This window comes from Vibrio sp. 397 (assembly GCF_033339395.1).
GTDB classification, from domain to species: Bacteria; Pseudomonadota; Gammaproteobacteria; order Enterobacterales; family Vibrionaceae; genus Vibrio; species Vibrio alginolyticus.
On record NZ_JAWOUN010000002.1, the window covers coordinates 172,245 to 557,847 of the forward strand.

Consider the following 385,603-nt stretch of genomic DNA (forward strand, 5'->3'; position numbering starts at 1 on the left):
ACCTTGTGAACAAATACGACTTGGTCGCTGCCGTTCAAATCGACAGAATCAGAATCAACACCGTTTTGCTTAAAGTAAATGCCTGAATCATCAGCCGAGAATGAAGTCACTTGTGCGCCGTCAGCACCAAGGTCATCATCCCCCTCTACAGGGTCTCGGAATAAACGAACCGTGCGGCTGCCTTGTCCCTCAACACGCGAAATAGATGCATCGTGCAAGGTTGGAACATCATCGGTAATCGTCACTGGTAAGTTAATACCTGCCGTATCGCCATCGACATCGGTCGCAAAGACTGGGAGATCAAGTATGAGTGTATCTTCGCCTTGAGTTGAGTGATCTAGCGCACCCTCAAGCGTAAACTTGTAAGAACCGTCAGCGTTCAAAACTAGCGTGAACACTGAGTTACCATCAGGTGTTTGACCTTGATAAGTAAAGTTGTTGTTGCTTACCGCGGTTTGAACTAACGTCACCGCAAGACCACCTGAAGTTACTCCTGGTATCGGGTTAGAAGTAAGATCCAGCTGATAAGAGACAACGGTATCTGCCCCTTCCACCGTATCGAAATTGCCCGTTGCTTCTAGGCTGTCTTTGTTGGTTGCCTGGGAGCCGTTGGCAAGGTCATCCTCATCAACAGCCAAAGCATCTGCTGATTTAATTTCGGGAATGTCATCAACTACGGTAATTGGAAGATTCAGTGGTGATGACGTGTCACCATCAAAGTCTGTTACTGTAATTGGAATATCAATGACAAGGTTGTTTTCACCTTGAACAGCGTCGTGGTCGATTGGTCCCAACAGCTCAAATTGGTAGCTGTCATTATTCGCATCAAGAGACAGCGTGAAGATCTTAGTTGATGTGCCAGTAATAACCGCTTCGTAACTGGTTACTCCACCATTCGTGCCTACTAGATTCAACTCGATGCTGCTGCCGTTCGACGTTAAACCAGACACGACTGCATCGAGGTCTGAAACTTGGTAGCTGACAATCTTGTCTGCACCAGCAACGACCTCAAATCCGCCGTTCAATACCGTAGAATCATTACTTGTCGTGTCAGAGCCACCGGAAAGATCATCTTCATCAACGGTTTGTTGGCTAGAGTCTGTCACTTTCACAATAGCTGGAACATCGTCCACCACGGTGATCGGCAAGGTGATGTTATTGGACACATCGCCATCAAAATCAGTCGCGTTGACTGGGAAGTTAATGACCAACGAGTTTTCATCGTTACCCGCAGGATGATCAAGTGCACCCAACAGTTCAAATTCATAACTGTCTGCTGAACCATTTAGCGTCAGTTTAAAGACGGTGTCCGTCGTACCTTGTACATAAGCTCGGTACTCAATCACACCGTTTGAATTTGAAAACTCAACCAACTCAAGCGGTTGACCACCTGAGGTAAGGCCAGAAACAGGCGATGTTAAACTATCCAACTGGAAGCTAACGATAGAGTCGGCACCATCAGTAACGTCAAAGTTGCCACCAATGATATTGGATTCTGGCGTGTCGTCCGAACCTTGGCTTGGAATATCATCCTCATCCACAGACAAGGTACTACCAGAGCTAATAGCATCAATGGTTGGTTTGTCATCTACGATCGTAACTGGCAAGGTCGCAGTGATGGTATCGTTGTCGCCATCCGTGATCTTCACAGGTAGATTCAACAAAATCTCATCAGAGTTAACCGCGTGATCTAACTGACCAGATAACTCAAAGTCGTATTTACCATCTTGATGAAGTGTCAACGTGAAGACCGTCACTCCACCCGGAGTTTGTCCCACGTAAACAAGCGCGTCAGCAGTTGAAGCGCCAACGTCTTGAGAAAGTGTTACCTCTTCTCCACCCGATTTCAGGTTCGAAATAGGATTTGAGCTCAGATCCAATTCGAAAGCATCAATACCATCTGCGCTAGTGACTTCGAATTCACCTGATACCGTTAACGGCTCTTTAGTGCCATCAGAACCAAGAGGTAAGTCATCTTCGTCGACACGTAGACTTTCAATATTGGTAACAACTGGAACATCGTCCACAACGGTAATTGGCAATGTGAAGGCTGGTGAAGTATCACCATCATTATCTGTCGCCGTCACAGGGAGGTTAATAACAATCTCGTTTTGCTGATTACCATCTGGATGATCAAGCGGCTTCTGTAAATCGAACTCGTAGGTGTTGTTCGTTGCATCCAACGTCAGTTCGAAAACCACTTCAGCAGGATTGCCAGCGACACCTTGGTATACGTTCACGCCGTTTGCGCTAGAAGACAGAACTAAGGTGATAGCGTCACCATCTGAAGTCAGTGACGCAACTGGCGTGGTCAGGTCACTCAGCTGAATAGAAGCAACTTGGTCAGCACCTTCGGTGATATCAAAAGTACCTGAAATAACAGTATCTTCTGCACTTGCAGCATCCGTACCTGCTGGTAGGTCATCTTCATCAACGGTTTGTTCGCTGCCTGCTAGCAAACCATCAATGGTCGGAACATCATCCACAACCGTAATTGGTAAGGTGATGTTGTTCGACACGTCTCCATCAAAGTCAGTCGCGTTTATCGGTAAATTTATGATCAGTTCATTCTGGCCATCAGCATTTGGATGATCGAGACGAGCGAGCAAATCGAACGTGTAGCTGTCATCAGAGGCATCGAGGGTTACACGGAATACTGGTGTCGTCGTGCCATCAATACGAGCTTCGTAAACTGAAACGCCACCTGCGTTTGATACTTCAACCATAACCAGAGATTGACCACCAGAGGTCAGGCCTTGTACTGGCGTCGTTAGGTCAGAAACGCTGTACTCGACAATGCCATCAGAACCATCAGTCGCGATGAAGTTACCGGCAATGCTGTTCGACTGTGTACCATCAGATCCGATTGTTGGGATATCGTCCTCATCAACCGTTTGCACACTTGTTGCTTCGATGCCACCAAGTGTCGGTTTGTCATCAACGATCTTGACAGGAATTGTCTCAGCAGACGTGTCGCCATCAAAGTCGGTTGCGATGATTGGGAAGTTCAGTGTCAGCTCGTCACTATCTACCGCGTGGTCGATTGGACCTTCTAGCGTGAAGTTATAAGAGCCATCGGTATTCACTGTCAGCGTAAAGACCGCTTCAGTCCCCGCTGTCGCTTCGTGAGTAAAGCTACCATCGCCGTTTGCGGTTTCCGTCAGTGTGACTGCCACGCCTTGTGATGTGAGTCCAGCTACTGGTGTTGCAGAAGCATCGAGCTGATAGCTCACCACTCGGTCCGAGCCTTGTGTGGTGGTGAAGTTGCCATCGATTGAAATCGGGTCAGTTTGGTCTGAGCCAATCGTACCTAAATCATCCTCATCAACGGTAATCGCATCAACATCGGTAATAGTTGGCTTATCGTCCACGATGGTGACTGGGATCGCTTCTGTGGTGGTATCACCATCAAAATCCGTTGCGATGATTGGGAAGTTCAGTGTTAACTCATCACTGTCTGTCGCATGGTCGATTGGACCTTGAAGCGTGAAGTTGTATGAGCCATCCGTATTAACTGTTAGCGTGAAGACCGATTCAGTACCTGCCGTCGCTTGGTAAGTGAAGCTACCATCACCGTTTGCAGTTTCAGTCAGGCTCACTGCCACACCTTGTGATGTTAGGCCATCAACTGGCGTTGCAGCAGTATCTAATTGGTAGCTTACTACCCCATCAGAGCCTTGCGTTGTAGTGAAGTTGCCATCGATTGAAATTGGATCTGAGCCATCAGAGCCAATCGTCGCTAGGTCATCTTCATCCACACGGATTGCGTCTACATCAGTGATGGTTGGTTTATCATCAACGATGGTGACAGGTAGTGTTTCCGTCGACGTGTCGCCATCAAAATCTGTTGCGATAATCGGGAAGTCGATTTGTAGACTGTCACTATTCACCGCATGGTCTAGTGGACCTTGCAGAGTAAAGGTGTAGCTGCCATCTGGCTTCACAACCAATTCAAATACGGCATTGCCATCTGCTGTGGCAGTGTAAGTAAAGCTGCCATCACCATTTGTTGTCTCAGTAAGCACGACAGGCTCACCATGAGAGGTCAACCCTGCTACTGGATCTGCTGTTGCATCAAGCTGGTATTTAACAACACTGTCCGAGCCTTCAGTCGTGGTGAAAGAGCCCGACATAAACGCATCATCGTTTTGGTCTGAGCCAATTGAGGCAAGGTCATCTTCGTCTACTGTTAGTGGGACAACGTTATCGATGGTTGGAACGTCATCAGTAATCGTGACTGGAATAGTCGCGGTTGTCGTATCGCCATCAAAGTCTGTTGCAATGATTGGGAAGTTCAGAACCAATTCATCGCTGTTTAACGCGTGATCGACCGGCCCTTCCAGACGGAAATTGTATGTGCCATCAGCATTAACATTCATGGTGAAGACCGGATTGCCATCCGCGGTAGCCACGTAAGTGAAGCTGCCATCAGCATTCGCATTCTCTACCAAAGTAACAGGCTCACCGTGAGAAGTTAAACCTGCGACAGGATCAGCCGTTGAATCAAGTTGGTAGCTCACTACACGGTCTGAACCTTGGGTAGTGGTGAACGCGCCTTCAACAAACACAGCGTCACTTTGGTCTGAGCCAATACCTGATAAATCATCTTCGTCTACAGCCAGAGGCACAACATTATCGATGATTGGCGCATCATCCGTAATGGTGACTGGAATGGTTGCCGTGGTCGTATCACCATCAAAATCGGTGGCAATAATTGGGAAATCAATCGTCAGGCTGTCGCTGTTAGCGGCATGGTCAATCGGGCCTTGCAGCGTAAAGTCGTACGTACCATCTGTTGCGACATTCAACGTGAAGACAGGATTACCGTCAGCGGTCGCCACATAGGTAAAGCTGCCGTCGCCATTCGCGGTTTCCACCAAGGTAATCGCCTCACCTTGAGATGTCAGACCCGCAACAGGATCAGCGGTTGAATCCAGTTGATAGCTCACCACTCGGTCAGAGCCTTGTGTGGTAGTAAACGCGCCTTCAACGAACACAGCGTCAGTTTGGTCTGAGCCCACGCCGCTAAGGTCATCTTCATCGACACTCAACGCATCCACCGCTGTGATGGTCGGTACATCATCAACAATCGTGACTGGAATGGTTTCAGTAACGGTGTCGCCATCGAAGTCGGTTGCGATAATTGGGAAGTTGAGTGTCAGCTCATCACTATCAACCGCGTGATCAATTGGCCCTTCTAGCGTGAAGTTATAAGAGCCATCAGTATTCACTGTCAGCGTAAAGACCGCTTCAGAGCCCGCTGTTGCTTCGTAGGTAAAACTGCCATCACCATTTGCAGTTTCTGTTAGCGTGACAGCCACACCTTGCGAGGTTAAACCGTCAACTGGTGTTGATGTGCCATCGAGTTGGTAGCTCACCACTCGGTCTGAACCTTGCGTGGTGGTGAAGTTACCATCAATAGAAATCGGGTTGCTTTGGTCTGAGCCAATTGACGCTAGATCATCTTCATCAACTGTAATGGAATCCACGTCAGTAATAACTGGCTTATCGTCTACGATCGTCACTGGGATAGTGGCATTTGTGGTGTCGCCATCAAAGTCGGTCGCGATGATTGGGAAGTTCAGTATCAACTCATCACTATCTACTGCGTGGTCGATTGGACCTTCAAGCGTGAAGTTATAGCTACCATCAGTATTCACCGTCAGCGTAAAGACCGCTTCACTACCCGCTGTCGCCTCGTAAGTAAAGCTGCCATCAGCGTTTGCGGTTTCAGTCAGCGTAACTGCCACGCCTTGTGATGTAAGGCCGTCAACTGGTGTTGCAGAAGCATCAAGCTGATAGCTCACCACTCGGTCCGAGCCTTGTGTGGTGGTGAAGTTGCCATCGATTGAAATCGGGTCAGTTTGATCTGAGCCAATCGTGCCTAAATCATCTTCATCAACGGTAATCGCATCGACATCGGTAATGGTCGGCTTATCATCCACGATGGTGACTGGGATCGTTTCTGTGGTGGTATCACCATCAAAATCCGTCGCGATGATTGGGAAGTTCAGTGTCAGCTCATCACTGTCTGTCGCATGGTCAATTGGCCCCTGAAGCGTGAAGTTGTATGAACCATCCGTATTCACGGTCAGCGTAAATACGGCTTCAGTTCCTGCTGTCGCTTCATAAGTGTAGCTACCGTCGCCGTTTGCAGTTTCCGTCAGCGTCACTGCCACACCTTGCGATGTTAGGCCATCAACTGGCGTTGCAGCAGTATCTAATTGGTAGCTTACTACCCCATCAGAACCTTGCGTTGTAGTGAAGTTGCCATCGATTGAAATTGGATCTGAGCCGTCAGAGCCAATCGTCGCTAGGTCATCTTCATCCACACGGATTGCGTCTACGTCAGTGATGGTTGGTTTATCATCAACGATAGTGACAGGTAACGTCTCCGATGAGGTGTCGCCATCAAAGTCTGTTGCGATAATCGGGAAGTCGATTTGCAGACTGTCGCTATTCACCGCATGGTCTAGTGGACCTTGCAGTGTAAAGTTGTAGCTGCCATCTGGCTTCACAATCAATTCAAATACGGCATTGCCATCTGCCGTGGCTGTGTAAGTAAAACTACCGTCGCCGTTAGCAGTTTCAGCAAGCACGACAGGCTCACCATGAGAGGTCAACCCAGATACTGGATCTGCTGTTGCATCAAGCTGGTATTTAACAACGCTGTCTGAGCCTTCAGTTGTGGTGAAAGAACCCGACATAAACGCATCATCGTTTTGGTCTGAGCCAATTGAGGCGAGATCATCTTCGTCCACCGTGAGTGGAACAACGTTGTCGATAGTTGGAACGTCATCAGTAATCGTGACGGGAATGGTCGCGGTCGTCGTATCGCCGTCAAAGTCTGTTGCAATGATTGGGAAGTTCAGTACTAATTCATCGCTGTTTAACGCGTGATCGACCGGCCTTTCCAGACGGAAATTGTATGTGCCATCAGCATTCACGTTCATGGTGAAAACCGGATTGCCATCCGCGGTAGCCACGTAAGTAAAGCTGCCATCAGCATTCGCAGTCTCTACCAGAGTAACTGGCTCACCTTGGGAGGTTAGCCCCGAAACAGGATCAGAAGTTGAATCAAGTTGGTAGCTCACCACACGGTCTGAACCTTGGGTAGTGGTGAACGCGCCTTCAACAAACACAGCGTCAGTTTGGTCTGAGCCAATACCTGATAAATCATCTTCGTCTACAGCCAGAGGCAAAACATTATCGATGATTGGTGCATCATCCGTAATCGTGACTGGAATGGTTGCCGAAGTCGTATCACCATCAAAATCGGTGGCAATAATTGGGAAATCAATCGTCAGGCTGTCACTGTTAGCTGCATGGTCAATCGGGCCTTGCAGCGTAAAATCGTAAGTGCCATCTGTTGCTACGTTTAACGTGAATACCGGATTGCCGTCTGCGGTCGCCACATAAGTAAAGCTGCCATCACCGTTGGCGGTTTCCACCAAGGTAATCGCCTCACCTTGAGACGTTAGCCCCGCAACAGGATCAGCCGTTGAATCCAGTTGATAGCTCACCACTCGGTCAGAGCCTTGAATAGTGGTAAACGCGCCTTCAACGAACACAGCGTCAGTTTGGTCTGAGCCCACGCCGCTAAGGTCATCTTCATCGACACTCAACGCATCCACCGCTGTGATGGTCGGTACATCATCAACAATCGTGACTGGAATGGTTTCAGTAACGGTGTCGCCATCGAAGTCGGTTGCGATAATTGGGAAGTTGAGTGTCAGCTCATCACTATCCACCGCGTGATCAATTGGCCCTTCTAGCGTGAAGTTGTAAGAGCCATCAGTATCTACTGTCAGAGTAAATACTGGGTTGCCACCCGCAGTCGCTTCATAAGTGAAACTACCATCACCATTTGCGGTTTCTATCAGTGTGACAGCCACGCCTTGCGATGTTAAACCGTCCACTGGTGTTGCTGAAGCATCGAGTTGGTAGCTCACCACTCGGTCAGAGCCTTGTGTGGTAGTAAAGTTGCCATCAATAGAAATTGGATTGCTTTGGTCTGAGCCAATTGACGCTAGATCATCTTCATCAACCGTAATGGTGTCGACGTCGGTAATAACAGGCTTATCGTCCACGATTGTCACTGGGATAGTGGCATTTGTGGTGTCGCCATCAAAGTCTGTTGCGATGATTGGGAAGTTGAGTGTCAGCTCATCGCTATCTACCGCGTGGTCGATTGGACCTTCAAGCGTGAAGTTATAGCTACCATCAGTATTCACCGTCAGCGTAAAGACCGCTTCACTACCCGCTGTCGCCTCGTAAGTAAAGCTGCCATCAGCGTTTGCGGTTTCAGTCAGCGTAACTGCCACGCCTTGTGATGTAAGGCCGTCAACTGGTGTTGCAGAAGCATCAAGCTGATAACTTACCACTCGGTCAGAGCCTTGTGTGGTGGTGAAGCTACCATCAATAGAAATCGGGTCAGTCTGGTCCGAACCAATCGTGCCTAAATCATCTTCATCAACAGTAATCGCATCAACATCGGTAATAGTTGGCTTATCATCCACGATGGTAACAGGCAATACGATTTGGCTTGTGTCACCATCGAAGTCTGTAGCAATAACGCTAAAATCAAGGGTTAAGCTGTCGCTATTTGCCGCATGGTCAATTGGACCTTGCAGCTCAAAACTGTACGAGCCGTCGGTATTCAAAATTAATGTGAAAACTGCACTGCCATTTGCCGTTGCGCTGTAGGTGTAACTGCCATCTGCATTTTGCGTTTCGGCAATGGAAACGGTTTGACCTTGAGATTGCAGGCCATTTAAAGAATCAGCGTTTACATCCAACTGATACTGTACGACGCCATCAGAACCTTGAGTTGTCGTAAACTGACCTTCGACCAGCGTTGACTGTGATTGGTCAGAGCCTACCAAACTTAAGTCATCTTCATCGACGGTAAGAGCGACAACGTCATTAATGGTTGGCACATCATCGGCAATGGTTACCGGTAGAACAAGTGAACTGGTGTCACCGTCAAAGTCCGTTGCGACAATAGTGAAGTCTAGAGTTAAGCTATCGCTACCCACAGCATGATCGATTGGACCTTCAAGGGTAAATGAATAAGAACCGTCAGGGTTCACTTGTAAGGTGAAGATAGCGTCCCCTTCTGCCGTTGCAGAATAGGTAAAGCTGCCATCTGAATTGGTTGTTTCCGTCAGAGAGATAGATCGCCCCTGCGATTCCAACCCATTGAGTGGATCAGTGCCGCTCTCTAATTGATAACTTACAACACGGTCTGAGCCCTGAGTCGTCGTGAAGCTACCTTGCGCGAACACAGAGTCGCTTTGATCGGAGCCAATGCTTGATAAATCGTCTTCATCGACGGCTAGAGCCTCAACGCCATCAATCGTAGGAACGTCATCTTGAACTTGAATGACAATTTGCGCAGCTTCTGGTGTGTTCGAACCGTCGGTAATCGAGGAGCGATCACCATCCGCATCTACCGCGTAAACTGGCAGTGAGAAAGTAAGCGAGTCATCGTTAGCACCCGTGTGGTCAAGTTGTTCATACAAATTGAATTGGTATTCGCCCAATGCAGGTGCATCAATCGCCACATCAAATACGGTAATACGCACACCATCCAGCTCGATGAAGCCTTCGTAAGTACGTACGCCGTCACTCTCGGACGCTAGTTCTAGTTGAACAACCTGCCCTTGAGATTGGAGTTCTCCACCAACATTAAACTCTGTCGCTTCCAACTCATAGTGGTCAATGATGTCACTTCCGACCGCTGTCGTGATCGACCCAGTGCCACTTGTTACTGCCGCGCCTTCCTGTGAACCTTGGTCGACCCCCGCCTCGTCTAAAGACAAGCCCGTCACGTTCTCAATCACTGGATTATCACCATCGAGGATGGTCATCGTAAAGGTGTTGCTTGCCGTATCTTGGTCGAAATCGACGATTGTGGTTGGCAAAGAGAGCTCAATCGTATCTTCACCGTTTGTTTGTTCTAACGGCTTAAATTGCTCAAATTGGTAGGTACCATCAGTATTCAAACTGATGGTTAAGACGGTTTCATTCGAGCCCGCAATGGACAAGGTGATAGTACTGCCGTCTTCAGAGAGTACCGCTTCTGTCGCCTGATTATCACTCAGTAGGCCATCGAACTGACTAAGTCCTTCTTGATTAAACGTGACCGTTGCCAATTGATCACTACCAATATCAACAAAAGTGCCAGTAATTGGTGTAGAAGAAGATTCAACGTTTTCAAAAGTAACGTTCTGCGGCGCAGGATCATCGCCATCAATAACGGTTGTCGTAAAATCGATAGGCGCTTGAATGCTGTTCCCACCAATATCTGCGCCAGTAATATCAAAAGCAATATTGATTTGATCACCGACGATCGATACTTGGCCATCAGCAACAGACGCAACATGGTCAATACCCTGGCTAATCGTGGTAACGACCTCTAACTCTAAATCACGGCCTAAAGATGTCGCTTCGATCTCGATACGAAGCACTTCGTTACCACCTTGAGTGCCGATAATAGCATTTTGCGCTTCGTCGTAAACGAACGCCACTGGCTGACCACCAGAGGTAATGTCACTATTTAACTCGATTAACAAAGACTCTAATGAGGACGTTTCAGGTACAAATGAAGCAGTATCAAGTGCGAGATCCCCTGCTTCAACCAGCACACTAGAAGAAATGGTTTGCGGGTAGCTAGATAGAGAAATTGAGCCTTCTGTTACGCTAGATTGCAGTGACTGCCCACCATCAGCAAAAATCGTGACATTCAAACCGTCATCTTCGTCGCGATCATCTTCTCCGCTGCGAGTCGCAGACGTTTCAAAAAAAGTAGACGCGAGTACTTCCGGGTTATTATATTCAACCGTCACGTAGCCAGCATTAGCCGAGCCTTCAGCACCTGCGCCAGCAGCTGTTGCTTCTAAGATAGCGGTAGGGTCAGCTCCGTCTAAAATAGCTTGCTGGATAGCGGCAATATCGTTGGCGTCGAAGTCAGCACTTCCTATAGCCGTTGGGTCAAAAGTCACCAAGCCATTAACTGGAGATTGTACCAATACTGGTTCTAACGGTTCAGAAGAAGGCACAGGAAGACAAGCAACACAATTTGCATCGACCAGATAAAGCTCATTATTTATCTGTACGTCGAGAGAAGCATTATTTTCTGTGATAATAATCTCGCCAGGTCTTAACTCATCCCCCGCTTTTATGACCTTAACGTTTCCATCCAGGCCCAAAACCAAAACTTCACCTTTGACAGCATTTACAATCGCGCTCTGCGGTACCGTGTGCGTACTCATCTGACCTCCGCTAATGGCTTACGTTTCCCATTAACCTTTTTAGATAATTTCTTATTAATTTAGTGCGGCATACTGCACACCTTTATACGATTAAACTAAGTATTGAATCATTAAACAATCGATAAATACCCTACTACCAAGCAACATAAGTAAAACTTACTCGTAGTCACAGAAATGTGACACATGTGCTGACGCGTAGATATCGAATAATTATATGAAATTGATACCTTATTCTGATTAAGTGTAGTTGTTTTAAGAAAAGAAGAGAGATGAAATCATTCAGCTAAACGCCAGACTGCCGGTTGCGATCAATAATGGAAGAAAAGCAATGAGAATGTTGTATACACCGGAGCGTGATGACATCTTAATCAATATCGGTGACGAAAAAAACGTAACGATTAAATATTGAACAACATAAATTGCAGGACAAAATGCAACGATAAAAAAGTGGCTTACGATATGAATCCCCGCACACCACGAGTTCGGTTTTGTTCTGATATACAGCAAAAAAAACACGAGCAAGCTAATAATAAAATACATAAACACAGCACTTGAAAATAATTATCATTTTCAATCATATGTAAATATTCCCTTACTTTCAATGGTGTTTGAGCTATTAATGTCATCGTTATTATCAATCAACACAATAAGTAAAATTATCAGTAATTCCAGTCCTAAACGTTTGCGTAATCGCTAACCTTCTCTTAACCTTGATTTGAGGCTTTTATCACGGTTTTTCCATTGATATAGTGCGTCCATACAACAAAAAAAGACCATTCGAGGCATGGAGCTTCCTCATTAATCTCAAGATGAGAAGAATTGGTACCGACAAAATTCGGCAGATTTTAAGAGGGTCAAAAAATGGACATAAATATGGTTGAGATTTTAGGTTATGCAGCTTCAATCATGGTCGCGATTTCGCTAACTATGAAAGATATTGTTAAGCTTCGTATCCTTAACTTTATTGGTTGTGCGCTATTTACTGCTTACGGACTAATGATTGATTCTTGGCCTGTAGTACTAACTAACGGTTTTATAGCTTGCGTTAACATCTACTTCCTAGCAAAAATGCAGCAGGAAAAAAAAAGCCTAGAGCCTGAGAAAGCGCAATAGCATTCAAACAATAAAAGCCCGCAAATCATAAGATTGCGGGCTTTTGCTTTTAACATTCCCTTTCTATCACAGCATCCCTAAACGAGCGCTAACGAACCCAGCTAAGTGCTAGTGTTTCTCGACGAGAAAACATGTCCACATGCGATGAAATGATCGCCTTCACCGTATTCAGTTTCTCTTCTGAATCCGCCTCACAGGTTATAGTTAAGCTAGATGCACAAAGGTTAAACTCAGCTTTTCCCGTCGGAAATGTCACCAAACCGCTATTTTCATTCCAAGTAGCAGGAACTTTTCGTCCAAAATGCCGACAAAGCGTCACTAAGTATTTGTCAGCGTGTTCGCTATCTATTCGGGTGCTTTCTTTAATCATGAACTTACTCGTTACTTTGAAACGTCCTATGAAGAACCTTGTTAGAATTGATAAGCTGCAGAGAGCTTGAAGTTGCGACCCGGCTCGTAGTCATCAAGCGTGAAGCCACGTGCAGTCCCCGAACGAGACGCATGAGAGCTGTACAACTCGTCAAATACATTATCAATACCAAAGGTCACCGACAGTCCATCAATATCAGACGGCACCCATTGAGCGTATAGATTATGTACATCATAACTTGCTTTCTTTGGCTGACCATCAAAGACGTTGTCTTCCTCTAGAACAAACATTGAGTTCCACCCGAAGATCGTTTCTAAAGCGTCTGACTGGTAATCCAAAGTTAGAGCAATGCTATCACCCATATCAATGCTACGCCCATTGCCCCCAGCAACAGGACCACCAGTATTCTTGTTTTTGGTGTCCGACTTAGAGTAAGAAAGTTTGCTGTTAAACTTGTCGTAACCATAAGAAGCACTTGCCTCAAAGCCTTTAATCTCAACATCACCTAAGTTGTAAATCAGGTAAGTTTGAGTCGCGTTTTGGTACTGATCTGCAATGTAATCATCAATTTCCGTTTGGAATACCGTAATATTCGCCCCAAAGAAATGCTTATCAAAGGTTTTATCAAAACGAACACCACCCTGCGTGTTCAATCCCGTTTCTGGCTTTAACCCATCCTCTAAAAATGCAACGTCTTGGTAAGCAATAAAGGTTTCCATTAGCTCTGGACCTTTAAATAGAGAACGTGCACTCGCAAACAACGTCCAATCTTGAGTCACCGCCCACTCTGCTGCTAGAGCCCAAGTCACATCATCATAATTACTGGTTCCTGTCTCAGCTTTGCGTTTGTAATCATCAAAGCGCATACCTGCGGTAATAAAGAAGGCATCAGAGAAGAAGAACTGATCTTCTACAAACAGTGCGGTTGAAATCGCCGATTCGTCCATAAACTTACGACTACCGTAGTAACTCGAAGACGTTTTATCCATGTAGTCGAAGCCATAAGTGACTCGATTATCAAACTCACCTAACATAACATCTGACTGGAATTTGCCATTCAAACCAAAGTTTTGGTTTTTGGCGGTGTTCTTTGATAAACGGTTCGAGGGCCAACGAGGGGCCATCACCGTTTCGTCACGTTTAATTTCTGTCTCGGTATTATAAAGAGTGACGTTTCCTTGGTGTTGTTCGCCTCGCAACTCGTAACTCAAGGTAACGGTATCGCGGTCATAATCCGTAGGGATAAGTAACTTGCTCGACAGGCTATTATTTGCACTACCAGACATATCAGGACGCGGACTGTAATCTCCACTGTCTCGGTACATGTCATAAGAGAGCTCAAAACGATGGATGTCATTTAGTTCATGCCCCAGCTTAGCCAGAATGTTGTAAACATCACCTGCAGCACCATAGGTTTTATTGCCATCACCATCTTCAAAATCATCACGCGTAACGTAATGGCCATAGACCATCGCATCAATGTTTTCGGACAAAAGTCCGTACAGTGTCAACGAACCTTGCTGGTTGTCGTTAGATGCATAGCCGCCATAAACACGCGCACCAAACTTTTCATCGTAACGAAGTAAGTCACGAGCGTCTTTCGTTTCAAAGTAAACCGAACCGCCTAACCCGTTTTGAGTCACAGAGTTATTACCTACCTGAATGTCCGCAGATTTGAGAATGTCAGGGTTCAGCGTCAAGTTACCAATATGATGGAACATGCTCGCATGCTGAGAAGCACCGTCAAGACGAATGTCCAAATCGGTTTCGCTCAAACCACGAATCGTAACACGTTGATTCACAGAGTGTGTTCCACCAACATCTACACCGGGAATATCGCGCAGTAAATCAGACATATGATCCGCTTGCTTCAGTGACATGTCGTCCGCAAACATCGACTCAGTGTTGCTGGAAACTTTCGTTCCCCATACAACGACCTCTTCAAAATGTGACTCAGTATCTTGAGCTAAAACAGGGGTTGATAGCGCCATTCCCACTGCAAGGCAAAGGCTTGAAAGCTTGATAGGTGAACAAGCAGGGCTTTCCATAACTTCATTCCTAAATATTAATGATAATAATTCTCAGGTATAATAAGCACGAGTTTTATAAATACAAAGGCGATTTGGTTATGCGAAATCGCACAAGTGTTATGAGGAAGTGTCAAATGCAGGAAGTCACAACAAAACGAACTAAAATTGCCAAGATAGCTTTAACCCAAAGACTAGAGGCGACAGAGAAACAATGGATTGTCACGCAAGGCCAACCTTGTCAAACTCAACTGGCCGAAGGTAAGTTCCTATCATATCAGTACAATGATCAAATTTTTGTTCATGGCGGGCGTTGTCTAGAACTTATTGATTCGAATATTGTTTCTACTGCACACGCCTCACTGCTGGTCACTATTCTTTTAGAAGGTAGACTCTCGTTTGGCTACGACGATTTGCAATTTGATTTAGACGCGAGCGACGGCCCTAAGGGTGTAGTGGTGAACTTACTCAAACCTGCAAATTTTCGTCGTTCACTGCTCAAAGATAACCTCATTAATAAGATCAACATATTGGTTAAGCCCCAATGGCTAGAGGCCCGCCTTGAGCAAAATTGTAGTCATCGAGCCTTTTTTAACTCTCATCAGGCGTTTCAACAGTTGGAGCCTAACCAGACGCTATGCGAGCTGGCCGAAACGTTAACAAATAGAGAAACACCGCAAGAGTTCCAAGAAAAGCTAGAGGTCGAAAGCTTGATCTATCAAATATTACATCAAGCCACCAAGCAAATTCCTAAGAATTTCAGTGCTAAAAACAGCAGTATTGAACGACACATTGATGGTCGGATTGAGGATATTGTCAGCTATATTGAAACTCACCTTGATCAAGAACTACGCTTGGAAAAGTTGGCGAGCCAATTCTCAATGAGTGTTTCAAACCTGCAGCGCCGATTTAAACAATCACTTAATATGACCATAAACGGCTACATTCGTTTTCGACGTCTTGAGATTGCTAGGCAACATTTGGAACGTGGCCTAGTGACGATAACAGAAGCCGCCTATGAAGCCGGATACCACCACCCTTCTAACTTCACTTATGCCTTCAAAAAGGCATTTGGTGTGCCACCACATGAAGTGATTAAAGAGTAAGGGGACTCTAGGTAACTGACTGTTATTTAGGAGTGTCTTATCCACAACATCGGTATATACTCGCCTTAAACGTTATGGAGGTTAAACATGAATATTGGTGCTGTCGCGAAGCTCACAGGGCTTTCATCTAAGTCGATTCGATTATATGAAGACAAAGGGATCATATCTCCACCAGCGCGTAGCGACTCTGGCTATCGCGAATATTCAGATAATCATATTCAAGAGCTTAACTTGGTATCACGCGCAAAAAGCGCAGGCTTTTCGTTGCAAGAATGCAAAGAGTTCGTACAACTTGCTCATAACCCCAACCGCAAAAGTAGCGAAGTAAAAGCAAGAACCATGGACAAACTGAGAGAGGTTGAAGAAAAAATTGCACACCTCATGGAGATCAAAACGCAACTTGAAGGTTGGGTTTCTTCTTGTCCTGGAGATGCAGAGAGCCGATGCCCAATCATAGACGAGCTCACCAAGTAAGCCCGCCTATCTATTGATCTCGTTAAAAACGAACTAGCTCGCTTAATGATAGGTACACATGCGCTTACCGTTTAACTCTATGATGTTAAATGGCGTTTCGTAGATGTCCTCTAGCGTAGACGCTTGAATAACCTCTTCAACCGCACCACTCGCCACAACCTTGCCTTTCTTAAGCGCCAATATGACATCTGAGTAACACGCCGCGAAATTAATATCATGAATCACGACCACCATGGCTTTATTCATGTCATGGGCTAACTGCTGCACAACTTTCATGATCTGAAGAGAGTGTTTGATATCTAAGTTATTAAGAGGCTCATCAAGAAAGACATAATCTGTATCTTGTGCAATCACCATAGCAATAAATGCAAGCTGTCGCTGACCACCACTTAATTCATCCAAGTATTTGTCTTGAATATCTTGCAAATCTAAGTAGTCGATTGCTTGTTCTATGACCTCATGATCTTCTTTAGTCAGATTTCCTTTAGAGTATGGGAAACGACCAAAAGAGACTAACTCTTTTACGGTAAACCGCATTGTAATCGAGTTAGCTTGGCGAAGTACTGCCAGTTTTTTCGCTAGCTCTTTTGTGTCCCATTCCGCGATTTCCTTGCAATCAATGATAACACTACCGCCATCTCGCTCCGTTAAGCGCGAGGCCATAGATAACAGCGTGCTCTTTCCCGCGCCATTTGGACCGATAATCGATGTTACCTTGCCCTTTTCAAACTGAGTATTGGCCTCGTCTACGACTTTGTTTGAACCGAAAGCCTTCGTTAATTTGTCTATTACTATCATATTTATACAACTTTGTTTTTCAGCAGCAGGTATAAGAAATACGCACCGCCGATAAAGTTAATTACGACACTCAACGTCGTCTCAAAACTGAACACGTTTTCGATTATCCATTGCCCCGCAAGTAATGAACTGATGGATAAAAACGAACATCCGACCAATAGCGTTTTATGTTGGTAACTTCGGAACATTTCTCGGCTTAAGTTGGTCACTAGTAAACCAAAGAACATGATTGGCCCTACCAAAGCCGTAGAAATAGCAATCAAAACCGCCGAGATAATAAACACATTTCTCGTCACTTTAGGTACATCAACACCCAAACTTTTCGCATTGTCTTGGTCGAGCCAAAACACATCTAAAGTGCGATGCATCCTAAACAACAACCAACATGCAAACATCAAAGCCGGAGCACTAAAGTAAACCAAGTTCACTTTGACATTATTGAAACTGGCGTACAGTTTCGACTGAACAATTGCATATGTGTTTGGGTCCATCAGCAAAGAAAAGAATGACGCCGCATTGGAAAATAGCTGACCAAAGATCAAGCCGACCAATAGCAACGTAATCAAGTTCTTGCTGCCTTTTGAAAAGTAAAACCCAAACAGCAGTAGCGAAAACGACACCATTACAATTACTGCAATCGCGAAATTGACGTACAAGTTAAGCACTAAGGTACTCAACCCACCAAAAATCAACACGATCAAAATTTGGGTTAACACATACAGCGCATCAAAACCCATGATACTTGGCGTTAAAATTCGGTTGTGCGTAATGGTTTGAAATACAAGTGAAGACTGAGCAATGGCCACACCCGCTAGCACTATCGCCAATACTTTAGGAACTCTACGAGACAAAAAATATTGGTAGTTGTCAGCCGTTAGCCCAATACCAATAAACAGACACGCGAAAAGAATCGCAATGCCACCTAGCAGCAGGATTTTCGTTGAATCACGCATGTTGCTTACCTCGCAACAACATAGCGATGAATACCACGCCACCCAATATGCTGATCACGATAGAGATTGGCATTTCATGAGGGAAAATAATTAAACGACTCACCAAGTCGCAACACAACACCAAAATCGCCCCATACATGGCCGTAAGCGGAATGTTCTTTTTGAGATTATCGCCATAAAAGTGACTCACGAGATTCGGTACAATCAGCCCTAAGAATGGCAACTGGCCAACAATCATCACGACACTTGCTGACATGATGGACACCAATAGCACGCCAATCGTCACAACCTGCTGATAATTCAAACCCAAGTTAATCGCGAAATCTTTTCCGATACCTACGGCAGAGATCCTTGCGGCAAAAAGATAGCTGAGGATGACCATTGGTACCGCGATGTACAGCAGTTCAAAATCACCACGCAAGATGTTGGCGAAGTTTGCGACTGTCCAAGCATTCAGACTTTGAAGTGCATCATATTTGTAAGCGATAAACGTAGTCATGGATTGGATGACATTGCCGAAAATAATCCCGACAAGAGGCACAAAAACCACGCTCTTAAATTGAATGCGCTGAATAAAGAAAACAAACGCTAGCGTCCCAAATACCGAGATGCCGAATACGAGCAAAAGGTGATTGTCGTTACCAAAGAAAACCACGCTCAGTACGTAGCCCAGCATGGCACATTCGATCGTACCAGTTGTAGAAGGTGCAGCAAATCGGTTCTGGCTGATTTGCTGCATGACAAGACCCGCAATACTCAAGCCAGCACCAGCAAGCAGTATGGCAAATAAACGTGGTATACGGCTAGTAAAGAAAAGCTCTAATGCTTTCTCATCACCTGAAAAGAGTTGTTGGGGCGTCATGTTTGCCACCCCAACAAATAACGAAACCGTGCTTAAAACCACAAGGGTTAGCAATAACTTCTTCAAAGTTAACCTCTGCTATCTTGGATTACAGTTCAACGGTTTGCTTTATCTCACTGACCATTTTTTCTGTTGCTGTCACACCAGACATCGACAAGTACCACGCGTCCACATCTAAATAAGTGATTTTATGATTTTTATATGCTGCGGTCGCTTTGACTAAGTCGTTATCCATGGATTTACGAATATCGTTATCCGGCGTACCTGTCAGAGAATTACGGTCAACCACGAGAATATTTTTCGGGTTAGCTTCACGAATAAACTCATAAGAAATGACATCTCCGTGAGTGCCCGTTTTCACGTGCTCAACCGTTTCCAAGAAGCCAAAGTCGTTATAAATGACGCCAAATCGCGACTGGGCACCAAACGCGCTGATGTTGTCACCCATGCTTAAAATCGTTAGTGCATCATTTTTGTTCGATTGGTTGTAGTCACGGATTGCTTTGAATTGAGCATCTAGCGCTTCAATTTTCTGCTCTACTTTTTCTTCGATATTGAAGATCTTACCAATATTGCGCCATTGCGCTTGCGTGCCTTCCCAATAGCCTTGGTTCTCTTTCGCCGCAAAAACAACTGTAGGGGCAATTTCACTCAGCTCTTCATATTTCGCAGACGCTCGCGGACCAACCAAAATCAAATCCGGTTTTTGCATGTAGATGGTTTCAAAATCAGGTTCAAACAAACTACCCGCAGAGGTGTAGTTATCTTTGCTGTATTTTGAAAGGTAACTAGGAAGATTAGAAGAGTTAGATACTGCAACGGGATCGATACCAAAGTTGTCCAACGCATCTAGCGGGCCAAAGCCAATCACAACCACACGCTCTGGGGATTGTTCTAGCTCTGTTTGACCCATGTAGTGGTCAATCACAACTTTAGCAGCGAAAGAAGGAGAAACAGTAAATAACGACAGCATAGCCGCACCGACGAATTTTTTCATTTTGTTAAGCCTTAATGAGATCTATTATCATACGCGTTCGCAATATAACGCTACTCTTTAATGCATTCAACAAAATTTAAGGTACTTTACATTAGTTACGTTTACTCAAGACTTAGATATATCAAAGACTTATAAAACCCATCAGTTTCAATACCTGGGCGTATCATTCATGCGCTTCAATAAACGCTTTGAGTGCCAGCTCATCAATAATCTCCAAACCGTTGTCCGTTTTTGTAATCAATCCCTTTTCAATCAAGTCCTTAACTGCACGTCGATAGACTCGGCCTGAGGTGCCAAACCGCTCAGCCTCTTGGTTCACTTTATCAAAACCACCAAGCAACTTATCCGTCTGATTACGGACGAGAAGATCATAGGCAATGTTGTAAGTAATGGGATGCAACAAACGATTAGTGTAGATATCCATGGAGTCTTGATAATCCTCAGCCAATGCTGAAGCGAAGAACACCATCATTTGGGGATGATTTTGCAGTGCTTCGGTTAGTTTTTGGATACAGATAACATCAACCTGCATATGTTCATCTGCTATCACATTCCATTGACAAGGGGTCTGAGTGAAGAACTCCATTTCACCATAAATATGATAGTCGCAGTTAGCTTCCCCTAATTGAAAACGTCGTCCATTTGCGGCCAATATGTTCATCGAGATTCGACCTACTGGCACAACATACAAGTACTGAAGTTGCTCACCTTGGCGGAGAATTGCTTCCCCAGCATCAAAGTAACGCGAATTTATTTGGCATTGATAAATCAAATCGCGAAAGGTGGCACTCTTTTCTTCAAGGTATGTTTTGAAGCGACCAGTCGGATAAGGGCTGATTTTCATTTTCTGCTCTCTCAGAAAAAGTTACGGACAACTATTTAAGGTGGATTGTACCCCGTAACTCCAAATAAAAAAGCGACAGTGACCTGTCGCTTTACATCTATTCTGTTTATGTGACTTACTGAGATAGAGACTGGCTAACGCTGAGCAACCAAGGCTTCTAATGCCGTAATCGCGGCACTCTTCTCACCTTGCATCATTACTTTGGCTTCATCAACGTACTGACCAACACCTTCTTTCACATCTTGTTGATACAGCACCACGTTGTTTAATATCGAAGCCACATGAAGGCCTCGTAGTCGACCGACCGTAAACAGCGCAGAGGTTTCCATATCGGCACCTAAGATGCCTTTCTTGTTCCAATGTTGGCATATTGCATCTTCGTCATCGGTATAGAAACTGTCGTGAGAACGCACCACACCAAAATGATAATGCACTTTTTGCATCGACAAGTAACGCTCAACTTCCTTTAACAGTGAAAAGCTTGCGTAGGCTGGATAAGACGAATCGACATACGCTTTAGAGCCGCCCTCATCTCTTACCGCGCCTTCGGCAATGATCAACTCGCCAAGATGAATGCCTGATTGCATTGCCCCCGCCGATCCAACGCGTACCACATGAGTCACACCGCACTGTTTTAGCTCTTCCACTGCGATGATCATCGATGGCGCACCTATACCTGTACTACATACTGAAACAGGCTTGCCTTTGTAGTTGCCGGTAAACACACGGTACTCGCGGTTTTCCGACACCATTTCTGCATCATCAAATAATACCGCGATACGATTCGCTCGATCTGGCTCGCCGCATACAATAACGAGGGGAGCGATTTGTGTTTCATCCACTCCGATATGAGGTTGTTTGGCCATTTTTCGTTCCTTACGCAGCAGCGTGCGCTAAGGTTTTATCGCCATTGCGCTTAGCGCTACGAGCCCACTCACGCGTGCCATTGGCAGCGATGAACATAAGAATCGCGTACTGAACAGACATTGCGTAAACACCTTGCGTCGCGTAGATACCCACACTGATAATATTAATCACAACCCATAGAATCCAGTTTTCGACGTATTTACGTGTCATCAGAATTTGTGCAACAACAGAAAGTACTGTCATGGTTGCATCCCAGAACGGGAACGCGTCAGGTTCAAGCACCGGTTCAGCCAAGTCAGCACCAAAGAGATTCAAGCTATCAACAGCAATGTTTGCTAGCGCAAAGAAAAATGGGTCGATATAGATCGTTAATAATGCGATACATGCAACGCTAATAGAGGCAGTAGTAATAAGTTTCTGTTTATTTAACCAGCGAACCTCCAGCGTTTCACCTTGTGCGTTTGGACGAGTCCACGCATACCAGCCGTAAATGTTCGCACAGAAGAAAAACAATTGAAGAAGCAATAATCCGTATAACTGAATTTGAAAAAAGATAACGGCAAAAAGCGTGACATTCAGCAAACCGAATAAGTAGTTGATGGTTTTTTCTTGGCTGGCAAACCAAATGCAAAGCAGTCCAAAAACGGTACCGAAAGCTTCGATCCAGCTCATTGCGTAGCCGTCGCCAATCGGAATGTTAACGAGAGCATTATTAATATCGAGTAAGGCAAAGAGGTCCATAACATGTCCTTTATTATTTTGTTTGGAATACGCTTATATTAGAGCGTGATCCCCAACAAAAAGGAGGACATTTGTCCTCCTCTTGATGCACTCGATCATAATTCAGTTCAATGTTTACTTGAAAGCAATAAATGATGCTATTGCACGGTGTTGGAAATAGACGTGCCTATGAGTCCAAGCCTAGATAGCGTTTTTTGAATGCAGAAGCTGATGCAAATAAAGCTGACGCCAAAAGTGTAATAATAAAGCCAATTGCGTACTCAAATGCTTCATTAACCAGTAGCTGATAGCAGCTCACAAAAAAAATCAATACAACTGTAATAACATTAACTCGGTGAAACCAAGGGTGTTTTACAGATAACTTAGCGTAACCTTTTGATAACATTTGACTAATCCGCCAGACAACAATTAATAGTTTTATTTATAATCAACGACGATAGTAAGGCTTTATCGTATAAAGAGAAACGACTTTTTTAATTTTTTAGCTCAACATCACACGTCATTCAGTGAGGTTTGACTTTAACCTCTTGACGCTTTTTCGTTCCACTAGAGTCGGCTCTAATTGTACGACCTGTGCCTCTGTTGATTTTTCATCCAACTTTCGGACAAGAGTCTCAACGGCAGCCTGCCCCAAACGGTACTTAGGCTGATGAATGGTAGTTAGCGATGGCGACATAAATTTCGCGATATGGATGTCATCGTAACCAATAATGGATAGGTCGTCCGGCACTTTAATACCGAGCTCATTTGCGGCGTTAATCACACCCATCGCCATCATATCGTTAGAGACGAAAATCGAGCTGGGTAATGCGCCACGCTGAGCCATTTTTTTGAACGCTTGATACCCACCCTCACATTCGAAGTCAGACTCAATGATCCAATTGGCATTAAATTCCAAGCCCGCTTCGTTCATTGCTCGCTTATAACCTTCGTATCGCATTTGCGCTTGGTGTTTAATCAAAGGGCCAGTGATGCACCCAATTTCGGTATGGCCGCAATCAATTAAGTATTTCGCCGCTAAGTAACCGCCACGAAGTGAGTTGTCTTGGATTTTATCACTTGTAAATAGCATCGGCCCCCAGTCCATTACCACTACTGGGATATCTGGGTAACGCTCAAATACATCGATACGCTCTCCTTCTAGCGACGAACACATCAAAATCAAACCATCGACACGCTTTTGCAATAGCGTATTAATGGATTGACGCATACGTTCGTTATCACCCTCGGTGTTACATAAAATGAGGCTGTAGCCTTTTTGGTAGCAGCTGCGTTCGACGCCTTTTACGACTTCGCCAAAGAATGGGTTGGTTGAGGTTGTCACGAGCATACCAATGGTTTTGGTACGATTAACTTTGAGGCTACGCGCCAACGCAGAGGGCGCGTAGTAGTTAAGCTCTTTTGCGGCATTGTTAACGCGTTCAGAGATCTCTTCGCTCACAAAACGCGTCTTGTTAATAACATGGCTCACTGTTGAAGTGGAAACCCCTGCCAGTTTTGCGATGTCTTTCATCGTCGCCATGTTACTACTCCTATTTTAATGAGGCGTTGTGCGCCTTATTGTTCAGCGAGAAACGCGTCCACCTCTTCGCGGGTTGGAATCGACGTTTGCGCGCCAAAGCGGGTCACAGAAATTGCAGCCGCCGCATGTGCAAACTTAATCGCTGATTCTAAAGGTAAATCTTCTAGGAGACCAGTGACGAATGCCCCATTAAATGTATCGCCCGCTGCGGTAGTATCCGTCGCTTCAACGCGGAAACCCGAGATGATTTCGCCTCGACCGTTTTGGCTTAGCCAAACGCCTTTTGCACCGAGTGTGATCATGACAATTTCTATACCTTTACCATGTAGCACATTCGCCGCTTCTTGCGCGCTTTCGTTGTCTGTTACAGTAATACCTGTCAGAACTTCAGCTTCCGTTTCATTTGGTGTAATCACGTCAATGCAAGACAGTAATTCATCTGACAGTTCGCGAGCTGGCGCTGGGTTCAGAATGACATTGGTTTTGGCATCTTTCGCGATTCGCGCAGCTTTCTCAATGCCGCACATCGGCGTTTCCAATTGCATTAGCAAGTAATCTGCTTGGCGAATACGCTCTAAATCTGGCTCAATCGCTTCTGCTGTCAGTTTGGCGTTCGCTTCAGCTGAAATGCAAATGCTGTTCTCACCACTGTCCGACACTTGAATCATCGCGATACCTGTCGGGCAATTTGGCTGCATCTTCACACCAGTGATATCGATGCCGTCCATTTTGAAGTTTTCGCGAATGTTAATGCCGAATGAGTCATCGCCCACACAAGCGATAAAACCGATGTCTGCATTTAATCGCGCCGCCGCGACGGCTTGGTTGGCACCTTTGCCACCTGGGATAACTTGATAGTTGCGACCATGCAGCGTCTCGCCTGGGCGAGGGAAAGAAGGCACTTGAAGAACATGGTCAGCGTTTACACTACCTAACACCACTAACTTATTCATACGGTTATCCTCGGTTCTGAATGAACCCTTTTTAAAAACTGTTTAGGAAAATACATTAGATGACTTTAACTTCTCTTCCTGACGAAGGAGTCTCGATAAAAAGCCAAAGGCATCTATACCCCACACTTTGCAGTATTTTGGGTAAGTTTGCCCTCACCTCCTAAACGACAGATATAAACGGAGGAGAGAGCAAAAATTAGGATGATTTATTGAACTTAAAACTTACTTAGTGACTACTTTTAGTGGTACTGGGATGTACTCTTCTACTTCTTCACCTTTCAAAACTTTGTCAGCCGTTTCAACACCTAAAGCACCGATAAGGTCTGGTTGCTGAGCAATAGTTGCCGCTAGTTTGCCACGGTTAACTGCTGCAATGCCGTCTTCCGTACCATCAAAACCAACGATAACGACACCTTTGCCAGAAGCTTGAACTGCGCGAAGTGCACCTAGCGCCATTTCATCATTCTGTGCAAATACCGCTTGTACATCCGGGTTAGCCGCTAGCAGGTTTTCCATTACGTTTAGACCTTTCGTGCGGTCAAAGTCAGCTGGTTGGCTAGCAAGAAGATCCATATCGCTGCCCTTCACGGCATTCATAAAGCCTTCACCGCGCTCACGCGCTGCCGATGTGCCCGCAATACCTTCAAGTTGAATGACTTTTGCTTTTTCGCCGACTTTTTCCATGATGTAGTGGCCTGCCATTTCACCACCAATTACGTTGTCCGACGCGATGTGACTCACAACTTCACCACGGCTTGCACCACGGTCTAATGTCAACACAGGGATCTTAGAACGGTTCGCCATACGAATTGCATTAGACACTGCATCAGAATCCGTTGGGTTGATAAGAATTGCTTTTACGCCGCGAATACTTAAATCCTCGATGTTCGACAGTTCTTTACTCGGGTCATTTTGCGAGTCCAGTACAATTAAGTCGTACCCCAATTCTTTCGCTTTTGCTTCCGCACCGTCTTTCATCGTTACGAAGAACGGGTTGTTTAGCGTCGAAACCACAATCGCCATGGTATCTTGAGCTTGCGCCGCTACCGATACGGTTGAAGAAATAAGTGCAGCAGAGATAAGAGTTGCAAGTTTTTTCATCGTTCTAGTCCTTTGTGTAGGGTGAGCCAGTACACGTCCCCTGACTCGGTTTGTATTCACTGTTTTATATATACAGATTGTTATGAATTACTTGTTTTTGTTGTCTACCAATACCGCCAGCAAGATAACCACTGCTTTTGCAATCATTTGGTAGTAGGAAGAAACATCAAGTAGGTTAAGTGCATTGTTCAAGAAACCGATGATCAGCGCACCAATCAAGGTACCCATGATACGGCCTTTACCGCCCATCAAGCTGGTACCGCCAAGAACAACCGCTGCGATAGCGTCTAGCTCGTAGCCCATACCTGCTGTTGGCTGCGCCGAAGAAAGACGAGACGTTACAATAATGCCTGCAAGCGCTGCTAACATACCGCAGATGGCGTAGACACCAATCTTCACTCGGTCTACATTGATACCTGATAGACGCGTCGCAGACTCGTTGCCGCCTAGTGCGTAAACATAGCGACCAAAGCGTGTGTGGTTAAGTAAATACCAAGCCGCTGCAAACACAACCACCATTAACCAAACAGGAACCGGAATGCCTAGCGCGTAGCCAGTACCAAACCATGCAAACGCATCCGCGGTGTCAGTAAAGCCTGTCGAGATTGGTCGACCTTCGGTGTACACCATGGTCACACCTCGTAGTAACGTCATGGTAACCAGCGTAGCGATAAATGCCTGCACCTTACCCTTCGCAATAATGATACCGCTGATCGCACCTAACGCTGCACCTGCGACTAAAGCAGTTGGAACCGCCACCAGCACAGGAACCTCAAGCGCAATCATGCTTGCCGCAAAGGCACCACACAACGCCAATACCGAACCAACACTTAAGTCGATGCCTGCGGTTAAAATAACTAATGTCATACCCACTGCGATAATGGCATTCACGGAGGTTTGACGAAGAATGTTGAGAATGTTGTCGACCGTAAAGAAGTTCGGGTTCAAAAATGACACAACAACGATCAGAAAGATCAGAGCTATCAGTGATTTTTGTTCAATCAGCCACTCTTTTGTGAACAACTTCTTGTTGCTCGTTTCGGTTGGTTTGCTCATGGTATTCGTACTCATGCTGCTTCCTCATTGATCTCTTTGCCTACGGCACAGGCGAGTAATTTTTCTTGATCGGCGTCTTTCGCATCAAATTCGCCAGTGATACGACCTTCATGCATCACTAAAATACGGTCGCTCATGCCGAGCACTTCAGGCATCTCGGAAGAAACCAAGATGATGCTCATGCCTTCGGCCTTAAACTTGTTGATGAGCTGATAAATCTCTTTTTTTGCTCCGACATCAACACCACGTGTCGGCTCATCCAGAATCAGAACTTTAGGTTTCGTCATTAACCCTTTCGCTATCGCAACTTTTTGCTGGTTACCACCAGATAAGTTGCCGATGATTTGATCTCGCGTTGGGGTTTTAATGTTGAATAACTTAATAAAATCTTCCACAGCAATCACTTCGTCGCTGTGTTGAATCTGGAAGCCTTTGGTCAGCTGGTTTAGCGAACAAAGTGACATGTTCTCCTTAACCGAAAGACCTAAAACCAAACCATCGCCTTTGCGATCTTCAGAGATGTAAGCGATACCATTTGCCAAGCCATCTTGCGGGCTAACCGGGTTAATAGTTTTGTTATCAAGATTGATAACACCATGCTCACTAGGTAATGCGCCGTAAATGACTTTCATGAGTTCAGTGCGGCCTGCGCCCATCAAGCCAGAAATTCCAAGAATCTCACCACGCTTGAGAGTAAAGCTCACATCCTGAACGCCAGACCCAGTCAAACCAATGACTTCAAGACAAGTTTCGCCATGTTGGACATCAATACGTGGATATTGCTCTTCTAATTTTCGGCCAACCATCATTTCAATTAGGCCATCTTCATCAGTGTCGGACACCTTGCACTCACCGATAAACTTACCATCACGAAGCACCGTAATATCATCACAGATTTCAAAGATTTCTTTAAGACGATGCGAAATGTATACGATGCCGCATCCTTGCTCGCGAAGCTCATTAATCACTTTAAATAGTGATTCCGTTTCCGTATCGGTCAATGCGTCCGTTGGCTCATCCATAATGATGACTTTCGACTCAAACGAAAGTGCCTTTGCAATTTCCACCATTTGTTGTTCACCAAGGCTTAAATCGCCAAGCAATGTTTTTGATGAATGCTTTACATTGAGACGTTTTAAAAGCTTGTCAGCTTCGTCATACATTTTGCCCCACTGGATACGCCCTAAGGAGCCGGTGAACTCTCGTCCCAAGTAAATATTTTCGGCAATCGTCAGTTCAGGAATCAGGTTCAGCTCTTGGTGAATAATGCTAATACCAGCTTCCTGTGAATCGCGTGGCCCTTTAAAGGCCGCCGGCTGACCGTGATATTGAATGCTCCCCGCATCCATGTGGTAAATGCCTGTCAACACCTTCATTAACGTTGACTTGCCTGCTCCATTTTCACCCATCAGCGCCATAACACGGCCTGGATAAACATTCAGGCTTGCTTTGTCGAGTGCTTTTACGCCCGGAAACGCCTTCTCAATTTCGCTTAGTTGTAGAATGGCTTGAGTCATAATCTGTCCTCAATATCTCTGGCTTAAAAAACCACGCCCGCTTGGAAAATAACGTTCGCATATGGCGAGCATTCGCCAGTTCTTACGATAGCGCGACTTTGCGCCGTGCGTGCTTTAAACGCTTCATGTGACACGTAGCTCACTTCAATAGATTTGCCCGTTTCTTCACTCTCTTTGCTCAGTTCGTTGAGCAACGCTTCATGCAAAACTGGGCTTGCATCAGAGAGCTCTTCCGCAATGATGACCCCTTCGATTTGGGACTCAGATAGAATTACGCGAACAGTATCAAGAAAACTTGGTACCCCATGCGTTAGCGCCAAATCGATTCGCTGAACATGCTCTGGGATTGGTAGACCAGCATCACATATCGTGATCTCGTCAGTGTGGCCTAGCGTCGCCACCAAGTAAGAAATATCTGAGTTAATTAGGGTACTTTTTTTCATCTCATCGACCTTTCGGTTACACGTTCATACAACCATGAGCGCCTGTTTTAAAGTGTTTTCGTTATTAACAGAAAACTCATCGAAACGTTTCGATGAAATAATAATTCGTCATCGCAATTTGACCAGTGTGAGATCGATAAGGTGTGAGAATGATCTGTAATTCAATTGTCATTGAATAGGAAAAGCGCACTTGAGTCACACTTTACAATCGAAACGTTTCGATGACGGTATTTTCCTATCATTACGGTTAGGTTTTATACAAGGAGGAAGGAAAAGAGACGTCCAACTACTGAGAAAACCTCTAGTTAATAAGCTCGAAACCTTTCACGTCATCACAATTCTTAGATAGCTGCCTGATTTTGGAGAACGCTCACCTTACAATCTGGTTACAATTTGCCAAAACACATCATCCGTTCAGTACCTTACCTGGTACGCGACGTTTGTAGGGACACAAACGGAAACTAAGAACCATAATGAAGTTAAGCAATAGAGTCATTTTGCTTGTCGCGCCAGTGATCTTATTAAGCGCGTTAGTATCTAGCTATATTATTTATAGCATTCAAAAAGTGACGCTCATCAAGCGGGAAGACAGCTATATTCAGTTGCAGATGGAAAAGCTCGCCGGGCAGTTTCGACAAGCGAATATTTTTCTTAATAGCTATGCCTATACGCTCAGTAAAAGTGATGTATTACAAGACTATTTGGTTAATCATAACAACCCCTATCGTGAGCGAGTCTTGTTTAATCGATTAGACGAGACCGCTGAAGTATTAAGCCATGGTTACAAAGGCGATGCGAGCATGGCGATCCTCGACGGCAAACAAAACCTTCTCTATTACACAGAAAACAAATATTACGAATCATCAGGTGTGGTCGACCCAAAGGTGTTAGAGTACATATCACGAAGTTTCAATGAGAGAGAGGCTTTCAGTCACACTGGCTTTATTTATAACTCCAGTGGACAAAGCATTCTTCTTCAATATGAGGTCGTCGACAAAAGAACGGGGACTCACCCTTTGAGCTTTGACTCAAAAAATGTGTTTTTTGTGGTAGTTTCCGTATCACTTGAAGCCTTTAACGAGATTAAGCATGACATCGAGTTTGACACGCACAGCGTGATTACTTTCGCCGACAAACCCATTTATCTTGATATTCCTCTCGCTCAAACCATTGAGCTGCTGCCGCACTTTTATGCCGTGCTTTCTCCTGCCGAATATTTAATGTGGAATAAAGTCGATAAAGTGTGGCTAGAACTTGCTTTCTCCTTTGGCGTAGCGGCGTTTTTCACCATCACATTAATCATTTTGGTGTTGTACCGCTATGTGTTGCGCCCTGTTTCTCGCCTTGATAAGCAGCTGAACGAACTTGAATCTAATCAACGTGACAATATTGAAAAGCTAGAAACAAACGATGAAATAGGACGCCTCTCTGCACGCTTTTTTGATATGTATGAGGAACTTAATGTCATCTATAAAAAGACAAAACGCCTAGCTGAAACGGATCACCTGACGCAACTCGCCAATCGCCATCGTTTTCATGAGCTTGCCACTCGTGAACTTATCTCCCCTTCGCAGTTTCTGTGGGTTGTTTACGTCGATCTTGATAACTTTAAATACGTGAATGATAAATACGGGCATGAATTGGGAGATAACTTATTAAAAGTGTTCTCATCACACATCAAGAATGCCTGTCAAAAGTTCTCGCACGATTACAACAGCCCCTGCTTTGCCGCCAGGTTATCTGGTGACGAATTTGCAATTTTGCTGAGCTCAAATCAAGAGGTAAAACGCTTGCCTGATTTGCTTGCATCAGAGCTGCTAAAACCGATTAGTAATCTCAGTTCATCTTGGAGTAATTCATTTCCCGTTACGGCAAGCGTAGGTATTGCACAATATCCTCAAGACGGTACTGACATCGCGAAGTTACTCTCCAGTGCCGATGCGGCTATGTATCAAGCAAAACGGGCAGGGAAAAATCAATACGCCTATTATTCAGCCGCTCTCAATATTGAGTCTCAAAGACGAAGTCAACTTGAACGTGCGCTCCGAAAAAGCAATGTAGAGGAAGAATTCCACCTTGTTTTTCAACCCTATATGAACAATCGAAGCAACGAAATTGAGGGGTTAGAAGTCTTGTTGCGCTGGGAAGCCGAAGGTATCGGCCCTATCCCTCCAAAGGAGTTTATTCCAATTGCAGAGCAAGCCGGATTATTTGATAAAATTGACCGCTGGGTTTTCGCCAATGCAACGGCGGAATACCATCAATTAAGGAATATTTTCGGTAAGGACATTGTTCTTTCGGTCAATTTATCATCAGCGGAGCTAAACTCGATAGAAATGGCAAACTACATCCATGAACAAGCGACACTGCACCAGGTTAAACCAAAATGTATTGAGATAGAAATAACCGAAACCTTTGCCGCAGAACAACAAGGCACGGCCCTACTTGATGAGCTATCAAAACGTGGCTACCGTCTTGCAATTGATGACTTTGGTTCTGGTTACACATCGTTAACTCAGCTCGTTCAGTATCCGGTTCAAAAAATCAAATTTGATCGAGAGTTCCTCGTTACATTGATGAACACCAATAACGGCCATGTGATCAAACCTATTATTGAGCTATGCCATGCCCAAAATAAAACGGTTACAGCAGAAGGTATTGAACACAATATGATGCATGAATGGCTATCGGCATACCGCTGCGACTATATGCAAGGCTATTTATTTGGCAAACCAATGACTAAAGAACAATTGAGCTTGTGGTGGCAATCGGCAAATGACGACAGTCGATTTGATGCGTCCATGGTCAGCTCAATTAGGGTTTCAAGAACATAAGTTAAGGGGAGAAGTACAGCAGTCACAACTGTGGCGGCTGTATTTAGTTGTATATGAGCTTCATTGATAGATGCTCAGCTTTTGTTCCCCCATACCTATATCTATGACTTTAGTCGAGTAAATCACTATTTATTCGTTTTTAAACCAGCACTTCCTTGAAATCCAAACCGGTCAAATTCAGCGCTTTGACGCTATCGTACAAGCCACCTTTTTTGTCCGTGCAAAACGTTCTGAGCCCAGCACCTTTTACTCTGAACAAGTCAGATTCATTAACGGCTTCTCTATTCAAAACGAGTTTCTTAAACGGTCTAGCACGACTTAGCTTACCATGACGAAGATTATACTCGGTAGCAGAGGTATCAATGGCATCAATTTGAGTGACAATGTTTAATGCTCGCCAAGGCTTTCCTTGTAGATTTAATGGTAAAAATTCGACATTCTCGCTCAACACATCGAGCTTATCCGCAATAGAAGCGGATACAGCAAGAGTAAAAGATCCCCATGCTGCAATATCAGGCCTGGGTAATGGCTTTTCACCCTTAACGTCTAACCATTCAATATCAATACTTTTCCAACTGGCTTTAACAGACTCTCCATAGAGTTGGATAGGTTTGCTTGCCGTTACTTGAAGAGACATTTCCAATGGCGACTCTTGCAACATTGCAAAATCATTAACATTGGGAGTGACAATAAACACTTTATTAAATGCTGTCATAACCGTCCTTAAATAAATTTGAGCGCTTTTCTTAATGAGACGAGCGCTTTCACACCAAACCAAACCAAACCAAACATAATAGATAGAGTTTACTTTCATGTTCAAAAATTTAATGAATTAATATCTGGCGTTCTTATCTTTTAATTTCTAAGTTTTATTATTTATATATTTTAATCCACACGATAGAATTATTTTTTCAATTTTTACTATGTACCCTTCCTTATGTAATCGAATAAATTAGAGAATAAACAATAGCACGCATCACTTCACTTTTGTCGAGCTCATCACTCTCACTTAAACGATACATTCACAAGTTCAATTTTTGTACGACTTAGACTTAGCTTTGTCAATCGTGAATTAAAAACAACCGATTCACCGTTGTTTTACTGCCTTTTCTTACCACCCTGTTGTTTATTCATACATTATAAATGCATTTATACACATAACGATTCGGCGTTACGATTTGTTACGAGTTAAATCACAAACTTTTGAGGTATTGGATAAAGCGTAGAAAAAGAAAACACATTGAAATAAAAAGAGTTTCTAAAGTACGAAAAATAAAACGCCGTTTTTATAAATTAGCAACTTCACAAATATCCTTAAACACAGTTTTATTAATTACATATATCAGATATTATTTACGCCGAAGTTTATAGAAACCATCGTTAAACTTCATATTTTATATAAGTTTCAATTAGTTAGTTTTTAACTCGAAAACTTATCGTCAACCCAATATCAAGCACCTAAGCGTGCAATAAGAAACATTGGGAATAGAATTATATTGATGTGCATGTTGTTTTAACGAATGCATGAAGCAATCGGTAAATTTGTAACACCATAGAGTTTTATTTAGCCAAGATGAAAAAGTTAATTTTATTATTTACATGTGCGCTGTTGTCTGTCTCACCTTTTGCTTTTGCAAAACAATCAGATAACGAACCCAGGGATCATTTACGACCAAAGCAAGCTGAACATGTGTTTAAACAAGCCAAGCTAGATGGCATAGTAGACTTTAAGTTGTTCAGTGACGCTTACATCGCTTATCAGAAGACACCCGATAGAAAGAAGTCGGTACTAACGATCATCGACTATAGTAAACCATCAACTGAAAAGCGTTTTTATGTGGTTGATTTAGATAAAAAGAAGCTAATCTACAATACGTATGTTTCTCACGGCGTGAACAGCGGAAAGAAAACAGCGACACAGTTTTCAAATGTCGTGAACTCGCGAAAAACATCATTGGGCACTTTTTTGACTGATACCACTTACTACGGCTCAAATGGCTATTCACTTCGATTAGATGGGCTAAGCTCTGGATTAAACGACAAAGCTCGCGAGCGTTACATTGTCGTGCACGGCGCCGATTACGCAAACCCTTCCTTCATCAAGAAGAATGGATACCTCGGACGCAGTTGGGGTTGCCCTGCTTTGCCAGAGAAGTTGTCTCGCGAGATCATTGACACCATAAAAGGCGGCAGCGTTATTTACGCAAGCGCATAATATCGATGCGACACATATGGGGAAGAAAAAGAAGATTCTATTTCTTCCCTAGTAATAATCCTGTTAGCTTAATCGTCCTGTGCAACGACTCTCTTTCCATTTTCGCTTACTCGAAAGCGAAAATTATTGTGTTATTCGCTGATATACCTAAGTGCGATCAGAAAACTCTGTTCATCCCCCTTCCATCTCGTTAGTATACGCTGAGTTGATCAGACACTGGCTTTCATCGTTATCATAGTGCCACTAAGATTCCTTAATCATGGTGGGTAACTGTGGCTTTATATGTTTAGGGTTACTTCTTGCGTTATCTACACCGTATATTATTGATGCTTTCTTTGTCCCTGCTCTCAGGGCTCATCACAGCTTCATATGCGCATGAGTGGCACTACACCAAACATTACACTTCCGAGCGCCTACTTAAACTCTCTCAACAAGACGATTTTGAGCTAGCACACACTGATTTTCATGCCTCAGCTTCTCTGAGCTCTTGGGGTTCAGAAAGTTACTGCCTACATATAAAGCGCGAGTTGTTCGGGCTTGTCTCCTGTCGCCGAACATCAGCTACTGATGGCGTTTTATCATCAGATTTTACTCCTGATTATTTTTTACTTATTGCTTTCTCTTCTCCACCACTACTGGAGTTGGCAAAACAAGCATCTCGCTTACCTCTAGACAGTTATGGCGGACTCATGAGTCAACGCTCTCTTTATCGCCTCTCAGGAAGAAAGGAAGCGAACTTAATGTACGTCTTTACTCATGGTCGCAACGCCTTCTCTGTTGTTTAACTTTTTATGACATACAGAGAACACGAAAATGTAACGATAAGAGCCAATATGCTCATTGTTACTAGAACCAATTTGAGGTCCATATAATGACAAGAATCGCTACAACCATCGCACTAGCATTACTATTTTCAGCGGGCTCAACCTTTGCAAACACAGAAACTAAGCCAGAAGAAATGAGTAACGACACTCTGTTAGAGTGTGCCAACGTTTCTAACGCACGTATTGCAGTTCCGGAACACAGAGCGATGTTCAGACACTACTTAATGTCTGAGAGAGACTACAGCTTTGACCAGCTATCGTCTGCCGAACTTGAATTTAAAGCAGCAGATAAGAATGAGTCTGAAGTAGAGAACATCTACAAGTCTCAGTGCAAAGAAGTTGGCGAATACCTATATAGCATTGGCTATTAAATTCGAAACCCTAACGACACTCAAAAAGAAAGGCGCATACATTGCGCCTTTCTTTTTACTGACAAAAACCTGTCGATTAGATGTCTAATCTGCATACAAGCTTAAAAGTGCAAATCAAGTAAACTTACTGAGAAAACTCAGACACATCCTTGGATTTACAGAACGCTCGACGTGCTTTAACAAACAAGAAACTAAGCACTCCAATCACAAGAGTAATTATTGGTGCCGCCATTAATAGCATTGTGATTGCTTTGCTCATATTTTCCGGTAGCAAAGGAAGTAATGAACCAAAACCGCATAATATCAGCGTCCATAAAATCGCACTCAGCCACGCAAAGTAATGGAATTTACTAATACGTTTCACTCGCAACCCCATCATTAATGGCAATAGGGAACGAACAACCGGAATAAACCGCGCGCACAAAAGCGCAATCAATCCATGTTTACTGAGTAACACGTCGACCCGTTCCAAACGCTTTTGAGGAACCGCACTCACCCAGCCTTGGACCTTAGGTAAGCGATTTAGCCACTTGCCTTGTAAATAAGCCGCCCAACTTCCCAACCCCGCACTAACAGCTATCACCAACATGATCATAATTGGGTCAAGGACGCCAACCGCCGCCAGCGTACCGGATAATACGACGACACTGTCGCATGGGAAAGGTGCAGCAGGAATAAAACCACTTTCCAAAAAGATAATCACTGCAACAACAAAATAAACCAAACCTGCACTGCCTGGCGCCATTAACGCCGTGAAATCTTGATGCCAAAAAGCACTCAAGACCTGAATGATCGAATCAAACATAAACCGCTCCTAAGCATAATTAACCAAAAAGTTGCAAAAACATGGAATGTGTTAGCGAGCATGTATAAAGCGGTATATGAAATTCGATTCTTTTCTCACTCCGATTCTGTATTTAAAGTGAGTAAAAATACTTTCAATACAACAACCTAAAGCCTCATTGCCGATGCGTTTTAGCCGCTTCATCGAGTAAATTGCCGAACGATGCGCCCACCATGCTACATCAAGCATTTCAAACCATTCGGGTTCTACATCGTCGTTCGAGCTCATTTCCTTAGCATGGCTAACCCTCAATCTATTCCGGCTGTTTAAACTCGGATAGTCTTGTTGTACTGGAGAGATAGGATGTTCTGAAAAGTGCTTCGACTTAGCGTCAACAGCAATATTCTGGTTATGAAAGGAAAGAAAATTTGGGTGTGAGTACGGCAGGCTCATGCTCGGAGCCAACAAGCAGAAAAGTAGTCCGAGTAAAGCAATCAGAGTCGTACGCACAAAGGTAACCAGAACCAAAATGATAAGTTCTTTTAACCCTGTGCGTAACTATTGGCAATTAGTATTCTTAATCGTTAAGAATACTAATTATTTTTCACCGTAAGGGTAGCTTTCAAACATCTTCGCGATTTCTTCTTGGATGAGAGATTCTCGTTTCTCAGAGCTCATTGACTCAGACAGTTTACGACTTGAAACGCCTTTCCAAACGACTTGATTAGCCTTTGCATCAACCAGTTCAACCACCAACTTCCCATACTTACGTTCTTTATATCTTTCTGGGCTTGAAGTGATCACACCAAAGCTATTCCAGCCATAGCCAAAGCTCACCGACGATCCTGAAGAAACAAGCTCGGATTCTTCTACGATATCATGATGTACGTAAAGGTCACCGCCACTATTTACCTTAATTAAACCCTTACCCTCAAGCTGTTCAGCAAGCCCTTGCTCAATACGTCGACCATCAATACTGGTAGGAGCTTCCGCCTGAGCACCGAAGTCAAACGTTCTGTATGCTGAAAAGTCGGCTTGTTTATCTACATCGGTTGTAACGGTAGTACAAGCAGATACCAGCATCACCACCAGCCCTAATATCAAACCTCTCATCATGTTAAATCTCCTTTGGTTAAGCTGACTGTTTCAGCAGAATTACCCTGTGTTATACATACGCATCAACAGTAAAAAGTAATCATTTCAATATCTAGTCTTGACCATGAAACGTGACTGTTCAATAAACGAGATTAACCTTTACACAGAAAATCTTGAATATCATCAACATCTAAACACCTAAGAATTCGGTGTTTACGACCTAATTGGAAGCCCCTAGGCTTAGTAGCGGAATCGCGAGTGCCACAAAAAACCAGAGACAATGAACACTTTAACATCAGTCCGCTACTTTTTTAGGCAACTGACAAACATTTGATGAGAAAAGACTTTTCTTTTTCGTCCAGTGTGGCATATTAATTGAGTCCTATCGATGCGCGGGCATCGTATAATGGCTATTACCTCAGCCTTCCAAGCTGATGATGCGGGTTCGATTCCCGCTGCCCGCTCCAATCTCTTTATCTCAATTTACTCATAAAAATCCGATGGCGGAGCGAACAAACGGCGGCAGCGTTGTTTCCATGATAAGTTTGGTCGAGTTACGTCATAAAACATGTCTTTCCATTCTGCAAACGTCACGCGGATGGGATTAAAGCTGTTTACAGGTTTAGAAACCCCATACCGAACCGTTTCCACCTCTGGTTCAAACGTTCCGAACATTCGATCCCAAATAATTAATACACCCGCATAATTTTTGTCGATGTACTGACGGTTCACACCATGATGAACGCGATGATGAGACGGCGTGTTAAATACCCACTCTAGTGGCCCGAGCGAACGAATTGATTGGGTGTGAACAAAAAACTGTAAGCCCAGATTAAACAACACAACGAAGACAACCCATTTTGGCTCAAAACCAATAATCACCAAGGGCAACCAAAAAATCCACATCCCCGCTAGCGGATACATTAAACTTTGACGAAAGGCGGTACTGAAGTTCATTCTTTCCGAACTGTGATGAACAACGTGCGCGGCCCACATCCAACGAATACGATGGCTAGCCCGATGAAACCAGTAATAGAAAAAATCTTGCAGGACAACAAGTAAAAGAAAAGCTGAGACGCTCATTTCGATATCAAACAAACGCCAATCGAACCACCACAAATACAACTGAGCAATCAGTAAACCCGTGAGTATGTCTGTCGCTTGGTGTAAGCCCGCAAGAACAAAATTACACGCTACTTCAGGGAAGTAATACGTCGCGCTTTCAGGCAAGCGTCCCCTTCTTTGTCCGAACCAATATTCGGCAAGCATGCAGAAAAAGAAAACTGGAGCCAGAATCATCAGAAGTAATTCTGGGCGGTCCATCAACTGCGTCCAATCCATTGTGTTTCTACCATTTTGCATAGTGATCTTCAGTAAGACCCATAACTTCTTCTAACTGATGTTTGATGCCATTTCCATCGATAATATAGCCAGAGAAATAACCGATGTACTGACGAAAGTTACTTTTGAGAAGCCAAAAATTTTTCTTCTCTGAGCGTCGATTCAAAGGCGTGAACTGTAAGTTAACTCGTTTATCTTCAGACGTAATATGCCACTTTTGCCCTTCATCACTTCGTGAAAACTGAAACTGCACAGGTTGCAAAAAGTGACGCTGACCATTAATCCACAATACATTTTCGCAATAGCCAGTTTCATTAACGCCGGCTGCCAAGTTCAACCCCAGACGCCTGTCATCCTCAAAGCAATTGATACTCGCCCAGCGCCAACTTGTTTCTCGCCGCATGTACCCAGCGGAAAAATCGTAACCAGCAGCCACCTCTGAAAGATCTTGCTCTTTTCCTAATATGAACAAGTTACCGTCTACTGCTAACGCATTGTGCTTCTGAGTATATGTCCAACCCGCATAACCTGTTGGCGTACACAACATTAATGGCAAACTCATATTTTCTGGACGTAAATAGAGATCCGCATTGACTGACTCTGTCACAAAGTGGACGTGCCAAATACCATCCTTAATAGAAAACTGAACTCTTTTGTTAGCAAGATGGGCAAGACTGTACCAACTGGAAGGCTGAGTTTGATAACCTATATTAAAAGGTTTCAACCATTGTTGCTCAATCAACTTATTCTTTTTAATATCAAACAGGTAGCAAAAGCCGGATGCTAAATACCGTATATCAGCAATCGCTACTCCAATGACGTAATCAGGTGTGACCAAATTGACGAACTGAAACTGCTTATAATCGCGGTAACGGCGCCACTTAGACACTGGCTTATCCATCTCATCGAGGTAAGTAAATTTATCTAGCTGTAACGATGTTGGAATTCCATCAAGGTGGCCAAACGCTGGTAGACCATTCTGCTGAATAAACGAGTTCAGAACCTTAAGCTCATCCATATAGTTGTCTTTTCACAAGTTATCACACACACAAACTTTAACATGACGTTAACATAAACAATTTGCGTAACTGCACAACAACATCGACTAAAGTGATTTCTGCTTGTTATATGTGAAACTGATCACTCAACCACCCGCTTACTTAGCTAGCCCTACCTATCTCAACCAACACTGCCTGGGTTAGAAGCTGCACATTCTCATCCGCAGGAAAGACCACTACAACCATTGAATCTTGGTCAAAATCACTATTTAATGGAAATATATTCATATAAACTGATTGCTTATTTACATCAAGGAAGAAATCTATGTCATACATACACGATACTATTGTTGCGTTGCAACACAGTAGCCCTGCGCAAAAAGAATTTTACCAAGCGGTTGAAGAAGTATTAACTTCTCTCGCGCCGGTAATAGAAGGCAATAATAAATATAAGGAACAAGCAATTATCCAGAGGATCGTCGAGCCAGAACGTCAAATCATGTTTCGAGTTCCTTGGGTTGATGATGCTGGAAATGTACAAGTAAACAAAGGTTATCGAGTTGAATTCAACTCTGCTTTGGGGCCGTACAAAGGAGGATTGAGATTCCATCACTCAGTCAATGCGAGCATCATAAAATTTCTCGGCTTTGAGCAAATCTTTAAAAACGCACTGACTGGCCTTCCTATCGGTGGCGGCAAAGGCGGTTCAAACTTCGATCCTAAAGGAAAATCCGACGGCGAGATCATGCGATTTTGCCAATCATTTATGAACGAGTTGTACCGTCATATCGGTCCTGCCACCGATGTTCCCGCAGGCGATATCGGCGTCGGGGCGCGCGAAATTGGCTATATGTTTGGTCAATACAAACGATTGACGGGCCGCTACGAAGGTGTGCTTACAGGCAAGAGTCTGCTTTGGGGTGGCTCACTCGCCAGAAAAGAAGCGACAGGATATGGCGCCGTCTATTTTGCAGAATGCATGCTCAACGACCGCAACGATTCATTGAAAGGGAAAACTTGTCTCGTTTCTGGTGCTGGAAACGTGGCTATCTACGCCATTGAAAAACTGTACCATATGGGAGCAACGCCAGTTACATGCAGCGACTCTCGAGGTACGATCTATCATGAGCACGGTATTGATCTTAAGCTCCTAAAACAACTGAAAGAAGTGAAAAGAGCAAGCTTAGAAGAATATTTAGAAACTTACCCTGAAGCAGAATACACACCAGAGGGCGACTATCCTAATGAAGGACATGCTGTTTGGCGATATCAGGCTGATGCTGCCTTCCCTTGTGCGACTCAAAATGAATTAACGTCAGACGACGCACTGGCTCTTATCGAAAACGGATGTATTTTGATTAGTGAAGGGGCGAACATGCCAACCACCCGTGATGCTGCCAATATTATCGTGGACTCGGACATAGCTTATGGGCCTGCCAAAGCAGCCAATGCAGGCGGCGTTGCAACCAGTCAACTTGAAATGGCGCAAAACGCCAGCATGCAAAACTGGACGTTTGAACAAGTGGATAGTCAGTTGCAAACCATCATGAAAAATATTTTCATCAATGCAAACGAAACCAGTAAAGAGTTTGGCCAACCTGGAAATTTAGTTTTAGGCGCCAACATTGCAGGCTTTAGAAAAGTCGCTGATGCAATGATTGAGCAAGGTGTCGTCTAGATGAACGAGCCAGCAGGATGACTGCTGGCTTAATATAACTCCGCAATAGGCCGCGCTTTTTGATAAAGAGCTCCACTTAATTCGCAATAAGCGTTGTCACTTCTGTTTTAACGGAGTTGGCGATAAAGCAATTCTCATGGGCCATGTGGTGCAGTTTTTCTAATTGAGATGGTGTCGGTTGTTTTTCACCTGAGAATGTTATCTTAGGGTTTAACGTTACCTTTGATACCCACTCTTTTCCGTTTTCGCCTTTTTCAAGCTCCCCTACCGCTTCATCTAAGTAACTGTCCACAACGTAACGCCGCTTTGCTGCAATAGACAAGAAAACGAGCATATGACAACTAGAAAGTGCCGCGACAAACGCTTCTTCTGGATCAACATTTTCTTCTACGGATAGTGGTAATGGTACTACGTGGGGAGATGGAGATGCTGGGACTTGCAACCCTCCATCAAATTGCCAAATGTGTGCCCTACTATACTTATTATCACTAAACTCTTCGCCAGCTTTACGATGCCATTTGATTAAAGCGGAATGCTTACTCATTCTAACTCCCTGATTTTCCGACGACGAATCAACACTATCCGTCCTTGCCACAGTAAACCACAACAAAATGAGTTAAGGAAAGCATCGCACTCACAGGGACTATAAAATCTGTTGAGGATCGGCATTGTTCTTCTGGATATCATCCAAAAGTCTATGAGACTGATGGATGTTGACCTGTAACCGATTGATCAGCATCTGCAACTGCTCAATCTCGGGACTTTGGTTGGCTTTAAGTTGAGTTTCCAGGGCCTCCGTTTGGCTCGCCAAAATAGGTAAACTTAGGTTCAGTGCCATCCCTTTCGTTTTGTGCAACGTCAGCTCTAATGAAGCAAAGTCTTCAGCCATAAAGTATTCAATAAGTTCATCAACAGAAGTCTCAAAATCGACAATAATGCTTTTTAGCAACTCGTCGAGCGCTTCTGGCTCATCTCGTAAAGAAGTAAACATGCCTGAACGGGAGAGTTCTTCCTCTGTTAACCTTAAGTTCTCGATTGGCTTACGTTGCAATTGAAGCACATTGCTGTCACTCGTTAGTGGCGGATTCTGTTTCGGTTCGAGTCTGGCGGCAAACTGTTTGAGAGCGTCTGAAAAGCTCTCATGCTGTAGCGGTTTCGTAAGCACATGGTCTGCTCCTGCTTCGATAAAGCTATCGTGAGCTTCACGAAATACGTCTGCCGTGTACGCAAAGAGTAATGTCTTGATACCTAACTCTTGTCGGATAACGCGTGTCGCCTCAACGCCATTCATCTCGGGCATATGGTTGTCCATCAAGATCAGGTCGTACTCGTTCTCTTTCGCCTTTTTAACCGCGATTAATCCATTTTCTGCAACATCCACTTCATGCCCAAGCTTTTCGCAAAACCCTTTTGCCACAATGGCATTCACACGGTTATCATCAGCAAGTAGTATCTTGAAATGGTGTGATTTTGCGCGAGGTTTCGGTGCTTCTTGCTGCTTTTTCGGAGCAGATTCTACCCAAGGAATCGGCAACTCAACGATAAATTGACTTCCAACGCCTTCTATACTCTTCAGAGTAATATGGCCACCCATCAAATCGGTTAGTTTTTTGACGATGGCTAACCCAAGCCCTGTTCCGCCGAACCTTCGAGTCGTTGATGAGTCTGCTTGCTCAAACGAGTTAAAAATATGCTCGTGCTTGTCTGGCGCAATACCAATACCGGTGTCGCTCACGCGCATGACCAACAACTGATTCGATTCATCTAACTCAGTTCTAACCAGCACATGCCCTTCATTGGTAAACTTCACCGCGTTACCGGCGAGATTAAACAAGATCTGTCGTAAACGCGCACAATCTCCAGTAAATTCAGTATATTCAGAAACCTCGTTTTCCAAGATTAACTCGATATTTTTTTCATCAACAAGTGGTTTTATTGCGCTACACACCGGAGAAAGCACTTGATCGAGCTTAAACTTAGCTTGCTCAAATTCCAGTTTGTTTTCTTCAACTTTAGAAAAATCCAAAATATCGTTGAGGATAGTCATCAGATGCTGGCCAGAATCAAGAATAACCCTAATATGCTCTTTCGTCGTCGGCTCTTTGGTCTCTTCTGCAATCATTTGAGAAAGCCCTAGTACACCATTCATCGGCGTCCTTAGTTCGTGACTCATTGCAGCGAGAAAATTTGATTTCGCTTTTGCCGCTCGCTCGGCTTTGTTTCTCGCCTCTTCAATTTCAAGATTCAACTGTTTTAAGTTATGCATTCGGTGATGTGACTGATAAACAAACGCGCTAACTAGAAACATCACCGCGATAAATACAAACAACCACGTAAAACGCGCCTCACTTTGAGCAATATTGAGTAACCGATGCTCTGAGCTTTCGACAAACTCAATATAAGTGTGATCAAGCAGTTCATTCGTCAGCAATTCAATTCTTTTATCACTCGTTTGAAGCCGTTTAAGGAAGTTCGCTTCTTTTTCACTCTCAACTTCAGTTTGTGTTAGAAGCAACTGGTTGAGAAATTCAAAATAACGACTGCCACCCAATGATTGACCGCTCTCGGTAGAAACCTCTTGCTGATATAAATTGAACAACATGAGTAATGCATACCGATTTTCTACCTGAACACCAATTAACATATCAAGCTTCAACGTTGTTTGAAGCACTCGCTCCTTAAACTGTTCAAGCGTATCCCTAACTTTTATACGATTGGGTGTCACGGGAAACCAAACTGATGCCTTTGATGATTCCAACAGTGCCTGTGCTGCGATTTCTATCTCTACTAAAGATGTTGTTAACTCATAGTTTTTCCTATCTTCAACGGCATATCGGTTCACGATAACATCACGCTCTTCAATCAACTCATGTCCGATATTCATTAGCCCTGCATGAAATTCTTGAGCGTTTTTTGAATTCATATACGACATATACGCCAGTGTGCAGCACGTCAGTATCCCAATAAAAAAGCAAAAGTTGATCAGTTTGAATTTATTCATTTTCCAACACCTCTAAAATTATGGGTCTAGGTGCTGTCAACGACTGCAAGAATGCTTCAATGTCCGCGACATTCTCATCGTTCATCGTTATACCGAGCTGGGTTTTAGCCATGATTTGTATCGCGTCGGATAACTTATCGACTTGCCCATTATGAAAATAAGGACTCGTTAGCGCGACATTGCGTAAACTGGCTACTCTAAAATAGAATCGCTCTTCATCTTCTATCGTAACGAGTTGCCGGCCCGAGTCCTCTACTACTGGCTTATCCTTGAAATAGGCGAACCTTTGGATCATCGCTCCGCCGATATTTTTGCCCTGATGACACTGCACACAACCTGAAGTCTGAAATGTTTTCCAACCTCTGATTTGCTGTTCACTCAGTACATGCGTGTAACCCAATAAGTAAGCATCGAATGGTGCGCCAGGCGTCTGCAGCCCTTCAACAAACTCCACAATAGCGGACTTGATATTATGAACGTTAATCGGCAATTCATCGTCACGACTAAATAGCGCTTGATAATGTTCACTCTCTTTTACATATTGCTCTATTGTTTGCCAGTTTGAGTCCATTTCCATTGGATTATGGATTGGACCATCAATCTGAGCCATCAAGGTGTTTTCCGTTCCATCCCATAAAAAACGATAATTTAACGCCGCATTAAACACTGTTATAGAATTTCTAATTCCATCACCTTTCACCCCCGTAGAGACTGGTGTATTTTCAGCGCCATTGGTTTGCAGATTGTGGCATGTCGCGCAGCTGACATTACCATTTGACGATAATTGAGGATCGCGGAAGAGATGCCAGCCAATTCTCGCTAGCTTAATATCCACATTAGGATCACCCTGTATGGGCTGAACTAGGGAGATATCACCTAACATCTTCGCGTTTCTTGCGGTTGTTGTTTGGCTCAAAATGAGTGTTACAACAGCTAGTGCGATTGCGCTGTATTGCCTCATCAACTACATACCTTAAACTTGTCATTGATATGAATTTAGTTGCATTTTGGCGTTTTTTCCACCGACAGGAAGTTGAAAAAACGAGTTAAGTATTGCTTTGTTTAAGGCTTTGGTTGAAGAGGGAGTAATAAGGCGAATAGGAAGAAACCTATCGCCTTATGAGTAGCTAACGTATTGAAATCTGAGTTTAGTGTAGAAAAGCCAAAAACCGTTGAAACCAAGTCACCTCTCCATACGAGATCAGATCGAAAATAGTAAAGAATACGGCACAGATAACGGCCAACTTAATCAAACGCTGAACAATAAACATAAACATCACAATTACCAATAATTTGCTTTAGTTTACTATCTCACACAGCGTTTATATATAAAAAAGTAGTCTCCTAATTAGCCTCGGCAACTTATTCATTAGAACCTATACTCAAGCATCTCTAAGTTATTTGGATATACTTGAATTAGGATTTCAAAAAGTCCCTGTGACCACACAAGGAGGACTGCATGAAACGACTATGGATATGGTTCTTACCTTTACTCTTGATGGCCAGTCAAGCACTGGCGAATACCGTTTGGATTGTTCCTGTCAAAGGCGCTATAGGGCCTGCTACTAGCGACTATTTATCTCGTGAAATAGACGAAGCTCAACTAAACGGTGTCAGTTTAGTGATCTTAGAGATGGACACACCAGGCGGCTTAGACAGTGCAATGAGAGATATTATTCACGCGATTACCACCTCCTCCACTCCAATTGCGACTTGGGTTGGCCCGTCAGGATCTAGAGCGGCTAGCGCAGGGACATACATTTTACTCGCCAGCCACGTTGCCGCAATGGCTGAAGCCACCAACCTTGGCGCGGCAACGCCCGTCGCGTTAGGTGGTGCCCCTCAGCCCCCTTCATCGGATGATGGCAAAGATCAAAACGCGGAAGAAACGTCAGAAGGAACCAACGAAGGTTCAGAGAAAGTTCCCGCGAAAACCGCAATGGAGAAAAAGGTGATTAATGATGCTAGAGCCTATATTAAAGGCTTAGCAAAGCTTCATGGCCGAAATGCAGAGTGGGCAGAGAAAGCAGTGAGCGAAGCAGCGAGTTTGGACGCCACAGAGGCATTGGAATTAAACGTTATTGATTATATAGCCAACTCACCAGAGGATTTAGTCAAAGCCATTGATGGACAAACTGTTAAAGTTAACAATCGTGATGTGACATTGTCACTGGAAAATCCCGTATGGATTGAAAGAACACCCGATTGGCGAGCAGAAATGCTAGCCGTTATCACCAATCCAAACGTTGCCTACATTCTAATGCTCATCGGCATCTACGGTTTACTTCTTGAATTTTACAACCCAGGAATTGGCTTACCCGGTGTGCTAGGTGGGATTTGTCTGCTTCTTGCCATGTACGCACTACAAATGATGCCCGTCAACTACGCAGGTCTTGGTCTGCTGTTACTCGGTATTGCACTAATGATAGCGGAAGCATTCAGCCCGAGCTTTGGTATTTTGGGCTTAGGCGGCGTTGTCGCCTTTGTACTCGGTTCGATATTTCTCATGGACAGTGAGTTACCAGGATTCCAGATCGCCCTTCCTTTGATTTTTGGTATTGCCATATTTTCCGTGGCTCTAATCGTGCTGACCGTCGGCCTGCTGCTCAAAATTCGTCGCCGGCGTGTAACGACGGGTTTAGAGACTTACCCTGGGAAGGTCGCCGTGGTAAGCGATGACTTTATCGATGGCGAAGGACGCGTTCAACTCAACGGTGCGTTATGGCGAGCTAAAGCCAAAGACCATCAACAATTCAAACAAGGTGATCACGTCACCATTGTTAATGTTAAAGGGCTGACCTTAACTGTGATGCCTGATGACCGCCAAAATAAATAGGAGGCGCTTTATGATGCTCTATACCGTTGCGGTGATCGTGGTGCTGCTGTTCGCACTAGCGACCCAAATGTTCAAGGTTTTGAGAGAATACGAACGTGGGGTTGTGTTCTTTCTTGGTCGATTTCAAGAAGTCAAAGGACCTGGTTTGATCATCCTTATCCCATTTATTCAGCAAATGGTGAGGGTTGATTTACGTACTGTCGTTTTGGATGTGCCGACACAAGATTTAATTACCAAAGATAACGTTTCTGTGCGCGTCAACGCGGTCGTTTATTTTCGCGTAGTCGATCCTCAAATGGCGATTAACAATATTGAAAGCTACAGCGATGCCACCAGTCAGTTAGCACAAACCACGCTGCGCTCGGTATTGGGTCAGCATGAACTCGATGAATTGCTATCAGAGCGAGAACGCCTCAATAAGGATTTACAATCCATTCTCGATCAACAGACTGATGACTGGGGAATCAAGATTGCTACGGTTGAAGTCAAACATGTTGATTTAAATGACAGCATGGTCAGAGCCCTAGCCCGTCAGGCAGAAGCAGAACGTAACCGTAGGGCGAAGATCATTCACGCTACTGGTGAGTTAGAGGCTTCAAATAAATTAAAAGAAGCAGCGCAAATGCTCAACGAAGCACCGAATGCACTGCAATTACGTTACATGCAGACACTCACTGAAATCACTACAGACAAAACATCCACTATTATTTTTCCAATGCCGAGCAATCTTGTCGAAGCTGTCAGTGATATCGCCGAAGCGGTGAAAAAGAATAAAGAGACACAAGATAAGTAAGATTCTGCCCCTAGGAAGTAACGACCACTCACGTTACTTCCTTATTTGGTACTCGCTTTAAGGATGTGCCCATCTTCTTTATCACATTCTTGTTTCATTACTTCTAAGCCCGTTTTAAAGCATGTTCGCCAAGCGGTTTCAACATCGGCATCGTACCCAGAATCACACTGCCGAACCGTTTCTAACAAACTCTCAAGCCAAACATCAAAATCCTGCGGCTCTATACCAATATCTGCACTTGCATGCTTTTTCCCATACTTTTCCACCATTTTGTGCGCTTCGGTCGAGGTATCTGCCATCATAAAAAACACGATAGACCCTCTAAGCATTCTCACTTGTTGGTGCATGTCTATACCGTCAAACTTCTGTCTAAAGTTGGCGCTTTTCGACCATAAATTTTTGTAGAACAAGTCGAAAAACTCCTGATCTGAAGTACAACGTTCATAGCTATCATTAAAAACTTCAATCACGTTCATGTTGCTTTCCCCTACGCCTCAATATGAGTTTAATTTAATATCAAATAAAAGCTTCCAAATAAGGACTTTTAAGTTTCAAATCGATCAACTCACATCGATTTTCAACAAAAAGTAAAAAGTGATTTAAATAAACACCCTCTTATCAATGAAAAAATATCCATTATCATGAACCCATATTCGAGGTACGCATGGTTTTCGATGCTAGTGCATCCTCATCTGTCATCACATAAAGAGGATATAAACGTGTCCCATCAAATCATTACCGATCTAAATAACCGTTACACTGCAAAAAAATATGATGAAACCAAGCGCGTTTCTCAAGAAGACATGGCGATAATCAAAGAAGCACTGCGTTTGTCGGCGTCTTCTATCAACTCACAACCATGGAAATTCATCGTTATTGAAAGTGATGAAGCGAAGCAACGTTTCCACAATACGTTTGCAAATATGCACCAGTTTAACCAACCACACGCGAAAGCCGCATCACATACGATTCTGTTTGCTTACGATCCTAAATTTACTAAAGAGAAATTTGCGAAACGTGTGGATGCAGAAGTAACATCTGGCCACTTGCCAGCGGAGATGTACAACAACTTTATGGGTGCTTACGCTTTTGCCGATGCAAATACGGACGAAAATGGCTTCAACGGAAACTGGACAAAAGCACAAGTCTATTTGGCACTAGGCAACCTACTACACACATTGGCACGACTAGGCATTGATTCAACACCGATGGAAGGTGTCGATCCGGCTCTGATTGGAGAAGAGTTTAAAGAAGAGCTCGAGGGCCATATTTGTGAAGTTGCGCTGGCGATTGGCTACCATAAAGATGGGGAAGATTACAATCATGGTCTTCCAAAAGCACGCCTTGCAATGGATGAGGTAATTACGACTCTATAGTCGACCATTGTCTTAGCTTAGCGACTTAACTCATTGTTTAAACTAAAAAGAGCCGCATTAATGTGCGGCTCTTTTTTACTTGGTTCTGCGTCAACGTTACGCAACTTGCTCTGACTTAAAATTACCAAGCAATGCATCGTAAAGCTCATTGTCGCTTAACACACCAACCAGCTTATTATCTTCAACCATAAGCAGAGGCTGATTGCTGCGCTGTTTAAGTTCAATCGCTTCTCGCATACTGATTTCTGGGCTAACCTGAACCAGAGAGTTTTCATTAACTTCATCAAGGTTCGAAGAATCGCTCTTCCATTGAATCAACGATTTACCTTTATCCGCTAAACTTAACCCCTTGCTCTCTTGTATCACCCAAATATCTTTATCAGGGCAAATCAGAACACGCGTATCTTCGCGAACCAAATCGTCACGCATTAAGGAACGTCCCTTCAGCACATTTAATGGATTAGTGTGAGCAACAAAGTCCGCCACATAATCGTTTTCTGGAGCAAGAATGATCTGTTCTGGCTTGCCATGTTGAATCAGCTTTCCTGATTCCATAATGGCGATGTTGTTGCCGATTTTAAGCGCCTCATCCAAGTCGTGACTCACAAAAAGAATGGTTTTGTTTAGCTTTTCTTGCAGCAGAATCAATTCATCTTGAAGCTGAGCACGAATCAATGGGTCAAGCGCTGAAAACGGCTCATCCATTAACAAGATATCTGTGTCCATCGCGAACGCTCGCGCTAGGCCAACACGCTGCTGCATACCACCAGAGAGCTCGTGCGGGAATTTCGTTTCCCACTCAGACAAACCTACCATTTCGAGCTGTTCACGCGCTTTTTTACGGCGCTCAGCTTTACCAATGCCTTGCATCTCTAGACCAAACGCTACATTGTCTAACACCGTTAACCATGGCATCAATGCAAACTTCTGAAACACCATGGACACGCGGTGCGTACGAAGGTGGCGCAGCTTCTGTTCGTCACAGTTAGAGAGCTCAACCATATCGTCGCCATCTTTGATTTTCAGAGAGCCACGAGAGATATCGTTCAATCCGTTAACCGTTCGCAGCAAACTTGATTTACCCGAGCCCGAAAGCCCCATCAAGACACAGATCTCACCCTGTTTCACGTTCAGCGAAACATTATCAACCCCAACCACTTGGCCAGTTTCATCAATGATTTCTTGTCGAGACTTCCCTTGATCTAGTAGTGCTAGCGCCTGTGCTTGTTGCTGACCAAAAACGACATCAAGATTTTTAATAGTAATAGCGTCCATGATTATGCCTCCTTCTGGTTTGGTGCTTTACACAAGCGATCAAGAATGATGGCAACGAGTACAATCGCTAAACCCGCTTCAAAACCTTGTGAAATGTTTACCGTATTCAGTGCACGTACGACTGGCTTACCAAGCCCATCAGCACCAACAAGCGCCGCAATGACAACCATAGACAAAGACAACATAATACATTGCGTAACACCGGCCATAATACTTGGTAATGCCGCAGGCAACTCCACCTTAAACAGCAACTTCATGCGGCTGGCACCAAATGCTTTACCCGCTTCAAGTAGCTCCTCCGGAACTTTAATAATGCCGAGGTACGTCAATCGAATTGGCGCAGCGATAGCGAAAATGATGGTCGAGATTAGACCAGGGACAATACCTAAGCCAAACAGAACCAAGGTTGGAATTAGGTAAACGAATGTCGGTACGGTCTGCATCAAATCGAGTATTGGCCGCAACAAGGTGTATAACCAAGGACGGTGCGCCGCCATAATGCCCAACGGCACGCCAATTAATACGGAAATCGTTGTCGCTGCAAACACAAGGACAAAGGTTTCCAGCATTTCTTGCCAGTAACCAAGGTTGAGAATTGCGAGTAAGGCCAACACGATAAATACGACAAGAGGAATGCTGCGATGTAAGAACCAAGCAATTGCCGCCGTCATAATGATTGGCGCTGCAGGTGGCATCCATTTAAAAATGTCCACCACGAAAAGAATGATCGTTTCAAGTGTAATAGAGATTGCATCGAAAAAACCCGATGCATTGATGGTTAACCAATCGACGCCAGTTTCCATCCATTGGCCCAACGGTAGTTTGTTGTCCGTAATAAAATTCAAAATAAAACCTTTGTGTTAATGAAGCGGGCAAAACTCTGCCCACTTTCTTTTAAAAAAACGAGCTCAAATACTGCTTATTAAGCGTTTGTTTTTAAGTAGTTTGTAATAGCTGTTAGCGCATCTTGGCCATCCACCGTTTTCACGCCCTCTAGCCACGCTTCAATTTGCTCTTGGTTTGCATTCAACCATGCTTGCGCTGCTTTTGATGGCTTCTGTTTCTGGTTAAGAATCGCTTCCATCAGTTCATTTTCCATTTCTAGGTTAAACTCTAGATTTTTCACTAGCTGACCTACATTTGGACACTCAGCGAGGTAATTTTTACGTACGTTTGTGTAGACGTTCGCGCCGCCGTAGTTAGGACCGAAGAAGTCATCACCACCCGCTAGATATTCCATTTCAACGTTACTATTCATTGGGTGCGGCGCCCAACCTAGGTACACAATCCATTGATTGCGGCGTGCGGCACGTGATACTTGAGACACCATGCCAGCTTCACTGGACTCAACTAGGCTGAAATCTTTTAGGCCGAATGCGTTACTATCAATCATTGACTGAATTAAGCGGTTGCCATCGTTTCCAGGTTCAATGCCGTAAATGCGGTCTTTAAATTTGTCGGCATGTTTTACTAGGTCAGCGAAGTTGGTTACGCCTGCGTCATAAACGTATTTTGGAACCGCTAGCGTGTACTTTGCGCCAACGAGGTTCGCGCGTACGGTTTCAACAGTACCTGCATCACGGTATTTCGCGATATCACCTTCCATCGTTGGCATCCAGTTACCTAAGAAAATGTCGATATCGCCATTAGCCATAGAGGAGTAAGTTACAGGCACAGACAGAAGATCGGTCTTCGTTTTGTACCCCAACCCTTTAAGTAACTCTGATGTAACGGCAGTGGTCGCTGTGATGTCAGTCCAACCTACATCTGCGAAACGAACCGTTTCACATTGGTTGGCGTAAGCGCCTGTTGCTAAAGTACTTAGTGCAATTGTTGAGAAGATTTTTGTCATCTTAGACATGTTGAATTCCTTGTAATGATTACTGACTTTTTCATTTTATGAGATCGAATCGAGATCTCTTTTTGGCGGATGCATTCGTTGCATCTCTTGCCAGTCCGGTGCAATCCAAACTGGTACGTTGTTCGACGTTTCTAGGGCGTTATCCAAAATCATATCCGCGGCGCGTTCTGCCACCATAATCGTTGGCGCATTTAAATTACCGTTCGGAATGGTTGGGAAAATAGAAGAGTCCACCACACGCAAACCTTGAATACCGCGTACTTGGCATTGCTCATTTAAGACGGCTAATGGGTCATTATCTGCGCCCATTTTGCAGGTACAAGATGGATGGTAAGCACTCTCGACGTTTTGCTTCACCCATTCATCAATCTGTTCATCCGTTGTGATGTTCAGACCGGGTTGGATCTCGTCCCCACGAAACTCATCCATGGCTGGCTGATTGAGGATCTCGCGAGTAAGGCGAATACAATCACGCCAATCCTGCTTATCTTGTTCAGTGGAAATGTAGTTAAACTCAATCTTCGGCTTATCATTCGGATTCGCAGAGACAACTTCGACCGACCCGCGACTTTCTGGCTTGTTAGGTCCAACGTGCACTTGGAAACCATGACCATCAAAAGCAGCTTGCCCGTCATAACGCATTGCCGCTGGCAAGAAGTGATATTGAATATTTGGCCACTTTAGCCCTTCTCGAGAGCGGATAAATGCACACGATTCAAAGTGGTTAGTCGCACCAAGGCCTTTGCGAGTTAATATCCACTCAGTGCCAATCAAGCCCTTGCTCACCAAACCTAATTTGCTGTTGAGCGTGATAGGTTGTTTACAGTGATATTGGAAGTACACTTCTAAGTGATCTTGCAGGTTTTTACCTACCCCCTCCAACGAGTGTTTCACCTCAATGCCCGCTTTTTCTAATACTGCCTTAGGGCCAATGCCTGAAAGCTGCAACAGCTGAACGGAGCCAACCGAACCCGCACTCGAAATCACTTCATTATTCGCAAAACATTGCTGAATTGAACCTGACTTTTCAAATTCAACGCCTACCGCTTTCTTGCCTTCTGCACCAGTTTCTTCTAATAAAACTCGATGAACCGTCACCCTCTTCATTAGGGTGAAGTTTTTGCGTTTTTTAGCGCGGCTTAAGTATGCATTAGAGGTCGAAGCGCGTACGCCTTTGTCGACGGTCATATGCATTAGGCCAAAGCCCTCTTGCTGATAACCGTTGTAATCTTTTGTTTCTGGGTAGCCCGCTTCTTTGCCTGCATCAATAAAAGCTTGGTACAGTGGATTGAGCTTCATATCGTTGCCGTTACATGTGCCGACTGGACCGTGATCGCCCCGATATTCATCAGCACCACCAATCCAAGACTCTGCTTTACGGAAATAAGGCAAACACGACTGATAATTCCAGCCTTTCGCGCCTTCCTCTTCCCACTGGTCAAAGTCACAAGCGTGTCCGCGAACGTAAACCATGCCGTTGATAGATGAGCTACCGCCCAGAACTTTTCCGCGAGGGCAATGAAGTTGGCGACCATCCAACCCTTGCTCTTCAACCGTCTCAAACTGCCACGCGTATTTTTCAGTGTTCATCGGGTAAGAAAGCGCTGTTGGCATTTGGATAAAAATACTTTTATCCGACCCACCCGCTTCGAGTAATAGGACCGAATTTTGACCACTTTCACTTAAGCGATCCGCTAACACACAGCCGGCCGAACCCGCACCGACGATGATGTAATCGTAGTGTTGTTGCATTTTTATTCTCCTAGGAGTTAATACTAATCACCCTAGATAAGTGAACGAAATTAGCGTAGGAAAAATGCTTGAGAACAAGGCGGAAATTTTGATAAGTAGTTAACCTACAATCAAAATTGACAACGTAGTTATCGAGCATTTTAACAAGCTAAAGTGGTCAGTTATCTACTATGAGTAGTATCATTTGTAAGGGCTTTCGAAGTCGCTTAGCTGAACCAGAACACTCTTCGTTTGTGTGTAATGTTTAAGGGTTTCGACTCCGTTTTCACGGCCAACACCTGATTGCTTGTAGCCGCCAACTGGCATTTCCGCAGGTGAGTCACCCCATGTGTTCACCCAACAAATACCCGCTTGAATTTGATGGATCACAAGGTGCGCACGAGATAGGTTTTGAGTAAATACACCTGCCGCTAAGCCATAATCGGTGCCATTTGCACGCGCAATCACTTCCGACTCATCGCGGAATTTCAGAACTGACATTACCGGGCCAAAGATTTCTTGTTGAACGTGGCTCATGTCATCATCGCAATCGACAAATACGGTTGGAGTAACAAAGTTACCATTGGCTAGGCCATTGTCTGTTACTTTGTAGCCGCCAGTCAGTAACGTCGCGCCACTCGCTTTCGCGGCTTCAATCGCTCCTAGAACTTTCGATTCATGATCTTTAGAGATTAGCGCGCCAATTTGCGTGTTCTCATCAAGCGGATCGCCGACGACTAACAGCTCGGTTCGGGCTTTAAGCTGTGCGATAAAGTCGTCATAAATACCTTCATGGACAAATACACGTGTACCGTGCGTACAAACCTCACCTTGGGTGTAGAAGTTCGCCACCATGGCCGCAGAAACGGCATCGTTTAACTTCGCATCATCAAAAATAATCAGTGGAGACTTACCACCAAGCTCCATCGTTACTTGTTTTAGTGTCTTAGCGCTGTCACTCATGACGACTTTACCGGTGCCTGACTCACCCGTGAATGACACTTTTGCGATATCAGGATGCGCCGTTAGCATCTGTCCTACTCGGTAATCCCCTTGCACGACATTAAATACGCCATCTGGCATGCCCGCTTCTGAATAAATTTCGGCGAGCTTAAGCGCCGTTAATGGTGTTTCTTCTGATGGCTTGAAGATCATTGCGTTGCCCGCAGCCAGTGCTGGCGCCGATTTCCACATCGCAATTTGAATTGGATAATTCCAAGCGCCAATACCCGCGCAAATGCCCAATGGCTCACGACGTGTATAGAAAAACTGATCGTCGCTGAGCGGCTGCTGTTCACCTTGTAGACTTGGAGCAAGGCCAGCGTAGTACTCAAGAACATCGGCACCTGTTGTGACATCAACCGCGATAGCTTCTTGAATTGGCTTACCAGTATCTGCCACTTCCAATGCAGCCAACTCGTCATTACGCTCACGTAAAATGGCAACGGCTTTGTGTAAAATACGGCTGCGCTCAATCGCAGTCATCGCCGACCATGCAGCAAAACCTTTCTTTGCCGATTCAATCGCTGCTTGAAGATCGTCTTGGTTCGCTTGTTTAATGTTGGCCAATGGCTCACCATTCGCCGGATTGTAAGTGGTGAAGTGTTCATCTGAACACCCGTCGTACATCGCACCATTGATATAGTGTGCTTTCATTTCCATTTTGAAGACCTGTAACTTTTATATTTTTTCAGAATAAAACGTAAGTTGTTTTTCGAGATAATCGTTGATGATGATTCTCGCTCTTTCTGCATCAATGCCTTGCGGGTTGAGCGTTCCGCGCAGCCAAATTCCATCAATAAGTGATGCAATACCATGAGCAACCAATTCAGCCTGCTCTGCATTTAATAATGCTTTGAGTTCTTTTCTTAGGTGGGACAATAGACGTCGTTCGTTGACACGCTGTAAACGCTTGAGCTGCTCGTCATGCATTGAGTACGACCAAAACGCCAGCCAAGTCTTAGCAACTTGGTTTTCTGCCTGATAGCCGACAAAGTTACCGTCAATGATTGCATTAATTCTTTGGTGATGAGCATCACTTGGCAGCTCACGTAACTTCTGTGTGATAGTGGACGAAAGCTGACGCAAGATTTCTCGCATCGTTTCCTCCAGCAATCCGTGCTTACCACCGAAATAGTGGTTGATAATCCCCGTTGATACACCGGCTTCTTTGCTGATTAACGAAATACTCGCCGCGTGTAAACCGACTCTATCAATCACTGACATTGTCGCTTTCACAAGCTGCGGTTTTCTGATTTCAGGCATCCCCACCTTTGGCATTTTGCGTCCCTGTTATTTTTAATTGAACGGTTAGTTAAATATAAAATGCCTGAAAATTAATTCGAACTCAAATTATTTTTAAAGAAAAATGTTAGTAAAAAAGGATGAAAAGTTGAGGGTGTACGAAAAATCGCTCGGTAAGAACTTGTCGGGATAACTAGATTTTAGTTTAAGAACAAACAAACAAGAAAAACAAAATCAAATACTTAACTCTTACTCTATTTTTAAAACGATTATGAACGAGTTGATTTTTGAACAACAAAAATCTGTGCCACAAAAAATTTATATCGACCACTAATCATTTCACCTGTACACGGTTTATTTGTACAAAGAATAGACACACTAGTTTGTTATAGTTTTGTAGACACAAGTGGCATTCGCACTTTGAAGGTGAAGAAGGCAAAGAGAGAGGTTATATTGAACGCCATGAATATGCGATTCGATATCCTTAAGCCATTTTTAAGTAATATCGCCAAGTGACTTTAAGATGTTAGATTCAGCGTTTTATATTCGAAGCAAGGATCTCAAAGTCACTTGGCTATCAAAGTAAATGGGAGGGATAAGTTCAGATTCATCGTGCGATGAGCCTGAACTCTTGATTTCTGTTACGCTAGCGAGCGACCTTTCACGCAGTTGCGTCCGTTCGCTTTCGCTTGATAAAGCAATTTATCGGCCTGATCGCAAAGTGATTTAAAACTCATCTCATTATCTTCAGTGGTAACGACTCCAAAACTACAGGTCACTCTCACTTCTTCTTTCTGTTCCGTAACAAAGCCATGTAGGGATAAAGCGCTACGTAAACGTTCTGCAGTAATAAGGGCGTTTTTATGGTCTGTATTGGGCATAACAACAACAAACTCTTCACCACCAAAGCGAGCAACAATGTCGTTCTCACGCACAGTTTCCTCCAACACTTTGGCAACGCCCGTTAGTACGGTATCTCCAAACACATGCCCATAGGTATCATTTACCTGCTTGAAATAATCCACATCGATTAACGCTAAAGTTACTGGCCCCGATTGTGGTTTATTTGGCACCATTTTCTGTTTATCGAGTTTGCTATCTACCCATTTATTTAAAGCTAGATAACCGTACTTAACTTGCTCGACTTGCTCAAAAACAAAGTGTTGTATTTTTTCTTGCTTAGATTGATGTACCGGTTTCTCTTTTCGCTCACGCCTCACTTCTACTGGCTTAGTGAACCAGTCCTCTAAAAAACGGCGATTGAACAACCCTGTCAATGTGTCTGTCTTTGCGAGGCGACGCATTCTCAAACGCGAGCGATTGACGACGAGAAATACTACCGCCATCAAAAATAGAACACCGATGAGCGCAAGTAGCGCTTCACCCAATAAGTAAAAAGTACGACGGTTATTTTCTAGCTCCATACGCTGCAAAACATTGTTCCAGTTGAGATCTTCGTTCTCATATTCAAGTCGTTCCAACTCAAATAACGTCTGCTGGCGCTCAAGATTTTCAACTTCTCTTTGATTGCTAAATTGGATAAATTTATCGTGATAGTTACCGTAAGTTTCGAATGCTAGTTTAAAGTCATTGCTTCCCGCATAGGCCATAGCGGCGACTTTTAGTAGCTCCATTTGCTGTTGCTTGACGTATCGACTCTCTATAATCTCCGGCAGCATTGGCGCGATCATCGCTAAAAGTATTTCAAATTGCTGCTGCTCTAACATATATTCGGCTTGTAACAACTTAAATGTTGCCAAATACGCGCTAGACGTTTCTCTGTACTGTAAATTCTCTGCCAGCTTCAAGTGGTTAACCATCTTCTTTTCTTGATTCGTCTCGCGATATAAAGCTGCAAGTTCAAGGTTAACTCGAAATCTAAAGCGTCCATCACCGATAATTTGAGCCAGCTTTAACGCTCGCTGATATGACGCTATCGCCTCTTCGTATTGGAACTGTGCTTTATGAAGTTTCGCTATCGTCAAAACGCTCAACAACTCATTGAACGACATACGCCTATCCCTAAAATAGCGATATGCTTGTTCCAAAAGCGCCTCAGATCGGTCGTAACCCTGAATTTTGACAAGTACGTCACCTAGCTCTAGTGCTGCACGTTCTACCAGCCCGTGAACACCTGAAGATTCAGCCGCATCCATGGACGACATAAGTGCAGCATAGGATTTTTTAAACTCACCTTGCTCATCGTAATAGCGTCCTTTTAGCAACAGGATTTCTGATTCAAGTTGCTTATCACCATTCTCACGCGATGTTTCCAACAAGCTATCCAACGCAGAAAGCGCGGTATCGATATCGCTCTTTCCAACCATAGTTCGCATCTGAATCAACTTAAACAGGAGATACTCATGGCTCTGTGGACGCACAAGCTCCAATCCTTTTTGAACGACACTCTGACTCTCTTCTACGCGCCCTAGCAGCTCTAAAACCGTGGCCTTGGCAAGCCAGTAACGCACCAACAGCGCTGTTGGTTGGTTTTGTAGTAAAGACTCTTCTTCTAACGCTTCAATCAAAGCTAAAGAACTCTGAGGTAATGCGTAAATTTGATTTTCGATGCCTTCTAACGACTGTAAAAACTTACCTTCCTGTTCCACCTTTTCTGTGGAGGCCTGAACAGAAAAACACAGACACCCCAATAATAGCGGCATCGTCCTAAGCGAATGAAATAGTGACATTATTGCTCTTCCCTAATGGGTAGTTACTTCAGTGTAATTGAGAATTCTGATTATTTATTATTAAGACAACTGAAGGTTATTCAGTCAGCCTCATATTCCCATGTATTTTGCGCTGAATAATAAATCACCATCTTTAGATGCCGAAATAGTTTTCGGTTACAATATGACCAATAAGAATGTTTTTTACACACCAAGAATGACGATCTCGTTAGTGAGACAAAAGATCGTCTTAGTTGTGAGTTGATACATTTACATGACAAGCAATATAGAACTAACCATTCACATTAGAAATAGAATCAATTTTTATACCGTTCGATGAGATAGCAGTCGACGATGCATCCAATACATTTTTCAGATAGAAGCAATAAAAGAAAGGAGAAAATGGAAGGAAGCGAACAATCAAACTCGCTCCCCTTTTTTATGTTGCAGAAGGGGTTACATTCGCATTCCGCCATCGACTTCGAACACTCTTCCGGTCACGAATTCGTTGGTTAACACGTATTTTATGGTCGATGAAATTTCATCCGCCAAACCTAAACGTCCAACCGGAATCATTCCGATTAAACGTTCCATCGCTTCAGGTTTTATTTGGTCTGTCATGGCAGTTTTGATGACACCCGGAGCAATCGCCACTGAGCGAATTCCGAAACGCCCTAACTCTTTCGCCCACACCGTTGCCATGGTGGCTACCGCCGCTTTAGATGCTGAATAGTTGGTTTGACCAATATTCCCGGCACGCGCAACGCTGGATATGTTGATCAGAACCCCTTTGCTATCGGTGTTCAGCATTACCTTGCTCGCTTCACGGCCACACAGAAAAGTGCCTGTTACATTCACATCTAGAACAGACTGAAATTGTTCCAGCGACATCGTGTTAACCTGACCATCTTTGACTTTAATGAACATACCATCACGCATAATACCTGCGTTATTGATAACGCCATTGAGCTGCTTGAAATCTGCCTCAATTTGCTCAAAAGCAGTGCACACCTGCTGTTCGTCAGTCACGTTCGTCACATAAAAACGAGCGGTAACGCCGAGAGATTCACATTCCGCTTTCGTTTCAGCCAGTTGATCTGAATTGAGGTCGATAAGCGCAAGATGAACGCCATTTTCCGCCAGTGACAGTGCCATTTGTTTACCCAGCCCCTGCCCTGCCCCCGTGATCGCAATAACCTTATTTGCTAGATCCATACGCGCTCCTTAGGCCTGATTTTGCTTTTGGTAGAACTCAAACAAGCTTGAAAAATCTTTTTGCCCGTTGCCCTGACCGTTGTGAAAATTAAACAGATTACGAGCCAAGCTGCCCATTGGCGTTGATGTTTGACTGGCAACCGCCGCTTCCATCGCAAGACCCAGATCTTTAGCCATTAACTGGCTCATAAAGCCGCCTTGATAACCATTGCTTGCAGGCGTATTTTCCATCACACTTGGACAAGGGTTATAAAGCTCTAGCGCCCAGTTACGTCCTGAACTTTGCAACATGATGTCGGAAAGCACTTTGGGATCGAGTCCGTTTTCCATCCCTAAATTGAGTGCTTCACAGGTGCCGCTCATCAAAATGCCCAACATCATGTTATTGCAGATCTTCGCCACCTGACCAGCTCCAGCATCGCCTGCATGGAAGATGTTTTTACCCATGTGGCTAAGCACCGCTCTGGCTTGAACAAAGTTCTCTTGTGAGCCGCCAACAATGAAAGTTAACGTACCTGCTGCTGCGCCCGCAACGCCACCAGATACTGGTGCATCAACAAAACTGATACCAAGTTGCGATGCTTTTTCGCCAACCAAACGAGCAGTCGCCGGATCGATGGTGGAAGAATCAATCAGCAAGGTACCTGATTCGACGCTATCTAAGATGCCATCTTGACCAAGATAAACGCTTTGAACGTGTTGGCTCGCTGGCAGCATAGTGACAACCACGTCAACACCTTGTACTGCCTGCTGAACGGAATCGGCACTTGAAGCGCCCAATGCGGTCAACTCCTCAACTGCGTTTGGGTTCAAATCAAATACTTCGACGTTCAAGCCCGCTTTGAGTAGATTCTTAGCCATAGGCGCACCCATGTTACCAAGGCCAATAAATGCAATTTTGTCCATATCGTATTTCTTCCTTGTACTAAAGTGCCGCTATAGCTACCGACGATGCGGTCAGTGGGTATTCTGCTGAGTCAATTGGCGAGAAGAAGCGCTCCAAAACTTGTGGCGTTACGTCAGAAACCGTGCGATGTTGCCAAGTCGGTTGATTGGTTTTATCAATAATCAGCGCACGAACCCCTTCTCTAAAATCACCTTCTAAGCCACAACGTAGTGTTAGGTTAAATTCCATATCAAAACACGCTTTCAAAGAGAGGTTTTGATACTGCGTTAACTGCTGATAAGTGATACTGAGCGACAACGGACTGCCATAGTTCAGTGACTTCTGCGCATTGACGAACCACTTGCTATCAACGTTAGCACGGCTGATTGCATCAACAATTGACGCTAAGTCACCCGAACATAACTGCTCAATCAATTCCGCATAGGGCATCAACATCCCTTCGGTTGGCTCGTCCACGTGTACCGAACGCAGCGTAGTGGCGATTTTTTCGTTGATGTTCGCTTCACCTTTCCAACTTACCGATGCAAGCAGATCCAGCAGCACTTGCTTGTTTTCTGGCTGTGCAATCCATTGGCTTAACCCCAACGCTTTCATATCTGTTGCGTTAATTTGGCAAGCAGTCAAACTTAAGAACAGTGCCAAATGTTTTGGCAACTGGTTCAGGAAGTACGTCGCGCCTACATCTGGGTAAAGGCCAATTTTAATCTCTGGCATTGCAAAGCGTGTGGTGGTTTCTGCTACGCGATGGCTGGCACCCATAAACAGGCCAACTCCCCCGCCCATCAAATAACCATGTCCCCACGCGATGATCGGTTTTGGATAAGTATGAATAAGATGGTCACAGCGATATTCGAGGTCAAAGAAGGTTTCCATCGCTGAAAACGCAGAATCAAAGTCTTGCTCTTTGTTTTCAAGTGCACGGTAGATCGCTTGAATATCACCACCAGCACAAAACGCTTTTTCACCTTGAGCATGCAAGAATACCGCGATGACGCTGTCGTCCGTTTGCCATTCATTAAGCTGTTTGTACAACTTCTCAATCATCACGTAACTCAACGCGTTGAGAGCTGCTGGGTTATCAAGCTCTAGCACACCAATAACAGAGCCATCTGCGCACTCAAGTTTTGAAACATTTACTGTACCTGTCATTTGGCCTCCGCTAGCTGTTTGTCCATTGTGGCTTGCGCTTTTGCAAAAACGCATTCACACCCTCAGTCTGATCGTGTGTATTGAACAGCTGTAAAAACAGTTCACGCTCCAAAACCAATCCAGCTGCATGAGTTTGGCTGCGTCGACCTTGAATGAGCGTTTTGCACGCAGACACAGATTTCGGTGATTGACCTGCAACACGCTGTGCTAGCTCCATAGCCGCTTCGAGTGCTTGACCTTTCGCCACCACCTCTTCGACTAACCCAATTTTTTCCGCTCGCTCGGCCGTCACACGCTCGCCACATAGAATCATACGCTTCGCCCAACCTTCACCTACCAACGCGGTCAGGTTTTGCGTCCCACCCGCACACGGCAACAAACCTACCGATGCTTCAGGAAGTGCCATTTGTACTTGTTCTTCTGCGATACGAATGTCACACGCCATCGCCACTTCCAGACCGCCGCCCATCGCATAGCCATTAATCGCTGCGATAGAAACCCCATCGAATGCAGAAAGCGCTTCAAACGCTTCACCAAATGCGAACGCCATGTTTGCTGCTTGTGATTTATCACCCGATGCAAAGTTATTAAGATCTGCTCCAGCAGAAAAGAATTTCTCGCCTTCGCCTGTTAAAACCAACGCATAAATAGAGCGATCATTACTAAGTTCAATTGCCAACTCTTTTAGCTGATTCAAAGACTCAAGCGTCCAAGTGTTCGCTGGCGGATTACTAATCGTGAGCTTGGCAATATGCGCTTCGCGCTCTAATTTGATTTGTGCCGTCATAATCTTTCAGTCCTTTTTAATTTCTTTAGGTAAGGCTGTGTCTCGCTGACTAAAGCAGCTCAACGCCTTCCGTTAGTAATCGTCTTGCGACGATCAGACGCATGATTTCGTTGGTACCTTCAAGGATTTGGTGAACACGAACGTCTCGGAAATGGCGCTCGACTGGATATTCTTTGATGTAGCCATAGCCACCGTGAATTTGCAGCGCCTGATCGCAGACTTTAAAGCCCACATCAGTAGCAAAGCGTTTTGCCATGGCACAGTACGCACTTTTTTCTGCGTGCTGGGCATCGAGTTTAGCGGCAGCGAGTCGCACCATTTGACGCGCAGCGACCAGCTCAGTCGCCATATCAGCAAGCTTGAACTGCAACGCTTGAAATTGCGCCAGTGAACGGCCGAACTGTTTGCGTTCGTTCATGTATTGCTTGGCTTCGTTCAGTGCTTGTTGCGCAGTACCGACGGAACAAGTAGCGATATTGATTCGACCACCATCAAGGCCAAGCATGGCGAACTTAAAGCCTTCTCCCTCTTCACCCAACAGATAGTCAGCCGGAATACGAACATTTTCGAAGGTAATCATGCGAGTTGGCTGGCAGTTCCAACCCATTTTGGCTTCTTTTTTACCGTAGCTAATGCCTTCGCAATCAGCAGGAACAACGAATGCAGAAACGCCACCCGCTCCTTCGCCGCACGAACGCGCCATCACGACAAGAACGTCCGTATCACCCGCACCAGAGATAAATACTTTTGCGCCATTCAGGACAAACTCATCGCCGTCACGCACTGCACTGGTCGTCAGTGAAGCGGCGTCAGAGCCTGCATTAGGTTCGGTTAAACAGTAGGAAGCGAGCTTTTCACCCGAAATTAGATCCGCGCTAAACTGCTGCGCCACTTCGGCTTTGGCAAAGCTGGTGATCATCCACGTCGCCATGTTGTGAATGGTCATAAACGCAGTAGTCGCGGTACAACCCATAGCCAACTGCTCGAAAATGATCGCCGCATCCAAACGAGACAATCCCAAACCACCATGCTCTGGCGGCGTATAGATGCTCAGAAAGCCAAGTTCACCTGCTTGACGCAGTACATCTTTAGGGAAATGATGGTTTTCATCCCACTCGGCCGCGTGCGGCGCTAACATTTGGTCTGCAAACTGCTTTGCTACTTCGGCAAACGCGAGTTGATCTTCGTTTAATTCAAAATCCATCTTGAAGTCCTAAGGTCTAATTCGTTGCATTTGTATCCGAGCCAAGCCCACTTAAACGGTGGCGCTTGGCTAGAGGTGTCGCTAATCCAGTAATTAGCTAAGTTGAATGGTCATGTTTGGACCGCTTGGAATGTCATCTTCAAACCAACGCGCGGTGACAGTTTTCGTCTCGGTGTAGAAGCGAACCGCTTGTTTACCGTAAGCATGCAGGTCGCCGTAGAAGCTGCCTTTCCACCCAGTAAATGAGAAAAATGGCAATGGCACCGGAATCGGCACGTTGATGCCTACGTTACCTACTTCGATATTGTGTTGATACTTTCTCGCGGCAGCTCCGTTCGCCGTAAAAATAGACGTACCATTACCAAAGCGGTTTGCATTGATCAGTTTAATCGCTTCATCTAGGTCATCCACTTCCATAGTTAACAGCACAGGCCCGAAAATTTCTTCCTGATAAATCGACATGTCTGTGGTCACGTTGGTAAACAGTGTTGGCCCCACCCAGTTACCGTTCGGGAAGCCAGGCACTTGGCAGTCTGTTCCATCCAGAACACAATTCGCGCCTGACGCTTTGCCTTCATTAATCAGATTCACCACTCGCTGCTTCGCTTGAGGGCTAATCAGCGGACCATAACCGGCGGTTTCATCATCCCACGCGCCAGGCTGAACCTGAGCTAACGCCTCTTTAAGCTCTGGAATCCATTCTTTGGTTTCGCCGACAAATACGGCAACCGAAATCGCCATACAGCGTTGGCCTGCAGCACCAACTGACGCGCCAACTAGGTTATTGATGACTTGCTGTTTGTTTGCATCCGGCATGATGACCATATGGTTCTTAGCACCTGCAAATGACTGCACGCGTTTCAGGTTGTCTGTACCTGTTTTGTAGATGTACTCACCAACGGGCACAGAGCCAACAAAAGAGATCGCACGAACAACTGGATCAGTCAGAATGCGGTCGACTTGCTCTTTGGTCCCGTGAACAACTTGCAATACGCCTTTTGGTGCGCCAGCTTGTTCAAACAGCTCCGCCAGTTTCATTGCCGTTAGTGGCACTTGCTCTGACGGCTTCAAAATAAAGGTGTTGCCACAAGCGATCGCCATCGGGAACATCCACAATGGGATCATCGCAGGGAAGTTAAACGGTGTGATGCCAGCACAAACACCGAGCGGTTGAATGTAAGAGTAACCATCAATATTGGTTGCGACATTCTCAACCGTTTCGCCCATCATTGAGCTACAAATGTTCGCCGCTTGTTCTACGACTTCAATCCCACGCCAAATGTCACCCTTTGCATCCGCGAGGGTTTTGCCTGTCTCACTTGAAAGCAGTATCGCCAACTCATCGTGTTGCTCTTTTAGCAGATGTTGGTAACGCAACATCAATCTAGCACGCTCCGGCGCTGCAACTTCTTTCCAGCGTTTGAACGTTTCTGTTGCGCTGGCAATCGCCGCATTCATTTCCGATTCCGTGGCACAAGGTACTTGTGCAATCACTTCGTTGGTTGCCGGGTTGGTTACATCTAGCCATTGTTTTGAATCGGAGATGGCAAATTCACCACCGATATACTGCTTTACTTGTTCTGTCATGATGACATCCTTGTATTTTTCAGCTTGTTACTGACTACTGTTATGTAAGTGAAACTTTGTTGAGAGTGATTTAGCAGATTTCAATCGCGATAGCGGTAGCTTCGCCGCCGCCAATACAAAGCGATGCAACGCCACGCTTACCACCAGTTTGTTTTAGCGCATGAATCAAAGTGACAAGGATTCGATTGCCACTTGCGCCTATTGGATGCCCCAGCGCACAAGCCCCTCCGCGCGGGTTCACTTTGCTCTCGTCTAGTTCGAGTGCTTTCACCGCGTATTGAGTCACGACAGCAAAAGCTTCATTGATTTCCCAAAGGTCCACGTCCGATTTTTCCCAGCCCGTTTTTTCCAGCAGCGATTCAATCGCGAAGACTGGTGCGATGGTGAACTCATCAGGCTGTCTTGCATGCGTGCTGTACGCGACAATTTTGGCTAGAGGCTGAAGGTTTTCCTGACGACCAAACTCACTATCGACTAAGATCATTGCCGACGCACCATCCGAAATGGAACTAGAGTTTGCTGCGGTTACGCCGCCATCTTTGGCAAACGCAGGGCGTAAGGTAGGAATTTTAGTGACGTCGAGTTTGCTCGGTTGCTCATCATCTACAACCAAGGTTTCGCCGCGTCGATTTTTTACGTTAACAGGCACGATCTCTTCTTTGAACAAACCTTGTTCGATTGCTTGCTGCGCACGAGTCAACGACTGTTGCGCCCAGGCATCCATACTTTCACGGCTGAACTGATACTTTTGCGCCGTCTGTTCTGCAAAGACACCCATCAGCTCGCCTTGGTAGGCATCCTGCAAACCGTCATAAAACATGTGATCAAGCACTTGCTCGTGACCTAAACGGAAACCATCACGCGCTTTCTTTAATAGATAAGGAGAAGACGACATGTTTTCCATGCCACCAGCGATGACAGCATGCGCATTGCCAGATTGAATAAGGTCATATGCCAGCATCACGGTTTTCATACCCGATCCACAAACTTTGTTCAGTGTCGTACAACCAATCGATTGTGGCATTTCAGCTTTAAGACTTGCTTGTCTTGCAGGCGCTTGCCCCACACCGGCGGGTAAAACGCACCCCATCAACACTTCGTCTATTTTGTGCACATCGAGTTGGCTTTCGGCTAGCGCCCCTTGAATGGCTCTCGCACCGAGTTCCGTGACATCTGTTGAAGCTAATGCACCTTGAAAAGAGCCGATAGGCGTTCGCTTAGCGGCAACAATCCATGTTTCATTTTTCATTCCATTAACCTTTTATTGACGTTTACGTCATAACTATACTAACATTTACGTTAACGTCAAGTTTGAGGTTATTGTTTGTTCGAGTGATTCTTTGATTTCGAGTAAATGCGAGTGATATCAAGGCTCAAGAGTGGATGTTGTTTGTTTACTTTAACGTTAACGAATTGTATATTCATGTAAATGTTATACGAAAGTCGTAAGGTTAAGGAATGAACACATTTAAGATCAGCGAGCTCGCGAAAGAGTTCGACATTACTACTCGAAGCATTCGCTTCTACGAAGATTTAGGTCTCCTAACTCCAGAACGTAAAGGCAACACTCGAATCTACAATGGTCGTGATCGAATTCGACTAAAACTGATTTTGCGAGGTAAGCGATTGGGCTTTTCTCTTGCAGATATCAAAGAGTTATTTGAACTCTACGATACCGATCAAAGTACTGAGCAGTTGAACTATATGATTCGGTTGATCGAAGAGAAGAAGGCAGCATTGCAACAGCAAGCAAACGACATTCAAGCGGTAATGATGGAGTTAAATGCTGCGCAGTTGCGATGCCAAAACACACTGAGATCCATGAAAGGCGAAAAAGTCACCTAACACCTCAACTCTGGGATGTAGGTGACGTAAAGGCAAGGACACGCAATGAAATCTACCTACTCTTCCCTGAACTTTGTTTATGACGAAAATACCGATTTGCTTCGCGAGCAAATCAATAGTTTTGCTGCAAGAGAAATTGCGCCGCTAGCGCAATCTATCGACCAAACTAACGACTTTCCAAACCATCTTTGGTCCAAATTAGGTGACATGGGTCTTTTAGGTGTGACCACCAGCGAAGAGTTTGGTGGTGCAGGCATGGGCTATCTCGCCCACGTTATCGCTATGGAAGAAATCAGCCGAGCATCCGCTTCGGTTGCGTTAAGTTACGGCGCTCACTCCAACCTTTGTGTCAACCAAATCCACCGCAACGGCACACAAGCACAAAAAGAGAAATACCTACCTAAGCTCATCTCCGGTGAACATATCGGCGCCCTTGCTATGAGTGAACCCGGCGCCGGCTCTGATGTGGTCTCTATGCAGCTTAAAGCCGAACGTAAAGGCGATATTTTCCTATTAAATGGCAACAAAATGTGGATCACCAACGGCCCTGATGCACACACCTATGTTGTCTACGCAAAAACAGACCCAAGCCAGCACTCCAAAGGCATCACGGCGTTTATTGTGGAACGCGGATTCCCTGGATTTACTCAAGCACAAAAACTCGACAAGTTGGGCATGCGCGGTTCGAATACGTGTGAGCTGGTCTTCCAAAACTGCGAAGTCCCTGCGGAGAATATTCTCGGCGAAGAAAACCAAGGCGTGAAAGTATTGATGAGCGGCCTCGACTACGAACGTGTGGTGCTTGCAGGCGGCCCACTTGGCATCATGCAGGCGTGTATGGATATCGTTGTGCCTTACATTCACGACCGTAAACAGTTCGGTAAATCCATCGGTGAATTCCAGCTAGTTCAAGCAAAAATCGCCGATATGTACACACAAATGAATGCCGCTAAAGCGTATGTTTACGCCGTCGCTGCCGCTTGTGATCGCGGTGAAACCACACGTAAAGATTCTGCTGGCGCGATCCTCTACAGCGCAGAGCTGGCAACCAAGATGGCACTGGATGCGATTCAACTACTTGGCGGTAACGGCTACATCAACGAGTTTGATACGGGCCGTTTGTTGCGAGATGCCAAGCTGTATGAAATCGGTGCGGGCACTTCAGAAATTCGCCGCATGCTTATTGGTCGCGAATTGTTTAACGAAAGCGCCTAATCAACATACCTAGGCGTTCTGAATCTAAATAAATTCCTTATTCAACATAGATAAAGGCGGGTGGTGTCACCCGTCTACCGAATGGAGATCGGCTATTTATGGCTTGTTTGACGACCAATATTAATACCCATTCAGAGCAGTATCAGGAAAACTACCGCTCTATGGCGTCGCTCGTGGATCAACTCTATACCGTGACTGCGCAAATCGAAGATGGTGGCGGCGAGAAAGCACGTGAGCATCAGCAGAAGAAAGGCAAACTTCCGGTACGTGAGCGCATTCTTGCCCTCCTCGATCCCGGTTCATCCTTCTTAGAAATTGGCCAGTTCGCGGGTTGGGATGTGTATCCAGATTACGTTCCATGTGCTGGAGTGGTTGCCGGTGTGGGTGTAATTGACGGCACTGAGTGCATGATCGTCGCGAACGACGTGACGGTAAAAGGCGGCAGTTACTACCCACTCACCGTGAAAAAGCACTTAAGAGCACAAGAAATTGCAGAAAAATGCCAACTGCCGTGTGTTTACTTAGTCGATTCTGGCGGCGCTAACCTACCCCGCCAAGATGAGGTCTTCCCAGACAAAGACCACTTCGGTCGTATTTTCTATAACCAAGCCCGAATGTCAGCCAAGGGTATCCCGCAAATCGCTGTGGTCATGGGGCTATGTACCGCTGGCGGCGCTTATGTTCCTGCGATGTGTGATGTTTCCATCATAGTCAAAGAACAAGGCACGATTTTCTTGGCAGGTCCACCTCTTGTAAAAGCAGCGACAGGTGAAGAAGTCAGCGCGGAAGATCTTGGTGGCGCAGACGTTCATTGTCGCACCTCTGGTGTGGCGGACTATTACGCAGAAAATGATCACCACGCGTTAGAGTTGGCAAGACAAGCCGTTTCTCAAATTAACCACTTGAAACCCGTCCAACTCAAGCAAAAAACGCCACTGGAGCCGCGTTTTCCTGCCCAAGAGCTGTACGGCATCGTCGGAACCGATCTCAAAAAGCCGTTTGATGTTAAAGAGGTCATTGCCCGAATTGTTGATGATTCCCAGTTCGATGAATTTAAAGCCTTGTTCGGCGAAACCTTGGTCTGTGGCTTTGCCCATATTCACGGTATGCCGATTGGCATTGTCGCTAACAACGGCATTCTATTTTCGGAATCAGCACAAAAAGGCGCGCATTTTATTGAGCTGTGCGCACAACGCAAAATTCCTCTGCTCTTCTTGCAGAACATCACGGGCTTTATGGTCGGTCAGAAGTACGAAGCCGAAGGCATCGCCAAACATGGTGCGAAAATGGTAACTGCTGTTGCGTGTGCAGACGTGCCGAAGTTTACCGTGGTTATTGGTGGATCGTATGGCGCAGGAAACTACGGCATGTGTGGCCGCGCTTATGATCCAACCATGATGTGGATGTGGCCAAACGCGCGCATCTCCGTCATGGGTGGAGAGCAAGCGGCTGGCGTGATGGCGCAAGTGACCCGCGATATCAAAACTCGCAAAGGTGAAAGCTGGAGCGTAGAGGAAGAAGAAGCGTTCAAACGTCCAATTGCGGAGCAATATCAGACTCAAAGCCATGCATACTACGCCAGTGCACGCCTGTGGGACGACGGCATTATTGACCCTGCGAAAACCCGTGATGTTGTCGGCATTGCTCTGTCTGCTGCGCTTAATGCGCCAATACCAGACAGTAAATTTGGCATCTTCCGCATGTAGCCGGATGCAAGGCAAACCTTAACTCCTCGCGAATACCGATGTTTAAAAAGTAATGGTTAGCGAGCATTGAAATACAGACTGAAATGTCAGACAAAGGAAGTCACATGACCGGACTACTGCTTGAAAAAGACAGCAATGGCGTTGCTTGGTTGAGCCTCAATCGACCAGAGAAACACAACGCGTTTAATGATGAATTAATTGCTTCACTTATCGACACCTTGGAAAAACTTGAGAGAGACAACTCTCTACGTGCATTGGTACTAACGGCGCAAGGTAAACACTTTTCTGCGGGTGCGGATCTTGGTTGGATGCAGTCAATGGCCACCAAAACCGAGGGGGAAAATCTGCAAGATGCACAGCAGTTAGCGTTGCTCTTGCACAAACTGGATACCTTTAGCAAACCAACCATTGCTATGGTGCATGGCGCTGCATTTGGCGGCGCACTTGGGCTTATCTGCTGCTGCGATATCGCTATCGGTACACCTGAAAGCCGCTTCTGTTTGAGTGAAGTGAAACTCGGTTTGTTACCCGCGACAATCGGACCCTACGTCATTCGAGCGATTGGACAACGACAAAGCCGACGCTACTTTTTAACCGCGGAACTGATTGATGCCGAAACCGCACTATCGATGAGTATTCTTCATCAGATAGACTCTCAACCACGTGAAGCCGTCAATCGCACCATTGATCACCTGCTCAACAACGGTCCACAAGCCATGCAGGCTGCAAAAGCACTTTGTTTACGCTGTGATAACCAACCTATCGATCATTCATTAATTGAATACACCAGCCAAGCTATTGCAACCGCTCGCGTGTCCAGTGAAGGACAAGAAGGACTAGCTGCATTTTTTGAAAAGCGCGCCGCCAATTGGAGGAATCATGTTTAAAAGAATACTGATCGCAAACCGCGGTGAAATTGCCTGCCGAATCATTAAAACCGCAAAAAGCATGGCTATCGAGACGGTAGCCGTCTATTCCGAAGCGGATCGCAGCAGCTTACATGTTAAACAAGCGGATTTCGCTGAATTCATTGGCCCCGCTCCTGCGAGTGAATCGTATCTCGATATCGATGCGATTATCGGCGCTGCGAAAAAATGGCAAGCCGATGCTATCCACCCTGGGTATGGTTTTCTTTCCGAGAACCCGAAACTGGCGAAAGTGTGCAGCGAAAATGGCATTGTTTTTATTGGCCCTTCCACCAGCGCAATTGAAGCAATGGGTTCGAAGTCGCAAGCCAAAGCCATCATGTCAGAGGCGAACGTACCATTGGTTCCGGGCTATCACGGCACAGACAACAGCGTAGAGCATTTATTAGCAGAAGCGGAAAAAATCGGTTACCCGGTGATGCTAAAAGCGACTCAAGGTGGTGGCGGTAAAGGCATGCGAGTGGTCAATAGCGCAGCCGAACTACCGTTAGCCATTGACGGTGCGCAGCGTGAAGCACTTTCAAGCTTTGGCGATAAGCAGCTTCTTGTCGAAAAATGCATATTGCAACCGCGCCACGTTGAAATTCAGGTCTTTGCTGACCAACATGGCAACTGTGTCTATCTTTCTGATCGTGACTGTTCCATTCAGCGTCGTCACCAAAAAGTAGTCGAAGAAGCACCAGCTCCCGGTCTTAGTGATGAACTGCGTAAACAAATGGGTGAAGCTGCGGTTCAGGCCGCTCAAGCGATCGACTATGTTGGCGCGGGCACGGTAGAGTTTTTACTCGATAGCCGAGGTCAATTCTACTTCATGGAGATGAATACCCGTCTGCAAGTTGAACACCCTGTCACTGAATTGATCACCGGCGTTGATTTGGTGGAGTGGCAATTCAAAGTCGCAGCTGGCGAGCATTTACCTATTTCGCAATCTGAAATCACCCACAACGGTCATTCAATTGAGCTGCGAATTTACGCAGAAGATACAGACAATGACTTTATGCCGTCGACTGGCCACATTGACTACTTAAAAGAACCCGTATCAGATAGTAATGTGCGCCTAGCGCACGTACGAGTTGATAGCGGTGTTACCCAAGGCGATAGCATCAGCGAATATTACGATCCAATGATCAGCAAGCTGATCGTCTGGGGGCAAACTCGTGATATCGCTCTAAAGCAGCTTAAGCAGGCGTTAACTCAATATCACGTACGTGGCGTAACGACAAACATTGGTTATCTGCACAGCATTATTTCGCAGCCAGCCTTTGCCGAGATTGAGCTTGATACAGGTTTCCTCGTCACACATCAACAAGGCATAAATGAGCAGCAAGACGTCTCGGATTCAATCTGGCTTACATTGGCGGCGGTTGCTCGCTGGAATGATCTGATTTCAAAATCAGACAGCTCAACGTTACCCGCGCCAACCAAACGAGGTTTTAGACTGTCGGTTGACAACGTTTACCGATTTAACTTCACGGATGCCAATGCCAACCATCAGGTACGTTTGCAACAATCATCGCAAGATACAGGATCTCACTTCACTGTCCGATGCGGCGAGGATCTGCATCAGGTCATCCTGCTTGAAAGTGACAACCAGTTTATCGTCGATATTGATAATGTGCGTTACACCTTTAATGCACTTAGCGATGAACAAAGAACAACACTATTTTATCTTGGTCAGCAGCGCACGTTCGCTCATCAACCTGACTTTCACTCTGCAAAAGATGTAGATGATGAACTAAGTCCAACCGCACCACTCAACGGCATAATTTCAGCAGTTATGGTGGCTAAAGGTGACGAAGTGGCGGCGGGCGATCCGCTTTTGGTACTCGAAGCAATGAAAATGGAATACACCATCACGGCTCCGGTAGCAGCAAAAGTCGACGAATTGTTTTATCAGCACGGGGACCAAGTACAGCACGGTTCCATCCTGCTGAATTTGTCTTTGATATCGGATAACGTCAGTGAAGATAAGGAGCGCGAATATGCTACCAGCGAAGGTTAATATCGTCGAAGTCGGCGCTCGTGATGGTCTGCAAAATGAAACGGCAGTGACGCTGGTTGATAAAATCCGTTTGATTAACCAACTAAGCAGCAGTGGCTTAAAGCATATTGAGGCTGGATCTTTCGTCTCTCCAAGGTGGGTGCCTCAAATGGCCGATTCCGATCAGGTGTTTGCTAGTATCTCAAAAAAGCCTGAAGTGGTTTATAGCGCGCTCACACCAAATCTCGCAGGGTTAGAACGTGCGCTGGAAAGCGGTGTAAAGCGAATTGCGGTGTTTGGCTCCGCTTCAGAAACGTTCAGCCAGAAGAACATCAACTGCAGCATTACCGAAAGTCTCGCTCGATTTGAACCCGTTATCGAATTGGCGAACCAGCACAACATTCCTGTACGCGGGTACTTGTCTTGTACCATGGTGTGTCCATATGAGGGAGTAATCAAGCCAGAGCAAACTACCAAGGTCGCCAATACGTTGTTTGATATGGGATGTTATGAGATTTCGCTCGGTGATACTGTCGGTAAAGCAACGCCTAATCGCGTTATCGCCATGCTGGATTCGTTGTTAACGCTACTGCCAAAAGACGCGCTCGCAGTACATTTTCATGACACTTATGGACAAGCATTAGCCAATATCTACCAAGCCTTGTTAATGGGCATCAACACCATTGATAGCGCAGTAGCGGGGCTCGGCGGCTGCCCTTACGCGAAAGGAGCCAGTGGCAATGTTGCAACGGAAGATGTACTTTATCTGTGTGAGCAACTTGGGATTGAAACAGGCGTTGACCTTGGCGTCATCAATGAAGCGGGTTGGCAAATTTGCCGTGCGTTAGGAAAGTCTCCTGCTTCTAGGGTCGCATTAGCTCTGGGCGATCCGTATAGCTTGTAAATCATCAACAACCAATCAGGTAATGTATTTCAACGGGCATGCAGACGTACGTGCCCGTTTTTTGTTGTTACTCATAAAAACCTTAACGCTCAACGGTCTTCATCACATTAATTAGTATCTGATTTCAGCTACAATTTAGTTTCAAACCGAACATATAAAACAGGATCAGGTAAATGCTCATAACATTTCGTTGTCGAAGCCACTCAAACGTCACAATGTTTGGTGATATTGCATTAGATATGCTCAAAATGATGGGTCACAGCGGCACGGTGCCGGGATCAATTTCCGCTCAAGATGTTCCTGACGCGCTATCAAGATTAACTTCTGCTCTATCTGCGAAAAATGCAGCTGAAGAAAACCTCCCTACTGATGTAGACGAAGAGGAAGAACAAGCAGAGCCCGCGGTAAGCCTAGGACGCAGAGCGTTTCCACTGATTGAGTTGCTAAAATCAGCAATCAAAGAAGAATGCGAAGTCATGTGGGACAACCAATAACGCCTTCAAACTTGTTTCTAGCGAGGTGAATCCGTGTTGTGACCGCCTCGCTATGGTTACTCGACACCAAGATAAGAACACCAATACCGCTTATCGCCCTATCCGTTTCTCTCCCTAGACAACTTGATTTGCCCATCAATGTGCACATCTCGTTGTGGAAACGCGATTTCAATGCCGTGCTTTTCGAAAGCTTCGTAGATTTCAAAAAGCATGGCACTTGCGACCGAGCGAATACCGCCCTCAACCGTTGAGTTAATCCAAAAATAAGATTCGAAGATCAAAGCATTGTCACCAAAGTCTTGAAAAAACACATCTGGCGCTGGCGAACTCAGAACTTGCGCTTGCTGCGAAGTCACTTCCGCCATTAAGGCAGCAACCTGTTTGACATCGCTCCCATACGCGACACCGACGACGACAGAGCCACGAACTAATCTGTCGCATAACGTCCAGTTGATCACCACGTTCTCAATCAACTGACTGTTGGGTATGAGCATATGAACACCATCGGTTCGCCTGATTCTCGTTGAGCGTGTATTTATTTGCTCGACAGTGCCTTTGGCGCCCTCAACCTCTAAAAAGTCCCCAATTCGGATTGGCTTTTCACCAATCAAAATCCAGCCACTTATGAAGTTGTTAATGATGTTTTGCGCACCAAAACCGAAGCCGATAGCGATGGCACCAGACAGAAAGGCGAACGCGGTGATTGGCACATTGATCATCGAAAGTGTGGTCATAAAAATAATGGCTAGAGCGATGACAAATAATATCCGTTTAACCAAATGAATAACGTTTGGATCTTTCCCCGATGAGGACATTCTTGACGTAACGGTTTTGATTAAAATTTTGGACAACCATAAAGCGACAATCACCCATGTCGGCACCATCAATATCGCCCACAACGTGATAGGTTGTTCGTTAAAGGTAAACAGTGTTGTTTCTAAAAATGAAATGACCCGTTCGAACATAAAGTGCTCACTCTTGATTCATCGTTGCCAGCAAGCCAGAGCGCATAAGTCATAAATTTTTGGATCAATCGATAGCGCAGCGGCTCAATTAAGTTCTTCTTATTAACTATATTGTAATCTACGTAAAACGCTTCGAGTGGTTTCCCACTTTGGCTTCAACCGATTAAGCCATTTAGGGAATACGTCTTTGTGAACTAAACGAGCCAATCAACCAACTGGATACGCAAGGCAAATCAGTGATAACTTTCTGATTTTTAAGCATCAAATTTTCACTTCGAATCACTCTCACCTATTATGCACCTTATTGCAAATAACATTGATGGAATGATTGTTATGTCAGAACTGACTCGGATGCGCTCTGGAGAAACCTATAATTGTCTGGATGAAGAACTAAAGCTAATGCGCGCCAAAACTGCGCAGCTTGTCTTCCAATTTAACCACGAGCCAAACCCAGATATCCGTAGACAACTATTGGCGGAAATGGGCGTCCAATTAAAAAACAGCGCCTGTATAGAGCCACCGCTACAACTTACCTACGGTTGTCACTTGTCCATCGGAGAAAACACCTACATCAACTGGGATGCCATTATTCTGGACAATGGGCAGGTTGAGGTTGGCGCGAACGTCATGATTGGGCCTAGAGTGCAAATTTACACAGCCGCTCATTCACTCGATACACAAAGACGCTTAGCCGGAGATGAGATCGCCAAACCGGTAACAATTGGCAATAACGTTTGGATTGGTGGGGGCGCAATCATACTGCCGGGCGTGACCATTGGCGATGAGGCCGTCGTCGGCGCTGGCTCTGTCGTAACCAAAGACGTTGCGCCGGGCGATCGAGTTGTTGGAAATCCGGCGCGCTCCATTAAACCAAAAAACTGAAGAAAGTCGCTATTTCGCCAAATGCTCGCGAATAATATTAGCGAGCAGATTGAGAGCATGAACATATTTGTCATTGAGCTCAAAAGAAGCGTTAAGACGAATACAGTGATCGTATTGTTCTGTCAGGCTGAACATCTTTCCCGGTGCGATGCTGATATTACCTTTTAGCGCTTCTCGATATATCTGCAAGGCATCAATATGCTTGGGAAGCTCTAACCAAATAAAGTACCCACCGCTTTGGCTTAACACTTTGACTGCTTCAGGTAACAGCTCACTAAGCAGAACCGTCATCTTACTTTTACGTTCAAACAGCTTTTTCCGTAACTGCTTCAAATGAGATTCATAATTGCGGCTTGTTAAATAGTGTACCAATGTCATTTGCACTGGTGCACTCGTCGCTAATGTACTCATTAACTGTAACTTTTGTACCTCTAGCGCCCGCTTTCCCGCCGCAACCCAACCAATACGTAGCCCTGCGATTAACGATTTTGAAAACGAGGAGCACAACATGGTATTGCCCGTGTCATCAAACATTCTTAGTGGGTAAACCGAGTCATTCCCTGGATGCAGTTCGCTGTACACGTCATCTTCAATCACTGGCACGTTATATCGCTGTGTCAGCTCAATCAGCTTTTGTTTTTTCTCGTTGGTGAGCGTAAAACCCAGAGGATTTTGGAAGTTCGACATCAGCCAACATGCTTTCACATCGTGTGTTTGCAGCGCTCGTTCCAATGAATCTAGGTCAATGCCCGTGACTGGGTCTGTTCTTACTGAGAGCGCTTTCAAACCTAACCGCTCTAAGGATTGCAATGCACCATAGAATGCAGGCGACTCCACAACCACCCAATCTCCCGGTCTTGTGCAGGCTTGCAAACTGAGCGTTAACGCCTCCAGCGCGCCTGCCGTAATGACAATTTCATCGGGTGAAATTTCAATGCCTTTCGCAGCATAACGCTTCGCAATGATGGTACGTAATTGTTCGTTTCCCGGCGGTAAGTTATCAAAGGCGGTAGAAATCGGCATATTGCGAGCGGCTGCGCTCATCGCCCGATTCACGTGATATCGTGGGTACAAACTTGGATCTGGATAGGCAAAGCCAAAATTGATCATGGATGGATTTTTACTCGCCTGCAGAACATCAAAGATAAACTCATTGATGTCTACCTGCTCTGTCCACGAAACCGCGGCTGGCGCTTGGGGTTCATTTGAACTCTTAATATTGGGAGCGACTCGATAACCAGAGCGCGGCTGTGACGTCACCCAGCCTTGAGATTCTAGAATTTGATAGGCATGCAACACCGTCATCAAACTTAAACCCGAGTGTTCAGATTGGCGACGCAGAGAAGGCAGCTTGTCACCCGGATGCCATATCCCCGATTTTATCTGCCTTTTAAGCTGTTCCACTAACTCTTGATACTTCGCCACACGCGAATCCCCCTCCATAAAGCTGAATTCAAAATAATAACACTTCAATATTTAATCTGTTATAGATTTATAGTCACTGTCTGTACCTACTTCCCTCATTCCGCTCCTTTTAAAATAGCTCTCTCATAAAACTTAAAAGATCAAAGGAAGTTTAATGTTTGGCCTCGACGCATTTATGCTTGCACGGATACAGTTCGCCTTTACGGTATCCTTTCATATTATTTTCCCCGCTATCACCATAGGTTTGGCCACCTATCTCGCCGTGCTGGAAGGCTTATGGCTAAAAACACGTAATCCCGATTACCAAAAGCTCTATCACTTCTGGTCGAAAATTTTTGCGGTTAACTTTGGGATGGGCGTTGTATCTGGCCTTGTCATGGCCTATCAATTCGGCACCAACTGGAGTGGTTTCTCCGACTTCGCTGGTTCTATCACTGGCCCATTACTGACTTATGAAGTGTTAACGGCTTTCTTTCTCGAAGCTGGATTTCTTGGCGTGATGCTGTTTGGTTGGCGTCGCGTCGGCGAAAAGCTGCACTTTTTTGCAACCTCGATGGTGGCGTTAGGCACGATCATTTCGACGTTCTGGATTCTCGCCTCCAACAGTTGGATGCAAACGCCACAAGGCTATGAAATTGTCGACGGACGTGTGGTGCCAACCGACTGGTTTGCTATCGTTTTCAATCCTTCATTTCCTTATCGTTTGGCGCACATGAGCGTCGCGGCTTTTGTCAGTTCAGCACTCTTTGTAGGCGCGTCAGCCGCTTGGCATTTATTGAGAGGCAATCAATCGACTGCGGTAAAAACCATGTTTTCGATGTCGCTCGGGATCTTAGTGTTCCTTGCGCCACTCCAAGCCGTGATTGGCGATGTGCATGGGCTAAACACTCTGGAACACCAGCCCGCCAAAATCGCTGCCATCGAAGGACATTGGGATAACAGTGATGGCAAACCAACCCCATTGATTTTGTTCGGCATGCCAAACATGGAACAAGAACGCACAGACTATGCCTTAGAAATTCCTGTTCTAGGAAGTTTGATCCTACGCCACAGTTTAACTGAGCCAATCCCGGCGCTGAAAGACTTCCCGAAAGAGGAACGACCGAACTCACCTATCGTCTTTTGGTCATTTCGAATCATGGTCGGGCTAGGACTTCTGATGATTTTTCAAAGCTTCTACAGCATGTGGTTACGAAAAAAGAACACGCTTTATACCTCGCGTTGGTTCCTCAAATTTTCATTATTTATGGGGCCATCTGGCCTTATCGCAATACTCGCTGGCTGGTTTACGACAGAGGTTGGTCGACAACCTTGGGTCGTGTATGGCGTACAAAAAACGCGTGATGCGGTTTCTGCACACGGAGACCTACAAATGAGCATCAGCCTGCTGTGTTTCCTTGTTGTGTACAGCTTGGTGTTTGGTTTTGGGTATTACTACATGATCCACCAAATCAAGAAAGGTCCCGATGCAATCGAGCACGATGAGCACGACATGACGACCGTTTCAGGCCGCATCTAGAATTTGTCACAAAGTTAAGGTAGAGAATATGCATTTTGATTTATCCGTGATTTGGTTCGCGATCATCGTTTTTGCCACTTTGATGTACATCATCATGGATGGCTTCGATTTGGGTATTGGAGTACTGATGCCCTTCATCAAGGATGAAAAGCAAAAAGACGTCATGGTCAACAGTGTCGCGCCTGTTTGGGACGGTAACGAAACTTGGATTGTACTTGGAGGCGCATCTCTATTTGGCGCTTTTCCCATGGCTTACGCGGTAATTATTGAAGCGCTAACCATCCCTTTGACGTTGATGTTGATTGCTTTGATCTTTCGTGGCGTAGCGTTTGAGTTTCGCTTTAAAGCATTGGAAAACCACTTAAAGTTCTGGGACCGCTCTTTTATGGTCGGCTCGATTTTAACCACGTTTTTCCAAGGCATCGTTGTTGGCGCGGTAATTCAGGGCTTTACGGTGGAAAACCGCGTTTTCGTGGGTAGCCAACTAGACTGGCTCACCCCTTTTCCCATCTTTTGCGGTTTGGGTTTAGTCGCAACGTACGCGCTGCTCGGTAGCACATGGCTCATCATGAAAACGGAAGGTGCACTGCAAAACACGATGTATCGCTTCACTAACAAAACACTACTGGCGATGATCTCCGCATTAATCATTGTGAGCGCTTGGACCCCACTTGCTTACCCTGCCATTGCGGAAAGATGGTTTTCTCTGCCTAATTTGTTCTACTTACTGCCGGTACCTGTCATTACTGGGCTGGTCTGTTTGAAGATTGCCGACTCCGTAAAAAAGCGAAAAGAGCGCAGCCCTTTCGTGATGGCATTGGTGATCGTGATTCTCGGGTTCGCTGGGCTTGGCATCAGTATCTGGCCAAATATCATTCCTCCTAGCATATCAATATGGGAAGCAGCGGCTCCTGCAAGCAGTCAGCGCTTTATGCTCGTTGGAGCAGTGATCATCATCCCGATCATTCTGGCTTACACCTTTTGGAGTTACTACGTCTTCTCCGGAAAAGTAAAAGAAGGCGAAGCGTACCATTAACGAGTTGATAAGGAGTGAGTATGAAAATCAAAAATTGGTGCCGCCAATGGGCTTGGATGATTGGAATATGGGTCGTTAGCGTCGCTGCATTAGGGTTAGTGTCTATGTTATTTCGCGTCATGATGACCGCTGCAGGGTTAAAATCTTAGCTCGGCACTTTTAAGTCAATAAAAAATGGATGCCTCTAGATCTTGTGTAAGAGCTAGAGGCGTTTACATTCAAGTCCGACTTTTCACGTGTGCAGACAATACGATCGTAGATTCTAAACCGCGAGCCACTTCAAAATAACCACCAGCACGAGATAGCTGACGAGCCGTCAATTTTTCTTTGCCTAGCTTTTCAAACCAATAAGGCGCCAATGAGCACTGAGCCGAACCTGTGGCAAGATCTTCTGAAATACCGATTTTAGGTGCAAAGTAACGCAGCACATAGCTACTATCAGAACTTTGAGCCGTCACGATGACCGCATGAAACTCATCAATTTTAATCAGCTCATCAAAGTTAGGTTGATAGCGAACAACATCATCCTCTGATTCAAGAACAACAACCAAATCACGCGTTGTAAAAGCATCTACTGGGCGATTGGAAAAGCCTGAAATACCCAAGGGGATGGCATGAGGCTTGGCTTGCCAACTTGGCATCACGATCCTGTACATTCCATCAAGTTCAGTAACGGTAATATGGCCATACTGACTTTTTAGAATGACCTCATTCTGATGATAGTTGGAAATGATTGCAGTGCCTGCGCCCAAACTTCCGTGTCCGCATAGGTTTATCTCTCCTTCTAGGCTAAACCAGCGAATGTGGTAGTCACTGCCAGACTGAACCATAAATGATGTAACAGGTTGAGCGACCTGGTGAGTGATTTGAAGTAACTCAGAATCACTCAGCCAGTGATTTAGTTCGACAACGCCACATGGGTTACCTTGAGCTAACTCATCACAAAATACATCATATATTTGTGCTTTAATCATCCGTCATCCTTACTGTTTAACCATGCATTAAATCAAGTTCCTCGTCATTATCATCTCGATGAAACGAGAGTTCAGCTATCAATTCAACTTGTTGTAGGTAATATATACGACAAAAGAATCGCAATCTTCAGTAAGTTTTGTTCGTTGGGTAGAATCGACTGGCTATATGACTCATCTTTAAGCCTCAACATGACCGATGTGCATGGCTACTTTTAACGCTTGTTTATTGAGATTAGATGCCTCCCAAGCAACAACAACACGACTAGTGAGAGGGATATCATCAATCTCGGCGACTGTCGCGGAATCATCGAGATGTTCAGCCAGTGAGCGCGGTACGAGAGCGATACCTAACCCGGCCTGCGCCATGGCAATCGTCGTACGAAGTTGCGGTGCTGCGAACTGTGGTTCGAGCCTTACTCCTGCGTCGGCAAAAAGTGTGCTCATGCCATCAAACAATGCGGGTCCAGTCTCTCGTGGAAACAGTAAAATTTTATGGCCTCTCAACTGTTTCATCTGGATACAGGGATATTTTGCCAGTTCGTGGCCCGCCGGAATCACTGCGACAAACGGGTCGTTAAACAACACCTTATGCTCAAAAGGCTCACTGGCGTAACAGGGTAGCCGCATGATTGCGAGATCAAGTTGTTTGCTTTTTAACTGAGTGGCAAGCTCTGGCATTGATAGTTCCGCCGTCTGTAAATGAACCCCATTCTCTTGAATACGCCCAATCCTCTCCAATACCTTAATGCAGGTTGATGTTGACGTCGCGAACCCAATTTTAACCTGCGTATTTTCACCACGGGCAATCTGTCGGGCTTTTGCTTTAGCGCGTTCCACATCAGCAAGAATATTTACCGCATCCGTATAAAAGACTTGCCCTGCATGGGTCAGTTCTACTCCTCTAGACAAGCGCTTAAATAAGTCCACGCCAAGCTCGTGCTCTAGCTTTTTGATTTGTTGACTCAAAGGAGGTTGCGCAATCCCTAACTGTTCAGCTGCTCGGGTAAAGTGACGAGTCTCGGCGACCGCGACAAAATACTTCAGGTAGCGAAATTCCATATATTTTCCATATCAAAATAAATCTTTTTTATATTGGATTTAGCGCCGTGTAGAAGTCAATCTAAATATACTCTTCATTGCATAACTGGTCTTACTCATGCGTGGATTTTATAACCCTCTATGTGCTTGTTCGCTTGAAGTAGCGAAAGAATTTTCTGAATACCATCACGTTACCGGAGATGGTGAGATTTATCAGACTTCGTTAATGAGTGCTTTGATCGCTGGTGTTTACGAAGGCTCAACAACCATAGAAGAACTGCTGAAACATGGGGATTTTGGTTTAGGTACGTTCAATGAATTGGATGGTGAGTTGATTGCGTTTGATAAGGAAGTTTTTCAACTCAAGTCGGATGGCTCCGCAAACCCGGCAGACCTGGCGCAAAAAACGCCCTTTGCTGTCATGACTTTTTTTAAGCCTGATATCGAGCTGCCACTGACATCGCGCATGTCACGTCATGAAGTCCATAGCATCATAGACGAGATGGTTCCAAGCGATAACCTATTTTGCGCAGTGCGCATTGATGGCGTTTTCGATTCAGTTCGTACTCGCACCGTACCTAAACAAACACGCCCTTATCGGCCAATGCTTGAAGTGGTCAAAGAACAACCAACGTTCCGCTTCACGCATAAGCAAGGCGTGGTCGCCGGCTTTCGCAGTCCTAAATATACGACTGGCATCAATGTGCCCGGCTATCACGAACACTTTATTACCGATGACCGCCAAGGAGGTGGTCATATTCAGGATTACAGCATTTCGTCAGGGTTCCTCCAGATTGGCAAAGTCTCGCGGCTAGTGATTGATACCCCGGTATCGACAGACTTCCTCAACGCCAATTTGGCTCCGGAAGATATAAATACCGCCATAGAAAAGGCGGAAAAGTAACAAAGTCAGGCAAATAATAAGGACAACAAATGCAATCCAAACCTTCAAATAAAAATGGATCTCAGTTGATCGCTCAACAGCTAGAGTCTCTCGGCATTAAGTACATTTTCGGTATTCCCGGTGCAAAAATCGATCGACTGTTCGATGCGATTGAAGACACTAACATCCAAATGATTCCGGTACGCCACGAAGCTAACGGCGCATTTATGGCGGGCGTTATGGGAAGACTAACCGGCAAAGCAGGCGTCACCATGGTTACGTCAGGCCCTGGCTGTGGAAATCTAGTTACGGGAGTGGCAACAGCAAACTCCGAAGGCGATCCGCTGATTGCTATCGGTGGTGCGGTGAAACGAACTGACCAGCAAAAACAAACACACCAGAGCATGGATACCGTCAGTATTTTTCGCTCTATAACTAAGTTCAGTGCTGAAGTGCAGCATGTGGACGCCGCAAGCGAGATCATGGCGAACGCATTTCGTATCGCAGAGTCAGGTCGTCCTGGGGCTTGCTTTTTGAGTCTCCCCCAAGATGTTTTATCCGAGCAAACCCAAACGGACATTATTGTCCCCTCGCCTTACACACAGCCTGGTTGCGCAGACATCGCAGCAATCGAAGAAGCGGTCAGTCGAATCAGTAAAGCAAAGCGCTGTGTGGTTTTACTTGGCCTTCACGCGAGCCGCAGTAAAAACGCTGCTGCTATCGCCCGATTTCTTCAAAATACGCAGCTACCCGTTGTCGGCACTTACCAAGCCGCCGGCACGGTAGACATCAATTACTATCATCACTTTGCTGGGCGTGTCGGTTTGTTTAATAACCAACCTGGCGATGTTTTACTGCGGGACGCCGATTTAATTCTCACCATCGGCTTTAGCCCAATAGAGTATGACCCTGAGCTTTGGAACAGCCACCGCAATCCAGTGATTCACCTCGATATTGAACCGGCAGAATACCAACTTAATTATCAGCCTTGTGTTGAAATCGTCGGAAACATTGCGCAGTCATTAGACAAGATGGGCAGCTATATCTCTGAATATGCCCGCCTTTCCCCAACGGCACTTTCAGTACTGGAAGAGGTAGCACTGCAACGGCAAGTGATCAAAACCTATCCCAATGTCTATCACAAGCAAGGATTTCATCCACTGGCACTGATTAAAGCCATGCAATCTATCATCACACCAGATACCACGCTATGTCTTGATATGGGGAGCTTCCACATCTGGATCGCTCGTTACTTAAGTTGTTTTCGAGCTCGCCAAATGCTGGTGTCTAACGGCCAACAAACAATGGGCGTTGCACTACCATGGGCCATTGGTGCCAGCCTACTAAAACCTGGTAGCAAAGTGGTATCGATATCGGGAGACGGCGGTTTTATGCAATCGAGCATGGAGTTAGAAACCGCGGTTAGACTGAACTGCAATATCGTCCATATTGTGTGGGTTGATAACGCCTACAACATGGTAGAAATGCAAGAGATCAACAAATATCAGCGCTGCTCTGGTGTGAAATTTGGACCAATTGATTTCAAGGCGTACGCCGAATCATTTGGCGCGAAAGGCTTCGCAGTGACTAGTCAACACGAATTGCTACCGACATTGAATAAAGCCATGGACGTTGAAGGACCAGCAGTGGTGGCTATCCCCGTAGATTACAGCGACAACGACAAACTGATGTTGCCGCGCACAGAGAAAAATCAAGATCCCGTTTTTGTAAGTTTCGAAGGAGAAATCGCATGAGAGGATTAAAAAATAAAGTCGCACTCGTCACTGGTTCTGCCAATGGTATTGGTTTGGCCATCGCAAAACGTTTGTATGAAGAAGGCGCAAACGTCGCTCTTGCCGATTGGAATGAAGAGCAATTGGCAAACGCCGTTGAGGGCTTTGATAAACAGCGCGTGTCTGCGCATTCCATTGATGTTTCTGATCCAGACAAAGTCGCAGCACTGATTTCTGATGTTGTTACCCGTTTCGGTAAACTGGATATTTTAGTAAACAATGCTGGCGTACATGTCCCTGGTTCAGTGATTGAAGGTAGTGTGGAAGACTGGAAGAAGATCTCTGGTGTAAACATTGATGGTGTTGTTTATTGCGCGAAGTTTGCTTTGCCTGAACTCTTAAAAACGAAAGGTTGTATGGTAAATACCGCGTCCGTTTCCGGTTTGGGTGGTGACTGGGGTGCCGCATTCTATTGCGCGAGTAAAGGCGCAGTGGTGAACCTTACCCGAGCGATGGCATTGGACCATGGTGCGGATGGGGTAAGAATTAACGCCGTATGCCCAAGTTTAGTAAAAACCAACATGACAAACGGCTGGCCGCAGGACATCCGCGATAAATTCAATGAGCGCATTGCGCTTGGCCGAGCAGCCGAACCTGAAGAAATTGCGTCTGTCGTGACTTTCTTGGCAAGTGATGACGCATCTTTCATTAATGGCGTAAACCTACCTGTAGACGGCGGCGCCACCGCATCAGATGGTCAACCTAAAATAGTATAAGCATGAAATAGACAGATCAGTAAGAGACGTTCTACTACCTTTCGGATCGATGCTGATCTGTCGCTTTACGCTCTGAGCACATAACCCGTGCCAGCAATAAACTCAACCACTCAACCGCTGTTAGAGATATCTCAACAACTTAAACCAGCAACGAGAAATTAATGTTTCACACAAACCGACAAACTATGTGAGCATTCCATCAGACATAGAGTGAAGACTTATGTATCAGCGATTCACAAAGAACCAGACAGTTTTCGCGAATACTTTCTAAAGAAGTCTCAGTGACGACTAACGTTTCTGCCACACCATCCATTGCTCTCTGCCTTTAAAAACCTCAACACTGTTTGCCACCACTGAGGACTTCACAAGTTCAAACGTGGGCTCTAGAAAAGATGCCAACTCCCCACTTCGCAAACAAAATGGAGGGAAGCGTGATAGGTAATTATCATCAATGACGAAAAAACCAATTAGAAAACCTCCGCTTGGCAATAATTTATCCACCATCGAAAAGTATTCTGACCACATATCTCTCGGTAGTGCTGCGAGAAAGGCCCGCTCGTAAATGACATCAAACGATTGAGAAAAATCGGCATTAAATACATCACCCAATACGACTTTATATTTGTAGTTACCTAACGCTGATTGCGCCATTTTTACCGCTTCTTGGCTGTAATCCATCGCAATCACGTCATGCCCATATTGAATAAAAGTGCTCAGTTCATAAGCGGCACCACACCCAGGAATAAACACTGACTGGCCTACATGAAGTGAATTGTCGAGATAATCCTTGAGTTCTTGAGGTGTCGATTGTGCATCCCAAGGCATAGTGCCTCGGATAAACAAATCATCCCAGAATTGTGTGTTAATCATTGGTGCCTGTTTCATTTACCCGCTCCCTGATTGCGGTAGTAAAAAATAAAGGGATACGCAGCGCAATGTGGTATCCCTTTTCTAGCCTTTTGTCTGACGTTGTTAGTTTTTTATGACAACCACTTTCTACTGCACTTATGCCACCAATGAGTTAACTGCGAAGATCATTGATTAACGGCTGCTCCGCTTGGTTCGGTACAAACTGGACATTGCCTTTCAGTTTAGTGACAGACTGGAGTGTTGCTTGAATGTCCTCTGCTGATACATGCACATCATGACAACAGAAAGTAATGGCATCGTTGAAGCCATCGCGCTCAATTTTCAATGAGCCTTTAATATCGTGGCGACGACAGACTTCTTGGATCTGATGCGGATAAACAAATAGCCCTTTTACTTTCACCGCGGAGTCTGCTCGTCCCATCCAGCCCTTAATTCGTGCATTCGTGCGTGAAGAATCAGAACTTGTCTCTAGGTATGCCGATAAATCTCCCGTTGCGTAGCGAATCAGCGGGAACTTCTCATCGAGCGACGTTACAACGACTTCACCGACTTCTCCCGGTTGTACAGGAACACCATCAGGATCAACGATTTCAACAATAATATCTTCGGCAATCACTAATCCTTGTTCACCAGACACTTGATAAGCAATCAAACCAAGTTCTGCGCTTGCGTAGGCTTGAAAGACTGCAATGCCTTTTTCCTCAAACATCTGTTGCATGTCTGCTGTAACCGCTTCACCAGAGACCAGAGCTTTCTCAAAGCTAGGCAGCTCATCGTATTTCTCTTGGTACTTTTGTAGCAACGTCAGCAAATAGGAAGGTGTACCAGTGTAACCATTAGGTTGAAGCTGTTTAATTGCCTCTATTTGCGCTTCGGTATTGCCTACTCCAGCCGGAAATACAGCGCAACCACAAGCCCTTGCGCCACCATCCATAATAAATCCGCCAGGAGAGAAATGGTAAGAGAGCGTGTTATGCACTAAATCACCCGCACAGAACCCAGCAGCGTGAAACGCGCGCCCCATACGCCAGAAATCGGCCTCATCCGTTTGAGCCTCATATAAAGGCCCAGGAGACTGAAAAACACGCGCCATTTGACCAATGGCAACGCTATTTAAGCCACCAAACGGCGGTTTAAGTTGCTGCTGATTAGGTACATTGAACTTACGTGTAATCGGGAACTGAGCAAGCCCTTCACGATTGTTTGCCAATGTAGGATCTAACTCAGAAAAATGCGCTGCGTAATGTTCGCTATTGGCTTTCGAATTCTCAATCAGCGCTGGCAAACGTTGAAACAGCGACTCTTCTCGCGCCTGTAGAGACAACGATTCTTTCGCATCAAATAGTTCGTTCATCCTTGCTCCTTACAACCAACGCTTACGACGTTTGTAAGATTTCAGATTCTTAAAGCTCTTGCGATCTTCATCGCCGCCGCCAAGGTAGAATTCTTTTACGTCTTCATTGTTTAGCAATTCGTGCTTGCTGCCATCTAGTACGATTTTGCCTGATTCCATGATGTAACCGTAATCGGCCGCTTGAAGAGCGAAGTTGGCATTCTGTTCAACCAAAAGCATGGTAATACCTTGCTCTTTGTTGATCTTGTTAATAATGCTGAATACTTCTTTAACTAGCAGTGGAGAAAGCCCCATAGACGGTTCGTCCAACAAAATCATCTTCGGTCGAGCCATTAACGCTCGGCCAATCGCTAACATTTGTTGCTCACCGCCAGACAAATAGCCCGCCAGGCCAGTGCGCTCTTTGAGTCGCGGGAAATAGTCAAACACCATTTCGATGTCTTGTTCAACTTCGTTGTCAGTGCGTGTATAAGCGCCTAAGCGAAGATTTTCTATTACCGTCATATCTTCAACAATTCGGCGCCCTTCCATAACTTGGAAGATGCCCGAACGGACGATCTCTTCCGGGCTTTTGTTGTCTATACGCTCGCCCATGAAGTTGATTTCGCCGCGCGTCACTTCACCATCTTCGGTTTTCAATAAACCAGAAATGGCTTTCAACGTTGTGGATTTACCCGCACCGTTGGCGCCCAGTAAGGTCACAATCTGCCCTTTTGGAACTTCTAAACTCACACCGCGAAGTACTAGTATTACTTCGTCGTAGACGACTTCAATGTTGTTCACTGAAAGCAGTATTTCTGCCGGTTCGATATTCGTTGCTAATTCAGCCATCAAGCTACTCCTTGCTAGGGTGAGAGTGTTCTCTCACCCATCCTTATTTTCAGTAAGCTTTGTTATTAATAAGTCGTAGATTAGTAACCTAGCCAATCGTCACGACGTGACAATGTCACCTGAGATACTTTCTTAATATCAACTGCGCCGCCATCGTTGTTGCCCATAAAGACGTTCACGGTTGTTGTGCCTCGGTGATCTTCCGGTTTCCAGTTCGCAGGGACACAAACACCTTCTAAGCCTTGTGGTACCCAGTTGTCATGGACATACATGCCCTTCTTGATGTTTTCACCTGTGATGCCACCGTTGTCTTTCGCCCACTCCATTGCTTCTTTCATATAGAACGCAGAACAAATACCGCGAATGTAATGGTGAGTTCTGAATTCGCCCGGCTCTGATTCAGACTGCTTAGAAATCTCACGGACCAGTTTCATGCCTTCATTATCATCTCCCCAAAACGCTGTCATACCTGGGAAAACGTAATCTTTAAGGCCATCGCCTGCTGCTTCAAGCACTGGCTTATCGCCGCCCCAAATGTTTGCCATGTACTGGAACTCTGTCCCAACCGTGTTACAAGACTTCACTAGTGAGATAACCGAGCTACCGATATTAGCAATGTAACCGTAGTTGGTGCCTGACTCTTTCAGCGACAAACATTGCGCTTTGAAGTCCCCTGGTTTTAGTGACACAACGACTGGGTTTTGCACATCAAAACCAAGCTCTTTGGCGTACTCTGCACACGCTTCTTTTGGCGCATTCGGGAATGGATGGTTATCGCCAATGTGCGTAAATTTCGGCGCACCTTGATTGCCCTTAGATTCCCAATCTTCTTTCGCCCACTTAACTAGCGCACGGCACGCATCTGAGTACGACGCACCATAAAAGAAATTATAAGGCGCTGGTTTCGCGGTTTTTGGGTTTTTGCCAGTTGGGTCAGTTAAGTGACCAGAGTAAGAAGCAGAGAACACCGGCACTTTGTCTTTGGTAACAAACGAAATAAGTGCTTCGGTATCCGCCGTACCCCAACCTTGCAGCGCAACCATGTCTTTACGCGCCACCCAACGTTTATAGTTGGAAATCGCCACTGGTACTTTGTACGCCATGTCTACTGTTTCAAATTCGAGCTCGGTACCGTTAATGCCACCGTTTTGGTTAATCCAACGCAATGCGTCTCGCACGCCAGAACCATAAGGCTTGCTCACATAGGCCGTTGGTCCAGAAAAATCGACTAATTGCCCGACAAACACAGAATCTTTTGCCCAAGTTGCGGTAGTAAACAGTGCAGATGACAGCACCAACGTTGTCGCTAAATGTCCTTTGTTCATAACTCGTTGTCCTTGTTATTGAGGTATATTCCACTTAATTCCACGTTAATATGAGAACGGATAGTGTTTCCAATATGCTCGAATCTGTTGCCAGCGATGCGATAATCCTTGAGGTTCGAAAATAAGGAACAGCATGATGACTAAACCAATCGCCATCTCTTTGAAGTAAGCCAGACCATCAGTGAAAGCGGTGGTATCACCAAACGCTGAAAGCCCCGTTACGCCAAACTCCAAAACTTCAGGCAGCAATACGATAAATATCGTCCCCATCAATGTGCCTTTGACTGAACCCAAGCCACCAATGATGATCATTGCCAAGAACTGGATAGACATCATGATGGTGAAGCCTTCTGCTGATACAAACCCTAGATAATGTCCGTAGAGTGCCCCCCCGATGCCTGCATAGAATGCACACACTCCAAATGAGAGCAGACGATACTTGGTTAGGTTGATGCCCATGATCTCTGCTGACAGATAGTGATCTCGTACTGAGACAAACGCGCGACCGTCACGAGAACGGATTAAGTTTGATGCCCACATATACATGAAGATCAGCGCAAACAGAGCGATGTAGAAGAAGCTTTCGTCAGTCGTAAACTCCAAGCCAAACAAATTAATTGGGTTCGCGCTTGCACCGTATGAGCCGCCACTGAACCAATCTGCGCGAGCAAAGAAGTCCTCTAGAATAAACTGCGCCGCCAACGTTGCGATAGCTAGGTATAAACCTTTAATTCGAGCCGCTGGCAGACCAAACAGCATCCCCACAATCATGGTTAAGTAACCCGCGAGCGGAATCGCAAACACGACTGGAATGTTAAACTGGTTATTTAGCCAAGCCGATGCAAAGGCGCCAAAGCCAAAGAACGCACCGTGACCTAGCGAAATTTGTCCGGTAAAACCAACCAGAATGTTTAAGCCCAATGCCGCGATACCGAGGTATGCAATCTGAATAAACAGGTTTAGGAAGTAAATATCCAAGACCAGCGGTGCTGCCAGCATGGCGATGACACCTGCAATCGCAAGGCTTCTGATGGTTTTGGTTTCAAAAATTGGCGTATCGCTTTTGTATGTGGTTCGAAAATCCCCACATGGGCGCATGCTAAGTTGAGCCATGTTATTTCTCCTTAAATACGCTCAATATCTTTGGTACCAAACAGGCCATATGGCTTGAAGGCAAGAATGATTAACAGCACATAGAATGGTGCGATGTTGTACAGGTTACCCACTTGCAGGTATTGGCTATCAAAAAACTCAGCCAAGTTTTCTAGCACCCCGATGGTAATACCACCGACAATTGCGCCGACCACCGAATCTAAGCCACCTAAAATAACGGCTGGGAAAACTTTGATACCAATAATGGATAGCGCGTCAGATACGCCGTTAACGATACCGATAACAATCCCTGCTGTTGCAGATACCATTGCCGAAATGGCCCAACTGATGGCGAACACTTTCTTGATGGAAATGCCAAGACTCTGGGCTACTTGCTGGTTGAATGCCGTTGCGCGCATTGCCAGACCCATTTTGCTGAATTTGAAGAACCAGTAGAACGCGCCCATGATGAGCATTGAGAAGATCAAGCTCAGAATGTAAGCAAACTCAACATTCAAACCTCCGATATTCACCACGTTGGTTTCGAACACTTGCGGGTACGACACAGCCGAGACACCGAATATCCACTTCATCAGCGCTTGGAAAAACATCGATAGACCAATGGTCACCATGATCACAGAGATAATCGGTTCACCAATCAACGGTCTGAGCACAATGGTTTGCACGGCGATACCAAAAATCATCATGAACGCGAGCGTGAGTAAAAAGCCAATAAAAAACGGTAACTGTAGGTGCACCAATGCCGCCCAACATACCCATGCGCCAATCAACAGGAACTCACCCTGAGCAAAGTTGACCACCTGGGTCGATTTGTAAATCAATACAAAGCACATGGCGACAACGCCATACAACATGCCAACGATCACGCCATTAATGACGAGTTGCAGTAATAAATCCGTATTCACTATGCGATCCTCCGTTGTTCGCTATCCACTAGTGTTGGCTCATGCTCAATAAGCGTTTCAATAACTAGCGACGTTTGAATGCGTGTTTTGGTGCCATCTTGATAAGTGATCACTGTATCGACATCGACTTTTGGATCGTCGCTGTAGATGGTTTCGATGATGTCTCCGTATTTCTCTGCAACCACACCACGGCGTACTTTACGTGTGCGAGTTAGCTCTCCATCGTCGGCATCCAGCTCTTTGTAAAGTAGAATGAATTTGCTGATCTTCTGTGCATCCGGTAGGGATTCGTTCACTTTTTGAACTTCTTCACGAATCGCTTGGTACACTTCTGGTTGAGCAGATAAGTTGGTGTAGTTGGTAAATGCCAAGCCGCGTTGCTCTGCCCACTTCGCGACGATCGCATAGCGAATACAGATGATGGCAGACAGCCAAGGTCGACCTTTACCTACCACCACGGCTTCTGCAATAAACGGCGAGAACTTGAGTTTGTTTTCGATAAACTGTGGCGAATAACGGTCGCCATGGCTGGTTTCCGACATATCTTTCAGACGATCAATCACCACCAAGTGACCGGAATCTTTAAAATAGCCCGCATCGCCTGTGTGCATCCAACCATCTTGAACATCTTCATCATATGCTGCTTGGTTGTTTAAGTAGCCAGTAAACATGCCTGTACTTTTCGCGATGATTTCACCAACGCCATTGCTGTCCGGGTTGATGACTTTCACTTCTGCATTATCAAACGCAACACCAACGGAATCGTAATCCACATCATCCGCTTGGTGCACGGTGTATGCGCCACACATTTCGGTCTGACCATAAAGCTGCTTAAGTGGCACACCAATAGCTTGTAGGTAACGGAAAGTGTCAGGCCCCATCGCCGCGCCGCCCGTTGCAGCAGATGTTAGGTTCGAAAAGCCTAAACGGTCTCGCAAAGCACGCAAAAGAATCCATTCGGCGAGTTTAGAACGTTTGCCCTGCTCTAACGCTTTGTTGGCTAAGCTCATGCCCAGTTTGTACATCTTTTGCTTAAACGGTGTCGAATCCATCATTCGTGCAGACACGTCTGCCACAATGTTTTCCCACACTCGCGGCGCTAACAGCACAAAGTTTGGACCGATTTCACGCAAGTCGGACATCATGGTTTCTTGTTCTTCCACAAAGTTAACGATTTGACGAGAAATCAACGCCTGACCAACCACGTAAACCTGCTCCATAATCCAAGGCAAAGGCAGAACAGAAACGTAGTTGTCGCCTGGGGAACGAGGGTCTGCACGCAAGTAAGCCGCACAGTGATCCAAGAACGTGCCACTGTGTAGCTGAGCCAATTTTGGTTTAGAAGTCGTACCCGACGTTGTACAAAGAATTGAAAGATCGCTGCCTTTGGTTTCAACAACCATATTGAGATATTTGTCTGGGTCCGCTTTATCAATCAGCTGACCTTTTTTGTAGACCTGTTCAACATCAATCAATCTTGGATCATCGTATTTACGCATTCCACGAGGATCGCAGTAAATAATGTATTCAACGCTAGGAATTTCATCACCAAGCTCAAGCAGCTTGTCGCATTGCTCTTCATCTTCGGCAATCACGACTTTTGCTTTGGCATAGTTGATAAGGTACGCCACCTCTTCGTGCATAGAATCTTGATAGATGCCCAGCGAGAAACCTTTGATCGCATGTGCCGCTAACTCGCCCCATACCCATTCCGGGCGGTTATCACCTAGCAAACCAACGACATCTTGCTCACCAATACCTAAATCTTGTAGTGCCAGTGCCATCCACTTGACGCGGTTTTCATAATCCTTCCAAGTGAACTCTCGCCATATACCAAACTCCTTTTCACGCATTGCGACTTGTTCGGGCCAGTTCTTGGCATTGTGTTGCAACACTTTTGGAAAGGTATCTAAGCGGGTTATATCTGCCCAATCATTATGTTGCTGTGCCATTATGCACTCTCCTCTAATGTCGGTAACTCTTCGCCTAAGTACGCTTGTTTCACATGTGGGTTGGCCATCACTTCTTCAGGCTCACCCGTAGCAATGTGTTTACCGAAATCCAAAACCAAAACGCGATTAGAGATGTCCATGACCACGCCCATATCGTGCTCAATCATGATGATCGTGATATCTAATTCTTCATTCAGATCCATGATGTAACGTGCCATGTCTTCCTTTTCTTCCAAGTTCATTCCTGCCATTGGTTCATCAAGCAGCAATAACTTAGGTTTTAAGGCAATGGCACGAGCAAGCTCTACACGCTTACGTAAGCCGTAAGATAGGGTGCCTGCAGTCGCTTTTCGGATGTGCTGGATTTCTAGAAAATCGATCACGTCTTCCACATATTTGCGGTGCGCCACCTCTTCTTTCTGCGCATTAGAGAACCAATAGAGTGGCCCCGTGACGAAGTTATTTTTCAGTAGGTGGTGTCGGCCAACCATGATGTTGTCCAGTACCGACATATGAGAAAAGAGCGCTAAGTTTTGGAAGGTTCTTCCCAGCCCTAACTCAGCTCGTTGGCTTGGTGTACGTTTAGTTACGTCATCTCCAGCGAAGATTACAGAGCCTTTGTTTGGTGTGTATCGACCAGAGATGCAATTGAGCATTGAGGTTTTACCTGCACCGTTTGGACCAATGATTGAAAAGATTTCCTTTTCATTCACATGGAAGCTCACATCAGTTAAAGCTTTCACCCCACCAAAAGCCAATGAAATATCGTTTACCTGCAACAGAGGCGATTCCGATACCATAGTTGATCTCCCTTTCGTTATTTTAAGTGGGTTCCATTGAGCACTATTTGATCAAACCTAACTTTGATACTGGTAACCGCTTTTACACCTATGCATCAACTTTGTATTCAGTTTACGTAAACGTCAATTTAAAATCAGAATAGTGCCTGAAAGATTAAGTTGCAATCGAGTTCATCGAGAAAGATTTGAACTAACGCAAACTTTAAGTAAATAAATTGTTAATAAAAATTATTCTCAAACGCTTACATATTTGGATAGTTAGGACCACCACCACCTTCTGGCGGAGTCCAAGTAATATTTTGACTTGGATCTTTGATGTCGCAGGTCTTACAGTGGATACAGTTGGCCGCATTTATTTGAAGCTCTGGCTGCTGCTCCCCCTGTACGATTTCATACACGCCAGCCGGACAATAGCGCTGTGCTGGCTCTGCATATAATTCAAGGTTCTGCTCAATAGGAATCCGCTGGTTCTCCAGTCGTAAGTGGCATGGTTGATCTTCCTCATGGAAGATATTGGATAGATAAACAGAAGAGAGGCGATCGAAACTTAACACGCCATCAGGCTTCGGATAGACAATTTCATTGCTGTTTTCCGCCAATAACAGAGACTGATGATCAGGCTTATCACAGCGGATATGCCACTTAGCTTTGCCTTTTAATACGTTATGTTCCAGCAGCGCTAAACCACCGCCCAGCCACGATCCAAAGCGGTGAATACCACTTGAGAAGTTACGTGCTTGATAAAGCTCTTCATACAGCCAAGACTGTTTGAAATGCTTTTGATAATCAGCAGTAACTGACTGACTCTCAAGGGCTTCACATACTGCTTCAGCGGCAAGCATGCCAGATTTCATTGCGGTGTGTGTGCCTTTGATTTTAGCGCCGTTAAGTGTTCCTGCATCACAGCCAATTAACAAGCCACCAGCAAACTGCTGCGTGGGAAGCGAATGAAAGCCGCCCTTGGTGATCGCTCTCGCGCCATAGCTAATACGCTTCCCATTTTTGAGGTATTGCTCAATCAACGGGTGGTGTTTAAAACGTTGAAACTCATCAAATGGACTCAAGTGCGGATTCTTATAATTCAAGTCAACAATCAACCCGACGGCAACTTGGTTTCCCTCTAAATGGTAGAGATAACTGCCACCTGTAGCTTCATTTGATAACGGCCAACCTAATCCGTGCACTACTAAACCTTGCTGATGCTGCTCTGATGGGATTTCCCACAGCTCTTTAAAACCGATAGCGTAGTGTTGAGGCGTTTTCTCTTCAGCAAGATTAAATCGGTTAATCAACTGCTTACCAATATGCCCCCGTGCGCCTTCAGCAAATAAAGTAAACTTCGCTCGTAGTTCAATACCAGGTTCGAAATTTCCTTTTTGTTCACCATTTTTATCTAATCCCATATCGCCCGTGATCACGCCACAAACACGACTATCTTCATCGATGATCGCTTGACTGACGGTAAAACCTGGGTAGACCTCCACCCCCAAGTTCTCAGCCTGCAACGCCATCCATCGGCATAGACTGCCCAAACTTATGATGTAATTACCTTTGTTATGTAACGTATTAGGCACCGCCCAAGAAGGCAGTTCATGACCATTGATGTCATTGCCTAGATAGTAGGTTTTATCTTGGTTTACTTTGGTATTGAGCGGAGCGCCTTTCTCTTCCCAGTCGGGAAAAAGCTCATCCAAACTCCGCGTTTCAAACACCGCACCCGATAAAATATGCGCTCCAACTTCAGAACCTTTTTCTACCACGCAAACAGAGAGCTCTTGTTTTTTTTCTGCTGCTAATTGTTTGATTCGGCATGCCGCAGACAAGCCTGCGGGACCTGCGCCTACAATCAGAACATCAAATTCCATGCAGTCTCTTTCCATGATTGCATTCCTTTTTCTTTGCATGTTGCCAACTTGTTAATCAACAATATATTTAAAGTTGACGCAAACGTAAAGGTAACTTAACATCATTTTAAAGACGTCATCACATCGTCTTCACTGTTAACACATAGTCTTCACTGTAAAAGGAATCTAACGTGAAAATACTAGTGCCAATCAAAAGGGTCATTGATCCCTACGTTAAAGTTCGCGTGAAAGCGGACCATAGCGATGTTGAAACCAATAACGTCAAGATGACGATTAATCCATTTTGCGAAATAGCCGTTGAAGAAGCCGTACGACTAAAGGAGCAAGGTATTGCAGATGAAGTCATCGTTGTCAGTGCCGGCGGTAGCCAGTGTCAGGAGCAACTACGTACCGCGCTTGCATTAGGCGCCGATCGCGCTATTCATGTCGATACTGAAGACAAAATAGAGCCATTAGTTGTTGCTAAGCTGCTCAAAGCTCTAGTTGAGCAAGAACAAGCACAGCTTGTGATTACGGGTAAACAATCCATTGATACGGACAACAACCAAGTGGCTCAGATGCTGGCCGCCCTACTTGACTGGCCTCAAGCAACTTTCGCTTCCGACGTGAAGATTGAAGATCAAAAAGTTCAGGTCGTGAGAGAAGTGGACGGCGGCTTGATGACAGTCGCGATGAACTTACCTGCGGTGATCAGTACTGACTTACGCCTGAATGAACCGCGTTTTGCCTCTTTGCCTAATATCATGAAAGCTAAGCGCAAGCCGTTAGATACCATCACACCTGACAGTCTGGGTGTTGAAGTGGTATTTAGCCAAACCATTCAAGAAGTCACACCGCCAGCGCAAAGAAAAGGTGGCATCAAGGTTGAATCTGTCTCAGAGCTTCTCGATAAGCTGCGTAACGAAGCGAAGGTGATTTCATGAAGAACTTAATCATAGCAGAGCATGACAATAACCAATTGCATGCGGACACACTCAAAGTGGTTAATGCAGCAAAACAAGTCAGCCAAGACAATGTTTTGATCGTAGTGGGCCACCAGTGTGAAGAAGTCGCTCAGCAAGCTTGTCGCGTTGATGGTATATCAAACGTAATTTGTGTCGATGATGAGCAACTTAAGCATCAATTTGCCGAGAGTATCGCACCTATTGTAGTGAGTATTGCTGAAGGTTTTGACGCAATCTGGGCTAGCTCATCATCAAAAGGGAAAGACCTTGCACCTCGAGTAGCTGCGAAGTTCGGCGTTGGGCAAATTTCCGATATTGTCCAAGTTATCGATGAAAACACTTTTATCCGCCCTATTTACGCAGGAAACGCATTTGCCAAAGTGACCACCAGCGACAAGGTTCGCGTCATCACCGTGCGCGCGTCTGCGTTTGAGCCGGTTACTTGTCACAACCAAGCTGATATTAAGCATCAGCAGGTCACTATCTCAGCTCCAATGGTTGAATTGGTTTCTGTCGATAAAACCGTGTCAGAACGTCCTGAATTAAGCGCGGCAGAGGTGGTTGTGTCAGGTGGACGCGGGGTCGGTAGCAAAGAGAACTTCGCGTTGATCGAACAAGTTGCCGATAAACTAGGTGCTGCCATTGGCGCTTCTCGCGCGGCGGTTGATGCCGGGTTTGTTGCCAACGACTTACAAGTGGGTCAAACCGGTAAAATCGTTGCACCTAAGCTTTATATAGCGGTTGGGATTTCCGGTGCCATCCAGCATCTTGCAGGAATGAAGGAATCCAAAGTGATTGTCGCGATCAACAAAGATCCAGAATCTCCTATCTTTGAAGTTGCCGACTATGGATTGGTTGGTGATTTATTTGAGGTACTACCTCAGCTTGCCGAACAACTTTAAACGATCAGATAAGGGGCGAACACTGCTATGTTCGCCTCTTTATTTTGTTTTTGGTCATATTCAAAAGAATTGAAATTAGAGGGACCTATGCCAAATTCTGCACCTATTTGGTCACCATCTGCTGAGCGCGTCAGCAATAGCAACTTATTACGGTTCATCGAAAAGGTTAATAAAGACAAAGCCGAAGGTACCGTAATCAACAATTACACGTCTCTACACCAGTGGTCCATTGAGCACAATGATGAATTTTGGCGACATACTTGGCAGTTTTGCAACGTAATCGGAGATATGGGTTCGCAAGTCAAGAGCCTTGGCAGTCCCAAATGGACACCAACAGGTTCTAATCATCATCATGTAAATAGAGACACAGTATGGTTTGCTGACGCCACGCTGAACTACGCAGAGAACCTCCTATCTCAGGCTGAACAATCACCAGAGCGTGAGTTTATTGTTTTTAGCAATGAAAGCGGTGAACACCGACAACTCACCGGTAAACAGTTGCTTGAACAAGTTTCTGCCATTCAACAATGGCTACTCAATTGTGGTGTCGGTAAAGGCGATGTCGTTGCGGGTTATTTGCCCTACCTTCCTGAAACCGTTATTGCCATGCTGGCCACCACCAGTCTTGGTGCCATTTGGACTTCAACCTCTCCTGATTTTGGTATCGATAGCGTCGTAGAGCGTTTTGGTCAGGTCAAACCGAAAGTTCTTTTTTGCTGTGATGGCTACCAGTTCGGAGGCAAAGCTTTCGATATGACGAACAAGAACACCACTCTTAGTAGTAAGTTAAGCAGTGCCTCCGAAGAGACTACTATTAGCGTATGCCAAATCGAATATTTACAAAACGCTGAGAGTGCTAGCACTTCTGAGTTTGTTTCTTGGTCCGATATTACTCACCACTTTTCTCCACAATCAATTCAATATCAACCAACGCTGTTTAATGACCCGTTATTCATTTTGTATTCTTCTGGTACAACAGGTCAACCTAAATGTATTGTCCATTCCGCAGGCGGTACCTTGCTCAATCACCTCAAAGAACATCAACTGCATTGCGACATCAAATCGCAAGACAAGGTTTTCTACTACACAACATGTGGTTGGATGATGTGGAACTGGCATGTTTCCGCTCTTGCGAGTGGTGCAGCCTTAGTGATTTACGACGGTAGTCCGGTTTACCCTGATCACTCCATCTTATGGCAATTAGCAGAAGAACATAGCGTGTCGCTGTTTGGTACTTCAGCGAAATACTTAGAAGCACTGGAACAGGCAAACTGCTCTCCAAAACTAGAACATAACCTGAAGTCACTCAAAACTCTTTGCTCAACTGGTTCGGTGCTTTACCCAGAACAATTTAGTTATGTCTATCAGCACATCAAGCAGGACTTGCATCTCGCTTCTATCGCTGGCGGCACGGATATTTGCGGATGCTTTGTACTGGGAAACCCTATCTCACCAGTTTACAAAGGTGAATGCCAAGGCGCAGGGCTGGGAATCGACGTGCGTGTTTTGGACGACGAGGGAAAAACCATTACACAGCAACGCGGCGAACTAACTTGCAATAACTCACTACCTAACTTCCCTATTGGCTTCTGGCACGACAACGGCGAACGCTATCACAACACTTATTGGAGCAAGTTTACCGATATCTGGCACCATGGCGACGATGTGATGCAAACCGAACATGGCGGCTTCATTTTTTATGGCCGTAGTGACGCAACCTTAAATCCAGGCGGCGTACGCATCGGTACCGCTGAAATCTATCAGCAAGTGAACACGTTACCCGAGGTTGAAGACTCCATCGCTGTCGGCAAGTTAAACCAGCAGTCTGAAGAAATCTGGTTACTAGTAAAACTCGCTCACAACGTCGAGTTAACCCAACAACTCACCGATTCAATTCGCCAAGCATTGAAAACAAAATGTTCACCGCGCCATGTCCCACGACAAATTTTTGCCATCAGTGATATTCCTAAAACGCGCTCAGGCAAATTGGTTGAGCTAGCAGTGAAACAATTGGTAAACGGACAAGCTGTAAAAAACATTGGTGCTATTGCTAACCCAGAAGTGCTGGAAGAAATTAAAACGCTTTTCAACATAGAAAGTGGCGCCACTGTCAATTAGAGACTCAACAAGTCTTCCAACAATACAGACGGGTATAACCTAACTGTATTTTTAGCTCGCTCGATAACTCCTCCCCACTTTCGTGGAAACTGCGCGAAATATGCTTCATGTACACAAAAAAGGTGAGATAATTATATCTCACCTTTGAGCCATATGAGCTGGAGCATTAGTTTGGGGGTTAAGCTTTTATCAGTTGGCTCATATCTTCGCGAACTTGTGGCACCGTTAAACCAACGATGATTTGAAGGCTCTCTTGATTTCTAACAATATTCACCGCTCCGTGCTGTGTGAAAAATGCGTTCTCCTTTACAAGAGAGACATCTTTAACTTTAACACGCAGACGCGTCGCGCAATTAGTTAACAAGTCAATGTTTTCTTTTCCACCCAAACCTTCAATAAAGGCACTAGCTTGTGACGGACTTGCGCTACTGTTATGGACCGCTTTCGCTTCTTTGTAGTCAGCTTTGGAATACAACTTACTATCTGCACCTTCACGTCCCGGAGTAAGTATGTTGTATTTTAAAATAAGCGCGCGAAACGTAACAAAGTAAACACCAGTAAACATGAGACCAATAATAATCTGAATCACGTATGTTCCTGCATGGTTACCAGCCAAAGGCAACCAGTTTTGGAAAATGAAGTCTATCAAGCCAGTCTGAAAGTTACCGGAAACACCAAACATAAAGGCGATCGTTGCCATTGTCGCAGATAACAACGCATGCAAAGCAAACAGCGCAGGTGCGATAAATAAGAATGTAAACTCTATTGGTTCGGTTATCCCTGTAAGAATTGCTGTGATTGCGGCTCCGAGCACTAACCCCATCACCATCTTTTTATTTTCTTTTTTCGCAACTGAATAGAGTGCTAGTGCGATACCCGTACAACCAAACACTTTACCCATTCCCGTCAACATCAAACCACCCTGAGGAAATTGTGTCGTTAAACTTTCCGAGCTCTGGGCGAATGTCTGTATATTTTGAATCCAATAGGCAACCGTTCCGCCATCGACTGCAACTGGCCCATAAAAAACGGGACCATATACGAAATGATGCAACCCCGTTGGTATCATGATTCGCTCTAAAAACGTAAATAGCCATACCCCTAACGATCCAGCAGAAACCAAAAATGATTGCAGATTGTTAATACCATGCTGAATACTTGGCCAAGTCAAACAAGTTAGAATTGCCATCACGACCATAATGGGGAAACTAATGATCACAACCAATGGCGTTCCGCCAAATACAGCCGCCCAATCCGGTAGCTTTTTATCAAAGAATCGGTTGTGAACCCAAACAGAGAGACTTGCAATTAAAATGGCACCTAGTAAGTTGGTATCAAGCGTTAGAATGCCACCAACTTCAGTCAAACCTCGCTCACCTTCCGTATAGTTCACGCCCAGTTCTGGTCCCCAAAATTGAAGGATTCCACCAATAACGTAGTTAAACGTAATGTAGGAAACGAGTGTTGCAAGTACAGCGCGACCAGATGCTTTTTTAGCTAAAGCGATAGGTAACCCAACGGCAAAAATAAGTGCCATATTTTTAAATACAGCGAGAGATGCCTGTAAAATGATCGTCGAGACTTTAACCCAAGCACTCCCCTCTAGTGCCCAAGGAAACACTTCTTGATTTAACAGCACAACAGAGAAACCCAATAACATGCCCGCTGCTGGAAATAATAGAACGGGAACAAACATCGCGGCTCCGAACCTTTGAATAATGTCTTTCATATAAACCTCTTGTTTCATTCACGGAGCCTACAAGTAGGCCCCGAACGTCCAGTTGTTATTGAAAAAATTGAGGAAGGTAGGCTTTATTTTCTTCTAGTAATTGTTTTGTTATTTCTTTAGCTTTTGGCACATTAACCACGGTACGGTTAAGTGTGAGTGCATTAATCAGCTTTTGCTGACTTCCTTCGTACCAAGCATCCACAACTAATTTCTCGTAACCAAGTTGGCTCTCAATCATGGCTTTTTGGAAGGTTGGGATTTTTCCTACAGTAAAAGCTTTCGGTCCATCACTAGTTAGCGCAGCTGGAACTTCTACCATGGCGTCATTTTGTAAATTTGTAATAGCACCATTATTCGGTACGATGACGAGATACACATCGCTCAAGTTGTAGGCTAGCGAAGCCGCGACTCTCACCATGTATCGACCATGGATATCGGCATGCAGTGTTTCGTGCTTCGTGGTGCCCGCTTCAATTATTCTTGCGTTCAATTCAAACACTCGTTTCTCACGGCCGTTAATTACCTGCCTTGCGCGGGTGTTGTTGATATCCTCTTTCGCCACCATTTTTTCAGGGTACAAATAGTACTGAAGATACGTATTCGGCAAAAACTCTGGATTATCAGCAAGCATTGTTCTCATGTTTTTGAATGTGGCTTGCCACGATGGGTCATCCGCTATTTCCGCATCAACCGCACTGATCCCTTCTTTTAGGATGATATTTTTAATTTTATCCGTTAAGTCTTCACCCTGTTTGTTACGAATTTTGGTAAACCAGCCATAGTGATTAAGCCCAAAATATTCAGGAACAAAGTCCCAAATTTCACACCCTAACAATTGCGCATAGCTGACCATAATCGCTGCTGGCATATCACAAATATTTAGAATTCGCTTATCATGCGGAAATTCACGATTTAAAGCTTCAGCGACAATTGCCGCTGGGTTGGTGTAATTAAGAATCCACGCATCTGGACACGTTTGTCGGATCTCGTTCACTAGCTGGATCATATCGCCGATAGAGCGAAGTCCATATGCCATTCCTCCCGCGCCACATGTCTCTTGCCCAACACAAGAGTTGGATAGCGGGATTTGTTCATCGCGCTCGCGCATGGCCAACCCACCAGTGCGGATCTGTATAAAGAAAAAGTCCGAATCTGCGAATGCGACAGATTTATCCGTTGTATAAACAAACTCTTCAACTTCTGGATAGTGTTCTCGCAATAGAATTTCAGTAGCTAATGCATTCGACTCTTGGCGTTTCTCATCTATGTCGTAAAACACGACTTTTGCGAGTGGAAAGTTATCTTTTTCGGCAATAAGGCTGTTCATCATACCAAGTGTGTATGTACTGCCAGCACCAACAATCGTTAATTTTTGACGTTTCATTTCGCTACCTCAAATGTTTATCCTGAAAATGTATAAAGTAAGTATTAATACTTTTATGATACATTTAAAGTATAAGCACAAAGATACGAGATAAAAATCACACAAAGATCCTAAGGAAAAGTATTAACTACATCTCAGATCACATTCTTGCTATCATGATCCAAGACTTAGCGAGGTATTATGAAACCCAAATACATAGACATTGCGGAACGATTAGAAAAAAAGATCAAAGATGGGGAACTACAACCGAAATCGATGCTTCCAAAAGAGAGTGATTTGCAAGAAGAGTTTTCCGTAAGCCGCGTAACCATCAGAAAAAGCTTACAAATTCTGGTCGACAATAATTTAATTAGTCGGACAAGAGGTAGTGGAACTTATGTAAACGATCTAAAAGCCCAACATGATGCCTTACATTTGCTGGGTTTTATCGAGGAAGTCAGTAAACAGGGGAAAACGCCTAGCTCTCAAGTCATAAAGTTCGAACTTAAAAAGCCGAATGAGCAGGTTGCTAAGCAGTTAAATCTCTCGCCCAATGATGATACATATGAAATACATAGACTCAGATGTATTAATGATGAGCCTGAAATTTACGAAGTCACTCATATGCCAGCAATGTTATTTCCAGACTTGAGCATAGCCATAATGAATGGTTCTAAATATGAGTACATTGAAAATAGCAAAGGATTGAAAATTGCGAAAAGCAGTCAGTCTGTCAAACCGTACTTGTTAGATGCAGAGACGGCCTCATACCTGAATGAATCAGAAGCTTCCCCTATTCTAAAAGTTGAGTCCACTGGTTACCTAGAAGATGGTCGTGCATTTGAATATACCGTCAATTACTTCCGACTTCATCAATACAGCTTCGAGTTTATTTCAACTAGGGCGTAGTACTATTCGACGCTAATGGTTAATCATTACGCCAAATCTTATATCCGACCTCTCGCATTGCTCTGCCGAGCAGGTGGGAGGCGACTGGCGCAGTGAGAACGATAAACAACATCGTACCGATAACCCTAGAGATCACGGTAACTTCAGGGAGTGAGAAAGCGACCGCTAATAACAAGCAGCTCACTCCGACAGTTCCAGCTTTGGTAGCTGCGTGCATTCGGGTATACAAATCAGGAAGCCTCAGGACACCTAGACTTGCAACCAAGGTCAACAATGTTCCTAAGCATAAAAATAGTCCAATCAACACGTCCATTATTCTTTCTCCTTTCTTTTAACGATCAAACGTGCAAATGCGATCGTGCCGAGAAATGCAACCAAACCTAATGTAATGGCGATATCTAACAGAGCGTCCTCACCGCTGTCTAAGGTGTAAACCGTAATAAATCCGATAGTGATAAATGAAATCAGATCTAACGCCACCACTCGATCAGCTAGCGTTGGTCCTAGAATTAAACGAGCAAAAGCCATAACAAAGCTGAGTAGTAGCCCAGAATAGGCAAAAGTGACCGTTATTTGCAGCCAACTATCCACGCGTCACCTCCAAAATTCGATGCTCTAACCCATCTTTAATTCCGCGAATAACCTCTTCATGTTCAGGTGCAAACATGGCATGAACGATAAGATACTTTTTATCAGCCGTAACATCCAAACTAAGCGTGCCCGGTGTTAAAGAAACCATGTTCGCCAGTAATGTGATTTCTAGATCAGAATCGACCTCCAGAGGGACATAAACGATATCAGGCTGACTCAAATGAGTAGGTGTCACAACGTCCCACACCACTTTCGCAACCGATATAACCATTTCATAAGCGAAGTACACCAATAACTTCAATGCAGATGCAAAACGTTGAAAATAGCTCGTTTTCAATCCAAATGGTTGACTCAACCTTAAAGCAAAAAAGCCGACCGTAAATCCGACAACAAAATTCAGACTCGAATAGCTGCCATTAAGCATCATCCACGCTAACGCTAAGAAAAAATTGAGGAATAGATAGATCATGCATTTCCTCCTAACACCACTCTGATGTATTCAGTCGGATTTAACAGTTGTTCTGCAGCTTGAACGGAAAATTGATAAAAAGGCTCCGCCACTAAGCCAATGATTAGCGTCAACGTTGTCAATACAATAATTGGAACGCAGTACAACCAATGTACTTTGGCCTGCAGAGTCTGTTCTGGCTTCTCTCTAAATGGCTTTTTCCAAAATGCCTCACTCCAAATTTTCGTCATCGAGTAGACAGTAAGCAACCCCACCAATAACGCGGTACCTGCTAACCAGTAATACTCAGCCTGTATGCTCGACTTGATGACCAATAGCTTTCCCCAGAAACCCGATAGCGGTGGGAAACCGGCCAGAGAAAACGCAGGGACAAGAAACAAGAACGCTAACCAAGGCATAGCTTTGTATACCCCACCCAAATGTTCAAGTTGACTAGAGCCATATTTGCGCTCGATGAATCCACCTATTAAGAACAAATTCGCTTTTACAATGATGTGATGAACAATGTAGAAAATGGCACCGGCTAAAGCTAAGGGAGTGTAAATAGCCAACCCCATGATCATATAGCCTATTTGGCTAATAATATGAAAAGAAAGAATTTTCTTAATGTCGAATTGGCTAGCCGCTCCTAAAACGCCCGTTAACATGGTTAGCCCTGCGACCCAAATTAACGTCGGTTGCCAACCACTCTCGGCGAGCGGAAATACCAAGGTAAAGACTCTTATCAACGCGTATACACCGACTTTAGTAAGCAACGCGGCAAACAGTGCCACCACACCGCTTGGTAACGTGTGATAAGAAGCTGGCAACCAAGCAAATAAAGGAAAGAGTGCCGCTTTAATAGAAAAGGCAAACAAAAATAGCGCGGACAGCATCATGTTGATGCTCAATTCATTTTCCCCTACTTTGGTGTAGAGATCGGCCAGGTTCAAGGTGCCCGTTGCGCCATACAACAAGCCGATAGCAAGCAAAAATACCAGCGTCGAAATCAGGTTCAACATCACGTACTTTACTGCACCATCAACTTGAGTTTTCGTTGCATCTAACACCATTAAACCAAATGATGAAATGAGCATGACCTCAAACCAAACATACAGATTAAAAATATCTCCAGTCAGGAAAGCGCCATAAACGCCAGCAAGCAACATGTGCATTAACGCATGGTAATTGCTATAGGAGGGCTTTCGGTGAAGGTCCGCCATCGCGTAGAAAACACATATCGCACCAATCACCGCCGTGATCATCACCATAGCAACGCTGAGGTAATCTGCGACAAACACGATACCAAATGGCGCACTCCACTGACCAAAAGCAACGGCTTGAATACCATTATTTATGATGTTTTCTGTGAGAAAGCCCGCAACGAAAAGGTTCGAAATCGCACTTACACCGCTCAACCACTCAACACTTTTTGTTGAGCGACGGACGAAGAAGATAATCAACGCCGTACTCAGCGAGAGAACTACCGGTAACGTAAGCAAAATCGAACTCATTGACCCTCCTCAGAACGTTGCATTTCATCGACGTTTGCAGTTCCAGTGTCTTTATAAGCTCGATAGAACAGCATTAAAGCAAAAATAAGTAGTCCAAAACCGATGACTATCGCAGTTAAGATAAGCGCTTGAGGTAAAGGATTTGCCGCGCTATCTGGTGGTAAAAGAGCATTATCGCCAATCAATGGCGGTTCTCCGGGCGTCAGCCTCCCAGCTGTAAAAATAGCAAGGTTAACCGCACTACTGAGTAACATGATGCCGAACAAAAGGCGCAAGATATGCTTTTCAAGCATTAAATAAACACCTGCTGCGACAAATACTCCAACGACAACACTCCAGACTATTTCCATCACTCTAGCTCCTCATTAATACGAAGCAGCATACCCATCACGCCACCTATAACGGCAAGGTAAACACCAACATCAAAAACCAATGGCGTCCCTAGTGGTATCACGTCTTTCCACCACAGTCCGGTCAAAAACGGTTTATCAAACGCAAAGCTCAAAGCACCAGAAACTAAGCTCAATGCGATACCAGATAACGCAATGAGAAACGGTTTGAAATACAACCTAGAACGAACGTATTTCGGTGATTCCGCGAACATGAGAAGTGATAAACCAATAACGGCAATCAACGCACCAATAAAGCCACCACCCGGTTCATTATGACCACGTAACAACAGATACACTGAAAATACGAGCATGAGTGCCGAAACAATGTGTGCCGTGGTTGCAAAAATTAATGATTGGATACGATTTTGCTTTTTCGCTCTTGTCTTAAGCAAACTCACTGCCGCAATCCCAGCAATAACAACGACGACAACTTCTCCCAATGTATCAAATGCGCGAAAGTCGACCAGAATAACGTTAACAATGTTTCGCCCATGTCCACCCGGGACACTGTTTTCTGCAAAGAAATCTGACACCGAAGAGTCCATCGGCTGAGACGTGATTCCTAACAAAAGTAAAGTAACCGAAACACCTATCACACCTGCTATGCAAATATTCGCTACTTTACGTTTTATTGAATGCTTGGGCACGGTGGCTAGACGCGGCATATGACGCATTAACAATGCAAGAAAGACCACCATTAATGTTTCCACTAACAGTAAAGTCTTCGCAACGTCCGGGGCGCTATAAATCATAAAAACAAGCGTGGTCATGAAGCCAATCATACCAAGCGCAGAAATCGCAAGAAGTCTTGCGTGGGACAACGTACATACGAGCGCAGCACCAATCAACAATAAGGCAATACCAATCTCATAGAAAGTGACACTTGAAAGTTCGCCAACCAAAGGCAGAGGAATAAGCGCTACCTGACTCAGTAACGCAACGGCAAGTACCGTGAAAAATAATAGGACATAGCGACTCAATTTCTTTTGCTGTAACCGCGCCGTTTGCCACTTCGCCACTGTCATCATGCCATCTAATAGTCGTTCAAAAATATTCTCCGCTTTGGGGACGAATAGATGTAACCGCTGAAAAAATGCAGACACAGCTGGATAAACACGGTACACCACATACCCCAACGCTAGCGTAATAACGCTTAACACTAACGGTACATTCACGCCATGCCATAGTGATGTCTCTTTAAGAGCTGCTGTGGGCAGAATGTCAGCAGAGCCCGGAAAAATAATATTGCGATCTAACCAATTTAAACCGAATAACGGGACTAGGAGACTGCCAAGAGCCAGGAGCAAAGGCGAGATCCACATGGCTTTTTTTGTCTCAACTGGCTTAGTTTCAATCGGCACGAGATCACGGCGAGCAAAGAATGGTCTCGCAATAAGCATAATGGTTAGCGCGACCATCAGTATATTCACGATTAAAAGTACAAAGGCGATCCAGTTATTGAGCTCTACTGCGGATTTGTACATGTATTCTTTGCTCAAAAAGCCTAACAACGGCGGGAACCCCGCTTTAGACAATGCAGCCAAACTCCCCGCAACCATGCTGATGACGAGAACTGACTTCAGACCGTACAATTGATCAATATCTCGTGTTCCTGTCGCTTTGTCGATATTACCCACCACCATAAACAGCGCAGCTTTATAGAAAGAGTGAGCGAGAATAAACATCAATACCGCACTAACGGCCAAATCTGTGCCCATACCTAGTAATAATGTTAATTTACCCAAAGCAACATTCGTGCTGTAGGCTAGCATCAGCTTCAAGTCAGTTTGTTTTAATGCGACAAATGTGCACCAAATGGCCGTGATACTCCCAGTGATGACTAAAGCATAAAACCAGATCTCGCTGTGGGCATAAACTGGCGATAAACGTGCTAATAGGTAAATGCCTGCCTTTACCATTGTTGCCGAGTGTAAATACGCACTGACCGGAGTGGGAGCTGCCATCGCGTTAGGTAGCCAAAAATGAAACGGGAATTGCGCAGATTTAGTAAATGCACCGAGTAGTATGAGCACTAGAGATGGGATAAACCATTCATGCTGCGCAATAGTTCCTGCCTGCTCGATAATGGTATTTAGCTCATAACTCCCTGCCATTGCTCCCAGCAAGATAAGACCCGCTAGCAACGCTAGTCCACCAGCACCGGTAACAATCAGCGACTGCAAGGCGTTTTTCCGAGACGTTTTATTTTCGTGATTAAACCCGATCAGTAAGTAAGAAGTGATGGTGGTGAGTTCCCAGAAAACAAATAACAACAGAATATTATCGCTCATCACAATCCCTAGCATGGCAAGCATGAATAGGGTTAGATACAAATGAAAGGAAAACCGGCTATCACTTTCTCGTAAATAAGCCAAAGCGTAGATTTGAATCAGTGCGCCAATCCCACTGATCAGTCCCGCAAAAAGAAATGAAAGACCATCTAATCTAAAGCTAAGGTTGATATCGAGGCTTGGTATCCATTCCGCATTCCAGCTCACGCCTGCAGGAGTATAGATATAGAAGAGAAAAGAGAAGATTAAAACTGGCAGCGCAGGGAAAATCAGTAAGACCAACTGATTATCTAGGTTTTTCGGCAGGTTTTCTTTACCCGTTATGTTATTCAACATCGCAGCCCATTCGTTATTATAAGAAGGTACGCGCTATTCGGCGCAAATGACAAACTCCACTGTATTGTTTTAGCCCAAGCGCTTCAAAAACGATCATGAAACCAAGGGAAAAGTAGCAAACAGTAATCACTGAGTGCTACTTAGAGGAACGCCGATACAAACCGCTATTTGCTGTCTGCTACGGCATAAGAACGTAGGTCACTACTTACGTGTTCTTGGCTGAATGTATATGGATTATCGTCATCAGCTAACTCGAATGCATCGTAGGTGCAGTCACCGATATCATTTCTCGGACAAACATAAACATTCGAACGTTCTATCATTTCTGTGTGGCATTTCGGGCATAGGTTTTTCATGTCACTCTCCTCTGATAACTTATTGATACATTGATAATTCCATGTTCTAGAGATCCATCTCCCTCCTTTACCTAAAACATAACTTAAACCCAACTTTGTTACACCCCAATTACTGAATCGGTGAGACAAAGCCATCGGGCTTAAGAGCGACCAAACTACAGTTAATCGATTGCAAAATATTTTCAGCCGTATTACCAATGACATAGCCAGATATACCAGTTCTCGCTAAGGTTCCCATTACCAGCACGTCTACCTCAATACTCTCTACGTAATCTGGAATCTTTTCGTCGGGTTTTCCATGCAGGTGGTGAATCACAATTTCACCTGTAATCCCAGACTCCTCCAACAGCTGTTGCAGAGCTTGTTTATGATCGGCTTTTGCTTTGTCGAGTTCATGTTTCAACTCAGCATCATCGACTTGAATCCAAGCGTTACCATTTAGGTAGTTTTCTAAGTAATACTCCCAGCAAGAAATCACGTGTAAACGACTATCGCAGGTGTCGGCAATCGAACGCGATAATTCGAGTAAACGCACGGCTAATGAGTGCTGTTCATCGCTTGCCGTTAATGGGTCGATAGCCACAGCAACACGGCGCTTATCTCTTGGCTTATCAATTGGTCGGTGCAACCAAAGCGGACAAGGGCATTTTCGTAACAGAGTCATATCAATAGCTTTGAAACCCTCAGCACCTTCACCGAGCGGTTCAGCTTCTTTGATGATGAGATCTTTGTTATCAGCTAATGCTTCTTGAATAATACAGACAGCGGGCTTTTCACTGCTTTTCACAGTAAGAGGAAATGCGAGATCCTCTTCAGAGAGTCCCAGCTTCTGTCTATATTCGTGAATACTTTGTTTGAGGGAGTCTTGCAGCGATTGCTCATAACTTTGCTGATACTGGATCATGTCTGTTGGGAAATCAGGACACGCTATTAGCCCTGAGACAGGCACTTTGTTGCTAGATGCAATCCTCATCGCTTGTTCGAGGGCGTCACTATGGCCTGGCAATCCTTGTGTTGCAAAAAGTATGTTTGCGAATCGTTTCATACACACCTCCTTGTTTGGTTAAATATTAACCACCCACAAAGTATAATACCTAACGGATAATTGTAACGGCTTGTGACGTTGATGAAATCAATTCTCATTAAGAGACGGATATTGCTTCATTTTGTTTTACGTCACACTCTCCTTTCTTCACAACTATCGCCTTCGACCTAAATAAATTCCGCTACCTAAAGTTAAGACCAAATAAAAACCCAAATTACTCAAAGTTTTTTCTCACCTTAAGTAACTTGGGTATAAGCAATAACACACTTATTGTCCGGATTTAAATAGATGGCCTAAATTTTCACGCAACTTAGTTTAAAGATGCCATCTCAATCACGAATCGATATGCAACGTTTTACGGCTTTAGTGACCTAAAATCGCCGTAACTCAATGTTAAGGTTGTTGTTTTGTCGGTGCCAAAGCAATTTCACGAACACATACACCTTGCGGTTGCTGATAAGCAAACAGCACTGCTCGTGCAATGTCGTCTGCTGCCAACACGCCGCCCATATCCACCTTCCAAGCGTCATAGCCATCTTTAATATCTTGAGACGTTGTATGTGAAAGTAATTCCGTTTCCACTGCACCAGGTGCAATCGTCGTAACGCGAACATTCGATGACGCAACTTCTTCACGTACGTTTTCAGAAATAGCATGAACCGCAAATTTGGTACCGCAATAAGCAGCATGATCAGGGAATGTTTTCTTGCCCGCGATAGAGCTGATGTTAATGATCGTACCACTGTTACGTGCTTTCATCGGTGCTAGGACGGACTGCATGCCATTGAGTAAGCCAATTACGTTCACATCAAACATGCGCTTCCACTCCGATGCTTCCTGAGTATCTATCTGACCTAGAAGCATAACGCCTGCGTTATTTACAAGTGCATCTACCGGACCATACAACGCTTCAGCTTTCTCAATTGCAGCCTCGAAAGAAGCTTTGTCGGTCACATCTACCTTTTCACAAAGCGTATTTGGTAAGTTTAATGCTTCCAAACGTTCTACACGTCTTGCTAACAAAAGAAGAGCATGGCCCTGTTCACTGAAGTGACGTGCAATCGCTTCACCAATGCCTGAACTGGCGCCTGTAATAACAATTAACTTTTTCATTTTGAATCCTTAATCGAACGGTTTACATCAGTGGCGGTAAGTTTAAGAAAACTTTTTTTGTTGATATATACCGACCTAGTTGAAACACTGTTGTTATACTGCAACAATACTTGTTTGAATTATGAAGAAGTCATCATGCAAACACACATCAACCTTGCGGATATTCGCTCTTTCGTCCTAATCGCTCAACTAGGAAACTTCACGAAAGCAGCAGAGCAACTTGGCGTTTCTCGCTCACACGTTTCACGTCAAATAACAAATCTGGAGCAACAGATTGGTGTCACTTTGCTACAAAGGACCACTCGAACACTGAACCTCACCGAAGCAGGCAAGGTTCTGTATAAACAGTGTGAAACTGCCCTTCACAATATTGATCAAGCTGTTATGGCAGTGGTTGATGATGTAGAAGACTTAAGAGGTGACATTCGTATCAACTGTGTGGGGGGCTATTTAGGAGAAGACGTTGTCGCAGATATCGTTGCTCAGTTTCTAATCCAACACCCACAAGTGAGCATTAACTTAGATTTTAGCAGCCATCGTGTCGATTTAATCGCGGATGAATTCGATATCGCTTTTCGAATGGGAAAGTTAGACGACTCCAACTTTATCGCTCGCAAACTGATCGATGTGGAAATGGGGACATACGCAAGCCCAAACTATTTAGAAACATATGGCTATCCTTCGCATCCAAAGGACTTAGAAAAACACATTTGTTTGACAGGTAGTGTGACACGGTGGGCATTTGAGAACACAAATACAAAGCAGTCAACGGAACACCAGATACGTGGACAGTTACGATGTAAGAGTGGTAGAGTAATGATAAAAGCAGCCTTGGCGGGAAATGGCATCATCCGTGTGCCAGCACTTTATTGCCAACAAGAACTCCAGACAGGCAAGCTAAAAGAAGTGTTTACCAATTGGAGCATTCCGAGTGTGGAATTTTCACTCCTTTATCATCACGACCGACATCAACCAAAACGCATCCGAGCCTTTGTTGATTTTACTACGCAATACTTTCGCAAACTGCAGAGTAAAGACAAGTAACCTGCACGTTGGTACCTGTCTATGTATGCTTTATAGGCTGAGCCTGTGAACCTGGGGTTTGTTCTAGAAAGAGTGTGAGCATTTTGACGCTTAAGGTTTGGTTTTCATAAACGTCAGAGGTGTTTGTCCAGTTTGCTTTTTGAAAAATGCAATAAAAGCACTGTCTGACGAAAACTCCAGCCAATCGGCAGCTGCGCTGACTGGCATGCCCGTTGATAACAATTCAACTGCTTTTAAAAGCCTCCACTGTTGCCGCCAATCTTGATAACTCATTCCCGTTTCCGACTTAAATAATCGTGTTACCGTCTTGGTGCTTGCCCCAACTTTGCTTGCAAGAGTAGTAAGCGAAGGAGCTAGAAATGAAGGTTCAACCAACTCTCGACGAAACGTTGTTAAGCGCCGATGCGATGGCAAAGGCAACTGAAACGAATAACGTTTCGCAGCATAAAACTCCTCCCAAAAAAGCGCCGTCGTATTTACCATCTCGCTGCTAGGCTTATCCCACTCCCAAAATGACATTTTATCAATAAGAGCTTGGAGTAAATTATTCACTTCTATCATCGTGATCTTACTCGGACAGGCAAACTCCTCACAATCAAAATACAAAGATCGGTACGCCACCACATTCGTCATTAGTGCGCGATGCGGCGTATTAGGTGGGATCCAAACCGCCTTTGTCGGTGGCAAAATACAAATCGAGTCTTCCAGAGCAAAACTCATACAACCTTGAGGTGCGTACAATAACTGCCCTTTCTTGTGCATATGCATACCTGAGTCGTGCTTTCCAATATCCGCAGCAATTCCCACTACACAATTAGAAATTTTGTCTGCATCAAATTGTGTTTTTTCGTTAATAAGCGCCATTTTGTCCGAATGTTGATGTATTTGGTTTTTATGTTGTTATTAGATCAATCATAGCCTCATTTATACTGCCCGCCAACTTCATTAACGATGGGTAACAATATGAATACTAAGCTCTCTTTATGGCTCATGCTGGTCATGTTGATGTTTCCGCAAATTGTAGAAACCATCTATAGCCCAGCGCTGAGCTCAATCGCTCTATCATTTGATGTAAACCACGCACAAGCAGCCCAAACATTGTCGATTTACTTCCTAGCTTTTGCCATTGGCGTTGTAGTTTGGGGAGTTCTCGCAGATAAACTGGGAAGAAGGCCCACCATGCTTATTGGGCTCTTTATCTATGGTTGCGCATCTTTACTCGCAACTCAAACCGAAAGCTTTGCTGTTGTCATGACCGCGCGAGCCCTAAGCGCATTTGGTATCGCGGTAGGATCCGTTGTCACACAGACCATGCTTCGTGACGCGTTTGACGGTCAAGAACTGAGTAAAGTCTTTAGCTTAATGGGGATGGGTATATCAATCAGCCCGGTAGTTGGCATGCTATTAGGCGGGCAGCTTACAGCGCTTGGTGGATACCGTTATGTGTTTTTTGCCTTGTTTTTAATCGCGTTAGTATTGCTCGCTTACAACGTTGTTAAGCTTCCTGAAACACAGAAGGAACAGACACCAGTACGGTTGCATCAACTTAGCTGGAAAATGGTAAGAGACGCGCGAATTTGGCGCTCAGGATTACTGGTTGCTTTGTATAACATTGCTCTATTTTCTTATTACCAGCTTGGCGCATTTACTTTCTCGGTACTTGGGTATAACTCCGAACAATTTGGATACAGTGGCATGGTACTGGGGTTAGGCACTCTGCTTGGGAGTTGTTTAAACAAATCCCTAGTGTCTAAAAATGTTCGAAAAAGCCAACTACTTTGGCTCTCAGCAGTATTGCTTAGTTTGGGATCAGTCGGTGTGTTGATTCTGAGCCAATCAATCTGGTTTGTTGCTCCAATGGTGTTAGTCGTCATGTCTTATGGGATTGCGATACCCAATATACTCAGTGACGCACTCGTTGATTATAAACAACAGGTAGGTAGCGCAGGCGCTTTATTTGGGCTCATGTACTACATCATGATCGGGACGGGATTAGCGATGGCTGGAACAGCACAAAACTTAGGTGTCGTTCTATTAGCATGTAGCTGTTTAGCGATTTTATTAGCGTTTTCTAAAAGGCAAGTTCATACCAACTTGTGACCAGATACTACGCATTGCTTGCCTAATCTTCCGAAGATTGGTCTACATCTTTTCTAACGGTTAACTAAAACGTAAATAAAAAGCGCCTGTCGGCGCTTTAATTATCCATAGATCTTATTGCCATGTTGGCTCGCCAAACTCTTCACAACGTTGCTTGTCGTAGTTTTCAATGCGCCCGCGTTTACCTACAAACTGAACCTGAACAACCATTCCAGCTTCAACATATTCACTGAAATAATCGCAAGAAACACGAAAACTAGTATCGCGTATAACAATTGGTACCCATTCATAGCCGCCGCTGCGTGGTAAGTAAGACTTGAAGGTAATGACCCCGTCATCTGAAACGTTGATTTCTTCATCATATTCATTCAACTTATAAAAACGTTGTCCATCAAACTCTGCCTTTGCTTTTTCAATTATTTCCTTCGTTGCTGTCGATTGCATCGGCGTATTTGACACCAGTTGACACCCAACAATAGATGTCAATACGGACAAAGCCAAAGCGAGTTTAGTTATTTTATTCATTTACCTAACCACTGTATAATTATTCAACACTTATCATTTTAAAAAGCGGAAACCATACTTTATTTTTAATAAAAGAAAAAGCGCCTTTTGGCGCTTTTTATCTGAACATTTCTTATCCAAACGTCTCGAGTAAATTTTCTAGAAAAGCTAACTCTTTATTACAATGAATTTTATTTAGGCTCTCACTGGAATCTATTGCTATTTAATCCCAAGCTTCAAACTCATTGGGCTTTACGTGTTTTATTTTTAATCTAACGCTAGGAGCCAGAGTTGTTTCAGTTCCCAATTCACAGTAGTACTCAACAGCATTTTCATCTTCAATTATGTCAACGGAGTTAGCAACGACACTCAACCGTCCACCACCTCTTGTCAATGAAAAGTACGCATTCTTGTTTTCATTTACTTCAAATTTCAAAGGAATGAATTCAGGTTCTTCAAGAGAAATATCTATCCATTTATAGTTATCTAAACTCTTCCCTTGTCGTGGAGCATAAACTGTTTTCAACCCATTTTCGTCAACAACAAAGTACATCGAATTCTCGGCTTGATTAAAGCAAGCTTTCAAACTACCACCTGTATTTTCTAAATGACAAGTGAATACAACTGAACTGTGCTTACACGTAGCACTTACTAAAAATGGAAGATAAGCAAAAAATAGTAAGGATATCGTCTTTGTAAAGTTAAGAAACATATGACAGATTAATCAAATTGACTTCAAATCAATCCACGTTCATTAGTAATGGCCGTCCCTTACCCGAATATATCTACCCATGACCAATGGATAAAATTATTTATTAAAGAAACAGCCACTTTATTTCTTCTACATTAGATACTTAGTCAAATTAGGAATAATTACTTACACTCTTGATTTGAAGAAGTTGAATCCAATGCTAGAGCAACGAAATCATTCCCATATCTTCTAACAACAATAGGTTGCACGGAGTCATAAGAGCCGACCTTAGATTTATCATGAAAGCAAAGGTACACATTATCACCTTTGACTTCCATTAACTCAATCTTGTAATACCAATGGTCATCATCTATGACAATCTCATCTTTTGTTATTTTTGGTACTGCAAGTTTGAATTCACCTTGAAAATCAGAAAAATGTCGTTCTTCGATGCTCTTGGGGTTCAGTGAGTTAGGGAATGATGTAAAGTCTAACAGTTCATAAATATCCGTCATTGAAGCTGCACTAGTCAAACCTGACCAAATAACAGCTAAAATAATTAATAGTCTACTATAAATCATTCAATAATTTCCTTAAGTAATAACGCTTCTTTTTCTCTACGTGTTGGATATAGATCCCTAAAGTCCATAAGGTTATCGTACATTTCTTCCCATTTCTGATTTACAGCTTACGCTTTGACTCTAAATATATACTTATATTTTAAAAATCTCTCTATTTAAAATCCTTTTCAAGAATTAGATATTTACTACTACAATCTTCAAACACAGTAAAATCATTAATTGAATTACCATAATTTTGAATAAATATCATAGAATCTTTGTATTCTGCTTTAACATCACTTTCTGGAAAACTACCAACGAGGCCGTGAAAAGTTAAATATAACTCGTTATCCTCATTAACAATCCCCAACTTTCCTCTCATTTCACTTTTATTGACCCTAGAATAAAAATGTTCTCTATCTATTACAATTTCAATGCTACAATCGTACGAAGAATCTAGAACATACTTTCCATCCAAATCAAAAGCAAAGCATGAGTTGCTAAATATAATTAAAAAAAGACAAAAAATACTATTTTTAATAATTTTCATTACCTACTCTCTCAAGCTCTTTTATTCTTCCCAACACAAATGAGACAATGTTTGACTTTTTAAAACCGTACCATTTTCTACTTCCGTTTAGCTTCCCACCGCATAAATCTATAAATCTCTTGTAACCTTCTAATGCAAATTGCTTGTTTTTAACACAACCTTTTTTCTTTAAGCTAGGATCATGCCAAAGGCCCCACCCGAAACAAGCCTTTGTAACATGGTATACTTGACTCTGTGAAAACACGTACTCGTTGACAACGTGCCTTTTACTCGGGCAATTATTATAAAGAATGTCCAAGCCTTTATTGAACCAACGTAACCTATCATCAAAACCGTTATACCCTCCATTTACTAAATATGTAATATATAAGAAATCATTCAAGTCTGCATGTGAGTTTAACGATGCTAATTTTGACCAATACCAACCTGCTGATAAAGCAGCATAGGGTGGTGACGCTAGCTTTTTTTTATTTTGAAGTGTTGAGTAAAAGTCAACCCCCTCAAACTTGCTATATTTTTTATAATTGCTTTCGAACGTAATTTGGATAAGGCCTCTTCCTTTAAAGCCTCCATATGATGTATCTGAGACTCCTCCCTCTTCTGTATACCTTAAACTACCGGATTCATGGATAACTTGCGCTAGAAAATGAGCCACTCTCAAACACGTGTTTATCTCAAATTTTGACATCGTTTCGATAAGGCTTTGAAAATGATTGTCTATGTTTGTCATTGAAGCATAGATAGCTATGTTTTTTAGCTTATCTTTGGTTAAGATACAACCACATCCGGATTTTTCACTCTTGAACATGAACGGCCAATAATGCCAAAGGCTCTTATCATCGCTTAGTTGCAAATCACCTTGTAAATCTTGCATCCATGAGAACTTATCTGCTCTTTCCAGTTCGAATTGCGAGAAAAGATCAAAGCTATCCATCACTTGATCGCGCCATGGGGAGTTACGGTAGTCCTCTATAGTTACAAAACCAGCGGAGCACTTAATATCTAGAGCTTCCTTTGCGGTCTGATGGATTGATTCATAAAGACTTTGTGACGACTCTGTATGCCAATCTGTAGGATGTTTCACAATAAATCGCTCAAAGTGTTTACGCTTACCGTCTAAGTATACTTTGGCATCGCGAGCAGTGAACGAGGAGAAGTCCGTTACTTGATCTTCTGTCACAGATTCAAGTAATTGCTGAATAAACGAATTACTCATATCAACGGCACCGCTACTATCGGCCCCATCGAGAACAACAAGTGGATTTTCTTCCGCATTTTTGGGAGAAATCTGTTTTTTGAAAAATTCGGGCGGCTCCTCAAAAGAGAACATCTCGATATGCACACGATTATCTTCTTTCTTAGTTCCAATTGCATCGTTACTGTACTCATGCAGTCCCATGTAACCGATATCTTCCCCAGCTGAAACCTTTATCCCCTCTCTAAATAGGAGTGGGAGTAAAGAAACCACACTACCGTCCCTAATCATTGCCGCCTTGTCCGACATCCATTTAGGTTCTGAAACTGGTTCTGATAGGACAGCAGAGGAATCTTCTAAAATGTCAAAGTCACTATTGAGACCCGAAGCAAACCAAACAATCTTGTTTAACAGTGCTTTTTCGCTACCACTTGCCGATTTACCATTCTCTACCACACGGCACTTTATCATTTTGTAGGTATTTTTGTCGATCTGGTATGGATGGGTCTCCTTCTCTTCTGCATACAGGTATTCAAGTAATGTTCCTTTAGACATCGACTGTTTTTTTTCACCAGAATTAGTAGGCACATCACTATGTTTGAAAGTGCGTACATTTCTCGCTTCTTGTAAACGGTAACGCGTGGTTATAGATGAATTGGCGCCAATATCTGAAGGTGGCGCAAGGTGCATATAAAGTGTATAGAACTTAAATACATCTTCACTATCTTCGGGGTTTACAGCCTCATGCTCGATAAGCACAAAGTTATTACTATACTTAAACTCTTGCTCTTGGTACGTTGATGTTAGGTAATCAGGATTTATGCGAAATGCCACTATTTTTCCATCAAGCATCGCTTGAATAGGTCTGAGCCCTTTCCCCCACGGTAACATTTTTGATGTTAAGTGAATGCCACTATGCCAACCGTACCCTTGTCCTATTAAATAACGACCGCTCTTAGCTTGATCAAACAATTTCGTAAAATCACTGAGCGTGTAATAAGCGTCACCTTCTCGTTGTGCTATCGGAAAAACTGCATCCATGATTTAAATGTCCTAGTCAGAAAAGTTATCGTCAAAAGTGACAAATGATGGGCGGTTCAAGTTGTTTGACTTCGTGTACACCACCGCATTAACCCTACCTAAATTAGTAGCAAAGCTAGATTGGCTCGCTATGTTAACGGTACTCCCAAGGGCCATTGCCGATATAGAAATTAGGGTGTCATTTTTGGTTTCGAAAATTTGGCTAATGACGTCAGGAAGTGCTTGTTTGAAGTGGTTAAGTGCTTTTTTATAACCGTTTATACCCTCTTCAACAGAACTCAACGATCTTGCAGAAGCTTGGCTTTGTATGAAATCTAAACGACCGATGATTTCAGTGTTTAGCTCATCGATGTATGAACAGATTTGATTGTTTATCAACGTCCATAAAACAAACTGCAAATACTTCACAGTATTCCCAGTCCCTAAAAAGCGAAGCTTCGCTAATAATTCATAGGGAGGCTCAAACACATCAGCTTGATATAAGACTCTCAATATATCGCCATTTTCGTGCACTTGCTCCAAGAGCAGTTCAACTAAAGGTTCATATTTCTCTAGCGCAGTAGTATCAGTTTGGATGTGATAAAGTGCCGAAACATAAGCATCAGAAAAGTCTTTAGAGTGATTTTGACTAATCGCATAAGGAGACGATATACGGCTTTGCTCTAACACAATGTCTTTAAAGTCATCATCACTGAAGGATGGGGACATCAATATCCCCCAGTCATTAGCAACCCCAACACGATCTTCCCAAAATGGTGAGCGGCGACCTGCGACAAACGTACAAAAATCATTCGGATCAGGGTAAGTTTCCGTCACAATATTTTCAGCTAAAGATTGGTTCGGGGTGTAAGAGTCTTGAGTTTCGCTGAGCACTAACCTGCATTCTTTTAGAGCGAGACCATTAACAGATGCTTTTCCGCTAGAGTCCAGCACTCCACTCCCAATGACAGCACCTGAAGGTTCGACTAAAGAAAATTTTGCATTAGAGTAAGGGAGCCCATTTGGATATTTGCATTCTATATCCAGCGTATACGTCCCTTCCTGCTCTTCAGTCACAGAAACCGATGGGTTTTGTGCGCCACCCAAACACATAGTGTTAGCTTTGTTCATGGTCATTTGATCGGACAGGCGACATACGCCCTTGCCTTCAAACTTGACTGTTGGTGAGGCTGAAATGAATTTTGCTTCGGCTTCTATCGTGCCTGAGGAAACGCCTTTTCTGTCACCGCCCGCATCGCCGGTACTTTTTGAGAACGTACTGCCCTTGATAGCGACACTGTTACCGCCATCCATAGAGACTGTCGTAGTCCCACCAGCAAGGTCTGCTGATTTAGCATTGTTGCCATAAGGGATAGGGACGACTGGCTTGCCGACCTTAGTTAAACAAACATCTGGGAGCGTTGCATTCGCTTCACCACCTGAGCCTTTATGAACTATCGAAAGTCCATTCGCACCAACTGTTACGCCCATAACCAATCCATTTGAATTTTATTGATTGAATGATAAAAGAGATCGCAAACTGCAATCTCTCTAAATAACTAGTGAATTTCACTAAAAGACCAGTGATATTCACAATAAACCCTAAAACTGGCAGAAGATCTCATTTTAGATCTCTGGTTATCTATACATTTCAAGCAGTTGCTGAAATTTTAAGTCTATGACGATGTAGGTTGCCGCATACATAAGCGCAAACGTCATCGCACTAAGACTTAAGATCAGCTTGGGTGAAATTACCCTTTTTAACGGCTTCTTTAGATATTTAGCTTTAAGGTTGATTAAAGAAACTTTTTCTTGTTCTGCTAGGCGGTCATCTCGCACTAATCGATAAATGGTGCTGCCAATTTCCGCTAGCTTTTCGTTGCCACGCTCTTCACGGCCGTACTTGCCTTGGAAACCAAGTTGAAGCAATAAATAGAGAAACTCTATAACGTGACGGTATTTGCGAGGGTCGGCTTTTAAGCGGTCGAGAATAACGAAAAACTTGTCACCACCAGATGTCTCGTTGTGGAATTCAGACAGTAAGCTGTTCTGGCTCCAGTGACTATTTGCCCCCCACTCTTGTCGACAAACAGATTCATCAATCGCCGCACACAAGCAGTAACGAATAACAAGAACCGAAGCACGATCGAGCTCCATTTCATTAAGTTTTCGTTCACCTTTTCGAATCTCACGTGCCACTTGTTCACGAAATGGCATCGGGTCATCAAGCCAAGGGATCGAAGACATACAAGACAGACTGGCGATCAACCATGAGAACTGGTCCACTAGCGGGTTAATACCCATGTTGTCGATAGATAGATCTTGTACTGCGATGTTTCTCGACAAGTCAGGTGCTGGCATTACCTCCATTGGTTTGCCAGGCTCTGGTTGGAATAAGACTACGGTGACGTCGGTTTCTGCGTAACTCATAGACGAACGGCCCAAAGTTGCAATGATAAGTTAGCGAAATCGCCCGCAACGTGAATCGCAATCGCAGCAGTGTTCTTCAACGCCATCCACTCTTCGCCCGTTTTATCGAGCTCGAAATAGGTGTAGCCAGCATGATACGGCAGCGCGCGTGGCACAACTGGCATTGGTTTGATCTCAATCCCAGGCAGTTGAAGGTTAATCAAGTCACGTATGTTATCGATAGAACCGATCTTCGTTTGGCTGACAAACTGGGTATGCAGAACATCCAAGGTCACGTCGGCTTTAACTGCGAGGATAAAGGTTGTCGTATCAATGATCTTATTGTCAGGGATTGCTGCCGTTCTGATGCCATAGTTCTGATCTTTTAAGGTCAGTGGAATTGCTCTTTGCTCAGACATCACGCTCAATGTCATTTTCGCACTGTCTAGGACGCGAGAAAGACAGCTAGTAAGATCACCATGATTGTACTTAGTAAACTCAATAGGTCGGCGTGTCGTTGAACACAGCGTCGAAAGCTCACCTTCTGCCTGAAGAAGAATTCGATACAAAGACTCAGGATGCACAGCTTCTGTGCTTGCGAAATGCCAAAACAAGGGTTCGTATCGGTTGAGCGCTTGCAATAGCATAAAGTCAGAAACCGATGATACGCCTTGTTGATCCACCACCCCTAATCGCTGAACTATCGATTCCGCGCGATGCTTCAACATAGAAGCAAACTCGGTCGCAAATTTACTCAGTACTGTCGACGCATGAATATCGATGCAGGTAGGAATGAAACTATCATCTAAGATCACGCTGCCATCAGGCTTCACTTCTGAGATCTTTAAGATCGGAATAGACGTGTAAGCACTCTTATCTTCATGATCGTACATTAAGCAAAAGTTAAGCTTACCGACGACGATATTTGCCATGTCTTCCGAATCATAACAAGCGTCAACCGCTTCTTGAGATTCCATCGTATAGCGCGCACCGTCTTTTTTGGTACCAAATAACTCAGAACGTTCCGATGGTAACGGACAGCACAAATAAACGACTTTATCGGCAATCGAAGGATCTACATCTTTCACTTCAGGCAGCTCAGCAAGCAACGGAAGCTCAAATGGTGTCCGGTCTTGTAAAATACCTTCAGCACGAGTAATACCGATTTTACCCAGTGCTAGTAACTGAGAGTTGATTTCTAAACGTTTAATTCCCCAATGCAAAGGCGATGCATTGACACTCAGTAGGCTCGATAGTTTACTTTGCGAACGATCGAGTTGTTGAAAATGCTGCGGCTTCATGAACATTCCATCTTGCCAAACAACTGGATTGTATAAAGACATGTTTCTATCCCTTAAAAGTAAACCTGTTCAATGCCGCGAGTGTTATCAGAAATTAACTCACTGCCCTCTAACTTGAGCTTGATGTAGTACTCGCTCTTCTCTTCAATAACTTCCACTTTTCGCCATGACGAACCATCAATATCACGAAAAGCCACTGAAAAACCGACGGCACGAGTGTCAGGGTCTAGCGTTAGCATTTCATGAACTTTTCCACCTGGCTGTATTTGATATTCGTAACGTTTGATGTACTCATCACCCAACGACGCTTTATCGCTCTCAAACAAGGCAAAGAAATCTAAGCTTCGGAACAATACTGGCGAACTTAATTCGTGAAGACGGAGAATAACTGGAGATGACTGGCCCCCATTTCTCACATTGAGTACAGGTGATGCCTCAATAACCAATTCAATCGACGAAGTTTCTGGTGTGATACCTGTGGACTCTTTAAATTGATCCCACATGGAACAACCGGACAACATGGCAAATCCGAGTAATACGGCGATACTACGCATGGTTTCCCTTAATCACTTTGTTATAGTTTTTCTTAATCAGCCCTTTTAAGGATGTTTCATTAAGCAGGCGACGATTATTAGTGTAGAAATCTAGGTATTCGGCCCACAGCTTTGACTTAGTTGAGAACAAAGACTGGTTAGCGACCCTGTTAGCAAATGCTACGGGATCGTTCGTTTCAGACTGTTCTAAAACGAGCTCATTCAGTGCTTTGTTAAACATAACTTGGTGGTCGTTCAGCTCATCGAGCATTTGTTCAACCAGTTCATTTGGAGCCAGTAATTGCTGACTATTCAAAGTGAGCATTAGCTCTGCAATGTTCGAGTTAGCCTCACTCGCACTCTGCTCATCCTTTAACGATTCCACTTCGTGCAACTCTTTCTGTAGGTTATCAATACATAAACGCAAGCAAGTGCCCATTTGCTTGAATAACTGCGCCTCGTTTGTCATCAACTCTGGATTTCGAATACCCAAACCATCAAAAAACGCTTGCGCTATATCTTGAGAGCAAACGGCCGCATCAGTATCGACTTGTGCTTTCGTCGTACTGTTTATCGCGTGCTCTGCCGTAGGTATTTGAAGTTGCTGATTAGTGTTAGGAGAAGGCGTAAAAGATTGGGTCATCTCTTCCCATTTTGACCCTGTGTTAGCCTGCTCTACGACCATCTCAGTAACATTAGGCGTACGATGTTGTCTTTGAATAGTGCTATCTGGGGCTACCGTGCCAGGTTGCATCACCTCAGCTGAGGCAATATCGGCTCTATGTGCCTTACCGCTTTCTGGCGCTAATGCATTATTGACTGATGCGTTACTCTTGGTTTCCGCAGCCATCCAGTCTTCAGGGATTAGGCTTGGCTGATCGAATTCGGAATATATACTGAAACTGTCATCGACCACCTGACGCGTGCTTTCCACGGTTCTAGGTTGTTCAGATTCTGTACGCTCATTATCACGAATTAAGTAATCGTCATCTCGCTGCATCGAAAAGTTAAGGTGAGCAACAGGATCATGACAATCAATGTCATCCTGTTTAGTCTCCATAAACAAATCTTCTAAGGCACCGACTTTTTCTTCCTCTTCGACAACCGCATCTCCTAGACTAACCAGAGGATCGCTAGATACTCGCTCAGGAGCAATATCAGCGGCGATGTCTAGTGTTGAGGTAACGTGCTCAAGAGAAACACCAATCTCATATTGCCCTAAAGAAATGATGTCGCCATCAACTATCGCAACGGGTTGATTTTTTAGTATTTTATTCCCATTTACCATTGTGCCATTAGTTGATACGTCACTTATATAGTAGGTATCTCCATACACGCTGAGCAAACAATGAGTGCCCGATATAAAGCGGTTGTGATCGGCTAAAGACACGCTACAGCTTGGGGAACGACCTATCGAACCACCACTTTCAGGCATTTCAATATGCTTTGCACCGGTGTATTCCTCTGGACACTTTGAGATAAATAAAACTAGCTGATTTGAGTACATTTACGAACCTCAAAAGAGCAAAGAAACTGATAGTTCAAGCCCACCAATTCCATCATTTACAACCGGAAGGATATAAGAGGCCTGCGGGATAATTTGTATATGGGCGTCAGGATTACTGCCTAACTTTATAGCAGTACCAAGGGTCATAACCGCACCTAACTCAAACTGGTCGATGTCTTCAACACTCTCATAACGATAGCCCTCTTGGTCTACTTGCCAGCGATTAGAATATTGCGAGTAACCGACAGACAAGCCCGCACCAACGTATGGCGTGAAAACACTCCAAGAAGTCAACGCATATTGAGGAACAACACGAAGTTCATAGTTCGTCGCTTCTTGATATAAGCCGTTTGCTGGCGCTTCAATATCTTCTGCTAGATAGTTTAGCCCTAACCACCAACGCCAACGGTTATTGTTTTCATCAATAGGACGAGTATGAACCAAGCCGAACCTAAGCGTATCCTGCTCACCACTTTTACCTTCATCGTATTTAATGCTATCGATAGTCAACATACTGGTAGAGAGTCCATATCGCTCCCCTTTTGCCATTGCAACAGAAGAAAATAGACACATGGCTGAAATCAGCCCAATTTGACTTGGTTTTAGCATTTCGTCCCTCTAGGAAAACCGATATTCTACTTAGAGGCGAAAGATATCAATTATATTCTCTTTTTCAATAAGCCTAAAAAAACACCTATAATTTAATACATTTCAACTATCAGGTTGGTTGTTTTACCTACAAACAAAAACTAAAGAACCGACTACAGATTAAGTGACGAGACAGTAAATCTTTCTATTTAAATAGAAGTCACAGAATTTGATTGCTAATTGAACAAACCGTAATCTCCGATAACAATTTAGTTACTTTTTAATCAACGTTCTCATCTTCATATATAAGTTTCTTCTTATAAATAGACTTAACTATTGATATTAATATTATGAACAAAGATCACACTAAAAGTAATTTAATTTCTTTTAATGAATTTTTATTATCTAATCCGCTTATTTTGTCTATAGAATTGCGGCAGATGTGCACTGCTTATAATTTAATATAACAGTAGTGAAATCCTATATAACTTAATACTTCTATATGATCAGTTGGAACTTTCTTTATGTTTTTTACCGACTTCGCTCGAAGACCAATCGATGAAAATAACCCAAGCGGCTCTAATCCTAATGGTTCTGAGGATTTTGACGAAATTAAACGTCAAATAAACAACCTGAATAAAGTCACAGGGAGAGTCTCGTGGAAAACGGTTCAAACACTCTCAAAAAAGATCTTGAGTACCCAAGCGAAAGACCTACGTTGTTGCTGTTACTTTACCGTTGCGTCAACCTATAACGACGGCTTAAGAGGCCTTGTTGAAGGGTTAAACTCAATACTTGATGTGTGTGTCGTATATTGGTTCAACGCGTATCCAGAGCATTCAAAGTCAAAGGCACGAATGAGCGCTATTGAATGGATGGTAGAGCATACTGAAAAACGAATTAATAAGCATCGGGCGTTACCAGAAGAGCTTCCATTGATAGAGGCAGCACATCAATTATGCTTGAGGATTGAGGAAGAGCTTCGTCTTCATTACGGTATTGAAGCGCCGTCATTAGGTCGCATTCGCCGTATTTTGAATCAATGGATTGAGCAGATAAAAGAACAACAAATTGCGGCTGAGTTACGCGAGAAAAAACAAGCCAACACTAGCGCTCCTGCAGCAACGCAGAAGGCACCTGAAATTAAAGTGAATGTGTCTCCCTCTCCCGCACCGGTGTCATCACCCAACCTAAATAGCCAAGAGAAAGCATCACCGGCAAAGTCTGGTCGATTTATGATCTACTTCGTTATTGGTTTGATTGTTACTGCGATATGTTCACATTTCATGTACGAGCAACAACGTTATCGAACATTGGAGCAAAAAATTAATCAAGCTTCACTTAATGAACTTGTAAATTTGGTCGCCTCGTTAGATTACGAAAATAAAAAATATGCTCAGTCATTGAAAACGCAGGCCATTAATCGTGTCGATATTATGATGAATAACTGGTTTTTAGACTCGGCAAAAGTAAGTAACGTCAGCGAGCTCGATAGCTTGACCAATGAATTAATCGCAATCTATCCGGATTCGTCTTCTGCACAGCAGCTACGTCAAAACTTTTTGACACAGAGCGCCCATTTAGAAGACCAGTTTATGGATGTTTATAAGCGATTCTCAGACGCAAGAACGGTGTTTGCCAACGTAGCTAGACAGAATGTAGATAAGAACTCTGAAAAGGCGTACGAATACAGTAACTCGTTATTCCCGCTTTTAGGTCGTATTGAATACGCTGAAAAGTATTCACAGCAAAAGGAAATTGACCGCGCAACCCTTTTACTGAACATCTACCTATATAAATTGAGTCAGCTACAAGCTGAAAAAACTGACAATAAATAACAATACAATTAAAGAAGTTTTAGGCTTATGTTCAAACAAAAACTGTTTAGAAATCCAGTGGTGATTTCTACTATATTGATGTTTTTAGTGGCTGCAATTATCACCACTATTTATCTGCTTTTTCTTGACGAAATCGATCAACTTTATCTTTGGCTGACTCTTGGTGCTATCGCCATGGTTTACGTCACTTTTCAATTCACATTATGGTTGAAGAAAAAGAACAACGCTAAAGCTCAACATTTGGAAACCGAGGAAGAAGCGCTTTCTATGGTTATCCAGCCTCTTCTTGCTAACTCAGGCAAGAAACCAATTTACCTGATGCTTGGTAATAAAGGGTCAGGGCGACGTCAATTTTTATTTAATTCTAGTGCAATTAAACCGATGGATCGCACTAGAACCGCTAAGAATGACTTTTTTGAATGGTACGAATCTGACAGCGCTGTATACATCAAGCCTGACCAACGCTTAGTGTTCCAGGAAGTATCAAGCAGTGATGCTTCTTTATGGAATACGTTCATTGAAGAAGTTATTCATCATCGACCTCGAAAGCCATTTTCAGGCTGTCTATTCTTCACCGATTTCGAGTTCATGATCGTCTCTGAGCCAGAGCAAAAAGAGTACACCATTTCGTCTTTATTGGCGCGCTTGAGTACCATCAACTCTAAAACGTCTTCAGCATTGCCAATCTATTTGATTATGTCAAAGCTAGACAAGTTAGATGGCTTTAAAGAATACATGCACTTTAGCTCTCTCAAGACACGTGTTGAGTTCCTCTCTATCCCACTAAAAGAAGCCAAAGGTGTGTTTGCAGAGTACTACCGCGATAGCTATCGAAATCTAGTGAGAGTGCTTGAAAGTAATGCGCTAGATGCATCCGCTAATTCAACGGACATTGATGAGAAACAAGCAATACTCGCTTTTCCTAAGCAGTTTGAGCTATGTCAGTCTGAGGTCAGCTATGTGCTTGAGCGTCTATGTGATGTTAACAACGGTGTCTATTCACTAGACATCCGTGAGATTTTCTTTAGTTCGAGTCTGCAAGGCGGTCGCAAGTACAATTTACTTGCAAAAAGTTGTAGTAATTACTTCAACTTACCTATTATCGCGTCAGAGCATACACAGTTAACAGAAACGCCTTATTTCTCTCGCTTTCTGATTGATTCACAAATATTGCCGGAAAGCGACTTTGCGGGCGAAAACAAGACGTATCTTCGTCTAATTCAGAGACAAAGCCGTTTGGCAATACTCGGCTCTATTATCCTGCTTACTGGGGGCAGTTACTTCTTTTTCACGACATTAGACAGTAACTTACATGTGATGAATCAACTCTTGAGTATCGATGACAAATCACAAGTGGAGCAAGATGCAAGATTCGATGAGCTTTTAGCGAAGGCGACGAAAGCAATAGAGCCTTCTTATGGGGCGTGGCTTAAAGGTTCTAAGGCTTTGGATGAAGAGATATTACCACTTAACATTAGCCGTTTGGATCAAAGCACTCGCATCGCTTACGAAGCATTACTTAAGGACGTTGCTCAACAGTTGATACCTCTCATTGAGAAAGGTTACCGTCTACAACTGACACAAAATCAAAACACTTTTACACGCGCTTTACCTCTATTGAAGGGGTATCTAATGCTAAACGATCCAACAAAGCGTGATATCCGTTTTTTGCGTCATCAAACTCTCCAAATGATGAACGATTTAAGCAACCAAAGTGACGTCGTCAATCAGGCGATGCGCTATTTGGACGCTTACTTTCGCACACAGTTTGATCCAATTGATATCAATATGGATCTTGTTCGCGCAACACGTCGCTCATTGCTAGCAAATTCGAATGTTGATCTCGTTTATGCAGGCATTTTAAACGAAGCAAATTCGATTGATTTAGGAACCCTAGATATGCAACGAGCTGTGGGTTTTGAGTTTAGCAATATATTCAACACACCAATCGATAGTGAACGCTTGATCGTAGATAAGATCTATACCTCCACTGGTTTTAGCACTTTTTATCGACCACGCGTGGACCTAATGTCACAACAAGTCATCAGTGACAACTGGGTTTTAGGTCTGTCACAACACGTTATTCCTACTAGTGAAGAACAAGAAGCCTTCAAAGAGGAAGTACGTAAAAAATACACTGATGACTACATCAGTAATTGGCGCAATGCGCTGAGTGAACTAAAAGTCCAGAACTATGACAATGTCGGCGACCTAACGAACGCGATAGACTTAATCTCGGGCCCTTCTTCACCAATGACAACCGTACTGAAGCAGGTCTATGCCAACACACAATTTTCACCCGTTGGTGAAAAAAATGCTCTGATTTCAAAGCTAGACCCGAAACTCGTGGCAGCGGCAGACTCCGCATCAGACGCAGTAGAGGAAGTAGTTAAGCCTGATTACTTGTTGATGAAACGTGTTGAACAAGCTTTTCACTTATTAAACCAACTTCAGGTCAGTGAAACACCAAACTCCCCTACTCCTTGGGATGAGACCGTAGCAGCGTTAAGCCGTGTTCGCACGTATATGAAAGACATTGCTGATGCACCTGACCCGCAAATGGCGGCGCTAGCGGCAGCTCAGCATCGAATGAACAGCAGTGAAGCTGACCCATTAATAAAACTTAAACAGATTGCCCAAAAATCACCGGAACCCGTTCGTAGCTGGTTGTTAGATGTGGTTCAACAAAGCTGGTCAGTCATGATTAAAGAGTCCGCTAAAGGCATTCAAACCCAATGGTACAGCGAGATTTACACCAAGTTTAAAGAGATAGGGCTAGGACGATACCCATTTGATCTAACAGCGATCGAGGAAATCTCAATTGAAGATTTTGAATTACTGTTTGCTTCAGGTGGCTTGTTAGACACATTTATTCAGAAAAATTTTGCACCGTTCTACGATACCAATTTGTGGACGCCAAAACAGGTGGATGGCGAGACGATGCCAATCTCTCCGGCTCTGTTAGTGCAACTGCGTAACTATAACGTTATTCGAGACACATTAATTAATAAAAGCACTAACCGCGTTCATATTCCGTTTAGTGCAAGAGTACTCGATCTTGATTCTAGTGCGATTAGAGCGAGCTTAAAAATTGCAGATACCAATATAAGTTACTACCACGGTCCAAGCCGCATTCGTGAAATGGCATGGCCACCGCAAAATGGTGACTTCAATATTAGTATCACACTCCAGGATGTAACCGATGAAGGCAGACAGCACGTTTTAAATAAGAGTGGTCAATGGGCGATATACAGATTGCTAGGTGACTCGACCTTGACAAACACTCATAACGGCAGCTTTGTCAGTGACATAAAAGTGTCAGGGAGGGACTTGAGCTTACGCATCACTCCGTTGACACAGAAAAACCCATTCACTCTTGCTGAGCTGTATAACTTTACGCTCCCTGAGTCGATTTAATAACAATATAAAAACAAAATAGGCAGAACACATGATTTCAAACATGACTTTACAAGGTTTAGATAAATTAGATCGAAAAATACTTTCAAGTCTATTGTCGAATGGGCGAGAGTCGATTGCGAATCTATCCCGAAACATTGGTTTGTCTCGAACAGCAGTAGCAGAAAGAATTAATCGTTTAGAAAAGACCGGTATTATCAAAGGCTATACCGCACAGATTCGTGTAGAAAATGAAGGGCGAAAAGCCGCTAGTTATCTACTGATCTCTTGTGAAAAGGGTAAGAAGAATGATGTAACGAATGCACTTAAAGAAATCCCTGAGGTTCGCTTAACGAGCGTTGTTGGTGGCAACTTTGATATTATTGCCCTAATTGAAGCGCCCGACCTGCAGTCTATTCATCATCTTTGTAATGAAATTGAATCATTTAACGGCATTCAAAGGCTTGATACTACCGTTGTACTGCATCAGCCGATCAGTCGTTAAGCTTTTCTGACCTCTTTGAGGAAAACATAAAGGGCCGCTCGTTGAGCGGCTTTCTTATATGCTTCCGATAAGTCGAATTTTGGCGTCTTTATCACCAGGGTTTCCTAGCCAGAACGTTTGACCTAGTTGGTTCCCTTCTCCATTACCCAGTTTGTTTTCTGGAATACTGTCTAGGTTAACTGTCAACTTTAGGTCCCACGACATTGGGTCACGCAGAATAAAGCGCATCAAGCCCACTAGCGTCTTATGTAACTCACCATCGTAGGAAAACTGCTTAAACGTTTCAAAATCAATGTTGTCGATACACAAGTTAAACTTGCCGTTCAAATCCGCAATGCTTTGTCCCAAGTGTAAGCTTTGCCCCAATATACAATTGGAACGATTGAGTTTGTTACGCTGGCTTTCAGCGATTTCTACGCGTCTATAAACCCATTCTTCGATTCGCACATTCGGCAGTGAAAAGTAGTGCGAAACAATACCGGAAATAAGCTTAGGTGAACGTGTACGCGTAGATAACTGGTTCACGTAAGACAGAACTTTCGCTCGATCTAACTCCGCGACTTCACAATCTTGCATAACACTAGAGAGACCAGCCAAATGCAGTATGCGCCCAGAAAACGCATCGCTTGCCCCGCTTTTGTACTGCACGTGATATCGGTATTTCTTCCAAACACGATACAGTAAGCTTGTATAGCGGTTGTGGAAAAAGTCGAAGAAATCCTTCACTGGGTTATCATCGGGATCACGACCGACGAGTTTCTCAGTGTAAGACGCAGGTAGGGGCGAGCTTGAACCATGCAAGCCAAGAAAGTTCGTCTCAATACGTGAATATTGCTGTCCGTTTCTTTCCATATGAGTAATAAAATCCATATCACTCTTTGGAAAGCACAAGTTTGGCGACACGCTGAACTCAATTCGTTCTTGGTGGAAGTATTTGTTCTCGCCCACGGCAACAAAGTTTGAGTTTGGCTCCAGCTGGTAGTGTTTCTCTAACAGCAACACCGCTTGGTAGAAACTAAACTCATTCGACTTATCAGAAAGTGTGTTAATCATAGTATCGTCTGCTGCCCGATTAGGCTTGCCCAGTTGTAAACCTCGCCCGTCGCTTCATCGAACACCTCTAGTTCGGTAAAGGAGTTCACACTCGAATACAAACGGATAAATTCATTCAATACCGTGGCCATAAGGAACATATCGCCTTCATTTACGAAGAACTTAGAGTCCGTCACGAGCTTGAATTGGTTACCACGCACAGATACACCACGAAATACGCGATCGATTGGTTTCATCTCTGACGAAATAATGCCATCAAGTCGATGAATCGACGCGCGGTGGGCTTGTCTATCGACTCGAGAGTGGAAGTCGTAAGTCGAGAGCAACACTTTCAACACATCGATATTGGCCAAAGACAAGTAGTTGAGCGACATGTTGGCAATCAACTGCCATTGAAGTTCACCATTAACCTGAGGACTTACTGACTGTGTTGGCTTAGTAATGTTTTTAAACGTCGCATACGTTGGCGATTTGTGCGTCGCGTAAGTGATGTCTCCTACTGACAGGCGCTCCGCTAAGTCCGCGTTACTGCATTGCAGTTTCATCAATACTGTTTCAGTCCCTAAATCCGCAATGTCGCCATTGTGAGTATGGAATGAGATATAGCGCTCTAACCCTCTTCCGCTTACTCGCTCGCCCACTTTGGATTTGTAGAACTCTCGCTTATCACGCTGGTTGATTTGGTGCTCAAACGATTCAAATTCAATCAGTGGTTTTCGGCGACGCTCGTCTTTACTCCAGCTCTCCACTTGCTCAATGGAATAAACCTCGTAATGCTCTTGAGTGTTACTTTGTGGACGCACCTTGTACTCGTTTCGTCGATGCTCTAAACGGATTGGATCGCCGTCTTTTTCAAACAAGTTAACGGCAGGTGTGCAGTGCAACCTTAAGTGTTTATCTTTAAGCACCACCTCTGAAGGCAAAGCACGCTTAAAGTGGAATTTGATTTTGACCGTACTGCGCTGTGGAATGCCTTTTAGCCACTCTAAGCCTTTAATGTCGAAGAACATGAACTTATCTGGCAAAGAGAAGAATTCTTGCAGCAAACGGTAGCCTGCAAAGGAATTTTTGCTGTAAGGCAACAGCGCCTCGTCCTCTTCATGCCCGACTGGCTTAACGTATTCTGGCCCTAAACGATGTTTGTAGCCGCCACCAACATCCAACTCGACGTGATCTAGATAGCGGAACAGCCATAAGAAGACAGTGCGAGTAATATGAATCTCACCATGCAGGTGCAATCGCAGCGTGTCTAAACCTATCCGAGACAGCTCAAGGCCATGCTCCGTCGATAACGTCACATCAATCATCGAGCTGGTGCGGCTGTTAGTTTGTTCGATGTTAGTAATCGTAATTGGGTATAGATTGACGTCATAACAAGTACGGAACAAACACTGCGTGCCTTCTACCTGCTCGCTGGCCATTTCCGCACCACGTTTCACCACGGTTTTCTCAGTAACACTTCCGGTATGCGGTTTTAGTTCGCTAATACACAAAGACGGAATCGAACGCATGTAATGTGGCCACAGCAAAGTCATCAGAGATTGCGTTAGCTCAGGAAGTTCATCGTCAATCTTTTCGCGGATGCGTCCGGTCAAAAAAGCAAAACCTTCCAGCAGTCGTTCGACATCTGGATCAAAAGTTCCTTCAGAGAGAAAGTGAGTTAACTTCGGATGATATTTGGCAAACTCACTACCCGACTCGCGTAAATACGTGAGTTCATCTTGAAAGTATTTACTGTTACTCAAGTGGCACCTACTAAACGTTAAATTGGCCGTCGGTTCCCATGTAGACATCGATCGACATTGGGACTTTACCGCCGTTATGGGAAACTTCGCCGCGAATACCAAAGCCGAGTTGTAATGGATTATGGTGGTCTTCACGGTAATGAACCTCGACATTAAACAGTCGGGGCTCAAAGCGTTCTATGGTTGACGTGATGTTTTTTTGAATATGGCGAACGAGGTTCGTGTTGTTAGAAAGTACGTCGTTAAAATCTGGCAGACCATACTCATTGTCGATCATTGCGTTGCCGGAATGCGTATTCAACAAGTCAGCGAGATGCGAGTGAATGGATTCAATCAAATGCTTATGAGACACCACTTTCTCGTAGCAGTTTTTTGGTTCTCCTAGCTCGATCCGCTCTAAAAGACGGTAACCTTTTTCCATATGCGATCCTACGAAAAAAGCAGCCAGTCTTCACTGGCTGCTTGATGGTTTCAGTAATGGGTTATTGGTCTAGCTTACCAACTAGAGACAAGTCGAAGCTTGCGCCCATGTACTTGAAGTGAGGACGTACAGACATCGATACTTTGTACCAGCCTGGATCGCCTTCTACGTCTGATACTTCAACCTTCGCAGCGCGAAGTGGGCGGCGACCACGAACTTCCGCTGGCGGGTTCTCTTGGTCAGAAACGTATTGACGAATCCACTTGTTCAATTCGATTTCTAGGTCAGAACGCTCTTTCCAAGAACCAATTTGCTCACGCTGTAGCACTTTTATGTAGTGCGCTAAACGGTTGATAATGAACATGTAAGGAAGCTGAGTACCTAGCTTGTAGTTCATCTCGGCTTGTTTGCCTTCAGGCGTGTTCGCAAACACTTTTGGTTTTTGAACAGAGTTTGCAGAGAAGAACGCCGCGTTGTCAGAACCTTTACGCATGGTTAGCGCAATGAAACCTTCTTCTGCTAGCTCATACTCACGACGGTCAGAAACCAGGATCTCGGTTGGGATCTTAGTCTCGATTTGACCCATAGCTTCAAAGTTGTAAACCGGTAGATCTTGTACAGTACCACCGCTTTGAGGGCCAATAATGTTCGGACACCAACGGTACTTAGCAAATGATTCACTGATCTTAGACGCCATCGCGTACGCTGAGTTACCCCATAGGTAGTTATCATGGCTGTCTGTCACTTGCTCATCGTAGTCAAACGCCTTAATTGGGTTGTCTTCAACAGAGTAAGGCGTACGTAGCATAAAGCGAGATGTACATAGACCTAGGTAACGTGCATCTTCGTGCTCACGCAGACCACGCCATTTCGCGTACTGTGGACCTTCAAATACAGACTTCAGATCTTTTAGGTTTGGCAGCTCTTCGTAGCTGTCTAGGCCAAAGAATTTAGCCGATGCAGACGTGATGAATGGTGCGTGAGACATTGCACCTACGTTAGCCATGTATTCCATCAATTTGATGTCAGGCGACGAAGCTGACATAGCGTAATCACAAATGACGGCGCCAACAGGTTTACCACCGAACTGCCCGTATTCACGTGTGTAGATTTGCTTGTACAGGCCAGACTTCACCACCTCTGGCGCGTCTTCGAAGTCATCAAGAACTTCGTCTTTCTTCGCAGAGATCAGTTCGATTTGAATGTTCTCGCGGAAGTCAGTGTGATCAACCAGGTACTTAAGGCCACGCCACGTTGATTCAATCGCTTGAACTTCTTCGTTGTGAAGAATTGCATCAACTTGCTTAGACAATTTTTGGTCGATTTCAGAGATCATCAGATCAACCAGAGATTGGTCGACTTTCTCTGTGTTCGAACTGCTTAGTAGCTCACTGATGAATGCTTCTACGCCGCGTTTTGCAACGTCAAAACCTTCATCACTTGGCTTTAAACGTGTTTCGTTAAGAATGCTATCCAGAAGTGAGCCTGATTCAACTAAGGCTGCTTCTTGTTCTGGCGCTTGTGCTTCTGCAGACATGATATCCCTTACTCTTCTTTCGCGTCTTGGTCGTTGCCAATGCTTAGTTCATCCAACAGTTTCTTTCTCGCTTCTTCATCTTGAAGAACCGATGCGATCTTCTTACGGAACGCAGGCACGTTTCCTAGAGGACCTTTAAGTGCAACCAAGGCTTCGCGAAGCTCAAGTAGGCTGTTTAGTTCAGGCACACTTTTCGCGATCGCTTCAGGAGAGAAGTCCTTCATGTTTTGGAAGGTCAGATCAACACCAATCTGGCCGCCTTCTTCATCAGAAAGACGGTTTTCAACGTTGACTTTAACGTTTGGAGACATGCCCTCTAGCACTTCGTTAAAGTTGTCTTTGTCGATGTTAATTGGAGTACGTTCTTCAATTGGTGTCTCATCTGCACGCGCAGTAAAGTCGCCAACTACCATCATGCTTAGCGGCAGCTCTACGTCTTCTTGCGTATCGCCAGTTGCTGGAACATAACGGATATTAATTCGCTCTTTAGGAGCCACCGAGCCGTCACGTGACATAATTCGTTCCTTATCTAACTCTTTAATTAGTCGTAAATTGCTTTCCACTCTTCATACTTCTCAGGTAGAAGATCCTTGCTTCCAAATAACCGATGGAGTGTTTTTCGAATTAGGTCTTCTAACTGTGACGATAAGTGGGGTTCCCAGCTCGCGAGATTAAACGCTTTTTGTACTTCCCACCCCTTCTCAAGATACGGCAAACACAACGGGTATAATCCAACAGACTGGTAAGCTGCTATCAATTGCAAATACAGCATGAACTGCCCACGTCCCGAGCTATCCAGCTCAAGTTTGCGGGCAAGCTCTGCGGCACATTCCCCTAGATTTTCTAGAGTGATATCCTCCATTGGCAGCGAGTCTTCCTGCGAAATCACAACCGTTTGAACAACGGGTTGAGAAGTCGAAGAAGTAGTATCTTGAGTCGATAACCAGCTCAAGGTCGCTTCATCTGCAAATGGTATAGAATTCTTAAATGAGAGGTGCTCGATGCCCTCTAGCGATTCAACAAAACGCGTCACTTCTTGTTTCACAGCAAGCGCTGCATCATCAAAGCCCAAGTTATTAAGCATCGAATACACGAAGTAATGGCCCGTCAGCCAAAACGGCGCATCAGTTAATGTGCGCTCCAAACGCTTAATGGTGTCGATGTCGCTTTCTTGGTCAGCTTTATCTCGGTATTCCGCTTGTTGATCGGACGACACTGCCAAGCTCAAAGGCGTTTGATTATTTTGGTGGTCGGGTAGACCATCAATGTCATCCCAAGTCAGATGACGATAAATCCGGTAAGCCAGCGGATCACTTGGGTTCGCATGAAGCATGACTTCCGCAACCTTCTTCAAGGTGCGCTTAGAAGCCGTCGGCGAAGAGAAGTCCGTATCGACATCCACTTCTTTTGCCACCGCTTTCTTAACTGGCGCAGGTTTAGGGGCCGGCGGAACCGCCTTCACCGGTGCGGTTTGCACTTCACTCTGCGCTGGCGTTTCTTCGGCAGCAGACTGCGTAGCTGGTGCAGGCGCCGCTTGTTCGACGTTAACGACTGCATCATCGCTCTGCTCATCAGCCGCAGCTTGTTGAGATAAGACGTTGAGCTGAGTGCGAATCTCAAAGAAATCCGCTTCTGAGTCTTGGTAAACCTCGTCGTACTGGCGCTGCACTTCTTCAATAGTCGAAATGCAGTTTGATACCAACTCCCATGACTGAGCACTTTCCGCTAACTTGCTACTGACCAGTTTAAACTGATGGTTCAACCATTCAACCGCGCCATCTCGACCCCGCTTTCGCGAAGGATACAATTCAACGCCAAAGCGACTTAACGCCTCACTAAGCAGCTTTAGACCTTGTTCAAAGCCTTGCAGACCAAACTCTTCTGTTAGCGCGCGAACGAGGTAACAAATGGCTTTTAAGTCTTTACTGTGGTGCTCTAGAACTTCAGTCGCGTGCGTTTTTACCACGCTCCAATCTACTGTTTCGCCAAACAAGGAACCGAATTTCTTTACTTCAGATTCCATCATCTCGTAGCAAAACTCGTAACGGGCATCGTTTCCCACTGGAGATTCATCAGAAATAGGATTAAGCAGACGATCTATATCAATGTTGGACAAAATTCACGTCTCCTTCAGTCAAGTAATCTCTCAACGCACGCGCTACCGCAATTGCGCCATTTGCTGGCTTAGATAACCGATGGCTCTGCTCTATCGCATCCGACGCCATGCTATCTAGAATTTTCGTGATTTCTGTAAATTTGCTTGGTGCATTCCGTTCTAAATCGGCAAGGGATTCATGTAGCTTTTGTTTGTCGTAAACGGATTGCTCCATCACGGTGCTAAACAAAATAAATTCGCTTCTTGCGACGATTAAATCCTTTATTTTTTTGTCTAGTTCTGGCGTATTACCGAAGTAGGCTTTGGCTAATTCAGCTTCTTCAATTGCTTTGGTGTAAAAGTGCGCCTCTGCATGTTTATCGATGGAGTCATTAATATTTTCCATCACAGCCTTTGGTAAGACTTGGTTGTAGAAATAGGCTTGTGACTGGTTTAATAACCATGCCTCTTTCATTTCATTTTCTGCGAGCTTAGCTTCACCATCTAAAATTAAGCGAGCAATCTGCTTATCTCGACTGCCAGCTATGGCAGATACTTTCATGGAATCGATAGACGCGACATTTAATCCAGACATCACTTTAGTCAACGCCTCATCCGCATATGGAAACAGGGCACCGTCACGAACAAGGGTTTCTCGCAAGGTGACAAGCTCCTTACGTAATTCGACTAATGCCATTGGTAAGCCATCCGCTAACGATTGATACGACGTTAACTGAGCCTGTTTTTCTTCATATAAATTCGAGAGGCTTAACTGCTGAGCTTGATATGCTGTTCGATAAGCTACTGTCATATCAATACTCTGAGTAGCTTGAGACAATTCTTCTTTGATTTTCCATGGAGGCTGAGCCAAAAAAGAAGCCGTTTCAGAGGGCGTAATAACGTGAGTTACAGTAGTGACACCTCGGGAAAAAATGGCATCCAATTGATCTTTATTCTGTTGATACAAATAACTTCCTGCTGTTGCCAGCACACTCAACACTAAGCTCGCCTCTAATATTTTAAAGCGACCATACGCCGTTTTATCATTTGGCTTACAGTGTGTAAGCAGCAAGTCCGCGTTACGCAAGCTACTGAAAATTGGTGCGTTAGAATTTGAGCTAATTGATTGCGTATCGATTCGCGCTAACTGTTGAGCAAAAGAAATAGCGGTATAGCCATGCCCTCTTGGTTTGTTGATGACTTCTTTCAGCAATTTCCAAATATGAGCCGGGATCAAAGCCGGACGCTTTCGATCTTTTAACTGCTTATTCCAAGCATCACCAAATATTGATCCTAAAAATAGGTGTCCAGCGAGCAAAGCGAGAGAGTAAACATCATCTTGCGGTTCCGCGATGCCAGTTTCTATATAAAGAGGGGAAGCGTAGCTCAAGCTTGCCTCTGCGTAAGGTTCTGTCTCTCCAATGTAACGAGCAGCGCCGAAATCAATGAGCTTAACGTAATCGCCTTCACTCACTAATACGTTAGATGGTTTAATATCAAGATGGCAGATACCTCTTGTATGCATAAACTCTAGAGCGCCAGCGAGTTGATACACCAACCAAGCGATGTGGTCGTGGCGGAAGCCTTTAGAAGAATGACGCTCCATTTTTTCTGCCAGTGATTCACCTTGGATCCACTCGTACATCAAATATGGGCGTTCGAATTCGTTGCCGATTTTTACAAAGTTAGCCACGCTAGGGTGTTGAGAAAGCTCCAGCCTGCTCGCTTCGTTAATCAACATTTTGCTCGCAAATTCTGGCGAGTCATCATTGATAACTTTGCAACAGATTTGCTTCTCTGGCTGCCCTTTTTTTGCAAGATGGTAAACCGTTGTCTTACCATTTCTAGAAGGAAGCTTGTCTAATACATCAAACTGTGAAAAAAGCACGTACTCAAGCTTCGGCTTATTTTTTTCTGCTAGCCTTTGCTCATTCAGTTTCTTTTTCTCAATAGCTTTAACAACCAACTGATCGATATATCCTTTGGCTGTACTCTGATTATTAGACACTTAGTACTCTTTCATAGAATAAATATTATTAGAGTTGAATAATATTTTCTTGAACGTACTTGTATCAAGGTTGGTATTTAAAACAAACAGTAAGCCTATTATTTTAGTTATTATTACTAACTTATTAGACCTTTTTACTTACGCTTTCACTGCATGAGTTATACGCTTTTTCGTGTTACAAACTTCAACCTAATAATATGAGTATATTTTCATTGCCATTTGATCGATGAGTGCCCACTAACATTGCAGTAATTGGAGAACTCCTTTGTCACCATGAAAGTCGAACATTAACAACGTAGTTGGTTGCTTAAAGTGGTGCTCTCTGACCGCAAAGGCAATTAAAGCGAGAGAAGAACAACTGCCCATTGTGCCCCACAACTCATTGATAAGCTGCGGTTGTTCTGGGTTCGTGAATCGTTCTGCTTTAGCCCCCAGAGCAAAGCCGTAATCTTCCGAATGCATGCGCAGGTTCGTCATATCGGAATACACTTCACCAAATAAATCGAGCTTTTTACTCGCACGTTGAACAAGTCGAAACATGCCTCTTCGGTCTGAAGTGTTTAATTCCGTATCAATGTAGCCAAGCTGCGCTTGAGGCTTAAGTTTCAATGTTTCTACGGTATTTCTTCGACAAAGAATTAAACCCGCCCCACCCTCACTCGGAATAACGCCCCATGGATTATTGGTACTCATTACCATCGCATCGTCGATGAGTGTTTGCATCGAACTCACCAAGGAATCGACACTGATACACATCATAGCATCATATTTATCCAATGATTTCATGGCCTGGAGAACGAAACTAGGCCCACTGGCATGAACAGCATTCACCACAGAGAGAAATTCAGCATAGTTACTTTCACCAAGCCATTCTTGCACCTTTACTAGTGAAACAGACGCAGGCACCGCTATAAGCAAAGGTATTGGTCTCAATGAACGTGGTAACTGTTCTAACAATGAATCAAGCAAGTGGGTGATTAACTCACACGTTTTCTCAAACTGCTCACTTTCTTTGGTGTATTCGATTTTGGCGTAAGTAAAACGCTCGATACCATCATCCCCTACACATTGGTCGAATCTTCCTAAGTCAGCATACGAAACTGCACTAGCAATATCTAAATTCATACCGGTTGGCGTCATCACTTCCATCCCTAGCACGTAACGGCCTGTTGAATTATGCATGCTCGCTTACCTCTTCCAACTTAGTGATGGATGTCGACACCAACAAATGTTCCTTGCCCTGACAAGGAAACGCAGCGGTGTAACTGATTGATATAGTTTTCTTTTCCGTATCAACGAATAAGGTGTACATCGCCATATCAGCTTGATAACTTTGATCTTTGAACGTCGCGATCGCACGGTATTTTTCTTTAGGAATTCGAAATGAAAGCGTGTCATCATGACAAAAGCCACTCATCATCAAACGCTCCCCCCCACGAAGGAAGCCTTTGCACTGTTGATCAATAGGCGCGCTTTGGAAGAACCGCTTATCAAAATCGAGTGGCAACATTGGCTTGCGATTCTCAATCCAATCGTCATCGAACGTGCCGGCCAGCTTCTGGCGCGACTCAAAGAACGGAGGCACTGGCCCGAACCCCGCAACGCGTAGTTTTTTCGCGGCGGCACTCCAGTCCTCTCGGGGATAAAAAATCGAGGGCACTTTCTGTTCAAGCAATTCTTTGTTGGAGTCGGCAACCCCACCACCTATTCGGTTACGTAAATCACCGCCTACCGCGCAAGTGTAATCAATGTCTTTTTCAATAAATGGGACTGGATTGCTCAGCGTGATACTGCCAGCATGCTCAACCCATACGCGTTCCCCGTGAATAGCGAGAGTCTTATCGATATGACCATCAATCAGCACACGACACTCTTGGTATGTCACTGGCTTTTTCGCGTAGCTGCGCGCTTTGCCGTAAACAAGTACATCTGTGTTTTCTTTGGTATACGCGAACTCGTGGTCAACTTTCATCGCAGAGAAGCCTTCTTCGCCCAAATATTGGGGATCATCGAAGATTTCACTTTCACCTAATTCGTGCCAAACCACACCATCGAATTGCCATGTGCGTTTGGCGACTACAACCCAGACTTCATCGCCGTTTTCGTCACGTTGAAAACGACCTTTGAGTGATAGCTCAGGGTACGCCTCAATATCCCATAACTGCATTGCTATTCCTTAAGTTGAATCGTTCGCTCGCAGAAGGTGCGGCCTTTAAATTGTTAAAGTTCCAGTCTTGTTGATGAATCGGCATTGCCATATCCCAAGGCACGTAGGCTCTGGATTGAATACAGAGTTGACGCCATAGCCAATCGCGGAACAGCACATCAACGTTAGCATCTTGCATCGCAGCTAACGTAGACTCGAAGCTCAATGCGTAACCCAAGCGGCTTGGTAGATTTTGGATATATTTTTCATCTTCCACCCACTCATTGAGCAGATCGACAATCTCTTCCCATTCATACTCGACACCAACATCTTGCGGAGTCAGAGGAAGAAGCTTTCCGTAGACGACATACAAGGCTTGAAGCCAAATTTCACCCTCAGCTTCACCTTCCTCCAGACTTTCCAAGTGCTCGATGATTTGGGGTACCAGTTTCCAATCACCACCCAGCGCAAAATCAACAGGTGCTAATGAAGAAGAGATATCAAACGCCTCAAACTCTTTTAACTCAAGTAACTTGGCATAAGTGAGCACTTGCGCTGATGGTAATCCATTTGGTTCGATGCCAAAGCACTGACGGAGCCAAGTGCCTCTGTCACGTTTGGTAATCAAACGTTCAAATAGATATTGTTCGCTGCCTGCATTGTCATTGAGCCAATCAATCCCCTCTTTCACGTCTTGTAAAGCGAGCAGTGGCAAAGCAACATGAGAGCTAATGATGCTGGCTTTGTGCCAGCGCTTGATGAGAGAAACACTTAATGTTTGACGTACACGTAAGCATTCAAAGTAAAACGCACTGGATGTCGCATTACCCTCAATAAGCTCCGAAAGCGTGCTATCCATAGATTCAACCGGAGATTGTACGGCAATGACCATTGCGGTTTTAGCGTCAATATCTTCGAGTAAACTCAAGCCGCACAAAAGGTTATCCAACGCTGAGCCCAACTCGCCTTGTAGCATCAGCCAGCTGTAGATTTCTGGCTCCTGGCCTCTTAACTGATGAATCAACCCCGGTGCTAACCGATAAAACGACAAGTACACCTGCTTCAGTTCTTCAATTTGGCGTTCAATCAGCTTGAGATACGCCAACTCACGACTTGGATAACCCCTTTTGTGAATTTGAACTCGCTGCCTGATTAAAAAACCGATACTTTCAGAAGCAATGGACAGCTTTTCATTACAGAAATCCAGCCATGTTACTGGCAATTGGGAAAGGTCGTTCACAGCGCGCTCAGCTTTTGCTAACGCGCCTTCGACTTCTTGATTGGTTATGGGTGCCTTTAGGTGCTCGACACCGATTCTTTGTCGCATCTAGTTATCCGTTATTAGCGTGCCATAACGCGATTGCAATTAGTTAATACAAAGTAATTAGCTAACTCGACGTAAATTAGCTAATGCTAGGTAATTAGTTAATTGCGATCGTTCCGCCTTGAATTTTTTGTGCTTTTTCTGCTTGAGAAGTGACGTACTTCGCTTTAGTGGTAATTCGTCCATCGCGCCCGCTATAGCGAGTTTCTGTCTCACCACTTTTGACTACCAACTCTTGTTCTGTCTCGATAACCATCTTCTTCGCTCGCAATACAAACTCGTCAGAGTCATCCAGAATGGAGAAGAAAATGTCCGTCACAAGAGGCAAGCTTAAGTCGTCGTTCAAAAATTCAACTCGACAACTTAATCGATTATCGATAGCCATTTGCAGCTCAGAACGACGAAAGCCACGTCCTAGTCTCGCAGTGAGTGGCTGCTTAAATGGGTTACCATCAAAATCAACTCGCACACTGCCCGTAGACTCATTGATAGCCACTATTCTTCCAAAACGCGAAAAGCAAGCCGTTGATTCGGCTTGCTGCTCTGATATTACTTCTGTTGTAAGAGGTTGTTTTTCCATTGTTAGTTAACCACTACGTTGCCACCTTTCACGACGACTTTGTCACTGCCTTCGATCGTAATAGCCGAGCCTGATAACTTTATTGAACCATCACTGTTCATCACTAAAGAGGAACCACCCGTTTTCAATACAATCTTGTCGCCACTGATAATTTGCGTTGCACCATCGGCTTTATAAGCGGTGTTCCCTTTCACTGATACCGTTAAGTTGCCACCAATCGTCTGGTTATCATCCGCACCAATATCTGAACTCTTAGACGCACCGATAGTAAGGTTACTGTTTTCGCCAATATCTAAGTCATCATTTTTACCGATCTTAGTCGTACGGTTATCACCAATTTCTAAGTCAGAATTGTTTTTCACATACTGGGCTTCGTTCGCGTTGTATGTGACGGTAACGTCTTGCTCGACTGTCTCGGTAAACGTACTGTTTACTTGTGTCGTTTTATGTCCATGAATGGTTTCTTTATGGTCACCATGAACTTCATTCGTTTGGTGACGTGCAACCTTCAAGAATTCATCTTGACCGATATCACGGTAACGGTTGTTGAGCACCTTGGTCGACATGTCTTTTTGAGCGTGAATATAGACTTCTTCTTGGTTCGCTTCGTCTTCAAAACTCAACTCGTTGTAACCTGTTCCTTTGTGCGTTTGCGTGCGGAACGTGGTACGAGTTTTGTTTTCTGGCAAAGAGTACGGTGGGAAATGCAAACCGTTGTAAACTGCGCCCGTAACTAACGGACGATCTGGATCCCCCTCAAGGAAAGTCACTACGACTTCATGGCCAATACGCGGCAAATAAACTGCGCCCCATGTTGGCGCCGCCATGGATTGGCTTACACGAATCCAACAGCTTGAATGTTCGTTGTTATCACCGTAGCGATCCCAATGGAACTGTACTTTCACTCGACCAAGCTTGTCGGTGTAAATCTCTTCACCTTCTGGTCCTACAACAACCGCCGTTTGAGGGCCATCAACCACTGGTGCTGCTAGTTTAGGCGCCTTAAACACCACATCACGTGGAATACACGAGAACTGGTTGTAGTAAGTGGTTGGCATACCACTCGCTTCATCTTCATGCACTTGCGGATCTTGACCTGTGTGCATTACAGACAACATAAGGTAATCGCGGTTAATCTCAGAACGCGGGTGGTCACTGACGTTAAAGCTGTAACCAGATGCTAAGCGCATTACGTCACTCGTTGCTTCCACTTGTTGATTATCGACTATGTGTTCCGACATCCACTCCGTGGTTCTCACCTGACCCATCAGCGGGTCAACGTATCGTCCAGGATAATCAAACTGCTTGAGATCTTGGTCTAGCTCGCCAGCCTGTGTCATCTCTTGTGGAATTTTAGGGTGTTCGTAGTTGTAATCTGTGTACGTAACCTGTCCTGTTCTAACGCGGTTAACTAACTCGAGATCAGAGATATGTTCGCGATCGGCAACACCGCCACCATCGGCATGATAAACAATCGGCCCAATGTAAGAAGCATTTAGTGGCGAGCTTATCAAAGGTGCAATCGCGTCATTACTGTCGACAATGACCATCGTATGATTTGAATCGCTATGGTCAAAGTAATACCACATACCGTGTTCAGCCATCATACGCTGCACGAAGTGCAAGTCAGACTCACGGTATTGCAGAACGTATTCTTTTGGAGGATAAGTACCCGACACTTCAAATCGGTAATCGGTGACTGCCCCATCATCGAGTACTTCTGTGATGATGTCTTGCGCTGACTTTTGCTGGAAAATACGACAATCTTGGCGCTGAGATAAGAACCAAGCTTGAGGAACCAAGACTAATTGATAACGAGAAAAACGACGCCCAGTCCCTAAGTAACGAACTTCATTCACCACTCCGTTGAACACACGCGCAGCCCCAACACCTTGTCCGTAAAGTGTCAATGTTCCTGCTTTACGTATTAACTCATCGAACGAGATATCTGGATCAAGTGAAAGTAATGAGAGATTGATGTGGAAAGGCTTAGATAACTCTTCATGAACATGAAAGCTCTCAACCCGAAATTCATGCCCACATCCAGGCACTTCAAATTTAAATTCTACGTCATTCACCATATCTTTTACCTGATACAAATAATCGAATTAGGGCCAACAATCGTTGGCCCTGAATCTTTACGCGACGAGCAATTAAGCTTCGCGTGGAGCACGCCAGTCGTCGTTACCCGCAGTACCACAGTTTTCGTGAGTTACTTCGATCGCACGGTAAGTGAACTTAAGCACTTCTTCTGTCACGCGGTCAGCTGTTGCTGCGTCTTGACAGTGGTTCATACGAGTTTGGATATCGACAAGTAGCGCATCAATCAATTTGATTGAGTAGTAGTGCTCTTGTTTACCTTGAACTGAAGTGCGGTAGAAGCGGATCACACACTCAGGAAGTTTTTCGCCAGATACTAGTGCGTTGAATAGTAGTGGAGATGAGCGATCTTGAACTTTAGTTACAACAAGTGGACGGTGTACACGTTGACCAGTTGGCTGACCACTTTGTGGATCACGTGGAACTGTTAGCACGTGATCAAGTTCTTGTACTAGGAACTCATCAACGTGAGCTTCTTGCCATGTGTTACCTACTGAATCTGCAGAGTAAGTATCTTTAGTAATATGGCCTTGAGTCTCACCTTGGATAGACATATATGCTGGAGTTGGCATCGCTATTTCCTTTTCTAAAATCTGTTTTGTTTAAATCACCAAATCGCTTATCACCGCGACTAGTTGGTATAATCAAAGTCCGTGCCAACTTTAAAAATCAAACAAAAACAACAACTTAAGTAATTACAGGCATTGTTCACTAATATATTGAGTACAATTTATTGGATAAAAAACCAAAAAGTTGGATTAAGATAATAATAAATTGTTCTAACTTTAAAAAGTGAAAATAACCATATAAAACCGTGTAAATAAAGTCATTAAAACTAATAAATCCGACACTTTTACTATCAATTAATTTAGAATAACAACGCCATTAAAATAACCACAAACATTAATGTCACAATAATCATTAAAAATAACCAACAAACGATAGTCAAAATATCTTGATAAAAAAAGAACGCAATTACTTTTAGTATAATAGCCGCTACCTCTTTTCCTCTAAAGAATAAAATGGCTATGATAAATATAAACCTTTCTTCATTAATTCAGCGTCTACACCCGATTGCAAAAGTAGCATTAGAAGACGCCGCTGCACTTGCAGTCTCTGAAAAAGCAAACGAAGTTCAAATTGAGCATTATTTACTGAGTCTATTAGAAAGGCCAAATAGTGATTTTGACGTCTTATTGAGTCATTTTGATTGTTCTGAGAACTTATTAAGACAATCGGTTCGATCCACACTCGACACCAACGCTAAAGGAAATGGCAGCAAACCTGTTTTTTCTGCTTTATTAATCGAATGGTTGCAAGAAAGTTGGCTGGTTTCTTCTTTAGATCTATCCGAAACACAAATCCGCTCTGGTGCCCTGCTCCTTACTCTTGTTAGCAACCCTCTCCGTTACGGCCAACATGGTTACGCCTCTATCCTTGAAGCGGTAAACCCTGACAGCCTTAAGCGTAACTTTGCAGAGCTAACAAGCCACTCTATTGAGGCGCAAGTTGCTACTTCAGAAAAAACACAAGCTCGTGAAGATGGTTCAGCACTGAGCAAGTTCACAACCGACTTCACTGGTAAAGCACGCAAAGGCGAAATCGACCCTGTTTTCTGCCGCGACCAAGAAATCCGCCAAATCGTGGACATTCTTGCTCGTCGCCGTAAAAACAACCCTATTGCTGTTGGTGAACCGGGCGTTGGTAAAACCGCAGTAGTAGAAGGCTTGGCACTTAAGATTGTACAAGGTGACGTACCAGACAACCTCAAAGGTGTTGAGCTTTACGGCCTGGACATGGGTCTTCTGCAAGCTGGTGCAAGCGTAAAAGGCGAATTCGAAAAACGCCTAAACGCAGTATTGGATGAAGTGAAAAACTCGCCAACCCCTATCATTCTTTTCATCGATGAAGCACACACCCTTGTTGGCGGTGGTAACCAAGCGGGCGGCAGCGACGCGGCAAACTTGCTAAAACCAGCCCTAGCGCGTGGTGAAGTGAAAACCATCGCTGCGACAACATGGTCGGAATACAAGAAGTACTTCGAGAAAGATCCTGCTCTTGCGCGTCGTTTCCAATTGGTGAAACTCGACGAACCGTCTCCTGAGCAAGCAGCATTGATCATTCGTGGTCTGCGCCCAGCATACGAGAAGTCACATAACGTTTACGTGCGTGACGATGCTATCACTGCTGCGGCAGCACTTTCTGCTCGTTACATCTCTGGTCGTCAACTGCCAGACAAAGCGATCGATGTACTAGATACGGCGTGTGCACGAGTGAACATCAGCCTTAATGCCATTCCTGCTTCTGTTGAGACTCTGCAACAAGAACTTGCAGCTCAACAGCGCGAGCTTGAAGCACTTGAGCGTGATGCTCTGCAGCAAACTGGCGACAAGCACAGCCTTGCTAACATTCCAGACCTAAAACTGGCAATGGAAACAACGAAAGAAGAGCTAGCAGAACAAGAAGCGCAATGGCACAAAGAAAAAGAGCAGATCCAAGAGATGATTGCTCTACGCTCTCGCTTACATGAACTGGTCTTTGGCGAAACAAATGAAGAAGAGCTTGTTGCAGACGAAGATTCAGAACAAGAGCAAGACGTCTCTCCATATGCAGAAATGGATGAAGAAGCCGTTCGCATTGCCATTTCGGCCTGCCAAGAGCAGCTAGATGTAATCCGCAATGGCAACCCACTGGTTCACTTTGAAGTGGGCCCAGATGAAGTTAGCCACGTCATCTCGGACTGGACTGGCATTCCTATGGGTAAGATGCTTCAAGACGAAGCAGAAACCACGCTAAAACTGAAAGAAAGCCTAACACAAAGCATCAAAGGCCAAGAATACGCTATCGATGCACTGTCTGAAGGCATTCAAACTGCGAAAGCAGGCTTAGGCAACCCAGACGCACCAACAGGCGTATTCCTGCTGGTTGGCCCAAGTGGCGTGGGTAAAACCGAAACGGCTCGTGCGATCGCTGATCAAATGTTTGGTGGTGAGCGCTTTATGACGACCATTAACATGTCTGAGTTCCAAGAGAAGCACACGGTATCTCGCCTAATCGGTTCACCTCCAGGTTACGTAGGTTACGGTGAAGGCGGCATGCTGACAGAAGCGGTACGTCAGCGTCCATATTCTGTTGTACTTCTTGATGAAGTAGAAAAAGCCGACCCAGAAGTGTTGAACTTGTTCTACCAAGTTTTCGACAAAGGTACGCTGAACGACGGCGAAGGCCGCACCATCGACTTCAAGAACACGCTGATCATCATGACCAGTAACCTTGCAACGCACGAGATCGAATCTTTGGTTCATCAATCAAAAGACATCGATGCAAACATCATCGCAGAAGCTATCCGCCCTACTTTAAACCAACACTTCAAACCGGCGCTGTTGGCACGTATGTCGGTACTGCCATTTGTTCCGCTGTCTGATGAAGCAATGACAGAAATTATTCACCACAAGTTGAACAAAGTTTCTCAGCGTCTACAGAGCCATCACAAGCTGTCTCTGAGCTACGAAGACAGCTTGGTTGAGTTCGTACTAGGTAACTGTCGCCTTGCTGAAACGGGCGCGCGTAACATCGACGCGGTTATCAACCGTCAGTTACTGCCTCAGCTCTCGACTCAGCTACTAGTGCATGACAAGGATGATTCACATACGCAAATCGAAGTGTCTGTCGATGAGCAAGGAACACTAACCTATGCGTTCAGCTAACCATAGCGAACTTAGTAACGCCCTACTTGCGATCAGTCAGTCTTTGGCTGATCGCAGCCAGCTTACCCAAACCTTGGATGCTGTGTTGACCGCTGCGAGACAAATGACCCTCGCAAAGCACGGCATCATTTATGTTTTGGACCAGACTGGCCAGGCGTTGATTCCAAGTACCGCTCACCATAACGATAAAACGATTGTTTCCCACCCTTGGGAGGCATTGCAGATTGATTCCGCTAGTGAGAACGATCCATTTAACTTTGCCATTCGCAATGGTGAAGTGGTATTGATTAACGAGTTGTATAAGTACAACGGTTATGACTGTGACAGCATCTATCAAACTGAGCAGACGCTAGGGCTAAAAAGCGAGAACTTGCTGGCGTGGCCTTTGATTGATAGCGAAAGTAAGACCATTGGACTCTTGGTCTTGCTCGATTTAAGTGTTATCGACAATGAAGCTGCATTGACTGAGTTTTGTCGTATGGCCGCGAGTAATATTCGCCAAGCTGTGTGGTTAGAGCAATACGGGCAAGTGATTAAAAATCTCAATGCAGACAATCAAGCCCTAGTGCGCGAGAATACTCAGCTCAAAAAACGTACTCAGAAAGCCTATCAAGGTCCTATTGCAGAGAGCGAAGAAATGCTCAATGTCTTGAATCGTCTTGATAAGGTGCTATCTCTTCCTGTCGACGTTCTGTTGCGTGGTGAAACGGGCGCAGGTAAAGAGGTGATCGCGAAATACATTCACGAAAACTCTAACCGTTCAGAACAGCCTTTGATCGTACAAAACTGTGCGGCAATTCCCGAACAGTTGTTAGAGTCTGAACTGTTTGGGCATAAGAAAGGTTCATTCACGGGCGCGGACAAAGACAAAGTCGGTTTGTTTGAAGCAGCCAACGGCGGCACGCTTTTCCTAGATGAAATTGGCGATATGCCAATGCTACTGCAAGCAAAATTGCTGCGTGTGCTACAGGAACGTAAAGTTCGCCCAATCGGCACTAGCAAAGAGATTGAAGTGGACGTTCGCGTTATCGCCGCAACCCACTGTAATCTTATGCAGCAAATCAAAGATGGCGGATTCCGTGCCGATTTGTTCTATCGTTTGAATGTGTTCCCTATTACATTACCACCATTGAGAGCTCGCAAGTCAGACATTATTCCCCTTGCCGAACATTTCGTGCAACACACCACCAACACGCTAGGTTTGCCGCAAGCACCAGGGTTAAGTGCCAACGTACGTAAACAGCTCCTTGCCTACCAATACCCAGGGAACGTGCGTGAGCTTAAGAACATCATTGAGCGCTCGGTGCTACTGTCCGATTTTGAAACTATTACTCACATCGAGTTTGGCGAACAAATCCCAGAAAGTGTGCCAAGTATCGACATGAAAGCAGCTTCATCTACCCCAGAGCAACCTACTTACGAGCAGCAAGCACAAGCGGATTTAGAAGACGTTTCAAAGAGCCTTAAGGACGTTGTCAGCCAATACGAGCGTACAGTAATCATCGATTGCTTAAATGCTTGCAATTGGCACACCAAGAAGGCCGCTGAGCAATTGGCGCTTCCAATGAGCACTCTCAACCATAAGATGAAGAAATACGATATTTCTGCAGCGGGTTAAGCGAGAAGCGAGAAGCGAGAAGCGAGAAGCGAGAAGCGAGAAGCGAGAAGCGAGAAGCGAGAAGCGAGAAATCTTACTTCAGTTTCCATTGATAAGAAAAGAAAAACCGCCCGAAGGCGGTTTTTTTATTTATTGAGAATCGACGCTTCAATGATAGTTGCTAAGTATGGGTCTCTAATCCAAGTTACCAAACGTTCTGTACGCTCTTCAGGTTTCAGTTTTGCCCAGTTGATGTACATATCTTTATCAACTTTATAGCTTGGGTCTTCACAATCAGAAAAATAAGATAACTCATCTACATTTTTGTACTGCCTGCCCAACGACATCTCAAAGCTTTCAAGTTTAAACGGCGTTTTTTCCGCTGTATTACGTTGTACTAGAGAGGACACCTTTAGAACTGCTTCTTGGAATCGACCAGATGTCGAGACAACGGGTCCAAATGGTCGAAGCCCCTTGATTTCTTGCCCGTTCAGCGCTTTAAATGCGAACTCGAAACGAGACGCGTAGACCACCTTACCATCGAAATCTTCATCCATGTCTATGTTGGATAGAGCCTCAGAGACAAAATCTGCGTCTATATTTTTGTTAATCACATCGCTGTCATCTAGCGTCCATTTAGAACCGTCTTTCTTTAGTATCCCAATATAAGTAAGGTTACTTAGATACTCAGGACCAGCGGTAGTTTCAGATCCGAATACGGCTTCATTATCAAAAGTAGTAGATAGCTTTAGTGAAACTGGAACACTTTGCCATTCGAGGTTTTGTCCCTCATACGACTCTTTTCTGTGCTTGCCACCAATAAGCATAACTTCCATAGCGAATGACTTATTCGAAGTCCAATCAAAACCTTTGAGCTCATCAGCAGTAGTGAACATACTGTCTTCGTTCATAAACTGTCGTTTATTTCCGTAGTTGACCGCAATCGCACTGTGCTTAATGTCATCGATAACAGGCTTTGTCGGGCCTTTATGAACTTTACTATGTAAGACAAAATCTAGCGTTAACAAATCTTTCTCTGACACACTATTTCCGTTCGCAATAAAGCCCGATTTAGCAGAGAGTGTATAGTTATGGTTTGTATCGACTCCTACAGGAATCTGTCTAGGTGACGTAATAAATCGTCCGACTGTCTTGTCCACTCGTACTGGTAGCTTATAGTTGCTTCCAGATAGAGTGAACTCATAGGTCATATTTTTGAAGCCACCGCTGTTTACATATTCTTTGAGTACATCTTGTTGGGAGTCAATTTTTATCACCTGCCCAAAAATCGGACCGAGAGCAACTTGAGATAAGTATCCGCTATAATCGACTAAATCGTGCTTAGCGATCAAAGGCTTCACTCCAGAGAAGACATCATCGCCAAAGTAAAAATACGGTTCAAACTCACAACCAATAAGGACTTTGCCGTCTGCTTTTTCCGCCTCAAAAAATTCGGCCAACTCACCTTTGGGATCTACACTAAATTCCTCGTGTTTCATCGGCTTGAACATCAAATTAAACTTAGGTCCACTGGTATTAAGTAAACCGTCAGTGCGCTGATAAGACATCTCACACTGAAACACATTTGACGTCATCTGTTTCAGACTTTGTTTGCCTAACACCATTTGCCACTTCAAACGGTGGAAAGGCGATAATCGCACCTTTTTATTTGCTTTTAATCGTACCTTCTCCCACTCATCAAAGGTGACCCATTTAGAGTTGTCATGAGGCTCAGAGACTAATAACCTAACGAACCCTAGGTCCTCTTCTGATAATTTTTTAGACTCAACATTAAACTGTGTCGCAAACTCCACTAAGCCTCGTTGTTGATCGCGATTATAGAGCTTGTCTTGCACTGGAAACGCGACATTAAACGCCCCAGAAACGTCTTTCCTTTTTGGAGCAATATAGTTGGCTTTGTTACGAGTAATGATTTGTTCAGCTATTTCTTCACCGTAACTTTCAACTAATTGCTTGCGTCCCTCACGACGCATGAGTTCTTGGATCCACAAGTTGCACAAGTTTTCTTTTAACTCTGTGTTTAATATCCAACCATCGGTTTCAATATATCGCTGAATGTATTCATCGATAGCTAATATTCGCCACTGTTCTGTGAACTCTTGTTCGCCCTCAGCACAAGCTCTTTGAATCAAAAGCACCAAACCATTAATAGCAAGTGCACGGCGTTGATAGCGCTTAATCAGCTCCTTTGCACCCGTAGCTTTTCCTAAGTGCTCAACTAACGCATCTGATGACGTAAAATACACCTCAGTCAATTGCGTATTAATCTCAGCCAATGAATCAATAATCTCTGTGGTTTCATGGCTAAGTTGTTCAATTGCAGATACGCTTTTTCTAACCTCGTTGTAAGAAGACAAGTAATAATCAAAGAGTGCAGAGTCAAGCAACTGGGCACCACTCATCAGCATTTTTCCGCCTTCTTTGACAACGAAAAAGCCTCTTGCTGCCTGCCCTATTATCGGAGCATAGCAAGCCATACCAACGATCATCTCGAAGATAGCTAGCTTGAGCTCTTTTGCAATTGCTTCTTCTCCCAAGTTCGCATTTAACTGAGCTAAACGCGCTTGCTCCATAGCCTTAAAGCCGAGTCGACTCGGTGGAATTCTCGCCGCAAACTCTTGTAGGTAGATTCGAACCTCAACACGTCGGTTAATATTAAGTTGCGCGTTTTCGCGTTTGATTTCGTTGTTTGGTACCTCGACTATCGGTCGACGTTCGCCAAAAAATCGAATGTCACTAACTGAAGAAAAGAACTCAGCAACATGCTGCGCTCGCTGCTGCGAAAGGTTTTGGTTATATTCTGAATCACCGTTTTGACAGGCATGCCCTTCGATTTCAACAACGGCATTTGGAATCTTAGATAATTCTTTATCGACAGCAGCCAAATATGACAAGTGAGGGGCTTGAACCTGGTTGTTATCAAAAGGAAAAACCAAACGTAAACCGGCACCTTTATGGTCTTTAACAAACATTGCACTGTCTTCAGCAACGTCATTAGGAATGCTGTCAGTAAACGTTACATTGTCGCCTAACTTATCTATGATTTGCTTAAGTAGTAATTCCCCGCTCTTCAGACTTTCTTTCCAGACAGGTACCCAGTTCAGATAATCGCGTGATACCTGCTCAAAATAACTTTTCCTGAGTTTAGCTTTCTCTTCTGCTAAGCGTAATTGCTCGCTTTTGTCAGTGATCGCTTTTATCTCATAGAAGGTGTTGATTGCATTGAGCCCTGCACCAGCAAAGGGCGACAAAAAGCTTTTGATACTGCCGTTACCTGTCAACCACGTTCTAGCAGCACTCCCCGCCACAACGTGGGCATTACCATTTCTCGCAGGTTCAATCACCTTGGTAAAGAACTTACTTTTGTCAAACCCCTTCTCTTTGAGGAGCACTTTTAAGCCCACTTGTGCTGCACGCTCGGATTCCGATGCCGCTTGGCGTAAATCTTGAAGAGTTTGGTAAGCTGCTGCGGTAGCCGATACCCCAAATGAAAACTCCAATGCCGAAATCATGGCTGGAGGTAATGCGCCCTTATCTACTTGCCCCCAAAACGTGTTTGCTAAACTTCCAACCACGTCGTGTTTACTGGAGGGATTTTGATGAATATTAATGCCAGCATTAACCAAACTTGGCGTAACTTTTGTACCAATCTCCCACAGCGCAGCACTCATACTGGCAGTCGTTCCGCTATTCTCTAGTTTTTCAAGCTCTCCCATTCGGAAGGCTTGTAGAGCTTTAAACTGCGTAGGAAATTGGTATACCAAAGACTCTTCAAGTGAGATCATGTCGCCCGCAACAACCGCGATCTTACCAAACGGTGTCGTTTGGCTAAGCGTGATGTACTCTCGTAGCTCGTAGGTGACTCTGGAGATAAGTCCAAACTCATCATACTCTTTGGTTACATTAGTGGCATTCTGGGCAAATTCGGGAATTTTACCTGCTAACTCTCGGTCGAAAACCACTTCAATGGTGTACATGCCATCAGTAAAATCCTCTGACGCCAACGGAAACAACGCGATTGGACGATGCGAACCGCTGATTTTATCAAGTTTAGCCTGCGTTACAGTGTCCTCTTCTTGTAAGCTTTTATGTGTACTCGTTGTCTCGTCGAAACGCTTTACATCAACAATAGCGAGGTCATAATCATCGGTTGAAAACGCTACAGCGAGAAATGAAAAAGTTGGCACGATAAAACCACGAATGGGCTTATCTTCAGGTACAGAGTCATACCATTTGTTATATGTAACTTGCTCATCAGTTAGCGCTTGAGTACCTACTTCATATTTTGGTGCGAGCTGTGAACGCTTTACTTCTGTAACAGCATATTCCACTTTTTTTTCTAGCGAGTTAAGCGTTTGATCACCGCCATACCCCTTTAGCTTTTCTAAGATAGAAGCGAGGTCTGCGCACGCCTTTTTGATTGGGCGAGCCTTACTCTGCGCACCAATCGCCAACTCTGTAAGCATTGACCATTCAGGAAAAGACAGCTTATACGTCTTCTGTGTTAGTTCATGTACGGGCGAACGCAGTGCCAAAACCTGATTGACGTTGGTTTTTGGGTTTTTCTGCGTTGAATCACCGAGTACATGTAAACGGCCTAAATCGTCTGTCGCCCAAAGAGCAGCGCTTTCCTCACCTAAATTTATGGCAATAGGAAGACGTGACATAGGGCGGATATTTTTCAACTCTTCTAATGAGGTCAGATCTTTTTCGATATTAATCGCTCTATATTGAGGGTTCTGTGCATCCCCAATATTAGGAAAATCGACACCGAACAAATAGACATCTGTTGGTAAATACTTAAAGTTATTACTCATCGTTATCTACCTCCAGAAAGCGTCCATAATTAGCATCGGCATTATATAACACTGGTGTTATCGTGTTTTGACCAGATTGAATCACCTTCCATGACTGAGCACCATTTCCATTCATTTCATAACGGAGATCTGGCCCATAACGTCTTATGGTTATTATTGCTGCTCCTCTTTGTGTTTCATTACCGTTGTTACTGATATTGCCCACTTTAGCATAAACGTTCTTTTCATCGCCTTCCTTAGAAAACGCAAGCCACGTTTTTTCTTCAACGTTGATCAACACTTTACGGTACGAGTTTACTGCCCACACGTATTTTCCATTAGGGCTGATGGCAATTTGGCGGTAGATACGCTTTTCAATATCGACGGAGTCTTCAAACTCTTTTTCAGGTAAAATCGTGTATAAGCGTTTGAGTGTCTTGGCGTCATAAACTCCCACCCCCAAGCCCGCGGCATTGATTAACTTGCCATCTACAATGACCGTATCTTCAGACAACGGTACATCTACCTCTTCTTTGGTTCCCGTAGCTAGTGTGTATTTAAAACGCTTAAAACCATCTGAGAAATAGATGTAACTAGAGTCGTCCGCCCAGACTAAATATGGCTTGGTGCGCGCACTGCCCAACTGAATGGTCTGTTGCGTTTTTAAGTCAAAGATCGCTTTTATCAGAGGCTCGCCATAACTGTATGCGTATGCCACATAACGATTATTAGGGGAACGGCTCGTCACAAAGGTCTGAGGTGACGCCATACTTGGCATATCATCCGTAACTAAACGTAAATCTGTCCCATCAATTTTCACGCTCCAAATTTTGTAGCCATTTTCGTAATCGTTTACGAGAGGGTCTCGTGAGCTGACATTATTCCACCAAAACTGAATTCGAGGTTTGTCATAAGAGCTCGCATCAGACAAGTCTTCACGAGGCCACTCTTTTGCTCTGCGAACAGCATAGCCTGGTTTTACGGGAAGTGTACCTGGGTATTCAGGCTTGGACAGATCTTCAGAGTAAACAATAAAGTTGTGCTCACTTTGCCATTGGCAGCGTGGTCCGGTTACATCTATGCGATCGAGTGACGTTGTTTCACCGACATCGTAACAAGCCTTCTGAGTAGGTTCTTTTTCTACGGATTGTGTTGTTACCGTATTCGAAGTTTGATTACTTTCTTCACCACAGCCATTTAATAACATAACTGTCGAAAGAAGCGTGATACTTAACGTTGTTCGTTTCATTTTATAATAGTTCCGTGAGTTCAATGTCTTGATAAATAACTGACATTAAGACCGTTTTATCTGAGTTATGAGATCGGCAATGACGAGTGAGATTGACCCTTTTAACTTCTGGTAACCAACCGCTAAACACGACTTCTTTACAATACTCATCCACAAACTCAGCCTCGCGCAAAAAAATCTTTTGGCTCCATGTTTCATCAACACACGCCAGTTGGAAAAAATCATCCGGTTGATCGCACTGAGGGTTACTTTTATATGTGATTACAATGCCTTCACTTGGTGAGTTAACAACAGCGGCAGCAACACCTTGCTCGTTTTGGCTGATGATATTGTAATCTGATTTGCTTGGCGCTTGAGTATCTAGATTCGGCAGCGAAATCACAGGTTCAGAGCTCGCATCAAAGTTGTGAGCGGAAGAATAATCACTGAGGTTAACTTTAACCGCTTTTTCATTATTTCCACTCTTTAATTCATTGAGTTGCTGAGTATTGAGTTGAGTCCGAGAATAGAAGAGAGCAACATCACTTTGTACGCTACCGTTTATTTTGTATGGAAGCCAAATATGAGGCAAAGGAACACCAAGAGGCTCTCTCTTTGTTTTACTTCCAGCCTTAAATGGACTCAATTCGGTTTGAAGTAATTCTGTGTATGTTTCGCCTTCGTTGGGCCAACCCGCAACCACTACCTCAACTTCTTCTGCAGTAAGACCAAAAACACGGGCGCAAGCATATTCGTCCAACACACCCTCAAAGACTTTTTTACCGTCTTGGTACAACTGAAACGCTTCCCCTGACAGAAATGCTTCGGAGTCTTCGTCATATAAGCTAATATCGACTGATCTTTGAGGCGAGGACTTAGTGCTTTGGTAGAGTAATAGATCGACATCAGAAAAGCGTCCGTCGTTTTGAACTTGGATTTCTCGCCAAACTTCTGATTGCCAAACGACATAAATATAACCGCGATCGATAGATACATACCCTGAATCACTCTTATGAACTGGAACTACTGGCACCAACACGTTGTCCCACTCATCCATCTGAGTTTCTTTATCAACGGGTTGCAGGTCTTCGGCGAGTTTAAGCAAGATTGGCTGAGGCTGGTCGGAGCAAGGAATTTTGATATAAAGCGTTTTACCTTCAGCATCGAGATCTTTAAACGTCGCGAGGCTGCGGTGTTTGTTTTCTGTATCAGCCTTGCCTACAGTCACTTTTTCTTTTTGAGCTTCGGTTTTTCCCAACATCAAACATGCCGCGTTGCTAGACCACTGCCCTGCAAACTCGACAACGATTTTTTGATCTGGGCTTGGCTCAGAGGGGACATGGGTGTAACTACGAACTAAAGCAACATCGTCGGTAACCTGCTTGTATCCTGCTTTAAAAGCTTTGCTTTCATTCGAAGCTGATACAAAGTCAACGAGTGATTTAAGTCTAGGGAAGCTTTGCAGCTGAGAGTCCGTCAATGGCGAACGACGAGCAACGGTAGATAATGACACCCAATTGCCTTTCCCCAATTCGATTCTTATCGCAGCTAGCAATGCGCTGGTCGTTTTTTTGGCAGAGATGGAAATCTTTTGCGCCAATTCTTTAGGGAGGTTTCTAAGGATGTCATCTGAATTTCGCAAACGCGAAAGCTGTCCTATACACTCGTCCGGTGTAAGAACATAAGATAGCTCGTTGGAGGATAGCTTCGAGCTAGGTATAAATTTGCAAACTAAATGCATTTGAATTCTCCACAACCAACATCGTAAATATGGCTGCGGTGACAATTAAGCTGATAAGGCTTACAAGTACGATTTGGTCTGCGTATCCTACTTACTTAGCCATTTATTTTCAACGAGATAGAAAAATCTCCCGAAATCAAAAACACCAAAAAAATGGTCATTTTTGCTATCAAAACATGCGATTTGACCACTATAAAAGCCAGTAACATCACCCACTCTGTCAAAATGGTAAAATCTTACTATCTAAAAAATTTAATTTATGGACTGAAGTTAACAAAAATCGTAGTAACGTGCGCTTCAGGTAAGCACGAGGAAATTCAGAAGTTTATGAGGTGCCCTCCTCAGCAACAAACAACAAATTGACTGTTACTGAGGAAGTTTAAATAAAAAGGTGAGCGCATTACGCACTCACAAAAGTAACTGCTCTGAAGCTTGCTAGGATTAAATTTGCTTCATCGCGAGTTAAAGAGGCGAGGTATTACCCATCGACCTCATGCAGAACACTATACTCAGAGTATAGAAACTAGCGTAAATATATAATATTTAAAAAGATTTTCAACGCGACACATTCACCACAGCACCGGCCGAGCGACCATCACAATCACTTCATACACACCTAAAAGCAACATTGGCCTAGTTATTATAGTTATTCAGCCTTGTATTAAGACGATTCATTAATTCGAGTAACTTATCAATAAAGGCAATTATTTTGATAAATATCACAAAAAATCCCAAAGAAATAAAGCGAGCTAAACGCTCGCTTTATTTATGCCGCATTTTTTAAAGTTTTGTTCTCACTAAAATATCGGTTGTAAACAGCACCTAAGGAGGCTGTACTTGCGAAACGATCATAGTTAAATGTTGCTTGAGCCTCTTCCGCAGAGGCGGAAAGCTTGTTGGTACCATTTACATAAATCGTCACTACCCCCTCCTTCAGTCCTGAAAGATCTAAATCAGTTGTCCATGAGTCTGAAAGCACGGTAGCCATGCCTGTGGCTTCTGTACCATCAGCGTCGACTGCTTTAATATCTATGAACTCACCATCTTCAAACCGTTCACTGCTACCACTTACTGTCACGCTTTCCACTCCAGTAACATCGTTGATAACGTCTAGGTGTATTGTCGGTGTAATTGGCATGGAGTAAGCCGTGTTCTGGCCACCGGTATTTCCTGATAAGTCTTGGTAGTCACGAACAAGCAACGCCACATTCAGCTCTGACGTGCTTGGTACCACCACATCACCAGTCCAAACACTTGGGTCCGCGGTTGCCACTAATGAAGTGATCGTCGTGCCACCTAACTCCGCCACAGCACCTTGCAATGCTTTATCGAATTCCAGCGTCACCGTCACGCTTTGGCCGATGGCTTGGTGCTCAGGCGTAAACGTCACGTTAGTCAAGGTTGGCAGAGACTGCACGAGTGTAAAGCTCTGGCTTTCACTCACTTCAATACCCGCTGAGTTCGTCCCCGTTACCATCACGGTGTAAGTGCCATTGGTTTGATGACTCATATCAATCGCGTCACTGGTCCAAGTGCCACCGGCTTGTACCGTCGCACTGCTGCTTTTCAATACCGTCGCGCTGCCTTGGGCTTTAACGTCAAGACGCAAGGACTGACCATCAAAACGTGTTGACGTACCTTCGAATTGTAGCGTGGCGGCATGCGTTTCATCCACATTACCCACTGGCGTGATGGCTAAGGTTGGCGTGATCGGCATGGAGTAAGCCGTGTTCTGACTACCGGTATTCCCTGATAAATCTTGGTAGTCACGAACAAGCAACGCCACATTGAGCTCTGACGTGCTTGGTACCACCACATCACCAGTCCAAATACTTGGGTCCGCGGTTGCCATTAATGAAGTGATCGTTGTACCACCTAACTCCGCCGCGGCGGATTGCAGATCTTTATCGAATTCCAGCGTTACCGTCACGCTTTGGCCGATGGCTTGGTGCTCAGGCGTATACGTCACGTTAGTCAGCGTTGGCAGAGACTGCGCCAGTGTAAAGCTCTGGCTTTCACTCACTTCAATGCCCGCTGAGTTCGTCCCCGTCACCATCACGGTATAAGTGCCATTGGTTTGGTGACTCATGTCCATTGCGTCACTGATCCAAGTGCCACCAGCTTGTACCGTTGCGCTGCTGCTTTTCAATACCGTCGCGCTGCCTTGGGCTTTCACTTCAAGACGCAGGGACTGACCGTCAAAGCGTGTCGACGTACCTTCAAATTGTAGCGTGGCGGCATGCGTTTCATCCACATTACCCACTGGCGTAATAGCTAAGGTTGGCGTTATCGGCATGGAGTAAGCCGTGTTCTGACTACCGATATTCCCTGATAAGTCTTGGTAGTCACGAACAAGCAACGCCACATTGATCTCTGACGTGCTTGGTACCACCACATCACCAGTCCAAACACTTGGGTCCGCGGTTGCCATTAATGAAGTGATCGTTGTACCACCTAACTCCGCCGCTGCTGACTGCAGATCTTTATCGAACTCTAGCGTCACCGTCACGCTTTGGCCGATGGCTTGGTGCTCAGGCGTAAACGTCGCGTTAGTCAGCGTTGGCAGAGACTGCGCGAGTGTAAAGCTCTGGCTTTCACTCACTTCAATGCCCGCAGAGTTCGTCCCCGTCACCATCACGGTGTAAGTGCCGTTGGTTTGGTGACTCATATCAATCGCGTCACTGGTCCAAGTGCCACCGGCTTGTACCGTTGCACTGCTGCTTTTCAATACCGTCGCGCTGCCTTGGGCTTTCACGTCAAGACGCAAGGACTGACCATCAAAACGTGTTGACGTACCTTCGAATTGTAGCGTGGCGGCATGCGTTTCATCCACACTGCCCACTGGCGTAATAGCTAAGGTTGGCGTGATCGGCATGGAGTAAGCCGTGTTCTGACTACCGGTATTCCCTGATAAGTCTTGGTAGTCACGAACAAGCAACCCCACATTCAGCTCTGACGTGCTTGGTACCACTACATCACCAGTCCAAACACTTGGGTCCGCGGTTGCCATTAATGAGGTGATCGTCGTGCCACCCAACTCCGCTGCGGCGGATTGCAGATCTTTATCGAATTCCAGCGTTACCGTCACGCTTTGGCCGATGGCTTGGTGCTCAGGCGTAAACGTCACGTTAGTCAGCGTTGGCAGAGACTGCGCCAGTGTAAAGCTCTGACTTTCACTTACTTCAATGCCCGCTGAGTTCGTCCCCGTCACCATAACGGTATAAGTGCCATTGGTTTGGTGACTCATATCCATCGCGTCACTGGTCCAAGTGCCACCGGCTTGTACTGTTGCACTGCCGCTTTTTAGTACCGTCACGCTGCCTTGTGCTTTCACTTCAAGACGCAGGGACTGACCATCAAAACGTGTCGACGTGCCTTCGAATTGTAGCGTGGCGGCATGCGTTTCATCCACACTGCCCACTGGCTTAATAGCTAAGGTTGGCGTGATTGGCAATTCGTGAGCGGTGTTATCCTCACCTATGTTGCCAGTCAAATCTTTAAACTGACTAACAACCAAGTCGACACTTAACAGCGCGGTGCTCGGAACTTGTACATCACCAACCCAAACCTTTTTATCTGCCGTTGCTGACAGAGAACTAATGCGATTGCCGCCAAGCGTAGCGGTCGCCTCTTGGAGCTCTTTATCAAACTCAAGCGAGACACTCACGCTTTGCCCCACGCTCTGATGCTCGGGGTTAAATGTCACATTGGTCAGTTTTGGTAAGGTTCCTTCAACCGCGATACTTAAGCTGCTTCCTTTTCCAGGAATTGTGTTGGTACTTTGATAGCTATCATCCTCTACCTGTATTGTTATGTTTTTATCTTGCTTTTCTGGACTGATGTAATTAACCGTCCAGGTAACGTTGTCTGAAGTGGACCACGTATCTTGTTTTAACGTTCCTGTTGCACCGCTATCACTAGCGACAAGATGGACATCTGAGATATCAAAGTTCGTAACTTCTTCTGTAAAGTTAAACGCAAGCGTAATCTCTTCGCCTCCAAAAAGAGGGGCGCTTGAGGCGGTAGAGATACTTAGCCCGGGAACGGTTGCCGCTTCCACATGCGCGTCAATAGAACTTTCACTCTTGTTATCCACCTTGTCTGTTGCTGCCACCGTGATTGTATGATCGCCTTTAGGTAACAAATAGCTTATGACATAAGGCCCCGCTTCGGTTGTCGGCTCAGTAATCGCTTGAGGAGCCACTGTGCTACCACCACTCACCGCTTTTGACGTGACGAGATTTAAATTTTTATCTGTAATGTATGCACTAATTTCTAGTTGATACTTATCGTTTGTCGGCACCTTAGAGGTTTGATTAGCACTTAAGCCCGAAATACTTGGAGCGTCATAATCAACAATAGACTCGATAACCTTTCCATCATAACTTTTTCCTAGTAATTCAAAGCTTGTATTCTCTCTTCCAACTGAGTCCGTCACCGTCACCTTAAGGGTATATGACCCTTGGTTATCGACGGCAAAGTTCATCATTCCATTACCACTAGATGAGATAACATCACCTGAGTAACGCAAGGAATCACCGAGGCTTGGAATAAGCTCCACAGAATATTGTGAAGCTTTCACTCTTTCTCCTTCCACCGTAGATACCGTAAACGGCTGGCTTGCCTTGGTTAAAAACAGTTTCCCACCCTGCAAACTCGTAATTCCATCGAAATCAACTGTGACTTTAGGAACACTAATATCAATGACTTTTCTGATATCAGAATACAGTCCGACGCTATCTGTCGCTTTGATGTCTACTGTGATTGAACCACGCCCCTCTAACTGAGATTTCGGTAGTTCAAAGTACGTAGATGAACCATTCCCATCCTCTACTCTTTCTTCTTGATAACTCGGGTTTAAAACCGAGTAGTTTACTTTTTCGAGGCTGCTACCAGTGTCCGTTATGTCAAAACGAAAACGAACATTATCAGGATTTGTTGGCGATTCGGTTACGATAATCTCATCGCCAACACTTGGAGGTGTGTTGTCAACTTTAATATCAACGGTCGCTTCACCGACTCTCGACCACACATCCGTTGCTGTAATCGTTGTCCTGATCGTTTTTCCATCCGCATCGCTAGGAAGTTCACTCGTAAATGTTGAACACTTGTAAGTTGGATCATCTGCACACACCTCTAATTGCGCAAACTTCTCCGGATTATCTTTATAGTTGTAGGATTCCGTTCCAAACCTGGCCGTCACATTGTCTAGTCTAGAGTTTTCATACAGCTTAATTCTGAATTTGGCGACAAGCTGCTGACCATTAATGGTTGTGTTTCCAACCGGATCAGTAATTTCAACGACTACCGAACCTTTAGGTAATTCAAGCAGTAGATCGTGCTCTGGCGTCAAGTTTCCTGCTAAATCAGATAAGTTCTTGATTTTGTATTCTTGAGTTGTACTCAGGCCATCAATAATATCGGCATAGGATTCAGAATACGTACACTTGATATTTCCAACACCTTTGGCACAAGTCGTTGGTGTATAAGCTTTGTTGCCAAGATTACGAACCAACTTTGGATATTCATCTGAACTTTCGGTATTCACGCCTGATAAAGCATCATTGAAAGAGAGCTCAAATGTGAGCATCTTCTTCTTCAAAGCTTCATCAAACCAAACATCACTTCCTTTAAAACTGTATGAGTTACCATCTACGACTGTCGGTGCATCAATATCCACCATCGAGAAATTGAACTTGTTGATCGTTTCACGCCCATTTGTACCCAAGGTTTTAGTGATCAAAGTAACAGGTGCTTTGGTCATGTTTTGCCCAACATTGACACTACAACTGTAAGGTTCTTGCGATACGTTGATAACACCAGAAGTTGGTTGCTCATTAGTTGGTGGCGCATCTAGAGAGTTGTATTCTTCACGAACCCAACACTCTAACGTTTTGGCTTTGACCGCACTCAATGTAGTAAAGGTGACATCAAGAACACCATCAGATAAGTAATTTTGGAAGTCCAGCGGGCTTTCAACTGTTAGAACCACGCCTTCACGCTGTACGCTAAAGGTTTGGTTTACTTTTCCAACCTTTCGGTCTTTTTCATCAAGGTAACGAACTTTGTTATAAACTTTGATATCAAGTTCATAATTACCATCTTTGGCAATTTGTGTAGAAAGCAACGTTGCAGTCCAAGTGCCATCTGCGGTTTCTGAGAACGTAAAGTTAGTCCCGTTTTGCTCTCCAGAGAATCTATAAGTTGAGTCAATTCGATCAACGCCACTATCATCAACAATATCAAGCGTCAGTACGATATTCCCATCTTGATAGATGGTGTTGTTTGTAATTGGCGTTCCATCCGTGTAACTCATCGCCAGCGTCACCTGCGGGATTGAGTTGTACACTTTGACGGTAAAATCTTGCTCATCACTGGTTAAGGTTGTGTTGCCACGAACATCAGACCCTTTTAAACGAACCTTGTGTGTACCCGTACCTAAATCACCAAGGCTCACTTTGAGATCATCATTGATTTTTGTACCGGGAGAGCCAGGTAATGGTTCCAGATCGCTAAACGTCCAATACTCTAGGCTTTCTCGATTTACGCCATTAATTGAAACATCACCGTTTGCATTTAGGTCTAGCGCCGTTAGGTCAAAGACATAGTTACCTAAGTAGTAGTCATTCGCATTGAAACCACTTAATCCTAATGTTGGTCCATCACGATCAAGAATAACCTTGTGCGTGTTAGAACTAGACTCAAAACCATAAATATCGGTTGCTTTTACATACAATGACGTTGTTTTTTCATCTTCAGAAATGTCTATTTTATCTGTGTCACTCTTGATAAGAGACATGACAAACTCTTTAGATGAATCCGTTGGCACAATTGTCTTAATTGGCGAATCTTTACCACTTTGATACAGCGAGACTTGCTCAAGGTCTGAATCGTCTATTACGGATTTAAATCGCACGTTGAACTCACGCCCTATGACATAGTTCTCTTTGGACAATGTGTCTTCAACCCAAGGTGTATTTAGGATGATTTCAGGGCCTTTGTTATCGACTTGGAATGTGAATTTCCCTGTTGTACTGACATTGGCAGGGTAAGCGTTGTCCGTCGCAGTGACGTAAAATTCATTCCATTCATCGTAATCAAATGCTTTTGAAACCAGTTGGACTTTGACGTCAGGCTGTTCACCAACTAGGTATGGTACGTCACACGCCTCTGTTAGAGGGTCACAGCTTTCTAATGTCAGAGCCTGACCAGATCCGCGGCGCAAATCTATTTTTACGTTATTGCCAGAGCTTAACGTCCCCCAATCAATGACAGGTGTCCATTGGTTATTACCACCTAAACGGCTTTGAACCTGCTCACTTTTTACAATAGGGGCTTCAGAGTCGATACGAATATTGAATCTCGGAGCGGTGCTAGTTAACTCTGAAACGGAGTTACCTAAGTTGTCCTCTGCTGCTGCAACAACTAACCAATCTCCATCACCAGGATAAATCGTAGAGCCTTGATTTGAACAAATCTCGCCCGTACATAGTTTGACTTTAAACGCGTCTTTCGAGTTACTTGCAAAGTTTTCTGGTGTATATGTTACTTTTTCACCGGTTTGCTGATAGAAAACAAGGCCCCTCGAGGCAAGCTTATCACCAACAATATCCTCAACCTTGAAGGTTAATTCATGAGTATTGTTCGCATTTAAATAAATACCGTTTTCTACAGGTTTACCATCGACATCATTCGGTGGAAGGTAACTGGCCTTAGGGAAGTCGTTATCAATAAACACCGATTCTATAAACGGAGATTTACCATTGTAACCATACGCATTGCCATGTGGGTCCATAGCACTGGTCTCCACGGCAAACTCTATAATATCTTTTAGTTCACTAGACTGGGAGTTAAGGGTGAAGAAGTACTCTTTTCGATAAGCATTGCTGCTGTCTGAGTTTTCTACGATGTTGATGTCCAGTGGTATTTCAATATTTGGCTCATTGGCTTGATACCACATCGTGCTAAACTTCGGGCCGTGAGCGTCGGTTCCTACAATACCAGAAGGATCGTCTAGGACAATTTTAGAAACAACCTCGCCAGCGATATAAAGCCTATTACCAACCATCGTCTCTCTACCGCTTTCAATGGTTAATTTTGGCTGCGGCGGCAAGGTATCGATACTGCTACCCTCTGTATCAAAAATGTTCTTACCATTTAAGTCAGGATTAGCCATCGAAACATCATCAGCATAGAGCTGCGCGATATTGGTCTCAATACCGTATTTGCTCGCCATGATTTCATAATAGGATTGCGCCAGATCTTTTCGGTAAGTTTCAGCGCCAAACGTGTAAGAATCGAGCGTAACTTGACTTCCTCCTGCCCCTACACCATTTGCTTTTCCATCGTAGCTAAAATCATCGTAAATAGCAGATGCAAAATCTAATGAGTTATTTCTTGGCATTCTCTCGGCAATACTATCAATTGCTTCAACAAGGAATCGGTGTAGATAGTCATTTGATGGCTTGTCTGGAATCGCTTTAGTTGTAAGCATTTCATTGGTTGCATAAGACACAACCGTTGGGTCAAACCCAAAGAATGAGTTGTTATTCGTACCTGATAACGCGTAGCGCACATCATCAAGAATTTGAATCGCACGTTCTGAAGTTTTCTCTCCCGCTGTCACTTGGTCCCACTGGAAATCAAACAAACCAGTCTGATATGTCGATAGTTCAGTAATATAGTAAGTTTGAGAACCTTTGAGCTTAAAATACACACCAATATTGGCCTTGTTTAAGTCAACCGTTACTTTCTTGGTCCCTGGATCTCTTTTCCATTGGTAATAATATGGCTCACTGCCTTCGATACCAATTAAACGAACACGCATGAAATCATAATTCACTACGTCAGTTGTGGTTTCACAGCTCGCTACGTCAAGAGCCATGGACTGGTCACTTTCCAGTTGCTGGATAGTGGTACAACTTGCAAGTGAAGTGAATTCACCACTTGGGCTCAACCCTTCAAGTTGAGCTCGCGCACCAATAAATGGTGTCACCACTTTTATGGTTGGTAGGTCAAAGCTACTTCTAAAATATACTTCTCTTGGAGTGCTTTCGTTATCAGACTCATCGACGGTTTGAATGACTAACTTTTGACTACTGTTTTCTGATACCGATTTAAAGCTGTCACCAAAAATATCTCTTACAAAAGGAATGTAATAGATGACATCCTCTACTCGCCCATTGCTATCTAACAGCGTTTCGTGCGGAATTTTTGCGATGTAATCGTCATCTGATGCGGTTGTGTCAATAACTTGCTGAAGTGAGTAGTTGTTATCGTTGTTTTGGCTTACGAAGTACTTGACGACGAGCTTAAGCTTATTAGCGTTGGAGCCTAAAACCGTATCGGTGTTTACGTCTGAAACTTTCACACGAACATAAGGGATTTTATTCTCTTTCAATAAATTAGCGTTGAAGTTACTAAAATCTATCCCTTTTAATGAGTTCTGAATCCCTAAACTTGCGTACGCATAATCAATCTTCAGGAAATCGCGGCTTGCTTGAACATTGTCTGGGGTGTACGTATCTTGAGAGTAGATACCATCGTAAGTGGTTCGTTCACCATCTAAACCCACATTTACGTACGTCATTGACGTACCTTCAGGATAGGTTATCGTCTGTGCTGGCGCTTGATCGTCACGACTTACTGCATGCTGCGCAGAGCCCGTATTGCCTTTGCTATCCTTCGCTCGAACCTCAAAGACCGTCGTAGATAGGAATTCATCAGTTGGGTAAGCCTTACTAAACTCACAAGCATTTCCAGACTCTACAGTGACAGGAGAACATGTGACGCCCTCATGTAAGCCATCTTTAAATGAAATACTGACCGAACTAATCTCTTGCGAGCTTTCTTTTACAACCCCTTTCAGAACGTATTCTTTAAGTTGGTTATTAATTGCACTCGCCGATGTAATATCGATAACAGGCGCATCGTTATCCCATTCAAAGTTGATATGAAGACCCGAATGGCTGCCTGGAATTAACTCATTACCCAGTACATCTGCTGTATACAAGACTAACCGTGCTGCTGTTACGTTTGAGAGCCCTGTGGCAGGGTTCATATCTACACTATCGATCTCTTTGGTATTAATGTTAACTTTAACGTTGGTCTCTCGAAGGCCAACTTCAAAATCATCAAATTCAACCGAACAGAATGTGCTTCCAAAATCTTGTATGTCGTTACATTGAAATTCACCAGACCAAGAGCCATTAATCTGATACTGAATAAAGGCGGATACGTCTTCTACACCGATATCATCAACAATTTTTAGGTCAACTTTATCGGTGCCTGCAAGTACATCACGGTCAATGCGTGTCACGATAGGCGCTGTGGTATCAATCTCCGTCCCATCTCGCGGTGGAATGACGCCATCTGTACTGCCATATGTACCTAAGTCATTAAGCTTCTTACTAAAGTCGACATAGTCGGCAGCATCAGTACCAGAAATATTGATACTTGGGTCGTTTACCACGATCAAAACGTGCTGAGATAAGTCACGTGTGTAAACGTCGCTGTTTATCTTTTTCTGTCCAAAGCTGAGGGGAGTCACTGCTCCTGAAGTCTGGCTCACTTCAAGACCATCAAGAACACCATCTGCAATAACATCCCGATATTGGATGTCAGCGAAATGCATTGAAGTGTAGACGTTATCGCTGTTGCCGTATTTTTTTATAAGATCGTAAGAGTAAGACGAGTATGCTGTTAATAAAGCGCCGTATTGATGCCCAGTACTAGCAAAACTGCTTTGCCCACCTTTGGTAATATCAATAGGTTTGGTCTCATTTACGTCAAAACCATACATGCTATTGATACTATCCAAAGCAGTTGAAAAGGCACTCTCATCTGTGGCCCCCTGGGAAATTTTGTACTTTGCCAAGCCTGCTGCCAAGTTCGACAGCGGAGTAAGCATTAACTTTTGCTCACTCCCCTCTTTAAAGTTCACAACACCTTCAAATTTAAGTGTCTTCGCATTGCTCACAGATACCGTTTCATTTGTAAACGGATCGGTATAACTCCCCTCTTTTGCAACAACAAAAAGAGGCATTGACGACGATTCAAACTCTAGCAGATAGTTTCCGAAGGCATCAGACGTCGTGTTAGCCAACTTCCGACCTAAGTTTCCATTTTTGAACTCGAAAACCTCAATCTTGGCGCCATTGACTGGGGCGTCAAACACCATACCGGAAATGCTTCCTTTGCTTCTAGCTGGAGGTGTGTTGTCTCCTCCATCACCACCACCACATGCACTCAATAAAAGAGATGTAAGCGTAAGACCTAATGTTAATTTCAGCGTATTTTTAGCGAACATAGTAATTTGGCAAAATATATTTTCCCGAGATTATATTATTGAAAAATATTTTCTCAACGTGACATTAACACCAACAAAATAGGCATAAACACCAAGCCAACCGTCACTTTGACTGAATTATTAAAATTATTTTTACATCCTATAATCATTAACTTAGTTAAAACAGAGGAATTACTCATGCTTTAATGCTAGTTTTTATTTAAAATATTATACTCTACGCACAACTGTCAGTATTGATAAACCAACAAAACTAATGACTATTTTAATAATAAAAAGGAGTGTGCAAGCTCCTACCGTAGCCCTTATCACTACTGCGTTAATCATATTGATTAGCGTATCGCTTTCTCACTACTTCCTCACTCCTGTGGATAGGCTACCTACCATCAAGCCTTTAGAATTCGAAAGTGAGAATGTGCAGCCATCAATTAAAAAGAAGACTCGTAGGCAAAAAATCACTATCGGTGTTGTTGAATACTCTTTTGTCGCTTCATTATTAAAATCAGGAGTGAGTCAAAAAGAGATCAACTTGCTATTAGCACTTATCAAAAGCAAGTTTAATATTATTGACTCTATTAAAAGAGGTGATAACTTTATCTTAAGAACTAAATTAAATAGTAAAAATGAAACTTACATTAGTTCTTTTTACTATTCAGGCAGTAAAACTGATTTATTTATTATCAATGATGGTCACGGTAACGTATTTGATGAGCATGGTGTGTCGATAAATAATCAGTTCATGTTTTCTTCACCCTTTGATAAAAACTACAGAGTGAGCTCTGACTATGACTTAAAGCGAACACATCCAGTGACCAATATAACGACTCCGCACTTAGGCACTGATTATGCCACACCTGTAGGTACACCGATTCGTAGTATTGCTGATGGCGTCGTTTTAAAGTCCCGCTACAACCGTTTTGCCGGCAACTACATTAATATCCGCCACACAAATGGCTCTGTATCACGCTACCTACACTTATCTCAGCGCAACGTCCATGTTGGTGAGAAGATCAGCCGAGGACAAGTGATAGGGAAAACGGGTAACACAGGAAGAACAACAGGGCCGCATTTACATCTTGAACTGCACATCAATGGTGTTCCGGTTGATTACGAGCGATACATTCAAAGGCACCCAAACACTGACGTAAATATAGAAATGCTGATTGCAGCGAGAAAAGAAAAAGCAGAGTTAACAGCGGAATGGCAACGGTATGAGCAGTCAAATAGGTAACAACAGCCACTTCGATTCGTGTATTCTTCCTACTGTCATTTATCCGCAACTACAGTAGACCATAACTTTGCTCTAAATCACATAAAACCTTTTCAAATAAGCGACTTTTACTGAAATTACATGTGGTCAATAAAAAATGATAATTTATCGATTTTACTGAAATAACCCAAGCATGTTCATACGCATGATGTTTTCTTGGATTTCTGAATCGTGCAAGTTACAGGTTGAGCACTTCTCTTTGCCTTCAATTTTGTATTTCAGACAGCACGTTTCTCGTCTCACGTAGAGCTTTTGAAAACCATTAAAGGTCACCTTTTTTACCGTGTTTAACTCACCGCCTTTTGGTGTTACCGCGTTAAATAGGTTTTGCTGCCACTTTGATGCCGCTTGCACGTCTAGATCTAACGTGTCATTTGCTAATGGCTGATGCGCAAGTTTAGAAAATGCTAAATCACACGCGTACAAGGCATTCCCCCAAAACACTTTCGGGCTAACTTTCTGCTTTTTGTACAACGGCACCAATGGTTCAGAGAGCGTCGTAATGACTTGCGCGAGTTTCTCATCTAAGGCCTGTTCTGATTCCACTTGCATCGCTTCGTTGTCACTTTCAAGAGAAAAGAAAGGCGTTGCACTCGACACTTCAATGCTTGCGACACGATGGTCTTCACCAATGGTCAGATACAGGTCATCGAGTGTTAATTGCAACACGCGATCAAACACCACACGGTGACCGACCAGCGACGTCAGCAAAATCGCGTTGAACACTTTCTGCCAGATAGGCACGGCAAAAGGCAGCTTTGCCTCAATAGAGTTTGCGTAATCTTGCACAACAGCAGGAAACTCACGCTCAAACCATTCACTGGCTTTAATGCCTTTCGGCTGTTCAACAAAACGTAAGCGGAAGAAAGGTTCGTGTCGATTCAAGATAGCTTGCTGCTCGGTGATACTCAGCGCTTTAACATTCTCAGGCAAAGCTACCAAAGTACGAAACTGATTAAACAGGTTTTCCATTAACGCACTTCCTCACGAACATAAGCTTTTGGTAAACAGTAAACGTAGCCATCAATGACTTCCATTTTTCCTTCCACTTTAAACACCGATTCAAGGGTCGATTGAGTAAGCACGTCCAAAGGCGCCCCCTGTTTTAAGATCTGACCTTTTTTCATTAGTACCAGTTCATCACAGAACTGCGCAGCTTGGCTGAGTTCATGGAGAACATAAACGATGGTTAAGTTGCGTTCCTTGTTCAACTTATCGAGCACTTCAAGTAACTCGAGTTGGTGACCTAAATCGAGATAACTGGTTGGTTCATCCAGCAATAACCACTGAGCTTCTTGCGCCAAACACATCGCCAGCCAAACGCGCTGACGCTCACCGCCCGACAACGTACTCACTACACGCTTTTCGTAACCAGCCAACCCGACAGAAGCAAGCGACTCAGTCATCACTTCTTGGTCACGCTCACTGTTGCCCTGATACCACTTGCGATGAGCAACACGACCAAGCGCAACAAGCTGCTCAACCAAGACACCTTCTGGTGCCGTAGGATGTTGAGGCAGAATCGCAATGTGTTTAGCGAGATCTTTAAGCTTCCATTGGTTAAGCGCTTTACCTTTAAAGGTCACGTCGCCTTTTTTCGCTTTTATCGCACCGGTTAAGGTCTTCATCAACGTACTTTTACCGCACCCGTTTGGGCCAATGAACGCCGTTACCTTACCTTCTTGAAGACGGATGTTCACCTCGTTCAAGATCATCGTATCGTTGTAGCCTGAAGTGAGCGATTGCCCTTCAAGCCCTTTTGAAGATAGGGTCATTAAGAGTGTTTCCTTAACAAGAAGAGGAAAAATGGCACACCAAGCAGTGCGGTAATCACGCCCGCTGGAATTTCGGTTGGGAACAGTAAGTGTTTGGCTAAAGCATCTGAAAGTGCGAGGAAACCAGCGCCGAAAATCAACGTCGTGAACATGGTTCGCAAAGGATCATTTGCACTGAGCAAACGTGCAATGTGCGGAATCACCAACCCCACAAATCCAATCGGGCCAACTGCTGAGACGGCAGGCGCAGTAATAAATACCGTACCTAACAGAATCCCCAAACGCAGCAGAGCACCGTTGATACCAATGCCACGCAAAATCGCGTCATCGTAGCGTACCCATTTCAATGGCAAATACACCAAAATAATGAACGCTAAACAGGCCAAGGACCAAGGCAAAAGATAACTCACTTGTTCCCAACCTCGGCCGTACATACCACCCGCCATCCATTGCAATGCGATATCGGTTTTACCCTGACCAATGGTGAAGATTAGCGCCGAACTCAACGCGCCAAGAATCGCCGTGATCGCTACACCTGTGAGTAGAGTGAGACTGGTATTTCCGATTCGGCTAACGATCAAAACAGGAATCGCACTGAGCAAACCACCCGCCATTGAAAACAGCAGTAACGCGCTTTCTGTGGTGATATTCCAATTAAACCAAGCGGGCAACAAAATCGCACAAACAGCACCAAGAGAAGCACCAGCGTTCACCCCTAAAATACCGCTGTCTGCCAACGGGTTTTTGAGGGTGGTTTGCAGCAATAAGCCTGATACTGCCAGCATCATACCCGCCATAATCGCCAGCAAAAATCTTGGTAACGTTAGCGACCAAAATGGGTGGTAAGTACCGCGAGTAATAAACAGTTCACCTGCTTGTCTAAGCTCTGGGTTAGAAGCGATAAACAGTGCAGGAGCGAACACCAGCAAAGCCAAGCAAGGGAATACGAAACGCGTTTTCATTATTTCCCTCTCAGCTTACGAACAATCAACATAAGAAACCAAGGCGCACCTAAAGTCGCGGTAATGACGCCAATCGGAATTTCCAACGGCATAAGCAGGGTTCGAGAAAGGAGATCTGCTGCGGTAACGAGTGCCGCACCAATCAAAGCTGCACCGCCAAGTCCCAACCCCATCATGCGAGCGAGATGAGGGGCAACAAGGCCAACAAAACCGACAGGACCAAATGCACCAACCGCAACCGCAGTAAGCACGACAGAGACAAAACCAAACGCCAATCTATAACGGTTGATCGCGATACCTAAACCACGAGCAACCGTGTCATCCAGCAGTAAGTAACCACGCTGTCGATGTGTCACCGCAAGCGATATAAACGCAGGAATGACGGTATAAACAAGCGGCGTAAACACCGACCAATTCGCGCCTGCGTTACTGCCCGTTAACCAGAAAAACAGTGACTCACTGTCTACGCGATCCGACAGAAGAATGTAGGTCACCGCTGCTTGGCAAAACGCACTCACGGAAATGCCAGCTAACGCCAAACGCGCTGGTGTGACGCCCTGTTTCCAACTAATGGATAAGGTAATGGCACCGCCAAGCAAACCACCTACAATCCCCCAAAACAAAGTTGGCAATGGCAGCAAGAACATGGTCGCCGTTAACACGCTAAGCGCAGCGCCAGACATCACACCGGTCAGGTTTGGAGACGCTAACGGGTTGCGAACGATGTCTTGCATGAGCGAGCCGGATACCGCCAACGCCGCCCCACCAAAGAGTGCGATTAAGGTGCGAGGTAAACGTAGTTCCCAAAACACTAAGGATGCTTGGTTGCTTGAATCAGAAATCAAAAACGCCATGATCTGCTGGGCATCAAAATGGTAAATGCCACTCGACAAAGACACATAAACCACAGCTAGTAACAAAGCCGTCGCCAAACTGCGAACCATCACCGCACTTGGTTTGGTTATCCTAAGAACATGAGCCATTGATCACCTCATAAACTCGTTCAACAGAAGGCGCAGGGAAAAGATCGGGATACACTTTGTGGGCGATATCCATCGCGACCCAAATTCGTGAAAGTGGCCCTTCTGGCTCTCGCCATGTCATATCAACCAAGTAAACTCGATTGTTCTTCACCGCTTTTAGGCTTTGCCAAATTTTCGATTCGGTAAATTGTGGCTCGGCGTTCTGGTACATAAAAATCACATCGGGATCGAGTTTTACCAACCACTCAAGACCCACTTGCCCAGAAAAAGGCGTTTTCGTCGCGTACGGCGAGTCACCATTCGCACTTCGGATATTCAATTTTTCCATAAGAGCAACGGACATAAAGTGTGAGTAGTATGCTCGCGGAGTGACGCCAGCACTTGTCAGAAATAAACCAGAAAACTGTCTATTACCGAGCTTTGATTGCATTTCATCAAGAAAAGTCTGAAAACACATATTTAGTGATTTCCCTTGCTCTTCTCGCCTCATTGCCATGCTTGCACGCTCTACAGCAGAAAAACTGTCTTCTAAAGTAATCAAATCAAAACCGAGAGGCGGTGCGATTTCGACAAAGCGCTGATAGTAAGGCTCTAACATTCGCCCCAAACCAACGACCAAATCTGGCTTAACATCGTACAAAGCTTCAAAGCTGGTTCTTGAACGATTACCAAGACTTGGCACGTCATTTAAAGCAGAGAGATAAGGAGGAAATCCACCAGGATAATCGGATACACCAACAGGCTTCTCACCCATTGCTATTACTAGCTCTGCACCAAAAGTAGACACGCTTGCAACACGCGGGAAATGGGTCACATTCGACGTCGAAATCGTATGGTCTAGATCATCGACAACTGATGCGTTTAATCCACTTGCATAAGCAAGCTGAATAGACAGCATTTGGCTAATTATTGAAATGATAACGACTGCTGTAAAATTGCCCATTAAATTACAAATGATAATTATTGATATTTACATTACTTCTTTGCGTGCTAGACTACCACGTAATTACAAAGTGCTCAATAATCGCTAGCTAAATCAATTTATTAACAAGTTTATAAAAGACAACTTTTAGTTGCAGGAAGTTATGAAACTCAAACTATCTAAGCTAAATATTGCAGTGGTAAGTGCAATTACTCTTTCACCTTTCGGCGTTTCAGCGGAAAGTAACGACCAAGTCCAAGCAATGGAAACAATGGTTGTTACCGCAAGCCGTTCTCAACAGCTGCTTAACGACGTTCCTCGCTCTGTGACCGTTATCGACCAAGCACAACTTCAATCTCAATTGAACCAAAGCCGCAGCATCAACGATGTGCTTTCAACCTTGGTTCCAGGTATGGGGACTTCTGTTCACGGTAACCTGAGCAGCAAAGGTCAAAACCAAATCCGTGGTCGTCGCGTTCTGCTATTGATTGACGGTGTTGCACAAAACAACAGCTTCCTAGATTTTGGCCAAGAGCTGTCGGCGATTGATCCGCAAAACGTTGAGCGTATCGAAGTTATCCGCGGTGGTTCTGCGGTATACGGCCTTGGCGCACAGGGCGGTATCATCAACGTGATCACCAAAATGCCAGAAGAAGGCGCAGTAGAATATCGCACTAAAGTTGGCACAAGCTTCCAAGAGTTTGGTAGCGATGCGTTCACTTGGAACGTTTACCAAGAAGCGACTGGCGGTGATAAGAAAGATCAATGGCGTTTAGGTCTGGGTTACGAGCAACGTGGCGGCAGCTACGATGCTAACGGTGACCGCCTACCTTCGGTAAACAACGAAGATGACATGGACAACCTAAACGTAAACGGCGTTTGGAACCGTAACATCGACGAAGATCGCTCACTGACTTTGACTGTTGGCGTTCGTAACATTACTGACAACGACGGTTGGTGTGCAGCGAATGGCGATGCAGCTAACGGCAAACCTGCAGAAGCGGTTCACTGTGGCCCTGGTTACAACAACGGCGTTGCAGGCAAAGATGGCGCGAAACCAAACGATGTGACACGTACGTTCGCTAACTACCAAGCACGTTACCAAGATCTGGGCTTTAGCTTAGGTATGCTAGATGTAACGGGTTACTGGATGACTCAGGACACTGAGACGTTCACGCTTGCGATGAAAGACAAGAACCCAAATTCTCCAACCTTTGGTCAAACGCTATACGGCCACAACGAGACAGATTTTGATCGTTTCGGCGTGAAAGCCAACATCTCTAGCCAAATTGATTGGGCATTCGTGACTTGGGGTATGGACGTTGAACAACAGTCGTTCAAACAGCCAAACAGCGTCGGTTTCTACAACAACACACCGGATGTAGAGCAATTTGCTATCGCACCATTCGCACAGTTCACTACTGATGTAAGCGATAACACGGTTCTTTCTTACGGTATCCGTTACGAGTACGTTCGCCTAAGCGTGGATGATTTCACGGTAGGTAACACGCACAACAATGCAGGTGATCAAGTTCAAGGCGGTGATCCGTACTTTGACAAGTTCCTATTCAACATTGGTGTGACACACGATCTGACCGACAACCACCAGCTGTTTGCATCTTTCGCGCAAGGTATGTCAACGAACGAAGCACTACGTGACATTCGTTCTGGCAACAGCTCAACAGTTGAAGGTGCTATCAAGCCAATTACTACTGACAACTACGAAGTGGGTGTGCGCGGTTTCCTTGGTGAAGCGGACTACTCTCTTGCAGCGTTCTACAGCGAATCTGACCTAGGTTCGACACTAAACGTAAACGAAGCCGGCGATGCGCTAGAAAGTACTCGTGCACCAGAAAAAGTTTGGGGTGCGGAAGCAACGCTTGGTTACAGCATTCTTGCTAACCTTCGTACAGACAGCACGATCTCTTGGCAAGAAGGTGAGCGTAAACTTAACGAAGACAGCGGCTGGGAACCACTAGACGGCACGCGTATCGCACCATTGAAAGTAACGTCTGTTATCAGTTACGACGCTTACGAATTCGGTCGCTACAACATGACGCTGGTTTACTCAGGCAACCGTGATAAAGAAGATGAAATCACTTCTGGCGCGAAATACGCAGTAGACAGCTACTTCGTTGCAAACGCTGGTGTGGACTACGATCTTCCGTTCGGTACGTTAAGCTTCGCTGTTGAAAACCTATTCAACGAAGACTACATGACGGCGTACGCGCAATCAGAGCGTAACAACTCACGTTACTACAACGCACCGGGTCGTCGCTTCCACTTGAACTACGAAGTGAAATACTAAACTTAAAACACAGAAAATGCGCTTAATCAGATTAAGCGCATGTCTTTCACTTCTACTGTTATATTCGTGATTTATTACCTTAAAATTCAAATTAGTGCCGGGTACTAGCTTTGTTTCCTAAATCAGGCAACTAAATCTTCAACCCATGAGCTGAGCAGCTAAGTTCACTCATATACTTAGGCTAATAGCCAGCCTCGCTACAGAACAACCAATTGGAAACACAACAACCAAGCTTTAATCACCCGCTGTTAACGGACATTTTTAATTAAGAGACTGTTCAGCTATGGAAGCAAATCAAGCAAGGGAACCAACCTGGAAGACCTCGCCTATTTAATGACTTAGCGATTACGATGGCTCCTATGGTTAAGCATGTATTTTCATTGCCGCTTAGTTAAGTTTGAGAAATTACAATGCTCAAGTTGGAAAAACCTACGCCATGATAGAAGTGTTAAACAAACTCACTTAGCTAGGTATTTCATCCTAAAGCAGATATAAAATAGCCCCTTCAAAAATGTCATAAACTTAAAAAGCAATAGACTTATGAAGAGGCAATATCAAATTATGGTTGCACCAAATATCAATATATGGTTGCTTTTTACACTTGTTACATACAGTCGATTTACTCTTTACCGAACACGTTGTTCTCTTGTTCTTGAACGCGGATGAATGTAGTACGCTTGGTTAGCTCTTTAAGCTTTGCTGCACCTACGTATGTACATGTTGAGCGAACGCCGCCAAGGATGTCTTGAATAGTGCCGTGAACGCTACCACGGTATGGCAATAATACGGTTTTACCTTCGGCCGCACGGTAGCCAGCGACACCACCTGAGTGCTTGTCCATCGCGCTCTTCGACGACATGCCATAGAATTTCATGAACTTCTCGCCGTCTTTCTCGATCACTTCGCCGCCTGACTCTTCGTGACCCGCTAGCATCCCACCTAGCATTACGAAATCCGCGCCACCACCGAATGCTTTCGCTACGTCACCCGCACAAGAACAGCCACCGTCACCGACGATCATGCCACCAAGGCCGTGGGCTGCATCACCACACTCGATGATTGCAGAAAGCTGCGGGTAACCAACACCCGTTTTTACACGAGTTGTACATACAGAGCCTGGTCCGATACCCACTTTAACGATGTCTGCACCAGCTAGGATTAGCTCTTCACACATATCACCAGTAACCACGTTGCCTGCAGAAATGACCTTGTCTGGGAACTCTGCTCGCACGCGTTCAACATACTCGACCAAATGCTCTGAGTAACCATTTGCAATGTCGATACAAATGAAAATAAATTCATCTGAAAGTGCCATGATGTCTTTGGTTTTTTGGAAGTCTGCGTCAGATGTCCCAGTAGACACCATAACGTTATTCATGGTTACTTTATCTGCTGATTTAGCAAACTCAGCCCAATCTTCTACCGTGTAATGTTTGTGAACAGCGGTCATTACACCATGCTCAGCTAGGGCTTTAGCCATTGCAAAGCTACCAACCGAATCCATGTTTGCTGCGATTACTGGCACACCAGACCATTGACGACCACTATGCTTGAATGTAAAATCGCGGGTTAAATTTACTTGAGAACGGCTCTTAAGGGTAGAACGTTTCGGGCGAAACAGTACATCTTTAAAACCTAACTTAAGTTCTTGTTCGATACGCATTGTGTAATTCCTTGATTCATATGTATATGTGTCATTTCAGAGTGCGTAGTGATTTCGTTGGCAGACGAGTTCACTGTTCTTCGGACACAAAAAAACCGGAGCGTTGGCAGACGCTCCGGTTTTCAGCATTATAGGCTGTGATTTATTTCCTACAAGTCTGATATTTGAATTTTTTTTGTGATACCATCTTGAAAATCGCATATCAAAAACGCTCCCCAAGTAACCAAAACCTCTTATTATTTATAACTATCAACAACTTGAGAAAGCACTTAAGTTAACCCATTGCGCAAACCTTTGCGTCATATCTTAAAAATTAAAACGCAGCAACTCTCAAATCTGCCTAAAACTCAATCACCTAATACTAAGATGCCCTGCTAATTCGTAAAAAAGTACTCAAAAAAATCGACCAATTTTCTCAAAAATGCATGAAATCTAATTAAACTCGATAGAGCTCTTGGGTGATAGCGGTACGAAGAGTGCTAACGACATCACTTGCCAAAAGACCAATTTGACCATTCTGACTCACGTTTATATCAGCAGCATGACTGTGAAGTACCACACCTAAACGTGCGGCAACAGAAATTGGTAAACCTTTGGCTAGTAATGCACCAATGACTCCAGATAACACATCTCCCATTCCCCCCGTCGCCATTCCGGCGTTACCCGCTAGACAGACGTACATTCTCGTTCCATCGTAAATAAGCGTCCCCGCGCCTTTTAAAACCACTACACCGCCATAACGCTCTTGCAGTTGTCTTGCCGCAGAGTATCGGTCACTTTCTATTTGTTGAATGGTTACATTTAGTAGTCGAGCTGCCTCTCCAGGATGCGGCGTGATCACTCGATGGTTGTCGCAAACCAGAGTGCCATCGCACCGCTGGCTCAGCATCGCTAGAATATTGAGGCCATCAGCATCAACAACTTTAGGTTTCTGCTCTTGAGCCAGATATTGATAGGCTTGATAAGCCCACTCATCATCTCCAAAGCCAGGACCAAACACGAATACGTCAGCCCAGCGAATGCGTTTAGTTAAGTCGTTCTCAGTATCCCTGAGTAAGTCAGCGGTGATGCTCTGGCTCATTACTTCTGGGCAACCAACCTGCAGTGGAATAAGGCTACTCGTGTGAGTAATTGCGGCAGTTAAACCCGCTCCGGCTCTAATCGCAGCGGAGGAACATAAACGAATCGCTCCAGACATCCCTTGATTGCCACCAACACAAAGCAACTTCCCGTTGTCACCTTTATGGACCGTTGGATTTGGCTTGGGCATTAATCTTGAAACAACCTGATGATCAATACCTAATGCACTTTCTACTTCGATAGTATCAAACTTAGTATTGACGCCTAAACCACAAAAGTAGAGCTCGCCAACTCGATCTCTCGCTTGTCCAGTGCATAAGCCTTGTTTAACCCCAATGAAGGTTACAGTATGCTCGGCACGAATAGCATCACCTAAAACTGCACCTGTATTAGCACACAGACCAGAAGGAACGTCGACTGCAATCACAGGGGTATGAATTTGATTAATTTGGTCAATATAGCGACGATACTCCGAACGAACCTCACCGCTTAAACCAGTGCCTAACATGGCATCGATGATCACATCTGCTTCTAGCAATGCGGTATTCCATTCATCCCAATCATTGTTAACACCGTCGATTGACTGCCAGTCTTGGTATGCGCGCAAAGCATCACCTTTTAGCACAGATACATCACCAATTTGGAAAACATGTACATTGAGTTGAGCTTGTTTCGCAAGAGATGCAAATACGTAACCATCGCCACCGTTATTCCCTTTACCGCAAATCACTAAGATATTTTTTGATTTAGGATACAGATGTAAAAAGCGCTCATACACGGCCATACCAGCGCGTTGCATTAAGCTATACATAGAAACACCAGCCATTTGCGCAGCCAGCGTTTCACCGTTTTTTACTTGCTCTGCGGTGTAGAGTTTTAGAGCGAGATTAAAGTCCATATTCACGTTCTACGCATTGGGAAACACAATTATAAGTATACAAAAAAGCCAAGGCGGACCTTGGCTTTTGAGAAAGTTTTTTATCGCTATTGATTCTGAGACATCAGAGCTTCAGCCGTCGCGTCTTGTATAGACAAAAACAACGAGTTGATTTTTCCAGTCGGTGTGCGCATTGGGTTCAACGTAACATTCTGGTACATAAACTCCGCTTGCTGCGTAACTGGTCGAACATTGCGACAGCAGAATAAGTAAGGTCGTTGTCGCCATGTGATGAAGCTGCGACAGCCTAGGTCATACACTGGTTTTGTTTTTAATTTAAACCACTCCTGTGGGATTTCAGGGAAGATATCAAATATAGAACGACCTATCGCATCATGAGACTGCAAACCACTGTGATGAGTCATAAACCCATTCCAGACCTGTACATTGTAATCTCGATCAATGACCACTAAGCCCATGTCGACGTTTTGTACCATATCCACCATCCAATGGAATTGTTCAAACTCTGCTGGCATATTCAACATTAGAACTCCTCCATTAGATAAGACAGTTTGTTATCAAGCAGCGGCAAGGATTCATCCACAAACATAAACAACAAGTCACAACGAATCGACGTTCCTTCAATGTTGTAGCTCACTTCGAATGTCATCGTGCGGCTGAATGCTCCAGTTGTAGATTCAATGATCGAGTCAATTGAGATATGCTGACCAAGGAGTACTGGTGGACTTTGGAAGAATCGGACTTCAGACTGCTCGCCTAAACCATTTAAGAACGACCCCACCAAAATATTAGAAATATCCATTAGCAGCTCAAGCTCTTCTAGCTCTTCGCTGTCTGCTGGTACTTTCATCAACTTTTTGAGATCAGATACGCTTGAATCACTCAAAATCACTAGCGCTTCGCCAGCAATACCTTCGCCACAAAATCCCTGACAAACACCCGATACGTTGTCATGCGACGCCAAGTCGCGTAGGGCCATGTGAAGTTCGCTCACTTCAAAGATATTGACGTTCGGCAGAGGTAGTTGCACAAACACATCAAAGTGACGCGCCAACGCATCGGCTGCTCGACCAATTGAAACGTTAGCCACTTCCATGTAAATATCGCGACGACGTAAAATCGGTAACTCAATAGAGACAGGCGTGATAATTTGAGGACGAGGTTCTGGCTCGACCAACTCTTTAAGCGCCTTCTTGAGTTCATCTTTGGCGATCGGTTTTTGAATAAACGCTTTTGCACCCAGTGCGAACACGCGCTCTTTCGCTTTAGGTTGGATATCCCCCGACACCACAACCACCGGAGTTTTATCCCCTAACCGTTGCATGTGCTCTAGTGTTTCAAAGCCATCCATTTCTGGCATGGTCAAATCAAGAAACATCAATTTAAACTCGTTTTTTTCGAGTTCTTCTAGCGCGTTTTTTCCGTGGATAGCAAACGTAATATCGGCATTCAATGTGGCTGGTAGTGATCTCGCCATCTGTTTGCGTGCTAACGCTGAATCATCACAGATGAGTACGGGAAAAGACATTCAATCACCTTTTTATATTCCACAATCTGCGCCGGAGTCTAACAGATTGTTACAGCATGTAATACGAGAAAACTGACGAGTTTTTTATTTCTTTATTATTCAATAAGCATACGCAATATGAATGAATGAGTGAACAAAATGACTAAAAAGCAAGCATCACATTCGCTGTTTAGTGACATAAAACAAACATGGGTAAAACTCCTCCACCCAAAGTAAGCAAAAAGTTGCATCTAACATCCAAAGCCCATTTTTGCTCGAATTTCATTCTTTCCATTTCCATAATGGGTAAACAGTAACGCGCTAAAACTAAAAAGGCACCCTGCTAGAGGATGCCTTTAATAATAATTTCATCGATAAGATATCAATTCTATGGCACACCATGGCCTTTAGAAGCCACCCATACGCGATACCATTGCTCTCGAGTAAGTTCGATGTTCAATGCATTAACTGCAGTTTGCACACGCTCGATTTTACCAGAACCAATGATTGGAATAGGGTTAGATGGCAAACGACGTACCCAGGCATAAATTACTTGGTCAATACTCGCTGCGCCCACTTCTTCACGAATTGCTTCTAATTCGTTACGGACACGAACAGCTTGCTCAGTTTCACCGCTAAAAATTGAACCACCACCGAGGCAAGACCAAGCCATTGGTCGCGTGCGCAACATTTGCATTTGATCAAGCGTTCCATCGTGAGCAACCTCAAAGTTAAGTGGGTTGATTTCCACTTGGTTAGTAACCAACGGCTTACCTAAGCGAGATTGCAGCAGTTCAAACTGGCGTGGAGTGAAGTTAGACACACCAAAGTGCTTCACTTTGCCGACTTTGTGAAGCTCAGAAAATGCTTCTGCAACCTCGTCTGCATCCATTAACACGTCAGGACGATGAATTAAAAGTACGTCGATTTCATCCACATTCAAACGTTCTAGCGAGTTATTCACCGATTGGTAGATATGTGCTGAGCTCGTGTCGTAGTGATTGATCTTACGCTCTGGCGTTTTATCGCCACACAAATTGATGTCGCATTTCGTCACGATCTGAATTTGTTCACGAACACTCTTGTCTAAAGCTAGCGCTTCACCAAACAACGCCTCACACTCGTAATTACCGTAGATGTCGGCGTGATCGACTGTCGTAATGCCTAACTCAATGTGTTGCTTGAGGAATGACAAACGCTCTTGAGCCGTCATTCCCCACTCAACTGCACGCCAATATCCTTGAACCAGCTCTGAGAACTCTGGGCCTTTTGGTGCAGTTACTACTTTTGCAACCATGGGTTTTCTCCTTCAATTGATCTGCATTCATCGTAGTCTTGTTTTCGTACCGGCTCAACGGGTAAACTTTCGCAATTCGAACTGGAGTACGAAATATGTCTTTTGCCCAACGCCTAGCCACCCTGATCGGAGAAGAAAGCATCAGCGGGTTCGCTCGACGCGTCGATGTGTCTGAAGCTTTAATACGCAAATACCTTAAAGGCAGTGAACCTAGCCTAACTAAAGCAAATCAAATTGCAATGCGCGCCAATTGCTCTCTCGAATGGTTAGCAACGGGATGCGGTTATTTATATCGCCGTGCTGAAGTCGTGGATATGGATGCGTACAAACTTGCCTTTCAACACGTTATGAATCAGCCGTTGTCAGACGATGCAGAAGAGCTACACCGCAAGCTAATTGCAGGATATCAATACCTGCGCGCTCACAAAAAATCGGATGGTTTTTTGGATGAATCAGCAATGGCGACCTTCCTATCTCTCCATAAAGAATCTAAAAACGAGTCACTTTGACCTCGATAATTTCGCCATCACTGCGCAAGTGCACATTTAAGGACGGTGATGGCGTCAGAAACTCGTCCGGTTTTACCCAAAGCAAACTTCGAATCGTTTCTTGTGGATAGCGGTTCATCAACAAAATAACTTCTTTATCGACAAGCTCGGAAGATTTCTTTTCCAGAGCTTCAACGACATCATATTGCTCTTTTCCGATAGTGACTCTGCGTAAAACTAACCCATCCTTTCTTAAGTTGAGAAGTAAGTCATTCAGACGCTGCCACTCGTATTCAGTAAGAAACGAGAACTGAGCACTTTCTCTTCTCAAAATCACTTCACCATACAAGTGCTGCTGGTAGTACGAAAAATCATCCAAACAAAATGCGTTGATAAACGTTGAGTTGTCTCGCAACTGCACTTCGCAACCATACCAGCTTCCACTTTTTTCTATACGTTCTTTTAAATTGGAATATGGCATTGCTGACAACGTGTCTTGCCACCAGCTCGGCGTTGAAAGTGCCGGAAACGTTACCGAACAACAACATAAAGAAAGTAAGAGTCGAAGATAAAAGCGCATGCACTGCTCTAGTTGGTTGACATCGAACCAAGACATTACTAACTGCAAGAAAATGTTCAAGAGAAAAATAGTGGCAGGTGGCGATGAAAGTTATGGTGATGAAAGTTATAACGCAGAAATTAAGAAGGCGCACATGTTCGTGCGCCTCTACCTCGTTACTCAATCGTGAGTGTGCGAATCGGCGATGTCTATTGATGCATCCCGAACATAAAACGAGGACTTACCGTAGGGTTTGAATCCATCCAAATTGTGTGTAAAACCTCACATCCCTCCTTCTGAAGCAGTCATGTTGCTTTACAATTAAAGCATGGTTCATTTTTCTCAAAAAACAAGTTTTTTATCCTAAATTATGAGAGCAATAGCACAATCTGAGTGAATGAATAATATCGCGACACTTCGAACACTCAATAGTGAAAAGCTAAATTGCATCTTTATTGATTAGGTCTAGACTCTGCGAAGCGTATACTTTCTTTCGTCCCTTCCCCCAGCAACAGGAGAGCTTGTTAATGACCAAACGCGAGAGAATTGTGAAATCTGTGTTGGCGCACGTACCGAAAGATGCGATTAACCAGTTTGTCTCTCGAGGGTCAACACCATTTTCTGTTCTCATTATGGCCGCCATTGTGGGTACGTTGGCTGGTTTTGTCGGTACGTATTTCGAGCTTGCCGTTCATTTCGTTTCTGAAACACGAACAGAATGGTTAAGAAGCGAAATTGGTAATGTTCTACCGTTGTGGCTGGCAGCGGTTCTCATTAGCGCACTTTTAGCTTTTATTGGCTATTTTCTTGTGCACCGCTTTGCGCCAGAAGCGGCAGGTTCTGGTATTCCTGAAATCGAAGGGGCAATGGATAATATTCGTCCAGTGCGCTGGTGGCGAGTTCTACCAGTAAAATTCTTCGGCGGCATGGGCGCACTTGGCTCAGGTATGGTGCTGGGTCGTGAAGGCCCAACCGTTCAAATGGGTGGTGCTGTAGGTCGAATGGTGACCGATATATTCCGGGTAAAGGATGACGATACCCGCCACTCCCTGCTCGCTTCTGGTGCTGCTGGCGGTTTGGCTGCGGCTTTTAATGCCCCACTCGCAGGCATTATGTTCGTTGTGGAGGAAATGCGACCTCAGTTTCGCTACTCTTTGATCTCAATTCGCGCAGTGATCATTTCTGCCATTATGGCGAACATAGTGTTTCGCGCCATCAACGGGCAAGACGCCGTTATCACTATGCCGCAATACCAGTCGCCAGAGCTTCAAACCCTATGGCTGTTTTTATTGCTTGGCGCATTGTTTGGCGTGTTTGGCGTGATCTTCAATAAACTGATTACCGTGGCACAAGACAGTTTTGTCGCAATTCACAAAAACGATCGTAAGCGCTACTTGATTGTAGGTTCGTTACTGGGAGGCGTGTTTGGCTTGCTTCTTTTGTACGTACCCCAACTAACTGGTGGTGGTATCGGCCTTATTCCTGACATTACTAACGGTAACTACTCGGTATCCATTTTAGTTTTGCTTTTCTTTGGTCGTGTAATTACAACCCTGCTCTGTTTTGGTTCTGGTGCGCCGGGAGGCATCTTTGCACCTATGCTTGCTCTGGGAACCTTATTTGGCTATGCGTTCGGAGCAAGTGCTGATGTCTTACTCCCTGCGCTTGATATCGAGCCTGGTGTATTTGCGATTGCGGGCATGGGTGCCCTGTTTGCAGCAACGGTACGTGCACCGATTACAGGTATTCTGTTAGTGATTGAAATGACGAATAACTACTACTTAATCCTGCCATTGATCATTACTTGTTTGGGCGCTGTGATTATTGCTCAATTGTTGGGTGGACAACCTATTTACAGCCAGCTGCTGCATCGCACAATCAAAAACGAAAAGTTACGCCAACAGGATCTACCGGAGAATCAATCAACATAACATTCTCTTTGTTATCACTTCTCTCCAGACTATCGAAGGGTTTGGAGCGATAAACTCTGCATTTTTACATCTTTTCCCAAATATTCGATACCAAACTCACAAAATTATCATTCTCTGATATTTGCTCACCACCTTTCATGAGAAACCCCTCTCCATACTTGTTAGTATTCGCTACTTAAATAGAGCATTTCATCCAAATCGTCATGTTTCGTTTCATTCAGGCAAAAATCAAATGGAGTAGATTTGAACTGGAGAAGACTTGTGCAGTTTTATAGTGTCCCGCCGTCTCAAGCCGCGTTGGCACTAGGTATGATAGGTTTAGGGCAAGCTTGGGCACTCTATGTTCCTGAGATTGGTGAACCGATACGCCCATTTTTGGCGTCACTCGGCGCACTTTTACTCGCCCCTGTACTCATAAAATATGCCGCTAATCCACGATTATTCATGGTCGACATTCGTCACCCGCTGAGTGGTAGTTTAATGGCACCAATGAGTATGGCGTTACTGATCCTTGCAGATTATCTTGCCGCTGTAGCGCCTATCATCGCTTATCCACTTTGGTTTATGGCGCTTTTGCTGCATTTTACTATGATGGTGCTGTTTTTTAGCTTTCAGCTAATGAACTTCAAAATGTCCAATATCGTACCGAGTTGGTTTCTTTATCCGGTGGGGCTAATCAGTAGTTCACTAGCCGGTTCTCAACTAGGTCACAACTTATTCTCCGAAACATTAGCGATGATGTGCATCGGCATTTATTTCTTCATGCTGCCACTCGTGTTGTATCGTTTAGTGTTTTTCGGCTCTCTACCAAGGCGAGCAAGACCGACCCTCGCGATTATGGCCGCGCCGGTAAACTTGTCATTAGCAGCATACTTGGTGAACTTTCCCTTACCTGATCCGATACTAACAGGCGCATTGGCAGGGATCGCCATCACTATGACTTTATTGATCTACTTATGTTACTTCCGCTTACTTCGCTTGAAGTTTCAACCTTCTATCGCGGCAGTAACCTTTCCTTCCGTGATCAGCGCTATCGCAATGCATCGCTTAACCTCTTTTTTTGCCGAATCGCACCCTCACTGGCACTGGCTGCACGACTTTGGTTTTCTAGAGCTCAGTATCGCGACTGTATTGGTTGTTTGGGTATCGGCAGGTTACGTCAAAATGTATTGGCCAGAAATCATGAAGTCATTTTCTAAACAAGCATAAAAAAGGATGGCGTTTGCCATCCTCTTAGAATAGTGCTTGGTTACCTAACGTAAACCGTGCAGAAACTCGGCACGCGTTGCTGGGTTGCTTTTGAAGATACCGCCCAATGCTGTTGTCGTGGTTTCGCTGGTTGCATCCATCACACCGCGAGATTTCACGCAGTAGTGTGTTGCGTCAATCGTCACTGCAACATCATCAGACTCAAGCAACGTTTGAAGTGCAACAAGAATCTGCTGAGTCATACGCTCTTGAACTTGTGGACGCTGGGCAAAGAAGCGAACGATACGGTTGATCTTTGATAAGCCAATGATCTTGCCACGTGGAATGTAAGCCACAGCAGCCTTGCCATCGATGGTCACAAGGTGGTGTTCACAAGTACTGGTCACTGTGATGTCCTTCACGCGAACCATCTCGCTCACGTTCATCTTGTTCTCAATCACCGTGATTTTAGGAAAGTTGGAGTAATCCAGACCAGAGAAGATTTCGTCAACGTACATCTTAGCAATGCGGTGAGGGGTCTCTTCTAGGCTATCGTCAGTGAGGTCAAGTTGAAGTAGACCTAAAATCTCACGCATGTGGTGTTCGATCTTCTCTTTCTTCTCTTCACGACTTACGTTGTTTGGACGCATTGGCGTTTCCAAACCGCGTTGCTCTAGCGCTTCTTTTACTAACTTCGCTGACTCGCTAAGACCTGACATTCCACTTCCTCTTTTGTTTTACTTCAGCCTTCGTACAAACCCAATCAAAATTGCATTCATACTTTTCGCTTTGAGTTGCTCAGTTCGTGTCTTTACACCAAGTCACATCAGATGAAGGTACTGAGCTGATTTTCTTGAGCTCCGCAGGTTTTTTACCCCTTTTGGATGGCTGACAAGGATACTCGGATTTTTGAATAATTACACCCATATTTTATAGGTGGACATTCTTACTCAGTCCCCTTTTATGGTAAAGTTGCCACAAAACAAAAGAACACAGGATTTTCTCAATGGGCTGCTGCGACGCACCTGGCTTGATGCCAATTGAAGAAGCGATGGACAAAATGCTATCGCGAATCAAACCTATCCAAACAACGCTTTCTCTTCCACTTGCAGACGCACTCGGTTTTGTTCTGGCAGAAGACATTTTGTCTCCTATTCACGTACCACCATTCGACAACTCAGCAATGGATGGCTACGCTATTCGCATTCAAGATCTTGAGTCATCTTCTGTATTGCCTCTGGCAGGTAAATCATTTGCAGGACAACCTTTTGAAGGTGAATGGCCTCAAGGTACCTGTGTTCGCATCATGACTGGCGCAAAAATCCCACAGGGTTGTGATGCCGTTATCATGCAAGAAAACACTGAAGTGACAGATGATGGCATTCAGTTCAACCAAACCGACGTGAAGCCACAAAACAACATCCGCCCAACAGGTGACGACATCAAGCAAGGCGACATCGTACTGGCAAAAGGTGCACGTTTGACACCTCGCGATATTCCGATGATTGCGTCTCTTGGTATAAGCCATGTGACAGTAGTACGTAAGCCAAAAGTTGCGTTCTTCTCTACTGGTGATGAACTTAAACCACTGAGCGAGCCGCTAGACGAAGGTCAGATCTACGACAGCAACCGTTACGGTATTAAACCACTTATCGAGAACTTCGGTTGTGAAGCCGTTGATCTTGGCATCATTCCAGATTGCCCAGAGACTCTGAAAGCAACCTTTGAACAAGCGCAAACATTGGCAGATGTGGTTGTGACCTCTGGCGGTGTTAGTGTGGGCGAAGCGGATTACACCAAAGACATTCTTGAAGAGCTTGGTGAAATCGGTTTCTGGAAGTTAGCAATCAAGCCGGGTAAACCTTTCGCATTTGGTAAGCTAAGTACAGCTTGGTTCTGTGGGCTACCGGGTAACCCGGTTTCTGCAGTTCTTACTATGTACGTGCTTGTGCAACCAATGCTGGCAAAACTTGCAGGCCATACAGAATGGAAAGCACCCGAATCTATTCCAGCAACAACCAAAACCGCCTTTAAGAAAGCGCCAGGTCGTACCGATTACCAACGTGGTATCTATACATTGGAAGATGGCAAGTTTGTCGTTGAAACAACCGGTAACCAAAGCTCTGGTGCATTCCGCTCAATGAGCCTAGCGAACTGTTTTGTTGTATTGGAACGTGAACGCGGCCGAGTTGAAGTGGGCGAAACGGTTCAGATTCAACTATTCAACTCAACCCTTTACTAGGAAGACGTTGTGGATATTCTTTCCGATCAGGAAATGTTGCGTTACAACCGCCAAATCATTCTTCGTCAGTTTGACTTTGAAGGACAAGAAGCACTCAAACAAGCATCGGTATTGATGCTTGGTGCTGGCGGTTTAGGCTGCGCATCAAGCCAATATTTGGCGACTGCTGGTGTCGGTAAAATCACGCTGATTGATGATGATATCGTCGAGTTGTCTAACCTTCAGCGCCAAGTGCTGCACCACGATGCGGATATTGGTCGTAAGAAGGTAGACTCGGCGGCCAATGCACTACGTGAACTTAATCCGCACATTGTCGTAGATACCATCGCAAAACGTCTTGATGATACCGCGTTAGAGAGCCTGATTAAGCAACACACTATTGTTGTCGATGCATCAGATAACGTCGATACGCGCAATCAACTTAACCGCCTATGTTTTGCGACTAAAACACCGCTAATTTCAGGCGCGGCTATTCGTATGGAAGGCCAAGTGAGTGTGTTTACTTACGACGACCCAACTCAACCATGTTACCAGTGCTTAAGTGCCCTCTTCGGCAGCGGTGCGTTAAGTTGTGTCGAAGCCGGAGTCATGGCTCCTGTTGTGGGTATTGTTGGCGCAGTACAAGCGATGGAGACAATTAAAGTGATTGCTGATTACGGCCAACCAAAGAAAGGCAAAATTCTGATTTTGGACGCGCTCAGCATGTCTTGGCGAGAAATGAATCTGATGAAAATGCCAACCTGTCCGGTTTGTAGTTAGTTCTAAACCTCTAATCATTCCCAAAAAGCCCAACTCGATGTTGGGCTTTTTTCTCATTTTGACAATCAGATTTAAAACCCTTCTTCTTACAAATTTTAACTTCATAAAATTCAACAATTTAAAAGTTGGCACATTCCTTTCATTGCATATATCACGAACCAATGAGAGGGCGAATTATGAAAAGGACATCACTACTACTTGGGTCTCTAATAGTGAGCGCTTATGCACAAGCGGCGCCATTTGATACGTGCCCAAGCCAAGCATACCTATTCCAATCAACCCCGGTTCAAATCTATGGCGTCAATTTGGTTACAGGCTCTACGACTCTTTTAGAGGACGACACAGGTTTGGCTTCGGGCATCAACGGTGTAGGCTTTAACTTCACTGACCGTTATATCTACGGCTACGACACCACAAACAAAAAGATTGTTCGTCTTGGTAAAGACTTCCAAGCAGAGACACTTAATGTTTCGGGCCTTCCTACCGACCACACGTTTTACGTTGGCGACGTTTACAACCACGTCTACTACTTGTACCGCAAAGGCAAAGGACTTTTCTCCATTGACCTTTCTCCGCTCGATTCTGATCCAAATGCGACATTGAGCATCGTGAAAATTAGCTCAACAGCGACAGTGAACCTAACCGACTTTGCATTCCATCCAGGTGATGGCTCCCTTTACGGCATCGACAACAACTCTGGTGTGCTATATCAGTTCAACCCATCAAACGGTAGCGCAACTGCGATAGGTGACACAGGTGAGAAAGGCACATTTGGTGCTGGCTACTTCGATGTAAACGGCAACTACTACGTGTCACGTAACCAAGATGGCAAAATCTATCGCGTTGACCTTTCGGAAGGTAACGCAGCCAATATCGCAGCAGGTATCGTTCCTGCGGTTGAGTTTGTATCCAACGGTCCAAGCTCAAGCCAAAATGACGGTGCACGTTGTGCAAATGCTCCGGTGATTAACGAAGACGAGCCAATTGATTTCGGTGATGCTCCAGACAGCTACCACACAACACTTGCGTCAAACGGTCCTCGTCACGAAGTGGACGGTGTAACTTGGCTTGGTTCCGTCGCTCCAGATGGTGATGCCGACGGACAGGCAAACGATAACTCTGTGGGCACAGCCGATGAAGATGGTGTTGGTTTTGTATCCGCACTTGATCCAGGCTTAAGCTCAATTGTGAATGTGACAGCTTCTACTTCTGGCTACCTATCAGCATGGTTTGACTGGAACCGCGATGGTGACTTTGATGATGAAGGTGAGCAAGTCTTTACCGACCAATTACTGTCTGCGGGTAATAATCCCCTACCGTTTGTAGTTTCAACCGCTGCAACGGAAGGGTCTAGCTGGAGCCGATTCCGCTTTAGCCAACAAACCGGATTAAACTACGATGGTGGTTCGACGTCTGGTGAGGTGGAAGATTACCCAATTACCATCACTGGTAATGGTTACTCAGTGGAGTATTTCCCGAGTGCAGAAGATTACGCCACCGTGGCTTATGAAGATAATTGGCCATACACCGCAGACTACGACATGAACGATGTGGTCGTGAAATTCCGCATCACTGAAACCAGTCTTGCTGGTCATGTTGAGAATATTCAGATTACAGGTGACCTAGCGGCTTACGGCGCAAGCTACAAAAATGGCTTCGCAATCCGACTACCGGGTGTATTGAGAAGCTCGATTGAAAATGGATTAACGACGCTATCCTTCAATGGTGTAGAGCAAGCATCTAATGGCTTGGAAAGTATTTCTGATGAAGCAATTTTCATCATCAGTGAAGACTTAAGCACACACGCGGCGAGCAGCTGTAGCTACTTCCGCACAGAGTCTGGCTGTGATGATAACGTTTCACTCACCTTTACCTTGAATGTGTACTTCACTGAAGGATCTGACCGTTCAGCCATTCAAGCCATGCCATACGACCCGTTCATCTTTGCAACACCGGACACTTACCATGGCGATGGTATTACCTTCCAACCAGGTCGTAAATGGGAAGTTCACTTAGCAGACCAAGCACCAACAGAACAGTTTGATGACCAAAACCTCTTCGGTGTCGGCGTCGATGCAAGTGACCCAGCACAAGGTGTGTACTTCAAAACAGCAAACAACTTACCTTGGGCACTGTTGATAGTAGAAGATTGGGATTGGCCGCTAGAGCGTGTAGACATGGTCGATGCATACCCTCAATTCCAAACTTGGGCTGAGTCTGGTGGCGAACTAAGCACAGATTGGCACACCGCTCCAACACCTAACAAATGCTACATTCCATAGGGAGATAACATTATGAAAGCACTTATCACAATCATCATGGGATTAGCACTAACGGCTTGTGGCGGAGGCGGTGGCGGCGGAGGTGGTAACAGTACACCACCTCCACCAACCCAAACCACGGTGCCAGAGGAAGATACTACCCAGCAGGAAGAAACTACTGAAGAAGAGACAACGGTAACAGTGGAAGATGCAACCATGCAGGATCTAGTAGTACCAGATGGCTTTAGCTACAACCCAGTGACGGAAGGTACGCTCAATGTAGACATCAGTGGTTTTTCTTCACAACGAGCACACCTAAGCGTGTACAAAGAGTTTGTTGAGCACAGTTCAGGTAACTACGATGCAAGATACCCAAGTAAAGTCGCATCGGTTCCACTCAACAACGGTACAGCAAACGTCGACTTTAATGTTTCTGATAGCCAAGGTAGCCTACTTGTTGAAATTTGGTTCTATGACGGCAGTGACCCAATTCAGAAAGTGATTACTTCAGGAGACAACACTTGGACCATGTAACTAGATAGATTGAAGGCATAGCGAAAGCGCCCCTTCATCATAAATCTTCAATCTCAAGCTTAAAAATCGCATCGTTCTTTTGAACATGCGATTTTTTTGTTGTAAAACAGTAAGATTATCCACCTAGCAAACTAAAGACAATGCAAGCACTGATTAGTACTGATGAACTCAATAGCCTTCTCGGCCAACCTAACGTCAAACTCCTCGACGCTAGTATTGCGTTTCAAATCCCTTCTGAAGGCAAAAAGATTCAAGATAAGTGGATTCCAAATACTTTACGCTTTGATTACGACAATGACTTTTGCTTACCCGGTTCTTCCCTGCCGCATATGATGCCAACAGAAGAAGGCTTCAACCAAAGTGCGCAACAACTCGGTTTGAACAACGAAGATTTGATTGTGGTTTACGACAACTCTGGCACTTTAGCCGCGCCAAGAGCTTGGTGGATGTTCAAAGCTATGGGACATGATAATGTTCGAGTCTTAAATGGCGGTCTTCCTGCTTGGATTGAAGCCGGATTCCCTGTTGAAAGTACCCTATCGCAACCAAGCGAAAGAGGTAACTTTGCGGGTAAGCTCAACCAAAATGCCTTTTTGAGTGCACAAGATGTTCTTGCTCATTCAACCAATAAAAGTGCCAACATCATCGATGCCAGAGCCAAAGCACGATTCCTTGGTGAAGTGCCTGAGCCACGAGAAGGTCTACGTAGTGGGCACATTCCAAATTCGGTTTGCTTACCGTTTCAAGAACTCTTGACCAACGGTCACATTAAACCAAACTCAGAGTTGCAACAGATATTTAGCGCACTAACGATAGATAGTGACAATTCGATTATTTTTAGTTGCGGTTCCGGTGTAACCGCATGCATTTTATTACTCGCGGCGTATCAAATTGGTCTAGACAATCTGTCGGTGTACGACGGTTCTTGGACCGAATGGGGTGCTGACCACTCTCTACCTATCGAGCGTTAAGACAAGTGTCTGTTTAACAAAGTATCTTACGTTTATCTAAAGATGGTGTGTTCCAATAAACTAAACGCAGCTTCTAAACCAAACTTGTCATTTCGAAATAGAAACTGGCTATGAGTGATTTGTCACCCCTCATAGCCTGACTACATCAAAAGCCGACTATTTCCGTTAGCGTTCAGATGTCGCGTTGCCGTGCATTTGCTCATCTAAGTTGAGCACGGTTAATGCGTTGCTAACGCTCGTGGCGATCACGTCTATCGCTCCAGTTCTTAATGCTCCGAGTAGAGCGAGTGGCTTGCTGTTCTCAGCTGCGATCGCAATGACTTCCGAGATCGGCCGAAACTCTTCAATACCAAGTCCAATTACTCGGTCACTCATTACCGTGTTCGCTACATTACCGTGAATATCAAAGAAGTCATAACCTGCAAAATCCCCTACCACACCTTGTTGAAGTCTCGACTGAACCACTTCATCAGGCGTAAACCAACCTAAGTCGACCATGTAACTGTTTTCGCTCATGTCACCAATACCAACCAAAGCAACATCGGCTTTACGTGCTAGGTCGAGCGTTTGTTTCACGGTTGCATTTTGCATGAAGGCCAACTTCTGTTCTCTATTTTCTGCGTATGCCGGCGCATAAAGGGTTTCAGAGGTTCCCCCATATTTCTTCGCCAACTGACGACAAATATGGTCGGCGTTATACATACCGCCACGCGGGTGAATACCACCAATGCCACACACAAATTTACAGTCACGCGGCGTAATAACACCAATATGGTGAGCGACAGACGACACGTTGCGCCCTTGTCCGACCGTCACCACCATGCCGTTTTTGAGCGTGCTAGTGAGATAATTGGACACCAATCCCGATACCTGTAGTCGTTGCGCTTCTTCATTCGGTTGATCAAGAGCAACAAGCGCGCGCTTAACGCCGAATCGCTCGATCAAACGTTGTTCAATCTTGGCGCTGAACACCGGATGGTATTTAACGGTAATTTCAACAATGCCTTCATCACGCGCCTGCTTGAGCATTCGCCCGACCTTTGCGCGTGATATGGCAAATTTTCTCGATATCTCTTCCTGAGTCGCACCGTCTTGATAATACGCGACGGAAATCTCTGTCAACAAATCCGTGTTTTCAATGGAAATATCTTGATTAGAACTGCTCATGGTTTCTCTCGCCCTTTAAGAGGATCGATATTGTATGCAATAAGTGAACATATGCTCATTGACTTAGCATATGTTCTTTATCAATTTAAACGCTACATTTGCTCATCGCAATAACATTTTCTCACTACAATTTTTTACCCTCTTGGACAACGCTCAAGCTTAGAACAATAAGGGCAAACGTTTATTTGGGTTAACCACTAAACACACAGTAAAAAAACGTTGATGAAGTTCACTATAAGTCCATTTCAGCGATTGACTTTCAGCATAGATAGGATAAATATGGACACATCATTTACTCAGCTATCGATCAAATGTTCATAGCATTTGTTCGGTAACGAAATTTTCCGTAGTTGGCTGAGCAGATGTCTCATTAAATGCGATGAGACGGTTAGCTAACTCGCTTGCAAATGCACAAGCTGTGATAACAAAAATCACGCTTAAGCCCATTTAAATAGGATGATCGATTATGAGCAACAAGTTAGAGCAACTTCGTAAACTAACGACTGTAGTAGCAGACACTGGCGAGATTGATGCAATTAAAAAGTATCAGCCAGAAGACGCAACAACTAACCCTTCTCTTATCCTTAAAGCCGCTCAAATCGCAGAGTACGCACCTCTAATCGATGCTTCAATCGAATACGCTAAAGCACAGAGCAACGACAAAGCTCAACAAGTTCAAGATACTTGTGACATGCTTGCAGTAAACATCGGTAAAGAAATCCTAAAAACTATCCCAGGTCGTATCTCTACAGAAGTAGACGCTCGTCTATCTTACGATATGGAAGGCAGCGTAGCGAAAGCTCGTCAACTAGTGAAAATGTACAACGATGCTGGCATCACTAACGACCGTATCCTTATCAAACTGGCTTCAACTTGGGAAGGCATTCGCGCAGCTGAGATCCTAGAAAAAGAAGGCATCAACTGTAACCTAACGCTTCTATTCTCGTTCGCTCAAGCACGTGCTTGTGCAGAAGCGGGGGTATTCCTAATCTCGCCATTCGTTGGTCGTATCATGGACTGGTACAAAGCGAAAGAAGGCCGTGACTTCGAAGCTCAAGAAGATCCAGGCGTACTATCTGTAACTAAGATCTACAACTACTACAAAGAATACGGCTACAAAACTGTAGTTATGGGCGCAAGCTTCCGTAATATCGGTGAGATCTTAGAACTAGCTGGTTGTGACCGTCTAACTATCGCTCCTGCTCTACTTGCAGAACTAGAAGCAGCTGAAGGTGAAGTAGTTGAGAAACTAGTTGATTCTAAAGGCGCAGCTGAGCGTCCAGCACCAATGACTCACGCAGAGTTCCTATGGGAACATAACCAAGACCCAATGGCTGTTGAGAAGCTGGCTGAAGGTATCCGCAACTTCGCCGTTGACCAAGGCAAACTAGAAGCGATGATCGAAGCTAAGCTTTAATTGCTTACCAAAAGCGAGTAGCCCGTCTACTCGCTTTTACCATCAGCACTATTTTCAAAAAATTCTATTTGAACTTGTTTCGGCGAGTTCCCTCTATTTAAATCAAATATCGAGAAGTAATCACTATGGATCGTAAACATCTAGCAAATGCAATCCGTGCGCTAAGCATGGATGGTGTTCAACAAGCTAACTCTGGTCACCCAGGTGCACCTATGGGTATGGCTGACATCGCTGAAGTTCTTTGGCGCTCTCATCTAAACCACAACCCATCAAACCCTGAGTGGGCAGACCGCGACCGTTTCGTACTGTCTAACGGCCATGGCTCAATGCTGATTTACTCTCTACTGCACCTTGCAGGTTACGAGTTGTCTATCGACGATCTGAAAAACTTCCGTCAGCTTCACTCTAAAACTCCTGGTCACCCAGAGTATGGTTACGCGCCAGGTATCGAGACCACAACGGGTCCGCTAGGTCAAGGCATCACTAACGCGGTTGGTATGGCTCTAGCTGAAAAAGCGCTAGCAGCGCAATTCAACAAAGAAGGCCACGACATCGTTGACCACTTCACTTACGTGTTCATGGGCGACGGCTGTCTGATGGAAGGTATTTCGCACGAGGCATGTTCTCTTGCAGGTACTCTAGGTCTAGGCAAGCTGATCGCGTTCTGGGATGACAACGGCATCTCTATCGACGGTCACGTTGAAGGTTGGTTCTCTGACGACACACCTAAGCGTTTCGAAGCTTACGGTTGGCACGTAATCCCTGCAGTCGATGGTCACGATGCTGACGCAATCAACGCAGCAATTGAAGCAGCGAAAGCGGATCCACGTCCTACACTTATCTGTACTAAGACTATCATCGGTTTTGGTTCACCAAACAAATCTGGTTCACACGATTGTCACGGTGCGCCACTAGGTGCAGAAGAAATCGCAGCAACACGCAAAGAACTAGGTTGGGAGCACGGTCCTTTTGAAATTCCGCAAGAAGTCTACGCAGAATGGTCAGCGAAAGAAACAGGCGCAGCTAAGGAAGCAGCGTGGAACGAGAAATTTGCAGCTTATGAAGCAGCGTACCCTGAGCTGGCAGCTGAATTTAAACGCCGCGTAAACGGTGAGCTTCCTGCACAGTGGGAAGAGAAAGCAAGCCAAATCATTGCTGATCTTCAAGCTAACCCAGCAAACATTGCATCACGTAAAGCGTCTCAAAATGCTCTAGAAGCATTTGGTGCTCTACTACCAGAGTTCATGGGTGGCTCTGCTGACCTAGCACCTTCTAACCTAACCATGTGGTCTGGTTCTAAGTCTCTAGAAGCAAGCGACTTCTCTGGTAACTACATCCACTACGGCGTACGTGAATTCGGTATGACAGCGATCATGAACGGTATCGCGCTACACGGTGGTTTCGTTCCTTACGGCGCAACATTCCTAATGTTCATGGAGTACGCACGTAACGCAATGCGTATGGCTGCGCTGATGAAAATTCAGAACATCCAAGTGTACACGCATGACTCTATCGGTCTTGGCGAAGATGGTCCAACTCACCAACCAGTTGAGCAAATGGCATCGCTACGCCTAACACCAAACATGAGCACATGGCGTCCATGTGACCAAGTTGAGTCCGCTGTAGCTTGGAAACTAGCGATTGAACGTAAAGATGCACCGACAGCACTTATCTTCTCTCGTCAAAACCTTGCGCAACAAGAGCGCACAGCAGAACAAGTAGCAGACATCGCGAAAGGTGCTTACATTCTGAAAGATTGCGAAGGCAAGCCAGAGCTAATCCTTATCGCAACAGGTTCTGAAGTTGAACTAGCAGTAGAAGCAGCAGCACAGCTAACTGCTGAAGGTAAGAAAGTACGCGTTGTTTCAATGCCATCAACAGACGCATTCGACAAACAAGACGCCGCTTACCGTGAAGCTGTACTGCCATCAGACGTAACAGCACGTATCGCAATTGAAGCAGGTATTGCTGACTTCTGGTACAAGTACGTAGGCTTCGACGGTCGCATCATCGGTATGACTTCATTCGGTGAATCTGCACCAGCTGGCGAACTATTCAAAATGTTTGGTTTCACGACTGAAAACGTAGTGAACACAGCAAAAGAGCTACTCGCGTAATTGCAGTAAAAAGATAGTCAGTTTTCTCTATTGCGAATGTGAAAACTGAAAAGCCCCACCAGCAATGGCGGGGCTTTCTTTTATCTGGCTCCTATTCGCATAAACGCAGCCAGGACATAAACATCACAACTTTCGTTACGACTATTTGTCTTCAAATCGAAGTGCGAGCTGATAGAAATCTTGTACTTGGTCTTTCAACTGTCGGCTGTTTTGTTCAACTGAATGTGTTGCTGCCAAGTTTTGTTCTGCGGTCGAAGCGATAGAATGAATGTGCTGGTTTACATCACTAGATAGCTTTAACTGGTTATTCGCCGCTTCTGCTACATCAACCATCAGCCCACTCATGGTTTGCATCATCTGTTCAACTTCAGACAAACGCAACGCGCTTTGTTCTGCTACTTGAGAACAGGCATCGGTTTGCTCTTTGTTTGCCAGAATATCTTTCTGCCAACTTTGAATCGTTGCCAACATAGTGGAGATAGAAGCTTGGATTTGTTCAGTTGCATTGGATGTACGCCCAGAAAGCGCGCGGACCTCATCAGCTACAACAGCAAAACCACGACCTTGCTCCCCTGCCCTTGCTGCTTCAATCGCCGCGTTAAGTGCCAGTAAATTGGTTTGCTCTGCGATCCCACCAATCTCTTCCATCAAATGGTTCACCTTCTGCGCCTGATCACTCAGTTGATACGTCGTTTCCGTCGCTTTTTCAGCTTGAAGACTTAATTGCGCTAGATTGGTGTGCGTTTGATCGATGGTCTCCTTCGCCATCAAGCATGACTTCAATGTATCATCAATCAACATATGGGCATCATTGGAACTCGAAGAAACCGAATTTGCCGACAACTCCACCTCTTGGGTAGCATCTCGCACACGATGAATATCGGTATTTTGCTGATTTAATGCAGCCGAGACTTCTGCCGTTGTTTGACTAAGCTCTTCGGCGCAATGCTGCAAAGGCAATGCGGAGTCAGTCATTCTTCCTAACACGGTTCGAATTCTTGCGGATAGCATTTTGATATGGAAATCGGCAATCGAAAATGCCGTGTTACCGGAATAGATCAAGCGACTTACGCTGTCATATTGCTTTTGTAACTTTTTAAGTTGCTGAGGTGTATCAATTAACTCTTGGCGGAATAACAGAGCCAGAACACTTGCAGGTAACGCACTTGCAAGCCAAGCCAACGGCCCTTCAACAGACAACGCATATGCGGTTGCAGGTGCGGTTAGTGCACCAAGTAGAATCGCATAGCGAATGGTTTCATTGATTTTCAACGACCAAGTTCGACCAGACTCCTCTGCAGTACGCATGCTTTTGTAGGCTTTTGTCGCAATATCAACCCACTCTCGCTTTGGTTTCACGCGCACTGATTGATACCCAACAACATGGTTGTCTTCGTAGATAGGGGTGACATAAGCATCAACCCAATAGTAACCGCCAGACTTAGTGGCATTCTTAACCATTCCACGCCAGGCTTTACCTTGTTTAAGGCGTGCCCACATGTCACCGAAAGCGGCTTTAGGCATATCATTATGACGAACTATATTGTGGTTCTGACCGACAAGTTCTTCGTGAGTGTATTCAGCAACGCGGCAAAAGGCTTCATTACAATATGTAATAACGCCTTGTAAGTTCGTTGTTGAGACGAGTTCCTCAGACTCCCTCACGAGAGTTTCTTGAGCTTTATGAGAAATATTGGCTGACATAGACGAAACTTCTTTAGTTTTTATTGATTTTCGGCAAGATATATACAGGATTTTTATTTTTATTACAAAAAGTTAGATAAAAAGTCTTATCAAATCGACATTTTTATTGTGGGAATTCACATTATCGATAAAAACATAAAGAGGAGATTGTTGATTTGAGCTAATAAACAAACCCGACACGATAGGCCGGGTTATATATTAAGACTTAATTAAGCGGTTTGTGATTCTGGCTTTTTATTCGTTTTTAACGCAAACATCGCGATAACGAGTAACACAAATGGAAGAACATACAAATTAAGATTCTGCCAACCTACGGTAGACTCAAGCCAACCAGATAGTAATGCGGTGATGGTGACACAACTGAACACGAAGAATTCATTAAACGCTTGAGCCTTGCTTCTGTTTTTCGCTTCATAGCTTTGACTAAACAGCCCGGTTGCTGCGATAAACATAAAGTTCCACCCTATTCCTAACAGGATTAAAGCAAGACTAAAATGCCAGATAGACACTCCATGTATATTAATTCCAATACAAGCAACAAATAGCAATCCACCCGCCAAAATCATATTCTTAGCGCCAAACCGCTCTATCAGACGGCCCGTGACAAACGCAGGTGCAAACATACCCAACACGTGCCATTCGATCACTCCCGCCGCTTTATCAAAATCAAAGCCACAACCAATCATCGCTAAAGGAGTTGCTGTCATTAAAATGTTCATCACCGCATACGCAACCATTGCCGCGATAACTGCTAGCATGAAATTAGGTCGACGAATAATCAGTCTGAGCTTATCCGCCTTAGCGTGTAGCGCCTGCGTGTGTGCAGGTGGAAAACGAATGGTTTGTAGCACAACCAACGCAGTTATATAAAGCACGACAAGCACAGCAAATGCACTAATGTATAAGCCATCACCTGACCACTGCTGTGAGTACACCGCCAAATTAGGTCCAAGGATCGCCGCTAACACCCCACCCGCCATAGATATCGAAATCGCCCTATGCCTTGCCGACTCTTCACACACTTCAATGGCAGCAAACCTGTATAGAGTACCGAAACCTATACCAACACCAAGCAAAAACGTAGACATGCAGAACAGATAGAAGTTTTGTTGACTTAATGCATACGTCGCTAGACTAGCACCCAAAATGCCAATGACATTACCAAGGCTAAAACCAAGGCGACGCCCTAACTTGCCCATAATTAGCGACGCGGGAATTGTCGCGGCCATCAGTCCCAAAAACTGCAGTGCAACTGGTAATGTGATAAAACTTGATGACGGCGCAAGTGTTTTGCCAATAAGGGCAATAACAGATATGAGTAAAATATTCCCTGTCATTAATAAGGCTTGGCAGAGGGATAGAAGCCATACATTACGATTCAATTCCAAATTCCTTTTGGTTACAACGTATACAGATAACATATAGGAAAGCAGAAGCAATAGAAAGATATGAGAGTAATTCTCAACAAAAAGAGCCAGAGGCATAGTACCTCTGGCTCTTCACTATTCACTTTTAAAAAAGTTTTTCTGTTGAGCTTACTTGTTGCGGCGCGCTTTTACTGCATCAGAAAGCTGACGAAGTACCGTTTCCGTATCTTCCCAACCAATACATGCATCAGTAATCGACTGACCATAAGTGGCTGCTTTACCATCCACTAAGTCTTGGCGACCTTCAACTAAATGAGACTCGATCATCACTCCAAAAATGGCTTCTTCGCCAGCAGAGATTTGCTCGGATACATCATCAGACACCAGCATTTGACGCTTGAACTGCTTCGAGCTGTTAGCATGGCTAAAATCAATCATCACTTTTTTCGGCAGACCTGCAGTGTCCAGCTCATCTTTAATTTGAGCTACATGTGCTGCACTGTAGTTTGGTTCTTTACCGCCACGTAGAATAATATGGCAGTCTGGATTACCAGCGGTTTCTACGATCGCGGAATGACCGTATTTTGTTACTGAAAGGAAGTGATGGGAAGCGCTTGCAGAACGAATCGCGTCGCTCGCTATTTTAATATTCCCGTCTGTACCGTTTTTGAAACCTACAGGACAAGAAAGACCAGAAGCTAGCTCGCGGTGAACCTGAGATTCTGTCGTACGAGCACCGATAGCGCCCCAACTGATCAAATCCGCCACGTACTGAGGTGTGATCATATCTAAGAATTCACTTGCCGTTGGCAAGCCCATATCGGTTAGATCAAGAAGAAGTTTACGTCCGATACGTAGACCATCATTTAGCTTATAGGTGTCATTTAAGTAAGGGTCATTGATAAGGCCTTTCCAACCAACGGTCGTACGCGGCTTTTCAAAATAAACTCGCATAACAACCTCAAGCTGCTCGCCCAGTTCATCACGTAGTACTTTTAGCTTTTTACCGTACTCAACCGCGGCAGCCGGATCGTGAATAGAACACGGGCCAACGATAACGAGTAATCGATCGTCTTTTCCTTCAAGAATATTGTGAATGGCGTTACGGCAATCAAAAGTGGTCGAAGAAGCGGTTTCAGTCGCTGGGAACTTCTCTAATACTGCAACAGGTGGCAATAACTCTTTTACTCTATTTATTCTTACATCATCAGTTTGAAACATTACTTCTACTTCCTGGTTTTATTTCCGACCCCATTTTTACCAACTGAACTCATTGCAACATTGTTCACAAAGCGAGCAGCATCAAGGGCTGTGGTCATTTTCTGTCTAGCGTTTAAGTAACTTATCGGCTTAGGCGTAGACTTGCAATCAGTTTTTGCAAATAAATGCAAATAAAAACCACCTGTTAACCACCGCGCACAATGTAAAGTAAAGTTTACGAAAAAAGTTCAAAATAATCATCAATTTTCTTATGCACCAAAAAATCTTTACTACAATGTAAGAAATATCAGAAGTTTGTGAGGTATTTTTGGGTAGTAAATGTTGATCAAGTTCAAATATATTGTTGCTTGATATGAAATGATTAGAATATTAAACTAATTTCTTATAAACACTGGTTTTTTCTAATTTTTTGATAAAACGAAGTAGAAGTTAATATGCAATCAATACAAGGAAACATTATGAACAAAGTAGCAATTGCAGTAGCAGCAGTGGTAGCTGGTAGTAGCGCGCTTTTAAACTCTGCTCAAGCTGAAATGTACATCGGGGGCAAAGTGGGCATGACTACACTTGACGACGCTTGCTATCTAAATAGCCCTTGTGATGATGAAGCGTTCGGTGCAGGACTACATATCGGTTATGACTTTACCGATATCATCGGGCTAGAGTACGGCGTAGACTTCTTAGGCGACTATGAAGGAAACTCTAGGTCAGGGGCTAATACGATTAATACGATTGACGGCAATCTAACGGCTTTAACACTTGCACCTAAATTCAACTGGCACTTAAACGACTCTTGGAATCTGTTTGCTAAGATCGGTGGTGCTTACATGATGTCTGATGACGAAACAGACTTTGTCCCAACAGGTTCTTTGGGTGCTGAATACTCGATCGATAGAAACTGGAGTGTTCGCGCTGAATACCAACGTTACCAAGACATGTCTGACGACGTGTGGGACGACATGGATGCTAACTTCTTTGGTATCGGTGTTAACTACAAATTCGCAGCAGCTCCAGTTGTTGCAGCAGTTGTAACGGAAGAAGTGATCGAGCCAGATCCAGAACCAGTGATGATGAGCAAGGTGCACAAAGAAGAGTACGGTACAGGTACGTTTGAATTCGATAGTGCTAAGTTAACAGAGTCCGTTTCTGAACGTCTGGACAACTTTGTTTCATTCTTGAACGAATATCCTCAAGCTCAAGTAGAGATTACTGGTTACACGGATAGCTCAGGCCCTGCGGCATACAACCAAAAACTGTCTGAGCGTCGTGCTCAATCTGTTGCTGATTACCTAACCGCAGCTGGCATTGGTTCAGATCGTTTGACAGTTAAAGGTATGGGTGAAGAAAACCCAGTTGCTGACAACAGCACTCGCGAAGGTCGTGAGAAAAACCGTCGCGTAGAAGTTGTGGTACCTTCATTTGAATACCAAGAGCTAGTTCAACCAGAATAAGCATCTATGATTCATGATCGATGATGTGGTAAAAATTAATGGGGTGCATTTGCACCCCATTTTGATCTCATATTAAGGGATATTGCCACTATGGTTTTGGGAAAAAGATCAACTCATTATCTTGCACCATAACGCAATCCATACCAGCTGCATGCGCCGCTCGCTTCCCCAACTCAGTATCCTCGAACACAAGACACTGTGACGCCTCCAAGTCGAGTTGTTCCGCGGCCACCAAAAAGGTATCTGGAAAGGGTTTATGGTTCTCTACATCACTCGCGGTTACTACAACATCCAACTTGTCTAATAAACCTGCATGACTTAATAAGCGCATGGCACTTTCTCGTTGGCTGCCAGTCCCGACTGCAATTTTCTTATGGCCTAAATATTCCTCTAACACGATGTTCGTGCAAGGAATAACGTCACCATGAAGCTCCATAGCAGCGAATGTTTCCATTTTAAATGTCGCGACAGTTTTAGGATCTAACGAAAGCTCATGCACACGATTTAGTTCCTCAACAATTTTAAAGCTCGGCATCCCTCCCAAACTGTGAAACCATTCCTGGCAAAACGGAAAATCAAAACGCTCAGCAGTTGCTTGCCAAGCTGCCAAGTGGGCTGGCATGGTATCGATTAGAGTACCATCCATATCAAATATGAATCCCTCATAGGGTCTAAAATCAATCGTGCTCATGTCTTTTCTTCTATTTGTGCATCTGTAATGTTAATTTATCAGCTCTTTCAATCGTCCTTACCGGCATTTACTTATCATGCTCAAAATTTCGAACTCCGTCACAATTCAAGAGTGGGAAATTCAATTATCCCCAATTAGAGCTCAAGGAAATGGTGGCCAGAACGTTAACAAGGTAGCGTCCGCTATACACCTGCGCTTTGATATCCGGCATTCAAGCTTACCTGACTTTTACAAAGAGCGATTACTTGCACTTTCTGATAGTCGTATAAGTAAAGATGGCGTGATCATCATCAAAGCGCAACAATTTCGGACACAAGAACAAAATAAGGAAGACGCCCTAAATCGGCTTCAAGCATTGATAAAAGCTGCCGCTTTACAGGAGAAGAAGCGTATTAAAACGAAACCAACCCGCGCTTCTCAACGCCGACGACTTGATACAAAAAACAAGCACGGAGCGAAAAAACAGCAACGCAAAAAAGTGCTTTATTAGTGCATGTCGTTTTCTCGACATGTTAGTTGAACAACGTTTGCTAGCCCTTGGAAATCTCATTGGATTTCTCTTTTTAGTTACTTATTCAGGAAACAACAATATGACTATTAGGCAAAAACTCTACTTCCTCGGAGTTATCGCCATTTTAGGCATCGTGGCCCTTTTGGGTACGTCATCCCATTTTGAAAATAAGAGCAATGATCTTAATCACGCCATCAAACTCGTTGGTGATCTAGAAATACGCTTACTCAACTTACGCAGAAATGAAAAAGATTTCCTACTGCGTAGTAATGACAAATATCTAAATAAGTTTGACGCCAATGTTGACAAGTTTATAGACACAGAAAAAGAGCTTGCGAACATACTCAAGAGTAATGAATTACCTTCCAGTCAACAATTTAAGCAAGACTTGCTCGCATACCAAAGGGGCTTTCAGAATCTGGTCAGCGCTTACCAACGATACGGGCTTGATTCAAAGAGTGGGCTTCTCGCCGGTTACGAACAAGCACTATTAGAAGCTAAACAACGTTCAGACCACCAGCAGTTATTGGCATTAGTCCGTTTTGACTCTGCGGTAAAAGCAGGACTATTCAATAGTTACTTGCTTGAGGGGCAATATGCTCCGGAGCTTATCAAAACAGGTAAGCAATTGGCGGCCCAAAAGCAAGTTGTTGGGGTTGCTTATGACAAAGGCCTACTCGGTGAAACTCGCGCATTATCCCATGCCGTAGAAGAGCAATTTGAAACCTTTTCCACAGCCCTTAGCTCTGCTGCCGCACAACGTGATGAACAAATGTCGACCATCAAGCAGGTCATTACAGCTCTGATCTTAGTCGTTATTTTCGCATTGATTTGGCAAATTTCACGTTCAATCAATACGCGAGTGAATAGCTTACTTGGCACCATTCGAAGTATCAGCGAAACGAACAACATGGGACTTCGATCTGATTTGAAAGGTCAAGACGAGCTATTTGATATCAGTCATCACCTCAATGACCTATTGGATAAGCTTGAGCATCTAATTAGTAGTACCCAAGAAAAATCGGCGCAACTCACTGCAAGTACCGATAATATGCATCGTGAGTTAGAAGGCGTTATGGAGCAATTCCACACTCAAACTGACCACACTGCATCAATGGCGACGGCAGTTCAGCAAATGGTTGCCACAATAGGTGAAATCTCTGAAAGCACATCAGTTGCGGTAGAAGGCGTACATCAGGCAGCGAATAATGCCGAACAAGGTCGAGGAGTTGTTGAGGCGACGGTAACCAACATCGGTCAACTAACCACGATTTTATCAAACAGCCAGCAGTCGATTGGCTCGCTGAATCAGCATGTAGATAAAATTGGTGGTGCCGTGAACATCATCCAAGAGATTGCAGAGCAAACCAACCTACTAGCTCTCAACGCAGCAATTGAAGCCGCGCGAGCAGGCGAACAAGGCCGCGGGTTTGCAGTTGTCGCCGATGAAGTACGCGCCCTAGCTAGCCGAACTCATCAATCCACAGAGGAAATCACGCGGGTCGTTGCAGACATTCAAACTCAAATGTCTACAGTTGTTGCTGATATTGATCAATGTAACGATCAAGGGCAACAAACACTTAATGCTTCTGAAAAACTGGATTCTAGCCTGCAACAGATCATTACTGACATGCATTCAATTCAAGGTAATTCGGAGCGCATAGCTTCAGCAATTGAAGAACAAGGTATCGTGATGAACCAAGTTAGCGGTTCAATCACCGAGCTAAACGCAATATCTGAGAATAACATGCAATCCGCTCAGGAATGCTTGCATGAAGTGAACTCTGTCTCTGCTCAAGCTCATGATATGGATGAAGCCGTTGCACAATTCAAAACTGCGCTAAAATAACCCTTTTTCAAAATAGAAAGCCCGAGGCAATCATTGCTTCGGGCTTTTTTTCAATTGTCACTTCGTGCTTACTGCGCACTTCGGATGTGATTATTCATCATCAAGAGGAACCAGCTTGGTGTTGCCGCCATGAACTTTCTCACGCTGTCTTTGCACCAGAGCGTAGAAGCCTGGGATCAAGAATGTACCTGCTAGAAGCACACACAATAGACCACCAATCAGCGACACGCCGAGTGAGTTTTGACTCACGTGCCCCGCGCCAGCGGCAAAGATAAGCGGGAAGATACCCAGAATAAATGACCAAGATGTCATATTCACAGCGCGGAAACGTAAAGTGCCTCCTTTAACCGCTGCACTATCGATATCAGCATCTTTTTCTTCTCGCTCTTGCTTGGCGAACTCCACAATCAAAATTGCGTTTTTCGCCGCCAAGGCTATGAGCAAGACAAGACCAATTTGGGCATACAAGTTAAGCGGCGTGCCAGTTAGATTCAACGCAAGGAAGGAACCTAACGTTGCTACTGGGACCACCAAAATAATAGCCAGTGGAATACTCCAACTCTCATACTGAGCCACCATAAACAAGTAAATGAAGATCAAAGCCAGCGCAAACGCATAAATGGCTTGGTTACCCGCGAGCACTTCCTGATAAGCCATACCTGTCCATTCATACGTGTACCCTTGCGGAAGAACTTCAGCAGCAACGCGTTCCATTGCTGCAATCGCATCACCACTAGAGTAACCCGGAGCTGGTTGGCCTTGAATGATAGCACTGCGGTACATGTTGTAACGCCACGCCACATCAGGCTCAAACACTTGCTCGTAGCTCACTAGCGTACTTAACGGGACCATATCACCGTTCGAAGAACGAACATGGAAACGCTCTAGATCTTCCATGCTGCTACGGTGCTGGCTATCAGCTTGCATGGTTACGCGGAAGTTCTTACCAAACATGGTGAAGTCATTCACATAAAGCGAACCTAAGTTGCCTTGCAAGGTTTGGAAAATAGACGACAGCGAAATACCTAATTGCTGCGCTTTCTCACGATCGATATCAACGTAGTAGTGCGGAACATTCGCGCGGAACGTGCTAAACGTGTAGGCAATTTCAGGCGCTTGGTTAGCCGCTTGGATCATTTCTCCCATGACCATCGACAAATCGGTACGACTTCGCCCTAGCGTGTCTTCAAGCACAAACTCAAAACCAGACGCAGCGCCCATACCAGGAACCGCCGGTGGTCCCATCGCAAAAACAACCGCTTGAGGTAGCTCTGTCGCCGCTCGACCGTTAATACGTGCCGCGATAGCATTAGCAGAGTGCTCTCCTTGCAGCGAGTTACGAGTATCCCAGTCATGCAATTTGATAAATACAGAAGCACCGTTTGATGCTGCTGCGCCTGTCATAAACGAGTAACCGTTCGCAACCGTCACACCATCCACACCAGGTTCTTCACCGATCATTTTCATTAAATCATTGGTGACTTCTTCAGTGCGTGATAAAGAGGCTGAATCTGGTAGCTGTACGTTAACCAGCAAAATGCCTTTATCTTCTTGAGGAACAAACGCTGTAGAGGTGGTTTTCGCAAAGAAAGTGACCGCTGCGATAGCAACTATAAAGAACGTCACGAGCAGTAAAGACTTCTTCACCAAGAAACCAGCGATCTGGCCATAACGCGTAGTGATGCGCTCTAAGCCTCGGTTGAAAGCCTGGAACCAGTTAGCGGTATTGCCCCCACCCTGCTTCAATACCAGAGAACAAAGTGCTGGAGACAGCGTCAATGCATTGATGGATGAAATCACAACCGAAATACAGATGGTCAAAGCGAACTGGCGATACATGATACCGGTGATACCTGGCAGCATGGCGACGGGTATGAATACCGCAAGTAGAACCAAGGTCGACGTGATGATTGGTCCCGTTACTTCTTTCATCGCTAGCAACGTCGCTTTACGCGGTGAAATGGTTGGGTCTTTCGCCATGGTAGTATCGACGTTTTCGATAACCAGAATCGCATCGTCCACCACGATACCAATCGCAAGGATCAAGCCAAACAAAGTAACCGTATTAATGGTGAAGCCCGTTGCCTGCATGATGGCAAACGTACCAATCAGAGAAACGGGGATCGCGACAACAGGAATCAACGTTGCACGCGCACTACCCAAGAACAAGTAAGTTACAGCAATCACCAATAGAATCGCTTCAATCAGTGTTTTTACTACCCCTTTGATCGATTCAGATACGAACACGGTTGTATCGTAGCTGGTCTCGTATTCCATTCCCTCTGGGAAGTTTTTGCTCAAGCCTTCAAGGAGCTCCATGACGGCCTGACCACTTTCTAACGCATTCGCATCCGATTGAAGAGACAACGCAACGATTGACGCGTCCTGGCCACGGAACTTACCGTTACCATCGTAGAACTTTTTGCCTAGTTCAACGCGAGCAACATCTTTCAGATAAACCGTAGAGCCATTGGGATTAGCTCGAAGGACTACGTTCTCAAACTCACTCACGCTTTCCAAGCGACCTTTGGTCACAAGGTTAAACTGAACTTCTTGCGGATTGTTGTATGGTGCTGCACCTACACGCCCTGCCGCAACTTGAACGTTCTGTTCAGCCAAAGCGGCGTATACGTCTGACGTGGTTAGCTTAAGGTTGGCCATTTTTTCAGGATCTAACCAAACACGCATTGCGTATTCGCCACCACCAATCACGTTAACTTCACTGATACCTTTCGCACGAGCCAACTGATCTTTTACATTCAAGTTAATGTAGTTAATCAAGAACTGATCATCGTATTTGCCATCAGGTGAATAGAAGTTAAGCACCATCAGCAAGTCAGGTGAACGCTTTTTCACCGTCACACCAACCATGCGAACTTCTTGAGGCAGTTTTGACTCAATCTGTGACACGCGGTTTTGCACGTTAACTTGCGCCATATCTGGATCGGTGCCGACATCAAACGTGACGTTTAGGCTGTAAGAGCCATCGTTCGCGCTCTTTGAAGACATGTATATCATATCCTCAACGCCGTTGACTGAGGTCTCTATGGGGTCAGCAATGGCCTGCTCGACAACTTCCGCACTCGCACCGGTGTAGTATGCCGAAACGCTGACTGATGGCGGACTTATCTGTGGGTACTCCGCCACTGGCAAAATCGCCAGTGAGATCGCGCCGGCTAGCGTTAATATGATCGAAATAACCAGCGCGAATTTAGGTCTCTGAATAAAGAAACGACTTAACATAGTGCCCCCTACTGCTTATCTTCAGCAGGTGCTTGAAGGCGCACTTCTACACCATTACGCACACGTTGTAGGCCTTGTGTAATAACCGTATCTTCCTGATCGAGCCCTTCTCGAATGATAATGCCTTGTTCAACCTGAGGGCCAAGCTCGACGTTACGACGCTCTGCCACACTTCCCTCAGCCATCACCATCACAAAGTCACCTTCTAAGTCAGTCTGTACGGCACGTCGTGGGATAACAATAACGTCTTTCGTGTTCTTATCTCTCAAGTTCACTTTGATGTGTTGACCCGGAAGTAACTTCTGCTCTGGGTTTGGCACTAGCGCGCGCATAGCAATCGTACCCGTTTTGGTGTCAATACGATTACCTAAGAAATCAAGCTTACCAAGATGCTCAAAAAACTGTCCATTTTCCAGTTCAAGCTGAACTTCAACGCGGTTTGATTCAGCCGAGCCATCACCTTTTACTTGATCCATACCCATAGCTAAACGCTCACGCTCACTCACACTAAATGAGGTATGAACTGGATCTAAACTCACCAGAGTTGTCAGCACGCCAGATGACGGAGAAACCAGATCACCCGTACTAACTTTGGTATCACTAATACGTCCGCTAAAAGGTGCTCGGATTTGAGTATAGGAAAGGTTAACTTCAGCAAGTTTAAGTTGAGCATTTGCCGCTTCTAGCTCTGCTCTCGCACCAAGAAGTGCCGCAGTTAAAGCATCAAACTCAGATTGAGAGATACTACCGCGAGGCAACAAGTTTTTACCTCGAGTATGATCTAATTCGGCTTTTTTTAGCGCCGCTTTAGCTTGTGCAAGTGCGGCTTTAGCACTCGCGACTTGGGCTTCAAAAGAAGATGGCTCGATAGAGTAAAGGAGCTGCCCTTTTTCTACCATTTGCCCCTCTTCAAAGTGACGAGCTTTTAAGTAGCCAGAAATCTGCGCGGTAATATTGGTATCTTCTACTGCTTCAATGCGACCGATATAAGACTTGCTCGGTTGGTAGTCGATAACCGTGACATCCTGAGTCACTACGAGAGGCGCTTGACCTTTCGTTTGGGCATTATTAGCTTCCCCGCATCCAGCGAGGATTGCTGTAGCCGCCATTAGTGCGACAAGTGGTTTCTTTTGCATGTATTTACCGTCTTTATAGAACAGGATATTGTTGAATTCCTATCAACCTTACTCCTTGCTGCCACTGAAAACTTCACTGAAAAGCGCCCAAGGTGTTTCTAAATGTAAACATGAGAAACAAAAGGAAAATAAAGTAATTTAGTTAACAGTGGTATTCAATGAGCAATATACATACAACTCAATCATAACTATTTAATATACGCCTTAGGAGATCGCGAATTTTAGCGTGTGCTTGGAAACACTAACGGGAGTATTGTATTCGGGCGTAAAGTGAGATTCAGTGCTCAAGATAAGAACGTTTTGTGGCTAAAAAGGTAAAAAGTGACGCCTTCATACTCAAGACCCCGATTTTGACTATTTTTTTAATATAAATGGGTTATCATTCAATTAATTCAACGCCTTCGACAGAGAGGATGACTATGATTTCTAAATGGGCGAAACGCTTTTACCAGATGGCAGAACTAGTGGCGTCTTGGAGTAAGGACCCATCAACACAAGTCGGTGCCGTTATTACTAAACAGAATCGCATTGTATCTGTTGGATTTAATGGCTATCCGCATGGTGTTTCTGACAGTGTCGACACCGATGAGCGCGAGTTGAAATACCTTAAAACACTGCACGCGGAAGAGAACGCAATTTTGTTCTCAAAACGTGACTTAGACGGATGTGATATTTGGGTAACGCATTTTCCTTGCCCTAACTGCGCGGCAAAGATCATTCAAACAGGGATCTCACACGTACACTGCCCCGAGCAGTCTGAAGACTTTTTATCTCGCTGGGGAGATAAAATCCAAGTCAGTCAAGATATGTTCGATCAAGCGGGTGTGAAAGTCGACTGGTTACCACTAGAAGACATTGAAATTGAAGACAAAGACGTGCGCTAGTATCCCATCTTAATAGTTAAATAGCCCAGGAAGATCTGGGCTATTTTGTTATTAAATCTGCAAGAGGTCTCGACGTAGTCTTTTAACTGTGTTTTTTCGCTGTGAGCTCAGCAATTTTGACAATAACGAGTACTGATTTTTCCATCATTTCAACAGAAATAAACTCATGAATTCCGTGGAAGTTAAAACCACCGGTGAAGATATTCGGGCACGGCAAACCCATAAAAGATAAACGAGCACCATCTGTACCACCACGAATAGGTTTTATAATCGGTTCCACATCACACGCTTCCATCGCTTGCTTTGCCAGCTCAATGATATGAGGGTAAGGCTCAACCATTTCTCTCATATTGTAATAGCTGTCTTTTATTTTTAGCTCTACAGAACCATGGCGTAAACCCGTGTTCATTTCATCGACGAGTTTCTGCATAAAGGCTTTTCGATCCTCAAGTCTTTGACGGTCAAAGTCTCTAATAATGTAACCTAGCTCGCTTCGTGCAACGCCCATTTCTGCCGATTTTAGATGGAAGAACCCTTCGTAACCTTCGGTTGTTTCCGGAGTTTGATCTTGGGGCATTTGAACTTGAAATTTCGCAGCCAAGTTCATCGCATTGACCATTTTGCCTTTTGCAGTACCTGGATGAACGCTAACACCATGAAAAATTACATCAGCGTTTGCTGCATTAAAGTTTTCGTATTCCAATTCACCTTGCGGGCCACCATCTATAGTGTATGCCCATTTCGCGCCAAATTTTTTAACATCAAACAAATCTGCACCACGACCGATTTCTTCATCCGGAGTAAAGCCGATACAAATGTCGCCGTGTGGAATGTCTGGGTTTTCCAGTAGCAGAGCTACCGCGGAAAGAATCTCTGCGATACCGGCTTTGTTATCCGCGCCAAGTAATGTAGTGCCATCGGTAGTAATAAGATTGTGGCCATGTAGGTGATGTAAATCTGGGTATTGCACGGGAGATAACACTTCATCCCCCAACCCTAATGCAATATCGCCACCCTGGTAATCTTCGATGAATTGCGGCTTTACGTTTTTGCCAGATGCATCCGGCGCGGTATCCATATGGGCAATGAAGCCGATAGGAGGAACCTCATAATCAACATTGGCTGGTAGTTTAGCCATCAAGTAGCCATTTTTATCCAAAGTCACGTCACTTAAACCAAGCTCGATCATCTCTTTTTTAAGTAACTCAGCAAACACAAGCTGACCAGGTGAACTTGGGCAAAGCGTCACATGTGGATTGGATTGGGTATCAAACGTGACGTATCGAAGAAATCTTTCAACTAAATGTTTCATATTTATTCTCATTGTTTTGTACGATGAGGCCTTATCACGCATTGATAAGCTGACGTTGCCTCATCAAACCTCACGCTATGTTACGCTCTTAGCTCAATAAGAATTTGCTTTGAATCATTTTTTGATAAGAAAGGCTTTTGCGCTTTGCTTTCGCTCATTGAGGTATGAATTTAATCTAAAAGTTCCTCAGCCAGTACTCGCCACTCTTTAACCTTTTCACGAAAATGACGCCATTGCTTATCGGTCATCGAACGAGAAACATCTAATGTCAGTTGATCAACCAATGCAAAGTTAGAATCAATATTCAGAGAAAGCTGCTCACTATAATAACTCTCTGGCTCGAACAAGAGTCGCATAAATATATCTTGATAAGTCACAACATTAGATTTGTTGTCGAACAAGTATTCGAGCTCTTGATATACCGTGGCTCGATAATCTCTCCATAAAGGGCTGTTTAAAATAACTTGCTGAGAAAATCTTTGAGCTAATTGACGCTGATTTCCTGATAGATTCCCCAGCCATTCTTCCATCCACTCTTCAGTGTTATCCAGAATAATTTCACGCACTTCGTCTTCTGTCTTATCGGCATATTTTGCGTTTCGCTCTTGATAATGTTCTTGTACATTACTCAAAAACTCGCGTTCTTGCTCTTTCGTTAATTGCAAACTTAACGCAAAAAGATCTGGTGCTGCTTTGCTTACCACTCTATCGTAATGCGCTCGCATTCTATCTCGATTTTGTTGTAAGTAATTTAAGGTGATATCGCTCGCTTTTAATCTCTCAAGGTCTTTTAAATGTTCGATATATAATGGTAACTCCTCTTTCTTGTGCCAGTCTGCCAACAATAATAAGCGCTCTTCCACCAGGACTTCTTGTTCCCCTTGCAACGAGACATAGTCCTCTAAGTAATCGAGCACGAACCAATCGATATTGCTGTATAAAAACTTTTTCGCACAACCGGCAAGCAGAAATACGAAACAAAATAGAAGGCCATAACGAAGCGCCTTATTAGGTACATCCTTTAATTTAGTCACTTATTCGTATTCCCTTTTCTGTTGATTAAGTTCTATACTCAACCTGTATCACTTAGTATTGCGGCAAACTTACACCAGTGTGACAAATATTGATTGCCACCTTAATAATATATAGAGTTTGAAATTAACTTTTTGATCACAGCTATCCGCAAAAAAGTGAGTTAGAGCGCAATTATCGGCTAAAAAACGTACCGAACGACGCTCCCTATAACGGCATATAATTTGCATGGATGTTTTTTGGATGGTTTATGGAGGCGAAGTATGGCAGCCGCTGAGCAACTTGATACCAGTGTAGAATATGAGATTCGATATTTTGAACAGGGGAAAATGCACTGCATGAGAGTCATTGCTGAAAGCAAAAAAGTGGCTTATCAGTACTATTTGGAGTGTGGTAAGCACAACAGTGACTTGTACTCTATTCGCCCAGACAAGTAAAAAAACCGCCTGTTAGGCGGTTTTTTTACTTGTCAGAATCAATATAACTATTTGATTTTATTTATCATTACAGATTCAAATCCAACAATGTTATTTGATGTCGCCAAAGCGCTCAAGATAAAGGACGGTTGCTGCAGTACGAGAAGGAACTTGAAGCTTTTTAAGTAAACTCTTCATATGTACTTTAACCGTAGACTCAGAGATAAAAAGACGATCGGCAATTTGCTTGTTGCGGAAACCTCTTGCCACCTCTCTTAAGATCTGAGATTCACGATCGGTCAGTGTATCAAACACGTCCTCTTGCTCTGAGCGTTCACTCAAATACTTAGAAACTTCTTGGCTGTATGCCTTGTCCCCTTGATGCGCTTGTTTTAGCAACTCAACCAACTCATCAGGCTCAGTGTCTTTCAATAAATAGCCATCGGCACCACTTCGAACTATTGCTTCTATATCTGCTGGGCTATCTGAAACGGTTAGAATGACAATTCTGGCTTCACAGCCATCTGCACGCAGTGCTTGCAAAGTATCAAGGCCAGACATGCCTTTCATATTAAGATCAAGAAGTACAAGATCCAGTTCCAGCTCATGCGCTTTCGCTACTGCATCCGCGCCATTACTTGCTTCTGCAATAACCTCAAACTCAGGCTCAAAGCTTAAAAGCTGGTGGATACCTCTTCGCATGAGTGGATGATCATCCACCAGCATTACTTTACACACTGTCACTGTTTACTTCCTTACTATGTTGGAATTCTAATTTTACGGTACAACCTTTGTTTATCGATGCTTCGATGTGAAGATCGGCATGCAGTCTAGCGGCCCGCTCTTGCATGATACTCATACCGTAATGATTTAATTTTTCGTCTTGATGTTCAAAGCCTATTCCATCGTCGCTAACGGTTACTGTGACTTTTCCATCATTATCGAGACATTGAATGTGAATATTATCTGCTTGCGCATGTTTGATAGCATTAATTGCCGCTTCTCTTATCAACTGTAGTAAATGAACCTGCTGATGTGCGTCCAGTTCAGTTGATGAAAGTCTATTTTTTAGCGTAATGTCCGCAGCAGTTTGTTCACTGAGCGTTTCAACCATGTCTTGCAATGCTTGGCCAAAACTGCCCTCTTTAATCGTAAGACGAAACGTCGTCAGTAATTCGCGTAACTGCGTATAAGCCGCAGATAAGCCCGTATCTAGCTCAGCAATAACTTGATTAGCCTGCGCGATCGCCTTTTCGTCAGGCAAGTTCTTTACGCTTCTCTTTAACAAAGCGACCTGAATTTTTAAGTAAGAGAGTGCTTGAGCCAATGAATCATGCAACTCCCGAGCAATAGTGGCTCGCTCTTCCATCAGCAGAATTTGTTCTGCTTGGCGCTGCGCCCGATTGTAATACACGGCGCGTGATAAAATCTGCACGAAGTTGTCAATAAGAGCCTCGTTCGGACAAGGTAACCCTGCTTTCCAATATAAATAGCCCAAGTGCTCACCATCTAGCATCAGGGCTTTACCGTGGCAATCTTCATCACAATCTTGGCAGCATTCTTCTCCTTCCATCAATATCCAGCTCGGTTCTCCCAGCTGCTCGATTTCAAGTTTGACCGCTTTAATGCCCTCAAGACTGACGATATGCTGCAAAATCGCCTGGAAATTGTCTTGATTAATACGCGACGCCGTGAGTTCTTTTGACGAGTCATACAGCACCTCTAAAGACTGGTTGGCATGCTGCAATTTACGTGTTTTCTCATCAACCGCTTGTTCTAATCCTCGGTACAACTTACCAAGGTCTGTCGCCATCCGGTTAAAGGTTCGAGTCAGTATTCCCATTTCATTGTCGCTAGATACATTGAGCGATATATTGAATGAGCGATTTTTAATTTGCTCGCTAGCAAAAACTAAGGCACGCAGAGGCCGAACAACTTCGAGGCGCACAAAATGAACGACAAACATACTGACACAAAGGATGCCACCCAACCCTAACCCGCCGATCCAGGCTAAGTTAATCAGTTTTTGCTCCGAAAAGCTTTGCAGCTTAAATACAAACTCATCGATTTGTTCAACAAAACCGGCCACTAGGAGTTGATATTCTGCCGGGTTGTCTCCTCTCAGCACCGCCTTGAGTTCATGCCATCTGATAATAAGACGGTAGTAATCGTGAGTGATGTCTTCAGGCACAGACCAATGCTGAAGCGCTTTCATTGAAGGTGAATATATCGAATGTTCAAATGCGTCAATATGTGAAGAATAGTCAACAGATTTAACCTGAATATCATTCGCCAGACGGTAGCTTTGCATTCGCATCGAGCCAGCAACATTGACGGCTTCAGCATCGTTCAAACTGGACGCTAACGTAAAAATCGCAAAACCAGTCGTAGCGACTGAGAGCAGCAAAATAAGAAGCATCGCGGACGCAATCGTGCGCGTCACTGACTTTTTCACATTTTTAAACAATCTGAGTTCCTCGCCCATTAACAATCCTATTTGTACGTGCAATGAACCCATTACCTTTCAACTTTATCAATATGTGATCACCTGCGACGGAATTTATTGATCCAAAACAATATTGCATACCATTTACCCCCTAAGAGGTATTTATACAAATATGTCAAAAACTACAATTTCGTTAGTTTAAATGACAGTTTATTAATGAAAATTGTGGACTATGCTTAGTTTGGGTTCCAAGTTTCGAGGTGACTAAGTGGTAGACCTTTCCAGAAGAAGACTCTTTGCAAGAAAAGCGCACCCCGACAACGCCGTACGTTTGCCTTGGTTAACTAAACCGCAACAGTTTACGGACGATTGCACTCGCTGCGGTAAATGCATTGAGGCCTGTGAAACAAAGATTATAACCAAAAGTGATGGCGGATTCCCCTCGGTCGATTTTTCCATCGATGAATGCACATTTTGCTATCAATGTGCAAACGCCTGTCCTGAGCCCCTTTTCTTGCCAAAAACAGAACAACCTTGGCAAGCAAAAGCAAGTATCAACGATAACTGCTTAGCAAAACAAAATGTCGAATGCCGAAGCTGTGGGGATATGTGCGACCCGATGGCAATTCAGTTCAAATTAGAACTGGGGAAAGTAGCACAACCCAATTTAGACCTTGATGAGTGTAACGGCTGCGGCGCCTGTGTTTCAGTGTGCCCGACTTCATCCATCAATGTGAGCAATACAACAGCCTAAGCCGAATGTCGTCGGCCAAAGGCAATAAAAATAAATGAGAGAGCTATATGTCACTAAATGAAGTGCATATTTCAAGTTTGGTAGTACATGTGCTGCCGGAACATTTGGACGAAATCAAACAAAAGATAGAAGCACACGAAAATGCGGAAATCTATGGTGACAGTCCTGAAGGCAAGATTATCGTCGTACTTGAAACTGAGAACCAAGGTTTCATCACAGACACTATCGATGCCATTAACAATTTACCGAACGTCTTAAGCACGGTATTGGTTTATCACCAAATCGAAACTGGGCTTGAAGAAACGGATGAAGAAGACACTGGAACACAACATTCCCAAATCGAGGGTGAAGTATGAAAATGACAAGACGTGCGTTTGTGAAAGCAAACGCGGCTGCATCAGCTGCTGCTGTCGCAGGTGTGACACTACCAGCATCTGCAGCCAACCTGATTGCAAGCTCTGATCAAACCAAAATCACATGGGACAAAGCACCTTGTCGTTTCTGTGGTACAGGCTGTTCTGTTCTTGTTGGCACTCAAAACGGCAAAGTGGTAGCAACACAGGGTGACCCAGAAGCACCAGTAAACAAAGGTCTGAACTGCATCAAAGGTTACTTCCTTTCTAAGATCATGTACGGTCAAGACCGTCTAACTCAACCGATGCTACGAATGAAAGATGGCAAATTCCACAAAGATGGTGAATTTACACCTATCTCTTGGGATGACGCTTTCGACATCATGGCTGAGAAATGGAAAGCTTCCCTCGAGAAAAAAGGCCCAACAAGCGTAGGTATGTTTGGCTCAGGCCAATGGACAGTAATGGAAGGCTACGCTGCATCAAAGTTAATGAAAGCAGGCTTCCGATCAAACAACATTGATCCAAACGCTCGCCACTGTATGGCTTCTGCCGTTGTAGGTTTCATGCGCGCATTCGGTATCGATGAGCCAATGGGTTGTTACGATGACTTTGAGAACGCAGACGCTTTCGTTCTTTGGGGCTCAAACATGGCAGAGATGCACCCGGTTCTATGGACTCGCATTACTGACCGCCGCCTAAGCCACCCTCACGTTAAAGTGAACGTGCTTTCTACTTACTACCATCGTTCATTTGAGTTGGCAGACCACGGCTACATTTTCAATCCTCAGTCTGACCTTGCAATTGCTAACTTCATCGCAAACTACATCATCGAAAACGATGCAGTAAACTGGGACTTCGTGAACAAACACACGAACTTCACTCAAGCAGACACTGACATCGGCTACGGTCTACGTGACGATGATCCGCTACAAAAAGCAGCGAAGAACCCGAACTCTGGCAAACTCACTTCTATCTCATTCGAAGAGTACAAGAAATCAGTAGCGCCATACACAGTAGAGAAAGCATCTGAAATCTCTGGTGTTGAGAAAGAGAAGCTTATCGAGCTTGCGAAGCAATACGCGGATCCAAACACGAAAGTAATGTCTCTATGGACGATGGGTATGAACCAGCATACTCGTGGTGTATGGATGAATAACTTGGTTTACAACATCCACCTACTAACCGGTAAGATCTCGACTCCGGGGAACAGCCCATTCTCACTAACGGGCCAACCATCAGCATGTGGTACCGCTCGTGAGGTTGGTACGTTTGCTCACCGCCTACCAGCGGACATGGTGGTTGCTAACCCTAAACACCGTAAGATTGCAGAAGACATCTGGAAACTGCCAGAAGGTACGATTCCACCAAAACCTGGCTTCCACGCCGTATTGCAAGACCGTATGCTGAATGACGGCGTTCTGAACTGTTACTGGGTTCAATGTAACAACAACATGCAAGCCGGTCCAAACATCAACACAGAACGTCTTCCAGGTTACCGCAACCCAGAAAACTTCATCGTTGTGTCTGACCCATACCCGACAGCAACAGCACAAGCAGCAGACCTTATTCTTCCTACCGCAATGTGGATTGAAAAAGAAGGTGCTTACGGTAACGCAGAGCGTCGTACCCAAGCTTGGTACCAACAAGTGGGCACAGTCGGTCAAGCAAAATCGGACCTTTGGCAACTAATGGAGTTCTCGAAACGCTTCAAAATGGAAGAAGTATGGCCTGAAGAGCTTCTAGCGAAAGCGCCTCAATACCGTGGTAAAACAATGTACGACGTACTTTACCGCAATGGTAACGTCGACAAATTCCCTATCGAAGAAGCTCGTGAACTGAATGACGATGCTCACCACTTCGGTTTCTATGTTCAAAAAGGTCTGTTTGAGGAATACGCAACATTTGGCCGTGGTCACGGGCATGATTTGGCTCCATACGACCGCTACCATCAAGTACGTGGTCTACGTTGGCCTGTTGTTGATGGTAAAGAAACACAGTGGCGCTTTAAAGAAGGTTCAGACCCATACGCAAAAGAAGGTTCTGGTTGGGACTTCTACGGCAATGCTGATGGCAAAGCGAAGATCATTTCCGCGCCATACGAAGCGCCACCAGAAGTACCGAACGATGAATTTGATATGTGGTTATGTACTGGTCGTGTTCTTGAGCATTGGCACACAGGCACCATGACTCGTCGTGTACCTGAATTATACAAAGCAGTACCAGACGCAGTGTGTTACATGCACCCAGAAGACGCAAAAGCACGCAATGTTCGTCGTGGTGAAGAAGTACTCATGGCAAACAAACGCGGTGAAGTACGCGTTCGTGTTGAAACTCGCGGTCGTAACCGTCCGCCAAAAGGTTTGGTATTCGTACCGTTCTTTGATGCACGTATTTTGATTAACAAGCTTATCCTAGATGCGACTGATCCACTGTCTAAACAGACAGACTTTAAGAAGTGCCCAGTCAAAATCACTAAGATTGCTTAACCTTCAGATACTGAATGCTACGGCCGTCATTATGGCGGCCTAATAAAGAATTTAAGCCATAAAGGCGGAGATGAAATGATGAAAAAATTACTTGTCGCAGTTTTATCTGTAGGTGCGTTAGTGACAGGCATTGCGCAAGCTGAGTTGGATAATCCTGGTGGTATTGGTGGTCTAGAATCTTTACGTGGAATGTCTCAATTGGAAGATACGCGTCCAGCAGACGAGTTCAAAGACTTCCCTAAAGATCAAATTGTTGAAGACAGCTATGTTTATCAACCACCGTTGATCCCACACAGCATTCGTCACTACGAAATTTCGTTAAATGCTAACAAGTGTCTTGCATGTCATAGCTGGAAAAATGCAAAAGAGTCAGGTGCGACTAAAATTAGCGTAACGCACTATGTAAACAGAGAAGATGCGGTACTGGCAGATATGTCTCCACGTCGTTACTTCTGTTTGCAATGTCACGTTCCACAAACGGATGCAAAACCACTAGTGGAAAACGAGTTTAAGGCAGTCGATTCGCTTCAGTAATTGAAACGCGAGTACTAAGAGGTTACTTATGAAAATACTTAAAGCGTTTTGGAAGAGACTGTCGAGCCCGAGTAAAGCTGCCGCTGGTGTGGTTTTATTTCTAGGCTTCGCTGGTGGCCTTCTATTTTGGGGCGCATTCAACACAGGTATGGAAGCAACCAACACAGAAGAATTCTGTTCTGGCTGTCACGCGCCGATCGTTGCTGAAATTCAAGAAACAATTCACTACTCCAACCGTTCTGGTGTTCGTGCGATTTGTTCAGACTGTCACGTTCCTCATGAATGGACGGATAAGATCGTTCGTAAAGTACAGGCATCTAAAGAGCTATTTGCACACTTCGTAACGAAGACGATCGATACGCCAGAGAAGTTCCAAGAGCGTCGTGGACACCTCGCAGAGCGAGAGTGGGCACGTATGAAAAAGAATGACTCTCTTGAATGTCGTAACTGTCATGAGTTTGATTTCATGGATTACTCTCAGCAAGGATCACGTGCGGCAGAACAGCACTCCACCGCTCTCGCTTCAGGCGAGAAAACATGTGTAGACTGTCACAAAGGTATTGCGCACAAACTACCAGACATGAGCGGCGTTGAAGGCTGGCACTAAGGAGACTTACCATGAGTACATTAGAATCTGTAATTTGGCATATCCTTGGCTACAGTGCTATGCCAGTGATTATTCTTTCCGGCTTTGTGGCGGTAGCAGCAATCTCTCTCTGGCTGCTGTCATTTGGTAAGGATAAAGAGGTGTAACGTAACGCATCTCTACTCGTCAACTAGCCTATTTGTTGACACTGAGCGCCGAGCAAATGCTCGGCGCTTTTTATTTATTGCTCAATGGTGCTTACCAACCATAAACAAGCAATCATACATAAAAAAGCGACCATAAAGGCCGCTAAGATTTACTGCTATAGGGAGTTGTTTAAGATTCTTTTACTGGCAGAACCTGTTTGACGTATTGTCCTGGCGCTTCATCAATAACCGGATGGTTTTCTGAGCCAATAGGGAAAGGCTCAACTTGCTCTTTAGGGTTGAATTGGAGTAACCACTCGTTCCAGTGTGTCCACCACGATCCCTCTTTGTGTTCCGCGTTATTCAACCACTCATCAGCAGAGTCATCCAAATTATCGTTCAACCAATAACCATACTTATTTTTAGCTGGCGGGTTCACGATGCCCGCAATATGACCAGACTCACCGAGGACAAATGTTTTGTTGCCACCTGTGTTCAGCGCACCACGGTAAGTTCCCTGCCATAACGCAATATGGTCTTCTTTCGTTGACACAAAATAGCTAGGAATTTTGATCTTATTTAGATCAATCCACACTCCACCAATTTTGACGCCTTTATCTTGCACCAGCTTGTTCTCTAAATAGAGCTCGCGAAGCAAGAAATTGTGAGATGCAGCGCTGACGTTGGTGCTATCGCTATTCCAGTACAACAAGTCGAAATCAACCGGACTGTTACCCTTCAAGTAATTGTCGACGTAGTAGTTCCAGTACAAGCTGTTTTCACGCAGTAAACTAAACGTCACGCTTAAGGAACGGCCGTCCATATACCCTTTTGCGTTATTTTGCGCTTCAATTGCACTAACAATGGTGTCATTGATATACGCGCCGACTTCACCTGGTTGAGAGAAGTCGAGCAATGTGGTGAAGAAAGTGGCAGACTTAATGCGCTTCTTCATACGTTTTGCAGCGTAGTACGCAACCGTGCTTGCTAAAACAGTACCACCAATGCAATAACCAGCCGCATTGATTTGCTCTTGTCCTGTTATATCTTCAATTGCAGCGACGGCTTTCACTACGCCTTCTGTCACGTAGTCACCAAACTCTATGTGCGCTTGTGCCTTGCCTGGATTGCGCCAAGACATCATAAATACACTGTGCCCCTGCTCTAACAACCATCGAACCATTGAGTTCTTTGCCGTTAAATCAAGGATGTAGTATTTATTGATGAAAGGTGGGACGATGAGCAGCGGCGTCGCATTCACTTTCTCTGTTAGAGGTCGATATTGAATCAACTCAAACAATTCGTTTTGAAAAACCACATTGCCCTGTGTCGTCGCAACGTCATCGCCCACACGGAATGCATTGTTATTCGTCATACGAATTTTTAAAATGTCTGCGCTCGACTCAACGTCTTCTTTCAACTGCTCTAAGCCTGCCAGTAAGTTTTGACCGTTTTGCTCAAGTGTCAGCTTCAAAAGCTCTGGGTTAGTGGCGATGAAGTTGGAAGGAGAAAGGGCGTTAATGGCTTGGCGAGAGAAAAAAATAATACGTTCTTTCGTCTTTTCATCTAAGCCTTCCAAAGACTCGATGGTGTCCAGATAGGTCTTACTAAATAAAAGGTAGGATTGTTTGATGAAGCTATACATGGCTTCATTTTGCCACGCTTCGTTTGAGAAACGCTTATCCCCTTTTTCAGCTTCGACGATTTGTGCTTGGTTCCCTGCCAATGCAACATTCTGCCAAATTTGCAGCTGCTGTTCCCACCACTGTGCTTGCAGCTTTAAAATCGCAGCAGGCTGATTCGCAGCTTGTTCGAACAGTTTGGCAGTATCCTCAAAGTTCACTTCTTGCATGGCCTTGTTTAAAGGAGAGTTCACGACTGCCTTGTTCACTTCGAAATCATGCCACCACTGATGATTGGTTTCCTGAAGCTTCACAAGATAGTCCGAAAAGAAGTGTTGAAACATAGTCTTACTCCTATATTCGGAAAAAACAACGCCGCCCAAATCTAGGGGCGGCGAGAATCGGACAAATTACGCTGGAGTAACAGTCTTTAGATTTTCCGAAGTCATTTTCTCAACGTCTTCTTTGAACTCTTTTGCAATCGCTTGAAGCTTGTTGCTGTCATCCATCATTTGTTGAGAAAGTTTAGTAAGTACGCTTAGTTGCTGGCTGTTGAAAGCAGTCAATGACGTTACGTCTTTGATTTCTGTCGCTGCTTTCATCTGGTTTAGACCCACTTCACTGTATGTGCGAATGGCGTTCAATTGAAGCTCGGTCAACACTTCTACGTTTTTTGTCACTAGCTTGTTGAACTTCAAGTAAGGTTCTAGATTTTTTTCAGTTTGATCGCTAAATGTTTTGAAGAAATCTGTGTACATGGTTTGTCTCCTAGAGAAAGAATTAAAAATGTCCGTTTAAATAATTACTTAACTGTCTTTACAACCACAGCCGTGCCCATGCCGCCGCCCACACAAAGTGAAGCAACGCCATATTGACCATTTTGCTTATGAAGCTCGTGAACCAGCGTGACTAAGATTCGGTTTCCAGATGCACCAAGCGGGTGTCCCAGCGCGATAGCACCACCGTTAAAGTTCGCTTTATCTTGAATCGCGTTAACTGGAACTTGGTTTGTTTCCGCCAACTGATGAATCACGCCAAGTGCTTGCGCTGCAAATGCTTCGTTTAACTCGTAAACGTCAATGTCATTTACTGTGAGTTCCGCTTTTTCGAGTGCTTTATTGACCGACTCTACAGGACCTAGGCCCATGATCTTCGGATCAAGACCCGATTGCGCATAGCTTACGATCTCAGCAAGCGGCGTTAATCCATGCGCTTTAACTGCGCTTTCAGACGCCACGATAATCGCACTCGCGCCATCGTTAATGCCTGATGCATTACCCGCAGTCACAGTGCCTTCGCGGTCAAAAGCAGGACGTAGCTTGCTTAAGGCTTCCATTGTCGCGTTCGCTTTTGGGTATTCATCCGTATCAAACATCACGGTTTCACGGCGTTGCTTTACTTCCACTGGCACAATTTCGTCTTGAAATTTGCCAGCTTCGATAGCGGCTACCGCTTTCTGTTGGCTAGACAGCGCGTATTCGTCTTGCTGCTGGCGAGTTAAGCCGATTTGTTTTGCTACGTTTTCTGCCGTCACACCCATGTGATATTGGTTGTAAACATCGGTTAAACCGTCCGCTATGAGCAGATCTTTTAGCTCCAGATTGCCCATTTTGTTGCCATCACGAATGCTGCTTGGTGCAGCAAACGGAATCTGAGACATGACTTCAACACCCGCTGCAACAACGATCTCAGCATCGCCACTACGGATATGGGACACGGCATCCATGACCGTTTTCATGCCACTACCGCAAACCATGTTTACGCCATATGCAGGAACAGATTCAGGAATCCCCGCAAACAGTGCCGCTTGGCGGCCAACACCCATTCCTTGACCTGCACCAACAACGTTGCCAACAATCACTTCGTCAACCTTGTCGCCAGGCAACTTTGCCGCTTCCAACGCGCCCTTAATCGCTACTGCTGCCAGATCGCCAGCAGAAGTATTTTTCAGGCTACCACCAAAAGCACCAATTGGAGTACGCTTCGCCGCTACGATAAATACTTTTTCCATCATCTTCTCTCCTTAGTGCATGTATAAGCCGCCGTTCACCGACAAAGTCTCTCCGGTGATGTAGGCGCCCGCATCGCTGACCAAGAAGCTCACTGATGCTGCAATTTCCTCTGGTGTCGCAAGACGTTTCATTGGAATTTGGTTCGTAATGGATTCCAGCACTTCTGGCTTCATTTGCTCAACCATTGGCGTACCCGTGTAACCCGGAGCGATAACATTAACTGTCACACCCGAGCGAGCACCTTCGTATGCTAAGGCTTTAGAGAAACCGATCATCCCAGCTTTCGCCGCCGAGTAGTTTGCTTGACCAAACTGCCCTTTAAGACCATTGACTGAAGAGATATTGATGACACGACCACCGCCTTTTTCGCACATTGCAGCGAAGAGGGGTTGCGTAACGTTGAATAAACTATTGAGGTTGGTATTGATGACATCATTCCAAGCTTGCGCAGTCATCTTTTTAAACACGCCATCACGTGTGATTCCTGCGTTGTTGACAACAACATCAATGGTTCCCTCCTCCCCAAGCAATTGCGCCAATTTCTCTGCACACTCTGTCGTGTTTGTTACATCCAACTCAAAAAGGCGAACCTGATCTTTGGTAAACCCTTTGCTGTTGAACCACTCCAGCGCACATTCGTAGTTACCTGTGAAATAAGTAGCGATTACACGGTAACCGTCATTGACTAATTGAGAGGAAATAGCAGAACCAATTCCGCCTTTTGATCCAGTGATCAAAGCGACTTTCTTCATTGAAGACTCCATTCTTAACGGCATTTAAAAAGCAAACTTAATACACTGATGAAATAGTTCACCAACTGACGTGTTTATTTATTCTTTTGACAACCAATCCCGTGCTGCCTTTATTTTAAGTTAACCTAGAAATATTACATTTCAAATAAAAAACTCACCCAATTGCATAAGATTGATTTAGATCTCATTACCCGTGAAATGTTATAAAATGGTTAATTTTACATAAGTCATTGTTTTAAATCACACTTCCACAAAAGCCACACCAACAGAAATAGAAACATAAACATTAAATATCATGAACTTACATACAGAATGGTAGACGTTACATTATGTCATGATTTAAGATCTGAATTTTAAGCCTATATGATTACAACAAACTTGAGATTAGAATAATAATTCAATTATCGGTAAAAATAATTATCAAACATATCATTTAATTACTGCATTTAATGATAATTTAGTTATCAATTCGATTATTTTAATACAATGATGATTAATACCGATAAAATATAATAAATTGAATATATTTAATCTAAAAATGATATAAGAGCTTGTCTCATACTGGTGCAATACGCACTATTATGACGCATAGATTAAAATATAATTTCATTTTAAATTTATATATTCGAAGAACATCAACTAGCTACTAGTGAAAGTAATCGCTCGCTTTGTAGTAGCATCCTTTTCCACTTTGCACTATCTTTGTGGCTTCTCTTTAATCACTAAATCATCAACAGATATGAATCTTGCATTGCTCAGTATGTTCATCCCTACTTTCTTTTTTGTCTCAATCACGCCTGGTATGTGCATGACTCTCGCCCTAACGTTAGGTATGAGTATCGGTTATCGTCGCACGTTATGGATGATGATAGGAGAACTTCTCGGTGTCGCGCTGGTGTCAGTCTCTGCGGTGTTAGGTATCGCTGCGATTATGCTCAATTATCCTTGGATGTTTATCGCGTTAAAGTTCATTGGTGGCGGTTATTTACTCTATCTTGGAGTTGAAATGTGGCGATCGCGAGGGAAACTTGCGATTAATGTCGACAACTTAGAAACACCAAAGAGTGACAATATCGCACTTATCATGCAAGGCTTCGTTACCGCAATCGCAAACCCAAAAGGCTGGGCATTTATGATTTCTCTTTTACCGCCTTTTATAGACCAAAACGCAGCACTTGCACCGCAACTGATCATACTTGTCTCCATTATTTTACTGTTTGAGTTCATTTGCATGTCTCTGTACGCTACTGGTGGTAAAGGGTTGAAACACGTATTAGGTCAGTCTAAGAATGTACGCCTAATGAACCGTATCGCAGGCACTTTAATGATGGGAGTTGGTGTCTGGTTGCTACTAAGCTAAGGCAAACTGGAAACAATGAAAAATATTCTGAATAAAATCGCTAAAGTCATGGGTGAAGTATTGGACTTTCAAGCCCGAGTTTGGGTTGTGAACGTCTATAGCGGTGAGCATAAAGGCGAGTCTTATGTCGTTAATGAAGATGCTTTCTCTGTACCTCTTCAGTGGATGAAGAAGAAAGGCTACCAAGAGTCGATGTTGAATAAAGTCGAAGCAATGAAGCGCTCACAAGTCTTAGAGTTCGATTTGGGACTTGTGAAACATCGCTTGATGCGCGTGAAATAAGCACAAAAAAGCGCCACTCAAGATGAGTGGCGCAAGCACTTTTACCTTAAAAATAATGCTACGGCGCAGCGTCGATCTCAACTGGAAGATAATGTTTCGGCTCCAGTTTCAACCACTCCGGCAGCACAGTACCAATCGAAATCGAAGACCATGTACCCGACAGAACGCCAATAAACATGGCGGTTGAGAAACCAGCCAAAGGCGCTCCTCCCATAATCCATAATGCACCAACAGTGATCAATGTCGTACCAGATGTCACCATGGTGCGTGAAAACGTCGCGATAACAGCTTGATCATTGATGTCTTCTGTTTTCCAACTCTGTTTCGCAATCAACAGCTCACGGATTCGGTCTGCAATGATGATAGAGTCATTCAATGAGTAACCTAAAATTGCTAACACCGCTGCAAAAACGGTTAAGTTGAACTCCATTTGAGTAACTGCAAAAAAACCAAGCACTAAGATCACATCATGGGCCAAAGCAAACAGTGAACCACTGGCCAAACGCCACTCAAAACGGAAACACAAGTAACCGAGAATACTCAACACACAAATCAACAATGCTAAGCCACCTTGTTCAAACAAGTCTTGGCCAACTTGAGCGCCAACTATACTGTTGCTGACAACATCAACTTGGTGAGAGATTGGCTTCAACACCTCTTCTACACTTGGCAACGTTTGTCCATCTTCCGGCGCAGAGTAACGAATCACCCAACGGCCATCTTCACCAGAGCGTGTCACTGACGCAGATTCACCAAGCTTTGGTTGCAGAACGTCAAGCAGACCATGGTTAGTTAGCTGCTTATCTACCTTTACTTCTGTCACCATACCGCCAGTGAAGTCCAAACCTAGGTTCAACCCTTTAAAGCCTAGAGCGACGATCGCGATCACCGTTAAAATGATGGAAACTAGCGTAGTAAAGTAGCGAATTTTACGAATATTTTGTTTTAGCATTTCGACCATGATTAAACCCTCACATCACGACGGGCATCGCGGCCCCAAATTAAATTGATCATTGCTCGAGAGGCAAATACGCCTGTAAACATACTGGTTAACAAACCTAATCCGAGTGTTAAGGCAAAGCCTTGGATTGGGCCATTACCGATGGCGTACAAAATCACGGCGGTGATCATGGTAGTAATGTTGGCATCAAGGATGGTCGAGAATGCGCTGTCAAAGCCAAGATCAATCGCTTGAGCGAAGCTGCGGCCTTCACGCATTTTGTCCTTAATACGTTCAAAGATAATAACGTTGGTGTCTACTGCCATACCGACGGTTAACACTAAACCGGCAATACCCGGAAGCGTTAGAACCGCTCCTGGTAACAAGGCGATTAAGCCAAGCAAACAAAGCATGTTGGCACAAAGCGCCACGTTTGCTACCCAACCTAAGCGGCGGTACCAAAGTGCCATAAAGGTCAGTGTTAGTCCCATACCTAAAGCCAGTGCTGCAAAACCGTTTTCAATGTTTTCTGCCCCCAGAGAAGCACCGATTGTTCGCTCTTCCACAATAGTAACCGGCGCGGTCAGTGACCCCGCGCGAAGCAATAGCGCCAACTGCTGCGCATCGTCCATGCTACCTGCCCCAGTAATACGGAACTGGCTACCAAGCTGAGATTGAATAGTCGCGACGCTGATAACGCGCTCACTACGCTCAGTTACACCGCGATCGTTTGTTTTGTATTCACGGTAAACGGTCGCCATTGGCTTGCCGATGTGAGTTGCTGAGAAGTCACTCATTTTCTTACCACCAGCGTGGTCAAGAGAAATATTGACTTCTGACATGCCCATTTTGTCGACACCAGCACGAGCGTTCACGATGTGCTCGCCCGTTAGAACTGGTCGTTTTGACAAAATCACAGTACGACCATCATTATCTTGAAGAACAAGATCTTGGCTGCTGTGTGCTTGGCTCGCATCTTTCACTTCATAAAACGCCAAGCTTGCTGTTGCACCAATAACGTTTTTCGCTTGAGCAGGATCTTGTACACCAGGGAGCTCAATTCGAATGCTCTCTTTACCTTGGCGTTGCACTAGTGCTTCTGTGATACCAAGTTCTTCAATACGACCACGCATGATCTTCAGGTTTTGTTGAAGAGTCGACGATTGAAATTCTTGGATATTTTGTTCACTCGGTTCAAGCACAAAGCCACGAGATGAACTTTTTGAAATCCAGCCCGGGTAGTTTTGACGCAAGAACTTGTTCACTTCCGACAATGCTTGCTCGCTGTCACTGTTTACCGTAATTCGGTTGCCACTTTCTGCTCGAACTTGCACACCACGAACACGTTGATCACGTAGATTCGCTTTGATTTCATCAATCAATGCATCACGTTGTTCTTCAAACGCTTTATTCACATCAACATTCAACAAGAACTGAACGCCACCACGAAGGTCAAGACCGAGCTTAATTGGGCTAAAGCCCATCTCATTCAACCATTCTGGCGCAACCGATACGTATGAGAAAGTGATGCTGTCGTCTTTATTTAGCTCTTTGTTTAACAACGCACGAGCTTTACTTTGCGCATCTTCACCATCGAATACAATGGTTGTTTTACCGTCTTTTTCGATAATTTTGTCGGCTGAAATATGGTTGGTTTTTAGCAGTTGATTCAGATGAACAACCGACATTTCACTGTTGTTTTGATCCGTAAACGTCAACTGGATAGAAGGCTGTTCGCCAAACCAAGTTGGTATAGCACTTAGGGTTAAAATAATGACTGTCGTGATTAATACGACATATTTCCAAGCTGAGTAGTGATTCATCAGCTTTCTGTTCTTTTGCTGCTGTGGTGTTTTTTTCATGTAAACATCATCCCTTCACGATGAAGTGAAGCTTTTAATAACAAGGCTTAACACACGACAGATGCTCCCAGAATAAATTCAGGGTATGAAATGCTCAGAACGCTCACGTCCTGTCGAATACAATTGTCGTGTTAAGAGTGCACAATGGTGCAAATAGATGGTGTTTAGGCAGAAAACTGACTATTGAGTGCGACGTACATGGCATTGGTCTCTTTCCAACCAGAAATGCGATGATCGCTTGTGAAATGATAAAATGTGGACTGGTTGTGACGCCAGTTAATGTCCATCAAGCTGTATGCGTAACCCGCATCAGCGTAAAACGGAGTAGTGAGATCGCCGACAAAATCTACGTGCTCGTCATCAAGCCCTTCCCGTAAGTAAGACGTCCAGCGCTGAGAGTTAAACAAAGCAACGGAATCGAGACTTGCATGGCCTTCAGATACTGGAGATTGAGAGCTTTCTTCTGAAACTTCAGAAAAATCGACGGAAGAGTTTGGCGATACACTTACGGCTACAAAAGGTTGTAGCTTAGAAAAGTGCGGTACGTGAGCCTTGTGGTCGATTTGCGCAGCAGATACATGCACTGGTAGCAATACCATTGCAAATAGCAGCAAAATCAACTTTCTAAGGTAAATCCAAGGCATAGGAACTCACTAAAAACACAAAGAGCCAAGTTAGGTCACTTGACTCGTTGATAGTATTCCTATTGATTATGGTTCACAACTAAAAAGTTATAAATCTCTGATTTCAGGTTTGCATCGTTATTGCTTTTATCAAAACGTCTTTAGAAAACTAGTGTAATTGGTGGTGAGTTATCGATAAAAAATATCGCCCTTATCAACATCTAAGTAGATCTTGTTCTCTTGCTCCAAACCGCCACAATAGATGAAGTAAACGTTGCGCTTTTTAAACGTCACAGAACGAACCCAGCCTCCGAGCTCCTCAAAATCACTCGGATCACAGGTTTCATCGTCTAACAATTGCTGTGTTTTCTTACGGAAAATATCCAAGTGAACTTTTAAATCATCCGACTTCTGTAGGTATTCATCCAATATCTCTAAGCGCTCTTGCTCTTTAATAACTGGCTCTGCATCAGATAACCCTTCAGCATTCAACCATTCGGCTTTTTCTTCTCCACCCTCTTCATAGACAAGATAGCCGGAGATTCGGTACCACCCATCTACTTTTTCTAACACCGATACTTTTTCTCCCTTATAGAGCGTATCGACAACTAAAGCATTAGGGTTAGGCTTGTTGTAAACATTGACACGACGCTCAATAACGTAGTACTCAGTAACTTCCGGGGGAACGGCTTCTAAATCCAGAATCGGTTTGGATGTTTCTTTTTGCAGTGACGATTGCTCGACTTGTGTAGCCTTTGGTGCTTCAGGTTCATCTTTCTGCATAAAGAAGAAATAGTATCCAGCCCCCGCTCCGCCGAGCAACAGCATGACAATCAATGCGACGAGAATTTTCTTCATGCCCTTTTCCTTTTCATTCTTTATTCTTATCCCACCAGCAGCACGCATGTCGTAGAAATTTGGGTATATACTCAAAAGAGCAGGTCAACTAACGCGAGCAATAATGATCAACAGACTCAATTGGATACTACTATTTCTTCTGTTCCCGATAACGGGGCACGCCAATATTCAATGTAACCCATCGTCGTGGAATGACAATCTTACCCAATTCAATCGTTTAGAGTCCAATTACAATCAGCATGTTGAGGTATTCAATACACTTTTGACCGAACATAAACAGCGTCAGTTATTGTCCGAAACCTTTTCACTGCATGAACTCGTGCTACTTTGGCGTGCCAAGTCGAACCAAAATGTGTTCAAAGCGCAATTAAAAGCATCGATTCAATACAAAGAAGAGCTCACAACTAAAGCGAATCAGCTGCTTAAATTGAGCACACAATCCCAATGGTCAGCTAATGGGTGGGAGATCCTGGCCCAAAAGTGCCGCGAGTCAAACAAAACAGCCAATCAAATAACTGCGGAATGGTATAACACCAACGCTTTGGAACTTGCTGAAGATTACAAGCGCCTCTCTTCACAATATCAAACTCTGTCACAAGTCTATGATAAAGAAGCTCGAGCACTTCAATACGCTCAAGATGTTTCGAAGTAAAAACAGAGCCAGTTTTGAATAGACGATGTTGGTTTTTCACTCCAATATTGGACGTTATTCGTGCTTTTTATCTTTCCTTAGTCGTGAATAATATCAAATGTAAATAATGGGATTGTTCCCTTTGACAAACTTGACTAAACCATGACCAAGACAATCAATTTATAGAGACATACGTCACATTAATGCTTTACTTATGGACATTTTTTGGTTAGTTTAGCCATTAATAAAATTTAATAAAAAGTCACATTTGGCTGGAGATGATGCTACAAACATGGTTATCAATCGATTAAGTAACAGGGAATGTCCTAATGCTACCAAAGCCAAGTTTTTGTCAGTAGTTAGGCACGTAAAAGAGTTCGGTTCAATCAGTGATTTGGATCTTTGTAAAATCTTCGGAGAAACAATATGGAGTGATGGGAGGGAATACCATTCAGCCGCTTTCTCATTCAAGGTTGATAGATACACAGGTAACTGTGAAATCTCACAATACAAAAACCAATAAGGCTTAAGAATTTATAAGGCGGAGTCAGGAAACGGACTCCGCTTTTTTGATCATGGCAATCGTAAAGTCGTGCTCGGAGTACCCCTCAATCAATCGTGTATTCGGACACAGCAACCGACAATAGCGAAAGACACCTTCTTTATTGTGCGACGCTAACATTTTCATGCTGGGTAGTTTGGATTCATCCAACAAGTTAAACACACAACCTTTCTCTGTCGCTCGGTACATTTTCTCAATCATTTCAATGGTGTGATTTGGGTTGGTGGATTGATAGTTCAATGATCCGGAAGCAAAAACAAAGTCGCAACGAGGCAATACCAACGTTGAAAAGTCGCCACATATAAACTTACTTTGCGTGCGAAAATCTCGTTTTCTGGCTTCAGAGATAAACTGTTTTTGCTGATCAATGCCAATATAGCTTTGAGGAAGCCCCCCCGTAAGTTCGATAAACACTAACAAGTCTCCGTAGCCGCACCCAATATCTAAAATACTTGAACCGTCTAACGTTAACCCTCGGCACAACGCCTCAAAACGGCTGATCTGACTATACTTATCTGCCCATCCCAGAGTTCGGGCTCTGTCTTTACCAAACTGCCTATATCTCTTTCTATGATAGTGAGCAATCTTAAGTCTATCGAAAAATTTCATCTTTCTTATGCATAAATCGGCAAACTGCCATTTCCTTTCACTTGTCTAATCGCCAGGTGGGTATGAATATCTTTCACATTTTCTAATCGCTGTAACTTTCTAGTAAATGTTTCATAGCCAGCAAGATCTTTGCTGACCACCTCTAACAGGTAATCATAGGCCCCTGATACGACATGGCATGAGATCACTTCATCCATCTCAACAACGGCATGTTCAAACTCATCAATCGAAGAAGCTTGGTGGTTATTTAAACTCACTTCAACAAATACAGTCATCGCGATGCCTACAGTGTCTCTGGACACAATAGCTCGATAACCACTTATTACACCTTCCTGCTCCAAACGCTTAATGCGTCTTGCACAAGGTGATGCCGATAGCCCTACTTGATCAGCAAGTTCTGCCGTTGTCAGAGTGGCATCCTTCTGCATTAGATTGATAAGTTGCCTGTCAATTTTATCCATTTATTCTTCCGTGCCTTTAATCACTAACAATTAACACTTATACGAAATTTATCACCAACATCAAGCCTAATTACGTCAAACTTTGCCTCCCTTTGGCAAGAGTTTTATTCAACAATTAACACATCATTTACAAATGGACATGTCGATAATGATCTTGGGATACGCAGCTATATTAACGACCTTACTGCTTTGGTCTGGTTTCTTTATTTCTTTAAAAGGGGGCGCAATTTCTGCCTTGCAGCCAGCCGATATCGCGTTAGTTCGCTTTCTCATCCCAAGTATAATTTTATTACCATTTGTGATTAAGCATAAACAGTCGCTGCGCGTAGTGCCTAAACGCTACCTGGTTGGTGTTGTGGTTGGAAGCGGCCTTCCCTATCTTCTGGTCGTCGGAACGGCTATGCATTTCGCTCCCGTGGCGCACGGCAGTGCATTAGTACCTGGCACTTTGCCATTGTTTGTTTCTGCTATCGCGGTACTTTGTTATCAACAGTCGCTGAGTGCTCACCGCTTAATCGGGCTTTCTACGGTGTTGTTAGGGATTTTCGTATTCCTTCTTTCTAATAGCGGCGCAGAGTACAACTGGTCTCAATTACAAGGGCATATCCTGTTTCTAACTGGCAGCATCATGTGGGCTGCTTTCACCATCAGCGCTCGTGTCGCCAATCTTAATGCACACGTCTGTGCAGGATTCGTTGCAATTGCGTCTTTGGCTCTGCTCATCATCGCCGTTGGTTTCGGGTGGGTAGACAGTTATTTGGTGGTAACACCGTTCAGCCAGTGGCCATGGGAGGAGTTATTTGGCCACGCGATGCTACAAGGTGTTGGCGCAGGTTTAATCGCTTCTTTCACTTTCATTTATGCAATTAGGATCATCGGTGCCGAAGCCAGCGCAGCTTTTGGTTCATTAACTCCAGTCGTCGCGACACTTCTTGCCGTTCCAATTTTTGGTGAACAACCAGATTCTCTCACTTGGTTAGCGCTGATGTTGGTCACATGCGGCAGTATTGTGGCAAGCCAAATCTTTATGAAAGGTGGAATGAACCAAACTTATCGCCCACCACTTCACAGATAGCGATGATTTTACAAAAACTTATGCCTTACTATCTTGAATAACAAAATGGCGTTTTGATAGCCTCAGCTTAACTAAAAATTAAAACGCCAATGTGATGCCAGCCACTCATACTAAAGATGAACTGCATAGGTTTCTCAAACCGGGAATGAAACTTTCTACTAATTTCGAATTTGGGCCTAAGGATCAATATACGTATTCCACCACCTATCTTGGGATGAAAGAAAATGCTTATTTGATTCTTGATATACCAATGCGTTTGCTTGAAGAGCAAGTGATGAGAAAACTCCCCAACGCCGATGTCATCGTGCGTGGTGTATCAGATACGGAGTTAGGCCATGTCATTGCGTTTAAGTCCAGCGTACTGACGACGACCGTTCGACCATCCCCCCTTTTGTTTATCCGCATTCCAGGAACATTTGCAACCAAACCAGTTCGAGAACATGAGCGTTACAAGTTGCAAATGAACTGTAACGTTATTCATGCAGGGAACGTCTACGACGGTAGCCTTATCGATTTCTCTCTAGCAGGTGTTGGTATATCAACCTTGATTGAGCCCGAATTCAACGTGGGTGAGAGTGTTACCATCGAATGTCCGTTAAGCCACTATATCGGAGAAGAAAATCGATGTGTCATTGCCAACATTAAGAAATTGGCGAAGGGATGGGTAGTTGGAATTAAGTTTGCTAGTTCCATTGAGATGACTCACGAACTAAAAACAGAGTTACTGGAGCAATCCTTTCTAACCAGTAACGTCTGAACTTACTGCTCGCTAAAGCGCGTCGCCTCAAAGCTGTTGAGTATTCTGTGAACCGTATAGGTCACAAGCAGCATCGCAACAATAGCAAACAAAATACTGCTCACGCGATACAGCGCACTGAACATTAAGTCACCATCCGGAGTAAGATATTGGCCGAACAAAATGCCTAATGTGGTTAAGCCGCCAAATCCGGCTCCCGAACCGCTAGACTCTTTCACGTGCATATAGCTGAACATCATAGCCCCAATCCAAAGCAATGGGACGATAAACAATAAGGTATCCGACCAATCGTATAATACAAGTTGTCCGACGATACCAAAGGTCACCCCCATCAAGGTTCCCATTGCTCTTTTTCGCGCATATCCTAAAGCACCGTTCCAATGCATAGGAAACAATAAAAGCAAGGTTGTCGCCTGAGCAGACATAGAGTCACTGAGGTCAAATAGCTGGAATACAAGGAAAGACATTGTAGCGATACTCGCCCCCATAAGGGCTTCATGACGCATGCGATGACTCTGTTTAGGCTGCGACGGTTTCGCTGGTGGCTGACGAGGTTCCGCATCGGGAATCAAAAATGTCACCACATAAGCAACGAACACTGAAATAACATTCGCTTGCAGGTTGCTAAATATTAGGTCATTTAAGTCAGTGGTTGGATAACTAGCAAAATGCAGCATGATGCTTAAGCTCAGTACGCTGTTCGCTCCAAATAAGAACAAGCTCCCTTTTGACATACAGGCGAATTTATATAGGAACAACCCGAATGCAATGATTGTCATCATGCCTGGGTGCCCACCAAATAACCCACCAAGCACACCAACTTCTAATCCACACACAACCGCTGAAAAAATCAGTTGTCGTGCGGCATGTAGACTCATGACTGGCACCATTCCAAGTAACAACATCGGGGTTACAGTAAAGAATACGCCATAGTTCCAACCAAATACTTTACATAAAGTGAAACCAATAGTCGCACCAGTTGCAATGCGCAAACACTGACGGAAGTCGTTTTCCGACATGGGGTGGTCCCATAACTTCATATCGCCTCCTCGTTAATAAATATAATGAAGAAGACTCAAGAATTGGATCTGGCACCTCGCTAACCAGCCAGATAATGCGTTTTCTGGCAACAACTGCACGGTTGCTCGTGCCCCTGCTGGAAATGCGCGCTGCTGAGGTTCATCGATAGCTAAATGTAAACGTAAGCGCTGCGCGTCTCTCACCCAACGGTTTGAGTCAGTTGGTGTTGCTAAGCGGCCATCCGCATCGAATTGACCCGAGCTGACCCCGGCATCCACACTCGTAATACGAGCTTCAAATACATCACCAGGTAAGCTATCAAAAGCCACTAACGCACGGCTGTTCTGATTAAAGTGTCGTAAACTCTTTTCACGAAAGTCGGCAATGATATCCACGTCATCGGAGACTAAAGCGACAAGAGGTGTACCAGCTGCCGCATAGGCCCCCGTCTCCAGCTGCAAGTTAGCGACAACGCCATCATGTTCCGCCGAGACTTGAGTGTAAGACAGATTAAGTTCCGCTTGTTTTAGCTGGTTTTGCGCTACGCGGATATTCACATTCGTCGCACCTAAATCACCGCGGTTTACTTCCAACTCTTTTAAACGAGCACGTGCGGCCAGTAAGTTCGCTTTAGCTGCCGTTGCACTGCTCTGTGCTTCATCGCGCTGCTGTTGCGAAGTACCATTACGGTGAAACAGGGTATTAAGACGTTTTGCTTCGCGAACTTTTTGTTCCGCCACGATTTTGCTCGCTTCAACTTCTGCTTTTGCCGCAGCAATAGAAGCATCAAGTTGTTCGTTGTTTTGAATCACACGCTCAAGGTTAAGTTGAGCCTTTTCTACGGCGAGCTGATAAGGCTGGGGATCAATCTGAAATAGTAGATCGCCTTGGCTTATTTCTTGGTTGTTGGCAACATAAAGATGCGTAATCTGCCCACTCACACGGGGGGCCACTTTAGTTACCACACGCGTTGCCATTGCCTGAGGCGTCAACGGCATGGCGAGATCTGCAACTAGAAAATAGGCAAAGACAAGGACAAACGCGACGCAAGAATATTTGATCCAACGTGCGAATTTTTGATCTGGAGTCATAGGCGTTTACTTCTCTTTTAATTCGGTTTTCTGACTTATTCGCTAAGTGAATCAAGCGCATTGTGAGCAATCTGATCAAGAATCAATGAAAGCTGCTGAAGTTCCTGGTCGTTGATGTCCGTTAGGAGCTTGCTTCGAACTTGAAGAATTCGAGCCTCCATTTGCTTTAGTAGGGTTTTCCCCTCTTCTGTGAGGCTAACAATACGTGCTCGCTTATCGTGTTCACAGCAATGGCGAACGATCAGAGATTGCTCTTCTAATAATTTTAATGTTCGCATCAACGACGCTAACTCGATCTCAAGCGCTTCAGCCAAATGCTTCTGACTGATGTTGTCACCCATTCGATAAAGCTTCCATAACGCAGTCCAACGCGGATACGTTAGGTTTAAAGGCTCTAACTCGCGATCTGCAACCATTTTCCACAAACGAGCAACACGAGATAATTTTTCAGCCAGAGAAAGGTCTCGCAAACTGTTGATGTCTTGAATCATAAGATCTACTCAATTACTTAGCGTGCTAAGTAATATAAAATAGTTAGCACGCTAAGTAAATATCTTTTTGTGATTGAAATCACGTTGGGTGTGTCAGTGAAGGGGCAGAAATCTAAGTAACACAACACTATGTTTGAATTTGAAATGCAGCGATGTACACAACAAACGTCGAGACCAATAAAGTCTGATTTGTATAAGAGTAAAAGGGTCAGATACAAAAAAGCACAACCCACAGTCATGGTGTTGTGCTTTTCAGATAATGAATAATTGGGTTATCTCGTAGTGAGCCAATTATTCATGTTCGCTCGACTAAGAACCGCTGCTTAAAATCCACAAATGCTTCATGGAGCGCATTTTCTTTAATCGGCTTGAGAAGCACGTAATTCGCACCCGATTCCATAAAGGCGTCACTGGTTTCTTTCGCGGTGTCAGCAGTACACGCATAAATTGGCGTGCCTAGTTTTAGCTTTTGTCGGATCTCTTTGGTCGTTTCAATTCCACCAAGATGCGGAAGTTGGTTGTCCATCAGTATCAAATCGTAAGTATGATCTTTTAAGAATTCCATTGCTTCTAACCCATCTTTCGCCCAATCAACCTGCATTTTGTACTTGTTACAAAACGCTTTTAGAATGAATGCGTTAGTATGGTTATCCTCTACCAACAACACTTTGAGACTCTCTGCAAATAGTTCACCTGGCTTAACACGCAAACTCGAATCAAGAGGGGTGAGTACTCGCTCACGATCTTTCACTGGCATTGTAATGACAAAAGTCGTTCCTAAACCTTTCTGACTGCGGACTTGAACATCACCTTCCAGCATGTCGACAAGGCTCTTCACAATGGTCAGCCCTAAGCCACTGCCACCGTATTCTCGAGTCGTTGTTGCTTCTTCTTGAACAAAAGGTTCGAACATTTGGTCGAGTTTGTCAGACTCGATGCCGATACCTGTATCCGTAATTTCCACGACCAGCACGCTATTGTCAGCACCATAGAACTGCTCCAGTTCAGCATGCAAGCGCACGCTACCCGAGGGCGTAAACTTTACTGAGTTACTGACTAGGTTGAATAAAATTTGGTTCAGACGAACTTGGTCAGTAAAGATTTCAACATTGGGATCTATTTTGTTTTCAATGACAAGGTTGACGCCTTTACTTTCACAAATAGGACGATAAATGTTTTCTAACGTTCGAATTGTATCAGTGAAAGAAAACGGGTGCTTTTGGATATTAAACTTACCCTGCTCAATCTTCGAAAAGTCCAAAATATCATTCAAAACAGCAAGTAAGTGCTCACCACTATGTCGAAGTACGTCAATTTGGTTATTCTGCTCTTCTGTTTCCACAGAGTCTTTTAGCAATTGAGCAACCCCTAAAATTCCATTGATTGGCGTTCGGATCTCATGGCTCATTTTAGCCAGAAAGTCGGCACGGGCTTGAGCAGATTTCTCTGCTTCTTTGCGCGCCAAGTTACTCTGTTTTTCCGCCTCAATTAGCGTGGTTATATCCTGACCTTGAACAATAATACCGCTAATATCTCCATCAACTCGAATCGGCGATAAGTTCCAGCGATATACTTTGTCTCCAATTGGCACATTAACGCCTGTCAACGTAGCTCCCTGAGCCGCCATGCGAAGGTGTGGCATCAACTTTTCTTTGAAACCTTTGAACACTGGGTGCATGGTTTCAATATCGTTTTCCATGACTAACTCTTTGCGTGCTGCCGGATTGATTTGGATAAGTACACCCGATTCAGACCACACCATAATAGGTGATAACGCAAAGTTAAACAGGTCTCGGAAAGACCGCTTTTGTGCTTCAAGCTCTTCAAAAGTGTTTTCTAGTGTCGAACCAATATGATCGAATTCCTCAATATCTGACCCCTCAAAACGCTCAAATCCTTTTTCTTCACGAGCCGAGCGGGTATATGCCATCAGGGATCCTAACTCTTCAACTACTCGATTCTCGATCCATTCTTTAGTCATTAGCGCAATCATAACCATACCGATAACTGAGGCTAGCATTGCTAGCAGGTGTTGGATTTGCAATGTCACCACGCTCTGATTGTCTTGCACAGTAAGCAAGCACAAGTCAGTCTCGGCGGCATTTACCTCAATAGGGGTTTTGATGATCAATAATTGGTCAAGCTTGTGCTGGGACTCTCGTCGTTTGAGTACGTCAAATATTTGATAAGCCTCATCTCCTACTAATGAGCTTGCCAATGGTGTGTTGTTAGCGACCAACACAACATTGTCGACGTTGCCTTCATTTTTTAACCTTTCCATCAACCCAAAGTTATTATCTAAAACAACAACATTGTAAGAGTACCCCATCACTTCACCGGTTTTAGGTTGTAAAACGGGTACACGACGAAGTAAAAGATGGCGAGTTCCCATCGGGGTCTGTGAGGGTAGATAATACCAGTTGTTGCTAAAGGTCACTTGACTGGCAAGTCGGCTAAGTATCAGGTTGTTGATGCCATAGAAATGCGCGTTGCCATCGTCCCAAATAATACCTTGATGATCGGTTAGGAAACGAAACTCCGGTGTATGGGAAGGATCACTCTGGTCAATACTCATGAAAAAGTAATTGAGTGCCTCTTCATCACGTTCTGTATAAAAATCCAATACAACATCACTTTTCGAATTGCTGTTGTGATGAATCTGAATCGCTGCAAAATGGCTATCAAAAATGTTCAGGATCAGGGCAGAGGTCTGCTGCTTGGTTCGGTCGACTTCCTGCCAAATAATCTGCTTCGAGAAGTAATAACTCTGAACAAAGATGCCTAGAATGATCGGAGCAAGTACGAGAATAATTATTTTGGTAATAAGCGTCGACAGTGAGCGACGCTTTCTTGTTTTTGATGTAGTTGTCATCAATTATCTGAGTATCTAAATGCACGTTTTCTTAATGCTTCAATTCTTTCTGGAGAGTCCGATTTGGTAACGACTTCAAAATCACCAGAGTAAACGGTGGGAACTGGCTTTCCTTCTAAATCCCACTTAATGGCCTCAGCCATTGCAATACCTGTATCATCGTTCATACGCATAACGGTAACGTCTAACTCCCCTTTAGAAAGCGCCTCTAACTCTGCTGAACCGCCGCCCCAACCATTGATCATGACATCATCACGACCTAACTCTTTAAGAGCGTCAACAGCACCTAATGCTACATCGGTAGAACACGCGTAAATGAAGTCAACGTCCGGATACTTCTCCAAACTGGCTTTTGCAGCTTCATACCCAGATTGCTTTGTTGCTTTGGTGTAGTAAGCAGATTGTAGTTCAAATTGATTATCGCGGTTCACTTGGTTGATAAAAGTGTTGCCTCTGATGTCACTAATGTAGCCCTCTGAGAAGTAGAGAACACTATAGTGGCTATGTTTAGGGAAACGCTTGCCAAACTCAACGGCCAATTCACGACTTCCTTCTGCGTGGTCGAAACCAACATAAAGAAACGGCTGATGATGTTCCCAATCCCTAACAGGTGTGGTGATATTTTGTAAAATTAACTTGGTTTTCTTTGAATCTAAGACATGCTCAACAAACTTACGATGTCTTGTGGTATCTAGAGTAAAGATCAAGTAATCGGAGTTGCTTTTCAGCGCCTCCATTAAAGACAAACTTTGCTGCTTTATATCTGCATTAGGACGAGTAAACACCTGATTTAGTTGATAGTCGATATCAAGCTTATCTAGGCGTTTTTCAAACGCATCGATGTTTCGAATCCAATAATCAGAGATCTGCTGCCCTGGATAAACAACAGAAATTTTCAGTGGACGCTTCTTGTCTTTTGCTACGGGTACAGGGGTTTCTCTTACCACTTCAGCCAACGCACTAGTTAGCTGCTTCTGTTGTGGAAACTGGTCTAAAAACTCTTGATATGCCCAATACCCATTAAGAACTTGGGTGGCCTGCACATTCGGCGCAAAAGCGGCCATTGAAATCAGGGAGAATACTAACGCTTTTTTCATCTACTGCTCTTTTAGCTTTTTTATGAGCCTAATTCAGCTCTATTCATTACCTAGCCGAGTCATCCTATACTCTTGTAATCTACCTTCCTCTTAGTGCCTGTTTCAATAGTAAATTGGTTCTTGGTCTGAGTGGATGCAAATAAAGTACATTGAGTCGCTTCCTTTGTCTCGATGACGTAGAGACATTTCGCGCTTTTCATACTCAGGACCTGTAAACAGAACACCAGCCCATTATGCGTCAGTTTATTCCTACATGGTACTCCAAAAACAAAAAGAAACCGCCAATGTGACATAGGCGGTTTCCGTGTATCTTTGCGTAGCAAGGGCTTATCAGAGTGCCACTATCTCTAACATCATTTGTTGATGTTCGTCGACGACAATATTTGCTTTTGACATAACGAGCAGCTCTTTTTTCGCTTTAGTTAGTTGCTTAATATAGTACTCTGCTCGCATGGCAAGCGTCTTTGACTCAAAATCCGATGACCATTCCAATACCAAAGGGCCTTTTCCCTTCAAAGCTTTCGCTCCTTTTCCGGTTTGGTGCTGATTGAATCTTCGTTCAACATCATTGGTAACACCACAATACAACGCGTTGCGGTTATTTCGTATCAGGTAGACACTCCAACGCTGCGTTGTATTTTCCATCATGAAAGCAGTGACTCAACCTTAGCTTTTAATTCATCCAGCTCTTCTTTCAGCTGAGCGACTTCGAGCTCTAGCTGGCTTACTCGATCGGAGCTCGAGCTTGCAGCAGACACAGGCGCTGCAAGTTCGGACGCATCAACATCACCACAGAACAAATGCATATAACGCGACTCCCGCTTACCAGCCTCACGTGGTAATTTGACCACTAATGGTCCTTTCTCTTCGCTTGCTAAATGCTCAAGGACCGTTTCCACTTCTTTTACATCATGAAATGTCGCGAGACGATTAGTACGAGTACGAATTTCCCCAGGTGTTTGAGCACCGCGCAAAAGCATACAGCATACAATGCCCTTCTCCTGCTCTGTCAGCTTTAAATCACCAAATTCCGTATTACAGAAACGGTGTTGATACTTGCTGACGCGGCTGTTGAACGCACTTTCGTCACTGACGAGCCTGCGCTCAATAAGAGCATCAACGGCATCGAGAACGTCTGACTCAGAGAGTGACATCACGGGATCACGGTTGCTTTTTTGATTACACGCGTTGGTTAATGCGTTTAGGCTGAGGGGGTAAAGATCTGGGGTAGTGACTTCTTTTTCGATCAAGCAACCAATAACTCGTGCTTCAATTGCCGTTAGCTCAACTTTCATAATGCATTTCCTTATTATTTTTGCATTTGACTTTGTACCTAAATCGCTTCGAAATCATACGCCATAAATTCACACAGCAGTGCAAGAAGCGTTAGCGGTTCAGGTGTTGGTGTCAGGCTAAAGCATAGCGTAAGACCTGACACCCCTTACGAATAGGGTCAGGTATCAATGCTCCGAGAGAATCGGCACTCTCGTCAAATTGCCATCTTGGTCGACCATCATTATTTTTGAACGATTAAGCTCAACTTCGATGATTTCGAGTTGCTCACGGGCGTTGATATACGCCGTTTTTAACTTTTCAGCCACAGAGCGAGTGACTTGCTCATTATCTTGACTATTTACTTGCTCCGCAGTGTTACCAGAGTCCATATCAAGTTCATCATTTTGCATTCAATGGTGTTGATAATATAGTGAAGGCCACGTTATGACAATGAATCGATGGATTCTACGATGTTGGCCAAAACTCGAAGAAAGCAGCACGATTATATGTACACAGCGCAATTGGTTGAGAAATGTTCAACTCTGCATTGCTATTGATCTAAAGACTGTTATGCCACTGGATGTTGTGCTTTAATCGAGGAAGATATTCATAAAATTAGGAAAGAGAACTATGAGTAGCGTATTTGAAATCGTTAACCAAGCTCGTCGTAAAAACAAACTAAAACGTGAGCTTCTTGATAACGAGAAGAAAGTTCGTGATAACCGCAAACGTGTTGATCTTCTAGAAAACCTTCTAGACTACATCAAACCAGAAATGACTCACGATGAAATCGTCGCAATCATCAAAAATATGAAAGCAGACTATGAAGATCGTGTAGATGACCACATCATTAAAAGCGCTGAGATCTCTAAAGCACGTCGTGACATCAGCCGTCGCATTCGTGAGCTGACTGAAGAAGACAAGCAAACTAGCGGCAAAAAATAAACGCGTAAGCTAGATTTTCGAACCCCGAGCAAGAATATCTTCCTCGGGGTTTATTTTTGTCTCTAAACTAACCGCCGTGTACAATCAATCTAACTCTTATTCCTAACGCATGCAGCTTTCTATGTCTTCAACTACGACAAGTACACAACCAACGCTTGCAAAACAATTATTTACGATGACCTGGCCAATGCTTTTTGGCGTTCTGTCTTTAATGAGCTTTCAGCTTGTGGATAGCGCGTTTATCGGTCAGCTCGGCGTTTTACCGTTAGCCGCTCAAGGTTTCACTCTGCCTTTGCAAATGGTCATTATCGGCATTCAAGTCGGTCTAGGGATCGCAACGACAGCGGTCATTTCTAAAGCTCTTGGGGCGAATGAAAGTCGGTATGCCAAACAACTTGGCGGATTGGTATTGATGATCGGCTCAATTGGTGTCGCTATTTTTGGCGGGCTAATTTGGCTTTTGCGCTACCCCATTTTAGCTCTATTAAGCGCTCCAGAATCTGTTATGCCGATAATCGACAGTTACTGGCCTTGGTGGTTATTAAGCTCATGGACTGGTGCGGTTTTGTATTTTTATTACAGTATCTGCCGAGCTAATGGCAATACAATGTTACCTGGCACAATGATGATGATAACCAGCGGCGTGAACCTTGTACTCGATCCGCTATTTATTTTCACGTTTGACTTGGGTATTAACGGAGCGGCAATAGCAACCATCGTCGCTTTTGGGTTTGGTATTTTAGTCGTCGCTCCTCGCGTGAAAAAGAATCACTGGGCAACGACACAATGGCAAGATCTTAACGTAGCCAAAAGTGTTGCATCTATCGGTAACATTATGGGCCCTGCGATGATTAGCCAACTGCTGCCACCGTTGTCTTCCATGCTAGCAACAAAATTATTGGCAAGCTTTGGAACCGCAGCAGTCGCCGCTTGGGCGCTTGGTTCACGCTATGAGTTCTTTGCTATCGTTTCGGTCTTGGCGCTGACAATGTCTATGCCTCCAATGGTTGGACGCTTACTTGGAGCAAAGAACTATGAAGATATCCAAAGGCTCGTCAGTATTGCCGTAAAATTCATTCTAGGTTTCCAACTTTTGATTGCTGCCATTACATTTGCCGTCGCAAACCCACTCGCATTATTGATGACAAGTGATGTGCAAGTGGAGCAAGTCTTGGAAATGCATTTACTGATAGTGCCGATCAGTTTGGGTTCATTAGGGGTTTGTATGCTAATGGTTTCTCTTTGTAATGCATTAGGCAAATCTTACACCGCGCTCACCATTTCAGCGCTGCGCTTGTTTGTCTTTTTCCTACCGTGCTTGTGGGTTGGCGCTCAAATGGATGGAATCCGAGGTTTACTCTTAGGCGCTTGTATCGGCAACCTGTTAGCTGGTGTTTCCGCATACCTAACCTATCGCCAAACCATAAGCAAACTCGCAGGCGCTCAAGCCAACGCACAACAATGAATAATCAGAACTAAGCCCCTGAAGTGGGGCTTTATCGTTTTGACGCCTTGTCTAAGTTGAAATGTTAGCTAGGCGAGTTTTAATTCACTAAAGAGCTCAAATAACTGGTTCGATTTATACGGCTTAGGTAAATAAGCATCCATGCCTGCCGCAAAACAGTTGTGGATGTCTTCTTCCAAAACACTCGCAGTGAGTGCGATAATCATCGTTTTTTCGCGTCCTGCTTTCTTTTCCCAACGACGAATTTCTTTCGTCGCGGTCAGTCCATCCATCACGGGCATCATGCAGTCCATTAAAATTGCATCGAATTCTTCTCCCTTTGTGATGGCTTCTAACGCTTCTTGACCGTTGCTTGTTATCAAATAGTCATAACCTGCTTTATCCAGAAAAAAACTCGCTATTTTCTGGTTCATCAAATTATCCTCCGCAATTAAGATCCTCCGATGAGAGCGCGACGCTCGATATTCAGAGCTGACAACATTATTGGTGACATTGTCACTTGATATAGTCTTTTCAACCTTAGCTAAATCATCAATGACATGCTTAAATCGATTGCCAAGGAAAGGTAATGTGAGTACGGCATGTACTTTTTCTGCATTTTCGTAGGGAGTGGATAAATGATGCTGGCAAATAATCACACGGCGAAGATCGTAATTAAATGATAGATTATCCAAGATTTCATCGGTATTAGCGTCGTTACTGTGGCACAGAAATATTACATCAAAGTCATCATTTATCGCTTGCACTTCATTCACATTATTAACACCAAAGAGATTGATTTTCGCTAAGCGACACTCTTTTAATACTTGGTCGGCGTAGTCGTAATTTGAGCAGATCAAAAGCCCTTTATTAATCACCTCCGAACGCCAGCCAAACACCGGAATTGCTTCAACCTCAATCGAGAATTCAAAGCATGTGCCCACTCCTTTTGTAGATGTTGCTACGAGCTTGCCCCCCATCATCGACACAAGCTGACAACAAATTGCCAAACCCAACCCTGTGCCGCCAAATTGCCTCGACACTCCTTCATCTTCCTGAGTAAAGGGTTCAAAAATCGTGGTTAACTTATCTTGATCAATGCCTATTCCGGTATCTTCTACTTTAAACGTCAGCACTCCACGTTCTTTCTCAAGTAGCTCCTCATAACTAACATCAACGCATACATGCCCACTTTCGGTAAACTTAACCGCATTCGATACCAGATTCGTAACTACCTGTTTGACACGATGATCATCGACCATCACGCGAATGGGGATATTTTCAGCTAAATTAATACCTAACTTTAGCTGTTTAGATGTTGCTTTGGATTGGAATAAAATCATCGACTGATACACGACTTCTCGGATATCCGCTTCTACTAGTGACAGCTCCAATCGTCCAGACTCGATTTTAGAGAGATCCAATATATCGTTAAGTAAAGTAAGCAGTGTTTGAGATGAGGAGTCAATGTCATCAACAACTTCTTGTTGATGCGAAGACAACTCACTTTGAGAGAGTATTTCTGTCATGCCCATGATCCCGTTAAGGGGCGTGCGTATTTCATGTGACATGTTGGCAAGAAACACAGATTTTGCACGATTAGCCGATACTGCTGACTCTTTTGCATGCAGTATTTCTTCAGTTTGTCTCTGCATTTCTTCAACCACTCGATTCACTTGCTGAGCAAAAATGGTCAGTTCATCACTTCCATCAACTTTGACTTTTGTTTGCTTCTCTTCGGAGTTGATCAACGCGTTTAAAGTGTGAATGATCGCATCGAGTTTGCTGTTAACTCGGAACCAAGTACTAAATCCGAGCCAACAAAGCAGGATAACCACTAAGGCAACGCCAAAACTGATCATCGCTATATTGGCCTTTTGTTCATGAACCTGCGTGAGAAGCGACTGCTCAGTTTGTTTGGTGAACCCATCAATGAGCACTTGTAAGCGCTGCACACGAAAATCGAGTTCTTTTAAATACGCGGCGTAGTCACTTTGTGACATGTCTCCTGACATTAATTGTCCGCGAGACGCCAAGTTTCTCTGATATCTCGGCGAAGTAAACAAGCCAAGCAATTTATCCACTTGCTCGTATGACCCACCTAAGTTTAAAAACGCATCCAAATTTTGCTGCTGTCGGTCAATCGCCTGATAAAACATACTTTGACTTAGCCGACTCTCAGGGTCTTGGACTAAACGGTTCGTCAGCCAAGCTTCTTTCTGTGTCCAAAAAGAGAGCTGAGCAAGGTAGGCAATAAAATTTTGCATGCGAATGCCGTCGTCACTGCCATACCATTGATGATTTTGCAACAAAGAGCGCGACATATTTTGGAGCTGTTGAAATGCCCAATCACCCAAATCGTCCATCTCACTCAAGCTACCTGACAATACCCCCAGCATGGCTTCTTTCAGGTCATCAGCATACTCAGCAGTATTAGGGTTACTCACAAACTTTTGATGCAAAGAAGAAATAACTTCACCTTGTTCTTCAATATTAATGGCTGCAGAGACTTGAAGATCAGGCTGTCGGCGTACTTTCTCTATGGAGTAAATAAAGTGGGAGGCCTTGGATATCAATTGGAAACCTTGAATATTGCTAACCGTTTGATTGAGACGGCTCACGCGCAACGCATTATCAGAAAACTGCTGAACTGCAAACACCACTATTACCACAGCGGGTAATAGTGCGAGGAGTGCTAAGCGTGTTTTTATTGATAATCTCAACATCCATCAGCCTAATGGTTGATTTCATCCGTTTATTTAATATTAGACTAGTTTCCCGCATTGAAAGGCATATACGACATTGTTACTTTCAAACAACATTCACCTACCTAGACTATGGTTATTGTGAGTGTTTTATCATCGGCTAATGAAGTGGCAATTGTGATTCAAGTCATATTTTTTGATCTTAAAGTTGGATGCAAACAATAAAGTTTCACTCACAACTAAGAGTCGCCTCACTTTTCAGGAAATCATCTATTGTATGTTTACCTATTGAGTTGCCTTATCGAGGAAAATCACACAAAAATGCAAAATATCCATTTTTGTCAACAAAACTAATTTGAAAGCAAACGTTATCATCGCAAAAAAAGTAAGTTACTTTCTAAATGTCAATACGTGAAAACCACTGCTTTAGTCACATTAATCCACCACTAACGTCCCCTTAAGTAGTGTTTTACACTGGATTTAATTTTCCTAGCAGAATAAGGACTCCGACCTTAGAATCCGCACACATAACTATTACAACCCGATTACATAACCCACCACACTCTTGCACGCTGCCGAAGAGGCAACAGCAGAGAGTATGGTTAGCCCCCAAAACGTGAAAGGTCTAATACAACAATGAGTCCAGAGAAATATCTCCAAGACTGGCAAACTAGCCAAACGATTGCTGAATCTATTTCCCCTCTAATTGGTAAGCTATATCGTCAAAAAGGAATCGAAGTGGTTCTGTTTGGTAAAACGCTTATTAATGCTACTACTATAGACATTCTCAAAACTCATCGCGTTGCAAGACGTTATACCGGTAACCCACTTTCGCTTGAGCACACGATGCCTATTATTCAAGCGCTTTGTGAAATGAGCATTTCTTCATGCCGTGTCGATGTTGGCCAATTGGCAACTATGTACTGGAATGAACATGACGATACAAGCTCTCTAAACGATTTCCTTATCACTGCACTTGATGGCGCTCGCGACGCAGATTCTTCATTGAAAGCGCGTGATGTGGTTCTTTACGGGTTCGGTCGCATTGGTCGACTACTTACTCGCCTTCTCATTGAGAAAAGTGGTCCAGGTTACCCACTAAGACTACGTGCGATTGTGGTTCGTGGCGGTAAAAAAGGCGATTTGGAGAAGCGTGCTAGCTTGCTGCGTCGTGACTCAGTTCACGGTCAGTTCAACGGTAGCATTGTTATCGATGAAGAGCGTAAAGCACTGATCGTTAACGGCAACTACATCCAAATCATCTACGCAAATAACCCAAGCGAAGTGGATTACTCAGCTTTCGGTATCAATAACGCGCTAGTTGTTGATAACACAGGTGTTTGGCGTGATTCTGAAGGCCTGAGCCAACACTTAGCGTGTAAAGGCGCAGAGAAAGTACTGCTAACAGCACCAGGTAAAGGTGACATCAAAAACGTTGTATTCGGTGTAAATGAGTCGGTAATTAAAGAAGATGACACCATCATCTCTGCGGCAAGCTGTACAACAAATGCAATCACGCCAGTCCTTAAGGCTCTGAACGATAAATATGGTGTTCTTTCTGGCCATATTGAAACCGTGCACTCATACACAAACGACCAAAATTTGATTGACAACTTCCACTCTGGTGACCGTCGCGGACGTAGTGCTTCACTAAACATGGTTCTGACTTCAACAGGTGCGGCAAAAGCAGTTGCTAAAGCATTGCCAGAGCTTGCAGGCAAGCTAACAGGCAACGCGATTCGCGTACCGACACCAAACGTTTCGATGGCAGTCGCTAATCTAAACTTAGGTGAAGACGTAGACCGTGATTCACTGAACGATTACTTGCGTGAAATGGCGTTGAACTCTGAGCTTTCGGCACAGATTGACTACACCGATTCAACAGAAATTGTATCAACTGACTTAGTTGGTTCTCGTCATGCAGGCGTCGTAGATGGTCAAGCGACTATCGCACAAGACAAGCGTTGTGTACTTTACATCTGGTACGACAACGAATTCGGTTACAGCTGCCAAGTTGTGCACTGTATGGAACAAATGATGGGTGTTCGTTACCAAACATTCCCTCGATAGGTGAACATTGCTCCACAACGTTAACCACACAGCGTAGCGGACAATATCTCATATTTGTTCTAAATAATAAGCGCCATGCGCATTACTAATATTTTTCCCCGTTTATACGCCTGATCACCCTCAGGCGTTTTTTCGTTTCATTCATTTGACACTCTCCGGACAAACTGAACGTCAGCATTCATGTTTTGTTCATGTTCACAGCATTAATCTGAGCACATAAATTACAGAGAGGTCATGATTATGAATCGGATTATTGTAACTGCACTAGCACTGATTACCGGCTTTTTTACGTTAGTATTTAGCTTGATCATTGCGATTCCGTTGACCATCGCAGCATTAATTACCGGTAAACGTATTGAAAAGCGCGTCAAGAAAATGCAGAGAGAAATGCACGAAGAGTATGAGTTTAATACAGGTAAAGCAGATGCGATTGAAGGTGAATTTGAAGAGGTTCGCCGGTAAGTAAATAAGATTTAGATGAGTTTCTCTCCCCCGACCGCTCCTGAGAAACTTCTTGCTTTCACCCTGTCCTTAAAATGGCAGGGTGCTTTTTTGAAAAGCACAATATTGAATAAGCACCTAGCGGTTTATTGCTTTATCTTTTTGTTGTAGGAGGCTGTGTAACCAGCCTCCCATAAATCACCATCGACACCAGAGTATGGGTTGGATTCTTTCGGAGCGCCGCTTAGGCAAGCATCTTTGCCTTCCTTCTTAATTTCATCGATGTGATTTAAAACAAAGTCAAAGTGTTTAGGATCAGCCTTTTGTAGTAACCCGTACAAAAGGCCAAAGCCAAGCATCGTAAATACAAACAGTTCAAAAAACACCCAAATGCTCTTTGTTGAAAAGAATATCCAGGCAACGCTGCAAACACTGGTCAAAATTACTACTGGAGCTAAATCTACTATTCTTTGCATATTGCTCTCACCTTCTAAACGGTCATGAAGTCTCTACCCCTTTCATAGGGTAAGTAAGAGGAAAGTCCGTTTTTATCCAATAAAGCACTCTCGACTTAATATGCGACACTGTTAGTATTAACGTTAAGTGGCTATCGTTCTCATTATAACAATGCGTTGGAAAGTAGCTTTCACAGCAAATGAGAATATGAACCAAAGTAACACTATTGATAATATTAATTTTAGCAACATTTAGCGTCAGAATTACGTAAATTGTGTAAGGGTTACTGAGAGTAGACAAAAAAGCAGCCACACGGGCTGCTTTTAGTATTTCTGTCTTGCGAGCTTGTCTATACCGTTACGACCACTCTAAGAGCCAGCAGCATGAGTACTACTCCTGACAAACGATCAATCAACACTGCCTTAGAGCGAATTCTGTCAACGACTTTAGAGCTCGATAGCACTAGGGTAATAAAGGTGTACCAAAGCCCATCCACAACAAACGGCGTGGCAACAATGATCATCTGATTACTCAAATCATTACCGAGCGCGACAAACTGACTGAATAATGCGATAAAAAACAAAGCAATTTTGGGACTTAAAATCGAGATAAAAAAGCCTTCTCGCGCAGACTGGATTACCGTTGTTTCCTCACCTGACTCCAACTTCGCAGCCACACCACCTTTTGAACGCAAAGCATTAAACCCTAAATACGCAAGATATGCCGCACCCACAAGGCTAATCGTCTTGAACAGCATCGGGCTTTGCTGCAAAACAACAGCGAGCCCAATCAAGGTAATAAACGCATATATACCAATGCCAAACGCATGAGCCCAAGCCGTAGCTAATCCATTGATACGTCCACCAGCCAACGAGTGCTTAGCGACAATAGCTAAACTGGGACCTGGTGACATAGCCCCTAATAAACACACGGTAAAAAGTGATAACCAAACTGTTAGTGTCATAAGAATCTCCCCTCTTTGACGCTCACTCTATCAACGGAAGAGGTATAATTAGAAATCAAAGTTATTCATACTAATCATGACTTCAAGTCATAGCTAAACGGTGTACGTATTAGCGAATGGAATATTCAGAAATTTGCATTACTGAGCGAATCTCTTCTCGCACCCATTTATGCGCAGGATCCGTGTCGTATTTGGGGTGCCACATTAACCAATATTGATGAATAGGTGTTTCGAGTGGTAATGCTTTATGGGTTAAGTCCCAATGCTTAGCGAGGTTAACGGCAATATGTTCAGGAGCCACCATCAGGTGCTCACTTGCAACTAAGCGATTGATCGCAGCAGAGAAGAATGGAACCTTAAAGGTAACGTGGCGGGTGTGCCCTAGCTCTTTCAATGCTAAATCAGTGTAGGAATCTTTGTCTCCGCCGCCAGTCACTTTGATGTGTGAATATGAAATCAAGTCTTCAATACTGATCTGGTCCTGCTTTGCTAACGGATGAGAAGATTTCATCAAACAAACTGATGAATCCTCACCAATTTTAACGCTCGACACACTCTGTGGTTTTTCTGGATACATAGAAGACGCGATATGGATGCCCGTCTCATGAAGTTTATCAAGAAAGTTGGGTTGCCACAGTCGGTACGCCATATCTAACTGTGGCGCTTGTTCACCCAAGTGAGAGGCAATATCGGGCAATACGTATTGCGCCACGTAGTCACTAGAAGCAATAACAAGCTCACCTTGCCACTGCCGCGGCTCAAAAGGTTGGTCATCGAGTAAATGGTCAAACTCAGCCAGTAATGCATCAAGCTTTGATTTTAACGCTATTGCTCGTGGCGTTGGTATCAGTTGATTACCTTGACGAATAAGCAGTGGGTCACCACACAGATCGCGCAATTGTGCAAGCTGTCGACTGACGGCAGACTGCGTAATGTGCAAACGGTCTGCGGTCCGGCTGACATGACACTCCTCTAAAAGTACATGCAAGGATCTAAGTAGATTCAAATTAATGTTGTTTAACATATTCGCTCTGAAGGGTTTTCAACATGGCATCCATTCATGGTCACTTCACAAACAGGTTCCCAGTCGTGTTAAAGAATTCAGCTAAGACGGTATGAGTCATCAGGTTTCGAAGCTCTGGATATCGTTGAATTTGATCTCTGATTTCGTTCAAGCGAGCCATCGTAGGCACTTCGACAAAAACCATCATGTCCGTCTCACCGCTGATCGCATGACACCATTTTACGCCATCAATTTTGTATAACTCGTCCGCGTATGATTCGCAATAATACGTAGAGGTTGATTTATCGAACTTTAAGGCAAAATAGGCGCAAATCGAATCCCCACCCGAAGGCGCAATTTCAGCGTGATACCCTAGAATCACTTTGTCATGCTCTAGCTTACGAATACGGGCCGTTACCGCAGAACGAGAAAGGTTTACTTTATCCGCAATTTCAGTCACCGACAGCCGAGCGTTGTGCCTGAGCAGATCCACAATCTTATGATCAAACTTGTCCATACCGTTACCAAGCTTTCCTTATTTTTCTCATTCTATACCGATTCTAACTGCATAAGAAACCAACATTTTGTTGGAATTATTTAAAACAACCGTCATATTGACGGTTTAGTAAATCATTTTGTTATTAACATTTTGGATATGCTATTTGGCGGGCATGAGATGAGTGCTGTTATCCATTTCAACAGAAAATAGATAACACATTGAAATCAAATTCCCAACTTAAGTACTCAGCACATAAATAGCATCGCTTAAACACATAAAACGAAATAACCAGAAGCCACAAGCTTTTTCGTAATAAGCCTCATAACATTGGATGAATCAATTCGCATGGAAGAGCTCAAAAAAGACATTTCACTCACATCAGGTATCGCACAGTTATCCACCACATTAATGGGAACTGGGCTGTTTATGATCCCGGCTATCGCAGCAGGTATAGCTGGCCATTTTTCACTATGGGCTTGGATTTTATTGTTCATCGCGATTTGTCCTATTGCGCTGACTTTTGCTCAACTGGGTAAACGATACCCCAACGCGGGCGGAACAGCCTTTTTTGTACGCAAAGCCTTTAACGCCAAGCTGGAAAGTAGTGTCGCTTGGCTATTTGTTAGTGTCATTCCGGTAGGGGTTCCGGCCGCGATTGCACTCGCCGCAGGCTTTCTACAACAAATATTGCCAGAGCCTATTAGCAACAATCTGTTTGCACAAGTTCTCACGGTAGTACTTCTTGTGTTCGTCAACTTGATGGGCACAAAATCATCAGGTCATTTACAAACTCTTATTGCTTTGAGTGTCTTCGCACTTGTTGGCGCATTTTTATGGAAAGGCGACGTTAACAGCGCCGATCTTGTGATGCCCGCCATCACACAAGAGTCAATTTGGCCTATTACCGCAGCGTTAGGCGTGATGTTCTGGTGTTTTGTTGGCATAGAGGCTTTTGCCCATATGGGGGAAGAGTTCAAAAACCCTCAAAGAGATTTCCCTATTGCCATTGTGGTCGGTTGTTTTGTAGCAGGGGCTACCTATTGGGCATGCTCTGTCGTTATTTTAAAATTTGGCGCGTATGGTAACGCTCAATTTGATAACGCATCCATCCCCTGGCTTAGTGCCCAACTACTAGGCGATGGAGCCAAATGGATAATCAGCTTGATAGGTTTCTCCGCTTGTTTCGCGAGCGTAAACTTATACACACAGAGCCTAGCGCGAATGGTCTGGGCTCAAGCTCGTGAACATCGTCCTTCTAGTCCACTAGCCAAGATTTCGCGTCGTGGTGTCCCTTTCTCAGCCACCATATTAGTTGGCGGTATATTATTGATATCTTGTGTGATAGGAACCCTATCACAGCTCGATCTGGAGTTTTTCCTAAAACTCGCAAACAGTGTATTCGTTCTAGTTTACATGTTAGCGATGTTAGCCGCTTTTAAATTGCTTCGAGGATTTGGTAAAACACTTGCGGGACTGTCCCTACTGCTTTGTACCGGTGTTTTTATATGTTTAGGCTGGTCAATGTTTTATGCACTTGGCATTTTTACTCTACTTTTACTGCCTTGGAAACAGTGGCGACATAAGCGACAAACACGTGTAGTTGAATAGTCATCGCTTCCCATTTCGAAATATGTGAGCTAAACGTTGGATACCAGCGTCTATGTTCTCTAACGCGATATTGCCGTAACCAAGCACGGCACCATGCCAGTGACGTGCTTGAAAATCTGGGAGTTCATAATAGCTCAAAGGTCGCAAGATGATCCCTTCATGCTCTGCTAGTTTTATAAAACGCTGCTCATCCATACCGTCTTGCCATTTCAACGTAACATGAAGCCCCGCCGCTTGGCTAACGACGCAAACACGGTCGCCAAAATGCTGTTGAATGGATACATGCATCTGTTCATGCTTAGTTTTGTACAGTCGACGCATTTTTCGAATATGACGTAATAACCCACCTTCAGTAATAAAGTCTGCCAATGCTTCTTGTGTATGCGTCGGCGAATCACCACTTAACGCATCCTTAACCACTAAACATTGCTCTACTAAACGTTCAGGAACTACAAGGTAGCCAAGCCGCAATCCGTTAAACATCACTTTACTGAAGGAACCCACATACAACACACGATCATCTCGACCCATTTGAGCTGCTAGCCCCTGTAAGCTGGTATAGGGACGATGAGCAAACTGAAATTCGCTGTCATAATCATCCTCGATGATCCAACTTGATTGTTCGACCGCCCAGTTGATGATCTTTCCTCTTTGCTCGGTATTGAGTGTGGTGCCCATCGGATATTGATTACTTGGTGTAATATACAGCGCATCGGCATCGCTTGAGGTCACCGCTTCCACATCAAAACCTAATTTCTCTCTTACGAACAAAGGCTCAAATTGATAGTTTTGGAACTGAATCAACTTCCGCATTTGCGCGTAACCTGGTTGCTCCATCAGAACCTTATCACCTTGTTTGAGCACTACCATCGTCGCAATTGACAACGCTTGCTGCGCCCCAGAGGTAATAATAATGCGCTCTGGAGAACAATTCACTGAACGGCTTGATGCGAGGTAGTCAGCTAAAGCACAGCGCAATGCCCAACTACCCTGAATATCTTGATTACCCAGCAAGCAAGTACGAGACATATGGCGAGTGAGTAACTTTTGCCATTGCGCCATCGGAAATGCGTCCAAATCCGGTACACCCGGTGCAAATGCGCGGTTGATATCAAAGTGAGCTTTCGGTGATGAGTCTCTCTGAACTGAACTAGGTTCAGGCAAGTACTGCTCTGGCAGTTCTACGGCAACATAAAAACCAGAACCTTTTTGGCTGTTCAAGTACCCTTCCGCCACTAACTGTTCGTAGGCAGAAATCACGGTATTCCTACTTAGATTAAGCTCTTGTGAAAGCTTCCGCGTAGAAGGCAGCTTCCCATTCTTCACCCACAGTCCTTGAACAATTTTCTTGCGAATAGCCAAAAACAACGCTTGCTGACGCGTTCCTTCACTGTCTTTTAAATGTAGGTCACCGATATCAATCAAAGACAAACTGGATCCATCCATTAGTTAAAACTGGCTCTCTTTAAGCTACCAGTTAAACGCTACATTGCAATCAAAGAATGAGGATAAATCGCTCGTAATCGTGAGCAAGCAAGGAGAGAAAATGCTATCCAACACCAATAGAACGGAAATTAAGAAAGGCGCACATAAAGCCGTCTCTGATGTTAGCAAACTGCACGCCATCATAGATGAAAGCCTAATCGCTCATATTGCGATAACCAACGAGTCAGGCCCTGTGGTCATCCCTATGCTGGCATGGCGTGTCGATGATTACGTGTATATCCATGGTGCCAACAACAGTCGACTGTTACGCTCACTCAAACAAGGAGTGCAAACGTGCTTAACCTTTACTTTGTTTGATGGTTGGGTATTGGCTCGAAGTGCGTTTCACCACAGTGCGCATTATCGCAGTGCTGTGGCCTTTGGCCAGTTTGAGGTGGTGGAAGATAACCAAGAGAAAGACAGGTTGCTGAATCACTTTATTGAACAGATCGCTCCGGGGAGAACAGAACAAGTCCGTTTGAGTAATGAAAAAGAACTCAAAGCCACCATGCTACTGCGTATCCCGCTCACGGAGGCATCAGTGAAAATCAGCAATTTTGGCGTCAACGACGATGCGGAAGACATGGACATCCCTGTTTGGGCAGGTGTCCTACCCTACCGAACCGTCGTAGGTCCACTGCAAGCTTGTGACGATTTGTATGAAGGTATCGCAGAGCCAGACTACCGCAGTGCCTACTCTAACCGTTGGCAGGAATAAGCACCGTAAAACGTGCGCCGCCTAAGTGACTCTCGCCGACAGAAAGCTCCCACCCCAGTTGCCGCGCTGCACTGGTAGCGATGGCAAGCCCTAAACCAAAGCCTTTCATGTCGGCGTTGCGGCTTTTGTCTAAGCGCGAAAATGGCATAAATACTTCTTCTCGCATTGCCTCAGGGATGCCCGGACCATCGTCCTCAATATCGATGCTCCAGCAATCCGCTACCGTTCGAATCGTCACCTCAACGCAGGACTCACCATAACGCTTGGCGTTTTGCAGTAAATTATCGAGGACAAGGTTACCCAAAGTAGGCTGAAAGTGAATCAATTGGTTCGCGAGTTTATTTTCTGCTCTCAACATGGCGGACTCTAAGCCTAGGTAATTCATGCGGCTTTTACACCAAAGTGGCAGTTCCATGGTTTCAACAGAATCGATCCATGAGTGGTTTTTCACACTCAAGCGAGACAGCATGACAATGTCGGACGTTAAATCCGTCACGACATCAACGTATCGTTCAATATCGTCATGTAACTCTGCCTGCATTTCACCACTCGTGCGTCGAGCTAAATCCGTCGCTAGCTGAATACGACTCAGCGGAGTGCGCACTTCATGAGGAATAGCTTGAGTAAAGATGTGTGTTTGGCGCACTCGTCTCTCAATCTCTTCAGACATGCAGTTGAAGCCTTGGGCGAGCTCTTTCACGGGTTGCGAAAATTGCTTTAGCTCGACTCGCGTATTCAACTCACCAGAACCAAATTGTTGTTGCGCAGCCGTTAGTTGCCGAATTTGGCGGTCAAGACGTCGTACAGGTATGTAAACCATAATGCCTAAACTGCATACAACAACCAAAAGCAGAGTAAGTATAAATACAATCTCAGAATCTTCATTCCAATCAACGTGTGGGCTAAAGAAGTCCGTTTTTTCTTTGAAAACTAAATTCTTCGAGGTGTTAGGTAAAGGGAATACCGCGGCATAGGTACTGCCATCAATAAGATAAACAGGTATCCCTTGCATTCGGTACAGCAGCTTACAATCTCGACAAGGCGGTGATCCGTCCCAGTTTTCAACCAATGTTAAATCAAAGATAAAGAAATCTTGCTTGCCGTTTTCGGTTAACTTCTTATAGAGAGAATCCGGAGTGCCTCGTTGCTCAATGTATTGATCGACAAAATAAGCACCATCACTCAAAAAAACACCGACTTCTGTTTTGCGCATGTACTCTTCCCCCATAAAGAGAAACAAAGCAACAGTCAGCGCAAGGCCAGTAACTAACCCCACATATAGACGAGTAAACAGGGAAAACATGCGTCATTTACCTGTCAGCATATAGCCGTGGTGACGTATGGTCTTAATGGTAGCAGTATGGATATGAGCCTTAGAGAATTTCTTCCTTAGTGAGGATATACGCATATCAATCGAACGATCAGTAATGCAGTATTCAATGCCTCTGGCAAGACGGCAACATGATTCACGAGATACTGGTTTATCGACATTCAGCATCAGGAGCTCTAGAATTTCAAACTCAGAGCTCGTTAAACCAATATCTTTTTGCAAATAAAATGCTTGGGAGCGACGAAGACAAAGACTAATGCCATATCGGCTCAGCTTTTCTTCTTCAACGATATCAACTTGACGACAATAGCGACGCAACGCTGCTTCAATACGGGCGAGAAGGATATTGCCTTTTATCGGTTTGGTAAGGTAATCATCAGCACCGAACTTAAATAAGCTCACCTCGCTCATTTCATCATCGGTCGCAGTCAAAACAATGATAATACCATGATAAAACTTACGCGCCTCTTGGCATATTTCTGCGCCATTTTTTCCTGGTAACATCAAATCTAACAGCACTAGGTCCGGCTTGAGCCCCTTAATCGTTTCTAATGCATTTTGACCGTTACCGATGACAGTTACCGTATATCCTTCGGCTTCGAGGTACATTTTGGTTAATCGAGCAATCTCTGAGTCGTCTTCTACCAGTAAGATTGTATTACCCACCATGAATCATTTACTCCACCAATATGATGGAGGGAGTATATCGCTCGTCCTATACTGCGCAACCTACTTAAATGATAATTTTAATAAAACGCAGGCTTACATACGCTTACAAACCATACATATACGATAATCCTAATCATTCTATACCCCTAAAACCATGCAATAACCTGAGGTTTTATTCATTCTCAGAATATAGCTTCACATAGAAAATAAAATTCGGAATAAAAATCCACTATATTTTTAAATGTATCGAATAATAGGTCTTACCAAAAAACAATATCAACATATATGACTTAGTTTGCTTATATAGACAGGACTTTATGTTGATTCTAAGTTTCTTGCTCTAATAAAGTCTACGAGTAACATGAAATGAGATATTCCAAATTAACACCTTTAGCCATATTTTGCGCGATAAGTCTAACTGCTTGTGGCGGCAGTGAATCTAATCCGAAACCATCGAAAACAACACCTCCACCACCACCAGTGCCAACATTGAGCACTGTCACAATCCCAACTGTCGTTTCTACAGAGTTTCCGGCCAAGTTAAAAGTGGCTGCTGATGCGGGCTTCACCCACTATGTGAAAATCTCCCTTTCTGAAGCAAATAACAATGATACATTTCACATTGTGGCCGTTGATGACGGTGCGAATAATGAAAAAATCTTTCGTGCAGCCAAAATCATCCAACACCTTCTAACAAACCAACCAGACTCTAAGTACGGTGCTGACAAGTCTCGTATCGCTAAGACATTAGCCGAGCGTGATGCCACATTAATGCTGACCGAAAACGACGAACAGAATGATGAGATGTTAACCAAAATCTTTATCAACGAACTGATTCGCCAAGACAAACTGAACGACGCAGTTACAAACTCGGGCTTAGCACACTCTTTTGATACAAGTTCTCTAGAAAAGTTTGTTGTAAGCATGATCGTACTTAACGAAGATGATATGGATACACTTGTCACATCTATCGCGTCAACATTAGTAACTAGTAAAGAAACACCAAACTGGCTAAGGAATAGCCAATCTTTAATGTATCGAGAACTGACAGTTGAAGGCGATTGCCATTACATGAGTAATTTTGCCGATTACTGCGCCAATCTTGGCAAAAAAGCCGAACGAGACGCCGCTTTTGAAGAAATTTTACACTTGGTCCAAGCGCAAGGTATTGCACCTAACACGGCGACTGCGGCACTGCAAAATGACATTCAAGCTCATGCGTTAAGCATCTATAACGATATTCAATCGGGCAAACCGACGGTGTGGCGCCCTACTCAGTATGACTGGGACGATTGGAAATCGGACGACTTCGATCCTGAAAGTGTTAAACAAACGGGCCCTTCATATTCTCACGAATATTTTGCTGCCGCTTTTGAAGCTTACATGGGGGTAGCAAAAGCAAACGGACATGGTTTAGATGGCTACCAAGCATTAACGCGTGAAGAAATGCAAACCCAAGATCCACAAGCCGTTGATTGGATCAGTGGCTTATTCCACGGATACTTGCAATATACCGCGAATATCGACTCTGCGGGCGTCAAGCTCTACACAGAAAAGACAAATCCAGGCACAGTACCTACCTTCCGTATGGCTCCCAACAAAGACGGTTTGATAGAAGCGTACACCTACAAATCTCAGTGGCTAACAAAAGTGAAGATCATTGGCGACGACGCGATGAATGTGATCGGTAATGATCAAAACAATACTTTTGAAGGCAACAGCAAAGACAACAGCATTTATGGTGAAGGCGGTATCAACACCTATATCGTGCAACACAAACTGGCGGAATGTACTGTTATCAAAGCAAAGAGCGTTTCTGTTGAGTGCCCGACTACAGGCACTGACGAGTTGTACGACATTCAGAACATCCAATTCACCGACCAAACCCTAGATGTAACCAAGCTATAAAAAATGAAAAACATGAAGAAACTTATTCTATTCGCTCCCTTGCTCCTTGCTGGTTGTGGTGGCCTAGCCGTCATGGATCGTACTGATGCCGTAAAAGCACAACCAGAAATGCTGATCAAAACCGACGGTGATTTTTGGGGATTCGGTGCAGATGGCCATTTTGATTTTGCTGGTAAGTACAAAGGCAAGTATTCACGCAGTGCTTCTAACTCAAGTTGGTTTAACCGTATCTCTTTCAAAGAAGGTTCAATGGGCGCAGAAGTGACTCGGATCGACAGCGGGGAAACTTGGCTTTTGAACTGCACCGGAGGCGGTATGTCGGTTAACTACATGGGTGTCGATTTTGGTGGGAATGATCCTTACACCTGTGACATTACTCAAGATGGTAAAAAAGTCGGTGAGTTTGCGATGGAGCCAAAATCCGCTCTCATCGACATCAGCTTTGAGAAGAAAGAGACAGGCGTAGTGCGTATTGGTAGCACCCACTTTAATGTAGAAACTGTACATACTAGTCCTGACGCCATGATGGCGGTAGACATTCCATTGGGGTATAGCTTTAAGGAAGGCACACAAGAAATTGCCGCTGTGCAGACGAACGGTACCATTGCGGTACAGATGCTCCCTGAACTTAGCGAACAAAAAAAGGATGTAATTGCCATCGGCGCTGTTGCAAGTGCACTAAGTTGGCGCCCTAAAAAATAGCCATTACATAAAACAACAACACACAAAAAAACAACACACAAAAAAACAAAGCCCTCTACTTTTTTGAGGGCTTTTATTGCTTGTACTCATAGAGATAAGTGGAGCACTACTTCTCTAATCTTCCCGTATACTGCTTGGGCGTTAATCCACGATGTTTCTTAAACATACGATTGAAGCTCGCCACATTGGTGTAACCAAGGCGCGTGGCAATGTCATCAATACTCACGCGCTTACTCAACAAACCAGCTGCAATATTACTCAATACATAGCCAGAAACCGTCGAAAAATTGAGCCCTAATTTATGCAAACGACGTTGAAACTGCTGTTCAGATAAATCAAGCAGAGAAGAAACGCGCTCTAACGTTGGCAATCCATAATGGCTGCTGTAATTCACCACTTCATAAATCACTTTCAACTCATCTTCTGGGTCGGGCATATTAAGCAAATCATCCAAATCGGAAAAACTCATCGCTAGACGGTTGTCTTCTCGATGGCTCACTTGGCGAGAAGCTAGTCGGTCATCTCCCGGGATCCATATCTCTGTTTTTGGCTGACTCCATTCCACCTCGCAGCCGAAATATTCCCGGTATCGCTCAGTATTTTTGCTCGAGCCTGAAACCTTGACACGTAAAGGCTGGTAATCTTTGCCAAGAAATTCGCGTAACACCTTAATCATAAATACCGCACAGCGGATACTATCGTGCACCTTTACTGACGTTTCTATAAACGGGTTGTGGTAAGTCCATTTGATGATTTTACCCGACTGTTCGCCAGCAAAAAACGCCCCTGATTGTAGGTTGCTCACACCATAATTCACTCGCCGAATGGTACTGGCTAAATCATTGCCGGAGAATAACCAGCGTCCCACTGGCCCTAGCTTTTGCAGTTCAATACCTCGGCTGAGACTCAACACCACATCCGGGTCACCACTAGCTTGTTCAACACAACGATACCATTCCGCAACGGCTTTTAGCGGGATCAGTGTCATTGGGTTACGAAACACCGATGCTGGGATCCCTAACTCATCTGAGTCCAAATTGTATTTAGATAACGCGAGGTTATGCATGTTTAGAATGCCCATCGCGCGAATAAACCGAACCGTTTTCATAACCAATTACATCAAATTTAATCCTATAGTGATTGAATCTGTCACAAAGAAAGCCGCAAATCAAATTCAGATCACAATACGCCAACAGTTTGATAGAGGAGTGTTTAATGAGTTTACTGAGTGTCCCATTTGTCGGTACAGGCGCAGATACGGCGTTACATGTTGTCGCTGCTGTCGTTTTAATCGCGAGTGTCGCGGGCGCGTGTTACGGCTTTTGGAAAATCCATGAGTTGCCAATTAATAAGGCGCACAGCAAAGACCATCATCAGATAGGGCTCATCACTGCGCTCACCTGGATAGGGTTTGTCTGGCACTGGGTTTGGGTGCTAGCTGTGATCTTTGCATTCGTTGATATGGAAAAAGCCATCATCAATCTACGTGATACATGGAGAAGTAAACCGCAAACAGAAACACAGCCAAAAGAGGAAGCGTAATGTTAGAAGGTTTAGCGGTATGGGCTCTCTTCATCTATCTGCTGCGTTTGGTTGGCATGCCTTGGAACAAAGCAACCAAATCGTTCGCTTATCTTGGCGGTTTGAGTTGGCTAATGTTCGTATGGGTAGGTTTGATTAATTTCACCCCGATGGATTTATCCGGTGGTTCTGTCGTGCAGTCACCACACATCCAATTGCGTCCAGATTCAACCAATGTAAAAGGTAAAGTTGACCACATTTACATTAAGCCGAATCAGCAAGTTAAAGAGGGTCAGCTCATTTATGAACTTGACCCAACGCAATACGAAATCGCATTAAATCAGGCGAACGTATCCGCCGATTCTGCACGAGTCGCATTAGCTACGGCAAAAGGCGACATCGAGATTGAAGAAGCTAACCACGAAGCGCTAGTGCAAGATCTAGAAACATCAAAGAGCCAGTTGGAAGCGGCGAAAGTTGACTACAAATTGCAGAAAAAAATGCTAGATCGTTATGTTGAGCAAAACCGAGTAGTGCACAACACCATCACGGAAAGCGATATCGACAAACAATCGAGTGCGGTTGATATGGCACGTCACAACGTGTTGACCCTTGAGTCTCAAATCAAGAAGAAACAAGTCGATATTTCCCGTGCACAACTGGCGATTCATAAAGCGGAACTTGCAGTTGAAACTAAACAAGCCGAACTGCGCCAAGCTGAAGAGCAAATTGCAAAAGCGCAATGGGATTTGAATAGCACAAAAGTTCATGCCCCAACAGATGGCTTTGTCACCAACTTTATCCTGCGTGAAGGTCAGCGTGTATCGATGATGCCGCGTATCAACATGTACACTAACGAGAAGTACGTGCTGATGCGAGTCAACCACCAGGCGATTCGTAACATCAAACCGGGTCAGCCAGCGGAATTCTCTTCGTCCGTTTACCCAGGTAAGATCTTCTCAGCGACCGTCGAAGGCATTGTTGAAGCAACAGGTGAGTCACAAGGTAATCTACTGGGTTTCGATGATTCCGTACGTGTCACCACTGGAAAGAACTTACAGAACAAACACCACTTTGTTCGTCTTAAGATTGATGAGCCAGAAGGCTACGACATCCCTGTTGGCTCTGTTGGCCTCGCATGGGTCAGCGGTGAAAAACCGATAGGCTTCATGGCCTTCTTAGATGTGATTCGCGGGATCATCATCCGAATGAAGTCTCAACTGTACTTCTTCTACTCTATCTAAACTCGCAAACCGCCAGTTACGCTGGCGGTTTTCTTTTCATTTGTATCCAAACATATCCTTTTCCCGTATAACAATTAGTTAGTAAATAGCGGAGAAGATTCATGTCGGCAAAGGAAAGAAGCCTACCTACCCATCGCATCTCAAGATTCAGCAAGTTCGCTTCACTTGCTACCCGTGTCGCAGGCAATGTGATTACAGAAGGCACGAAGCAGATAGCCAAAGGCAACAAACCAAAAGCGAAAGACCTCTTGCTGACGCCACAGAACATCGCGCGTTTAACTGACCAACTTGCTCACCTACGTGGCGCTGCAATGAAGCTTGGTCAAATGCTGTCAATGGATGCTGGTGATGTTTTAGAACCTGAACTTGCCGATATTCTTTCCCGTCTTCGTTCCAACGCAGACCCAATGCCTGCAAAACAACTCAACGCAGTAATGGAAAGTTCGCTAGGAACGAATTGGAAAGCTGAGTTTCTGTCATTTAACTTCAAACCAATCGCCAGTGCATCAATAGGACAAGTGCACCAAGCTTACAGCGATGCGGGCGATAACCTAGCCGTCAAAGTGCAATATCCGGGCATACGGAAAAGTATCGATAGCGACGTCGATAATGTCGGTACACTGCTCAAGGTCGTTGGGTTGATTCCCGAGTCTGTCGACTACAAAGGATTGCTCGAAGAAGCGAAAAAGCAGCTACATGACGAGGCCGATTACGCACGAGAGGCACAATTTGCCATTCGTTATCATGACGCTTTGAAGGAGCACCCTCATTTTGTGGTGCCCAAGATTCATACTGAAAGTTGCTCAGACTCCGTTCTCGCGATGGAATTCATTGATGGCAGTCCGATTGAGCAAATCGAACATTATGATCAGAGTACGCGAGATTTTGTCATGCACAGCCTACTCGAATTACTGTTTCGAGAGCTATTCGAATTTAAGATGGTACAAACCGACCCAAACTTCGCCAACTACTTATATATCGAAAACACTCGTCAAATCGGCTTGCTAGATTTCGGGGCGACCCGCGAATACAGCGAACGGTTCAGTACCGGCTATCGCCAAGCTTTTGCGTCTGTCGTGAATAATGACGAACAAGGCTTAAATGATGCGCTTGAACAAATAGGCTTCTTCAGCCAAAGCATCCTTCCAGACCAGCGCCAAGCGATTCTCGATCTAGTGAAAATGGCATGTGAACCAATGTTAGTTGATGAGCCTTATGACTTTAAAGCCAGTGGCTTAGCACAAAAGCTTCGCGAAGCTGGCACTATTTTAAGCATGGAACAAGAATACTGGCATACTCCACCAGCAGATGCCCTATTTTTGCACAGAAAAATAGGCGGAATGTACTTGCTGGCAGCCCGTATTGGCGCAAAAGTGAACATTCGCCAATTGGTACAGCCATATCTCACCATCAACAGCAAATAGCCTATTGTTTTTCTGTTACTTTCAAGTACCTTGAGCAAGGTTAAGATGTATAGTTGTGCATCTCAATAACATGCCATACTTCCATAAAACGAATTAACTATCGGGGTACTCGGTGAGCAAGTTTCAAGATCTCTCCACTCTAATCCAGCAAATTGGCCAAGCCGAAGAAGCGGATCAAGTCGCAACGCTCAATGAATCTATTGAAGCGGGCCTCGAGCCCGGCGCGGTTGCCCTGATTCTAGAAGCCTTTCCAATCGACGATCGTGTTCGCTTATGGCGAGCTTTACCACTAGAGCTACATATCGACGTGTTAACGGAAATGCGTGCGGACGTACGTTTCTCTATCATCAACGCGTTATCTGAAGTCGAGCTAAAGCTCACTCTCGCTAAACTCGACAACTTGTCGCTCATCGAATGGGCCGATTCGTTGCCAGAGTCGATCATCAACGAAGCGCTCTCGTTGATAGAAAAAGATGAGTTGGAACTTTACGATCAAGCAAACGAGTATGCTGATGAAGAACTCGGCCACTGGGCTGAACGTAAGATCATCACCCTGCCCTTCAACATTACGATTGGGACAGCTAAGCAGTTAATGGAGCGCTATAGCTACGACACGCCTCAACAGGTGTATCTGATTAATCGTAATAAACAGTATCGTGGAACGGTCAACTACTTCGATATCTTGCGTGGTGACCCCGATACTCGCTTAAAAACACTCGTTATTGAGGCTGTGACGGTGCTAGACAGTAAAATGATGCTTCCTGAAGCGGTAGAGGCATTAGAACACAGCACACTGCCCGCTCTCCCTGTAACTGATGCAGACCAAACACTGATCGGTGAAGTCGATTGGCAGTTTGCATTGAGTACACAGCGTGAAATCTACGAAGCACGTTTGATGGCCGGTACAGGTATGGATGAAGGCGATGACTTGTTTGCGCCAGTATTAAAAAGCTCGCAAAAGCGCGGTGTTTGGTTAGGCATCAATTTGCTTACTGCGATTTTGGCGTCTGTCACTATTGGACTATTTGAAGATGTAATTGCGCAGGTGGTGGCTTTGGCGGTGCTCATGCCAATTGTTGCATCCATGGGGGGCATTGCTGGCAGCCAAACGCTCACTCTAATGATTCGTGCGATGGCGCTTAATCAGATCACCCCAGGTAACCGTTTCAAGCTATTGAAAAATGAGTTGGGTATTGGCTCTCTGAACGGCATTGCTTGGGCGTTAATCATCGGCGGGCTCGCCGGATTGTGGTTTCAATCTCCGGTTCTTGGGGGAACCATCGCGCTGGCCATTATCGTCAATATTATTACCGCAGCTTTATTTGGTGTGCTGATTCCCATTATTCTGGATAAGTTTAAATTGGACCCCGCTTTGGCTGGCTCGGTGATTCTAACAACAGTGACAGATGTAGTTGGTTTTTTCGCCTTTTTAGGAACGGCGAGTTTAGTCATGCTTTAAAAGGTTCATTGTTTATTAATCAATCATTAGCATAATAGAGTCAAATTGCATAACGCAGTTGCAAATTGCAAACATACTCAAACTTTAAGCAACGCATGTCACAGAAACTACGTATTTTAGGGCATATTAAAGTTGGCACAGTAACTGCATTATATAAATCGACCCTTCTTAAGCCGAGGGTCACCTAGCCAACTGACGTTGTTAGTGAACTTGATTTTGTTCACATGTATATAAGCCAATCGCACTCTTTGCGGTTGGCTATTTTTTTATGTGGCTATTGCCCTCTTATCCTCTGACCGAGCTCGGTTGTACTTTTCTTACCCACAACAGATTGTTTACTGTTTATAAAATTCAAATATTCGCCCACTAAGCCATTAGAAATGCCAGCTTCAACAAAAATAAATCACCTACATAAAATAAAACCAAGAAAACACACCCAAGAAAAGAACAAATAACGTCCAAACCAAAAACCTCATCATGAAATCGTTTTCTTTTCATAGAAATCGACTGAACAATCCAGAGTTATAGATAAATTTAACCCATAAAAACAAATAGCAATTCAAAACATTAATTTCACATAGAAAACCTGTCTATAAATCATAGAAAATACGTAAAAACAAACTTTCCAATTTTAGAATTTAAAAACCAAACCATTGTTATTAAAAGAAAAAATACATATAAAAAACCAAGCAAACGTTTAAATTTCAATTTTATAATTGACTATTAAATTTACATCACGATAATACGCGCCGTTTGCCTGAAAACCAGGTGCTATAATTAAATATTTAAATGTGCGGAGGTAATAATGGCTGGAGACAATAATTACAGTCTTGGACCAGTTCCCAACACGGCCAGAAAAGGCGTGGCATCACTTACAATGGTGATGTTAGGACTCACTTTTTTCTCCGCAAGTATGTGGACTGGGGGTTCTCTCGGTACTGGGCTCTCCTTCAATGATTTTTTCCTCGCTGTTCTCATCGGTAACCTAATCCTCGGTATTTACACTTCTTTCCTCGGTTACATCGGCGCTTCTACTGGTCTCTCTACTCACCTTCTTGCTCGTTTCTCTTTTGGTTCTAAAGGCTCTTGGCTTCCTTCCGCTCTTCTTGGCGGTACTCAAGTTGGGTGGTTTGGAGTTGGTGTCGCGATGTTTGCGATTCCGGTGCATAAAGCAACGGGCATCGATACCAACACGTTGATCCTTGTATCCGGTTTGCTCATGACCGCGACCGTTTACTTTGGCATCTCCGCACTGATGGTGTTGTCAGCAATTGCCGTTCCTGCCATTGCGCTACTTGGCGGCTACTCTGTCATCGAGGCAGTAAATAGCGTTGGTGGTATTGGCGAACTACAACAAGTTCAACCAACCGAGCCACTCGATTTTTCAATAGCTCTCGCGATGGTTGTCGGCTCTTTTGTCAGTGCTGGTACATTAACGGCGGATTTCGTACGCTTTGGTAAAAAGCCGCGCAGCGCCGTGATGATCACCATGGTGGCATTTTTCATCGGTAACTCGTTAATGTTTATCTTTGGCGCGGCAGGTGCGTCGGTGACGGGTCAATCAGACATTTCTGAAGTGATGATCGCGCAAGGTCTTCTTATTCCAGCTATCATCGTTCTTGGCTTGAACATCTGGACGACCAACGACAACGCGCTCTACGCATCGGGTCTTGGATTTTCCAACATCACAGGCTTACCAAGTAAATACATCTCAATGGCGAACGGTCTTGTTGGCACACTTTGCGCTCTCTGGCTCTACAATAACTTTGTTGGCTGGCTGACCTTCTTATCGTTGGCAATTCCACCGATTGGCGGTGTGATCATCGCTGACTTCTTCACGAACCGTAAACGCTACGCAAACTTTGAAGCCGCCCAATTCCAAAACGTTAACTGGGCTGGCATTATCGCTGTCGTGATTGGCGTTGGTGCGGGACACTTCCTGCCTGGCGTAGTGCCGATTAACGCTGTACTTGGCGGCGCAATTAGCTTCCTGATTCTTAATCCTATTCTTAACAAAAAAGCACTGGCTACACAGCCAGCGTAAGGAACCATCATGACAACACTACTGATCAAAAACGTAAAGCTAAAAGGACAAGAAGGTCTGCAGCAAATTTTGATTGAAGATGGTCAATTCAAGCGCATTGAAAGCAACGATGTGGAGCTTAGTCATAACGGTGACATCATCGATGCTGAAGGCGGTATGGCGGTTGCGCCTTTCTGCGAGCCACACATTCACTTAGATACAACTCAAACCGCAGGCGAGCCTAACTGGAACATCCCTGGCACATTGTTTGAAGGTATTGAACGTTGGGCTGAGCGCAAAGAAATGCTGTCGATTGAAGACGTGAAAGCGCGCGCAAAACAAACCTTAAAATGGCAGATAGCAAACGGCGTACAACACGTTCGTACCCACGTCGATGTTTCAGACCCTACCCTAATTGCCCTAAAAGCGATGGTAGAAGTGCGTGAAGAGATGAAAGAGTGGGTAGATATCCAAATCGTCGCCTTCCCGCAGGAAGGAATTCTCTCTTACCCAAATGGCAAAGAGCTGCTAGAAGAAGCCGTCAAATTAGGTGCGGACGTGATTGGCGCGATTCCACACTTTGAATTCACACGCGAATATGGCATTGAATCGCTGCACTACGTGTTCGAATTAGCGCAAAAATACGACCGTCTGATCGACGTGCATTGTGATGAAATCGATGACGAACAATCTCGCTTCGTTGAAACACTGGCAGCATTAGCGCACAAGTTTGATATGGGGAATAAAGTCACGGCCAGTCACACCACAGCGATGGGTTCCTACAACGGTGCATACGCATCTCGCCTGTTCCGTTTATTACGCATGTCCGGTATCAACTTCGTGGCAAACCCTCTGGTGAACATTCACTTACAAGGCCGTTTTGATGATTACCCAAAACGTCGCGGCGTAACACGAGTGAAAGAGATGCTGAATGCCAACATCAACGTCTGCTTTGGACACGATGATGTATTTGACCCTTGGTACCCACTAGGCACTGCAAACATGCTGCAAGTGCTGCATATGGGTCTGCACGTGTGCCAGGTGATGGGTTACGACCAAATCAACAACTCACTGGATCTGATCAGCACCAATTCAGCACGTACACTGAACATTCAAGATAAGCACGGCATTGAAGAAGGCAAACCTGGTAGTTTACTGATTCTTCCCGCAGAAAATGGTTTTGACGCAGTACGTCGCCAAGTGCCGGTTCGTTACTCTGTTCGTCACGGTAAAGTGATTGCAGAAACACAGCCTGCGACAACTCATATTCATCTTGAACAAGCAGAGCAAGTAACGTTCAAACGCTAAAAAGATCGGCGAAACGAAAAAGGCCTGACGACATCGTCAGGCCTTTTTTCTACTGGTAAACATCACTGCTCGCTCTGTCTATTCTTGTCTCATAAACCACTGAACACATTGAAAGGCCATATAAAACGGCTGAGTACCAAACGTTGCACAAGGTTCTGGTGGCTGAATCTCAATTACACCATCGCACTTGGAAATTATTCTAAGCGTTGGGCATACTTCTGACTTCATTTTAGTTGTAGATATGAACCATGACGTCATTAAGCCAGATAGAACCGCAATTTTTGGAATTTATGCAGCAAGAGATGCAAGTAGATGCAGCTCATGATCTTAAACACGTAAAACGCGTGGTCAAAACAGCGAAACAGCTCTGCAAAGAAGAAAATGCAGACATCGCGATTGTATTACCGGCTGCCTATTTGCATGATTGCTTTACTTACCCGAAAGATCACCCAAATCGCAAAGAGAGCTCAATCATCGCAGCCAAAAAAGCGGTCGCATTTTTAGAGAGTATCGATTATCCGCAGCAATATCATGATGCCATTGCTCATGCGATAGAGGCACACAGCTTTAGCGCAAACATCAGGCCAAATACGTTGGAAGCTAAAATCGTCCAAGATGCCGACCGTCTGGACGCTTTAGGCGCAATTGGCGTGACGCGATGCATTCAAGTCAGCACTCAATTTAACGCGCAACTTTACAACGACAGCGATATATTTGCCGAAGAACGTGAACTTAACGATAAACAATTCACTCTGGATCACTTTCAAACCAAGTTATTCAAAATCGCTGAAACCATGAACACAGAGTCAGCAAGACGCGAAGCGCAAAAACGCAAAACCTTTATGCAAACGTACCTAGAACAGTTACACGACGAGGTAACAGCGTAAATGTCAGAAAGCTATACGTTAATTAAAGAGCTTAAACGCCAACTAAAGTTAGCTGGGCTGCATTATGCCGATGTTGCACAACACCTTGATTTAAGTGAAGGAAGCGTCAAACGTTTACTCGCTGAAGGTCAACACATTAGTCTTGAACGCTTAGAACGCATTTGCCAATTGATTGGTTTAGAAATGGCGGAACTGTTTAAGCTTGCGGCTGCGCACAATAAAGGTCTAGAGTCGCTAACGTTAGAGCAAGAAAAGCAGTTGGTTAACGATAAAGCCCTGCTACTCGTGGCAATCTGTGTTGTAAATGGCTATCAGTTTGAACAAATCGTCCAGCAATACACCTTCAATGAGTTGGAACTGGTGCAAAAGCTTGCTCATTTGGATCGTCTGAACATCATCGACTTGCAGCCAAATAACAAAATTCGTTTGCGTATATCTCCGACATTTAAGTGGCAGATGGGCGGCCCTATTCAACGGTTCTTCCAACAGCAAGTTCAAGACGCCTTTTTCCAAAGCTACTTTTCTGGTGAAGATGAAAAGTTCTCCATGGCAACAGGATTGATGAGTGTACCAACCAACAAGAAGCTACAACAGAAACTGCAAAAGGTCATCGATGAGTTTTATCAGGCTTGCCAAAATGATAGCTCTCTCGATATGGACGAAAAACACGGCACCTCTCTGATTATTGCGATGCGTCGTTGGACGTTCCCTCTGTTTAAACCATGGGAAAGAAAACTCCCCAACAAGTCTCGCAATTAGTAACTCAATAAATAAATGGAAGTAAAAGTAACGAATTTCGTTACTTTTGGTGGCGTGCAACGTCACTTGAAAGAGAAAGCTGGTTTAATCGTTCATTGAGCATAAAGTGCTCCCATCTCATTCGACTTTGTTTAATCGGGGCCCGTATGTTTTTCTCAAAACGCTTTTTTCCTTACTTTGTGACGCAATGCCTTGGCGCACTCAATGACAACATCTACAAAAACGTTCTGTTATTGATGGTCACATACAGCCAAATTGATAACCTACCAATATCCGTCAATCTATTCGTTAATTTGGCGGCAGGCTTATTCATCCTACCTTTCTTTCTATTCTCAGCGCATGCTGGTGCCGTCGCTGACAGCATGGACAAAGCCAAATTAATCCGACGTCTAAAGCTCATCGAGCTGGCTATCATGTCTTGCGCAGCAACCGCTATTGCCACCCAAAGTGCCATGCTGATGCTGGTTCTGCTGTTTATGACAGGCACTCAATCGGCCTATTTTGGCCCCGTGAAATACGCCTTACTACCACAAGCGCTCAAACCAAATGAGCTTGTTAAAGGAAATGCTTGGGTTGAAATGGGCACGTTCCTTTCGATTCTTATAGGTACGCTTAGTGCAGGCCTGCTGCTATCCATTCCTAATGGTACCTTGATTGCTTCTTGTGTAGTGATTGCCTTGTCTTTGCTTGGGTTCATGAGCAGCGTGAATATTCCAGCGATGCCTAGCCAATCGAATGACAAAGCGAAATTTGAGCCGATTTCTGGTTTAAAGAACACGTTAAAAGTGGCAAAAAAGCAGAGAGGCATCTGGATGTCTATTCTTGCCATCAGTTGGTTCTGGTTCATGGGTGCGACTTACCTAACTCAATTCCCTAACTTCGCACGCGAACATTTGTTTGCAGACAGTACTGTCGTTTCTTTACTGTTGGCATTGTTTTCCATTGGTATCGCGACAGGCTCTTGGTTGTGTGAAAAGCTCTCTTTCAACCACATTGAGCTTGGTATTTTGCCATTCGGTATCCTTGGACTGACAGTGTTTGGCGTAGACTTGCTATGGGCAGTCCCGAGTTATCCATCGCTTCCGGTGCACTTTTATGATGTGCAAAGCTTCGTTGCTGAATCCAAACATCTGCGCGTCATGATTGACCTGTTCCTTGTTGGTGTAAGCGGCGGTGTCTTTATTGTTCCTCTTTATGCGTTCATCCAATCGCGTTCAAACAAAGGGGAATGTGCACGTGCCATTGCTGCTAACAACATCATGAATGCATTGTTTATGGTGGTGTCTGCTTTGGTTTCGATCGTTGTACTCAGCGTACTAGAGCTTTCTATTGTGGAACTGTTTGCCATGATGGCAATAGGTAACTTCTTCGTGGCAGTCTATGTCTATCGTCAAGTACCGGAATTCACACAACGCTTTATCAGTTATTTACTCAGCCATTGTATGTATCGTGTGTCTGTAAAGGGGCGTCAACATATTCCTGAACAAGGTGCTGTGTTAATCGTGGCTAACCATGTTAGCTATGTCGATGCGTTGATTTTGATGGGAACCTCTACTCGCCCGGTTCGTTTTGTGATGGACAAGTCCATCAGCGAGCTACCTGTTCTTAAATATGTATTCCGTCATGCCGGTGTTATCCCGATCTGTTCTCCACGTAAGTGTGCCGACACTTACCGACGAGCATTTGAACAGATTGAACAAGCACTTTACGACGGTGAGGTTGTCTGTATCTTCCCTGAGGGTCGTTTAACGTCTAACGGTCAATTGGGTGAGTTTCGCCCTGGTGTAGAGAAAATCCTTGAACGTAACCCTGTTCCTGTCATCCCTATGGCGTTAAAAGGGCTTTGGGGTTCTTTTTTCAGCCATAAAGGCGGACATGCTCTCACAAAACGACCGACTCGTTTTTGGTCAAAAGTGGATGTTGTTATCGGTGAAGTGTTAAGTCCTGCGTCTTTAAATCGTCATCAATTGCAACAACAAGTACAGGATTTACTGGGCTGAGTCGCTTGCTACAGCAGTCAAACTTTGCAGCAAAACGTAAATATGCACCACAAAGCACAAGTAGTTTCTTGTCAATTAGAGTAGGATATCTACGACGTCATAAATCTAGGAGGTATTATGAAAATCATCATCTTACATGGTCTTTATATGCATGGGCTGGTCATGCAGCCTCTTAGCCAAAAGCTGAGAAAACTCGGATACGAAACGCAAGTACTCAGCTATAACACTGTTGCTATCGATGAGTCTTCACTGTTTGATTCTATTGAACATTCGCTTAATCCACTGACCACAAACGTCCTCGTGGGACACAGCTTGGGAGGCTTGATGATTAAGCGCTATCTCGCCAACAGAAAACCGAGCACTAACTTAATCTCTCATGTTGTCGCTATCGGTTCGCCTCTTAAAGGCGCGTCCATTGTAGGCCGAATTCAAGATCTCGGATTGGGTGCAATTTTAGGCAATTCGCCACACCACGGATTAAACAAACATGATGACGCTTGGGATCTCCCTCAAAAACTCGGCAGTATCGCAGGAACGATGCCGATTGGTGCTCGCCCATTGTTGATCCGTAATGACAACACCATGTCGGACGGTACCGTTACCGTGGAAGAGACAAGACTGGACGGTATGCAAGATCATATCGAAGTGAAGCAAACGCATACGAGCCTGATTTACAACACCTTCGTGCCGCAGCAGATTGATCACTTTATTCGCACAGATTATTTCCGTCGATAGCACACTTTTCCATCATACAGATGGAATCGACTTTCCAAGCTATTCAGTTCGCAGTACTATCCTAGCTCCACTTCTTCACAACTTGGATGAAGTGGTACATTTTTAATTGTTCTCAGGGCGGGGCGAAATTCCCCACCGGCGGTATACTTTTTCAAGTGAGCCCGCGAGCGCTCGATTCGTCGAGGTCAGCAGATCTGGTGAGATGCCAGAGCCGACGGTTATAGTCCGGATGAAAGAGAATAAGAATACACCAGCATAGCGAGTCAGATCGCTAAGAATGCTGGTGCACTTCTTTTTGATCGTATTTTACGGCGATCTCTCATACCGCCCTGATTCTGGTGAAATTTAGGAGTTAACCATGAATCAGTCATCACTACTTGCCGAATTCGGCGACCCAATTACTCGCGTTGAAAACGCACTTATCGCTTTAAAAGAAGGCCGTGGCGTACTGCTTCTTGATGATGAAGATCGCGAAAACGAAGGCGATATCATTTATTCAGTCGAGCACCTCACTAACGAGCAAATGGCATTGATGATCCGCGAATGTAGCGGCATCGTTTGTTTGTGCTTAACAGATGTTCAAGCAGACAAACTGGAACTGCCTCCAATGGTGGTAAACAACAACAGCGCAAACCAAACCGCATTTACGGTTTCTATTGAAGCGAAAGTTGGTGTAACAACGGGTGTTTCAGCAGCAGACCGCGTAACGACCATTAAAACGGCGGCAAACCCGCACGCAAAACCGGAAGATCTTGCTCGCCCGGGTCACGTATTCCCTCTGCGCGCACGTCCAGGTGGTGTAATGACTCGCCGTGGTCACACAGAAGGTACGATTGATCTGATGCAAATGGCAGGGCTTCAACCCGCTGGCGTACTGTGTGAAGTGACCAATCCAGATGGCACGATGGCAAAGGCACCGGAGATCGTAGCATTCGGTCGCCTGCACAACATGCCGGTACTGACGATTGAAGACATGGTAATGTACCTGAACCAGTTCGAGTTGAAACTGGCATAGTCAGATCTCAGCTCTTGAAAAAGCCGCGCATTTGTGCGGCTTTTTTGATCGATCCTCTTTGCACTTAAGTAGTTATACTTATTGAAAACAAGGGGAACAACACCATGAAAGGATTACTGAACTTCGCCGCTCTCGTTAGCTTTCTCTCCATGAATTCGCTTGCTCTTGCATCTGAGTGCCCTGATATTCTTCAAGGTAAGCAAAGGTTGTTAAACTCAACGGAAGAAGTCGATCTATGCGAAAGCTTTAAGGGAAAGACACTACTAATCGTCAATACAGCAAGCCAGTGCGGCTTCACTCCTCAGTTTGAACAGTTAGAAACCCTCTATCAAACTTACAAAGACCAAAACTTCACCGTTATCGGTTTCCCGAGCAATGACTTTCGACAAGATAGAGGAAGCGAAACAAACACAGCGAAAGTCTGTTATCTCGATTACGGGGTAACCTTTCCAATGATGGCTCGCTCTTCAGTATTAGGTGTAGATGCGAACCCAGTCTTCAACCAGATTACTAACCAAGCAGGCATAACACCAAAATGGAACTTCTACAAGTTTCTAATTAGCTCTGAAGGTAAAGTTATTGCTACTTTTCCAAGCTCCACATCACCGACAAGTACTACGCTAACCAATATGATAGAGCAACAATTATAAGGTGACGACCATGACAACACGCTCAACCATGCTACAACTCGGTTACTTAGGCCTGGTTCCATTTGTGTTTAGTTTAGGGCTGATTTTCACTGACATCTCACTCTTCAATTTAAGTGGTCAGCAATTTTTCATCGCATATAGCGCCGTTATATTAAGTTTTTTATCCGGCATCCTTTGGGGTAATGGCATTGAGCATTACTACCATCGCCTTAGCCGAAATGTATTAATTCTCAGCAACCTTTTTGTCTTACTGGCTTGGGGCGCATTACTGCAGGGCCACAAACATTACGCAGTCGCAACCCTACTCTTAGCAATTGGGTATCTTGCTGTTTGGTATGCAGAAAAGCTCGTGAGGAAAGTCGAACAAGACGCCGAGCCCAAGGGATATCAAGGAATGAGGAGCAAACTGACCTTCGGCGTAATCGTAATGCACGGATTGGCTTTAGTTTCATAACCTGGTCTGTCCAGTACTAAGATCACAAAAAAACGTCTTTTTATAAAACAATGTTCATTTCGTGAATGCACACATATTTTGAACACTGTTTTGTTTCATTTATGAATCAATCCACATATAAGTAGTTCAAAGCATTCACAAAGGATATGAATATGTTTTTTCGCAAACTTTTGTTTAGCACTGCGATGATCAATGCAACGACAGGTTGCGTGTCTTACCAGGCACAACAAGCCGCCGCTCAAACAGTAAATAATACAGGTGCCGTGCTTACCAATGTGATTAAAACCACGATTGCTCAGCCATGTAATGTTGCAATCACTGCTGCTAGCTTGTTTTATCCGCATGCCATATTTATGACTAGTGTTCCGACTCAAGCATGTACAAGCGTTCTTAGATAATACGAGTGTGATAAGCATAAAAAATGGCGACTCTACCGTCGCCATTTTTAAGCATCAATGCTATTTACAGTTACAGCGTCAATAAGTAATTAACTAATTGATTGTACTCGTCGTAAGTACGAATTTCGTTGGCCAAAACAATGTATTTATTGTTCACAACCACACCCGGAACCCCTCTTAACGTGCTGGCAGAGAATTGCTTATCAAAACCTTTCTGCATTGAGTTTACGGCGAAACTGTTGTACGCCGCATCAAACTTCTTACCTTCTACGCCATTATCAACGAAGAGTTGTTTCAGCTCAGCTTCGTCTTTTGGCGCTTGTCGCTTTTGATGAATTTGGGCAAACATGGCAGGAATCATTGTATCTTCAACTCCTAGCGACACCATCGTCGCGTAGGACTTGGCCATCGGAATCGCCATATCTCCGCCCATGAACCCCACATGCACCTTTTCAAACTTTGCCTCTTTTGGCAGAGCAGGTTTTAAACGCTCAATAAGCGACTCAAACTTGTAGCAATGTGGGCAATAAAAAGAAAAGAATTCCGTCACAACAGGTTTCGATGCTTTCTTTACATCCAGAACTTTGTAGTGCTTCCCTTCTTCAAATTGCGCTGCATGAGCGGTAAAAGTCAGTAAAAGTGCACTACATAAGGCAAGTAGTTTTTTCATTGTTTTATTTCCTTGTGGCATTCAAATGCCAAATCATTTCATTTGGTAAAAAGGGGTAAACCCCAAGTAATTTGAGATGAGGAATTAAACAATCGGAGGACGATAAAGCTTGGTGATCACTGTCACTACTTTTTCGACTAGAGGCCTACCAATCAAGGCAAGGCTATAAGGAAGAAGCAGTAAGTCGTTTTGAGATAAGTTGGCGGGAATTTTGACCATGCAGGAAGAGCTACAACTCGTGTGAGATTGTTGTGCCTTATTGATGGCTGACTCATCGTGATGTGATTCTACGCAGTCGTCATTGACGCCAAGTTGTTTGTGCAGAGCAGCCTGTTGAACAATAAGATCGCGTACTTCAATTGTTTTCATCGGAGCGGAAGCCTGCGCCACAGGAGCGACACTACTCAAAAGCATAGCAACTAAGCAAACTATCGCAGTCAACAATGTACGGTTCAACTTCAACATAGCTACATCAAGGAAAATGGTGATTTAAGATAATACATGATAACGGTTTGACTTCAAGATACGGACTCTCGGCTCGCTAACAAACTCTGTTCTTTGACTATTTTAGGCTAGTGAATTTTCTCTCTAACGCTCCCTCAGTACACGAAACCAGCACAACGAGCTATTCACCGTTCGGATACTCCCCTCATCAGATACCAGCAACAATTCGATAAAACTTGAAATCATTATGAAACACGAGTAATAGTTAGAACAGTTTTTGTACGAACAAGGAAAGATCAATGCTTAAAAAAAGATTCTTTAAGACAAAAGATGAAGTCGAAGTCACGTTCGAGCTAGATAAAGATCAGTGGGACTCTGTCCAAATTGCTGGAGACTTCAACAACTGGCAGCCAGAACCGATGAAATTAGTGAAGAAAAGTCGTCAGTTTAAATTTAAAACCCGCTTACCTAAAGCGCAGAATGTTCAGTTCCGTTACTTGCTCGATGATGCGAAGTGGGAAAATGACCCACAAGCTGATGCTTACGTTCCAAATGTTTTTGGCAGCGACAACAGCGTCGTGTGTACCACCGAATAAGCGGTAATTTCGCTTTAAGATTCCATACCTAGGCGCAAACGTTGCGCCTTTTTACATCTCTCGAAATGTGATTAGATTTAAAACATTAATTGGCAATTTTATCCAATTAACTCATCCGATAACCTTATTCTGAGAAAGCTTTATTTGAAATAATTCGTAAATTTGTTTAAGTTCCATTGATATTAAATATTGTATACATCACTTAAATGAACGCACAACAAATCAAACCATCTCTAATCATTGTGGAAGACGATCCCAAATTACAAACTATGTTGGGTGAGTATTTTGTTGAACAAGGTTTTCAGGTCAAATGTATCGACAATGGGACGGACGCACCCAATGCGATTATTGACACACAACCAGACGTGGTGCTGTTAGATTTGATGCTACCCGGGCAAGATGGTCTGAGTGTATGTCGTCAAATCCGAGATTGCTACAAAGGCAAAGTGTTGATGCTAACAGCAAGTGATGATGACTTCGATCATGTCGCCGCATTAGAAATAGGCGCAGATGACTTTGTTACTAAACCCATCAAACCTCGCGTATTACTGGCTCGTATTCGCATGCTATTAAGAAGAAAAGAGGCGGCGCCTACCGAGTCCGAAAACGGCCTACAAATTGGTGTTCTGTGTTTAAACCGATTGCGTAAATCGTGCGTAATGAACCAAGAAGAAATTGCGCTGACAGACGGCGAGTTCGATTTGTTGTGGGTTCTTGCTACGCATGCTGAAAAAACACTATCACGTGAGTGGCTGACCAAAACACTACGTGGTATTGAATACGATGGAACAGACCGCACCATTGATAATCGCATAGTGACACTGAGAAAGAAGCTAGGCGATGCTTCTTGCTCACCACAAAAAATCATTACCGTTCGCGGCAAAGGCTACCTATTTATGCCTGATGCATGGAATGAATAATGAGACGGATTTATCTGGAAAGCTTTGTTGGCCTTATCATTCTGTTTATGGCTAGCTTGTGGGGATACGAGTTCTTAGTTTATGAGATCAACACAGATTATGACTACCTATTACAAGAGCATGAGGGTCAAGCTTTTCACGATCTGATCTACCCTATCTATAAAGAACACGGATTAGAATATACTCAACAACAGTTGGAACAATTTGCCACATCAAGCCATCGTTTGTTGGTGCCTCACACGCTTGAAGAGCTTCCAACAGACATCAAAAAGGCGTTTGAAAGTGATACCTCCGTTAACGTCGCTTACGATGAAGAAAGGGATATCTGGTTCCGCCTAGATGCGAGCACGCCTATCTTTAAAATGAGCGATAATCCGAATAGTCCTGTGGTTAAAGCAGCCAACTTTGATGACAATATCGTTTGGTTGTTCTTTTTAGCTGGATTTGCTCTGTATTGCATATTGTTGATCTGGTTCTTAAGCCGTCGGATTCGAGAGCTAGAGAGAGTGACCGTTGAGTTTGCCTCAGGTAACTTCAAGGCTCGAGCTAGTACCTCAAGCGCTAAGTCTGTTGGGACGTTAAACAAAAGCTTTAACACGATGGCCGATAAAGTATCTCGCTTGATCACTAGCAATAAAATGCTAACTAACGCCGTTGCACATGAATTGCGTACCCCAATCTTCCGCTTACAATGGCAAGCAGATTTGTTATCGGATTCAACCTTAACTGAACAACAGAAAAAGTATGTTTACAGTATCGTCGAAGACATTGACGAGATGGAAGAAATGGTTGAAGAATTGCTTTACTACGCAAAGATGGAGCGTCCTGACACAGCATTACAAACTCAAGAAGAAGTCGTCCTATTCAACTTAGTCAAAGAATTACGACAGAGATGGCAAAAAGAGACTACGCTCGCTATCTCGCTTCAAGAAGTAAACTCAGAAAACGTTCTCGCCTTTGCTGACCCAAAATTGTTAAAGCGAGCCTTAGATAACTTGCTGCGCAATGCAATGCGGTACGCAGATAAGCAGATTTTAGTGGAGATAAAACACGATCAGCACCGCTGCTTCATCAATGTTCATGATGATGGCATAGGTATTGAAGAAAAGCATTGGCCTCATCTATTCGAACCATTTTACAGCGCGGATGAATCTCGCAACAAAAAGACGAGCGGGTTTGGGCTCGGTTTGGCGATTGTCAGACAGATAATGGAGCTTCAACGTGGAGAAGTTTCGATTTGCCATAGCCCACTTGGAGGAGCTTGTTTCACACTTAGCCTCAAAAAATCAGACAGTTAACTTAACCTTCCTACCCCGTTTACAGAAGACGACACTTCAATACACTCAAGCGACAGAGCCCAACAATAAAACAGTGTACATTTAATCCATAAGATTCACACACTAAATGGATAGTACTCATGTATAAATCTTTTATCCTGATTATGGCGCTTACTTCTGCACTTACAGCTTGCGCCTACAACCAAAAACCTGTCGTCGACATGACCAATGTTGACCCTAGTACATATGAACAAGACTTTTTTTACTGCCAAGGCTATGCAGAAAATGTCGACAAATCAGAGGCAGCGAAATCTGAAGCCACTAATGGGGCAGTTACAGGCGCATTGATCGGCGCAGCTGCTGGTGCGCTAGAAGACGGATTAGGTGGAGCGGCTGTCGGTGCTGCTGCCGGCGGAGCTGTAGGAGCTGGAGCTGGTGCTTTGAGTGGAACAAATGATTCAACCAAAACCCAATCTCTCGTATTGCGTAAATGTCTCCAGAACAAAGGCTATACCGTCTACGATCTTGATTAAATAAGCACTTTTCTTAAATTATCGCGCGATGGATTCTATTCACAAATGTTTCACGCTGTAACGATTAATCTCGTTACCTCTCTGGGATATGTGTTCCATCCCAATGCTTAAATAGTAAGGTCATATTTTGAAGCCAGGTAAAACAGGTATACGCCGTGTCATGGATGCGACCGGCTATTCATTTCAAGGATTGAAAGCCGCATGGACACACGAAGCCGCTTTTAGACAAGAATTGATTCTCGCCTTGGTGCTTTCCGTCTGTGCTTTTTTCCTTCCTGTCACCACATATGAAAGAGTGCTGATGATCAGTAGCCTGTTCTTGGTATTGATCGTCGAACTCATTAATTCCGCCGTAGAAGCGGTTGTCGACCGTGTTAGCGATGACTGGCACGAGCTCAGTGGTAGAGCCAAAGATATTGGCTCAGCAGCAGTATTTGTTGCGTTAACTCTTGCCCTTTTTATTTGGGCTTCGTTCTTGCTCTAATTTTTATTCAAGACGCTCATTATGAAGACACATGATTTACAACAGAGAGGTATCTCTTACGTTACCTTTACTTTCCTGTTGGCGCTGTATTTCGCTCTCGTCGTAAATATCCCTATTTATAAAGAACTGATCGGCATCTTTACACACTTAGATAATGTCAAGATTGGATTTATTATCACAATACCAATTTTCTTTCTTGCCGCGCTCAATTTCCTTTTTAATTTATTTAGTTGGCCTTGGATCGGCAAGCCGTTCTTTATAATTTTAATCATTGTTTCAAGTATGGTGAGCTACGCAAGCTATAACTATGGCACACTTTTCGATTCTGGAATGATTGCCAATATTGTTGAAACCGATTCGAGCGAGGCGAGTTCTTACCTGAGTGCTCACTCTGTAATTTGGACGCTGATTATGGGAGTTATCCCAGCGATAATTGTCTTTAAGGTCAAGCTGCAATCTCAACGTCACCAATTACTGTACTTCTCTGTTACCAAATTAGTATCGATGCTGTCGTCGCTAGCTGTCATCGCCGTCATTGCCAGCGTGTACTATCAAGACTACGCATCTGTAGGGCGCAACAACAGCCACCTGAAAAAAATCATCATACCCACCCAGTTCGTTTATAGCGCGACCGGGTATGTGAAGGAGAAATATTTCACCACGCCAGAGCCATATCGAGAAATCGGCACAGATGCAAAGCAGTCAGATAGCGCCGTACAGCAAGCACAGAGCAAACCAACACTACTGGTTTTTGTCGTAGGAGAAACCGCTCGAACTCAGAACTACCAACTCAATGGCTATACACGAGAGACAAACCCTTATACTAGTAAACTGGATGTTATCTCATTTCAAGACGTCGCGTCTTGTGGCACCGCTACTGCTGTATCTGTGCCTTGTATGTTTTCACAGCTCACGCGAAACGAGTTTGAACGCGCCAAAGCGGATAACCAGGACAATGCTCTCGATATAATGCAGCGCGCCGGGGTTGACCTCATTTGGAAAGAAAATGACGGTGGGGATAAAGAAGTAGCCCACAAGATCAAGAAAATCGAAGTTGATCGAAAGCAAGTAAGCCCTATGTGTAATGGCCAAACTTGTTACGACATGGCGCTATTAGATCATTTTGATCAGGAAGTCGCGGATATGCACGGTAACCGAGTGGTCGCCATGCACCTTATAGGAAGCCACGGTCCGACCTACTTTCAGCGTTACCCAAGAGACAACGCCTTCTTTAAACCAGACTGTCCACGTGCAGATATCGAAAACTGTAGCATCGAACAAATAGTGAACACATATGACAATACAATACGCTACACCGATCTTGTATTGGCAGAAACCATCAAAAAACTTAAAGCGTTAGAGTCTGAGTATAATACTGCGCTAATTTACATATCGGATCACGGTGAGTCACTAGGCGAAAACGGATTGTTCTTACATGGTATGCCTTATGGCCTTGCACCAGATTTCCAAAAACGCGTTCCTTTGATTATGTGGCTGTCTTCGGGCTTTAAACAAGCGAAGCAGATCAATACCGACTGTTTGTATAAACAAGCACAGAATGCAGGCCAATACTCACATGATAACGTGTTCCACTCTTTATTAGGCATTATGGATGTACAAACTCAAGCCTACGATAGCAAGTTAGATATATTCAAAGCCTGCCGAGCCGTTTCCTAAATCATTCAATAAAGCCTGGCTCAAAGTGTGAATCAGGCTTTTTCTAACAAGGTATTTAAACTCATCGCCGCGCCAAGCGTTATACTGACAGTCCGCGATCCATACATCGAGATAAGGACTAGGATGAAAATTGGTATTATTGGTCTAGGGGATATCGCTCAGAAAGCATACCTTCCTGTTATCACTCAGCTTCCAAATATCGAACTTGTATTTTGTACCCGCAACCCAAACACACTTGAGAGCCTGGCTAAGCAGTATCGAATCTCAGAGATCTGCCAAGACTACCAGCAACTTCTACACTTTGGCGTCGATGCCGTCATGATTCATGCGGCAACAAGCGTACACCCTCAAATAGCGGCATTTTTTCTGCAGCATGGAATTCCAACCTTTGTCGACAAACCATTAGCGAACAGTGCTGATGACGTGGAAAAGCTGTACGACATTGCCGAAAAAGAGAGACAGCCACTCTATGTGGGCTTTAACCGTCGTCACATTCCACTTTACAACCAACATATGCCACAAGTGCAGCAAGGCAACATATCTGACTTAAAGTCGCTACGCTGGGAAAAGAACCGTCACCAACTACCGGGGGATGTTCGTACCTTTATATTTGATGATTTTATTCACCCATTAGACAGCGTTAACGTCACAGCCAAAGCCGATCTAAGAGATGCTTATGTAACTCATCAACTTGAAGGTGGTCAGTTGGCGCGTTTAGATATTCAGTGGCAACATGGAGATACTTTGCTCCACGCCTCGATGAATCGCCACTTCGGTATCACTACAGAGCGCGTTCAAGCTTGTTATGCAAACAAGGCAGTTGAGTTCGACTCCTTCGTTGAAGGCAAACTATGGCAAGCTAACCAAGAGCAAAAAATCAATTTGAAAGACTGGACGCCAATGCTGACGAGTAAAGGTTTCCATTCGATGTTGCTCGATTGGTTTGGCGTCGTTGAGTCTGGAAATATTGCTGATGAAGTAGTAACACGCAACATTGCCAGCCATCGATTGGCAGAGCAAATTTGTCAATATCTCGAGAAAGTTGTCTCTAGATAATGCGATTCTTGGCTATATGCTTGATTGAGTATTACGCTCTATACTAAAAAGACTTGCCTTAGGGAAGGCATTCATTCTCTGTTAAGACTACGGCGATTATTCTATCAATCAGGTCAATGAGGGCACGAAAGCACACATCGACAAAACAGACAGTTTAGATTTGTTTTACGGTGCTCTCAGGTATCTGGATCATCACATTCAAGAATAAAGGAAATAGAATGAGAACACTTGGTAACATCATTTGGTTTGTATTTGGCGGCGTATTTATGGGGTTGCTATGGTGGTTTTTTGGTATTTTGGCCTTTATTAGCATCATCGGAATACCTTGGGGGCGTGCGTGTATCGTTATGGGTAATTTTTCCTTTTTCCCATTCGGTAAAGAGGCCATCTCACGCGATGAATTGACCAATGAAATGGACATTGGCACGAGTCCGCTCGGCGTTATTGGTAACGTCCTTTGGTTTGTATTTGCAGGCCTTTGGTTAGCTATCGGTCACGTACTTTCTGCCGCAGCATGCTTTGTCACCATAATCGGCATTCCGTTTGCGCTCCAACACCTCAAGCTAGCGGTTATTTCACTCGCACCAATTGGTAAAACGGTTGTATCGTCAGAAGAAGCTGCAATGGCTCGATACAACATCAATCGTTAGCAAAAAGCTAATGCGCTTTCTATCCTCTGGGCAGTCATGCTCAGAGGGTAACGCCCGTCAAAAGTAAGCCTATAATCGCTATCGCATATTCAATAATGGCTGATTGTATATTCATACCGTCACCTTTACGTTGAAGTTTATCCTAGCTCAGCACTGCTTTACTTTTATAATTAATCAATACACCCAAGTGAGTTCAAGATGCTAGACTCATAGCGTCGTCACTGATTAAAACTCCAAGAACGACGTAACGAAAAAGCGAGCTATCCTATGCTCGAAATATGGGTTCTTTCCCCCTCGAAGTAGAGTTCAACAACAAAAAAGACGAACTATAAGCATAGCCAAAATTAATGCTTTTCGACCTAAAATATCTCACATCAATCAAAGAAAGCTTCTAAGATTTTCTCTTTTTGAGTAAATATAGACAGTTACAGTAGCGAAATTCTTCTCGGTAAAAATCCCCACTCAATCTCATGATCAGTTTTTTAAAAAAACAACAAAAATTCGTTGTTATCTAGAGTAATTATCTTATTTGTCGCAGAGCAATTCCATCAATATCATTTGCGACATCGGAGCGCTAGAGCATTGAACTTTTTAGCATTTATCACAGGTATAGAACGTAAAAAACCTTTTATTACTTATTTTTCTTTTTTACATATGTTCTAACTCAACGTCTATTCAGACAGGAATATACCGTGGATAAATATCAAGCAGCTTATGCTAAACGTCTAGAGAAACTAAATGGGGATCCATCTCCTAAAACAATAGCCCGCCTTTCGGCTTGGGATGCGTTTTTAATAAGGAGTACGAGCTCCAAGACTTGGAATACCAACTATCGGACGCAGCGCACCAGCACTATGAACAGTCGCATGCGAAGAGCGACATTAGCTTCAAAGAATTCAAACGAGCGTTTTATAATGAATCCATCAAAATTTACAATTTAGCTGATGGCGCTTCTATCCAGAAAGTATTCACCCCATTACTTTTGCTTACAACGCTCTGGATAGTGTTTGTATGCCTATTTAACAAGTGATCATCAAACTATTCCAACAACGATCAGTATGGGACTACAGGTATGGCTCTATGTAAGGGGGCTAGTCGGCTCGGCTCTCCTTCACTAAATTAGCGACTCAATTACCCGCAATTCCATAGGCTAAAAGTGACAAGGGCATCCATCGATGCCCTTTTTATTCAAAGGAACGCAACCTAGACCTTTGGCCCACTTGGGTATAAAACCATTATGCGTTAAGCTGCACGCTATTATCCGATTGATAAAGAGTGGAGCGAAGTGATGGAAAAAGTAGGCTCTCGAGCATTGATTGTCGAAGGTGGAGCCATGCGAGGCGTATTTTCATGCGGCATACTCGATCATTTTCTTGCTAGCGAGTTCTCTCCATTTGATAGCTTTTGGGGAGTGTCTGCGGGTGCTAGCAACTTGGCTGCCTACTTAGCTAAAATGCCCGGACGTAACTTAAAAATCTACCTCGATTACAGCTTAAGAAAAGAATTTATCTCTCCATCTCAACTTCTACGTGGTGGTGATATGATGAACTTAGACTGGATGTGGAATGTCACCCTCGAAGAACTTGGCATCGATAAATCTGCGCTCAAAGCTGATTCACGACCTTTCTTTTTAGGCGTGACGCGTCAAGACAATGGGCAAGCGGAGTACCACCTTCCTGATGTCGACGACTTGGCAGAAACAATGAAAGCCAGCAGCGCACTGCCTGTACTTTACCGAAATGGCGTATCACTGAACGGAATTCAATACGTTGATGGTGGCGTCTCAGACGCACTTCCTGTTGCAGAAGCAATAAATCGAGGAGCCAAAAAGATTATGGTTTTACGCAGTCAGCCCGCAAGCTATCAAAAGCCAAGAGGAAGATTCAGCGCCCTAACTAAGAGGATGTTGAAAGAAACGCCCGGATTAATTGAACCGATGTTGACACGTGAAGTTCGCTACAATCAGACCTTAGCGCTGATCAACAACCCTCCACCTGGTATCGAAATCATTCAAGTGTGTCCTCCTGAAGCATTCAAGTTGAAACGGCTGAGTCGATCGCCAGCACCACTGCGTCATGCTTATGAGTTAGGAATTGAAGCAGGAAAGGAAGCCATCATACGCTGGGGTCAGAAGTAGAAAAAAGCCACGTGGATTAAACGTGGCTAACGCAAATTCGATGGCAGTGGATTATCGTATTTGCTTCTGGTCGAGCCCAATATTCAGGCTCAAAACTGTTTTAATTTGCTCGCTAACTGAAAAAGCGAGTAGGCAGTCAAAACTAGTAAGTTTCAAATAACCCAGAGTTGTAGTCTTGGATAGCTTGTTCTATCTCTTCCATGCTATTCATGACAAAAGGGCCATAATGCACCACGGGTTCATTAATTGGCTCACCAATAAAGATCAGTGCACCACTCTCTTTTTCGGCCTGCAATTCAGCCCATTCACCTTTCGATAAAATGGCCATTTCGCCTTGATTGATCTCACGACCTTTTAATTGAATACGACCTTTATAGACATAGAGCATCATGTTGTTGTCTTGCTCCGTGTTCAAATTCAAAGCTTGACCACCCATCGCTCTCCAATCGGCTACCGTGGCAGCAACACCTGTCTCTGTTAGCGGCCCCTGAATTCGTTCGTTGTTTATAGTCATATGACCCGCAATCAAACGTACAACCCCCGTATTCGGAGTATCAAACTCAGTGATCGTTTCAGGTTGAAAGTCATGATATTGAGCTGGCTGCAGCTTATTTTTCGCGGGCTGGTTAATCCAAATTTGGAAACCATGCAATTCGCCTTCCTTCATAATAGGCATTTCGCTATGGATGACGCCTCTTCCTGCCGCCATCCACTGTGCACCACCGGAACGAAGCTCACCAACATTATCCATATGATCACGATGCTGGAAATGACCTTTCAACATATAAGTAAGCGTCTCGATACCGCGGTGCGGATGCGGAGGGAAACCGCCGATATAATCAGCGCGGTCTTCTGATTTGAGTTCATCCATCATCAAAAATGGAGAAAAGCTAGCATTATTGAAACCCGCTACTCGGCGAATTTTCACTCCATCACCATCAGCAGTAGCTTGCGCAGGAATAAGCTGACGAATGTCTCTGAATGTACTCATACTAGTTCTCCTAGTTTATCTATGTGACCGCTTGCAAATCGCATGTTCAATCTATGGCTATCGATAAGGTTCTATTTTAGGTTGATGAGCTAAAATTATGAGCCATACTATTCGTTCTACTTATTCAACTTTTTCGAACAATACAATTTATCGAGTTAATAATGAGCACATTTAATTTATCTAAAATAAATGTAGCTATTTTCTAAACAAGGTGTATAGTGTGCCTTGGCTCTTAGAAGAGAGCTGTTAATGCAACATTTAGTTTAAGTTTCCTCTCAGTAAAATCTTGAATCCCCAATTCAGACACCTGCGTACAACTTCCTCTTGATTGAACATTCAATAGCTTAGAAAAGATCCACAAAACAAATCATAATTTTAATGTTTAATTCAAAGGTATTTTTATGTCTAAAGTAACTGGTTCAGTAAAATGGTTTAACGAAACTAAAGGCTTCGGTTTTCTATCTCAAGACAACGGCGGCCAAGATGTATTCGTACACTTTAACGCTATCGTTTCTGACGGTTTCAAAACACTGACTGAAGGTCAGAAAGTAAGCTTCAATGTAGAGCAAGGTAAAAAAGGTCCTCAAGCGACTGAAGTAACTCCTCTATAAGACTGCTTTTCTTGGTGTAGCATGCCCATGCTGCACCAAACCTCTCTCCTTCAAAAATATTCTTTCATCAATCACTCAGCCTAATTTTAGGCATTGCTTTGTGCTATCTAAAATAAACTGAATAGTACTGCTTAATTTATTATTTATAGGAAAAATCATGTCCTCAAAAAGAACTGGCCGTCAAAGGCATTGGTATCAATTACTTAACAAAGAGAAAATCACTAAAAAACAGGAGAATAAATGTTAGAAATTGAATTTAATTTAGAACAACCTCAAACCTCTTGGAACGCTAAAATACATCAATTAAATGGTGATATTTTACGAAGGCACGTATTACCGAAACTTCTTTCTCATAGCTTCATGATCGATTTTGAATATTGTGAGAAAACGCAATCTGGAACTATTCTCTGTGATTCAGGTTCAAAGTTAGGAAGTTTTACTGTTAACTGATTCAGTTTTCATGCATTAATGGATAATGCAACTAATTTGGAAGGTATCCAATGGCTAGAAAAAGTAAGAAGCAGTCAGAAAAAGACAAAAAAGAGTCTGAACAAAACGCGGCGGCGGTAAAGCAGAAAACTCGACGCCGCATAGAAGACATTATGGAACAAAGAGAATTTGATAAGTTATTCGATCTATAAATGCTCTCTAGTGCTTTCTCTGCCTTTATCGTTGTGCAAGGTACCGCCACCTACCTTTGCTCAAACGAATCTCCACTCTTTTAGACTACTCTTCTAATTACACGTGCCTCTCACACACGCAAAAACAACTGGCTCCTCTATACTCAAGTGACTTGCAAATAGTCGTTTCGCTCACAGGAAAACCCGTGACTAATGACAGTTAGGTTATTTGCGTATAGCCAAAGCGATATTTTTGCGTATAATCCCTCTCGTTTGCTTCGTATAACCCCAATGATATGGTTTGGGGGTCTCTACCAGTTCCCGCAAAGTGCTGATTACGAAGAGTTGAGATCATCGTGGGTCTTACTCTTTGTGATAGCGTTCGATTTATTTCTATCTATACCTATTCTTAGAGTAACTGCATCCACAATACACATAAGGTGGAATATGAACGCATTTATTCAAGGTCTTCCAAAAGTAGAGCTGCACTTACATATCGAAGGTTCACTTGAGCCGGAACTCTTATTCAAATTAGCAAAACGAAACGGCATCGAGATCCCTTACTCTTCTCCGAGTGAACTACGCAGCGCATATCAGTTCACAGACTTACAATCATTTCTCGACCTCTATTACCAAGGAGCGGGAGTTCTGCGTACTGAGCAAGATTTTTACGATCTCACTTGGGAATACTTACTGCACTGTAAAGAAGACAACGTTGTTCATACCGAAATCTTTTTTGACCCTCAAACACACACAGAACGCGGCATAGACTTTGACACTGTTATCAATGGAATCGCTCGCGCGCTAAAAGATGGTCACGAAAAACTTGGCATTACCTCGCAAATTATTGCGTGTTTTCTCCGTCACCTTTCAGAAGAGAGCGCCATAGAGACCCTACAGGCTATTCTGAAACACCGTGATAAGATCATTGGTGTTGGACTAGATTCTTCAGAACAAGGTCATCCGCCAGCTAAATTCAAGCGCGTATTTAAACAAGCAGTAGAAGAAGGCTTACTTACCGTTGCTCACGCAGGTGAAGAAGGCCCCGCACAAAATATTAGCGATGCAATTGAAATGCTTTACGTGAGCCGCGTGGATCACGGTGTTCGCTGTGTTGATGATGAAGCATTAGTTGAATCCTTAATCGAAAGCCAAATGCCACTGACAGTGTGTCCGTTATCGAATCTTAAGCTATGTGTATTCGACGATATGAAAGATCACAATATTGTGGATTTGCTACGAAAAGGTGTCGCCGTAACGATTAACTCAGACGATCCTGTGTACTTTGGTGGCTACATGACGGATAACTTTCTGGCCGTCAACAACGCACATCCAATGAGTAAGAGTGAACTTGCCCAATTTACAATGAACGCGATTGATGCCAGCTTTATCGATAACGAGTTAAGGGCGAAATATCGTCACCTTGTTAGCCAATACGTAAACCAGCACGAAGCGTTGCAATAAAGGCATAGTGCCACGCCTTAGGTCAAACGCGTAGGTATTAAAACCCTACAAAGACTCTGTGGTTAACCGCATTTATAAACGCTAGACTGAGAAAGCTAAACTAGCACACAAAAAGGAATAGAATCATGATTCAACAAGGCCAAGCTCTACCAGTTGCAACTCTAAGTGAGTTAACTGCCGATGGTATGGTTAACCACGACGTTACAGAACTGTTTGCGAACAAGAAAGTCGTACTCTTTGCTGTACCTGGCGCATTCACCCCTACCTGTTCAGAAGCTCATCTACCAGGCTATGTGGTATTAGCTGATGAGCTAAAGGCAAAAGGTGTTGATTTAATTGCGTGCGTTTCTGTAAACGATGCATTTGTGATGCAAGCGTGGGGCGAAGCTCAAAACGCTTCTGAGATTCTGATGTTGGGTGATGGCGACGCTAGCTTTACTAAAGCATTGGGTCTTGAAATGGATACAGGCGGCTTTGGTGGTATTCGCTCACAACGTTACGCGATGATCATTGAAAACGGCACAGTGACTAAGCTTAACGTTGAAGAGCCAAAAGAGTTTGAAGCAAGCAAAGCAGAAACGATTTTAGCGGCGCTTTAAGCTTACTCCTAAATACAAAAACGGAAGCCATCGCTTCCGTTTTTTTTGGGCTAACGCATTCTCACAACACTCGTTTGTTGCTTACGCTGCATTTCCGCAAAAGTCAGCACAAACGGGGATGACTGCTTTACACGGCTTGGTAATGAAGAAAGCGCATTGTAGGCATCCTGTTTCGTTTTAAAATCACCAACAGTTACCGTATACCAACGCGTGCCTCGGCTGTTTTTCCAGTTAACCCAAACCGGATGCTTAGGATCGATATAGCGAATATAATCTTTCACATCTTTTTCTTGCTTCAGCGCGAGTACCTGCATCGTGTAATGGTTTGGGTTTAAATAACCATATGCATCCTGAGAGGTCATGACTCCAACACATTGGCCGCTATCGACCTCCTGCTGGTAAGGCATAGCGCAGCCCATGAGCGATAAAATCAATGTCAAAGATAAAATCTTGTGCACGTGTCACTCCATTCTTGTTCTAGTTTCTTTTCTCTCGCACCCAAAAACACAAAACGCTCTTGGTCAGGTAAAAACACACCCTTACAAGAAGGCCTGCGTTTTAACGCAACGAGTATTCCAAAAACGTAAGGCGACCACGTTGGTCGCCTTAGTAAACTGATTTAATAGAAAATTAACAAGATAGAGTGATATAGACAGAAGTTCGCTACTGTTTAGAACCAGCTAGCGACCAATTGCTTAAACCAGTCTAAAATTTGCTTGAATAAACTGCCTTCCTCCACCGACTCCAATGCAACGAGCTCGGCTTCATTTACGACCTTACCGTCGACTTTGTAAAGCACTTTACCAACCACTTGTTGCTCAGAAATTGGCGCAACTAAATCACCGTTGTATTCAACTTCCGCTTGCAGCTTTTTTACATCTCCCTTTGGCAAAGTGAGATAAACATCGTTAGCTACGCCGACAGTAAGCTCGTCTTTTTCGCCCATCCAAACTCGAGCTTTCGCAAGTTCCGCACCCGCCTCAGTCGGCATTACCGTATCGTAAAAGCGGAAGCCATAACTCAACAGCTGCTTGCTTTCTGATTCACGAACATTCTCACTCTTCGCTCCCATCACTACGGCAATCAAACGCATATCACCTTGTGTTGCAGAAGTCGCTAGACTATAACCCGCACCGCTTGTATAACCAGTTTTCATGCCATCGACATTCATACTACGATCACGAAGCAAGCCATTACGGTTGTATTGAGTGATGCCATTGTAAGTAAACGAGGTTTCGCTATACAGCGGATAGATATCAGGTAAGTCACGAATAATCGCTTGGCCCAACTTGGCAATATCATAAGGTGTCGAATATAAACCGTCACTGTCTAGGCCGTGAGGGTTGGTGAATGCCGTGTTAGACAATTCAAGCTTGGCGGCCCAACTATTCATCAAACTCACAAACCCTGATTCACTTCCCGCAACATGCTCAGCAATAGCGACACTGGCATCGTTACCAGATTGAACAATCAGACCACGGTATAAGTCAGACAAAGAAACGGAAGTATTGACTTCAATAAACATTTTTGAAGAATCTGGGAAATTTTTTGCCCAAGCATTTCGGCTGATGACAACCTCATCATTCAACGTAATATTGCCTGTATTAATTTCTTGACCAGCTACATAAGCAGTCATCAACTTCGTTAAACTCGCGGGGTTTAAACGTTTGTGGGCATCACGTTCAACCAGTACTTTCCCCGTATGGAAGTCCATCAAAACATAACCACGAGAACTGAGTTCCGGCGCATTTGGCACAACTGAAGGCGCAGCATAAGCCAACGAGGATACAGCAGCGAACCCTGTAATTAACACTGTGTGTAATATAGTACTTTTTCTCATCATGACATCTTATCTTAGTAGCATTTAAGGCTTACAAACGGTACCCGAATGAATTCAAAGCGCGGGATTACCTAGTTAAAAAACGAGTATATTGAAACGGCGCTCAGTTACAGCCACCTTGTTACGATTGGTTACTTTTACTCAATGTTTGTCGAAAATAATGAGAGGTAGGTAGAGCTTTCGTCTTGAAGAATGAAACAGGAGCGAAAATAATTCCGTAACGCTATGTTTTTTTGAGAGGGGAGAAAAAGCGCGCAAGCCAATTCAGGGAGTAAGTTGGTGTAGGAAAAGTAGTTGAGCTTTTATCCATATCTAAATAGGAAACAACAAAAACAATCAAAAATAAGCCCAGCTAATTATTTACCAAGAAAACATATTGAAAACGCATCATAAAATCGTAATTAATTATCGATAAACTTAAAAACCTAATATTATAATTTATGCAAATTTCATTTATTATTAAACTGGAGAAAAATACAGCTTTCCTTTTTTAAAACTAAGAGACGATTTTTTCGATGTTTTTAGGTTTATCTCATCAGAGAACTTGGTATAACAGTGAGGGATAAGACATCCGGACTTAGCGCGAAAGGATAACCCACTGTTATTTAAGTTCACACGCTGCTTTTTAATGACTAGAGACTTTAAACTGCGGTTACCTTCGGTTTGTGCGGCTATTCTTTGACGTATCCCAACCCAGTACGACTCAAACGACGACATCACACATATCCTCTTTCATGATATAAGCATTAATAATTAAACATCGCTAAAAGCTAAGCTTGTCATAAATAAAAGTATTAGAAATTAATTTTATTTCATCAAAACAAATCAACCCGCATATTCCACACAAATTTAGTGGTTATGTCAATTATTAGTTATCATTAATTTTATTTATAATGAATATAAAATCAGTTTATAAATTTCTAATAATTTAATTATTAGAAGTCAAAATAATCAGTCCATATTTAATATGGAAATGTGAGTCTTGTTTCGCATCATAATATATAAATACATTAAAGATTCATCTACGAACTAAATGCTCTTCAAGAGGTGATATAAATTAGAATTTCGAGACTAGATGAGAATAAAAATAGCGCACCGAAGAATATGGTGCGCTATAGATTTGATTGAGGTCACTGTATAAGCATAGATAAAACTAAACTCATTTGACGTAGCTAGGCCAAGATTGCTTATGGTTTAAGTTTCAATACTTTATCAATATCTTCTGCGCTGTGGCGCTCAGGTAACTGCTCCCATTCCTCACCCCATGAACGGTTCACAATTCGACCACGTTTTACCGCTTCACGCTCATCAATTACTTTTGCCCAACGTACAACGTTTTTGTAGCTTTCTACGTCTAAGAATTCAGCCGCATCGTAAGCACGACCCAACACAAGGTTGCCGTACCATGGCCAAGTTGCGATATCAGCGATGCTGTACTCATCGCCACCTAGGAATTCATTGTTCGCAAGACGCTTGTCTAATACATCTAACTGACGTTTTGCTTCCATTGTAAAGCGGTTAATTGGGTACTCGAACTTCTCTGGTGCGTACGCGTAGAAGTGACCAAAACCACCGCCTAGATATGGCGCAGAACCTTGCAGCCAGAATAACCAGTTCATTACCTCAGCACGCTTAGCGCCTTCTTTTGGTAAGAAATGATCAAACTTCTCTGCTAGATAAAACAAGATGTTGCCAGATTCAAACACGTTCACTGGCTCAGAACCCGAACGGTCAACCAATGCCGGAATTTTAGAGTTTGGGTTAACAGCCACAAAGCCAGAACCAAACTGGTCACCATCGCCAATCTTAATCAGGTATGCATCGTATTCTGCTGCCGTTACGCCAGCCGCCAAAAGCTCTTCAAACATGATCGTCACTTTCTGACCATTTGGGGTACCCATTGAGTAAAGTTGGAATGGGTGCTCACCAACTGGAAGCTCTTGCTCATGACGTGCGCCAGAATCCGGACGGTTGATGCTCGCCCACTGACCGCCGTTTTCATTATCGTTTGTCCAAACTTTTGGTGGAATGTATTCGTTAGCCATTGTTTTCCCTTATTGTGTTTGAATGCATCTTCAAACTGACGGGTCTTACGCGCCAGCAAGCATTATTAACATCACCTCTTCGCCAACTGCGATTAGGCATACTCAAGATATTAGGTCGAATTCGCCAAATAAAAGTCCTGCAATCTCTTTTAGTTAGAACCTTTAGTTATGGGATTTTCTTTCACGCTATAAGTAAAAACGTCGCGATAATGTGAACTAGGTTCGAGATGCCAACGATGAGTAAGCTACACTCGGCGGCGCACCTCTATTTGGGGATTTAGAACAACCGCTAAACTTCAAAGTCACCAAGAATGAAGTTGTTCTGGATACCTTAGTTCAAACAACTTACGTGCGTGATAGGCAGTTAAGTTAGATAGTTAGAAAGAAAAACGCCCTTCACTAAATCAATGAAGGGCGTTTTAATGTATTCGAAACCGTTACTTAGCTGATTCAAACAAACCAGAAATACCTTTCAAAGGGAAAAGCCTTGCTTGCTCCAACCCTCTCAACGTTACCGTATTCAGGTCATCAATAAAGAAACGACTGGTCATCGTGTGTTTGCCACCATTAATGAAAATCTCGATGACAGAATTGTCGATATATATATCAATCGTCTGCTTAGCGTCCAATCTTGGTGCTTTTCGAATGCTACCAAATTCTTCTGCGTACAAATGAGACATGTGACGACGGTCCAGCATAAACTCGTGCTTTGTCGCACTAAAGACGATGTTGTCACCTTTGAGGTTACTCAGCTCAAGTTCAAAGCCATCGCCCTCAAGGTCTAATTGGATCAAACAACTTGTGCTTTCCAGTGTATGGGACTGTGCAAAGACTACCTCTTCTTTTCTTAAACTCTCCAATTCAGGGAGTGGAGTTTGAACAAGAAAACCATCTTTCAACGTTAGTTCTCTAGGAAGAGACAACATTCCTGCCCACTGGTGTGTGACCGATGGCGTGTCGATTTCTGGCAACCCTATCCATGCAATAAGAATGCGACGCCCATTCTCATCTAAATAGGTTTGTGGGGCGTAGAAATCAAACCCATAATCTGGCTGTAAAATATCTTGGTGGTTTTCTAAAGTCATCGACTCTAGGTTCAACTGATCACCCACGATATACGCGACAGAATAGATGTTTTTGAAATCATAAGGATTACTACTGCTCACGCCCTGTGGAGAAAACAGCATCACCGATTGACCATTAATCTCAAATAAATCAGGACACTCCCACATGTACCCAAGGTCAGAGAACTTGGTCTTGATAGGACCTTTATGCTGCCACGTTTTCAAATCTTTGCTTTGATAGAGCGCCATAGAACCATGCTCGGTTTTGGTTTGAGCACCCACCACCATCAAATAGTCGTCGCCTTTCTTCCAAACTTTTGGGTCACGAAAGTGCTCCGTGTAATGTTCGTTCTCAATGACTACACCGTGCTTTTCAATGCTGCCGTCTGAATCCATGGTGGCAAAACACTGTGTTGGGATTCGATTCCAGTTTTGGTCACGCTTGTTGCCAGTAAAAAACAGCAAAGCCTTGTTGTTTTCCACCAAAGCGCCGCCCGAATAGACACCATGTGAATCGTAGTCTTGGTCGGGATGAAGACCCACACCATGATCAGTAAAATGGATGAAGTCTTTAGTAGAAAGGTGATACCAATACTTCATTCCATGGACTGGTCCCACAGGCGTCCACTGGTAAAAGATGTGGTGCTCACCATTGAAATAGCACAACCCATTTGGGTCATTTAACAGCCCAAATCTAGGGGCGATATGAAAACTAGGAAAGCCTTTATCTTGCTGACGTGAAAGTGTCATTTCTTCGATATCACACTGAGGGATTTGCTCAAGTCGGCGATATCTTTGCTCTACAGTCCAACGGTTGTTTAAGCTCATAATTTTTCTCAACTGAAATTGGATCTGAAGATCATTGCCCAATAAATTGCAGCAACTCTGTCTGGGTCGGAAGCGCGGTCATTGCGCCTTTTTGCGTCGTCGCTAATGCACCACAGCCATTTGCCCATTGAATCGCAGAGCTAACAACAGGATGATTTTTCCAATCGTCATGCCGAGACAGGCATGCCAGTAGCCCTCCGACAAAAGCATCACCCGCACCTGTGGTGTCAATCGGACTAACGACTTGACCTGTGATCAGTTCACTCTGACTTTCAAAGACGCGCCAAACACCTTTCGCACCTTGTGTCACCAAGACCAAAGCAATATTCAAAGAGGCTATTTGTTGTAAACCTTGCGCCATCGACGTTGAGTCAGTTAAGAACAAAAGCTCTTCTTCAGAGAACTTAACCACATCGGCCATCGCTACAGCCTTCATCACGACAGCTTGGATTTCTGATTGATCTTGCCACACTTCATCACGCAAGTTAGGGTCAAAGCTAATGAAACCACCAGCGGCTTTTGCTCTTTTGAACGCCTCAAATGTGCTGCTTCTACTTGGCTCATTTGCCAGTGAAATTGAGCAAACGTGTAGCCAGTCACCTTGCTTAAAGTTTGGGATGTCTTCAACAGACATAAACTGATCAGCGCTCGGTTTTACCATAAATGTAAAGCTGCGTTCCCCTTGATCGTCTAAATCTACCACCACTGTTGATGTTCTTTGCTCAGGGTCTTTAACGAGAAACTCCGTGCTCACGCCCTCTTGATCGAGCGTTGATTGCATGAAGCGACCAAATGGGTCATCACCTACACGTCCAAAAAACGCACTCTTACCAGATAGACGAGCAATTGCTACGGCGACATTCGCTGGTGCACCACCGGGACATTTGAGTAAAGAAGTCTCAGATTCCGGTATTAGATCGACAACTGCATCACCAGTTACCCATACTTGATTCATCTTGCTTACCTTAAAATTAAAGCCCTGATAGTCCAACGTGTTGAACACCTTCACTACCAAGTAAAAATTGAAAAAGGCTAGCCAAGCCATTAGTGCTTGGCTAGCACCCCAAACATTTAGGAAAAGAAGTGGATTTTGGGGGACTCCACCCTTAAGGAGTTCAGATTAAGCCGCTGCTTTTTTACCGACTTTAGCGCGGTCACGCATACCAAGAACAATGGTGAGAACAAATGCGGTCAAGAACGCGATCACCATACCCGCGATGTAGTACCCAATCTTCTCTGGCGTAATGGAAATGATGCCTGGAAGACCAGCTGCGCCCAATGCCTGAGCTTTCACATTAAACATTGTGATGAACGCACTTGATAACGCCGCAGCGCAAACTGCCGCAATAAATGGGTAACGTAGTTTTAAGTTAACACCAAACATAGCCGGTTCTGTAATACCCAGCAAACCCGTAACACCCGATGGAATCGCAATACCTTTCATCTTCTTATCTTTGCTCATCACGCCCACCGCCAACGCTGCCGCTCCTTGAGAAACGTTAGACATCGCCGCAATAGGAAAGATAAAGGTGCCGCCCGTCGTCGCAATATCCGCAAGAAGTTGAGTTTCAATCGCAATGAAGCTGTGATGCATACCAGTAATAACAAACGGAGCATAAATAAGACCAAATACCGCACCACCAACAAAGCCAGCTGTGTTGTATAGCCAGTTCAGACCATCACCCAATAGGAAACCGATATCACGCGTGAACGGACCGACGACAGTAAACGTCAGCAAACCCGCTATGAAAATCGCCAGTAATGGCGTTAAAAGGTTGTCTAAAACAGAAGGGATGACTTTACGTAAGCCTAGCTCAACCTTCGCAAGAATGAATGCCGATACCAAAACCGGTAACACCGAACCTTGGTAACCCACTTTTTGGATTTCAAAGCCAAGAATATTCCAAACCGGAATGTTGCCAGACACAGATGCGCCGCCGAATCCCCAACCATTCAGCAAGTCAGGGTGAACCATCAACATACCTAGCGCCGCCCCTAAATATGGGTTACCGCCAAACTTCTTACTGGCTGAAAATGCCAGCAGAATAGGCAGGTAAACAAACGGCGCGTTCGCAAACGTGTTGATCATGTTCGCCAAGTCTGTCAGTCCTGGGTTGGCATCAATCAAAGATTTGCCATCAATGAACAAGCCTTGAGCAGTCAATAGGTTATAGATACCCATCAACAAACCACCAGCGACGATTGCTGGAATGATTGGAACGAAAATATCAGACAGCCCTTTCACCGCGCGCTGAACAATGTTTTGTTTCTCTGCGCCAGCAGACGCAACGTCGTTGGTGGACATTTCACTCATCCCCGTCAACTTCGCCATTTCTGCATAAACTTGGTTTACGATGCCAGATCCAAAAATGATTTGGTACTGACCCGCAACTTTGAACTGCCCTTTTACTCCTTCAAGGCTATCAATCGCTTGTTCATCTATTTTTTGCTCATCTGCAACGGCAAGGCGTAAGCGTGTCGCACAATGCGCAAGTGCGGTGATGTTGCTTTTACCACCTAATAGAGTTAACAACTCTTTTGCTACTGCCGGATAATTCATTTCATACCCCATTGGATTATTATCTGAGCTTGCGAAATTTTCGGGAACGTTTGCAAAACAGATTTTTGCTCAATAAAACCAAATGATCAAAGATAAAGCAGAGAGAATGTGAGAATGATCGTCAAATTCTCTCCCTAAGAGCAGTATAGGAGGTTAGAATCGCTACTTATCAAAGAGCTTTTCATCTTCTCTTTGCAAACAATCCCAAAAACGAAAAACAGAATGGATAGGAACAATGGCGAGTCTGCATGATGTCGCCCGTCTGGCTGGCGTATCAAAATCAACAGTGTCACGGGTTATAAACGATGAATATGGCGTAAAAGAAGCGACAAAACTGAAGGTCCGCCAAGCAGTAGCGGAATGTGGCTATGTGCCGAACCAAGTCGCTAAAGATCTAAAATCTCAAAAGACCAATCTGGTTGGTGTCATTGTTCCTCGGGTTTCCTCTCATGCCACATCCCAAGGTGTCGATGGATTAACCGATGTCCTTGAAAAAGCCGGGAAACATGTCTTACTTGCTAGCACTCACCAAGCCCACGAAAAAGAACTGGAATACATTCAGATCTTTAACCAAAAACGGGTTGAAGGGATCATTCTTTACGCCACCCACCTCGATTCCAAGCTGGTAAAAGCAATTCAAAACTCAGCCGTCCCAGTTGTGCTCGTCGGTCAAGATGGTTCCATGTTTAATATTCCAAGCATCATTCATGATGACGCACGAGTAGGGTTTGAAGCGGGAAATAGACTGGTTGCAAAAGGTTGCCAAACCATGGGTTTTATTGGTGTGCAAGGTGACGATATCGCGGTAGATAAGCAACGCTCTGAAGGATTTGTTCAAGCGCTACAGCATCATGGTTTTGAGCTCGCCTTCCATGCTCGTGGTGACTTTACCATCGATTCTGGCTATTCATTGGCAAAACAACACCTAACAAAGAACCCTAAGCTAGATGGCTTGTTCTGTGCGACAGACCGTATTGCTATCGGTGCGATGAGAGCGATTCAAGAGCTCGGGTTAACACCGGGTAAAGACGTTTTAGTGCTAGGCGTTGGTGATGATGAGCTCGCATCAGTGTGCACCCCAACCTTATCAACATTTAACTATGCATTTGATAAAGCAGGGGAAAATGGTGCGAAACTGTTACTAGATAGAATTGCCAACAGAAGTTTTGAAATGAGTAAGATGGTACTAACCTTCAAAACTATTGAGCGTCAGTCCTGTTAATGAAAAAGCGCCAACTGAAATCAGTTGGCGCTTTTCTTATTACTCTTTGTAGGTTAGGTCCCTTTAGAACCAAGTTTCCATTTGCAGTGCAAACAGAACTTCACCACCATCACCCATCGTTGCAGCACCCGCATCCTGGCTAATCGAGTAGCCATTCAAGTCTTCGCTCCAATCAACGTAGCTAACTGCAAAACGTAGCTCCGGACGGTCAAAGAAACCTGCAGCAGTAGACATCTTAAGCGTTGGTGCAATTGTCGCTTTGTAAAAACTGCCACTTGCTTTATCAATCGCATTGTCTAGGTCCATGTATTGGTATGAGCCTTCATAAACCATCTCAAAGTTCTGCGTAAACTCTTGCGCTAAGCGGATGTTGAACGATGCCCACGTAAATTCATCATTTTTAGCAAAGCGATCTTGGCTGTGTTCTGCTAGCAACGCAGGTGCTACACGCCAGTTGTCGCCGATGCGTGTTACACCATAGCTGAACAAGCGTACGGCTTTTGCGTCTTCTAACAAATCTCCGTTTGAACCGATGCCTTTAAGTTCCGCACCCAATCCATCACCCATCAAAATACCGGTTTTAGAGAAGCCTTCACTCATGCCAAAGAAGTTATCGCCATGGTAGGCAAACATCGCATGTAAACCTTTGTCCGCTGCTCCATCTACGCGATCATTGTTATCAGCAGACGTCATGCCGCTCAGCATCAATTGCCAATTACCGAAGCGGTTGTTCATTGTCGCGATATAGTTTTCAACATCCGTTGACGAGCTATCAATCTCACCAAAATCACGACCATAGATCGAGAAGTTTGCTTTCCATGATTCGCTCATTTGGACGTCATACACACCAGCACCAGTGCCAGATAAGAAAACAATATCCGAGTCAAAGAAGTGAATGTCAAAGTTATCACGGTCAAATCGTTTACCAGCCCAAAACGTCGCGTCAGCAAACGCACTTGATTCAGAGAACATGCTCAACTTGTTTAGCTCAGCATATACCTGACGAACGTTTAATTGACTCTCGCTCGCCGTCCATTCGTTATTGGTTTCCGTACTATCTGCCAACATGATTCGGAACAATGCGCTGGAACCATCATCTGCAAAACGTTTGTGAATAAGGTTTGCTTCCACATAATGATCATCCTCTACCCCTAATCGCCCAACTGGAGCGCCAATAGCACCAGCTGCCGTCATGTAAGGACCAGTACCCACTGCACCATTCAGATCATCATTAATGAGCAGCCCGGAACGAGCGTAGCCATGAAACTCAAAGCTTGAGGCTTTCTCATTTGCTTCTGTGGATGCTTTTTCTGTCTGCTCAAGTCTCTGTTCTAATTCATTAATTCGCTTTTCAAGAGCGTCAACATCTGTTGCTGCGAATACAGGTGCAGTAACCAGTCCAAGCGCTACTGCCATCGTCAAAGTGTGTAGTTTCATTTCCATAGTCTCACGTAAATTTATACTTAGGCAAATTGCAAACGTTCCCAAGAAAAATCGCAAACTTATGGTGACTTTAAATGTCCATCTAAAGCCTGAATTTCAGAGCGCTCGTACTCAGAGCGTCTCTACTACTTATATCAATGAGGGCGATAATATATAAACTTTTCGGGAACGTTACCGCAAAGAGGTGATTTTGTTACTTCTATCACGTTCAATTGTGTTACTTACAGAAAAATCATTAACCAGCGCACATTTGAATTAATTGTTAGCGCTAGAGGAAGTAGTTTGAAGGTGACAGGCTACAAAGAAGGGGTTTAGTGTTCATTTGAGAGAATAGTGCTCACTCGCTTCCCTATGCTACTTGATGGTAACTCATCTCTATTTGTTGATGAAAAGTAGCAGCTAAGGTTGAACGTAACTAGGAGCGAAGCGGATCTCGATACCTCATTTCAAACAACTTGAAAGGCAGTTAAGACGAGATAAACACCCTTCACCTTCTGTGAATAGCGCTTTGTTATTCTAATTCAAGCTAACGAAACTCATTTTTGGACAAAAATGAGTTTCGGAAAAGCAAACATTAGCAAACCATAAATAACTACATGTATGACAAAGTGAAAAGGCCCACTGTTAGGTTAGATGAACGTGGGCTAAGGTTGTACAGGTTAAGGCATGGAAAATCGGCAGTTTCAATGACTAAGGTGTATTATCCGTGAATGGTTTGTCTGAGACCTCACCTCTGCCTTCATAAAGAACAACCACAGTTGAGTTCTTATGCTTGCTATACGGTGCTACTTGAACCCATCCATTAGGGTCTGCTCCCTCTCTGACCGTGCAGTCATCGTTTATTTCTGGAGTACAGCCGTAAGCGTACAAAAGTAAGACCCTATCATTATTTACAAGAAGCTTCATGACTGGGTTTGCATGATGGTTCTTGTAGTAATGGTTCATTGTTTCAATTTTTTTCTTGGCAAGCTCACTATCTATCGCATCATCAATTCGAAACCATTTAGTGTCATAATTCTCATCGAAATTACCCCATTCGGGCTTCCAACGCTTTTGCCACTTTTCACGGGATGAGCCGCCACCAACTCCATTTTCCCATTTACCTTTTATGGATCTAGGGATACCAATGCCAATGCTTGCGCTAGCACAACAGCCCTGAACGCTCCCATACGCAAAGCTTGCACCTCCACCATATATATCACTGACCCACATATCACGAATAAAATGAGGACCACTTAAAGACCCTGCATTGCCAATGCTCGCAACTGAAACTGGCTTACTCTCAAAGCAACCATTAAGTAAAAAGCACATGCTTACAGCAATTAAAAATCTATACTTCATTATCAAATACCACTCGCTTGAGTTGGTTTCCTTCTTTCGTTACCGCGTTAACAAGATTGTCCATAGCAGTCTCACACCCCGCGTTGATTAGAGCATCATGAGGCCGATGTATCCATTCCTTTCCATACTGGCTAATCTCATCCTGCCAATGTGTTGGTGCAACGCTTCCTAACGGTTGAGCTAATAGCTTTTCGTTCAACGTTTTTAAAGCCACATCATTTCCTGTCAATTGACTAAAATCTTGTTGATAGGCGAGCTTTTCGTCATCCCAATTAACACCTGCAACCTCTGCCTGCTGTTTCATTCTTTCTAATGGCAAAGCCGAAAGAGCATTGCTAATAGGCTGTAACTCGTAATAATAAAGGATGCCATTCACCAGTGTCACAACACCATATAAACCCTTAGTTCTGCATTCCAAATTCCAAGCATCTTGAGCTTGCTTGTGTAGGCGCTCACTGTATGCGGCGGCTCCATAAACATTCTGTTGTGCTTGTATATCTTCCCTTATGGATTCTGTTTTTATTAACTCACGATTATAAGTTGCAGACAGAGGCATGCCATACCTTTCAGGTAAACCTTGCTTTGCATACTGCTCTTTTGAAGGATAACCGCCACCAATGTCTGTGTGACAGCCAGCAAACATCTCCTCATAAAAGTTAGAAGGTAGAATGCCATCGCTAGGTAGCAGTGACGTTAGAGGGAAGTTTTTTCTGTATTCGTGATGGGCGCTTATCTGTAATACACGCTCAGCACAACTAGTATCAAGTCCTAGTTCAAAATTGCCTTCATCGTTGTTTCCTGCTAGATAGAACGAGCCTACGGTATCGAACAGCCCAACAAAGCGAACACTACAGGTACGTGTCTCGTCAGGATAATAACCATGTTTAAGCTGGCTACTGATATCATTTTGGTGTGCTAATAAGTTTGGGAAAACTTCACCGAATGACTCTCCATCACGCGGCTTATTATAATCAGGTAACCCATCTTTAACGGCATTAACAAAGTGACGAGCTAAAGCCGCTCCGCGACTAAAACCAAATACATCGAACTCAATATGTGTTATAGCTTGGTATTTTTGCTGGCGGATCAAATCAGTGATAATTCCATAAAATTGTTTTGTCCAATTTTGCCACTTATAAAATGCCCCAGTATCGTCAGCGACAAGGTTATAAGCCCTATCAATGAACGTCCATGTTTTCTCTAAATTATTGGGGCTGACACCAAACGCCTGAGCTAGATCGACCTCATCTTTTCCTTCATCTATCAAGGCTGGGGTTTGCCACGCTCCATCCACAGTCCCGACCCCTGCAACATAAATTTTATTGGTATCATCATCTAATGGGTAAATTTCAAATAGCCGTGCCACATTAGTGCGTGATTTTACTCCACGTGTTTCTTTGTAGAGATCATTCAGATGGTTTTGCCCAGTTCCATCAAAGAACACCCCAATCCGTAGTACTTTTTCATCGACTTTTTTTACATTGAGGACTGGTGTTGTCTGAGAAACACCTTGAAGCTCAAAGATGTGTTTCATTGACGGAGAAAGCAGTGGCTGATTGTACTTCCCCCATGTATTACCTAATACATAGCTCTCGCCAACTTTTATCTCCGTTAACGGTGAGGGAGATTCTTTGGTTTCTTGAGCTTCATCGACAACATCCGATTTTTCAACAATAAGAACATCGCCAGCTCTTAAAGCCATCGGATCTTGTTCGAATGATGGGTTTAATTTGAGGAGTTCTTTCGGGCTAAGGTCGTAATACCCTGCAATGTCACTCCAACTTTCATGCTGTCCATTATCCTTCATATTCACTTTATGGGTTTGAATTTCTTTGGCAGCGGTATCGTTAATATCAGAAGGTGTTTCTCTTGGTAGAAGAGGCTGTTGTAAAGAAGAAACAAGAAGAGCCGTATCAATCAGTGTCGCATTTTCGTCGAGCCAAGCCATACTCACTTCGCTCAGTTGTTCGTTGGTCAACTTAGCACGGGAATAGAGTATGTGTTGTTTCCCTGGTTCTTTTCCTTCAATTTTCACTGGAACCAGTAGAGAATTAAAAATCTGATTGCTTGCGAGGGTATTAGATATGCCATCAGATGAAGATTGAGTAATACGCCAACCCCACTTGCCGTCACCTAGTATATCGAATTCATACAACAACTTACCTTCGTAGAAGTAGTAATAGAAGCCATGCAAAGACCAACCTAACTTAGACTCGCTCTCTAGAGATGGCAACAAGGGGATAAACTCAGCATTAAAGTATTCAGAGCCGATCGGTCTTGGCGTAACGTCAAAGGATGTGCTGATGCCAAAATTCTGATGAAACTCATGAATCAGCTTTTTTGATTCTTCGACATGGCACTCTCCTGTGAACACGGTATACCTTGCCGAGTCTAACGCCTCTTCAGAGTGCCAGCGTTTAATGCTCTCCTCATTATCAGATTTACTAAGAGAGAAGACACCTAATTTCAGACTAGAGAGATCGGATTTTGGTGCATAGATCTTAATACGGCACTCAAACCCTGCTACAGGCTCAGGTTCGAGCGCTGGGGTTGGAGTTGGGGGAGCGAGAGGGGTATCCTCCTGAACTGGGGCATATCCAGCACTTGTTAACCGTTTCGGCTTAGGGAATTCTATTGGCATATCATATACTTTTATTTCAAAAGTACATTTTACCAACAGTGCATAGATCACACAGTAAGCAAGTGAATTGTTTTGCTATGCAATATGCTTGATTTCTTAGGTATTTTAACTAAAAAGACAAGCTCTGTGCACATTTACAGAATGTTTGATGGTCTTTAATCCCTAAATAGCCCTGGTACAAAGACGATATCAATTCAAAACCACCTTTTAATGAAAAATCTTTGCCTCTTCACATTAGCAATATTTGTGCAAAACTCGGCTAACTATGACCGTAGGCTTTTTGACGACACCAATAAAGGGGCAAAGGTGTGTTTCAGTTCTTAAATGGGGAAGTGTTTTCCTCATATTCCTCAACCAATACAGCTAGCCTTTCAAGTTTACAAATTAGTCTTATATTTGCTTTATCGAAAGGCATTGAGGTTACTTACCTTGGCGCGAGATTTTTTAAAGTGCTCAATACCGTGTTGTATGCGACATTCAACACTTGTACTGTTTCCCTAACGCCAGAGCTATTCATTGACATATCAACAATTTTTTCTTTTACATCTGGCTTGCGGGCTTCGTAAACTTAATCAAGTTAAAGCTCTTTCGACACTCGATACATCTGGAGCGAGGAAAGCCAGAATGCCCTTTTCCATGTTCACGAACGGGCTCTGGTTTTATTACAGAAACGACATTGAACTTGGATAGTAACCATGAGTTAAAAAACATCAGAAATCAGGTGGCTATATTAACATCTATCAACCGATTTGAGTTGTGACCAATGAAAGGATAGTTAGGTTTTTATTGCGTAAATTATCGGTAAGATGAGGTCATATAACAGGCAATATGCCAGGTGTGTAGAATTATTCTATTTTAGGGATTTTGCTCTAAGTCTAAATGAATCTTTGCATTTCAATTTCAATAAAGCTTGGTTATTGATCATGTTTCTGAGTATGCGAATTATTATCAGTTATGCATATAATTGCTCATTGTCTAGTTTGACTTGTGTAACGTCACTTCAGCACGTACTACGCTGATTGTCTGTGTTTTCGTGTTGACAGTTTGGTACTAGGTAAAAATCAACAAGACTATGATTTCAAGGAACATTTTATGTTAAAGAAACTACTAAGTTGTTGTATCACCTCCGCGCTCTGTTTTCATTCTTCTCTCGCTTTTTCGCAATCCAATGAGATTGTGGACAGTACAGAGTTACAACAAGCTCCGGACATATTACCAGCCACATTAATGCTCGCACCGGACGAGATCGCCATTGCAGATCGCTACATAGTGGTATTTCAACAACCGCAAATGATGGCGAGCAACTCAACGGAATTCGAGCAATTCACGCAACAATCCGTAGACCGCATGTCTGGTTTGTATTCGGTAAAAGTGGAGTCGGTCTTTGACCACTCGATCAGTGGATTTGTCGCTAACTTGAGTCCTGATCAACTAAAAGATCTGCGTTCTGATCCTCGTGTGGACTACATTGAGCAAGACAGAATCCTATCGCTTGACCCAATAGTCTCGGCAGACGCAAATCAAACCAATGCCATTTGGGGACTAGACCGAATCGACCAACGAAACTTGCCACTCGATAACAACTACAGTGCCAACTTTGATGGGACTGGGGTAACGGCTTATGTTATAGATACTGGTGTGAATAACGCGCATGTTGAGTTCGGTGGTCGCTCAGTTTCAGGGTATGACTTTGTCGATAACGATGCAGATGCAAGTGACTGTAATGGACACGGCACACACGTAGCGGGCACCATTGGCGGCAGCTTGTATGGTGTTGCGAAAAACGTCAACCTTGTCGGCGTGAGAGTATTGAGCTGTACCGGATCGGGTTCTACTTCTGGTGTTATTGCCGGTGTGGACTGGGTGGCTGCGAACGCTTCCGGACCTTCAGTCGCCAACATGAGTTTAGGCGGCGGTCAATCCGTCGCTCTGGATAGTGCGGTGCAAAGTGCGGTTCAGTCAGGTGTCAGCTTTATGCTAGCAGCAGGTAACTCCAACGCCGATGCGTGTAACTATTCTCCAGCACGCGTTGCTTCCGGAGTAACTGTCGGATCGACCACTAGCACGGATGCACGTTCGAGTTTTTCAAACTGGGGCAGTTGTGTGGATGTATTTGCGCCAGGTTCACAAATCAAATCTGCATGGTATGACGGTGGCTACAAAACCATTAGTGGCACTTCGATGGCGACGCCACATGTGGCGGGTGTAGCAGCATTGTATCTTCAAGAAAACAGTTCACTGTCTCCAAGCCAAGTAGAGGCCTTGATCGTTAGCCGCGCAACTAGCGGAAAAGTGACGGACACAAGAGGCAGCGTGAACAAGCTACTTTATAGCTTAACGGATGCAGATTGTGGCCAAGACTGCGGTGGCCCAGACCCAACACCGGACCCAGAAGGCAAATTAACCTCGGGCGTGCCAGTAAGTGGTTTAAGTGGTTCAACTGGTCAAGTAGCGTATTACTATGTTGATGTAGAAGCTGGGCAGCGTTTAACCGTACAAATGTATGGTGGAAGTGGTGATGCGGATTTGTATCTCCGTTTTGGAGCAAAACCAGCACTGAATGCATGGGACTGCCGACCTTTCAAATACGGTAACAATGAAACATGTACGGTCAGTGCGACACAAAGTGGACGTTATCACGTCATGATTCAAGGTTACTCAAACTATAGCGGTGTCAGCATTCAAGCGAGCTACTAGTTATTCTTCTCGTTACTAAAAGAGAGCAAAGCCCGCTTTTCGGTGGGCTTTTCTTTTGGGAATACTGTGCTTTAGGGAATGCAGTGTTTAAGAGGAGACGCCCGACGCTATTCAAACGTATTGGCCTTTTGCTTCAAAAACTCAACTCGAAGCGAAATCGAAGCTTTCTATTAGTAGTACTCACATAAGTCGGGTTCCTCAAACAAAAACGCCCTTCAGATAAGTAAAAGGCGTTTTTATTTTGGGTTTTGATTAACGAGCTATAATACCAACCCACCGTCAATCTTGAGCACTTGGCCTGTGATGTAGGCGCTCTTGTCTGAGGTTAGGAAAGAGACGCCATTGGCAATATCTTGAACTGAGCCCATGCGCCCTAATGGGGTTTTGCCTTCCATCATTTGAATGACTTTCTCTGGCAGGTTCTTGGTCATGTCGGTGGCGATAAAGCCTGGCGCGACACAGTTGACGCGTATCTGTGCACCCTTTCTTGAAAGTTCTTTCGCCCAGCCTTTGCTCATTGAGATGACGCCGCCTTTACTTGCGCCGTAGTTGCTCTGGCCGATATTACCATCCGTTCCCACTATAGAAGAAATGCTAACAATACTGCCTGTGCCCTGCTCTAGCATGACAGGAGCAACACGTTGGGTGAGTAAGAACACCGCTTTTAGGTTCACGTCGATCACGCTGTCCCAGTCTTGCTCTAACATATCTGGCAACAATGCATCTCGAGTGATGCCCGCGTTGTTAACCAGAGCATCGATTCTTCCGTGCTGCTCTACAACACTTTCTACTACTTCACTTACGGCTTCGGCATCACACAAGTTGACTTGATAACTGCTTAGCTGCGCCGACTGACTCCATTCCACGGGCGATATGTCTAGCCCGATTACGTGGAATCCATCCTCCAGTAATTGTTCACAAATCGCTTGGCCAATACCACGAGCCGCACCAGTGACTACTGCTACTTTTTCCGGTTTCATCTTGGTCTTCCTTAAATGTTGAGATTACAAATTCGCTTGTATCCCTAGCGTTTTTGTTTTTATGCCTAGTCGCGTTACAGCTGCGCTTCTCATACGCAGGGTCTTTTATATCTTATAAAAACTATAGAAACAGTCTGGGAGTCGGATGTGAACTAATCAAGGCAACTTGATGACTATGGCAAGATCAACGTAAGAAAGTGTGTTGGAAGGCGCAAAGTTACACGATTGGAGGGCTTGGATAGAAAAGTATTGGTCTGATTAATCAAATACTACTTCATCAGACCAATATTACTTGTCTCTTAATCTCTTACAAAAGCTGGTTTTGTTATTTTCACCAGAAAAGGCTGAAGCAAGAGATTAAACAACATGCCAGCAATAAACAGGGTGATCACAATACTCGCACCACTCGGTAAGTCATAGCGAGCCGATGCGGCAATACCCGATAAGATCCCAACAATACCAATGCTGATACTGGCGACAAAGAATCGAGTTCCCTTCAATGCTGCCGCACATAAAGCTGGAATCACCAACAAAGCAAATTCTAAATAAATGCCGGTTAACTTGACCGTAATGGGCATCAGAATAGCAAAGATCAGATAAAAACCACTACCGCGCATAAACGCAGGTTTTAACCAAACCAATAGCAACATCGCAGCGGTAATGAGTGCCAAAGGCCAGACGTCTGCCCAAGTCGCCCATAACAGTTGCCCATTAAGAATGCCTTGAATAAAGTCTCCGCCGTGTGGGTCTTTGCTCACCAGCAGGATTGCCAGCGATGCAGACACGACAAACAAGCTGCCAATCATGGGCTCTAAATGCTGCTGGTATCGTTTCTCCATAAGGGCGATCAAACCGCAAAGCATCAAAGACATCACCCAAGGGCCAATCATTTCGCCAAAGAATGAGCCTGAGAACAGCGCGTATTGGCTCAACCAGTAGTGGCTAAGTGCTGCCCCCAATGCCGCGACTTGCGCCACCGCCAAATCTATAAAGATGATCTGACGATTAAGAACTTGTTGCCCCAGAACGATGTTGCCAACTAACGCAATTAAACCACACAAAACCGCAGGTAAAAGCCATGCATAATCAGCCATGGCTTAGATCTTCACAGGAACGGGCGGCACTAACACATCCAGTAAATCATCAATGACCTGATCGTACATCTCATCCAAGTTTTCACCCTCAGAAACGGTCAATGGCAGTTGAATCACAGGTTTGTCAGTATGATCTTGCAACCAGTTCGCTGGACGCTGATCCTGATGAGAGGAGTAAACAATCGCATCAAAACTGTCAGCATCTAACTTGGTAAGTGATTGCAGGTGAGATGTGGTCGGTGAAATGCCCGGTTTAGGTTCGAGATCGGCAATCTGCTTCATTCCGAGCCAATCGTACAAATAACGATACGTCGCGTGATAACCGACAACTTGCTTACCCTTTAAAGCAGCCCCTTTCTCATTCCATTCTTTAAGCTTTTTACGCCAATGGGCACGAAACTTCATACCATTCACTTGGTAACTTTGTGCGTTGTCGGGATCAATCGCTTTTAGGCGCTCCGTGACTTTACGAGATAATGGAATCATGTCATTTGCCGCAAATTGAACATGTGGGTTACCGTGAGCGTGTATATCTCCCATGCTACGGTCAACGTGAGCGTGAGTATCTAACATACGCACGAAGTCCGTCGCGTAGATCATGCTCGGCGCACCATTTTGCACCGCCGCATTGCTGCTACGAACTTGCAGCATAGGTAACCACCCCACCTCTAGTTCTGCGCCCGAACACATTGCCATGTCCGCTTGGCGCATCTTCGCAATCAAAGAAGGACGAGCTTGTACGTAATGTGGGTCTTGCTTAGCCGTTGTCGCTGAATAAATACTGGCATCTGGCGCGTGGCTTTCAAGAAAGGCTTTCCATTCTGGCTCACAAACGAAAATGTTGAGAGCCAAAGCAGGCGAAGAGATGATGGCAGCCCCCGCCGCCATCATCGCTAAACTGCATTTATTTAATGTCAGCTTAGAACGCATGTGCACCGTGCGCTCCAAATGTCATCACATATTGCAGAGTGAACACGTTGTCTGTCTCGCTGTCTTGGTTATCAATGCGAGTGTATTGCGCACGGATAGTACCGAAATGAGAAGAATCCCATGCGATCATCGCATCCATTTCTTTATCATTCAGCTCAGTGAAATGCATGTGGTCGCCGTGTGCATGACCATCGTAGCTTTCTGCTTCGCCGTAACGTAGACCTGCTGACCAGCTTGGGTTGAAGCGATAAACACCCGAAACATAGTAAGCGCTTAAGTTGTCTGGTGACTCTGCATCGTTTTTATATTTGCTGTCTACCACACCGTCTAGCAGCATGTATTCAGCCGATAGCGTGAAGTTGCTGTATTTGTAATTACCGTCTGGTGCCCATTTCCAAACAAAATCAGCCCCGCAAAGGTTCGCACCTGTCACTGCTGCGCCATGATGGTGATCGTGATCATGCTCTTCTTCATGACCGTGGTCGTGATCTTCGAACTCTTTAACCTTGCCGTTTTCGTTGCGCAGGTAACTTAAACCAAACTGCCAACTTGAAGATTCGGAGAAGTCATTCCCAAGCTTCAGCGTCGTGGTGTACACGCCAACTTCAGAACCATCTTCGACAGAAGACATTTTGCTACCACTAAGCGCTTCTACACCAAATTTTACGTAAAGGTCGGTTGGCAACACGATGTTTGCACGTACACCATCATCGTAGTAGTGCGAGCCAAGGAAAGTACGATAAGCAATTGGACGCTCGACAAAGCTATCGGTGTGCATGTGTTGGTTATTCAGATAACCAAAGTCAGATAGGAATCGGCCAGCGCGCACATTTACACCATATGGCAATGCCAAAGTTTCGATGAATGCCTCTTCAAGCTCTAATTCTGTCTCATCACCGTGACTTTCAAGAATCGCGGTCAATGCGCCGTAAAACTTGTCGTCGATATTCGATGAGAAGTTTAATTCCGTATGGCCTAGACCAAAGCCTTCTTCGCGCTCAGAATTATGACGTTGGCCATCTTGGTAGTAGCCATCAACAACAACACCAATCTGTGGGTTCGATAGTGTGTCGGCAAAAACAGGGGATGCAAAAATGCTACCGATCACGAGAGACACCAATTTCTTATTCACTACTTTTTCCTTTTTGTTATGTTATAACATTTAATTTTGCGATGTTATAATATAACAATTATCATTACACAAGCAGAAATTTAAATTAGGTTCCGATTTCATGTTCGTACTCAATCCATGAATTAGGCTATCAACAAATGAATCAATTGATGTTTTTTAAACGTATACTAATGAGAATTAGTAATTAAATAAGTAACGGAATTTCAATATGTTGAATATGGATTTTTCAAAAAGAATCGTGATAGATACTGCTCAACAGGAATGGATCGCCAGCCCTTCCAAAGGTGTGTGGCGCAAACCTTTGGAACGAGAAGCCAAAGAATCAGGGCATACCACCAGCGTCGTTAAATACGAGCCAAATTCGCAGTTTTCGACTCATCCTCACCCTCAAGGAGAAGAAATATTGGTGCTCGAGGGAGTATTCTCTGACGAATACGGTGACTACCCTGCCGGCACTTACCTTCGTAACCCTCCAGGAAGTCAACACGCACCATTTAGCAAAGAAGGCTGTGTGATTTTAGTTAAACTAAATCAGTTCGAATCTGAGGATCTTGAAACAGTTCGCATTAATACAAACCAAGCGAGCTGGCAGAGTGGTGTCGGTGGGTTGCAAGTCATGCCTCTGCATCATTTTGAGCACGAACATGTCGCGTTGGTTAAATGGCCAAAAGGTGAGAAATTTCAACCACACCGTCACTTTGGTGGTGAAGAAATTTTCGTATTGTCAGGCGAGTTTAGAGACGAGCTAGGTACCTATCCCGCTCTCTCTTGGATCCGAAGCCCACATATGAGCGAGCATTTTCCTTTTGTAGAGCAAGAAACGATCATTTGGGTAAAAACTGGTCACCTGCCGCTCCAAGCTCCTGCTCAGCACTCCTAATGTTTGCACACTTGGCATCGTCCATTGGAACTAAAATCGGCCCGCAATTTACGAGCCGATGATCATTTCGTCACTAAGAACCCATTATTCGCGAGTGGAGCCAGTCTTTGAGCTCAGCCCGGTTATGTTTTAACACGTTCATTTCGTGATCATCAATCGGGCTTCCTTGAAGTTCTAGTACGCGGATTTCCTTATCTAAAGCATTGTAGTTTTTAACGGTTTCAGCAAATGATGCATCGTTTTCGGTAAGCTGAGTAATGGTATCCAAATGTTCTGGGAATTCATGAGTTAATGAGTGATTTTCACCTAACATAGAGACCTCTTGGCTATTATTTGAGTACAAAACAGTGCCTAATTTTTGAGCACCACATGTATAACCGTAGCATCTAATGAGACGTTAATTCGTCGCACCGTCCACAAAAAGAACAACAAAGTTATTTTCAATTTTTCCTAGAAAGTGTTTTCTTTTTAGTCTCAATAGTCGAATGCAAAAGATGCCACTATGATCGTTCTATAATAACCCTCAACAATGAGAGCGATCATGCGAAAGACAATTCTAGTTACTGGATCTACTGACGGTATTGGTTTAGAAACCGCGAAAATGTTAATTAACCGTGAACAACACGTAATAATCCACGGCCGGAATATAGAGAAAATTCAACAAGTTGAGCAAAGTTTGAGGGAGATGAAAAGTGGTAAAGTTGAAAGCCTTGTTGCTGATTTATCCTCTCCCAATGCGGTAAAACAGATAGTGATGGAGATAACAGAACGGTTCAATCGTTTAGACGTCATCATTAACAATGCTGGTGTGTACGCAACACCAAATCCAAGAACTAAAGAGGGTCTTGATGTACGCTTCGCAGTCAACACCATTGCTCCCTACTTACTCACTAGAGAGCTATTGCCGTTGCTCGGTGATACGGGTCGTGTGGTTAATTTGTCTTCAGCTGCACAAACAACAGTAAACACTAGCGCTTTAGTCGGTAATAAACCATTGTCAGATGGCGAAGCATATGCCCAAAGCAAATTGGCATTAACGATGTGGTCACGAGCAATCGGACTAAAGCTTAAGAACACTGGCCCTATGTTGGTATCAGTAAACCCAAAATCATTCCTAGGTAGTAAGATGGTTAAAGATGCTTATGGGGTTGCTGGTGGTGATATCCGCTTAGGAGCAGATATTCTAACTCGCGCTGCGCTATCAGAAGAGTTTGCTCAAGCGCATGGTATGTACTTCGATAATGACATTGAAGCATTCGCGCCCCCACACCCTGATGCATTAGATCAAAGCAAAACACAGCAGATAATTGATAGTATTGAATTAATCCTAAGCAAACTCTATTAATAACAATTAAGAATTATCTTGAGGTTCGTTTTTTATTCGGACCTTAAAAACAATGTATTCGATAAGTGAAACTTGTTATCACTTTTCCGCAAACTCCCAATAAGGTGGCGTGCCATAGTATTCAGCAAAGTAATCAATAAAGGCACGCACCTTAGGCGCAATTAAACGAGAGCTTGGGTACACAGCCCAAATCCCAGCATCCATCGCTAAAGGGTGATCTTCGAGTACTTCCACTAGCTGACCACTTTGTAATTCTTGATAAACACTCCAAACCGAGTTGATAGAAATACCTAACCCGTTTACCGTCGCGTCTCTCATCGCATCACCATTATCAGTTTTAAAACGACCAGAAGTTCTTACATTGAGCATTCCATCTTTTGTATTGAATGACCAATTATTCATTCCAACTAAGTTAATACATTCATGATTCGTCAAGTCTTGGGGCTTGTTAGGTCTCCCAAATTGTTCAATATAATCTGGTGATGCAACGATAATACGACGATCTGGCGCAAGCTTTCTTGCGACCAATGAAGAATCTTTCAACTCAGCGACACGAATGGCGACATCAAAACCTCCCTCAACCAGATCAATAATGGAATCAGAAAATCGGCAGTCCACGGTTAACCCTGGGTAACGCGCCATAAAACCTTTCAATGCGGGCACAATATGTAAGCGACCAAAAGTTGCAGAGGCGGTTATACGTAATACTCCCGTTGGCGCACTCTGCCCTGATCCAACAGCTCCCCTTGCTGCCTCCACTGTTGCAAGGACCTCCTCCGCGTGAGGTAAAAAAGCCTGCCCTTCTTCAGTTAAGGAAACTTTGCGTGTGGTGCGATGAACTAAACGAACTCCTAAGCTGTCCTCAAGTTTGTTGATGTGCGCACTAGCGACAGCAGGAGAAAGTCCAAGCTCCTGACCAGCCATGCTGATGTTGTGTGTCGAAGCCAAACGGACAAATAGCTTTACATGATCGATGTTCATTTAATTTTCAATTATTTGTAAAAAATCACCATATAGAGCTTAGCATTCTCTTCCTTACGGATAGTAAATAAATACTCCAGTTAGAAAAAACTGATGGGCAGATAGAAGTCCAGCTCAAACGCCTCATCATGGCTAAGGAAATGGTTTTTATGATAGTGAACATAAGCGGGAGTAGAACGCTGCTTAAAGCCTGAATTCGGCAACCACTTCTCTAACACCATACTCAATTGAGGAAGAAGCTCTCCATATACGCCTGTTAAGCGAAAAACAGCATGCAAACCACCCGGAATCGTCATTTGATTCACGACACCGCGTACTTTAAGCGGCTTATCAATCGCCATACAAGCCACATAGCGACACTTATCGAGCTCGACCCAAGCGGGGTTGGAGTGATGCAAACCGTATTGAACCGAAAAGTCCCGATTCTCAGAGCTTGCCCACGCCTTCAAAATCAGCCACGCATTGCGAATGGAACGGCTATAACCCTCATGCCGCACATAAGCCGCAAAGCGTTGTGGAACCTCCATAATTTTAGGTTCTGGCAACTCGCGTTTAGCAACCCGATGATAACCCGCAGCCACTTCCGGATCTTTTAGATACGGCTTTTCTGCGACTTGTAAATCATGTTTTCGCCACGCGCCAGGAGACATAGCGAACGTTGCTTTAAACGCTCGGCTAAAAGAAGATACCGAGCTAAAGCCGCACTTGTTAGCAATGTCTAACACCGATGAGCTGGCATCAAACATCAGTTGATTGGCGGCGTATTCCATTCTTGTGCGACGGATATATTGATGGACAGACTCCCCTACCACATCTTTAAAAATACGATGGAAGTGCTGTTCAGAATAGGCTGCTACATCTGCTAGCTCTTTAGCCGATAAATCTCTGCTAATGTCTTGGTGAATGTAAAACAGCACGTCATTGATTCTGGAAACTTGTTGATGCCTCACGGAGTAAACTTTCGCTTAAATAGCATAAATGGACATGTTTAACAGCATAAATGGACACACCAAGCTTGGCAATTTACCTATACTATTTCTGACATAAAAAAAGACATTTACGAGAAGCACAGCACATGGAAATCGCACAGTCATTACAACAAACTAAGTCATCCTACATCCGAGAGATCCTCGCAGCAGCGAGCGATAAGAACGTCATTTCTCTTGCAGGTGGCTTGCCGGACGAAAAAAACTTCCCGATCGACTTAATGAAACCGACGCTAGAAAACCTCGCGAATATGCCAGAGGTGTTTCAATATGGCGCAACAGCAGGCTACGCACCGCTACTTAATTTTTTGACCGATTATTACCAGCTGCCAGAATCTCATTTGGCTATGATCACAACGGGCTCTCAGCAAGGGCTAGATTTGATTGCGCGTGCGTACGTAAATCCGGGCGATAAAGTGGTGATGGAAGCACCGAGCTACCTTGGTGCTATGCAAGTATTCGGTCTAGTGCAAGCCAACATCGTGACCGTTTCACAAACCGAGTGTGGCCCAAACCTTGAAGAACTCGAACAATGCTTTGCCACGCAGCAACCAAAAATGTTCTACGCCGTACCCGATTTTCACAACCCAACGGGCGTATGCTGGGCGCTAGAGACTCGCCAAAAAGTTGCCGAGCTTTGTATCCAATACGACGTTGCATTCATTGAAGACGCACCATACCGTGAGCTGCGTTTTTCTGGTGAAGCACTACCGCTAGTTTCAGATTTCTGCCCGCAACACTCCATCGTATTGCGCTCTTTCTCCAAAATAGCTTCACCAGGCTTGCGTATTGGTGTAGTTACGGGCAAAAGCAGCTACCTTGAGCCACTTATCAAAATTAAACAAGGTGCCGATCTGCACTCTAGTATTCCTATGCAAGCTTTGCTGCATGGTCTACTGCAACATGACAACTTCGAAACGCACATTTCAACCATCTGTGCTCTTTACAAATCACGTTACGATGTCATGTTTGCTGAACTGCAAAAACAGCTGCCAGAAAGTTGCGTACTCAAACCCGTCGATGGTGGTATGTTCGTTTGGGTCGAGATTCCAGAATGCGACACCTTCGAACTAGCGAAAAACCTTCTCGCAAACTGGGTTGTTGTAGTGCCGAGCCCGGTCTTTTATCCAGAAGGTTCAAAGGTAAAAGCCGCTCTGCGTCTTAACTTTACCAATGCTACACCAGAAGAACTGACGACAGCTGTCTCTCGACTCGCGGATGTCCTCAACACGTTGTAATTGAACGCGAGTGTAAGAACCTGCCTTTGAGATTCAAAAAAAGTCTCAAAGGCAGCATCAAAAAAGTTCCCCAAAAAAATTTATATTTTTCCTTCAAATCAACTCTCTACAGTAAGTGCCTGTTTTCTCTTGAACCTCTCACTCATATAAAAATGAGAACTCAATCACGTATTTGATGGTTAGAAAAGTTACGTCTATCTTTCAGTCAAAGACATCAACTTCGCAGCGTTAATGCTCTCAATTTCAGACACTTTATCAATCGTGGCTTAGCGGTTGATAAACGACTAAAAAAGCATCTGTGGGCATACCCACTACGAAGGGTTGACCAGAACCATTCTGAATGTCGCGAGCCAATCTTTTGATTGGCAATTACGTCAGTGAATCGCACCAAATGACAGAGGGGTTATCAGGATGAATACTCGAACCACGACAGGACTCGTCACCATCGGCTGGTCCGTTACACTTTCACTTTTTACCGCATTCGCCGTGTATGCCAATACGTCGCCAAACTGTAGTGACGTATTAGCGGGCAACACAACCGCCGCATCGCAAAAAATGATGGTTTTATTGGGCGAAGACATCACCAAATCCAACCGTATAACTACGGTGATTCCTGCCGAAAACAATCCATTTGTGACCGAAGAACTGGTTTCGGTTTCTAACGACGTATCGCCAAACGGTCGTCTTTCACAAAAGAGTTTGGAAGAGATTCGGAAAGTCCGCTCAAATCTAGAGAAAGCAGCACAGGAAGTAAGCCGATTACAAGGCACTTTTGAAGTGGCTTTCATCAGTTTGATTGATGGTTACTGCCAATTTTCTAATCATAAACGTACTCAACATGCCAAAATCGACTTTGACCATTTGGAAGGCCTCACTTTGTATTCAATCCCCGCTTTAATAGCAATGGTCGATCAGTCGTACTACATGGCAAAGAATCGAATCGCTAATGAGCAGAAACAGTTAAGCGACATTGAAAAAGAGAAACAGAGGCAGAAACAGCAAGCAACTGCGGCAGCAGCCGCTCGTTACCAAGACAGTAACGTACTTGTAAGAGTCGAGAACTTTGATGGCGCTAATGTGACATTTTCCGTTACTAACATTGGTTCACAAGGATCATTGCAACCAAATTTCAACTCGTTTAATGCATATCGCACAGAAAGTGGAGAATTAATCTACAAGTCAGAATCTTTACTACACCTGGCGGATACTGCCGGTAACACACTTGAAACAATGGGTATCGCTGAGCTCTCATCACAAGGTGGAAGTGACATATCGATCTCTCCTGGAGAAACCCGAAAATTCGTTACTAGCATTGCTTCAGAAGTCGCGCCACATACGCAGTTGAGCTTAGAGTTTCCAGCCAAAGTGCTTAATACTGAGCGAGACTTTACATTGTCGTTTTCTGATACATCAGCGGTGGCGACAGCAAACGTCAATTAACGCAAGGTAGCCAGTATTTGTAGAGCGCATCAAAGACAGGCGAGCAGCGCCTGTCTTTCAATTATGATCAAGCCAATAGCAACTGTTTGCAGTTGTAAGCATTTGCAAACATCGTCACTGACGTAGAAAAGCTCAACGGTTGATATAAGTACAAGGTATCTGCGCCTAAATCTGCCGCCTTGATGCGCATTTGGTTTAGCGTCCCCCAAACCATGTCTTTATCGGCGTGAAGCCAATAGTCGTAAAAGTGTCCTTCTGAGCCGATCACGGTACCCATTAGTTCACAATTTTCAATCGCATTCACATTGTCCCAAAGCACCTGTACTTGCTCAGATTCTTGAGTTGGGAACGTCACACATCCCGTTAATGATGCCGCTAACGCGAGAGTCATCACTCGCTTTTTCATACTTATTATCGCCAAAATTTTTCATAGATGGCAGATTTTATGAATGGCTGATGTGATGACTAGCAAAAACTTTTTATCGCGTGTTCAAGCAGAATTAATGGACAACGGAAAAGATCCAAAAGGTGATCATGCAGCTAGCGAGCAAAAGCCTAATCACTCAGACCTAGCAATAAAGCTGTATCTGAGATACAACAGTAACGATTAAATAGCCGCGAGGGATAGAGTTTGGTTGCTAAAAATAAGCTAATTCGCTACACAGCTACGGAAGTCGCTGATGTATTTGACAAAGAAGATGAGCTCATTAAACAAGTTCAGTCCAACCAACTCTCGCAAGTGCTATTGCTTTGGCAAGTAAAAAACCCAACGCTCGTACTTCCCGCGGGTAAGAAATGGCCAGTGTCTAATGAGTTAGAACATGCGTTAAACATGTCGGGCTGGAAACTCTTCTCCCGTAAAACCGGTGGTGCCCCAGTCCCTCAGGTGCCAGGTATTATCAATCTATCTCACATTTACCACTGGCCAGAAGGCGAGCCTTACAACATCAAAAAAGCGTATCTCGATTTATGTGCGATATTAACGGTTTTCTTTAAACAGCTCGGCGTGAAAGTGGATGTTCATGCTACGCCTTATTCCTACTGCGATGGCGAGTACAACCTCAACATTGGCGGGCAAAAAGTCGTGGGAACCGCGCAGCGTGTTTTACTTAAAAAAGGCGGCGGACAAGTGGTATTGTCACAAGCATGCATTCTGATTGATGCCGACGTCGAGAAGATTGTCGAACCAGTACGAATGTGTAATCAGCTTTGCGGTCACAGCGATGATATTCGTGGTGATGTCCACACACCGCTCTTCCATCATATATCCGACCGTCCGTCGGTAGATTCACTCTTTCAGCAATTAACTAGCGCGTTTTTAATGCATGCAAAAGCGGAGTAAAAATCAGTGTAAACAAAAAGGGAGCAAAAGCTCCTTTTTTGTTTAACGATATTAAAAGCGAACTTCGACTTCTACGCCTTCAATCCAACGGCTTTTTTCTAGAGCTTCATCAAAACTCAGCGTCACCTTCAAATACGCAGGTTGACCTTCGAATGGGCTTTGCAGTTCAGAAGGCAATTTGTTCACAACCTCAACTGGCTTCGATACCGTCGCTCTAAACTTTCGACCATCAGGAAATACAACTTTCGCTTTAGTATCCATCTTACTGTATTGGAGATATTTAGGGTTTAAGAAAGCGGTTATCTCCGGCGTAACATTGCGAGCGATCGTAAGTAAGGGAGTATTTTCAGAGACATTTTGCCCTTCGTGTACATGAACATCGAGCACGCGCCCTTTCATAGGAGAACGAAAAGTTAAATTTTCTTGTTGCGCGCGTTTGACTACCAACTCACGCATTAATGATCGATACTCTTGTGTCACTGGACCAGCCAACTCTAACTCTTCCAAGTTACGCATCGCATCCACATAAGCAATTTTCTGACTGCTTAACTGATTGCTCAGTGAGTTATTCACACTCACAATAGCCGCGTAATCCACCTCAGACACCTGCCCTTTCTTTCTGTAAACGTCGTATTTTTTCTGAATATCACGGACCTTCTTCAAGCCTTCGGCTGAGCTTTCAATAGCACTTTTGTATAGCTCATCAGTACTCTGAACCTGATTTTTTGACAATTTAATCAACTCTTCTTTTATAAAATCAATCTCCTTGTTCAACGCATTATCTTTTAACAACAGCAGCGCTTGATCCTGAGTCACTTCCGTACCGACATTCACAGGCACTGGCCCAACAATGGCAGAGCGAGTTGCCGTCACCGTAAGTGGATGTGACGTGATAATGGCGGGTGCCGTCACTAATACTTGCGTTCTAAACAAGTAATAAGCCATAAAGAAAAGCGGACTGATTACAATCGCTAAAATCAAGTACCAACGGAGACGATAACCGCCACGCTTTGCCTGTCCGTAGACGACTTTCATCCCGTTCTCAGACTGCGGTTTATTTTTCTTATCTAAGTGAAAGTTAACTTTCATACTAAAACTTTTTACCTCGCTTCAATACCCACCAAGGTGCCATACTCGACTCTTCATGACTTCTCCTCACAACTTCATTAACCATTGAGAAAGCGGTAATCAAACGCATGAAAAACTGGTAGAAAGGGTAAAGAAATAACCATTTCGCTGACTTCAAATCCTCTTTTTTTCTCTCTGATACAAGCCCAATGTAGACAACAAAAATCAGAGCTGATAAGAAGAGGTAGACAAAATAGAGCATTAGCATCAACGCCAATACAAATTTAAGTGGATAGACAATCACCATGTACACGCTAAATATCACCACAAGCAGCGGCAATAAAACGTTTTGAATCACGCCATAAGCCAAAGTGAATAAGAAGTTTCCCCAACCAAGTAACCGTGGAGACAACCCTTCATTGTGTTTACGCAAAAACAAAAACAATAAATCGCCATCCCAACGCAACCGCTGCAATACCAAACCTTTCAACGTATCTGGTACATCAGTATGGCCGATGGAGTGCGTCGAAAAGGCCAATTTATTATCAGGGTAACGACGTTTGTATTGCTTCAAGCGCATGGTTAAGTCGAGATCTTCTGCGGTATGCGTATCCCAGCCCCCCACTTGCTTAAGCAGGTTCTTCCGAAACGCTCCGAAGGCGCCAGAAATGTTATTGAGCACTCCCCACGTCGCCATCCCCGTTTTACCGGCTTGCATCGACAGCATGTACTCCAAGGATTGCATTTTGGTCAACAAGTTGGCGTTATGGTTGCGAACTCTTAACGCACCACCGCTCGCAATCACATTTTTATCCGCAAACTGTTTCATCATGGTGAAGACCATGTCGTTATCGAATGACGTATCTCCATCCACGTTAATGACGATTTCACCACTAGCCATTGATAAGCCGGCATTCAGTGTTGAGACCCTGCCTCCTCGTTGCCATTTTGGCAACACGCGCACTTTACGATTACGAACGCCTGCATGCCTTTTCTCACCATTTAACGCGGCTTGATAGGTATCTTGGTTTTGTACCGCCCCATCAACCACAGCAAGTACTTCAATATGACCTGGGTAAACTTGCTCAACTAACGTATCGATAGTGATCCCAATCGCATCACCTTCACCATAACAAGTAATAACGAAACTCACTGAAGGAAACCGCTTTAATTCTGGGTCTTCTTGCGCATATGACCAACGAAATATCCCTGTTAGCACCAGCAAATATAGAGGTAGCTCGATAATGATCATGACGGGAAACAGCAATAGCCATAACTCTTCGTTGTGAAGTAGCATACCTCGAAGATAGTCGAGCAGAACGAGACTATCATGCAGCATAAATCTCACCCATCAGCGATTCCATCCAAGCAGAAACACTGTCTTCGATGATCGGATCGGGCAGGTCCCAAGCAAAGACATCCAACTCAAACTCTTCGTCTTCAACAAGCTCACCCAGATCCGATAATTTTTGCTGTAAAATGGACAGGCTCGCGTTGGTCGTATTTGGCATTAGGACAAGCAACACATCCTGTTTGTACTGACAACAGATATCGGTATCTCTAAACAAGCCGCTAAGACGACGCGTCAGTTGATCCATCAATGAGAATAATTTTGCATCGCCATATTGCTTACCGTATTCATCAATCGTCGGTAAATGCAGTCCAAGTAGAAGGTGCTGTTCTTTGTGTCTCAACGCGACTTTATTTAACCATGCAAGCAAATTTTGGAAAAAGCTGACTTCCACTTTGCCTTTGATCGAGAGCTCAGGAGCTTGAATGGACTTGCCGTGTTGGAAAATGTATTCACCCACTTCACCAAGTCGATATTGGTAAATTTTCCGGACAACAAGCTCTTCGACTTTGATCTTTGAGTCACAACTTAAACATTGACTGATCGTCGCAGCTTCGACAAATAAACTGGAGCAACTATTACAAACGTGGTTTTCAAGCGGGCGATCATAATCAACGCCGATATGGCGCAGCTGGGTCAAACATTTAGGGCACTCAAGCTTTCCACGGCGCTGAAAGCTGTGTTGTTCACCAACATGGCCACAAGTGAAACAGTGCAAAGAGCTTTGAGAATCGATATCGATGCTGCTGCAATCCGGGCACACCTCTACATAATTCAAGTGTCCGCTGTTGCAATGAGAACAAACACGAATTCTATCGATAAGTACTTCCGCTTCTAATACTCCGCGACCTTGCTCTGAGAGTACGTATCGATAAGTCGAATAAATATCAGGAAAGAACATATCGATAATTGGATACGAATAAACCGACATAGACTCTAAGCTTTTTAAAGCAGTCACTCTTCGCTGACGATTGACCCCAAGCCAACCAATCAAAGGGTCTAACACTTCCGGTTCATCAATGGCATCGAGCTTATTTTGAATAGATCGCCAAATTTTTATTGATTCTCTAACTTCAAATACACCGTCGGTAACGCATCGAGAATAAGGGGTTTCCACGGAGACATAAACCGCCCAAGACCAACGTCCTTTCTCCTGATAAAACGCTTTCAGCGCGGTATCTATTTGGTGTGAATCTTGATAAGCAATACACACCATGCCACCGAGTCCCGTTGCCACCTCATCAATATGATTAACCAAAACCATATCTTCAGCTAACTCACTGACAGGCTGTTCACCAACCCAGTAGAAATTGTTATTTATTGACGACATTTTATTAGTTCTCACAACCACAAAATTAATTCATAACATCAGAAATATAGAACTTGCAGTAACAAGGCACTCTAGGTAGACAAACCTTGCCACCGTTAAATACAACAATAGAACAAATATTTAGAGAGCTTTAACTCAGGCAGTAAAAGCAGAAAGATCTCTGAATAAAGTGTGAAGGAGTCTGTGAGTAGAGAAATCGGACAGCAAAGCGCATAGTACAACCTTTTGTTAGCAAGCTGGGATAATAGTGCGATTTGATGCAGAATTAGATCCTTGCATTCACATCAAGCTCATTGGTTTATATCAGTCGATTCCTTTCTGCTCAGCATTTAACCATACCGTCATGTATCAAATCTGAGACTTGGTAATACTTTACCAACTAATTTCCATTAAAATTGAGTGGCAAAACACTGAATAACATTCAATCATTCTGATTATTTATCAAATAAGTATTTTTAAGCCGTTTGAGTGATTAATAATCACCATTTTTCTCGCTGTTTTTTCCGAAAGAACACGTAACACATTCAAACTACAGAATGAATCTACGTCACTTTTCTATGCTCTTTTTTGTCCAAAAAAGAAATGAGATCCAGTTCAAATATTTATCCATGACGGAATTAGTTGAAGCCTGCGCGTAAAAGCCTCAGAATGTCGCACTTTTCGTACCGATTTGTTTTCGGCGCGTTGTTATCTAACTCTACAATTGAGAATCATACATATGGGTTTTACCTCGTTAGGTCTATCTGCTCCAATCCTTAAAGCTATTCAAGAGAAAGGCTACGACACCCCTTCGCCAATTCAGGCAAAAGCAATTCCTGCTATTTTGGAAGGGAAAGACGTAATGGCAGCAGCGCAGACTGGTACAGGTAAAACTGCAGGCTTTACGCTACCGATTCTTGAGCGTTTATCGAACGGCCCTCGCGTTCGTGCTAACCAAGTTCGTGCACTTATCCTGACGCCAACGCGTGAACTTGCGGCTCAGGTGCAAGAAAACGTGTTTATGTACAGCCGTCACCTTCCACTAAGCAGTGCAGTTGTTTTTGGTGGTGTGAAGATCAACCCGCAAATGCAGCGTCTTCGCAAAGGTGCGGATGTGTTGGTAGCAACACCAGGCCGCCTGATGGATTTGTACAACCAAAATGCGGTGAAGTTCGACCAACTAGAAGTTCTGGTACTGGATGAAGCAGACCGCATGTTGGATATGGGCTTTATCCGTGACATTCGTAAGATCCTAGCTCTGCTACCAAAACAGCGTCAGAACCTACTTTTCTCGGCAACTTTCTCGGATGAAATCCGCGACCTTGCGAAAGGCTTGGTGAACAACCCGGTTGAGATTTCAGTGAACCCGGCAAACTCGACGGCGAGAACGGTTGAGCAAAGCATCTACCCAGCAGACGTGAAAAAGAAAGCACCGATGTTGGTTAAATTGATCAAAGACGGCGATTGGAAGCAAGTGCTGGTGTTTACGAAAACGAAACACGGCGCAAACCGTCTGGCGAAGTTCCTTATAGAACAAAATCTACCTGCTGCTGCCATCCACGGTAACAAGAGCCAAGGCGCGCGTACCAAAGCACTGGCGGATTTTAAATCGGGTGAAATTCGTGTGTTGGTCGCGACGGACATTGCTGCACGCGGTATCGATATTCCTCAATTGCCGCAAGTGGTGAACTTTGAGCTACCTAAAGTGGCGGAAGACTACGTTCACCGTATTGGTCGTACTGGCCGTGCGGGCGAAGTAGGTAAAGCGATTTCACTGGTGTGTGCGCTAGAAGCATCTGAGCTATTTGCGATTGAACGTTTGATTCAAGAAGTACTACCACGTAAAGAGTTGGAAGGTTTTGCGCCAACCAATGTGGTGCCAGAATCTAAACTGGATACTCGCCCAATCAAACCGAAAAAACCTAAGAAGCCAAAAAAACCAAAAGCGCCAAATGCTTCTGATGAAAACGCTCCAGCAACCGAAAAGAAAACAGGCAATGGTGCAAACAAACCTAAGCGTCGCTTCAACGGTGGTAACAACGGCAACAAAAACAGCACCAACCAAGGCGGTGCGGGCAAGCCTAAAGGCAACCGTGAAGGCCAAGGTCGTGCAAACAGTAAACCAGATGACCGCAAACCTAACGGCAACAAGCCGAATGGCAATAAACCGAGTGGAAATAAACCAAACGGTAATAAGAGTGGCAACGCTGGTAAACCGTCTGGTAACCGCAAGCCAAACAATGCTAAGCCTGCAGGAAACAAACCATCAGGTCAGCGTCGTAAGCCTCGTCCGCAGGCCGCAAACTAATCTGTAAACGGCCCCGATAGAAAATACAACAAAGCCGCTGATAATCTCAGCGGCTTTGTCTTTCTTAGAACACAGCTTTGTTAAAACAGCCTACATTAAAGGTGTGATTCGAATATCTGCGATTTGCGCTTCGTTCTTTTCACCCTCAATACCACCAGCGTAGATGTAGGTTTCATTCGATGTGAGGTAACTCATATTGAAGTGGTCCTTCAGCGCGATCTGATAGGTTTTCCCCTGCTCCAACGCCACTTCAATTGGCGTTGAGTAACGCATACCTTGGTTTTCACCAATATGGCCCATCTGCAAGTAACCTTGACCAACCACTTTACCTGCATCATCCAATACCTCTAACAATTTCACGGTGTTCGTGATGCCGGTATTAAGTTGCCCCAGGTTATTGTTGTACCAAGCATCGAACTGGTAAGTGCCCGTTACAGGAGCTGTAAACGACTCTGCACCTTTTACGATGCCACTGTCTTTACTCACCGTAACCACTGAGACATTGTCTTTGAGTGGCTGATATTCGCCATCAAGTTTGATGCGGATCTCTTCACCGACACAAACCGGTTGGCTTGGGTTAGAACGGAAGCCTTTATCGTTAATGCTTTCAGCCAAATAACACGCAAAACCTGTTGGCGTATCGGAATAAGATTGGGCAACCACGTTCTTTTGAATCAGCTCGCCATTGCGATACAAGTTCACGTTGTACTTGCTCGTCACGTCAATCGAAACCGAATTATCAACGCTTTTTACCACCAATGTTGGCTCTTGCGGAGAATAAACGCGGCTATCTTCACTCACATACGGTTTCACACCAGAAACTAAAGTAATGCTGCTATCTACATTCACAAGCGCGCCCAGTGTCACGTGGAAATGCCCCTCTTCGTCCATCGTGACATTTTCAACTGGGTAGTAACCTGTTTCATCTTTGCTTACTTCAGGCAAATCAATGGTTACCGAGTAGTTCTTTCCTTTGAAGGCAAAGTTTTCCAACGTAATTTGTTCAGACTGAGCCAACAAGTTATTGCGCACCCAACTTGTGATAAACGGCTTCACTTCCAACTTACCCGTTTCGGTATGGATGCCGAATAGGGTCTCTACCACCATGTTCAAGTAGCCACCCACAGACCAAAGCTGACGCTGAGAGTTAATCACTGGGCCATCCAAGCTCGGATCTTCGCCATGATCACTATGGATGATGAATGACTTACCAGAAAGCCACTCTAAGTTTTCCATGTTGGATAAATTGGTTGCCGTACCACGAACCAACGATTGAATGGCATTGTTCGCTGCTGCCACGTTTTGTGTTTGATGCGCGGCACGCAAGCTGTACGCGGTAACAAATGGCCAAATTGCGCGGTTATGGTACACAGGCACGTCCGGTTGTTGAGGGAAATAAACCGGCACGCCAAACTCACTGTGTGGGTAATTGGTCATGATTTGTTTCGCCTGCGCATCACTTGCCACACCACTGATGATCGCAAGTGCTTCGCCCAACATGTCATATTTGTCGACCGCGATGTCTTTGCCATTATCAAACAAATAACTTACGTACATACCGCGTTCGGCATTCCAAAACTGCTCGTTGATAGCGGTTTTTAACTGCGCAGCCCATTCAGTGTATTTGACCGCGTTGGTTGAATCGTACTTCTCTGCCAACTTAGCCGCGAGCTGAATCGCGCGGTAGTGAACCACGTTTGTTGATAACGCTTTGCTGTTACCAATCGCGTTGACATCGTTTGGCGTCCACGTTGAATACGTTTGCTCACGCCAATCGAGGAAGGATTGCTCACCAGTGTATAAACCAGATTTCGCATCAAAAGCAGCCAGGCGATCGGCTTCAAGTGTATTACTGATCGCTTTGTAAGCACGCTCGGCAAACTGGTTGTACTCTTCTCCATCCAATGCCGAAAGTAAGCGTTCTGCACCAAGCGCCCAAGTCGTGCGGTCGGTACTGATTGGCCAGCTGCCGCCAGTGCCCGTATCTTGCACAATCTGCTCGCCATCGTATTGCTGATCGGTCGTATCGCGGAAAGCGGACAATTTGAAATTCAAACCATTTTGCACGCGAGTTGGATTCATCAATGCAAGCGAAAGGTCTGCTGCGTACGCCAAATCACGCGTCCACACGTAATGCCACTTCGCGCCCGTCTCAAAAACTTCCGCTTTGATTGGGTTGTTGTAGTTGTAATTGCCGTCTTTGATTTCAGAAACAGCAAGCTGGTCTAGCTCTTTCATCGTCAACGCAAACAACGCGTCAAACGCGACATCACCCGACACCACTCGCGGCCCTGTTTGCTCATTAATCACTAAGCCTTGGTCGAGCGCATCACGCAATTCTGTCGTCGTTGAAATACCAAATTCACGCAGCTCAGCTTTAGGATCTTTCACCGAGAAAATAACGGTATCATTCGAGTCATCGTAATTGGCGAACAGTTTCACTTCTTTATTCTGATGCCCTTCATGCACCATTGCAGGGTCGAGAATCGCATCAGAGTAGTATTTTTCCGCTTCTTCTTGCGTTGCTTTCGTCACAGTCATTGTCGCGCGACTTTCATCGGCAAAGCTCACAGAAAACTTGTAATACCCTTTGTCTTCAAACGTGATCTCAGAGTTGCAATCATCGTTCATACACGCTTCATTCGTGTCCGGTTTTGGCAGGTACTCTTGAGCTTTATCGAACGCCGCGGGCTCCTCAAAATAGGTGTATTGGATCTGCCAACCCGGATCAGCAATCTTGAACTGATTGCTACCTCGAGCGACGCGCAGTACGGTTTCGTACTCGTTATTACCCAAATAGTTTAGCTTGGCATGCTCTGCCGTGCCCCAATCCCCATTTAAACCGCGTAAATATAAGTCGGCTGAAATAATTGGTTTGTCGACCGGCACAGGCGCATCAGAAGAATCTGACCCACACCCAGCAAGACCAATACAAGACGCGACAGCAAGCGCAATAAAACTCGGTTTCATGTTCATCCCTTAGATTGTTGTTTTGGCGACAGTCTAAAGAACACCTTTTTGAGGGGAAAATAGGAAGTCAGGAGCGAGCTATAGATAACATCTATACGTCAAACCCCAACAGTGATGTAGATCTATGAAATGCGCATAATTTCAATCAAATGAGATTACAGATTTGTAATTTATAAATGAAATTGTGCAAAATACCCCTCGTTCTTAGAGGGGAAAGAAAATGGACAAATCTCTGCAGCAATTTTTACTGGTTGCACGCTGCCAAAGCATCAGTGCTGCGGCAAGAATGGCAGGGTTAAGCCAGCCAACAGTAACAAGCAATTTAAAGAAGCTGGAAGAGAATCTCGGCGTGACGCTGTTTGAACGTCATCCTAATGGCATGGTGTTGACCGAATACGGACGCATCCTCTATCGCCATAGCAACGCGATGCAGCATGAATACAACCAAATGATGCAAAGCATTGATGAACGGAAACAGTATCAAGTCGGAAAAATTAAAATGGGTACTGGCGATGCGTGGTGGCCGCTGTTCGTCAAACAAGCACTCAATGAACATCTGACCAAGCAGCCATCGGCATCTACACACGTCGAATTTGGCAACCACTTAGGCTTGATGGATTCATTAATCAACGAACAGATTGAATTCTTCATCGGCCACGAGGTTGTCGGCTTGTCGTCTAAATGCGATGTTACGTTTATTCCGTTATTTCAAACGGTTGATGCCTATTTTGTTTACCCAAACCATCCACTGCTAGGTAAAACCGTCACCGAAGAGATGCTGCACGAATACCCCGCTCTTTCGGTCACTTATGACGCTAAGAAATTCGCTCACGTCATCGATAACCCAATCCCGAAACAAAATGAACGCGAAAGGCAGCAACTGGATGACAGACCGACTTACGAAGTGGATTCTCTGCTCGCCAGCATTGATGTACTGAAAGAAAGCGTCGCGGTGATGTCTTATACCCGCCATCTGCAACCGTATTTGGAATCCTTTGGCTTACGATGCTTAACCATGGAAAACGAACCAAACCCTGGCACCGTCGGGATTTATCGCCACCGCCGAGAAACCTCGGAATCGCATCTAGATCTGATTGCTGGCATCACTCAGCGCGCTAAATTGCTCAACTAGAAAGTCCAAAAACAGGCGAACTCTTTTCGGTTGATATTGACGGCTTTGATAAATGACATGCAGATCCGCTTCAGCGCCTTGCGAAAAGGCGCTGAAGTTTTTCATATACCCATCCAAAACCGTTACTAAACGTTGTTGTTTTAGGTCTTGCTGAATATCTAAAATCGATTTCAACGCAATCCCCGCACCGTCCAACGCCCATTGTCGAATCACTTCACCATCATCAGAAAATCGCTTTGGCGTGACCGTGATCGTTTGGTGAGACTCTTCATCTTTAAAGTGCCACGTTTTTAATTCTTCATTGCTGCGCACCATGGCTAAGCAGCGATGATCCGCGAGATCTTGTGGGCAGTTTGGGATACCTTGCTTCGACAAATAATCAGGTGACGCGCACAGCACACGTTGACTCGACGCCAGCTTGCGCGAAATGAGATTGCTGTCCGCTAACTCACCGTAACGAATCACTAAATCGAGCCCCGATTCAGCCAAGTTCGATAAATTGTCATTAAGATAAAGATAAGGCGTCACATCCGGATATTGCTCAGAAAAAGCCGACACCATCGGCGAAATAATTTGTTTGCCAATATCTCGTGGAGCTGAAATTTTCAACGTTCCGCGCACTTCCGAAATACCCGTTTGCAGTAAGTTTTCCGTCTCTTTCACGCTATCAATGATGTTCAGACAAGCTTGATGGTACATTGCCCCTGCGTCCGTGAGTGATACGTGGCGTGTGCTTCGGTTGAGCAGCTTTACGCCATAGCGTTCTTCTATCGCTTGCAGCCTTGCCGTTACCGTCGCCGGAGACAAACCTAACTCCCTTCCCGCCGCTGCCAGACCTTGATGTTTAACGATGCTGACAAACAACGTCATATCCGAAAACTTATCCATCTTCGCGCCCTTATTATTTGAAAAAACTGAATAATCAATTCAGATATTACCCAATTATCAAATTAAATCGAATCCATATACTGACCCTATCGACATTGTTTAGACCCAGAACGTTATGTGACAGGGCAAAGTTAAACGCCGTAACGCTGTTCAACGCACAACAACACGCCCTGCCCAGCCAAGAGATAGGAAACAAAAATGAAACTGTACATTTATGAACATTGCCCCTTTAGCGCCCGCGTCCGTTTTGTTGCAGGCATGCTGAATATTCAGCTCGACGTCATCAACATTGCTTATGACGACGAGAGCACCACCACAAACCTCATCGGCGCAAAACAAGTTCCTCTTTTGATCAAAGACGATGGTGAAGCCATGGCGGAAAGCTTAGACATCATCAACTACTTCCTTGAATTGGCATCTTCCAGCGAAAACAGCCAACCCTCAACACCGGTTTTAGACTGGCAAAAACAAGCATTTTTACCGCTACAAAAAGTCGGGTATCCGCGTTGGTCAAACATGACGTTACCGGAATTTGCAACAGAAACCGCTAAACAAGCATGGCGTGCAAAAAAAGAAACCGAAGCGTTAAATTTTGAAGCTTTGATTAACGATACACCTGCGATTGCGAAAGAAGTCGCCGCTTTGATAGAACAAACTAAACCCTTGCTCAACCTAAGTTCAGAAAAGCAAACGTCACTGGTTGATCAAGCCATTATGTTTTCCATTCTACGCGGCTTTTTCAGTGCGCCCGAAGTGCAATGGGATCCAGCCGTACTTCACTGGATGGCAACCGCTCGTAAAGCGACCAACGTGCCAGTACTTATCTAAGGAGCGCATCATGAAACAAAGAACAAATAAGCTGTTTGAACCAGCTCAACTGAAAGCGTTGTCACTACAAAACCGCATTGTCATGGCACCAATGACTCGCGCACGCACCACTCAGCCGGGCAACATCCCGAATGAGATGATGGCAACGTATTATCAACAGCGCGCTTCTGCCGGGCTGATCATTTCCGAAGCCACACAAATTTCGGACGATTCTCAAGGCTATTCGTTCACCCCTGGCGTTTACACCGATGCGCAAGTGGCGGGCTGGCAGGGTGTGACCCAAGCGGTCAAGTCACAAGGCGCAGCGATGTTTTGTCAGCTATGGCATGTGGGCAGAGTGTCTCACCCAACATTCCAAAATGGTGAACAGCCTATCGCGCCATCTGCGCTCGCTCCGGTAGAGACGCAAGTTTGGATTGCAGATGAACAAGGCAACGGCAATATGGTCGATTGTGTTGAGCCACGCGCCATGACACAAGCGGATATCAACCGAGTTGTCGGTGATTTCGCGAACGCAGCCAAACGCGCTATTGAATCGGGTTTTGATGGTGTAGAAATCCACGGCGGGAATGGGTATCTGATCGATCAGTTCTTAAGAACCAACTCAAACCATCGAATAGACAACTACGGCGGTTCACGAGAAAATCGTATCCGTTTTCTTATCGAAGTAGTGGATGCAGTTATCGCCGCTATTGGTGCGCATCGAGTTGGAGTGAGACTGGCACCATTCATTACGTTTAAAGATATGGACTGCCCAGATATCGTTCCAACAATCTTGGAAGCATCAAAACAGCTACAGGAGCGCGACATTGCCTACTTGCACTTGTCCGAGGCCGATTGGGCCGATGCACCAACGATTCCTGAGACGTTTCGAATCGAACTTAGAAAGCGCTTTCGCAACGCTATTATTGTTGCCGGTCGCTACGATCCTCAACGAGCAAACGAAGTATTAGAGAAAGGCTACGCGGATCTTGTCGCATTCGGACGGCCATTCGTAGCAAACCCAGACTTAGTCTCTCGCTTGCAACATCACCATCCGTTGGCAGAACTCGATGGCTCAACGTTGTTTGGCGGAAACGAACGAGGCTACACCGATTACCCTGCTCTGCAACAGGAATGCGCAGAACAGGCCTAACAAAAAAGCCCCAACCTAGCTGCTACGGTTGGGGCTGTCACCAAACTAAAATTGGTTTTAGCTAGCTTAATCTGGCTAAGAGTTAAATCACTTCTAACGCGCCGCTGCGCCAAGGTTCGATAACCACTTTGATGTGGTCATTGGGAGTCATTAACTGTCTAAACGCATCTTCCACACCATCGATCCCTACTTTGGCAGTGAGCATTTTCTGCCAAGGCAACTTATGTTCGGCAATCGCTTGTAGGCATTGCTCAAACTCGTGCGGTTGGTAGTAGTAAGAGAATCTCAAGTCGAGCTCTTTTACCGTCGCGTACGCGTAGTTAATGATTGCGGGTGTCGTATGGATACCCGAGATGACGATTCGCGCTCGGGCAGGAGCGCGGCGCAGAAAATCGTCAATCAAGGTATGCTTGCCAACACACTCATAAATGACCAAGCGTGAATTCATCGCGTACTGTGCCCCGACGGCGATCTCGTCTTCCTTGGTCGGGTTGATCAATCGATTTGCGCCAAACTCGCTGGCAAGTTGCAGCTTTTCTTCCTGAAGATCGACCGCAAGAATATTGCTGACGCCACGTTGTTTCAGTGCAGCAATCACCGCCAGCCCTATAGGGCCGCAACCGACAACCAGCGCTGTTTCTTCCGTTTCGATTTCACTGCGGTTGACCGCGTGCAAACCGACCGCTAGTGGTTCGGTTAATGCCGCCGCCTCAGACGGCATTCCGTCTGGCACAGGTAGCAATAACGCTTCATCAAGCAGGAAATACTCAGAGTAAGCGCCATAAGTACCCGGAGTAACACCAACGCCCGCGCCATTTTGGCTGAGCAACATCGGCACTGAGGTGACTCGGCTACCAACGGACAACGTTTGCTGCGTATCGGCACCGTATTCGATAATTTCCGCGCAGAACTCATGCCCCAACATCACTTGAGCGTGCTCACCGGCTTCATCAGGCATCAACCCGAGCTGGTGGAATACATCAAATACCTCATCCGCGTGTCGAGTAATGTGAAGGTCGGAGCCACAAATGCCACAAGCTAGACTACGAACCAACACTTGTCCCGCTGCAGGTTTGGGGATTTCGACTTGCTTCAGGCGGACACTACCATCCTGCATTATGATACTGTTCATCTGTTGCATGGGGTTACTCCGCTAGCTCATCGCTTAGGCCAGCAATCGCACCCGGTTTGATGTAGCGCGCAGTGAAGCCTTGTGCTTTCGCTGTTGCAATAACAACTTGCTCAATCCAACCCGCATCCATGATATTGATGAAGTTACCTTCTTCGTCAAAGTTAATGTTTGCACCAGTGATCACCATAAAACCGTCGGCACCGCCTGAGCTTTCAGGGCAGTGGAAGGTATGAATCGAACCGCCCGGCTCATATAAGTAGCTGCCAGCGGTTTGGACTTGAGCTGGGTATTCAATGTAGTGCCAAGCGCCACTCAGCGTATAGAAATGCACCACACCAGTGTGGAAGTGCTTAGGCAGAGTGATACCCGGTTTGAATTTGGCACGAATCACCCAAGTACCGTTTTCTGGGTCAAGAAACAACGGGTAAACATCCACACCCGGTAGCGCGTCTTTGATGAGCGACTCCTCATTGGTATTAAGAGTTAATAAGAAATCTTGGTGCTGAATAACTTCTGGTAATGACATAACTTACATCCTCGCTATTGCTGTAATGTGGCGTACTCGCCTATCCCATAAGTGGGTACTTAAAATTCTCGAAACCGTCAGATGCGCTGATGGTACAACCGTTGATACAGTTGGCTTTCTCGCTGACCAGAAACGCCACCACATCAGCAATCTCTTCTGGTTGTGTGAAGTTTTGACGCATCTGTTCTTTGCGGATGTGGTCCCACAGGCCAATCTCTTCGTATTGCCTTAACATCGGAGTATCAACGCGTCCCGGAGCGACAGCGCAAACACGAATACCCAATGGTGCGAGTTCTAATGCGGCGCATTTGGTCATCATATCGACTGCGGCTTTACTGACGTTGTAGGTAAAGGTCATCTCAGACGCCATTCGTGCGTAAACAGAAGAAGTATTGAGGATCACGCCCGGCGTGCCTTGCGCTTGGAATTGTCTTCCAGAGGCAAGAATGCCGTAGTAAACGCCATTTTGGTTGACCTTAGAGATCGGCTCAAAATCGGCAATTGGGTCGTGGTCAAGCAGAGGTTTCGGTGCACCGATGCCCGCGTTGTTGACCATGATGTCAAGCGAGCCAAACTGTTCAACCGCGCACTTCACCATAGCTTCAACTTGTTGGTAATCGGTGACGTCCGCGACAAAGGTTCCCAACTGCTTTGGGTCAAAACTTGTGTACATTTGCAATGATTGTTCTGAAATATCGACAGCAAGCACTTTGGCTCCTTGCTCTCTCAGCTTTGCAATGATGGCTTGGCCAATTCCACCAGCTGCCCCAGTCACAATGGCAGTTTTATTGATAAGTTCCATACTGCTTCTCATCCATGCGTTGTTGTTATCGAAATGTAACTTAGATCAACTCACTGGCACTCACTTGACCTTTTACGAAGTAAATTTGATATATTGCGATTTACAACCTGTTAACATTTTAAAATCGAGACATGTATATCGTACGAAGTGGCGCTGCTGATAAATTTGATAGCTTGGTTTCAGAATTAGGTCAGAATCCGCAAGAGATAATGGCCGCTGTTGGCCTGTCTGCGGCGCAGTTTCGCAATCCCGATACGTATCTCGCCTACCCTAGGCTGGCTGAATTGCTGGAGGAAGCGGCTGCTCGTTGTCAGCAACCGCTGTTTGGCGTGTTGCTCTCCGAGCGTCAAAACCTACAGAGCTTGGGAGACTTGCCAATGCTGGTTTCCCGGGCGCAAACGGTCGGTGAAGCCTTGGCGCGGGTGAATGATTTTCTCTATCTGCATTCGTCAGGGGTCACTCTCAACATGACGCCACAAGATGATTGGGTACGGTTGTCGCTCAATATTGATGTGCACAGCGAACGAGGTATAGCACAGCTGATGCAGCTCAGTGTGTCGCACTTAGCCATGTTTGTTGCGAGCTTACTTGATATTGAAGCAAGTCACTTCTGTTTACACCTCACCCAACACGCGAGCTTCGAGACAGAACAGAGCGAATTTGCCCAGCAGAACAAACTGCGTTTCGGTGATAAGTTTGACGGTATCCTACTTAAAGCGACTCTGCTTAACGCTAAGAACCACCAAGATGAAGACGCACTAGAGCGCCATTTTCAACAGCACTTCAAAGAGCTGCAAACCCGTTACCCCAACAATCTCAGTGACCAAGCAGCAAACATGATTGGCCGTCTGCTCTCAACCGGAGAATGCAGCGTTGAGCGCGTTGCAAGAGCATTAGACCTGCATCCGAGAATGCTGCAAAACAAGCTGAAACAACAGGGCACAAATTATCGGCAGCTTTTACAACAAGTGCGTCAGGATTTCGCCGAACAGCGATTGCATGAGAATATCCAGAGTATTACCGATATCGCGTTGCAACTGGGCTATGCAGAAACTGCGGTCTTCAGCCGCCACTTTCGCCGTTGGACGGGGAAATCGCCGAGACAATGGCGACAAGAAAAAACTCAGTTACAAACGTTTAAGCCCATCAGATAAAAGCATAAATAACCTATCGCTCAGACCAAAAAGTGTGAGGTGGGAGGGTTGGTATCGAGAATTTCAGCAATCACAGATAACCCGTGTTTGATGTAGCCTCGGTTTGTTTCTGCTCCCAAGCTGATTCGCACGTAAGGCATTGGCTGATTTGTATCGAGAACAAACGGTTTATATCCCGTGATCTGCACCCCTGAACGCTTAGCCGAAGCAACCAGGTCATCGCTATTCCACTGCTCGGGTAGTCTCAACCAAATGTGCTGTCCATTCGGGTGCGAGCTATAAACATGCCCTTCTAAAGCGGCTTTTGCTATTCGCTGTCGCTTAGCAAACTCATTGACTTGAAAGCGAATAAGTCGATTTAACGTACCGTTTTCGATCCACAAATGAGCGACTTCAAATGGTAATGGAGTCGCAGACCAACTCGTTGCCGCTAAACGACCAATCGCGTGCTGCAAAAAATGACGTGGGACCGTCAGATAGCCAGTGCGCATGCCTGGCGCTACAACTTTGGTTAAACTGGTGACATAGAAAGCTTGTTCGGGTAACAATGTGGCAAGGGGTGGGACACGGTTAGGTTCTAGTGCTCCATACACGTCATCTTCAATGACATAGATGTCGTATTGCTGCGCAATATTCGCTATCGCCTCTCGGCGTGCAACATCCATATGCGCACTAGTCGGGTTAGCCATGCTCGGTGTGCAACACAATACCTTGATTGGTTTGTGTTTACATGCCCATTCAAATGCATCCGGCGTTATACCAAACTCATCCATTTCAAGTGGTTGCAACTTAAATCCAAGCATTCTCGAGCGAGAGATCAAGCCATGATCAACCAAGTGACCACAAGCAACTACATCACCGTGTTCAACAACTGTGCTTAAAGCCAACGTTAAACCATGGCATGCACCATTTGTGAGTAATATTTGATCGGCACCCACATCCAGCCCTTGGCTACTTAGAAATCGTGCTCCTGACTCAATATGATGAGGCTGACCTGTTACCGGCTTTGCTTTACTGATCAAACCACGATTGTTTGTTTGCCCAGCAATCTCCATTAACGCCTGATTAAAAAGCGTAATGTGGCGATCGGTCACCACTGGATGTGCAATCGACATATCAATTTCATCCGGCGTTTCTTTCATCTCTTGTGTCAGCATGAACTCCGTGTCCGTACTTTCATCCACAAAACCTGATTTGACAAAAGTACCATTCCCAACCCAAGACTCGATCGCCCCTTTTTTCTCTGCATAACCATATGCATGGCTCACCGTTTGTACGCTGACGCCAATTTGCTCTGCAAACTCACGATGTGTGGGTAATCGAGTCCCCGGTTTTAGATAACCACTGCGGACACATTCGACAAGATAGTTACCAATGGAGATGTATTTAGCGGTGCCTGGCCGAATGATCGGGTTCAAAGAAATTGTCATGACACAATATTTTAATTGATTCATTTTTAACGCTCATTGTAACTTCCATTTAACAAATGGCGAACTTTAACTCACAAAACGAGGTGAAATGCACAAAAATAAACCACAATTGTAATGATTGACATGAAATGTATGGGTTAAACAAACATGTTAAACAGCATCGTTTAATCCAAATACAACCCCAGAGGTAAATTGCAATCATTTTTAACGCAGATCTGGCTAGCTGGTAGAAGGTAGAAATACCTCAGCGTCTCCGAAGGCCCATAAGGCGTCGGATTTCTAACAAGGAGAAAATATGAGAGGCGTTGCTTTGCATTTTACACTGGATGAGTTCCAGGATCGGTTAACGAAAGTTCGGCAATCGATGGAAGAAAGAGAATTGGATGTCCTTATCATTCATGACCCTTCTAACATGGCGTGGCTGACAGGCTATGATGGGTGGTCTTTTTACGTGCCACAATGTGTCGTTGTTGGTCCATCTGATGAGCCAGTTTGGTTTGGACGCTGCCAAGATGCCAACGGAGCATACAGGACTGCGTATATGTCGGCAGAAAACATCACCTACTATCCAGACCATTATGTAATGAATCCGCCGCTACACCCGATGGATTTCCTGGTCGAAGCCGTACTGGCTCCGCGCCTTTGGGATCGTGGTCGCATCGGTGTAGAAAAAGATAACTATTACTTTAGCGCCACCGCTTACGAATCACTCACCACGCACCTACCGAATGCTCAACTTCTCGATGCAACTGGACTAGTCAACTGGTGCCGCGCCGTTAAATCCGATCAAGAACTGGCGTACATGTACCGTGCCGCTCGCATTGTTGAAAATATGCACCGTGTCGCGTTCGACATGATTGAACCAGGATTACCGAAACACCACCTTGTTGCCGAGATTAACCGCCAAGCCGTGCTCGGGCATGAAGACCACTTTGGCGATTACACCGCGATTGTGCCGCTTTTGCCATCAGGTTCTGATGCTTCCGCACCTCACCTGACTTGGGATGACAGACCCTTCAAGAAAGGCGAAGGGACGTTTTTTGAAATCGCAGGGGCGCACCGCCATTACCATTGCCCACTCTCACGCACTATTTTTCTTGGCGAGCCTGACGACAAGTTCAAACGAGCCGACGAAGCCCTGACTCTAGGACTTGAAGCGGGCTTGAAAGTGGCAAAGCCCGGAAATACCTGCGCCGACATCGCCAATGCACTAAACCAGGTTCTCGATAAAGCGGGATTCTCACGCGAAGGTGCCCGTTGTGGCTACCCAATAGGTTTGAGCTACCCACCAGATTGGGGGGAACGAACCATGAGTTTGCGAGACACCGATAAAACCATCTTGAGAGAAGGCATGACATTCCATTTTATGCCGGGGCTGTGGTTCAAAGATTGGGGGTTAGAAACAACGGAAAGTATCGTCATTACCCATGATGGAGCAAAAACGCTGTGTGACTTTCCACGCCACTTATTTGTTAAACACTAATTTTTCAAACCTCAGGCTCTGTTGAGCTAGGTCTGAGAACTAAAAGGACTTGATATGCAAAAAAGCTCGATCACAGCCACCATAGACTTTGACCGAGAAGGTGTACAGCACGGCTTTTTAACGCTGCCCTATTCACATGACGACTCCGCTTGGGGAAGTATTATGATACCTATCACCGTGATCAAAAATGGTCACGGACCAACCGCACTGCTTACTGGCGGTAATCACGGAGACGAATACGAAGGCATCACCAGCCTGCTAAAATTGACGAACTCGCTTCAGGCAGATCAAATCCAAGGTCGTGTCATTATTGTACCCATGATGAACTTACCTGCGGTACAAAATGCCTCACGTACGTCGTTTATCGATAAGGGGAATTTAAATCGCAGCTTTCCCGGCAACCCCATAGGCACAGTGACCGAGAAAATTGCGGATTATTTTACTCGTTACCTAGTTCCTAAGTGCGATTTTGCGTTAGACATTCACTCAGGTGGTAAAACGTTAGATATCGTTCCGTTCGCCGCTGCCCATCGTCTCGACAATCTCGATCAAGAAGAAGCCTGCATATTAGGTGCAAAACTGTTTGGCGCACCTTACACCATGATCTTGCTCGAAATGGACGCCACCAGCCTGTATGACACTGCCGTGGAGTCTCAGGGAAAAATCTTTGTTACCACCGAACTAAGAGGAGGCGGAACCAGCACTCCAGAAACCATCGCTTATTCCGACCGTGGCATTCGCAACTTCTTACGCTTCTCAGGCAACTTGCCCGGTGACTACGAACAACCAACCCAACCAACTAAGTTATTAGATATGCCTGATGCAAGTTGTTATGTGCAAAGCCAGCACCACGGCATCACAGAATACTTATTTGATCTTGGCGATACCGTCAAAAAGGGAGATGTATTAGTGAGAATCTTCTCGACCGAGCGCACAGGTAACGCCCCCGTTGAGTACAAGTCACAGCGCAATGGTATTTTCGCGGCACGTCGTTTTCCTGCTATGGTGAATATCGGTGACACTATCGCAGTTATAGCCGAAGACTGCGGCGAGATAGGCTGATTGAAAAGCCAACCAAAGAAATCAAAACAAATGGCATACCAGAAGCAAACTGGAAAGCACCTTATAACAGCGACCAGTCATCAGCCTTTATGAAATGATTAGTATTCAACAGGGAGACTCATAATGCGCCTCGATCGCTACGACGTAAAAATTCTACAAATACTTCATGATAATGGTCGTATCACCAAATCTCACCTTGCCGAGGCCATCAACCTATCCGTGAGCCCTTGCTGGGAGCGCGTCAAAAAACTGGAAGAAGCAGGCATCATTGAAGGTTACGGAGCAAAAGTAAATACCGATATTTTGTTCAAACGAACGTCAGTTATGGTTGAAGTTACGCTCAAAGAACACAACGCCCAAGCGTTCAAACGCTTCGAGCAACTGGTTCAACATTCACCAGAAGTCACTGATTGCTATGCCACGGGCGGTGGTGTCGATTACATCCTTAAAATTCAGTCAGAAGATATCGACCAATATCAGCGGCTTATCGACAACTGGTTAGACTCAGATGTGGGCATTGAGCGCTACTTTACTTACATTGTGACAAAAACAATCAAACGTGATGCGGGCACATTCGAAGTAAACCAAAACGCTTTGTTATAAAAGGGAAAATGCGCATCAGGCGTTAACAGAAAAAACACCATATTTAACGGCACTAAAAAGAAAGTTCTGACGTTTTAAACCTCGGTATCAGAAATTATTTCGGTCACTTCTCCATTACAGTTTCATTATGGACAACGATGCTGGGAGAAGGACTCATGACAGCACTGCACAGCTTACACGCTGAAGAATTAAAAGCCTCGCACGACATGATGGCGATAATGAAAGACGTACGTTTGGTGAGAGGTTTAGCGTACGTGAATGGCAAATGGTTAAGTGGTGATCAATTTCATCCGGTGGATAACCCAGCAGATGGCACGGTCATCGGTTACATCACTAAGCTATCTCAGCAACAACTCTATCAAGCGATTGATGAAGCCGACCAAGCCTTTCGTCAATGGCGAAAAATGCAAGCAGAAGAGCGCGCTGAAATTCTCATGCGTTGGCACGACCTGATTCTAGAATCAAAGCAAGATCTTGCTCATTTGATGGTGATGGAGCAAGGAAAAACACTAGGTGATGCTGTAGGTGAGATTGACTACGGCGCATCCTTTGTTCGTTGGTTTGCCGAAGAAGCACGCCGCAGCTATGGTGAAACCATCCCAAGTCATATTCCGAATGCGCAGCTATCAACCGTGCGCGAGCCGATTGGTGTCGTAGCACTGATTACGCCATGGAACTTTCCTAATGCCATGATCACACGCAAAGCCGCAGCCGCACTAGCAATAGGCTGTCCGGTGCTCATTAAGCCCGCCAGTGAAACGCCTTTTTCTGCGTTAGCGTTGGCAGAGTTAGCAGACCGAGCTGGCTTTCCACCTGGTGTATTTAACGTGATCACTGGCGATGCGGTGATGGTGTCACAAACCTTGTGTCACTCCGATAAAGTCAAAGCGCTCTCGTTCACAGGCTCAACTCGAGTAGGCAAACTATTGCTACGCGACGCGGCACAAACCGTGAAGAAGTGCAGTATGGAGCTCGGTGGTAACGCCCCTTTCATCGTGCTGCCAGATATGGATGTTGAGCAAGCAGCCAAAGCCGCCGTGGATGCGAAGTTTCAAACCGCAGGACAAGACTGCTTGGCCGCAAACCGTATTTTCGTCCCCGACGATAAGTACGAAGCGTTTTTGGAAGCGTTTGCCAAAGAAATGAGCCACATCGTTTTGGGCAATGGCTTAGACGAAAAAATCACCATGGGACCGCTTATTAATCGCACTGCGGTGGATAAAGCGCATGATTTGGTGCGTGACGCGCTCGACAAAGGCGCGCGATTGGTAGCGGGATACCACCAGCCCGTACCAGGCGAAAACTTCTTCGCGCCGACATTGCTAGCCGATGTCACCCCTGAAATGGCGGTGTATCGCGAAGAGAATTTTTGTCCTGTGGCAGGCGTATTGCCTTACCAAGACTTAGATACCGTGATTGAAATGAGCAACGACACTGAGTACGGCTTAGCTGCCTATGTTTATGGTCACGATATTCACCAAATTTGGCACTGCATGCGCGGTTTGGAGTTTGGCATGGTGAGCGTGAACTCCGTCAAAATGACAGGGCCCCCTATCCCATTCGGCGGCGTGAAACAGTCTGGTCTTGGACGAGAAGGAAGCCGTCACGGATTTGAAGAATACAGCGAAATCAAATACTGCTGCTTAGGCGCTTTACCAACCGTCAGTGGCAGTTGAGACACGAAATATGGATATCCAATTATTCGAGGAGAAGGATCATGAGTAACAAAACCCAACAACTTTTAGAGATCGATCGTCAGAGAGTATTTCATGCCTCAACCCACCTAAAGCAGTATGCGGCCGGGGAGCTTCCGGGAAGAATTATCTCGAGCGGAAGCGGAATACGCATCACCGATTCAGAAGGCATCGAGCTGATAGACGGCTTTGCCGGGTTGTATTGTGTAAACATTGGCTATGGCAGGACCGAAATGGCCGATGCGATTTATGAGCAAGCCAAAGAACTGGCGTACTACCACACGTACGTCGGTCATACGAACGAAGCGCTCGTGACACTGTCAGATCGCATCATCAAAATGGCGCCTGAAGGCATGAGCAAAGTTTACTACGGCATGTCAGGCAGCGACGCGAACGAAACTCAACTTAAGTTGGTATGGTATTACAACAATGCTCGTGGTCTACCAGAGAAGAAAAAAATCATTTCGCGTGACCGCGGCTACCATGGTTCAAGTATCGCGTCCGGTTCAATGACAGGTTTGCCGCTGTTCCACGCCCATTTTGATTTACCACTTGAGCGTATCAAACACACCATCGCGCCATATTATTATCGCCGTGAAGACGAGAGTATGTCTGAGCTCGAATTCTCTCAATATTGCGCAGATCAACTCGAAGCGATGATCTTGGAAGAAGGCCCAGAAACGGTAGCAGCAATGATTGCAGAACCAGTGCTCGGTACTGGCGGTATTGTGCCACCACCAGCAGGGTACTGGCAGGCGATTCGCAAAGTGCTCGACAAATACGATGTACTCTTGATTGCGGATGAAGTGGTGTGTGGCTTTGGTCGCCTCGGCTCCGATTTTGGCTCACTGCACTACGACATGAAACCAGATCTCATCACGGTAGCGAAAGGGTTAACCTCAGCGTATCAACCGCTGTCTGGCGTGATCGTCGGTGAACGAGTTTGGAGTGTGCTAGAAAACGGCACCGACCAATGGGGCGCTATCGGACACGGTTATACCTACTCTGGTCACCCAATGGGAGCGGCAGCCGCGAACTGCAACCTCGATATCATTGAACGTGAAGGCTTGGTAAAAAACGCGGCCGAAGTCGGCGCTTACTTGCAGCAACGCATGGCGGAGACGTTTAGCGATCATCCATTGGTCGGTGATACTCGTGGCGTTGGCTTGTTGCATGCGTTGGAGTTTTCTTCAGACAAGCTCCGCCGTGCACACTTTGATCCAAACTTGAAAGTAGGCCCGCAAATCGCGGCGGCCTGTTTAGAGCAAGGCTTAATCGCTCGCGCTATGCCACATGGTGACATCCTCGGTTTTGCTCCACCGCTTATCGCGAATCGTAACGATATAGACACCATTGTCGACAAAGCGCATCAAGCGGTAAACAAAGTGATGGATAACCTCGTCACATCTAAACAGTGGCAGCCATAACCCACCTAGATTTCAGTAATGCTCGCGGGCTTTGGAGAAGGCCCGCTTTGCACTTTCCATTAAAGAGACAACAAGCCAACCAAACATTTTAGACCCATAGAAAGCACTATTATTTACTACAAGTGGCAATAGTGGGTAAAATGCCCAAAATTGCGCACTAACTGGATGAAACATGGCAAAACTTACCCTTCAAGAACAAATGCTGAAAGCTGGCTTAGTTAATGAAAAGAAACTAAAGAAAGCGAAGAAAGGCTCAAAAAAATCACGCGTTCAAGCACGCGAAGTAAAAGCGGCGGTTGAAGAGAATAAACGCCAACAGTTAGAGCGTAATAAACAATTGAGCGAGCAACAAAATGCTGAGCGATTAAATAAAGAGATCAAAGCGCAGATCAATCAATTGATTGAGATGAACAAGATCGACTTAAAAGATGGCGACATCAAATACAACTTCACTCACGGTACGCTAGTGAAATCACTTTATGTAGATTCACTTATCCGCGAGCAGTTGATCAAAGGTATTTTGGCAATCGCAATTGTTGGTGAAAGCTATGTTGTCATTCCACGTGGAGTAGCGAATAAAATTGCTCAACGTGATGAGTCCGTCATCATCGAACAGAAAGAAGCAGAATCTGACATTCCAGCAGAAGACGATCCATACGCAGATTTCGTCGTGCCTGACGATTTGATGTGGTAACAATAAATAATCGATGCATCAACGAAAAGAACCGCTGATGTAACATCAGCGGCTCTTTTTATAGAAAAATAATCTACAGAGATGATGTGTTGTTATTGCTTACTTAGTAGCAAATTCGCACCTGATGCGGCTAAAAACAACGAACATCCGCGATTGAAACGTTTCGCCATTTTGGGATTTGAAAACCAATGTCTCAAGTACAAACCAAAGATGGCATAGATTGAAATGGCGACCATTTCTAATATCAAAAACATCGAGCCAAGGGCAAAAAACTGCTCTTGAACGTTGGCATTGGCATCAACAAATTGCGGCAAGAATGCAGTAAAAATAAGTATCGCTTTCGGGTTGCCAGCAGCAAGCGTAAATTCTTGCTTCGCAAGTCCTGCGTAATTGCGCGAATTGTCCAAGTCAGAGATCGGGCTGGACTCTGAACGCCAAAGGTTAAACGCAATCCACAGTAGATACAGCGCCCCTACCAGCTTTATTGCCAAAAATAGCATTTCTGACGTATACAAAATCACAGCCAGACCTGATGCAGACAACGCAATCATTGCTGAAAAAGCGGCAATTCTGCCTAAACTAGCCGTAAACGCGGCCCTAAAGCCGTAACAACGAGCATTATTCATTGCCAATAAATTGTTTGGGCCTGGAGCCATATTTAGAGCAAAGCAAGCAGGGATAAAAAGGAGAAGCTGCCAAATATCCATAATAAAATGGTCTTAGTGAGTGATTTTGATCGGTACCCTAACATTTGTTAATAAAGTGAGTAAACCACAAACCGATCTTAAAGCAACTCAGCATCAAATCGTGCCGTGCGAGCTTGAACTAACGTGCAGTTCGTTTCAGCCATCAGCTCCGCTAAGGTGATGTTTGGGTTTTGTCTCACCAAACGTATCAACTTCACGTCCAAAGGTTCCAATTTGTCTTGGTGAGCAAGTAGAGCTTGTTCGATCTTGTTGATCGCAAATCGCATCGTCTCTGCTTCTTCGTTTTTGAGAAGCTCTAAAAACGCTTTTACATCCAAAGCCTCGCCTGAGATTTGCCAGTGACGAGATCGTCTAATTCTCTTAAGATCGCACTGTTTTTCTGCTGCGAGTGTTTTCGCTCGCTTGGCATGGTCGCCCCCAATACGGTGAATCAAGGATGGGAGCGAAATCGTAATCTTCGTCTCTTTCATGGCCTTTTCTTTCATCGTCTTAGCCCTCAACCACCGACACATTCTCGCCAACCCAAGCCAACAACTGTTTTGCCGCTTTGGATAACACCTGATTTTGACGCACGATGTAGCCGAAATCAGTGTTTGGAAAACTTGGCAAAGGCGTAACTTCTCGAGAAAGCTTTAATCTCGGATCGAGCGAAAAATCCGGCACAATAGCAGTCCCAAACCCCGCTTCCGCCCAGTCGATTTGTGCTTCCACACTGCCCACTTCCATCACGCGATGCTTAGGCAGATTTAGCTCAGGTAAAGACGCATCAATCAGCTCTCGGGTTCGAGTATCGTGCCCTAGCAGGATCAGCGTCTGGCTCTCTTTTCGATTGTCTTGCCACTCAAAAATGTTATCACCAAACGCACACCAGTGAATTTGCGTGAGAGGCGTAAAATGCAGCGGTTGACTCTCTTTTTGTGCGATAACAAAGCCGATATCGGCACGCGCACTTTTCACCAAATCCACGGCTTGAGAAGATGTGGTATTGAACAATGCCAAGTCGATCCCCGGATATTCACTTTTGAATTGCTGAAATGGTTTGATAAGCAGTAAACGTGAAACAATATCGCTCGCCGCAATAGAAAGCGTCCCCTGCGTAAGATCGTTGATGGCATTGAGATCTGACTGACAAATTTGCAGCTCATTGAGCATCCGCTGCGCCGTAGCTAACAAACGCTTCCCCGCTTGCGTCAACTGCACGGGATTTCGCTCAATCAATTTCGTGCGCGTGGCTTGCTCCAACTGCTTGATATGCAAACTTACGTTCGGCTGCGTCATGTGCAGTTCCGTCGCTGTTTTACCAAAGTGTTTTACCTCTGCAAGAGTTACGAAGGTTCGCAGCCAGTTCAAATCTAACATTGCCAATTCCGATATGAGATTCTTATCAAGTTAATGAGTATAATTAATTTCTCTTATTATGGCGAACACCTTAAGATTTTTGCATCTGTTTTTGGAGATTAAATTATGTCGTCTATCGTTGTTGTGGGTGCAAACTGGGGTGATGAAGGCAAAGGCCGCATCGTTGACTTTTTGGCAGAGCAAGCTTCTGCGAGCATTCGTTTCCAAGGTGGTAACAACGCGGGTCACACCGTGGTTAACGATCTAGGTACGTTCAAGCTGCACCAGCTTCCAAGTGGCGTATTCAACCCTGACTGTTTGGCAGTGTTAGGTCCGGGTATGGTTATCAGCCCTGCGTTGCTGTCTCAGGAGATTGCGGAAGTTGAAGAAGCAGGCGTAAAAGTGAATATGTGCATCTCTGATCGCGCAACACTGTGTCTACCTCTACATGCACTAGAAGATACGCTAGAAGAACAACGTTTAGGCGACAAAGCATACGGCTCAACTCGTCAAGGTATTGCACCTGCGTACGGTGACCGCGTAATGAAGAAAGGCATCCTAGTTGGTTGGTTGAAGCAACCAGAAGTATTGGTTGAACGCCTTCAATTCATGATGGATTGGAAACTGCCACAACTGCGTGCGCTTTACCCAACATTCGAGTTTGAACAAACCGCTGAAGAACTGGCGAACTGGCTGCTAGAAGTTTCTGCACCTTGGCGCGATTCAATTTGCAACGTAACGCTTCCTCTAAAAGAACTACAAGCGAAAGACAAAACTCTATTGTTCGAAGCGCAGCTTGGCGCGGGTCGTGACCTTGTTTACGGTGAGTACCCTTGGACAACATCTTCTAACGTTGTATCAATGTACGCGGGTATCGGTAGTGGCCTTCCGGCACTTCGTCCTGAACGCGTTATTGCGGTTGCAAAAGCCTTCAGCTCATCAGTGGGTACTGGTACGTTGATCACTGCAATGGAAGAGCAAGACGCTTTCCGCGAACTTGCTGGCGAGTTCGGTGCAACTACGGGTCGTCCACGCGACATGGGCTACTTCGACGCAGTCGCTACGAAAAATGGCGTTGAACTGCAAGCCGCAACTGAAATTGCACTAACGAAAGTAGACTGTTTGACTGGCCTTAACGATCTGAAAATCTGTGTTGGCTACGAAGGCGACCACAGCGAAAACCCAATCTGGCCTCAAACTGCCTCTCTTGCGCCAATCTACGAGAAGATGGAAAGCTGGAGCGAGGACATCACAGGTTGTCGTAAGTTTGAAGAGCTTCCAGTAGCAGCTCAGAAATACGTTCTACGCATTGAGGAACTCATGGGCGTACCAGTAAAAATGGTGTCTGTGGGTCCTGGTCGTGAACAAATGATTATGCGATAAGATGTGAATTAACACATCATTGGCAAGCGGCTTTTATCTGTTCCGGGGTAAAGCCGCTTTTTTTTACACTGTAAACTTTGAAAAATTGCACGGCTAAATTCATGTTTAGTAACCTCATCACGAGACTCCTACCTCCTTTATTTATAAATCAATAAATTATAGGGTTTAACACGTTGTGCACGTTACTAGCACATCTCACTTGTTAAAGAAGCACGTCAATTAGGTTAACTGGTTGATTTGATATTCTTTAAGTGATTAGTTGATCACGATCTTCATCTGCAATTTGTTGAACTAGTACTCAAAAAATCTAACCCGCTGTTTTTAGGATAGATGAGTTCCCCAACATCCAACCTAACAGCAGGTGATTCCCATGACGAAAAATCTTTTCCGCCTCAGTACGATAACTCTCGGTTTATGCATCAGTTCGTTCTCTTTTGCGCAATCCGATCTTCCGAACATTAAAATCCTTGCCACTGGTGGCACCATAGCAGGCGCAGGTCAATCTGCAACAGAGTCAAACTACACAGCAGGTAAAGTCGGCGTTGAATCATTGATTTCTGCGGTGCCGAGTATGACCAACATTGCCGATATTTCTGGAGAGCAAGTGGTCAGTATCGGTTCACAAGATATGAATAATGATGTGTGGCTAAAATTATCGAAAAGAGTTAATGAGCTACTCGCTCAAGATGATGTTGACGGCATCGTCATTACTCATGGTACGGATACGTTAGAGGAAACCGCTTACTTCCTTGATCTGACCGTCAAGAGCAAAAAGCCTGTCGTGATCGTTGGTGCAATGCGTCCTTCCACCGCAATGAGTGCTGATGGACCAGTCAACTTATACAATGCAGTCGTAACAGCCACCGATGAAGATTCAGAAGGACGTGGCGTGCTAGTCGCAATGAATGACACGATTTTCGATGCGCGAGATGTGACAAAAACCAATACAACCTCCGTCAGCACTTTCCAGTCACCCAACTTTGGTGCTATCGGCTACATTCATAATAGCGATGCCAAATATCAACGAAGCCCAGAGCGTAAACATACGACAGAAACCCCATTCGATGTATCAAAGCTTACTAAGTTGCCTAAGGTCGGTATTGTTTATAACTATGCAAATGCCTCCAATTTGCCAGTGAAAGCCTTTGTGGATGCGAATTTTGACGGCATCGTAAGTGCTGGTGTCGGTAATGGTAACTTGTACCACACTGTGTTTGATGAGCTAGAGAAAGCGAGTAAAGATGGCGTTGTTGTTGTAAGAAGCTCCCGAACGCCTAGCGGCTCAACCACTTTGGATGCTGAAATTGATGACGAAAAATACGGCTTTGTTGCCGCTGGTACATTGAACCCACAAAAAGCACGTATCTTACTGATGCTGTCACTGACTCAGACCAAAAACTATCAAGACATCCAAAAGATGTTCCAATACTATTAATTCTGTCTAAGGTTCATTCGATAGAGGAGGTATACATCTTACCTCCTCTTGCACATAGCGACATGAGCGTCTCTTGTTAGCCAAACAAGCGACGCTTCATTCCTGCTTTTTCCAGAATACGCGTAGTAATTTCCTCAACAGACAGAGAGGACGTATTGATATATGGGATCGCCTCTCTTCTAAACAACGCCTCAACAGTGTCTAGCTCCAGCTTACACTGCTCTGTGCTAGCGTAATCACTTCCAGACAAACGATTTTCACGGATTTCAGTCAAACGTTCAGGGTCGATAGTAAGCCCAAACAACTTATGACGATGGATCTCAAATTCAGGCAACAAACGCATCATCTTCACATCTTCCGCAATGAACGGATAGTTCACAACACGTAAACCAAATTGCATCGCCATATACAAGCTAGTCGGCGTTTTTCCACTGCGCGACACGCCAAGTAAGATAATATCAGCTTGCTCCAACCCTTTTAGCGTAATGCCATCATCATGCGCCAATGTGTATTCAATGGCCGCAATACGGTCAAAATAGGTGTCGGAATCTTTCCCCACGCTGCGAGAACGCTGCAACTTAGGCTTTGGTGCCATCTGAATGTCGTCTTGCACTTTCTGCACAATACTCTCCAACACATCGTAACTGTATGCCGGCGCTTCAAGCAGCATTTCACGTACTTCTGGAACGACAATTGAGAAAAAGACCAGAGGTTTGACGCCATTGCGCTGGTAGGAAGTTTCAATTTCTTTGACTACGTCAGTAGCTTTGTCCTGGCTTTCTACAAACGGAAAGGTTTTTTCGTTAGGAATGAACGGAAATTGACCGAGAACAACATGCCCTAATGTCTCACATGTTATCGCCGTACCGTCAGAAACATAGAACACATCACGACTTTGGTTATTTATTTGCATTTCTGTTTAATTTTTCAAAATCTTTTGAGTAGGATGGTACACATAATATTAATAAATCAGTTTGGCTTTCAGTTAGGTTCACCACAGCTTTAAAAATTCTTTTGAATTTTTTTCAGCCAGAACGTAATCGTTTGCCTTTGATATCAATCTAAATGAAGCAATGTATGGTCAACGTGTAATAACAGCCAACATGCGATTGTTTAGATCGATTTAAGTCCCCCTACTAAGCTGCAATGTTTCTGGAGAAAGACATGCAAAAGAACACCCTCTGGTTCAATGGCCTATCCATGGATGATGTCGACAAAGTCGGCGGTAAGAATGCTTCACTTGGCGAAATGGTTTCTAACCTAGCAAACGCAGGCGTTTCTGTACCAAATGGTTTTGCGACAACCTCATACGCGTTTAACCAATTCCTTGACCACGAAGGTTTGGATGAGCGTATTCACCAATTACTCGATGAACTAGACGTTGAAGATGTAGAAGCTCTGCGTAAGACAGGTGCAAACATTCGTCAATGGGTATTAGAGGCCCCTTTCCCTGCGGACCTTGAACAAGAAATTCGTGAAAACTACCAAGAACTGATCGAAGGCAATCCTGAGCTTTCAGTCGCAGTTCGTTCATCTGCTACGGCAGAAGACCTACCTGATGCTTCTTTTGCTGGTCAGCAAGAAACGTTTTTGAACGTGAAAGGCATCGACGCAGTACTAGAAGCAACTAAGCACGTTTACGCTTCTCTATTTAACGACCGTGCGATTTCTTACCGCGTTCACCAAGGGTTCGACCACCGTGGCATCTCGCTATCTGCGGGTATCCAACGTATGGTGCGTTCAGATAAAGCCTCGTCGGGTGTTATGTTTACACTAGACACTGAATCGGGTTTCGACCAAGTTGTCTTCATCACCTCTTCATGGGGTCTAGGCGAGATGGTCGTTCAAGGTGCAGTAAACCCTGACGAGTTCTACGTTCACAAGCCAATGCTTGAAGCAGGCGAACACCCAATCGTTAAGAAAACATTTGGTTCTAAGTTGATCAAAATGATCTACTCAGATAACCAAGAAATCGGCAAACAAGTTGATATCGTTGATACTTCTGATGAAGAGCGCAACACGTTCTCATTGAACGACGACGAGATTAAAGAGCTCGCAAAACAAGCAATGATCATCGAAAAGCACTATCAGCGTCCAATGGACATTGAATGGGCAAAAGATGGCATTGATGGCAAGCTGTACATTGTTCAAGCGCGTCCTGAAACCGTATGTTCACAAACGGAACAAAACGTGATTGAGCGCTACGAGCTACAAAACAAAGCGGATGTTTTAGTTGAAGGTCGTGCAATCGGTCAGCGCATCGGTAAAGGCGTGGTTCGCTTGGTTGACTCTCTGGACCAAATGTCTTTAGTCCAAGAAGGTGACGTGCTAGTTACAGACATGACTGACCCAGATTGGGAACCAGTGATGAAAAAAGCATCTGCAATCGTAACCAACCGTGGTGGCCGTACTTGCCACGCAGCCATCATCGCTCGTGAGCTTGGTATTCCTGCAATCGTTGGCTGTGGCGATGCGACAAGCAAGTTAACCGATGGTGCAACCGTGACCGTATCTTGTTCTGAAGGTGAAACGGGCTACGTTTACCAAGGTGAACTTGAATTTGATGTAAAACGCTCTTCTGTTGATGAACTGCCACTGCTACCAACAAAAGTGATGATGAACGTGGGTAACCCTGATCGTGCGTTTGACTTCGCACAAATTCCAAATGAAGGTGTTGGTCTTGCTCGTCTTGAATTCATCATCAATAAGATGATTGGTATCCACCCGAAAGCATTACTTAACTTTGATGCACAAAGCGATGAGCTAAAAGCAGAAATCACTCAGCGTATTCGTGGTTACAAAGATCCTATCGATTTCTACGTAAGCAAACTGACAGAAGGTATCGCAACCATTGCTGCGGCATTTTGGCCGAAACGCGTTATTGTTCGTATGTCTGACTTTAAGTCTAACGAATACAGCAACTTGGTTGGCGGTAAAGCATACGAACCGCATGAAGAAAACCCAATGCTTGGCTTCCGTGGCGCGTCTCGTTACATTTCTCCAGTGTTTGAAGACTGCTTCGAGCTAGAAACTCAAGCAATCAAACGCGTTCGTAACGAAATGGGTCTGAAAAACGTTGAAATCATGATCCCATTTGTGCGTACACCAAGCGAAGCAGCATCAGTGATTGATTTGCTAGCGAAGTTTGATCTGCGCCGTGGCGATCAGGGTCTTAAAGTCATCATGATGTGCGAACTGCCATCCAACGCGGTCCTTGCCGATGAGTTCTTGAAGTACTTTGACGGCTTCTCGATTGGCTCAAACGACATGACTCAGTTAACGCTTGGACTTGATCGTGACTCTGGCGATGTTGCACATCTATTTGATGAGCGCAACCCAGCAGTTAAGCTGATGCTTCAGATGGCGATTGACGCGGCAACAAAAGCAGGCAAATACGTTGGTATTTGTGGTCAAGGCCCATCAGACCACGACGACCTAGCGGAATGGCTAATGGATCAAGGAATTAGCTCTGTATCACTAAACCCAGATACGGTTATCGATACTTGGTTAAAACTCGGTAAAGTTAGCAGCAAGTAACACACGATAAACTCTAGCCCTCACACTCCACTTGTGAGGGCTTTGTTATTCACACGTCATTTCACAATCAGTTCGTGATTCCTCTCTCAAGTTCGTCATTTAGTCAATTTCATTATCAAAGTCTGATGACCTAAAATGAATGGTATATCGATAACTCCAGAGAGAATTTGATGAAAAAGCCTATCGCACTCCTTACTACATTGATGCTCCTGGCATCCCCTGCTTATGCCGATTGGGATGAAATTTCCAATAAAATGTCTGAGCTTGGCGACGCAGTTTCTGATACTGCACAAGATGCTTGGGACGACACCAAAGCGTTTTCAAAACAAGCGTGGCAAGATTTCACGAACTGGTCCGAGGAAGCGATCAATACCGCAGGCGAATGGACAGAAGCCAGCATCGAGAAAAGCAAAGAATGGATAGATGCTGCCGACAAAAAAATTGATGAGCTGATGGAAGGCGATACGCCAGAAGAAGCTCGCCAAGCCGTGGACTTAATGGCAGATAGCGCTTTGCTCAAGTTATTTAATGAAAAGCCGGAGGCAAAAGCTATTTACGACAACGCGTACGGCTACGCGGTCTTTGATTCTCGTAAATTATCTTTGCTGTTTCACACCAACTCAGGGTCAGGAGTCGCAGTGAATAAGGAAACAGAAGAACGCACTTATATGAATATGTTTGGTTTGGGCGTTGCACTTGGGGCTGGCGGCAAATTTTACCAACAAGTGGTTCTGTTTGAGAGCAAAGAAGACTTTGATACGTTCGTCAACGAAGGATGGGAGGCCACAAGTGAAGCCTCTGCTGTTGCGGGCGAAGATTCAGAGCAACTTTCAAAACAATTTAACAGCGGCGTCGCCGTCTATCAGTTGAACGCTAAAGGTTTGCTCATCGATGCTAACGTGTCTGGTTCTAAATATTGGGTTAACGAAGAGCTCACTAACTCGCAGTAATGCATAGCAACTAATCGCTTAAATAAAACCGTTGTTATGCACCCTTATCAATAAGTTAACGGGGATATGATTCCTCAAAACTGAGCACTTACGCAACTTTCTCTATGGAAGTCACCAGAAGATGGCGACTTCCCTTTCTCGTTGGATTGCTTTTGGTTATGCTTGCGCAAAACCACCTGCAATTCGGTATCCCATGCCTGACAATAACTTTAATAATCTGCTAGCAGAAGCAATTTCTGCTCTTAACACGCCTAACTTTACTCCTAAACTTATGCGTGTCATTCGCACTCTTTTTCATTTTGATTGCGCAGTTATTTTAGGTTACCGAGAAGGTAAACATCCTATTTATCTCTACGACTCAATTGAGAACGAGCGAGAGTTACTTTTTCAACGCTACCTTACTGACTCATTTCAAAATGACCCTTTTTTTCTCAAACTAAACGAGACAAAGCAACAAGGCGTATTTACGCTCAAAGACGTGGCGCGTAAAGGCGTTGACTTCACCTCATACTGCGAGCAGTTCTATCATCAAACAGGGTGGAAAGACGAACTTAGCATGCTAGTCGAAGTTGAATCTGGCCGTTGGGTCATGCTGTACTTCGGATATATGACTGATGGAAAATACTTTTCTCAGCAACAAATCAATAAGCTAAAGCCCTATTTCCCGATAATTCAGTCGCTTTGTCAGCAGCATTGGAAACAAACGGAATTTACCTTTTCTGAGCCTGTTTTTGCACAGAGTGCTTATTCTGGCAGTATGCGATTAGCCATTGAGCAAGCTTTAGCAACGTTTGGCGTAGAATCACTCACCCGTCGCGAACAAGAGGTGGCTTCGCTTCTCGCTCAAGGGTTTGACACCAAAGAAATTGCCGCGCGGTTACACTTAGTTCAAGGCACGGTCAAAAATCATCGAAAGCGAATTTACTCGCAATTAAATGTGTCTTCATTGAGTGAGTTATTCCAGCTTTTCCTCAATCACCTCATTCTCCATTCAAGATAAAAAACTGTCCCTTAAGGGATATATCGAGAAAAGGTGTCGCGTTTTAGTCTGAATACAACAACCACTAAAACAGACAAAAAGAATGACGACACCATTACTGCAAGATTTACAAGATCGTGGCTTGATTGCACAAGCCAGCGATTTGGAAGAAATTCAGACACTTCTCTCACAGCCACAAACCGTTTACTGCGGCTTCGATCCTACAGCTGGCAGCTTGCATATCGGCCACCTCGTGCCTTTGATTATGCTTAAGCGCTTTCAAGATGCCGGACACCAAGCTGTTGCCTTGATTGGCGGTGCAACGGGCATGATTGGCGACCCAAGCTTTAAAGCGACTGAGCGCAGTCTGAACTCAGAAGAAATCGTCTCAGGCTGGGTTAACGATCTTTCTAATCAAATTCAGCAGTTGATGAACCACCAACTGACCAAGCCGATGATCATGGTGAACAATGCTGACTGGATGAAAGCGATCAATGTGATCGACTTCTTTCGCGATGTGGGTAAGCACTTCTCGATCAATACTATGGTCAACCGAGAATCGGTAAAACAACGCCTGCAACGACCTGACCAAGGTATCTCCTTCACCGAATTTAGCTACGCCCTACTGCAATCGTACGATTTTGCCGAGCTAAACCGTCGATACGGTTGCCGTTTGCAAATCGGTGGCAATGACCAATGGGGAAACATCGTCAGCGGGATCGATTTAACTCGCCGTCAAAATGGTGAGCAAGTATTTGGCTTAACTCTGCCGCTGATCACCAAATCCGATGGTACCAAATTTGGCAAAACCGAAGGCGGTGCAGTATGGCTAGATCCTAGCAAAACCTCTCCTTACGCGTTCTACCAGTTCTGGCTTGGCGCAGAAGACGCAGACGTTTACCACTTCTTGCGTTACTACACATTCTTGAGCTGCGAAGAAATTGCCAGCATTGAAGCGCAAGACCAAGCAAGCCAAGGTAAGCCACAAGCACAACGTATCCTCGCTGAGGAAATGACGCGATTTGTTCATGGCGAAGAAGGCCTAGCTAGCGCCGAGCGCATCACTCAAGCTTTATTCAGCGGTAATGTGCAACAACTGAGTTTGGGTGAATTAAAACAATTGGAGTTGGATGGTTTACCAAGCATTGAGAGCGCACAACAAGATTTGGTTGAGCTGTTGATTGAGTCGGGTTTAGCAAGTTCGAAGCGTGTTGCACGCGAACACATCAGCAACAACGCCATCAGTGTAAACGGTGAAAAAGTGGCGGCTGATAACCCAAGTTTGAGCTTCCCACTGTTTGATCAATATTGGTTACTGCAACGCGGTAAAAAGCACTTCTGCCTCGTGAAGCGTGCCGCGTAGTAACACTCGAAGTACAAAGCCCATAAAAAATTCCCCTCACCGCTTTCGTGATGAGGGGAATTCAAATTTGAACGATTTTAAGCCTAACAATAGGCAAAGGCGTTGCTTATTGCGTTCTTAAACGTTGCCAGTACTTTTCGTAAATCGCTAACGTTTCTGCGCCAACATCATTAATAAACTCGCCTTTTTTCATGTCTTCTGATGAAGGGAAAATAGTACGGTTATTTTTCAACTCTTCTGGCAATTTGTCACGCCCAGCGTTCGTTGCCGACGCATAACCCAAACTGGTCACGATTTCCGCTTGGTTCTCTGATTGGTACATGAAGTTAATAAATTTATGCGCCAATGCTTTGTTTTTACTGCCAGACGGAATAGTGAAGTTGTCCATCCACAATACCGCGCCCTCTTCCGGCATCACGAACTTCAGCTCAGGCATTTCAACCTGTCCTTGGAATGCGTTGCCGTTCCATTGCATGCCGACCGATGTTTCACCGGACACGTAAGGGACTTGCGGCGCATCTGAGTTGTACAGTAATACGTTGTTTTTCAGCGCTACTAGAGAATCAAAAGCCTGCTCGATTTCAGCTTCGTCTTTTGTATTCACGCTATGGCCATTTTTCTTCAGCGCCATACCGAACACGTCGCGGACGTCATCAATCAACATGACTTGTTGTTCGTATTGAGACTCCCATAAGTCTGCCCATTTGGTCACTGGTTGCTCAACCATGGATTCGTTGTAGCTGATCCCGGTAATGCCCCAAATATAAGGCAGCGAGTAATCATTTTTAGGATCGTGCGCTTGGCCAAGTAAACCGTCCATTGTGTCTTGCATGTTTGGCACTTGAGCGTGATCTATTTTCGAAAGCAGCCCTTCTCGCCCCATTTTTTCAATGAAGTACGCAGAAGCAAAAACCACATCGTAACCAGAACCTTTTAGCAATTTTAGCTTGGTATACATTGATTCATTATTCTCAAAGGTCGAATAATTAATCGTAACGCCTTCTTGTTTTTCAAACGCTTTTAACGATGCTTCCGGCAAATAGCCACCCCATGCATAAACGTTCAACGTTTTGCTATCTGCATGAGCAAACATGCTGAGCACAAGAGCACTCAGCCCCAATCCTTTGATGATTAATTTCATGGTATGCGATCCAACCAGTCCAGCGACGCGCTGGGATTCGGGTGCATAATTAGGTAATTATTACCCAATTGAAAGAAAATTTAATTAATCTTTAACAGCAAAAATATTTATCGAATTTATAAAATTAACGCATGTTTTTAATATCGACTGTGCATACCAAAATGATGAGACATTCCATCTTCCATTCGACCGCCTTTCCAGCCACCAGAGCCGAGTAAATTAAGCACATCTTGAGCGGTATAATCGGCACCAGAAAAGAAATCATGCGCCACGTCTGAGCGTATTGCTTGCAATTCTGGTTGGTTTTCCAAATCAAGATCTTGCGGATTCGCATACAACGCCAACGCAATTTTTTGTTGGCACGCGCTTAAGCTTAACTCGCTGGTGCTCGTCTTTACCTGACCAACCGAAAAGTACTCACGACTGCCGTATCCCACTATCAATCTGGTACTCATTAGCTTAATCACTTTCTTAATGCGGCGACGTTGTATAAATCTCAACATGTTTTGTTATTCCTGTATTAAGTTGGCTATGTCGTATTCTTCTGTTCGAATTAAAACACTCTGTTTTATCCGCGAAATTTCTCTAGCGCTTTTCGCGATGATCGGTTGTATAATACGATCCTGAAATATTTTGTTACGTTACCTCGGTAACCCCTGAGACTGCAACATGAACAACAGCAGATGGGTCGGCTTTATAGGCGGCACGATTGTCTTACTTAATACCTTTATCCTCTTCGGATCTTCCGTCCACTCTGCTTGGTACCGAATCCCTGCGGAAGCCATTCATGGTATCGCCTTCACTTTGGCTTTTGGTTTAGGGTTAAACAGCCTGCTGGCGTACGCGACGGCAGTGATTACTCTTGCTGCACTATTCTACATTGGCTTTGTCGTTAGCTATCGGGTCCATCAGAAACTTAAATAAACTTCTGTCTCAACCTGAGCTTAATAACGGATACTTGGTAACTAAAAAGGGAGCAAACGCTCCCTTTTTAGTTATCAGCATGTAGATGTTCTATGCCCGCTTTAATCATTAAGGTGGCATACCCTCAACGACTGCTGCATACCTGAAACATCATCACCTAAATACTCAACCGTCATTGGAACCTTGGCCAACAGAGTAAAACTAGAGTCACTGAACCTTCCATCAGCATCACTCTCCAAATGAACAAAAAACGCAGGCTTATCCGCAATCAATGTAATTTTCCTCCCTTCAATAGAGACACCTATATTGGCTTTCGCTATCGGCAAGGTTTTTAGCTCGTGAGTACTAAACCATGTGTTGCTTATTCTGTCTTCACCGATTTGCGCTTCAACATACAAGAAGCCTGACGTAAGTTCGTCCTTCTCGATCGATTCATCCAATTGCCACAAAATCGTATTGCTGTCTGCTATGACTGTTTGTTCTAAGCTCCAACATTGCTTTTCTTTCCCTTGCCAATCTACCCACTTGAGCAGTGCGTTGACGCTTGCGGGCGCCTTGGCATCATTGAGCAAATGTAGGCTCAACTTGCCTGTATGCTCGGAAAATACCAAATACTGCGGCGCAAAAAAGCGTTTTGCATGGTAGTGCAACTGCTTCCATCGACCACTGTATTCCAAACTAGACCAAGAGCTGACAGGCCAGTTATCGTTGAGTTGCCAGTACAGCATGCCGCGACAAACTGGAGAAATGGCACGCCAATGATCGCATGCAGTTTTGATCGCGATTGCCTGCTGAACTTGACTTAAATACAGCATGCTCTCAAATCCAGAGGGAAAACGAAAATAGCGCGTGAACATCTCTGTGATAATACTATTACCACGCGGGTTCTTCTGATGTTGTTCGAAAGTTGGGGATGTAATATTCCAGTCTTGCTCAGGGACAAACCGCTTAACTTCAGCAAAAGATGGCCAAGATTGAAAACCAAACTCAGAGCAAAAACGAGGATTCACGTCAATGTAGGCACTGAATGATTTTCCTGAATGCCAAACGTCCCAAAAGTGCATATCGCCTTTACTATCATCATGCCACGCATCACCGAAATCCAGTTCACCATTACATGGGGAACTTGGCCAGAAACGGCGAGTGCTATCTTGCTCGGTAATCTCCTTCTCAATCATGCGGTTGAGGCGATCGTAGTTAACCGTGTATTTGACTTGGCTGCGCTTAGATTCGTCATACCAACCAATAGCTCCAATCACTTCATTGTCACCACACCAAAGTGCGATTGATGGGTGCTTCTTAAGCCTCGGGATTTGGAATCTAAGTTCTTCTTCTACGTCTTTTAAAAACTCGTCGTTTGATGGGTACAACGAGCAGGCGAACATCATGTCTTGCCACACCAACAAGCCAAGTTCATCACAAAGGTTATAAAAGGTTTCACTCTCGTACTGACCACCGCCCCATACGCGAATCATGTTCATGTTGGCGTCAACCGCACTTTGCAAAAGGTTGCGATAACGTGTTTCGTACTCTCGCCCCGGCATTGCGTCAATAGGGATCCAGTTGGCACCTTTAGCATTAATCGGTACGCCATTGACGATAAATTCCATTGCAGAGCCGTGCTCATCAGCTTGGTTATTTAGGGTTAACTGACGCAAACCAATGTTGTGCGTTAACTTTTGCTCTCTGCAAGAAATGGTAATGGGATAGAGATACGCTTCGCCATAACCCGATGGCCACCAGCGTTGAGGCTCCAAAATGTGGAACTGGCAATGATAGTGACCACTTCCTTTTGTTTGAATACATTGACGCTCACCATTAAATTCAACCATCATTTCATGGCGTTGACTGTCCGTTTCCACTTCAACTACTACATCAAGAAACACACTCCCATCGGCTTGCCATTGCTGCTCTGTCGAGAAGCCTTTGAGCCAAAGCTCATTCACAATGTCGATTTGAATGGGGTCGTAAATACCCGATACCATCAAGCAAATGCCCCAGTCCCATCCGGAATGGCATTGTGTTTTGCGGATCAAGTTCATGTGTGGAATTTGGTTGTTGCCCATTGCCGATGGAATAGGAAATGGCAGTTTTTTTGCTCTTGCGATACCTTCTAAATCCGCCCGAGCAAACTCAACCCGAATCGTGTTAGTGCCTTGCTTTAAATGCGGTTTAATATCCACACGTTGCTGGGTAAACATGTTGCTGCAAGTTAGTGCTAGCTCACCATTAACATAGAAGGTTGCCAATGTATCGACACGAGTTAGCGTCATCCAAATTTGCTTGGCAGACAACGTAAACGCGTCGACGTCAAACTCACGTGAGATATGCCACTCACACTCTTCAGTCCATCGAACTTTGTTTTCATTATCGGCAAAATAAGGATCAGGAATCTGCTCTGCTTGTAAAAGCGCCGACACATTATCGCCCGGAATAAACATTGGAATTTCAAGATTGGGGCGCTGTGGCGAGGTAAGCATCCACTGCCCGTTAAGTTCGAAGTGAGCCATCGAGTTAAACCTTAGCTTGGGAAAAACATATTTTCTCAATGTAATCCTGACAATCCCATGCAAAAACAAGGGAAATGTTAATTACATACGAAATGCGGTGCATTTCACGTAAAAACTCTTTCTTTTGATCTCTACCCAAAAATCAGCAACTTGGCTAACCTGTTAAAAATTAATCGAAATCTAAGGTTATATTTGCAACTTCGACATGTTAACATCATCGGCTTTTTGAACATCCTCACACTTTTCGTTGAAACGATGTGAGGGGAAATGCACGGCTTCATAGCCCTAAAAAGCGAAGTAATTATGTCAAATATGACGAATGCCGCCTCCCACACAGCGCCTATTCAGGATGCTGACTATTCTGCTATTCATCCCCCATCTTTACTCAAGCGCCTCGAACTCACCAATCCTGTCTTTTGGTTAAGTGGTAGCTTCCTCACTCTATTCGTTTTACTTGCTCTAACGAATACCGACTCTCTAACCGCAATGGTTAACACCGGCTTCGGCTTTGCTACTAAATATTTCGGAGCTTACTGGCAAGTACTGCTTCTTCTGAATTTCCTAATTGGTTTGGCTCTTGCGTTTGGTCGCACTGGTTATGTGCGCCTAGGTGGTCTAGCGAAACCTGATATTGATAACTTTAAGTGGTTGTCAATCGTACTCTGTACTCTACTTGCAGGTGGTGGTGTGTTCTGGGCCGCAGCTGAGCCTATCGCGCACTTTGTGACTGCTCCGCCTCTATACGGGGAAGCCTCACCGAAAACTGCCGCAATCAATGCCCTATCTCAGTCTTTTATGCACTGGGGCTTCTTAGCTTGGGCGATCCTTGGTGGTCTATCTTCCATTGTCTTAATGCACTTGCATTACGATAAAGGCCTGCCTCTTAAGCCGCGTACTCTGCTTTACCCTGTTTTTGGTGATAAAGCCATTAAAGGCTGGATTGGTGATGTTGCTGACGCATGTAGCATCATTGCAGTAGCAGCAGGAACCATCGGTCCTATCGGCTTCTTAGGTTTACAAATTAGCTACGCGCTAAACTCATTGTTTGGCCTGCCAGATACGTTCGTAACGCAAAGCATGGTTATTATGGCGGCGATCCTGATGTATACCCTTTCCGCACTGAGCGGTTTGAGCAAGGGTATTCAAATCGTCAGTCGTTACAACATCATTTTATCTGTATTATTAATTGGTTACATCCTGTTCTTCGGGCCGACAAGCTTTATCGTTGATGGCTACGTGCAAGGCGTTGGTCGTATGGTGGATAACTTCTTCCCTATGGCACTTTACCGTGGTGATACAGGCTGGCTAAGCTGGTGGACAGTATTCTTCTGGGGTTGGTTTATCGGTTATGGCCCAATGATGGCGATCTTTATTGCTCGTATCTCTCGTGGTCGTACAATTCGCCAATTAATCATGTCTATTAGCATCGCGGCACCGCTGATTACTTGCTTCTGGTTTAGTATCGTTGGTGGCAGTGGCCTTGCGTTTGAACTTGATAACCCTGGTTTGATTTCATCTGCGTTTGAAGGCTTTAACTTGCCCGCAGCACTGCTAGCGATTACTGGTGAATTACCTTACCCAATGATCATTTCGGTTCTGTTCCTGATCTTAACGACAACATTTATCGTGACGACGGGTGACTCGATGACTTACACAATCAGTGTAGTGATGACGGGCTCAACAGAACCAAACGCAGTGATTCGCTCGTTCTGGGGTCTGATTATGGGTATTGTCGCTATTGCGCTTATCTCAATGGGCTCTGGTGGTATTTCTGCATTGCAGTCTTTCATTGTAATTACTGCCGTGCCTGTGTCTTTCATTTTGCTGCCAAGCATTTGGAAAGCACCCGGCATTGCAAGCAGAATGGCGAAAGAGCAAGGCCTCGTTTAAACCGCCTCTCTAACCAATATGCGAAAAAGGGCCTTTCATTGGGCTCTTTTTAATTCTGCGCTTTATCCTACGCTATCAATGCGAATCATCACTGCGTCTGGACGCCAATACTCGAATTCGCAGTCCATTAATTTGCCATCTTGTTTGTAGTTTACCCGCCGAATTTTCAGAACGGGTTGTCCTTCAGCTAGGTTCAACGCCTTAGCGACATGAGCAGGAGCTGACGTTGGAATCACATCAAAACGAGAGCGCTTTGTCTCGTAACCATACTTCTCACGATAAATGCCCGTCAGGGACATAGTGAGGTTCTCAGACAATATACCCTCAAACAGTGCCGCTTTGAGCACGTTCTCAACAAACAATACCGCTCGCCCATCAATAAAACGTAACCGTTCAATCACATAAATTGGGGTAATTCGCTCAACCTCTAACGATTTGGCATACTCACCTGCGGCCATTTCACTTCGCACGTTGAGTAACTTGGTTTCTGCAATACGATGCTGCTCTCGAATCATCTGATGGAAGTGAGAACGAGACAACGGGTTGTAACAGATACGCTCAGGAGATACATACCAACCCCGGCGCTCTTCTCGATAAATAAGACCTTCAGTTTCTAAAGACACCAACGCATCTTTGATAGTGATTCGAGTTGTAGAAAACAGCTCACTGAGCTCTCTCTCTGACGGCAGTTTTTGTCCTTCCGACATGATGCCGGAAAGAATCTGCTGTTTTAAGCTGCTTCTAATTTTTCCTAATTGAGTACCAAATTGTCCGGTGCCTGTCGCTCTCATTCTGATCTAGTCCAACGATAATTTGACGAATAACATAAGGCGTTTACGTAACAAAAATATGACATTAATCAACAGAACACATACTGAACGTATGAAATATAAGTGCCATATAAAATCAGCAAAACTGTCAAATTACTTGCGCTAAATCGTCACATTCCATCCATAGCATACAAAGCGAACTTACTGACCTAGTCCAGAAGGATGGAGACAATGAAAACTTTGCTAAGTCGTTCAATTACCGCACCAGCGGCAATCATTGCGGTAACGCTCGCTACGCCAACAGTAGCGAAAGAAGCCGATATTGAATCTTTGGTAGCAGCAGCACAAAAAGAAGGGGCGGTTTACAGTGTGGGTATGCCTGACAGTTGGGCAAACTGGAAAGACACTTGGGCTGATTTAAAGTCAAATTACAACCTTAAGCACCAAGACACGGATATGAGCTCGGCTCAAGAAATCGCAAAATTCGAAGCTGAGAAGAAAAACGCGACCGCAGACATTGGTGACGTAGGCTTTGCCTTCGCACGTGTAGCGGTAAAAAAAGGCGTCACTCAGCCATATAAACCAACAACTTGGAATGACATCCCAGATTGGGCAAAAGACGAAGATGGTCATTGGGCACTTGCTTACACTGGCACTATTTCTTTTATCTCCAACAATAACCTCGTAAAAGACGCGCCAAAAACGTGGGATGACCTATTAAAAGGTGACTACAAAGTGACCGTAGGTGACGTAGGCGTAGCAGCACAGGCAAACAACGCGGTTCTCGCCGCAGCGTTCGCCAACGGTGGGGACGAATCCAACCTCAAGCCTGCGCTCAAATTCTTTTCTGAACTCGCGAAGCAAGGTCGTCTTTCATTTACCGATCCGAACATCGCCAACCTAGAAAAAGGCGAAGTGGAAGTGGCGATCATGTGGGACTTCAATGCATTGAACTACCGCGACAAAATTGACCGCGACCGCTTTACAGTGAGCATTCCTCAAGATGGCTCTGTGATTTCTGGTTATACAACCATAATCAATAAATACGCGAAGAACCCTAATGCAGCAAAGCTTGCTCGTGAATACATCTTCAGCGATCAAGGGCAAATCAACTTAGCAGAAGGTTATGCGCGTCCAATCCGCACCAACATCACGCTGCCTCAAGCAGTGCAAGACAAGCTAATTGCTAATGACCAATACAGCAATGTTCACCCAGTGACTGACTTCTCAGCTTGGGAAAAGTCCGCACGTAAGCTGCCACGTCAATGGCAAGAAAGTGTCTTAATCCACCAGCAATAAGAGTAAGTCGTTATGAGCAATAAGGTCATCCTTGTTGTTCTAGATGGACTGAACTATCAGGTAGCCCGTGATTGCATGGGCTACCTCAATGGTCTTCTAGAACAAAGTCGTTCCCAACAAGAAACTCGCGCAACGCTTTATCCTGTGCAGTGTGAGCTGCCCTCTATGTCTCGCCCACTTTATGAGTGCATTTTAACGGGCGTTCGCCCTGTAGAAAGCGGCATCGTAAACAACAATATCGTTCGTCTATCCAAACACGATTCCATTTTCAGTTTGGCAAAAGCCCAAGGAAAAGTGACCGCTGCGGCTGCCTACCACTGGGTAAGTGAGCTTTATAATCGCGCGCCATTTGAACCTGTTCGCGATCGTTTCACGCATGATGAAACCCTGAATATCCAGCACGGCTGCTTTTACCATTGGGATCATTATCCTGATGAAGCCTTGTTCCTGGACGCAGAGTATTTACGTCGAAACTATCAACCTGATTTCTTATTGATCCATCCGATGAATATCGACGATACAGGACATAAGTTTGGCCTAGACTCTCGCCAATACCGCAATTGTGCGCGAGGTGCAGACATTATTCTTTCCAACTACATCGATCAATGGCTTGCTGATGGGTATCAAATCATTGTGACCAGCGATCATGGCATGAACAACGATCTTTCTCACGGTGGGATTTTACCTGAAGAACGAGAAGTTCCCCTGTTTGTCATTGGTGATAAGTTTACCCATCAAGATTGTCATATTAAGCAAACTGATATTTGTGGCACCGTTTGTCAATTGCTAAACCTTGACCACACGAAGCCATACACTCAGGAATTGTTAGCACTATGAGCAGTTCAGTCCTCTCCCCAAGCTCCAGCGAATCACGCTCAAATTTGGCAAGTACTTGGTTAAAGCGCTTTAAGCCAGCCATTTGGTTGGTGCCTTTCGCGCTGTTTTTCTACCTATTTCAACTCGCACCGATGATTTGGGTACTGTTAAACAGCTTTATCTACGATGGCGAGTTTGCCTTCGATAACTACATTGAAGTGCTCGACTCCGCCTTTATGATGCAGGCGTTTGGCAACAGTTTGTGGTTAGCTGTATGGTCGAGCATTTTTGGCTTAGCCATTGCGACTCTGTTGGTCTCTTCTCTACGCAGAGTCGATTCTAAAGTCCGCGACGGTGTGATTGCGTTTACGAACATGAGCAGCAACTTTGCAGGCGTACCTCTGTCATTCGCTTTTATCATTATTTTGGGCACCAATGGGGCGATTACCCTTTTGCTCAAGCAGTATGGCTTACTCGGTGATTTCGACCTTTATGGTAAATGGGGTCTGCTGGCCATTTACATCTACTTCCAAATCCCGCTGGCGGTGTTGTTGCTCTACCCTGCGTTCGACGCGTTGAGCGATGATTGGCAAGCAGCTGCTGCGCTACTGGGAGCCAAAACATCACAGTATTGGGCGAAAATCGCTCTGCCAGTGCTCTCACCAGCCTTATTCGGTACCTTTATTATCTTAATAGCCAACGCAATTGGCGCATATGCGAGTGTTTATGCGTTGACCTCCGGTAACTATAACGTCATCACAATTCGAATTGCGAGTCTGGTATCGGGAGACCTGTTCCTTGAACCTAATCTCGCCGCTGCAATTTCGGTGATTCTAATGGCGTTACTTGCCTTTATCACAGTGATTAACCAATGGCTCATTTCGAAAAGCTATGCAGGTAGGAAGTAGTCATGAACAACGTTAATACTCGATTCCATAAAACGGTGGTTTATTCCATTGTTGGGATCATGCTCATCCCGATTTTAGCGACCTTTGTCTATTCGCTTTCATCACGCTGGGGTGCCACGGTGCTTCCAGATGGTTTCACTTTTGATTGGTACGTTAAATTGCTGACCGACCCACGCTTTTTGCAAGCGTTTGGGCGTTCGCTGTTTATTTGTATTGCTTCGCTAATCCTCAGTGTGATTCTGGTTCTGCCAGCGATATTCGTGGTGTTTTACTACTTTCCGAAGCTCGATAAGCTCATGAACGTATTGATTTTGCTACCATTCGCTGTACCACCAGTGGTGTCCTCCGTCGGCTTGCTTCAACTTTATGCTGACAGTGAAATCTCCCTTATCGGTACTCCTTGGATTCTAGTAGGTACTTACTTCACCATCGCGTTACCGTTCATGTATCGTGCGATTTCTAATAGCTTCGAAGCAATTAACCTTAACGATTTAATGGACGCTGCACACTTGCTAGGAGCAAGCACAACCAAAGCGTTTTTGATGGTCATTTTACCTAACCTCAAAAAAGGACTGATGGCATCGCTTTTCCTTTCATTTTCATTTCTATTGGGAGAGTTTGTGTTCGCCAATATTTTAGTCGGCACACGTTATGAAACCCTGCAAATCTACTTGTATAACATGCGTCAGACGAGCGGCCACTTTACGTCTGCCTTAGTGATGACCTACTTCCTATTTATTTTTTTACTGACTTGGTTGGCAAGTCGTTTCAGCCGAGGAGTCAAACAATGAGCTACGTAACAGCGAAAAATCTGACTAAACGTTTTGGTGATAACACCGTATTTGAGGATATTCACTTTAACATCGAGCAAGGTGAATTCATTACGCTTTTGGGCCCTAGCGGTTGTGGTAAATCGACACTACTTCGCAGCCTTGCTGGGCTTAACCCTGTCGATGGAGGCGAGATTTGGGTAAACGGAGAAGATATCACGCATCAAGTCCCGCAAGAGCGTGGTATTGGGATGGTCTTTCAATCGTATGCGCTGTTTCCCAATATGACCGTCGAAGGCAACATTGCATTTGGCTTAAAAATGAAAAAGCTTGCGAATGATGATATTCGACGTGAAGTGGCTAAAGTCATCAAACTGGTGGATCTGGCAGGTAAAGAAAAACACTATCCGCATCAACTTTCTGGCGGTCAGCGCCAGCGTGTCGCACTCGCTCGAGCGTTGGTGGTGAAACCTCGCATATTATTGCTTGATGAGCCACTTTCTGCGCTTGATGCCAAAATCCGCAAACACCTTCGTCAGCAAATCCGAGACATTCAGAAAGAGATGAATCTCACCACTATCTTCGTAACTCATGACCAAGAAGAGGCGATGATTATGTCTGATCGTATCTTCCTAATGAGTAAAGGGGAAATTGTTCAAGCAGGAACACCTGAAGAAATTTATACTCATCCTGCTAACGAGTTTGTGGCCGGTTTCATGGGGCACTACAACCTTGTAGAGGCCAATAAAGCCAAGCAACTCTTCAACATTGATACCGAATGGAAAGTAGCGATTCGCCCAGAGTCTATATATGTAAAAGAGCAAGGTCGTCAATATGATAGCCACATCTCAGCGCCACAAGTAGGTACGATCACCAACCACCAGCTTCTAGGTAATGTTATTCGCTATCAAGTGAACGTTGAAGAGTGTGAGCTCACTGTTGACTTGCTTAACCGCTCTTCAGAACGCTTACTAGCGAATGGCAGCCAACTAGAGCTACTCTTTAACCTAAACGAAATTCAACCAGTGAGAGCCTAAACATGTCCAAACCTTTGTATGTTTTTGATATGGATGAAACCCTAATAAACGGCGACTGCGCAATGATTTGGAACGAGTTTATGGTTGAGAGAGGCATCGCGACTGATCCTTTATTTATTATGGAAGATCAGCGTCTAATGGCCTTGTACTCTGAAGGCAAAATGGACATGGAAGATTACCTAGCGTTCTCCATGAAGCCACTAGAAAACATGCCGATTGAAGAAGTAAACGCCTTGGTTGAAGAATGTGTTGAAAGCCATATTTTGCCTAAACAGTTCCCTCAAGCCAAAACCCTGATTGAGCAACTGTCTCGTGATGGTATAGATATGGTTATCATCTCTGCCAGCGTCACTTTTTTGGTGGAAGCCGTTGGTCGCCGTCTTAATATTCCAACCGCACTCGGAATTGATTTAATCGAGAAAAACAACCGTTATACTGCTGAAATCGACGGTATCCCGAGTTATCGTGAAGGCAAAGTCACGCGATTAAAACAGTGGCTAGAAAATCAGCCTGAGCCTTATTCCGAAATCCATTTCTATACCGATTCAATCAACGATTTACCACTTTGTGAATACGCGAACTACGCTTATCTGGTAAATCCATGCCCACAACTAAAAGAACACGCCAACAGACCGAATTGGAGTGTGTTAAGTTGGGGGTGATATAGCCTCACAAGACCGTTCTTCCTAAGTAAATACTTTTCTATTTGTTCAAAGAGCAGTTCTTTCTGCTCTTTTTTACTTCTCTTCTTCACAAATTAATCACTTGATTAAATACTGATTAATTTTTCACATGTCGCATGAGAAATCAGCGTCTTATAATTAATCAAATGTTTAATATTTTGAGAGAAGATTGTGACGGAAGCGCATCGAAGGGCGGGAAGACCCACAGATAATATCGACGCAAGGGAAAAACTGATTTTCCACGCGCGCGAACTCTTCACCATTATGGCTTATGACAAGGTCTCTACTCGCCTAGTCGCGCAGAAAGCAGGCGTGAACGTGGCGATGATTCGTTACTACTTTGGCAACAAAGAAGGCTTGTTCGAGACCATGTTGCGCGAAACACTGTCACCGATGCAAAAGCAGATGCAGACGTTGGTATCCAACAGTAACGAGCAAAACTTTCTCGATCTAATGCGCACCTACTACCGCGAAATGATCAAGGTACCACAGTTCCCACGCTTAGTTGCCCAAGTTATGAATATGCCCCCATCGGAAACCCAACGCAAACTGCTCGAAAAAGTCTTCGCAGATATCAGTAAGCCAATGCAAGGTGTGATCTTTGATAAGTTGATCGACAGTGGCGTTTTACGAAAAGACGCCGACCCTCAACTTTGTCGCGTCTCTTACATCAGCTTGATGGTATTTCCTTTTATGGCACCACCAGCACTGCTCGCCATTCATGGCATTGAACTTTCTGAAGCCTTCTTGAACCGATTATTCGAACACAACATACAACTGATGAAACATGGATTTTTAGACTCGGGCGACCAATATGAAGATAAATAAAAAGCTGCTGTTCTTTCCTGCTCTTGCGGTGGGGGTCGTCATTCTGTTTTTGGCGATTAGCCTCAAACCAGATTTGCCCGTAAAACCCGCTGGAGATCGTGCACGGTTGGTCGAGACGATTCCACTTGAGCTCAAAGCCATTGCTCCAGTAGCCATAGGGTTTGGCAAGATCGCCCCAAAAGTGGAATGGAAAGCGATAGCCGAAGTGACGGGGAAAGTGGTCTACCGCCATCCGCAGCTGGAAAAAGGACAAGTGTTGCAAGCAGGGACAGAAATCTTGCGAATCGACCCACTCGATTACGAACTGAAACTGGTTCAAGCTCAAGCCGATCTCAAATCTGCTCAAACCTCTCTGGCTAAGCTGAACCAAGAAGAAGCGAATCTCAAAAGCACACTCAAGATAGAAGCCAACCGTCTGGTTATCGCCAACAAAGAGTTAGACCGTAAACAAAACCTACGTAAAAAAGGCCTAACCTCGCAATCGGATGTAGATCAGCAAGAGCAAAGCGCGCTCTCTCAACGTAAATTAGTGCTGGATATTGAAAATCAAATTGGTTTGATGCCGGATGAGAAACGAGTCGCGGAAGCCCTAGTTAAAGTTAATGCATCAAAAGTGGATGAGGCCGAACGCTCGCTTGATAAAACCATCATCACGCTTCCTTACGATTTGCGTATTGCTGACGTAGAAATTGAGAAAAAGCAAGTGGTTAACCTCCAACAAACCATGGTGACAGGACATGGTATTGATGTCATGGAAGTGGAAGCTCAACTATCCATTCATGACATGCAAACTTTGGCGGCGAGCATCGGTGAGTTTGTCCGCGATGAATCTGGTATTCCACAACCTGATATGAATGCGATTCATGCCAACATTGAACTCAGCAGCGGTAACCTCTCTGCAAGCTGGCCTGCGAAAGTTGCACGCATCAGTGAAACGGTTGATCCAAGCCAAGCGACTGCCGGTGTGATTCTGGAAATTGAACAAGACTACCGTGCATTAAACCCAACGTCTGCGCCTCCATTGGTGAACGGCATGTTTGTGCGTGCCTTGATTGAGGGACAAGAGAACCCGAGTTGGGTCATCCCAGAGCGTGCGCTTCATGGCGATAAGATTTACCTGATGGGAGATGACAACCGTCTGCAAGTCGTCACGGTTGAAGTGTTATATCGCCGCAATAACCAAGTGGTGATCGATGGTGAACTAGAGCAAGGTCAGAAGCTGATCATCAACGATTTGCTGCCCGCAATTAACGGCATGCTATTGAAAGAGTCACCTGAACAGTCAGAAGCCACTATTGAGGAGTCTGATTCATGATCCGATTCTTCGCCAAGCATCCAACAGCAGCCAACTTGCTGATGCTAACGCTGCTGATATTGGGGATTTCTTCACTTTCCACGATTAAGCGTGAAACTTTTCCTGAGTTTGATCCGCCCTACATCCTAGCTGGTGTAGTCTACCCAGGAGCTTCCCCGCAAGAAGTCGAAGAGAGTATCTGTGTCCGAATGGAAGATGCTGTTGATGGCCTTGCTAACATTGAAGAAACGCAATGTGAAGCGATAGAAGGCTCTGCGCGTCTTATCTTAAAACTGAATGAAGAAGCCGACATTGGGCGCATGTTGGTTGATGTTCAAACCCAGATCAACTCGATAAACGACTTCCCACAAGAGATTGAATCTCCTGTGGTCCAAGAGCTCGATTGGAACGAGCCAGTTGTGGATGTCGCGATCACCGCAGATACCACATGGCCAGAGCTAAAAGCGTATGCCGAACAGCTTAAACGCACGTTAAAAATCGATTACGATGTCTCTTTGGTTGAAGTTGCTGGCTTCTCTGACCACCAATACCGAGTAGAGTTAGACACTCAAGCTATCCGACAACTTGGTTTGAGTGTTGGTGATATTGCGGACCAGATTGGTCGTCAAAACGTCAAGTTGCCAAGTGGCAATGTCGAAACGCCAGATAAGAACTTTCTGATCCGCTTTGACGAACGACGCGTGACGCCGGAAGAGCTTGAGACTATCGTCGTGGGCTCTGGTACAAATGGCTCAATCATCCGTCTAAGAGATATTGCGACGATTACCGACCGGTTTGAATTGGACGAACAGAAAGTCCTCTTCGATGGTCACCCTTCTGCCCTACTAAAAGTCAGCAAAAACAAAGAAGATGACGCACTGCGTATCAAGGAACGGGTTGCTCAATTTGTCGAAGAACAACAAGCTATCGCGCCAGACGGTGTGATGCTACAAATGACCAATGACCTTTCATCTGTGCTTTGGGATCGCCTGACCATGATGGTCAAAAACGGTTGGCAAGGTATCATTCTGGTTTTCGCCACCATGTGGTTGTTCTTTAGTTTTCGCTACTCTTTTTGGGTCGCAGCTGGTTTGCCCGTAGCCTTCTTAGGTGGGTTATTTTTGATGGCGCAACTTGGCCTGTCCATCAACATCATGTCTTTGGTCGGGTTACTCATGGCCATCGGTATCATGATGGATGATGCCATCGTTATTGCCGAATCGATTGCCGCTCACCTCGACCGAGGAGAAGAGATCGATGATGCCGTTATCAAAGGAGTGAAAAAGGTACTGCCAGGGGTAATTTCTTCCTTCCTAACTACGGTGTGTATTTTTGGTAGCTTGTTATTCCTGCAAGGTGAAATGGGTGCGGTACTTAAAGCAGTTCCTCAAGTTCTGATCCTCGTTTTGAGTTTGAGTTTGGTGGAAGCCTTCTTGATCCTACCTAACCACCTTTCTCATTCGCTACATAAACAAAAGCAAGAGCGAACAACACCGAAGTTCAAACAAAAGCTGCTCGCTTCTTTTGAAAACTTCCGCAACACCACCTTGGTCAACGCAGTAGATAAAGTGGTCGAGTATCGCTATGCCTTTATGGGTGGCGTGGTTGCCTTGCTTCTTATCTCCGCGGCCACGTTAGTAGGTGGTTTACTCAAGTTCCAACCCTTCCCTGAATTGGATGGCGACATTGCAGAAACGCGTATTATTCTTCCTCCGGGTTCTTCTCTGTCTCAAACGGAAGCTGTCGTCGATAAGATCGTCGCTTCCGCTCAAAAGCTAGATAAAGAATGGACAGAGAAAGTGGAAGACGGCAATCCATTGGTTCTACACATCACCAGTCAATTCAACGCTAACGCCGACGCGAATGAATCTGGCCCTCACATTGCCACGGTACGTCTGGATTTGCTGGGTGCAGAGAGTCGTAACACACTCATCGATGAATTTATCGATGCATGGCGTGAAGACATTGGTGAACTTGCCGATCCTATCTCGCTGGTATTTAAACAACCGACCATGGGGCCGGGTGGACGAGCGATCGAAATTCGAGCGAAGCATGATGAACTGGATGCGCTCAAAGCCGCCTCTATCGACATTCAACAATACTTAAATGAGTTTGACGGTGTCCATGGCGTGTTGGATGACATGCGTATGGGTAAAGAAGAAGTCTTGGTAAAACTGCGTCCGGGCGCAGAAGCTTACGGGATTAACGGCCAACTCATCGCCAATCAATTGCGTGCAGCTTTCTTTGGCCAAACCGCAGACGAGATCCAAGTTGGGGTAGAAAACATTTCAATCGAAGTTCGCCTCGATAAAGCACAAGCCGGTGACTTACAGCAATTGGCAAACTTTCCGATTATCTTGTCCGATGGCAGTCAAATCCCCCTCGCAACCATTGCGACTTTGGATTTCCAACGTAATTACGTAAGAATCCAGCGCATTGATGGCTTGAGGACTGTGAGCGTATTCGGCGATATCGACAATACGAAAGCCAACTCAACCGCCATTATTCGTCAGTTCCAACAGGATGAAGCGCCAAAGCTTATGCAAAAGTATCCCGGTCTTCGCTTCGATTTTGAAGGTGAAGCCAAAGATACCGCTGAAACTGGCGCATCAATGGGTAAAGGCTTCTTGCTTGGTTTGTTTGGCGTGTTTGCGATTCTGAGTTACCAATTCCGCAGTTATTTGGAACCATTCGTCGTCATGCTTGCGATTCCCCTCGCTTTTATTGGCGTGGTATGGGGACACATCCTACTCGGTCACTCATTAAGTATGCCAAGTATGATGGGCTTCGTCTCATTAGCAGGGATTGTGGTGAATGACTCGATTCTGTTAGTTCAGTACATACGCCATCATGTGGATGAAGGGGATAATGTGCATGACTCGGTAGTCAAAGCCAGTCGGGAACGCTTTAGAGCAGTATTCCTAACATCAATGACCACTGCAGCAGGTTTGCTTCCGTTGCTGACTGAAACCAGTTTGCAAGCACAGGTTATCCAACCACTGGTTATATCCATCGTGTTTGGTATTTTCGCATCCACTCTGCTGGTGTTGTTTATGATCCCTGCCGCGTATGCCATTTTAGCTGACTTCGGCCTAGTCCATAAACACGAAGAAATCTAAAACGACTGATAAGTACATTTATCAAAATGAACAAGAGCGGCTTAGGTCGCTTTTTGTTCGATACCAATACGTTAAAAAAACACACAATCACTTAACAAACAGAGGGTTATTGTATCTCATTAAGTGTGAATATGAACAGTTAAGGATTAAGTATGTTGAGTTTTATATAACCAAATCAAATAACCAACACAAGATTTATAATATGTCTTATTGTCAAAAACGGCATTTCACAGAGTAAAAATACACGTAGGCAACACATTCACAATTTAAACTCGCGATAATGAAAACATTGATTGAAGAATTAACATTTTAACAATGATTACAACAATGTTAACTTTAGCCTCGTTGGTCGCGCTGGTGGTAAGCCTCTCACCAAGCCTATTGTCAGTTTTATATGGACGTTCGACCACCTCCAAAATGAATAGACACCCAATTTGGTGCCCTTTTTTCGCCCGTGAAAGCATTCTTCGCGGGCTTTTTTCTTTAAGTTAAGTATGAACGCTCTGGATCAACTTTTTTTGCCAACCTTTCGGATTTGGAGGTAGTATGCGAATCAATAAGCGGAGACAGTGCTAGCAACTCTAAAACATTTTTTTCAAAGATTTCATCCGCGTGTCTTACCCAATCTAAAAACTTTTTTTGAGCAAACATAGGCTCGATTTCATATAAAAATTCAATACTAAAGTAAAACTCATTTTTGATAGGCAAATTGTACACTCTTCGATAGTCTTTTTTATACTCCAAATTTCCTTCTACATATTTTGAAAATGTATTTTCACCAATCTTGATATCTTGGCATTTGATTGGAGGGTAACCACGAAGAAACTCTCCTACAAGGAACTCTTCTTTCGCTCTCTTTTTTTCTTCGTTTATCGGGTCCATTCCCCAACGATGATTTGCATACGCAATGGCATCATTCATCAACTCTGTATGATCACCTTTTCGAGAGCCGTCAGGTGACTCTACAGCATGATAAAAACCCACGTACTCGTTCTCTATAAATGAAGATAGTTGATTAACACTAGTAATATATTTATCTGAAGATTTAATCCTTAACCGAATATATAAGCCACCTTGTTTATTGATTGGTAATAGTGGATTTATTATTTTATTTTGAAAAGAGAAATAAATCGTGGCCAATTTTATAAACTTTTCATGCCGCTCTACTTTTGAATCAATATTGAATCGTTGTAATTCAATAAAATCTTGGTATACATGACCTTCATATATATTGTTCGGACATTCAAATGATAGTACTAAGTCATCTATCTGGAATACATTATGTAACAAGTGTGCAAAATCTGGTTTCCCTCTAAAACCATCTTTACACATTTTAATAAAACTCATATGTCTATCTCTTATTCTTCAAATATGCATCAATACCTTTAAACGAGAGCCTGCAATATGAGTTCTAATTCAAGTAAAGGTAAGCCACATACTAAGGTATTATGAAGGTCAAAAAGGAGATCGGATCTTTTCTAAATTTTAAATATCTAACATCACCTCCACTTTACTGAAATCTACACTTTTAAAAGTTACATCCGCTCCATCCAGCAATAGCTCATCAAACACGCCAACTATTGATAATGAGCTTGAGGATCTGATCCCTACCCATGAAATGAGAAACAAAAAAGCCAGCCTTAAAAGGCTGGCAAGTAGAGCAACAAGGTCAGTGCTTACTGCTAACTAACACCGAACTCGTATTGGATTCATTTTCGTCTGTTAGTCTCTTTTATCGGCGTTTATGACTTGCTTGCTTTCTCTTTGTGGCACGTTACCTTTACTAACTGTTCTTGCTCATCTTTAATGTTTTTCACGATACGCTCATCACGTGCGTGAATGGCATCCATGTTCATTTGCTGAATATCTGCTATAGCTTCATGTTTCATCTCAGAAAAGTCCTGACGTAAATCTGAGCTCCACTCCTCTTTGTCTAAAGTGTTAGCAGCAGCGATCGGTGATGACATTACAGCAATAAGACTTAGAGTAGATAGAAATACGCTTTTCATAATAAGCTCCTTGAGGATTAGCAGTTAATTTTAATTACAACTTATATATTGCACATACGATGCCAACTTTTATTTTGTTATTTTTCAACAACTTAAACAAACCCTCATGTTCAACGTTATCTTCGTCTGGTAAATTTCGCTAACCAAGTGTCAAATTAACCATACGAATTTAAAACATTAGAAACATACACATTAGAAATACTTTGTCAGGCAGTTTTCTCATCAGATAACTACGTAACTGCCCACTAAAAAATCACTTTGAATCAAAATGCGGAAGTAAATTACCACCTTCTAAAGAAGGTGGCTTTGTGTGAGCCCCCTAAAAGGGGGCCTTTGTTTAGTCCAGCGCCA

Annotated in this window: 316 protein-coding genes, 1 tRNA gene, 4 pseudogenes and 2 riboswitches (1 of these 323 running past the window's edge); of the genes and pseudogenes, 138 read left to right on the forward strand and 183 right to left on the reverse strand. The window is 44.4% G+C overall.

Annotation, left to right across the window (positions count from 1 at the left end; translation table 11 throughout):
• Window positions 1-11,276: the 5' portion of a retention module-containing protein gene (locus tag R7P36_RS03840; RefSeq protein WP_318122018.1), read on the reverse strand. It extends 7,342 nt beyond the left edge of the window; only the first 11,276 of its 18,618 coding nucleotides appear in the window; its start codon is at window positions 11,274-11,276; its stop codon lies beyond the left edge, outside the window.
• Between the two features lie 861 nt (window positions 11,277-12,137).
• Here R7P36_RS03840 and R7P36_RS03845 point away from each other — a divergent pair.
• Window positions 12,138-12,389: a YgjV family protein gene (locus R7P36_RS03845; protein WP_171345631.1), complete on the forward strand. Its 252-nt coding sequence runs from the start codon at window positions 12,138-12,140 to the stop codon at window positions 12,387-12,389.
• 88 nt (window positions 12,390-12,477) lie between these two features.
• Here R7P36_RS03845 and R7P36_RS03850 read toward each other — a convergent pair whose 3' ends face one another.
• The gene (locus tag R7P36_RS03850; RefSeq protein ID WP_005376622.1) at window positions 12,478-12,759 is read right to left on the reverse strand and encodes a DUF2218 domain-containing protein; all 282 of its coding nucleotides are present in this window, start codon (window positions 12,757-12,759) and stop codon (window positions 12,478-12,480) included.
• 41 nt (window positions 12,760-12,800) lie between these two features.
• Complete coding sequence (locus R7P36_RS03855) at window positions 12,801-14,807, reverse strand: TonB-dependent siderophore receptor (RefSeq protein WP_318122019.1); 2,007 nt, start codon at window positions 14,805-14,807, stop codon at window positions 12,801-12,803.
• Between the two features lie 116 nt (window positions 14,808-14,923).
• Between R7P36_RS03855 and R7P36_RS03860 the strand changes: the two genes are divergently transcribed.
• The gene (locus R7P36_RS03860) at window positions 14,924-15,892 is read left to right on the forward strand and encodes a helix-turn-helix domain-containing protein (protein WP_005382609.1); all 969 of its coding nucleotides are present in this window, start codon (window positions 14,924-14,926) and stop codon (window positions 15,890-15,892) included.
• Between the two features lie 87 nt (window positions 15,893-15,979).
• On the forward strand, window positions 15,980-16,366 hold the full coding sequence (gene cueR / locus R7P36_RS03865; protein ID WP_005376627.1) for a Cu(I)-responsive transcriptional regulator: 387 nt from the start codon (window positions 15,980-15,982) through the stop codon (window positions 16,364-16,366).
• 42 nt (window positions 16,367-16,408) lie between these two features.
• Here the strand turns inward: cueR and vctC are convergent, their stop codons facing one another.
• The 13 genes from vctC to rbsD form a co-directional block, all read right to left on the reverse strand.
• Window positions 16,409-17,164 carry an iron chelate ABC transporter ATP-binding protein VctC gene (gene vctC / locus R7P36_RS03870; RefSeq protein WP_017635379.1) on the reverse strand — a complete coding sequence of 252 codons (756 nt, stop codon included), beginning with the start codon at window positions 17,162-17,164 and terminating at the stop codon, window positions 16,409-16,411.
• A 2-nt stretch (window positions 17,165-17,166) separates the two neighbouring features.
• Entirely contained in the window at window positions 17,167-18,117 is a 951-nt protein-coding gene (gene vctG, locus R7P36_RS03875) for an iron chelate uptake ABC transporter permease subunit VctG (protein ID WP_005376631.1), read from the reverse strand.
• Window positions 18,110-19,045, reverse strand: a complete 936-nt coding sequence (gene vctD, locus R7P36_RS03880) for an ABC transporter permease (RefSeq protein ID WP_213899165.1) — start codon at window positions 19,043-19,045, stop codon at window positions 18,110-18,112. The genes vctG and vctD overlap by 8 nt, the downstream gene beginning before the upstream one ends.
• A 22-nt stretch (window positions 19,046-19,067) precedes the next feature.
• Window positions 19,068-19,976 carry a siderophore ABC transporter substrate-binding protein gene (locus R7P36_RS03885; RefSeq protein ID WP_005376635.1) on the reverse strand — a complete coding sequence of 303 codons (909 nt, stop codon included), beginning with the start codon at window positions 19,974-19,976 and terminating at the stop codon, window positions 19,068-19,070.
• A gap of 163 nt (window positions 19,977-20,139) precedes the next feature.
• The gene (locus R7P36_RS03890; protein WP_213899166.1) at window positions 20,140-20,820 is read right to left on the reverse strand and encodes a Crp/Fnr family transcriptional regulator; all 681 of its coding nucleotides are present in this window, start codon (window positions 20,818-20,820) and stop codon (window positions 20,140-20,142) included.
• A 134-nt stretch (window positions 20,821-20,954) separates the two neighbouring features.
• Window positions 20,955-21,686, reverse strand: coding sequence for a nucleoside phosphorylase (locus tag R7P36_RS03895; RefSeq protein WP_005373131.1), 732 nt, complete (start codon window positions 21,684-21,686; stop codon window positions 20,955-20,957).
• A gap of 10 nt (window positions 21,687-21,696) precedes the next feature.
• The gene (gene pnuC, locus R7P36_RS03900) at window positions 21,697-22,428 is read right to left on the reverse strand and encodes a nicotinamide riboside transporter PnuC (RefSeq protein WP_213899167.1); all 732 of its coding nucleotides are present in this window, start codon (window positions 22,426-22,428) and stop codon (window positions 21,697-21,699) included.
• A 499-nt stretch (window positions 22,429-22,927) separates the two neighbouring features.
• The gene (locus R7P36_RS03905; protein WP_005373138.1) at window positions 22,928-23,950 is read right to left on the reverse strand and encodes a substrate-binding domain-containing protein; all 1,023 of its coding nucleotides are present in this window, start codon (window positions 23,948-23,950) and stop codon (window positions 22,928-22,930) included.
• 35 nt (window positions 23,951-23,985) lie between these two features.
• Entirely contained in the window at window positions 23,986-24,903 is a 918-nt protein-coding gene (rbsK, locus tag R7P36_RS03910) for a ribokinase (protein WP_005382617.1), read from the reverse strand.
• 222 nt (window positions 24,904-25,125) lie between these two features.
• Complete coding sequence (gene rbsB / locus R7P36_RS03915) at window positions 25,126-26,004, reverse strand: ribose ABC transporter substrate-binding protein RbsB (RefSeq protein WP_213899168.1); 879 nt, start codon at window positions 26,002-26,004, stop codon at window positions 25,126-25,128.
• An 87-nt stretch (window positions 26,005-26,091) separates the two neighbouring features.
• Window positions 26,092-27,075, reverse strand: a complete 984-nt coding sequence (gene rbsC, locus R7P36_RS03920) for a ribose ABC transporter permease (RefSeq protein WP_005373145.1) — start codon at window positions 27,073-27,075, stop codon at window positions 26,092-26,094.
• Window positions 27,072-28,577, reverse strand: a complete 1,506-nt coding sequence (rbsA, locus tag R7P36_RS03925; protein ID WP_054577815.1) for a ribose ABC transporter ATP-binding protein RbsA — start codon at window positions 28,575-28,577, stop codon at window positions 27,072-27,074. The genes rbsC and rbsA overlap by 4 nt, the downstream gene beginning before the upstream one ends.
• 23 nt (window positions 28,578-28,600) lie before the next feature.
• Window positions 28,601-29,020: a D-ribose pyranase gene (rbsD, locus tag R7P36_RS03930; RefSeq protein WP_054577814.1), complete on the reverse strand. Its 420-nt coding sequence runs from the start codon at window positions 29,018-29,020 to the stop codon at window positions 28,601-28,603.
• Window positions 29,021-29,493: 473 nt separating this feature from the next.
• Between rbsD and R7P36_RS03935 the strand changes: the two genes are divergently transcribed.
• Window positions 29,494-31,854: an EAL domain-containing protein gene (locus tag R7P36_RS03935; protein WP_054577813.1), complete on the forward strand. Its 2,361-nt coding sequence runs from the start codon at window positions 29,494-29,496 to the stop codon at window positions 31,852-31,854.
• Between the two features lie 139 nt (window positions 31,855-31,993).
• Here the strand turns inward: R7P36_RS03935 and R7P36_RS03940 are convergent, their stop codons facing one another.
• Window positions 31,994-32,569 (reverse strand): imm11 family protein, encoded by a 576-nt coding sequence (locus R7P36_RS03940; RefSeq protein WP_053349404.1) that lies wholly within the window; start codon window positions 32,567-32,569, stop codon window positions 31,994-31,996.
• Between the two features lie 858 nt (window positions 32,570-33,427).
• Between R7P36_RS03940 and R7P36_RS03945 the strand changes: the two genes are divergently transcribed.
• From R7P36_RS03945 to R7P36_RS03955, 3 genes are all read left to right on the forward strand, one after another.
• Window positions 33,428-34,069 (forward strand): murein L,D-transpeptidase catalytic domain family protein, encoded by a 642-nt coding sequence (locus R7P36_RS03945; RefSeq protein ID WP_033906463.1) that lies wholly within the window; start codon window positions 33,428-33,430, stop codon window positions 34,067-34,069.
• Between the two features lie 326 nt (window positions 34,070-34,395).
• The gene (locus R7P36_RS03950) at window positions 34,396-34,854 is read left to right on the forward strand and encodes a hypothetical protein (protein ID WP_213899234.1); all 459 of its coding nucleotides are present in this window, start codon (window positions 34,396-34,398) and stop codon (window positions 34,852-34,854) included.
• Between the two features lie 86 nt (window positions 34,855-34,940).
• Window positions 34,941-35,264, forward strand: coding sequence for a hypothetical protein (locus R7P36_RS03955; protein ID WP_042522561.1), 324 nt, complete (start codon window positions 34,941-34,943; stop codon window positions 35,262-35,264).
• A gap of 124 nt (window positions 35,265-35,388) precedes the next feature.
• On the opposite strand, the gene R7P36_RS03960 is transcribed toward R7P36_RS03955, so the two are convergent.
• The 3 genes from R7P36_RS03960 to R7P36_RS03970 all read right to left on the reverse strand — a co-directional run bounded on the left by R7P36_RS03960 (window position 35,389) and on the right by R7P36_RS03970 (window position 37,164).
• A complete protein-coding gene (locus R7P36_RS03960) occupies window positions 35,389-36,069 on the reverse strand; it encodes a DedA family protein (RefSeq protein WP_213899170.1) in 681 nt (226 codons plus the stop codon).
• 51 nt (window positions 36,070-36,120) lie between these two features.
• Entirely contained in the window at window positions 36,121-36,501 is a 381-nt protein-coding gene (locus R7P36_RS03965; RefSeq protein ID WP_225478221.1) for a hypothetical protein, read from the reverse strand.
• 144 nt (window positions 36,502-36,645) lie between these two features.
• Window positions 36,646-37,164, reverse strand: coding sequence for a DUF4136 domain-containing protein (locus tag R7P36_RS03970; protein WP_005382627.1), 519 nt, complete (start codon window positions 37,162-37,164; stop codon window positions 36,646-36,648).
• 371 nt (window positions 37,165-37,535) lie between these two features.
• Here R7P36_RS03970 and R7P36_RS03975 point away from each other — a divergent pair.
• A tRNA-Gly gene (locus R7P36_RS03975) sits at window positions 37,536-37,610 on the forward strand.
• A 16-nt stretch (window positions 37,611-37,626) separates the two neighbouring features.
• On the opposite strand, the gene R7P36_RS03980 is transcribed toward R7P36_RS03975, so the two are convergent.
• Together R7P36_RS03980 and R7P36_RS03985 are read right to left on the reverse strand one after the other, a co-directional pair.
• Window positions 37,627-38,484: a sterol desaturase family protein gene (locus R7P36_RS03980; RefSeq protein WP_005373167.1), complete on the reverse strand. Its 858-nt coding sequence runs from the start codon at window positions 38,482-38,484 to the stop codon at window positions 37,627-37,629.
• Window positions 38,485-38,491: 7 nt separating this feature from the next.
• Window positions 38,492-39,502, reverse strand: a complete 1,011-nt coding sequence (locus tag R7P36_RS03985) for a DUF2804 domain-containing protein (RefSeq protein WP_213899171.1) — start codon at window positions 39,500-39,502, stop codon at window positions 38,492-38,494.
• A gap of 305 nt (window positions 39,503-39,807) precedes the next feature.
• Here R7P36_RS03985 and gdhA point away from each other — a divergent pair, with 305 nt between their 5' ends.
• Complete coding sequence (gene gdhA, locus R7P36_RS03990) at window positions 39,808-41,160, forward strand: NADP-specific glutamate dehydrogenase (RefSeq protein ID WP_017633658.1); 1,353 nt, start codon at window positions 39,808-39,810, stop codon at window positions 41,158-41,160.
• 76 nt (window positions 41,161-41,236) lie between these two features.
• Here gdhA and R7P36_RS03995 read toward each other — a convergent pair whose 3' ends face one another.
• The 3 genes from R7P36_RS03995 to R7P36_RS04005 form a co-directional block, all read right to left on the reverse strand.
• The gene (locus tag R7P36_RS03995) at window positions 41,237-41,704 is read right to left on the reverse strand and encodes an OsmC family protein (protein ID WP_005373176.1); all 468 of its coding nucleotides are present in this window, start codon (window positions 41,702-41,704) and stop codon (window positions 41,237-41,239) included.
• A gap of 99 nt (window positions 41,705-41,803) precedes the next feature.
• Window positions 41,804-44,161 (reverse strand): ATP-binding protein, encoded by a 2,358-nt coding sequence (locus R7P36_RS04000; protein ID WP_005373178.1) that lies wholly within the window; start codon window positions 44,159-44,161, stop codon window positions 41,804-41,806.
• Window positions 44,154-45,122, reverse strand: coding sequence for a cytochrome-c peroxidase (locus R7P36_RS04005; RefSeq protein WP_213899172.1), 969 nt, complete (start codon window positions 45,120-45,122; stop codon window positions 44,154-44,156). Before R7P36_RS04005 ends, R7P36_RS04000 begins: the two co-directional genes overlap by 8 nt.
• A 498-nt stretch (window positions 45,123-45,620) precedes the next feature.
• Between R7P36_RS04005 and R7P36_RS04010 the strand changes: the two genes are divergently transcribed.
• Together R7P36_RS04010 and R7P36_RS04015 are read left to right on the forward strand one after the other, a co-directional pair.
• Window positions 45,621-46,997 carry an NfeD family protein gene (locus R7P36_RS04010; RefSeq protein ID WP_017633661.1) on the forward strand — a complete coding sequence of 459 codons (1,377 nt, stop codon included), beginning with the start codon at window positions 45,621-45,623 and terminating at the stop codon, window positions 46,995-46,997.
• Window positions 46,998-47,007: 10 nt separating this feature from the next.
• The gene (locus tag R7P36_RS04015; RefSeq protein ID WP_318122020.1) at window positions 47,008-47,790 is read left to right on the forward strand and encodes a slipin family protein; all 783 of its coding nucleotides are present in this window, start codon (window positions 47,008-47,010) and stop codon (window positions 47,788-47,790) included.
• Between the two features lie 41 nt (window positions 47,791-47,831).
• Here R7P36_RS04015 and R7P36_RS04020 read toward each other — a convergent pair whose 3' ends face one another.
• Window positions 47,832-48,266, reverse strand: a complete 435-nt coding sequence (locus R7P36_RS04020) for a globin (protein ID WP_017633662.1) — start codon at window positions 48,264-48,266, stop codon at window positions 47,832-47,834.
• Between the two features lie 243 nt (window positions 48,267-48,509).
• On the opposite strand from R7P36_RS04020, the gene R7P36_RS04025 reads away from it, so the two are divergent.
• The gene (locus R7P36_RS04025; protein WP_017633663.1) at window positions 48,510-49,166 is read left to right on the forward strand and encodes an NAD(P)H-dependent oxidoreductase; all 657 of its coding nucleotides are present in this window, start codon (window positions 48,510-48,512) and stop codon (window positions 49,164-49,166) included.
• A gap of 96 nt (window positions 49,167-49,262) precedes the next feature.
• Here the strand turns inward: R7P36_RS04025 and choV are convergent, their stop codons facing one another.
• The 14 genes from choV to R7P36_RS04095 form a co-directional block, all read right to left on the reverse strand.
• Window positions 49,263-50,441, reverse strand: a complete 1,179-nt coding sequence (gene choV, locus R7P36_RS04030; RefSeq protein ID WP_017633664.1) for a choline ABC transporter ATP-binding protein — start codon at window positions 50,439-50,441, stop codon at window positions 49,263-49,265.
• 2 nt (window positions 50,442-50,443) lie between these two features.
• Window positions 50,444-51,286 carry a choline ABC transporter permease subunit gene (gene choW / locus R7P36_RS04035; protein ID WP_005392552.1) on the reverse strand — a complete coding sequence of 281 codons (843 nt, stop codon included), beginning with the start codon at window positions 51,284-51,286 and terminating at the stop codon, window positions 50,444-50,446.
• A gap of 77 nt (window positions 51,287-51,363) precedes the next feature.
• Window positions 51,364-52,302, reverse strand: coding sequence for a choline ABC transporter substrate-binding protein (locus R7P36_RS04040; protein WP_005382646.1), 939 nt, complete (start codon window positions 52,300-52,302; stop codon window positions 51,364-51,366).
• Window positions 52,303-52,338: 36 nt separating this feature from the next.
• On the reverse strand, window positions 52,339-54,054 hold the full coding sequence (gene betA / locus R7P36_RS04045) for a choline dehydrogenase (RefSeq protein WP_213899173.1): 1,716 nt from the start codon (window positions 54,052-54,054) through the stop codon (window positions 52,339-52,341).
• Window positions 54,055-54,234: 180 nt separating this feature from the next.
• On the reverse strand, window positions 54,235-55,695 hold the full coding sequence (betB, locus tag R7P36_RS04050) for a betaine-aldehyde dehydrogenase (protein ID WP_213899174.1): 1,461 nt from the start codon (window positions 55,693-55,695) through the stop codon (window positions 54,235-54,237).
• 18 nt (window positions 55,696-55,713) lie between these two features.
• The gene (betI, locus tag R7P36_RS04055) at window positions 55,714-56,313 is read right to left on the reverse strand and encodes a transcriptional regulator BetI (RefSeq protein ID WP_017820329.1); all 600 of its coding nucleotides are present in this window, start codon (window positions 56,311-56,313) and stop codon (window positions 55,714-55,716) included.
• 605 nt (window positions 56,314-56,918) lie between these two features.
• Window positions 56,919-58,940, reverse strand: a complete 2,022-nt coding sequence (locus tag R7P36_RS04060) for a tetratricopeptide repeat-containing diguanylate cyclase (RefSeq protein ID WP_373924804.1) — start codon at window positions 58,938-58,940, stop codon at window positions 56,919-56,921.
• Between the two features lie 462 nt (window positions 58,941-59,402).
• Window positions 59,403-60,161 carry an SDR family oxidoreductase gene (locus R7P36_RS04065; RefSeq protein WP_054729717.1) on the reverse strand — a complete coding sequence of 253 codons (759 nt, stop codon included), beginning with the start codon at window positions 60,159-60,161 and terminating at the stop codon, window positions 59,403-59,405.
• Window positions 60,162-60,170: 9 nt separating this feature from the next.
• The gene (gene mmsB / locus R7P36_RS04070; protein ID WP_017633668.1) at window positions 60,171-61,067 is read right to left on the reverse strand and encodes a 3-hydroxyisobutyrate dehydrogenase; all 897 of its coding nucleotides are present in this window, start codon (window positions 61,065-61,067) and stop codon (window positions 60,171-60,173) included.
• Between the two features lie 19 nt (window positions 61,068-61,086).
• Window positions 61,087-62,217: an enoyl-CoA hydratase/isomerase family protein gene (locus R7P36_RS04075; protein ID WP_158173450.1), complete on the reverse strand. Its 1,131-nt coding sequence runs from the start codon at window positions 62,215-62,217 to the stop codon at window positions 61,087-61,089.
• A 10-nt stretch (window positions 62,218-62,227) separates the two neighbouring features.
• Window positions 62,228-63,004 (reverse strand): enoyl-CoA hydratase, encoded by a 777-nt coding sequence (locus tag R7P36_RS04080; protein ID WP_005373224.1) that lies wholly within the window; start codon window positions 63,002-63,004, stop codon window positions 62,228-62,230.
• 49 nt (window positions 63,005-63,053) lie between these two features.
• Complete coding sequence (locus R7P36_RS04085) at window positions 63,054-64,208, reverse strand: acyl-CoA dehydrogenase family protein (protein WP_005373226.1); 1,155 nt, start codon at window positions 64,206-64,208, stop codon at window positions 63,054-63,056.
• Window positions 64,209-64,301: 93 nt separating this feature from the next.
• Window positions 64,302-65,795: a CoA-acylating methylmalonate-semialdehyde dehydrogenase gene (locus R7P36_RS04090; protein WP_047101355.1), complete on the reverse strand. Its 1,494-nt coding sequence runs from the start codon at window positions 65,793-65,795 to the stop codon at window positions 64,302-64,304.
• A 70-nt stretch (window positions 65,796-65,865) separates the two neighbouring features.
• Entirely contained in the window at window positions 65,866-67,044 is a 1,179-nt protein-coding gene (locus tag R7P36_RS04095; RefSeq protein WP_213891421.1) for a thiolase family protein, read from the reverse strand.
• A gap of 209 nt (window positions 67,045-67,253) precedes the next feature.
• Here R7P36_RS04095 and R7P36_RS04100 point away from each other — a divergent pair, with 209 nt between their 5' ends.
• The 7 genes from R7P36_RS04100 to R7P36_RS04130 all read left to right on the forward strand — a co-directional run bounded on the left by R7P36_RS04100 (window position 67,254) and on the right by R7P36_RS04130 (window position 74,866).
• Entirely contained in the window at window positions 67,254-67,640 is a 387-nt protein-coding gene (locus tag R7P36_RS04100) for a MerR family transcriptional regulator (RefSeq protein WP_005373242.1), read from the forward strand.
• Between the two features lie 45 nt (window positions 67,641-67,685).
• On the forward strand, window positions 67,686-68,855 hold the full coding sequence (locus R7P36_RS04105; protein WP_005373245.1) for an isovaleryl-CoA dehydrogenase: 1,170 nt from the start codon (window positions 67,686-67,688) through the stop codon (window positions 68,853-68,855).
• A gap of 98 nt (window positions 68,856-68,953) precedes the next feature.
• Window positions 68,954-70,561, forward strand: coding sequence for a carboxyl transferase domain-containing protein (locus tag R7P36_RS04110; protein WP_053304724.1), 1,608 nt, complete (start codon window positions 68,954-68,956; stop codon window positions 70,559-70,561).
• 104 nt (window positions 70,562-70,665) lie between these two features.
• Window positions 70,666-71,448 (forward strand): enoyl-CoA hydratase-related protein, encoded by a 783-nt coding sequence (locus R7P36_RS04115; protein WP_213899175.1) that lies wholly within the window; start codon window positions 70,666-70,668, stop codon window positions 71,446-71,448.
• Window positions 71,441-73,489: an acetyl/propionyl/methylcrotonyl-CoA carboxylase subunit alpha gene (locus R7P36_RS04120; protein WP_318099301.1), complete on the forward strand. Its 2,049-nt coding sequence runs from the start codon at window positions 71,441-71,443 to the stop codon at window positions 73,487-73,489. The genes R7P36_RS04115 and R7P36_RS04120 overlap by 8 nt, the downstream gene beginning before the upstream one ends.
• A complete protein-coding gene (locus R7P36_RS04125; protein WP_213899177.1) occupies window positions 73,470-74,372 on the forward strand; it encodes a hydroxymethylglutaryl-CoA lyase in 903 nt (300 codons plus the stop codon). The genes R7P36_RS04120 and R7P36_RS04125 overlap by 20 nt, the downstream gene beginning before the upstream one ends.
• A gap of 173 nt (window positions 74,373-74,545) precedes the next feature.
• Window positions 74,546-74,866, forward strand: a complete 321-nt coding sequence (locus R7P36_RS04130) for a DUF1840 domain-containing protein (protein ID WP_005373256.1) — start codon at window positions 74,546-74,548, stop codon at window positions 74,864-74,866.
• A 98-nt stretch (window positions 74,867-74,964) separates the two neighbouring features.
• On the opposite strand, the gene R7P36_RS04135 is transcribed toward R7P36_RS04130, so the two are convergent.
• Window positions 74,965-75,831: a mechanosensitive ion channel family protein gene (locus tag R7P36_RS04135; RefSeq protein WP_213899178.1), complete on the reverse strand. Its 867-nt coding sequence runs from the start codon at window positions 75,829-75,831 to the stop codon at window positions 74,965-74,967.
• Window positions 75,832-76,164: 333 nt separating this feature from the next.
• On the opposite strand from R7P36_RS04135, the gene R7P36_RS04140 reads away from it, so the two are divergent.
• Complete coding sequence (locus tag R7P36_RS04140; protein WP_025767897.1) at window positions 76,165-76,713, forward strand: sugar O-acetyltransferase; 549 nt, start codon at window positions 76,165-76,167, stop codon at window positions 76,711-76,713.
• Window positions 76,714-76,722: 9 nt separating this feature from the next.
• Here R7P36_RS04140 and R7P36_RS04145 read toward each other — a convergent pair whose 3' ends face one another.
• Window positions 76,723-78,156, reverse strand: a complete 1,434-nt coding sequence (locus R7P36_RS04145) for a PLP-dependent aminotransferase family protein (RefSeq protein WP_213899235.1) — start codon at window positions 78,154-78,156, stop codon at window positions 76,723-76,725.
• 136 nt (window positions 78,157-78,292) lie between these two features.
• Here R7P36_RS04145 and R7P36_RS04150 point away from each other — a divergent pair, with 136 nt between their 5' ends.
• The 3 genes from R7P36_RS04150 to R7P36_RS04160 are packed head-to-tail and all read left to right on the forward strand — an operon-like array spanning window position 78,293 to window position 80,842.
• The gene (locus tag R7P36_RS04150) at window positions 78,293-79,657 is read left to right on the forward strand and encodes a cytochrome ubiquinol oxidase subunit I (protein WP_005477080.1); all 1,365 of its coding nucleotides are present in this window, start codon (window positions 78,293-78,295) and stop codon (window positions 79,655-79,657) included.
• 28 nt (window positions 79,658-79,685) lie between these two features.
• Window positions 79,686-80,693 (forward strand): cytochrome d ubiquinol oxidase subunit II, encoded by a 1,008-nt coding sequence (gene cydB, locus R7P36_RS04155; protein ID WP_213899179.1) that lies wholly within the window; start codon window positions 79,686-79,688, stop codon window positions 80,691-80,693.
• A 20-nt stretch (window positions 80,694-80,713) separates the two neighbouring features.
• The gene (locus R7P36_RS04160) at window positions 80,714-80,842 is read left to right on the forward strand and encodes a DUF2474 domain-containing protein (protein WP_074190543.1); all 129 of its coding nucleotides are present in this window, start codon (window positions 80,714-80,716) and stop codon (window positions 80,840-80,842) included.
• 69 nt (window positions 80,843-80,911) lie between these two features.
• Here R7P36_RS04160 and R7P36_RS04165 read toward each other — a convergent pair whose 3' ends face one another.
• Window positions 80,912-81,667 (reverse strand): PhzF family phenazine biosynthesis protein, encoded by a 756-nt coding sequence (locus R7P36_RS04165; protein WP_318122021.1) that lies wholly within the window; start codon window positions 81,665-81,667, stop codon window positions 80,912-80,914.
• Window positions 81,668-81,844: 177 nt separating this feature from the next.
• Entirely contained in the window at window positions 81,845-82,726 is an 882-nt protein-coding gene (locus tag R7P36_RS04170) for a LysR family transcriptional regulator (protein WP_047101317.1), read from the reverse strand.
• A 97-nt stretch (window positions 82,727-82,823) separates the two neighbouring features.
• Between R7P36_RS04170 and budA the strand changes: the two genes are divergently transcribed.
• The 3 genes from budA to R7P36_RS04185 are packed head-to-tail and all read left to right on the forward strand — an operon-like array spanning window position 82,824 to window position 86,097.
• On the forward strand, window positions 82,824-83,609 hold the full coding sequence (gene budA / locus R7P36_RS04175) for an acetolactate decarboxylase (RefSeq protein WP_017633685.1): 786 nt from the start codon (window positions 82,824-82,826) through the stop codon (window positions 83,607-83,609).
• A gap of 29 nt (window positions 83,610-83,638) precedes the next feature.
• Window positions 83,639-85,342, forward strand: coding sequence for an acetolactate synthase AlsS (gene alsS, locus R7P36_RS04180; protein WP_213869872.1), 1,704 nt, complete (start codon window positions 83,639-83,641; stop codon window positions 85,340-85,342).
• Window positions 85,339-86,097, forward strand: a complete 759-nt coding sequence (locus R7P36_RS04185) for an SDR family NAD(P)-dependent oxidoreductase (protein WP_005373277.1) — start codon at window positions 85,339-85,341, stop codon at window positions 86,095-86,097. Before alsS ends, R7P36_RS04185 begins: the two co-directional genes overlap by 4 nt.
• Before the next feature lie 288 nt (window positions 86,098-86,385).
• Here R7P36_RS04185 and R7P36_RS04190 read toward each other — a convergent pair whose 3' ends face one another.
• The 9 genes from R7P36_RS04190 to R7P36_RS04230 all read right to left on the reverse strand — a co-directional run bounded on the left by R7P36_RS04190 (window position 86,386) and on the right by R7P36_RS04230 (window position 97,127).
• Window positions 86,386-86,982, reverse strand: coding sequence for a methyltransferase domain-containing protein (locus R7P36_RS04190; protein WP_213886130.1), 597 nt, complete (start codon window positions 86,980-86,982; stop codon window positions 86,386-86,388).
• Between the two features lie 136 nt (window positions 86,983-87,118).
• Window positions 87,119-88,321: a phenylacetate--CoA ligase family protein gene (locus tag R7P36_RS04195; RefSeq protein WP_017633694.1), complete on the reverse strand. Its 1,203-nt coding sequence runs from the start codon at window positions 88,319-88,321 to the stop codon at window positions 87,119-87,121.
• Between the two features lie 9 nt (window positions 88,322-88,330).
• Window positions 88,331-89,152 (reverse strand): ABC transporter ATP-binding protein, encoded by an 822-nt coding sequence (locus R7P36_RS04200; RefSeq protein WP_005373283.1) that lies wholly within the window; start codon window positions 89,150-89,152, stop codon window positions 88,331-88,333.
• Between the two features lie 80 nt (window positions 89,153-89,232).
• Window positions 89,233-90,477, reverse strand: a complete 1,245-nt coding sequence (locus tag R7P36_RS04205) for an ABC transporter substrate-binding protein (protein WP_005373285.1) — start codon at window positions 90,475-90,477, stop codon at window positions 89,233-89,235.
• Window positions 90,478-90,522: 45 nt separating this feature from the next.
• Entirely contained in the window at window positions 90,523-91,590 is a 1,068-nt protein-coding gene (locus R7P36_RS04210) for a branched-chain amino acid ABC transporter permease (RefSeq protein WP_213886131.1), read from the reverse strand.
• An 11-nt stretch (window positions 91,591-91,601) separates the two neighbouring features.
• The gene (locus R7P36_RS04215; RefSeq protein WP_005373295.1) at window positions 91,602-92,495 is read right to left on the reverse strand and encodes a branched-chain amino acid ABC transporter permease; all 894 of its coding nucleotides are present in this window, start codon (window positions 92,493-92,495) and stop codon (window positions 91,602-91,604) included.
• On the reverse strand, window positions 92,495-94,447 hold the full coding sequence (locus R7P36_RS04220) for a long-chain fatty acid--CoA ligase (protein ID WP_005382741.1): 1,953 nt from the start codon (window positions 94,445-94,447) through the stop codon (window positions 92,495-92,497). The genes R7P36_RS04215 and R7P36_RS04220 overlap by 1 nt, the downstream gene beginning before the upstream one ends.
• Window positions 94,447-95,247, reverse strand: coding sequence for an ABC transporter ATP-binding protein (locus tag R7P36_RS04225; protein ID WP_318122022.1), 801 nt, complete (start codon window positions 95,245-95,247; stop codon window positions 94,447-94,449). The genes R7P36_RS04220 and R7P36_RS04225 overlap by 1 nt, the downstream gene beginning before the upstream one ends.
• A gap of 242 nt (window positions 95,248-95,489) precedes the next feature.
• Window positions 95,490-97,127: an electron transfer flavoprotein-ubiquinone oxidoreductase gene (locus R7P36_RS04230; protein ID WP_213899184.1), complete on the reverse strand. Its 1,638-nt coding sequence runs from the start codon at window positions 97,125-97,127 to the stop codon at window positions 95,490-95,492.
• Between the two features lie 155 nt (window positions 97,128-97,282).
• On the opposite strand from R7P36_RS04230, the gene R7P36_RS04235 reads away from it, so the two are divergent.
• The 3 genes from R7P36_RS04235 to R7P36_RS04245 all read left to right on the forward strand — a co-directional run bounded on the left by R7P36_RS04235 (window position 97,283) and on the right by R7P36_RS04245 (window position 101,076).
• Window positions 97,283-98,035 carry an electron transfer flavoprotein subunit beta/FixA family protein gene (locus R7P36_RS04235; protein ID WP_005386149.1) on the forward strand — a complete coding sequence of 251 codons (753 nt, stop codon included), beginning with the start codon at window positions 97,283-97,285 and terminating at the stop codon, window positions 98,033-98,035.
• On the forward strand, window positions 98,032-98,958 hold the full coding sequence (locus R7P36_RS04240) for an electron transfer flavoprotein subunit alpha/FixB family protein (protein ID WP_017820355.1): 927 nt from the start codon (window positions 98,032-98,034) through the stop codon (window positions 98,956-98,958). Before R7P36_RS04235 ends, R7P36_RS04240 begins: the two co-directional genes overlap by 4 nt.
• Window positions 98,959-99,045: 87 nt before the next feature.
• Window positions 99,046-101,076 (forward strand): acetoacetate--CoA ligase, encoded by a 2,031-nt coding sequence (locus R7P36_RS04245; protein WP_213899185.1) that lies wholly within the window; start codon window positions 99,046-99,048, stop codon window positions 101,074-101,076.
• Window positions 101,077-101,254: 178 nt separating this feature from the next.
• Here the strand turns inward: R7P36_RS04245 and R7P36_RS04250 are convergent, their stop codons facing one another.
• Window positions 101,255-102,805: an alpha-glucoside-specific PTS transporter subunit IIBC gene (locus R7P36_RS04250; protein ID WP_053308067.1), complete on the reverse strand. Its 1,551-nt coding sequence runs from the start codon at window positions 102,803-102,805 to the stop codon at window positions 101,255-101,257.
• 55 nt (window positions 102,806-102,860) lie between these two features.
• The gene (locus R7P36_RS04255) at window positions 102,861-104,189 is read right to left on the reverse strand and encodes a 6-phospho-alpha-glucosidase (RefSeq protein ID WP_005373308.1); all 1,329 of its coding nucleotides are present in this window, start codon (window positions 104,187-104,189) and stop codon (window positions 102,861-102,863) included.
• Window positions 104,190-104,369: 180 nt separating this feature from the next.
• Between R7P36_RS04255 and R7P36_RS04260 the strand changes: the two genes are divergently transcribed.
• Window positions 104,370-105,077: a GntR family transcriptional regulator gene (locus R7P36_RS04260; RefSeq protein WP_054730587.1), complete on the forward strand. Its 708-nt coding sequence runs from the start codon at window positions 104,370-104,372 to the stop codon at window positions 105,075-105,077.
• Between the two features lie 19 nt (window positions 105,078-105,096).
• On the opposite strand, the gene mnhG is transcribed toward R7P36_RS04260, so the two are convergent.
• The 9 genes from mnhG to R7P36_RS04305 all read right to left on the reverse strand — a co-directional run bounded on the left by mnhG (window position 105,097) and on the right by R7P36_RS04305 (window position 113,163).
• Window positions 105,097-105,390 carry a monovalent cation/H(+) antiporter subunit G gene (mnhG, locus tag R7P36_RS04265; protein ID WP_005373314.1) on the reverse strand — a complete coding sequence of 98 codons (294 nt, stop codon included), beginning with the start codon at window positions 105,388-105,390 and terminating at the stop codon, window positions 105,097-105,099.
• On the reverse strand, window positions 105,390-105,668 hold the full coding sequence (locus R7P36_RS04270; protein ID WP_005373317.1) for a cation:proton antiporter: 279 nt from the start codon (window positions 105,666-105,668) through the stop codon (window positions 105,390-105,392). Before R7P36_RS04270 ends, mnhG begins: the two co-directional genes overlap by 1 nt.
• Entirely contained in the window at window positions 105,661-106,137 is a 477-nt protein-coding gene (locus R7P36_RS04275; protein WP_005373320.1) for a Na+/H+ antiporter subunit E, read from the reverse strand. The genes R7P36_RS04270 and R7P36_RS04275 overlap by 8 nt, the downstream gene beginning before the upstream one ends.
• On the reverse strand, window positions 106,134-107,630 hold the full coding sequence (locus R7P36_RS04280; protein ID WP_017820359.1) for a Na+/H+ antiporter subunit D: 1,497 nt from the start codon (window positions 107,628-107,630) through the stop codon (window positions 106,134-106,136). Before R7P36_RS04280 ends, R7P36_RS04275 begins: the two co-directional genes overlap by 4 nt.
• On the reverse strand, window positions 107,627-107,980 hold the full coding sequence (locus tag R7P36_RS04285) for a Na+/H+ antiporter subunit C (RefSeq protein WP_017633704.1): 354 nt from the start codon (window positions 107,978-107,980) through the stop codon (window positions 107,627-107,629). Before R7P36_RS04285 ends, R7P36_RS04280 begins: the two co-directional genes overlap by 4 nt.
• Window positions 107,980-110,649, reverse strand: a complete 2,670-nt coding sequence (gene mbhE / locus R7P36_RS04290; protein ID WP_171343151.1) for a hydrogen gas-evolving membrane-bound hydrogenase subunit E — start codon at window positions 110,647-110,649, stop codon at window positions 107,980-107,982. The genes R7P36_RS04285 and mbhE overlap by 1 nt, the downstream gene beginning before the upstream one ends.
• Window positions 110,650-110,813: 164 nt before the next feature.
• Window positions 110,814-111,005: a hypothetical protein gene (locus R7P36_RS04295; RefSeq protein WP_005373328.1), complete on the reverse strand. Its 192-nt coding sequence runs from the start codon at window positions 111,003-111,005 to the stop codon at window positions 110,814-110,816.
• Window positions 111,006-111,114: 109 nt separating this feature from the next.
• A complete protein-coding gene (locus R7P36_RS04300) occupies window positions 111,115-112,050 on the reverse strand; it encodes a universal stress protein (RefSeq protein ID WP_005373330.1) in 936 nt (311 codons plus the stop codon).
• A 393-nt stretch (window positions 112,051-112,443) separates the two neighbouring features.
• A complete protein-coding gene (locus tag R7P36_RS04305) occupies window positions 112,444-113,163 on the reverse strand; it encodes an SDR family oxidoreductase (RefSeq protein WP_005373333.1) in 720 nt (239 codons plus the stop codon).
• A 135-nt stretch (window positions 113,164-113,298) separates the two neighbouring features.
• Between R7P36_RS04305 and R7P36_RS04310 the strand changes: the two genes are divergently transcribed.
• The gene (locus R7P36_RS04310; protein WP_047101294.1) at window positions 113,299-114,207 is read left to right on the forward strand and encodes a LysR family transcriptional regulator; all 909 of its coding nucleotides are present in this window, start codon (window positions 113,299-113,301) and stop codon (window positions 114,205-114,207) included.
• A 90-nt stretch (window positions 114,208-114,297) separates the two neighbouring features.
• Here R7P36_RS04310 and R7P36_RS04315 read toward each other — a convergent pair whose 3' ends face one another.
• Complete coding sequence (locus R7P36_RS04315) at window positions 114,298-115,071, reverse strand: AraC family transcriptional regulator (protein ID WP_047101292.1); 774 nt, start codon at window positions 115,069-115,071, stop codon at window positions 114,298-114,300.
• Between the two features lie 99 nt (window positions 115,072-115,170).
• On the opposite strand from R7P36_RS04315, the gene R7P36_RS04320 reads away from it, so the two are divergent.
• Window positions 115,171-116,307: a multidrug effflux MFS transporter gene (locus R7P36_RS04320; RefSeq protein ID WP_047101290.1), complete on the forward strand. Its 1,137-nt coding sequence runs from the start codon at window positions 115,171-115,173 to the stop codon at window positions 116,305-116,307.
• A gap of 114 nt (window positions 116,308-116,421) precedes the next feature.
• Here the strand turns inward: R7P36_RS04320 and R7P36_RS04325 are convergent, their stop codons facing one another.
• The 11 genes and pseudogenes from R7P36_RS04325 to R7P36_RS04375 all read right to left on the reverse strand — a co-directional run bounded on the left by R7P36_RS04325 (window position 116,422) and on the right by R7P36_RS04375 (window position 127,186).
• Complete coding sequence (locus tag R7P36_RS04325; RefSeq protein ID WP_033906420.1) at window positions 116,422-116,832, reverse strand: hypothetical protein; 411 nt, start codon at window positions 116,830-116,832, stop codon at window positions 116,422-116,424.
• A 202-nt stretch (window positions 116,833-117,034) separates the two neighbouring features.
• Window positions 117,035-117,364: a hypothetical protein gene (locus tag R7P36_RS04330; protein ID WP_047101515.1), complete on the reverse strand. Its 330-nt coding sequence runs from the start codon at window positions 117,362-117,364 to the stop codon at window positions 117,035-117,037.
• A gap of 320 nt (window positions 117,365-117,684) precedes the next feature.
• Complete coding sequence (locus R7P36_RS04335; protein ID WP_047101288.1) at window positions 117,685-118,083, reverse strand: hypothetical protein; 399 nt, start codon at window positions 118,081-118,083, stop codon at window positions 117,685-117,687.
• Between the two features lie 151 nt (window positions 118,084-118,234).
• Window positions 118,235-118,612: a hypothetical protein gene (locus tag R7P36_RS04340; RefSeq protein WP_047101286.1), complete on the reverse strand. Its 378-nt coding sequence runs from the start codon at window positions 118,610-118,612 to the stop codon at window positions 118,235-118,237.
• On the reverse strand, window positions 118,599-120,848 hold the full coding sequence (locus tag R7P36_RS04345; RefSeq protein ID WP_250154950.1) for a glycoside hydrolase family 19 protein: 2,250 nt from the start codon (window positions 120,846-120,848) through the stop codon (window positions 118,599-118,601). Before R7P36_RS04345 ends, R7P36_RS04340 begins: the two co-directional genes overlap by 14 nt.
• Window positions 120,849-121,750: 902 nt before the next feature.
• Window positions 121,751-122,318 (reverse strand): annotated as a pseudogene (locus R7P36_RS24790) (DUF4150 domain-containing protein); the annotation flags it as partial.
• A gap of 147 nt (window positions 122,319-122,465) precedes the next feature.
• Window positions 122,466-123,257, reverse strand: coding sequence for a type IVB secretion system protein IcmH/DotU (icmH, locus tag R7P36_RS04355; RefSeq protein WP_005373354.1), 792 nt, complete (start codon window positions 123,255-123,257; stop codon window positions 122,466-122,468).
• A complete protein-coding gene (gene tssK, locus R7P36_RS04360; protein ID WP_318122023.1) occupies window positions 123,254-124,579 on the reverse strand; it encodes a type VI secretion system baseplate subunit TssK in 1,326 nt (441 codons plus the stop codon). Before tssK ends, icmH begins: the two co-directional genes overlap by 4 nt.
• Window positions 124,580-124,590: 11 nt before the next feature.
• Window positions 124,591-125,091 carry a type VI secretion system lipoprotein TssJ gene (gene tssJ, locus R7P36_RS04365; protein ID WP_005386118.1) on the reverse strand — a complete coding sequence of 167 codons (501 nt, stop codon included), beginning with the start codon at window positions 125,089-125,091 and terminating at the stop codon, window positions 124,591-124,593.
• Window positions 125,084-126,577 (reverse strand): type VI secretion system-associated FHA domain protein, encoded by a 1,494-nt coding sequence (locus R7P36_RS04370; protein ID WP_213899186.1) that lies wholly within the window; start codon window positions 126,575-126,577, stop codon window positions 125,084-125,086. The genes tssJ and R7P36_RS04370 overlap by 8 nt, the downstream gene beginning before the upstream one ends.
• Window positions 126,578-126,586: 9 nt before the next feature.
• The gene (locus R7P36_RS04375) at window positions 126,587-127,186 is read right to left on the reverse strand and encodes a hypothetical protein (RefSeq protein ID WP_054574680.1); all 600 of its coding nucleotides are present in this window, start codon (window positions 127,184-127,186) and stop codon (window positions 126,587-126,589) included.
• A 503-nt stretch (window positions 127,187-127,689) separates the two neighbouring features.
• Here R7P36_RS04375 and R7P36_RS04380 point away from each other — a divergent pair.
• Genes R7P36_RS04380 through R7P36_RS04390 form a run of 3 tightly spaced genes read left to right on the forward strand, consistent with a single transcriptional unit; the run spans window position 127,690 to window position 132,904 of the window.
• Window positions 127,690-129,003 (forward strand): type VI secretion system ImpA family N-terminal domain-containing protein, encoded by a 1,314-nt coding sequence (locus R7P36_RS04380; RefSeq protein ID WP_005386112.1) that lies wholly within the window; start codon window positions 127,690-127,692, stop codon window positions 129,001-129,003.
• Window positions 129,004-129,030: 27 nt separating this feature from the next.
• Complete coding sequence (gene tssM / locus R7P36_RS04385) at window positions 129,031-132,420, forward strand: type VI secretion system membrane subunit TssM (protein ID WP_213899187.1); 3,390 nt, start codon at window positions 129,031-129,033, stop codon at window positions 132,418-132,420.
• Window positions 132,421-132,451: 31 nt separating this feature from the next.
• Window positions 132,452-132,904 carry an Lrp/AsnC family transcriptional regulator gene (locus R7P36_RS04390; protein ID WP_005373369.1) on the forward strand — a complete coding sequence of 151 codons (453 nt, stop codon included), beginning with the start codon at window positions 132,452-132,454 and terminating at the stop codon, window positions 132,902-132,904.
• A 54-nt stretch (window positions 132,905-132,958) separates the two neighbouring features.
• Here the strand turns inward: R7P36_RS04390 and tssG are convergent, their stop codons facing one another.
• The 13 genes from tssG to R7P36_RS04455 all read right to left on the reverse strand — a co-directional run bounded on the left by tssG (window position 132,959) and on the right by R7P36_RS04455 (window position 148,485).
• The gene (tssG, locus tag R7P36_RS04395) at window positions 132,959-133,957 is read right to left on the reverse strand and encodes a type VI secretion system baseplate subunit TssG (protein ID WP_017820372.1); all 999 of its coding nucleotides are present in this window, start codon (window positions 133,955-133,957) and stop codon (window positions 132,959-132,961) included.
• Window positions 133,954-135,702, reverse strand: coding sequence for a type VI secretion system baseplate subunit TssF (tssF, locus tag R7P36_RS04400; protein WP_017820373.1), 1,749 nt, complete (start codon window positions 135,700-135,702; stop codon window positions 133,954-133,956). Before tssF ends, tssG begins: the two co-directional genes overlap by 4 nt.
• Before the next feature lie 10 nt (window positions 135,703-135,712).
• On the reverse strand, window positions 135,713-136,123 hold the full coding sequence (gene tssE / locus R7P36_RS04405; protein ID WP_033906409.1) for a type VI secretion system baseplate subunit TssE: 411 nt from the start codon (window positions 136,121-136,123) through the stop codon (window positions 135,713-135,715).
• Between the two features lie 61 nt (window positions 136,124-136,184).
• Window positions 136,185-137,660, reverse strand: a complete 1,476-nt coding sequence (gene tssC / locus R7P36_RS04410; protein ID WP_005373378.1) for a type VI secretion system contractile sheath large subunit — start codon at window positions 137,658-137,660, stop codon at window positions 136,185-136,187.
• Between the two features lie 8 nt (window positions 137,661-137,668).
• Window positions 137,669-138,175 (reverse strand): type VI secretion system contractile sheath small subunit, encoded by a 507-nt coding sequence (gene tssB, locus R7P36_RS04415; protein WP_005373381.1) that lies wholly within the window; start codon window positions 138,173-138,175, stop codon window positions 137,669-137,671.
• Between the two features lie 26 nt (window positions 138,176-138,201).
• Window positions 138,202-139,776: a type VI secretion system protein TssA gene (gene tssA, locus R7P36_RS04420; protein ID WP_136976740.1), complete on the reverse strand. Its 1,575-nt coding sequence runs from the start codon at window positions 139,774-139,776 to the stop codon at window positions 138,202-138,204.
• Window positions 139,763-141,763 (reverse strand): serine/threonine protein kinase, encoded by a 2,001-nt coding sequence (locus R7P36_RS04425; protein WP_171343146.1) that lies wholly within the window; start codon window positions 141,761-141,763, stop codon window positions 139,763-139,765. Before R7P36_RS04425 ends, tssA begins: the two co-directional genes overlap by 14 nt.
• Window positions 141,764-142,000: 237 nt before the next feature.
• Window positions 142,001-142,945: a hypothetical protein gene (locus tag R7P36_RS04430; protein WP_213899188.1), complete on the reverse strand. Its 945-nt coding sequence runs from the start codon at window positions 142,943-142,945 to the stop codon at window positions 142,001-142,003.
• Window positions 142,938-143,930 (reverse strand): DUF2169 domain-containing protein, encoded by a 993-nt coding sequence (locus R7P36_RS04435; RefSeq protein ID WP_042523528.1) that lies wholly within the window; start codon window positions 143,928-143,930, stop codon window positions 142,938-142,940. Before R7P36_RS04435 ends, R7P36_RS04430 begins: the two co-directional genes overlap by 8 nt.
• Entirely contained in the window at window positions 143,911-145,236 is a 1,326-nt protein-coding gene (locus R7P36_RS04440; protein ID WP_171343143.1) for a hypothetical protein, read from the reverse strand. Before R7P36_RS04440 ends, R7P36_RS04435 begins: the two co-directional genes overlap by 20 nt.
• 94 nt (window positions 145,237-145,330) lie before the next feature.
• Entirely contained in the window at window positions 145,331-145,813 is a 483-nt protein-coding gene (locus R7P36_RS04445; RefSeq protein ID WP_025767908.1) for a hypothetical protein, read from the reverse strand.
• 2 nt (window positions 145,814-145,815) lie between these two features.
• Window positions 145,816-147,894 carry a type VI secretion system tip protein VgrG gene (tssI, locus tag R7P36_RS04450; protein ID WP_042523523.1) on the reverse strand — a complete coding sequence of 693 codons (2,079 nt, stop codon included), beginning with the start codon at window positions 147,892-147,894 and terminating at the stop codon, window positions 145,816-145,818.
• Between the two features lie 72 nt (window positions 147,895-147,966).
• Window positions 147,967-148,485, reverse strand: coding sequence for an Hcp family type VI secretion system effector (locus R7P36_RS04455; protein ID WP_005373415.1), 519 nt, complete (start codon window positions 148,483-148,485; stop codon window positions 147,967-147,969).
• Between the two features lie 456 nt (window positions 148,486-148,941).
• Here R7P36_RS04455 and tssH point away from each other — a divergent pair, with 456 nt between their 5' ends.
• Window positions 148,942-151,620, forward strand: coding sequence for a type VI secretion system ATPase TssH (tssH, locus tag R7P36_RS04460; protein WP_025998546.1), 2,679 nt, complete (start codon window positions 148,942-148,944; stop codon window positions 151,618-151,620).
• A complete protein-coding gene (locus tag R7P36_RS04465; RefSeq protein WP_213899189.1) occupies window positions 151,607-153,238 on the forward strand; it encodes a sigma-54-dependent Fis family transcriptional regulator in 1,632 nt (543 codons plus the stop codon). Before tssH ends, R7P36_RS04465 begins: the two co-directional genes overlap by 14 nt.
• Before the next feature lie 125 nt (window positions 153,239-153,363).
• On the opposite strand, the gene R7P36_RS04470 is transcribed toward R7P36_RS04465, so the two are convergent.
• The 4 genes from R7P36_RS04470 to R7P36_RS04485 all read right to left on the reverse strand — a co-directional run bounded on the left by R7P36_RS04470 (window position 153,364) and on the right by R7P36_RS04485 (window position 172,311).
• Complete coding sequence (locus R7P36_RS04470) at window positions 153,364-158,055, reverse strand: OmpA family protein (protein ID WP_136976733.1); 4,692 nt, start codon at window positions 158,053-158,055, stop codon at window positions 153,364-153,366.
• Entirely contained in the window at window positions 158,048-159,283 is a 1,236-nt protein-coding gene (locus R7P36_RS04475; protein WP_054574686.1) for a TolB family protein, read from the reverse strand. The genes R7P36_RS04470 and R7P36_RS04475 overlap by 8 nt, the downstream gene beginning before the upstream one ends.
• Before the next feature lies 1 nt (window position 159,284).
• Window positions 159,285-161,003 (reverse strand): hypothetical protein, encoded by a 1,719-nt coding sequence (locus R7P36_RS04480; protein WP_203345345.1) that lies wholly within the window; start codon window positions 161,001-161,003, stop codon window positions 159,285-159,287.
• 766 nt (window positions 161,004-161,769) lie between these two features.
• Window positions 161,770-172,311, reverse strand: a complete 10,542-nt coding sequence (locus R7P36_RS04485) for a tandem large repeat (RefSeq protein ID WP_318122025.1) — start codon at window positions 172,309-172,311, stop codon at window positions 161,770-161,772.
• 253 nt (window positions 172,312-172,564) lie between these two features.
• Between R7P36_RS04485 and R7P36_RS04490 the strand changes: the two genes are divergently transcribed.
• Window positions 172,565-173,539 (forward strand): peptidoglycan DD-metalloendopeptidase family protein, encoded by a 975-nt coding sequence (locus tag R7P36_RS04490; protein WP_318122026.1) that lies wholly within the window; start codon window positions 172,565-172,567, stop codon window positions 173,537-173,539.
• Between the two features lie 153 nt (window positions 173,540-173,692).
• Here the strand turns inward: R7P36_RS04490 and R7P36_RS04495 are convergent, their stop codons facing one another.
• The 5 genes from R7P36_RS04495 to R7P36_RS04515 are packed head-to-tail and all read right to left on the reverse strand — an operon-like array spanning window position 173,693 to window position 178,241.
• Window positions 173,693-174,550: an IucA/IucC family C-terminal-domain containing protein gene (locus R7P36_RS04495; protein ID WP_318086618.1), complete on the reverse strand. Its 858-nt coding sequence runs from the start codon at window positions 174,548-174,550 to the stop codon at window positions 173,693-173,695.
• Window positions 174,550-175,353: an ABC transporter ATP-binding protein gene (locus R7P36_RS04500; protein ID WP_158155853.1), complete on the reverse strand. Its 804-nt coding sequence runs from the start codon at window positions 175,351-175,353 to the stop codon at window positions 174,550-174,552. The genes R7P36_RS04495 and R7P36_RS04500 overlap by 1 nt, the downstream gene beginning before the upstream one ends.
• Window positions 175,353-176,315, reverse strand: coding sequence for an iron ABC transporter permease (locus R7P36_RS04505; protein WP_318122027.1), 963 nt, complete (start codon window positions 176,313-176,315; stop codon window positions 175,353-175,355). The genes R7P36_RS04500 and R7P36_RS04505 overlap by 1 nt, the downstream gene beginning before the upstream one ends.
• Window positions 176,315-177,298: a FecCD family ABC transporter permease gene (locus tag R7P36_RS04510; protein ID WP_047101251.1), complete on the reverse strand. Its 984-nt coding sequence runs from the start codon at window positions 177,296-177,298 to the stop codon at window positions 176,315-176,317. The genes R7P36_RS04505 and R7P36_RS04510 overlap by 1 nt, the downstream gene beginning before the upstream one ends.
• Window positions 177,282-178,241, reverse strand: coding sequence for an ABC transporter substrate-binding protein (locus R7P36_RS04515; RefSeq protein WP_158155849.1), 960 nt, complete (start codon window positions 178,239-178,241; stop codon window positions 177,282-177,284). Before R7P36_RS04515 ends, R7P36_RS04510 begins: the two co-directional genes overlap by 17 nt.
• A 142-nt stretch (window positions 178,242-178,383) precedes the next feature.
• Here R7P36_RS04515 and R7P36_RS04520 point away from each other — a divergent pair, with 142 nt between their 5' ends.
• On the forward strand, window positions 178,384-180,528 hold the full coding sequence (locus R7P36_RS04520; protein ID WP_213971595.1) for a TonB-dependent receptor: 2,145 nt from the start codon (window positions 178,384-178,386) through the stop codon (window positions 180,526-180,528).
• 619 nt (window positions 180,529-181,147) lie between these two features.
• On the opposite strand, the gene R7P36_RS04525 is transcribed toward R7P36_RS04520, so the two are convergent.
• The 5 genes from R7P36_RS04525 to R7P36_RS04545 all read right to left on the reverse strand — a co-directional run bounded on the left by R7P36_RS04525 (window position 181,148) and on the right by R7P36_RS04545 (window position 186,973).
• Window positions 181,148-182,191 (reverse strand): GMP reductase, encoded by a 1,044-nt coding sequence (locus R7P36_RS04525; protein ID WP_005373458.1) that lies wholly within the window; start codon window positions 182,189-182,191, stop codon window positions 181,148-181,150.
• A 436-nt stretch (window positions 182,192-182,627) separates the two neighbouring features.
• On the reverse strand, window positions 182,628-184,169 hold the full coding sequence (locus R7P36_RS04530) for an NAD(P)H-hydrate dehydratase (RefSeq protein WP_158155845.1): 1,542 nt from the start codon (window positions 184,167-184,169) through the stop codon (window positions 182,628-182,630).
• A gap of 86 nt (window positions 184,170-184,255) precedes the next feature.
• Window positions 184,256-184,693 carry a PAS domain-containing protein gene (locus R7P36_RS04535; protein ID WP_005373463.1) on the reverse strand — a complete coding sequence of 146 codons (438 nt, stop codon included), beginning with the start codon at window positions 184,691-184,693 and terminating at the stop codon, window positions 184,256-184,258.
• Window positions 184,693-185,697, reverse strand: a complete 1,005-nt coding sequence (locus tag R7P36_RS04540) for a response regulator (RefSeq protein ID WP_005373466.1) — start codon at window positions 185,695-185,697, stop codon at window positions 184,693-184,695. The genes R7P36_RS04535 and R7P36_RS04540 overlap by 1 nt, the downstream gene beginning before the upstream one ends.
• A gap of 367 nt (window positions 185,698-186,064) precedes the next feature.
• Complete coding sequence (locus R7P36_RS04545; RefSeq protein ID WP_025767917.1) at window positions 186,065-186,973, reverse strand: aldo/keto reductase; 909 nt, start codon at window positions 186,971-186,973, stop codon at window positions 186,065-186,067.
• A 95-nt stretch (window positions 186,974-187,068) separates the two neighbouring features.
• Here R7P36_RS04545 and R7P36_RS04550 point away from each other — a divergent pair, with 95 nt between their 5' ends.
• The gene (locus tag R7P36_RS04550; protein ID WP_005387686.1) at window positions 187,069-187,482 is read left to right on the forward strand and encodes a helix-turn-helix domain-containing protein; all 414 of its coding nucleotides are present in this window, start codon (window positions 187,069-187,071) and stop codon (window positions 187,480-187,482) included.
• On the opposite strand, the gene R7P36_RS04555 is transcribed toward R7P36_RS04550, so the two are convergent.
• A complete protein-coding gene (locus R7P36_RS04555) occupies window positions 187,463-188,077 on the reverse strand; it encodes a hypothetical protein (protein ID WP_080996737.1) in 615 nt (204 codons plus the stop codon). The two genes, R7P36_RS04550 and R7P36_RS04555, sit on opposite strands and share 20 nt — an antisense overlap.
• A gap of 470 nt (window positions 188,078-188,547) precedes the next feature.
• On the opposite strand from R7P36_RS04555, the gene clcA reads away from it, so the two are divergent.
• On the forward strand, window positions 188,548-189,951 hold the full coding sequence (gene clcA / locus R7P36_RS04560; protein WP_005373473.1) for a H(+)/Cl(-) exchange transporter ClcA: 1,404 nt from the start codon (window positions 188,548-188,550) through the stop codon (window positions 189,949-189,951).
• Window positions 189,952-190,212: 261 nt separating this feature from the next.
• The gene (locus tag R7P36_RS04565) at window positions 190,213-191,160 is read left to right on the forward strand and encodes a TDT family transporter (protein ID WP_005373475.1); all 948 of its coding nucleotides are present in this window, start codon (window positions 190,213-190,215) and stop codon (window positions 191,158-191,160) included.
• A 44-nt stretch (window positions 191,161-191,204) separates the two neighbouring features.
• On the opposite strand, the gene folE is transcribed toward R7P36_RS04565, so the two are convergent.
• A complete protein-coding gene (gene folE / locus R7P36_RS04570) occupies window positions 191,205-191,858 on the reverse strand; it encodes a GTP cyclohydrolase I FolE (protein WP_005373478.1) in 654 nt (217 codons plus the stop codon).
• Window positions 191,859-192,145: 287 nt separating this feature from the next.
• Here folE and moeA point away from each other — a divergent pair, with 287 nt between their 5' ends.
• From moeA to R7P36_RS04595, 5 genes are all read left to right on the forward strand, one after another.
• A complete protein-coding gene (gene moeA, locus R7P36_RS04575) occupies window positions 192,146-193,381 on the forward strand; it encodes a molybdopterin molybdotransferase MoeA (RefSeq protein ID WP_213915838.1) in 1,236 nt (411 codons plus the stop codon).
• A 9-nt stretch (window positions 193,382-193,390) separates the two neighbouring features.
• Entirely contained in the window at window positions 193,391-194,140 is a 750-nt protein-coding gene (gene moeB / locus R7P36_RS04580; RefSeq protein ID WP_053349250.1) for a molybdopterin-synthase adenylyltransferase MoeB, read from the forward strand.
• Window positions 194,141-194,316: 176 nt separating this feature from the next.
• Window positions 194,317-196,422 (forward strand): LruC domain-containing protein, encoded by a 2,106-nt coding sequence (locus tag R7P36_RS04585; protein WP_053349251.1) that lies wholly within the window; start codon window positions 194,317-194,319, stop codon window positions 196,420-196,422.
• Between the two features lie 12 nt (window positions 196,423-196,434).
• On the forward strand, window positions 196,435-196,935 hold the full coding sequence (locus tag R7P36_RS04590) for a hypothetical protein (RefSeq protein ID WP_053349252.1): 501 nt from the start codon (window positions 196,435-196,437) through the stop codon (window positions 196,933-196,935).
• A gap of 140 nt (window positions 196,936-197,075) precedes the next feature.
• The gene (locus R7P36_RS04595; protein ID WP_053349253.1) at window positions 197,076-197,906 is read left to right on the forward strand and encodes a sulfurtransferase; all 831 of its coding nucleotides are present in this window, start codon (window positions 197,076-197,078) and stop codon (window positions 197,904-197,906) included.
• A 165-nt stretch (window positions 197,907-198,071) separates the two neighbouring features.
• On the opposite strand, the gene R7P36_RS04600 is transcribed toward R7P36_RS04595, so the two are convergent.
• Window positions 198,072-199,073 (reverse strand): sugar-binding transcriptional regulator, encoded by a 1,002-nt coding sequence (locus R7P36_RS04600; protein WP_005387670.1) that lies wholly within the window; start codon window positions 199,071-199,073, stop codon window positions 198,072-198,074.
• A gap of 466 nt (window positions 199,074-199,539) precedes the next feature.
• Between R7P36_RS04600 and tal the strand changes: the two genes are divergently transcribed.
• Window positions 199,540-200,490, forward strand: coding sequence for a transaldolase (tal, locus tag R7P36_RS04605; RefSeq protein ID WP_005373488.1), 951 nt, complete (start codon window positions 199,540-199,542; stop codon window positions 200,488-200,490).
• A gap of 125 nt (window positions 200,491-200,615) precedes the next feature.
• Window positions 200,616-202,607 carry a transketolase gene (gene tkt / locus R7P36_RS04610; RefSeq protein ID WP_042522667.1) on the forward strand — a complete coding sequence of 664 codons (1,992 nt, stop codon included), beginning with the start codon at window positions 200,616-200,618 and terminating at the stop codon, window positions 202,605-202,607.
• A 141-nt stretch (window positions 202,608-202,748) separates the two neighbouring features.
• Here the strand turns inward: tkt and R7P36_RS04615 are convergent, their stop codons facing one another.
• The 3 genes from R7P36_RS04615 to aroG all read right to left on the reverse strand — a co-directional run bounded on the left by R7P36_RS04615 (window position 202,749) and on the right by aroG (window position 206,899).
• Complete coding sequence (locus R7P36_RS04615) at window positions 202,749-204,311, reverse strand: PAS domain-containing methyl-accepting chemotaxis protein (RefSeq protein WP_318122029.1); 1,563 nt, start codon at window positions 204,309-204,311, stop codon at window positions 202,749-202,751.
• 209 nt (window positions 204,312-204,520) lie between these two features.
• Window positions 204,521-205,693 carry an MFS transporter gene (locus R7P36_RS04620; RefSeq protein WP_025767923.1) on the reverse strand — a complete coding sequence of 391 codons (1,173 nt, stop codon included), beginning with the start codon at window positions 205,691-205,693 and terminating at the stop codon, window positions 204,521-204,523.
• 153 nt (window positions 205,694-205,846) lie between these two features.
• Complete coding sequence (aroG, locus tag R7P36_RS04625) at window positions 205,847-206,899, reverse strand: 3-deoxy-7-phosphoheptulonate synthase AroG (RefSeq protein ID WP_017635200.1); 1,053 nt, start codon at window positions 206,897-206,899, stop codon at window positions 205,847-205,849.
• A 458-nt stretch (window positions 206,900-207,357) separates the two neighbouring features.
• On the opposite strand from aroG, the gene R7P36_RS04630 reads away from it, so the two are divergent.
• Complete coding sequence (locus R7P36_RS04630; RefSeq protein ID WP_005373499.1) at window positions 207,358-208,350, forward strand: OmpA family protein; 993 nt, start codon at window positions 207,358-207,360, stop codon at window positions 208,348-208,350.
• A gap of 88 nt (window positions 208,351-208,438) precedes the next feature.
• Here the strand turns inward: R7P36_RS04630 and R7P36_RS04635 are convergent, their stop codons facing one another.
• On the reverse strand, window positions 208,439-209,041 hold the full coding sequence (locus R7P36_RS04635) for a beta-phosphoglucomutase family hydrolase (RefSeq protein WP_017819896.1): 603 nt from the start codon (window positions 209,039-209,041) through the stop codon (window positions 208,439-208,441).
• A gap of 76 nt (window positions 209,042-209,117) precedes the next feature.
• Between R7P36_RS04635 and arfB the strand changes: the two genes are divergently transcribed.
• Both arfB and R7P36_RS04645 read left to right on the forward strand, forming a co-directional pair.
• Window positions 209,118-209,531 carry an alternative ribosome rescue aminoacyl-tRNA hydrolase ArfB gene (arfB, locus tag R7P36_RS04640; RefSeq protein WP_017635196.1) on the forward strand — a complete coding sequence of 138 codons (414 nt, stop codon included), beginning with the start codon at window positions 209,118-209,120 and terminating at the stop codon, window positions 209,529-209,531.
• 100 nt (window positions 209,532-209,631) lie between these two features.
• Window positions 209,632-211,401 carry a methyl-accepting chemotaxis protein gene (locus R7P36_RS04645; RefSeq protein WP_318122030.1) on the forward strand — a complete coding sequence of 590 codons (1,770 nt, stop codon included), beginning with the start codon at window positions 209,632-209,634 and terminating at the stop codon, window positions 211,399-211,401.
• 90 nt (window positions 211,402-211,491) lie between these two features.
• On the opposite strand, the gene vmeZ is transcribed toward R7P36_RS04645, so the two are convergent.
• Together vmeZ and vmeY are read right to left on the reverse strand one after the other, a co-directional pair.
• A complete protein-coding gene (gene vmeZ, locus R7P36_RS04650) occupies window positions 211,492-214,644 on the reverse strand; it encodes a multidrug efflux RND transporter permease subunit VmeZ (protein WP_017635194.1) in 3,153 nt (1,050 codons plus the stop codon).
• An 8-nt stretch (window positions 214,645-214,652) separates the two neighbouring features.
• Complete coding sequence (vmeY, locus tag R7P36_RS04655; RefSeq protein ID WP_017635193.1) at window positions 214,653-215,780, reverse strand: multidrug efflux RND transporter periplasmic adaptor subunit VmeY; 1,128 nt, start codon at window positions 215,778-215,780, stop codon at window positions 214,653-214,655.
• 419 nt (window positions 215,781-216,199) lie between these two features.
• Here vmeY and R7P36_RS04660 point away from each other — a divergent pair, with 419 nt between their 5' ends.
• Window positions 216,200-216,664, forward strand: a complete 465-nt coding sequence (locus R7P36_RS04660; protein WP_005373515.1) for a dCMP deaminase family protein — start codon at window positions 216,200-216,202, stop codon at window positions 216,662-216,664.
• A gap of 82 nt (window positions 216,665-216,746) precedes the next feature.
• On the opposite strand, the gene pepT is transcribed toward R7P36_RS04660, so the two are convergent.
• Both pepT and R7P36_RS04670 read right to left on the reverse strand, forming a co-directional pair.
• The gene (pepT, locus tag R7P36_RS04665; protein ID WP_031781280.1) at window positions 216,747-217,976 is read right to left on the reverse strand and encodes a peptidase T; all 1,230 of its coding nucleotides are present in this window, start codon (window positions 217,974-217,976) and stop codon (window positions 216,747-216,749) included.
• 170 nt (window positions 217,977-218,146) lie between these two features.
• A complete protein-coding gene (locus R7P36_RS04670; RefSeq protein WP_186585443.1) occupies window positions 218,147-219,010 on the reverse strand; it encodes a DUF6279 family lipoprotein in 864 nt (287 codons plus the stop codon).
• A 261-nt stretch (window positions 219,011-219,271) separates the two neighbouring features.
• Between R7P36_RS04670 and R7P36_RS04675 the strand changes: the two genes are divergently transcribed.
• The gene (locus R7P36_RS04675) at window positions 219,272-219,445 is read left to right on the forward strand and encodes a hypothetical protein (protein WP_005373524.1); all 174 of its coding nucleotides are present in this window, start codon (window positions 219,272-219,274) and stop codon (window positions 219,443-219,445) included.
• Window positions 219,446-219,535: 90 nt separating this feature from the next.
• Here R7P36_RS04675 and R7P36_RS04680 read toward each other — a convergent pair whose 3' ends face one another.
• Together R7P36_RS04680 and narQ are read right to left on the reverse strand one after the other, a co-directional pair.
• Window positions 219,536-220,150 (reverse strand): response regulator, encoded by a 615-nt coding sequence (locus R7P36_RS04680; protein WP_031777156.1) that lies wholly within the window; start codon window positions 220,148-220,150, stop codon window positions 219,536-219,538.
• Between the two features lie 4 nt (window positions 220,151-220,154).
• Window positions 220,155-221,891 (reverse strand): nitrate/nitrite two-component system sensor histidine kinase NarQ, encoded by a 1,737-nt coding sequence (gene narQ, locus R7P36_RS04685; RefSeq protein ID WP_025767926.1) that lies wholly within the window; start codon window positions 221,889-221,891, stop codon window positions 220,155-220,157.
• 247 nt (window positions 221,892-222,138) lie between these two features.
• On the opposite strand from narQ, the gene napF reads away from it, so the two are divergent.
• The 6 genes from napF to R7P36_RS04715 all read left to right on the forward strand — a co-directional run bounded on the left by napF (window position 222,139) and on the right by R7P36_RS04715 (window position 226,753).
• Window positions 222,139-222,624 carry a ferredoxin-type protein NapF gene (napF, locus tag R7P36_RS04690; RefSeq protein ID WP_213899198.1) on the forward strand — a complete coding sequence of 162 codons (486 nt, stop codon included), beginning with the start codon at window positions 222,139-222,141 and terminating at the stop codon, window positions 222,622-222,624.
• Between the two features lie 47 nt (window positions 222,625-222,671).
• Complete coding sequence (locus R7P36_RS04695) at window positions 222,672-222,980, forward strand: chaperone NapD (protein WP_005373535.1); 309 nt, start codon at window positions 222,672-222,674, stop codon at window positions 222,978-222,980.
• Window positions 222,977-225,466, forward strand: a complete 2,490-nt coding sequence (gene napA, locus R7P36_RS04700) for a periplasmic nitrate reductase subunit alpha (RefSeq protein ID WP_005389060.1) — start codon at window positions 222,977-222,979, stop codon at window positions 225,464-225,466. The genes R7P36_RS04695 and napA overlap by 4 nt, the downstream gene beginning before the upstream one ends.
• A gap of 78 nt (window positions 225,467-225,544) precedes the next feature.
• Window positions 225,545-226,000 carry a nitrate reductase cytochrome c-type subunit gene (locus R7P36_RS04705; RefSeq protein WP_005389061.1) on the forward strand — a complete coding sequence of 152 codons (456 nt, stop codon included), beginning with the start codon at window positions 225,545-225,547 and terminating at the stop codon, window positions 225,998-226,000.
• A gap of 28 nt (window positions 226,001-226,028) precedes the next feature.
• Complete coding sequence (locus tag R7P36_RS04710; RefSeq protein WP_005373542.1) at window positions 226,029-226,607, forward strand: NapC/NirT family cytochrome c; 579 nt, start codon at window positions 226,029-226,031, stop codon at window positions 226,605-226,607.
• A gap of 11 nt (window positions 226,608-226,618) precedes the next feature.
• Window positions 226,619-226,753 (forward strand): TIGR02808 family protein, encoded by a 135-nt coding sequence (locus tag R7P36_RS04715; protein WP_005373546.1) that lies wholly within the window; start codon window positions 226,619-226,621, stop codon window positions 226,751-226,753.
• A gap of 169 nt (window positions 226,754-226,922) precedes the next feature.
• On the opposite strand, the gene phaC is transcribed toward R7P36_RS04715, so the two are convergent.
• From phaC to R7P36_RS04735, 4 genes are all read right to left on the reverse strand, one after another.
• Entirely contained in the window at window positions 226,923-228,698 is a 1,776-nt protein-coding gene (gene phaC / locus R7P36_RS04720; protein ID WP_017819891.1) for a class I poly(R)-hydroxyalkanoic acid synthase, read from the reverse strand.
• Window positions 228,699-228,764: 66 nt separating this feature from the next.
• The gene (locus R7P36_RS04725; protein WP_005373550.1) at window positions 228,765-229,112 is read right to left on the reverse strand and encodes a phasin family protein; all 348 of its coding nucleotides are present in this window, start codon (window positions 229,110-229,112) and stop codon (window positions 228,765-228,767) included.
• Between the two features lie 44 nt (window positions 229,113-229,156).
• Window positions 229,157-230,365 (reverse strand): acetyl-CoA C-acetyltransferase, encoded by a 1,209-nt coding sequence (locus R7P36_RS04730; protein ID WP_053349411.1) that lies wholly within the window; start codon window positions 230,363-230,365, stop codon window positions 229,157-229,159.
• Between the two features lie 12 nt (window positions 230,366-230,377).
• On the reverse strand, window positions 230,378-231,118 hold the full coding sequence (locus tag R7P36_RS04735; protein ID WP_005373555.1) for an SDR family oxidoreductase: 741 nt from the start codon (window positions 231,116-231,118) through the stop codon (window positions 230,378-230,380).
• Between the two features lie 739 nt (window positions 231,119-231,857).
• Between R7P36_RS04735 and R7P36_RS04740 the strand changes: the two genes are divergently transcribed.
• Both R7P36_RS04740 and R7P36_RS04745 read left to right on the forward strand, forming a co-directional pair.
• Window positions 231,858-232,478 carry a LysE family translocator gene (locus tag R7P36_RS04740; protein ID WP_021035942.1) on the forward strand — a complete coding sequence of 207 codons (621 nt, stop codon included), beginning with the start codon at window positions 231,858-231,860 and terminating at the stop codon, window positions 232,476-232,478.
• Window positions 232,479-232,493: 15 nt separating this feature from the next.
• A complete protein-coding gene (locus R7P36_RS04745) occupies window positions 232,494-232,760 on the forward strand; it encodes a hypothetical protein (RefSeq protein WP_017635186.1) in 267 nt (88 codons plus the stop codon).
• A gap of 58 nt (window positions 232,761-232,818) precedes the next feature.
• On the opposite strand, the gene secF is transcribed toward R7P36_RS04745, so the two are convergent.
• The 4 genes from secF to R7P36_RS04765 all read right to left on the reverse strand — a co-directional run bounded on the left by secF (window position 232,819) and on the right by R7P36_RS04765 (window position 237,043).
• Complete coding sequence (gene secF / locus R7P36_RS04750) at window positions 232,819-233,721, reverse strand: protein translocase subunit SecF (RefSeq protein WP_213899199.1); 903 nt, start codon at window positions 233,719-233,721, stop codon at window positions 232,819-232,821.
• A 2-nt stretch (window positions 233,722-233,723) separates the two neighbouring features.
• Window positions 233,724-235,562, reverse strand: a complete 1,839-nt coding sequence (secD, locus tag R7P36_RS04755; protein ID WP_213899200.1) for a protein translocase subunit SecD — start codon at window positions 235,560-235,562, stop codon at window positions 233,724-233,726.
• A gap of 164 nt (window positions 235,563-235,726) precedes the next feature.
• Entirely contained in the window at window positions 235,727-236,206 is a 480-nt protein-coding gene (locus R7P36_RS04760; RefSeq protein ID WP_005373572.1) for a hypothetical protein, read from the reverse strand.
• A gap of 168 nt (window positions 236,207-236,374) precedes the next feature.
• The gene (locus R7P36_RS04765) at window positions 236,375-237,043 is read right to left on the reverse strand and encodes an SH3 domain-containing protein (protein WP_005385650.1); all 669 of its coding nucleotides are present in this window, start codon (window positions 237,041-237,043) and stop codon (window positions 236,375-236,377) included.
• 103 nt (window positions 237,044-237,146) lie between these two features.
• Here R7P36_RS04765 and R7P36_RS04770 point away from each other — a divergent pair, with 103 nt between their 5' ends.
• On the forward strand, window positions 237,147-237,695 hold the full coding sequence (locus R7P36_RS04770) for a hypothetical protein (protein WP_017635183.1): 549 nt from the start codon (window positions 237,147-237,149) through the stop codon (window positions 237,693-237,695).
• A 526-nt stretch (window positions 237,696-238,221) separates the two neighbouring features.
• Here the strand turns inward: R7P36_RS04770 and R7P36_RS04780 are convergent.
• Both R7P36_RS04780 and R7P36_RS04785 read right to left on the reverse strand, forming a co-directional pair.
• A complete protein-coding gene (locus tag R7P36_RS04780) occupies window positions 238,222-238,845 on the reverse strand; it encodes a class I SAM-dependent methyltransferase (protein WP_053307238.1) in 624 nt (207 codons plus the stop codon).
• A 5-nt stretch (window positions 238,846-238,850) separates the two neighbouring features.
• A complete protein-coding gene (locus tag R7P36_RS04785; RefSeq protein WP_005373581.1) occupies window positions 238,851-239,306 on the reverse strand; it encodes an Lrp/AsnC family transcriptional regulator in 456 nt (151 codons plus the stop codon).
• 148 nt (window positions 239,307-239,454) lie between these two features.
• Here R7P36_RS04785 and R7P36_RS04790 point away from each other — a divergent pair, with 148 nt between their 5' ends.
• Together R7P36_RS04790 and R7P36_RS04795 are read left to right on the forward strand one after the other, a co-directional pair.
• Window positions 239,455-240,381 (forward strand): DMT family transporter, encoded by a 927-nt coding sequence (locus tag R7P36_RS04790; protein WP_053307237.1) that lies wholly within the window; start codon window positions 239,455-239,457, stop codon window positions 240,379-240,381.
• 94 nt (window positions 240,382-240,475) lie between these two features.
• Entirely contained in the window at window positions 240,476-241,138 is a 663-nt protein-coding gene (locus R7P36_RS04795; RefSeq protein WP_053307236.1) for a flagellar brake protein, read from the forward strand.
• 2 nt (window positions 241,139-241,140) lie between these two features.
• On the opposite strand, the gene R7P36_RS04800 is transcribed toward R7P36_RS04795, so the two are convergent.
• The 8 genes from R7P36_RS04800 to R7P36_RS04835 form a co-directional block, all read right to left on the reverse strand.
• Window positions 241,141-242,178, reverse strand: coding sequence for a DUF2955 domain-containing protein (locus R7P36_RS04800; RefSeq protein ID WP_318122032.1), 1,038 nt, complete (start codon window positions 242,176-242,178; stop codon window positions 241,141-241,143).
• A gap of 12 nt (window positions 242,179-242,190) precedes the next feature.
• On the reverse strand, window positions 242,191-243,249 hold the full coding sequence (locus tag R7P36_RS04805; protein ID WP_213899201.1) for an HlyD family secretion protein: 1,059 nt from the start codon (window positions 243,247-243,249) through the stop codon (window positions 242,191-242,193).
• Between the two features lie 35 nt (window positions 243,250-243,284).
• Window positions 243,285-243,740 carry a transcriptional regulator SlyA gene (gene slyA / locus R7P36_RS04810; RefSeq protein ID WP_017635177.1) on the reverse strand — a complete coding sequence of 152 codons (456 nt, stop codon included), beginning with the start codon at window positions 243,738-243,740 and terminating at the stop codon, window positions 243,285-243,287.
• Between the two features lie 295 nt (window positions 243,741-244,035).
• The gene (luxQ, locus tag R7P36_RS04815) at window positions 244,036-246,612 is read right to left on the reverse strand and encodes a quorum-sensing autoinducer 2 sensor kinase/phosphatase LuxQ (protein WP_158155831.1); all 2,577 of its coding nucleotides are present in this window, start codon (window positions 246,610-246,612) and stop codon (window positions 244,036-244,038) included.
• Window positions 246,612-247,709 (reverse strand): autoinducer 2-binding periplasmic protein LuxP, encoded by a 1,098-nt coding sequence (locus R7P36_RS04820; RefSeq protein WP_005385634.1) that lies wholly within the window; start codon window positions 247,707-247,709, stop codon window positions 246,612-246,614. Before R7P36_RS04820 ends, luxQ begins: the two co-directional genes overlap by 1 nt.
• A gap of 330 nt (window positions 247,710-248,039) precedes the next feature.
• A complete protein-coding gene (locus tag R7P36_RS04825) occupies window positions 248,040-248,357 on the reverse strand; it encodes a GIY-YIG nuclease family protein (RefSeq protein WP_053304534.1) in 318 nt (105 codons plus the stop codon).
• Complete coding sequence (locus R7P36_RS04830) at window positions 248,354-249,004, reverse strand: YceH family protein (RefSeq protein ID WP_005373594.1); 651 nt, start codon at window positions 249,002-249,004, stop codon at window positions 248,354-248,356. Before R7P36_RS04830 ends, R7P36_RS04825 begins: the two co-directional genes overlap by 4 nt.
• A 165-nt stretch (window positions 249,005-249,169) precedes the next feature.
• Window positions 249,170-249,394, reverse strand: a complete 225-nt coding sequence (locus R7P36_RS04835) for a hypothetical protein (RefSeq protein WP_005385630.1) — start codon at window positions 249,392-249,394, stop codon at window positions 249,170-249,172.
• A 220-nt stretch (window positions 249,395-249,614) separates the two neighbouring features.
• Between R7P36_RS04835 and R7P36_RS04840 the strand changes: the two genes are divergently transcribed.
• Complete coding sequence (locus tag R7P36_RS04840; protein WP_005373603.1) at window positions 249,615-249,929, forward strand: DUF496 family protein; 315 nt, start codon at window positions 249,615-249,617, stop codon at window positions 249,927-249,929.
• 121 nt (window positions 249,930-250,050) lie between these two features.
• The gene (locus R7P36_RS04845) at window positions 250,051-251,394 is read left to right on the forward strand and encodes an MATE family efflux transporter (protein ID WP_085569148.1); all 1,344 of its coding nucleotides are present in this window, start codon (window positions 250,051-250,053) and stop codon (window positions 251,392-251,394) included.
• A gap of 68 nt (window positions 251,395-251,462) precedes the next feature.
• On the opposite strand, the gene R7P36_RS04850 is transcribed toward R7P36_RS04845, so the two are convergent.
• Window positions 251,463-254,099, reverse strand: coding sequence for an ATP-binding protein (locus R7P36_RS04850; protein WP_213899202.1), 2,637 nt, complete (start codon window positions 254,097-254,099; stop codon window positions 251,463-251,465).
• Between the two features lie 615 nt (window positions 254,100-254,714).
• Here R7P36_RS04850 and R7P36_RS04855 point away from each other — a divergent pair.
• Window positions 254,715-256,148, forward strand: coding sequence for a glyceraldehyde-3-phosphate dehydrogenase (locus tag R7P36_RS04855; protein WP_025767937.1), 1,434 nt, complete (start codon window positions 254,715-254,717; stop codon window positions 256,146-256,148).
• Between the two features lie 240 nt (window positions 256,149-256,388).
• Window positions 256,389-256,610 carry a hypothetical protein gene (locus R7P36_RS04860; RefSeq protein WP_005373607.1) on the forward strand — a complete coding sequence of 74 codons (222 nt, stop codon included), beginning with the start codon at window positions 256,389-256,391 and terminating at the stop codon, window positions 256,608-256,610.
• A gap of 125 nt (window positions 256,611-256,735) precedes the next feature.
• On the opposite strand, the gene R7P36_RS04865 is transcribed toward R7P36_RS04860, so the two are convergent.
• The 4 genes from R7P36_RS04865 to R7P36_RS04880 form a co-directional block, all read right to left on the reverse strand.
• Entirely contained in the window at window positions 256,736-257,065 is a 330-nt protein-coding gene (locus tag R7P36_RS04865) for a hypothetical protein (RefSeq protein ID WP_005373609.1), read from the reverse strand.
• Between the two features lie 329 nt (window positions 257,066-257,394).
• The gene (locus tag R7P36_RS04870) at window positions 257,395-258,009 is read right to left on the reverse strand and encodes a LysE family translocator (protein ID WP_005373611.1); all 615 of its coding nucleotides are present in this window, start codon (window positions 258,007-258,009) and stop codon (window positions 257,395-257,397) included.
• Window positions 258,010-258,118: 109 nt separating this feature from the next.
• Window positions 258,119-259,033: a LysR family transcriptional regulator gene (locus R7P36_RS04875; RefSeq protein ID WP_017819875.1), complete on the reverse strand. Its 915-nt coding sequence runs from the start codon at window positions 259,031-259,033 to the stop codon at window positions 258,119-258,121.
• A 40-nt stretch (window positions 259,034-259,073) separates the two neighbouring features.
• The gene (locus R7P36_RS04880) at window positions 259,074-259,529 is read right to left on the reverse strand and encodes an Lrp/AsnC family transcriptional regulator (protein ID WP_005373615.1); all 456 of its coding nucleotides are present in this window, start codon (window positions 259,527-259,529) and stop codon (window positions 259,074-259,076) included.
• A gap of 327 nt (window positions 259,530-259,856) precedes the next feature.
• On the opposite strand from R7P36_RS04880, the gene yjeH reads away from it, so the two are divergent.
• The gene (gene yjeH / locus R7P36_RS04885; RefSeq protein WP_017635168.1) at window positions 259,857-261,119 is read left to right on the forward strand and encodes an L-methionine/branched-chain amino acid transporter; all 1,263 of its coding nucleotides are present in this window, start codon (window positions 259,857-259,859) and stop codon (window positions 261,117-261,119) included.
• Here the strand turns inward: yjeH and R7P36_RS04890 are convergent, their stop codons facing one another.
• Window positions 261,120-262,565 carry a PLP-dependent aminotransferase family protein gene (locus tag R7P36_RS04890; protein ID WP_213899203.1) on the reverse strand — a complete coding sequence of 482 codons (1,446 nt, stop codon included), beginning with the start codon at window positions 262,563-262,565 and terminating at the stop codon, window positions 261,120-261,122.
• Window positions 262,566-262,665: 100 nt separating this feature from the next.
• On the opposite strand from R7P36_RS04890, the gene R7P36_RS04895 reads away from it, so the two are divergent.
• Window positions 262,666-263,322 carry a pyridoxamine 5'-phosphate oxidase family protein gene (locus R7P36_RS04895; protein WP_158159477.1) on the forward strand — a complete coding sequence of 219 codons (657 nt, stop codon included), beginning with the start codon at window positions 262,666-262,668 and terminating at the stop codon, window positions 263,320-263,322.
• Here the strand turns inward: R7P36_RS04895 and R7P36_RS04900 are convergent.
• Window positions 263,303-264,625 carry an ATP-binding protein gene (locus R7P36_RS04900; RefSeq protein WP_213899204.1) on the reverse strand — a complete coding sequence of 441 codons (1,323 nt, stop codon included), beginning with the start codon at window positions 264,623-264,625 and terminating at the stop codon, window positions 263,303-263,305. The genes R7P36_RS04895 and R7P36_RS04900 overlap by 20 nt on opposite strands.
• Window positions 264,626-264,628: 3 nt before the next feature.
• The gene (locus R7P36_RS04905) at window positions 264,629-265,321 is read right to left on the reverse strand and encodes a response regulator transcription factor (RefSeq protein ID WP_053349274.1); all 693 of its coding nucleotides are present in this window, start codon (window positions 265,319-265,321) and stop codon (window positions 264,629-264,631) included.
• 366 nt (window positions 265,322-265,687) lie between these two features.
• Here R7P36_RS04905 and R7P36_RS04910 point away from each other — a divergent pair, with 366 nt between their 5' ends.
• Window positions 265,688-267,229 carry a hypothetical protein gene (locus R7P36_RS04910; protein WP_213899205.1) on the forward strand — a complete coding sequence of 514 codons (1,542 nt, stop codon included), beginning with the start codon at window positions 265,688-265,690 and terminating at the stop codon, window positions 267,227-267,229.
• Window positions 267,230-267,241: 12 nt separating this feature from the next.
• Window positions 267,242-267,931 (forward strand): hypothetical protein, encoded by a 690-nt coding sequence (locus R7P36_RS04915; protein WP_031778833.1) that lies wholly within the window; start codon window positions 267,242-267,244, stop codon window positions 267,929-267,931.
• A gap of 106 nt (window positions 267,932-268,037) precedes the next feature.
• Here R7P36_RS04915 and R7P36_RS04920 read toward each other — a convergent pair whose 3' ends face one another.
• Window positions 268,038-269,039, reverse strand: coding sequence for an AraC family transcriptional regulator (locus R7P36_RS04920; RefSeq protein WP_213899206.1), 1,002 nt, complete (start codon window positions 269,037-269,039; stop codon window positions 268,038-268,040).
• Window positions 269,040-269,146: 107 nt separating this feature from the next.
• Between R7P36_RS04920 and R7P36_RS04925 the strand changes: the two genes are divergently transcribed.
• From R7P36_RS04925 to R7P36_RS04990, 14 genes are all read left to right on the forward strand, one after another.
• Window positions 269,147-269,473 carry an MFS transporter gene (locus R7P36_RS04925; protein WP_046875867.1) on the forward strand — a complete coding sequence of 109 codons (327 nt, stop codon included), beginning with the start codon at window positions 269,147-269,149 and terminating at the stop codon, window positions 269,471-269,473.
• Window positions 269,473-270,696 (forward strand): HlyD family secretion protein, encoded by a 1,224-nt coding sequence (locus tag R7P36_RS04930; RefSeq protein WP_054729669.1) that lies wholly within the window; start codon window positions 269,473-269,475, stop codon window positions 270,694-270,696. The genes R7P36_RS04925 and R7P36_RS04930 overlap by 1 nt, the downstream gene beginning before the upstream one ends.
• 101 nt (window positions 270,697-270,797) lie before the next feature.
• Window positions 270,798-272,120: an ABC1 kinase family protein gene (locus R7P36_RS04935; protein ID WP_172563725.1), complete on the forward strand. Its 1,323-nt coding sequence runs from the start codon at window positions 270,798-270,800 to the stop codon at window positions 272,118-272,120.
• A gap of 112 nt (window positions 272,121-272,232) precedes the next feature.
• The gene (locus tag R7P36_RS04940; protein ID WP_005373641.1) at window positions 272,233-273,579 is read left to right on the forward strand and encodes a magnesium transporter; all 1,347 of its coding nucleotides are present in this window, start codon (window positions 272,233-272,235) and stop codon (window positions 273,577-273,579) included.
• An 805-nt stretch (window positions 273,580-274,384) separates the two neighbouring features.
• Window positions 274,385-275,623, forward strand: coding sequence for a cytosine permease (gene codB / locus R7P36_RS04945; RefSeq protein ID WP_047101164.1), 1,239 nt, complete (start codon window positions 274,385-274,387; stop codon window positions 275,621-275,623).
• A 9-nt stretch (window positions 275,624-275,632) separates the two neighbouring features.
• A complete protein-coding gene (locus tag R7P36_RS04950; RefSeq protein ID WP_213899207.1) occupies window positions 275,633-276,910 on the forward strand; it encodes a cytosine deaminase in 1,278 nt (425 codons plus the stop codon).
• A gap of 248 nt (window positions 276,911-277,158) precedes the next feature.
• A complete protein-coding gene (locus R7P36_RS04955) occupies window positions 277,159-277,797 on the forward strand; it encodes an HD domain-containing protein (RefSeq protein WP_017819864.1) in 639 nt (212 codons plus the stop codon).
• Window positions 277,798-278,556 carry a helix-turn-helix domain-containing protein gene (locus R7P36_RS04960; RefSeq protein ID WP_213899208.1) on the forward strand — a complete coding sequence of 253 codons (759 nt, stop codon included), beginning with the start codon at window positions 277,798-277,800 and terminating at the stop codon, window positions 278,554-278,556.
• A gap of 146 nt (window positions 278,557-278,702) precedes the next feature.
• Window positions 278,703-280,556 (forward strand): MFS transporter, encoded by a 1,854-nt coding sequence (locus tag R7P36_RS04965; protein ID WP_213899209.1) that lies wholly within the window; start codon window positions 278,703-278,705, stop codon window positions 280,554-280,556.
• A 117-nt stretch (window positions 280,557-280,673) separates the two neighbouring features.
• On the forward strand, window positions 280,674-281,291 hold the full coding sequence (locus R7P36_RS04970; RefSeq protein WP_213899210.1) for a triacylglycerol lipase: 618 nt from the start codon (window positions 280,674-280,676) through the stop codon (window positions 281,289-281,291).
• Window positions 281,292-281,395: 104 nt separating this feature from the next.
• Window positions 281,396-281,536: riboswitch (FMN riboswitch) on the forward strand.
• Between the two features lie 113 nt (window positions 281,537-281,649).
• Window positions 281,650-282,306: a 3,4-dihydroxy-2-butanone-4-phosphate synthase gene (gene ribB, locus R7P36_RS04975; RefSeq protein WP_005385579.1), complete on the forward strand. Its 657-nt coding sequence runs from the start codon at window positions 281,650-281,652 to the stop codon at window positions 282,304-282,306.
• 104 nt (window positions 282,307-282,410) lie between these two features.
• Window positions 282,411-282,956, forward strand: a complete 546-nt coding sequence (locus R7P36_RS04980) for a glutathione peroxidase (RefSeq protein WP_047102735.1) — start codon at window positions 282,411-282,413, stop codon at window positions 282,954-282,956.
• Between the two features lie 10 nt (window positions 282,957-282,966).
• Window positions 282,967-283,410, forward strand: coding sequence for a DUF3429 domain-containing protein (locus tag R7P36_RS04985; RefSeq protein WP_017819861.1), 444 nt, complete (start codon window positions 282,967-282,969; stop codon window positions 283,408-283,410).
• Between the two features lie 152 nt (window positions 283,411-283,562).
• Window positions 283,563-283,808 carry a hypothetical protein gene (locus R7P36_RS04990; protein WP_005373664.1) on the forward strand — a complete coding sequence of 82 codons (246 nt, stop codon included), beginning with the start codon at window positions 283,563-283,565 and terminating at the stop codon, window positions 283,806-283,808.
• A 70-nt stretch (window positions 283,809-283,878) separates the two neighbouring features.
• On the opposite strand, the gene R7P36_RS04995 is transcribed toward R7P36_RS04990, so the two are convergent.
• Together R7P36_RS04995 and R7P36_RS05000 are read right to left on the reverse strand one after the other, a co-directional pair.
• The gene (locus R7P36_RS04995; protein WP_005373667.1) at window positions 283,879-284,478 is read right to left on the reverse strand and encodes a thiol:disulfide interchange protein DsbA/DsbL; all 600 of its coding nucleotides are present in this window, start codon (window positions 284,476-284,478) and stop codon (window positions 283,879-283,881) included.
• Window positions 284,479-284,562: 84 nt separating this feature from the next.
• The gene (locus tag R7P36_RS05000) at window positions 284,563-284,943 is read right to left on the reverse strand and encodes a hypothetical protein (protein WP_025767950.1); all 381 of its coding nucleotides are present in this window, start codon (window positions 284,941-284,943) and stop codon (window positions 284,563-284,565) included.
• A 278-nt stretch (window positions 284,944-285,221) separates the two neighbouring features.
• Between R7P36_RS05000 and R7P36_RS05005 the strand changes: the two genes are divergently transcribed.
• From R7P36_RS05005 to R7P36_RS05050, 10 genes and pseudogenes are all read left to right on the forward strand, one after another.
• The gene (locus R7P36_RS05005) at window positions 285,222-285,518 is read left to right on the forward strand and encodes an isoamylase early set domain-containing protein (protein WP_017635151.1); all 297 of its coding nucleotides are present in this window, start codon (window positions 285,222-285,224) and stop codon (window positions 285,516-285,518) included.
• A 206-nt stretch (window positions 285,519-285,724) separates the two neighbouring features.
• Window positions 285,725-286,438, forward strand: coding sequence for a response regulator (locus tag R7P36_RS05010; protein ID WP_053304548.1), 714 nt, complete (start codon window positions 285,725-285,727; stop codon window positions 286,436-286,438).
• Window positions 286,438-287,736 (forward strand): ATP-binding protein, encoded by a 1,299-nt coding sequence (locus R7P36_RS05015; protein ID WP_005373675.1) that lies wholly within the window; start codon window positions 286,438-286,440, stop codon window positions 287,734-287,736. Before R7P36_RS05010 ends, R7P36_RS05015 begins: the two co-directional genes overlap by 1 nt.
• Window positions 287,737-287,855: 119 nt before the next feature.
• On the forward strand, window positions 287,856-288,248 hold the full coding sequence (locus R7P36_RS05020; protein ID WP_318122034.1) for a glycine zipper family protein: 393 nt from the start codon (window positions 287,856-287,858) through the stop codon (window positions 288,246-288,248).
• Window positions 288,249-288,375: 127 nt separating this feature from the next.
• A complete protein-coding gene (locus tag R7P36_RS05025; RefSeq protein WP_017635149.1) occupies window positions 288,376-288,732 on the forward strand; it encodes a diacylglycerol kinase in 357 nt (118 codons plus the stop codon).
• Between the two features lie 21 nt (window positions 288,733-288,753).
• Window positions 288,754-290,409, forward strand: coding sequence for a phosphoethanolamine transferase (locus tag R7P36_RS05030; RefSeq protein ID WP_213899212.1), 1,656 nt, complete (start codon window positions 288,754-288,756; stop codon window positions 290,407-290,409).
• A gap of 123 nt (window positions 290,410-290,532) precedes the next feature.
• Window positions 290,533-291,465 carry a Gfo/Idh/MocA family protein gene (locus R7P36_RS05035; protein WP_167416160.1) on the forward strand — a complete coding sequence of 311 codons (933 nt, stop codon included), beginning with the start codon at window positions 290,533-290,535 and terminating at the stop codon, window positions 291,463-291,465.
• A gap of 218 nt (window positions 291,466-291,683) precedes the next feature.
• Complete coding sequence (locus R7P36_RS05040; RefSeq protein ID WP_005373685.1) at window positions 291,684-292,115, forward strand: YccF domain-containing protein; 432 nt, start codon at window positions 291,684-291,686, stop codon at window positions 292,113-292,115.
• A 692-nt stretch (window positions 292,116-292,807) separates the two neighbouring features.
• Window positions 292,808-293,145, forward strand: a pseudogene (locus R7P36_RS05045) (hypothetical protein).
• A gap of 258 nt (window positions 293,146-293,403) precedes the next feature.
• Window positions 293,404-294,252, forward strand: a complete 849-nt coding sequence (locus tag R7P36_RS05050) for a patatin family protein (protein WP_213899213.1) — start codon at window positions 293,404-293,406, stop codon at window positions 294,250-294,252.
• Window positions 294,253-294,394: 142 nt separating this feature from the next.
• Here the strand turns inward: R7P36_RS05050 and R7P36_RS05055 are convergent, their stop codons facing one another.
• Window positions 294,395-295,243: a pirin family protein gene (locus tag R7P36_RS05055; protein WP_138940070.1), complete on the reverse strand. Its 849-nt coding sequence runs from the start codon at window positions 295,241-295,243 to the stop codon at window positions 294,395-294,397.
• A gap of 401 nt (window positions 295,244-295,644) precedes the next feature.
• On the opposite strand from R7P36_RS05055, the gene R7P36_RS05060 reads away from it, so the two are divergent.
• The 5 genes from R7P36_RS05060 to R7P36_RS05080 all read left to right on the forward strand — a co-directional run bounded on the left by R7P36_RS05060 (window position 295,645) and on the right by R7P36_RS05080 (window position 298,537).
• On the forward strand, window positions 295,645-295,854 hold the full coding sequence (locus R7P36_RS05060) for a cold-shock protein (protein ID WP_005373691.1): 210 nt from the start codon (window positions 295,645-295,647) through the stop codon (window positions 295,852-295,854).
• Window positions 295,855-296,094: 240 nt separating this feature from the next.
• Window positions 296,095-296,304 (forward strand): hypothetical protein, encoded by a 210-nt coding sequence (locus tag R7P36_RS05065; protein WP_005373692.1) that lies wholly within the window; start codon window positions 296,095-296,097, stop codon window positions 296,302-296,304.
• Window positions 296,305-296,354: 50 nt separating this feature from the next.
• On the forward strand, window positions 296,355-296,495 hold the full coding sequence (locus R7P36_RS05070; RefSeq protein ID WP_017633782.1) for a PA3496 family putative envelope integrity protein: 141 nt from the start codon (window positions 296,355-296,357) through the stop codon (window positions 296,493-296,495).
• A 237-nt stretch (window positions 296,496-296,732) separates the two neighbouring features.
• A riboswitch (purine riboswitch) is annotated at window positions 296,733-296,832 on the forward strand.
• Between the two features lie 89 nt (window positions 296,833-296,921).
• The gene (locus tag R7P36_RS05075; RefSeq protein ID WP_318122036.1) at window positions 296,922-297,938 is read left to right on the forward strand and encodes an adenosine deaminase; all 1,017 of its coding nucleotides are present in this window, start codon (window positions 296,922-296,924) and stop codon (window positions 297,936-297,938) included.
• Between the two features lie 125 nt (window positions 297,939-298,063).
• Window positions 298,064-298,537 carry a peroxiredoxin gene (locus R7P36_RS05080; protein ID WP_005373699.1) on the forward strand — a complete coding sequence of 158 codons (474 nt, stop codon included), beginning with the start codon at window positions 298,064-298,066 and terminating at the stop codon, window positions 298,535-298,537.
• Between the two features lie 50 nt (window positions 298,538-298,587).
• Here R7P36_RS05080 and R7P36_RS05085 read toward each other — a convergent pair whose 3' ends face one another.
• The 3 genes from R7P36_RS05085 to yghU form a co-directional block, all read right to left on the reverse strand.
• The gene (locus R7P36_RS05085) at window positions 298,588-298,995 is read right to left on the reverse strand and encodes an SPOR domain-containing protein (RefSeq protein ID WP_005373701.1); all 408 of its coding nucleotides are present in this window, start codon (window positions 298,993-298,995) and stop codon (window positions 298,588-298,590) included.
• 212 nt (window positions 298,996-299,207) lie between these two features.
• Window positions 299,208-300,377: a D-alanyl-D-alanine carboxypeptidase family protein gene (locus tag R7P36_RS05090; RefSeq protein WP_172563955.1), complete on the reverse strand. Its 1,170-nt coding sequence runs from the start codon at window positions 300,375-300,377 to the stop codon at window positions 299,208-299,210.
• A 1,187-nt stretch (window positions 300,378-301,564) separates the two neighbouring features.
• Window positions 301,565-302,422, reverse strand: a complete 858-nt coding sequence (gene yghU, locus R7P36_RS05095) for a glutathione-dependent disulfide-bond oxidoreductase (protein ID WP_005373705.1) — start codon at window positions 302,420-302,422, stop codon at window positions 301,565-301,567.
• 253 nt (window positions 302,423-302,675) lie between these two features.
• Between yghU and R7P36_RS05100 the strand changes: the two are divergent.
• Window positions 302,676-302,795 (forward strand): annotated as a pseudogene (locus tag R7P36_RS05100) (dihydrofolate reductase); the annotation flags it as partial.
• A gap of 64 nt (window positions 302,796-302,859) precedes the next feature.
• On the opposite strand, the gene R7P36_RS05105 reads toward R7P36_RS05100, so the two are convergent.
• The 3 genes from R7P36_RS05105 to R7P36_RS05115 all read right to left on the reverse strand — a co-directional run bounded on the left by R7P36_RS05105 (window position 302,860) and on the right by R7P36_RS05115 (window position 306,874).
• On the reverse strand, window positions 302,860-304,314 hold the full coding sequence (locus tag R7P36_RS05105) for a sucrose-6-phosphate hydrolase (protein WP_042523221.1): 1,455 nt from the start codon (window positions 304,312-304,314) through the stop codon (window positions 302,860-302,862).
• Between the two features lie 31 nt (window positions 304,315-304,345).
• Window positions 304,346-305,269 (reverse strand): aminoimidazole riboside kinase, encoded by a 924-nt coding sequence (locus tag R7P36_RS05110; RefSeq protein WP_213899215.1) that lies wholly within the window; start codon window positions 305,267-305,269, stop codon window positions 304,346-304,348.
• A gap of 165 nt (window positions 305,270-305,434) precedes the next feature.
• A complete protein-coding gene (locus R7P36_RS05115) occupies window positions 305,435-306,874 on the reverse strand; it encodes a sucrose-specific PTS transporter subunit IIBC (protein WP_062731055.1) in 1,440 nt (479 codons plus the stop codon).
• A 235-nt stretch (window positions 306,875-307,109) separates the two neighbouring features.
• Here R7P36_RS05115 and R7P36_RS05120 point away from each other — a divergent pair, with 235 nt between their 5' ends.
• A complete protein-coding gene (locus R7P36_RS05120; RefSeq protein ID WP_017633789.1) occupies window positions 307,110-308,096 on the forward strand; it encodes a LacI family DNA-binding transcriptional regulator in 987 nt (328 codons plus the stop codon).
• Between the two features lie 63 nt (window positions 308,097-308,159).
• Here R7P36_RS05120 and R7P36_RS05125 read toward each other — a convergent pair whose 3' ends face one another.
• The 4 genes and pseudogenes from R7P36_RS05125 to R7P36_RS05140 all read right to left on the reverse strand — a co-directional run.
• The gene (locus R7P36_RS05125) at window positions 308,160-309,533 is read right to left on the reverse strand and encodes a carbohydrate porin (RefSeq protein WP_213899237.1); all 1,374 of its coding nucleotides are present in this window, start codon (window positions 309,531-309,533) and stop codon (window positions 308,160-308,162) included.
• Window positions 309,534-310,229: 696 nt separating this feature from the next.
• Complete coding sequence (locus R7P36_RS05130) at window positions 310,230-310,880, reverse strand: hypothetical protein (protein ID WP_213899216.1); 651 nt, start codon at window positions 310,878-310,880, stop codon at window positions 310,230-310,232.
• Window positions 310,870-313,521 carry a phospholipase effector Tle1 domain-containing protein gene (locus R7P36_RS05135; RefSeq protein ID WP_318122038.1) on the reverse strand — a complete coding sequence of 884 codons (2,652 nt, stop codon included), beginning with the start codon at window positions 313,519-313,521 and terminating at the stop codon, window positions 310,870-310,872. Before R7P36_RS05135 ends, R7P36_RS05130 begins: the two co-directional genes overlap by 11 nt.
• A gap of 427 nt (window positions 313,522-313,948) precedes the next feature.
• Window positions 313,949-314,218, reverse strand: a pseudogene (locus tag R7P36_RS05140) (transposase); the annotation flags it as partial.
• Between the two features lie 395 nt (window positions 314,219-314,613).
• On the opposite strand from R7P36_RS05140, the gene R7P36_RS05145 reads away from it, so the two are divergent.
• Window positions 314,614-316,218: a S8 family peptidase gene (locus tag R7P36_RS05145; RefSeq protein ID WP_318099368.1), complete on the forward strand. Its 1,605-nt coding sequence runs from the start codon at window positions 314,614-314,616 to the stop codon at window positions 316,216-316,218.
• Window positions 316,219-316,478: 260 nt separating this feature from the next.
• Here R7P36_RS05145 and fabG read toward each other — a convergent pair whose 3' ends face one another.
• The 4 genes from fabG to R7P36_RS05165 all read right to left on the reverse strand — a co-directional run bounded on the left by fabG (window position 316,479) and on the right by R7P36_RS05165 (window position 320,354).
• Complete coding sequence (gene fabG, locus R7P36_RS05150; RefSeq protein WP_017633598.1) at window positions 316,479-317,198, reverse strand: 3-oxoacyl-ACP reductase FabG; 720 nt, start codon at window positions 317,196-317,198, stop codon at window positions 316,479-316,481.
• A gap of 299 nt (window positions 317,199-317,497) precedes the next feature.
• On the reverse strand, window positions 317,498-318,292 hold the full coding sequence (locus R7P36_RS05155; RefSeq protein ID WP_005373725.1) for a metal ABC transporter permease: 795 nt from the start codon (window positions 318,290-318,292) through the stop codon (window positions 317,498-317,500).
• A 3-nt stretch (window positions 318,293-318,295) separates the two neighbouring features.
• Window positions 318,296-319,222, reverse strand: coding sequence for a metal ABC transporter solute-binding protein, Zn/Mn family (locus tag R7P36_RS05160; RefSeq protein WP_213899218.1), 927 nt, complete (start codon window positions 319,220-319,222; stop codon window positions 318,296-318,298).
• Entirely contained in the window at window positions 319,212-320,354 is a 1,143-nt protein-coding gene (locus R7P36_RS05165) for a hypothetical protein (protein WP_318122039.1), read from the reverse strand. Before R7P36_RS05165 ends, R7P36_RS05160 begins: the two co-directional genes overlap by 11 nt.
• 208 nt (window positions 320,355-320,562) lie before the next feature.
• Between R7P36_RS05165 and R7P36_RS05170 the strand changes: the two genes are divergently transcribed.
• A complete protein-coding gene (locus R7P36_RS05170) occupies window positions 320,563-321,234 on the forward strand; it encodes a cupin domain-containing protein (RefSeq protein WP_130546406.1) in 672 nt (223 codons plus the stop codon).
• A 73-nt stretch (window positions 321,235-321,307) separates the two neighbouring features.
• On the opposite strand, the gene R7P36_RS05175 is transcribed toward R7P36_RS05170, so the two are convergent.
• Window positions 321,308-321,547: a YdcH family protein gene (locus R7P36_RS05175; RefSeq protein WP_005373737.1), complete on the reverse strand. Its 240-nt coding sequence runs from the start codon at window positions 321,545-321,547 to the stop codon at window positions 321,308-321,310.
• 228 nt (window positions 321,548-321,775) lie between these two features.
• Here R7P36_RS05175 and R7P36_RS05180 point away from each other — a divergent pair, with 228 nt between their 5' ends.
• A complete protein-coding gene (locus R7P36_RS05180; RefSeq protein WP_170896902.1) occupies window positions 321,776-322,579 on the forward strand; it encodes an SDR family NAD(P)-dependent oxidoreductase in 804 nt (267 codons plus the stop codon).
• A gap of 78 nt (window positions 322,580-322,657) precedes the next feature.
• Here R7P36_RS05180 and R7P36_RS05185 read toward each other — a convergent pair whose 3' ends face one another.
• Both R7P36_RS05185 and R7P36_RS05190 read right to left on the reverse strand, forming a co-directional pair.
• Entirely contained in the window at window positions 322,658-323,560 is a 903-nt protein-coding gene (locus tag R7P36_RS05185; protein ID WP_318099367.1) for a LysR family transcriptional regulator, read from the reverse strand.
• A gap of 80 nt (window positions 323,561-323,640) precedes the next feature.
• Window positions 323,641-324,510: a GyrI-like domain-containing protein gene (locus tag R7P36_RS05190; RefSeq protein ID WP_258480002.1), complete on the reverse strand. Its 870-nt coding sequence runs from the start codon at window positions 324,508-324,510 to the stop codon at window positions 323,641-323,643.
• A gap of 125 nt (window positions 324,511-324,635) precedes the next feature.
• Here R7P36_RS05190 and R7P36_RS05195 point away from each other — a divergent pair, with 125 nt between their 5' ends.
• Window positions 324,636-325,784: a PLP-dependent aminotransferase family protein gene (locus R7P36_RS05195; RefSeq protein ID WP_318099366.1), complete on the forward strand. Its 1,149-nt coding sequence runs from the start codon at window positions 324,636-324,638 to the stop codon at window positions 325,782-325,784.
• Window positions 325,785-326,195: 411 nt separating this feature from the next.
• Entirely contained in the window at window positions 326,196-327,224 is a 1,029-nt protein-coding gene (locus R7P36_RS05200) for a hypothetical protein (protein ID WP_054574562.1), read from the forward strand.
• Window positions 327,225-327,291: 67 nt separating this feature from the next.
• On the opposite strand, the gene R7P36_RS05205 is transcribed toward R7P36_RS05200, so the two are convergent.
• Window positions 327,292-327,630 carry a DUF4156 domain-containing protein gene (locus R7P36_RS05205; protein ID WP_318122040.1) on the reverse strand — a complete coding sequence of 113 codons (339 nt, stop codon included), beginning with the start codon at window positions 327,628-327,630 and terminating at the stop codon, window positions 327,292-327,294.
• Between the two features lie 225 nt (window positions 327,631-327,855).
• Between R7P36_RS05205 and R7P36_RS05210 the strand changes: the two genes are divergently transcribed.
• Window positions 327,856-328,566 (forward strand): lipoyl protein ligase domain-containing protein, encoded by a 711-nt coding sequence (locus R7P36_RS05210; protein ID WP_318122041.1) that lies wholly within the window; start codon window positions 327,856-327,858, stop codon window positions 328,564-328,566.
• A 51-nt stretch (window positions 328,567-328,617) separates the two neighbouring features.
• Here R7P36_RS05210 and R7P36_RS05215 read toward each other — a convergent pair whose 3' ends face one another.
• The 3 genes from R7P36_RS05215 to R7P36_RS05225 are packed head-to-tail and all read right to left on the reverse strand — an operon-like array spanning window position 328,618 to window position 332,315.
• Window positions 328,618-329,655 (reverse strand): HlyD family secretion protein, encoded by a 1,038-nt coding sequence (locus tag R7P36_RS05215; protein WP_318122043.1) that lies wholly within the window; start codon window positions 329,653-329,655, stop codon window positions 328,618-328,620.
• 1 nt (window position 329,656) lies between these two features.
• Window positions 329,657-330,973, reverse strand: a complete 1,317-nt coding sequence (locus R7P36_RS05220) for a glycosyltransferase (RefSeq protein ID WP_318122045.1) — start codon at window positions 330,971-330,973, stop codon at window positions 329,657-329,659.
• Window positions 330,963-332,315 (reverse strand): diguanylate cyclase domain-containing protein, encoded by a 1,353-nt coding sequence (locus R7P36_RS05225; protein ID WP_318122046.1) that lies wholly within the window; start codon window positions 332,313-332,315, stop codon window positions 330,963-330,965. Before R7P36_RS05225 ends, R7P36_RS05220 begins: the two co-directional genes overlap by 11 nt.
• Before the next feature lie 718 nt (window positions 332,316-333,033).
• Here R7P36_RS05225 and R7P36_RS05230 point away from each other — a divergent pair.
• Window positions 333,034-334,602, forward strand: coding sequence for a DEAD/DEAH box helicase (locus R7P36_RS05230; RefSeq protein WP_222712045.1), 1,569 nt, complete (start codon window positions 333,034-333,036; stop codon window positions 334,600-334,602).
• 90 nt (window positions 334,603-334,692) lie between these two features.
• Here R7P36_RS05230 and R7P36_RS05235 read toward each other — a convergent pair whose 3' ends face one another.
• Complete coding sequence (locus R7P36_RS05235; protein WP_318122048.1) at window positions 334,693-337,572, reverse strand: MGH1-like glycoside hydrolase domain-containing protein; 2,880 nt, start codon at window positions 337,570-337,572, stop codon at window positions 334,693-334,695.
• Between the two features lie 220 nt (window positions 337,573-337,792).
• On the opposite strand from R7P36_RS05235, the gene R7P36_RS05240 reads away from it, so the two are divergent.
• Window positions 337,793-338,704: a LysR family transcriptional regulator gene (locus R7P36_RS05240; protein ID WP_318122049.1), complete on the forward strand. Its 912-nt coding sequence runs from the start codon at window positions 337,793-337,795 to the stop codon at window positions 338,702-338,704.
• Here the strand turns inward: R7P36_RS05240 and R7P36_RS05245 are convergent.
• Window positions 338,657-339,592 (reverse strand): LysR family transcriptional regulator, encoded by a 936-nt coding sequence (locus R7P36_RS05245; RefSeq protein WP_031429201.1) that lies wholly within the window; start codon window positions 339,590-339,592, stop codon window positions 338,657-338,659. The two genes, R7P36_RS05240 and R7P36_RS05245, sit on opposite strands and share 48 nt — an antisense overlap.
• Window positions 339,593-339,790: 198 nt before the next feature.
• Here R7P36_RS05245 and grxB point away from each other — a divergent pair, with 198 nt between their 5' ends.
• Both grxB and R7P36_RS05255 read left to right on the forward strand, forming a co-directional pair.
• Complete coding sequence (gene grxB / locus R7P36_RS05250; RefSeq protein WP_015312939.1) at window positions 339,791-340,420, forward strand: glutaredoxin 2; 630 nt, start codon at window positions 339,791-339,793, stop codon at window positions 340,418-340,420.
• A 10-nt stretch (window positions 340,421-340,430) separates the two neighbouring features.
• Window positions 340,431-341,555 carry an alkene reductase gene (locus tag R7P36_RS05255; RefSeq protein WP_053307201.1) on the forward strand — a complete coding sequence of 375 codons (1,125 nt, stop codon included), beginning with the start codon at window positions 340,431-340,433 and terminating at the stop codon, window positions 341,553-341,555.
• An 82-nt stretch (window positions 341,556-341,637) separates the two neighbouring features.
• Here the strand turns inward: R7P36_RS05255 and R7P36_RS05260 are convergent, their stop codons facing one another.
• From R7P36_RS05260 to R7P36_RS05270, 3 genes are read right to left on the reverse strand one after another with little or no spacing between them, the layout of a single operon-like run.
• The gene (locus R7P36_RS05260) at window positions 341,638-342,696 is read right to left on the reverse strand and encodes a zinc-binding dehydrogenase (RefSeq protein WP_053307200.1); all 1,059 of its coding nucleotides are present in this window, start codon (window positions 342,694-342,696) and stop codon (window positions 341,638-341,640) included.
• 4 nt (window positions 342,697-342,700) lie between these two features.
• Window positions 342,701-343,213, reverse strand: a complete 513-nt coding sequence (locus R7P36_RS05265; protein WP_064354540.1) for a 2,4'-dihydroxyacetophenone dioxygenase family protein — start codon at window positions 343,211-343,213, stop codon at window positions 342,701-342,703.
• 40 nt (window positions 343,214-343,253) lie between these two features.
• Window positions 343,254-344,015 carry an SDR family NAD(P)-dependent oxidoreductase gene (locus R7P36_RS05270; RefSeq protein WP_064354539.1) on the reverse strand — a complete coding sequence of 254 codons (762 nt, stop codon included), beginning with the start codon at window positions 344,013-344,015 and terminating at the stop codon, window positions 343,254-343,256.
• Window positions 344,016-344,146: 131 nt separating this feature from the next.
• On the opposite strand from R7P36_RS05270, the gene R7P36_RS05275 reads away from it, so the two are divergent.
• Window positions 344,147-345,169, forward strand: coding sequence for a helix-turn-helix domain-containing protein (locus tag R7P36_RS05275; RefSeq protein WP_064354538.1), 1,023 nt, complete (start codon window positions 344,147-344,149; stop codon window positions 345,167-345,169).
• Between the two features lie 20 nt (window positions 345,170-345,189).
• On the opposite strand, the gene R7P36_RS05280 is transcribed toward R7P36_RS05275, so the two are convergent.
• Complete coding sequence (locus tag R7P36_RS05280) at window positions 345,190-346,623, reverse strand: PLP-dependent aminotransferase family protein (RefSeq protein WP_081248204.1); 1,434 nt, start codon at window positions 346,621-346,623, stop codon at window positions 345,190-345,192.
• A 271-nt stretch (window positions 346,624-346,894) separates the two neighbouring features.
• On the opposite strand from R7P36_RS05280, the gene doeA reads away from it, so the two are divergent.
• The 6 genes from doeA to R7P36_RS05310 all read left to right on the forward strand — a co-directional run bounded on the left by doeA (window position 346,895) and on the right by R7P36_RS05310 (window position 353,562).
• A complete protein-coding gene (gene doeA / locus R7P36_RS05285) occupies window positions 346,895-348,082 on the forward strand; it encodes an ectoine hydrolase DoeA (RefSeq protein WP_318122050.1) in 1,188 nt (395 codons plus the stop codon).
• Between the two features lie 54 nt (window positions 348,083-348,136).
• Complete coding sequence (gene doeB, locus R7P36_RS05290) at window positions 348,137-349,144, forward strand: N(2)-acetyl-L-2,4-diaminobutanoate deacetylase DoeB (RefSeq protein ID WP_213899227.1); 1,008 nt, start codon at window positions 348,137-348,139, stop codon at window positions 349,142-349,144.
• A gap of 123 nt (window positions 349,145-349,267) precedes the next feature.
• Window positions 349,268-349,747: an Lrp/AsnC family transcriptional regulator gene (locus tag R7P36_RS05295; protein WP_005373784.1), complete on the forward strand. Its 480-nt coding sequence runs from the start codon at window positions 349,268-349,270 to the stop codon at window positions 349,745-349,747.
• Window positions 349,748-349,902: 155 nt separating this feature from the next.
• Window positions 349,903-351,423 carry an NAD-dependent succinate-semialdehyde dehydrogenase gene (locus tag R7P36_RS05300; RefSeq protein ID WP_213899228.1) on the forward strand — a complete coding sequence of 507 codons (1,521 nt, stop codon included), beginning with the start codon at window positions 349,903-349,905 and terminating at the stop codon, window positions 351,421-351,423.
• A gap of 41 nt (window positions 351,424-351,464) precedes the next feature.
• Window positions 351,465-352,868, forward strand: coding sequence for an aspartate aminotransferase family protein (locus R7P36_RS05305; RefSeq protein ID WP_017633577.1), 1,404 nt, complete (start codon window positions 351,465-351,467; stop codon window positions 352,866-352,868).
• Window positions 352,869-353,040: 172 nt separating this feature from the next.
• Window positions 353,041-353,562: a DUF2058 domain-containing protein gene (locus tag R7P36_RS05310; RefSeq protein ID WP_213899229.1), complete on the forward strand. Its 522-nt coding sequence runs from the start codon at window positions 353,041-353,043 to the stop codon at window positions 353,560-353,562.
• A gap of 92 nt (window positions 353,563-353,654) precedes the next feature.
• Here R7P36_RS05310 and R7P36_RS05315 read toward each other — a convergent pair whose 3' ends face one another.
• The 3 genes from R7P36_RS05315 to R7P36_RS05325 all read right to left on the reverse strand — a co-directional run bounded on the left by R7P36_RS05315 (window position 353,655) and on the right by R7P36_RS05325 (window position 355,628).
• A complete protein-coding gene (locus R7P36_RS05315) occupies window positions 353,655-354,269 on the reverse strand; it encodes a LysE family translocator (RefSeq protein ID WP_213899230.1) in 615 nt (204 codons plus the stop codon).
• Window positions 354,270-354,346: 77 nt separating this feature from the next.
• A complete protein-coding gene (locus R7P36_RS05320) occupies window positions 354,347-354,739 on the reverse strand; it encodes a ribosome recycling factor family protein (RefSeq protein WP_054577722.1) in 393 nt (130 codons plus the stop codon).
• 19 nt (window positions 354,740-354,758) lie between these two features.
• The gene (locus R7P36_RS05325) at window positions 354,759-355,628 is read right to left on the reverse strand and encodes a LysR family transcriptional regulator (protein ID WP_005373812.1); all 870 of its coding nucleotides are present in this window, start codon (window positions 355,626-355,628) and stop codon (window positions 354,759-354,761) included.
• Window positions 355,629-355,733: 105 nt separating this feature from the next.
• On the opposite strand from R7P36_RS05325, the gene R7P36_RS05330 reads away from it, so the two are divergent.
• Together R7P36_RS05330 and ansB are read left to right on the forward strand one after the other, a co-directional pair.
• Window positions 355,734-356,990 carry an adenylosuccinate synthase gene (locus R7P36_RS05330; RefSeq protein WP_005373814.1) on the forward strand — a complete coding sequence of 419 codons (1,257 nt, stop codon included), beginning with the start codon at window positions 355,734-355,736 and terminating at the stop codon, window positions 356,988-356,990.
• Window positions 356,991-357,360: 370 nt separating this feature from the next.
• On the forward strand, window positions 357,361-358,425 hold the full coding sequence (gene ansB, locus R7P36_RS05335) for an L-asparaginase 2 (RefSeq protein ID WP_213899231.1): 1,065 nt from the start codon (window positions 357,361-357,363) through the stop codon (window positions 358,423-358,425).
• A gap of 76 nt (window positions 358,426-358,501) precedes the next feature.
• Here the strand turns inward: ansB and R7P36_RS05340 are convergent, their stop codons facing one another.
• On the reverse strand, window positions 358,502-359,338 hold the full coding sequence (locus R7P36_RS05340) for a pyruvate, water dikinase regulatory protein (protein ID WP_005373820.1): 837 nt from the start codon (window positions 359,336-359,338) through the stop codon (window positions 358,502-358,504).
• Window positions 359,339-359,589: 251 nt separating this feature from the next.
• On the opposite strand from R7P36_RS05340, the gene ppsA reads away from it, so the two are divergent.
• From ppsA to tyrS, 4 genes are all read left to right on the forward strand, one after another.
• Window positions 359,590-361,962, forward strand: coding sequence for a phosphoenolpyruvate synthase (gene ppsA / locus R7P36_RS05345; RefSeq protein WP_213899232.1), 2,373 nt, complete (start codon window positions 359,590-359,592; stop codon window positions 361,960-361,962).
• 170 nt (window positions 361,963-362,132) lie between these two features.
• Window positions 362,133-362,912 carry a hypothetical protein gene (locus R7P36_RS05350; RefSeq protein ID WP_005373824.1) on the forward strand — a complete coding sequence of 260 codons (780 nt, stop codon included), beginning with the start codon at window positions 362,133-362,135 and terminating at the stop codon, window positions 362,910-362,912.
• A 193-nt stretch (window positions 362,913-363,105) separates the two neighbouring features.
• Window positions 363,106-363,912 (forward strand): response regulator transcription factor, encoded by an 807-nt coding sequence (locus R7P36_RS05355; RefSeq protein ID WP_021707696.1) that lies wholly within the window; start codon window positions 363,106-363,108, stop codon window positions 363,910-363,912.
• 82 nt (window positions 363,913-363,994) lie between these two features.
• Window positions 363,995-365,254 carry a tyrosine--tRNA ligase gene (gene tyrS, locus R7P36_RS05360; protein WP_042523265.1) on the forward strand — a complete coding sequence of 420 codons (1,260 nt, stop codon included), beginning with the start codon at window positions 363,995-363,997 and terminating at the stop codon, window positions 365,252-365,254.
• 106 nt (window positions 365,255-365,360) lie between these two features.
• On the opposite strand, the gene R7P36_RS05365 is transcribed toward tyrS, so the two are convergent.
• Together R7P36_RS05365 and R7P36_RS05370 are read right to left on the reverse strand one after the other, a co-directional pair.
• Window positions 365,361-366,395, reverse strand: coding sequence for an ABC transporter substrate-binding protein (locus tag R7P36_RS05365; RefSeq protein ID WP_047102765.1), 1,035 nt, complete (start codon window positions 366,393-366,395; stop codon window positions 365,361-365,363).
• Between the two features lie 137 nt (window positions 366,396-366,532).
• A complete protein-coding gene (locus R7P36_RS05370; RefSeq protein WP_054576155.1) occupies window positions 366,533-366,898 on the reverse strand; it encodes a DUF6559 family protein in 366 nt (121 codons plus the stop codon).
• A 166-nt stretch (window positions 366,899-367,064) separates the two neighbouring features.
• Here R7P36_RS05370 and R7P36_RS05375 point away from each other — a divergent pair, with 166 nt between their 5' ends.
• Entirely contained in the window at window positions 367,065-367,319 is a 255-nt protein-coding gene (locus tag R7P36_RS05375) for a hypothetical protein (RefSeq protein ID WP_086047535.1), read from the forward strand.
• Window positions 367,320-367,420: 101 nt separating this feature from the next.
• Here the strand turns inward: R7P36_RS05375 and R7P36_RS05380 are convergent, their stop codons facing one another.
• The gene (locus tag R7P36_RS05380; protein ID WP_213899233.1) at window positions 367,421-369,829 is read right to left on the reverse strand and encodes a beta-mannosidase; all 2,409 of its coding nucleotides are present in this window, start codon (window positions 369,827-369,829) and stop codon (window positions 367,421-367,423) included.
• A 303-nt stretch (window positions 369,830-370,132) separates the two neighbouring features.
• On the opposite strand from R7P36_RS05380, the gene R7P36_RS05385 reads away from it, so the two are divergent.
• Window positions 370,133-371,719, forward strand: coding sequence for a BCCT family transporter (locus tag R7P36_RS05385; protein ID WP_005373846.1), 1,587 nt, complete (start codon window positions 370,133-370,135; stop codon window positions 371,717-371,719).
• 62 nt (window positions 371,720-371,781) lie between these two features.
• On the opposite strand, the gene R7P36_RS05390 is transcribed toward R7P36_RS05385, so the two are convergent.
• Window positions 371,782-372,510, reverse strand: coding sequence for a UTRA domain-containing protein (locus tag R7P36_RS05390; protein WP_085569182.1), 729 nt, complete (start codon window positions 372,508-372,510; stop codon window positions 371,782-371,784).
• Between the two features lie 210 nt (window positions 372,511-372,720).
• Between R7P36_RS05390 and R7P36_RS05395 the strand changes: the two genes are divergently transcribed.
• The 9 genes from R7P36_RS05395 to R7P36_RS05435 all read left to right on the forward strand — a co-directional run bounded on the left by R7P36_RS05395 (window position 372,721) and on the right by R7P36_RS05435 (window position 383,243).
• Window positions 372,721-373,788, forward strand: coding sequence for an ABC transporter substrate-binding protein (locus tag R7P36_RS05395; RefSeq protein WP_005373851.1), 1,068 nt, complete (start codon window positions 372,721-372,723; stop codon window positions 373,786-373,788).
• Between the two features lie 12 nt (window positions 373,789-373,800).
• A complete protein-coding gene (locus R7P36_RS05400) occupies window positions 373,801-374,625 on the forward strand; it encodes an alkaline phosphatase family protein (protein ID WP_005373854.1) in 825 nt (274 codons plus the stop codon).
• Window positions 374,622-375,512, forward strand: coding sequence for an ABC transporter permease (locus R7P36_RS05405; RefSeq protein ID WP_047102769.1), 891 nt, complete (start codon window positions 374,622-374,624; stop codon window positions 375,510-375,512). The genes R7P36_RS05400 and R7P36_RS05405 overlap by 4 nt, the downstream gene beginning before the upstream one ends.
• Window positions 375,513-375,514: 2 nt before the next feature.
• Window positions 375,515-376,303, forward strand: a complete 789-nt coding sequence (locus tag R7P36_RS05410) for an ABC transporter permease (RefSeq protein ID WP_064369404.1) — start codon at window positions 375,515-375,517, stop codon at window positions 376,301-376,303.
• A complete protein-coding gene (locus tag R7P36_RS05415; RefSeq protein ID WP_005373862.1) occupies window positions 376,300-377,319 on the forward strand; it encodes an ABC transporter ATP-binding protein in 1,020 nt (339 codons plus the stop codon). The genes R7P36_RS05410 and R7P36_RS05415 overlap by 4 nt, the downstream gene beginning before the upstream one ends.
• 2 nt (window positions 377,320-377,321) lie before the next feature.
• Window positions 377,322-377,981 carry an HAD family hydrolase gene (locus tag R7P36_RS05420; protein WP_017819801.1) on the forward strand — a complete coding sequence of 220 codons (660 nt, stop codon included), beginning with the start codon at window positions 377,322-377,324 and terminating at the stop codon, window positions 377,979-377,981.
• 192 nt (window positions 377,982-378,173) lie between these two features.
• A complete protein-coding gene (locus R7P36_RS05425) occupies window positions 378,174-378,830 on the forward strand; it encodes a TetR/AcrR family transcriptional regulator (RefSeq protein ID WP_021707693.1) in 657 nt (218 codons plus the stop codon).
• Entirely contained in the window at window positions 378,817-380,145 is a 1,329-nt protein-coding gene (locus R7P36_RS05430) for an efflux RND transporter periplasmic adaptor subunit (protein WP_017633564.1), read from the forward strand. Before R7P36_RS05425 ends, R7P36_RS05430 begins: the two co-directional genes overlap by 14 nt.
• Entirely contained in the window at window positions 380,142-383,243 is a 3,102-nt protein-coding gene (locus R7P36_RS05435; protein WP_017819800.1) for an efflux RND transporter permease subunit, read from the forward strand. The genes R7P36_RS05430 and R7P36_RS05435 overlap by 4 nt, the downstream gene beginning before the upstream one ends.
• 483 nt (window positions 383,244-383,726) lie before the next feature.
• On the opposite strand, the gene R7P36_RS05440 is transcribed toward R7P36_RS05435, so the two are convergent.
• Window positions 383,727-384,590, reverse strand: a complete 864-nt coding sequence (locus R7P36_RS05440) for a hypothetical protein (RefSeq protein WP_017819798.1) — start codon at window positions 384,588-384,590, stop codon at window positions 383,727-383,729.
• A gap of 395 nt (window positions 384,591-384,985) precedes the next feature.
• Entirely contained in the window at window positions 384,986-385,252 is a 267-nt protein-coding gene (locus R7P36_RS05445; RefSeq protein WP_005373876.1) for a hypothetical protein, read from the reverse strand.
• Between the last annotated feature and the right edge of the window lie 351 nt (window positions 385,253-385,603).

Coding starts and splice junctions, on each gene's coding strand:
- tssM (WP_213899187.1), top strand. CDS start 129,031: ATGTTCAAACAAAAACTGTTTAGAAATCCAGTGGTGATTTCTACTATA.
- R7P36_RS04330 (WP_047101515.1), bottom strand. CDS start 117,364: ATGTACTTTGTTGTTGACGAAAATGGGTTGAAAACAGTTTATGCTCCA.
- R7P36_RS03965 (WP_225478221.1), bottom strand. CDS start 36,501: ATGAGCCTGCCGTACTCACACCCAAATTTTCTTTCCTTTCATAACCAG.
- R7P36_RS05160 (WP_213899218.1), bottom strand. CDS start 319,222: ATGCGTTCTAAGCTGACATTAAATAAATGCAGTTTAGCGATGATGGCG.
- R7P36_RS04335 (WP_047101288.1), bottom strand. CDS start 118,083: ATGATTTATAGTAGACTATTAATTATTTTAGCTGTTATTTGGTCAGGT.
- R7P36_RS04545 (WP_025767917.1), bottom strand. CDS start 186,973: ATGGTTGCAAAAGTAGTAACTGCACCAAAAGGCCCAGAGTTCTCAGAG.
- tssJ (WP_005386118.1), bottom strand. CDS start 125,091: ATGCGTAGTATCGCCGTATTACTCGGATTTGCCATGTTGTCCGGTTGT.
- R7P36_RS04970 (WP_213899210.1), top strand. CDS start 280,674: ATGAAAATCATCATCTTACATGGTCTTTATATGCATGGGCTGGTCATG.
- tkt (WP_042522667.1), top strand. CDS start 200,616: ATGGATCGTAAACATCTAGCAAATGCAATCCGTGCGCTAAGCATGGAT.
- R7P36_RS04785 (WP_005373581.1), bottom strand. CDS start 239,306: ATGGATAAAATTGACAGGCAACTTATCAATCTAATGCAGAAGGATGCC.
- R7P36_RS05075 (WP_318122036.1), top strand. CDS start 296,922: ATGAACGCATTTATTCAAGGTCTTCCAAAAGTAGAGCTGCACTTACAT.
- R7P36_RS04105 (WP_005373245.1), top strand. CDS start 67,686: ATGAAATCTACCTACTCTTCCCTGAACTTTGTTTATGACGAAAATACC.
- R7P36_RS04585 (WP_053349251.1), top strand. CDS start 194,317: ATGAAAAGGACATCACTACTACTTGGGTCTCTAATAGTGAGCGCTTAT.
- R7P36_RS05435 (WP_017819800.1), top strand. CDS start 380,142: ATGATCCGATTCTTCGCCAAGCATCCAACAGCAGCCAACTTGCTGATG.
- R7P36_RS04125 (WP_213899177.1), top strand. CDS start 73,470: ATGCTACCAGCGAAGGTTAATATCGTCGAAGTCGGCGCTCGTGATGGT.
- R7P36_RS04695 (WP_005373535.1), top strand. CDS start 222,672: ATGTCACTAAATGAAGTGCATATTTCAAGTTTGGTAGTACATGTGCTG.
- R7P36_RS04530 (WP_158155845.1), bottom strand. CDS start 184,169: ATGGACTTTAATCTCGCTCTAAAACTCTACACCGCAGAGCAAGTAAAA.
- R7P36_RS03985 (WP_213899171.1), bottom strand. CDS start 39,502: ATGGATGAGCTTAAGGTTCTGAACTCGTTTATTCAGCAGAATGGTCTA.
- R7P36_RS04760 (WP_005373572.1), bottom strand. CDS start 236,206: ATGCCTTGGATTTACCTTAGAAAGTTGATTTTGCTGCTATTTGCAATG.
- R7P36_RS04615 (WP_318122029.1), bottom strand. CDS start 204,311: ATGTCAGCCAATATTTCTCATAAAGCTCAAGAAACTCTCGTGAGGGAG.
- mmsB (WP_017633668.1), bottom strand. CDS start 61,067: ATGGACAAAATTGCATTTATTGGCCTTGGTAACATGGGTGCGCCTATG.
- R7P36_RS03995 (WP_005373176.1), bottom strand. CDS start 41,704: ATGAGTAAGCATTCCGCTTTAATCAAATGGCATCGTAAAGCTGGCGAA.
- aroG (WP_017635200.1), bottom strand. CDS start 206,899: ATGTTTCAAACTGATGATGTAAGAATAAATAGAGTAAAAGAGTTATTG.
- yjeH (WP_017635168.1), top strand. CDS start 259,857: ATGGAAGAGCTCAAAAAAGACATTTCACTCACATCAGGTATCGCACAG.
- R7P36_RS04455 (WP_005373415.1), bottom strand. CDS start 148,485: ATGCCAACTCCAGCATATATGTCTATCCAAGGTGAGACTCAAGGCCAT.
- R7P36_RS04130 (WP_005373256.1), top strand. CDS start 74,546: ATGCTCATAACATTTCGTTGTCGAAGCCACTCAAACGTCACAATGTTT.
- R7P36_RS05340 (WP_005373820.1), bottom strand. CDS start 359,338: ATGCAAATAAATAACCAAAGTCGTGATGTGTTCTATGTTTCTGACGGT.
- R7P36_RS04165 (WP_318122021.1), bottom strand. CDS start 81,667: ATGATTAAAGCACAAATATATGATGTATTTTGTGATGAGTTAGCTCAA.
- R7P36_RS04805 (WP_213899201.1), bottom strand. CDS start 243,249: ATGACTCCAGATCAAAAATTCGCACGTTGGATCAAATATTCTTGCGTC.
- cueR (WP_005376627.1), top strand. CDS start 15,980: ATGAATATTGGTGCTGTCGCGAAGCTCACAGGGCTTTCATCTAAGTCG.
- R7P36_RS04900 (WP_213899204.1), bottom strand. CDS start 264,625: ATGTTTTCCCTGTTTACTCGTCTATATGTGGGGTTAGTTACTGGCCTT.
- R7P36_RS04830 (WP_005373594.1), bottom strand. CDS start 249,004: ATGAAAGTTGAGCTAACGGCAATTGAAGCACGAGTTATTGGTTGCTTG.
- R7P36_RS05200 (WP_054574562.1), top strand. CDS start 326,196: ATGAATACTCGAACCACGACAGGACTCGTCACCATCGGCTGGTCCGTT.
- R7P36_RS04085 (WP_005373226.1), bottom strand. CDS start 64,208: ATGGATTTTGAATTAAACGAAGATCAACTCGCGTTTGCCGAAGTAGCA.
- R7P36_RS04430 (WP_213899188.1), bottom strand. CDS start 142,945: ATGCATAATTCAACAGGCCGTTACGTGCTAGGGATGGAAGTGATGACG.
- doeA (WP_318122050.1), top strand. CDS start 346,895: ATGAGAGGCGTTGCTTTGCATTTTACACTGGATGAGTTCCAGGATCGG.
- R7P36_RS04820 (WP_005385634.1), bottom strand. CDS start 247,709: ATGAAAAAAGCGTTAGTATTCTCCCTGATTTCAATGGCCGCTTTTGCG.
- R7P36_RS03850 (WP_005376622.1), bottom strand. CDS start 12,759: ATGATTAAAGAAAGCACCCGAATAGATAGCGAACACGCTGACAAATAC.
- R7P36_RS04115 (WP_213899175.1), top strand. CDS start 70,666: ATGACCGGACTACTGCTTGAAAAAGACAGCAATGGCGTTGCTTGGTTG.
- R7P36_RS04020 (WP_017633662.1), bottom strand. CDS start 48,266: ATGAACGTGATTGAAGTTTTTAATGATAGCTATGAACGTTGTACTTCA.
- R7P36_RS04225 (WP_318122022.1), bottom strand. CDS start 95,247: ATGGTATCGGAATCGCCTCTGTTGCAGGTAAACGATATTTCATTGGCT.
- R7P36_RS05305 (WP_017633577.1), top strand. CDS start 351,465: ATGAGTAACAAAACCCAACAACTTTTAGAGATCGATCGTCAGAGAGTA.
- R7P36_RS04275 (WP_005373320.1), bottom strand. CDS start 106,137: ATGATCTATCTATTCCTCAATTTTTTCTTAGCGTTAGCGTGGATGATG.
- tssE (WP_033906409.1), bottom strand. CDS start 136,123: ATGGAAAAAGGTTACCGTCTTTTAGAGCGGATCGAGCTAGGAGAACCA.
- R7P36_RS04380 (WP_005386112.1), top strand. CDS start 127,690: ATGTTTTTTACCGACTTCGCTCGAAGACCAATCGATGAAAATAACCCA.
- R7P36_RS04110 (WP_053304724.1), top strand. CDS start 68,954: ATGGCTTGTTTGACGACCAATATTAATACCCATTCAGAGCAGTATCAG.
- mnhG (WP_005373314.1), bottom strand. CDS start 105,390: ATGGACGTGTTGATTGGACTATTTTTATGCTTAGGAACATTGTTGACC.
- R7P36_RS04915 (WP_031778833.1), top strand. CDS start 267,242: ATGAAGAAACTTATTCTATTCGCTCCCTTGCTCCTTGCTGGTTGTGGT.
- R7P36_RS05205 (WP_318122040.1), bottom strand. CDS start 327,630: ATGAAAAAGCGAGTGATGACTCTCGCGTTAGCGGCATCATTAACGGGA.
- R7P36_RS04250 (WP_053308067.1), bottom strand. CDS start 102,805: ATGAAAGACATTATTCAAAGGTTCGGAGCCGCGATGTTTGTTCCCGTT.
- R7P36_RS05385 (WP_005373846.1), top strand. CDS start 370,133: ATGTCAAATATGACGAATGCCGCCTCCCACACAGCGCCTATTCAGGAT.
- R7P36_RS04825 (WP_053304534.1), bottom strand. CDS start 248,357: ATGATGGAAAATACAACGCAGCGTTGGAGTGTCTACCTGATACGAAAT.
- R7P36_RS04210 (WP_213886131.1), bottom strand. CDS start 91,590: ATGGCTCAACTTAGCATGCGCCCATGTGGGGATTTTCGAACCACATAC.
- R7P36_RS04010 (WP_017633661.1), top strand. CDS start 45,621: ATGAAACGACTATGGATATGGTTCTTACCTTTACTCTTGATGGCCAGT.
- R7P36_RS04850 (WP_213899202.1), bottom strand. CDS start 254,099: ATGTTGAGATTATCAATAAAAACACGCTTAGCACTCCTCGCACTATTA.
- R7P36_RS04895 (WP_158159477.1), top strand. CDS start 262,666: ATGCTATCCAACACCAATAGAACGGAAATTAAGAAAGGCGCACATAAA.
- R7P36_RS04955 (WP_017819864.1), top strand. CDS start 277,159: ATGACGTCATTAAGCCAGATAGAACCGCAATTTTTGGAATTTATGCAG.
- R7P36_RS05005 (WP_017635151.1), top strand. CDS start 285,222: ATGCTTAAAAAAAGATTCTTTAAGACAAAAGATGAAGTCGAAGTCACG.
- R7P36_RS05390 (WP_085569182.1), bottom strand. CDS start 372,510: ATGAGAGCGACAGGCACCGGACAATTTGGTACTCAATTAGGAAAAATT.
- cydB (WP_213899179.1), top strand. CDS start 79,686: ATGCATTTTGATTTATCCGTGATTTGGTTCGCGATCATCGTTTTTGCC.
- R7P36_RS04315 (WP_047101292.1), bottom strand. CDS start 115,071: ATGGCGCTTATTAACGAAAAAACACAATTTGATGCAGACAAAATTTCT.
- R7P36_RS04185 (WP_005373277.1), top strand. CDS start 85,339: ATGAGAGGATTAAAAAATAAAGTCGCACTCGTCACTGGTTCTGCCAAT.
- R7P36_RS05000 (WP_025767950.1), bottom strand. CDS start 284,943: ATGTTGAAGTTGAACCGTACATTGTTGACTGCGATAGTTTGCTTAGTT.
- R7P36_RS04710 (WP_005373542.1), top strand. CDS start 226,029: ATGAAAATACTTAAAGCGTTTTGGAAGAGACTGTCGAGCCCGAGTAAA.
- R7P36_RS04480 (WP_203345345.1), bottom strand. CDS start 161,003: ATGCATTTAGTTTGCAAATTTATACCTAGCTCGAAGCTATCCTCCAAC.
- R7P36_RS04490 (WP_318122026.1), top strand. CDS start 172,565: ATGACTATTTTAATAATAAAAAGGAGTGTGCAAGCTCCTACCGTAGCC.
- R7P36_RS04715 (WP_005373546.1), top strand. CDS start 226,619: ATGAGTACATTAGAATCTGTAATTTGGCATATCCTTGGCTACAGTGCT.
- R7P36_RS04230 (WP_213899184.1), bottom strand. CDS start 97,127: ATGGAAAGAGACTGCATGGAATTTGATGTTCTGATTGTAGGCGCAGGT.
- yghU (WP_005373705.1), bottom strand. CDS start 302,422: ATGGCTAACGAATACATTCCACCAAAAGTTTGGACAAACGATAATGAA.
- R7P36_RS03895 (WP_005373131.1), bottom strand. CDS start 21,686: ATGGCCAAACAACCTCATATCGGAGTGGATGAAACACAAATCGCTCCC.
- R7P36_RS04770 (WP_017635183.1), top strand. CDS start 237,147: ATGATCAACAGACTCAATTGGATACTACTATTTCTTCTGTTCCCGATA.
- R7P36_RS04925 (WP_046875867.1), top strand. CDS start 269,147: ATGAGTTTACTGAGTGTCCCATTTGTCGGTACAGGCGCAGATACGGCG.
- R7P36_RS04100 (WP_005373242.1), top strand. CDS start 67,254: ATGAACACATTTAAGATCAGCGAGCTCGCGAAAGAGTTCGACATTACT.
- R7P36_RS03905 (WP_005373138.1), bottom strand. CDS start 23,950: ATGGCGACGATGAAAGACATCGCAAAACTGGCAGGGGTTTCCACTTCA.
- tssK (WP_318122023.1), bottom strand. CDS start 124,579: ATGTCTTTATACAATCCAGTTGTTTGGCAAGATGGAATGTTCATGAAG.
- R7P36_RS04905 (WP_053349274.1), bottom strand. CDS start 265,321: ATGGTGGGTAATACAATCTTACTGGTAGAAGACGACTCAGAGATTGCT.
- ansB (WP_213899231.1), top strand. CDS start 357,361: ATGACGAAAAATCTTTTCCGCCTCAGTACGATAACTCTCGGTTTATGC.
- R7P36_RS04910 (WP_213899205.1), top strand. CDS start 265,688: ATGAGATATTCCAAATTAACACCTTTAGCCATATTTTGCGCGATAAGT.
- R7P36_RS05010 (WP_053304548.1), top strand. CDS start 285,725: ATGAACGCACAACAAATCAAACCATCTCTAATCATTGTGGAAGACGAT.
- R7P36_RS04855 (WP_025767937.1), top strand. CDS start 254,715: ATGAGTCCAGAGAAATATCTCCAAGACTGGCAAACTAGCCAAACGATT.
- R7P36_RS03950 (WP_213899234.1), top strand. CDS start 34,396: ATGCTTTCTTTGTCCCTGCTCTCAGGGCTCATCACAGCTTCATATGCG.
- R7P36_RS05145 (WP_318099368.1), top strand. CDS start 314,614: ATGTTAAAGAAACTACTAAGTTGTTGTATCACCTCCGCGCTCTGTTTT.
- R7P36_RS05380 (WP_213899233.1), bottom strand. CDS start 369,829: ATGGCTCACTTCGAACTTAACGGGCAGTGGATGCTTACCTCGCCACAG.
- R7P36_RS04320 (WP_047101290.1), top strand. CDS start 115,171: ATGAATACTAAGCTCTCTTTATGGCTCATGCTGGTCATGTTGATGTTT.
- R7P36_RS05280 (WP_081248204.1), bottom strand. CDS start 346,623: ATGAATCAATTAAAATATTGTGTCATGACAATTTCTTTGAACCCGATC.
- R7P36_RS05330 (WP_005373814.1), top strand. CDS start 355,734: ATGTCGTCTATCGTTGTTGTGGGTGCAAACTGGGGTGATGAAGGCAAA.
- R7P36_RS04725 (WP_005373550.1), bottom strand. CDS start 229,112: ATGTACACAGATTTCTTCAAAACATTTAGCGATCAAACTGAAAAAAAT.
- R7P36_RS04635 (WP_017819896.1), bottom strand. CDS start 209,041: ATGAGCACGATTGATTTTAGACCCTATGAGGGATTCATATTTGATATG.
- R7P36_RS04860 (WP_005373607.1), top strand. CDS start 256,389: ATGAATCGGATTATTGTAACTGCACTAGCACTGATTACCGGCTTTTTT.
- R7P36_RS03945 (WP_033906463.1), top strand. CDS start 33,428: ATGAAAAAGTTAATTTTATTATTTACATGTGCGCTGTTGTCTGTCTCA.
- R7P36_RS05020 (WP_318122034.1), top strand. CDS start 287,856: ATGTATAAATCTTTTATCCTGATTATGGCGCTTACTTCTGCACTTACA.
- R7P36_RS04735 (WP_005373555.1), bottom strand. CDS start 231,118: ATGAAGAAAGTCGCTTTGATCACTGGATCAAAAGGCGGAATTGGTTCT.
- R7P36_RS04880 (WP_005373615.1), bottom strand. CDS start 259,529: ATGGACAAGTTTGATCATAAGATTGTGGATCTGCTCAGGCACAACGCT.
- R7P36_RS05275 (WP_064354538.1), top strand. CDS start 344,147: ATGTATATCGTACGAAGTGGCGCTGCTGATAAATTTGATAGCTTGGTT.
- R7P36_RS05310 (WP_213899229.1), top strand. CDS start 353,041: ATGGCAAAACTTACCCTTCAAGAACAAATGCTGAAAGCTGGCTTAGTT.
- R7P36_RS05320 (WP_054577722.1), bottom strand. CDS start 354,739: ATGAAAGAGACGAAGATTACGATTTCGCTCCCATCCTTGATTCACCGT.
- R7P36_RS05040 (WP_005373685.1), top strand. CDS start 291,684: ATGAGAACACTTGGTAACATCATTTGGTTTGTATTTGGCGGCGTATTT.
- betB (WP_213899174.1), bottom strand. CDS start 55,695: ATGGAAATGAAAGCACACTATATCAATGGTGCGATGTACGACGGGTGT.
- R7P36_RS04525 (WP_005373458.1), bottom strand. CDS start 182,191: ATGCGTATCGAACAAGAACTTAAGTTAGGTTTTAAAGATGTACTGTTT.
- R7P36_RS04200 (WP_005373283.1), bottom strand. CDS start 89,152: ATGGCTGAATTAGCAACGAATATCGAACCGGCAGAAATACTGCTTTCA.
- tssH (WP_025998546.1), top strand. CDS start 148,942: ATGATAAATATAAACCTTTCTTCATTAATTCAGCGTCTACACCCGATT.
- gdhA (WP_017633658.1), top strand. CDS start 39,808: ATGTCATACATACACGATACTATTGTTGCGTTGCAACACAGTAGCCCT.
- R7P36_RS04980 (WP_047102735.1), top strand. CDS start 282,411: ATGAAAGGATTACTGAACTTCGCCGCTCTCGTTAGCTTTCTCTCCATG.
- R7P36_RS04550 (WP_005387686.1), top strand. CDS start 187,069: ATGTCTTTTGCCCAACGCCTAGCCACCCTGATCGGAGAAGAAAGCATC.
- R7P36_RS05215 (WP_318122043.1), bottom strand. CDS start 329,655: ATGAAAGTTAACTTTCACTTAGATAAGAAAAATAAACCGCAGTCTGAG.
- R7P36_RS04135 (WP_213899178.1), bottom strand. CDS start 75,831: ATGTTCGAACGGGTCATTTCATTTTTAGAAACAACACTGTTTACCTTT.
- betI (WP_017820329.1), bottom strand. CDS start 56,313: ATGCCAAAGGTGGGGATGCCTGAAATCAGAAAACCGCAGCTTGTGAAA.
- R7P36_RS05400 (WP_005373854.1), top strand. CDS start 373,801: ATGAGCAATAAGGTCATCCTTGTTGTTCTAGATGGACTGAACTATCAG.
- R7P36_RS05055 (WP_138940070.1), bottom strand. CDS start 295,243: ATGAGTACATTCAGAGACATTCGTCAGCTTATTCCTGCGCAAGCTACT.
- R7P36_RS04440 (WP_171343143.1), bottom strand. CDS start 145,236: ATGCGACAAAGAATCGGTGTCGAGCACCTAAAGGCACCCATAACCAAT.
- R7P36_RS04995 (WP_005373667.1), bottom strand. CDS start 284,478: ATGAAAAAACTACTTGCCTTATGTAGTGCACTTTTACTGACTTTTACC.
- R7P36_RS05300 (WP_213899228.1), top strand. CDS start 349,903: ATGACAGCACTGCACAGCTTACACGCTGAAGAATTAAAAGCCTCGCAC.
- R7P36_RS04930 (WP_054729669.1), top strand. CDS start 269,473: ATGTTAGAAGGTTTAGCGGTATGGGCTCTCTTCATCTATCTGCTGCGT.
- R7P36_RS05350 (WP_005373824.1), top strand. CDS start 362,133: ATGAAAAAGCCTATCGCACTCCTTACTACATTGATGCTCCTGGCATCC.
- R7P36_RS04865 (WP_005373609.1), bottom strand. CDS start 257,065: ATGCAAAGAATAGTAGATTTAGCTCCAGTAGTAATTTTGACCAGTGTT.
- R7P36_RS05260 (WP_053307200.1), bottom strand. CDS start 342,696: ATGCAACAGATGAACAGTATCATAATGCAGGATGGTAGTGTCCGCCTG.
- R7P36_RS05430 (WP_017633564.1), top strand. CDS start 378,817: ATGAAGATAAATAAAAAGCTGCTGTTCTTTCCTGCTCTTGCGGTGGGG.
- R7P36_RS03940 (WP_053349404.1), bottom strand. CDS start 32,569: ATGACAGCATTTAATAAAGTGTTTATTGTCACTCCCAATGTTAATGAT.
- R7P36_RS04060 (WP_373924804.1), bottom strand. CDS start 58,940: ATGCCGCTATTATTGGGGTGTCTGTGTTTTTCTGTTCAGGCCTCCACA.
- alsS (WP_213869872.1), top strand. CDS start 83,639: ATGCAATCCAAACCTTCAAATAAAAATGGATCTCAGTTGATCGCTCAA.
- R7P36_RS05245 (WP_031429201.1), bottom strand. CDS start 339,592: ATGGATAAGTTTTCGGATATGACGTTGTTTGTCAGCATCGTTAAACAT.
- rbsB (WP_213899168.1), bottom strand. CDS start 26,004: ATGAAAAAACTTGCAACTCTTATCTCTGCTGCACTTATTTCTTCAACC.
- R7P36_RS04205 (WP_005373285.1), bottom strand. CDS start 90,477: ATGAACAAAGGACATTTAGCGACAACGTTGGTGCTGTCATCTGCACTG.
- R7P36_RS04260 (WP_054730587.1), top strand. CDS start 104,370: ATGAAACCCAAATACATAGACATTGCGGAACGATTAGAAAAAAAGATC.
- R7P36_RS05015 (WP_005373675.1), top strand. CDS start 286,438: ATGAGACGGATTTATCTGGAAAGCTTTGTTGGCCTTATCATTCTGTTT.
- R7P36_RS05420 (WP_017819801.1), top strand. CDS start 377,322: ATGTCCAAACCTTTGTATGTTTTTGATATGGATGAAACCCTAATAAAC.
- R7P36_RS05115 (WP_062731055.1), bottom strand. CDS start 306,874: ATGAATTATCCGGCAGTAGCAAAAGAGTTGTTAACTCTATTAGGTGGT.
- R7P36_RS04090 (WP_047101355.1), bottom strand. CDS start 65,795: ATGACAGAACAAGTAAAGCAGTATATCGGTGGTGAATTTGCCATCTCC.
- R7P36_RS04835 (WP_005385630.1), bottom strand. CDS start 249,394: ATGCAAAATGATGAACTTGATATGGACTCTGGTAACACTGCGGAGCAA.
- ribB (WP_005385579.1), top strand. CDS start 281,650: ATGAATCAGTCATCACTACTTGCCGAATTCGGCGACCCAATTACTCGC.
- R7P36_RS05130 (WP_213899216.1), bottom strand. CDS start 310,880: ATGAAGTATAGATTTTTAATTGCTGTAAGCATGTGCTTTTTACTTAAT.
- R7P36_RS04705 (WP_005389061.1), top strand. CDS start 225,545: ATGAAAAAATTACTTGTCGCAGTTTTATCTGTAGGTGCGTTAGTGACA.
- grxB (WP_015312939.1), top strand. CDS start 339,791: ATGAAACTGTACATTTATGAACATTGCCCCTTTAGCGCCCGCGTCCGT.
- R7P36_RS04645 (WP_318122030.1), top strand. CDS start 209,632: ATGACTATTAGGCAAAAACTCTACTTCCTCGGAGTTATCGCCATTTTA.
- R7P36_RS04195 (WP_017633694.1), bottom strand. CDS start 88,321: ATGAACGAACTATTTGATGCGAAAGAATCGTTGTCTCTACAGGCGCGA.
- R7P36_RS04015 (WP_318122020.1), top strand. CDS start 47,008: ATGATGCTCTATACCGTTGCGGTGATCGTGGTGCTGCTGTTCGCACTA.
- R7P36_RS04960 (WP_213899208.1), top strand. CDS start 277,798: ATGTCAGAAAGCTATACGTTAATTAAAGAGCTTAAACGCCAACTAAAG.
- R7P36_RS04730 (WP_053349411.1), bottom strand. CDS start 230,365: ATGGAAAAAGTATTTATCGTAGCGGCGAAGCGTACTCCAATTGGTGCT.
- R7P36_RS04300 (WP_005373330.1), bottom strand. CDS start 112,050: ATGAAACGATTCGCAAACATACTTTTTGCAACACAAGGATTGCCAGGC.
- R7P36_RS04595 (WP_053349253.1), top strand. CDS start 197,076: ATGCAAGCACTGATTAGTACTGATGAACTCAATAGCCTTCTCGGCCAA.
- R7P36_RS03980 (WP_005373167.1), bottom strand. CDS start 38,484: ATGGATTGGACGCAGTTGATGGACCGCCCAGAATTACTTCTGATGATT.
- rbsC (WP_005373145.1), bottom strand. CDS start 27,075: ATGAGTACGAATACCATGAGCAAACCAACCGAAACGAGCAACAAGAAG.
- R7P36_RS04190 (WP_213886130.1), bottom strand. CDS start 86,982: ATGAAACAGGCACCAATGATTAACACACAATTCTGGGATGATTTGTTT.
- R7P36_RS04495 (WP_318086618.1), bottom strand. CDS start 174,550: ATGGAAAACCTGTTTAATCAGTTTCGTACTTTGGTAGCTTTGCCTGAG.
- tssG (WP_017820372.1), bottom strand. CDS start 133,957: ATGATTAACACACTTTCTGATAAGTCGAATGAGTTTAGTTTCTACCAA.
- R7P36_RS04150 (WP_005477080.1), top strand. CDS start 78,293: ATGTTTGGCCTCGACGCATTTATGCTTGCACGGATACAGTTCGCCTTT.
- R7P36_RS03890 (WP_213899166.1), bottom strand. CDS start 20,820: ATGAAAATCAGCCCTTATCCGACTGGTCGCTTCAAAACATACCTTGAA.
- R7P36_RS04675 (WP_005373524.1), top strand. CDS start 219,272: ATGGCAGCCGCTGAGCAACTTGATACCAGTGTAGAATATGAGATTCGA.
- R7P36_RS04965 (WP_213899209.1), top strand. CDS start 278,703: ATGTTTTTCTCAAAACGCTTTTTTCCTTACTTTGTGACGCAATGCCTT.
- R7P36_RS03860 (WP_005382609.1), top strand. CDS start 14,924: ATGCAGGAAGTCACAACAAAACGAACTAAAATTGCCAAGATAGCTTTA.
- R7P36_RS04145 (WP_213899235.1), bottom strand. CDS start 78,156: ATGGAGGGGGATTCGCGTGTGGCGAAGTATCAAGAGTTAGTGGAACAG.
- R7P36_RS04295 (WP_005373328.1), bottom strand. CDS start 111,005: ATGAAAAACCTATGCCCGAAATGCCACACAGAAATGATAGAACGTTCG.
- R7P36_RS05395 (WP_005373851.1), top strand. CDS start 372,721: ATGAAAACTTTGCTAAGTCGTTCAATTACCGCACCAGCGGCAATCATT.
- R7P36_RS04285 (WP_017633704.1), bottom strand. CDS start 107,980: ATGGAAATAGTCTGGAGTGTTGTCGTTGGAGTATTTGTCGCAGCAGGT.
- tssB (WP_005373381.1), bottom strand. CDS start 138,175: ATGTCACGTGACGGCTCGGTGGCTCCTAAAGAGCGAATTAATATCCGT.
- R7P36_RS05295 (WP_005373784.1), top strand. CDS start 349,268: ATGCGCCTCGATCGCTACGACGTAAAAATTCTACAAATACTTCATGAT.
- tssI (WP_042523523.1), bottom strand. CDS start 147,894: ATGGTGAATGACGTAGAATTTAAATTTGAAGTGCCTGGATGTGGGCAT.
- R7P36_RS04845 (WP_085569148.1), top strand. CDS start 250,051: ATGTCTTCAACTACGACAAGTACACAACCAACGCTTGCAAAACAATTA.
- R7P36_RS04890 (WP_213899203.1), bottom strand. CDS start 262,565: ATGGATGGATCCAGTTTGTCTTTGATTGATATCGGTGACCTACATTTA.
- luxQ (WP_158155831.1), bottom strand. CDS start 246,612: ATGACAACTACATCAAAAACAAGAAAGCGTCGCTCACTGTCGACGCTT.
- R7P36_RS05365 (WP_047102765.1), bottom strand. CDS start 366,395: ATGAAATTAATCATCAAAGGATTGGGGCTGAGTGCTCTTGTGCTCAGC.
- vctC (WP_017635379.1), bottom strand. CDS start 17,164: ATGATAGTAATAGACAAATTAACGAAGGCTTTCGGTTCAAACAAAGTC.
- R7P36_RS05265 (WP_064354540.1), bottom strand. CDS start 343,213: ATGTCATTACCAGAAGTTATTCAGCACCAAGATTTCTTATTAACTCTT.
- R7P36_RS05105 (WP_042523221.1), bottom strand. CDS start 304,314: ATGAGCTTAAACAACCGTTGGACTGTAGAGCAAAGATATCGCCGACTT.
- R7P36_RS03845 (WP_171345631.1), top strand. CDS start 12,138: ATGGACATAAATATGGTTGAGATTTTAGGTTATGCAGCTTCAATCATG.
- R7P36_RS04325 (WP_033906420.1), bottom strand. CDS start 116,832: ATGAATAAAATAACTAAACTCGCTTTGGCTTTGTCCGTATTGACATCT.
- R7P36_RS04515 (WP_158155849.1), bottom strand. CDS start 178,241: ATGGGCAATTTTACAGCAGTCGTTATCATTTCAATAATTAGCCAAATG.
- R7P36_RS04795 (WP_053307236.1), top strand. CDS start 240,476: ATGCCAGCCACTCATACTAAAGATGAACTGCATAGGTTTCTCAAACCG.
- R7P36_RS05135 (WP_318122038.1), bottom strand. CDS start 313,521: ATGCCAATAGAATTCCCTAAGCCGAAACGGTTAACAAGTGCTGGATAT.
- R7P36_RS03960 (WP_213899170.1), bottom strand. CDS start 36,069: ATGTTTGATTCGATCATTCAGGTCTTGAGTGCTTTTTGGCATCAAGAT.
- napA (WP_005389060.1), top strand. CDS start 222,977: ATGAAAATGACAAGACGTGCGTTTGTGAAAGCAAACGCGGCTGCATCA.
- choV (WP_017633664.1), bottom strand. CDS start 50,441: ATGGACGCTATTACTATTAAAAATCTTGATGTCGTTTTTGGTCAGCAA.
- R7P36_RS04075 (WP_158173450.1), bottom strand. CDS start 62,217: ATGACAGGTACAGTAAATGTTTCAAAACTTGAGTGCGCAGATGGCTCT.
- R7P36_RS04310 (WP_047101294.1), top strand. CDS start 113,299: ATGCAAACACACATCAACCTTGCGGATATTCGCTCTTTCGTCCTAATC.
- R7P36_RS05175 (WP_005373737.1), bottom strand. CDS start 321,547: ATGTTAGGTGAAAATCACTCATTAACTCATGAATTCCCAGAACATTTG.
- R7P36_RS04005 (WP_213899172.1), bottom strand. CDS start 45,122: ATGAGGCAATACAGCGCAATCGCACTAGCTGTTGTAACACTCATTTTG.
- R7P36_RS04870 (WP_005373611.1), bottom strand. CDS start 258,009: ATGACACTAACAGTTTGGTTATCACTTTTTACCGTGTGTTTATTAGGG.
- R7P36_RS05155 (WP_005373725.1), bottom strand. CDS start 318,292: ATGGCTGATTATGCATGGCTTTTACCTGCGGTTTTGTGTGGTTTAATT.
- R7P36_RS05220 (WP_318122045.1), bottom strand. CDS start 330,973: ATGCTGCATGATAGTCTCGTTCTGCTCGACTATCTTCGAGGTATGCTA.
- R7P36_RS04485 (WP_318122025.1), bottom strand. CDS start 172,311: ATGTTCGCTAAAAATACGCTGAAATTAACATTAGGTCTTACGCTTACA.
- R7P36_RS04780 (WP_053307238.1), bottom strand. CDS start 238,845: ATGAAATTTTTCGATAGACTTAAGATTGCTCACTATCATAGAAAGAGA.
- R7P36_RS04000 (WP_005373178.1), bottom strand. CDS start 44,161: ATGAATAAATTCAAACTGATCAACTTTTGCTTTTTTATTGGGATACTG.
- folE (WP_005373478.1), bottom strand. CDS start 191,858: ATGTCAGGTCTTAGCGAGTCAGCGAAGTTAGTAAAAGAAGCGCTAGAG.
- R7P36_RS04220 (WP_005382741.1), bottom strand. CDS start 94,447: ATGGCACAGCAACATAATGATTGGGCAGATATAACCCGCTTAGATACC.
- R7P36_RS04095 (WP_213891421.1), bottom strand. CDS start 67,044: ATGAAAAATGAAACATGGATTGTTGCCGCTAAGCGAACGCCTATCGGC.
- R7P36_RS04500 (WP_158155853.1), bottom strand. CDS start 175,353: ATGACCCTATCTTCAAAAGGGCTTGAAGGGCAATCGCTCACTTCAGGC.
- R7P36_RS04740 (WP_021035942.1), top strand. CDS start 231,858: ATGAATCTTGCATTGCTCAGTATGTTCATCCCTACTTTCTTTTTTGTC.
- R7P36_RS04920 (WP_213899206.1), bottom strand. CDS start 269,039: ATGAAAACGGTTCGGTTTATTCGCGCGATGGGCATTCTAAACATGCAT.
- R7P36_RS04950 (WP_213899207.1), top strand. CDS start 275,633: ATGACAACACTACTGATCAAAAACGTAAAGCTAAAAGGACAAGAAGGT.
- R7P36_RS03970 (WP_005382627.1), bottom strand. CDS start 37,164: ATGATGAGAGGTTTGATATTAGGGCTGGTGGTGATGCTGGTATCTGCT.
- R7P36_RS05120 (WP_017633789.1), top strand. CDS start 307,110: ATGGCGAGTCTGCATGATGTCGCCCGTCTGGCTGGCGTATCAAAATCA.
- R7P36_RS04840 (WP_005373603.1), top strand. CDS start 249,615: ATGAGTAGCGTATTTGAAATCGTTAACCAAGCTCGTCGTAAAAACAAA.
- R7P36_RS05415 (WP_005373862.1), top strand. CDS start 376,300: ATGAGCTACGTAACAGCGAAAAATCTGACTAAACGTTTTGGTGATAAC.
- R7P36_RS04340 (WP_047101286.1), bottom strand. CDS start 118,612: ATGAAAATTATTAAAAATAGTATTTTTTGTCTTTTTTTAATTATATTT.
- secD (WP_213899200.1), bottom strand. CDS start 235,562: ATGAAAAAAACACCACAGCAGCAAAAGAACAGAAAGCTGATGAATCAC.
- R7P36_RS04040 (WP_005382646.1), bottom strand. CDS start 52,302: ATGTCTAAGATGACAAAAATCTTCTCAACAATTGCACTAAGTACTTTA.
- R7P36_RS05030 (WP_213899212.1), top strand. CDS start 288,754: ATGAAGACACATGATTTACAACAGAGAGGTATCTCTTACGTTACCTTT.
- rbsD (WP_054577814.1), bottom strand. CDS start 29,020: ATGAAAAAAAGTACCCTAATTAACTCAGATATTTCTTACTTGGTGGCG.
- R7P36_RS05170 (WP_130546406.1), top strand. CDS start 320,563: ATGTTGAATATGGATTTTTCAAAAAGAATCGTGATAGATACTGCTCAA.
- R7P36_RS05125 (WP_213899237.1), bottom strand. CDS start 309,533: ATGAAACTACACACTTTGACGATGGCAGTAGCGCTTGGACTGGTTACT.
- R7P36_RS05090 (WP_172563955.1), bottom strand. CDS start 300,377: ATGAGAAAAAGTACTATATTACACACAGTGTTAATTACAGGGTTCGCT.
- R7P36_RS04435 (WP_042523528.1), bottom strand. CDS start 143,930: ATGCAGTTATGGGATATTGAGGCGTACCCTGAGCTATCACTCAAAGGT.
- R7P36_RS03935 (WP_054577813.1), top strand. CDS start 29,494: ATGAAGTTAAGCAATAGAGTCATTTTGCTTGTCGCGCCAGTGATCTTA.
- R7P36_RS05370 (WP_054576155.1), bottom strand. CDS start 366,898: ATGTTGAGATTTATACAACGTCGCCGCATTAAGAAAGTGATTAAGCTA.
- R7P36_RS04935 (WP_172563725.1), top strand. CDS start 270,798: ATGTCGGCAAAGGAAAGAAGCCTACCTACCCATCGCATCTCAAGATTC.
- R7P36_RS05325 (WP_005373812.1), bottom strand. CDS start 355,628: ATGTTAGATTTGAACTGGCTGCGAACCTTCGTAACTCTTGCAGAGGTA.
- R7P36_RS05035 (WP_167416160.1), top strand. CDS start 290,533: ATGAAAATTGGTATTATTGGTCTAGGGGATATCGCTCAGAAAGCATAC.
- doeB (WP_213899227.1), top strand. CDS start 348,137: ATGCAAAAAAGCTCGATCACAGCCACCATAGACTTTGACCGAGAAGGT.
- R7P36_RS05315 (WP_213899230.1), bottom strand. CDS start 354,269: ATGGATATTTGGCAGCTTCTCCTTTTTATCCCTGCTTGCTTTGCTCTA.
- R7P36_RS04080 (WP_005373224.1), bottom strand. CDS start 63,004: ATGACGGCACAAATCAAATTAGAGCGCGAAGCGCATATTGCCAAGCTC.
- R7P36_RS05375 (WP_086047535.1), top strand. CDS start 367,065: ATGAACAACAGCAGATGGGTCGGCTTTATAGGCGGCACGATTGTCTTA.
- R7P36_RS04535 (WP_005373463.1), bottom strand. CDS start 184,693: ATGTTGAATATGCCAGCAGAGTTTGAACAATTCCATTGGATGGTGGAT.
- R7P36_RS03955 (WP_042522561.1), top strand. CDS start 34,941: ATGACAAGAATCGCTACAACCATCGCACTAGCATTACTATTTTCAGCG.
- secF (WP_213899199.1), bottom strand. CDS start 233,721: ATGGTCGAAATGCTAAAACAAAATATTCGTAAAATTCGCTACTTTACT.
- R7P36_RS04305 (WP_005373333.1), bottom strand. CDS start 113,163: ATGAAAAAGTTAATTGTTATTACAGGCGCCAGTTCAGGCATTGGTGAA.
- R7P36_RS04240 (WP_017820355.1), top strand. CDS start 98,032: ATGAAGAACTTAATCATAGCAGAGCATGACAATAACCAATTGCATGCG.
- pepT (WP_031781280.1), bottom strand. CDS start 217,976: ATGAAACATTTAGTTGAAAGATTTCTTCGATACGTCACGTTTGATACC.
- rbsK (WP_005382617.1), bottom strand. CDS start 24,903: ATGAATAAGTTAGTGGTGTTAGGTAGTGTAAACGCTGACCATGTTCTT.
- betA (WP_213899173.1), bottom strand. CDS start 54,054: ATGCAACAACACTACGATTACATCATCGTCGGTGCGGGTTCGGCCGGC.
- R7P36_RS04470 (WP_136976733.1), bottom strand. CDS start 158,055: ATGAGTAATAACTTTAAGTATTTACCAACAGATGTCTATTTGTTCGGT.
- mbhE (WP_171343151.1), bottom strand. CDS start 110,649: ATGTTGAATAACATAACGGGTAAAGAAAACCTGCCGAAAAACCTAGAT.
- R7P36_RS05050 (WP_213899213.1), top strand. CDS start 293,404: ATGGAAAAAGTAGGCTCTCGAGCATTGATTGTCGAAGGTGGAGCCATG.
- R7P36_RS05225 (WP_318122046.1), bottom strand. CDS start 332,315: ATGTCGTCAATAAATAACAATTTCTACTGGGTTGGTGAACAGCCTGTC.
- R7P36_RS05180 (WP_170896902.1), top strand. CDS start 321,776: ATGCGAAAGACAATTCTAGTTACTGGATCTACTGACGGTATTGGTTTA.
- R7P36_RS04170 (WP_047101317.1), bottom strand. CDS start 82,726: ATGGAATTTCGCTACCTGAAGTATTTTGTCGCGGTCGCCGAGACTCGT.
- R7P36_RS05440 (WP_017819798.1), bottom strand. CDS start 384,590: ATGAGTTTTATTAAAATGTGTAAAGATGGTTTTAGAGGGAAACCAGAT.
- R7P36_RS04160 (WP_074190543.1), top strand. CDS start 80,714: ATGAAAATCAAAAATTGGTGCCGCCAATGGGCTTGGATGATTGGAATA.
- tyrS (WP_042523265.1), top strand. CDS start 363,995: ATGACGACACCATTACTGCAAGATTTACAAGATCGTGGCTTGATTGCA.
- R7P36_RS04120 (WP_318099301.1), top strand. CDS start 71,441: ATGTTTAAAAGAATACTGATCGCAAACCGCGGTGAAATTGCCTGCCGA.
- R7P36_RS05060 (WP_005373691.1), top strand. CDS start 295,645: ATGTCTAAAGTAACTGGTTCAGTAAAATGGTTTAACGAAACTAAAGGC.
- R7P36_RS04345 (WP_250154950.1), bottom strand. CDS start 120,848: ATGGATGCAGTTTTTCCGATAGCACAACGAGAAGGTGACGCTTATTAC.
- R7P36_RS04680 (WP_031777156.1), bottom strand. CDS start 220,150: ATGCTGGTGGATGATCATCCACTCATGCGAAGAGGTATCCACCAGCTT.
- R7P36_RS04510 (WP_047101251.1), bottom strand. CDS start 177,298: ATGGCTCATGTTCTTAGGATAACCAAACCAAGTGCGGTGATGGTTCGC.
- R7P36_RS05445 (WP_005373876.1), bottom strand. CDS start 385,252: ATGAAAAGCGTATTTCTATCTACTCTAAGTCTTATTGCTGTAATGTCA.
- R7P36_RS04505 (WP_318122027.1), bottom strand. CDS start 176,315: ATGAAAACGCGTTTCGTATTCCCTTGCTTGGCTTTGCTGGTGTTCGCT.
- tal (WP_005373488.1), top strand. CDS start 199,540: ATGAGCAACAAGTTAGAGCAACTTCGTAAACTAACGACTGTAGTAGCA.
- vmeZ (WP_017635194.1), bottom strand. CDS start 214,644: ATGTTAAGTCGTTTCTTTATTCAGAGACCTAAATTCGCGCTGGTTATT.
- slyA (WP_017635177.1), bottom strand. CDS start 243,740: ATGATTCAAGACATCAACAGTTTGCGAGACCTTTCTCTGGCTGAAAAA.
- R7P36_RS04600 (WP_005387670.1), bottom strand. CDS start 199,073: ATGAGCAGTTCTAATCAAGATATTTCCATTGAAAACACGGATTTGTTG.
- R7P36_RS05235 (WP_318122048.1), bottom strand. CDS start 337,572: ATGAAACCGAGTTTTATTGCGCTTGCTGTCGCGTCTTGTATTGGTCTT.
- R7P36_RS04875 (WP_017819875.1), bottom strand. CDS start 259,033: ATGTTAAACAACATTAATTTGAATCTACTTAGATCCTTGCATGTACTT.
- R7P36_RS04520 (WP_213971595.1), top strand. CDS start 178,384: ATGAAACTCAAACTATCTAAGCTAAATATTGCAGTGGTAAGTGCAATT.
- R7P36_RS05240 (WP_318122049.1), top strand. CDS start 337,793: ATGGACAAATCTCTGCAGCAATTTTTACTGGTTGCACGCTGCCAAAGC.
- phaC (WP_017819891.1), bottom strand. CDS start 228,698: ATGTTTCAACACTTCTTTTCGGACTATCTTGTGAAGCTTCAGGAAACC.
- R7P36_RS04985 (WP_017819861.1), top strand. CDS start 282,967: ATGACAACACGCTCAACCATGCTACAACTCGGTTACTTAGGCCTGGTT.
- R7P36_RS05355 (WP_021707696.1), top strand. CDS start 363,106: ATGCCTGACAATAACTTTAATAATCTGCTAGCAGAAGCAATTTCTGCT.
- R7P36_RS04370 (WP_213899186.1), bottom strand. CDS start 126,577: ATGTACTCAAATCAGCTAGTTTTATTTATCTCAAAGTGTCCAGAGGAA.
- vctG (WP_005376631.1), bottom strand. CDS start 18,117: ATGCGTGATTCAACGAAAATCCTGCTGCTAGGTGGCATTGCGATTCTT.
- R7P36_RS04390 (WP_005373369.1), top strand. CDS start 132,452: ATGATTTCAAACATGACTTTACAAGGTTTAGATAAATTAGATCGAAAA.
- R7P36_RS05255 (WP_053307201.1), top strand. CDS start 340,431: ATGAAACAAAGAACAAATAAGCTGTTTGAACCAGCTCAACTGAAAGCG.
- R7P36_RS04990 (WP_005373664.1), top strand. CDS start 283,563: ATGTTTTTTCGCAAACTTTTGTTTAGCACTGCGATGATCAATGCAACG.
- R7P36_RS04065 (WP_054729717.1), bottom strand. CDS start 60,161: ATGGATCTAGCAAATAAGGTTATTGCGATCACGGGGGCAGGGCAGGGG.
- R7P36_RS03885 (WP_005376635.1), bottom strand. CDS start 19,976: ATGAAAAAATTCGTCGGTGCGGCTATGCTGTCGTTATTTACTGTTTCT.
- R7P36_RS04745 (WP_017635186.1), top strand. CDS start 232,494: ATGAAAAATATTCTGAATAAAATCGCTAAAGTCATGGGTGAAGTATTG.
- R7P36_RS04255 (WP_005373308.1), bottom strand. CDS start 104,189: ATGAAACGTCAAAAATTAACGATTGTTGGTGCTGGCAGTACATACACA.
- R7P36_RS05110 (WP_213899215.1), bottom strand. CDS start 305,269: ATGAATCAAGTATGGGTAACTGGTGATGCAGTTGTCGATCTAATACCG.
- fabG (WP_017633598.1), bottom strand. CDS start 317,198: ATGAAACCGGAAAAAGTAGCAGTAGTCACTGGTGCGGCTCGTGGTATT.
- clcA (WP_005373473.1), top strand. CDS start 188,548: ATGACCAAACGCGAGAGAATTGTGAAATCTGTGTTGGCGCACGTACCG.
- moeA (WP_213915838.1), top strand. CDS start 192,146: ATGGGCTGCTGCGACGCACCTGGCTTGATGCCAATTGAAGAAGCGATG.
- R7P36_RS04555 (WP_080996737.1), bottom strand. CDS start 188,077: ATGTCTTGGTTCGATGTCAACCAACTAGAGCAGTGCATGCGCTTTTAT.
- R7P36_RS05405 (WP_047102769.1), top strand. CDS start 374,622: ATGAGCAGTTCAGTCCTCTCCCCAAGCTCCAGCGAATCACGCTCAAAT.
- R7P36_RS04140 (WP_025767897.1), top strand. CDS start 76,165: ATGTCAGAACTGACTCGGATGCGCTCTGGAGAAACCTATAATTGTCTG.
- R7P36_RS04475 (WP_054574686.1), bottom strand. CDS start 159,283: ATGAAACGAACAACGTTAAGTATCACGCTTCTTTCGACAGTTATGTTA.
- codB (WP_047101164.1), top strand. CDS start 274,385: ATGGCTGGAGACAATAATTACAGTCTTGGACCAGTTCCCAACACGGCC.
- ppsA (WP_213899232.1), top strand. CDS start 359,590: ATGCAAAAGAACACCCTCTGGTTCAATGGCCTATCCATGGATGATGTC.
- budA (WP_017633685.1), top strand. CDS start 82,824: ATGCGTGGATTTTATAACCCTCTATGTGCTTGTTCGCTTGAAGTAGCG.
- R7P36_RS04590 (WP_053349252.1), top strand. CDS start 196,435: ATGAAAGCACTTATCACAATCATCATGGGATTAGCACTAACGGCTTGT.
- R7P36_RS04540 (WP_005373466.1), bottom strand. CDS start 185,697: ATGTCTTTTCCCGTACTCATCTGTGATGATTCAGCGTTAGCACGCAAA.
- R7P36_RS04245 (WP_213899185.1), top strand. CDS start 99,046: ATGCCAAATTCTGCACCTATTTGGTCACCATCTGCTGAGCGCGTCAGC.
- R7P36_RS04790 (WP_053307237.1), top strand. CDS start 239,455: ATGATCTTGGGATACGCAGCTATATTAACGACCTTACTGCTTTGGTCT.
- R7P36_RS04630 (WP_005373499.1), top strand. CDS start 207,358: ATGAACAAAGTAGCAATTGCAGTAGCAGCAGTGGTAGCTGGTAGTAGC.
- R7P36_RS05080 (WP_005373699.1), top strand. CDS start 298,064: ATGATTCAACAAGGCCAAGCTCTACCAGTTGCAACTCTAAGTGAGTTA.
- vmeY (WP_017635193.1), bottom strand. CDS start 215,780: ATGCAAAAGAAACCACTTGTCGCACTAATGGCGGCTACAGCAATCCTC.
- R7P36_RS04375 (WP_054574680.1), bottom strand. CDS start 127,186: ATGCTAAAACCAAGTCAAATTGGGCTGATTTCAGCCATGTGTCTATTT.
- R7P36_RS05230 (WP_222712045.1), top strand. CDS start 333,034: ATGGGTTTTACCTCGTTAGGTCTATCTGCTCCAATCCTTAAAGCTATT.
- R7P36_RS04465 (WP_213899189.1), top strand. CDS start 151,607: ATGCGTTCAGCTAACCATAGCGAACTTAGTAACGCCCTACTTGCGATC.
- pnuC (WP_213899167.1), bottom strand. CDS start 22,428: ATGGACCTCTTTGCCTTACTCGATATTAATAATGCTCTCGTTAACATT.
- R7P36_RS04765 (WP_005385650.1), bottom strand. CDS start 237,043: ATGAAGAAAATTCTCGTCGCATTGATTGTCATGCTGTTGCTCGGCGGA.
- R7P36_RS05070 (WP_017633782.1), top strand. CDS start 296,355: ATGGCTAGAAAAAGTAAGAAGCAGTCAGAAAAAGACAAAAAAGAGTCT.
- R7P36_RS04445 (WP_025767908.1), bottom strand. CDS start 145,813: ATGGAAAAACAACCTCTTACAACAGAAGTAATATCAGAGCAGCAAGCC.
- R7P36_RS05065 (WP_005373692.1), top strand. CDS start 296,095: ATGTTAGAAATTGAATTTAATTTAGAACAACCTCAAACCTCTTGGAAC.
- R7P36_RS05195 (WP_318099366.1), top strand. CDS start 324,636: ATGGAAATCGCACAGTCATTACAACAAACTAAGTCATCCTACATCCGA.
- R7P36_RS04280 (WP_017820359.1), bottom strand. CDS start 107,630: ATGAGTTCGATTTTGCTTACGTTACCGGTAGTTCTCTCGCTGAGTACG.
- rbsA (WP_054577815.1), bottom strand. CDS start 28,577: ATGACTCAAGCCATTCTACAACTAAGCGAAATTGAGAAGGCGTTTCCG.
- icmH (WP_005373354.1), bottom strand. CDS start 123,257: ATGAGTTACGCAGAAACCGACGTCACCGTAGTCTTATTCCAACCAGAG.
- R7P36_RS05185 (WP_318099367.1), bottom strand. CDS start 323,560: ATGAACATCGATCATGTAAAGCTATTTGTCCGTTTGGCTTCGACACAC.
- tssC (WP_005373378.1), bottom strand. CDS start 137,660: ATGTCTGCAGAAGCACAAGCGCCAGAACAAGAAGCAGCCTTAGTTGAA.
- R7P36_RS05410 (WP_064369404.1), top strand. CDS start 375,515: ATGAACAACGTTAATACTCGATTCCATAAAACGGTGGTTTATTCCATT.
- R7P36_RS05270 (WP_064354539.1), bottom strand. CDS start 344,015: ATGGAACTTATCAATAAAACTGCCATTGTGACTGGGGCAGCTGGTGGA.
- R7P36_RS03855 (WP_318122019.1), bottom strand. CDS start 14,807: ATGGAAAGCCCTGCTTGTTCACCTATCAAGCTTTCAAGCCTTTGCCTT.
- arfB (WP_017635196.1), top strand. CDS start 209,118: ATGCTCAAAATTTCGAACTCCGTCACAATTCAAGAGTGGGAAATTCAA.
- R7P36_RS04800 (WP_318122032.1), bottom strand. CDS start 242,178: ATGAAGTTATGGGACCACCCCATGTCGGAAAACGACTTCCGTCAGTGT.
- R7P36_RS04660 (WP_005373515.1), top strand. CDS start 216,200: ATGATTTCTAAATGGGCGAAACGCTTTTACCAGATGGCAGAACTAGTG.